The sequence below is a fragment of the Micromonospora sp. 067-2 genome (assembly GCF_046549295.1).
Classification (GTDB): domain Bacteria; phylum Actinomycetota; class Actinomycetes; order Mycobacteriales; family Micromonosporaceae; genus Micromonospora.
Genome location: NZ_JAJPWB010000008.1, coordinates 1 through 449,653 on the forward strand (window position 1 = coordinate 1; position 449,653 = coordinate 449,653).

General features: G+C 71.7%; 408 protein-coding genes, 7 tRNA genes and 3 pseudogenes. 157 read left to right on the forward strand and 261 right to left on the reverse strand.

Annotated elements, in window-relative coordinates; all coding sequences use genetic code 11:
* Both ACLJN9_RS19775 and ACLJN9_RS19780 read left to right on the forward strand, forming a co-directional pair.
* The coding region (locus tag ACLJN9_RS19775) for a hypothetical protein (protein WP_410812921.1) at positions 1-205 on the forward strand (205 nt) is incomplete at its 5' end.
* Positions 202-1,074: an amino acid ABC transporter permease gene (locus ACLJN9_RS19780; protein WP_410812922.1), complete on the forward strand. Its 873-nt coding sequence runs from the start codon at positions 202-204 to the stop codon at positions 1,072-1,074. The genes ACLJN9_RS19775 and ACLJN9_RS19780, both read left to right, overlap by 4 nt.
* A gap of 128 nt (positions 1,075-1,202) precedes the next feature.
* Here ACLJN9_RS19780 and rny read toward each other — a convergent pair whose 3' ends face one another.
* The 9 genes from rny to ACLJN9_RS19825 all read right to left on the reverse strand — a co-directional run bounded on the left by rny (position 1,203) and on the right by ACLJN9_RS19825 (position 10,290).
* Positions 1,203-2,969, reverse strand: coding sequence for a ribonuclease Y (gene rny, locus ACLJN9_RS19785; RefSeq protein WP_410812923.1), 1,767 nt, complete (start codon positions 2,967-2,969; stop codon positions 1,203-1,205).
* Between the two features lie 562 nt (positions 2,970-3,531).
* Positions 3,532-4,221 carry a regulatory protein RecX gene (locus tag ACLJN9_RS19790; RefSeq protein ID WP_410812925.1) on the reverse strand — a complete coding sequence of 230 codons (690 nt, stop codon included), beginning with the start codon at positions 4,219-4,221 and terminating at the stop codon, positions 3,532-3,534.
* Between the two features lie 14 nt (positions 4,222-4,235).
* Positions 4,236-5,282: a recombinase RecA gene (gene recA / locus ACLJN9_RS19795; protein ID WP_410812926.1), complete on the reverse strand. Its 1,047-nt coding sequence runs from the start codon at positions 5,280-5,282 to the stop codon at positions 4,236-4,238.
* A 184-nt stretch (positions 5,283-5,466) separates the two neighbouring features.
* On the reverse strand, positions 5,467-5,667 hold the full coding sequence (locus tag ACLJN9_RS19800) for a DUF3046 domain-containing protein (protein ID WP_410812928.1): 201 nt from the start codon (positions 5,665-5,667) through the stop codon (positions 5,467-5,469).
* Between the two features lie 4 nt (positions 5,668-5,671).
* Positions 5,672-7,069 carry an MFS transporter gene (locus ACLJN9_RS19805; protein WP_410812930.1) on the reverse strand — a complete coding sequence of 466 codons (1,398 nt, stop codon included), beginning with the start codon at positions 7,067-7,069 and terminating at the stop codon, positions 5,672-5,674.
* A gap of 169 nt (positions 7,070-7,238) precedes the next feature.
* On the reverse strand, positions 7,239-7,826 hold the full coding sequence (locus ACLJN9_RS19810; RefSeq protein WP_410812931.1) for a hypothetical protein: 588 nt from the start codon (positions 7,824-7,826) through the stop codon (positions 7,239-7,241).
* A gap of 114 nt (positions 7,827-7,940) precedes the next feature.
* Positions 7,941-8,645 carry a UdgX family uracil-DNA binding protein gene (locus tag ACLJN9_RS19815; protein ID WP_410812932.1) on the reverse strand — a complete coding sequence of 235 codons (705 nt, stop codon included), beginning with the start codon at positions 8,643-8,645 and terminating at the stop codon, positions 7,941-7,943.
* A 66-nt stretch (positions 8,646-8,711) separates the two neighbouring features.
* The gene (locus ACLJN9_RS19820) at positions 8,712-8,840 is read right to left on the reverse strand and encodes a hypothetical protein (RefSeq protein ID WP_410812934.1); all 129 of its coding nucleotides are present in this window, start codon (positions 8,838-8,840) and stop codon (positions 8,712-8,714) included.
* A 109-nt stretch (positions 8,841-8,949) separates the two neighbouring features.
* Positions 8,950-10,290 carry an aminotransferase class I/II-fold pyridoxal phosphate-dependent enzyme gene (locus ACLJN9_RS19825; RefSeq protein WP_410812936.1) on the reverse strand — a complete coding sequence of 447 codons (1,341 nt, stop codon included), beginning with the start codon at positions 10,288-10,290 and terminating at the stop codon, positions 8,950-8,952.
* A 34-nt stretch (positions 10,291-10,324) separates the two neighbouring features.
* On the opposite strand from ACLJN9_RS19825, the gene ACLJN9_RS19830 reads away from it, so the two are divergent.
* Both ACLJN9_RS19830 and leuE read left to right on the forward strand, forming a co-directional pair.
* On the forward strand, positions 10,325-11,566 hold the full coding sequence (locus tag ACLJN9_RS19830) for a bifunctional pyridoxamine 5'-phosphate oxidase family protein/GNAT family N-acetyltransferase (protein WP_410812938.1): 1,242 nt from the start codon (positions 10,325-10,327) through the stop codon (positions 11,564-11,566).
* Complete coding sequence (gene leuE / locus ACLJN9_RS19835; protein ID WP_410813310.1) at positions 11,566-12,237, forward strand: leucine efflux protein LeuE; 672 nt, start codon at positions 11,566-11,568, stop codon at positions 12,235-12,237. Before ACLJN9_RS19830 ends, leuE begins: the two co-directional genes overlap by 1 nt.
* Before the next feature lie 17 nt (positions 12,238-12,254).
* Here leuE and ACLJN9_RS19840 read toward each other — a convergent pair whose 3' ends face one another.
* The 10 genes from ACLJN9_RS19840 to ACLJN9_RS19885 all read right to left on the reverse strand — a co-directional run bounded on the left by ACLJN9_RS19840 (position 12,255) and on the right by ACLJN9_RS19885 (position 22,735).
* Entirely contained in the window at positions 12,255-13,181 is a 927-nt protein-coding gene (locus ACLJN9_RS19840; protein ID WP_410812940.1) for a sporulation protein, read from the reverse strand.
* Positions 13,182-13,287: 106 nt separating this feature from the next.
* Positions 13,288-14,352, reverse strand: a complete 1,065-nt coding sequence (locus ACLJN9_RS19845; protein WP_410812941.1) for a hemolysin family protein — start codon at positions 14,350-14,352, stop codon at positions 13,288-13,290.
* A gap of 52 nt (positions 14,353-14,404) precedes the next feature.
* Positions 14,405-15,760 (reverse strand): hemolysin family protein, encoded by a 1,356-nt coding sequence (locus ACLJN9_RS19850; RefSeq protein WP_410812943.1) that lies wholly within the window; start codon positions 15,758-15,760, stop codon positions 14,405-14,407.
* Between the two features lie 182 nt (positions 15,761-15,942).
* Positions 15,943-16,302, reverse strand: a complete 360-nt coding sequence (gene mnhG, locus ACLJN9_RS19855) for a monovalent cation/H(+) antiporter subunit G (protein WP_410813311.1) — start codon at positions 16,300-16,302, stop codon at positions 15,943-15,945.
* Positions 16,302-16,565: a monovalent cation/H+ antiporter complex subunit F gene (locus ACLJN9_RS19860; RefSeq protein WP_410812944.1), complete on the reverse strand. Its 264-nt coding sequence runs from the start codon at positions 16,563-16,565 to the stop codon at positions 16,302-16,304. The genes mnhG and ACLJN9_RS19860 overlap by 1 nt, the downstream gene beginning before the upstream one ends.
* Positions 16,562-17,170 (reverse strand): Na+/H+ antiporter subunit E, encoded by a 609-nt coding sequence (locus ACLJN9_RS19865; RefSeq protein WP_410812946.1) that lies wholly within the window; start codon positions 17,168-17,170, stop codon positions 16,562-16,564. Before ACLJN9_RS19865 ends, ACLJN9_RS19860 begins: the two co-directional genes overlap by 4 nt.
* Entirely contained in the window at positions 17,167-18,672 is a 1,506-nt protein-coding gene (locus tag ACLJN9_RS19870; protein WP_410812948.1) for a Na+/H+ antiporter subunit D, read from the reverse strand. The genes ACLJN9_RS19865 and ACLJN9_RS19870 overlap by 4 nt, the downstream gene beginning before the upstream one ends.
* A gap of 22 nt (positions 18,673-18,694) precedes the next feature.
* Positions 18,695-19,177, reverse strand: coding sequence for a Na(+)/H(+) antiporter subunit C (locus ACLJN9_RS19875; RefSeq protein WP_410812950.1), 483 nt, complete (start codon positions 19,175-19,177; stop codon positions 18,695-18,697).
* Positions 19,178-19,350: 173 nt separating this feature from the next.
* Entirely contained in the window at positions 19,351-22,185 is a 2,835-nt protein-coding gene (locus ACLJN9_RS19880; protein ID WP_410812952.1) for a Na+/H+ antiporter subunit A, read from the reverse strand.
* Between the two features lie 163 nt (positions 22,186-22,348).
* On the reverse strand, positions 22,349-22,735 hold the full coding sequence (locus ACLJN9_RS19885; RefSeq protein ID WP_410812954.1) for a hypothetical protein: 387 nt from the start codon (positions 22,733-22,735) through the stop codon (positions 22,349-22,351).
* Between the two features lie 179 nt (positions 22,736-22,914).
* Between ACLJN9_RS19885 and ACLJN9_RS19890 the strand changes: the two genes are divergently transcribed.
* Positions 22,915-27,645 carry a DEAD/DEAH box helicase gene (locus ACLJN9_RS19890; protein ID WP_410812956.1) on the forward strand — a complete coding sequence of 1,577 codons (4,731 nt, stop codon included), beginning with the start codon at positions 22,915-22,917 and terminating at the stop codon, positions 27,643-27,645.
* Positions 27,646-27,782: 137 nt separating this feature from the next.
* Here the strand turns inward: ACLJN9_RS19890 and ACLJN9_RS19895 are convergent, their stop codons facing one another.
* Positions 27,783-28,394 carry a hypothetical protein gene (locus tag ACLJN9_RS19895; protein ID WP_410812958.1) on the reverse strand — a complete coding sequence of 204 codons (612 nt, stop codon included), beginning with the start codon at positions 28,392-28,394 and terminating at the stop codon, positions 27,783-27,785.
* A gap of 226 nt (positions 28,395-28,620) precedes the next feature.
* Here ACLJN9_RS19895 and ACLJN9_RS19900 point away from each other — a divergent pair, with 226 nt between their 5' ends.
* The gene (locus tag ACLJN9_RS19900) at positions 28,621-28,863 is read left to right on the forward strand and encodes a CPCC family cysteine-rich protein (protein ID WP_410812960.1); all 243 of its coding nucleotides are present in this window, start codon (positions 28,621-28,623) and stop codon (positions 28,861-28,863) included.
* Positions 28,864-28,889: 26 nt separating this feature from the next.
* On the opposite strand, the gene ACLJN9_RS19905 is transcribed toward ACLJN9_RS19900, so the two are convergent.
* On the reverse strand, positions 28,890-30,143 hold the full coding sequence (locus ACLJN9_RS19905; RefSeq protein ID WP_410812961.1) for a hypothetical protein: 1,254 nt from the start codon (positions 30,141-30,143) through the stop codon (positions 28,890-28,892).
* Between the two features lie 109 nt (positions 30,144-30,252).
* Here ACLJN9_RS19905 and ACLJN9_RS19910 point away from each other — a divergent pair, with 109 nt between their 5' ends.
* Complete coding sequence (locus ACLJN9_RS19910) at positions 30,253-31,083, forward strand: DNA-formamidopyrimidine glycosylase family protein (RefSeq protein ID WP_410812962.1); 831 nt, start codon at positions 30,253-30,255, stop codon at positions 31,081-31,083.
* A gap of 173 nt (positions 31,084-31,256) precedes the next feature.
* On the forward strand, positions 31,257-34,907 hold the full coding sequence (locus ACLJN9_RS19915) for a hypothetical protein (protein WP_410812963.1): 3,651 nt from the start codon (positions 31,257-31,259) through the stop codon (positions 34,905-34,907).
* 30 nt (positions 34,908-34,937) lie between these two features.
* On the opposite strand, the gene pspM is transcribed toward ACLJN9_RS19915, so the two are convergent.
* The 7 genes from pspM to ACLJN9_RS19950 all read right to left on the reverse strand — a co-directional run bounded on the left by pspM (position 34,938) and on the right by ACLJN9_RS19950 (position 41,413).
* Positions 34,938-35,723: a phage shock envelope stress response protein PspM gene (gene pspM / locus ACLJN9_RS19920; protein ID WP_410812964.1), complete on the reverse strand. Its 786-nt coding sequence runs from the start codon at positions 35,721-35,723 to the stop codon at positions 34,938-34,940.
* A 23-nt stretch (positions 35,724-35,746) separates the two neighbouring features.
* A complete protein-coding gene (locus tag ACLJN9_RS19925; RefSeq protein WP_410812965.1) occupies positions 35,747-36,637 on the reverse strand; it encodes a PspA/IM30 family protein in 891 nt (296 codons plus the stop codon).
* A gap of 197 nt (positions 36,638-36,834) precedes the next feature.
* Positions 36,835-37,293, reverse strand: coding sequence for a helix-turn-helix domain-containing protein (locus tag ACLJN9_RS19930; protein WP_410812966.1), 459 nt, complete (start codon positions 37,291-37,293; stop codon positions 36,835-36,837).
* A 152-nt stretch (positions 37,294-37,445) separates the two neighbouring features.
* Entirely contained in the window at positions 37,446-38,036 is a 591-nt protein-coding gene (locus ACLJN9_RS19935; protein WP_410812967.1) for a CinA family protein, read from the reverse strand.
* A 152-nt stretch (positions 38,037-38,188) separates the two neighbouring features.
* Positions 38,189-38,779: a CDP-diacylglycerol--glycerol-3-phosphate 3-phosphatidyltransferase gene (gene pgsA / locus ACLJN9_RS19940; protein ID WP_410812968.1), complete on the reverse strand. Its 591-nt coding sequence runs from the start codon at positions 38,777-38,779 to the stop codon at positions 38,189-38,191.
* A 77-nt stretch (positions 38,780-38,856) separates the two neighbouring features.
* A complete protein-coding gene (gene rimO / locus ACLJN9_RS19945; protein WP_410812969.1) occupies positions 38,857-40,410 on the reverse strand; it encodes a 30S ribosomal protein S12 methylthiotransferase RimO in 1,554 nt (517 codons plus the stop codon).
* A 79-nt stretch (positions 40,411-40,489) separates the two neighbouring features.
* A complete protein-coding gene (locus ACLJN9_RS19950) occupies positions 40,490-41,413 on the reverse strand; it encodes an ornithine cyclodeaminase family protein (RefSeq protein WP_410812970.1) in 924 nt (307 codons plus the stop codon).
* Positions 41,414-41,580: 167 nt separating this feature from the next.
* On the opposite strand from ACLJN9_RS19950, the gene ACLJN9_RS19955 reads away from it, so the two are divergent.
* Positions 41,581-41,826, forward strand: a complete 246-nt coding sequence (locus ACLJN9_RS19955) for a hypothetical protein (protein ID WP_410812971.1) — start codon at positions 41,581-41,583, stop codon at positions 41,824-41,826.
* A 71-nt stretch (positions 41,827-41,897) separates the two neighbouring features.
* Here ACLJN9_RS19955 and ACLJN9_RS19960 read toward each other — a convergent pair whose 3' ends face one another.
* Entirely contained in the window at positions 41,898-44,354 is a 2,457-nt protein-coding gene (locus ACLJN9_RS19960; RefSeq protein WP_410812972.1) for a DNA translocase FtsK, read from the reverse strand.
* A 113-nt stretch (positions 44,355-44,467) separates the two neighbouring features.
* Here ACLJN9_RS19960 and ACLJN9_RS19965 point away from each other — a divergent pair, with 113 nt between their 5' ends.
* The 3 genes from ACLJN9_RS19965 (at position 44,468) to ACLJN9_RS19975 (ending at position 47,800) form a co-directional block, all read left to right on the forward strand.
* Positions 44,468-44,947 carry a YbjN domain-containing protein gene (locus ACLJN9_RS19965; protein WP_410812973.1) on the forward strand — a complete coding sequence of 160 codons (480 nt, stop codon included), beginning with the start codon at positions 44,468-44,470 and terminating at the stop codon, positions 44,945-44,947.
* An 86-nt stretch (positions 44,948-45,033) separates the two neighbouring features.
* Complete coding sequence (locus ACLJN9_RS19970) at positions 45,034-46,620, forward strand: YbjN domain-containing protein (protein ID WP_410813312.1); 1,587 nt, start codon at positions 45,034-45,036, stop codon at positions 46,618-46,620.
* A gap of 124 nt (positions 46,621-46,744) precedes the next feature.
* Positions 46,745-47,800: an LPXTG cell wall anchor domain-containing protein gene (locus tag ACLJN9_RS19975; protein ID WP_410812974.1), complete on the forward strand. Its 1,056-nt coding sequence runs from the start codon at positions 46,745-46,747 to the stop codon at positions 47,798-47,800.
* A 79-nt stretch (positions 47,801-47,879) separates the two neighbouring features.
* On the opposite strand, the gene ACLJN9_RS19980 is transcribed toward ACLJN9_RS19975, so the two are convergent.
* Genes ACLJN9_RS19980 through thyX form a run of 3 tightly spaced genes read right to left on the reverse strand, consistent with a single transcriptional unit; the run spans position 47,880 to position 51,335 of the window.
* Complete coding sequence (locus tag ACLJN9_RS19980; protein ID WP_410812975.1) at positions 47,880-49,568, reverse strand: ribonuclease J; 1,689 nt, start codon at positions 49,566-49,568, stop codon at positions 47,880-47,882.
* Between the two features lie 52 nt (positions 49,569-49,620).
* Positions 49,621-50,547 carry a 4-hydroxy-tetrahydrodipicolinate synthase gene (gene dapA / locus ACLJN9_RS19985; RefSeq protein ID WP_410812976.1) on the reverse strand — a complete coding sequence of 309 codons (927 nt, stop codon included), beginning with the start codon at positions 50,545-50,547 and terminating at the stop codon, positions 49,621-49,623.
* Between the two features lie 47 nt (positions 50,548-50,594).
* Complete coding sequence (thyX, locus tag ACLJN9_RS19990; RefSeq protein ID WP_410813313.1) at positions 50,595-51,335, reverse strand: FAD-dependent thymidylate synthase; 741 nt, start codon at positions 51,333-51,335, stop codon at positions 50,595-50,597.
* A gap of 236 nt (positions 51,336-51,571) precedes the next feature.
* On the opposite strand from thyX, the gene ACLJN9_RS19995 reads away from it, so the two are divergent.
* Positions 51,572-51,844, forward strand: coding sequence for a hypothetical protein (locus tag ACLJN9_RS19995; protein ID WP_410812977.1), 273 nt, complete (start codon positions 51,572-51,574; stop codon positions 51,842-51,844).
* Positions 51,845-51,970: 126 nt separating this feature from the next.
* Here the strand turns inward: ACLJN9_RS19995 and ACLJN9_RS20000 are convergent, their stop codons facing one another.
* The gene (locus ACLJN9_RS20000) at positions 51,971-52,504 is read right to left on the reverse strand and encodes a DUF2752 domain-containing protein (protein ID WP_410813314.1); all 534 of its coding nucleotides are present in this window, start codon (positions 52,502-52,504) and stop codon (positions 51,971-51,973) included.
* 55 nt (positions 52,505-52,559) lie between these two features.
* Positions 52,560-53,789 carry a winged helix-turn-helix domain-containing protein gene (locus tag ACLJN9_RS20005; RefSeq protein ID WP_410812978.1) on the reverse strand — a complete coding sequence of 410 codons (1,230 nt, stop codon included), beginning with the start codon at positions 53,787-53,789 and terminating at the stop codon, positions 52,560-52,562.
* Positions 53,790-53,867: 78 nt separating this feature from the next.
* Here ACLJN9_RS20005 and ACLJN9_RS20010 point away from each other — a divergent pair, with 78 nt between their 5' ends.
* The gene (locus tag ACLJN9_RS20010; RefSeq protein WP_410812979.1) at positions 53,868-54,419 is read left to right on the forward strand and encodes a GNAT family N-acetyltransferase; all 552 of its coding nucleotides are present in this window, start codon (positions 53,868-53,870) and stop codon (positions 54,417-54,419) included.
* On the opposite strand, the gene ACLJN9_RS20015 is transcribed toward ACLJN9_RS20010, so the two are convergent.
* Positions 54,318-55,592: a glycosyltransferase 87 family protein gene (locus ACLJN9_RS20015; RefSeq protein WP_410812980.1), complete on the reverse strand. Its 1,275-nt coding sequence runs from the start codon at positions 55,590-55,592 to the stop codon at positions 54,318-54,320. The two genes, ACLJN9_RS20010 and ACLJN9_RS20015, sit on opposite strands and share 102 nt — an antisense overlap.
* A 35-nt stretch (positions 55,593-55,627) precedes the next feature.
* Between ACLJN9_RS20015 and ACLJN9_RS20020 the strand changes: the two genes are divergently transcribed.
* A complete protein-coding gene (locus tag ACLJN9_RS20020; protein ID WP_410812981.1) occupies positions 55,628-56,224 on the forward strand; it encodes a GNAT family N-acetyltransferase in 597 nt (198 codons plus the stop codon).
* 40 nt (positions 56,225-56,264) lie between these two features.
* On the opposite strand, the gene ACLJN9_RS20025 is transcribed toward ACLJN9_RS20020, so the two are convergent.
* From ACLJN9_RS20025 to ACLJN9_RS20040, 4 genes are all read right to left on the reverse strand, one after another.
* Positions 56,265-57,152 (reverse strand): carbohydrate ABC transporter permease, encoded by an 888-nt coding sequence (locus ACLJN9_RS20025; RefSeq protein ID WP_410812982.1) that lies wholly within the window; start codon positions 57,150-57,152, stop codon positions 56,265-56,267.
* A 1-nt stretch (position 57,153) separates the two neighbouring features.
* Positions 57,154-58,275, reverse strand: coding sequence for a carbohydrate ABC transporter permease (locus ACLJN9_RS20030; RefSeq protein WP_410812983.1), 1,122 nt, complete (start codon positions 58,273-58,275; stop codon positions 57,154-57,156).
* A gap of 72 nt (positions 58,276-58,347) precedes the next feature.
* On the reverse strand, positions 58,348-59,598 hold the full coding sequence (locus ACLJN9_RS20035) for an extracellular solute-binding protein (protein ID WP_410812984.1): 1,251 nt from the start codon (positions 59,596-59,598) through the stop codon (positions 58,348-58,350).
* Between the two features lie 25 nt (positions 59,599-59,623).
* Positions 59,624-60,601: a LacI family DNA-binding transcriptional regulator gene (locus ACLJN9_RS20040; RefSeq protein ID WP_410812985.1), complete on the reverse strand. Its 978-nt coding sequence runs from the start codon at positions 60,599-60,601 to the stop codon at positions 59,624-59,626.
* A gap of 156 nt (positions 60,602-60,757) precedes the next feature.
* Between ACLJN9_RS20040 and ACLJN9_RS20045 the strand changes: the two genes are divergently transcribed.
* On the forward strand, positions 60,758-62,860 hold the full coding sequence (locus ACLJN9_RS20045; protein ID WP_410812986.1) for a glycogen debranching N-terminal domain-containing protein: 2,103 nt from the start codon (positions 60,758-60,760) through the stop codon (positions 62,858-62,860).
* 69 nt (positions 62,861-62,929) lie between these two features.
* On the opposite strand, the gene ACLJN9_RS20050 is transcribed toward ACLJN9_RS20045, so the two are convergent.
* From ACLJN9_RS20050 to rimP, 17 genes are all read right to left on the reverse strand, one after another.
* Positions 62,930-63,409 carry a GNAT family N-acetyltransferase gene (locus tag ACLJN9_RS20050; protein ID WP_410812987.1) on the reverse strand — a complete coding sequence of 160 codons (480 nt, stop codon included), beginning with the start codon at positions 63,407-63,409 and terminating at the stop codon, positions 62,930-62,932.
* Positions 63,410-63,610: 201 nt separating this feature from the next.
* Positions 63,611-64,378 (reverse strand): 4-hydroxy-tetrahydrodipicolinate reductase, encoded by a 768-nt coding sequence (dapB, locus tag ACLJN9_RS20055; protein WP_410812988.1) that lies wholly within the window; start codon positions 64,376-64,378, stop codon positions 63,611-63,613.
* 58 nt (positions 64,379-64,436) lie between these two features.
* A complete protein-coding gene (locus ACLJN9_RS20060; RefSeq protein WP_410812989.1) occupies positions 64,437-65,837 on the reverse strand; it encodes a M16 family metallopeptidase in 1,401 nt (466 codons plus the stop codon).
* A 47-nt stretch (positions 65,838-65,884) separates the two neighbouring features.
* Positions 65,885-68,278 carry a polyribonucleotide nucleotidyltransferase gene (locus ACLJN9_RS20065; protein WP_410812990.1) on the reverse strand — a complete coding sequence of 798 codons (2,394 nt, stop codon included), beginning with the start codon at positions 68,276-68,278 and terminating at the stop codon, positions 65,885-65,887.
* A 227-nt stretch (positions 68,279-68,505) separates the two neighbouring features.
* Complete coding sequence (gene rpsO, locus ACLJN9_RS20070; RefSeq protein WP_074317913.1) at positions 68,506-68,775, reverse strand: 30S ribosomal protein S15; 270 nt, start codon at positions 68,773-68,775, stop codon at positions 68,506-68,508.
* Between the two features lie 190 nt (positions 68,776-68,965).
* Complete coding sequence (locus ACLJN9_RS20075) at positions 68,966-69,895, reverse strand: bifunctional riboflavin kinase/FAD synthetase (RefSeq protein ID WP_410812991.1); 930 nt, start codon at positions 69,893-69,895, stop codon at positions 68,966-68,968.
* Between the two features lie 74 nt (positions 69,896-69,969).
* Positions 69,970-70,854 carry a tRNA pseudouridine(55) synthase TruB gene (gene truB / locus ACLJN9_RS20080; RefSeq protein WP_410812992.1) on the reverse strand — a complete coding sequence of 295 codons (885 nt, stop codon included), beginning with the start codon at positions 70,852-70,854 and terminating at the stop codon, positions 69,970-69,972.
* 171 nt (positions 70,855-71,025) lie between these two features.
* The gene (locus ACLJN9_RS20085; protein ID WP_410812993.1) at positions 71,026-72,348 is read right to left on the reverse strand and encodes an MATE family efflux transporter; all 1,323 of its coding nucleotides are present in this window, start codon (positions 72,346-72,348) and stop codon (positions 71,026-71,028) included.
* Between the two features lie 531 nt (positions 72,349-72,879).
* Positions 72,880-73,089 (reverse strand): DUF6186 family protein, encoded by a 210-nt coding sequence (locus ACLJN9_RS20090; RefSeq protein ID WP_410813315.1) that lies wholly within the window; start codon positions 73,087-73,089, stop codon positions 72,880-72,882.
* On the reverse strand, positions 73,089-73,496 hold the full coding sequence (locus ACLJN9_RS20095; RefSeq protein WP_410812994.1) for a hypothetical protein: 408 nt from the start codon (positions 73,494-73,496) through the stop codon (positions 73,089-73,091). Before ACLJN9_RS20095 ends, ACLJN9_RS20090 begins: the two co-directional genes overlap by 1 nt.
* Before the next feature lie 86 nt (positions 73,497-73,582).
* Positions 73,583-74,641, reverse strand: coding sequence for a DHH family phosphoesterase (locus ACLJN9_RS20100; RefSeq protein WP_410812995.1), 1,059 nt, complete (start codon positions 74,639-74,641; stop codon positions 73,583-73,585).
* Entirely contained in the window at positions 74,638-75,129 is a 492-nt protein-coding gene (gene rbfA / locus ACLJN9_RS20105; protein ID WP_410812996.1) for a 30S ribosome-binding factor RbfA, read from the reverse strand. The genes ACLJN9_RS20100 and rbfA overlap by 4 nt, the downstream gene beginning before the upstream one ends.
* 125 nt (positions 75,130-75,254) lie before the next feature.
* On the reverse strand, positions 75,255-75,551 hold the full coding sequence (locus ACLJN9_RS20110) for a DUF503 domain-containing protein (protein WP_410812997.1): 297 nt from the start codon (positions 75,549-75,551) through the stop codon (positions 75,255-75,257).
* Positions 75,552-75,640: 89 nt separating this feature from the next.
* Positions 75,641-78,670, reverse strand: a complete 3,030-nt coding sequence (infB, locus tag ACLJN9_RS20115; protein WP_410812998.1) for a translation initiation factor IF-2 — start codon at positions 78,668-78,670, stop codon at positions 75,641-75,643.
* Positions 78,671-78,763: 93 nt separating this feature from the next.
* Positions 78,764-79,096, reverse strand: a complete 333-nt coding sequence (locus ACLJN9_RS20120; RefSeq protein WP_410812999.1) for a YlxR family protein — start codon at positions 79,094-79,096, stop codon at positions 78,764-78,766.
* 16 nt (positions 79,097-79,112) lie between these two features.
* Positions 79,113-80,156 carry a transcription termination factor NusA gene (gene nusA, locus ACLJN9_RS20125; protein WP_410813000.1) on the reverse strand — a complete coding sequence of 348 codons (1,044 nt, stop codon included), beginning with the start codon at positions 80,154-80,156 and terminating at the stop codon, positions 79,113-79,115.
* A complete protein-coding gene (gene rimP / locus ACLJN9_RS20130) occupies positions 80,153-80,833 on the reverse strand; it encodes a ribosome maturation factor RimP (protein ID WP_410813001.1) in 681 nt (226 codons plus the stop codon). Before rimP ends, nusA begins: the two co-directional genes overlap by 4 nt.
* A gap of 153 nt (positions 80,834-80,986) precedes the next feature.
* On the opposite strand from rimP, the gene ACLJN9_RS20135 reads away from it, so the two are divergent.
* The 7 genes from ACLJN9_RS20135 (at position 80,987) to ACLJN9_RS20165 (ending at position 87,534) form a co-directional block, all read left to right on the forward strand.
* Positions 80,987-81,511, forward strand: a complete 525-nt coding sequence (locus ACLJN9_RS20135; RefSeq protein ID WP_410813002.1) for a hypothetical protein — start codon at positions 80,987-80,989, stop codon at positions 81,509-81,511.
* The gene (locus ACLJN9_RS20140; RefSeq protein WP_410813003.1) at positions 81,508-81,945 is read left to right on the forward strand and encodes a ferritin-like domain-containing protein; all 438 of its coding nucleotides are present in this window, start codon (positions 81,508-81,510) and stop codon (positions 81,943-81,945) included. Before ACLJN9_RS20135 ends, ACLJN9_RS20140 begins: the two co-directional genes overlap by 4 nt.
* Before the next feature lie 53 nt (positions 81,946-81,998).
* Entirely contained in the window at positions 81,999-82,598 is a 600-nt protein-coding gene (locus tag ACLJN9_RS20145; protein ID WP_410813004.1) for a PadR family transcriptional regulator, read from the forward strand.
* Positions 82,595-83,329: an ABC transporter ATP-binding protein gene (locus tag ACLJN9_RS20150; protein ID WP_410813005.1), complete on the forward strand. Its 735-nt coding sequence runs from the start codon at positions 82,595-82,597 to the stop codon at positions 83,327-83,329. The genes ACLJN9_RS20145 and ACLJN9_RS20150 overlap by 4 nt, the downstream gene beginning before the upstream one ends.
* Positions 83,326-86,130: an FtsX-like permease family protein gene (locus tag ACLJN9_RS20155; protein ID WP_410813006.1), complete on the forward strand. Its 2,805-nt coding sequence runs from the start codon at positions 83,326-83,328 to the stop codon at positions 86,128-86,130. The genes ACLJN9_RS20150 and ACLJN9_RS20155 overlap by 4 nt, the downstream gene beginning before the upstream one ends.
* 73 nt (positions 86,131-86,203) lie before the next feature.
* Positions 86,204-86,704 (forward strand): nitroreductase/quinone reductase family protein, encoded by a 501-nt coding sequence (locus ACLJN9_RS20160; RefSeq protein ID WP_410813007.1) that lies wholly within the window; start codon positions 86,204-86,206, stop codon positions 86,702-86,704.
* Between the two features lie 92 nt (positions 86,705-86,796).
* Positions 86,797-87,534, forward strand: coding sequence for a nucleotidyltransferase domain-containing protein (locus tag ACLJN9_RS20165; protein ID WP_410813008.1), 738 nt, complete (start codon positions 86,797-86,799; stop codon positions 87,532-87,534).
* 243 nt (positions 87,535-87,777) lie between these two features.
* Here the strand turns inward: ACLJN9_RS20165 and ACLJN9_RS20170 are convergent, their stop codons facing one another.
* Together ACLJN9_RS20170 and map are read right to left on the reverse strand one after the other, a co-directional pair.
* On the reverse strand, positions 87,778-88,491 hold the full coding sequence (locus ACLJN9_RS20170) for a VIT1/CCC1 transporter family protein (RefSeq protein ID WP_410813009.1): 714 nt from the start codon (positions 88,489-88,491) through the stop codon (positions 87,778-87,780).
* Complete coding sequence (gene map / locus ACLJN9_RS20175) at positions 88,488-89,345, reverse strand: type I methionyl aminopeptidase (protein WP_410813010.1); 858 nt, start codon at positions 89,343-89,345, stop codon at positions 88,488-88,490. The genes ACLJN9_RS20170 and map overlap by 4 nt, the downstream gene beginning before the upstream one ends.
* Before the next feature lie 95 nt (positions 89,346-89,440).
* Here map and ACLJN9_RS20180 point away from each other — a divergent pair, with 95 nt between their 5' ends.
* Positions 89,441-89,755 carry an STAS domain-containing protein gene (locus ACLJN9_RS20180; protein ID WP_410813011.1) on the forward strand — a complete coding sequence of 105 codons (315 nt, stop codon included), beginning with the start codon at positions 89,441-89,443 and terminating at the stop codon, positions 89,753-89,755.
* Positions 89,756-89,812: 57 nt separating this feature from the next.
* Here ACLJN9_RS20180 and ACLJN9_RS20185 read toward each other — a convergent pair whose 3' ends face one another.
* The 6 genes from ACLJN9_RS20185 to ACLJN9_RS20210 form a co-directional block, all read right to left on the reverse strand.
* Complete coding sequence (locus ACLJN9_RS20185) at positions 89,813-93,475, reverse strand: SpoIIE family protein phosphatase (protein WP_410813012.1); 3,663 nt, start codon at positions 93,473-93,475, stop codon at positions 89,813-89,815.
* A gap of 189 nt (positions 93,476-93,664) precedes the next feature.
* Entirely contained in the window at positions 93,665-94,432 is a 768-nt protein-coding gene (locus tag ACLJN9_RS20190) for a gamma-glutamyl-gamma-aminobutyrate hydrolase family protein (protein WP_410813013.1), read from the reverse strand.
* 1 nt (position 94,433) lies between these two features.
* Complete coding sequence (locus ACLJN9_RS20195) at positions 94,434-95,201, reverse strand: 3-oxoacyl-ACP reductase (RefSeq protein ID WP_410813014.1); 768 nt, start codon at positions 95,199-95,201, stop codon at positions 94,434-94,436.
* Between the two features lie 5 nt (positions 95,202-95,206).
* Entirely contained in the window at positions 95,207-96,562 is a 1,356-nt protein-coding gene (locus ACLJN9_RS20200) for an aldehyde dehydrogenase family protein (RefSeq protein WP_410813015.1), read from the reverse strand.
* Positions 96,563-96,586: 24 nt separating this feature from the next.
* Entirely contained in the window at positions 96,587-97,951 is a 1,365-nt protein-coding gene (locus tag ACLJN9_RS20205; RefSeq protein ID WP_410813016.1) for a glutamine synthetase family protein, read from the reverse strand.
* 92 nt (positions 97,952-98,043) lie between these two features.
* Positions 98,044-98,307, reverse strand: a complete 264-nt coding sequence (locus ACLJN9_RS20210) for a flavin reductase (protein ID WP_410813017.1) — start codon at positions 98,305-98,307, stop codon at positions 98,044-98,046.
* 248 nt (positions 98,308-98,555) lie between these two features.
* On the opposite strand from ACLJN9_RS20210, the gene ACLJN9_RS20215 reads away from it, so the two are divergent.
* Both ACLJN9_RS20215 and ACLJN9_RS20220 read left to right on the forward strand, forming a co-directional pair.
* Entirely contained in the window at positions 98,556-99,353 is a 798-nt protein-coding gene (locus ACLJN9_RS20215; RefSeq protein WP_410813018.1) for a helix-turn-helix domain-containing protein, read from the forward strand.
* On the forward strand, positions 99,344-99,535 hold the full coding sequence (locus ACLJN9_RS20220) for a DUF397 domain-containing protein (RefSeq protein ID WP_410813019.1): 192 nt from the start codon (positions 99,344-99,346) through the stop codon (positions 99,533-99,535). Before ACLJN9_RS20215 ends, ACLJN9_RS20220 begins: the two co-directional genes overlap by 10 nt.
* 115 nt (positions 99,536-99,650) lie before the next feature.
* On the opposite strand, the gene ACLJN9_RS20225 is transcribed toward ACLJN9_RS20220, so the two are convergent.
* From ACLJN9_RS20225 to ACLJN9_RS20235, 3 genes are all read right to left on the reverse strand, one after another.
* Positions 99,651-100,247 carry a TetR family transcriptional regulator gene (locus ACLJN9_RS20225; RefSeq protein WP_410813020.1) on the reverse strand — a complete coding sequence of 199 codons (597 nt, stop codon included), beginning with the start codon at positions 100,245-100,247 and terminating at the stop codon, positions 99,651-99,653.
* The gene (locus ACLJN9_RS20230) at positions 100,237-101,784 is read right to left on the reverse strand and encodes an MFS transporter (RefSeq protein ID WP_410813021.1); all 1,548 of its coding nucleotides are present in this window, start codon (positions 101,782-101,784) and stop codon (positions 100,237-100,239) included. Before ACLJN9_RS20230 ends, ACLJN9_RS20225 begins: the two co-directional genes overlap by 11 nt.
* A gap of 71 nt (positions 101,785-101,855) precedes the next feature.
* Positions 101,856-103,427, reverse strand: coding sequence for a DUF6194 family protein (locus tag ACLJN9_RS20235; protein WP_410813022.1), 1,572 nt, complete (start codon positions 103,425-103,427; stop codon positions 101,856-101,858).
* 55 nt (positions 103,428-103,482) lie between these two features.
* Between ACLJN9_RS20235 and ACLJN9_RS20240 the strand changes: the two genes are divergently transcribed.
* Complete coding sequence (locus ACLJN9_RS20240; protein WP_410813023.1) at positions 103,483-104,289, forward strand: MerR family transcriptional regulator; 807 nt, start codon at positions 103,483-103,485, stop codon at positions 104,287-104,289.
* Here the strand turns inward: ACLJN9_RS20240 and ACLJN9_RS20245 are convergent.
* From ACLJN9_RS20245 to pcaF, 5 genes are all read right to left on the reverse strand, one after another.
* Positions 104,249-105,802 (reverse strand): amino acid permease, encoded by a 1,554-nt coding sequence (locus ACLJN9_RS20245; protein ID WP_410813024.1) that lies wholly within the window; start codon positions 105,800-105,802, stop codon positions 104,249-104,251. The genes ACLJN9_RS20240 and ACLJN9_RS20245 overlap by 41 nt on opposite strands.
* Before the next feature lie 216 nt (positions 105,803-106,018).
* Positions 106,019-106,519, reverse strand: coding sequence for a DUF456 domain-containing protein (locus ACLJN9_RS20250; RefSeq protein ID WP_410813025.1), 501 nt, complete (start codon positions 106,517-106,519; stop codon positions 106,019-106,021).
* Entirely contained in the window at positions 106,519-108,747 is a 2,229-nt protein-coding gene (locus ACLJN9_RS20255; protein ID WP_410813026.1) for a putative bifunctional diguanylate cyclase/phosphodiesterase, read from the reverse strand. The genes ACLJN9_RS20250 and ACLJN9_RS20255 overlap by 1 nt, the downstream gene beginning before the upstream one ends.
* Positions 108,748-108,753: 6 nt before the next feature.
* Positions 108,754-109,566, reverse strand: a complete 813-nt coding sequence (locus tag ACLJN9_RS20260; protein ID WP_410813027.1) for an SAM-dependent methyltransferase — start codon at positions 109,564-109,566, stop codon at positions 108,754-108,756.
* Between the two features lie 85 nt (positions 109,567-109,651).
* Positions 109,652-110,857 (reverse strand): 3-oxoadipyl-CoA thiolase, encoded by a 1,206-nt coding sequence (pcaF, locus tag ACLJN9_RS20265; RefSeq protein ID WP_410813028.1) that lies wholly within the window; start codon positions 110,855-110,857, stop codon positions 109,652-109,654.
* 106 nt (positions 110,858-110,963) lie between these two features.
* Between pcaF and ACLJN9_RS20270 the strand changes: the two genes are divergently transcribed.
* The 4 genes from ACLJN9_RS20270 to ACLJN9_RS20285 all read left to right on the forward strand — a co-directional run bounded on the left by ACLJN9_RS20270 (position 110,964) and on the right by ACLJN9_RS20285 (position 115,247).
* Positions 110,964-111,929 (forward strand): glutathione S-transferase family protein, encoded by a 966-nt coding sequence (locus ACLJN9_RS20270; protein WP_410813029.1) that lies wholly within the window; start codon positions 110,964-110,966, stop codon positions 111,927-111,929.
* Positions 111,922-112,578, forward strand: a complete 657-nt coding sequence (locus ACLJN9_RS20275) for a DUF998 domain-containing protein (RefSeq protein WP_410813030.1) — start codon at positions 111,922-111,924, stop codon at positions 112,576-112,578. The genes ACLJN9_RS20270 and ACLJN9_RS20275 overlap by 8 nt, the downstream gene beginning before the upstream one ends.
* 223 nt (positions 112,579-112,801) lie before the next feature.
* The gene (locus ACLJN9_RS20280; protein ID WP_410813316.1) at positions 112,802-114,106 is read left to right on the forward strand and encodes a dicarboxylate/amino acid:cation symporter; all 1,305 of its coding nucleotides are present in this window, start codon (positions 112,802-112,804) and stop codon (positions 114,104-114,106) included.
* Between the two features lie 73 nt (positions 114,107-114,179).
* Complete coding sequence (locus tag ACLJN9_RS20285; protein WP_410813031.1) at positions 114,180-115,247, forward strand: NADH:flavin oxidoreductase/NADH oxidase; 1,068 nt, start codon at positions 114,180-114,182, stop codon at positions 115,245-115,247.
* A 137-nt stretch (positions 115,248-115,384) separates the two neighbouring features.
* On the opposite strand, the gene ACLJN9_RS20290 is transcribed toward ACLJN9_RS20285, so the two are convergent.
* Positions 115,385-118,909, reverse strand: a complete 3,525-nt coding sequence (locus ACLJN9_RS20290; protein ID WP_410813032.1) for an ATP-binding cassette domain-containing protein — start codon at positions 118,907-118,909, stop codon at positions 115,385-115,387.
* Between the two features lie 704 nt (positions 118,910-119,613).
* On the opposite strand from ACLJN9_RS20290, the gene ACLJN9_RS20295 reads away from it, so the two are divergent.
* Positions 119,614-120,171, forward strand: a complete 558-nt coding sequence (locus ACLJN9_RS20295) for a hypothetical protein (RefSeq protein ID WP_410811617.1) — start codon at positions 119,614-119,616, stop codon at positions 120,169-120,171.
* Positions 120,172-120,277: 106 nt separating this feature from the next.
* On the opposite strand, the gene ACLJN9_RS20300 is transcribed toward ACLJN9_RS20295, so the two are convergent.
* Positions 120,278-121,117 (reverse strand): GNAT family N-acetyltransferase, encoded by an 840-nt coding sequence (locus ACLJN9_RS20300; RefSeq protein ID WP_410813033.1) that lies wholly within the window; start codon positions 121,115-121,117, stop codon positions 120,278-120,280.
* 131 nt (positions 121,118-121,248) lie between these two features.
* Between ACLJN9_RS20300 and ACLJN9_RS20305 the strand changes: the two genes are divergently transcribed.
* Positions 121,249-121,830 (forward strand): PadR family transcriptional regulator, encoded by a 582-nt coding sequence (locus tag ACLJN9_RS20305; protein WP_410813034.1) that lies wholly within the window; start codon positions 121,249-121,251, stop codon positions 121,828-121,830.
* A gap of 77 nt (positions 121,831-121,907) precedes the next feature.
* On the opposite strand, the gene ispG is transcribed toward ACLJN9_RS20305, so the two are convergent.
* The 5 genes from ispG to ACLJN9_RS20330 all read right to left on the reverse strand — a co-directional run bounded on the left by ispG (position 121,908) and on the right by ACLJN9_RS20330 (position 130,683).
* Complete coding sequence (gene ispG, locus ACLJN9_RS20310; protein WP_410813035.1) at positions 121,908-123,080, reverse strand: flavodoxin-dependent (E)-4-hydroxy-3-methylbut-2-enyl-diphosphate synthase; 1,173 nt, start codon at positions 123,078-123,080, stop codon at positions 121,908-121,910.
* Positions 123,081-123,089: 9 nt separating this feature from the next.
* Positions 123,090-124,340, reverse strand: coding sequence for a M50 family metallopeptidase (locus tag ACLJN9_RS20315; protein WP_410813036.1), 1,251 nt, complete (start codon positions 124,338-124,340; stop codon positions 123,090-123,092).
* Complete coding sequence (gene dxr / locus ACLJN9_RS20320) at positions 124,340-125,548, reverse strand: 1-deoxy-D-xylulose-5-phosphate reductoisomerase (RefSeq protein ID WP_410813037.1); 1,209 nt, start codon at positions 125,546-125,548, stop codon at positions 124,340-124,342. Before dxr ends, ACLJN9_RS20315 begins: the two co-directional genes overlap by 1 nt.
* A 288-nt stretch (positions 125,549-125,836) precedes the next feature.
* Positions 125,837-129,784 (reverse strand): CARDB domain-containing protein, encoded by a 3,948-nt coding sequence (locus ACLJN9_RS20325; RefSeq protein ID WP_410813038.1) that lies wholly within the window; start codon positions 129,782-129,784, stop codon positions 125,837-125,839.
* Positions 129,785-130,134: 350 nt separating this feature from the next.
* On the reverse strand, positions 130,135-130,683 hold the full coding sequence (locus ACLJN9_RS20330; protein WP_410813039.1) for a GNAT family N-acetyltransferase: 549 nt from the start codon (positions 130,681-130,683) through the stop codon (positions 130,135-130,137).
* Between the two features lie 52 nt (positions 130,684-130,735).
* Here ACLJN9_RS20330 and ACLJN9_RS20335 point away from each other — a divergent pair, with 52 nt between their 5' ends.
* Together ACLJN9_RS20335 and ACLJN9_RS20340 are read left to right on the forward strand one after the other, a co-directional pair.
* Positions 130,736-131,575: a YhjD/YihY/BrkB family envelope integrity protein gene (locus ACLJN9_RS20335; RefSeq protein ID WP_410813040.1), complete on the forward strand. Its 840-nt coding sequence runs from the start codon at positions 130,736-130,738 to the stop codon at positions 131,573-131,575.
* A 41-nt stretch (positions 131,576-131,616) separates the two neighbouring features.
* Positions 131,617-133,212, forward strand: coding sequence for a phytoene desaturase family protein (locus tag ACLJN9_RS20340; RefSeq protein WP_410813041.1), 1,596 nt, complete (start codon positions 131,617-131,619; stop codon positions 133,210-133,212).
* Here the strand turns inward: ACLJN9_RS20340 and ACLJN9_RS20345 are convergent.
* Both ACLJN9_RS20345 and ACLJN9_RS20350 read right to left on the reverse strand, forming a co-directional pair.
* Positions 133,201-133,887, reverse strand: a complete 687-nt coding sequence (locus ACLJN9_RS20345; RefSeq protein WP_410813042.1) for a TMEM175 family protein — start codon at positions 133,885-133,887, stop codon at positions 133,201-133,203. The two genes, ACLJN9_RS20340 and ACLJN9_RS20345, sit on opposite strands and share 12 nt — an antisense overlap.
* A gap of 9 nt (positions 133,888-133,896) precedes the next feature.
* A complete protein-coding gene (locus ACLJN9_RS20350; protein WP_410813043.1) occupies positions 133,897-135,477 on the reverse strand; it encodes a Rieske 2Fe-2S domain-containing protein in 1,581 nt (526 codons plus the stop codon).
* 198 nt (positions 135,478-135,675) lie between these two features.
* On the opposite strand from ACLJN9_RS20350, the gene ACLJN9_RS20355 reads away from it, so the two are divergent.
* Positions 135,676-135,903 carry a DUF2631 domain-containing protein gene (locus tag ACLJN9_RS20355; protein ID WP_410813044.1) on the forward strand — a complete coding sequence of 76 codons (228 nt, stop codon included), beginning with the start codon at positions 135,676-135,678 and terminating at the stop codon, positions 135,901-135,903.
* An 84-nt stretch (positions 135,904-135,987) separates the two neighbouring features.
* Here ACLJN9_RS20355 and ACLJN9_RS20360 read toward each other — a convergent pair whose 3' ends face one another.
* The 9 genes from ACLJN9_RS20360 to ACLJN9_RS20400 all read right to left on the reverse strand — a co-directional run bounded on the left by ACLJN9_RS20360 (position 135,988) and on the right by ACLJN9_RS20400 (position 146,048).
* On the reverse strand, positions 135,988-137,136 hold the full coding sequence (locus ACLJN9_RS20360) for a DivIVA domain-containing protein (RefSeq protein WP_410813045.1): 1,149 nt from the start codon (positions 137,134-137,136) through the stop codon (positions 135,988-135,990).
* A 31-nt stretch (positions 137,137-137,167) separates the two neighbouring features.
* Positions 137,168-138,325, reverse strand: a complete 1,158-nt coding sequence (gene rlmN, locus ACLJN9_RS20365) for a 23S rRNA (adenine(2503)-C(2))-methyltransferase RlmN (protein WP_410813046.1) — start codon at positions 138,323-138,325, stop codon at positions 137,168-137,170.
* 104 nt (positions 138,326-138,429) lie between these two features.
* Positions 138,430-139,884 (reverse strand): phosphatidate cytidylyltransferase, encoded by a 1,455-nt coding sequence (locus ACLJN9_RS20370; protein WP_410813047.1) that lies wholly within the window; start codon positions 139,882-139,884, stop codon positions 138,430-138,432.
* Between the two features lie 590 nt (positions 139,885-140,474).
* The gene (gene frr / locus ACLJN9_RS20375; protein ID WP_410813048.1) at positions 140,475-141,032 is read right to left on the reverse strand and encodes a ribosome recycling factor; all 558 of its coding nucleotides are present in this window, start codon (positions 141,030-141,032) and stop codon (positions 140,475-140,477) included.
* A gap of 76 nt (positions 141,033-141,108) precedes the next feature.
* A complete protein-coding gene (gene pyrH, locus ACLJN9_RS20380) occupies positions 141,109-141,876 on the reverse strand; it encodes a UMP kinase (protein ID WP_410813049.1) in 768 nt (255 codons plus the stop codon).
* Positions 141,877-142,037: 161 nt separating this feature from the next.
* Complete coding sequence (gene tsf, locus ACLJN9_RS20385) at positions 142,038-142,865, reverse strand: translation elongation factor Ts (protein ID WP_410813050.1); 828 nt, start codon at positions 142,863-142,865, stop codon at positions 142,038-142,040.
* 135 nt (positions 142,866-143,000) lie between these two features.
* Positions 143,001-143,945 carry a 30S ribosomal protein S2 gene (gene rpsB / locus ACLJN9_RS20390; RefSeq protein ID WP_410813051.1) on the reverse strand — a complete coding sequence of 315 codons (945 nt, stop codon included), beginning with the start codon at positions 143,943-143,945 and terminating at the stop codon, positions 143,001-143,003.
* 302 nt (positions 143,946-144,247) lie between these two features.
* Positions 144,248-145,426: a hypothetical protein gene (locus ACLJN9_RS20395; protein WP_410813052.1), complete on the reverse strand. Its 1,179-nt coding sequence runs from the start codon at positions 145,424-145,426 to the stop codon at positions 144,248-144,250.
* A gap of 130 nt (positions 145,427-145,556) precedes the next feature.
* On the reverse strand, positions 145,557-146,048 hold the full coding sequence (locus ACLJN9_RS20400) for a diadenosine tetraphosphate hydrolase (protein WP_410813053.1): 492 nt from the start codon (positions 146,046-146,048) through the stop codon (positions 145,557-145,559).
* Between the two features lie 204 nt (positions 146,049-146,252).
* Here ACLJN9_RS20400 and ACLJN9_RS20405 point away from each other — a divergent pair, with 204 nt between their 5' ends.
* The 5 genes from ACLJN9_RS20405 to ACLJN9_RS20425 all read left to right on the forward strand — a co-directional run bounded on the left by ACLJN9_RS20405 (position 146,253) and on the right by ACLJN9_RS20425 (position 151,769).
* Positions 146,253-146,612, forward strand: coding sequence for a YraN family protein (locus ACLJN9_RS20405; protein ID WP_410813054.1), 360 nt, complete (start codon positions 146,253-146,255; stop codon positions 146,610-146,612).
* A 39-nt stretch (positions 146,613-146,651) separates the two neighbouring features.
* Entirely contained in the window at positions 146,652-148,172 is a 1,521-nt protein-coding gene (locus ACLJN9_RS20410) for a YifB family Mg chelatase-like AAA ATPase (RefSeq protein WP_410813055.1), read from the forward strand.
* Positions 148,082-149,476 (forward strand): DNA-processing protein DprA, encoded by a 1,395-nt coding sequence (locus tag ACLJN9_RS20415; RefSeq protein WP_410813317.1) that lies wholly within the window; start codon positions 148,082-148,084, stop codon positions 149,474-149,476. Before ACLJN9_RS20410 ends, ACLJN9_RS20415 begins: the two co-directional genes overlap by 91 nt.
* An 80-nt stretch (positions 149,477-149,556) precedes the next feature.
* Positions 149,557-150,543: a tyrosine recombinase XerC gene (locus tag ACLJN9_RS20420; RefSeq protein ID WP_410813056.1), complete on the forward strand. Its 987-nt coding sequence runs from the start codon at positions 149,557-149,559 to the stop codon at positions 150,541-150,543.
* Between the two features lie 44 nt (positions 150,544-150,587).
* Positions 150,588-151,769, forward strand: coding sequence for an aminotransferase class V-fold PLP-dependent enzyme (locus tag ACLJN9_RS20425; protein WP_410813057.1), 1,182 nt, complete (start codon positions 150,588-150,590; stop codon positions 151,767-151,769).
* Here ACLJN9_RS20425 and ACLJN9_RS20430 read toward each other — a convergent pair.
* Positions 151,703-152,365, reverse strand: coding sequence for a M23 family metallopeptidase (locus tag ACLJN9_RS20430; RefSeq protein ID WP_410813058.1), 663 nt, complete (start codon positions 152,363-152,365; stop codon positions 151,703-151,705). The two genes, ACLJN9_RS20425 and ACLJN9_RS20430, sit on opposite strands and share 67 nt — an antisense overlap.
* A 231-nt stretch (positions 152,366-152,596) precedes the next feature.
* Here ACLJN9_RS20430 and ACLJN9_RS20435 point away from each other — a divergent pair, with 231 nt between their 5' ends.
* Positions 152,597-153,748: a sulfite oxidase gene (locus ACLJN9_RS20435; RefSeq protein WP_410813059.1), complete on the forward strand. Its 1,152-nt coding sequence runs from the start codon at positions 152,597-152,599 to the stop codon at positions 153,746-153,748.
* Positions 153,749-153,788: 40 nt separating this feature from the next.
* Here ACLJN9_RS20435 and ACLJN9_RS20440 read toward each other — a convergent pair whose 3' ends face one another.
* From ACLJN9_RS20440 to proS, 12 genes are all read right to left on the reverse strand, one after another.
* On the reverse strand, positions 153,789-154,112 hold the full coding sequence (locus ACLJN9_RS20440) for a DUF2469 domain-containing protein (protein WP_007075222.1): 324 nt from the start codon (positions 154,110-154,112) through the stop codon (positions 153,789-153,791).
* A complete protein-coding gene (locus tag ACLJN9_RS20445; protein WP_410813060.1) occupies positions 154,109-154,921 on the reverse strand; it encodes a ribonuclease HII in 813 nt (270 codons plus the stop codon). Before ACLJN9_RS20445 ends, ACLJN9_RS20440 begins: the two co-directional genes overlap by 4 nt.
* On the reverse strand, positions 154,915-155,397 hold the full coding sequence (locus tag ACLJN9_RS20450) for an NUDIX hydrolase (RefSeq protein WP_410813061.1): 483 nt from the start codon (positions 155,395-155,397) through the stop codon (positions 154,915-154,917). Before ACLJN9_RS20450 ends, ACLJN9_RS20445 begins: the two co-directional genes overlap by 7 nt.
* Before the next feature lie 48 nt (positions 155,398-155,445).
* Positions 155,446-156,081: a signal peptidase I gene (gene lepB / locus ACLJN9_RS20455; protein ID WP_410813062.1), complete on the reverse strand. Its 636-nt coding sequence runs from the start codon at positions 156,079-156,081 to the stop codon at positions 155,446-155,448.
* A 10-nt stretch (positions 156,082-156,091) separates the two neighbouring features.
* Positions 156,092-156,961, reverse strand: a complete 870-nt coding sequence (lepB, locus tag ACLJN9_RS20460) for a signal peptidase I (RefSeq protein ID WP_410813063.1) — start codon at positions 156,959-156,961, stop codon at positions 156,092-156,094.
* Between the two features lie 181 nt (positions 156,962-157,142).
* Positions 157,143-157,499 (reverse strand): 50S ribosomal protein L19, encoded by a 357-nt coding sequence (rplS, locus tag ACLJN9_RS20465; RefSeq protein WP_074317771.1) that lies wholly within the window; start codon positions 157,497-157,499, stop codon positions 157,143-157,145.
* Between the two features lie 141 nt (positions 157,500-157,640).
* Entirely contained in the window at positions 157,641-158,414 is a 774-nt protein-coding gene (gene trmD, locus ACLJN9_RS20470; protein WP_410813064.1) for a tRNA (guanosine(37)-N1)-methyltransferase TrmD, read from the reverse strand.
* 13 nt (positions 158,415-158,427) lie between these two features.
* Positions 158,428-158,985, reverse strand: a complete 558-nt coding sequence (rimM, locus tag ACLJN9_RS20475; protein ID WP_410813065.1) for a ribosome maturation factor RimM — start codon at positions 158,983-158,985, stop codon at positions 158,428-158,430.
* On the reverse strand, positions 158,985-159,245 hold the full coding sequence (locus ACLJN9_RS20480; RefSeq protein ID WP_172862164.1) for an RNA-binding protein: 261 nt from the start codon (positions 159,243-159,245) through the stop codon (positions 158,985-158,987). The genes rimM and ACLJN9_RS20480 overlap by 1 nt, the downstream gene beginning before the upstream one ends.
* A complete protein-coding gene (gene rpsP, locus ACLJN9_RS20485) occupies positions 159,220-159,738 on the reverse strand; it encodes a 30S ribosomal protein S16 (protein WP_410813066.1) in 519 nt (172 codons plus the stop codon). The genes ACLJN9_RS20480 and rpsP overlap by 26 nt, the downstream gene beginning before the upstream one ends.
* A gap of 229 nt (positions 159,739-159,967) precedes the next feature.
* Positions 159,968-160,636: a DUF402 domain-containing protein gene (locus ACLJN9_RS20490; protein ID WP_410813067.1), complete on the reverse strand. Its 669-nt coding sequence runs from the start codon at positions 160,634-160,636 to the stop codon at positions 159,968-159,970.
* Between the two features lies 1 nt (position 160,637).
* Positions 160,638-162,044 carry a proline--tRNA ligase gene (gene proS / locus ACLJN9_RS20495; protein WP_410813068.1) on the reverse strand — a complete coding sequence of 469 codons (1,407 nt, stop codon included), beginning with the start codon at positions 162,042-162,044 and terminating at the stop codon, positions 160,638-160,640.
* A gap of 69 nt (positions 162,045-162,113) precedes the next feature.
* Here proS and ACLJN9_RS20500 point away from each other — a divergent pair, with 69 nt between their 5' ends.
* Complete coding sequence (locus ACLJN9_RS20500; RefSeq protein WP_410813069.1) at positions 162,114-162,443, forward strand: hypothetical protein; 330 nt, start codon at positions 162,114-162,116, stop codon at positions 162,441-162,443.
* On the opposite strand, the gene ACLJN9_RS20505 is transcribed toward ACLJN9_RS20500, so the two are convergent.
* From ACLJN9_RS20505 to ftsY, 9 genes are all read right to left on the reverse strand, one after another.
* Entirely contained in the window at positions 162,440-163,519 is a 1,080-nt protein-coding gene (locus ACLJN9_RS20505) for an amidohydrolase family protein (RefSeq protein WP_410813070.1), read from the reverse strand. The genes ACLJN9_RS20500 and ACLJN9_RS20505 overlap by 4 nt on opposite strands.
* A 58-nt stretch (positions 163,520-163,577) precedes the next feature.
* The gene (ffh, locus tag ACLJN9_RS20510; RefSeq protein WP_410813071.1) at positions 163,578-165,128 is read right to left on the reverse strand and encodes a signal recognition particle protein; all 1,551 of its coding nucleotides are present in this window, start codon (positions 165,126-165,128) and stop codon (positions 163,578-163,580) included.
* Between the two features lie 172 nt (positions 165,129-165,300).
* A complete protein-coding gene (locus ACLJN9_RS20515) occupies positions 165,301-165,957 on the reverse strand; it encodes a response regulator transcription factor (RefSeq protein WP_410813072.1) in 657 nt (218 codons plus the stop codon).
* The gene (locus tag ACLJN9_RS20520; protein WP_410813073.1) at positions 165,954-167,117 is read right to left on the reverse strand and encodes a sensor histidine kinase; all 1,164 of its coding nucleotides are present in this window, start codon (positions 167,115-167,117) and stop codon (positions 165,954-165,956) included. The genes ACLJN9_RS20515 and ACLJN9_RS20520 overlap by 4 nt, the downstream gene beginning before the upstream one ends.
* Before the next feature lie 286 nt (positions 167,118-167,403).
* Complete coding sequence (locus ACLJN9_RS20525) at positions 167,404-169,716, reverse strand: [protein-PII] uridylyltransferase (RefSeq protein ID WP_410813074.1); 2,313 nt, start codon at positions 169,714-169,716, stop codon at positions 167,404-167,406.
* A 12-nt stretch (positions 169,717-169,728) separates the two neighbouring features.
* Complete coding sequence (locus tag ACLJN9_RS20530) at positions 169,729-170,067, reverse strand: P-II family nitrogen regulator (RefSeq protein ID WP_410813318.1); 339 nt, start codon at positions 170,065-170,067, stop codon at positions 169,729-169,731.
* A gap of 25 nt (positions 170,068-170,092) precedes the next feature.
* On the reverse strand, positions 170,093-171,490 hold the full coding sequence (locus tag ACLJN9_RS20535; protein WP_410813075.1) for an ammonium transporter: 1,398 nt from the start codon (positions 171,488-171,490) through the stop codon (positions 170,093-170,095).
* A 243-nt stretch (positions 171,491-171,733) separates the two neighbouring features.
* A complete protein-coding gene (locus tag ACLJN9_RS20540; protein WP_410813076.1) occupies positions 171,734-172,597 on the reverse strand; it encodes an aminoglycoside phosphotransferase family protein in 864 nt (287 codons plus the stop codon).
* 6 nt (positions 172,598-172,603) lie between these two features.
* Positions 172,604-173,794, reverse strand: a complete 1,191-nt coding sequence (gene ftsY, locus ACLJN9_RS20545; RefSeq protein ID WP_410813077.1) for a signal recognition particle-docking protein FtsY — start codon at positions 173,792-173,794, stop codon at positions 172,604-172,606.
* 84 nt (positions 173,795-173,878) lie between these two features.
* Between ftsY and ACLJN9_RS20550 the strand changes: the two genes are divergently transcribed.
* From ACLJN9_RS20550 to ACLJN9_RS20570, 5 genes are all read left to right on the forward strand, one after another.
* On the forward strand, positions 173,879-175,591 hold the full coding sequence (locus tag ACLJN9_RS20550) for an alkaline phosphatase D family protein (protein WP_410813078.1): 1,713 nt from the start codon (positions 173,879-173,881) through the stop codon (positions 175,589-175,591).
* Between the two features lie 26 nt (positions 175,592-175,617).
* The gene (locus ACLJN9_RS20555; RefSeq protein ID WP_410813079.1) at positions 175,618-176,052 is read left to right on the forward strand and encodes a MarR family winged helix-turn-helix transcriptional regulator; all 435 of its coding nucleotides are present in this window, start codon (positions 175,618-175,620) and stop codon (positions 176,050-176,052) included.
* A gap of 140 nt (positions 176,053-176,192) precedes the next feature.
* Positions 176,193-177,812, forward strand: a complete 1,620-nt coding sequence (locus tag ACLJN9_RS20560) for an MDR family MFS transporter (RefSeq protein ID WP_410813080.1) — start codon at positions 176,193-176,195, stop codon at positions 177,810-177,812.
* A gap of 10 nt (positions 177,813-177,822) precedes the next feature.
* Positions 177,823-178,317, forward strand: a complete 495-nt coding sequence (locus ACLJN9_RS20565; RefSeq protein WP_410813081.1) for a universal stress protein — start codon at positions 177,823-177,825, stop codon at positions 178,315-178,317.
* Positions 178,318-178,363: 46 nt separating this feature from the next.
* Complete coding sequence (locus ACLJN9_RS20570) at positions 178,364-178,897, forward strand: DinB family protein (protein WP_410813082.1); 534 nt, start codon at positions 178,364-178,366, stop codon at positions 178,895-178,897.
* A gap of 89 nt (positions 178,898-178,986) precedes the next feature.
* On the opposite strand, the gene ACLJN9_RS20575 is transcribed toward ACLJN9_RS20570, so the two are convergent.
* The 3 genes from ACLJN9_RS20575 to ACLJN9_RS20585 form a co-directional block, all read right to left on the reverse strand.
* Entirely contained in the window at positions 178,987-179,607 is a 621-nt protein-coding gene (locus tag ACLJN9_RS20575; RefSeq protein WP_410813083.1) for an HAD family hydrolase, read from the reverse strand.
* Complete coding sequence (gene smc, locus ACLJN9_RS20580) at positions 179,607-183,221, reverse strand: chromosome segregation protein SMC (RefSeq protein ID WP_410813084.1); 3,615 nt, start codon at positions 183,219-183,221, stop codon at positions 179,607-179,609. Before smc ends, ACLJN9_RS20575 begins: the two co-directional genes overlap by 1 nt.
* Positions 183,222-183,579: 358 nt before the next feature.
* Positions 183,580-183,774: a hypothetical protein gene (locus ACLJN9_RS20585; protein ID WP_030487463.1), complete on the reverse strand. Its 195-nt coding sequence runs from the start codon at positions 183,772-183,774 to the stop codon at positions 183,580-183,582.
* Positions 183,775-184,144: 370 nt separating this feature from the next.
* Between ACLJN9_RS20585 and ACLJN9_RS20590 the strand changes: the two genes are divergently transcribed.
* Both ACLJN9_RS20590 and ACLJN9_RS20595 read left to right on the forward strand, forming a co-directional pair.
* Complete coding sequence (locus ACLJN9_RS20590) at positions 184,145-185,296, forward strand: CAP domain-containing protein (protein ID WP_410813085.1); 1,152 nt, start codon at positions 184,145-184,147, stop codon at positions 185,294-185,296.
* A gap of 119 nt (positions 185,297-185,415) precedes the next feature.
* Positions 185,416-186,285 (forward strand): endo alpha-1,4 polygalactosaminidase, encoded by an 870-nt coding sequence (locus tag ACLJN9_RS20595; RefSeq protein WP_410813086.1) that lies wholly within the window; start codon positions 185,416-185,418, stop codon positions 186,283-186,285.
* Positions 186,286-186,371: 86 nt separating this feature from the next.
* Here the strand turns inward: ACLJN9_RS20595 and ACLJN9_RS20600 are convergent, their stop codons facing one another.
* The 9 genes and pseudogenes from ACLJN9_RS20600 to rsmD form a co-directional block, all read right to left on the reverse strand.
* Positions 186,372-188,591: an MMPL family transporter gene (locus tag ACLJN9_RS20600; RefSeq protein WP_410813087.1), complete on the reverse strand. Its 2,220-nt coding sequence runs from the start codon at positions 188,589-188,591 to the stop codon at positions 186,372-186,374.
* Positions 188,592-188,813: 222 nt separating this feature from the next.
* Positions 188,814-189,671: a bifunctional DNA-formamidopyrimidine glycosylase/DNA-(apurinic or apyrimidinic site) lyase gene (gene mutM, locus ACLJN9_RS20605; RefSeq protein ID WP_410813088.1), complete on the reverse strand. Its 858-nt coding sequence runs from the start codon at positions 189,669-189,671 to the stop codon at positions 188,814-188,816.
* A 280-nt stretch (positions 189,672-189,951) separates the two neighbouring features.
* Positions 189,952-190,668 (reverse strand): annotated as a pseudogene (gene rnc / locus ACLJN9_RS20610) (ribonuclease III); the annotation flags it as partial.
* The gene (locus ACLJN9_RS20615; RefSeq protein ID WP_410813089.1) at positions 190,665-191,651 is read right to left on the reverse strand and encodes a phosphate acyltransferase PlsX; all 987 of its coding nucleotides are present in this window, start codon (positions 191,649-191,651) and stop codon (positions 190,665-190,667) included. The gene ACLJN9_RS20615 and the pseudogene rnc, both read right to left, overlap by 4 nt.
* Before the next feature lie 114 nt (positions 191,652-191,765).
* A complete protein-coding gene (gene rpmF / locus ACLJN9_RS20620; RefSeq protein WP_030335284.1) occupies positions 191,766-191,939 on the reverse strand; it encodes a 50S ribosomal protein L32 in 174 nt (57 codons plus the stop codon).
* A gap of 5 nt (positions 191,940-191,944) precedes the next feature.
* Positions 191,945-192,508 (reverse strand): YceD family protein, encoded by a 564-nt coding sequence (locus ACLJN9_RS20625; RefSeq protein WP_410813090.1) that lies wholly within the window; start codon positions 192,506-192,508, stop codon positions 191,945-191,947.
* Positions 192,509-192,618: 110 nt separating this feature from the next.
* Entirely contained in the window at positions 192,619-193,116 is a 498-nt protein-coding gene (locus tag ACLJN9_RS20630) for a hypothetical protein (RefSeq protein WP_110562456.1), read from the reverse strand.
* 144 nt (positions 193,117-193,260) lie between these two features.
* On the reverse strand, positions 193,261-193,743 hold the full coding sequence (coaD, locus tag ACLJN9_RS20635) for a pantetheine-phosphate adenylyltransferase (RefSeq protein ID WP_252416738.1): 483 nt from the start codon (positions 193,741-193,743) through the stop codon (positions 193,261-193,263).
* Complete coding sequence (gene rsmD, locus ACLJN9_RS20640) at positions 193,740-194,303, reverse strand: 16S rRNA (guanine(966)-N(2))-methyltransferase RsmD (RefSeq protein ID WP_410813091.1); 564 nt, start codon at positions 194,301-194,303, stop codon at positions 193,740-193,742. The genes coaD and rsmD overlap by 4 nt, the downstream gene beginning before the upstream one ends.
* 305 nt (positions 194,304-194,608) lie before the next feature.
* On the opposite strand from rsmD, the gene ACLJN9_RS20645 reads away from it, so the two are divergent.
* On the forward strand, positions 194,609-196,129 hold the full coding sequence (locus ACLJN9_RS20645; protein WP_410813092.1) for a cell wall anchor protein: 1,521 nt from the start codon (positions 194,609-194,611) through the stop codon (positions 196,127-196,129).
* Positions 196,130-196,240: 111 nt separating this feature from the next.
* Here the strand turns inward: ACLJN9_RS20645 and recG are convergent, their stop codons facing one another.
* Together recG and ACLJN9_RS20655 are read right to left on the reverse strand one after the other, a co-directional pair.
* Positions 196,241-198,439, reverse strand: a complete 2,199-nt coding sequence (gene recG / locus ACLJN9_RS20650; RefSeq protein ID WP_410813093.1) for an ATP-dependent DNA helicase RecG — start codon at positions 198,437-198,439, stop codon at positions 196,241-196,243.
* Positions 198,436-200,049 (reverse strand): DAK2 domain-containing protein, encoded by a 1,614-nt coding sequence (locus tag ACLJN9_RS20655; protein ID WP_410813094.1) that lies wholly within the window; start codon positions 200,047-200,049, stop codon positions 198,436-198,438. The genes recG and ACLJN9_RS20655 overlap by 4 nt, the downstream gene beginning before the upstream one ends.
* Positions 200,050-200,181: 132 nt before the next feature.
* Between ACLJN9_RS20655 and rpmB the strand changes: the two genes are divergently transcribed.
* On the forward strand, positions 200,182-200,373 hold the full coding sequence (gene rpmB, locus ACLJN9_RS20660) for a 50S ribosomal protein L28 (protein WP_091671657.1): 192 nt from the start codon (positions 200,182-200,184) through the stop codon (positions 200,371-200,373).
* A 178-nt stretch (positions 200,374-200,551) separates the two neighbouring features.
* On the forward strand, positions 200,552-201,808 hold the full coding sequence (locus tag ACLJN9_RS20665) for an ATP-grasp domain-containing protein (protein WP_410813095.1): 1,257 nt from the start codon (positions 200,552-200,554) through the stop codon (positions 201,806-201,808).
* Positions 201,809-201,840: 32 nt separating this feature from the next.
* On the opposite strand, the gene ACLJN9_RS20670 is transcribed toward ACLJN9_RS20665, so the two are convergent.
* Positions 201,841-202,302, reverse strand: a complete 462-nt coding sequence (locus ACLJN9_RS20670) for a GNAT family N-acetyltransferase (protein ID WP_410813096.1) — start codon at positions 202,300-202,302, stop codon at positions 201,841-201,843.
* A 29-nt stretch (positions 202,303-202,331) separates the two neighbouring features.
* On the reverse strand, positions 202,332-203,264 hold the full coding sequence (locus tag ACLJN9_RS20675; RefSeq protein WP_410813319.1) for a thiamine-phosphate kinase: 933 nt from the start codon (positions 203,262-203,264) through the stop codon (positions 202,332-202,334).
* A 153-nt stretch (positions 203,265-203,417) separates the two neighbouring features.
* Between ACLJN9_RS20675 and ACLJN9_RS20680 the strand changes: the two genes are divergently transcribed.
* Both ACLJN9_RS20680 and ACLJN9_RS20685 read left to right on the forward strand, forming a co-directional pair.
* Positions 203,418-203,651 (forward strand): Lrp/AsnC ligand binding domain-containing protein, encoded by a 234-nt coding sequence (locus ACLJN9_RS20680; RefSeq protein WP_013284547.1) that lies wholly within the window; start codon positions 203,418-203,420, stop codon positions 203,649-203,651.
* Positions 203,652-204,353, forward strand: coding sequence for a DUF3515 domain-containing protein (locus ACLJN9_RS20685; RefSeq protein ID WP_410813097.1), 702 nt, complete (start codon positions 203,652-203,654; stop codon positions 204,351-204,353).
* A gap of 78 nt (positions 204,354-204,431) precedes the next feature.
* Here ACLJN9_RS20685 and ACLJN9_RS20690 read toward each other — a convergent pair whose 3' ends face one another.
* Complete coding sequence (locus tag ACLJN9_RS20690) at positions 204,432-205,532, reverse strand: D-alanine--D-alanine ligase family protein (protein ID WP_410813098.1); 1,101 nt, start codon at positions 205,530-205,532, stop codon at positions 204,432-204,434.
* 189 nt (positions 205,533-205,721) lie between these two features.
* A complete protein-coding gene (locus tag ACLJN9_RS20695) occupies positions 205,722-205,940 on the reverse strand; it encodes a hypothetical protein (protein WP_410813099.1) in 219 nt (72 codons plus the stop codon).
* Positions 205,941-206,216: 276 nt separating this feature from the next.
* Here ACLJN9_RS20695 and ACLJN9_RS20700 point away from each other — a divergent pair, with 276 nt between their 5' ends.
* Together ACLJN9_RS20700 and ACLJN9_RS20705 are read left to right on the forward strand one after the other, a co-directional pair.
* Positions 206,217-207,062 carry a helix-turn-helix domain-containing protein gene (locus ACLJN9_RS20700; RefSeq protein WP_410813100.1) on the forward strand — a complete coding sequence of 282 codons (846 nt, stop codon included), beginning with the start codon at positions 206,217-206,219 and terminating at the stop codon, positions 207,060-207,062.
* Between the two features lie 5 nt (positions 207,063-207,067).
* Entirely contained in the window at positions 207,068-207,268 is a 201-nt protein-coding gene (locus ACLJN9_RS20705) for a DUF397 domain-containing protein (RefSeq protein ID WP_410813101.1), read from the forward strand.
* Positions 207,269-207,313: 45 nt separating this feature from the next.
* Here ACLJN9_RS20705 and ACLJN9_RS20710 read toward each other — a convergent pair whose 3' ends face one another.
* The 5 genes from ACLJN9_RS20710 to ACLJN9_RS20730 form a co-directional block, all read right to left on the reverse strand.
* Positions 207,314-208,363 (reverse strand): ROK family protein, encoded by a 1,050-nt coding sequence (locus tag ACLJN9_RS20710; protein ID WP_410813102.1) that lies wholly within the window; start codon positions 208,361-208,363, stop codon positions 207,314-207,316.
* Positions 208,364-208,562: 199 nt separating this feature from the next.
* Positions 208,563-209,351, reverse strand: a complete 789-nt coding sequence (locus ACLJN9_RS20715; protein ID WP_410813103.1) for a putative protein N(5)-glutamine methyltransferase — start codon at positions 209,349-209,351, stop codon at positions 208,563-208,565.
* The gene (locus tag ACLJN9_RS20720; RefSeq protein ID WP_410813104.1) at positions 209,352-210,470 is read right to left on the reverse strand and encodes a cystathionine gamma-lyase; all 1,119 of its coding nucleotides are present in this window, start codon (positions 210,468-210,470) and stop codon (positions 209,352-209,354) included.
* 7 nt (positions 210,471-210,477) lie between these two features.
* A complete protein-coding gene (locus ACLJN9_RS20725) occupies positions 210,478-211,485 on the reverse strand; it encodes an NAD(P)H-dependent glycerol-3-phosphate dehydrogenase (RefSeq protein WP_410813105.1) in 1,008 nt (335 codons plus the stop codon).
* Positions 211,482-212,219, reverse strand: coding sequence for a lysophospholipid acyltransferase family protein (locus ACLJN9_RS20730; protein ID WP_410813106.1), 738 nt, complete (start codon positions 212,217-212,219; stop codon positions 211,482-211,484). Before ACLJN9_RS20730 ends, ACLJN9_RS20725 begins: the two co-directional genes overlap by 4 nt.
* A 126-nt stretch (positions 212,220-212,345) precedes the next feature.
* Here ACLJN9_RS20730 and cofC point away from each other — a divergent pair, with 126 nt between their 5' ends.
* The 5 genes from cofC to ACLJN9_RS20755 are packed head-to-tail and all read left to right on the forward strand — an operon-like array spanning position 212,346 to position 218,025.
* Positions 212,346-212,984: a 2-phospho-L-lactate guanylyltransferase gene (gene cofC, locus ACLJN9_RS20735; RefSeq protein ID WP_410813107.1), complete on the forward strand. Its 639-nt coding sequence runs from the start codon at positions 212,346-212,348 to the stop codon at positions 212,982-212,984.
* Positions 212,985-213,009: 25 nt separating this feature from the next.
* Positions 213,010-213,207 carry a cold-shock protein gene (locus tag ACLJN9_RS20740; RefSeq protein WP_410813108.1) on the forward strand — a complete coding sequence of 66 codons (198 nt, stop codon included), beginning with the start codon at positions 213,010-213,012 and terminating at the stop codon, positions 213,205-213,207.
* A 54-nt stretch (positions 213,208-213,261) separates the two neighbouring features.
* The gene (locus ACLJN9_RS20745; protein ID WP_410813109.1) at positions 213,262-215,613 is read left to right on the forward strand and encodes an RNA degradosome polyphosphate kinase; all 2,352 of its coding nucleotides are present in this window, start codon (positions 213,262-213,264) and stop codon (positions 215,611-215,613) included.
* Positions 215,614-215,638: 25 nt separating this feature from the next.
* A complete protein-coding gene (locus tag ACLJN9_RS20750) occupies positions 215,639-217,159 on the forward strand; it encodes a CHAD domain-containing protein (RefSeq protein ID WP_410813110.1) in 1,521 nt (506 codons plus the stop codon).
* Positions 217,147-218,025 carry an NUDIX hydrolase gene (locus ACLJN9_RS20755; protein ID WP_410813111.1) on the forward strand — a complete coding sequence of 293 codons (879 nt, stop codon included), beginning with the start codon at positions 217,147-217,149 and terminating at the stop codon, positions 218,023-218,025. The genes ACLJN9_RS20750 and ACLJN9_RS20755 overlap by 13 nt, the downstream gene beginning before the upstream one ends.
* Before the next feature lie 49 nt (positions 218,026-218,074).
* On the opposite strand, the gene ACLJN9_RS20760 is transcribed toward ACLJN9_RS20755, so the two are convergent.
* From ACLJN9_RS20760 to leuC, 4 genes are all read right to left on the reverse strand, one after another.
* Complete coding sequence (locus ACLJN9_RS20760) at positions 218,075-219,985, reverse strand: endonuclease/exonuclease/phosphatase family protein (protein ID WP_410813112.1); 1,911 nt, start codon at positions 219,983-219,985, stop codon at positions 218,075-218,077.
* Between the two features lie 137 nt (positions 219,986-220,122).
* Positions 220,123-220,857: an HU family DNA-binding protein gene (locus tag ACLJN9_RS20765; protein ID WP_410813113.1), complete on the reverse strand. Its 735-nt coding sequence runs from the start codon at positions 220,855-220,857 to the stop codon at positions 220,123-220,125.
* A gap of 172 nt (positions 220,858-221,029) precedes the next feature.
* The gene (gene leuD / locus ACLJN9_RS20770; protein ID WP_410813114.1) at positions 221,030-221,617 is read right to left on the reverse strand and encodes a 3-isopropylmalate dehydratase small subunit; all 588 of its coding nucleotides are present in this window, start codon (positions 221,615-221,617) and stop codon (positions 221,030-221,032) included.
* Between the two features lie 15 nt (positions 221,618-221,632).
* On the reverse strand, positions 221,633-223,078 hold the full coding sequence (leuC, locus tag ACLJN9_RS20775) for a 3-isopropylmalate dehydratase large subunit (RefSeq protein ID WP_410813115.1): 1,446 nt from the start codon (positions 223,076-223,078) through the stop codon (positions 221,633-221,635).
* Between the two features lie 49 nt (positions 223,079-223,127).
* Here leuC and ACLJN9_RS20780 point away from each other — a divergent pair, with 49 nt between their 5' ends.
* Positions 223,128-223,814, forward strand: a complete 687-nt coding sequence (locus tag ACLJN9_RS20780; protein WP_110562481.1) for an IclR family transcriptional regulator — start codon at positions 223,128-223,130, stop codon at positions 223,812-223,814.
* Between the two features lie 239 nt (positions 223,815-224,053).
* On the opposite strand, the gene ACLJN9_RS20785 is transcribed toward ACLJN9_RS20780, so the two are convergent.
* The 4 genes from ACLJN9_RS20785 to ACLJN9_RS20800 all read right to left on the reverse strand — a co-directional run bounded on the left by ACLJN9_RS20785 (position 224,054) and on the right by ACLJN9_RS20800 (position 225,515).
* A tRNA-Glu gene (locus ACLJN9_RS20785) sits at positions 224,054-224,126 on the reverse strand.
* 197 nt (positions 224,127-224,323) lie between these two features.
* Positions 224,324-224,396 (reverse strand) — tRNA-Glu (locus ACLJN9_RS20790).
* A 135-nt stretch (positions 224,397-224,531) separates the two neighbouring features.
* A tRNA-Gln gene (locus ACLJN9_RS20795) sits at positions 224,532-224,603 on the reverse strand.
* 108 nt (positions 224,604-224,711) lie between these two features.
* Positions 224,712-225,515, reverse strand: coding sequence for a fumarylacetoacetate hydrolase family protein (locus ACLJN9_RS20800; RefSeq protein WP_410813116.1), 804 nt, complete (start codon positions 225,513-225,515; stop codon positions 224,712-224,714).
* A 175-nt stretch (positions 225,516-225,690) separates the two neighbouring features.
* On the opposite strand from ACLJN9_RS20800, the gene ACLJN9_RS20805 reads away from it, so the two are divergent.
* Complete coding sequence (locus tag ACLJN9_RS20805) at positions 225,691-227,178, forward strand: hypothetical protein (protein ID WP_410813117.1); 1,488 nt, start codon at positions 225,691-225,693, stop codon at positions 227,176-227,178.
* A gap of 34 nt (positions 227,179-227,212) precedes the next feature.
* Positions 227,213-228,079 (forward strand): 3-methyladenine DNA glycosylase, encoded by an 867-nt coding sequence (locus ACLJN9_RS20810; RefSeq protein ID WP_410813118.1) that lies wholly within the window; start codon positions 227,213-227,215, stop codon positions 228,077-228,079.
* Between the two features lie 7 nt (positions 228,080-228,086).
* Here ACLJN9_RS20810 and arfB read toward each other — a convergent pair whose 3' ends face one another.
* From arfB to ACLJN9_RS20850, 8 genes are all read right to left on the reverse strand, one after another.
* Positions 228,087-228,512 (reverse strand): alternative ribosome rescue aminoacyl-tRNA hydrolase ArfB, encoded by a 426-nt coding sequence (arfB, locus tag ACLJN9_RS20815; protein WP_328424414.1) that lies wholly within the window; start codon positions 228,510-228,512, stop codon positions 228,087-228,089.
* A 34-nt stretch (positions 228,513-228,546) separates the two neighbouring features.
* Positions 228,547-228,843, reverse strand: coding sequence for a hypothetical protein (locus tag ACLJN9_RS20820; RefSeq protein ID WP_410813119.1), 297 nt, complete (start codon positions 228,841-228,843; stop codon positions 228,547-228,549).
* A 99-nt stretch (positions 228,844-228,942) separates the two neighbouring features.
* Positions 228,943-229,803 carry a S1C family serine protease gene (locus tag ACLJN9_RS20825; RefSeq protein WP_410813120.1) on the reverse strand — a complete coding sequence of 287 codons (861 nt, stop codon included), beginning with the start codon at positions 229,801-229,803 and terminating at the stop codon, positions 228,943-228,945.
* Between the two features lie 37 nt (positions 229,804-229,840).
* A complete protein-coding gene (locus ACLJN9_RS20830; protein ID WP_410813121.1) occupies positions 229,841-230,800 on the reverse strand; it encodes a VWA domain-containing protein in 960 nt (319 codons plus the stop codon).
* Positions 230,797-231,819, reverse strand: a complete 1,023-nt coding sequence (locus ACLJN9_RS20835) for a DUF58 domain-containing protein (protein WP_410813122.1) — start codon at positions 231,817-231,819, stop codon at positions 230,797-230,799. The genes ACLJN9_RS20830 and ACLJN9_RS20835 overlap by 4 nt, the downstream gene beginning before the upstream one ends.
* Positions 231,816-232,865 carry an AAA family ATPase gene (locus tag ACLJN9_RS20840; protein WP_410813123.1) on the reverse strand — a complete coding sequence of 350 codons (1,050 nt, stop codon included), beginning with the start codon at positions 232,863-232,865 and terminating at the stop codon, positions 231,816-231,818. The genes ACLJN9_RS20835 and ACLJN9_RS20840 overlap by 4 nt, the downstream gene beginning before the upstream one ends.
* Before the next feature lie 234 nt (positions 232,866-233,099).
* Positions 233,100-233,609, reverse strand: coding sequence for a hypothetical protein (locus ACLJN9_RS20845; RefSeq protein WP_410813124.1), 510 nt, complete (start codon positions 233,607-233,609; stop codon positions 233,100-233,102).
* Between the two features lie 338 nt (positions 233,610-233,947).
* Positions 233,948-234,199, reverse strand: a complete 252-nt coding sequence (locus ACLJN9_RS20850) for a hypothetical protein (protein WP_410813125.1) — start codon at positions 234,197-234,199, stop codon at positions 233,948-233,950.
* A 98-nt stretch (positions 234,200-234,297) separates the two neighbouring features.
* Between ACLJN9_RS20850 and ACLJN9_RS20855 the strand changes: the two genes are divergently transcribed.
* Complete coding sequence (locus ACLJN9_RS20855) at positions 234,298-235,236, forward strand: endonuclease/exonuclease/phosphatase family protein (RefSeq protein WP_410813320.1); 939 nt, start codon at positions 234,298-234,300, stop codon at positions 235,234-235,236.
* Between the two features lie 20 nt (positions 235,237-235,256).
* Here ACLJN9_RS20855 and cimA read toward each other — a convergent pair whose 3' ends face one another.
* Positions 235,257-236,840: a citramalate synthase gene (cimA, locus tag ACLJN9_RS20860; protein WP_410813126.1), complete on the reverse strand. Its 1,584-nt coding sequence runs from the start codon at positions 236,838-236,840 to the stop codon at positions 235,257-235,259.
* 339 nt (positions 236,841-237,179) lie between these two features.
* On the opposite strand from cimA, the gene ACLJN9_RS20865 reads away from it, so the two are divergent.
* The 4 genes from ACLJN9_RS20865 to ACLJN9_RS20880 all read left to right on the forward strand — a co-directional run bounded on the left by ACLJN9_RS20865 (position 237,180) and on the right by ACLJN9_RS20880 (position 239,711).
* Positions 237,180-237,740: a peroxiredoxin gene (locus ACLJN9_RS20865; protein ID WP_410813127.1), complete on the forward strand. Its 561-nt coding sequence runs from the start codon at positions 237,180-237,182 to the stop codon at positions 237,738-237,740.
* A gap of 2 nt (positions 237,741-237,742) precedes the next feature.
* On the forward strand, positions 237,743-238,273 hold the full coding sequence (locus tag ACLJN9_RS20870; protein WP_410813128.1) for a carboxymuconolactone decarboxylase family protein: 531 nt from the start codon (positions 237,743-237,745) through the stop codon (positions 238,271-238,273).
* Between the two features lie 182 nt (positions 238,274-238,455).
* Positions 238,456-238,914: a PRC-barrel domain containing protein gene (locus tag ACLJN9_RS20875; protein ID WP_410813129.1), complete on the forward strand. Its 459-nt coding sequence runs from the start codon at positions 238,456-238,458 to the stop codon at positions 238,912-238,914.
* 26 nt (positions 238,915-238,940) lie between these two features.
* Positions 238,941-239,711 (forward strand): tyrosine-protein phosphatase, encoded by a 771-nt coding sequence (locus tag ACLJN9_RS20880; protein ID WP_410813321.1) that lies wholly within the window; start codon positions 238,941-238,943, stop codon positions 239,709-239,711.
* A gap of 106 nt (positions 239,712-239,817) precedes the next feature.
* Here ACLJN9_RS20880 and ACLJN9_RS20885 read toward each other — a convergent pair whose 3' ends face one another.
* Entirely contained in the window at positions 239,818-240,915 is a 1,098-nt protein-coding gene (locus ACLJN9_RS20885; protein WP_410813130.1) for a branched-chain amino acid aminotransferase, read from the reverse strand.
* Between the two features lie 165 nt (positions 240,916-241,080).
* Positions 241,081-242,112, reverse strand: coding sequence for a 3-isopropylmalate dehydrogenase (locus tag ACLJN9_RS20890; protein ID WP_410813131.1), 1,032 nt, complete (start codon positions 242,110-242,112; stop codon positions 241,081-241,083).
* A 226-nt stretch (positions 242,113-242,338) separates the two neighbouring features.
* Here ACLJN9_RS20890 and ACLJN9_RS20895 point away from each other — a divergent pair, with 226 nt between their 5' ends.
* Together ACLJN9_RS20895 and ACLJN9_RS20900 are read left to right on the forward strand one after the other, a co-directional pair.
* The gene (locus tag ACLJN9_RS20895; RefSeq protein WP_410813132.1) at positions 242,339-243,181 is read left to right on the forward strand and encodes an FAD:protein FMN transferase; all 843 of its coding nucleotides are present in this window, start codon (positions 242,339-242,341) and stop codon (positions 243,179-243,181) included.
* Positions 243,182-243,555: 374 nt separating this feature from the next.
* Positions 243,556-243,912 carry a hypothetical protein gene (locus ACLJN9_RS20900; RefSeq protein WP_410813133.1) on the forward strand — a complete coding sequence of 119 codons (357 nt, stop codon included), beginning with the start codon at positions 243,556-243,558 and terminating at the stop codon, positions 243,910-243,912.
* Positions 243,913-243,980: 68 nt separating this feature from the next.
* Here the strand turns inward: ACLJN9_RS20900 and serA are convergent, their stop codons facing one another.
* The 5 genes from serA to ACLJN9_RS20925 form a co-directional block, all read right to left on the reverse strand.
* Complete coding sequence (gene serA / locus ACLJN9_RS20905; RefSeq protein WP_410813134.1) at positions 243,981-245,579, reverse strand: phosphoglycerate dehydrogenase; 1,599 nt, start codon at positions 245,577-245,579, stop codon at positions 243,981-243,983.
* A 431-nt stretch (positions 245,580-246,010) separates the two neighbouring features.
* Positions 246,011-247,024, reverse strand: coding sequence for a ketol-acid reductoisomerase (ilvC, locus tag ACLJN9_RS20910; RefSeq protein WP_410813135.1), 1,014 nt, complete (start codon positions 247,022-247,024; stop codon positions 246,011-246,013).
* A gap of 92 nt (positions 247,025-247,116) precedes the next feature.
* Positions 247,117-247,632: an acetolactate synthase small subunit gene (ilvN, locus tag ACLJN9_RS20915; protein ID WP_410813136.1), complete on the reverse strand. Its 516-nt coding sequence runs from the start codon at positions 247,630-247,632 to the stop codon at positions 247,117-247,119.
* A 58-nt stretch (positions 247,633-247,690) separates the two neighbouring features.
* Positions 247,691-249,577 carry an acetolactate synthase large subunit gene (locus ACLJN9_RS20920; RefSeq protein WP_410813137.1) on the reverse strand — a complete coding sequence of 629 codons (1,887 nt, stop codon included), beginning with the start codon at positions 249,575-249,577 and terminating at the stop codon, positions 247,691-247,693.
* 187 nt (positions 249,578-249,764) lie between these two features.
* Entirely contained in the window at positions 249,765-252,119 is a 2,355-nt protein-coding gene (locus ACLJN9_RS20925) for a putative bifunctional diguanylate cyclase/phosphodiesterase (protein WP_410813322.1), read from the reverse strand.
* Positions 252,120-252,247: 128 nt separating this feature from the next.
* Here ACLJN9_RS20925 and ilvD point away from each other — a divergent pair, with 128 nt between their 5' ends.
* Positions 252,248-254,095 carry a dihydroxy-acid dehydratase gene (ilvD, locus tag ACLJN9_RS20930; RefSeq protein ID WP_410813138.1) on the forward strand — a complete coding sequence of 616 codons (1,848 nt, stop codon included), beginning with the start codon at positions 252,248-252,250 and terminating at the stop codon, positions 254,093-254,095.
* 202 nt (positions 254,096-254,297) lie between these two features.
* Here ilvD and ACLJN9_RS20935 read toward each other — a convergent pair whose 3' ends face one another.
* The 4 genes from ACLJN9_RS20935 to ACLJN9_RS20950 all read right to left on the reverse strand — a co-directional run bounded on the left by ACLJN9_RS20935 (position 254,298) and on the right by ACLJN9_RS20950 (position 260,037).
* Positions 254,298-256,748 carry a glycoside hydrolase family 2 protein gene (locus ACLJN9_RS20935; RefSeq protein WP_410813139.1) on the reverse strand — a complete coding sequence of 817 codons (2,451 nt, stop codon included), beginning with the start codon at positions 256,746-256,748 and terminating at the stop codon, positions 254,298-254,300.
* The gene (locus ACLJN9_RS20940; protein ID WP_410813323.1) at positions 256,745-257,587 is read right to left on the reverse strand and encodes a carbohydrate ABC transporter permease; all 843 of its coding nucleotides are present in this window, start codon (positions 257,585-257,587) and stop codon (positions 256,745-256,747) included. Before ACLJN9_RS20940 ends, ACLJN9_RS20935 begins: the two co-directional genes overlap by 4 nt.
* Before the next feature lie 65 nt (positions 257,588-257,652).
* Positions 257,653-258,672, reverse strand: coding sequence for a carbohydrate ABC transporter permease (locus tag ACLJN9_RS20945; protein WP_410813140.1), 1,020 nt, complete (start codon positions 258,670-258,672; stop codon positions 257,653-257,655).
* Positions 258,673-258,756: 84 nt separating this feature from the next.
* Complete coding sequence (locus tag ACLJN9_RS20950) at positions 258,757-260,037, reverse strand: extracellular solute-binding protein (protein WP_410813141.1); 1,281 nt, start codon at positions 260,035-260,037, stop codon at positions 258,757-258,759.
* Between the two features lie 409 nt (positions 260,038-260,446).
* Between ACLJN9_RS20950 and ACLJN9_RS20955 the strand changes: the two genes are divergently transcribed.
* Entirely contained in the window at positions 260,447-261,466 is a 1,020-nt protein-coding gene (locus ACLJN9_RS20955; protein ID WP_410813142.1) for a LacI family DNA-binding transcriptional regulator, read from the forward strand.
* 23 nt (positions 261,467-261,489) lie between these two features.
* Here ACLJN9_RS20955 and ACLJN9_RS20960 read toward each other — a convergent pair whose 3' ends face one another.
* Positions 261,490-264,084 carry an EAL domain-containing protein gene (locus ACLJN9_RS20960; RefSeq protein WP_410813143.1) on the reverse strand — a complete coding sequence of 865 codons (2,595 nt, stop codon included), beginning with the start codon at positions 264,082-264,084 and terminating at the stop codon, positions 261,490-261,492.
* 217 nt (positions 264,085-264,301) lie between these two features.
* Between ACLJN9_RS20960 and ACLJN9_RS20965 the strand changes: the two genes are divergently transcribed.
* Complete coding sequence (locus ACLJN9_RS20965) at positions 264,302-264,679, forward strand: PH domain-containing protein (protein ID WP_410813144.1); 378 nt, start codon at positions 264,302-264,304, stop codon at positions 264,677-264,679.
* A gap of 9 nt (positions 264,680-264,688) precedes the next feature.
* On the opposite strand, the gene ACLJN9_RS20970 is transcribed toward ACLJN9_RS20965, so the two are convergent.
* The gene (locus ACLJN9_RS20970; protein WP_410813145.1) at positions 264,689-265,615 is read right to left on the reverse strand and encodes a 2-hydroxyacid dehydrogenase; all 927 of its coding nucleotides are present in this window, start codon (positions 265,613-265,615) and stop codon (positions 264,689-264,691) included.
* A gap of 186 nt (positions 265,616-265,801) precedes the next feature.
* Between ACLJN9_RS20970 and ACLJN9_RS20975 the strand changes: the two genes are divergently transcribed.
* The 3 genes from ACLJN9_RS20975 (at position 265,802) to ACLJN9_RS20985 (ending at position 270,496) form a co-directional block, all read left to right on the forward strand.
* Entirely contained in the window at positions 265,802-267,619 is a 1,818-nt protein-coding gene (locus ACLJN9_RS20975) for a SpoIIE family protein phosphatase (protein ID WP_410813146.1), read from the forward strand.
* 80 nt (positions 267,620-267,699) lie between these two features.
* Complete coding sequence (locus ACLJN9_RS20980; protein ID WP_410813147.1) at positions 267,700-268,872, forward strand: PQQ-dependent sugar dehydrogenase; 1,173 nt, start codon at positions 267,700-267,702, stop codon at positions 268,870-268,872.
* Between the two features lie 61 nt (positions 268,873-268,933).
* Positions 268,934-270,496, forward strand: coding sequence for a metallophosphoesterase (locus tag ACLJN9_RS20985; RefSeq protein ID WP_410813148.1), 1,563 nt, complete (start codon positions 268,934-268,936; stop codon positions 270,494-270,496).
* 112 nt (positions 270,497-270,608) lie between these two features.
* Here ACLJN9_RS20985 and gatB read toward each other — a convergent pair whose 3' ends face one another.
* Entirely contained in the window at positions 270,609-272,108 is a 1,500-nt protein-coding gene (gene gatB / locus ACLJN9_RS20990) for an Asp-tRNA(Asn)/Glu-tRNA(Gln) amidotransferase subunit GatB (protein WP_410813149.1), read from the reverse strand.
* 142 nt (positions 272,109-272,250) lie between these two features.
* Here gatB and ACLJN9_RS20995 point away from each other — a divergent pair, with 142 nt between their 5' ends.
* Entirely contained in the window at positions 272,251-272,850 is a 600-nt protein-coding gene (locus tag ACLJN9_RS20995; RefSeq protein ID WP_410813150.1) for a hypothetical protein, read from the forward strand.
* Between the two features lie 40 nt (positions 272,851-272,890).
* Here the strand turns inward: ACLJN9_RS20995 and gatA are convergent, their stop codons facing one another.
* The 4 genes from gatA to ligA form a co-directional block, all read right to left on the reverse strand.
* Positions 272,891-274,366, reverse strand: coding sequence for an Asp-tRNA(Asn)/Glu-tRNA(Gln) amidotransferase subunit GatA (gene gatA, locus ACLJN9_RS21000; protein ID WP_410813151.1), 1,476 nt, complete (start codon positions 274,364-274,366; stop codon positions 272,891-272,893).
* On the reverse strand, positions 274,363-274,668 hold the full coding sequence (gene gatC, locus ACLJN9_RS21005; RefSeq protein WP_007456314.1) for an Asp-tRNA(Asn)/Glu-tRNA(Gln) amidotransferase subunit GatC: 306 nt from the start codon (positions 274,666-274,668) through the stop codon (positions 274,363-274,365). Before gatC ends, gatA begins: the two co-directional genes overlap by 4 nt.
* 146 nt (positions 274,669-274,814) lie before the next feature.
* Positions 274,815-277,385: a putative bifunctional diguanylate cyclase/phosphodiesterase gene (locus ACLJN9_RS21010; RefSeq protein WP_410813152.1), complete on the reverse strand. Its 2,571-nt coding sequence runs from the start codon at positions 277,383-277,385 to the stop codon at positions 274,815-274,817.
* A 157-nt stretch (positions 277,386-277,542) separates the two neighbouring features.
* Positions 277,543-279,678, reverse strand: a complete 2,136-nt coding sequence (gene ligA / locus ACLJN9_RS21015) for an NAD-dependent DNA ligase LigA (protein ID WP_410813324.1) — start codon at positions 279,676-279,678, stop codon at positions 277,543-277,545.
* 159 nt (positions 279,679-279,837) lie between these two features.
* On the opposite strand from ligA, the gene ACLJN9_RS21020 reads away from it, so the two are divergent.
* The gene (locus ACLJN9_RS21020) at positions 279,838-280,440 is read left to right on the forward strand and encodes a type II toxin-antitoxin system PemK/MazF family toxin (RefSeq protein ID WP_410813153.1); all 603 of its coding nucleotides are present in this window, start codon (positions 279,838-279,840) and stop codon (positions 280,438-280,440) included.
* A 70-nt stretch (positions 280,441-280,510) separates the two neighbouring features.
* On the opposite strand, the gene ACLJN9_RS21025 is transcribed toward ACLJN9_RS21020, so the two are convergent.
* The 6 genes from ACLJN9_RS21025 to ACLJN9_RS21050 form a co-directional block, all read right to left on the reverse strand.
* A complete protein-coding gene (locus ACLJN9_RS21025) occupies positions 280,511-280,876 on the reverse strand; it encodes a VOC family protein (protein ID WP_410813154.1) in 366 nt (121 codons plus the stop codon).
* A gap of 36 nt (positions 280,877-280,912) precedes the next feature.
* A complete protein-coding gene (locus ACLJN9_RS21030; RefSeq protein WP_410813155.1) occupies positions 280,913-281,917 on the reverse strand; it encodes a methionine synthase in 1,005 nt (334 codons plus the stop codon).
* A gap of 63 nt (positions 281,918-281,980) precedes the next feature.
* Positions 281,981-283,054 carry a tRNA 2-thiouridine(34) synthase MnmA gene (gene mnmA / locus ACLJN9_RS21035; protein ID WP_410813156.1) on the reverse strand — a complete coding sequence of 358 codons (1,074 nt, stop codon included), beginning with the start codon at positions 283,052-283,054 and terminating at the stop codon, positions 281,981-281,983.
* A gap of 247 nt (positions 283,055-283,301) precedes the next feature.
* Positions 283,302-284,477 carry a cysteine desulfurase family protein gene (locus tag ACLJN9_RS21040; RefSeq protein ID WP_410813157.1) on the reverse strand — a complete coding sequence of 392 codons (1,176 nt, stop codon included), beginning with the start codon at positions 284,475-284,477 and terminating at the stop codon, positions 283,302-283,304.
* Positions 284,478-284,617: 140 nt separating this feature from the next.
* Entirely contained in the window at positions 284,618-285,283 is a 666-nt protein-coding gene (locus tag ACLJN9_RS21045; RefSeq protein WP_410813158.1) for a class F sortase, read from the reverse strand.
* The gene (locus tag ACLJN9_RS21050) at positions 285,280-286,110 is read right to left on the reverse strand and encodes a DUF4397 domain-containing protein (RefSeq protein WP_410813159.1); all 831 of its coding nucleotides are present in this window, start codon (positions 286,108-286,110) and stop codon (positions 285,280-285,282) included. The genes ACLJN9_RS21045 and ACLJN9_RS21050 overlap by 4 nt, the downstream gene beginning before the upstream one ends.
* 227 nt (positions 286,111-286,337) lie before the next feature.
* On the opposite strand from ACLJN9_RS21050, the gene ACLJN9_RS21055 reads away from it, so the two are divergent.
* On the forward strand, positions 286,338-286,940 hold the full coding sequence (locus ACLJN9_RS21055; RefSeq protein WP_410813160.1) for an RNA polymerase sigma factor: 603 nt from the start codon (positions 286,338-286,340) through the stop codon (positions 286,938-286,940).
* Positions 286,894-287,676: an anti-sigma factor gene (locus ACLJN9_RS21060; protein WP_410813161.1), complete on the forward strand. Its 783-nt coding sequence runs from the start codon at positions 286,894-286,896 to the stop codon at positions 287,674-287,676. Before ACLJN9_RS21055 ends, ACLJN9_RS21060 begins: the two co-directional genes overlap by 47 nt.
* Before the next feature lie 113 nt (positions 287,677-287,789).
* Here ACLJN9_RS21060 and ACLJN9_RS21065 read toward each other — a convergent pair whose 3' ends face one another.
* The 4 genes from ACLJN9_RS21065 to ACLJN9_RS21080 all read right to left on the reverse strand — a co-directional run bounded on the left by ACLJN9_RS21065 (position 287,790) and on the right by ACLJN9_RS21080 (position 290,949).
* Positions 287,790-288,749, reverse strand: coding sequence for an electron transfer flavoprotein subunit alpha/FixB family protein (locus ACLJN9_RS21065; protein WP_410813162.1), 960 nt, complete (start codon positions 288,747-288,749; stop codon positions 287,790-287,792).
* Between the two features lie 15 nt (positions 288,750-288,764).
* On the reverse strand, positions 288,765-289,544 hold the full coding sequence (locus ACLJN9_RS21070; RefSeq protein WP_410813163.1) for an electron transfer flavoprotein subunit beta/FixA family protein: 780 nt from the start codon (positions 289,542-289,544) through the stop codon (positions 288,765-288,767).
* A 197-nt stretch (positions 289,545-289,741) separates the two neighbouring features.
* Positions 289,742-290,149: a hypothetical protein gene (locus ACLJN9_RS21075; RefSeq protein WP_410813164.1), complete on the reverse strand. Its 408-nt coding sequence runs from the start codon at positions 290,147-290,149 to the stop codon at positions 289,742-289,744.
* Between the two features lie 2 nt (positions 290,150-290,151).
* The gene (locus ACLJN9_RS21080) at positions 290,152-290,949 is read right to left on the reverse strand and encodes a GNAT family N-acetyltransferase (RefSeq protein ID WP_410813165.1); all 798 of its coding nucleotides are present in this window, start codon (positions 290,947-290,949) and stop codon (positions 290,152-290,154) included.
* 88 nt (positions 290,950-291,037) lie between these two features.
* Here ACLJN9_RS21080 and ACLJN9_RS21085 point away from each other — a divergent pair, with 88 nt between their 5' ends.
* The gene (locus tag ACLJN9_RS21085) at positions 291,038-291,454 is read left to right on the forward strand and encodes a PLD nuclease N-terminal domain-containing protein (RefSeq protein WP_410813166.1); all 417 of its coding nucleotides are present in this window, start codon (positions 291,038-291,040) and stop codon (positions 291,452-291,454) included.
* A 59-nt stretch (positions 291,455-291,513) separates the two neighbouring features.
* The gene (locus ACLJN9_RS21090; protein WP_410813167.1) at positions 291,514-294,816 is read left to right on the forward strand and encodes an AfsR/SARP family transcriptional regulator; all 3,303 of its coding nucleotides are present in this window, start codon (positions 291,514-291,516) and stop codon (positions 294,814-294,816) included.
* Here the strand turns inward: ACLJN9_RS21090 and ACLJN9_RS21095 are convergent.
* The 4 genes from ACLJN9_RS21095 to ACLJN9_RS21110 form a co-directional block, all read right to left on the reverse strand.
* The gene (locus ACLJN9_RS21095; RefSeq protein WP_410813168.1) at positions 294,800-295,609 is read right to left on the reverse strand and encodes an ABC transporter permease; all 810 of its coding nucleotides are present in this window, start codon (positions 295,607-295,609) and stop codon (positions 294,800-294,802) included. The two genes, ACLJN9_RS21090 and ACLJN9_RS21095, sit on opposite strands and share 17 nt — an antisense overlap.
* Positions 295,606-296,577: an ATP-binding cassette domain-containing protein gene (locus ACLJN9_RS21100; protein WP_410813169.1), complete on the reverse strand. Its 972-nt coding sequence runs from the start codon at positions 296,575-296,577 to the stop codon at positions 295,606-295,608. Before ACLJN9_RS21100 ends, ACLJN9_RS21095 begins: the two co-directional genes overlap by 4 nt.
* 167 nt (positions 296,578-296,744) lie before the next feature.
* The gene (locus ACLJN9_RS21105; RefSeq protein WP_410813170.1) at positions 296,745-298,367 is read right to left on the reverse strand and encodes an acetolactate synthase; all 1,623 of its coding nucleotides are present in this window, start codon (positions 298,365-298,367) and stop codon (positions 296,745-296,747) included.
* A gap of 118 nt (positions 298,368-298,485) precedes the next feature.
* Positions 298,486-299,259, reverse strand: a complete 774-nt coding sequence (locus ACLJN9_RS21110; protein ID WP_410813171.1) for an enoyl-CoA hydratase-related protein — start codon at positions 299,257-299,259, stop codon at positions 298,486-298,488.
* Positions 299,260-299,357: 98 nt separating this feature from the next.
* Between ACLJN9_RS21110 and ACLJN9_RS21115 the strand changes: the two genes are divergently transcribed.
* From ACLJN9_RS21115 to ACLJN9_RS21125, 3 genes are all read left to right on the forward strand, one after another.
* Positions 299,358-299,837 (forward strand): DUF6232 family protein, encoded by a 480-nt coding sequence (locus ACLJN9_RS21115; protein ID WP_410813172.1) that lies wholly within the window; start codon positions 299,358-299,360, stop codon positions 299,835-299,837.
* A 421-nt stretch (positions 299,838-300,258) separates the two neighbouring features.
* Positions 300,259-300,741 (forward strand): DUF6232 family protein, encoded by a 483-nt coding sequence (locus ACLJN9_RS21120; RefSeq protein WP_410813173.1) that lies wholly within the window; start codon positions 300,259-300,261, stop codon positions 300,739-300,741.
* A complete protein-coding gene (locus tag ACLJN9_RS21125) occupies positions 300,738-301,109 on the forward strand; it encodes a hypothetical protein (RefSeq protein ID WP_410813174.1) in 372 nt (123 codons plus the stop codon). The genes ACLJN9_RS21120 and ACLJN9_RS21125 overlap by 4 nt, the downstream gene beginning before the upstream one ends.
* 11 nt (positions 301,110-301,120) lie before the next feature.
* Here the strand turns inward: ACLJN9_RS21125 and ACLJN9_RS21130 are convergent, their stop codons facing one another.
* Positions 301,121-302,740: a dienelactone hydrolase family protein gene (locus ACLJN9_RS21130; protein WP_410813175.1), complete on the reverse strand. Its 1,620-nt coding sequence runs from the start codon at positions 302,738-302,740 to the stop codon at positions 301,121-301,123.
* 101 nt (positions 302,741-302,841) lie between these two features.
* Here ACLJN9_RS21130 and ACLJN9_RS21135 point away from each other — a divergent pair, with 101 nt between their 5' ends.
* Positions 302,842-303,570: a hypothetical protein gene (locus tag ACLJN9_RS21135; RefSeq protein WP_410813176.1), complete on the forward strand. Its 729-nt coding sequence runs from the start codon at positions 302,842-302,844 to the stop codon at positions 303,568-303,570.
* Between the two features lie 37 nt (positions 303,571-303,607).
* Here the strand turns inward: ACLJN9_RS21135 and ACLJN9_RS21140 are convergent, their stop codons facing one another.
* Complete coding sequence (locus ACLJN9_RS21140) at positions 303,608-304,066, reverse strand: rhodanese-like domain-containing protein (RefSeq protein ID WP_410813177.1); 459 nt, start codon at positions 304,064-304,066, stop codon at positions 303,608-303,610.
* 70 nt (positions 304,067-304,136) lie between these two features.
* On the opposite strand from ACLJN9_RS21140, the gene ftrA reads away from it, so the two are divergent.
* Positions 304,137-305,171: a transcriptional regulator FtrA gene (ftrA, locus tag ACLJN9_RS21145; RefSeq protein WP_410813178.1), complete on the forward strand. Its 1,035-nt coding sequence runs from the start codon at positions 304,137-304,139 to the stop codon at positions 305,169-305,171.
* Between the two features lie 9 nt (positions 305,172-305,180).
* Here ftrA and ACLJN9_RS21150 read toward each other — a convergent pair whose 3' ends face one another.
* Together ACLJN9_RS21150 and ACLJN9_RS21155 are read right to left on the reverse strand one after the other, a co-directional pair.
* Positions 305,181-306,077 (reverse strand): ribokinase, encoded by an 897-nt coding sequence (locus ACLJN9_RS21150; protein ID WP_410813179.1) that lies wholly within the window; start codon positions 306,075-306,077, stop codon positions 305,181-305,183.
* A 25-nt stretch (positions 306,078-306,102) separates the two neighbouring features.
* Positions 306,103-306,945 carry an ABC transporter ATP-binding protein gene (locus ACLJN9_RS21155; RefSeq protein ID WP_410813180.1) on the reverse strand — a complete coding sequence of 281 codons (843 nt, stop codon included), beginning with the start codon at positions 306,943-306,945 and terminating at the stop codon, positions 306,103-306,105.
* A 131-nt stretch (positions 306,946-307,076) separates the two neighbouring features.
* Here ACLJN9_RS21155 and ACLJN9_RS21160 point away from each other — a divergent pair, with 131 nt between their 5' ends.
* Together ACLJN9_RS21160 and ACLJN9_RS21165 are read left to right on the forward strand one after the other, a co-directional pair.
* Positions 307,077-308,084 carry an ABC transporter ATP-binding protein gene (locus ACLJN9_RS21160; RefSeq protein ID WP_410813181.1) on the forward strand — a complete coding sequence of 336 codons (1,008 nt, stop codon included), beginning with the start codon at positions 307,077-307,079 and terminating at the stop codon, positions 308,082-308,084.
* Positions 308,081-309,100, forward strand: a complete 1,020-nt coding sequence (locus ACLJN9_RS21165; RefSeq protein ID WP_410813182.1) for an ABC transporter permease subunit — start codon at positions 308,081-308,083, stop codon at positions 309,098-309,100. The genes ACLJN9_RS21160 and ACLJN9_RS21165 overlap by 4 nt, the downstream gene beginning before the upstream one ends.
* A 114-nt stretch (positions 309,101-309,214) precedes the next feature.
* On the opposite strand, the gene ACLJN9_RS21170 is transcribed toward ACLJN9_RS21165, so the two are convergent.
* Positions 309,215-310,390, reverse strand: coding sequence for an ROK family protein (locus ACLJN9_RS21170; protein ID WP_410813183.1), 1,176 nt, complete (start codon positions 310,388-310,390; stop codon positions 309,215-309,217).
* A 168-nt stretch (positions 310,391-310,558) separates the two neighbouring features.
* Between ACLJN9_RS21170 and ACLJN9_RS21175 the strand changes: the two genes are divergently transcribed.
* The 4 genes from ACLJN9_RS21175 (at position 310,559) to ACLJN9_RS21190 (ending at position 313,769) form a co-directional block, all read left to right on the forward strand.
* Positions 310,559-312,013 carry a glycoside hydrolase family 3 protein gene (locus ACLJN9_RS21175; protein ID WP_410813184.1) on the forward strand — a complete coding sequence of 485 codons (1,455 nt, stop codon included), beginning with the start codon at positions 310,559-310,561 and terminating at the stop codon, positions 312,011-312,013.
* 94 nt (positions 312,014-312,107) lie between these two features.
* Positions 312,108-312,617: a hypothetical protein gene (locus tag ACLJN9_RS21180; protein WP_410813185.1), complete on the forward strand. Its 510-nt coding sequence runs from the start codon at positions 312,108-312,110 to the stop codon at positions 312,615-312,617.
* Positions 312,614-313,108 (forward strand): thiol-disulfide oxidoreductase DCC family protein, encoded by a 495-nt coding sequence (locus ACLJN9_RS21185; protein ID WP_410813186.1) that lies wholly within the window; start codon positions 312,614-312,616, stop codon positions 313,106-313,108. The genes ACLJN9_RS21180 and ACLJN9_RS21185 overlap by 4 nt, the downstream gene beginning before the upstream one ends.
* Positions 313,071-313,769 (forward strand): TetR/AcrR family transcriptional regulator, encoded by a 699-nt coding sequence (locus tag ACLJN9_RS21190; protein WP_410813187.1) that lies wholly within the window; start codon positions 313,071-313,073, stop codon positions 313,767-313,769. The genes ACLJN9_RS21185 and ACLJN9_RS21190 overlap by 38 nt, the downstream gene beginning before the upstream one ends.
* Positions 313,770-313,990: 221 nt before the next feature.
* Here ACLJN9_RS21190 and ACLJN9_RS21195 read toward each other — a convergent pair whose 3' ends face one another.
* Positions 313,991-314,653 (reverse strand): GNAT family N-acetyltransferase, encoded by a 663-nt coding sequence (locus tag ACLJN9_RS21195; protein ID WP_410813188.1) that lies wholly within the window; start codon positions 314,651-314,653, stop codon positions 313,991-313,993.
* A gap of 497 nt (positions 314,654-315,150) precedes the next feature.
* Between ACLJN9_RS21195 and ACLJN9_RS21200 the strand changes: the two genes are divergently transcribed.
* Positions 315,151-315,666: a hypothetical protein gene (locus ACLJN9_RS21200; protein ID WP_410813189.1), complete on the forward strand. Its 516-nt coding sequence runs from the start codon at positions 315,151-315,153 to the stop codon at positions 315,664-315,666.
* A gap of 10 nt (positions 315,667-315,676) precedes the next feature.
* On the opposite strand, the gene ACLJN9_RS21205 is transcribed toward ACLJN9_RS21200, so the two are convergent.
* Both ACLJN9_RS21205 and ACLJN9_RS21210 read right to left on the reverse strand, forming a co-directional pair.
* Entirely contained in the window at positions 315,677-316,399 is a 723-nt protein-coding gene (locus ACLJN9_RS21205) for a Clp protease N-terminal domain-containing protein (protein WP_410813190.1), read from the reverse strand.
* Between the two features lie 85 nt (positions 316,400-316,484).
* Positions 316,485-316,949 (reverse strand): carboxymuconolactone decarboxylase family protein, encoded by a 465-nt coding sequence (locus tag ACLJN9_RS21210; protein WP_410813191.1) that lies wholly within the window; start codon positions 316,947-316,949, stop codon positions 316,485-316,487.
* Between the two features lie 147 nt (positions 316,950-317,096).
* Between ACLJN9_RS21210 and ACLJN9_RS21215 the strand changes: the two genes are divergently transcribed.
* From ACLJN9_RS21215 to ACLJN9_RS21230, 4 genes are all read left to right on the forward strand, one after another.
* Positions 317,097-317,963, forward strand: a complete 867-nt coding sequence (locus ACLJN9_RS21215; protein WP_410813192.1) for a sigma-70 family RNA polymerase sigma factor — start codon at positions 317,097-317,099, stop codon at positions 317,961-317,963.
* A 99-nt stretch (positions 317,964-318,062) separates the two neighbouring features.
* Positions 318,063-318,890 carry a DUF72 domain-containing protein gene (locus ACLJN9_RS21220; RefSeq protein ID WP_410813193.1) on the forward strand — a complete coding sequence of 276 codons (828 nt, stop codon included), beginning with the start codon at positions 318,063-318,065 and terminating at the stop codon, positions 318,888-318,890.
* 429 nt (positions 318,891-319,319) lie between these two features.
* Entirely contained in the window at positions 319,320-320,879 is a 1,560-nt protein-coding gene (locus ACLJN9_RS21225) for an alpha-L-arabinofuranosidase B (protein WP_410813194.1), read from the forward strand.
* Positions 320,880-321,124: 245 nt separating this feature from the next.
* The gene (locus ACLJN9_RS21230) at positions 321,125-321,547 is read left to right on the forward strand and encodes a VOC family protein (RefSeq protein WP_410813195.1); all 423 of its coding nucleotides are present in this window, start codon (positions 321,125-321,127) and stop codon (positions 321,545-321,547) included.
* A 27-nt stretch (positions 321,548-321,574) separates the two neighbouring features.
* Here ACLJN9_RS21230 and ACLJN9_RS21235 read toward each other — a convergent pair whose 3' ends face one another.
* From ACLJN9_RS21235 to ACLJN9_RS21270, 8 genes are all read right to left on the reverse strand, one after another.
* Positions 321,575-322,789, reverse strand: a complete 1,215-nt coding sequence (locus tag ACLJN9_RS21235; protein WP_410813196.1) for an FUSC family protein — start codon at positions 322,787-322,789, stop codon at positions 321,575-321,577.
* Positions 322,790-322,865: 76 nt separating this feature from the next.
* Positions 322,866-323,915: a 2-hydroxyacid dehydrogenase gene (locus ACLJN9_RS21240; protein ID WP_410813197.1), complete on the reverse strand. Its 1,050-nt coding sequence runs from the start codon at positions 323,913-323,915 to the stop codon at positions 322,866-322,868.
* A gap of 22 nt (positions 323,916-323,937) precedes the next feature.
* Positions 323,938-324,591, reverse strand: coding sequence for a histidine phosphatase family protein (locus tag ACLJN9_RS21245; protein ID WP_410813198.1), 654 nt, complete (start codon positions 324,589-324,591; stop codon positions 323,938-323,940).
* The gene (locus ACLJN9_RS21250) at positions 324,588-326,129 is read right to left on the reverse strand and encodes an FGGY-family carbohydrate kinase (protein ID WP_410813199.1); all 1,542 of its coding nucleotides are present in this window, start codon (positions 326,127-326,129) and stop codon (positions 324,588-324,590) included. The genes ACLJN9_RS21245 and ACLJN9_RS21250 overlap by 4 nt, the downstream gene beginning before the upstream one ends.
* Positions 326,126-327,628: an FGGY family carbohydrate kinase gene (locus ACLJN9_RS21255; RefSeq protein WP_410813200.1), complete on the reverse strand. Its 1,503-nt coding sequence runs from the start codon at positions 327,626-327,628 to the stop codon at positions 326,126-326,128. Before ACLJN9_RS21255 ends, ACLJN9_RS21250 begins: the two co-directional genes overlap by 4 nt.
* Before the next feature lie 65 nt (positions 327,629-327,693).
* On the reverse strand, positions 327,694-328,950 hold the full coding sequence (locus ACLJN9_RS21260; RefSeq protein WP_410813201.1) for a sugar ABC transporter permease: 1,257 nt from the start codon (positions 328,948-328,950) through the stop codon (positions 327,694-327,696).
* A complete protein-coding gene (locus tag ACLJN9_RS21265) occupies positions 328,947-329,816 on the reverse strand; it encodes an ATP-binding cassette domain-containing protein (protein WP_410813202.1) in 870 nt (289 codons plus the stop codon). The genes ACLJN9_RS21260 and ACLJN9_RS21265 overlap by 4 nt, the downstream gene beginning before the upstream one ends.
* Before the next feature lie 96 nt (positions 329,817-329,912).
* Positions 329,913-330,983, reverse strand: coding sequence for a sugar ABC transporter substrate-binding protein (locus tag ACLJN9_RS21270; protein WP_410813203.1), 1,071 nt, complete (start codon positions 330,981-330,983; stop codon positions 329,913-329,915).
* Between the two features lie 242 nt (positions 330,984-331,225).
* Here ACLJN9_RS21270 and ACLJN9_RS21275 point away from each other — a divergent pair, with 242 nt between their 5' ends.
* Positions 331,226-332,050 carry a DeoR/GlpR family DNA-binding transcription regulator gene (locus tag ACLJN9_RS21275; RefSeq protein ID WP_410813204.1) on the forward strand — a complete coding sequence of 275 codons (825 nt, stop codon included), beginning with the start codon at positions 331,226-331,228 and terminating at the stop codon, positions 332,048-332,050.
* A 6-nt stretch (positions 332,051-332,056) separates the two neighbouring features.
* Here ACLJN9_RS21275 and ACLJN9_RS21280 read toward each other — a convergent pair whose 3' ends face one another.
* Positions 332,057-332,866, reverse strand: a complete 810-nt coding sequence (locus tag ACLJN9_RS21280) for an alpha/beta fold hydrolase (RefSeq protein ID WP_410813205.1) — start codon at positions 332,864-332,866, stop codon at positions 332,057-332,059.
* Positions 332,867-332,919: 53 nt separating this feature from the next.
* Between ACLJN9_RS21280 and ACLJN9_RS21285 the strand changes: the two genes are divergently transcribed.
* Positions 332,920-333,324, forward strand: coding sequence for a winged helix-turn-helix transcriptional regulator (locus ACLJN9_RS21285; RefSeq protein ID WP_410813206.1), 405 nt, complete (start codon positions 332,920-332,922; stop codon positions 333,322-333,324).
* A 52-nt stretch (positions 333,325-333,376) separates the two neighbouring features.
* Here the strand turns inward: ACLJN9_RS21285 and ACLJN9_RS21290 are convergent, their stop codons facing one another.
* The 4 genes from ACLJN9_RS21290 to ACLJN9_RS21305 all read right to left on the reverse strand — a co-directional run bounded on the left by ACLJN9_RS21290 (position 333,377) and on the right by ACLJN9_RS21305 (position 336,580).
* Positions 333,377-334,453, reverse strand: a complete 1,077-nt coding sequence (locus ACLJN9_RS21290; RefSeq protein ID WP_410813326.1) for an ABC transporter ATP-binding protein — start codon at positions 334,451-334,453, stop codon at positions 333,377-333,379.
* A gap of 44 nt (positions 334,454-334,497) precedes the next feature.
* The gene (locus ACLJN9_RS21295; protein ID WP_410813328.1) at positions 334,498-335,262 is read right to left on the reverse strand and encodes an ABC transporter permease; all 765 of its coding nucleotides are present in this window, start codon (positions 335,260-335,262) and stop codon (positions 334,498-334,500) included.
* A gap of 95 nt (positions 335,263-335,357) precedes the next feature.
* Positions 335,358-336,158: a molybdate ABC transporter substrate-binding protein gene (modA, locus tag ACLJN9_RS21300; RefSeq protein WP_410813207.1), complete on the reverse strand. Its 801-nt coding sequence runs from the start codon at positions 336,156-336,158 to the stop codon at positions 335,358-335,360.
* The gene (locus ACLJN9_RS21305; RefSeq protein WP_410813208.1) at positions 336,155-336,580 is read right to left on the reverse strand and encodes a TOBE domain-containing protein; all 426 of its coding nucleotides are present in this window, start codon (positions 336,578-336,580) and stop codon (positions 336,155-336,157) included. Before ACLJN9_RS21305 ends, modA begins: the two co-directional genes overlap by 4 nt.
* 104 nt (positions 336,581-336,684) lie before the next feature.
* On the opposite strand from ACLJN9_RS21305, the gene ACLJN9_RS21310 reads away from it, so the two are divergent.
* Positions 336,685-337,752, forward strand: a complete 1,068-nt coding sequence (locus ACLJN9_RS21310) for a class I SAM-dependent methyltransferase (RefSeq protein ID WP_410813209.1) — start codon at positions 336,685-336,687, stop codon at positions 337,750-337,752.
* Positions 337,753-337,821: 69 nt separating this feature from the next.
* Here ACLJN9_RS21310 and ACLJN9_RS21315 read toward each other — a convergent pair whose 3' ends face one another.
* Positions 337,822-338,334 (reverse strand): CGNR zinc finger domain-containing protein, encoded by a 513-nt coding sequence (locus ACLJN9_RS21315; protein WP_410813210.1) that lies wholly within the window; start codon positions 338,332-338,334, stop codon positions 337,822-337,824.
* A gap of 95 nt (positions 338,335-338,429) precedes the next feature.
* On the opposite strand from ACLJN9_RS21315, the gene ACLJN9_RS21320 reads away from it, so the two are divergent.
* Positions 338,430-339,302: an alpha/beta fold hydrolase gene (locus ACLJN9_RS21320; RefSeq protein ID WP_410813211.1), complete on the forward strand. Its 873-nt coding sequence runs from the start codon at positions 338,430-338,432 to the stop codon at positions 339,300-339,302.
* 110 nt (positions 339,303-339,412) lie between these two features.
* Here the strand turns inward: ACLJN9_RS21320 and ACLJN9_RS21325 are convergent, their stop codons facing one another.
* Positions 339,413-340,144: a DUF2470 domain-containing protein gene (locus ACLJN9_RS21325; protein WP_410813329.1), complete on the reverse strand. Its 732-nt coding sequence runs from the start codon at positions 340,142-340,144 to the stop codon at positions 339,413-339,415.
* A 33-nt stretch (positions 340,145-340,177) separates the two neighbouring features.
* On the opposite strand from ACLJN9_RS21325, the gene rpsD reads away from it, so the two are divergent.
* A complete protein-coding gene (gene rpsD / locus ACLJN9_RS21330; RefSeq protein WP_410813212.1) occupies positions 340,178-340,786 on the forward strand; it encodes a 30S ribosomal protein S4 in 609 nt (202 codons plus the stop codon).
* Positions 340,787-340,993: 207 nt separating this feature from the next.
* On the opposite strand, the gene ACLJN9_RS21335 is transcribed toward rpsD, so the two are convergent.
* Positions 340,994-341,911 carry an SDR family NAD(P)-dependent oxidoreductase gene (locus ACLJN9_RS21335; protein WP_410813213.1) on the reverse strand — a complete coding sequence of 306 codons (918 nt, stop codon included), beginning with the start codon at positions 341,909-341,911 and terminating at the stop codon, positions 340,994-340,996.
* 129 nt (positions 341,912-342,040) lie between these two features.
* Between ACLJN9_RS21335 and ACLJN9_RS21340 the strand changes: the two genes are divergently transcribed.
* On the forward strand, positions 342,041-342,934 hold the full coding sequence (locus ACLJN9_RS21340) for a helix-turn-helix domain-containing protein (RefSeq protein ID WP_410813214.1): 894 nt from the start codon (positions 342,041-342,043) through the stop codon (positions 342,932-342,934).
* A gap of 51 nt (positions 342,935-342,985) precedes the next feature.
* Here the strand turns inward: ACLJN9_RS21340 and ACLJN9_RS21345 are convergent, their stop codons facing one another.
* The 4 genes from ACLJN9_RS21345 to ACLJN9_RS21360 form a co-directional block, all read right to left on the reverse strand.
* Entirely contained in the window at positions 342,986-344,194 is a 1,209-nt protein-coding gene (locus ACLJN9_RS21345) for a low temperature requirement protein A (protein ID WP_410813215.1), read from the reverse strand.
* Entirely contained in the window at positions 344,181-344,501 is a 321-nt protein-coding gene (locus ACLJN9_RS21350; protein WP_410813216.1) for a hypothetical protein, read from the reverse strand. The genes ACLJN9_RS21345 and ACLJN9_RS21350 overlap by 14 nt, the downstream gene beginning before the upstream one ends.
* A gap of 268 nt (positions 344,502-344,769) precedes the next feature.
* The gene (locus tag ACLJN9_RS21355) at positions 344,770-345,477 is read right to left on the reverse strand and encodes a vancomycin high temperature exclusion protein (RefSeq protein WP_410813217.1); all 708 of its coding nucleotides are present in this window, start codon (positions 345,475-345,477) and stop codon (positions 344,770-344,772) included.
* Between the two features lie 390 nt (positions 345,478-345,867).
* Complete coding sequence (locus tag ACLJN9_RS21360; RefSeq protein ID WP_410813218.1) at positions 345,868-346,296, reverse strand: hypothetical protein; 429 nt, start codon at positions 346,294-346,296, stop codon at positions 345,868-345,870.
* A gap of 26 nt (positions 346,297-346,322) precedes the next feature.
* On the opposite strand from ACLJN9_RS21360, the gene ACLJN9_RS21365 reads away from it, so the two are divergent.
* Positions 346,323-346,565, forward strand: a complete 243-nt coding sequence (locus tag ACLJN9_RS21365; protein ID WP_410813219.1) for a hypothetical protein — start codon at positions 346,323-346,325, stop codon at positions 346,563-346,565.
* Positions 346,566-346,719: 154 nt separating this feature from the next.
* Here ACLJN9_RS21365 and ACLJN9_RS21370 read toward each other — a convergent pair whose 3' ends face one another.
* The 6 genes from ACLJN9_RS21370 to amcA (ACLJN9_RS21395) all read right to left on the reverse strand — a co-directional run bounded on the left by ACLJN9_RS21370 (position 346,720) and on the right by amcA (ACLJN9_RS21395) (position 349,850).
* Positions 346,720-347,289 (reverse strand): kinase, encoded by a 570-nt coding sequence (locus tag ACLJN9_RS21370; protein WP_410813220.1) that lies wholly within the window; start codon positions 347,287-347,289, stop codon positions 346,720-346,722.
* Between the two features lie 15 nt (positions 347,290-347,304).
* On the reverse strand, positions 347,305-347,967 hold the full coding sequence (locus ACLJN9_RS21375) for a pentapeptide repeat-containing protein (protein WP_410813221.1): 663 nt from the start codon (positions 347,965-347,967) through the stop codon (positions 347,305-347,307).
* A 62-nt stretch (positions 347,968-348,029) separates the two neighbouring features.
* Positions 348,030-348,212 carry a multiple cyclophane-containing RiPP AmcA gene (amcA, locus tag ACLJN9_RS21380; RefSeq protein WP_410813222.1) on the reverse strand — a complete coding sequence of 61 codons (183 nt, stop codon included), beginning with the start codon at positions 348,210-348,212 and terminating at the stop codon, positions 348,030-348,032.
* Entirely contained in the window at positions 348,209-349,345 is a 1,137-nt protein-coding gene (amcB, locus tag ACLJN9_RS21385; RefSeq protein ID WP_410813223.1) for a cyclophane-forming radical SAM peptide maturase AmcB, read from the reverse strand. Before amcB ends, amcA (ACLJN9_RS21380) begins: the two co-directional genes overlap by 4 nt.
* Positions 349,342-349,689 (reverse strand): hypothetical protein, encoded by a 348-nt coding sequence (locus ACLJN9_RS21390; RefSeq protein ID WP_410813224.1) that lies wholly within the window; start codon positions 349,687-349,689, stop codon positions 349,342-349,344. The genes amcB and ACLJN9_RS21390 overlap by 4 nt, the downstream gene beginning before the upstream one ends.
* A complete protein-coding gene (gene amcA, locus ACLJN9_RS21395) occupies positions 349,686-349,850 on the reverse strand; it encodes a multiple cyclophane-containing RiPP AmcA (protein WP_410813225.1) in 165 nt (54 codons plus the stop codon). The genes ACLJN9_RS21390 and amcA (ACLJN9_RS21395) overlap by 4 nt, the downstream gene beginning before the upstream one ends.
* Positions 349,851-350,219: 369 nt before the next feature.
* Here amcA (ACLJN9_RS21395) and ACLJN9_RS21400 point away from each other — a divergent pair, with 369 nt between their 5' ends.
* A complete protein-coding gene (locus ACLJN9_RS21400; RefSeq protein ID WP_410813226.1) occupies positions 350,220-351,446 on the forward strand; it encodes a helix-turn-helix domain-containing protein in 1,227 nt (408 codons plus the stop codon).
* 6 nt (positions 351,447-351,452) lie between these two features.
* Here the strand turns inward: ACLJN9_RS21400 and ACLJN9_RS21405 are convergent, their stop codons facing one another.
* A complete protein-coding gene (locus tag ACLJN9_RS21405) occupies positions 351,453-352,133 on the reverse strand; it encodes a YdcF family protein (protein WP_410813227.1) in 681 nt (226 codons plus the stop codon).
* A gap of 574 nt (positions 352,134-352,707) precedes the next feature.
* Here ACLJN9_RS21405 and ACLJN9_RS21410 point away from each other — a divergent pair.
* The 6 genes from ACLJN9_RS21410 (at position 352,708) to ACLJN9_RS21435 (ending at position 360,661) form a co-directional block, all read left to right on the forward strand.
* On the forward strand, positions 352,708-353,982 hold the full coding sequence (locus tag ACLJN9_RS21410; protein WP_410813228.1) for a hypothetical protein: 1,275 nt from the start codon (positions 352,708-352,710) through the stop codon (positions 353,980-353,982).
* Entirely contained in the window at positions 353,979-354,485 is a 507-nt protein-coding gene (locus ACLJN9_RS21415) for a hypothetical protein (RefSeq protein ID WP_410813229.1), read from the forward strand. Before ACLJN9_RS21410 ends, ACLJN9_RS21415 begins: the two co-directional genes overlap by 4 nt.
* Positions 354,482-355,060: a hypothetical protein gene (locus ACLJN9_RS21420; RefSeq protein ID WP_410813230.1), complete on the forward strand. Its 579-nt coding sequence runs from the start codon at positions 354,482-354,484 to the stop codon at positions 355,058-355,060. The genes ACLJN9_RS21415 and ACLJN9_RS21420 overlap by 4 nt, the downstream gene beginning before the upstream one ends.
* Positions 355,061-355,148: 88 nt before the next feature.
* On the forward strand, positions 355,149-358,244 hold the full coding sequence (locus ACLJN9_RS21425; protein WP_410813231.1) for a hypothetical protein: 3,096 nt from the start codon (positions 355,149-355,151) through the stop codon (positions 358,242-358,244).
* A gap of 119 nt (positions 358,245-358,363) precedes the next feature.
* On the forward strand, positions 358,364-359,620 hold the full coding sequence (locus ACLJN9_RS21430) for a serine/threonine-protein kinase (protein WP_410813330.1): 1,257 nt from the start codon (positions 358,364-358,366) through the stop codon (positions 359,618-359,620).
* Between the two features lie 24 nt (positions 359,621-359,644).
* Positions 359,645-360,661 (forward strand): hypothetical protein, encoded by a 1,017-nt coding sequence (locus tag ACLJN9_RS21435; RefSeq protein WP_410813232.1) that lies wholly within the window; start codon positions 359,645-359,647, stop codon positions 360,659-360,661.
* Between the two features lie 211 nt (positions 360,662-360,872).
* On the opposite strand, the pseudogene ACLJN9_RS21440 reads toward ACLJN9_RS21435, so the two are convergent.
* The 4 genes and pseudogenes from ACLJN9_RS21440 to ACLJN9_RS21455 all read right to left on the reverse strand — a co-directional run bounded on the left by ACLJN9_RS21440 (position 360,873) and on the right by ACLJN9_RS21455 (position 364,906).
* Positions 360,873-362,344: pseudogene (locus ACLJN9_RS21440) on the reverse strand (tyrosine-type recombinase/integrase).
* Positions 362,341-362,745, reverse strand: coding sequence for a helix-turn-helix transcriptional regulator (locus ACLJN9_RS21445; protein WP_178063491.1), 405 nt, complete (start codon positions 362,743-362,745; stop codon positions 362,341-362,343). The pseudogene ACLJN9_RS21440 and the gene ACLJN9_RS21445 overlap by 4 nt, the downstream one beginning before the upstream one ends.
* Positions 362,720-363,637, reverse strand: a complete 918-nt coding sequence (locus ACLJN9_RS21450) for a DUF2637 domain-containing protein (protein WP_410813233.1) — start codon at positions 363,635-363,637, stop codon at positions 362,720-362,722. Before ACLJN9_RS21450 ends, ACLJN9_RS21445 begins: the two co-directional genes overlap by 26 nt.
* Positions 363,638-364,018: 381 nt before the next feature.
* Entirely contained in the window at positions 364,019-364,906 is an 888-nt protein-coding gene (locus ACLJN9_RS21455; protein WP_410813234.1) for a replication-relaxation family protein, read from the reverse strand.
* Positions 364,907-365,394: 488 nt separating this feature from the next.
* On the opposite strand from ACLJN9_RS21455, the gene ACLJN9_RS21460 reads away from it, so the two are divergent.
* Positions 365,395-365,907, forward strand: a complete 513-nt coding sequence (locus ACLJN9_RS21460; RefSeq protein WP_410813235.1) for an HAD domain-containing protein — start codon at positions 365,395-365,397, stop codon at positions 365,905-365,907.
* Between the two features lie 125 nt (positions 365,908-366,032).
* Here the strand turns inward: ACLJN9_RS21460 and ACLJN9_RS21465 are convergent, their stop codons facing one another.
* A complete protein-coding gene (locus tag ACLJN9_RS21465) occupies positions 366,033-366,830 on the reverse strand; it encodes a DeoR family transcriptional regulator (RefSeq protein ID WP_410813236.1) in 798 nt (265 codons plus the stop codon).
* Between the two features lie 470 nt (positions 366,831-367,300).
* On the opposite strand from ACLJN9_RS21465, the gene ACLJN9_RS21470 reads away from it, so the two are divergent.
* Entirely contained in the window at positions 367,301-367,798 is a 498-nt protein-coding gene (locus ACLJN9_RS21470; RefSeq protein WP_410813237.1) for an NUDIX domain-containing protein, read from the forward strand.
* A gap of 122 nt (positions 367,799-367,920) precedes the next feature.
* Here the strand turns inward: ACLJN9_RS21470 and ACLJN9_RS21475 are convergent, their stop codons facing one another.
* From ACLJN9_RS21475 to ACLJN9_RS21490, 4 genes are all read right to left on the reverse strand, one after another.
* Positions 367,921-368,373, reverse strand: a complete 453-nt coding sequence (locus ACLJN9_RS21475; protein ID WP_410813238.1) for a SitI3 family protein — start codon at positions 368,371-368,373, stop codon at positions 367,921-367,923.
* Positions 368,374-368,383: 10 nt separating this feature from the next.
* A complete protein-coding gene (locus tag ACLJN9_RS21480; RefSeq protein ID WP_410813239.1) occupies positions 368,384-368,782 on the reverse strand; it encodes a hypothetical protein in 399 nt (132 codons plus the stop codon).
* 158 nt (positions 368,783-368,940) lie between these two features.
* On the reverse strand, positions 368,941-369,468 hold the full coding sequence (locus ACLJN9_RS21485) for a DUF6244 family protein (RefSeq protein WP_410813240.1): 528 nt from the start codon (positions 369,466-369,468) through the stop codon (positions 368,941-368,943).
* 67 nt (positions 369,469-369,535) lie between these two features.
* Positions 369,536-369,925, reverse strand: coding sequence for a hypothetical protein (locus tag ACLJN9_RS21490; RefSeq protein WP_410813241.1), 390 nt, complete (start codon positions 369,923-369,925; stop codon positions 369,536-369,538).
* Positions 369,926-369,934: 9 nt separating this feature from the next.
* Between ACLJN9_RS21490 and ACLJN9_RS21495 the strand changes: the two genes are divergently transcribed.
* Positions 369,935-370,591: an HAD family hydrolase gene (locus ACLJN9_RS21495; protein ID WP_410813242.1), complete on the forward strand. Its 657-nt coding sequence runs from the start codon at positions 369,935-369,937 to the stop codon at positions 370,589-370,591.
* On the opposite strand, the gene ACLJN9_RS21500 is transcribed toward ACLJN9_RS21495, so the two are convergent.
* Positions 370,588-371,919 carry a helix-turn-helix domain-containing protein gene (locus ACLJN9_RS21500; protein ID WP_410813243.1) on the reverse strand — a complete coding sequence of 444 codons (1,332 nt, stop codon included), beginning with the start codon at positions 371,917-371,919 and terminating at the stop codon, positions 370,588-370,590. The genes ACLJN9_RS21495 and ACLJN9_RS21500 overlap by 4 nt on opposite strands.
* A gap of 443 nt (positions 371,920-372,362) precedes the next feature.
* Here ACLJN9_RS21500 and amcA (ACLJN9_RS21505) point away from each other — a divergent pair, with 443 nt between their 5' ends.
* Genes amcA (ACLJN9_RS21505) through ACLJN9_RS21550 form a run of 10 tightly spaced genes read left to right on the forward strand, consistent with a single transcriptional unit; the run spans position 372,363 to position 380,851 of the window.
* Entirely contained in the window at positions 372,363-372,533 is a 171-nt protein-coding gene (gene amcA, locus ACLJN9_RS21505) for a multiple cyclophane-containing RiPP AmcA (RefSeq protein ID WP_410813244.1), read from the forward strand.
* Positions 372,530-373,501 carry an NAD-dependent epimerase/dehydratase family protein gene (locus ACLJN9_RS21510; protein WP_410813245.1) on the forward strand — a complete coding sequence of 324 codons (972 nt, stop codon included), beginning with the start codon at positions 372,530-372,532 and terminating at the stop codon, positions 373,499-373,501. The genes amcA (ACLJN9_RS21505) and ACLJN9_RS21510 overlap by 4 nt, the downstream gene beginning before the upstream one ends.
* Before the next feature lie 18 nt (positions 373,502-373,519).
* The gene (locus ACLJN9_RS21515) at positions 373,520-374,473 is read left to right on the forward strand and encodes a thymidylate synthase (RefSeq protein WP_410813246.1); all 954 of its coding nucleotides are present in this window, start codon (positions 373,520-373,522) and stop codon (positions 374,471-374,473) included.
* Positions 374,470-376,179: a carbamoyltransferase gene (locus ACLJN9_RS21520; RefSeq protein WP_410813247.1), complete on the forward strand. Its 1,710-nt coding sequence runs from the start codon at positions 374,470-374,472 to the stop codon at positions 376,177-376,179. The genes ACLJN9_RS21515 and ACLJN9_RS21520 overlap by 4 nt, the downstream gene beginning before the upstream one ends.
* The gene (locus tag ACLJN9_RS21525) at positions 376,176-377,210 is read left to right on the forward strand and encodes a hypothetical protein (RefSeq protein WP_410813248.1); all 1,035 of its coding nucleotides are present in this window, start codon (positions 376,176-376,178) and stop codon (positions 377,208-377,210) included. Before ACLJN9_RS21520 ends, ACLJN9_RS21525 begins: the two co-directional genes overlap by 4 nt.
* 51 nt (positions 377,211-377,261) lie before the next feature.
* Positions 377,262-377,783, forward strand: coding sequence for a topology modulation protein (locus ACLJN9_RS21530; RefSeq protein WP_410813249.1), 522 nt, complete (start codon positions 377,262-377,264; stop codon positions 377,781-377,783).
* Positions 377,784-377,807: 24 nt separating this feature from the next.
* Positions 377,808-378,623: a class I SAM-dependent methyltransferase gene (locus ACLJN9_RS21535; protein WP_410813250.1), complete on the forward strand. Its 816-nt coding sequence runs from the start codon at positions 377,808-377,810 to the stop codon at positions 378,621-378,623.
* Positions 378,620-379,363 (forward strand): phosphotransferase, encoded by a 744-nt coding sequence (locus ACLJN9_RS21540; RefSeq protein ID WP_410813251.1) that lies wholly within the window; start codon positions 378,620-378,622, stop codon positions 379,361-379,363. The genes ACLJN9_RS21535 and ACLJN9_RS21540 overlap by 4 nt, the downstream gene beginning before the upstream one ends.
* A 14-nt stretch (positions 379,364-379,377) precedes the next feature.
* A complete protein-coding gene (locus ACLJN9_RS21545) occupies positions 379,378-380,031 on the forward strand; it encodes a histidine phosphatase family protein (RefSeq protein WP_410813252.1) in 654 nt (217 codons plus the stop codon).
* On the forward strand, positions 380,024-380,851 hold the full coding sequence (locus tag ACLJN9_RS21550; protein WP_410813253.1) for a phosphotransferase enzyme family protein: 828 nt from the start codon (positions 380,024-380,026) through the stop codon (positions 380,849-380,851). Before ACLJN9_RS21545 ends, ACLJN9_RS21550 begins: the two co-directional genes overlap by 8 nt.
* A gap of 298 nt (positions 380,852-381,149) precedes the next feature.
* Here the strand turns inward: ACLJN9_RS21550 and ACLJN9_RS21555 are convergent, their stop codons facing one another.
* Entirely contained in the window at positions 381,150-381,965 is an 816-nt protein-coding gene (locus ACLJN9_RS21555; RefSeq protein WP_410813254.1) for an HNH endonuclease, read from the reverse strand.
* Positions 381,966-382,012: 47 nt separating this feature from the next.
* Positions 382,013-383,548 (reverse strand): AAA family ATPase, encoded by a 1,536-nt coding sequence (locus ACLJN9_RS21560; protein WP_410813255.1) that lies wholly within the window; start codon positions 383,546-383,548, stop codon positions 382,013-382,015.
* A gap of 395 nt (positions 383,549-383,943) precedes the next feature.
* On the opposite strand from ACLJN9_RS21560, the pseudogene ACLJN9_RS21565 reads away from it, so the two are divergent.
* Positions 383,944-385,175 (forward strand): annotated as a pseudogene (locus tag ACLJN9_RS21565) (IS110 family transposase).
* Between the two features lie 455 nt (positions 385,176-385,630).
* On the opposite strand, the gene ACLJN9_RS21570 reads toward ACLJN9_RS21565, so the two are convergent.
* From ACLJN9_RS21570 to ACLJN9_RS21585, 4 genes are all read right to left on the reverse strand, one after another.
* Positions 385,631-385,706: transfer RNA gene (locus ACLJN9_RS21570), tRNA-Lys, on the reverse strand.
* Between the two features lie 65 nt (positions 385,707-385,771).
* Positions 385,772-388,846 (reverse strand): VWD domain-containing protein, encoded by a 3,075-nt coding sequence (locus ACLJN9_RS21575; protein ID WP_410813256.1) that lies wholly within the window; start codon positions 388,844-388,846, stop codon positions 385,772-385,774.
* Between the two features lie 168 nt (positions 388,847-389,014).
* Positions 389,015-389,656, reverse strand: a complete 642-nt coding sequence (locus ACLJN9_RS21580; RefSeq protein WP_410813257.1) for a DUF4291 domain-containing protein — start codon at positions 389,654-389,656, stop codon at positions 389,015-389,017.
* Between the two features lie 845 nt (positions 389,657-390,501).
* Positions 390,502-390,577, reverse strand: a tRNA-Lys gene (locus ACLJN9_RS21585).
* 188 nt (positions 390,578-390,765) lie between these two features.
* Here ACLJN9_RS21585 and ACLJN9_RS21590 point away from each other — a divergent pair.
* Entirely contained in the window at positions 390,766-392,034 is a 1,269-nt protein-coding gene (locus ACLJN9_RS21590) for an Ig-like domain-containing protein (protein WP_410813258.1), read from the forward strand.
* Positions 392,035-392,286: 252 nt separating this feature from the next.
* A complete protein-coding gene (locus ACLJN9_RS21595) occupies positions 392,287-393,573 on the forward strand; it encodes an Ig-like domain-containing protein (protein WP_410813259.1) in 1,287 nt (428 codons plus the stop codon).
* Between the two features lie 119 nt (positions 393,574-393,692).
* Here the strand turns inward: ACLJN9_RS21595 and ACLJN9_RS21600 are convergent.
* Both ACLJN9_RS21600 and orn read right to left on the reverse strand, forming a co-directional pair.
* Positions 393,693-393,765 (reverse strand) — tRNA-His (locus ACLJN9_RS21600).
* Between the two features lie 134 nt (positions 393,766-393,899).
* Positions 393,900-394,490, reverse strand: coding sequence for an oligoribonuclease (orn, locus tag ACLJN9_RS21605; protein ID WP_410813260.1), 591 nt, complete (start codon positions 394,488-394,490; stop codon positions 393,900-393,902).
* A gap of 73 nt (positions 394,491-394,563) precedes the next feature.
* Here orn and ACLJN9_RS21610 point away from each other — a divergent pair, with 73 nt between their 5' ends.
* A complete protein-coding gene (locus tag ACLJN9_RS21610; RefSeq protein WP_410813261.1) occupies positions 394,564-395,838 on the forward strand; it encodes a glycosyltransferase family 87 protein in 1,275 nt (424 codons plus the stop codon).
* Between the two features lie 25 nt (positions 395,839-395,863).
* Here the strand turns inward: ACLJN9_RS21610 and ACLJN9_RS21615 are convergent, their stop codons facing one another.
* The 3 genes from ACLJN9_RS21615 to ACLJN9_RS21625 form a co-directional block, all read right to left on the reverse strand.
* Positions 395,864-396,931, reverse strand: coding sequence for a hypothetical protein (locus ACLJN9_RS21615; protein ID WP_410813262.1), 1,068 nt, complete (start codon positions 396,929-396,931; stop codon positions 395,864-395,866).
* A 151-nt stretch (positions 396,932-397,082) separates the two neighbouring features.
* Complete coding sequence (locus ACLJN9_RS21620; RefSeq protein WP_410813263.1) at positions 397,083-397,820, reverse strand: YcnI family protein; 738 nt, start codon at positions 397,818-397,820, stop codon at positions 397,083-397,085.
* A 17-nt stretch (positions 397,821-397,837) separates the two neighbouring features.
* The gene (locus ACLJN9_RS21625) at positions 397,838-399,502 is read right to left on the reverse strand and encodes a copper resistance CopC/CopD family protein (protein ID WP_410813264.1); all 1,665 of its coding nucleotides are present in this window, start codon (positions 399,500-399,502) and stop codon (positions 397,838-397,840) included.
* 201 nt (positions 399,503-399,703) lie between these two features.
* Here ACLJN9_RS21625 and ACLJN9_RS21630 point away from each other — a divergent pair, with 201 nt between their 5' ends.
* From ACLJN9_RS21630 to ACLJN9_RS21645, 4 genes are read left to right on the forward strand one after another with little or no spacing between them, the layout of a single operon-like run.
* Positions 399,704-400,294, forward strand: coding sequence for a sigma-70 family RNA polymerase sigma factor (locus ACLJN9_RS21630; RefSeq protein WP_410813265.1), 591 nt, complete (start codon positions 399,704-399,706; stop codon positions 400,292-400,294).
* Positions 400,295-400,326: 32 nt separating this feature from the next.
* Positions 400,327-400,851: a MauE/DoxX family redox-associated membrane protein gene (locus tag ACLJN9_RS21635; RefSeq protein ID WP_410813266.1), complete on the forward strand. Its 525-nt coding sequence runs from the start codon at positions 400,327-400,329 to the stop codon at positions 400,849-400,851.
* Positions 400,844-401,557, forward strand: coding sequence for a DsbA family protein (locus tag ACLJN9_RS21640; protein ID WP_410813267.1), 714 nt, complete (start codon positions 400,844-400,846; stop codon positions 401,555-401,557). The genes ACLJN9_RS21635 and ACLJN9_RS21640 overlap by 8 nt, the downstream gene beginning before the upstream one ends.
* Positions 401,557-402,630 carry a hypothetical protein gene (locus tag ACLJN9_RS21645; protein WP_410813268.1) on the forward strand — a complete coding sequence of 358 codons (1,074 nt, stop codon included), beginning with the start codon at positions 401,557-401,559 and terminating at the stop codon, positions 402,628-402,630. Before ACLJN9_RS21640 ends, ACLJN9_RS21645 begins: the two co-directional genes overlap by 1 nt.
* A gap of 12 nt (positions 402,631-402,642) precedes the next feature.
* Here the strand turns inward: ACLJN9_RS21645 and ACLJN9_RS21650 are convergent, their stop codons facing one another.
* The 4 genes from ACLJN9_RS21650 to ACLJN9_RS21665 are packed head-to-tail and all read right to left on the reverse strand — an operon-like array spanning position 402,643 to position 405,325.
* On the reverse strand, positions 402,643-403,401 hold the full coding sequence (locus tag ACLJN9_RS21650) for an energy-coupling factor ABC transporter ATP-binding protein (protein ID WP_410813269.1): 759 nt from the start codon (positions 403,399-403,401) through the stop codon (positions 402,643-402,645).
* Positions 403,398-404,168, reverse strand: a complete 771-nt coding sequence (gene cbiQ, locus ACLJN9_RS21655; RefSeq protein ID WP_410813270.1) for a cobalt ECF transporter T component CbiQ — start codon at positions 404,166-404,168, stop codon at positions 403,398-403,400. The genes ACLJN9_RS21650 and cbiQ overlap by 4 nt, the downstream gene beginning before the upstream one ends.
* A 15-nt stretch (positions 404,169-404,183) precedes the next feature.
* Complete coding sequence (locus ACLJN9_RS21660; RefSeq protein ID WP_410813271.1) at positions 404,184-404,612, reverse strand: PDGLE domain-containing protein; 429 nt, start codon at positions 404,610-404,612, stop codon at positions 404,184-404,186.
* On the reverse strand, positions 404,609-405,325 hold the full coding sequence (locus ACLJN9_RS21665) for an energy-coupling factor ABC transporter permease (protein WP_410813272.1): 717 nt from the start codon (positions 405,323-405,325) through the stop codon (positions 404,609-404,611). The genes ACLJN9_RS21660 and ACLJN9_RS21665 overlap by 4 nt, the downstream gene beginning before the upstream one ends.
* Before the next feature lie 209 nt (positions 405,326-405,534).
* Here ACLJN9_RS21665 and bcp point away from each other — a divergent pair, with 209 nt between their 5' ends.
* Positions 405,535-406,011, forward strand: a complete 477-nt coding sequence (bcp, locus tag ACLJN9_RS21670) for a thioredoxin-dependent thiol peroxidase (RefSeq protein WP_410813273.1) — start codon at positions 405,535-405,537, stop codon at positions 406,009-406,011.
* A 376-nt stretch (positions 406,012-406,387) separates the two neighbouring features.
* Here the strand turns inward: bcp and ACLJN9_RS21675 are convergent, their stop codons facing one another.
* On the reverse strand, positions 406,388-406,684 hold the full coding sequence (locus ACLJN9_RS21675; protein WP_410813274.1) for a hypothetical protein: 297 nt from the start codon (positions 406,682-406,684) through the stop codon (positions 406,388-406,390).
* A 271-nt stretch (positions 406,685-406,955) separates the two neighbouring features.
* On the opposite strand from ACLJN9_RS21675, the gene ACLJN9_RS21680 reads away from it, so the two are divergent.
* Together ACLJN9_RS21680 and ACLJN9_RS21685 are read left to right on the forward strand one after the other, a co-directional pair.
* Positions 406,956-407,040: transfer RNA gene (locus ACLJN9_RS21680), tRNA-Leu, on the forward strand.
* Between the two features lie 76 nt (positions 407,041-407,116).
* A complete protein-coding gene (locus ACLJN9_RS21685; protein WP_410813275.1) occupies positions 407,117-407,644 on the forward strand; it encodes a GNAT family N-acetyltransferase in 528 nt (175 codons plus the stop codon).
* A gap of 30 nt (positions 407,645-407,674) precedes the next feature.
* On the opposite strand, the gene ACLJN9_RS21690 is transcribed toward ACLJN9_RS21685, so the two are convergent.
* Entirely contained in the window at positions 407,675-408,682 is a 1,008-nt protein-coding gene (locus ACLJN9_RS21690) for an expansin EXLX1 family cellulose-binding protein (protein ID WP_410813276.1), read from the reverse strand.
* Between the two features lie 107 nt (positions 408,683-408,789).
* Positions 408,790-409,608, reverse strand: a complete 819-nt coding sequence (locus ACLJN9_RS21695) for an MOSC domain-containing protein (RefSeq protein WP_410813277.1) — start codon at positions 409,606-409,608, stop codon at positions 408,790-408,792.
* A 188-nt stretch (positions 409,609-409,796) separates the two neighbouring features.
* Between ACLJN9_RS21695 and ACLJN9_RS21700 the strand changes: the two genes are divergently transcribed.
* Positions 409,797-410,864 (forward strand): LCP family protein, encoded by a 1,068-nt coding sequence (locus tag ACLJN9_RS21700; RefSeq protein ID WP_410813278.1) that lies wholly within the window; start codon positions 409,797-409,799, stop codon positions 410,862-410,864.
* A 315-nt stretch (positions 410,865-411,179) separates the two neighbouring features.
* Positions 411,180-412,484, forward strand: coding sequence for a sugar transferase (locus ACLJN9_RS21705; protein WP_410813279.1), 1,305 nt, complete (start codon positions 411,180-411,182; stop codon positions 412,482-412,484).
* A 9-nt stretch (positions 412,485-412,493) separates the two neighbouring features.
* Here the strand turns inward: ACLJN9_RS21705 and ACLJN9_RS21710 are convergent, their stop codons facing one another.
* Positions 412,494-413,753, reverse strand: a complete 1,260-nt coding sequence (locus ACLJN9_RS21710) for a DUF1501 domain-containing protein (RefSeq protein ID WP_410813280.1) — start codon at positions 413,751-413,753, stop codon at positions 412,494-412,496.
* A gap of 19 nt (positions 413,754-413,772) precedes the next feature.
* Positions 413,773-415,041 carry a DUF1800 family protein gene (locus ACLJN9_RS21715; protein WP_410813281.1) on the reverse strand — a complete coding sequence of 423 codons (1,269 nt, stop codon included), beginning with the start codon at positions 415,039-415,041 and terminating at the stop codon, positions 413,773-413,775.
* A 426-nt stretch (positions 415,042-415,467) separates the two neighbouring features.
* Here ACLJN9_RS21715 and ACLJN9_RS21720 point away from each other — a divergent pair, with 426 nt between their 5' ends.
* From ACLJN9_RS21720 to ACLJN9_RS21750, 7 genes are all read left to right on the forward strand, one after another.
* Entirely contained in the window at positions 415,468-416,733 is a 1,266-nt protein-coding gene (locus ACLJN9_RS21720; protein ID WP_410813282.1) for a glycosyl transferase family 1, read from the forward strand.
* Positions 416,734-416,806: 73 nt separating this feature from the next.
* Positions 416,807-418,240 carry an O-antigen ligase family protein gene (locus tag ACLJN9_RS21725; RefSeq protein WP_410813283.1) on the forward strand — a complete coding sequence of 478 codons (1,434 nt, stop codon included), beginning with the start codon at positions 416,807-416,809 and terminating at the stop codon, positions 418,238-418,240.
* Positions 418,170-419,207: a glycosyltransferase gene (locus ACLJN9_RS21730; protein ID WP_410813284.1), complete on the forward strand. Its 1,038-nt coding sequence runs from the start codon at positions 418,170-418,172 to the stop codon at positions 419,205-419,207. Before ACLJN9_RS21725 ends, ACLJN9_RS21730 begins: the two co-directional genes overlap by 71 nt.
* Positions 419,208-419,260: 53 nt before the next feature.
* Positions 419,261-420,391: a glycosyltransferase family 4 protein gene (locus tag ACLJN9_RS21735; protein WP_410813285.1), complete on the forward strand. Its 1,131-nt coding sequence runs from the start codon at positions 419,261-419,263 to the stop codon at positions 420,389-420,391.
* 3 nt (positions 420,392-420,394) lie between these two features.
* On the forward strand, positions 420,395-421,927 hold the full coding sequence (locus tag ACLJN9_RS21740; RefSeq protein WP_410813286.1) for a lipid II flippase MurJ: 1,533 nt from the start codon (positions 420,395-420,397) through the stop codon (positions 421,925-421,927).
* A gap of 37 nt (positions 421,928-421,964) precedes the next feature.
* Positions 421,965-423,197: an acyltransferase family protein gene (locus tag ACLJN9_RS21745; RefSeq protein ID WP_410813287.1), complete on the forward strand. Its 1,233-nt coding sequence runs from the start codon at positions 421,965-421,967 to the stop codon at positions 423,195-423,197.
* 10 nt (positions 423,198-423,207) lie between these two features.
* On the forward strand, positions 423,208-424,344 hold the full coding sequence (locus ACLJN9_RS21750; RefSeq protein ID WP_410813288.1) for a glycosyltransferase: 1,137 nt from the start codon (positions 423,208-423,210) through the stop codon (positions 424,342-424,344).
* Between the two features lie 51 nt (positions 424,345-424,395).
* Here the strand turns inward: ACLJN9_RS21750 and ACLJN9_RS21755 are convergent, their stop codons facing one another.
* Positions 424,396-425,643, reverse strand: coding sequence for a hypothetical protein (locus tag ACLJN9_RS21755; RefSeq protein ID WP_410813289.1), 1,248 nt, complete (start codon positions 425,641-425,643; stop codon positions 424,396-424,398).
* A gap of 217 nt (positions 425,644-425,860) precedes the next feature.
* Between ACLJN9_RS21755 and ACLJN9_RS21760 the strand changes: the two genes are divergently transcribed.
* The 6 genes from ACLJN9_RS21760 to hutH are packed head-to-tail and all read left to right on the forward strand — an operon-like array spanning position 425,861 to position 433,757.
* Positions 425,861-426,712 (forward strand): MurR/RpiR family transcriptional regulator, encoded by an 852-nt coding sequence (locus ACLJN9_RS21760; protein WP_410813290.1) that lies wholly within the window; start codon positions 425,861-425,863, stop codon positions 426,710-426,712.
* A gap of 16 nt (positions 426,713-426,728) precedes the next feature.
* Complete coding sequence (gene hutU / locus ACLJN9_RS21765) at positions 426,729-428,405, forward strand: urocanate hydratase (protein WP_410813291.1); 1,677 nt, start codon at positions 426,729-426,731, stop codon at positions 428,403-428,405.
* 58 nt (positions 428,406-428,463) lie between these two features.
* Positions 428,464-429,663 carry an allantoate amidohydrolase gene (locus ACLJN9_RS21770; RefSeq protein ID WP_410813292.1) on the forward strand — a complete coding sequence of 400 codons (1,200 nt, stop codon included), beginning with the start codon at positions 428,464-428,466 and terminating at the stop codon, positions 429,661-429,663.
* A gap of 37 nt (positions 429,664-429,700) precedes the next feature.
* Positions 429,701-431,065, forward strand: coding sequence for a formimidoylglutamate deiminase (locus tag ACLJN9_RS21775; protein WP_410813293.1), 1,365 nt, complete (start codon positions 429,701-429,703; stop codon positions 431,063-431,065).
* Positions 431,062-432,222 (forward strand): imidazolonepropionase, encoded by a 1,161-nt coding sequence (gene hutI / locus ACLJN9_RS21780; protein ID WP_410813294.1) that lies wholly within the window; start codon positions 431,062-431,064, stop codon positions 432,220-432,222. The genes ACLJN9_RS21775 and hutI overlap by 4 nt, the downstream gene beginning before the upstream one ends.
* Entirely contained in the window at positions 432,219-433,757 is a 1,539-nt protein-coding gene (gene hutH / locus ACLJN9_RS21785) for a histidine ammonia-lyase (protein WP_410813295.1), read from the forward strand. The genes hutI and hutH overlap by 4 nt, the downstream gene beginning before the upstream one ends.
* Positions 433,758-433,788: 31 nt before the next feature.
* Here hutH and rdgB read toward each other — a convergent pair whose 3' ends face one another.
* The 11 genes from rdgB to ACLJN9_RS21840 all read right to left on the reverse strand — a co-directional run bounded on the left by rdgB (position 433,789) and on the right by ACLJN9_RS21840 (position 443,357).
* Positions 433,789-434,406, reverse strand: coding sequence for an RdgB/HAM1 family non-canonical purine NTP pyrophosphatase (gene rdgB / locus ACLJN9_RS21790; RefSeq protein ID WP_410813296.1), 618 nt, complete (start codon positions 434,404-434,406; stop codon positions 433,789-433,791).
* Between the two features lie 214 nt (positions 434,407-434,620).
* Positions 434,621-435,346 carry a ribonuclease PH gene (rph, locus tag ACLJN9_RS21795; RefSeq protein ID WP_410813297.1) on the reverse strand — a complete coding sequence of 242 codons (726 nt, stop codon included), beginning with the start codon at positions 435,344-435,346 and terminating at the stop codon, positions 434,621-434,623.
* A 10-nt stretch (positions 435,347-435,356) separates the two neighbouring features.
* Positions 435,357-436,526: a glycosyltransferase gene (locus ACLJN9_RS21800; RefSeq protein WP_410813298.1), complete on the reverse strand. Its 1,170-nt coding sequence runs from the start codon at positions 436,524-436,526 to the stop codon at positions 435,357-435,359.
* A complete protein-coding gene (locus ACLJN9_RS21805) occupies positions 436,523-437,668 on the reverse strand; it encodes a glycosyltransferase family 4 protein (protein WP_410813299.1) in 1,146 nt (381 codons plus the stop codon). Before ACLJN9_RS21805 ends, ACLJN9_RS21800 begins: the two co-directional genes overlap by 4 nt.
* Before the next feature lie 109 nt (positions 437,669-437,777).
* Positions 437,778-438,521, reverse strand: coding sequence for an MBL fold metallo-hydrolase (locus ACLJN9_RS21810; RefSeq protein WP_410813300.1), 744 nt, complete (start codon positions 438,519-438,521; stop codon positions 437,778-437,780).
* A gap of 228 nt (positions 438,522-438,749) precedes the next feature.
* Positions 438,750-439,715 (reverse strand): PLP-dependent cysteine synthase family protein, encoded by a 966-nt coding sequence (locus ACLJN9_RS21815; protein WP_410813301.1) that lies wholly within the window; start codon positions 439,713-439,715, stop codon positions 438,750-438,752.
* A gap of 11 nt (positions 439,716-439,726) precedes the next feature.
* Positions 439,727-440,143, reverse strand: a complete 417-nt coding sequence (locus ACLJN9_RS21820; RefSeq protein ID WP_410813302.1) for a MoaD/ThiS family protein — start codon at positions 440,141-440,143, stop codon at positions 439,727-439,729.
* A gap of 68 nt (positions 440,144-440,211) precedes the next feature.
* Positions 440,212-440,700: a Mov34/MPN/PAD-1 family protein gene (locus tag ACLJN9_RS21825; RefSeq protein WP_410813303.1), complete on the reverse strand. Its 489-nt coding sequence runs from the start codon at positions 440,698-440,700 to the stop codon at positions 440,212-440,214.
* A 52-nt stretch (positions 440,701-440,752) separates the two neighbouring features.
* Positions 440,753-441,253, reverse strand: coding sequence for a DUF2017 domain-containing protein (locus ACLJN9_RS21830; RefSeq protein WP_410813304.1), 501 nt, complete (start codon positions 441,251-441,253; stop codon positions 440,753-440,755).
* A gap of 114 nt (positions 441,254-441,367) precedes the next feature.
* Complete coding sequence (clpS, locus tag ACLJN9_RS21835; RefSeq protein ID WP_088946433.1) at positions 441,368-441,658, reverse strand: ATP-dependent Clp protease adapter ClpS; 291 nt, start codon at positions 441,656-441,658, stop codon at positions 441,368-441,370.
* Positions 441,659-441,806: 148 nt separating this feature from the next.
* A complete protein-coding gene (locus ACLJN9_RS21840) occupies positions 441,807-443,357 on the reverse strand; it encodes a hypothetical protein (RefSeq protein ID WP_410813305.1) in 1,551 nt (516 codons plus the stop codon).
* A 196-nt stretch (positions 443,358-443,553) separates the two neighbouring features.
* Between ACLJN9_RS21840 and ACLJN9_RS21845 the strand changes: the two genes are divergently transcribed.
* From ACLJN9_RS21845 to ACLJN9_RS21860, 4 genes are read left to right on the forward strand one after another with little or no spacing between them, the layout of a single operon-like run.
* Complete coding sequence (locus tag ACLJN9_RS21845) at positions 443,554-446,232, forward strand: LuxR C-terminal-related transcriptional regulator (protein WP_410813306.1); 2,679 nt, start codon at positions 443,554-443,556, stop codon at positions 446,230-446,232.
* 16 nt (positions 446,233-446,248) lie between these two features.
* On the forward strand, positions 446,249-447,535 hold the full coding sequence (locus ACLJN9_RS21850) for a nicotinate phosphoribosyltransferase (RefSeq protein ID WP_410813307.1): 1,287 nt from the start codon (positions 446,249-446,251) through the stop codon (positions 447,533-447,535).
* Positions 447,536-447,588: 53 nt separating this feature from the next.
* Entirely contained in the window at positions 447,589-448,170 is a 582-nt protein-coding gene (locus tag ACLJN9_RS21855) for an isochorismatase family protein (RefSeq protein WP_410813308.1), read from the forward strand.
* Between the two features lie 40 nt (positions 448,171-448,210).
* Complete coding sequence (locus ACLJN9_RS21860) at positions 448,211-449,461, forward strand: MFS transporter (RefSeq protein ID WP_410813309.1); 1,251 nt, start codon at positions 448,211-448,213, stop codon at positions 449,459-449,461.
* Positions 449,462-449,653: the final 192 nt, after the last annotated feature.

Here is a 449,653-nt window from a genome sequence, read left to right on the forward strand (position 1 = left end):
GCTTGCGAGCCCCGCAGTCGCGAACGAGAACGGCACCGTGAGCGCGAGGAGTGAGCTTGCGAGCCCCGCAGTCGCGAACGAGAACGGCACCGTGAGCGCGAGGAGTGAGCTTGCGAGCCCCGCAGTCGCGAACGAGAACGGCACCGTGAGCGCGAGGAGTGAGCTTGCGAGCCCCGCAGTCCTGAACGAGGGATGGCTGAGATGAGCCAGGCGTCGATCCTCTACGACATTCCCGGGCCTCGCGCCCGTCGCCGCAACGCGATCCTGGGCGTCGTCTCCACCGTCGGCATCGTCGCCCTGCTCGCGTACGTCGGCTACAAGTTCGCCGACACCGGCCAGTTCGAGGCCCGCAAGTGGGAGCAGTTCCAGTACGCCTCGGTGCAGCGCGAACTGCTCGGCGGTCTGTGGGCGACGCTGAAGGCCGCCGGCATCGCCGCGGTTCTGGCGCTGCTGTTCGGCGCGGTCTTCGCCAGTGCCCGTCTGAGCGACAAGTGGGCGCTGCGGACCCCTGCCACCTTCGTGGTGGAGCTGTTCCGGGCGATCCCGCTGCTGATCCTGATCTTCTTCGGCTACTACGTGCCGCTGCAGTACGGCTGGTCGATCGACAAGCTGTGGGCGCTGGTCATCGGGCTGATGCTCTACAACGGCTCGGTGCTGGCGGAGATCTTCCGGGCCGGCATCAACGCGGTGCCGTACGGGCAGACCGAGGGCGGGTACGCGGTCGGCCTGCGCAAGAACCAGGTGCTGCGGCTGATCCTGCTGCCGCAGGCGGTCCGGGCGATGCTTCCGGCCATCGTCAGCCAGCTCGTCGTGCTGCTCAAGGACACCGCGCTGGGCTTCATCATCACGTACCCGGAGTTGCTCTTCGTGGGTAAGCAGATCGGCGGCCGGTTGCCGTTCGGCCTGCCGTATGTGCCGACGTACCTGATCGTCGGGGCGATCTACATCACCATCTGCGGGGCGCTGTCGGCCTTCGCGTGGTGGTTGCAGAAGCGGATGGGCCGTGTCCCACGGACGGAGGCGAAGGTGCTGCCGTCGCAGGACGTGGGCGACGCCGCCGGCCGGATGATCTGATGCGGAGTGCGGCGGAGCCGTTCACCGGCGCGTGATCAACTCGGCGTCGCCGATATCGGGGTATCACCGCACGGCGGGATACCCCGATATCGCTGACCTCGTGTTGATCATGGGCTGTTGACGCGACGTCAGCGGGCGATCTCGGTGACCCGGGACTCGCGGACCACGGTGACCCGGATCTGACCCGGGTAGGTCAGCTCCTCCTCGATCTGCTTGGCCACGTCGCGGGCCAGCACGGCCGCCCCGATGTCGTCCACGTCGTCCGGCTTGACCATCACCCGGATCTCCCGGCCGGCCTGCATGGCGAAGACCTTGTCCACGCCGATCTTGCCGGCCGCGATCTCCTCGATCCGCTCCAGCCGCTTGACGTACGCCTCCAGGCTCTCCCGGCGCGCGCCCGGCCGACCGCCGGAGCAGGCGTCGGAGGCCTGGGTGAGCACGGCCTCGATGGTCTGTGGCGGCACCTCGTTGTGGTGCGCCTCGATGGCGTGCACCACGTCCTCGTGCTCGCCGTACTTGCGGGCCAGGTCGGCGCCGATGATGGCGTGGCTGCCCTCCACCTCGTGGGTGAGCGCCTTGCCGATGTCGTGCAGGAACGCCGACCGCTTGATGGTGGGCACGTCCAGCCGCAGCTCGGCGGCCATGATCCCGGCGATGTGCGCGGTCTCGACCAGGTGCTTGAGCACGTTCTGCCCGTACGAGGTGCGGTAACGCAGTCGACCCAGCAGGGTGACCAGCTCCGGGTGGATCTCGGTGATGCCCACCTCGACCAGGGCGTCCTCGGCGGCCCGCTGGCAGAGCTCCTTCACCTCGTGGCGGGCCAGGTCGTAGACCTCCTCGATCCGGTGCGGGTGGATCCGCCCGTCCAGCACCAGCTTCTCGAGGGTGAGCCGGCCGACCTCCCGGCGCACCGGGTCGAAGCAGGACAGCAGCACCGCCTCCGGGGTGTCGTCGATGATCAGGTTGACCCCCGTCACCGACTCGAAGGCGCGGATGTTGCGCCCCTCCCGGCCGATGATCCGCCCCTTCATCTCGTCTCCGGGCAGGTGCAGGACGCTGACCACGCTCTCCGCGGTCTGCTCGCTGGCCACCCGCTGGATCGCGTCCACCACGATGTGCCGGGCTCGCTGTTCGGCGGTGTTGCGTGCGTCGGACTCGATGTCCCGTACCAGCAGCGCCGCCTCCCGCTTGGCAGACGTCTCGATGACCTCGATCAGCTCCAGGCGGGCCGAGTCGGCGGTGAGGCCGGCCACCCGTTCCAGCTCCCGGCGACGCAGTTCCTCCGCCTCGGCCAGTTCGACCTCCCGCCTGGAGAGCGCGGACTCGCGGGTGGCGAGGGCGGCGCGGGCCGCGGTGAGCTGCCGCTCCCGCTCGGCGGACCGCTCCACCTCCTCGGTGTGCAGCCGCTCCCGCTCGTCCATCCGCGAGGCGCGGCGCTCCACCTCCGCGGCCTGCTCGCGCGTCGTGGCGGCGAGCACCGCGACCTCCCGCTCGCCGCTGCGGCGGGCCGTGCTGCGCAGTTGCTCGGCGTCCGCCTCAGCCTGCTTGTGGGCGCGTTCCAGCACGGTGTCGGCCTCGGCGCGGGCGTCGTCGAGCACCCGGCCGGCCTCCGCTCGGGCCGCCTTCGCCTCGGCGGTGGCCGCCGCCGCCTCGGCACGCGCCGCCGCGGCCGCGGACTTCGCCACGTCGATCGTGCTGTTCGCCTTGTCGGCCGCGGTGCGTAGGGCGGCCAGAGACTGCTCCTGGCGGTCCTTCTCGGCGATGAAGGCGGGATCCTCCGGCGCCGGCGCCGCACCCATCCTGCGCAGCGTCCGGATGCCGACCAGCACGGCCCCGACCACCACCGCGGCGAGGACGACAACGGCCGCGAGGAGCACGACGTCGAAGGCGTTCATGCCGGGACCCCGTCGGGTCCGCCGGTGAACCTGTGCCGCCGCCCCGCCATGGCCGCCTCCCCTGAACGTCGAGACCGCAGCGACTGTGCCGGGGCACACTCCTGCGGCTGTGGACGCCCGACCGGAGCGGATGGCCGTGGGATAGCTCTCTCCGCCGGCGGTGCCCTCGGGCAACGTCGGCGACCGGGTGCAGTTGTCGCGGCGTTCCGGACCGGCCTGTCCGAAGCTGCCGCCAAAGGCCGCTGAGGCGGCCGAAGTGATGCTGTTCTGTTACGCGATCTATGTTGTGCGCTTAGCCTGCGCTTGGTCGGGCAATGTGAGCCTGTATGGCGAGGCTAGGTCTCCGGGGGTGGTCTGGTCAAGGACTCATGATCAAACCCCCCGAACGGAGAGAAGTTGCGGCATCACCGAATGCTGATGTCGCGCCGGACACGGTTGGACAAACTCCGCGAGGCGTTCGGCGCGAAGACCGCGTCGGGGCTGCTCAACGCGACCTACGCTCGCCTTTGCAGCGACCCCGACGACCGGGTTGTGTGACCTGTCCGTTCACCCGCCGGGACGATCACTCGCCTGAGCGGATGTCGCGATCCACCTCACCCTCGGCGTCAGCGAGCGCGTCGGCGTCGATCTGCTCGGCGAACTCGGCCGCCTCGGCGCTCTGCGCCGCGATCGCGTCCTTCACCGCCCGGATCGCCACGCCGGGCGGGTAACCCTTGCGGGCCAGCATGCCCACCAGCCGGCGGAAGACCGCGTCGGGCTCACCCCGGGCGGTACGCAGCTTGCGCTCCACCAGGGCACGGGCGGTTTCCGCCTCGGTCTCCTCGTTCAGCTCACCGAGCGCCTCGGTGGCCACCTCGCCGTCGACGCCCTTCTGGCGCAGCTCGTTGGCGAGCACCCGGCGGGCCAGGCCACGCCCAGCGTGCCGACTGGACACCCAGGCGCGGGCGAACGCGGCGTCGTCGATGATGCCGACCTCGTCGTACCGGTCGAGCACGTCGGCCGAGACCTGCTCGGAAATGCCCCGCTTGGCCAGCGCCCCGGCCAACTCGGCCCGGGTGCGCGGCCGGACGGCGAGCTGGCGCAGGCAGATCTCGCGGGCCACCTCCGACTCGTCGCGCGGCGGCGGCTCCGGTTCACCCGCCTGCTGCTCGGACCGTTGGCCCCTGCGTGGGCGAGGCGGGTCACTGGCATCGCCCGTACGGGGTGGGCTGGCATCCCAGCCCCGCCCCGTACGGGCGCGTCGTCCTGCCATGGGTCAGCGACCGGTCAGAAGTCGACCGGCGGCAGCTCCGGGCCACCGGCGGCGTCGCCCGCGCCGACCCCGACGCCGAGCTTCTCCAGGATCTTCTTCTCGATCTCGGCGGCCACGTCCGGGTTTTCCTTCAGGAACTCCCGAGCCTTCTCCTTGCCCTGGCCGAGCTGGTCGCCGTCGTACGTGTACCAGGCGCCGGACTTCCGAATGATCGCCTGCTCCACGCCGACGTCGATCAGCGAGCCCTCGCGCGAGATGCCCTTGCCGTACATGATGTCGAACTCGGCCTGCTTGAACGGGGCCGCGACCTTGTTCTTCACGACCTTGACCCGGGTGCGGTTACCGACCACGTCGGTGCCGTCCTTGAGGCTCTCGATGCGGCGCACGTCGAGCCGGACCGAGGCGTAGAACTTCAGCGCCCGACCACCGGTCGTGGTCTCGGGTGACCCGAACATCACGCCGATCTTTTCCCGGAGCTGGTTGATGAAGATCGCCGTGGTGCCGGTGTTGCTGAGGACACCGGTGATCTTCCGCAGCGCCTGGCTCATCAGCCGGGCCTGGAGACCCACGTGGCTGTCGCCCATCTCACCCTCGATCTCGGCGCGCGGCACCAGGGCCGCCACCGAGTCGATCACGATGACGTCGATCGCGCCGGAGCGGATCAGCATGTCTGCGATTTCCAGCGCCTGCTCGCCGGTGTCCGGCTGAGAGACCAGCATCGCGTCGGTGTCGACGCCGAGGGCCTTCGCGTAGTCGGGGTCGAGCGCGTGCTCGGCGTCGATGAACGCGGCGATGCCACCGGCCCGCTGGGCGCTGGCCACCGCGTGCAGCGCCACCGTGGTCTTACCGCTGGACTCCGGGCCGTAGATCTCGACCACCCGGCCACGCGGCAAACCGCCGATGCCGAGCGCCACGTCGAGTGCGATCGAGCCGGTCGGGATCACGGCGGTCTGGACGATCGGCCGGTCCCCCAGCCGCATCACCGAGCCCTTGCCGAACTGCTTGTCGATTTGAGCGAGAGCAAGGTCTAGTGCCTTCTCCCGGTCAGGCCCTGCTGCCACGGTTGCCACCCCTGCCTTCGCCGGCGTCTTTGCTGAGCTTCGCGTCACGCGGACACGCTAGGCGCTGGGTCCGACAGAAAACCAGCCGACGGGCCGTGAGCTGTGGACGAGCACCCCGCTGTGGACAATAGCCGAACAGGTGTACGACTGGACAAGCGACACGCGGACGGGGCGAAAAGGCTGCTCAGCGTAGTCGCGCGGGCACACGGTCGGGGTACGCGGCGCACACCGCCCGCCACACCACGTGCGCCTGCTCACCCGACGCCAACGCCTGCTCGATGGTCCGACCATCGAGCTGGGACAGCACCTGGTCGCGAGCGATGCTGCCCGCGTAGCCGGGCCCGAACGCCTCCTCCAGCCGCGTCCAGAAGTCGGTCAGCCGCACCTGATCAGCCCTCCTCATCCGATGCCCCGGTCGGCACCGGCCGCAACGCTAGCGCCACCAGGGGCACCGCTGCGACCGCCGCGAGCACGGTGAGCACCGGATAACCGGCGACCTGCATGACAAACCCGCTGGCCATGGCGGCGCCGGCCCCGGCCAGCCCCATGATCAGGTCGGACAGCCCCTGGACACTCGGCCGCGAGCCGGCGGGCACCGACTCGGACAGCAACGTCGAGCCGGCCACCATCGTCCCCGACCAACCCAGCCCGAGCAGCACCAGACCCACCGAGAGCCGGGGCGTGTGGTGGCCGGCGGTGCCGGCGACCGCGCAGGCGGCCAGCAGCAGCCCGACCCCACCGAGGATCACCAGCCGCCGGCCGAGCCGGTCGGTGAGCCAGCCGACCAGCGGGGAGAACGCGAACATGCCGGCGATGTGCAGGCTCAGCACGATGCCGACCAGTCGCAGCACGTCGGCGTCGGCGTGCGACTCACCGAGCCGGACCGGGGTCATCGCCATCACCGCCACCATCACCAGGTGACCGACCGCCACCGCCGCGATGCCGAGCCGGGCGGCGGGCCGTCCGCGTACCACCGACCAGGCCACCCGCATCCCGGCGCCGCGCGGCGCGCGCACCGTGACCGGCGCGGCGGCCGGCGCACCACCGACCGCGCCGCCGCCCGCCGGCGCCTCGGCCCTCAGGGTCAGGGCGGCGACCGGCGCGTCGACGGCCGCCGCGTCAGCGGCCGATGCGTCGGCGGCCGCGAGACGGCGCGCCGTGAGCAGCGGGTCGGGCCGGAGCAACCCGAGGAGTACGCCGCCAGCCAGCACGAACGCGACCGCACTGAACGCGAACGGACCGGCCAACGGTGGCAACCCCCAGCCGCTGGTGACCCGGTCGGCCAGGGCGGCGAAGTTCGGCGCGGCCACCGCGCCGATGGTGGTGGCCCAGACGATCAGGGAGAGCTGCCGACCCCGGCGGGCCGGCTCGGCGAGGTCCACCGCCGTGTAGCGGGCCTGGAGGTTCGCGGCGGTGCCCCCGCCGAAGAACAGCATGCCGAGGAAGAGCAGCGGTACCGAGCGGGTGGCCGCGGCCAGCACCACCAGCACGCCGCCGACGGCACCGACGGCGTACGCCACCGCCAGGCCCGGCCGGCGGCCGTGGCGCGTCATGATCCGGGTGACCGGAACGGCGAGCAGTGCCGCACCGACCACCCCGGCGCTCTGGGTCAGGCCGGAGACCGCGGTGCCCGCGATCCGGGAGGCGAGCAACGCACCGACGGAGAGCCCGATGGTCACGCCGACGCCGCCGATGATCTGCGTGGTGAAGAGCAGTCGCAGGGTACGTCGCTGGATCGGCGCGACGTCCGGCCGGACGGTACGTGGCGCGGTCAGGTCGGTTGCCATCGGCGCTCCTCGGGATGGGGGTGCCCCATCCTCGCGCACCCGCCCCGACCAGCGGCAGAGGGTTTCGCCAGCGACCAACCCGACACCCGTTCACCGAGGTGTGCGGATCCTGGGTCGGGCGAGCGTGGGCGGCGACCGTGTGGGTGGCGCCCACTGGTGGTCGTATCACTCACGCGGGCCTGACGTCGGGCGCGGCGAGCAGGTGCGTCAGCCGGCGGATCCGGGCCAGGGTGTGAGCGGCGACGGCCATGCTGACCATGGCAACCAGGGCGAAGATCACCGCGAGGCCTGCGCTGTCGGCGCCGAGCAGACCGAGTAGGACCAGACCGAGAGACACGCTTAGGATGAGCAACAGGGCCGCCCAGGTGGCCCGCCGCTGTCCCGCCAGGTAGCCGGGCAGTTCGCCCCGCGCAGAGTCGTCCTCCGGCACGGTCCCGGAGCGCAACGCCTCGCGCAGCGCGTACCCGTCGGGATCCCGCCGGGCGGCCTGGTCGCCCGCGACCCGCCGGCCCAGGTAAAGCGCGGGACCGATCCAGACGGCGCTCAGTGCCGCGCTCAGCACGGCCTCGACCAGGGGCTCCTGCCGGTCGAACAGCCAGCGCACCGGCAACCCGATCAGCAGCGTCACCGGCACCCAGTAGGCGGCCATCAACTGCAGCCCGGTCGCTCGCTCGGCGAAGTTCCTCCTCCATCCCCGACGGCGGCCGGTGGCCCCAGTGGGCTTACCCGCCTCGTGGGCCTGGTTGTCGACGTTCATCGACCCTTGTTACCCGCCCGCGACGCCGACGCAATCCGGAGCGCACTGTCAATCTTGGACAGTTGTCGTGATCGCCGAACGGGAAGTGTCCACGATCTGGGCGGATCGTGGCGGTCAGCCGGGCAGGGCGCGGGCGGCGACGGTGAGGTCGGCGACCAACCCCTCGTACGCCTTGTCCTGGTCGTCGGCGCGGAGCACCGCGGACGGGTGGATGGTGGCCAGCAGCCGGGCCGGCGGCGCGTCGGCAAGCTTGCCCGCGCTGTCCACCGGGACCTGGGTGAAGTCCTCCGGACGGTGCGCGGACGCGGGCCAGGGCAGCAGCTCACCGCGCTGCTTCGTCACCCGGAAGGACGGGCCGAGCAACGCCTTCGCGGCGGTCGCGCCGAGCACCACCACGATCTCGGGACGTAGCCGGGCGAACTCGGCGACCAGCCACGGCCGGCAGGCGGTGATGTGCACCTGGTCCGGGGTCTGGTGGATCCGCCGCTTGCCGCGCAACTCGAAACGGAAGTGCTTCACAGCGTTGGAGAGGTAGAGCAGCCGCGGGTCCAAGCCGGCGTCGTCGACGGCGCGGCGCAGCAGCCGGCCGGCGGGGCCGACGAAGGGCAGCCCCTTCTGGTCCTCCATGTCGCCGGGCTGCTCGCCGACCAGCACCACCCGTGCGCTCTCGTCGCCGCGTCCGAAGACCGTCTGCGTGGCGTCGCGGTACAGCTCGCACCCCTGGCAACCGCTCGATGCCGCACGCAGCTCGTCGATGGTGTCCGCGTCGGGCGGGATGAACCGCTGGGCGCCCGGGGGACTGTCGGTCTTCTCGGCCATGCCGACTGTTATATACCCGTTCGCCGTCCTGCGCCGGGTACGCCCCGGCGAGGCCGCCACCCTCGGTCAGTAGCCGTTGCCGCCGCCGTCACCCCCGGATGCGAGCGCGATCAGCACGATCACGATGATGATGATCACCACCGCCACGGCGATCCAGAGCCCTTTACGCGAACCACCTGAAGCCATCTCGTCCACCTCCGGCACCCCGCATACCCACCGCAAACCCCCTGAATCGGTGCGACGCCGCAGATTCCCCGAAACCGGATGAGCCGGTCCGCACACGACAGCAGCCGCAGTGACCCGCTCAGGCCGTGAACCCGGCTGGCGGGGTGGGGTGGGCGGCGCTGGCCAGGGCGGCTGCCAGCGGCGCGAGGTCCCCGGTGGTGAGGGGGCTGACGGTGATCCGGAGCGCGGGTGGGGCGGCGATCCGGTAGAGGGCACCGGGGGCCACCGACCAGCCGGTGTCACGCAACGCGGTGACGGCGCTGGTCTCGTCCGCCACCGGCAGCCAGACGTTGATGCCGCTGCGGCCGTGGGCGGTCAGGCCGTAATCGGCCAACGCGGCCAGCAGCCCGGCGCGGCGCTGCTCGTAACTCCCCGCCGCCCGCTCCACCAGATCGGCGACCGCCGGGTCCCGCCACAGCGAGAGCACCAGCCGTTGCAGCACGGTGGAGACCCAGCCGGCGCCCACCCGCGCCCGGCCGGTCACCCGGGCCACCGTGGTCTCGTCGCCGACCAGCACGGCCAACCGCAGGTCCGGACCGAAGGGCTTGCTCACCGAGCGGAGGAAGGCCCAGCTCACGGTCGCACCGGCAAGCGGATGCAGCGGTACGCGGGCCAGCTCGGCGGCGTGGTCGTCCTCGATGAGCAGCAGGTCCCGCCGGCCGGCGAGCAGTGCCCGCAACGCCTCGGCCCGGGCGGCGGAGACGGCCGCGCCGGTCGGGTTCTGCGCGCGGCTCGTGACGACGAGCGCCCGCGCGCCGGCGGCGAGCGCGGCGGCCACCCCGGCCACCAGTGGCCCCTCGTCGTCCAGCGGTACGCCGATCGGGCGCAGCCCCAGCGCGGCGACCAGGTCGAGCAGGTTGGCCCAGCCCGGGTCCTCCACGGCGACCGCGTCACCGGGGCGCAGGTGGGCGACGAGCAGCCGCTCGATGCCGTCCAGCGCGCCGCCGGTGAGGGTCAGCTCCCCGGCCGGCACTCCGTCGGCGCTCAGCCGGGCGCGGGCCGCCGCCGCCAGCTCGGGCAGCACGCCGGCGTCGGAGTAGCCGATGGACGCGCCCGCCTCGCTGGCGAGCGCTGCCAGGTGCGGGCCGAGCGGGGGCAGCAGCCGCGGGTCCGGCTCGCCCCGGGACAGGTCACGGGCGCCGGGCATCGGTGCCGGGCGCAGGGCGGAGCGGCGGGCGGCCACCGGCGGGCGGGGACGCACCCGGGTGCCGTGCCGGCCGGCGGTGGCGAGCAGGCCGCGGTGACGCAGTTCCTGATAGGCGCGGGCGACGGTGGCCGGGCTGACGCCCAGCTCGGCCGCGAGCACCCGGACCGGCGGCAGGGCGGCCCCGGGCGGCAGGGAGTCGGTACGGATGCCCGACTCGATGCTGGCCGAAATCGCGACGGCTGTCGCCCCGGTGACCTGATAGCGTGCTGACACAAATCTGGGATTGTACTAGAACAAAGGGGCGAGCATGTACCCACCCACCGCCCGCACCACCCCCAACCGTTCCCGCGAGAAGATGAGCTACGACCCGGGTTCCGCGCACGCGGTGCTCGACGAGGCGTACCACTGCGCGCTGGGGTTCACCGTCGACGGCGAGCCGCGGGTGCTGCCCACCCTGCACGTCCGCATCGGCGACACGCTCTACCTGCACGGCTCCACCGGCAGCCGCCCGCTGCTCGCCGCACGGGGTGACGGCCTGCCGGTCTGCGTCACGGTGACCCTGCTCGACGGGTTGGTCTATGCCCGCTCCCAGTTCCACCACAGCGCCAACTACCGCTCGGTCGTCGTGCTGGGCACCGCCCGGCTGGTCACCGACGAGCAGGAGAAGTCCGCCATGCTCACCGCACTCGTCGAGAAGGTGGGCGCGGGACGCAGCGCGGACAGCCGCCCGCCCAGCCGGCGGGAGCTGGCCGAGACCGCCGTGCTGGCACTGCCGCTGCGCGAGGTGTCGGTCCGGTCCCGCACCGGTGGAGTCCGCGAGGACGCGGCCGACGAGCACCTGCCGCACTGGGCCGGGGTGCTGCCGCTGCGGCTGACCGCCGGGCCGCCGGAACCGGCCGACGGAGTCACCGTGCCGCTGCCGGCGTACCTGCGGACGGCACGCACGCCCTGGCACGACCCGGCGCCGATCGCCGGCGAGCATGTCCGGCTGGAGCCACTGGACCTGGCGCACGCCGACGAGCTGCACGCCGCCACCGCCGACGACGAGGTCTGGCGGCACCTCGGCGTCGCCCGGCCCGCCGAGCCGGCCGGGACCGCCGAGGTGATCGCCGCCGCCCTGGCCGCCCAGCAGCGCGGCGAGCGCGTGCCCTGGGTGCAGCGCTGCGCGGTGTCCGGAGCGGTGGTGGGCACCACCTCCTACTACGAGATCGACCCGGAGCGGCGGGCGGTGGCGATCGGATACACGTTCCTCGGCCGGCCCTGGTGGCGTACCGCGATCAACACCGAGGCGAAGTTGCTGCTGCTCAGCCGGGCCTTCGACGAGCTGGGCGCGGTACGGGTGGCCTGGCACACCGACGTCCGCAACGAGCGGTCACAGGCGGCCATCGAACGGCTCGGCGCCACGCGGGAGGGGGTGCTGCGCATGCACCGGCAGCGCGCGGACGGCTCCTGGCGGGACACCGTGCAGTACGCGATGACCGTCGACGAGTGGCCGAACGCACAGGCCAGGCTGCGGGAAAGGCTTCACCGGACGGCACCGGTGGCGTGATGATGGCGGGCGTGCTGGGGATCACCGACATCTGGACGTACGTGCTGGGCACCGTGGCCATCATCCTGCTGCCCGGGCCGAACTCGCTCTTCGTGCTCTCCACCGCCGCCAAACGGGGCGTGGCGGTCGGCTACCGGGCCGCGGCCGGGGTGTTCGTCGGCGACGGGGTGCTGATGGTCCTCGCCGCCGCCGGGGTGGCGTCGCTGCTCAGGGCGTACCCCCCGTTGTTCATGGTGATCAAGTACGCCGGTGCCGCGTACCTCGGCTATGTGGGGCTGACCATGCTGGGCGCCGCCTGGCGGCGCTGGCGCGAGCGCAACGACCCGGGCACGCCGCGGCTCATCGACGCCGCGGAGCTGGCGGAGATGCGCAGCCCGTTCCGCAAGGCGCTGGTGATCAGCCTGCTGAACCCGAAGGCGATCCTGTTCGTCATCTCGTTCTTCATCCAGTTCGTCGACCCCGACTACGCGTGGCCGGCGCTGTCGTTCCTGCTGCTCGGGCTGATCCTCCAGATGACCAGCGCGCTCTACCTGACCGCGTTGATCTTCGCGGGTACGTTCCTGGCCGCGCAGTTCCGCCAGCGCCGCCGGCTCGCGGCCGGCGGCACGACCGCCGTGGCCGCGCTCTTCCTGGCCTTCAGCCTCAAGTTGGCCACCGCCAGCGCCGGCTGACCCACCGGCGGGTGCCGTCAGGTGCCGTCGCCACCACCGCCGCCACCGACCCCGCCGCCGCCGGCGGTGCCGCCCAGGCCGAAGCCCGGCCGTACCGGCTGGTCGGGGTGGCGGCTGACGTGGGCGGACTCGCTGAGCTGCGCGGACCAGTCGGCGTCGGACGCCGCCGCCGCGTGCCGGTTGATCGCCTTCCGCAGCCAGCCGTCCACGGTGGCGACCCAGTCCCGCCGGCCGGCGTCCGCGTGCCAGATCCGGAACCGGCTGATGCTCTGGTGGGTGATCCCGGCCAGCGCCAACCGACGGTCCATCCAGAGAATCGCCTCCAGACCGGCCGAGTTGGTCACGAAGATCACCTCCATCTCGGTGATCGGGCCCGCGTAGAGCGGCGCCACCCAGTAGCCCCACCTCTGGTGCAGCGGCAGGGTCTGCTCCACCCCGGGCAGCCCACCCTCCTGCAGACCGGCCTGCCGGATCGCGAAGCCCAGCGTGTCCAGCGCCGCCAGCACGTGCTGCTGGGTGGGGATCGGGTGCACGAAGACCGGCACCATGGCGCCCTGATCCAAATCCGGGTCGACCGAGACCTCCGTCCGCAACCCCATCCGCAGGCTGAGCAGCGGCACCCCACCGAAGATGGTCACCGGGGTCTCCCACGGCACGGGCATCGCGAAGTCGACCGCCCGCCGCCGACCGGCCGGTACGACGAACCGGCCGGCGATCGGCACCTGGTGAAACTGCATCAGCCGTCGGGCACCGGACGGGTCGTCCGGCTCGACCGTGGTGACCAGGCCGAGCCGGATGTGCCGCACCGGTACGTCCTCCGGCCCGGCCGCCAACGTCACGCGCCCCGGCAGGCGCAGGCCCGGACGGGTGCTCGGATTGGGCAACGTGGTCTGCACGGACAGCCCGGTCCAACCGGTCTCCCGCGACACCCCCGTCAGCCGCACCGCGCCCCCTCCGGGCGCGGGACCTCGATGGCCCCGCACCCCGGACGCCTACCCCGTCGGAGTCAGCTCAGTCCCGCCGCACCGGCCACGCCGGGCACGCGACCCCTCAGCGGAGACGCCTGCCGCGTGGCACCGTGTCGGTCTCGTCGTCGAACTCACCGATGACCTCCTCCAACAGGTCCTCCAGCGCCACGAAACCGATCGGCCGGGCCGGGCCTCCCCCGTTGCGCACCAGTGCGAGCTGGGACTGCCGGGCCCGCATCGCGGCCACCGCCTCGGTGACCGTGGACGTCGCGGGCAGGGTGAACGCGGGGCTCATCAGGTCACCGGCGGTGGCGACGCGGCCGTTGGTGACCACCCGTACCGCCTCGCGGACGTGCACCAGGCCGCAGACGTCGCCCGCCGCGTCCAGCACCGCCAACCGCGACCGGCCGCTGGCCCGGCTCACCTGTTCGATCCGCTCCGCCGGGTCGTCCCGGGAGACGGTGACCATGGTGGCGAACGGCTCCATCACCTGCGCCACCGACGTGCCCTGCAACTCCAACATGCTGGTGAGCAGCTGGTGCTGCTCGGCGCCGAGCAACCCGTGCTCGCGGGACTGCTCCAGCAGGATCCGCAGCTCATCCGGGCCGTGCACCTGGGCCAACTGATCCTGCTGGTCGACCCCGACCAGGCGCAGGATCGCGTTGGCCAGCGCGTTCAACGCGGAGAGCACCGGCCGGGCCACCCGGGCGAACGCCCGGAACGGCAGCGCGAGCAGCGTCGCCGAGCGCTCCGCGTCGGTGATCGCCCACGACTTGGGTGCCATCTCCCCCACCACCAGGTGCAGGAAGGTGACCAACCCCAGGGCGAAGACCAGGGCGACCAGGTGGCTGGCCGCGTCCGGCAGACCCACCACGTGCAGCAACGGGCTGATCAGATGCTCGATCGCAGGCTCGGCCAGCGCGCCGAGCCCCAGGGTGCACAACGTGATGCCCAACTGTGCCCCGGCCAGCATCAGGGACAACTCGCGGACGCCGTCCAGCGCGGCCCGCGCCGCCCGGCCGCCGGCGGCCGCCGCCTGCTCCAGGCGGTACCGCTTGCTGGCCACCAGGGCGAACTCGGCGGCCACGAAGAACCCGTTCAGCGCCAGCAGGACCACCGAGCTGAGCAGTGCGATCCCGGGGCTCATCGGTGCGTTCCCTTCGTCGCGACTGCGGGGCTCGCAGGCCCACTCCTCGCGCTCATGCAGTCACCCCCGGCGTGGACAGCTGCAGTCGGACCGAGTCGGCCACGTGCCGGTCCACCGCCAGCACCTCGACCAGCGCCCGGGGCTCCGCGTCGCCGTCGTCGCCGTCGGCCCCCTCGGGCAGCAGGCTGATCTCCAGCCGGTCACCGACCTCCGGCACCCGGCCCAGCTCACGCATGACCAGGCCGGACAGAGTGTCGTACTCCGGTGCCTCGGGCAGCGCGATGCCGGTGCTGTCGGCGACCTCGTCGATCCGCCAGCGGGCCGGCACCACCCAGGACCCGTCGTCCTGCCGCGCGGGCGCCCGCTCCGGCGGGTCGTCCTCGTCGCGGATCGGGCCGACCAGCTCCTCGGCGATGTCCTCCAGCGTGATGACGCCGGCGAAGCCGCCGTACTCGTCGACCACGCAGGCCATCTGCCGGTGCCCGGACCGCAGCCGGTCGAGCACCGTGGGCAGCGGCAACGTCTCCGGCACCAGCAGCGGCGGCCCGGCCACGGCGCTCACCGGGGTGGTGGCCCGCTCCGCCGGCGGTACGCCGAGCACGTCGGCGATGCCGACGATGCCGATCAGGTCGTCGACACCCTCCGCACCGCGCACCGGGAAGCGGGAGTGGCCGGTGTCCAGCAGCTCGACCACCCGGCTCACCGGCTCGTGCGCCCGGAGGGTGTGCACGTCGACCCGGGGCACCATGGCCTCGCCGGCGGTCAGCTCACGGAAATCCAGACCCCTGTCGAGCAGCGTGGACATCTCGGCGTCCAGGCTGCCCTCCTCGCGGGACTCGGCGATGATCTGTTCCAGGTCGGCGGGGGTCGCACCGCTGGGCAGTTCCTCGATCGGCTCGACGCCGATCCGGCGGAGCAGCCGCACCGACGCCCGGTCGAAGAGCCGGATCACCGGCCCGGCGACGGTGAGGTAGAGCAGGGTGGACCTGCTCAGCGCCCGGGCCAGTCGTTCGGCCCGTGCGATGGCCAGGTTCTTCGGAGCCAGCTCACCGAGGACCATCTGCACCACGGTGGCGATGACCAGGGCCAGCACCACCGACAGCGGCAGACTGACCGCTTCGCTGACGCCGGCCACGCCGAACAGGTCAGCGAGGCCACCGCCGAGGTACGGCTCGGCGACGTACCCGACCAGCAGTGCGGTGACGGTGATACCCAGTTGCGCGCCGGAGAGCATGAAGGAGAGCCGGCTGGTGACGGTCAGTGCCCGGGCGGCGGCCTGATCGCCGTCATCGGCGAGCTGGCGCAGCTTGCCCCGGTCCACGGCGACGTAGCCGAACTCCTGTGCCACGAAGTAACCGGTGGCGGCGGTGAGCACGATAATCAGAAGGAGACCAACGACGATCAACACGGGTCGCTCAGGGCTCCCGGGGTCGTCGGGTAGGGGGAATGCCGGGCGCGACCCGGCTGGCTACTGCTGCCCTCCTGGGCAGAGGAGTCGATCATGCCCCTATTTTATCTGCAGGGGCTGGGACTCCGCTGAGGGTGGGCCGAAGGCGCCGATCGTCCGGTTCACCAGCCTCGGCACGCTCGTCACGCTGCCCCTGGTCGGCCGGCGTCAGGTTCGCGTTCGGCCAACTCGTCCGCGTCGAGCAGGCTGCGGTCCAGCCGGCCGGAGCGGTACGCGGCCCGGCCGATCATCTGCGCCGCGACCGGCGCGGTGGCCAACTGGAAGACCGCCACCAGCAGGATCATGCCGAGGTCCGCCGAGGAGCGCAGCCGCACCGCGATGCCGATCAGCAGCAGGAGCGCCCCGAGCACCTGCGGCTTGGTGGCCGCGTGCATCCGGGACAGCACGTCGGGAAAGCGCAGGACGCCGATCGCGGCGGCCAGGCCGAGCAGCGCGCCGGCCACCAGGCACACGGCGCCGAGCCAGTCCGCGATCGTCGCGATCACGACGGCTCCCGGATGGCGAAGCGGACCAGCGACACCGTGCCGACGAAGCCGAGCAGGGAGAGCACCACCAGCACGGGCAGCGTGGTGGCGTGCCGGTTGATCGCAGCCTCGGCGCCCACCGCGCCCACCATCGTCGCGAGCAGCATGTCCGCGGCGATCACCCGGTCCAGCAGCGACGGCCCCCGGTAGAGCCGGGCCAGCGCGAGCAGCGCGGTCACCGACAGCAGGGCGGTGAGGACGACAGCCAGGAACGTGGTCATGGGCGAGTTCCCCTTCCGGCGGTACCGGACTGGACGAGGTGCACCTCGGCGGCGGATCCGATCGCCCGGATGATCCGTCGCTCGACGGCGAGGGTGCGGTCCCGGGCGAGGGTCAGCTCGGCCGGCCCGTGGGTGTCCAGCACGTGCAGGTAGAGCGTTGCGGAATCCCGGTCCAGCTCGAGGATCAGTGTGCCGGGCACCAGGGAGACCGCCTCGGCGGTGAGGGCCAGGTTCAGGTCGGTGGGCACCCGCAGCTGCACCGCGATGATCGCCCCGCGTGGCCGGTAGCCGGGCTGCACGGCGATCCGGGCGACGTGCAGGCTCGCGCTGACCAGTTCGGCCCCGAAACGGGCCGCGAACACCAGCAGGGCCCAGGGACGCAGCCGACCGCTGAAGGTGACCGCCGGAAGCGGAAAGAACAGCAGCACCGCGCCGCCGACCAGCAGGCCTCCGGCCAGGTTCGCCCAGTTGACCTCGCCCCAGAGCAGGCTCCAGACCACCACCAGCCAGGCGAGTGCCAGCGTCTGGTCCCGCCAGCGCCCGAGCCGTCTGCGGCGAGGAGGTGGTTCGGCGTCCGTCGGCGTCGTCGTGCGCGGGCCGGTCACGGTGCGCCGCCCGGCAGCACGGCCCGCACATACGGGGTACGCGAGAGCAGGTCGGCGGCCGCGTCGGCGGTGACATCGAAGATCGGACCGGCCAGCACGGTCAGCGTCATCCCGAACGCGACCAGGCCCACGGTGGCGCCGACCATCAGCCTGGGCAGCCGGACAACGGGCTCGGTGGTGGGCAGTCGGGGCGACCGCCAGAAGGCGATGTTCCACACCCGGGAGGCCACGTAGAGGGTGAGCAGGCTGGTGAGTGTGCCGGCCGCGACCAGCGTCCACGGCAGCGGGCCACCGGCCGCGACCCCGGCCTGGAGCAGGCCGAGCTTGCCGAGGAAGCCGGAGAACGGCGGCACCCCGGCGAGGTTCATCGCCGGGACGAAGAACAGCACGCCGAGCAGCGGCGCCACCCGGGCCAGACCGCCGAGACGCCGCAGGTCGGTGCTGCCGGCCCGCTCCTCGACCAGCCCGGCGACCAGGAAGAGCGTGGTCTGGATGGTGATGTGGTGCACCACGTAGAAGATCGCGCCGGACAGCCCGGCGGCGGTGCTCAACGCCACCCCGAAGATCATGTAACCGATGTGGCTGACCAGGGTGAACGAGAAGAGCCGCTTCAGGTCCGACTGGGCCACCGCGCCGAGGATGCCGACGATCATGGTGAGCCCGGCGACGACCATGAGCAGCCCGTCGACCTGCCCGCCCGGAAACAGCAGCGTCTGGGTGCGGATGATCGCGTAGACGCCGACCTTGGTGAGCAACCCCGCGAACACCGCCGTGACCGGGGCCGGCGCGGTGGGATAGCTGTCCGGCAACCACGCCGACAGCGGAAAGACGGCCGCCTTGATCGCGAAGGCGAGCAACAGCATCAGTTCCAGGGTCAGTCGTACGCCGTCCGGCAGATCGTCCAGGCGCTGGGCGAGCTGGGCCAGGTTGAGGGTGCCGGTGGCCGCGTACACGAGTCCCACCGCCGCCAGGAAGATCATCGAGGAGAGGATGCTGACCACCACGTACGTCGACCCGGTCCGGATCCGGGTCTCCGTACCACCCAGGGTGATCAGCACGAAACTGGCGGCCAGCAGGATCTCGAAGCCGACGAACAGGTTGAACAGGTCGCCGGCAAGGAACGCGTTGGTCACGCCCGCGGTGAGCACCAGATAGGTCGGGTGGAAGATCGTCACCGGCGTGCTCTCGCCCAGGTCGCTCTGGCCCTGACCGATGGAGTACAGCAACACGCAGAGGGTGACCGCCGAGGAGACCACCAGCATCAACGCGGCGAGCTGATCGGCGACCAGGACGATGCCGACCGGCGCCGGCCAGGCACCGACCGCCAACACCATCGGCCCGTGCCGGTACGCCTGCACCAGCAGCAGCACCGCCACCGTCAGGGTGCCGCTCAGGCAGAGCACGCTGACCGTGCGCTGGAGCCGCGGCCGGGTGGCCAGCAGCAGGGTCAGCGCCGCACCGAGCAGCGGCACCACCACCGGCAGCGGCAGCAGGCGATTCATCGCGCCCACCGGGACGAACCGTTCATTCCGCCTCGTCGGACTGCCGCAGCCGACGCCGGGCGGGCTCGGGATCCACCTGCTCCGGGTCGCCGTCCGGGCCCTCACCGCCGAGGTCGACGGCACCCACCTCGTTGCGCGTGGCCTGGCGGACGATCTGCCGGTCCTCCAGGTCGTCGGGCACCTCGTCGTCACCGGTGAGGTACCAGCTGCGGTACGCCACGGCGAGCAGGAACGCGGTCAACCCGAAGGTGATGACGATGGCCGTCAGGACCATGGCCTGCGGCAGCGGATCGCTCATCCGCTGCACCGGGCCGGTGCCGACGATCGGCGCCCCACCGGAGCGGCCGCCCAGCAGGATCAGCAGGTTGACCCCGTTGCCGAGCAGGATCACGCCGAGCAGGATCCGGGTCAGGCTGCGCTCCAGCAGCAGGATCACCCCGCAGCCGACCAGCACCGCCACGGCGAGCACCAGCACCACAGTGGGACCGGAGCCGCTGTCGGTCACGGCGACTCCTCTGTTCGCGACTGCGGGGCTCGCAGAACCGGCTCACTCCTCGCGCTCACGGCGACTCCTCTGTTCGCGACTGCGGGGCTCGCAGAACCGGCTCACTCCTCGCGCTCACGGCGACTCCTCTGTTCGCGACTGCGGGGCTCGCAGAACCGGCTCACTCCTCGCGCTCACGGCGACTCCCCCTTGTCGACGGCGAGGCCACCGGTGGCGGACCCGGTCGCCTCGATGTGCCGGTCCACCTCGGCGCCGAGGCTGCGCAGGATGTCCAGCACCAACCCGATCACGACCAGGTACACACCGATGTCGAAGAAGAGCGAGGTGACCAGGTGGGTGTCGCCGACCAGCGGTAGGGATCGGTCGATCTTGGCGCTCTCCAGCACCGACCCGCCGAGCAGCAGCGCCACCACACCGGAGCCCACCGACACGGCCAGCCCCGCGCCGAGGATCGCTCCGGCGCCGACCGGTGCCGCCTCGGTCAGCTCGTACCGGCCGCCGGCCAGGTAGCGGACCACCAGGGCGAGGCCCGCCACCAGCCCGCCCGCGAAACCACCGCCCGGCGCGTTGTGCCCGGAGAAGAGCAGGAACAGCGAGAACAGCACCACGGTGTGGAAGATCAGCCGGATGACCACCTCCAGCACGATCGAGCGGTGCTCCTCGTACAGGCTGGGCCCGCCGCGCAGCCACACCGGCCGGTCCGAGCTGTCGGCCCGGCCGTCCGACTCCGGCCGGCGCGGCCGTGGCTCGGTGCGGGACCGCTCGAAGATCAGGCTGGCCACGCCGGTCGCGGCCACCACCAGCACCGCCAGCTCCCCCATGGTGTCCCAGGCCCGGATGTCGACCAGGGTCACGTTCACCACGTTGCGGCCGTACCCCTGGACCACCGCAAGGTCCGGAAAGGCGGCGGAGACGTCCGGCGCGCGGCGGGCGCCCGCCGCGACGAGGGCGAGCCCGGCAGCGACCACGCCCGCCGCCACCCCGATCGCCCGGCGGGCCCACCGGCTGCGCCGCAGCGGGCGAATCGAGAACCGGTACGGCAGGCGGCGCAGCACCAACGCGAAGACGGCGATCGTCGCGGTCTCCACCAGGAACTGGGTGAGCGCAAGATCGGGTGCGCCGTGCAGGACGAACAGCATGGCGGTGCCGTAGCCGGTCATCCCCACCAGCAGCATCGCGGTCAGCCGACGACGTGCCCGCACCGCCAGCAGCGCCGCCACCCCGATCACCACCACGACCACCGGTTGCAGCGGGGTGTCCCAGAGCGGTATCCGGGTCCGCCACGGGCCTGCCGCGAGCATCGCCCCACCGGGCAGCAGCACCAGGGTGACCAGGACGATGGCCAGATACTGCGGCAGGGAACCGCGCTGGGTCGCGCCCGTCACCTCGACGGCCAGCCGGTCGAGGCGACCCACGACCCACTCGTACCCCTGGCTGCCCCCGACCGGCGAGCGGAGCCGGGCCAGCGCCGGGGCGATCGGCCCGCGCAGGCCGAAGAGCAGGACGCCGCCGGCGAGCGCCAGCACGGACAGGCCGAGCGCCGGGGTCGGTCCGGACCAGAGCGCCAGATGCGCGTCGACCCCGCCGAGCAGTTCGGCGTACGGGCGCAGCAGGCCGTCCAGCTGGCCGGCGACCGGGCCGGCGAGCAGCCCGACCCCGGCCAGCACGGCCGGCGGAACCAGCAGCGACCCGGCGATCCGGCCCGCCTGGACCGGCTCCACGCCCGGCCGGTCGGCGAACGCGCCCCAGAGGAAGCGGGCGCTGTACGCGACGGTGAGCACCGTCCCGGCAACCAGCCCGGCGAGGACCACCGGCCGGTCGGTGAACGCCGCGAACACCGCCTCCTTGGCCACGAAGCCGACCAACGGTGGTACGCCGGCCATCGACGCCGCGGCCAGCACGGCGATCCCGAACAGGGGTCGGGACCAGTGCCGCAGCCCGGACAGCTCGCGCAGGTCCCGGGTGCCGGCGCCGTGGTCGATGACGCCGACGACCAGGAACAGCGCCGCCTTGAACAGCGCGTGCGCCAGCAACATCGCGGTGCCGGCGAGGGCGGCGTCCGGGGTGCCCGTGCCGGTGACCGTGACGAGCAGGCCGAGCTGACTGAGCGTCCCGTACGCCAGCAACAGCTTCAGATCGGTCTGCCGCAGCGCCGCCCAGCCGCCGACGAGCATGGTGGCCAGCCCAGCGACCTGCACCACCGGCCGCCACGGGCCGACCGTGGCCAGCACCGGCGCGAGCAGCCCGACCAGGTAGACGCCGGCCTTGACCATGGCGGCGGCGTGCAGGTACGCGCTGACCGGAGTGGGTGCCGCCATCGCCGCCGGTAGCCACGAGCTGAACGGCAGCACCGCCGACTTGGACAGCGCGCCGGCCAGGATCAGCAGCACCGCCGTGGCCAGGTATCCGCCGCTGGGCAGCGGCTGCGCGGCGATCTGCGACCACCGGTAGGTGCCGGCATGCTCGCCCAGCAGGATGAACCCGACAAGCATCGCCAGCCCGCCCAGCGTGGTGACGGTCAGCGCCTGCGCCGCCGCCCACCGGCTGGACCGCCGCTCGGTGCTGTGCCCGATCAGCAGGTACGAGAAGATCGTGGTCAGCTCCCAGCCGACGTAGAGCAGCAGCAGGTCGTCGGCGAGGACCAGGACGAGCATCGCGCCGGCGAAGGCGACCAGAACGCCGGCGAACTGCGCCAGCCCGGCCGAGCCGGCGGCGAAGTACCGGGCGCTGTAGACGAGCACCAGCGCGCCGACGCCGCCGATCAGCAGGGTCATCAGCCAGGACAGCGTGGTGAGCCGCAACGCGATGTCGAGACCCAACTGCCGGATCCACGGGTACGTCTCGACCACCGCACCGCCGTGACCGACGGCCGGCGTGCGGGCCACCGCCCAGCAGAACGCGGCGGCCGGCGCCAGCGCGAGCGGGTAGCACGCGCGAGGGCCCCACCGGCGGACGAGCAGCGGCGCGGAGAGTGCCGCCACGACGTGGAGGATGAGCAGTACCAGCACTCGCGCTCCCGATCGAGGTGGCCGACGCCCGTGCAGCGGTGGCGCCTAGCAGCGATCAGACGCCAGTTCGTCGCGCTCCGGGCCGTTTTGCCGGAATTCGGCCACGCTGGGGCGGGTGCGCCCGGCGCAGACAGCGGCAGCGGGTGCCCGACGTCGCCGTCGGTCAATGCAGCAGGGCGTCCCCGACGGGCACCGCGTCGTCGCTGGCGGGGCGGCCGCTGGCCAGCTCGGCGAGCAGGTCGACGCGACCGAGCTGGCGCGCGACCTTGTCGACCACGCGCTCCGCGGCGGACAGCGACCGCACCGAGAGCAGCCGGCCACGGCTCTCCCGACGGAGGACGAAGTAGTGCACGGCGACGCGGACCTGGCCCCGGTCGGCAGCGCTGGCCTGGGCGGTCGAGACGACCAGCTCGCGCAGGCAGTGGGCGAGGCGCTCGGCGAGCTCCAGCTCGGGGCCGTGCAGACCGCCGCGGAGCGTGGCGAGATGGCTGTCGACCTTACGGATCAGCACGTCGGTGCCGGGTTCGACATTCCACTGCTCGCCGGCCATCCGATCCCTCCACCCCGGTTCGCGTTGCGAGTGAAGTTACTTTATGTTGCTCCTCAGAAGCAAGCAGTTAAGTGAGACTTAACGCATTAAGCGCGCATCCGGTGCTTTTGACATTCGGCGGGACACATTTCCAGGGCGGGGCGTTCGTCGTTGTCGTACCAGCGGGGCACGATGGACCGGTGACCGGCGCAGACGCAGACACCGGCGCGGCGCTCGCCGGGTTCGGCCCGGCCACCCGTGCCTGGTTCGACGCCGCCTTCGCCGCGCCCACCGCCGCCCAGGCCGGGGCCTGGCGATCGGTCGCCGCCGGCCGCAACGCCCTCGTCGTGGCACCCACCGGCTCCGGCAAGACGCTCGCCGCGTTCCTCTGGTCACTGGACCGGCTGGCCCGCGAGCCCGCTCCGGCCGAGGCCCGACAGCGGTGCCGGGTGCTCTACGTCAGCCCGCTCAAGGCACTCGCCGTCGACGTGGAGCGCAACCTGCGCGCCCCGCTGGCCGGCATCCGGCAGGCGGCGACCCGGCTCGGCATCGCCCCGCCCGACATCACCGTCGGCATGCGCACCGGCGACACCCCGGCCGACGAGCGCCGGGCCTTCGCCCGCACCCCACCGGACATCCTCATCACCACGCCCGAGTCGCTGTTCCTGCTGCTCACCTCCGCCGCCCGGGATTCACTGCGGGGCGTCCAGACGGTGATCGTCGACGAGGTGCACGCGGTCGCCGGCAGCAAGCGCGGCGCCCATCTCGCCCTCTCGCTGGAACGACTCGACGAGTTGCTGCCCGCCCCCGCGCAGCGGATCGGCCTCTCCGCCACCGTCCGGCCGATCGACGCCTGCGCCCGGTTCCTCGGCGGCGCCCGACCGGTCGACGTCGTGCAGCCGGCCACGACGAAGACCATCGAGGTCAGCGTGCAGGTCCCCGTGGAGGACATGACGCGCCTCGCCGAGCAGGAGCAGCCGCCGGAGGACGACCTTGGCGGTCCCGGGCCCCGCCGCGCCTCGATCTGGCCGGCCGTGGAGGAGCGGGTCTTCGCACTGATCCGGTCGCACCGCTCCACGATCGTCTTCACCAACTCCCGACGCAGCGCCGAACGGCTCTGCGCCCGCCTCAACGAGCTGGCCGCCGAGGAGGTGGTCACCGCACAGGCCGACGCCCCGGGCGGCGGCCGCCCGGCGGGCGTACCGGACGGGTGGTCCCCGGACGACCCGGCGGGCCGCGACGACCCGGCGGGCCGGGACGGATACCCGGCCGGCGACGACGACCCGGCGGGCGACCCGGCCGGTGGGGCGCAGCGGTGGGGTGGTCCGGTGGGTCCGGTCCGCACCCGGCCACCGGCCGAGGTGATGGCCCAGGCTGGGGCGGCCACCGGTGCGACGCCGGTCATCGCTCGCGCGCACCACGGCAGCGTCTCCCGGGAGGAGCGCAAGAACATCGAGGAGGCGCTCAAGTCCGGCCAGCTCCCGGCGGTGGTGGCGACCTCCAGCCTTGAGCTGGGCATCGACATGGGCGCCGTCGACCTGGTCGTGCAGATCGAGGCGCCGCCGAGCGTGGCCGCCGGCCTGCAACGGGTCGGCCGGGCCGGGCACCAGGTGGGCGCGGTCTCCCGTGGGGTGGTCTTTCCCAAGCACCGCGGCGATCTGCTCTCCTGCGCGGTCGTCGCCGAACGGATGACCGAGGGCGCGATCGAGGAGCTGCACTACCCGCGCAACCCCCTGGACGTGCTGGCCCAGCAGATCGTCGCCATGGTGGCGCTGGAGCCGTGGCCGCTCGGCGACCTGGCCGTGCTCGTCCGCCGGGCTGCGCCCTTCGCCGAGCTGCCCGACTCCGCTCTGCACGCCGTGCTCGACATGCTCTCCGGCCGCTACCCGTCCACCGCGTTCGCCGAACTGCGCCCCCGGCTGGTCTGGGACCGGGCCACCGACGTGCTCGCCGGTCGACCGGGCGCGCAGCGGCTCGCGGTGACCAGCGGTGGCACCATCCCCGACCGGGGGCTGTTCGGGGTCTTCCTGGCCGGCGCCGAGCGCGCCGCCCGGGTCGGCGAGCTGGACGAGGAGATGGTCTACGAGTCGCGGGTCGGCGACGTCTTCCTGCTCGGCTCCTCCTCCTGGCGGATCGAGGAGATCACCCCCGACCGGGTGCTGGTCTCGCCGGCACCGGGGCAGGCGGCCCGGATGCCATTCTGGAAGGGCGACCAGCTGGGCCGGCCGGTCGAGCTGGGCCGTGCCATCGGCGCCCGGGTGCGCGCCCTGCTGCGACAGACCGACGACGCGGCGCTGGCCGCGCTGCGTGCCGGCGGGCTGGACGACTGGGCCGCCGCCAACCTGATGGCGTACCTGCGCGAGCAGCGCGAAGCCACCCGTTCGCTGCCCGACGACCGGACGATCGTGGTCGAGCGGTTCCGCGACGAGCTGGGCGACTGGCGGATGGCCGTGCACAGCGTCCTCGGTGCGCGCGTGAACGGGCCGTGGGCCCTCGCGGTGGGCCGCCGGCTGGCCGAGCGCTACGGGGTGGACGCCCAGGTGATGCCCTCCGACGACGGCATCGTGGTGCGGCTGCCGGACACCGCCGACGAGCCCCCCGGCGCCGACGTGGTGGTCTTCGAGCCCGACGAGATCGCCCAGCTGGTGGAGGAGTCGGTCGGCACCTCCGCACTCTTCGCCGCCCGCTTCCGGGAGTGCGCCGCCCGGTCACTGCTGCTGCCCCGCCGCGACCCGCGCCGCCGCCAGCCCCTCTGGCAGCAGCGGCAACGTGCCGCGCAACTGCTCGACGTGGCCCGTGAGTACGCCGACTTCCCGGTCACCCTGGAGGCCGCCCGGGAGTGCCTGCAGGACGTCTTCGACCAACCGGCGCTGGCCGGGCTGATGCGTGACCTGGCCGCCCGCAAGGTCCGGCTGGTCGAGGTGGAGACCAGCCAGCCGTCCCCGTTCGCCCGGTCGCTGCTCTTCGGCTATGTCGGGGCGTTCCTCTACGAGGGCGACGCCCCGCTCGCCGAACGGCGCGCGGCGGCCCTCGCCCTGGACTCGACGCTGCTCGGCGAGCTGCTCGGCCGGGTCGACCTGCGCGAGCTGCTCGACCCGACGGTGCTCGCCGAGAGCGAGCGGCAGCTGCGCTGGCTGACCGAGCAGCGCCGCCCACGCGACGCCGAGGACGTCGTCGAGCTGCTGCGGGTGCTCGGCGACCTGAGCACGGCGGAGCTGGCCGAGCGGGGCGCGCCGGAGACCTGGCTGACCGAGCTGGAGGCCGCCCGTCGCGTCCTCACGGTCCGGATCGCCGGCGAGCAACGCTGGGTGGGGATCGAGGACGCCGCCCGGCTACGTGACGCGCTCGGCGTCGCGCTGCCGGTCGGTGTGGCCGAGGCGTACCTCGCCCCGGTGGCCGACCCGCTCGGCGACCTGGTGGCCCGCTACGCCCGCACCCACGGGCCGTTCGCGGCGGCGAGCTGCGCGGCCCGCTTCGGGCTCGGGGTGTTCGTGGTGGAGCAGACGCTGCGTCGGCTCGGCGCCACCGGGCGGGTCGTCTCCGGCGAGTTCACCCCGGACTCCGCCGGCGCCCAGTGGTGCGACGCCGAGGTGCTGCGGCTGCTGCGCAGGCGCTCACTCGCGGCGCTACGACGCGAGATCGAACCGGTGCCGCCCCGGGCGTTGGCCACGTTCCTGCCCCGGTGGCAGCAGGTCGGCTCGTCCGCGCGGGGCGTGGAGGCGCTCGCCGCGACGGTGGAGCAGTTGCAGGGCGCCGCGGTGCCCGCGTCCGCCCTGGAGCGGCTGGTGCTGCCCGGCCGGGTCGCCGACTACTCCCCCGCCCAGCTCGACGAGCTGTGCGCCAGCGGGGAGGTGCTGTGGGCCGGGTCGGGGGCGATCTCCGGAGGCGACGGGTGGGTCACCCTGGCGTACGCCGACGCCGCGCCACTGCTGCTCGCGCCGCCCGACGAGGCGCTGACCCGGACCCCGCTGCACGACGCCGTCCTGGACGCGCTCGGCGACGGGCAGGCGCTGTTCTTCCGTCCGTTGGCCGACCGCGTCGGCGCGACGGACGACGCCGCGCTGACCGGTGTCATCTGGGACCTGGTCTGGGCCGGTCACCTCACCAACGACACCCTCGCTCCGCTGCGGGCGGTGCTGGGCGCCGGCGGGGCGCACCGCTCCCGGCCGTCCGCGCCGCGCACCCGCTACCGCCGGCCGGGTCGGGTGGCGCTGCCCACCCGGGGTGGCCCGCCGACGGTGGCCGGGCGCTGGTCGCGACTGCCGCAGCGCGACCTCGACCCGACCCGGCGCGCCGCCGCCCTCGCCGACGTGCTGCTGGAGCGGCACGGGGTGGTCACCCGTGGCGCTGTCGTGGCCGAGCAGGTGGTGGGCGGGTTCTCCGCGGTCTACCCCGTGCTGTCGGCGCTGGAGGAGCGCGGTGCGGCCCGCCGGGGTTACTTCGTGGAGGGGCTGGGCGCGGCACAGTTCGCGGTGCCCGGGGCGGTGGACCGGCTGCGCGCCCTGGCCGAGCCGGCCGACGGCGCCCGGGGTCGGGGCGCGCCGGCGACGGTGCTCGCCGCCACCGACCCGGCCAACCCGTACGGCGCGGCGCTGCCCTGGCCGGAACGTGTGGTCGACTCCGGCGACGGGGCCGCACCGGCGACCGGGCACCGGGCCGGCCGCAAGGCGGGTGCCCTCGTGGTGCAGGTCGGCGGCGACCTGGTCCTCTACGTGGAGCGCGGCGGCCGGACGCTGCTCTCGTTCACCGACGACGCCGACACGCTCGCCGCGGCCGGCAAGGCGCTCGCCGACGCCGTCCACTCCGGAGCGTTGGGGGCGATGTCGGTCGAGCGCGCCGACGGCGAGGCGGTGCACTCCTCGACGCTTCGCGACGCGCTGACCGCCGCCGGCTTCCGGGCCACCCCGCGCGGCCTACGCCTGCGCGGCTGACCGGCCACCTGCTGGCTGCCGACGCCCGGCGTGCCGCACCTGGTTGAGGCTGATGCCGCTGAGGCATCAATATGCCTCAGCGGCATCACGCTCACCTGACCTAAGGCCCCGGGCAGCCGATGCCACAGGCTCGGCGTTCAGCGAAGGTTGGCGAGGACCTTCTCGTAGCGGGGGCGGTCCACGACCGGCGTCTTCGCGTCCAGATAGTTGAGCACCACCGTGCCGCGCCGGTACGACTGGCCGCTCCAGGTCTCCGCGATGTCGCTGGCGCTGATCTCGTCGGGGAACACGTACACCGTGACGCCGTCGGTGGCGACGATCTCGGAACAGCCCAGCCCTAGCCCGTCCGGTCCACAGTCGATCGCGCGATCCCTCGGGTGTGCGGCCTTCAGTCCTGCGGCGACGAACGCGGCGACCACCTGCTTCGCGCCGGGCGCCCCGGCCGACCGCTGGGGCAGCACCACCGGCGGCGGGCTGGCCGCTCGGCGTTCGGTCGGCCCCTGCGGCGTGGCGGGAGTCGGAACGGGCGGGGCCGGTGGAGCCGCCGAGCGACCGGCGCTGTCGGCGCTGGGCGAGGGCGTCGGGGGCGTCGGCCCGGTCGGCAGACCGGTGGCCGCCGGAGTCGGGACAGCCGACGCGGACGAGGCGGACGAGGCCGACGGCCGGTCGGTCTCGTCACCGCCACAGCCGGCGGTGAGAGCGACAGCGACCAGCAGTATCCCGACGGCCGGCAGGCTCCGATGTGTCACCAGGGCAGTCTGCCCAACGGCACCCGGCGGCGGGAATGGCCGGTTGGTCAGTGCCTTTGTCCCATATCCGGCAGCCGTCGAACGAGCCGGCGACGCGGGTACGCTCCGATCCGCGCGGCGGACGCGGCGGCGGGCGGGGGACGTGAACGGGTTCGAGGTGCGCTCGCCCAACGGGGCAGCCTCCTGCGGGTCGCCGGTCGATATTCGACTGTGGAATGCTTCACCGGTGGGTGAACACGTGGTTCCCGTGGGTTGTCCCTGCTGCGCCTCCCGGACCGGCGGCGGGACGTGCCCGGTCTGCTTCTGGACTGACGACGGTCAGACCGACGCCGACGTCGACGCCGTCCGGGGCGGCCCCAACGGCGACCTCAGCCTGTCGCACGCTCGACTCAACTACGCGGTCTACGGCGCCAGCCACCCGCGTTACCAGGACATGGTGCGCCCGGCCCGCCCCGACGAGCGCCCCTGAGAGGCGTCCGACGGGCCGGGCTCGGGTCAGCAGACCGGCACCGCGCCTCCGTAGACGGCGGAGATGTACGCGTGGCTGACGTACTGCCCGTTGGCCAGGCGGTTCCACCGGGTGGTGGTGCGGTAGGGGCCGGCAACGGACTGGCCGTTGACGTAGCACTGGATCGGCACGTTGGCGAAGCGGGCGGCGAGGCCACGGATCGCGGACGACGTGTTGGCGCCGCTGCGGATGTTGAGTGGCCCGTCGCCGACCACGCCGCGCGGCCCGTCGCCGGTCCACAGGTAGGCCACGTCCACCCAGGCGTTCGTGGTCAGCTTCAGGCCGTCCGAGAAGGTGCCGTCGGCCAGGTCGACCCCGGCCGGGTTGAGCACGGTCCGCCCGAACTGGTCGCGCCCACCGTTGTAGCCGGACTGGTACGCGGCCTGCGCCTCGGGCCGGCCCTGCGGCAGGGTCTTCCAGTTCTCCCGCACGGCGGAGGGGTTCCAGTAGTCGTCGCGGGTGTTCCACGGCCCGACGTCCCAGACCGGGGCGTACTCGCAGCGGGAGCCGGTGGTGGTGCAGACCCGCACGGTGTAGTCGCCGCTGTTGAGCGGGGAGAGGCTGCGCCGCGACGGTAGCGCCGCGAAGTGGTCGCGCGGCTGCACGGTGCGGCCGTTGGCGGTCAGCTCGCCGACCAGGCCGATCCGGGTGGCGTACACCCGGTAGGTGCGGCCGGGCGTGGCGGCGGAGACGGCGGCGGCCGCGTCGGCGGTGAGGTGGACGCCGCGTACCGTCGCGGTGGCCCCACCGTCCCGCGCGGTGAGCACCACCCGGGTCTGCACGCGGCTGACCGGCTGGTCGAACACCGCGCCGGCGGTGGCGGCCCGCCACTCGCTCCAACCATTGGTGCGCCAGCCCCGGACCTGCGCCTCCACGGTGGCACCGGCGGGCACCCGGGCGGTGACCTCGGCGCGTACCCGGGTGGCCGGCCGGGTGAGGGTGCGCGGCGCGACCAGCAGCATCCCCTCGGCGACCGCGCTGCGGGGGCTACGCCCGGCGGCCCGGGCCTCGCGCATCCGGAGGCCGGCGGCGGTACGCCGGACGTTGACGTCGTCGCGGTCCACGACCGACAGGTCGGCGTTCCAGCGTTCGCCGGCCGGACCGACGGCCAGGGTGAACGGGGTGCCGGCGGCGGAGGTGGCGGGGACCGGGGTGGTGGCGGGAACGAGCGCGACGGTGAGCCCGAGGGTGAGAAAGGTGACAAGGGCGAGGGATCGGGTACGACAACGAGGTCGCGTCATGGGCATTCTCCTCAGAACCCCCTGACCCTCGCATGTCAGGAGATCATGAGGAACCGGAGTACAAATAGCGACACATGCGAATCCTGCTCTAAAGAGGGAGAATGGCGGGATGCCCGAAGGCGACACTGTCTGGAACACGGCCCGCGTGCTGCACCGGGCGTTGGCTGGCGCGCGGCTCACGGCGAGTGACTTCCGGGTGCCGCAACTGGCGACCACCGACCTCACCGGGTGGACCGTGCGGGAGTCCGCCAGCCGGGGCAAGCATCTCCTGCTCCGTCTCACCGCGCCGAGCGAGCCGCACGGAGCCGCCGCCGGACCGCACTGGACATTGCACTCCCACCTGCGGATGGACGGCGCCTGGCGGGCGTACTCGCCGGGAGAACGCTGGAGCGGCCGGCCGGCGCACCTGATCCGGGTGGTGCTCCGCAGCGCTGGCGCGGTCGCGGTCGGCTACCACCTCCACGAGCTGGCCCTGGTGCCGACCGCCGAGGAGGACGGCCTGGTCGGTCATCTCGGCCCCGACCTGCTCGGCCCGGACTGGGACGCGGCCGAGGCGGTCCGCCGGCTCGGCACCCACCCGGAGCAGACCATCGGTGAGGCGCTGCTCGACCAGCGCAACCTCGCCGGGGTGGGCAACCTCTACAAGTGTGAGGTGCTCTTCCTGCGAGGTGTGTCGCCCTGGGTGCCGGTGGGCGCGGTGCCCGACCTGCCCGGCATGGTGGCCCTCGCGCAGCGGCTGCTCGCCGCCAACCGTGGTCGCTGGACGCAGAGCAGCACCGGCTCGCTGCACCGCGGGCAGACCAGCTACGTGTACGGCCGCCGCGCCCAGCCCTGCCGCCGCTGCGGCACCGCGATCCGCAAGGAGGAGTTGGGCGAACGGGTCACCTACTGGTGCCCGGTGTGCCAGCCGGAGCAACCGGCCACCCCGCCGCCCGGTTGACCACCCACCCGGAGATCGAGGTCATCCCAGATACGGACGATTGGGTAATTCCTAACCGGCCGCCGGAGTCGCATGCTGCGGTTGAGTGCTCACCGATCGTCAGCAGAGTGCCAGGCCCGATCGGGTCGCCACGTTGGGGTGGTGACCTTCGTGCCCCGACCCCGGGGGAAGTCATGGCGTTGTTCCGCAGACTCCGCTCCACCTTGTTCGAACGGGCCACGCGCGGCAGCACCGGTGGCGCCAACGGCCGGACGGTGTCCGTGCCGGCCGCGCGTACCGCCGTCGAGGCCGCCCCGACGGCCAGCCTGGACCCGGCCGTCCTGCCCCGTGGCTTCGGCCCGGTGCCGAACTTCGCGCACAGCCCCCGCCCGGCCCGCGATCCGGACGGACGCGTGGTGCCCGGCACCGGGCTGCGGAAGTTCGTCGACGCACTGCCGATCCCGGGTCACCCGGCCCGCACCGACCTGGGCGGGTACCTGCCGGTGGCGACACCCGACACGATCAGCTACCCGGGCTGCGACTACTACGAGATCGGTCTGCAGGAGCACGCCCAGCGGCTGCACCGGGACCTGCCGGCCACCCGGCTGCGCGGCTACCGTCAGCTCAACCTGGGCACCGACGCGTCGGGTCACAACACGGTGGCGCCTCCGGATCGGCCCTGGCACCTCGGTCCGATGATCCTCGCCCGTCGCGGCCGGCCGGTCCGGGTGAAGTTCATCAACCAGCTCCCCACCGGTCGCGCCGGCGAACTGTTCCTACCGGTCGACGACAGCGTCGAGGGCGCCGGCACCGGCCCGCTGGACGGCCCCGCGCCGTACCCGCAGAACCGGGCGGTGCTGCACCTGGCCGGGGCGCAGACCGGCTGGATCAGCGCCGGCAACCCGGGGCAGTGGATCACCCCCGCCGGGGAGATCACCCCGTACCCCACCGGGCCGGGTCTGACTGCCGTGCCCGACATGCCGCCACCCGGGGCCGGCGCCACCACCCTCTACTACCCGAACGACCAGAGCGGCCGACTGCTGTGGTTGCACGACAACACCCTCGGCCTGGCCCGGCTCACCGTCTACGGCGGGCAGCTCGCGCTCTACCTGCTCACCGACCCGGCCGAGGACCAGCTCGTGGCCGACGGGGTGCTTCCAGCCGACCAGCTGCCCCTGGTCATCGAGGACAAGACGTTCGTGCCCGACGACACCCAGCTGGCCGCCGAGGACCCGACCTGGGACCGGGAACGCTGGGGCGCCCGGGGCAGCCTCTGGCATCCGCACGTCTACCAGACCCGGCAGAACCCGTACCGGTCCGGCGGGGGCAACCCCACCGGCCGGTGGGACTACGGCCCCTGGTCGCGTAACCCGGTGGACGGCTGGTCGGCGACGGGCGTGGTCACCGGTGGACCGCCGACGAGCGGTCCGGGCCCGGTGCCGAACCCCCACCACGACCCGGTCGGTGCCCCGGACGAGCCGCCACTGCGCCCCGGAGTGCCGCACCCGTCCGCGGTGCCCGAGGCGTTCGGCGACACGCCACTGGTCAATGGCGCCGCCTATCCGTACCTCGAGGTGCGGCCACGCGCGTACCGGTTCCGGATTCTCAACGCCTGCCTGGACCGCAGCCTCAACCTGCAGCTCTACCGCGCCTGCTCCGACGCACCCATGTGGGCCGCCGACGGCGCCCTGGCCGACGCCGACGCCGGCGAGGTGCCGATGGTGCCCGCCGTCCGGGCAGCGGACCGGCCGGACGGCTGGCCCACTGACGGGCGCGACGGCGGGGTGCCCGACCCACGCGCCGCCGGGCCGGAGTTTCTCCAGATCGGCAACGAGGCGGGGCTGCTGCCCGCACCCGTGGCGCTGCCGAACCGGCCGATCGGCTACCGCTACGACCGCCTCGACCCGACCGTGCTGAACGTCGACGGGCACACGCTGCTGCTCGCGCCGGGCGAGCGGGCCGACGTGCTTGTCGACTTCTCCGCCGTACCGCCGGGCAGCACGCTGATCCTCTACAACGACGCCCCGGCCCCGCTGCCCGGCTTCGACGCGCGCTACGACCAGCACACCGACGCGCCGGACCGGACCGCCGAGGGCGGCCCGCCCTCCAGCGAGCCGGGGTACGGCCCGAACACCCGTACCCTGCTGCAGTTCCGGGTGGCCGGAGCGCCCGCGCCGCCGTACGACCTGGCCCGACTGCGCGACCGGCTGCCCCTGGCGTACGCGGCCAGTCAGCGCCCGCCGATCGTTCCGCAGCGGGCGTACGACCGGGCGTTCGGCACCCGGACGACGCGGGAGACCGCCGTGCCGGTGCACGCCAGCGCGGTGACCTTCACCCCGGCGGGCAGCGCCGGCCCGGTGACCCTGCCGATCGCGGTCAAGGCCGTGCAGCAGGTCTTCGAGCCCGACCATGGCCGGTTGGCCGGTCGGCTCGGTGTCGGGCACCCGCACGCCGGGCCGCTGACCCCGGCGACCCTGCCCCTCGGGCCGACCGACCCGGTCACCGAGGTGCTCTTCGCCACCGACCCGGCCGTACCGGTCGGCGCGCCCACCGACGGGACCCAGCTCTGGCGGATCAGTGGCAACGTCCGGCAGACCGAGCCGCTGCGCTTCGGCGGCTGCGACGTGCAGCTGGTCAACCGGGTCGGTTGGGACGGCGCGCTGCGCCCGCCGCACGGCGTGGAGCTGGGCTGGAAGGAGATCGTCCGGGTCAACCCCCGGGAGGACGTGGTGGTGGCGCTGCGCCCGGTCGCCCCGACGCTGCCGTTCAAGCTGGGCGACAGCGTCCGGCTGCTCGACCCGGGCCGCCCGGCCGGGGCACGGACCGGGTCGACCCCGGTCAGCCCGGCCGACGGACGAACCGCGGTGGTGGTCAACCAGCTGGTCAACCTGGGCTGGGAGTACCGCCTGCACAGCCAGCTCGCCGGCCACCGCGACCTGGGGATGAACCGGCCGTTGGTGCTGCGGGTGTCGCCCAGGGCGCCGACCGGGCTGACCGCCACCCCCGCGCCCGGCTCGGCCACCGCGCTGCCCGCGATCGCGTTGGCCTGGACCGGCAACGGCGGGCGCCCACCGGCGACCAGCCACCTGCTGCAGCGGGCCTCCGACGCGACCTTCGCCGGCGAGGTCACCACCATCACCGTCGCGGCCGCCGCCACCCGCTACACCGACGCGACCGTCACCCCCGGAATCACCTACCACTACCGGATCCGGGCCGAGAACGCCGTCAGCTACTCGTCCTGGTCGAACAGCGTGCCGGCCTCGGTGCACCTGGCCGCCCCGAGCGGACCGATCGCGGCGATCCCGCCGGCCGCGCCGCTGCGGGTGGCGCTGCGCTGGACGAACCGTTCCTTCGCCACCGGGATCGACGTGCAACGGGCCACCAACCCGACATTCACCAGTGGCCCCGGCACCACCGCGATCGGGGTCGGCGACAACCACCTGGACGTCACGGTCGCCCCGGACACCACGTACTACTACCGGATCCGGACCACGTACCTGGGCGCCGCCTCGGCCTGGTCGACGGTGGCCGCGGTGAGCACCCCACCCGCGCCGGGCACGCCGACGGGGGTGAGCGTCACCGCCAGCGCCCCGGCACCGGACACCGCGACGGTGGTCCTGGGTTGGACGGCCGGCACCCTGTCCGGCCCGGGGTCGGGTTTCATCGTGCAGCGGGCACTGGACCCGGCGTTCGCCCGCGAGGTGGCCACCTTCACGGTGACGGGTCGCGGCTTCACCAACACCGGGCTTGCCCGGGGCGCGACCTACCACTACCGGATCCGGTCGTTCAACGTCGTGGGCAGCTCGGCGTACACCGGCCCGGTCCCGGTCACCACCCCTGACTAGCGGGATGTCGACCCGGGTCGGTGGCGCGGGTCAGCGGGTGGGTGCGCGCAGTGGGGCGCCGACGGCGCGCAGCTCGGCCAGCGCCGAGGCCACCCCGTGCAGCAGGTCGGTCGCCTCGGTGAGCCGGGTCGCGGCCGGGTCGGCGGTCTCCGGTCGGGCGTCCTCGGCCAGGTAGCCGGCTGCGGCGACCACCAGCCGTTCGTAGGCCACGACCCCGCTCTCCAGTTGGGCCGCCAGCGCGCCGTGCGCCTCGGCCAGCGGCGGTCGGGCGTCGGTCGGAGCCAGCCGCAGCGCCCGTTCGACGCTGGCCACCCGGGCGGCCAGGTCACGCAGCGAACGGTCGGCCGCGGCGGCCTCCACCACCGCCGGTTCGGCCAGCCCCGTGAGCCGGGGGGCCATCCCGGCCAGGGTGAGCGCGGCCCGGTCCAGTCGGGCCCACTGCTGGCCGGCGCTGGTGCCGCGCAGCGCGACCCGGCTGCGGACCCGGCGTACCTCGGCCAGCACACCGGGGCCGACCGGCAACCGCTCGACGGCGGCGACCAGGCGGGCCCGGGACCGGGCCGCGGCCTCGGCCGGGGCCAGCGCAGGCGGGGCCGGGCGGGCGGCCAGCGCACGCAGGTCGATCCAGCGCCAGGCGGCCAGCGCCACCGCACTGCCCGCGGCGCCGGCCCAGGCCGCGTCGGGCAGACCGAGGCCGGCGTACGGAGTCAGCACCGCCGCGGCGCCGCCGAGCCCACCGGCCAATACGCTCCACCGCCGGGCGGACCGGCGTAGCCGACCCAGCCGGCGAAAATACCGTGTCCGCTCGTCTGCCATCCTGACCCCCTCGGAGCCCTCGTTCAGCCGGCGGCGGTCGGGTCGCCGGTGCCCCGTTCGCGGGCCATGCTGGCCCGGAGCTCGTCCAGGCGGGCGGCGGCGGCCGGGTCGCTGGCCGGACTGGCCGCGCCAGTCGCACCCGTCGTGCCGGCCTGCGTGACGGCCGGTCGCTGCGCCGCGCTGCCGAGTTGCTCCCCGGCCATGCTGGAACGGATCTGCTCCAGCCGCGCCGAGCCGGCCGAGTCGACGGTCGCCTTCTGGATCTCCAGCATCCGGCCTTCGACCGAGTTGCCGGCCAGCTCCGCGCGGCCCATCGCGTTGGCGTACCGCCGCTCGATACGGTCACGAACCTCGTTCAGGGACGGGGTGGTGCCGGGCGCGGTCAGCGACGACATCGACTCCAGCGAGCGAGCCACCGTCTCCTGCATCTTGGCCTGCTCCAGCTGGCTGAGCAGCTTGGTGCGCTCGGCGAGCTTCTGCTGGAGGATCATCGAGTTGTTCTCCACCGCGCGGCGGGCCTGCGCGGCGGCGCCCAGCGCCTGGTCGTGCAGGGTCTTCAGGTCCTCGGTGGCCTGCTCGGCGGAGACCAACTGGGTGGCCAGGGTCTGCGCGGACTGCTCGAATCGCCCGGCCTCGGCCTCGTCGCCCTTGGCCCGGGCCTGGTCGGAGAGCACCAGGGCCTGCCGGGCGTTACCCTGCAGCCGCTCGACCTCGGTCATCTGCCGGGACAGCTTCATCTCCAGCTGACGCTGGTTGCCGATCACCGCGGCAGCCTGCTGGACCAGCGCCTGGTGCTGCCGCTGGGCATCCTCGATGGCCTGCTGGATCTGCACCTTCGGATCGGCGTGCTCGTCGATCTTGGCACCGAACAGCGCCATCAGGTAGTTCCAGCCCTTGACGAACGGGTTCGCCATGTCCGCGGTATCCCCTCAGTAGCGTCGCTCCACCGCGGTCGGGCCGGATGGACCGGCCGCGACCCGGCCAGTCTTCATCGTCCCAGCCGAACGCCAGGACGGCATCCGTACCGGGCGGTCGATCAGCACCGGTAGCTTCTGCGGGCCACCCTACGCGGCTGGATCCACCTCGCCCACGGTCCACCCGAAGGGCGACCTCAGGCCGCGCAGACCACGTCCCGGTCGCGCTCGTTGGGACGGACCCGGGTGCTGCGTAGCGTGGCCTTGAGCGGCGAGTCCTGACGGACCGAAACCGCGACCTTGCCGTCGGAGGTGACCTGGCGTACGCCCCGGTTGGTGCTCCTGCGCACCGCGGTCGCCGCGCCGACGGGGGCCTTCTCGGCCTGCTCGTCCTGCATGGGAACCAGCACCCCGGACATCTGCTCGGCCAGCGCCACGGTGTCGCTCACCTCACTGAGCAGCTCGGACAGGCGGGCGCCGAGCGCGTCGCAGATCGCGGCGAGCAGCTCGCTGGACGGCTCCTTGTGCCCCCGCTCGATCTCGGAGAGGTAGCCGAGGCTCACGTTGGCGGCGGTGGACACCTCGCGCAGCGTGCGCTGTTGTCCCTGCCGGCGCGCCCGCAGTGCGTCACCGATCACCCGGCGTAGCAGGACCATCGCACCTCCCCCTGAGGGATACCTCTCACCCGGTGTCGGGTGAGCCGTCGCGGTGGGCCGCGCCGGCCCCGAGCGCCGGAGTCTTCCCGCAACCGTACCCGGTGCGGGCCGCGCCGACATCCCGCCCCGCCCGTCGGTTCCGCTGGACCGGCTCATCGCTGGCCGGCACCGCTCGTGCCCGCCCCGCCCCGGGCGGTCCCGTCCGCGGCGCCCGCGCCGTCCGCGGCGTCCGTGGCGCCTGCGGTCTCCGAGACGCCTGCGGCGTGGATCTGCTCGCCGAGCAGCCGCAGCGCCTCGACCACCGCGGCGGCGCGGATGCGCTCCCGCCCACCGGCCAGGTCGAGTCGACGGACCCTGTCGCCGTTCGGCCCGGCAACCGCGACGTAGACCAGGCCGACCCGCTTGCCGTCCTGCGGTTCGGGACCGGCAACGCCGGTGGTGGCCAGCCCCCAGTCCGCGCCGCAGCGGCGTCTACCGCCGTCGGCGAGCGCCGCCGCCACGTCCGCGTCGACCGGCCCCCGCTCGGCCAGCAGATCGACCGGCACGTCGGCGAGTTCGGCCTTCAGGTCGGTGGCGTACACCACGAGCCCGCCCCGGTAGATGGCGCTGGCTCCGGCGACGTCGACGATCGAGGCGGCCAGTAGCCCACCGGTGAGCGACTCGGCAGTCGCCAGCGTCTCGTGCCGCTGCACCAGGCTGTACACCACCCCCGCCGCCGCGCTCCCGGCCGATTCCTGCTCCATAGACACGTCCTTCCCGACCCGCCCACGCCTAACCGTGCGCCGAACTCCCCGTCGATCATGAGGTTATTGTCACGACACGCCGATCCGGCCGACAACAACCTCATGATCAACGCGCCGGGCGGGGCGGGGGGTCAGCGGGGGGCAGCGGGGGGTCAGCGGGGGCGGCGCAGGCGCAGGGCCTGCGCTACGTAGTCGAAGCCGGTGACGACCGTCACCAGGACGGCGGCGGCCATGATCCAGGGGCCGACGGCGGCGAGTGCGGCCGGCATCGGCCAGAGGTACCAGGCGATGGCCAGGATCTGGAGCGCAGTCTTGATCTTGCCGCCACGGCTGGCCGCGATCACGCCGTGCCGGATCACCCAGAACCGCAGTGCCGTGATGCCCAGCTCGCGGACGAGGATCAGCGCGGTCACCCACCAGGGCAGCCGGTCGTAGAAGGAGAGCAGCACCAGGGCCGCGCCGGTGAGCGCCTTGTCGGCGATCGGGTCGGCCACCTTGCCGACCGAGGTCACCAGCCCGAACCGGCGGGCGATCCAGCCGTCCACCAGGTCGGTCGCGGAGGCCACCGCGAAGATCAGGCAGGCCGCCATCCGCCAGCCGGCGTGGCTCATCCCGGACACGACCACCGAGGCGCCGAAGACCGGCACCAGCACCAGCCGCAGTGCGGTCAGCGCGTTGGCCGCGTTGAGCACGGGCACCCGCGGCACCACCCGGGTGGGCGTGGACTCCGTCGCCCCCGTCACCACCTCACCCCGCTCGGGCCGCCGTGGCGTTCCCGGCACCGCACCACCTGGTTCCCCCGCTCCGCTCGGGCCCGGAGTCACCGTGCCGCGCCGGGCGCCGCCGAGATCATCTCATCCGGCTCGGCGAGCAGGTCCACCCCTTCGGTGCCGGTCACCGTGGCGCGCACCAGGTCACCTGGACGCAGCGCGGTCAGGTCGACCCCGCCCTCGGCCGGAGCGACCAGGGTGGTGGAGCCGTCAACCTCCGGCGCCTGGTGTGCGGCCCGGCCCTCCACGACGCCATCGGCGATCGAGTCCACCAGGACCTCGACGACCGAGCCGAGCCGGTCCTCGGCCCGCTGCGAGCAGAGCTCGTCGGCGAGCGCGCTGAGCCGGTCGTACCGCCGCTTGATCGTCGCCGCCGACACCTTGCCGGGCAGCCCGGCGGCCTCGGTGCCGTCCTCGTCGCTGTAGTCGAACATGCCGATCGCGTCGAGCCGGGCCTCGCTCAGGAACCGGACCAGCTCGTCGACGTCGGCGCGGGTCTCGCCGGGGAAACCGACGATGAAGTTGCTCCGCGCTCCGGCGTCCGGGGCCAGCGCGCGGGCACTCGCCAGCAGTTCCAGGAATCGGTCGGTGGAGCCGAAACGCCGCATCCGACGCAGCACCGGCTCACTGGAGTGCTGGAACGACAGGTCGAAGTACGGCGCCACCCCCGGCGTGCCGGCGATCGCGTCCACCAGCCCCGGCCGGGTCTCGGCCGGCTGGAGGTAACTCACCCGGACCCGGACGATGCCGGTCACCGCGGCCAGCTGCGGCAGCAACTTCTCCAGCGCCCGGGGATCACCCAGGTCCTTGCCGTACGAGGTGGAGTTCTCGCTGACCAGCACCAGCTCCCGGACACCGGTCTTGGCCAGCCACTCCGCCTCGGCGAGCAGCTCGTCGGGGGTACGCGAGACGAACGCCCCACGGAAGGCGGGGATGGCACAGAAGGCGCAGCGGCGGTCGCAGCCGCTGGCCAGCTTCAGCGAGGCGACCGGGCCGGTGTCCAGTCGGCGGCGGAGCACCTGACGCAGGTGGGCGGGTGTGTGCTCGTCGGTGTCGACGGTCGCGCGGGTCACGGTGCCGTGCCCGGGCAGCGACACCGCGCTGTCGCGGCGCTTCACCGGGGTGAGCGGCAGCAGCTCCCGACGGTCGCGAGGGGTGTGCGCGGGAATCTGCTCCCCGGCGACGACCGCGTCCAGTCGGGCGGCGATGTCCGGATAGTCGTCGAAGCTCAGCACCGCCTGCGCCTCGGGCAGGCTGTCGGCCAGCTCCCGACCGTACCGCTCGGCCATGCAGCCGGCGGCGACCACCTTGGCGCCGGTCCCCGCGGCGGCGAGCAGCGTCTGGATCGAATCCTGCTTGGCCTTCTCCACGAAGCCGCACGTGTTCACGACCACCACGTCGGCGCCCTCGCCGTCGGTGGTCACCTGCCAGCCGTCGGCGTGCAGCCGGGCGGCGAGCTCCTCCGAGTCGACCTCGTTGCGGGCACAGCCCAGGGTGAGCAGGGCGACGCGACGGCCCTCGGCGGCGGGCGACAGCTCCAGATCGCGGCGCGGCGTCGGACGCGTGACGCTGGAGTTGTCGGGAGAGGAGGTGGCAGACACCATCCGAGGGTACCGGGCCGGCCGGGCGGGCCCGCGCACGCGGGCGGGCCGGGCAGCCGGGTGCCGGTGGTCCGCGAACCGCTCAGCGCGTCGCGGCGGCCACCCGGGTCAGCCGGTCGAGCAGAAAGACCTCGGTGCCGGCCAGGCCGGTGGAGCAGAAGACGGAGACCTGGTCCGCGGTGGTCCTCCCGGGGACCGCGCCGGCCAGGATGCCGCCCAGGTCGCGCAACCGCCCGGTGTACGGAGGTGCGGCGGCGAGCATGGGCGGCTCGTAGTCCGCCGCCTGGGCCGGTGAGTCGGTGACCAGCAGGTCGGCCACGTCCAGCAGGTCGGTGCCGAACTCGCTGCGACCGCTCTGCTTGAATCCGACCGCGTTGACGTGCGTGCCGGGGCTCAGGTCGGCGGCGCGGAGCACCGGCGTGGGGCTGGTGGTGGCGAGCACCACCATGTCCCGCCCGGTCACCGCCGCGGCGGAGTCGGCCACGGCGCGGGCCGGCACGCCCAGCTCGGCGCGGACCCGGGCGGCGAAGGCGTCCCGCCGGGCCGTCGAGCGGCTGTGCACCACCACCTCGCGCAACCGGCGGACCGCGGCGGCGGCCCAGACCTGCGTCCACGCCTGCCGGCCGGAGCCGATCACACCGAGGGTGGCCGCGTCCGGTCGGGCCAGCGTGTCCACCGCGACGCCACCCAGCCCACCGGTCCGCCGGGAACCCAACTCCTCGCCGACGGCAACCGCCCGGACCGCTCCGGTCCGGGCGTCGTGCAACACCACCAGTTGCTCGCCCTGCGGATGACCGAAGGTGTCGTAGGAGCGGAATCCGTACCACTCGTCGAGAAGGTGACCGGCGGTCAGCACCATTCGACCACCGCCGAGCGGCGCGGCGGCCCGGGGCGGGGCGACCAGTCGCCCGCCGTACGCGGCCAGCAGGGCGGCACGCATGGCGTCGACCGTGGTGGCGGCGTCCAGCACGGCGGCGACCTCGGAGTCGGCGTAGAGCAGGGTCATGACCGCCATCCTGCAAGGTGAAGTGAGGTGCAGGTCAACGCGCGGGTGGCGAGCGTCACCGCGCGGTCTGAAGATCCTCCACCGAGGTGCCACGTCGGCAGGCGTGGCCAGCGCCCACAGTGGGTAGTGATCGATCCGTCACGACAGGCTCTCACCCGGAGGAAGACATGGCCGACGTCCCCAGCACCGCCCGTCCCCGCAGCAACGCCGCCCGGATCCTCACCATCGTGGGCTTCGTCTTCGCGGTCCTCGCCCTGCTGCTCAACCCGGTCATCTTCGGCGTGCTCGGCGTGATCGCGGGCATCGTCGGCGCCGTGCTCGGCGACAAGCCGCTCGGCTGGTACGCCGCCGCGGCCAGCGCCGTCGCCGCGGTGATCGGCGCGGTGCTCGTCGCCGCCCTCCTCAACAACTGACCTCGCCGCTCCCCCAGCGTCTCGGGCCCGTCGGATACCGGCGGGCCCGTGGCGTGTCCGAGCGGCGCCGGTCAGTCCCCGTCGCCGCGCAGGCCGCCCAGGACGTCCTCCAGCTCGTCCGGCTTGACCAGCACGTCGCGCGCCTTGGAGCCCTCCGACGGCCCGACCACGCCACGGGTCTCCATCAGGTCCATCAAGCGGCCCGCCTTGGCGAACCCGACGCGCAGCTTGCGCTGGAGCATCGAGGTGGAGCCGAACTGCGAGGTGACCACCAGCTCCACCGCCTGCACCAGCAGGTCCAGGTCGTCGCCGATGTCCTCGTCGGTCTTCTTCCGGGCCTCCTGCGCGGGGGCGAGCACGTCCTTGCGGAACTCCGGCTCACGCTGGTTCTTGCAGAACTTCACCACGTCGGCGATCTCGCGCTCGGTCACCCAGGCGCCCTGGATCCGTACCGGCTTGGACGCGCCCATCGGCAGGAACAGCCCGTCACCGCGGCCGAGCAGCTTCTCCGCGCCCGGCTGGTCGAGGATGACCCGTGAGTCGGCGAGGGAGGACGTGGCGAACGCGAGCCGGGACGGCACGTTGGCCTTGATCAGGCCGGTCACCACGTCGACCGAGGGACGCTGCGTGGCCAGCACCAGGTGGATTCCGGCCGCTCGGGCCAGCTGGGTGATCCGGACGACCGAGTCCTCGACGTCGCGCGGCGCGACCATCATCAGGTCGGCCAGCTCGTCCACTATCACCAGCAGGTACGGGTACGGGCGCATCTCCCGTTCGCTGCCGGGCGGTGCCTTGATCTCGCCGTTGCGCACCTTGCGGTTGAAGTCGTCGATGTGCCGGACCCCGTTGGCGGCCAGGTCGTCGTAGCGCATGTCCATCTCGCGGACGACCCAGTCCAGCGACTCGGCAGCCTTCTTGGCGTTGGTCACGATCGGGGTGACCAGGTGCGGGATGCCCTCGTAACCGGTCATCTCGACGCGCTTCGGGTCGATCAGCAGCAGCCGCACCTCGTCCGGGGTGGCCCTGGTCAGGATCGAGACAAGAAGAGTGTTCAGGCAACTGGATTTCCCGGCGCCGGTGGCCCCGGCGATGAGAATGTGAGGCATCTTCGCGAGGTTGGCCACCACGTAGCCACCCTCGATGTCCTTGCCGAGCGCCACCACCATCGGGTGGTGGTCACTGGTCGCCACCCGTGAGCGCAGTACGTCGCCGAGTGCCACGTTCTCCGGGTCGGTGTTGGGGATCTCCACGCCGACCGCGCTCTTGCCCGGGATCGGGCTGAGGATCCGTACGTCCGGCGACTTCACGGCGTACGCGATGTTGCGCGAGAGCTGGGTGATCCGTTCGACCTTGACGCCGTGCCCCAACTCGACCTCGTAGCGGGTGACCGTCGGCCCGCGGGTGAAGCCGGTGACCGCGGCGTCCACGTCGAACTGGTCGAACACGCCGGTCAGCGCGGCGATCACCTCGTCGTTGGCCTTGCTGCGGGTCTTCGCGGCGGCGCCGGCGCTGAGCATGTTGGCCGGTGGCAGGGTGTAGTCGCCGGCCAGCCCGGTCAACGCGAGTTGCTCGGCCCGGGTCGGTGCGGGCGAGTGCTCCGGTGGCTCGGCCGGTCTGCGGCTCGCCGGCACCTTCGCCGAAGACTTGCGCGGCAGGACCAGGGTCTCCTGGAGGTCGACGCCGTCCACGTCGTCGAAGTCGTCCGGGTCGACCGGCGGCGGCATCCGCTTGGACGGCCGCTTGCGCGCCGGCCGGGTGGCCACCTGGTCCGGTTCTTCCTCGGTGCTCTCGGACGGGGCGACCAGCCCACCGGCGAGCAGCCCCAGTCGCTCGGGGATCTTGTTGATCGGCGTCGCGGTCACCACGAGCAGGCCGAACAACAGCAGCAGGATCAGCAGCGGCACCGCGACCCAGGCGGTGACCGCCCGCTCCAGCAGCCCACCGATGCCCGCGCCGACCAGGCCGCCGGCGAAGTCACGTTGCACCGGGCCGACCGGGTCCTGGCCGATCTGCAGCAGCGCGGCGGTGGACACCAGCAGCGAGCTCCAGCCGATCAATCCGCGACCCCGGTGCTCGGGATCGGCCGGCTGGCGCATCAGTCGCCAGGCGCCGATCATCAGCAGCACCGGCACCACCACGGAGATCGCACCCAGGAACAGCCGGACCGAGTCGGCCAGCCGCGCACCCACCGGACCGGCCCCGGAGAACCAGAGCGCGACGGCGCTGAGCAGGGCGAGCCCGAACAGGAGCAACCCGGCGCCGTCGCGGCGGTGCTCGGGGTCGAGGTCGCGGGCGGAGGCGGCCTGCCGACCGGCGGCCCGCACCGCCCAGCCCATGCCGTGCGCCAGACCCATCCACAGTGCACCGACCGCGCGGCCGACGTAGACGGCCGGCCCCGGCCGGGCGGGCGTGGTACGGCGCCGGACCGGCGCCCGGGTCTTCTTCGCCGGTTGGCGGGCACGGCTGTTGGTGCCACCGCGCGGCGACGCGCCGCGCCGCCGGCTCGCCTGAGAGGTACGGCCCGCCATAGAGTCACGGTAACGGTGGGGACGCGCAGATCCCCGCTTTTCCGGGTCGTGTCCGCGCGTCGCAGCACGGACACCACCGCCGGTCGTGATATCCGCCTCAGAAGGGATGCCCGATGGCGTCGCCGGGATTCGAGGACGGTCCGGACGATCCCCTGGCCGGGCACCCGGACAGCTTGCGCCCGCTGACCGGAGAGCTGGTCGCCGCGGTGCTCGCCGCCCGCGGTCGCTCGGTCGGCTGGTCCGTGGACGGCGACCTGGTGGGCCGCTTCGACGACAACCTGATCTGGTTCCTGCGCGTCGGCGGGGACGGCGAGTTGCTCCAGGTCCGCACCATGGTCGCGCCCACCTTCGGAATCGAGCAGGTGCCCGCCCTCTACGCCTTCTGCAACTCCTGGAACCACGACCGGCTCTGGCCGAAGGCGTTCGTGCACGTCGACGACAACGGCCGGGCCCGCGTCTACGGCGAGGTGATCACCGACCTGGAGCGTGGGGTGACACCGCACCAGCTCGACCAGCTCCTCGACTGTGGAATCTCGGCCGGCTGTCAACTCGCCGTGGCGGTCGGTCGTCTGCCCGGCGCGGTGCCGGCGTGACCGGACGGGACGAGTTCACGGGCAGCCGCACCCACCGGACGGACGACCCCGACGCGCCCCAGGCCGGCCCGGCTGACCGGTCGGCCGTGTACCGCGTACCGGCCCTGGTGACCGCGCTCGCCGATGCCCGGGACCTACCCGACGGGCCGGGCCGACTGGTGGCCCTGGAACGGCTCGCCGAGCGGGCCGACGCGGCCGGGGACCTCCGGTCCGCCCTGGACGCGCGGCTGGCGCTGATCGAGGCGTACCTGCTCGGCGAACGGTGGCGGCTGGTCGAGCCGGTGCGCCGGTGCCGGGCCGCCGCCGACTACCGGCCCGAGCTGCTCACCGACGCCGAGGCCCGACTGCTGCTGCGCCTGCAGCGGTACGCGGTGGAGGCCCTGCTCGGCACCCCTCGGATCGGGCTGGACCAGACCCGGTCCCTGCTGGACGATCTGGCCCACCGGCTCGCAGCGGACGGGCCCGACGCGCCGACGGTCGCGGAGCTGCGCTGCCGGATCGCCGATCACCTCGGCGACGAGCCCACGGCACGCGACTGGTACCAGCGGTGGGCGGGCACGCTTCCCGGGCCGACCGGCGGCTGCCCGGGCTGTGCCCCGGCCCGACGCGCCGAACTGCTCGCCGGCTGGGGCGAGTGGCGGGCGGCGCTGACCGAGCTGACCGGTGCGCCGCAGGACTGCGCCGACCAGCCCGAACGCGCACTGATCGCCGGGCTGCTGCCCACGCTGCACGCCGGCGAGCCGGAGCGCGCCGCGGCGGCGCACGTGCGGGCGTACCGGCGGCACCGGCGCGAACGTACGGCCTTTCCGCACCTCGCCACACACCTGCGGTTCTGTGCACTGGGCGGGCATTTGGAACGCGGGCTGGTCATCCTGACCGAGCAGCTGCCCCGCCTGGACCGGGCCACCGACGACCTCGCCGCAATGGAGTTCGCCGCCGCCGGAGCGCTGGTCTGTGCGCTGGCCGCCGAGACCGGGCTGGGTGGCCGCACGGTGCCCCGCCCGGCGTACGGCGAGCGGCCGGCCGCCGAGCTGGACGTGGCCACTCTCGGCGCACAGCTGCTCGCCACGGCCAGCGAGCTGGCGGGCAGTTTCGACGCCCGCAACGGCACCGGTCACCACTCCGGCCGGATGGCCGCCTGGCTGGCCGAGCGTCCGCTCGCGGCACCGGTGCCGCTGCCCGCCGCCTTCGAACCCGCCGACGACGAGCCCTCCGACGACGAGCCGACCGACCACGAGCCCTCCGACCACGAGCCCGTCGACGACCAGGACCTCGCGGCACTCACCATCGACCTGATCACCAGGGTGCTCGATCGGCGGGGTGACCAGTACCTGGTGGAGGAGGACGGCACGGTGGTCGGTCGGTGGGGCGCCGTGGTGATCCAGTTCCGCAGGGCCGGCGAACGCGGCGAGGTGCTGCACGCCCGGGTCATGGCCGCCCGCCGGCTGCCGGCCGACCGCCGCTCCGAGGCGTACGCCTTCTGCAACGCCTGGAACCATGACCGACTGCTACCCAAGGCGTACGCGCACGAGCTCGGTACGGAGCTGGTGCTGGCCGGCGACGTGGCCACGAGCCTGGCGCACGGGGTGGCCCCGGCACAGCTCAGGGTGCTGGTGGACGCCGCCATCGCCACCGGCGTCGCCTACGCCGAGGCGGTCGACGGGCTGCCCTGACACGCCTACGGGGTCCAACGGTTGCAGGCGACGCGCGATTGAGCGACATCCGACAGTACGCAACCGAGAGTGCGGAACGGATGTGATATCGCCGTCACCCACCGCAACCCCCTCGGGAGTCGTCATGATGCACCTGCTCCGGTCCGGCATCCTCGCCGCCGCCATGCTCGCCCTGTCCGCCCTCGCCGCTCCGGCCGTCGCCGGGGCGGCCCCCACGCCGACGCCGACCGTTGCGCCGAGCACGACCGCCGGGTCGGCGGCGCCGACGATCCTGGCGCGGGGCGAGATCGTCTTCCTCGGCGGCGAACCGTGGCACCCGTCGGGTCCTCTCGAGGTCACGGTCGTGAACCGGGGTGCCGCGGCGGCGAAGGGTTACTTCGTGCTCCGCCTGCCGCAGGATGTCGCCCTGACCTCGGGCGGGGACTGCCGGGTCCTCGGTGGCGCGGCGAGGACCTGGCTCTGCGGCGGCGCGGAACTGCCGGCCGGTGGTGACCGGACGTACCGGTTGCGGGTGACCTCATCGGCGGCGGAGCCGGTCTTCGGAGTGATCGCCTGGGGCTCCGTCGCCGGCCGGGACGCCGCTGGCCGCACCGATCAACCCTACGACTTCCGGCTCAACTGGCCGGACCGCACGTCGCTGCGGCTGCGGGCCACCGCCGACCCGGTCGTGGGCGGCGTGGCGACCATCCGGGTACGGGTCACGAACACCGGCTCGTTCGACGTCGGCGGCTACTCGTTGAACGTCGCCACCCCGGCCGGGGTACGGGTGACCATGCCGGCATGTACCGACAGCGGCCGGATGAACGGTGTGGGTTGCGAGATCCTGCGGGGCCGTACGCTGCCGGACGGCGCCACGGACGGCTTCGACGTGCGGGTGGCGGTCACCGGCGGCACGAAGACCGTGCGACTCTGGCTCGCCCCCACCAACCGGTACACGAACAGGGACACCTCGGTGACGCTCCGCCTGACGGCCGGTGGATCCGGCGGCGGTGCCACCGCCACGCCGACGGCAGGCCCGACCACGGCAGACCCGACCACAGCTCCGGCCACGTCCACCCCCGGCGCGGCGGAACTGCCCCGCACCGGTACGGCCGGCCTCGCGTACGGCCTGATCGGTTCCGCGCTGCTGACCCTCGGGGTCGGGCTCCTCCTGCTCCGACGCCGGCTCGTGCGGGGCTGAGCCGGCGCGGCCATCCTGCACACGACAGAGCGACGCCCACCCGCACAACAGGTGCGGGTGGGCGTCGCGCGGTGTGGTGTCAGACCTCGACGACGGTGGGCACGATCATGGGTCGGCGGCGGTACTTGTCGTTGACCCACCGTCCGACCGTCCGCCGGACGATCTGCTGGAGCTGGTGCGGGTCGGTGATGCCGTCCGCGGCGGCCCGGTTGAGCGCCTCGGTGACCAGCGGAACCACCGGGTTGAACGCCTCCGGGTCCTCGGAGAAGCCCTTCGCGGACAGCGTCGGGCCGGCGACGACCTTGCCGGTGACCGAGTCGACCACGACCGTGGTGGCGATGAAACCGCCGTCGCCGAGGATCCGCCGTTCGGTGAGCAGCGACTCGCTCACGTCGCCGACGGCGAGGCCGTCGACGTAGACGTACCGGCTCTTCACGTGTCCCACCAGGCTGGCCCGGCCCTCGACCAGGTCGACCACGTCGCCGTCCTCGCAGAGCACCACCCGGTCGGCGGCCACCCCGGACTCGACGCCGAGGCGGGCGTGGGCGCGCAGGTGCCGCCACTCGCCGTGCACCGGCATGAGGTTGCTGGGACGGACCACGTTGAGCAGGTAGAGCAGCTCCCCGGCCGGGGCGTGACCGGAGACGTGCACCTTTGCCACGTCCTTGTGCACGACCACCGCGCCGGCCCGGGCCAGCCGGTTGATCACCCGGTATACCGAGGTCTCGTTGCCCGGCACCAGCGAGCTGGCCAGCACCACGGTGTCGCCGGGGGCGATGGTGATGTGCCGGTGGTCGCCGCTGGCCATCCGGCCGAGTGCGCTCATCGGCTCACCCTGCGAACCGGTGGACATCAGCAGGATCTGCTCGGGCGGCAGCGTGGTCGCCTCCTCGATGCCGATCACCAGGCCGGCCGGGATGTTGAGCAGGCCGAGGTCCCGGGCGATGCCCATGTTGCGGACCATGGACCGGCCGATCAACGCGACCTTGCGCCCGTGCTCCGCGGCGGAGTCGAAGACCTGCTGCACCCGGTGCACGTGCGAGGCGAACGAGGCCACGATGATCCGGCCCTTCGCCTTCGCGAAGATCGAGTCGAGCACCGGCCCGATCTCCCGCTCGGGGGTGACGAAACCGGGGATCTCCGCGTTGGTGGAATCGGACAGCAGCAGGTCGACGCCCTCGGCGCCGAGCCGTGCGAAGCCGGCCAGGTCGGTGATCCGACCGTCCAGCGGGAGCTGGTCCATCTTGAAGTCGCCGGTGTGCAGCACCAGGCCGGCCGGGGTGCGGATGGCCACGGCGAGGGCGTCCGGGATCGAGTGGTTGACCGCGAAGAACTCGCACTCGAACGGGCCGAGCCGCTCCCGGCCGCCCTCCCGCACGGTCAGCGTGTACGGCTGGATGCGCCGCTCGGCCAGCTTCGCCTCGACCAGGGCGAGGGTGAACTGTGAGCCGACCAGTGGGATGTCCGGCTTGTGGGCGAGCAGGTAGGGCACGGCGCCGATGTGGTCCTCGTGGCCGTGGGTCAGGACGATCGCCTGGACGTCGGCCAGCCGGTCCAGGATCGGGCCGAAGTCAGGCAGGATCAGGTCCACCCCCGGCTGCTCGACGTCGGGGAAGAGCACGCCGCAGTCGACGATCAGCAACTTGCCGTCGTACTCGAAGACGGTCATGTTTCGACCGATGGCGCCAAGCCCGCCGAGCGGAATGATCCGCAGGCCACCTTCCGGCAGCGGCGGGGGCAGTTCCGCCTCGATGTGCGCCTCGGTCACGCGTTCACCTCATTCTGCGACGCCGTCACTCGGCGCCCATCGTGTCGTTCGATCATTCGGGAAGCTCCAGGCCCGCTGCCGCGAAGTCCGCGCGCAGCTGGGCGATCTCGTCGTCGGTCGCGTCCACCAGCGGGGGGCGCACCGGGCCGGCCGGCAGACCCAGCGCCGCCAGGCCCGCCTTCACCAGGATCGTGCCCTGGGTGCGGAAGACGCCGGTGAACAGCGGCAGCAGCCGCCGGTGCAGTGCCAACGCGGCCGGCACGTCCCCCGCGTCGTACGCGTCGATCATCTGCGCGGTCAGCGCCCCGGTGAAGTGCGTCGAGGTGCCGACCAGGCCCACGCTGCCGACGGCCAGCGCCGGCAGGGTGAGCGCGTCCTCACCGCAGTAGAAGGCGAGGGAGGTCCGGCTGGTCACCCAGCTGGTGGCGGTCAGGTCGCCCTTGGCGTCCTTGACCGCGACGATCCGCCCGTGCTCGGCGAGCCGGACCAGGGTTTCGGTGTCGATCGGCACACCGGAGCGGTGTGGGATGTCGTACAGCATCACCGGCAGGCCGGTGGCGTCGGCCACCGCGGTGAAGTGCCGCAGCAGGCCGCTCTGCGGCGGCTTGTTGTAGTACGGGGTGACCACCAGCAGGCCGTGCGCGCCCGCCTTCTCGGCGGCGGCGGCCAACTCGATGGTGTGCCGGGTGTCGTTCGTGCCGACCCCGGCGACCACCTTGGCACGGTCACCGACGGCCTCCACCACGGCCCGGATCAGGCGTTCCTTCTCCGCGTCGGTCGTGGTCGGCGACTCGCCGGTGGTGCCGTTGACCACCAGCGCATCGTTGCCCTGCTCGTCGACCAGGTAGGTCGCCAGCTGGGCGACGCCGTCGAGGTCGAGCGAGCCGTCGGGGGTGAACGGGCTCACCATGGCGGTGAGCAGCCGCCCGAAGGGGCGGGACACCGGCCGGGCAGCGGGGTCGGAGTGGTCGTGCGTCATACCGTCCAACCTAGCGGACGACCAGCCGACGCCCGCCGGGGAAGGGCTCAGGACGCCTCGTGCGGGCTGGCCGCCACCTCGGTGCCGTCCGGCAGGACGGAGATGACGAAGTCGGCGAAGACGTTCGGGGCGACGGCCATCAGCTGGCGCAGGCACTGCACGGCAAGCTCACGGATCTCCACGTCGGCGTGCTCGGTGGCCCGCATCGCGATGAAGTGCCGCCACGCCCGGTAGTTGCCGGTGACGACGATCCGGGTCTCGGTGGCGTTGGGCAGCACCGCGCGGGCCGCCTGCCTGGCCTGCTTGCGGCGCAGCGTCGGGTTCGGCTCGTCGGAGAACCGCTGCTCCAGCCCCACCAGCAACTCGTTGTACGCCCGCACGCTCGCCTCGGCGGCCTCGACGAACCGCTTGTGCAGCTCCGGGTCGTCGGCGATGACGGCCGGCTCGACCATGGCCGCGTCCCGCTCCGGGACGTACCGCTGGGAGAGCTGGGAGTACGAGAAGTGCCGGTGCCGGATCAGCTCGTGGGTGAAGGAGCGGGACACCCCGGTGAAGTAGAAGGTCACCGAGCCGTGCTCCAGCACGCTCAGATGGCCCACCTCGAGAATGTGCGCGAGGTAGCCGGCGTTGGTGGCGGTCGCCGGGTTCGGCTTCTTCCACGACTGGTAGCAGGCCCGGCCGGCGAACTCGGCGAGCGCCTGGCCCCCCTCCGCGTCCGTCGACCACGGCACGTCGTCCGGGGCCGCGAACTGGGTCCACGCGATCAACTTGACCTGGGGCTGCACCATCTCCGGCATGCCTGGGACTGTAGTGGCGCGCCGCCTTTCGGCCCAACTCAGGCACGCCCGGTGCAATCTCGATCACCCAGGCCACCTCGGAGCCACAGCCGCCCCTGGAACCCCGGGGGCCGGAGCCCGCACTGCCGGCGTCACGGCCGGACCGGAGCCCCGCACACCCGGCGTCGCGGGGGCATCTGCTCGGCTGGGTCCTTTGGAGCTGAATCGTCTACGACATCACCCGCGCGGTGACGGACGATCGGGCAACAACGGCCGGAGTGCCGGCGCATGGACGGCCAGGCCTGCTCACCATCGACGCCCTACTCACGTTCGACGGCCTACTCACGTTCGACGGCCTACTCACCCTCGATGCCCCGGTCACCCTCGACGGCCCGCTCACGTTCCACGGCCCGCTCACCTTCTGCAGCCTGCTCACGTTCCATGGCCCGCTCACCTTCTGCAGCCTGCTCACCATCGGCGCCCGGCTCCCCTGCAGCGGCCGGAGGCGGGTGATGTCGTGAACGATTCAGCTCCAAAGGACCCGGAGCAGTGGATGCCCACCGACCGGCGGGGCGCCGCGAACCGGCGGAACGCCGCGAACCGGCGGAACGCCGCGAACCGGCGCGCAGGGCGGAGGGGCGGAGCGCTCAGACGTAGAGCGAGGTGAACGGCGCCCACGGCAGGTTGCGCAGCACCGAGAACGCGAGCCACGCGGCCAGGAAGCCACCGATGACCTTGGAGCTGATCTGCAGCTGGGGTAGCCGCCAACCGAACGCCTGGTTGCCCGCCCAGGCCACGAAGAGGTACGCCAGGAACGGCAGCGCGAAGATGAAGAGGAAGTGGTGCCGGGCTGCGGCGGGCAGGTCGCCGTGCAGCACGTACCAGAGTGCGCGGGTGCCTCCGCAGCCCGGGCAGTCCAGCCCGGTGGTCAGCTTGAGCAGGCAGGTCGGCGCGGCGTCCGGGTCGGCGTGGGTCGGGTCGCTGATCAGCGCGTACCCCATGCCCGCCGCGACGCATCCGACCGCGGCGAGCGGCGCGGCCCAGCGCGGCGAGCGTGCGTGGAGCCGCAGCACGAACCGGGTGAGCCGGTCCGGCTCGGGCGCCGGGTAGCCACCCGGCGGGCTCACCGGCCAGCCGACGGCGGGGCCACTGTCGGCAGGCTCGGTCGGCAGGGCCTGGATCGCCCCGGGGGCGGGCTGCGGTTGGTCGACCGGTCCGGGAGCGCTCGTCACGCGCTCACGGTACACCGGACACGCCGGCCAACGCGGCGGTGAGCGGACCGGCCAGGTCGCCGGCCACGGGCGGTGCCACCGCGTCCAGCCCGAGCCAGCCGGCGAGCCGGTACAGCTCGGCGGCGAGCGCCACCGCGGTGTCCCCCGGGTCGGCCCCGGGTTCGATCCACGCTGCCGGGACCAGCAGCACCCCGGCCTTGCGGTCGGCCTTCAGATCGACCCGGGCGGTGAACCGGTCGCCCTGCAGGAAGGGCAGCACGTAGTAGCCGTGGACCCTCTGCGGCGCCGGGACGTAGATCTCGATCCGGTAGCTGAAGTCGAAGAGCCGTTCGGTGCGGCTGCGCTCCCAGACCAGGGGGTCGAACGGGCTGACCAGCGTGTTGCCCCGCACCCAGCGGGGCAGCCGGGCGCTCGTGTGCAGCCAGGTCGGCTGACGCCAGCCCGGCACGGCGACCGGCACGAGCTCACCTGCCTCGGCCAGCTCGGCTACCGCCTGCCGGGCACCGGCCAGCGGCAGACGGAAGTAGTCGCGCAGCTCCGGCTCGGCGGCCACCCCGAGCGACCGCGCGGCGAGGGCCACCAGCGTGCGGTACGCCTCGGCGTCGGTCGGGGTGGGCGCGGCCAGCACGGTCGCTGGCAGCACCCTTTCGGGCAGGTCGTAGCGGCGGGCGAACGATGTACTGCGTTCCGCGGCGGTCACCTCGCCGGCCCAGAACAGATATTCCAGCGCCCGCTTCACCGCCGACCAGTTCCACCCCCAGTTGCCGGTCTCCCGGGGTGCGTCGTGTTCGATCTCGGCAGCCGTCAACGGACCTCGGGCGGCCACCTCGTCACGCACCCAGGCAACCAGGTCCGGCTGCTCCTGGGCGATCCGCCGCATGCCGCCCCACGCCTCGCTGCGCGCACGCGCCATCCGCCACCGCAGCACCGGATGCAAGCCGACCGGAACCAGCGACGCCTCGTGGCCCCAGTATTCGAACAGCTCGCGGGGGCGGCGGTAGGCGGCGGTGTCGAGCAGCGTGGTCGGATAGGGCCCGAGGCGGCTGTACAGCGGCAGGTAGTGCGCGCGTTGCAGCACGTTGACCGAGTCCATCTGGATGAGCCCGACCCGGTCGAGCACCCGGCGAAGGTGCCGACGGGTGGGCACGCCGGTCGGCGCCGGGTCGGCGAAGCCCTGGGCGGCGAGCGCCACCCGCCGAGCCTGGGCGAGCGAGAGTGATTCCGGTGCGGCCATCGTCGGGACCCTAATTCATCGGTACGACGCCGGTGCGGGAAGCTGGACTCCGACGGCTGCCGGGCATAGAACGGTGCAATGCTGACCATCCGCCGGGAGGAGCCGGACGACGCCGAGGCGGTCGCCCGGGTGCACGTGCACGGCTGGCAGGCAGGCTACGCCGGCGTGATGCCGGACGAGGTGCTCCAGCGGCTCAACGTGGAGGCCTGGGCGCAGCGCCGCCGCGACATCGGCACGGCCGATCCGGAGCACCCGTTCACCACTCTGGTCGGGGAGGTGGACGGGCTGATGGTCGGCTTCACCACCTTCGGGCCGTACCGCCGAAACCAGGACCGGGACGACCTGGACGAGGCGGTCGGCGAGGTCCTGGCGCTGTACGTGGAGCGCGCCCGCTGGGGCGACGGGACCGGCGCCGCGCTGCTGGCCGCCGCCCGGGCCGGGCTGACCGAGCGAGGCTGGACCGGCTACCGGGCGTGGGTGCTGGCGGACAACCGCCGGGCCCGCCGGTTCTACGAGCGGGCCGGGTTGTCAGCGGACGGTGAGCGGTCGACCTATCAGGTGCCGCTCGCCGGTGGGCAGCCGCCGGTCGGGCTGGTCGAGCTGCGGTACGCCGGACGCCTCGACAACTGAACCGCCCGGAGCCAGCCAGCGGCGTACCGGTAGGAAGGCCAGTAGCGCGAGGCTGATCCAGACGTAGGCGTTGCTGCCCAGGAAGCCGTCGACGCCGGTGAAGTCCTTCTCCCAGAACCAGACGGTCCGGCTGATCAGCAGCGCGTACCCGATGGTCGCGGCGACCAGCAGGACCCGCCGTCGGCGGCCGGCCGGAGCGGCCATCGCGTTGTCGACCAGCAGGATCAGCGCGGGCAGCAGCCAGACCAGGTGGTGCACCCAGGTGACCGGGCTGACCAGGCACATCACCGCGCCGGTCAGCGCCAGGCCGGTCGCCTCGTCGCCGGCCGCGACGGCTGCCCGGGACCGCCATGCCCAGAGCGCCAGGGTGCCGAGCACCAGCAGCAGCCAGAGCAGGGTGCTCGGGTGCTGCGGATCGAGCCGGGCGACCACGCCGCGCAACGACTGGTTGGACACGAACGCCAACTCGCCGACCCGGCCGGTGTTCCACAGCGCCTCGGTCCAGAACTCCCGCGAGGCGTCCGGAAAGAGCGCGCCGGCCAGCAGTGACACCGCGGCGGCCGCGCCGCTGGCGGTGAGCGCCGCCCGCCACCGTCCGGTGACGAGCAGGTAGACGATGAAGATGCCCGGGGTCAGTTTGATGGCGGTGGCCAACCCGATGCCCACTCCGGCCCAGCGGTTGCCGGCCGGCAGCAGCCGCAGCAGATCCACCGCCACCAGAAAGAGCAGCAGCGTGTTGACCTGGCCGAAGTTGACCGTCTCCCGCATCGGCTCGAACGCGGCGGCCAGGCAGAGCGCGACCGCGAGAGCGAACCACCGGGTCCAACCTGCTCGGCGGGCGATCGGGTCGACCAGCCACCAGATCAGCACCGTGGTGGTGACCACGCTGGCGAGCACGCTCACCGCGATCGCGGCCGGCCACGGCAGGTACGCCATCGGCAGCATGACCAGCGCGGCGAACGGCGGGTAGGTGAAGCCGTACTGCGTGCCCGGCTTGAGGTAGTCGTAGATCTCCCCGCCGTCGTGGACCCACCAGGTCAACGCGCCGTAGTAGACCTTCAGGTCGAAGAAGCCGTGCCGCACGGCCGCCACGGCGAGGAACGCGGTGACCGCCGCGGCGAGCACCACCACCCCGACGACCTGCACGGTCGTCCTGTTGGCACCCTGCGCCACCGTCGCCTCCCTGGCCCTGCGTAGGCTTCCGTCCCATGGCTCTCGGGTACGTCCGCCCGGCGCGTCCCGAGGACGCCGGCGAGATCGCACGCATCCAGCTCGCGACCTGGCGGGTCGCGTACCGCCGGATCCTGCCTCGGCACGTGCTCGACAACCTGGACGAGGCCTTCCTCGCCCGGCGGTGGAGCGCCGCGGTGCTGGAGCCGCCCTCTGGCGCGCACCGGGTGCTGGTCGCCGTCGAACAGGCCGAGCAATCGTATCTGGTGGGGTTCGCCGCCTCCGGGCCGGCCGACGCCGAGGCCCTCGCTCCGGGCGAGCCGGCCGACGCTCTGGGCCCGGACGTGGCCGCGGTGACCGACCTGCTGGTCGAGCCCCGCTGGGGTCGGCGTGGGCACGGCAGCAGGCTGCTCGCCGCCGTCGTCGACCTGTGGCGTGAGGACGGCTTGCGCAGGGCGGTGGCCTGGGCGTTCGAGGGGGACGAGGCGACCCGGACGTTTCTCACCAGTACCGGCTGGGAGCCCGACGGCGCGGCCCGCGCGTTGGACGTCGACGACATGCTGGTGCCGCAGGTGCGCCTGCACGTGGGCGTACCGCCCGAGAAGGTGCCGGCCGACGACCAGCCCGACAGCTGACGTGGCGGCCCCCGCCCGGGGGCCGCCACACCAGGTCGGGTCAGCCCTTGTCCGCGCCGTCGTTGGCGTCCCGGACGAAGTACCGCTGGAACACCACGAAGATGATCGCCACGGGGATGGTGGCCAGCAGCGCGGCGCCGAGCTTGAGCGGATACTGGGTGCCGCTGCCGAGTGACCCGCTGACCAGGTCGGCCAGCCCGCGCGGCAGGGTGAACAGGTCCGGGTCCTGCACCGACACCAGGCTGTGCGGAAACTCGTTCCAGGAACCCTGGAACGACAGGATGACCAGGGTGATCAGCGCCGGTTTCGCCATCGGCAGCACCACCGACCAGAAGGTGCGGAAGACGCTCGCCCCGTCGATGCGGGCGGCCTCCTCCACACTCACCGGGATCGACTCGAAGAACTGCTTCATGATGAACACGCCCGCCGCGTCGGCCAGCAGCGGCACCACCAGACCGGCGTAGCTGTTGTAGATGCCGAGCTGCTTGAGCACCAGGAACTTCGGGATCAGCAGCACCACGCCGGGCACCGCCATCACGGCGATGACCGCGGCGAACAACCCGTTGCGGCCCCGGAACCGCAGCCGGGCCAGCGCGTACCCGGCGAGCGAGTCGAAGAACACCCGCCCGATGGTCACCAGCACCGTCACCAGCAGCGAGTTGCCCAACCAGAGCGGGAAGTTGGTGCCGGCGAAGATCCGCTCGAAGCCGGCCAGCGTGAGCGGGTCCGGGAAGGGCGAGAGCGGGTTGGCCGCCGCGTCGGACTCGGTCTTGAGCGAACTGGCGATCTGGATGACGAACGGATAGAGGAACACCAACCCGAAGAAGACGAGCGTGGCGTACCCGAGGAAGCGGGTGGCCAGGGTGCGGGCCGCGCGCTGGTCGCGCCGCACGGGCGCCGCCGGTGGGCGGTCGGTCAGCACGGCCATCTCAGGACCTTCCCGGTACGCGCCGACGCCACCAGCCGCGGCGCGGCCGGTCGGTGTCCCGCTCGGCCAGCGCCCGGCGCTGGATCAGCGTGAGCACGATGATGATCAGGAACAGCACGAACGAGATCGCCGCGCCCGAGCCGTAGTCGAAGTCACGGAAGGCGGTCCGGTACGACAGGTAGGCCGGGGTCACCGTGGTCTTGGCCGGGTCGCCCTGGCTCATCACGTACACCTGGTCGAAGACCTGCCAGGAGCCGATCATGCCGAGGGTGAGCACCAGGAAGGTGGTCGGCCTGATCATCGGCAGGGTGACGTGCCGGAACCGCTGCCACCGGGAGGCGCCGTCGAGGGTGCTCGCCTCGTCGAGGGCCACCGGCACGTTCTGCAGGCCGGCCAGGAACATCAGCATGAACGTGCCGGAGGTGGTCCAGACCACCAACGTGATGATCGAGATCATCGCCACGCTCGGGCCGGCCAGCCAGTCCCACCAGGTCAGCCCGAACGGGCCACCGTCGGCCAGGGCGGCCGGCGGCGAGTCGACGCCGACCGCGCCGAACAGCAGGTGCAGCACGCCACGCGAGTCGGCGAACCACTCCGGGCCGTCGATGCCGAAGAAGCCGAGCAGCGCGTTCACGGCGCCGGAGTTGGCGAACAGGAACAGGAACACCACGCTGATCGCGACCGAGCTGGTGACCGAGGGAAAGTAGAAGGCGCTGCGGAAGAAACTCTTGCCCTTGAGCATCCGGTTGTTGACGACCAGCGCCAGGCCGAGCGCGAGCACGGTCTGCGCCGGCACCACGATCGCCACGTAGTACATGTTGTTGCGGATGCTGGTCATGAAGTCGCGGCGGGCCAGCCCGTCCTCGGTGAACAACTGGGTGTAGTTGCGCGCGCCGACGACCGGCACGTTGCCGGTGAACGGGCTGCCCTGGCCGTTCCAGTCGGTCAGGCTGACCCAGAACGCCATCAGGATCGGCAGCAGCAGGAACAGCCCCAGGATGACGATCACCGGTGCGACGAAGAGCCAGCCGGCGAGGTTCTCGTTGCTCCGGATGCCGCCACCGCGTCGGCGAGGGCTCGCCCCCGGCGCGGTCACCACCGCGGCCCGTGTCTCGATTGCCATCTTCCCTCCCTCCCTCTCTCGGGCCGAGGGTGCGGCGGGGGCACCGCTGGTACCTGGGCCCCCGCCGTCACCTCAGCTGCCGCCGAGCGCCGCCTTGGCGTTCTTGTCGAAGTTCTGGAGCACGGTCTTCGGTTCGCCGTTGGCCAGGCCCTGCAGACCGGTGTCGAGGTCCTTGAGGACGCTGTCCATCTTCGGGGCGTTCACCGGGCCCTGGGCGTACGCGACACCGTCGATGAAGGGCTTGTCCGCCGGGAAGGCGGCGGTGTACTGGTCGCGTACCGACTGCCGGGACGGCATCACGCCGAACGCCGTGGCGAAGGCCATCTGCTGCTCGCCGCTGGTCATCGCCTCGACGAACTTGATCGCCTGGTCCTTGTACTTGCTCTTCGCCGCGATGCCCCAGCACTGGGTGAAGGAGAGCGTGCCCTGCCCCTTCGCACCGGCCGGCAGGGGAACGACCTTGTACTTGACGTTCGGGAAGTCGTTCTGCAGAGCGCCCTTGATCCAGTTGCCCTCGATGGTCATCACGGCCTTGCCCTTGCCGAACGCCTCACCGGACCAGCCGGCGTCGAGCTGCTTGGGGTACTTGGCCAGGCCGGTCGTGAGCAGGGTCTTGACGTACTGCAGGGCGGCCAGGTTCTCCGGGGTGTCCGCGGTGGCCTGCTTGCCGTCCTTGCTCAGCAGCCAGCCGCCGTTCTGCACCAGGAAGGCGCCGATCCGGTCCCGGGTGTCGCCGAGGGCCAGCGGGACCTGGCCCTTGGCCTTGATCTTCTGAGCGGTGGCGGTGAGCTGGTCCCAGGTGGTCGGCACGTCGGCGTCGGTCAGCCCGGCCTTGGTCCACAGGTCGGTGTTGATCTGCAGGGCGAGGGTCGAGAAGTCCTTCGGCGCGCAGTAGAGCTTGCCGTCGTAGGTGAAGGTGCTGCGCAGGCTCTCGTAGAAGTCGCCCGAGTTGCTGATCTTGTCCCCGTACGGCTCCAGGGCGCCGACGCTGGCGTAGTCGGCGAACCGGGCGGCGTCGACGTAGAAGACGTCCGGCGGGGTGCCGCCGGCGAGACTCTGGCCGAGTTGCTGGGTGAGGTCCTGCGCCGGGGTGACCGTGGCGGTGTTGCCGGAGCTGCCGGCCCACTTCGCCGCGGCGTCCTGGACGGCCTTGGTCTCGGCCGCGCCGGAGGAGCCGATCAGGATCTGCAGGCTGGCCGGGCCGCTGGACTGCTTGGCGTCGCCGGCGGAGTCGTCGAAGCCGCTGCTGCAGGCCGCGGAGCCGAGGAGGGCGACGGCGGCAAGGCCGGCCACCGCCGCCCGGGTGAGGGTTCGAGGTGCCATGGTTCTCTCCTGGTGGGGGAAGGGACTACGCGGTGTGCCGCAGTGCCAGCGCAGGCTGGAGCAGCACGTGGGTGGGGGTCTCGTGGTTGCCGTCGAGGACTCCGGTGAGCAGGTCCACGCAGCGGGCGGCGGCCTCGCCGAGCGGTTGGCTGACGCTGGCCAGCCCCACCGCCGCGGCCACCGGCGTGTCGTCGAAGCCGATCACCGACACGGGCGGTTCGGTGTCGCGGATCGCCTGGAGGGCGCCGAGAGCGAGCGAGTCGCTGGCGCAGACCACGGCGGTCGGCTGCACGGCGACGAGCAGGTCGCGCATCAATCGCTCGCCCTCGGCGATGCCGTCCTCGGTCTCCCGGTGCAGCCCGGTCGGGTCCTCGCCGGCCGCGCGCAGCGCCTCGCGCCAGCCGGCCCTGCGGTCGTCGCCGACACCGGAGCCGAGTGGCCAGCCGAGAAACGCGATACGCCGGTGCCCGGCGGCCAGCAGGTGCCGGGTGGCCTGGGCCGTGCCGGCCGCGCCGTCGACGTCCACCCAGGGGTGGGCGTCGAGCGCGTCCCATGGCCGACCGAAGGTCACGAAGGGCACGTCCCGGCTGGCCAGCCACGCGGTACGCGGGTCGCCGTACTTCGTGCCGACGAGCACGAAGGCATCCAGCTCGTACGTCCCGAGCAGTTCGTCGTAGGTGGCGATCTCGCGCTCGTCGTCGGTGGCCGTGTAGAGCAGCACCCGGTAGCCGGCGGCGTCGGCGGTCTCGCTGAGGCCGTGCAGGAAGCGGTCCAGGACGGAGCCGTTGATGCCGTCGCGGGTCGGCTCGATCCGTGCCGCGATGAGTCGGGACCGGCCGGTGCGCATCTGACGGGCGGCCTGGTTGGCCCGGTAGCCGAGCGTGCTGATCGCGTCCTGGACCCGCAGCCGGGTCTCCTCCCGCACGATGTGTGGGGCGTTGAGCACGTTGGACACTGTCTGGCGGCTCACGCGGGCGTGCCGGGCCACCGTTGCAATGGTCACCTTTTCGGGCACTTAATACCTCTCGCCGTCTTGATCGATCCAAACTGGATAAGGCAGGATTGGATCGTTCAAGTTTCTGGAATGTTTCGCACTTTGCACCGCCGGGGGCGCGTTGTCAAGATGTCGCCCCGCACCCTCAGGATCTGGAGCCACACCGTGATCGAACGCCAGCTGCAACCCCTCCTGCACGAGCTGGTGGGGGTGGTCCTCGCCCCGACCAGCGCGCTGGGGGACGCGACCGGGCAGATCCGCCCAGCCGGTGTCCAGGGCGTCTTCCACGCCGACGCCCGGGTGCTGTCCCGTGCCGAGCTGCGCGTCGACGACCGGGAGTTGGAGGGGCTGACCCGCGGCGACGACGGCCCGCACGGCGTCCGCTTCGTGAGCCTGGCGCGCTGGCTCGGCGACCCCGTGCCCGACCCCACCGTCCGGGTCGACCGGCTCCGCCGGGCCACCCGCAACGGCCTCAGCGAGGAGCTGCGGATCGTCTCCACCGCCACGGTCGGCGTACGGGCCACCGTCAGCGTCGACCTCGGTTGCGACCTGGCACCCATCGAGCTGGTCAAGTCCGGTGGCGCCGCCGTGCCGCTGGAGGCGAAGATCGGGCAGCCCGGCACCCTCACCTGGTCGGCGGACGGGATCACCGTCACCGTCACCGGTGTCGGCGCCGACGTGCTCGCCTCCGACGAGCGGGTCACCGCACCCCGGCTGGCCTGGTCCGTCGAGCTGCCCCCCGGCGGCGAGACGGTGCTGCGCTGGCATCTGACCGTCGAGGACCCGCGCGCCGTGGTGGTCGGCCCGGCCGGCGAGCCGGGCTGGTCCCGACCCGAGGTGACCGCGGACGACCGGCGGCTGGTCCGGTTGCTCGACCGCAGCCTCAACGACCTACGCGGGTTGCGGCTGGCCGAGACCGGCGCGCCCCGGGACGAGTTCCTCGGCGCCGGTGTGCCCTGGTTCCTCACCCTGTTCGGCCGGGACAGCCTCTGGGCCGCCCGGATGATGCTGCCGCTCGGCACCGACCTGGCCGCCGGCACGCTGCGGGTACTCGCCCGTCGGCAGGGCGCCCGGATCGACCCGGCCACCGGCGAAGCACCCGGCAAGATCCTGCACGAGTTGCGTCGACAGGCGTTCGCACTGCCCGACAACGGTCTGCGGCTGCCACCGGCCTACTACGGCACCGTCGACGCCACCATGCTCTGGGTCAACCTCCTGCACGACGCCTGGCACTGGGGTCTGCCAGCCGAGCAGATCGAGCCGCTGCTGCCGCACCTGGAGACGGCACTGCGCTGGCTCGGCGAGCACGCCGACCCGGACGGCGACGGCCTGATCGAGTACGTCGACACCACCGGCCACGGGCTGTCCAACCAGGGCTGGAAGGACTCCGGCGACGCCGTCCGCTTCCACGACGGCTCGCTGGCCACCGCGCCCATCGTGCTGGCCGAGGTGCAGGGGTACGCGCACGAGGCGGCGGTGAACGGCGCCGCGCTGCTGGACGCCTTCGGCCGCCCGGGTGGGGACCGCTGGCGCGAGCACGCCGCCGCGCTGGCCCGCCGATTCCGGGAGAGCTTCTGGGTCGACGGCCGCTACGGCCCGCAGCCCGCTCTGGCCCTCGACCGGGACAAGCGCCCCGTCGACTCGCTGACCAGCAACATCGGCCACCTGCTCGGCACCGGCCTGCTCACCGGCGACGAGGAGGACCAGATCGCCCGGCTGCTCACCACCGACACCCTCGCCGGTGGCTTCGGGCTGCGGACCATGTCCACCGACGACGCCGGCTTCAGTCCCCTGTCGTACCACTGCGGTTCGATCTGGACCCACGACACCGCGATCGTGCTCGCGGGGCTGGCCCGGGCCGGGCACCGCGACGCCGCGCTCGGCCTGGCCGAGGGGCTGCTGGCGGCGGCCGAGGGGTTCGACTACCGGCTGCCCGAGCTGTACGGCGGCGACGACCGGTCACTGGTGAACCGGCCGGTGCCGTACCCGGCGGCGTGCCGCCCACAGGCGTGGGCCGCGGCCAGCGCGGTGCTGCTGCTCCAGGCCGCCACCGGGCTCTACCCGGACGTTCCGGGTGGCACGTTCCGGCTGACCCCGCTGGCCGGAGCCGAGTTGGGCGCCATCAGTGTCAGCAACCTCCGCGTGGCCGACGCCCCGGTGCACGTCACGGTCGACCGCACCGGCGAAGCCACGGTAACCGGCCTCCCGACCCCCCTGACGCCGACCCTCCCCACCCAACGCCGCCCCAAATCCCCCACCTCCCACTGACCCCACACCCCTTGTTGATCATGAAGTTGTTGTCACGCGACGCGGCGTGTCATGTCGTTAACTTCATGATCAACAGGGGTGGGGCTTGTGTTCGGCTACTACTTCCTCGTCGTCCATGGCTCCGGTGGGATGGAAGCCCAGGGACTGGTAGAGGGCGGCGGCCCGGGTGTTGTCGGGATGGTAGGAGAGGCGGACCGGGGGGTTGCCCTCCCTCTCGGACAGCCAGGCGGTCAGGGTCTGCACGGTCGCGCGGCCCACGCCACGGTTCTGCTCGGCGGCGTCGACGATCATCCCGCCGATCCAGTGGGAGCCGTCGTCGTCGACCCCCCACATGACGTGGCCCACCACGGCCTCCCCGGCGTAGACCGCGAGCGAGGTCCACACCTCGGAGCGAGTGCTCAGCAGCAGGTAGCGGGCGCCCAGCGCGGCCACGAACCGGCGCTGGGCGTCGTACGGAGCGACGTCGGCCACGGCCCGCCAGTTGTCGTCGTCGACCGGCCGAAGAGTGACTCGCCGGCCCCTCCGGTCCAGGTGCGCCCCATCGATCATCCGCCGGATGCTACCCGAGGCTCCATCGCTCAGATCTTGGACAGTTTCCGTTAGCGCAAGACGGAAACTGTCCAAGATCTCGCGGCCCGGCGTGCCGGACGGGGACCATCCGTACCGTCGGCGGAGTCGCACCGGGCCGGGAGTCGGTAACCGGGTCGGGGCGGCGACCGACGTTGCGGTCGTGGTGGAGCAATCGGACGGTCAGTCGAGCAGGGCGTCCAGGCCGACGGTGAGGCCCGGGCGGTTGCGCACCGCGCGGACGGCCAGCAGCACGCCCGGCATGAACGACGCCCGGTCGTACGAGTCGTGCCGGATGGTCAACGTCTCGCCGGTGGTGCCGAAGAGAACCTCCTGGTGGGCGACCAGCCCGGTGGCGCGTACGGCGTGGACGCGTACCCCGTCGATCTCGGCGCCCCGCGCGCCCGGCACCTCGTCTTTGGTGGCGTCCGGCACCGGCCCGAGGCCGGCCTCGGCGCGGGCCCGGGCGATCTGCCGGGCGGTGTGCGTGGCCGTGCCGCTCGGAGCGTCCAGCTTGCGCGGGTGGTGCTGCTCGATGATCTCGACGGACTCGAAGTGCCGGGCGGCCCGCGCGGCGAACTGCATCATCAGCACCGCGCCGATGCCGAAGTTCGGGGCGATGACCACGCCAACCCCGGGCTTGTCGGCCAGCCAGCCGCGCACCTGATCCAGCCGCTGCTCGGTGAAGCCCGTCGTGCCGACGACCGCGCTGATGCCCTGGTCGATGCACCAGCGCAGGTTGTCCATGACGACGTCCGGGGTGGTGAAGTCGACGACCACCTCGGCGGTGGACACGGCGGAGCGGCTGTCGCCCTGGTCGATCGACGCCGCGAGGTCGAGGTCGTCGGCGGCGTCGACCGCCTTGCAGACCTCGATGCCCATCCGGCCCCGGGCACCCAACACGCCGACCCGCAGCGGCTCGGCCGAGGTCTTCTCCTGCTCGTCAGTCACGGGGCACAACCTATCCCAATCGGGACGTGCCCTTCCGGCCGGATCCGGGCCGCAGCCCTCAGACCGCGAAGTCGCCCTCGCCGAACGGGCCGACGACGGCCAGCGACATGGGTCGGCTGAGCAGCTCGGCAGCGAGAGAGTTGACGTCCGCGACGGTGACCTCGTCGACGCGGCGGAGCAGCTCGTCCACCGGCATCAGGTCGCCGTAGAGCAGCTCGCCCTTGGCCAGCCGGCTCATCCGGGAACCGGTGTCCTCCAGGCCGAGCACGAACGAGCCCTTGCTCATCCCCTTGCCCCGGGCGACCTCGGCCTCGGTCAACCCGTCGGCGGCGACCCGGGCCAGCTCGGCGCGGGTCAGGGCCAGCACCTCGTCCACCTTGCCCGGCGCACAGCCGGCGTAGACGGCGAACAGCCCGCTGTCGGCGTACTGACTGGCGTAGGAGTAGACCGAGTACGCCAGGCCGCGCTGCTCGCGGATCTCCTGGAACAGCCGGCTGGACATCCCGCCGCCGAGCACGTTGTTGAGCACACCGAGGGCGAAGCGCCGCTCGTCGAGGCGGTCGATGCCGGGGCAGCCGAGGATGACGTGCGCCTGCTCGGTCTCCTTCGGCTCCAGCAGGGTGGTGACCGGCTTGGTGCGTACCGCCGGGGTGGCCTCGCGGTGCGGCGCCGGGGTTGCCGGCTCGCTGTCCAGCGGGGTGCCGCGCACCGCCTGGCGCACCATCCTGACCACGGTGGCGTGGTCGAGGTTGCCGGCGGCGGCGATGACGATCTGCGGCGCGGTGTAGCGGCGCCGGTAGAAGCTCTGGATCTGCTTGCGGGTCATCGGCGTGACGGTCTCCTCGGTGCCGGAGATCAGCCGGCCCAACGGGTGGTCGCCGTAGACCGCACGGGCGAAGAGGTCGTGCACCTCGTCACCGGGCTCGTCGTCGTGCATGGCGATCTCTTCCAGGATCACGCCACGCTCGGTCTCCACGTCGGCCGGCTCCAGCAGCGAGTCGGCGACCAGGTCACACATCACATCGATCGCGAGCGGCAGGTCCTCGTCCAGCACGCGGGCGTAGTAGCAGGTGTATTCCTTCGTGGTGAAGGCGTTGGTCTCGCCACCGACCGCCTCGATCTGGGAGGAGATCTCCAGAGCGGTGCGCTTGTGGGTGCCCTTGAAGAGCAGGTGCTCGAGGAAGTGCGCCGCGCCGGCCTGCGGCCGGGTCTCGTCCCGTGAGCCGACCGAGACCCAGATGCCGAAGGAGACGCTGCGCATCGTCGGGATCGCCTCGGTGAGCACGCGCAGGCCGCTGGGCAGCACGGTACGTCGTACCGTGCCGCCCAACGGGTCGTCGCTGAGCGTCCGGGTCACCGCCCGGGCGGTGCCGCCGGAGCGGCCCACCCCGGTGGTGTCCCGGGACGAGGCCACCCCCCGTCGATCCGGTGGAAACGGCGCGCTGAAGGCCCGACTCACGTACTGCTCCCAGATCGACGAGGGGTGGGTGATGCGGTGTGGAACGGTCAGCTGTTCCGGGTCCGGCGACGCGGACGCTCGCCGCCCTCGCCACCCTCACCGCCGCCGCCGCCCTCGCCACGGTTGTCGCCGCGCTCCGGGCCACGTCCGCCGCGGTCACCGCCACGCTCACGGTCACCGCGGTCACGCGGGCCCCGGTCGCCCCGGTCCCGGCTGGCCGGCCGGTCGCCACCGGCGGCCTCGCCGGCGGCCGGCGCCTCGGCGCCCTCCGGGCGGACCTTGTCCAGGTAGATCTTGCCCCGGGCGTCGATGTCGGCGATCTCGACCTCGACCCGGTCGCCGACGTTGAGGAAGTCCTCAACGCGCTCGACCCGCTTGCCGTCGCCCACCTTGGAGATGTGCAGCAGGCCGTCACGGCCGGGCAGCAGCGAGATGAACGCGCCGAACGCGGCGGTCTTGACCACCGTGCCGAGGAACCGCTCCCCCGCCTTGGGCAGGGTCGGGTTGGCGATCCCGTTGATCCGGTCGACCGCCGCCTGGGCCGACGGCCCGTTGGTGGCGCCGACGTAGATCGTGCCGTCGTCCTCGATGGAGATCTCGGCGCCGGTCTCGTCCTGGATCGCGTTGATGGTCTGCCCCTTCGGGCCGATCACCATGCCGATCTTGTCGACCGGGATCTTGACGGTGGTGACCCGCGGCGCGTAGTCCGACATCTCGGCCGGAGCCTCGATCGCCGCCCGCATCACGCCGAGGATGACCTGCCGGGCCTCGTTGGCCTGCTGCAGCGCGGCGGCCAGCACGTCCGACGGGATGCCGTTGAGCTTGGTGTCGAGCTGGAGCGCGGTCACGAAGTCCGGCGTGCCGGCGACCTTGAAGTCCATGTCACCGAACGCGTCCTCGGCACCGAGGATGTCGGTCAGCGTCACGTACTGGGTCTTACCGTCCACCTCGTCGGAGATGAGGCCCATGGCGATGCCGGCCACCGGCGCCTTCAGCGGCACACCCGCCGAGAGCAGGCCCAGCGTCGAGGCGCAGACCGAACCCATCGAGGTGGAGCCGTTGGAGCCGAGGGCCTCGGAGACCTGCCGGATGGCGTACGGGAACTCCTCGCGCGACGGCAGCACCGGGATCAGCGCCCGCTCGGCGAGCGCGCCGTGGCCGATCTCGCGTCGCTTCGGCGAGCCGACCCGGCCGGTCTCACCGGTCGAGTACGGCGGGAAGTTGTAGTTGTGCATGTAGCGCTTGCGGTTCTCCGGGGACAGCGTGTCCACCATCTGCTCCATGCGGAGCATGTTGAGCGTGGTGACACCCAGGATCTGGGTCTCGCCCCGCTCGAACAGCGCCGAACCGTGCACTCTGGGCAGCACGCCGACCTCGGCGGTCAGCGACCGGATGTCGCGCGGACCGCGGCCGTCCATGCGGACCTGCTCGCGCAGTACGCGGTTGCGCACCTCGGACTTGGTCAGCGACCGGAAGGCGGCGCTGAGCTCCTTCTCCCGACCCTCGAACCGACCGCCCAGCTCCTCGGCGACCCGGGCCTTGACCCGGTCCAGGGCCTCCTCGCGGTCGGCCTTGCCGGCGATGGTGATCGCCTCGGCGACGTCGCCGCGGGCCAGCTCGGCCACCGCGTCGTACACGTCGTCCTGGTAGTCCAGGAACACCGGGAACTCGGTGACCGGCTTGGCGGCCACCTCGGCCAGCTCGCTCTGCGCGCGGCACAGCTCGCGGATGGCGGGCTTGGCGGCCTCCAGGCCGCTGGCCACGACCTCCTCGGTCGGCGCGACGCCGCCGCCGGCGATCAGGGCGACCGCGTTCGGCGTGGCCTCGGCCTCGACCATCATGATTGCAACGTCGCCGTCGGCGAGCGTGCGGCCGGCCACGACCATGTCGAAGGTGGCCCGGGCCAGCTCCTCCAGGGTCGGGAAGGCAACCCACTGGCCGTCGATGTGGGCGACCCGGGTCGCACCGATCGGGCCGGAGAAGGGCAGGCCGGAGAGCTTCGTCGACATCGAGGCGGCGTTGATGGCCACGACGTCGTACGGGTGCTGCGGGTCGAGCGCGAGGATGGTCTCGACGACCTGGACCTCGTTGCGCAGGCCCTTGACGAACGACGGGCGCAGCGGCCGGTCGATCAGCCGGCAGGTGAGGATCGCGTCCTCGCTGGGCCGGCCCTCACGGCGGAAGAACGAACCGGGGATCCGGCCCGCGGCGTACATCCGCTCCTCGACGTCGACGGTCAGCGGGAAGAAGTCGAACTGCTCCTTCGGGTGCTTACCGGCGGTCGTGGCGGAGAGAACGACCGTCTCGCCCAGCTGGGCGATGACGGAACCGGCGGCCTGGCGAGCCAGCCGACCGGTGGAGAAGGTGATCTCGCGGGTGCCGAAGGACCCGTTGTCGATCACAGCGGTACGGGATTCGGTGCCGAGTTTGGTCTCGGTCATGTGCTGTCGTGCTCCTTCGCGTCGTGGGCCCCACGACACGGGGAACTGCTCAGCCGGCCGGTCTTCGATCGAAGCGCCCGGGTGGCCGGCTCGATGCCGGGATTCCCGGGGGCCACTACCGGAGACCGGTACGCTGACCTGCTCCCTGTCGGGTGGTCGCGCGGCCCGTGTTCTTCTTGGTGGGACGCCGATCGGGGGAGCGGCCTGTCGGCCACTCCCCCGTCACGTCACCTGCGCAGGCCGAGCCGCTCGATGAGCGACCGGTAGCGGGCAATGTCCTTCTTCTGGACGTAGTTGAGCAGCCGACGGCGCCGGCCGACCAGCAGCAGCAGCCCACGGCGGCTGTGGTGGTCGTGCTTGTGCACCTTCAGGTGCTCGGTCAGCTCAGCGATCCGCTTGGTGAGGACCGCGACCTGGACCTCCGGCGAACCGGTGTCGCCCTCGGCGGTCGCGTACTCGGCACGGATCGTGGCCTTGGCTTCCTGGTCGAGCGCCATGTTCTCCCTGTTTCGGTGGTTGATCACAGTAGGTGTCCGTCGTTCCGGTGGACCGGGAACGGACCGGTACCTCGCACCCGCGGCGTCGAGCAGGCACGCGAGGCCCCACGCCGGTCACCCGACGTCTCGGCAAGACTACCAGCACCCGCTGGTAGCAACCGGTCAAGGGCCTCGTCGCTGGCCGCGACGATCAGCCGAGGGAGCGCCGGGTGCGCTCGACGTCCTGTTTCATCTGGGCGATCAACGGCTCGATCGAGTCGTACCGGATCTGCCCCCGCAGGTGCGCCACGAAGTCCAGGGCCAACCGCTCGCCGTAGAGGTCGCCGTCGAAGTCCAGCGCGTACGCCTCGACCCGCCGCTCCCGGCCGGAGAAGGTCGGGTTGGTGCCCACCGACACGGCCGCCATCAGCGGGTCGCGCTGCCCGCGACGGACCAGTCGGGCCGCGTACACCCCGTCGGCGGGCACCGCGGCGTACCGGTGGCAGAGCAGGTTGGCGGTGGGAAAGCCCAACTCCCGCCCGCGCTGGTCGCCGCGGACCACCACGCCCTCCAGGCGGTGCGCGCGACCCAGCGCGGCCGCCGCGGCGCCCACGTCGCCCGCGTCGACGCAGGAACGGATGTACGTGGAGGAGAAGACGGTGCCGTCCTCGGCGACCAGCGGGCCCCCCTCCACGCCGAAGCCGAAGGTGCGGCCCAGCCGCTCGAGAAGTGCCACGTCGCCGGCGGCCCGGTGCCCGAAGCGGAAGTTGCCACCCACCACCACCAGGGCGGCGTGCAGGTGCTCGACCAGGATGTCGTGCACGAACTGCTCGGCGGGCAGCCGGGAGAACTCCGGGGTGAACGGCACCACACAAAGCACGTCCGCGCCGAGCGCCTCGATCAGCTCCGCCTTACGGGCCTGCTCGGTGAGCACCGCCGGATGCGAGCCGGGGCGGACCACCTCGGCCGGGTGCGGATCGAAGGTGACCACCACCGACTGCACGCCCAGCTCCCGGGCCCGGGCCACGGCGTGCCCGACGGTCGCCTGGTGCCCCCTGTGCACGCCGTCGAAGACACCGATGGTGACGACCGAACGCCCCCACCCACCGGGCGCCGCGTCGTACCCCCGCCACCGCTGCATGCCGCTCCTTCCTGCTGACCCGCCGACCGGCGGGCGACACCGCCGACCGGTGGCCGGCGCTCCTACGCCCGCCGTCAGGCCGGGGCGAGCACGATCTCCGCGCGGGCCCGCCCGTCCCGCTCGCTGACGATAGCGATCAGACCACCGGTCGGCCCGAAGACGGCGTACGGCCCGGAAAGGCCGGTCGGGTCCAGCGGCCCGCCGTGGGCGAGCACCCGAGCCTCGTCGGGGGTGGCCTCCCGGCGCGCGAAGAAGCGGTCGGCCGCCGCGTCCAGCGGCAGGTTGACGACGTCCGGGGCGCGCTGCTCCAGCTCGTCGAGGGTGGCCGCCTCGGCGAGGGCGAAGCCGCCCACCGCCGTCCGGCGCAGCGCCGTGAGGTGCCCACCGACGCCCAGCGTTCCGCCCAGGTCACGGGCGATGGCCCGGATGTACGTGCCGGAGGAGCAGGTGACGTCCACGTCGACGTCCACCACGTCCGGCTCGGAGCGGCGGATCGCCAGCACCTCCAGCCGGGAGATGGTGACCCGTCGCGCCGGCAGCTCGACGCTCTCCCCCTCGCGCACCCGCTTGTACGCCCGCTGCCCGTCGATCTTGATTGCGCTGACCGCGCTCGGCACCTGGTCGACCTCGCCGCTCAGGGTGCCCAGCGCCGACCGGATCGCGTCGTCGGTGACCTGACCGGCCGGGATGGAGCTGACCACGTCACCCTCGGCGTCATCGGTGACGGTGGCCTGGCCGAGCCGGATGGTGCCGGCGTAGCTCTTCCCCGCGCCGATCACGTACGTCAGCAGTCGGGTGGCCCGGCCGACCCCGATCACCAGTACGCCGGTGGCCATCGGGTCGAGCGTGCCACCGTGCCCGACCCGGCGGGTCTTCGCCAGCCGGCGGATCCGCGCCACCACGTCGTGCGACGTCATGCCGCCGGGCTTGTCGACCACGATCAGACCATCGGTGCTCACGTCGGCCAAGCCTGCCAGACGCCCCGTACGGGCAGATGTGTGGGCGGCGCCTCGGCTGCCGGCCGCCACGGGAGCGGACGGGGCAGCGCCCCCGCCAGCGGAGCTGCGATGATCATCGCTCGCTACCGCTGCCCTCCCATCAGGTGCTGGGCGACAGGCCCGGCGAGCAGGTCAGCGTACCGAGCCGACCACCGCCCACGCGCCGCTGCGCAGCCGCAACAGCAGGGCGACCAGCCGGATCACCACGAACAGGGTGAGCCCGGCCCAGATGCCGCCCAGCCCGAGATCGAGCCCGTACGCCAACCAGATCGCTGGCAGGAAGCCGCCGAGCGCCGCCACGATGGTGAGGTTGCGCAGGTAACGCACGTCGCCGGCGCCGATCAGCACCCCGTCGAGCGCGAACACCACTCCGGCCACCGGCTGCATGGCGACGAACCACGGCCAGGCGACCATGGCCTGCTCGCGTACCCCCTGATCGGAGCTGAACCAGGACGGCACGACGCCGGCACCGGCGGCGATGAGCAGCGCGAAGCCGACGCCACAGACGCCGCCGAGCAGCGCGACCCGGCGGGCCAGCGCGCGGGCGCCCTCCTCGTCGCCGGCCCCGAGCGCGGCACCGACCAGGGACTGCGCGGCGATGGCCAGCGCGTCGAGCACCAGCGCGGTGAAGAACCACAGCTGCAGGGCGATCTGGTGGGCGCCGACGGCGGCGGCGCCGAAGCGGGCGGCGACCGCGGTCGCGGAGAGAAAGCTGGCCTGGAACGCCAGGCCGCGGATCAGCAGGTCCCGGCTGAGCACCAACTGCTCGCGGATCAGCCGGGGCCGAGGTCGCAGCGACACCCGCTCGGCGACCAACGCCGCGGCGAACAGGACCCCGGAGAGCGTCTGCGCGACCACGTTGGCCACCGCCGAACCCACCAGGCCGAGCCCACCGGGATAGACCAGCAGCGGGCAGAGCACCGCGGAGAGCAGGTTGGGGGCGAGCACGAAGGCCAGCGGGCGTCGCGTGTCCTGCACGCCGCGCAACCAGCCGTTTCCGGCCGCGGCGAGCAGCAGGCCCGGGGCGCCGAGCGCCGCGATCCGCAGCCACTGCGCGGCGGCGTCGGCGACGTCGCCGCCACCCCCGGCGAGGGTACGCGCCAGCGCGCCACCGCCGATCTGCATGGCGATGGCCACCAGCAGCCCGACGCCGAGCGCGAGCCAGGACGACTGGATGCCCTCGGCCACGGCCGCCGCCCGGTCGCCAGCGCCGAAGCGACGGGCGGAGCGCCCGGTGGTGCCGTACGCGACCACCGTGCCGAGCCACGCGGTGAGGGTCATGACCGTGCCACCGACGGCGAGCGCGGCGAGCGGCACCTGCCCGAGGTGACCGACCACTGCCGTGTCGACCAGCACGTAGAGCGGCTCGGCGGCGAGCACCACGAGGGCGGGCAGGGCGAGACTGGCGATCCGGCGCGGCGAGGCGGGCCGGTCGGTGGTGGCGGTCTGGCTCATCGCCGCCGATCCTGACACGACCGCAGTAAGGACCGCAAGACTGCTGGTGACTTACTCCTTCGGCGGATCCCCGGCCGCGTGGACGCGAGGGCAAGCCTCCTGGCCTCTCCTCAGCTCCGACCGCGGTCGACGGAGGCCGTCGGCGGCGTCACCGCCGGCCGGGTCGGATCACTGACGGGTGTCCATCGACGTCTGCAGCGCGCGGCGCGCCTGCTCGCGGGCGTCGTCGGAGGTGGTCTCCTGCTTGGGCTTGTTGGGCATGGTGGCGCTCCTTCCAGGGTGCGAGCCACCGAACACGCGGCGGCCCTCACGGGCGGTCGTGCTGAGCGCCCCACGGCGGTCCGGGGTTACCGGAGCAGCCGGCTGGGCAGCGTGAGCCCGGGTCGGTCCGACCCTGGAGGGAAGCGGCGCGAGGTGTGGCACCACCGCCCACGACCTGCACCGCGACGCGGTACCGGCCGTCTCCCAAGCTATCGTTCAGGTCCGAATACTGCTTCCGGTTCCCGCCATCTGGACAAGCCGTGACCCGGCTCAGCGCGCCAGAAAGTGCCAGCCCAGCCACCACCAGAAGCCGAACAGACCGATCCGGCCCACCGGCACGGGACCGACCTCGTAGCGCATCACGTATGCGCAGACCTCGCCCAGAGTGGGGATCCGGGAATGCTCCCGTCGGGCCGCCCACTCGACCACGGCGAACAGCACCAGCGCGGTGACGAAGCCCCCGATCGCGAGTGCCCGCATCATCGCCGCACCAGCCCCCAGAACGCGGCCAGCCAGGCGAACCAGACCGCCGACCGGGTGAGATGGTCCTCCAGCAGGGGATCGGCCAACCGGGAGAAGGTGGGGAAGTCATCACCCACCGCTAGCACGAAGGTGACGCCCTCGAAGACCCCGAAGACCACCACCGGCAGCGCCCACCAGGCCGCTCCCGCTCCCAGCCGGCGGGGCGCCGGACGGCGCGGCACCCGGTTGCTCAGACCGAGCCAGATCAGCACGCCGCCGGTGCCGAGCGTGTACAGATTGGCTTCGGTGGAGAACGACGCGAACCGGCCACCGACGAGCGACAGGCAGACGAGGACCGGCACGGAGACGGCGGGCCGGTCCCAGGTGCGGGGGGCCTCCACGGTGAGGTCGTGCGGCTGCTCCATCCCGCAATTCTTCCCGCTCTCACGGAACGCGGGAAGACCAACACCCCCCGGAGTTGACCCTGATCTTCCCGGCTACGGCGTGGAGGTCAGGTGCCGGGCTGGATCAGCGCCGCGTCGAGCTGGCCGCGGATCTGCTCAACCACCTGATCGACAACTCCACGACCGGTGAAGCCCGCCGCGAACCGGTGGCCACCGCCACCCAGGGCGACCGCCACCCGACTGACGTCGACAGCGCCCTTGCTGCGCATCGACACGGCCCACTCGCCGGCCGTGGTCTGCTTCAACACGCAACTCACGTCCGCCTCGGCGGTGCAGCGCACCGAGTCGATCAGCGCCTCCAGCACGTACGGCCGCTGGTCGTGCCGGGCCAGGTCGTCCAGGGTGGCGAAGGTCCACACCAGCCCTCGGCCGTCGACCGCTCCGGGTTCGAGCCGGGCCCGGCCGAGCACCTCACCGAAGAGCCGGACCGCGCCGAACGGCCGGGTGTCGAAGACCCGCCGGGAGATGTCGCCGGGCGAGATTCCGGTGGCCAGCAGCCGGGCGGCCATCTGGTGCACCGCCGGCGTGGTCGCCTCGAACCGGAACGAGCCGGTGTCCGTGGTCAGCGCCACGTAGAGGCACTCGGCGATGGCCGCGTCCAGCGCGACGCCCAGCCGGGCCAGCAACTGCTCGGCCACCACCGAGGTCGCGGCGGCGCTCGGGTCGATCAGGTTGACGGTGCCGAAGCCGGCGTTGGAGGCATGGTGGTCGAGCACCAGCGCCGCATCGGCCGTCGACAGTCGCCCGGCCAACTCGCCGAGGCGCGACTCGCTCGCCGCGTCGAAGCAGATCACCAGGTCCGGGTCGGTGTCCGCGTCGCTCGCGGGGACCAGCAGATCCAGCCCGGGGAGCCCACGGAACGGCTCGGGGACCTCCGGCGGCCCGGGAAAGGTCGCCTGCAACCGGCGTACGCCGAGCTGGCGCAGGCCCAGGCCGAAGCCGAGCATGCTGCCGAGCGCGTCGCCGTCCGGGTTGACGTGGCAGATCAGCAGCACCCGGCCCGTCGGCGGGAGGGCACGTACCAGCGCCTCGGCAGCGGCCCAGTCCGCCCCGGTGGGGCCGGCGCCGACCGCCGTGGCGAGTTCAGCGCCGACGGTGCCGGTCACCGTGCGTCCCCACCCCGGCGGGTCTCATCGACGTCGGCAGTCTCGGCAGCCTCGTCGGTCTCGTCGGCCTCGTCGTCGACCCGGTACGGCTGTGGCTCGCCCGCGTACTCCGCCTGGGCGGCGAGCCGCTGCACCTCGGCGTCGGCGTTGCGGGCCGCGGCGAGCAGGTCGTCGATGTGCTTGACCTGGTCCTGGACGTCGTCCAGAACGAACGTGAGAGTCGGCGAGTGCCGCAGCCCGAGCGCCTTGCCGACCGTGCTGCGCAGCAGCCCCTTGGCGCTCTCCAGCGCCGCCGCGGTGTCCGCCTGGGCCACCGCGTCCCCCAGCACCGTGTAGAAGACCGTCGCGTCGCGCAGATCGGCGGTGATCCGGGCATCGGTGATGGTGATCATCCCGAGCCGCGGGTCCTTGATCTGGGTCCGCACCACCGACGCGACCAACTCACGCACCCGTTCCGCGTGCCGGCGTACCTTGGCCGGATCAGACATCTCGCCACCTCCACGGCGTCCTGCTCCCGGCCGACCCGGCGACCCGGAGGGCGCCGGCCGACCGGCCAACATCTCGAACATTACCTTCGCGGCCGGACCGGGTCGCCGGCACAGCCGGCACCCCGTCAGTCGTCGTCCACGCCGTGCAGCCGGCGCCGGACCGACAACAACTCGACCTCGGGCCGACCGGCCACGAGGTGCTCACAGGAGTCCAGCACCTCGCGGACGTGGCCCGCCTCGGCGGCCACCACGGCCACCGCTATCTGCGCCCGCCCGTGCAGGTCGAGCGCTCCCACCTCGGCGGCCGACACCTCGAAGCGGCGCAGGGCCGCCACGATCGGCCGTACATATGATCTCTTGGCTTTGAGCGACCGGGAATCACCCGGCAGCAGCAGGTCGAAGACCGCGGTTCCGGTGAACATCGCCTGGACGATACCGGGACCCCTCCCCGCATGATCAAGGGGTTTACGCCGGTCGGCGTAAACCCCTTGATCAGCGTGTCACTGCCGGATCAGGCGCGAACCTTCTCCCGCATCTCGAAGGTCTCGATGACGTCGCCGACCTGGACGTTGTTGTAACCACCCAGGGTCAGACCACACTCGAAGCCTTCGCGGACCTCCGTGGCGTCGTCCTTGAACCGCTTCAACGAGCTGATCGTGAGGTTGTCCGCCACGACCGCCCCGTCCCGCAGCAGGCGCGCCTTGGCGTTACGCCGAAGGACACCGGACCGGACGATGCAACCGGAGATGTTGCCGATCTTGGACGAGCGGAAGACGTCGCGGATCTCCGCGCTGCCCAGCTCGACCTCCTCGTACTCCGGCTTGAGCAGGCCCTTGAGCGCCGCCTCGATCTCCTCGATGGCCTGGTAGATGACCGTGTAGTACCGGATCTCCACGCCCTCGCGGTCGGCCATCTCACGGACCTTGTTCGAGGCCCGCACGTTGAAGCCGATGATCGTGACCGGCTCGGACGAGGCACTCGCGAGCATGACGTTGCTCTCGGTGATCGCGCCGACGCCCCGGTCGAGGACCTTGAGCTGGACCTCCTCGGGGATGTCCAGGTTGAACAGGGCGTCCTCGAGGGCCTCCACCGAACCGGAGACATCGCCCTTGAGGATGAGGTTGAGCGACGTCTTCTCGCCCTCCTTGAGCTGCTCCATGAGCGTCTCGAGGGTGGCCCGACCGCGGGAGTTGGCGAAGGACGCCGCCCGCCGCCGTGCCTGCCGCTGCTCGGCGATCTGCCGCACCGTACGGTCGTCCGCCGCGGCGAGGAACGTGTCGCCCGCGCCGGGAGGCGCGGTCAGACCCAGCACCATGACCGGACGCGCCGGACCGGCCTCGGTGAGCTGGTTGCCGTTCTCGTCGAGCATCGCCCGGACCCGGCCGTGCGCCCCACCGGCGACGATCGAGTCGCCCGCCCGCAGGGTGCCCTTCTGCACCAGCACCGTCGCCACCGCACCACGACCCTTGTCCAGGTGCGCCTCGATGGCCACACCCTGGGCCGGCCCGTCGATCGGAGCGGTCAGCTCCAACGACGCGTCGGCGGTCAGCAGGACAGCCTCGAGAAGCTCCTCGATGCCGATGCCCGGCTTGGCTGCCACGTTGACGAACATGGTCTCGCCGCCGTACTCCTCGGCGACCAGGCCGTACTCGGTCAGCTGCTGGCGGACCTTGTCCGGGTTGGCATCCGGCTTGTCGACCTTGTTGACCGCGACCACGATCGGCACATCGGCCGCCTTGGCGTGGTTCAACGCCTCGATCGTCTGCGGCATCACACCGTCGTCGGCCGCGACGACCAGGATCACGATGTCCGTGACCTGGGCACCACGGGCACGCATCGCGGTGAACGCCTCGTGACCCGGGGTGTCGATGAAGGTGACCGCCCGGTCCTCGCCCTCGTGCGGGACGTGGACCTGGTAGGCGCCGATGTGCTGGGTGATGCCACCCGCCTCACCGGCCACGACGTTCGCCTTCCGGATGGCGTCGAGCAGCTTGGTCTTACCGTGGTCGACGTGACCCATGACGGTCACGACCGGCGCACGGCTGACCAGACGCTCCTCGGCCACCTCCGCGTCGAGGTCGATGTTGAACTGCGCGAGCAGCTCGCGATCCTCGTCCTCGGGGCTGACGATCTGGATGTCGAAGCCCAGGTGCTCACCCAGCAGGTGCAGGGTGTCATCGGAGCAGGACTGGGTCGCGGTGACCATCTCGCCCAGGTTGAACATCTCCTGGACCAGCGAACCCGGGTTGGCGTTGATCTTGTCGGCGAAGTCCGACAGCGAGGCGCCACGGGAGAGCCGGACGATCTGACCCTGACCCCGGGGAGCACCCGAGCTCATGGTCGGAGCCGACAGGTTGTCGAACTCCTGTCTGCGCTGCTTCTTGGACTTGCGACCACGTGTCGGCCGGCCACCCGGACGCCCGAAGGCACCCGCGGCGCCACCGCCACGGCCACGACCACCGGCACCCGGACGACCGCCGCCACCGGCCGGAGCACCCGGACGGAAACCGCCGCCGGGAGCACCGCCACCGCCGCCGGGACCACCGCGGTAGCCACCGCCACCGCCGGCACCCGCGCCGCCGCCGGGGCCGCCGCGGTAACCGCCGCCGCCACCCGCACCGCCGCCGGGACCACCACGGAAGCCACCGCCACCGCCACCGCCGCCGGGACGGCCTGCACCGCCGCCGGGACGGCCTGCGCCGCCACCGGGGCCGGGGCGACCGGCAGCCGGACGCTGGCTCGGCATGGACGCCGGGCTGGGCCGCGGCGGCATGGAGTTCGGGCTCGGCCGCGGTGGCATGCCCGCCGGAGTGTTGGGCCGGGGGCCGCCCGCGCCAGCGGCCGGGGGCCGCTGCTGGCCGCCCTGGATACCGAACGGGTTGTTACCGGCGCCGCGCGCCGGCGGTCGCCCGCCGGGCCGGGCGCCCGGACCCGGAGCCGGCGTGCCCGGACGGGCTGCCGGCGAACCGGGACGGGGCGGCATCGCCGTGGGACCGGGCCGGGGGCCGGGGCCGGGGCGGTTGCCCTCGGCCGGAGGCTCCCGGCGGACGTTGTCCCGCTGCTGCTGGCGGGCGGCCTGCGCGGCCTTGACCGCGGCCTCCTGCTCAGCCTTCAGCGCGGCGGCACGCGCCTCCGCGGCCGCCACCTCGATGTCGTGGGCACTCGCCGGCTTGGCGACCGGGGTCGCCGACTGCGGCGCACCGGGAACCGGACCCTTGGGCTTCGGACCCGGGGCGGGTGCCGACGGCCGCCGGGGCGGCATCGGCTTTGCCGAGACCGAGGCCCGGGGCGCGCCCGGGGTCGGAGACGGCGTCGGGGTAGAGGTCGAGGTCGGCGTCGGCGCGGGCGCCGACGGGGCGGCCGGCGCCGGAGCACCGGCGGACGCGACGAATGCGTTGCGCAGCCGCCGGGCGACGGGCGCCTCGACGGTGCTGGACGCGGACTTCACGAACTCGCCCATTTCCTTCAGCTTGGCGAGAACGGTCTTACTCTCGACCCCGAGCTCTTTTGCAAGCTCGTGTACGCGGGCCTTGCCTGCCACTGCACTCCTCACTCCGAGGTCGTGCGGGCAGCACCCGCAGCAACCTCACTCGTGCACTTGAAGCCTGGTCATTTCAGGGACTTCATCGTGTGCTCATGTCGGTCGTCCTACCTTGCTAGCGACCCTCGCCCGGTCGGGCTGACCGGACGTAGTGGTTGGCGCATCGACGTGCTCCGCCAGCGCACCGTGGTCGAGGACCTCGGTGCTGCGCAGCGCTCGCCCGAAGGCGCGACGCCGCACCGCCAGCGCGAAGCAGGCCGGATCCGGGTGCATGTTCGCTCCCCGACCCGGCAGCCTGCGGCGCGGATCAGGCCGGAGGCTGTGACCAGCCTCGTCTCCGATCGCTACGACGCGCAGCAATTCGCTGGCCGGCGCACGTTGCCGGCAACCCACACAGGTGCGCTCCGGCTGCGCGCGTCGTACCACTGGAGGAAGTCTACCCCTAGCTACCCGAGATCGCTCCGCCCGGCTCCCGCACGTGATCACCCGCGCCCCGTACGGCCGGGCTGGTCTGCTCGGCGTCGGAACGGATGTCGATCCGCCAACCGGTCAAACGGGCTGCGAGGCGGGCGTTCTGCCCCTCCCGCCCGATGGCGAGGGAGAGCTGGAAGTCGGGCACGGTCACCCGGGCCGTCCGGGTGGCCAGATCGACCACCTCGACCCGCAGCGCCTTGGCCGGCGACAACGCGTTGCCCACGAAGGTGGCCGGGTCGTCCGACCAGTCGATGATGTCGATCTTCTCACCGTGCAGCTCGCTCATCACGGCACGCACCCGTTGACCCATCGGGCCGATGCAGGCGCCCTTGGGGTTCACCCCGGGGGTGGTCGATCGTACGGCGATCTTGGTGCGGTGACCCGCCTCACGGGCGATCGCGCCGATCTCCACCGTGCCGTCGGCGATCTCCGGCACCTCCAGCGCGAACAGCTTCTTCACCAGGGCCGGATGCGACCTGGACAGGGTGATCTGCGGACCGCGCATGCCCTTGGCCACGTGCACCACCACGCAGCGGAGCCGCTCGCCGTGTACGTACCGCTCGCCGGGCACCTGCTCGGACTGCGGCAGCACGCCCTCGAGCTTGCCCAGGTCGACGCTGACGATGCCCTTCTCGGTCCGCGTCTCGTGCGCCTGCACCACGCCGGTGACCAGGTCACCCTCGCGGCCGACGTACTCACCGAAGTGCACCTCGTCGGTGGCCTCCCGCAGCCGCTGGAGGATCACCTGCTTGGCGGTCATGGCGGCGATCCGGCCGAAGTCGTGCGGGGTGTCGTCCCACTCCCGCACCAGGCTGCCGTCGGAGTCCATCTCCTGGGCGTACACCAGGGCGGCGCCCGACTTGCGGTCGATCTCCACCCGGGCGTGCGGCTCGGCGCCGTCGGTGTGCCGGTAGGCGGTCAGCAACGCGGTCTCGATCGCCGCGAGAATCGTGTCGAACGGGATCTCCCGCTCGCGCTCGAGTGCGCGCAGCGCCGCGAGGTCGATGTTCACCTCTCCTCGTCCTCCACATCATCATCGTCGTCGTCGATATCGTCTGAATCGTCGGTCTCGTCCGCGTCGTCGAACTCGTCCGGCTCACCGAGCTCGGCGAGCCGGGTGAACTCGACCTGCACCCGGCCCGGGCCCAGTTGGGCGTACGCCAGAAGGGCCCGGCCGTCGCCGGTCTCCACCTGCACGCCCTCGTCGTCGGCGCCGACCACCCGGCCGGTCAGCTGGCGGTCCCCGGAGGGCTGCTCGCCGCGCTGGTCGGGCAGCACGGCCGCGCCCCGCACGGTCACCTTGACCAGCCGGCCCACGTTGCGCCGCCAGTGTCGGGGCAGGGTGAGCGGCCGGTCCACGCCCGGCGAGCTGACCTCCAGCTGGTATTCCCCGGCGACGATGTCGCCGCCGGTCTCCTCGGCGGCGTCCAGTGCGGCCGAGACCGCCCGGGAGACGTCCGCGACAGCGTCCAGGTCGATCCCGCCGTCGGCGTCCACGATCACCCGCACCACGTGCCGGCGGCCGGCCCGGGAGACCGTCAGGTCCTCCAGGTCGTAGCCCACGCTGTTGACCACAGGCTCGATCACGGACCGCAATCGGGCGCGCCGTGCGGCGAGATCGCCCCCGCGGGGACCCACACCACCACGGGGTCGATCCGTCGACCTGGTGGCACGGCCACGCTGCGTCATCTCCGCACCTTTCCCTGGTCGACGGCGACGGTCGTCCCGCCATGCCGGCTCGCCACCGGAGCGGACGCGCCGGTGGTTGCGCAGAGCGTAACGCGCCTGCCCTCTGGCGGGCCGGGCGGCGCACCGACGCCGGTGACCCCTGAATCGGCCCAGATGGTGTTCACTTGCCCCGTGGGGATCGGAAGAACAACACAGCGCGACGAAGCATCCGGACATACCCGGCGAAAGCTTCTGGGCGTCGGGGCGTTGCTGGCACTCGGCGGCGCCGCGGTGCCGTTGACCGGCTGTGATCTTTTAGACCGCGACGAGCAGCCGCCGCCACCACCTGACCCGCTGCGACCGATGGTGGACGAGTCGCTCGGGCTCGCCGCGGCACACCGGGCAGGTGCGGCGGCGCACCCGGAGTTGGCCGACCGGCTCGGCCCGATCGCCGACGCACACACCGCGCACGCCGCCGAACTGGCCCGGGTGATCGGCGTCGAGCTGCCGTCGGCGCCCGCAGCGGCACCCACCACCCCGGCGACCGATCCGACCGGCGCGCTGGCCGCCCTGCGGGCACTGGAGAAGACCGGCCAGCAGTCGGCGACTCTCGCCTGCGCCGCGGCACCGGCGGAACGCGCGGCGCTGCTCGGCTCGATCGCCGCCGCGCGAGCCACCCACCAGGAGGCTCTCAAGTGAGGCAGCCGTCCGCCGGGGAGGCTCTCGCCGCAGCCCTCTCCGCCGAGTACGCGGCCATCTACGCCTACGGTCGGATCGGTGTCCGGCTCACCGGGGCGGCACGGGACGCCGCCCACCAGGCGGAGGCCGCGCACCGGCGCCGGCGCGACGCGCTGGTGGTGCAGCTCAGCACCTCCGGCGCCAGCGTTCCGCCGGACCGGGCCGGTTACGCGCTGCCGTACCCGGTCACCGATCGGACGAGCGCGTTGCGGCTGGCCGTCGAGGTGGAGGAGCGCACCGCCGCGCACTGGCGGGCGGCTCTGGCGTCCACCACCGGCGCCGACCGGAACCAGGCGCTGGCCGCCCTGATCGAGTACGCGGTGCGAGCCACCCGGTGGCGGAAGACCGCCGGCGTCACCCCGCCAACTGTCGCGTTTCCCGGCCGCCCGACCTGAACACCTGCGCTCCGGTTGCGCAGCGCCATACCAGGTATGCATACTCCGTTGCCATGTCCATCCGTCACGGGTTGCTCGCCCTGCTCGAACGCGGCCAGATGTACGGCTACCAGCTGCGCGCCGCGTTCGAGGAGTCGACCGGCTCGACCTGGCCGCTCAACATCGGGCAGGTCTACACCACGCTCTCCCGCCTCGAGCGGGACGGTCTGGTGCGCCCGCTGCCGGAGAGCGAGGCCGGGCAACGCCCGTACGAGATCACCGACGCCGGCCGGGCGGACCTGGCGCTGTGGTTCGCCACCCCGATCAGTCGTACCGACCGCCCCCGCGACGAGCTGGCGATCAAGTTGGCGCTGGCGCTGACCACCCCCGGCGTGGACGTACGCTCGGTGGTCCAGGCCCAGCGCAGCGCGACGATGCGGGCGTTGCAGGAGTTGACCCGGTTGAAGTACGGCAGCGACCGGCCGGAGGATCTGCCCTGGCGGTTGGTACTGGACTCGATGGTGTTCCAGGCCGAGGCGGAGGTGCGCTGGCTGGACCACTGCGAGACCAGCCTGGTCCGGCACCAGCCCGGCGTCCCCGCGCCGCCGCCCCGGCCGGGTGTCGCCGAGGCGTCCGCCGCGGCGCGGTGGACCGACGAGGAGGCGCGACGGTGAGCGGATCGGACGACGCGGTGCTGGAGCTTCGCGCCGTCCACCGCACCCACGGGGCCGGCCCGGCGGCGGTGCACGCGCTGCGCGGCGTCAGCCTGGTCGTCCGGCCGGGTGAGCTGGTCGCGGTGATGGGTCCGTCCGGCTCGGGAAAGTCGACGCTGCTGGCCCTCGCCGGCGGGCTGGACCGCCCGACCCGCGGCGAGGTTCTCATCGAGGGGCAGCCGTTGGGGGCGTTGGACCGCCGAGGGCTGGCCCAGCTGCGTCGCCGCCGGATCGGTTACATCTTCCAGCAGCTCAACCTGCTGGGCAGTCTGAGCGCACTGGAGAACGTCGCGCTCCCCCTGGAACTCGACGGTGCCGGCGGGCGGAAGGCCCGCTCGGCGGCCCTCGCGGCGCTGGCCGAGGTGGGTCTGCAGGCGTTGGGTGACCGCTTCCCCGACCAGCTCTCCGGCGGCCAGCAGCAGCGGGTGGCCATCGCCCGCGCGCTGGTCGGCGAGCGGCGGCTGGTGCTCGCCGACGAGCCGACCGGGGCCCTGGACTCGCAGACCGGTGAGGCCGTGCTGCATCTGCTGCGCCGTCGGGTGGACGGCGGCGCGGCCGGCGTGCTGGTCACCCACGAGGCGCGGCACGCCGGATGGGCCGACCGGGTGGTGTTCCTGCGTGACGGGATCCTCGTGGACACCACGGCACCACTGGGAAGCGTCGAACAACTGCTGTCCGGAAGCGAGCGGTGACCACCCGCCGGGTGCTGCGGGCCCCCGGCCGTGTCGACGTTCCGACGGCCCCGCTGGTCGCGCCGCACACTCGTGCGCGCCGCCAGCGGTTCGCCGAGCTGACCGGCTCCTGGCGGGCGGCTCTGCGGATCGCCCGGCGGGAGTCGCTCCGGGCTCGCAGGCGCACCGCCCTGGTGCTCGCCATGATCGCCCTGCCGGTGCTGGTGCTGACCTTCCTGGCCACGAGCTACGACATGGCCGAGTTGACCCCGCAGGAGCGGCTCGACCGCCGGCTCGGCGTCGCCGACGCGGAGCTGCGCCGGGTCGCCGACACCCCGGTCACCCAGGACGAGTCGGGGGACGCCTGGTATCCGTGGGAGGAAATCCGCCTATCAACCGGCGGGCTGGCCACCGCCGCCGAGGTGACCACGCTGCTCGGCCCCGGCAGCCGGGCCACCGAGGTACGCGCCCGACTCCCGCTGACGGTGCACGGCCCGGAGCACGACGAGAAGGTCGACGGACGGGTGCTGGACCTCACCGACCCGTTGGCCCGAGGGCTGGTGCGTTTCCGGGCCGGCCGGGCACCGCGGCAGCCCGGCGAGGTCGCCGTGAGCCCGGCGGCGCTGCGCCGTCTGGACCTGCGTGTCGGCGACACACTGGCCACCGCCGACCGGACCAGGGCGTACACCGTGGTCGGGGTGGTCGAGTTTCCCGACGATCTCGGCCCGGTGGTGGCGCTGCACCCGGGTGCCGTACCGCGAAACGACACGCAGCCGGACAGCAGGTGGCTGGTGGACGTGCCCGGCAGGGTCAACGCCGCGCTGGTGTCCCGGCTCAACGAGCACGGGATCGTGGTCACCTCCCGCCATTCGACGACACCGGCTCCGGGAACGTCGCGGTCCTGGCTGGGACCCATCGGGTCGATGGGGTCGAACATGGCCGACCTGGGCACCGGAGTGCTGATCGCCGGCCTCGGCCTGCTGGAGGTGGTGCTGCTCGTCGGGCCGGCCTTCGCGGTCGGCGTCCGGCGTCGCCGGCGGGACCTGGCACTGGTGGCGGTCGTCGGCGGGGACGCGGCTCAACTGCGCCGGGTCGTCCTCGCCGACGGCGTGGTGCTGGGCATGCTGGGCGCCGCCGCCGGCCTGATTCTCGGTGTCGGCGCGGCGTTCGCCGGTCGTCCGCTGGTGGAGCAGTACGTCTTCGGCGCCCGCTTCGACGGGTACCGCTGCTGGCCTCCGGCGCTGGTGCTGCTCGGTGGGGTCGCGGTGCTGACCGGGGTGCTCGCCGCGCTGGCACCCGCCTGGACGGCCGCCCGGCAGGACGTTCTCGCCGGGCTCGCCGGACGACGGACGCCACCCGCGCCCGGAGCACGGTTGCTGGCCTCCGGATTGGCGTTGGTGGTCGGTGGGGCGTCGCTCGCGGCGTTCGGGGCGGCCCGGACCTCACCGGCGGTGATCCTGACCGGCCTGATCCTCGGGGAACTGGGCCTGGTCTGCTGCACGCCCACACTGATCGGCGCGCTCGCCCGACTCGGCCGGTTCCTGCCCCTGGCACCGCGGATCGCGCTGCGTGACGCCAGCCGCAACCGAGCGGCGGCGGCACCGGCGATCTGTGCCGTGATGGCGGCGGTGGCCAGCAGCGTCGCGCTCGGCGGCTACCTGACCAGCGACGGGGTGCGCGACGCCCGCGCCTACCGGGCGACACTGCCGACCGGGCACGTGCTGGTCAGCCCGAACGACCCGACCCAACGGCCCCTCCCCACGCTGGCCGAGGTCACCACCGCGGCCCAGGCGAAGCTGGGTGCCCGAGCGGTGGCCGAGGTGCACACGGTGGCCTGCCCACCGGGCGGCGACCCCGCAAGTTACTGCTACGTCGAGCCGGGGTTGCCGCCGGAGCGGAGGTGCCCCTGGGTGCCCGGGGACGACCTCCCGGCGGCGGAGCGCCTGCGGGCCCGGGCCGACCCGCGCTGTCAGCTCCGTGACACGGACTCCTACGGCGGCTACGCCGAGACGTTCGTCGACGACGGCAGCGCGCTGCCGATCATCACCGGCGCCGACCAGGAGGCGACCGCCGCCGCCACCACGGTGCTGCGCGCCGGAGGCGTCGTGGTGACCGACCCGCGCTACCTGCACGACGGCCTGGTGACCGTGCAGGTGCACCGCGGCCAGGCCGGATCGGACCGGCCGGACGGCGCCCATGACCTACCCGGGTACGCGCTGCCGACGCCGGTCGGGCAGCCCCGCCTGTTGCTGTCCCCGGCGGCGGCCCGACGGCTCGACCTGCACTGGTCCCCGGCCGGCTGGGTGATCGACGCCCCGAGGCCGCCGAGCAGCGAACGGCAGGACCAGTTCACCGCCGCCCTGCGGTCCTCCGGGACGTTCTCGCTGCTCGTGGAGCAGGGCGCCGCCCCTCGCGACGTCTCACCGCTGCTGCTGCTGCTCGCCGCGGCGGCCGGGCTGATCACGGTCGGCGCGGCCGGGATCGCCACGGCTCTGGCCGCCGCCGAGGGGCGCACCGAGCTGTCCACCCTCGCGGCCGTCGGCGCGGCCCCGGCGGTACGTCGGCTGCTGGCGATCTGTCAGGCCGGGGTCATCGCCGGCCTCGGCTCGGTGCTCGGCATCGTGGCCGGGCTGGGCACCGCCGCGATCGTGCTGTTCTCCGCCAACCGTCAGTACGCCAGCGACTGGCCCCTCCGCGAGCCGTACCCGTTCCTGGTGCCGTGGCCGGTGCTCGGCGTCCTGGCGCTGGTGCCGATGGTGGCGATGCTCGGCGCGGGCCTGTTCACCCGCGCACGGCTGCCGATCGAGCGGCGGCTGGACTGATCCGGCGCGCGGGCGCGGAACCGGGACGCCGAGGGGGTGCCGCCGGGGCGCGGCAGCCGGCAGACTGGGCGGCGTGTCAGTGTTGGGAAACCTCACCCGTCGGGCCGGCCACCACCGCTGGTTCGGTGCGGCCGCCCGCCTGCTGGTCCCCGCCGACCGGGTGGTCGGCCGGCTCACCCGAGGTCGGGTGGTCGCGCTCGGCCTGATCCCGTCCCTGGTGATCACCACGACCGGTCGCCGTTCCGGCAGGCCACGCAGCAACCCCCTGCTGTACGTGCCCGACGGCGACGCGTACGTGGTGATCGGCTCCAACTGGGGCCAGACCCAACAACCCGGCTGGGCGATGAACCTGCTCGCCGAGCCGGCCGCCGAGGTGGACGTGAAGGGGCGGCGGGTCCCGGTGCGCGCCGATCCGGCCACCGGCGCCGAACGGGAGCGGCTGTGGTCGCTCCTGGTCACCGAGTGGCCGGCGTACCGCATGTACGTGCAGCGGGCCGGCGGCCGGGAGATCCGCATCTTCCGACTGGTGCCGACCGGGCGCGGCGCGCCGCCCGGCCCGCCGCCGGCTGGCTAGGCTGACGTCCAGTCGCAGGGCGGGGGTGGACCGGCGAGCGCGAGGAATGCGCCGGTCTTGCGAACCCCGCAGTCGCGAACGAGAGGCACCCCTTGAGCGCGAGCAGCGGGCGGGCCGATGTGGACCGAGGCTTCGACGATCGCCGGTGGGCGGTGGCGGAGCGGGTCGCGGGTGCGGCCCGGCGGCGTTTTCCGGCCGATGTGCTCGCCGTCGCGGTGCACGGTCCGTTGGCGCACGGCGACGACGACGGCGGCGGGGACAGCGAGGTGGGGATGCTGGTGGTCACCTACCGTCCCGGCACCGGCCCACCGCCGGCGACGCGGCGGGTGGACGGGGTGCTGGTCGACCTGACCGTGGCAGCCGCCGAGGACTACCTGGCGCAGGCCCGGGTGCTCTCTCCGCTCTGGCCGCTGACCGCCGACCGGTACGTCACCACCCAGGCCCTGCACGACCCGACGGGTTGGTTACGGACGCTGCGCGACGAGCACCTCGGCCGGTTGGCCCGGGCACGGCCGGGCGAGTTCAGCACCGCGGCGCGGCAGGCCTGGTACCGGGGCAGCGCGGCGCACGCGCGGGCCGCCCGGCTGGCCGAGTGGTACGAGACCGACCAGGCGCTGCTGATGCTCGGTGAGGCTCGACTGGCGGCGGCCACGGTGACCGGCCTGTTGGGCCGCACCTACTTCCGCGACCCGGGGGACGCGGTCCGCCGCACCGGGTTGGCCGGCGCGGACATGACCGAGGTGGGCTCGGTGCTGGGCCGGCAGGCCGAGGAGCTTGCCGCCCGGGGCCGCCCGGTGGACGGCACGGTCGACGAGCTGCTCACCGGCTGAACCGGGCTCACAGCGCCACCTCGGTTCGCGACTGCGGGGCTCGCAGACCCGGCTCACTCCTCGCGCTCACAGCGCCACCTCGGTTTGCGACTGCGGGGCTCGCAAACCCGGCTCACTCCTCGCGCTCACAGCGCCACCTCGGTTCGCGACTGCGGGGCTCGCAAACCCGGCTCACTCCTCGCGCTCACAGCGCCACCTCGGTTTGCGACTGCGGGGCTCGCAAACCCGGCTCACTCCTCGCGCTCACAGCCCGCCGTGCACGCCGATCAGGCTGCCGACCAGGTAGGTGGCGGCGGCTGCCGCAGCACCGAGCAGCAGTTGGCGCAGGCCGCTGGTCCACCAGGGCCGGTTGGTGAACCGGGCCACGACCGCCCCGGCGGCGAACAGCCCGAGCCCGCCGACGGCGAGCGCCGGCCCGAGTTCGGTGGCGCCGAGCAGGTACGGAAGCAGCGGGATCAGCGCACCGATCGAGAAGAACAGGAACGAGGAGATCGCCGCTGCCCACGGGCTGGGCTGGTCGTCGGGGTCGACGCCCAGTTCCTCGCGGACGTGCACCCGCAGCGCCTCCTCCGGATCGCGCCGTACGGCCTCCGCGACCTGGGTGGCCAGGTCCCGGGGCAGGCCGCGGGCGACCCACGCGTCGGCCAGCTCGCGGGCCTCCGCCTCGGGGTGCCGCTCCAGTTCGCGCCGTTCCTTGGCAACCTCGGCGGCGACCTGCTCGTTGGCGGAGCGCACGCTGGTGTACTCGCCGAGCCCCATCGAGATCGCACCGGCCACGAGGCCGGCGCTTCCGGTCAGCACGATGCTGCGGGGCGACACCCCGCCGCCGCCGACACCGGCGATCAGCGCGATGTTGGTGACGAGCCCGTCCATCGCACCGAAGACGGCCGGGCGCAGCCAGCCGCCGGAGACGTCCGCGTGGTGGGCTTCACGCAGGGCGGCAGGTCTGTCGGTCACGGCAGGGTGAGGATCTCGTGGCCGTCGTCGGTCACCACGATGGTGTGTTCGAACTGGGCGGTCCACTTCCGGTCCTTGGTGACGACCGTCCACCCGTCGTCCCACATGTCGTACTGGTAGGTGCCGAGCGTGATCATCGGCTCGATGGTGAAGGTCATTCCCGGCTCCATCAGGTCCGTGGGGCGCGGGCTGTCGTAGTGCGGCACGTACAGCCCGCTGTGGAAGGTCTCGCCGATGCCGTGGCCGGTGAAGTCGCGGACTACGCCGTAGCCGAACCTCTTGGCGTACGACTCGATGACCCGGCCCACGACGTTGATCTGGCGGCCCGGGGCGACCGCGCGGATGCCGCGCATCATCGCCTCGTGGGTCCGCTCGACCAGCAGGCGGGCCTCCTCGTCGACCTCACCGACGCAGAAGGTGGCATCGGTGTCGCCGTGCACCCCACCGATGTACGCGGTGACGTCGACGTTGATGATGTCGCCGTCCTGCAGCACCGTGGAGTCCGGAATGCCGTGGCAGATGACCTCGTTGAGGCTGGTGCAGCAGGACTTGGGGAAGCCCTTGTAACCCAGCGTCGACGGGTAGGCGTCGTGGTCGCAGAGAAACTCGTGCACGACGCGGTCGATCTCGTCGGTGGTCACGCCGGGCTTGCAGTGCTCGCCGGCGAGCTGCGTCGCCTGGGCGGCCAGCCGACTGGCGAGGCGCATCTTCTCGATGGTCTCGGGTGTCTGCACGTGCGAGCCTCGCCACTGGGTGGGGCCCTTCTTGCCCACGTACTCCGGTCGCGTGATGTGGGCGGGCACCGGTCGCCACGGGGTGAGCGTGCCTGGGGTCAGCGGCGGACGGACGGTCATGGCGCAAGCCTATCGCCGCACCCGCTGGTGACCCACGCCACGGCCGGTCCGGGGCGGTTGTTGCCCCACCAGGTCGGCTGTGCCAAGGTGTCTGCGTGGATCAAGGGGAAGCACCACCGGTCTTCTCCGCCAGCGCGGAGATCGACGGCGATCACCTCCACGTGGTGGTGGCCGGCGAGGTCGACATGGCGACCGCCGACACCATGCTGCAGACCGCGCTGCGCGAGCCCGCGAGGCGGATCACCCTCGACCTGAGCGCGGTCACCTTCTTCGACTCGGCTGCCATCCACGCCCTGGTCCGGCTCGCCCAGCAGTTCTCCGGCACGCTGACCGTGCTGCCGTCCCGGCAGGTGCGCCGTGTGCTGGACATCTCCGGCCTGGGCGACCAGAGCTGGCTGAGCCCGGCCTGAACCACCACCCGGTCCGCCGCGGGCGCGCGGGTGCGCCGGCCACCGTCGAGCGGGCGGTCAGTCGTGCAGCTGCCGGCGCAGCGTCACCTCGGTGCCCTCGTCGGTACGCCGTACCGTCAGGTCACCCAGCGCCTTGATCAGGGACAGTCCGCGGCCCCGGAACCCGGAGTCGGTCGACTCCCGCCACTGCCCGCTGTCGCGCACCCGGGCGGTCACCGTCCGGTTCTCGATGGCCACCTCCACGTTGATGACCGGCTCGGCGGGGTGGACCGGGTGCTCGATGGCGTTCGCGGCGGCCTCGGAGACCGCCACGGTCAGGTCGAACAGGTCCGTCTCACCGACCTGGTGCGCGACCAGGAAATCCTCCAGGCGTTTGCGGAGCACGCTCAGCCGGGTCGGGTCGGCGGGCAGCCGCAGCGCGAACCGGTTCAGCTCGGCCGCTTCCATGGCGAGCACCGCCACGTCGTCGCGGCGCGGCCGACCGGCGACCCGCTCGACCACGGCGTCGACCAGGTCCGACACGTGCTCCCCGGGGGTCGCCGCGTCGGCCCGCAGTTGGGCGAGGGCGGCGTCCATGTCGAGTTGCCGGTCCTCGATCAGCCCGTCGGTGTAGAGCAGCAGCCGGCTGCCCGCGGGCAGCTCCCCCTCGACCGTCTGGTACGTGGTGTGGGGAATGGCGCCGACCGGTGGGCCGAGTGCCCGGTCGTGCAGGAACGCCACGTCGCCTCCTCTGATCAGTAGTGGCGAGGGGTGGCCGGCGCTGGCGTACCGCAGTCGCCCGGTGTGGGGATCGAACACCAGGCAGACCACGGTCGCGAAGGAGCGGCGTTCGATGCTCCCGACCAGCCGGTTGAGGCGGGTCAGCGAATCGCCCGGGTCGAAACCCTCCAGCAGGTACGCCCGCAGCCCGTTGCGGAGCTGCCCCATCGCCGCGGCGGCCTGGACGCCCTTGCCGACCACGTCGCCGATGACCAGCACCAGTTCGTCGTCCTCCAGCGCGAGAACGTCGTACCAGTCGCCGCCGACCTCGACGTCGGCGCTGCCGGGCAGGTATCGGCTGGCCACCAACGCGCCGGGCAGTTGTGGCAGCGTCCGGGGCAGCAGGCTGTGCTGCAACGTGGTGGCGATGCGGTGTTCGGCCTCGTAGAGCTGGGCGTTCTCCAGCCGTACCCCGACGAGCCGGGCCAGCGTGGTCAGCGCGGCCTCGTCGGCCTGCGCGTCGTCGCGCGCCGGTCGCCAGACCTGCAGGTCGCCGAGCGGCTCGCCGGTGGTGCCGGTCAGCTCGGCCACGAAGGACGGGGCGGTGGGGGTGGGGCCGCCAGCGTCCGCCTCGGCTCGGACTCCGGTCGCGGTGAGCACCACCCGGGCTGCTTCGGCGAGGTTGAGCGCGTGGCGGGCGGCGACCTGGAGCACGTCGGAGGTGGACCGGGCGGTGTTCACCGCCACCGCCGCGTCGGCCAGCGCCCGGAGCCGGCGGAGGACCTGCCCGCGCAGTTGGCCCAGCTCGACGTTGGCCCGGACCCGCGCCACCAACTCCTGGCCGGAGAACGGCTTGGTCAGGTAGTCGTCGGCACCGGCGGAGAGGCCGGCGACCGCCTCCGCTGAGCCGGCCCGGGCGGAGAGCAACACGATCGGCACATGCCGGGTACGCGGGTCCGCACGCAGGGCGTCGACCAGCCCGAACCCGTCCAGCCGGGGCATCATCACGTCGGCGAGCACCAGGTCGAAGCCGCCCTCCCGGGCCAGTGGCAGGGCCGCCAGACCATCGCTCGCGGTGACCACCTCCCAGGTCGGAGAGAGCAGCCGGGTGACGTGTTCGCGCAGGTCCGCGTTGTCGTCGACGACGAGGATCCGGCCGGCCGGGGCGGTGCCTCCCACCGTCTGGCTGGCGAACGCCGGCGGTGGCTCGGCACCGTTCCACAGCGCGGTCTCCGCGATGTGGAGCCGGGCCTGTTCCGGCTCGCCCGACGGCTCGGAGACGAGCGTCGCCACCCGGTCGGCGGGCAGGTGCGCCGCTCCGAACGGAACGGTCACCGTGAAGGTGCTGCCCTCCTCGACCCGGCTGGTGAGCCCGACCTCGCCGCCGTGCATCTCGGCCAACTCCCGGACCAGCGCCAGGCCGATCCCGGTGCCCTCGTGGGTCCGGGCGCGTACTCCCGGCACCCGGTGGAACCGCTCGAAGACGTGCGGCAACTCGGCCGGCACGATCCCCACGCCGGTGTCCGAGACCTCCAGGCGGGCGCCGCCGTCGACGACGCGGACCAGGACCCGGACCTCGCCGTCGAAGGTGAACTTGACGGCGTTCGACAGCAGGTTGAGGACGATCTTCTCCCACATGTCCCGGTCCACGAAGACCGGCGCCGGCAGTGGCGGGCAGTCCACCACCAGTCGCAGCCCGGCCCGCTCGGTGGCCGAGCGGAAGGTGCTGGCCAGCCGCGCGGTGTAGCCGGACAGGTCGGTGGGCTCGTACCGCGCGGCCAGCCGACCGGATTCCAGCGCGGAGAAGTCCAGCACGGTATTGACCAGCTTGAGCAGGCGCAGCGCGTTGCGGTGCATCATGGTGAGCCGGTCGCTGTGGGCAACGGGCAGGGTCGAGTCGGCCAGCAGGTCCTCCAGCGGGCCGAGCACCAGTGTCAGCGGGGTGCGGAACTCGTGGCTGACGTTGGTGAAGAAGTTCGTCTTGGCCTGGGCCAGGGCGGCCAGCTCCGCGGCGCGGGCGCGCTCCTGTTCGTTCGCCCGCTGCGCGCCCACCGCCCGCGAGATCTGGGCGGCCACCAGGTCGAGGAAGGTACGGTAGTCGGCGCTGAGGGGCAGCCGGCGGGACACACCGACGACCAGCGCACCGACCGCCTCGTTGGTGGCCGTGATGGGCAGCACGAGCGCCGTGTCGGCCGCGTCGCCCGGCGGTGCGTCGAGCAGCAGGGCCACCTCGACCGTGGCGGGCGTACGGTCGGCCGACACCCGGGTGAGCACCTCGGGGGCGATGTCGGTGACGGCCGGGCCGGTGCCCTCGGAGCCGGCCAGAGTGAGGCGGCCGGCGGCGTCGTTCACATAGACCAGCGCGAATGGGACGTCCTCCCGGTGCCGGCCGAGCACCTCGGCGACTGTCCGACCGAGTTCGGGGGTGCTGTCGACCTCGGCCAACGCGTCACCCAGCTCGGCCAGTGCCCGCAGCCTGCGCTCACCGAGCACCCGCCCGGTGGTCTCGTTGACGATGCAGTAGACGCCGTTCACCGAGCCGTCCGCGCCCCTGACCGGGTCGTACGTGACGTCGAAGTAGGTCTGCTCGACGAAACCCTGCCGGTCCAGCAGAAAGGGGTGGTCCTCGCCCCGGTACGACCGCCCGGTGCGGCGTACCCCGTCCAGCAGGGGGCCGAGCACCTCCCAGGTCTCGGCCCAGTGCTGGCGGGCCGGTCGACCGAGCGCCTCGGGGTGCTTGCTGCCGATGGTCGGCCGGTAGGCGTCGTTGTAGAAGGTGAGCTCCTCGTCGCCCCAGAACAGAACGATCTGCGCGCTGGAGGCGAGCATCATGCCCACCGCGCTGGACAGCGCCACCGGCCAGCGGCCGGGCGCGCCCATCGGGACGGCGGACCAGTCGAGGTTCTTCAACCGCCCGCCCAACTCGCCGCCAGCCGCGAAGGCGGCCGTGAGCAGCGGGGGGATCGCCGCGCCGACCGCGAGGTGGTGCCCCGCGTCCGCGCCCCCCTGGGCCGAGCTCATAAAGCCTCCCGCTCCGGCCGCGGCCCAGCCATTGATCTTTGCCCGCCGTGTTCCGACTTGTACCCCGATGGTCGAGCAACGTAACGCATGACGCCCGTCCGACGCTGGTTGCCTACGCTCCACCCTTCGGCCACCGGACAGTACGGGACGTCGGAGGCGACGTACATCACAGCCGCGACGCAGCGCGCGTCACGACGCGGGTGGCCCCGCGGAACGCACGGCATCGTCGGGGGCGGCAGCCGGCCGGCCGGCAGGTCGCTGGCGGGCGGCCCGGACCAGCGCGGTGATCGGGCGCGGATCCGGCTCCTTCTCCGGATGCCACTGCACACCCAGCACGAACCGCCGGTCCGGGGCCTCGACCGCCTCGATCACCCCGTCCGCCGCCCAGCCGGTGACCACGAGCCGCCCGGGGTCGGCAACCGCCTGGTGGTGGTACGAGTTGACCCGGTCCACCCCGGCCAGCACCGTCGCGGCCAGACTGCCCGGCGCGAACCGCACCGGATGCGCGCCGTAGACCCCGGGCGCCGGCCGGTGCGCCTCGTGACCGATGACGTCCGGTAGGTGCTGGTGCAGGGTGCCGCCGTGGGCCACGGCGAGCAGTTGCATCCCCCGGCACACCCCCAACACCGGCAGATCGGCGCGGAGCGCGGCCGCCAGCAGGGTCAGTTCGCCGGCGTCCCGGTCCGGCCGGTCCTCGGTGCGCGGGTCGGGTGGCTGGCCGTACCGGCCCGCGCCGACGTCGGCACCACCGGCCAGCAGTAACCCGTCCAGGACCGCCAGCACGTCGCCGTCCTCGTCGTCGGGCGGTAGCACCACCGCCCGACCGCCGGCGGCGCGCACCGCCCGTACGTACGCCTCGGGCACCAGCACGGCCGGCACGCCCCGCCAGGCCGCCCAGTCGGCCGGCTCGACGTACGCGCTGATCCCGATCAGCGGCCGACGCTCAGTGGTGGCCATCTCACAGGGGTGTGACGTACGCGCCGGTGATGCCGCCGTCGACCACGAACTGCGCGGCGGTCATGAAGGAGGCGTCGTCACTGGCCAGGAACGCCACCGCGGCGGCGATCTCCTCCGGTTGCCCGAACCGGCCCATCGGCACGTGCACGAGTCGGCGGGCGGCCCGCTCCGGGTCGGCGGCGAAGAGTTCCAGCAGCAGCGGGGTGGCCACCGGGCCGGGGCAGAGCGCGTTGACCCGGATGCCCTCACGGGCGAACTGCACGCCCAACTCCCTGGTCATCGCCAGCACCCCGCCCTTGCTGGCGGTGTACGCGATCTGCGACGTCGCCGCGCCCATCAACGCCACGAAGGAGGCGGTGTTGATGATCGACCCCTTGCCCTGGCGGCGCATGTGCGGGATCGCGTACTTGCAGCAGAGGAACACGCTCGTGGTGTTGACCCGCAGCACCCGCTCCCAGGCGTCCAGGCTGGTGTCCAGGATGGAGTCGTCGTCCGGCGGCGAGATGCCGGCGTTGTTGAAGGCGATGTCGACCCGGCCGTGCCGGTCGGCCACCCCGTCGAACAGGTCGCGGACCGCCGACTCGTCGGCGACGTCGGTGGCCACGAACTCGCCGCCGCACTCCGCGGCGGCCCGCTCGCCGGCCGCCGCGTCGATGTCCACGCAGACCACCCGGGCACCCTCGGCGGCGAACCGCCGGACGGTGGCCAACCCGATCCCGCTGCCCGCCCCGGTCACCACGGCCACCCGGTCCTGCAACCGACCCTGCACTGGCGTCACCCCTCTGTCGCGAGAAACACGTTCTTGACGTCGGTGAAGGCGTGCAGCGCGTCCGGACCCAGCTCGCGGCCCAGCCCGGAGCGCTTCATTCCACCGAACGGGGTCCAGTAGCGCACCGAGGAGTGCGAGTTGACGCTGAGGTTGCCCGACTCGACGGCGCGGGCCATCCGGAGCGCACGACCCACGTCCCGGGTCCAGATCGAGCCGGAGAGGCCGTACTCGGTGTCGTTGGCGAGCCGGATCGCGTCGGCCTCGTCGTCGAACGGCAGCACCGAGACCACCGGGCCGAAGATCTCCTCCCGCCAGTGCCGGTCGGCCGGTGAGTCGGCCAGCAGCACGGTCGGGGCGTGCCAGAAGCCGGGGCCGTCGGGGCAGGAGCCGGTGAAGCCGACCTTCGCCCCGGCCAGGTAGCCGGCGACCCGGTCCCGCTGCGCCGCCGAGATCAGTGGGCCCATCTCGGCAGTGTCCAGGGCCGGATCCTCCACCCGCACCGCGCGTACCGCTGGCTCGAGCAGCGCCAGGAAACGGTCGTACGCGGGCCTCTGGATGAGGATCCGCGACCGCGCGCAGCAGTCCTGGCCCGCGTTGTCGAAGACCGCGGACGGCGCGGTCGCGGCGGCGCGCTCCAGGTCGGCGTCGGCGAACACGATGTTGGCGCTCTTGCCGCCCAGCTCCAGGGTGAGCCGCTTCACCTGGCTGGCACAGCCGGCCATGATCCGGGTGCCGACCTCGGTGGAGCCGGTGAAGCAGATCTTGCGGACCGCCGGGTGGCTGACGAATCGCTCCCCCACCACCGCGCCCGCACCGGGCAGGACGGTGAACACGTCATCGGGCAGGCCGGCCTCGCGGGCCAGCTCGGCCAGCCGCAGCGCGGTGAGCGGGGTCAGCTCGGCGGGCTTGAGCAGCACGGTGTTGCCGGCCGCGAGGGCCGGGGCGAACCCCCAGGCCGCGATCGGCATCGGGAAGTTCCACGGCACGATCACCCCGACCACGCCGAGCGGCTCGTGGAAGGTCACGTCCCACCCGCCGGCGACGGGGATCTGCCGCCCGGTCAACCGCTCCGGCGCGCCCGCGTAGTAGTCGAGGACGTCCCGGACGTTGCCGGCCTCCCAGCGGGCGTTTCCGATGGTGTGCCCCGAGTTGCGGACCTCCAGCGCGGCCAGTTCGTCCAGGTGCGCGTCCACCGCCGCGGCGAACCGCCGCAGCAGGCGCGCCCGATCCCCCGGCGCCACGGCCCGCCACGTCTCGAACGCCGCAGCGGCTCGCGCGATCGCCGCGTCCACCTCCGCGACCGAAGCCCCGGTGACCTCCCGGAACCCCAGCCCGGTAGCCGGATCCACCACCTGCGTCACGCCGGCACCTCCGTTCCCGCGTCGTCAGAGGCGTTCGAAGCCACGGGTCAGCTCCCAGTCCGTCACCGCCGCGTCGAAGGCCGCCAGCTCCACCCTGGCGTGGTTGGCGTAGTGGGCGACCACCTCGGCGCCGAACGCGTCCCGGGCCACCGTGGACGACTCCCAGAGGGCCAGGGCGTCGCGCAGGGTGCCGGGCACCCGCTCGGCCTCCGGGTCGTCGTACGCGTTGCCGGTGCACTCCCGGCCCAGCTCCAGCTCGCGGTCGATGCCGTGCAGCGCGCCGGCGACCAGCCCGGCGATCGCCAGGTACGGGTTGACGTCGGCGCCGGGCACCCGGTTCTCCACCCGCATGCCCTGCCCGTGCCCGACCACCCGGAGCGCGCAGGTGCGGTTGTCGACTCCCCAGCGCAGAGCGGTCGGGGCGAACGACCCCGGCTGGTAGCGCTTGTAGGAGTTGATGTTCGGTGCGAAGAACAGGCTGAACTCGCGCATGGTGGCCAGCAGACCGGCGAGCACCCGCTGCCCGGTCTCCGACAGGTGCGCAGGGCCGTCGCCGAGCATCGCCGAGGAGCCGGTGGTGTCCCGCAGAGAGAAGTGGATGTGGCAGGAGTTGCCCTCCCGCGCGTTGGGCTTGGCCATGAAGGTGAGCGCCATGCCCTCCTGGGCGGCGATCTCCTTCGCCCCGTTCTTGTAGATCACGTGGTGGTCGGCGCAGGCCACCGCCTCGTCGTAGCGGAACGCGATCTCGTGCTGGCCGAGGTTGCACTCGCCCTTGGCGCTCTCCGGGGTCAGCCCCGCGCCGGCCATCTCGGTGCGGATGCGGCGCAGCAGCGGCTCCACCCGGGCGGTGCCCAGCAGGGAGTAGTCCACGTTGTACTGGTTAGCGGGGGTCAGGTCGCGGTAGCCGCGCCGCCAGGCGTCCTCGTACGAGTCACGGAACAGCACGAACTCCAGCTCGGTGCCGGCGTACGCGGTCAGCCCGTGCTCGGCGAGCCGGTCCAGTTGCCGGCGCAGGATCTGCCGGGGTGAGGCGACCACGTCGCCGGAGCCGTCCAGCCAGGCCAGGTCGGCCAGCAGCAGCGCGGAGCCGGGCTGCCAGGGCACCCGACGCAGGGTGTCGAAGTCGGGCACCATCGCGAGGTCACCGTAGCCGCGTTCCCAGCTCGACATCGCATATCCGTCGACGGTGTTCATGTCGACGTCCACGGCGAGCAGGTAGTTGCACCCCTCGCTGCCGTTGGTCACCACCTGGTCGAGGAAGAACGGCGCGTGGAACCGTTTGCCCTGCAGGCGGCCCTGCATGTCGACCAGGGCCAGCACCACCGTGTCGATCTCACCCTCGGCGACGGCGACCCGCAGTTGTTCCAGCGTGAGCGGAGCTTTCCTCATCGACCGGCCTCCCTGACCAAGGTCTACTGGCAAACCCGATCACCGTCAATGCCCGGCGGGGATGTCGCGGTAAACGCGTTCGGCCGGGGCGGTCAGATCCGTCTCCGTGCCCAGCCGAGGAAGCGGTCGTGCAGGTCCGGCACGTGGTCCGGGTTGAGCTGGGCGAGCTGCGCCGTGGCCTCGGCCAGCAGTCCGCCGAGATAGAGGAGCAGGGCCGTGCGCTGGCCTCGGTACTCGACGAGCAGCGACAGCCGGGCCGGCTGGCAGGGCCACTCGGCGGCGCAGTTGCGGCACCGCCAGAGCGGGCGCATCGGCACGTGCGGGATCACCCGCCGACCCATCATCTGGTACGACACCAGCGGGCATGGCGACCCATCTCGGCCTCCTCGTGGTTGGAGGGGGCCACCCCGCTCCGGGGGAAGCGGGGGGCCCCGACAGGAACCCGATCCCGCTACTGTCAGCAAGGAACAGGTCCGTCTGAGTGACAGTCTGGTGAGGACAAAGCGCCCTCCGATACGTGCTCGACCCATCCGGGCCACCCGGTGGGCCGGCTGAGCACCCGCGGACAGCTCGCCGTTCCGATTGAGCGGAGATTGGGGATCCCATGGGGACAGCAACGGACTTCGTACTCGCCGAGGTGCGCCTGTTCCGGGCGTCGGTCGACCTGAGCCAGGACGAGTTCGGCCGGCAGATCGGCTACTCCGGGTCGCACGTCAGCTCCGTCGAGACCGGCTCCCGGCCGCCCACCCGGGAGTACATGAGGGCGATCGACGGGCACTTCCCGACCGGCGGCCGGTTCGAGCGGATGCTCAGCGAGCTGGCCCCGCTGGACGTCGACCCGACCTGGCTGCGGGAGTGGATCGAGTTCGAGCGCGAGGCCAGCACGCTGCGTTGGTTCGAGATCTCGTACGTCCCCGGCCTACTCCAGACCGAGCGGTACGCCCGTGCCACGCTGGCCGGCGGCCGGTTCACCGCCGACGAGGCCGACCGCATCGTGACGAGCCGCCTGGAGCGCCAGACCATCCTGACCAGGGACACACCCCCACAGCTCATCGCCGTGCTGGACGAGGCGATCCTGCGCCGCCCGGTGCTCGACGAACCGGGCCTCATGCTCCAACAGTGCGAACACCTCGCCGACCTGGCGACGCAGGAGCACGTCCAGGTGCACGTGGTGCCGCTCGACGCGGGCATGTATCTGGGTCTGGCCGGCCAGTTCATCATCGCCGAACTGCCCGACGGCACCCGGATCGCACACGCGGACAACCAGCTCACCGCGCAGATCGTCGATGCGCCCGCGGGCATTGCTAGGCTGGCAAAGACGTGGGAGATCGTGCGGAACGAGGCACTCCCCCGCCGGCAGTCGATCAAGCTGATCAAAGAGGTGGCGAAGTCATGGACGTGATGGCACCGCAGTGGCGCACGTCGACCAGGTCCGGCGGCAATGGCGGGTCCTGCGTCGAGGTCGCCGACAACCTGCCGGGTGTCGTGCTGGTCCGCGACTCAAAGGACCGGCAGGGTGGCACCCTGCACCTCACCCCCGGCTCGTGGCAGTCCTTCGTGGACCTGGCGAAGCAGACGACCTGACCGCACACCAGGCGATGGCGTCGGTCAGACCCGCGCCTGGGCCGCCCCAGCCCTGGGCACCTGCCCATGGCATGCGGACGGCCATCCGAACCGGTCGGCGAGCCTCGTCAGCTTCCTAGACGGCCGCATCGAACGGGAATCCCGCGGCCAGAAAGTCGAGCGCCTGCCCGACACGATCCAGGGACAGCTGCTCGGTGCCCATCACGCCGATGATCGAACCGACCACGGCGCCGGCGAACGCGCGGGACTCCAGGTCGCCGGCTGGCCGGCCCGTCCGCTCGGCCACCGCCCCGGCGAGCAGGTCGATCGTCCGCTGCACTTCGTCGAGCTGCGTGGCGCGCAGTTCCGGCACCGAGCGGATCAGCTTCTGCCGGGCCATCTCCCGATCGAGTTGTTCCTCGCTCATCGTGCCGAAGACGTGCTCCATCGAGTGCCGCAGCGCCGTCAGCAGCGGCACGTCGGCCGGCTGCTCCTGGAACGCCCGGATCATGATCGGGTCGTAGTCGTCGACCAGGACGAGCTGTTCCTTCGACGGGAAGTACCGGAAGAACGTGCTCGGCGAGATGTCGGACGCCTCCGCGATCTGTTCGACGGTCGTCTCGCCGTACCCCTTTTCGGCGAACAGCCGCATGGCCTGCTCGCGGATGGTGGCCCGGGTCCGGAGCTTCTTGCGCTCACGGAGCCCGAGCCCCACGCCTGGTTCAGTCGGCATGCAGTGATTCTGTCACCGGGGCCGGGCCGGGCACCGGCAGCCGCTCGGCCCCGGCGACCTCGACGGGCGCCTCGGGCCGGCGGGGCAGCAGCCAGAACGCGATCGCGGCGGCCAGCGCGCACAGCACCACGCAGACCCAGAGCGTCTGGTTCATCCCACTGACGAAGGCCGTGCGTACGGTGTTCAGCAGCGTCAGGTTTCCCTGTTGGGCGGCCACCGCGACACCGGCCGCGGCGCTGTCGGAGACCGGCTTCACCGCCGCGCTGCCGAGCCCGGTCTGGTAGCCGCCGCTGAGCACCGTGCCCAGCACGGCGACACCGATCGTGCCGCCGGCCTGGCGCAGCGCCTGGATCACCGCCGAGCCGGATCCGGCACGTTCGATCGACAGCGCGTCCATGGCCGCGCCCATGGTGGCCGGCATCGCGAGCCCCATTCCGCCACCGAGCAGCGCGATCCAGGCGGCCGTCCACCCGTACCCGGTGTCGACCGCCGTTCTCGCACCGAGCCCCAACGCGACCGTGAGCAGCACGAACCCGGTGCCGATCAGCGGGCCGGAGCCGACGGTGCGGGCGAGGCGGCCGCCGACCCGCGTGCCGACCACCAGACCGCCGATCATCGGAAGCAGCCGCACGCCGGTGCCCAGCGGGCTGACGCCGCCGACCGCCTGGAGGAACTGCGGCACGAGGAAAAGCAGGCCGAACATCGCGAAGTTGATCACCGTGGCCAGCCCCGAGCCGAGGGTGAACCCACGGCTGCGGAACAGGGCCAGATCGATCAACGGGTACGCCGCCCGTCGTTGCCGGGCGACGAACAGCACCAGCAACGCGACCCCGGCGGCGACCAGCGCCCAGTCGCCGAGATCGGACCACCCGTCCTGCCCGATTCGGATGAAGCCGTAGGTGAGCCCGAGCAGCCCGGCGGAGGAGAGCAGGATGCCCGGCAGGTCGGCCGGGCGGGAGTCGTTGCCCCGCGACTCGGGCACGAACAGTGCGACCGCGAGCATGCCGACCAGCACCAGCGGCACGTTGATCAGAAAGATCGAACCCCACCAGAAGTGCTCCAGGAACCAGCCGCCGAGGATCGGGCCGAGGGGCAGGCCGATCGCGGTCGAGGTGACCCAGATGGTCAGGGCCCGCCCACGCTCGCGGCTGTCCGGAAACAGCACGGGGAGCACGGCCATGGACAGCGGCATCATGACCGCGGCGCCGAGGCCGAGCGCGGCACGGGCCGCGATCAGGGTTTCGGCACTGCCGGCGTACGCGCAGAGCACCGAAGCGGCGCCGAAGAGCAGCAGTGCGCCCAGCAGGAAGCGCTTGCGGCCGAAGCGGTCGCCGAGCGAGCCGGCCGGCAGCAGCACCGCCGCGAGGACCAGCGTGTACGCCGAGGCGAACCACTGGAGCTGCGCGTTCGACGCGTCGAGGTCGACCGCCAGGGTCGGCACCGCGACGGTCAGCACCGTGGTGTCGAGACCGATGGTGAGCATCGCGACGGCCAGCGCCGCGAGCGCCAACCACCGGCTGGAACGAGACGTCGGCACGCCGACCACCCCCACTTTGAGAAGTTACTTCCAAGTGATAGTAACTCCTAAATTCTAGCGACTGCCATATTTCATGCCCGGCGAGCGGCACGTTCGTGGCGGTCGACCGCCCGCCCGTGGGCGATCGTGAGCAAACGGTCGATCTCGGGCAGCATCTGGGGGCCGGGCATGACGATGCTGCCGAAGCCGTGCAGCGCGTAGCCCGGGTGCGGCACGACGGTGTCCAGCCGGGTGAAGTCGTACTCGTGCCGGTGCTCCTCGAAGTCCTTCGGCGCGAACCCGAAGAGATTCTGGAACTCGGCTCGGCCCAGGTCGAGGTTGAGCCGGAAGACGCGGGGGCGGTCGAGGTGGGAGGCATCGTCGAAGCCGGGTACGTCGTGCTCGACGATGGTGGCGAACGGCTGGCGACGGTCCGGGCCGACGTAGAAGAAGCGGTCGCCCCAGGCGGCTTCCGGTGCTCCGTTGTCCTCGCCCGCCACGAACTGCTCGGCATCGGGCAGCGCGAGGATCCTGTCGGCGAGCACGGTCGGGTCGATGCCGGTCGGGACGTGGAGCACCGCATCGGCGTGCGCGATGGTCGCCTGGTCGAGCGGGACGTAGCGGTAGTCGTGTGTCCGTTTCTCGGCCGGCCGCACGTCCCCGGCGCGCACGTATCGGGGAAGCTGGTCGCCGTGCTGGAGTGTGCCCTCGTACGTCGAAGGGGTTGGTTCTTCGATGCCGAGCGCGGGGCTTGCGCCGAGGCTGCCGACGACCACCGCGTAGCGGTCGCCGAGCAGTGCTGCGACGATCGCGCCGGCGCCGAACCAGGACAGTTCGACTCCGGCCATCGTCATCGTGCTCGGGTGCCGCTGCAGGTGTGCGTTGTGCGCGAAGACCAGCGTCGGCCCGCGGTGCGCCTCGGCCGAGCGGATCGCGAGCAGGTTCTCGGCCATCAGCGCGTCACGGACGGCGCCCAGGCGGACGAAGCGTTGCTCCTGCGGGATCGGCGCGGCGGCCTCGGCGTGGTAGCGCAGCAGTGCGATCGCGCTCGTCGCCCGCACGAAGGCACCCCGCCAGCCCTCGGGCCGCCGGGGTGCCTGCAGGTACAGCTCGGTCAGCAGGTCGTCGGCGATCACCCGCAGGCGCTGGGCGTCCATCGAGCGCCCGATCGACCTGCCCGGCTCCCAGATCGCGGTCGGGTCGCTCCACCGGGCCTCGTCCCCGATCAGCTCGTCGATCTCCGCCGATCGGTCCGAGTCGAGGAAGTCGCACACCTGGGCGAGGTGACGCCGGGGGCTGGGGGCGCTCTGCATCTCCAGCGGGGCGTCGAAGCCGTGGAACGTCAGGCGCTCGGCAGCCGCTTTCCCGCTGTTCCAGTCACGCATCCAGAGCAGCAGGTCCCGGTTGGCCGGGGCGGCCCCGAACTCGTGGCTGAACCCCTCGACGAGCGCGCGGTCGAGCGTCACGTCGCCGCCCTGCACGAACTCGTCGGCGATCAGCCCGGCCGCCCGGTCGCTCTCCAAGGCGATCGACCGGTAGCCGCTCTCGACCAGCGAGGCGAAGGCGTCGTTGCGGATCTGCGGGAAGGCGGACTCGCCGTGGGTCGGCTCACCGAGCGCGAGCAGGGCCGGGGGTACGGCAAGCAGGTCAAGGAGGGACGTCATTGCATTGACGGTATCGTTGAACCACCGTTTGAGACTTCCGAGCGATTGAGCGCGAGTGAGAGCGACAAAACCCTCAAACACCGGGGTACGCCGACCAGCCGACCTCGCCCGCCTGCACGGCATCTCCACGCAGGCCGTGCGCAACTACGAAGCCGACGGCGTCCTACCACCGGCCGAGCGCGGATCCAACGGCTACCGCCGGTTCACCGAGGTGCACGCCACGGCGTTGAGCGCCTATCTCGCGCTGATCCCCGGTCATGGCTACGCGACCAGCGGCGGAATCATGCGCGCGGTCAACCGGGGCGAGATCGACACGGCGTTGCGGGCGATCGACGACAGTCATGCCCTGCTCCAGCGCGACCGGGAGACCCTGGACGCGGTCGAGGCTGCGGTCGCGATCCTCACCGGGACGCGGCGTGACCCTCAGAGCCGCAACGCCGTGCCGATCGGCGCGCTGGCACACCGGCTCGGCGTACGGCCGGCGACTCTGCGCAAGTGGGAACGGGCCGGGATCGTGCAGCCGGTGCGCGACCCGGTGACCCGCTACCGCGCCTACTCGCCGGACGACGTGCGCGACGCCGAACTCGCTCACCTGCTGCGCCGCGCCGGGTACCGGCTCGACCACATCGCCGCCGTGCTGCACCGGGTACGCGACGCCGGCGGCGCCGAACCGCTGGCCGCGTCGCTGCAACGGTGGCGGGAGCGGCTCACCGAGCGCGGCAGGGCCATGCTCACCGGGGCCGCCCGGCTCGCCGACCACCTCGGCAGCGGCACGACACCCACCATCGGGCCGCCGCAGGGCACGACCGGGCACTCCGCTCTCAGCGCGAATCCTCCTCCACGGGACGCCGGGGACCGGTGAACCACGTGCGGGCCGAGGCGTACCACCAGACGGCGACCACCAGCAGCACCCCGCCGACGGCGAGCGGCGCGTAGTTCACCGCCGACCAGGTGAACCCGTCGTTGCCGGGCACGCCGGTGGGAACGATCGGCAGCACGAAGTAGACCGCGATCACCGCGATCTCGATCACCGCGATCCAGCCGAGCAGCTTGTACTTGCGGCCGAGCGTCCACGGCCCGGGCACGAACCGGTCGCCGAGACGCAGTCGCAGGGCGATCGGAATGAGGAAGGACAGGTAGAGCCCGAGCACCGCGACGGAGACCACCGCGTAGAAGGCGATCGGGATCCCGGCCGAGCTTTCGTAGAGCGCCGGCAGGGTCAGCACCAGACCGGCCAGGGTGGCGCCGATGATCGCGTTGGCCGGGGTGCCGTTGCGGTCGACCTTGGACCAGAGCCGCCATCCCGGCACCGCCCGGTCGCGGCTGAACGCGTACGTCATGCGGCTCATCGACGTCACGCAGCTCATGCCGCAGAAGAACTGTCCGATGGTGGAGATGATGATGACGATCTTGAAGAAGACCGGCGTCAACGCGGATTCGAAGATGGCGCCGGAGAACCCGCCCGCGGCGTTGACCGCCTCGACGTCGGTGGCCGCGAAGAGGAACGCCAGCAGCAGGATCCAGCCGCCGACCGCCGAATAGAAGATCGACTGCCAGAGCCCCCGAGCCGCGGCCTGCGAGGCCCCCCGGGTCTCCTCGGAGACGTGCGCGCAGGCGTCGAAGCCGGTGATCGTGTACTGCGTGAGCAGGAAGCCCAGCGGCAGCACGTAGAACCAGAAGGTCAGCCCGCCGGTATCGCCGTCACCGAAGCCGGAGTTGTTGAACCGCTCGGTGAACACGAACTGGAAGCTCTGGTGGTTGTCCGGGACGAAGACCAGGATGGCCACCACGACGGCCGCGCCCGCCACGTGCCACCAGACCGAGACGTTCTGGAGTACGTCGATGATCCGGTGCCCGAAGATGTTGATCAGGCCGTGCAGCGCCAGGATGATCACGAAGAGGAGGAACGCCTGACGCAGCGTGCCGGCCCAGCCGTCGAAGAGCGCCGACAGGGTGAGGTTGAGAAACGTCGCGCAGCCGTAGTCGACCGAGGCGGTGACCGCGACCAGCCCGATCAGGTTCAGCCAGCCGGTGAACCAGCCGTGCACCGGGCGGCCCATGGTCGCCGCCCACCAGTAGATCCCGCCGGCGGTCGGGTACGCCGACACCAGCTCGGCCATGCAGAAGCCGATGATCAGGATGAAGAGCGAGATCAGCGGCCAGCCCCAGGAGATGGCGACCGGCCCGCCGTTGTTCCATGCCTGGCCGAAGGTGGTGAAGCAGCCGGCCAGGATCGAGATGATCGAGAACGAGATGGCGAAGTTGGAGAAGCCACTCCACTTGCGGCGCAGCTCCTGTTTGTAGCCGAGTTCGGCGAGCCGTCGGGCGTCGTCGTCCATCGGGTGCTCGGCGGTTGGCACGGGTGTCGTTGCCACTGCACACCTCCCTGAGGTGGTTCCGCGTGCGAGTGGGCAAAGTGTCATCCCGCCGATCAAGGCGGTCAATACGTCAACGGTGGGAATCTCGCCGCCGCCGCGGCACATTGCCCGGCTGTCCGTTGCGGCGGGCCAGGTCGGGCCCGAGGCGAGTCATCAGCATCAGAGGACCGATCCATGGATGCTGCTCGGTCTGCGATGGTCATCGCACGAGCGTCAGGTCAGGAGGAGGCCGGCGACCCAGAGCGCACCGACGGTCAGGCCGGCGCCGAACTCGACCAGCATGGACAGGCCGGCGGCCTTGACGGCCTGCTTGGTGGACGGCCAGGCCAGTCGGGAGTCACCCAGCCGCAGCCGCTCGGCGACAAAGACCCCGAGGACGAAGCCGAGCACCAGCCCGACCACCGGGATCACGAAGAAGCCGACCAGCCCGAGCAGACCGCCGGCGAGCAGCGAGGACGTCGGCACGCCCGTGCGTTTCAGGTTCCGCCCCGGCCAGGCGTACTTGACGACGGTGCCGCCGGCGGCGACCAGCGTCGCGGCCGCGAGCACCGCCCACCGGGCGACACCGGGCCCGCCAAACAGGGCCCAGACCAGCACCCCGGCCCAGCACAGCGGGAGTGCCGGCAGGCCCGGCACCACGACGCCGGCCAATCCGAGGAGGATCGCCAGCCCGGCGAGGACGGTGACCGCCGCCTGGGTGTCCGTCACGCTCATCACGCCACCTCCGTGCCGCGCCGGCCGACGCCATCCGGCGGACCGGCCGGCGTCAGCGTCGATCCAGGATCGACGGCGGCGCGCAGCCGGTCGGTGATGCGCTCGGCCGGTGCCGGCGCACCGAAGAACCGCCCCTGCCCGGTGTCGCAGCGCAGCGCCCGCAGCCGCTCCGCCTGTATCGCGGTCTCCACCGCCTCGGCGGTGACCCACAGCTCCAGCGCGTGCGCCAGGCGGACCAGCGCGTCCACGATCCGCTCGTCGCGGTGGTCAGCCGCGAGGTCCGATCCGTCCGCGCCGATGCCCTCGACGAACGGCCCGGCCAGCTTCAGACAGTGGATCGGCAGCCGCCGCAGGTACGCCAGGTTGGAGTAGCCGGTCCCGAAATCGTCCACCGCCAGCCGTACGCCCAGCGCGGCCAGCCGGTGCAGGCTGCGCAGAGGCTCGTCGGCACTGCCCATCACGGCGCTCTCGGTCAACTCCAGCTGGAGCAGATCCGCTGGCAGTCCGCTGGTGCGCAGCGCGTCGGCCACGGTCTCCACGATCGCCGGGTCATCGGCCTGCCGGCCGGCCAGGTTGACGCTGACCACCAGCCGGGCATCCGGGAACTGCCGCCGCCACCGCTCGGCGTCGCGGCAGGCCCGCCGCAGCACCCACTCGCCGAGCCGGACGATCAGGCCGGTCTCCTCGGCCAGGCCGATGAAGCGGTCCGGCCCGATCAGGCCCAGCTCCGGGTGCTCCCACCGCACCAGCGCCTCGACCGCGAGCATGTTGCCCTCCAACAGCGACACGATCGGCTGGTAGTGCAGCACGAACTCGCCCCGGTCCAGTGCCGCCGGCAGCTCGGCGACCAGCGCGGACCGGGCGATGTCCCGGGCGCTGCGCTCCGGGTCGTAGACGGCCCACCGGCCCCGGCCGGCCGCCTTGGCCCAGTAGAGAGTGGTGTCCGCGGCCTTCATCAACGCCGACGCGGTTGTCTCCCCCGCCGGAAACTCCACGATGCCGACGCTGGCCGACACGGCCAGTTGCTGGTCGCCGACGTGCACCGGAGCGGCGACGGCGGCCAGCGCGGCCTCCGCCACGGACACCGCACCGTCGATGTCGTCCCCACCGTCGACCAGGATGACGAACTCGTCGCCGCCCATCCGGGCGACCAGGTGCCCGTGGTCGGCCACGCACTCGGCGAGCCGACGGCCGATCACCACCAACAGCCGGTCACCGAGATCGTGCCCCAGACTGTCGTTGATCGCCTTGAAGCCGTCCAGGTCGAGGAAGCACACACCGACCCGCCGACCCGGTCCGGCGGTGTCGAGGACCCGGCCCAGCGTCTCGAAGAACAGCGTCCGGTTGGGCAACCCGGTCAGCGGATCGTGCAGCGCCTGGAAGCGCAACCGCTGCTGGAGTTCGTACCGCTCGGTGATGTCCTCGATCATCGCGACGGTGAACCGGGGCCGGCCGTCGTCGTGCCGGATCAGCGAGACGGCCAGATCCGTCCAGACCACCGTGCCGTCCTTGCGGTGGTAGCGCTTCTCCACCCGGACCAGATCCTGCTTGCCCTCGACCAGTTCCTGGTACAACTCCCACATCCCGGCGGCGTCGTCGGCGTGGAACATCCCCGCGACGTTGGTCTTCCGCAGCTCCTCGATCGAGTAGCCGAGCATGTCGGCGAACGCCTGGTTGACGTCGATGATCCGGCCGTCCACCCCGGCGATGCCGATTCCGATCGCCGCCCCGGTGAAGACCGCACGGAACCGCGCCTCGCTGTCGCGCAGCGCCTGCTCCACCTCGTCGCGCGCCTGCCATGCCGAGCGGGCGATCCGCTCCTGCTGGGTGAAGGTGCGGTCGCGCAGCGCGCGGGCGAACCCGGCGGCCAGCCCGCCCTGCACGGCAGCGATCCGGTCGGTCAGGTCCGCTGGCCGAGCCTCGGCGGCCAGGACACGGCGGGGGAAATCCACCGCGAGGGCGCGCAGCAACCACTCCAGTGCCCGAGGCTCGGTCAGGTGTGCCTCCACCAGGGCCCGCCCGACCTCCTCGGCGGGACGGGTCGAGAACCGCTCGGCCAGCACCGCCTCGGCCAGCCGCACCGTGTGCGCCAGCAGCAACCGCTCGGTCTCCGCCGCGCTGTGCGGCACGAAACCGAGGCGGCGTACCGCGCGGGCCCAGTCGGCGGCGTAGCCACGGGCATCGGCACGGCCGACGTCGACCCCCGCGGGATCCGGGAGGACGGCCACCGGAGATCAGCCGGCGGGCTGGTCGTACCGGGCGACTGCCCCGAACGCGCCGAACCGCTCGGGGTGCTCGTCGGTGTCCGACGGCGAGTCGGGACGCCAGAGCGGCATGTGCACCACTCCCGGTTCGAGGATCGTCCAGTCGCCGAAGAAGCCACTGACCTGCGCGCGTGAGCGGAGCGTGATCTCGGTGTCCGTCCGCGCGGACAGCCGCTGGGCGTCCAGCATCTCCTGCGGCTGGTCCTCGAAGGTGGAGTGCGAGATGACCAGGAAGCTGCCCGGCGCGGCGGCGGCCCGCAGGGTGGCCAGGATGTCCTCGGGCCGGTCGGCGTTCGGGACGAAGTGCACCACCCCGGCCAGCAGGATGCCCATCGGCCGGCCGAAGTCGATCAGCCCGAGCTGCCGGGTCTCGGCGAGGATCCGCTCCGGCTCACGCAGGTCGGCGTGGATCACCCCGGTCAGCTCGTTGCCGGCGAGCAGCTCCCGGCTGTGCGCGACAGCCACCGGGTCGATGTCGACGTAGACCACGCGGGCCTTCGGGTTCGTCCCCTGAGCCACCTCGTGCACGTTGCCGACGGTGGGAATTCCCGAGCCGATGTCGAGGAACTGGTCGATGCCGGCATCGAGCAGCACCCGGACGGCCCGGCGCAGGAACTCCCGGCCGGAGCGCATGGTGGCGGCGAGATTCGGGGTCATGCCGGCGATCTGCTCGGCCAACTGCCGATCGATCTCGAAGTTGTGCGCCCCGCCCAGAAAATAGTCGTACACCCGGGCCGCACTCGGCCTGGTCAGATCGATCTCGGTCGGCAGTCCGTCCGGCATCAGCGTGCTCCCCAGTTGTGTGGTGTGGACCACTCTAGGCCGCTGACGCCCCCGTCCGGGAGATCCCCTCACGCTCTTTGCACGCTCAGTCGGCCGACTCCAGCAGCAGCGAGATGCCCTGCCCGACACCGATGCACATGGTGGCCAGTGCACGTCGGCCACCGCGCCGCCGCAACTCCAGGGCGGCGGTCATCGCCAACCGGGCGCCACTGGCACCCAGCGGGTGCCCCAGCGCGATGGCGCCACCGTTCGGGTTGACGTGCTCGGCGTCCACGGGCAGCCCCAGCTCCCGCAGCACCGCCACCGACTGCGCGGCGAACGCCTCGTTCAGCTCGATCACGTCCACCGCGCCCAACTCGACGCCGACCCGGTCGAGCAGCCTGCGGGTGGCCGGCACCGGGCCGATCCCCATGATCCGGGGCGGCACGCCCGCCGCCGCCGCGCCGCTAATCCGCGCCAGCGGGGTGAGGCCGTAGCGGGCCACCGCGGCGGCGCTGGCCACCAGCAGCGCGACCGCGCCGTCGTTGACGCCCGAGGAGTTGCCGGCGGTCACCGTGCCGCCCGCCCGGAACGGCGTGGGCAGCGCGGCCAGCTTCTCCAGCGAGGTCTCCCGGGGGTGCTCGTCGAGGGTGACCAGCCGGGTCTCCCGCCGGCCCGCCGGCACCGGGACCGGCACGATCTCCTCGGCGAACCGTCCGTCGGCCTGCGCCTTGGCCGCGCGCTGCTGCGAGCGGTACGCGAAGGCGTCCTGCTCGGCCCGGCTGACGTCGTACTCGGCGGCCACGTTCTCCGCCGTCTCCGGCATCGAGTCGATCCCCCAACCGTCCCGCATCAGCGGGTTGACCAGCCGCCAGCCCAGCGTGGTGTCGTACACCTCGGCCGAACGGGAGTACGCGGAGGTCGCCTTCGGCAGCACGAACGGCGCCCGACTCATGCTCTCCACCCCGCCCGCGACGACCAGGTCCGCCTCCCCGGCCACGATGGACCGGGCGGCGGTGGCCAGGGCGTCCAGCCCGGAGCCGCAGAGCCGGTTGACGGTGCTGCCCGGCACCTCTTCGGGCAGGCCGGCCAGCAGCGCCGCCATCCGGGCCACGTTGCGGTTGTCCTCGCCGGCCTGGTTGGCGCACCCGAGCACGACGTCGTCGACCCGGGCCCAGTCCACCGACGGATGACGGGCAACCAGTTCGCGGATCACGTGCGCGGCCAGGTCGTCGGGGCGTACGCCGGCCAACGCGCCGGCGTACCGGCCGATCGGGGTGCGGACACCGGCCACCAGGTATGCCACGGTCATCGCGAGTCCTTCGGGGGTGGGAAGGGCGGGGGTGGGGGCGCCCGCCGGGTCACGGCGACTCCCCGGCCGCCAGGATATCCACGGGCGCAGCGGATAGGTTGACGGCATGGCCCGGGCCCAGTTCAGCGCAGAGACCAGCGGCGGTGGCGCTTTCGTCCGCCAGCCCAACCGGTTCACCGGCCGGGTCACCCCGGATTCGACCTCTCCGCCCGGCGGCGGCCCCGACGACCAGGGCCGCTGGCCGCTGGAGGCGGGCCGCTACCGGCTGATCTGGTGTCGCGCCTGCCCGTGGGCGCACCGGGCCCGCATCGTGCGGGGTCTGCTCGGGCTGGACGACGCGATCTCGCTGGGCACCGTCGACCCGATCCGCGACGAGCGGGGCTGGGCGTTCGCCCTCGACCCGGACGGGTTCGACCCGGTCCTCGGCGTCAGCTTCCTCTCCGAGACGTACCTGGCCACCGACCCGGACTACACCGGCCGGGTGACCGTGCCGGCACTGGTCGACTCGCTGACCGGCCGGGTGGTCACCAACGACTATCCGCAGCTCACCCTCGACCTCTCCACGCAGTGGCGGCGGCTGCACGCCCCGGGCGCACCGGATCTGTACCCGGTCGGGCAGCGCCCCGAGATGGACGCGCTGATGGCCGACATCCACGCCGACGTCAACAACGGTGTCTACCGGTGCGGCTTCGCCACCTCGCAGGAGGCGTACGACGAGGCGTTCCGGGGGCTCTTCGCCCGGCTGGACACGCTCTCCGAGCGGCTGACCGACCAGCGCTACCTGATGGGCGACGCGATCACCGAGGCCGACGTCCGGCTGTTCACCACGCTGGTCCGCTTCGACGCCGCGTACCACGGGCACTTCACGTGCAACCGGCAGAAACTGACCGAGATGCCGGTGCTCTGGGCGTACGCCCGGGACCTGTTCCAGACCCCCGGGTTCGGCGAGACCGTGGACTTCGACCACATCAAGCGGCACTACTACGGCACCCACCGGCAGATAAACCCCACCGGCATCGTGCCGCTCGGCCCCGACGAGTCCGGCTGGGCGACGCCGCACGCGCGTGGCTGAGCCCGGTCGACCCGGCAGCACGACGGCACCCGCCGTCCGCGCGGACGTCGCGCGCCGGGCCGCCGCGTCGGCCGCGGTCGGCAGCACCCTGGCCGGCGCGGTCGCGGTGACCGTCGCGGTGGTCGCCGGTCCCGGTCCGGGCCTCACGGGGTACGTCAGCGAGGCCGGCATCGCCGGCAGTGCGCACGCCACCACGTACCGGATCGGGATCCTCGCGCTGGCCGGCGGGCTGCTGTTGCTCGCCGCGGCGCTGCCCCCCGGCGTGCGGGCGGCGCCGGCACTGCTCGCCGTCGGTGCCGTGTTCTCCTCCGTGTCCGGAGCGGTGACCTGCTCCGCCGGCTGCCCGCTGCCGCCGTTCGAGCGATCCACGGTGGCGGACCTGGTGCACGGCGGGGCGAGCATCGTGGCGACCGCGGCGGTGGTGCTCGCGATGGTCGCGCTCGCCGTGTCCGGCGCGGCCGGCCCGGCGGTGCGCCGGTTGGCCGGAGGGGTCGCCGGGCTGGCGTTGCCGCTCTGCGCCGCGGTGGGGCTGGCTCTGCTCCTCGTCGGTCGCGGCGAGCTGGTGGGCGTGCTGGAACGGCTGATCCTCGCGCTCGCGGTGCTGTGGGGCCTGGTCACCGCCACCGTGCTGGCACTGGACCGTCGCTGAGCGGGCGTGCACGCCTACTGTAAGGAGCCTCACGATCAACGGTCCTTCCGCGTCGGGAAAGGGCGCGCGTATCGTTGGCCGGCGATGACCAATGTCTGGGACCTCACCGTCCGCCTGTATGTCGATCTCCGACTGCAGGCCAGCGGCGTCTGTCCGGCGTAGCCGCGCTTCCACGCCTCCCGACCAGACCAGACAATTGGACAGACTGCTCATGCCCTTCGGCCTGCGTAAAATTCCCTTCTCCGTGCAGATCCTGCTCGGCCTGGTGCTCGGTGTGGCGCTCGGCTTCGTGGCCCGCGCCAACGACGTGAGCTGGCTGACCACCACCCTGCACACCGTCGGCGGCCTCTTCGTCCAGCTGCTCAAACTGGCTGTGCCGCCACTGGTGTTCACCGCCATCGTGGTCAGCGTGGTCAGCCTGCGCGGCGTGGCCAACGCCGCCCGGCTCGCCCTGAAGACCCTGCTGTGGTTCGGCATCACCGCGCTGATCTCGGTCGGCATCGGCATCGGCCTCGGCCTGCTCACCAACCCGGGCAAGGGCGTGACCCTCGACCTGGGCGGCGCGGCAGCGCCGAAGACCACCGGTTCCTGGACCGACTTCCTCACCGGCATCGTGCCCACCAACCCGGTCGGCGCGTTCGTCGAGGGCAACGTGCTCCAGATCGTCTTCCTCGCCCTCGTGGTCGGTGCCGCGGCGCTGCTGGTCGGTGACGCCGCCGAGCCGTTCGTGGCACTGAACCGCTCGTTGCTGCAGATCGTCCAGAAGGCGCTCTGGTGGGTGATCCGGCTCGCCCCGATCGGCACCCTCGGCCTGATCGGCAACGCCGTCGCCTCGTACGGCTGGGACCTGCTGGCCCCGCTCGCGAAGTTCACCACCGCCGTCTACGTCGGCTGCGCCATCGTGCTGTTCGTGGTCTACCCGCTGGTGCTGATCCTCGCCGGCCGGCTCAACCCGCTGCGCTTCTTCGCCGGCGCCTGGCCGGCGATCGAGCTGGCGTTCGTGTCCCGCTCGTCGGTGGGCACCATGCCGGTGACCCAGCGCTCCGTCGAGCGGCTCGGCGTGCCCCGCGAGTACGCCTCGTTCGCCGTGCCGTTCGGCGCCACCACGAAGATGGACGGCTGTGCCGCGATCTATCCGGCGCTCGCCGCGATCTTCGTGGCCCAGGTGTTCGGCGTGCACCTCGGCGTCACCGACTACCTGCTGATCGCCTTCGTCTCGGTGGTCGGTTCGGCGGCCACCGCCGGTCTGACCGGCGCGATCGTGATGCTCACCCTCACCCTGAGCACGCTGGGCCTGCCCCTGGCCGGCGCCGGCCTGCTGCTGGCCATCGACCCGATCCTGGACATGATCCGGACGGCCACCAACGTGGCCGGGCAGGCGCTGGTGCCGACCGTCGTCGCGGCCCGCGAGGGCACCCTCGACCGGGTCGCGTACGAGTCCGCCGGCCGGCGGGACCTGACCGACCCGGAGCCGCTCGCGGACACCCGGCCCGACCGGCGGGACGAGCTCAGCCCCGTTCCCGCCTGATCATTGTCACGAACCCGCGATGGGCCTCTCCCGCCGAGAGGCCCATCGCGTGTTTCTTCGAGAGGATGCCGAGATGAGTTCCCTGTTCACGCCGCTGAGCCTGCGTGCCGTCACCCTGCCGAACCGGATCGCCATGGCACCGATGTGCCAGTACTCCGCCGGCCCGGACGGTCTGCCCACCGACTGGCACCTCATCCATCTCGGCACCCGCGCGATCGGCGGGGTCGGGCTGGTGCTCACCGAGGCGACGGCCGTGCTGCCGGAGGGGCGGATCACCCCGCAGGACACCGGGCTGTGGTCGGCCGCGCACGTCGACGCGTGGCGTCCGGTGACCGCGTTCGTCGCCGGCCAGGGCGCCGTTCCCGCAGTGCAGCTGGCCCACGCCGGTTTCAAGGCGTCCACCTACCGACCGTGGGCCGGGGCCTCGGGCGGCGTACCGGACGCCGAGGGCGGCTGGGCGCCCGTCGGCCCCGGGGCGGATCCGTTCGTCGCCGGCTACCGGGTGCCGACCGCCCTCGACACGGCCGGAATCGCGGGTGTGGTCGATGCCTTCGCCACCGCCGCCGGGCGCGCGCTGGACGCCGGATTCGCCGCCGTGGAGATCCACGCCGCGCACGGCTACCTGCTGCACGAGTTCCTCTCGCCGCTGACCAACCACCGCACCGACTCCTACGGCGTCGACCGGGCCGGCCGGATGCGGCTCACCCTGGAAGTGGCCCGCGCGGTCCGCGCGACGGTCGGCGAGGACGTACCGGTGCTGACCCGCATCTCCGCCACCGACTGGGTCGAGGGCGGCTGGACCGCCGAGGACAGCGTCGTGCTCGCCGCGGAGCTGGCCGGCGCCGGTGTGGACCTGGTCGACGCCTCCAGCGGCGGCGCGCACCCGAACGCGCGTGTTCCGATGGGCCCCGGCTACCAGGTGCCGCTGGCTGCCCGGATCCGCCGCGAGGCCGGTGTGCCGACCGGTGCCGTAGGCCTGATCGTCGAGCCGGAGCACGCCGAACAGATCGTCGCCGGCGGCGAGGCCGACCTGGTGCTGCTCGGCCGGGAGCTGCTGCGCGACCCGTACTGGCCGCTGCGCGCCGCCGCCAAGCTGGGCGTCCCCTACACCGGCCCCGCCCAGTACGCCCGCGCCGCCTAACCCCACCCCACCCGCCCCCACCCCGTCGTCTAGGGCAGATCGTTGCTTGTTGATCTCCCGTAGCAGCGAAATGCCCTAGAACGACGCGCGGGGCGGGCGGGGCGGGCGGGGAGGGGGAGGAGGCGGGGGAGTGAGGGTTAGCCGGCCAGGTGGGACCAGTCGCTCTCCAGGTCGCGCCAGGTTCCCTGGGCCGCCACGGCCCCGCCGATCAACACCACCACATGGTCGGCGCGAACCAGCGCGGCACGCTTCGCGGTCGAGCCGACCACGGTCACCCCGTGCGCCCGCAGCGCCTGCCACAGCGCCAGCTCGGTGGTGACGTCCAGGGCCGACGACACGTCGTCGGCGACCAACAGCTCCGTACGCGGCGCCAGCGCCCGGGCCAGCGCCAGCCGTTGCAGCTGGCCGCCGGAGAGTCGGGTGCCCTTGTGCCCGATGAGCAGGCCGAGCCCACCGCCGGCCGCGGCCAGGTCGTGGTCGAGCTGGGCGGTGCTGACGGCCCCGGCCGCGTCCACCTCGTGGCCGAGCGCGATGTTGTCGGCCACCGTCCCGGAGAGCACCCGGGGCAACTGGCCCACGTAGCCGACCTGGTTGGGGCGGAGGAACAGCTCCGGCTCGGTGACCGGATCACCGTTCCAGGACAGCTCGCCGGTGTGGTGCACGATCCCGGCCAGCGCCCGCAGCAGCGACGACTTGCCCGAGCCGACCGGCCCGACGACCAGCACCAGTTGCCCGCGCTGCACGGTCAGGTCCACGTCCCGCACGGCGACCGTACCGTCGGAGTGCACCACCCCGAAGTCGCGCAGCTCCAGCCGGCGCAGCGGGTGCCGGGCCGGCGGCGTCGGCGCGGGCGCCGTCCCGGCCGCCAGGTCCACCGCCGACACCCCCGTCGAGTACGCGCTCATCCCGGTCATCGCCACCGTGCGTCGGGTCCAGACCCGCGCCGACGGCAGCTGGGAAATCAGTGACGCGGTGGTCCAGGCGAACCAGCGTGCCGAGCCCAGGGTGGAGACCGCCACCAGCACCGCCCCGGCGGAGAGATCGCCGCTCAGGTAGAGCGCCCACGCGCCGATCGGCAGCAGGCCACTGGCCAGCGACGGTGTGGAACGCGACCACACCTGCACCGAGATCTCCCGCCGCTGCCGGTCGCTGCGCAGGACGTCCAGGCCGGCCAGGTGGCGCAGGACCGCGGCGGTCGCCCCGGCGAGCTTCACCGTTCGCGCCGCGGACAGCGCCGAGACCAGCGCGGTGGCGAACGCGGCGCGCGCCGCCACCGTCGCCCGGGCCGCCCGTTCGAGCTTCGGCCCGAACAGCGTCGCGGCCAACCCGGAGACGACCATCGTGCCGAGGAAGAACAGCCCCGGTACGACGCTGCCGGTGACCGCCGTCATGGCGACCACCAGGACCAGCGCGACCACCTGGTCCAGCACGTTGTCGGCGAGCTGGACCACCCGCTCGGTGTCACCGCCCTGCGCCACCACCTCGGCCGGGGTGTGCGAGCTGACCCGGCGGGGCCCGGTCTGGCCGTGCACCAGGCGCAGGCCGATGCGCAGCATCTGCCGCACCCACCACTGGGGGAACCAGACATGGGTGTAGTACGGCACCGGCAGGGTCACCAGCAGCCCCGCCGCGATCCCCAGCGCAGGCAGGTACGGGTTGCCGGTGCCGTCGACCACGTCGGCCCAGAGCCAGGGCAGCACCGGGCCCTCCAGGCCGAGGAGGCTGAGCCCGAGGAACAGCAGGACCGCGGTCGAGCCGTACCGGGGATCGTTGGTGCAGAGCCGGATGATCTCCCGCAGCGTCCGGGCCCGCGGAACGGCCGGCAGCGGCGGCGGGTCGGCACGGGTCGGCCCAGCTGACCGGACCGGCTCGATCGACCCGACCGGATCGACCGGCGGCGCGGTCGGCCAGGTCTCCGCCGGATCGGGGCCGACCAGCAGGTCGGTGCCTGCGCCGGCACGGCCGACCGGGGCAGCTGCCGCGTACGCGGCGGCATGGCTGGTCGCCAACAACTCGGCGAAACGCGTCGACGTCTCCAGTGGGCCAGCCTCGACCACCGCTCCGTCGGCCAGCACCACCACCTCGTCGCAGCGGCGCACCGAGGAGAGCCGGTGCGCGATCACGATGCCGATCCGGTCGCGCAGCAGCCGCTCGGTGGCCCGCTGCACCCGCGCCTCGGTGACCGGGTCCAGCCGCGCGGTGGCCTCGTCGAGGATCACCACGTGCGGCTCGCGGACGAGGATCCGCGCGAACGCCACGAGCTGCTCCTGACCGGCGGACAGCACGTGCCCGCCCTCCCCCAGCCGGGTGGACAGCCCGTCGGGCAGCTCGGCGATCCAGCCGGCCAGACCCAGCTCGTCCAACGCCCGGGCAGCGGCATCGAGCAGCTCCGGGTCGAAGAGCGCGACGTTCTCGGCGAGCGTCCCGGCCAGGATCTCGGTGCGTTGCGGCACCAGCGCCACCCAGCGACGCAACTGCTCCACGTCGAGGTCACAGAGGTCGGTGCCACCGAGGAAGACCGACCCCGGCGGTACGTCGACGGCCCTCGTGAGCACCTTCGCCAGGGTCGACTTGCCCGAGCCGGTCCGCCCGATCAGCGCGTACGAGCGGCCGCGCGCGAACGAGAGGTTGAGCCCGCGCAGCGCGTAACCCCGGCTACTCTCCGGCCCGCTCACCTGGTAACCGAACGTCAGGTCCCGGATACGCAGGTCGCCCTCGGTCGGGCTGGCCCCGCCGACGGGCTCCTGCCGGGCCGTCTGGAGCAGCTGCACCCGGGCCCACGCGCCGAGAGCCTCCTGAAGTTCCGGCACCATCCGGCTGACGTGTTCCGCGGTGGCCCCGAAGGCCAGGGCGAGCAGCCAGATCGCGGTGAGCCGGGCAGCGTCGATCCGGTCGGTGGTCAACGCCCACGCCCCACCGAGGACCACCACACCGATGCCGACCCGGATCGTGGCGGTGGCGGCCGTGGCGACGCGGGCGGACAGCACCCAGACCAGGCCACCCCGGGCCAGGACGGCGGCTGCCCGCCGCGCGTACAGCCGCAGCACGTACGGGCGGGCCAGGCTGGTCCGTACGTCGTCCTGGCCGTGCACCGCCTCCTCCATCACCGCGGCCAGGTCCGACCAGGCCTCCTCCTCGGCCATCCGGGCCGGGCCGATCCGCGCCGTGGGCCCGCGCAGTCCGACGGCGAGCACGACCGTGAGCAGCAGCATCGCGATGCCGGCCGGCCACCACACGGCCAGCGCGACCACCATCGAGAGCAGGCCGACGCAGAGCCCCTGGGCGAGCCGGGAACCCTGGTTGCGAACCGCCGCCGCCACCTGGTAGACGTCCCCGTCGATGCGGTCGAGCAGCTCGCCCACCGGGGTGGTCTCCAGGGTGGGCAGGTCCTGCCCGAGCGCGACGCGGCAGAGCCGGCGGCGCACGTCGGCGGACCAGTCGGCGGTCAGGCCGGCCATCAGCAGGCTCACCGCGAGGTCGCTGAGCACGACGGCGACGAGCGCCACGGCCAGTACGGCGAAGAAGCCGGTCGAGCGGTGCACCAGGACCGCACCGGCCAGCGCCGACGCGCCCGCCTGGCCGGCAGCGCCGAGCACGATGAGAACGGCCACGATCGTCAGGCGGCGTGGCGAGGTGCCCCACAGATCACGGAGCAGGCGCATTGGTGTCCTCCGGACGTGGGTGGCGGAGAACCCAGCGTGCCGGCTACGACCGGTCGCCTCAACCGAATTATCCGCTCTGGGCAGGGTTTCCGGTCAGCTCCGGCCAGCCCGACGCTCCGCACCGCACAGCGGTTGACTCCATCCGGTGGCGGTCGCCGTGGTGGGTGTGATGCCTGTGTGGCATAAAAATGCCTGTGTGGCATCACCGGTTGTGGCAACCCTCGACCGGCACCACGTCTGGTTGGGGCGGTTCGGGTCGATATCGGTCACCTCGCGGTATCCCGTGACGAAGGACCATTGTCCGGTTTGACGAGGTTGTGACGTGTGACCGGGTGCACCCGCCCGCCGGAATGGGGGCCGGCCGGGGGTCGTTACACACCCTGACGATCGCAGCACCACGGCCAGCCGGCCCTACCCGGTCACCGGTTGGAATGCCTGGCCACCCCCGGTCGTTACAGTCCCCAGGAACGACCGCCCGGCCACCTGAATGACGGGATGGGCCGCCCCCGGAATGACCCCGGGCCGCCGGTCGTTACACCTGGACCCGGCGCCACGAGCTTCCTCGAAGGCCGCCGATCCCGGCGCCACGAGCCCACCCCCGCCCGTAGGTCGCCGAAGACTTTCCCCTGTGTTGTTGCAGCGCCGGACGAGGTGCTCGCACCCGCGCCCCCCTGCGGGTGTCTACCCCCGAAGGAGCTACCCCCATGAACACGATCATGCGCAAGAGTGTGCTGTCCGTTGCTGGTCTCGCGTTCGCCGGTGGTGTGTTCGCCGGTCCGGTCGCCGCCCACGCCGCCACCCCCGTCGACGGCAAGCCCGTCGCGGTCGCGGTCCAGGCCCCCAAGCCGCAGGGTGAGCAGTCCCGGATCACCCTGAACGGTGAGCAGACCGGTAACGCCAAGGCGATCATCGCCGCCACGAAGAAGGCCGGCCTGCCCGAGCGGGCCGCGGTCATCTCGATCGCCACCAGCCTGCAGGAGTCGAAGCTGGACAACCTGGGCCACCTCGGTGACGCCAACGACCACGACTCGCTGGGCCTGTTCCAGCAGCGCCCGTCCAGTGGTTGGGGCACCCCGGAGCAGATCACCGACCCCGCCTACTCCACCACCGCGTTCCTCAAGGGCCTGCGGCAGGTCGACGGATGGCAGGACATGGCGCTGACCGACGCCGCGCAGACCGTCCAGGTCTCGGCGTACCCGGACGCCTACGCCCAGTGGGAGCAGCAGGCCACCGACCTCGTGCACCAGCACTGGAACAGCTGACCCCGCACCACCGCGTGACAGCGAACCGCTGGCCGGCACCCGAGACGGGTGCCGGCCAGCAGCATGTCCACAGCACGACCGACGACGAGCCACGGGTGAGCAGAGGTCAGAAGAGAACCGTGGCGAGCGTGCCGATCGGCTGGAAACCGCAGCGCTCGTAGACCCGGCGGGCCGGCAGGTTGAAGTCGTTGACGTACAGGCTGACCGTCGGGGCGACCCGCAGGAGCGCGTGGCGTACGACGGCGGCCATCGCCGACGCGGCGATCCCCCGCCCCCGCCACTCCGGTGCCACCCACACGCCCTGGACCTGCGCGGTCCGCTTGGTCACCACAGCCAACTCGGCCTTGAACACGACCTTGCCGTCGACGAACCGTGCGTATGCCCGACCGGCACGGACCAGGTCGTTGACCCGCCGGCGGTAGCTGCGACCGGCGTCCTCGGCCAGCGGGGAGACGCCAACCTCCTCGGTGTACATGGCCACGGCCGCTGGAAAGAGCCGGTCGACCTCACCGGCGCGGACCTGGCGTACCTCCGGGTCGGCCGGTACGGACGGCAGAGTGTCGGTGACGAGCAGCGGCTGGTTGGGGCGGACGTCCCGGGGCGGCCCCCAGGTGTCGGAGAGGCGGTCCCAGAGACCGAGGACGGCGTCCGCCCGGCCGACGATGGAGGAGCAGAGGCGTTCCTCGCCGGCGAGGAGGTCGGCGAAGGCGGAGATGGCCGGTTCGGTGGCGAGTACCGGGGTCAGGTTGCCGCCGAGCCAGCAGAGCGACTCGAGGTTGCGCCGTGCGCCGTACCCCAGGATTCTGCCCTCGGCCCGCCACCAGGAGAGTCCGCGCGCGGCGATTCGCTCGGCGACCTGCGCGCCCGCGAACGGGTCATGGTCGAGCAGTCGCTCGACCGCGCGGCGCTCCGATTCCCCCAATTGCCGTACCGGCACCGTCAGCACGTCTATCAGCCTGCCAGATCGGCCCCCCGCCCCGCCGGCCGAGTGACGAGCCCGGCAGCTAGGGGTTGTCGGCGATGCGTTGGCGATATATCGTTGATGCATCAGCGACAGTCTTGAGGAAGGGAAACCTGATGAGGTTCCATCGACAGCACCACCCCATGCACGAGGCCCGGATGCGTGGATTCGGCTTTCCACCGGTCCCGCCCGGTCCGCACGGCCACGAGCACGGCGGGCCCTGGGGCGGCCGAGGCCGTGGACGGGGCCGGGGCCGACGCCCCAACGTCCGGGGCGCCGTGCTGGCCCTGCTCACCGAGCGGCCGATGCACGGCTACGAGATGATCCAGGAGATCGACTCCCGCACCGGCGGTGCCTGGCGCCCGAGCCCGGGCTCGATCTACCCCACCCTCCAACTGTTGGAGGACGAGGGCGTGATCGTCGCCAGCACGGAGGAGTCCGGCGGCGCACGGAAGCGGTTCACGGTCACCGAGGCCGGTCAGGCCGAGGCCACCGAGGCGGCACAGACCCCACCGTGGGCCGAGTTCGCCCAGGACACCGTGAACAGCTGGCACGACATCCGTGACGCCGGTTCGCAGGCGATGAACGCGCTGCGTCAGGTGATGATGAACGGCACCGACGACCAGCGGGAGCGAGCCGCCAAGGTGCTCGACGAGACCCGGCGCAAGCTGTACGCGATCCTCGCCGAATCCGAGTGACACCGGGCAGCACCACAGCACATCGAAAAGCGGCCGTTCCCTGTCCGGGGAACGGCCGCTTTCTGTGCGTATCAGGATCAGTGCACGGTGACGGTCGGGCCGGAAACCAGCCCGCGCAGCTCCTCGGGCAGCTCGGCGCCCATCTCGTCGGCGATCCGCAGCGCCTCCTCGATCAGCGTCTCCACGATCTGAGCCTCGGGGACCGTCTTCACGACCTTGCCCTTGACGAAGATCTGGCCCTTGCCGTTCCCGGAGGCGACGCCGAGGTCGGCCTCGCGGGCCTCACCCGGGCCGTTGACGACGCAACCCATCACGGCCACCCGCAGCGGCACCGGCAGCCCCTCCAGGCCGGCGGTGACCTCCTCGGCGAGCTTGTAGACGTCCACCTGGGCGCGGCCGCAGGACGGGCAGGAGACGATCTCCAGGCCCCGCTCGCGCAACCCCAGCGACTCCAGGATCTGGTTACCGACCTTGATCTCCTCGACCGGCGGGGCGGACAGCGACACCCGGATGGTGTCGCCGATCCCCTCGGCGAGCAGCGCGCCGAAGGCGACAGCCGACTTGATGGTGCCCTGGAAGGCCGGGCCGGCCTCGGTGACACCGAGGTGCAGCGGGTAGTCGCACTGCTCGGCCAACTGCCGGTACGCCCGGATCATCACGACCGGGTCGTTGTGCTTGACCGAGATCTTGATGTCCCGGAAGCCGTGCTCCTCGAACAGCGAGCACTCCCACAGCGCCGACTCGACGAGCGCCTCGGCGGTGGCCTTGCCGTACTTGGCCAGCAGCCGCTTGTCCAGGGAGCCCGCGTTGACGCCGATCCGGATCGGCGTACCGGCTGCGGAGGCCGCTGCCGCGATCTCCTTGACCTTGTCGTCGAACTGGCGGATGTTGCCCGGGTTGACCCGGACGGCCGCGCAGCCCGCGTCGATCGCGGCGAAGACGTACTTGGGCTGGAAGTGGATGTCGGCGATCACCGGGATCTGCGACTTCTTGGCGATCGCGGGCAACGCCTCGACGTCGTCCTGGGACGGCACCGCCACCCGGACGATCTGGCAGCCGGACGCGGTCAGCTCCGCGATCTGCTGGAGGGTGGCGTTGATGTCGGAGGTGAGCGTGGTGGTCATCGACTGCACGGACACCGGCGCACCGCCACCGACGGGCACCGAACCGACCATGATCTGGCGGCTGGCCCGGCGGGGAGCGAGCGGCGGGGGCGGCATGGCGGGGATGCCGAGACTGATAGCGGTCACTTCAGGCACTCACCTTGAGAAGAGCGTGATGGGGTTGACGACGTCCGCGGCGATGGTCAGCAGCGTGAACGCGCCACCGATCAGGATCACCACGTATGTGAAGGGCATCAGTTTGAGGTAGTCCACCCGGCCGGGGTCGGCCCGGCCGATCCGGGCGTAGATCCAGGAGCGGACCCGTTCGAACCAGGCGATGGCGATGTGGCCGCCGTCCACCGGGAGCAGCGGCAGCAGGTTGAACACGCCGATGAAGAAGTTCAGCGACACGAAGAGCATGAAGAAGACCAGCCAGGCGTTGTTCTCCACCGCCTCGCCGCCGAGCCGGCTGGCGCCGACCACGCTGATCGGGGTGTCCACGTCCCGTTCGCCGCCGGTGATGGCGGTCCACAGGGCGGGGACCTTCTGCGGGATCCGCTGCAGCGCCTGGACGGTGCCGACGGCCAGGTCGCCGGTGAAGTCGGCGGTCGCGCCGAAGGCACCGACCGGCCCGTACGTCACCCGGGTGGGGGTGGTGGGGACGAGGCCGACACCGAGGGCGGCCACCGGCACGGCGGCACCGGTCGGGTCGTCCAGGGGCGGACGCTGGGTCTGCGCGAGCACCGTGCTGGTGCTGCCCTGCTGCCCGTCCCGGACGTACTGGATCTGCGTGGTGTCCCCCGGCTTGAGGCCGCGCAGCGTGGTGAGCAGGTCGCCGTAGGAGCCGATCGGCGTGCCGTTGACCGAGGTGATCCGGTCGCCGTTGCGCAGTTGCGCCTGCGCGGCGGGGCTGGCCGTGTCGGCGGGTGTGCACGCGCGCGCCGCGTTCTCCGGCACCACGCACGGGCTGAGCTGGATGACCGCCGGCTCCTTGCGGGCCTGCGCGTCCGTGGTCGGGAAGTCCGGGTTGGGCAGGCCGGCGGAGACGGCGAGGATCCAGATCGTGATCAGGGCGAGCGCGAAGTGGGTGATGGAGCCGGCGGCCATCACGATGGTCCGTTTCCACACCGGGTAGCGCCACATCACCCGCGGCTCGTCGGCCGGGTCCACGTCGTCGTCCTGCGGAGTCATCCCGACGATCTTGCAGAAGCCGCCGAGCGGGATCCCCTTGACGCCGTACTCGGTCTCGCCCCGCTGGAACGACCAGAGGGTGGGGCCGAATCCGACGAAGTACTTGGTGACCTTCATCCCGAACATCTTGGCGGTGAGCAGATGCCCCGCCTCGTGCAGACTCACCGAGATGAGAATGGCCAGGGCGAAGAGGACCACCCCGAGCAGGTACGACATCAAGCTCCTTCCACCGCCGCGACGATCGCCTGCGCCCGCGCGCGCGCCCACGACTCGGCCGCGAGCACGTCCTCGACGGTACCTGGTTCGGAGAAGTCGGGAGCGTCCTCCAACACGCGCTCGAGGGTGTCGACGATGCCGAGGAACGGCAACCGTCCCGCCACGAAAGCCTCCACGCACTCCTCGTTCGCCGCGTTGTAGATCGCGGGACGGCAGCGCCCGCCCTCCCCGGCGGCCTTGGCCAGCGCGACCGCCGGGAACGCGGCGTCGTCCAGCGGCGCGAACTCCCAGGTGTGCGACGTCGTCCAGTCGACCGCGGCGGCGGCCCCGGGCACCCGGTCCGGCCAGCCCAGCGCGACCGCGATCGGCAGCCGCATGTCCGGCGGGCTGGCCTGGGCGATGGTGGAGCCGTCGACGAACTCGACCATCGAGTGGATCACCGACGTCGGGTGCACCATCACAGTGATGTCGGCGTACGGCACGTCGAACAGTTCGTGCGCCTCGATCACCTCGAGCGCCTTGTTGACCATCGTGGCCGAGTTGATCGTGATGACCTTCCCCATGTTCCAGGTGGGGTGCGCGAGGGCCTGCTCGGGCGTGACCTGAGTCAACTCGTCGCGGCTGCGGCCTCGGAAGGGGCCGCCGCTGGCGGTGACGATCAGCCGGCGCACCTCACGGGGCGAGCCGGAGCGCAGGCACTGCGCCAACGCCGTGTGCTCCGAGTCGACCGGGACGATCTGCCCCGGCCGCGTCACCGCGGCCCTGACCAGCGGGCCGCCGGCCACGAGCGACTCCTTGTTGGCCAGGGCGAGAGTACGACCACAGCGCAGCGCGGCCAGCGTAGGAGCGAGGCCCAGCGAGCCGACCACCCCGTTGAGCACGATGTCGCACGGCCACTGGGCCAGCTCGGTCATCGCGTCCGGCCCGGCCACGATCTTGGGAAGCTTGAAGTCGCCGGTGGCCCAGCCGCGCCGACTCGCCTCGGCGTAGAACGCGAGCTGGAGGTCCTGCGCGGCGGACGCCTTGGCCACCCCGACCGCGTCGACGCCCAGCTCCAGGGCCTGGGCGGCGAGCAGCTCGACGTTGCCGCCCCCCGCACCCACGGCGACCACCCGGAACAGGTCCGGGTTGCGCCGGACGATGTCGATGGCCTGGGTACCGATCGAACCGGTGGACCCGAGCAGGACGAGGTCGCGGGGGGAGGTCACCGTGCCATTCTTCCCCACCGCCGCTGTACGCCCGCTGGGAGCCTCATCCCCCACCGCCCCACCAGCGGATCCGCGGTCAGGCCGCACCCTCCGTCGCGGTCAGCCGCCCTCCGGCGCAGATCTTAGACAGTTGCCGTCAGCGCGTAACGGTAAGTGTCCAAGATCTGCTCGACCCACTCACACTCGGACAGCTCCCGCGTGCTGGACGTTCTTCCGCTGCGGTGCGGGACGGGCGTGCTCCCCCGGTGCCGGAGCACCGAGGGAGCACGGGTCAGGCGAGCGCTCGGCCTAGCCGCCGTTGATGACGAACTGCGACCCCGGCTGGACAACGATGTTGCCGTCGGCCGAGTTGGTGATGGTCACGTTGGTGAGGTTGGCGTTGCCGCGTGCGCCGCTCATCGCGAGGATGCCGGCACCATTGACGGACCTGTCGATCCGCACGTTGGTGATCGCGACGTTCGGCATGTTGCCGCCGCCGTTCTTGAACTGGATGCCGTCGTACGTCGAGTCGTAGATGTCGGTGTCGCGGATCGTGACGCCGACGATGTCCCTGGTGGAGGGGAAGAGGGTGATGGCGCCGAACTCCTGGTCCTCGTTCCAGAAGGCGCCGCCGGTGCGGTAGAGCCCGTTGTTGGCGATCAACGTCGTGCCGGAGAACGGCAGCGGGTCGTGGTCGGTCGCCAGCATGATGCCCGGGTAGTTCGCGGTGTCGTAGACCAGGTTGTTCTCGATCGAGTTGTCGTAGCCGCCGTAGATGGCGATGCCGTTGGCCCGCCAGGGCAGCTGGATCGTGTTGTTGACGAAGTGGTTGTCGTGGGCGATGTCGACGGTGCGGTCCTTGACGTACGGGTTGGCCCAGACGGCGAGGGCGTCGTCACCGGTGGTGCGGAAGGACGAGTTGAACACCCGCGAGTTGCGCGTGCCGTTGCTGAAGTTGATGCCGTCGGCGTACGTGTCGCGGATCCGCATGCCGGTGAACTCCAGCCCGTCGGCCGGCCCCCACAGGTCGGGGATGTTGTCGTAGTCGCGGCCCACCCAGACGCCCACGTTGGCGTGCTCGATCCAGACATTGCTGATCTTGGTGCCGGTCCCGAACCGACCGTTCAGACCGACGCCGCCCTCGCCGTTGCCGTCACCACCACGGATCCGGCCGGAGCCGAAGATGGCGATGTCGGAGATCTGGGTGTTCTTGTCGATGTCGAACCCGAAGTTGCCCTCGTGCGGGTGGTTGATGCCGCCCACCACGTTCTGCGGCTCGGTCAGCGTGTAGAGCTGCGAGTGCCACATCCCGGCGCCCCGGATGGTGACGTTGCTGATGCCGACCTGGTTGTGCGTGCCCCGGTTCTGCGGGTCGTCGGTCAGGATCTTCTGCTCCTGCCGCCACTGCCCGGCGGGAATCCAGACGCAGCCGATGACGCCGTTCTGGTCGTCGGTCACCGCACGCTGGATGGCGGCGGTGTCGTCGAGCCCGTCGTTCGGGATGGCACCGTACGACGTGATCGAGGTGCAGCCGGCCGGCTGGCTCGCCGGCGGTGCCACCTGCTCCAGGTCGATCGAGTCGATGACGTAGAACGAGGCGTTGTCACCGGCGTCGCGCTGCAACCTGAACCGGGTGCCGGCCGGGTACGACTGCGCCAAGAGCGCGTTCGACTCGTCGAACAGCCGTCGGGCGTCGGCCTGCGGGGTGTTGGTCAGGGCCTCCGGGCCGTCGGTGTTGCCGTAGAGCCAACTGTGCCGCGACGAGAGCGTCAGCTTCCGGGAGAAGACGTCGTTGACGTAGAGGCTGATGGTCGCCTCGATGCCACCGCCGCCGGGCGCGTCCGGGATGGAGTTCCGCACCACGATGGAGTTGGCCTGGTTGGCCGAGGTGAACTCGACGAACTGGCCGGTGCTGTTCAGCCGTACCGACTTGCGGCCCGAGGACTCGGTGGCGAAGTTGGTGTGACCGAAGGTGCGCAGCGGATCCGTCTCCAGCAGCGCGCCCTGGTATCGGCCGGACTCCGCCTCGTAGGAGACGTACGGGACCGCGGCCCCACGCCCGACCACGATCGACTGGCTGAGGGAGTTGTTGGTCTCGTTGGTCTCGGTGACCGCGTTGGTGGCGTCGGCGGTGGCGGTGAGGGTGGCGCCGCCGCTGGTGGCGGTCCAGCTCCCGGTCACGGCCACGGTGACCGTGGCGCCGGCGGCGATCGAGGCGGTGGTGGTGTTGAGCGTGGTGCCGCCCACCGACAGCCGGGTGACAGTGGTCGCGCCGGTCGCGGAGGTGCCACGGTTACGGACCGCCACGGTGAACGTGACGGACGCCCCGACGGCCGGGTTCGGCGGGTTCGAGGCGATGCTGAGCACCTCCAGGTCCGGGCCCGGCGCCTGCGCGACCACCAGCGGCGACGGCGCCGTGTAGCTGTTGTTGCCGTTGTTCTGCTCGACGATCGTGTTCGCCGGGTCCACCACCGCCGTGACGCTGTAGCTTCCCATCGGTCGCGTACCGGCGTTGAACGACACGGTCGTCGAGGCGCCCGCGCTGAGCGCGCCCACCGTGGCGCTGCCGACGACCGCGCCGGCCAGGCTGAAGTTCACCGTGGTCGCCGCCGCGGCGGCCGATCCGATGTTCTGCACCACGGCCGAGAGGGTGACCGGGCTGACCTCGCTGGGCGACGCGGGCGACCAGGTCAGCGAGCTGACGACCAGGTCGGGGTTGGGCGCCGGGGTGCCGCAGACCTCGAACTCGGCCACCTGGCCCGACGGGGCGCCGGTGTTGCCGGTGAACCGCAACTGCACGTCCGCGGTGGTCGCGGTGACCGGAATACTCACCGCGTTGGCGCCCTGGACGAACTGGTAACTCGCCGCGGCCACCAGACTGGTGTACGCCGACGAGGCCTGGTCGCGGCCGAAGACCTGGATGGTCTGGGTGCGGGTGCCCCAGGCCGGATCGGGGTTCAGCCTGACGGTGACGGCCGAGATGGAGTGGTTCGCGCCGAGCGCCACGGTCAGGTTCTGCGGGTAGCTCGCCGCACCTTCCCAGTACGTGGTGAGCTGCCCGTCGTTCGCCTTGTCGGGGGTGAAGCTGAAGGTCGAGCCGCTCGCCGTCATGGTCTTGCCCTGCGCCACGTTGGTGCAGGCGGGCGGGTTGCTGCCGGTCCGGGTGACGGTGTTGCTGTTGCCGGACAGGTTGCCGGCGCCGTCGCGGGCGCGCACGTGGTAGGACACGGTCGCCGTCGGCGGCTGGCTGTCCTGGTAGGTGAGAACGGTGCCCAGGGTCGCGATCAGGTTGCCGCCACGGTAGACGTTGTAGCCGGCCAGGCCGCTGCCACCGGAGTCGGTGGAGGCACCCCAGTTGAGCGTGATCGTGCTGCCCGACGTGCTCTGCGACAGCGTCCCGGGGACGCTCGGCGCGATGGTGTCACCGCTGCCGGTACGCGTCACCGTGTTGCCGTTGCCCGAGAGGTTGCCCGCGACGTCGCGGGCCCGCACGAAGTAGGACACGGTGGCGGTGACCGGCTGCGTGTCGTTGACGGTCGTCACGTTCCCGACGGACTGCAGGAACGTGCCGTTGCGGTAGATGTCGTAGCCGGCGATGCCGCTGCCGCCCGGGTTGTCGGTCGAGGCGACCCAGTTGAGGCTGATGGTGGTGCCCGACTGGGTGTACGAGAGGTTTCCCGGCACGCTCGGCGCGGTGGTGTCCGGGGTGGTGGTGCCGCTGCCGTACACCTCAAGCTCGGACAGCTGCCCGGCCGGCCAGCCGCTGTTGGCGGTGATGGTGATCCGCACGTAGCGGGTGGCGGTCGAGCCGAAGTTGATCGTGACCGTGTTGCCGCTCGCCGGATTGAAGGTGTACGTCTGCGAGCCGACCAGGTCGGTGAACGACGAACCGTTGGCGCTGCCCTGCACGCTCAGGGTCTGCGTACGGGTCGCCCAGCCGGTGGGCGGCAGCTTCAGCACCACCTGGTTGACGCCCTGCGACGAGCCGAGATCCACCTGCGCCCACTGTGGGAACGAGTTGTTGGTGCTCTCCCAGTAGCTGCCCGCGTTGCCGTCGACGACCTTGGACGAGTCGTACACGTCGGCGTGGCCGCTCTCCTGGGTGGGGCGACCCTGGGCGAGGTTGGTGGCCGCCGGTGCGAAGGCGGTGTTCGGCGCGGCTGCCTCGGCGGCCGGGCGGGGCGCACCGGCCGCGCTCGCGACGGTCGCCGACCCTGCCGTGGCGATCATCGTGGCCGCGACTGCGGCGGCCGCCATCCTGAACAGATTCGTTCGTCTCATCACTGTCCTGTCGTTGGGGGGACGGTGCCGCGGGTGGCTGGACCACGGCGTGGAGCGTGAGTCGGCGGAACGGCGGCCTGGGGGAAGAGCCGCCATCGGTGGTGGTCCGCGAGAATTTGCGACACTATGCAAAGAAGCAGGCACGTCTTTGTCGAGATCTTGCATAGCGTTGGCCAAATGTTACTGAGGTGCTACGGAGGCGTCAACAGTTCGACCATCGTCACTATTGACAGGTAGGCATGCAGCTCGACCGCCCAACGACAAGGGCCCCTCACCGACGACTGGCGTCGGGAGGGGCCTTCCTTCGTCTCAGCGGGCGCGGCCGTTCAGTCGGTCGGGGCGGGCAGGACGAAGGTCTCCAGCTCCTCGCCGCCGTACCAGTCGGTCCGCCGACCCACATGGGCCATGCCGAGTCGCCGGCACACCGCCATCGACGGCTCGTTGGCCGGCGAGACGACCGCGTAGATCTCCGGCGTGCCGGCGGCGAACTCCCGCGCCACAAGCGCACGGCCCGCCTCGGTGGCGTAGCCCCGGCCCCGCGCATCCGGGTGCAGGTGCCAGCCCACCTCGATGTCCGAGGTACGCCGTGCCTCGTCGCGGCCCGGCAGAGGTTTGAGGAGCGCTGTACCCGCCACCTGGCCGGTGTCGCGCACCTCGATCGCCCAGGTGCCGTACCGGCCGTCGTCGTCGGCGTGCCGGTCCCGCCAGAATCGCAGCCGCTCGGCGGCCTGAGCGGGATCGGTCATCGGCAGCCCCGGTGCGTTCAGCCACCGGGTGACCTCGGCGTTGGAGTAGATGTCGTAGATCCGCTCCAGGTCGGCCGGGTCGGCGGTCCAGTCGCGCAGGATCAGGCGTTCGGTGGTGACAACAGTCATGGCGGGCGATCTTAATGAGTGACGGACCGGACAACGGGGAAAGTGATCGCACATGGGCAGCGGATGGCAGCGGACGAAGCGGATCGTCAGTGCCGCGTTCCGGCCTGTCCGCGGACGGGACCTGTCGCTGCACGCCGCCGCGATCACCTTCTACGGCGCGATCGCGGTGGTGCCGGTGGCCCTGCTGGCGATCTGGCTCACCTCGCTGATCGCCGGGGCCGATCGGGTACGCCGGCTCACCTCGTACGCCGTGGACGCGCTGCCCACCGCGATCGGTGCACCCCGGGCGGTGGCCGCGCTGGTCGACGCCGGGGTGGAGCTGACGCCGCTGCTGGCGCTGGCCTCGGTGCTGCCCGCATCGCTGTACGGCGAGGGCCTGCGGCGGGCGTTCGTCTCGGTGGCCGCGCCGCGCTCCGACGAGCACCTGGTCGGCTGGCGGGGTCGGCTGCTCCTGCTCCCCCTGCTCGCGCCGGCTCCCGCGCTGCTGCTGTCGATCCTGCTGGCGCTGCCGCTCACCACCCGCCTGGTGCGGCAGGGCGGCTGGGTCGGGGCGCTGGGAATCGTGCTGTCCTTCCTGGCGGTCTGGCTGGTGCTCACGCCGGTCCTCGTGTGGGTGTTCCGGGTCGTCGGGCCTGCGTCACCGGACTGGCTCTCCACGCTCGGGATCGGGTCGTTCACCGCGGCGAACCTGTCCGGCTTCCTGCACGGCTTCGTGCTCTTCACCTCGTTCCCGCTGAACCTGGGCGTGCCGTTCGGCGGCTTCGACGACATCGGCGCCGGCGTGGCCGTGCTGCTGTGGCTCTACCTGTTCCACGTCATCGTGCTCGCCGGCTACTCGGCGACCCTGGCCCTCTCCCGCTGGCGCGCCTCCCGCGTCGCCCGCCCGATCTGAGGGGCTGACCCGGGCTGGCGGTGGGGCTAGGCTGCGGCGGCATGAGCAGGAAACTTCCCAACCGTGCCGACGTCGTCATTGTTGGTGCCGGGCACAACGGTCTGGTCTCCGCCGTTCTGCTGGCTCGCGCCGGCCTGGACGTCCTGGTGCTGGAGGCCGCCGACGTGATCGGCGGCGCGACCCGCACCGAGAACCCGTTCCCGAAGGTGCCCGAGCTGCGTCACTCCACCGGGTCGTACCTGCTCGGGTTGATGCCACCGGAGCTGCTCGCCACGCTCGACGTGCAGATCCCGGTGCTACGCCGCGACCCGCACTACTTCCTGCCCACACCGGGCGGCCTCGGCTCGCCGTACCTGCTGTTCGGCAGTGACACGGCCGCCACCCGCGCTCAACTCGCCGAGTTCTTCTCCCCCGCCGACGTGGCCGCCGACGACGCCATGCAGGCCGAACTGGCCGCGCTGCGCGAGGATCTCGCCCCGGCCTGGCTGGCCGCGCCGCTGACCGCGCAGGAGACCGCCGAGCGGCACGTCCGCCCGGCGCTGCGGCAGGTCTTCGTCGACCTGGTCCAGGGTTCGGTCGCCGACTACCTGGCCCGTTTCGAGTTCCGCTCCGAGCTGCTGGTCAGCATGTACGCCGTCACCGACGGGCTCTCCGGGCTCAACGCCGGCCCCGACGACCCCGGCACCGGCCACAACTTCCTGGTCCACAACATGTGCCGGCTGCCCGGCTCCGGCGGCACCTGGATGATCGCCGAGGGCGGGATGGGCACCGTGTCGCGCACCTTCGCCGACGCCGCCCGCGCCGCCGGCGCGACGATCCTGACCGGTACGCCGGTGACCGCCGTGACCCTGGACGGCGGCGCGGCCAGCGGGGTCGTGCTCGCCGACGGTCGGCAGGTCGCGGCGAGGGTGGTGCTCGGCGCGTGCGACCCGTACCGGCTGATGGACCTGTTGCCCGACGGCGCGCTGCCGGCGGCGCTCGGCGAGCGGATGGCGGCGGTCCGCCGACCCGGCACCACGCTGAAGCTCAATCTGGCACTGACCGGGCTGCCGCACTTCTCCTGTCTGCCGGCCGGTGCGCCCAGCCCGTTCGGTTCGACCATCCACCTGCTGCCCGGCTCCGCGTCGCTGGTCGGCGGCGAGGCCACCTCGCCGATGACCGCGCTGCGCGCCATGTGGGCGGACGTGCAGGCCGGCCGGCTACCGGCCGAACCGACGATCGAGTGGTATCTGCACACCACCGTCGACCCGTCACTCTCCGACGCCGCGGGGCACCACTCGTCGGCGCTGTTCGTGCAGTCGGTCCCCTACGATCTGGCCGACACCACCTGGGACGCGGCCCTGCCCGGCTACGTCGACCGGCTGATCGAGATCGTCGAGCGGTACGCCCCCGGCACCGGTGACCTGATCGCCGACGCGGTGCCACTGCCGCCGCCGGGCATCGAGACGCACTTCGGCATCACCGGAGGCCACATCCACCACGTCGACAACACCGTCTCGTTCACCGACCGGATGCCGTACGCCACCGGGGTCGACGGGGTGTACGCCGGCAGCGCCGGCTGCCACCCGGCCGGCAGCGTGATCGGCGCGGCCGGTCACAACGCCGCCCGCCGCATCCTCGCCGACCTAGGCCGCTGACCGGTCCGCGGACGGCCGAAGGTCGCCGGGACCGCCGACCAGGTAGAAGGCGACCAACAGGAGGTACGCGCAGAGGCTGAGGATGGGATCGACGAAGACGACGGCGAAGGCGAGCAGGTAGAGGAAGGGCTTCAGCAGAATCCGTCGTGCGACCGCCCGGGCCAGCCGGGGATCCAGAGCGGGGTTGAGCAGCCCCCGCCGACGGGCCCACCACCAGCTCAGATTGACGAAGAGCGACTCACCGAGCACGGTGCCGAGATAGAGGGCGGCGGTGAGCCGCTGTTCGGTCGCACCACCGCGCAGGTTGTCCGACAGCAGGTCGGCGGTGAACGGGATCGTGGCGATGAAGAGCAGCACGAGCAGGTTGAGGACCAGCAGCATCTGGTCGACCCGGACGACGTACCGCCAGAGGTTGTGGTGGGCGAGCCAGACCTGCCCGGCGATCGCGAAGGTGATCACGAACGCCAGGTAGGAGGGCCAGGCGTGGGCGAGGGCATCCGGCAGTTCCCGCCCACCCTCCCGGGCCGGACCGCTCTGGAGTAGCTCGACGGCCATCACCGTCAACACGACGCCGAAGACCCCGTCGCTGAACGTCTCCACCCGGGCGGCGTCGCGGGCCTTCTCCCGGCCACGCTCGTACCGGTACCCGTCCCCCTGCCCGTCCGCCCCCGCCACGGCCGCTCGTCAGATGACGGCTTCGCCGGCGGGAGCAGGGGTCTCGGCGTCGACGCGGTGGGCACGGACCTTGTGGCCCACGCTGGTCAGGCAGCGGCCACTGGCCAGGTCGAAGCGCCAGCCGTGCAGCTGGCAGGTGAGCTGGTCGCCCTCGACGATGCCGAACCGGGTCAGGTCGGCCTTCAGGTGCGGGCAGCGCCGCTGCACCACCCAGTCGCCCAGGGTGATGTCCTCGGCGTCGGTGCTCCGCTCGTGCTCGTCGTACCAGCCCTCGGCGTACTGGAGCCGCTCCTCGGACAGGCACTTGAAGAACGCGTAGACGAACTCGTTGTACTGCCCGATCCGGGCCGCCGAGAAGCGGCAGGACAGGAAGAGCGAGTTGACCCAGTCCACCTCGTCGATGTGCAGCAGGTGCTCGATCAGGGACCGCTCGGTACGGAACCGGTACCGGACCTTCTCCTCGGCGTACGGCCGGACCTCCTTGCCAGGGAAGTCCACCACGATGGATTCGACACTCTCGCCGTCGTAGCCCACCAGGTCGAAGCGGACCGGCCCCCCGACACCCTTGGCCAGGTAGATCGACTCGTCGAGCAGCGGCTCGATGCGGCGCTTCATCTCACCGAGCACGTCGACCTCGGGGTGCCGCCAGGACGCCTTCTCCGCCTCGATGATCGGGCGCTTCCGCTCGCGCATCTCCTCCAGGTGGGCGACCTTGTTCGCGAAGAACTCCTCGACCGGCACCGGATGGGTCGTCGTCGCACCCTCGGTGGTGACCTCGGCGACGCTTCCCGGCAGCAGCACGATGCCGTTGGTGCCCCCGACCTTGGCGTACTCCTCCTGGAAGACGGACTGGTCGGGGAAGATGTTGCCCTCGTCGCCGTGGATGTCGTTGAACTGCCACAACGCGTCGTCGAGGAAGCACGGCGGGCCGGCGATCGGGAAGACGTGCGACGCCTTCAGGTCGTCGATGTAGCGCCAGGTCCGGTCGAACTGCCGGTCACGCTTCTGCTTGCCGAACGCGGTCTTCGCCGACTGCGGCAGCTCGTAGACCATCGGGTACCAGATCGCGCCGGAGAACTGGAGCAGGTGCGCGTGCACGTGCCCCAGGTCGGCGAACACGGTCAGGTCGGTGGGGCGGGCGTCGTTCTGGTTGAGCAGTCGCACCCCGTCGTACTCCACCCAGAGTGAGGAGTCGCCGATCGGGCCGTCGGTGGGGCTGGTCAACGCCTGGATCATGACCTTGAGCCCGCCGTCCAGCTCCACCACCTGCTCGTTGGGCGCCCTGAGGAAGTTGGTGAAGCCCAGCGCCCGGAACTCGTCCTCCATCTCCGAGGTGGGGAATTCGGGGAGCAGGACCGTGGCGTCCTTCGAGACGAACTGCCGCAGGTGCTTCGCGTCGAAGTGGTCCCGGTGCAGGTGGGAGACGTACAGGTAGTCGACCTTGCCCAGGCTCTCCCAGTCGAGCAGGGAATTGTCCGGGAACGGAAACCAGGAGGCGAAGTAGGCCGGATTGACCCACGGGTCGCACAGGATGCTGCCCGCGGCCGTGTCGATCCGCATGCTGGCGTGCCCGGTTCCGGTCACTCGCACCGCACAGTCCCCCTCAAACAGACAATCAGGTGTACGCCAAACGCTACCGGAGGGAGTCTGACCGCCGCCCCGCGACGCCGGTAGTGCCGTCCGGCCCCGCTGGGCAGGGCCCCTCGGCCGGGAAACCCCCACCGCGCCGACCCGGGCAGGAGGCGTGCCAGACTAACCGGAGATCCGATCGCGAGGGAAGGACCGACAGTGGCAGGAAGCGAGCCGGTAACGTCGCCAGACCAGCACAAGCCTGGGCACCGCAAGGCCGGGCAGATCGGCGCAGTGCTCTCCGCGCTGGCGCTGGTGGTGATGGCGTTCTGCGGCGGCAACCACGAGGGCAGGGTCGAGGAGATCTGGTTGACCGGCCTGGCAGCGCTGCTGCTGATCATCGTGATCGGCGACGCCGTGCTGCGCCGCAACGGTCTGCGCTCCTGACCCGACCGACCGCCGGACGACCGGACGACGACGCCGAGGGCCCGCCCCCACCCGGGGACGGGCCCTCGTCCGTACGCGTCGGGGTCAGCGCCCGAAGAGAATGTCCTGCACGTCCTTGAGCGCGGCGTCGACCTCGGCTTCGAAGTAGCCACCGGGCACCAGGCCGAACCGGAGGGTGTCAAGGTCCTTCGGATTGACCGGCATCTGGTTGCGGCCCTGCATGCCGCCGAGCAGCGTGTCGAAGAAGCGGTCGACCTGGTCGGGGTCGTACCCGCTGCCGAACCGGCGCACCTGGAAGCTGCGCCGGATCTGGTCGACCCGGTAGAGGTCACTGCCGGGCGGCCCGGCCATCGGCGGGCCCCCGACCGGCGGACCGGCCACGGCCGGCGGGCCGGCCATCGGCGGACCACCGATGCCCTGCTGCGGCGTCGGGGGCGGACCCGCCGGGCCACGGCGCATGTCACGCAGGTCCCGTTCGGGCATCCGGATCTCGGCGGTCATGTCGGCGCGACCGTGACGACCGGCCTCGAAGCCGTCGAAGCGCGGCTCCTCGGGCGGATAGCCGCCGGGCGAGCGCTGATCGTCGGGAGGGCCGTAACCGCCAGGCACCCGCTGATCGTCGGGAGGGCCGTAGCCACCGGGCATCCGCTGGTCGTCCGGAGGGCCGTAGCTGCTGGGACCGGCGGGCAGGCCGCGCGGCGGGGCACCGTGCCCACCCATCGGGCCGCCGGGACCCATCGGGCCGGGGCCACCCGGGCCACGCTGCCCCTCGTAACCGCCGCGGGGGGCGTCGTACCCACCGGCGAAAGCGCCGGTCGGCTCGTCGTAGCGGCCGTAGCGATCGGCGGGTGGGCCGGCCTGCGCGGGCATCGGCCGGGGCGGCATGGGCTGCGGAACCAGGCCCCGCTCGTCGCGCATCGGCGGACCCAGCCGGTCCGGTGGGCCCATCCGGTCACCCATGCGGGGGTCGCCACCACGCCCGCCGGAACTGCGCTCCTCGAGCTCGGCCAACTGCCGCTCGACCCGGTCCAGGTGCAGGTCGACCTGCCACTCGTCGTAGCCGTTGAAACGGACCCGGAAGACGACGTCGTGGACCTCCTGGGAGGCCACCGGCGCGCCGACCTGCCGGCCGTCGAGCGTCGCCTCGACCCGGTCGAGGAAGGCATCCACCTCGTCGACCTTGTATCCCCGGCGGAGCGCCTTGCGCCGGAAACGCTGACCCTGACTCGCCACTATGTCTCCTGGTCTCGTTCGCCACGCCCGGTCACGCCGGTGCCTCTCCGGCGAGGTCGGTGTTGGTGTCGGTGTCCTCGGCGGCGGCGAGTTGGCCACACGCGCCGTCGATCTCACGACCTCGGGTGTCCCGTACGGTGGTGGACACCCCGGCGTCGCGCAACCGCCGGACGAACTCCCGCTCCACCGGCTTCGAGCTCGCGTCCCAGCGACTGCCCGGCGTCGGATTGAGCGGAATGAGGTTCACGTGCGCCAACTTGCCGGCCAGCAGCCGCCCGAGCAGGTCGGCTCGCCACGGCTGGTCGTTCACGTCCTTGATCATCGCGTACTCGATCGACACGCGACGGCCCGTCCGGGCGGCGTAGTCCCACGCTGCGTCCAGCACCTCGGCTACCTTCCAGCGCTGGTTGACCGGCACGAGTTCGTCGCGCAGATCATCATCAGGCGCGTGCAGCGACAGCGCAAGGGTCACTGAGAGGTCTTCGCTGGCCAGTCGGCGGATGGCCGGAACCAGACCGACCGTGGAAACGGTGATGTGCCGCTGGGACAGGCCGAGGCCCTCCGGAGCCGGGTTGACCAGGCGGCGGATGGCCGCGATCACCCGGGAGTAGTTGGCCAGTGGCTCGCCCATGCCCATGAAGACGACGTGCGACAGTCGCGGCGGCGAGCCCGCGACGACGCCGGAGGCCGCCACCCCGGCCAGGTACACCGCCTGGTCGACGATCTCGGCGGTGGACAGGTTGCGCGTCAGCCCGGCCTGGCCGGTGGCGCAGAACGGGCACGCCATGCCGCAGCCGGCCTGGCTGGAGATGCAGACGGTGACCCGGTCCGGGTAGCCCATCAGCACGCTCTCCACCAGCGAGCCGTCGTGCAGCCTCCAGAGCGCCTTGCGGGTCGCACCGTCGTCGCACGCCAGCTCGCGCACCGGAGTGAGAAGCTTGGGCAGCAACTGGTCGGCCAGCCGCTCCCGGGTCGCCGCCGGCAGGTCGGTCATCGCCTGCGGGTCGCGGACCAGCCGCCCGAAGTAGTGGTTGGAGACCTGCTTGGCGCGGAAGGCCGGCTCACCGAGCCCGGCGACCAGCGCCTGACGGCCGGCCAGGTCCAGGTCGGCGAGGTGCTGGGGTGGCATGGAGGCCCGGCGTGCGGCGGGGGCGTCCGAGGTTACGGGGATCAACGGCAGGCTCGTCATGGCTGGTCCAGTGTGTCACGCCTGCGGCGACACGTAGCTGCCCGGAGGTGCCGAACCGACACCGACCGCCGGGTCGGACCGATCGTGCCGGCGTGATCCATGCCTCACTTCACCATCGGCACGAAGATCGCCAGCAACAGGTACGCGGTCGGCACCGCGAACAGGATCGAGTCCAGTCGGTCCATCAGGCCGCCGTGGCCCGGCAACAGGTTGCTCATGTCCTTGACCCCGAGGTCACGCTTGATCATCGACTCGGCGAGGTCACCGAGGACCGCCGCGCACGAGACAGCCACCCCGAACACCGCACCCCACCAGGGCGCCACGTCCAACATCAACCACAGCAGCAGGGCACTGCCCAGCGCCGCCGCGGTGACCGAGCCGGCGAAGCCCTCCCAGGACTTCTTCGGGCTCACCGAGGGGGCCATCGGGTGCCGGCCGAACGAGACACCCGCGGCGTACCCGCCGGTGTCGGAGAGGACCACCGCGATCAGCGTGGCCAGGATCCGCAGCCGGCCGTCGTCGGGGGCCGCCGCCAGCAGCGCCGCGAACCCGCCGAGGAACGGCACGTAGACGGCGATCAGGGTGGCCGCCGTGAGATCCCGCTGGAAGCCGGCCGGGCCGTCGCCCAGGCGCCAGATCATCGTGCCCAGGACGGTGACCAGCAGCCCCAGGCTGAGTGCGTCCGGGCCAGCGAACCAGGCCAGACCCACCGTCAGCACCCCGCCGGCGATCAGCGGCACCAGCGGCGGGTGGGCGCCGCTGCGCCGGACCGCGCGGGCCATCTCCCACATGCCGACCGCGATGGCGGCGGCGATCACCGGCAGGAACGCCAACGGGTAGAACACCAGCGGCACCACGATGAGGGCGCCGAGACCGAGACCCACCCCGATCGCCGCCGGCAGGTTACGGCCGGCGCGTCCGGTGCCCACCTGCTGAGTGGCCGGTCGGTCGGCGCTCGCGCGGCGTCGGCCCTTCAGCCGCCGGCCGGACGGAGGCTCCGATCCGGTCGCCGGGTCCTCGTCCGGCCCGACGTCGGCCCCGATCGGCGCGAGCTGGGCGGTCGGGTAACCCGCATCGTCGTCACCGCGGATCGGACCAGAGCGGTCGTCGTGGCCCGACGGATCGCCGTCGTACCGGCCGGGTTCGTCGTAGCGGCCGGGCTCGTCGTACCGGCCGGGCTCGTCGTAGCGCTCCGGGCCGACGTGAGCGGGCCAGCCGTCGCCGCCGACGGGAGGGCGGCTGTCGTGCCGTCCGGCACCGCCGCGCTCCTCGTACCGGTCTGGCTGGTTGCGGTCGTCGGCGTACCGGTTGCGGTCGTCGAACCGGTCGTGCCGGTCCCGGTCGTCGCGGGCCGGACGACCGCGCTCGTCATAGGGATCTGAGTCCGAGGGGTCGGCGGCCGGACGGGTGCGCGGCTCGGCGTACAACTCGGCGCCGGCCGTCGGACGACGGCTCCACTGGCCGGCTTCGAGCTCCGGCTCGGGCCAGGGCAGCGACACCGGGTGCTCCGGCCGGTCCCAGCCGCGAGGCTCGCCGCCGTAGGGGTCGGGGTGGGACATCACGCACCGCGACGCGGCGCGAGGACCACCACATGACGCAGAACCACAAGCATCCCCTACATGCGCGACTTTTGTTCCTCCGGTTGACCGCTCCGACGGTCGGTCGATTCCCGGTGTTCACCGCCCGGTGGCCGGGAATCGTGCCGAGCCTACTGCACCCGCCGCTGCCGTGAGGTGGACGAGGGCGGCCCCCGCCCTGCTGCCCGCGCGCCAGGCGGCGCGGACGCGACACCGATCAGAGTTCCGCCGACCGGCCCGCAGCTCGGGCCGCCCCTGTGATTCATCGACGCCTATCCGACCGAGTTGCCGGGCGAACGGGGGATGACCCACCGTGTCCGACGGTGCTCGGCTCTCGGTGCGTCGGTGCCCGCCGGCGCGTTCCACGGAACGGGGGCGGTTCGGCCGCGGAATCAGCCTGCCGCACAGCGGTCGGAGCGCCGTGCGCGTCGAACTGCGAGACGCGTACCAAGGAGCGACCCTGACGACCCGGACCGTCCGGATCCCGCAAGGACGAACGACGTGAGGCGCGACCCCCGATCGGGGGTCGCGCCTCACGTCGACTGCGCGTCCAGCGGACACCGGGCCGGAGGTCAGACCTCCAGCAGCTCGGTCTCCTTGTGCTTGACCAGGTCGTCGACGTTGGCCACGTAGCGCTGGGTCAGGTCGTCCAGCTCCTTCTCGGCGCGGCGACCATCGTCCTCGCCGGCTTCGCCGTCCTTGACGATCCGGTCCAGCTCCTCCTTGCCACGGCGGCGGACGTTACGGATCGCCACCTTGGCCTCCTCGCCCTTGTTCCGAGCGACCTTGATCATGTCGCGGCGGCGTTCCTCGGTCATCTGCGGGAGCAGGATCCGCAGCTGGTTGCCCTCGTTGTTCGGGTTCACCCCGAGGTCCGAGTCGCGGATCGCCTTCTCCATGACATTGATCTGCGAGTTGTCGTACGGCTTGATGATGGCCATCCGCGGCTCGGGGACCGCGATGGACGCCATCTGGGTCAGCGGCGTGGGTGTGCCGTAGTAGTCGATGATGACCTTGGAGAACATGGCGGCGTTGGCGCGACCGGTGCGGATGGCGCCGAACTCCTCCTTGGCGTGCTCGACCGCACGCTCCATCTTCTCCTCGGCCTCGAGGAGGGTGTCGTCGATCACCGGTCTCCTCGCCTCCTTCTGTGCTCGTGGTGGGCTCTGCTCGCCTCTGTCATCGCCCCGCAACGGGGACGCTGACTCAGGCGGTGATCAGGGTGCCGATCTTGTCGCCACCTACCGCGCGGATGATGGTGTCGTCACCCTGCGCGCCGAAGACCAGCATCGGCAGGCCGTTCTCCATGCAGAGGCTGAACGCCGCCGCGTCGGCGACCCGCAGGTTGCGGCGCAGCACCTCGGAGAAGGTGATCGAGTCGAGCTTGCTGGCGGTGGGGTCGAGCCGAGGATCGGCGGTGTAGACACCGTCCACCCCGTTCTTGCTCATCAGCACCACGTCAGCCCGGATCTCCAGCGCCCGCTGAGCGGCAACCGTGTCGGTGGAGAAGTACGGCATGCCCGCGCCGGCCCCGAAGATGACCACCCGGCCCTTCTCCAGGTGCCGGATCGCCCGCAGCGGAATGTACGGCTCGGCGACCTGTGCCATGGTGATCGCGCTCTGCACGCGGGTCTCGATGCCTTCCTTCTCCAGGAAGTCCTGCAGGGCCAGGCAGTTCATCACGGTCCCGAGCATGCCCATGTAGTCGGCGCGGGCCCGGTCCATTCCGCGTTTCTGCAGCTCGGCGCCACGGAAGAAGTTTCCGCCCCCGACCACCACGGAGACCTGCACGCCGCGGCGGACCACGGTGGCGATCTGCCGGGCGATGGCCTGGACGACGTCCGGGTCGACGCCGATGGCGCCACCGCCGAACACCTCACCGGAAAGCTTCAACACCACCCGGCGGGCCCGACCGGGCGGCGGCGCCGTCGGATCGTCCATCGCCAGCGTCCGGTCACTCACAACCTGCGTCATCCGCCCCGCCCTTTCCCAGGCGCACGCCCCGCGCGCCGCGTACCGCGTACCTGCCGCTGCCGACCCTATGTGACGAGGAGGCCGCGGTGCCTGTCACGTACACCGGCGGCCTCCTCGTCGACGTTTCCTGCCCACGGGCGCATGCGGCACCCGGTGGCGGCTCAGGCCTGGCCGACCTCGAACCGCACGAAGCGGGTGACCTCGATACCGGCCTCGGCCAGCACCTGCTTCACCGACTTCTTGTTGTCGGCCACGGACGCCTGGTCGATCAGGACGTAGTCCTTGAAGAAGGCGTTCACCCGGCCGTCGACGATCTTCGACAGCGCCGCCTCGGGCTTGTTCTCCTCGCGGGCGGTCTGCTCGGCGATACGCCGCTCGGACTCGACGACCTCGGCCGGCACCTCGTCACGGGTGACGTACTTCGGCCGCATCGCGGCGATCTGCATGGCGACGCCACGAGCGTCGGCGTCACCGGCCTCGTCCGCCTTGCCGGAGTACTGCACCAGCACGCCGACCGCCGGAGGGAGGTCCTGGGCCTTGCGGTGCAGGTAGACGGCGGTGGTGCCGTCCAGCTTGGCGAAGCGGTTGAGGACCAGCTTCTCACCGATCTTGGCGGACTGCTCCTGGATCAGGTCGGCGACCGGCTTGCCGTTCAGCTCGCTGGCCAGCAGCTCCTCGGCGCTGTTCACGCCGGAGCGCTCACCGTGCTCGACCAACTGCTGGGCCAGGGCGATGAACGACTCGGTCTTGGCCACGAAGTCGGTCTCGCAGTTGACCTCGAGCAGCGCCTTGCCGGAGTGGGCCACCAGGCCGTTGGCGGCGGTCCGGCCGGCCCGCTTGCCGACGTCCTTGGCGCCCTTGACGCGCAGGATCTCGGTGGCCTTGTCGAAGTCGCCCTCGGCCTCGGTCAGCGCCTTCTTGCTGTCCATCATGCCGGCGCCGGTGAGGTCGCGGAGCTTCTTGACGTCCGCGGCGGTGAATTGGGACATGGCTCTCTCTTCGGTGTTGAGACGGCGTGTGGATGGTCAGAGGTGCCGGTTACCCGGATCCGGGCGAATCGTGCCCGGCGTACCGCCGCTGCCCCACCGCTCGGAAGAACCGGCGGCAGGGCAGCGACGGTGCGGTCACTCCGCGGTGGCGGCCGCCCGCTGCTCGGTGGCGGCCTGCGCCGGCTCCTGCTCGTCGGCAGCGGCGGGCTGCTCGACGGCGGCAACGGCCGGGGCGGGCTGCTCGACGGCGGCATCGGCCGGCTGCTCGGCCGGGGCAGCCGAGTCGTCGGCCTTCTTCGGCTCCTCGAGCAGCTCGCGCTCCCACTCGGTCAGCGGCTCGTCGGTCGCCACACCCGGCTCGGGCTTCTCGTCGGAGCCCCGGCGGCGGCCGGAACGCGCGATCAGACCGTCCGCGACGGCGGCGGCGACGACCCTGGTCAGCAGCTCGGCCGAGCGGATCGCGTCGTCGTTACCCGGGATCGGGAAGTCGACCTCGTCCGGGTCGCAGTTGGTGTCCAGCACCGCGATCACCGGGATGCCCAGCTTGCGGGCCTCGTCGACGGCGATGTGCTCCTTCTTGGTGTCGACGATCCAGACCGCGGCCGGCAGCTTCTGCATGTCCCGCAGACCACCCAGCGTGCGGGTGAGCTTGATCTTCTCGCGGGAGAGCTGCAGGGTCTCCTTCTTGGTGTACCCGGCGGCGGTGCCGCTGAGGTCACCCAGGCCCTCCAGCTCCTTCATCCGCTGGAGCCGCTTGTACACGGTCTGGAAGTTGGTCAGCATGCCACCGAGCCAGCGGTGGTTGACGTACGGCTGGCCGACCCGGGTCGCCTGCTCGGAGATGGCCTCCTGAGCCTGCTTCTTGGTGCCGACGAACAGGATGCTGCCGCCCTCGGCGACGGTGCCACGGATGAACTCGTACGCCTTCTCGATGTAGTCGAGGGTCTGGCGCAGGTCGATGATGTAGATGCCGTTGCGCTCCGTCATGATGAATCGCTTCATCTTCGGGTTCCAGCGCCGGGTCTGGTGCCCGAAGTGGACACCGCTCTCCAGCAGCTGACGCATGGTCACGACGGCCATGGTGGTACTCCTCAAGATCCCTGGTTGTCACGCCCGGCCGGTGGCCGGGCGTCCTGGCGCCTGGTCGCCGGCCATGGTGTTCCCGATCACGATCGGGACCAGGGAGGCCGTCGCTCCACGACGATTTCGTGAAGAGGGCGCGCGAGGTCGACCGCGCAAGGCGGTCGCCAGTTGGCCAGTGTACGCGCCTCCCCGACCCCCTGGCTTCCGGGTACGCGCGAACGCCGTCGGACCCGGCGGCGCGGCCTGGCGCGGCGGCCGGCGGCCGGCGGCTCGGCAGTGAGCCCGGTGGACGGCGGGTGCTAGCCGGCGGCCAGCGCGGCGGCGACGAAGAGCACCAGGCCAACGGTCAGGTAGGCCGTCGGTGGACGCAGCCAGCCCCGGCCGCCGTCGGAGAGCGCCAGCCCGCCGGTCCGCAACCCGTACAACCCGGTTGCGAAGATCGGCAGCCCGACGACCAGCGCAATGCCCACGACCACGTTTCCGGCGGAGAGCGGATCGCCGGTCGCCCCGGCCAGCAACACCCGTAACGCCGGCACCTCGAACACCATCACCAGCAGGGCGAAGAGCACGGCCAGCACCGGACGGCGGGTCCGGTAGACGCCGTCGGCCACGGGCGGGAACGCCGACTGTTCCCCCGCCGGCAGATCAGCGCCCCGGGGGCCTATCCCCGGCATCGGGCCGGTCGGCATCTCCAGCGGGTGCGGCTGTTCGCCGCCGCGGGTGGACTCGACGATCGGGTACGCACCAAACGGGCCGGGACGACCCTGGTCGGCCAGCACCCCCGCCGAGGGGTCTCCGGCGGGCATCGCCTCGCGGGCACCGGTCAGGGGGGTCGACTCCCGCCGACCGGCGGCCTGCGGTGTCGACTCCCGGTCGGCGGTCAGCGGCGAGCCCGCCGACACCGCGTCCCGGGCGGCCCGACGACCGGGCAGCTCACCGGAGACCTCGGAGGGGTCACGGTCCGCCCGCCGAGAGCGGGCCCCTCGGTAACCGTCGGCGTCCGACTGGGCCGCACCCAACGGGTCGACCGGGCCAAAGCGCGTCGAGTCGGGCTCCGCCGCGCCGAATCGGCCACCCTGGGCGTCAATGGCCCCGAACCGCCCGGAGTCCGGCTCCCGGGTGCCGAAGCGATCAGAGTCCGGTTCCGGGGTGCCGAAGCGACCGCCGTCCACCGCGCCGAAGCGCCCGGAGCCGGGCTCGGCGAGCCGATCGGGCACCGCCGCAAACCGGCCGGAATCGCCCTCGGGCGGCATCAGCTCGGTGCCGGTCCTACCGGGCGGGGCCGACTCACGGCGGCGGCCGGCGCCGGTGTCCTCGCCGTAGCGACCGTCCTCGGCGCCGCGCTGCTCGGGAACCTCGCCGTCCCGGTACCTCGGCTCGCCCGTGCCACGCCACTCCGACTCGCCATAGCCGCGACCCCGCTCGTCGGGATACCAGCGCGGTTCCTGATCTTCCGGAAAGCTCCGTCGTCCGTCCACGTCCGGCACCGTATGCGACCGGCTGCGCCCGCGCCATCCGAGCCCCGCCGCTGCTCAACCTCGACAGCACACGACGGCGCGCAGGCAGGCCGCGCCGTGGGTGGCGCAGCGACGCCGGTTGTCGCGGGGCTCAGCTCGTCGGCGGGCCGCCGCTGGGCGCATCCAGCTCCGCGACGAGGTGGGCGCGCAGCTCGTCGTGCTGCGGACCGAGGGCGTCCGCCGGATCCCGCCGCACCTGATCGGGGTACGCGTAGAGCGGCGCCCGTCGGATCGCCGCCGGCTCCCACTCGTAGCGCGGCCGGACGTGAGCGTGCAGGTACGGGTCCAGGTCGCCGAGGATCTCGTAGTTGACCCGCCGGAACGCCGGGTCCCGACGGGCGCAGACCCGGGCCACCGCCGCCCCGAGCAGGTCCATGTCGGCGAGGAACGCCAGGCGCTGGTCCCGCGGCAGGTCGGTCAGCCGATCCGCGGTCGGGTCGTCGGTGATCAGTACGCAGTAGCCCGGCAGGTGCTGAGCATCCCCGATCTCCGCAAAGCCGGCGGAGAGCCGACACAGCACGGTGGGGTCGCGTCCGGCCAGGGCCGCCCCGACCCGGTCGGCACGCCCGTCGTCGTCGGTCATCGCCGCAGCCTCACGGTCGATGCCCGAGAATCATGATCATGAGCGGGAGAGTGCCCACCCGGGCGTGGCCTGTTCGCACGCTACGGTCCGCGTGACTAGCACACGGCGAGCTTGATCATTCGGTCGTCCACAGGATGCCCGTCGTCCACAGCGGGCCGCGGCCGGGGTCGCGGTGGGCGTCCCCCGGCGGGCACCGTGCCGGCCATGACGAAGCGGAACCAGGCGGTCGGCGCGTACGGCGAGCGGTGCGCCACCCGGCACCTGACCGAGGCAGGGCTGCGGCCCGTCGCCCGAAACTGGCGCTGCCCCGACGGGGAGATCGACATCATCGCCTGGGACGGGCCGGTGCTCGCCTTCTGCGAGGTGAAGACCCGACGGGGCGACAGCTTCGGCACCCCGGCCGAGGCGGTCGTGCCGACCAAGGCCCGCCGGCTGCGCGGGCTCGCCGCCCGCTGGCTGGCCGAGACCGGGACGACCGCCGACGAGGTGCGGTTCGACGTGCTCTCGGTACGGCTGCCCGACGCCGGCCCGGCGCAGGTCGACCACCTCAAGGGTGCGTTCTGAGATGCGCGTACCAGGCGGTCGGGCCGGCGGTGACGCGCCGTGAGTTACGCGAAGGTGCTCTGTGTGGGGCTGGTCGGAGTCACCGGTCACCTGGTCGAGGTGGAGGCAGACCTGGCCGCCGGCCTGCCAGCAGTGGTGATCTCCGGGCTGCCGGACACGGCCCTGCACGAGGCCCGGGACCGGGTCCGGGCCGCCGTCGTCAACTCCGGCCAGCGCTGGCCGAACCGGCGGATCACGCTGAACCTGCTGCCGGCGACGCTGCCGAAGTTCGGCTCGGCATTCGACCTGGCCATCGCGGCGGCGCTGCTGGGCGGGTCGGGTGAGCTGCCGTTGCTCCCCCTGGAGGGAGTGGTCGTCCTCGGCGAGTTGGGCCTGGACGGAACGGTCCGGCCGGTGCGCGGGGTGCTGCCGATGGTGGCCGCCGCCGCCCGCGAGGGCATCGATCGGGTGATCGTCCCCGCCGGCAACGCCGCCGAGGCCGCCGTCATCCCGGGGGTACGGGTGCGGGCGGTGGACACCCTGCACCGGCTGGTCGCCTTCGTCCGGGACGGTAGCCCGCTGATCGAACCCCCTGCGGAGGTCCCGGCGACGGCCACCAGCGGCCCGGACCTGTCCGAGGTCGCCGGGCAGCAGCTCGGACGGCGGGCGCTGGAGGTGGCGGCAGCCGGCGGCCACCACATCGCGCTGCTCGGCCCGCCGGGCGCCGGCAAGACGATGCTGGCCGAACGGCTGCCGTCGATCCTGCCCGAGTTGGACGACGACGCGGCGCTGGAGGTCACCGCGCTGCACTCGGTCGCCGGGCTGCTTGCACCGGGCGGCCGGCTGCTGCGCCGCCCGCCGCTGCAGGCACCGCACCACACGGCGACCGTGCCGTCGCTGGTCGGTGGCGGTTCGGGGCTGGCCCGGCCCGGCGCGGTTTCCCTGGCCCACCGGGGAGTCCTCTTCCTGGACGAGGCACCGGAGTTCAGCAAGGGCGCGCTGGAGGCGCTGCGCCAGCCACTGGAGAACGGCCGCGTCCAACTGGCCCGCAGCGGGGGCGCCACCGAGTACCCGGCCCGGACGCAGCTGGTGTTGGCCGCCAATCCCTGCCCGTGTGCGAAGCCCTCCGGCGACGTGCACTGCGAGTGCAGCCCGCAGGCCCGCCGCCGCTACCTGGGTCGGCTCTCCGGGCCGCTGCTCGACCGGATCGACGTCCAGGTGCGGCTGATGCCGGTGCGCGCAGCGGAGCTGATGGCCTCCGAGGGCGACGCGGAGTCCTCGGCCACGGTCGCCGCACGGGTGTCGGTGGCCCGGCAGGCGGCCTCCACCCGCTGGGCCAGCCTCGGGCGGCGGCTCAACGCAGAGGTGGACGGCCCGCATCTGCGCCGACCGCCCTGGCGGCTGCCCGCTCGGGACACCGCCGAGCTGCGCGGACGGCTCGACTCCGGCTCGCTGTCCGCGCGCGGCTTCGACCGGGTGACCCGGATGGCCTGGACGATCGCGGATCTGGACGGCCGGGACCGGCCGGACCGGGAGGACGTCCGGGAGGCGATCCAACTACGGACAGGAGAGGCGACGTGAGCGCCGACGAGGAGGGCAGGCTGGCCCGGGTCGCGCTGACCTGGCTGGCCGAGCCGGGCACCCGCGCGGTGCATCACCTGGTGGAACGGCTGGGGCCGGCGGCAACGCTGGACCTGCTGCTCGACGGCGGCAGCCCGGACGGCTGGCTGCACACCACCGTGGCCGCCCGCTCGGCCGCTGGCGACGCCCGGGCTGTCGCGGCCGAGGCGCTGGAGCGGGCGGACCGTCTCGGCGCCCGGCTGGTCACACCCGACGACGAGGAGTGGCCAACCCGGGTGGCCGGCCTGGCCACGCTGCGCCTACCGGACGCCGTCAGACGAGTGGACGTCGAGACGGCCCCACCGCTCTGCTTCTGGGTCCGGGGCGGTTGGCCGCTGGGCGAGGCGATGGAGCGTTCGGTGGCCGTCGTCGGGGCGCGGGCAGCCACCGGCTACGGGCAGCACGTCGCCACCGAGCTGGGGTACGGCCTGGCCGAGCGGGACTGGACGGTCGTCTCGGGTGGCGCGTTCGGCATCGACGCGGCCGCTCACCGGGGTGCCCTCAACGCGGGCGGGCTGACCGTCGCGGTGCTGGCCTGCGGGCTGGACCGGCCGTACCCGGTGGGCAACACCGCACTTTTCGACCGGATCGCCGACACCGGCCTGTTGGTGAGCGAGTGGCCGCCGGGCGCCGAGCCGCTACGGCCACGGTTCCTGATCCGAAACCGGGTGATCGCCGGCGGCACCCTGGGCACCGTGGTGGTGGAGGCGGCGGCACGCAGCGGTGCGACGCAGACCGCTCGGCGAGCCATCCACACCAGCCGGGTGGCCATGGTGGTGCCCGGGCCGGTGACCTCGGCGATGTCCGTCGGCGCGCACGAGCTGCTCCGCGAGTTCCCCAGGGCACGGCTCGTCACCGGGGTGGGGCACGTGCTCGAGGAGGTGGGCCGGATCGGGGCGGACCTGGCACCGCTGGTCCGAGGGCCGCAGCAGCCGGCCGACGCGCTCGACGACGACGCGCGGTCGCTGCTGGAGGCGCTGCCCCGTCGGCGCGCGCTCGGCGTGGACTCCCTCGCCGCCCGGGCCGGGGTCGACGTGCGGACGGCCCTTCGGAAGCTGTCCCTCCTGGAGGAGCTGTCTCTGGTGGTCCGTCGCGACGACGGCTACGCCCTCGCCCCGCCAGCCAAACCGAAGCGCGGATCGCCCCCGAGCCCCGCACCGGCACCGGATTCGCCGACCGGCGAGGTGCCCACGCCTACGCCGCCCGCACCGGCGCCGACGGCACCGAGATTGGCGCTGCCCATGGTGGAGGATGCTCGGCCGTAGGCTGATGTCGTGCCAGCTGTCAGTGGATATGCGCGGGCCGATCGGCGGTCCCGCACCGGAACGCGCCCGCCCGGGTGCCGATGAGCCGGCCCGCCCGGAGCACCCGGGAGGCTCACCAGGGGCTGCCACCCGCACTGCGCGAGGCGGTCGACGACTTCGCCGAGCACCTGTCCCGGGTCCGCAACCGGTCGGCGCACACCGTCCGGGCGTACGTCACCGACCTGGTCTCGCTGCTCGACCATGGCGTCCGGATGGGCTACGTCGACCTGTCCGAGCTGGACCTGTCGGTGTTGCGGAGCTGGCTGGCCCGACAGCGGACCACCGGTGCCGCCCGTACGTCGTTGGCGCGGCGGGCCGCGTCGGCGCGGGCGTTCAGCACGTGGGCGCACCGGGCCGGGCTGCTCCCCACCGACGTGGGTGCCGCGCTGGCCAGCCCCCGCGCGCACCGGGAACTGCCCGCCGTTCTGCGCGCCGACCAGGCCGCCGCCCTGGTCGAGGCGCCGGCCCGGCTGCCACCGCCAGCCGGGCCGACGTCGAGTGCGGCAGGAGATACCTCGGCCGTGGCCGTGCCGCTGCGCGATCGGGTGCTGCTGGAACTGCTCTACGCCACCGGCGCGCGGGTCAGCGAGGTGTGCGGGTTGGACGTCGGGGACATCGATCACGGCCGCCGGGTCGTCCGGGTGTTCGGCAAGGGCGGTCGGGAGCGGTCGGTGCCGTACGGGCTGCCCGCAGAGCGTGCGCTGGACGACTGGTTGCGCCGAGGGCGTCCGGCGCTGGCGGGCGCCCGGTCGGGGGACGCCCTGCTGCTCGGTGCCCGGGGCGGCCGGCTCAACCCGACCAGCGCGCGCCAGATCGTCGGCGGATACGCCGAAGCCGTCGGTCTGCCCCGGACCAGCCCGCACGGGCTGCGCCACTCCGCCGCCACGCATCTCCTCGAGGGTGGTGCGGACCTGCGCGCCGTGCAGGAGCTGCTGGGTCATTCGTCGCTGGCCAGCACGCAGATCTACACGCACGTATCGGTGGAACGGCTACGCGCCGCCTACCGCCAGGCCCACCCCCGCGCCTGAGCAAGGCCCGGAGTGCGCGGGAGCGCGGCGGTTACGATCATCAGGTGAGCGTCCCGCAGCCTCCCGAGCCGATTCCGGGCGCCCGCCTGCTCTTCTCTCTCGACCCGGCGGTCAGCTACCTCAACCACGGCTCGTTCGGCGCGGTACCGATCGGCGTGCAGCGGGCCCAGCAGCGGCTGCGTGACGAGATGGAGGCCAACCCGCTGCGCTTCTTCACCCAGGGGCTGGTCGACCGGATCGCGCACACCCGTCGCCACCTCGCCGGGTTCCTGGGCGCCGACCCGGACGGCAGCGCCCTGGTCGGCAACACCACCACCGCGGTCGCCGTGGTGCTCCAGTCGCTGGGTCTGCGACCCGGCGACGAGATCCTCAGCACCGACCACAGTTACGGCGCGGTCAGCCTCGCCATCCAGCGGGAGTGCCGCCGGACGGGAACCGTCAGCCGGGTCCTGCCGGTCCCGCTGGCCGCCACCGACGAGCAGGTTGTGCAGACCATCCGCGCCGGTCTACGCCCGGGGCGGACCCGGCTGCTCATCGTCGATCAGCTCACCTCGGCGACCGCCAGGCTCTTCCCGACCGCAGCCATCGTCGGGGTGGCCCGCGAACACGGTGTGCCGGTCCTGGTGGACGCCGCGCACGCGCCGGGCATGCTGCCCACGCCGGTGAGCAGCATCGGCGCGGACTTCTGGGCGGGCAACCTGCACAAGTGGGCGTACGCCCCGCGCGGAACCGCCCTGCTGGCGGTGGCCGCGCAGTGGCGGGAACGGCTCGAGCCGCTGGTGGTCTCCTGGGAGCAGGACGCCGGCTTTCCGGCCCGGGTCGAGTGGCAGGGCACTCTCGACTACACGTCCTGGTTGGCTGCCCCGGCCGGCCTGTTCACGCTGCGCAGCCTGGGCGTCGAACGGGTGCGGGCGCACAACGCCGCACTCGTCGCGTACGGCCAGCGGGTGGTGGGCGACGCGCTGGGGGTGCGCCCCGCGCAGCTGCCCGACCCGGGTGGACCGGGGGTTGCCCTGCGCCTCATTCCACTGCCGGCCGGCACGGCCACCACCATCGACGCGGCGCAAGCGCTGCAGACGCGGATCGGCGAGCGGCTCGCCGCCGAGGTCGCGGTGATGAGCTGGAACGGGCGGGGGTGGTTGCGGCTCGCCGGTCAGGTCTACAACACCGCCGACGAGTACGAGCGGCTGGCCGTGCGGCTGCCGGCGCTGCTGGCCCAGCGCTGACCGGAGTCCACGGGGAGCAGCCGGACCGGCCCGATGCCGAGCAGGGCCAGCGGGTCGAGGTATTCCGAGCCCCGAAGCAGCCCCCAGTGCAGGCAGGCCACGGCCGGGCACCCTGGATGACCGGGCATCAGCTCGCCCAGCGGCGCACCGGCGGCGACCGGCTGGCCGGGACGTACGGCTGGGCGCACCGGCTCGTACGTGGTCCGCAGCCCACCGGCGTGCCCCACGGTGACCACCGGCCGACCGGCCACCGGACCCGCGAAGAGCACGATGCCCGGCCCGGCGCTGCGGACCACCGCCCCGACCGGGGCGGCCAGGTCCACGCCCCGGTGTCCGGCCAGCCAGGGCTGCGGCGGCGGGTCGAACCGTCGCACCGGGCGGGGTGCGGGATCCAACGGCCAACGGAACCGCCCCGGCCCGGCGTCCGCCGGGGCCACCACGGCGACCGGCACGATCGGCGCCGGCGCACGGCCGGGCACCGCCGCCAGCAGCACCGCGAGGCTGCAGAGCTGGATGGTCAGCGCGAACGGGATGGCGGTGCAGAGCAGCACGGTGCGGCGGATCGAGCCGGAGCGCGCGGCGGGTGGCGGTCTCATGCGGGCAGCCTGTGGCCGGGGTCGGGCCGCCCACCACCCCGAGCGGCGGAGCTGTGGATGACCGGCGGTCCTGTGGACGACGACCGACGTTGTCGATGATCTGCTATCTGCGGGTCGGCAGCGGCGGCCGACCAGGGGGGAGCGGTCCACCGGCAATCTTCGGGCCGCGACAGAGGGCCTAGGCTGGGCCGCGTACGGCGTGACGCCGCCGTTGCGATCGGGGGAGGCCGCGTGACCACTGTCGATGACCGGTTGCTGGACACCGGTGCCGTCGGTGCGCCGACGGTGGCCGAGGTGAGTGGCCCGTCCCGGCTGGCCGAGCCGGACGAGGCGATCAGCGCCGAGGAGTTGCAGCTCGCCGCCCGCAACCACGGCATTCCGCTGGAGGCGCTGCGCTACGACGTCACCCCGGCAGGGCTGCACTACCTGCTCATCCACTACGACATTCCGGAGCTGGACCCGACCACACACGCGCTGACCGTCGGCGGCGCCGTGGACCGACCGCTGACCGTCACCCTGGCCGAGCTGTGGGAGCGGCGCCGCGTCACCCACCAGGTCACCCTGGAGTGCGCGGGCAACGGGCGCGCCCTGCTGCAGCCCCGGCCGGTCAGCCAGCCCTGGCTGGTCGAGGCGGTCGGCAACGCCGAGTGGACCGGCACTCCGCTGGCACCGCTGCTGCGTGAGGCGGGCCTCGGGCAGGACGCTGTCGACGTCGTGTTCACCGGCGCGGATCACGGCGTCGAGCGCGGGGTGGAGCAGGACTACCAACGGGCCCTGCCGGTCGCCGACGCGCTGCGCGAGGAGGTGCTGCTGGCGTACGAGATGAACGGCGCTCCCCTGTTGCCGCAGCACGGCGCGCCGCTGCGGCTGATCGTGCCGGGCTGGTACGGCATGGCGCACGTGAAGTGGGTCCACTCGGTGGACGTCCGGACCGCGCCGTTCGAGGGCTACCAGAACGCGGTGGCCTACCGGCTGCGCCGCGACGCCGACGACCCGGGCGTGCCGGTCACCAGGATCGAGCCGCGTGCCCTGGTTCGTCCACCCGGCTTTCCGGACTTCATGTCCCGCCGCCGGGTGCTGCGGCCGGGACCGTGCACGCTGGACGGTCGGGCCTGGTCGGGGCACGCGCCGGTGACCACCGTGGAGGTGACCACCGACGGCGGGGCGAGTTGGGCACCGGCCGAGCTGGACCCGGCCGGCGGCGGGGACTTCGCCTGGCGGCGGTGGCGGCACGAGTGGACCGCGACGCCGGGCCGGTACGTGCTCGGCGCGCGGGCGACCGACGCGTCCGGGCGGACCCAGCCGGTCGACCAGCCGTGGAATCGTGGCGGCTTCGCCAACAACCTGGTGCAGCGGGTCGAGGTCGTGGTGCCGACCGGGTGAGCTGCCCGGGGTTGGGCCACCCGTGGTGGGTCGGGTGCGGTCAGCCGCCGAAGCCCGAGTCGGCGGGGAGCGAGATGTCCGGCTTCTCCAACTCCTCGACGTTGACGTCCTTGAAGGTCATCACTCGGACGTTCTTCACGAAGCGGGCAGGCCTGTACATATCCCACACCCAGGCATCGTGCATCTCGACCTCGAAATAGACCTCGCCGTCGGAGTTGCGCACGTGCAGGTCGACCTGGTTGGCCAGGTAGAACCGGCGTTCCGTCTCCACCACGTAGGAGAACTGGCGGACGATGTCGCGGTACTCCCGGTAGAGCTGCAGCTCCATCTCGGTCTCGTACTTCTCGAGATCTTCCGCGCTCATCGCACTCCGCCTTCCATGACCACATCTTCCCCCACCGGCGCCGGAGGCCGAGGCTGCTCGCCCAACGCCACGCCGACGGTACTCCCTGGCGCCCAGGAGCGCTCCATCGGCTCGTCCGGGCCCGGTCCGACGGGCCGACGGGAGCGCGGCGGCCGGCCGTCCCGGCCGGAGATCGTGGCGACATTGACGTACGAGAACCGGTGCTCGCGACACGGCCCGTGCTCCCGCAGCGCCGCCGTGTGCTCCGGGGTGATGTAGCCCTTGTGCTCGGCGAAGCCGTACGCCGGAAACACCCCGTCCATCTCCACCATGAGCCGGTCCCGGGTGACCTTGGCCAACACGCTGGCCGCCGCCACACAGGCCGCCACCCGGTCGCCCTTCCACACCGCCAGCCCCGGCACGCCCAGGCCGTCCACGCCGAAGCCGTCGGTCAGCACGTACTCCGGTCGGGTGGGCAGCGAGGCGAGCGCCCGACGCATCGCGGCGAGGTTGCACACGTGCAGCCCTCGGGCGTCGACCTCCTCGGCGGGAATGACCACCACGGCGTACGCCAGTGCGCGGTCCACGACCTCCGCGTATACCCTCTCCCGGCTTGCCGGGGTCAGCAGCTTGGAGTCGGCCAGCCCGTCGATCTCGCCGGGCCGCCCCTCGGGGAGGATCGCCGCGGCGGCGACCAGGGGACCGGCGCACGCGCCCCGGCCGGCCTCGTCGGCGCCGGCCACCTGCCGGAAGCCGCGCCGTTGCAGCGCCCGTTCCAACGCGTACAACCCGGCTTCCCGGCGCACGACGGTCCGCGGTGGGGTCAGCACGACGCCCCCTCGCGACCGGCGTCGGCGTCCAGCAGCCGGGTCAGCAGGGCCGGCAGGTCGGGCGGGTAGTACCGCTCACCGCTGGCCGCCAGCTCGGCCGGCGCCCACCAGCGGTGCCCGGCGATGCTGCCGCGCTCGATGTCGTCGAAGCCCGCGGTGTCGACCTCCCACGACGGCACCAGGAGCAGGAAGAAGTCCTGCTCCTGGCGATACAGGACCCCGTTGAACGAGAACTCGGTGGTGTCGGACCAGACCGGCTCACCGAGCTCGGCCGGATCCAGCCGCAGGCCGGTCTCCTCGGCCAACTCACGTGCCGCGCCCGCCGCCGGAGACTCCGCCGGATCAAGCCCGCCGCCAGGGGTGAACCAGTACCGGTGCTCGGGGCGCGCCGGGTCGAAGCCGTCGAAGAGCAGCACCCGGCCGGCCGCGTCGACGAGCAGCACGCGGGCCCCCCGTCGAGGGGTGTAGAGGGTCACCGCCCCAGCCTGCCAGACCGGCCGCGAATCGCCCACGCCCCGGTCGGCCTACGGCTTCCCAATGCCCTCGTACTGCTTCGGCACGGTCAGCCAGGTGGCCCGGTTGACCGGCCAGAAGACCGTGAACGCCCGCCCGATCACCTCGTCCTCCTCGATGGTGGCCTCGGTGATGTTCTGGCCGGACTGCTGCCAGTGCTCCAGCGAGTCGCCGGAGGCGGAGCGGTGGTCGCCCATCACCCACAGCCGCCCCTTCGGGACGGTGATGTCGAACTCCTGGTCGGCCGGCTTGTCGCGGACCCCGTCCAACGAGAAGATGTACGGCTCGTCGAGCGACTTGCCGTTGATCATCAACCGGTCCTCCGGGTCGCAACAGACCACGTGGTCGCCGCCGACACCGATCACCCGCTTGATGAAGTCCTCACCCTTGGGGTTGCCGCTCCACTCGATCGGCGCCTTGAAAACGACCACCTCACCGCGGTGCGGTGACCGGAAGTCGTAGACCAGCTTGTTGACCAACACCCGATCATCGATCTTGAGGGTGTTCTCCATGGACGGGGAGGGGATGAAGAAGGTCTGCAGCACGAAGGCGCGGACCAGCACCGCGACCAGGATCGCCACACCCAGGAGGATCGGCAGCTCCTTCCAGAAGGAGCTGCGGGGCTTGTCGGTCTGCTCGTCAATCACGCCAAGGAGCCTACGTTGCCGGACTGGACGTCACCGTCCGGAACGCGCGGGAACCCCGCAGCGCGGTGGCCAACGGGAGAAGTAGCAGCACATCGGCCTGCGGGGTCGGTCGGACCGGAGGCACCCCGGAGGACGCGGCGGCCGGCCCGGGCACGTCGTCGAACGTCGACGGCACCGACAGCGGATCCCACCGGGAGGACGGCCAGACCACCAGAAACGCCCGGCCGACCACGTTGTCGATCGGCACCGGGCCCTGACAGCGCGCGTCCTGGGAAACCTCCCGATGGTCGCCCATCACGAAGATCTGACCCGGCGGTACGACGACCTCGTCGAAACGCCGGGAGCGGCACTCCCCCGGGTTGGGCGGCAGGTCCAGAGGGGAGTTCCGCAGCACGTACGGCTCGTCCAGCGGCGCGCCGTTGACGGTGACCCGGCCCTGACTGTCGCAGCACGCGACCCGGTCACCGGGAAGGCCGATCACCCGCTTGATGAAGTCCTTCTCGCCGGGGCGGCTCACCCCGACCAGGTCGCCGACGGTCCGGGCGAGCTTGCCGGCGAAACCCGGCTCCGGCTGGTCGTCGACCTGCGGCGCCCAGCGGTCGGTGCCCCGGAAGACCACCACCTCGCCGCGCACCGGGTCGCGGACGTCGTAGACGACCTTGTTGACCAGCACCCGGTCCCCGATGAGGAGGGTGTCCTCCATCGAGCCGGACGGGATGAAGAACGCCTGGAGCAGGAAGGTGCGGATCAGCACCGCGAGGCAGAACGCGACGACCAGCAGCAGCGGGAGCTCCTGCCAGAGGGGCATCTGCCGACGGCTGCGGCGGGCCCGTCGGCGCCACGGATCGACGGCGCTGTCCTCGTCAAGCGTCTGCACCACGCCACTCCCCGGTCCGCAGAAACACCACCGCCCGGGAGCCTCGTCGAGGCTCCACGGGCGGTTGTGGACGGCTGCCCGCCACGTCGGCGGGGCCGCCGCCTCGCTGCGCCCGTACGACCAGGGTAGTGCGGTCCGGTCGGTACGGCATACGCGCAGATCAGGCGGCGTGGCGAGCGGGGAGTCAGCTGGGCTGCTTCTCCCGCTTCTCCTTGATCTTGGCCTTCTTGCCGCGCAGCTCGCGCAGATAGTAGAGCTTGGCGCGGCGCACGGCACCGCGGGTCACGATCTCGATCCGGTCGATGCCCGGGCCGTTGAGCGGGTAGGTCCGCTCGACACCGACACCGAAGCTGACCTTGCGGACCGAGAAGGTCTCGCGCAGACCGTCACCCTGGCGGCGGATCACGACGCCCTGGAAGATCTGGACACGGGACCGGTTGCCCTCGACGACGCGGGCGTGCACCTTGACGGTGTCACCGGCCCGGAAGTCGGGAAGGTCGGTCCGCTTCGACTGGGCGTCAAGGGCGTCCAGGATGTTCATCGCTGCGTCCTCGTAGGGCTCACGGCGCACCGTCACTCGGTGCGCGGGTGGGTGATTCTGATCCCCGGGTGACGTCGGCGGGCCGACCCGGTCGGGGATCCTCGCAGCCGCCCACGGGCGCGGACGGTTGCGGCAACCCCTCTACTTTGCCACATCCGTCGGCGGCGGCTGAAATCCGGCCCGGTCCAACGCCGCGACGTCCCGTTTGTCGAGCCGATCGGGGGGCAATGCGGCCAGCAGATCCGGACGGTGGGCGGCGGTGCGAAGCAGTCCCTCCTCGCGCCGCCAGCGGGCGATCTTCCCGTGGTCGCCGGAGCGGAGCACGTCGGGCACCTCGTGCCCGCGCCAGCTCGGCGGCTTGGTATAGATCGGCGCCTCCAGCAGCCCGTGCGCGTGCGACTCCTCGTCGAGCGAGCCGGCGTTGCCCAGCACACCGGGCAGCAGCCGCGTGACCGCCTCCAGGATCACCAGCACCGCCACCTCGCCGCCGAAGAGCACATAGTCGCCGAGCGACACCTCGGTGACCGGCATCCGGGTCGCGGCGTGCGCCAGTACCCGCTGGTCGATTCCCTCGTACCGGCCACAGGCGAAGAGCAGGTGCGGCTCGGCGGCCAGCTCGTACGCCATGGCCTGGGTGAACGGCACACCGGCCGGCGACGGCACCAGCAGGCGGGGCGGCGGGGCCTGCGCCGACGCGAGTGCGTCCAGCGCCTCACCCCACGGCTCCGGGCGCATCACCATTCCCGGGCCGCCACCGTAGGGGGTGTCGTCGACCGTGCGGTGCACGTCGTGCGTCCAGGTCCGCAGGTCGTGCACGGCCAGCTGGAGTACGCCGTTGGCCCGGGCGCGCCCGATCAGCGACAGGTCCAACGGGGCGAAGTACTCCGGAAAGATCGACACGACGTCGACGCGCATGCGGGAATGGCCCCTAAAGATCGAGCAGGCCGGCCGGCGGGTCGACGATCACGCGTCCACCGGCCAGGTCGACCTCCGGAACGATCGCCCGGACGAACGGGATCAGCGCGGTACGACCCTCGGGGCGCCGCAGCACCAGCAGGTCGGAAGAGGGCGCGTGGTCGATCCGGGCCACCTCGCCCAGCCGCTCACCGGCCGGGGTCACCACGGCCAGCCCGACCAGCTGGTGGTCGTGGAACTCCTCCGGGTCCTCCGGTGGCTCCACATCCGTGCTGTCCACCACGAGCAGGGTGCCGCGCAGCGCCTCGGCGCCGTCGCGGTCCAGTACGCCGTCGAACGCGACGAGCATCCGCCCCTGGTGGAAGCGCGCCGCCTCGATGGTCAGCTCGGCGGGAACCCGGAACGGCACGCCGGGGCCGTCCGACGGCTCGGGCGACGGAACCGCCCCCGGCTCGGTGCGCAACACCAAACCGGGGGCGAACCGTGCTTCAGGCTCGTCGGTCCGTACCTCCACGGTGACCTCACCGCGGACACCGTGCGGCTTGCCGATCCTGCCGACGACGAGCTGCATCAGTACGAGTCGACGATGTCGACGCGGACCCCGCGCCCGCCGATGGAGCCGATCACCTGGCGCAGCGCCTTGGCGGTCCGGCCGGACCGCCCGATCACAGTGCCGAGGTCCTCGGGGTGCACGCGGACTTCCAGCCGCTTGCCCCGACGGGAATCGACCATCCGTACCCGGACGTCGTCCGGGTGGTCGACGATGCCCTTGACCAGGTGCTCCAACGCCGGACGCAGCGGCATGTCAGGCCTGCTCACCGGCGTCGGCAGCAGCGGCCGGCGCCTCGGTCTCCGGCGCGTCGGCCGAAGCCTCGGCCTTCGGAGCCTCAGCCTTCGGAGCCTCGGCCGGAGCGTCGGTCTTCGGCGCCTCAGTGGCCTTGGCGGCCTTCTTGGCCGGCTTGGCCGGGGTCTCCGGGGCGAGCCCGGCGGCGGCCTTCGCCTCAGCCTCGTACGCCGCCTTGCGGTCGACCCGCTCGGGGGCGACCAGCAGCGGCGGCGGGGCCGGCAGGCCCTTGAACTTCTGCCAGTCACCGGTCAGCTCCAGCAGCCGCTGCACCGCCTCGCTCGGCTGAGCGCCGACGGACAGCCAGTACTGGACCCGCTCCGACTTGACCTCGATGACCGAAGGGTCCTCCTTCGGCTGGTACACCCCGACGAACTCGATCGCCCGGCCGTCACGCTTGGTGCGCGAGTCGGCGATGACGATGCGGTACTGCGGGTTGCGGATCTTACCCATCCGCAGGAGCCGGATCTTTACGGCCACAGTTGTTTCGCTCCTGTTGCGATCTCACCAGCCCGACACGGGCGGTGTGTATGGGTGAGCGCCGACGGCACAGTGGGGTTGGGCCGGAGACTACTCGGTGGACTGGCGACGCGCCCGGGTTAGAGGGCGCCGAACGCGCGCCGGATACCAGCGACCCATTCTGCCAGACCCGATGCCGATCCCTCGCATCGGACCCGGACACCGTGTCACCGGTGACCGGAAACACCTCTCACCGCACCGGCGGCCGGTCCCACCCCGACGGAAGTTCGTCCGGTACGTCCCACTCAGCCGGCGGTACGAAGTCGCACCAGGTGCCGTCGAACGGAAACTCACCCGCCTCGGCGAGCGCGATCACCCGCTCCCCCTCGGCCCGTACCGCCTTCTCGTCGGTCACCCAGTAGTCGTTGCCGAAGGCCAGGCGCTCGACGAACTCACCCTCGTCCTTCCACTGCCAGCTCAGGTCCGGGGCGACCAGCACGTCCAGGTCCTGGTCGATCACGTCGACGCCGGCCACGTCGCCGTCGTCCCAGCGAACTCCGGGCTCCTCGAGGTTGACGTACCAGTGGGTGAACCGGCCCTGCGCGTCGCGGAACCACCAGACCGAGTGCGCCGCCCCGGCGGGCAGGAACTTCAGCAGCGGCGGCCCGTTCCAACGCCCGTGTGCCATCCGGTAGTCCGACGAGATCCACTGGGCGAACGGCACGGCGCGCATGTCGAGCCCGGCCCCGGTCACCTCGTGGGCGACCGGGGAGTCCCGGGCGATCCAGACCAGCAGACCCCGCTCGTCGTCGCCGACCACCCGGCCCGGCCGGACCCAGCCGATCCGACCGTGCCGCACGTTGCGGTGCAGGATCAGCCGACCCGGGGCGAACCGGTCGACCGGGCCGCTCGCACGCACCTCAGTAGGCGCGGGCGAGGATCGCGACCAGGTCGGCCTCGTCCTCGGAGTCCGGCACCGAGCCGTCGGCGCGCAGCAGACAGCGGACGGTGACGCCCTGGCCGTTCGCCTCGGCCTCGCCGGCCACGCCGACCGCCGACCACGGCACCCGCGCCCAGCCGGTGGCAGCGGCCTCGATCGCCTCGGCGAGGGTGGCCACCTCCACGGTGCGCGACTCGCGGTTGGCCAGCGCCTGGTCGTGCAGCACCTGCTGGTCCGTCTCCAGCGCCGCGAGCACCGCGCCGACCACGTCGGCCACCGGCGTGGGGGCCTTCGAGCCGTCGGTGCGTCGCACCACCACCGCGTTGCCGGCGGCCAGGTCGCGGGGGCCGACCTCGACGCGTACCGGATAGCCGCGCAGCTCCGCGTCGACGGCACGGCGGCCGAACGGAGTGTCGGTCCGGTCGTCGAGCGCGACCCGGACACCGGCGTCGCGCAGGCCGTCGCGCAGCTTGGCCGCCGCCTCGCCCACGCCGTCGCCATCCTTGACGATCATGACGTACGCCTGGATCGGCGCCAGCCTCGGCGGCACGCGCAGACCGTTGTCGTCGCCGTGGGCCATGATCAGGCCACCGAGCATCCGGGTCGAGGTGCCCCAGGAGGTGGTCCAGACGTGCTCCCGGCCACCCTCGGCCGAGGAGTAGCTGATGTCGAACGCCTTGGCGAAGTTCTGGCCCAGCTCGTGGCTGGTGCCCAGCTGGAGCGCCTTGCCGTCGCCCATCATGCCTTCGCAGGTGTACGTGGCGGTCGCCCCGGCGAAGCGCTCACGGGCCGTCTTGAGGCCCACCACCACCGGAATGCCGATCACGTTGACCATCAGGTCCTCGTACGCCTCGTGCAGGATCCGCCGCGCGTAGGCCCGGGCGTCCGCACGGGAGGCGTGCGCGGTGTGCCCCTCCTGCCAGAGGAATTCGCTGGTCCGCAGGAAGATCCGTGGCCGCAGCTCCCACCGGACCACGTTGGCCCACTGGTTGAGCAGCAGCGGCAGGTCCCGGTACGAGTCGATCCACTTGGCCATGAACTCGCCGATGACCGTCTCGCTGGTGGGGCGCACCACCACCGGCTCGGCGAGCTTCTTGCCGCCACCGTGGGTGACCACCGCCAGCTCCGGTGAGAAGCCCTCGACGTGCTGCGCCTCGCGCTTGAGATAGCTCTCGGGGATGAACAGCGGGAAGTACGCGTTCTCCGCCCCGGCAGCCTTGATCCGGGCGTCCATCTCGGCCTGCATACGCTCCCAGATGGCGTAGCCGGCCGGTCGGATGACCATCGTGCCGCGGACCGGGCCGTTGTCGGCCAGCTTCGCCTTGGCGATCAGGTCCTGGTACCAGCGGGGGAAGTCCTCCGCGCGGGGAGTGAGCACGCGTGCCATGACCGCACATCCTATGCGTCGCCCGTCGGGGCAGTGCGCTCGGGCGCGGCAACGTTGGCATCTGCCGTCATGACCTCCCTCTGGCAGGTCGACCGCGATAGCGGCCCCGCCGAGGCGGACCTCGACGCGACCGGGCAGGCCCAGCTCGACGGACTGTCGATCGCGCTGACACCGGCCGGTTCGGCCGAACCGTTCCCGGTTCGCGGCTTCTTCAACAACGTCGTCACCGCGTGCTCGCGGCCCGCATCAAGGTCGCGCTCGATCCTGGATGTAGTGGCATCCCTCGACGCCGAGGCCACTACATCCTGGTTCGAGCGCGATCTTGCCGCCCGGCGCGGCGCGGCCCGGGGCGGCGCGGCGCGGCGCGGGGCGGCGCGGCCCGGCGCTCGCGGGGGTTAGCGGATGACGCGGCCGCGGAGGATCGTGCGGGACGGGGCGCGGACGACGCGCAGGTCGCTACGGGGGTCTTCGGGGTAGACGGTCAGGTCGGCGAGGCCGCCTTCGACCAGGCCGGGGAAGCCGAGCCAGTCCCGGGCGCCCCAGGAGGCGGCGGCGAGTACGTCGGTGGGTGTCATGCCGGCCCGCTCGTGCAGCAGCTGCATCTCCTCGGCGGCGAGCCCGTGGTCGATGCCGCCGCCGGCGTCGGTGCCCACGTAGATCGGAACCCCTGCCTCGTGGGCGGCACGCACCACCTCGGGGAAGCCGTCGCGCAGCGCGAGCATGTGGTCGGCGTACCCGGGGAACTTGCCCCGCGCCTGCTCGGCGATGCCCCCGAAGGTGGCGATGTTGATCATTGTGGGGACCAGCGCGGTGCCCTGGCGGGCCATCTCGTCGATCAGGTCGAGGCTGAGCCCGGTGCCGTGCTCAACCGAGTCCACCCCGGCCCGCACCATGATCTCGACGGCGGACTCGGAGAAGGTGTGCACCGCGGCGCGTACCCCGGCGTCGTGCGCCACCCGCACGGCGGCGGTGAGGGTGTCCGCGTCCCAGGTCGGCGCCAGATCGCCGATGCCCCGGTCGATCCAGTCGCCGACCAGCTTGACCCAGCCGTTGCCGGCCCGTGCCTGCGCGGCCACCGTCGCTGCCACGTCGGTGGCGTCGACCTCCACGCCGATGTCGCGCAGGTAGCGCTTCGGCGGGGCGACATGCTGGCCCGCGCGGGCCAGTCGCGGCAGGTCCGGTTCGTCGTCGAGTTCGGGGTACGGGTACGGCGAGCCGGCGTCGCGGATCGCCAGCACCCCGGCGTCCCGGTCGGTGTGGGCCAACTCGCGGGCCTGGTCGAGCGAGGTGATCGGGGCGCCACCTCGGGCGATGCCGATGTGGCAGTGCGCGTCGACCAGCCCGGGCAGCACGAAACCGCCGTCGACGACGGTCTCCGCACCGGGCACCGGGGTGAAGGTCACCCGGTCGCCGACCAGCCAGAGATCCCGTGCCTCGTCGTCGGGGAGCAGCACGCCGCGCACATGAAGAGCCATGCGCACAGTCCTACCCGATCACCCCGTCGCCCGCGACGCCGCCCGACGTCATCGACACTCAGCGGGGGCGGTTGTCGCCGCCCTTGCCCAGCTTGTTGAAGTCGATCTTCGGGAGCTTGAAGCCCGGGGGCAGGCCCTGGCCGCCGGCCAGGTCGTTCGGGTCCATCCCCGGCGGCAGCTGCGGCATGCCAGCCGGGAAACCGCCGGTGCCCACCCCGGTACGCGGCCGACCGCCACCCTTGGTGCCCTTACGCTTGTTCTTCGGCGACTTGGTCGCCTTGCGTCGGCCACCACCGGGCAGGCCCATCATGCCGCCCATCTGCTTCATCATCTTCTGCGCGTCGGCGAAGCGGTTGAGCAGCTGGTTGACGTCCATGACGGTGACCCCGGAGCCGTTGGCGATACGCGCCCGCCGGGAGCCGTTGATGATCTTCGGCGTGGTGCGCTCGCCAGGGGTCATCGAGCGGATGATCGCGGTGACCCGGTCGAAGTGGCTGTCGTCCAGCTCGGCGAGCTGGTCCTTCATCTGCCCCATGCCGGGCATCATGGCCAGCACGTTGGCGATCGGCCCCATCCGCCGCACCGCGATGAGCTGGTCGAGGAAGTCGTCCAGGGTGAACTGTTCGCCGCCCATCAGCTTGGCGGTCATCTTCTCCTTCTGATCGGAGTCGAAGGCCTGCTCGGCCTGCTCGATCAGAGTGAGGACGTCGCCCATGCCGAGGATCCGGCTGGCCATCCGGTCGGGGTGGAAGACGTCGAAGTCCTCCAGCTTCTCGCCGGTGGAGGCGAACAGGATCGGCTGGCCCGTCACCTCACGCACCGACAGCGCCGCGCCACCGCGGGCGTCGCCGTCGAGCTTGGAGAGCACCACGCCGGTGATGCCGACGCCGTCGCGGAACGCCTCGGCGGTGCGGACGGCGTCCTGACCGACCATCGCGTCGATGACGAAGATGACCTCGTCCGGCTGGACGGCGTCGCGGATGTCGGCGGCCTGCTGCATCATCTCGGTGTCGATGCCGAGCCGGCCGGCGGTGTCGACGATGACGATGTCCCGGGCCGCCCGCTTGGCGTGCTCGATCGAGGCGCGGGCCACCTGCACCGGGTCGCCGGTGCCGTTGCCGGGCTCCGGGGCGTACACCTCGACGCCGGCCCGGCCACCGAGCACCTGGAGCTGCCCGACGGCGTTGGGGCGCTGGAGGTCGGCGGCGACCAGCAGCGGCTGGTGCCCCTGGGCCTTGAGCCAGCGGGCCAGCTTGCCGGCGAGGGTGGTCTTGCCGGAGCCCTGGAGGCCGGCCAGCATGATCACCGTCGGCGGCTGCTTGGCGAACTGGAGCCGCCGGCCCTCACCGCCGAGCACGGTGATCAGCTCGTCGTTGACGATCTTGATGATCTGCTGGGCGGGGTTCAGCGCCTGGGAGACCTCGGAGCTGCGGGCCCGCTCCTTGACGTTCGCGATGAAGCCCTTCACCACCGGCAGCGCGACGTCCGCCTCCAGCAGCGCGAGGCGGATCTCGCGCGCGGTGGCGTCGATGTCGGCGTCGGTGAGCCGACCCTTGCCACGGAGCTTGGTGAAGATCCCGGACAGGCGGTCACTCAAGGTGTCAAACACGCGAACATCCCGTTTGTCAGTGTTACGGCGGGTACCCCACGGCCGGTGGTGCGGAGTCCGGCCACCGCAAGGGTAGCGGGCCGGCCGCACGGCCGCTGTCGCCCCGGCCCGGCCCGCGTCCCTGGCACCCCGGCCGTGCCCCGCCGCCGTCCGCGCGGGGCCGCCGAGAAGGTCACCCCGAGACCAACCCCGACTGGTACGCGAACACGACGAGCTGGGCCCGGTCCCGGGCTCCCAGCTTGCCCATCGCCCGGCTGACGTGGGTTCGCGCGGTCGCCGGGCTGACCACCAGCCGAGCGGCGATCTCGTCGTTGTTCAGCCCCTCACCGACCAACCCGACCACCTGACGCTCCCGGTCGGTGAGCGCGTCCAGTCGCGGGTGCGGACGGGGGACTCGGGACGGACGGGTGGCGAACTCCCGCACCACCCGACGGGTCACCGACGGGGACAGCAGCGCCTCGCCCTCGGCGACCAGCCGGATCGCCCGTATCAACTCGGCCGGCCGGGTGTCCTTGGTGAGGAAGCCGCTCGCACCGTGCCGCAGCGCATCGAAGACGTACTCGTCCAGCTCGAAGGTGGTGAGCACCACCACCCGCGTACCGGTCAGGTCGGGGTCGGCGACGATCCGCCGGGTCGCCTCGATGCCGTCGATGCCAGGCATCCGGATGTCCATCAGCACCACGTCCGGCCGAACCTCGCGGGCCAACGCCACCGCGCGTAGCCCGTCGGCCGCCTCGCCGGCGAGCGTCAGGTCGTCCTCGCTCTCCACCAGCGCGCGCAGCCCGAGCCGGACCAGGTCCTGATCGTCGGCGATCAGCACCCGGATCATCGGGCCGCCTCCACCGGCAGCCGGGCGTGCACCCGGAACCCACCGCCGGGGCGTGGCCCGATGACCAGCCGCCCGCCGAGGGCGTCGACCCGCTCCCGCATTCCGGCCAGACCGTGCCCGCTCTGGTCCCCGACCGGACCGGTCCCGATCCGGTCGGTGCCCCCACCCCGGTCGGCGACCTCGACGGTCACCTCGTCGCAGCCGTAGCCGACGGTCACCTCCGCGTCGGCCACCCCGGCGTGACGCAGCACGTTCGTCAACGCCTCCTGCACCACCCGGTACGCAGCCAGGTCCACCGCCGCCGGCAACTCCCGCGGGTCACCGACCACGTGCAACTGCACGGCGAGCCCGGCCCCGGCGAGCCGGTCACGCAGCGCCGGGAGCCGGGCCAGGCCGGGCACCGGATCCCGGGCGGCACCCCGGCGCACCGCACCCAGGGTGACGCGCAGCTCGTCCAGAGCCTCCCGGCTGGTCCGGCTGATCGCGGTCAGCGCCGTCTCCGCCTGCTCGGGCCGTTTCGGCAGTAGGTGCAGGGCGATCTCCGCCTGCATGCTGATCGCGGCCAGCCCGTGTCCCACCACGTCGTGCACCTCCTGCGCGATGCGCAGCCGCTCCTCGTCGGCCTGCCGCCGGGCCTGCTCGGCACGATCGCGGGCCTGCTCGGCACGACCGCGCTCGGAGGCCTCGCGGTTGACCCGCACCACCACCCCCACCGCGAACGGTACGACCACCCAGGCCGACGCGGGCAGCAGTCCGGCCCAACCCGGGGCGGGCCCTCGGGACCAGAAGACGTGGGCCAGCAGCAGCACGAACGCGCCCCCGGTGGCGAGCGCCGCCGGGCGCACCGGCAGCCGGACCGCCACCGTGTACACCGCGACCAGGAAGGTGAGCAGGATCGGCCCGTACGGGTAGCCGAGAACCAGGTACGTCGCGGTGGCCACGGTGACCACGGCGAGGGTGGCCACCGGGGCCTGCCGTCGGATCAGCAGGGCCAGTGCGGCGAGCGCGATCAACAGCCGACAGGTGGCGTCCACCGGTCTCGAACCCGGCTGGTTGTTCCCGGCCAGGCCGGTGGCGAGCAGCCCGAACCCGAGCAGCACCAGGGCGGGCACGGCGTCGGTGGCCGTCCTCTGCCGCTTCCGCCGCCAGATCGCTCGCATGGCCGTCATTCTGCCCGCGCCGACGCGATCCGTCGTGAGTCCAGGAGCGGCCGCGCCACTACGCCCCCGGGCGTATCCCGTCAGCGGTGTGCGGCGGGAACCGCGAGGCTCGGCGGCAGCGGAGGGCACCGCACCCTCCCTCGAGCGTGATGCCTCTGAGGCATAAAGATGACTCAGGAGCATCACGTTTGTCACTCCGACCGGCCCCGGCGTCGCTCCGACCGGACCCGGGCGCACGCGCGGAGCGACCGGCCCGGATCGCGCCGACGAACGCGGACGGCGGGCGTCACACGGCGGCGAGGACGGCGGCTTCCAGACGGGCCCGGGTGGCGTCGTCCGGCCAACCGCCCACCAGGTAGAAGGCGTCGACCACGTCCGCTCCGAGGGTGGAGATGCGGGCCGCACGGACCAGCGCGCCCGCCTCGTCGAGCGCGCAGGCGACCCGGTAGAGCAGCCCGGCGGCGTCGGCGGCGCGCAACTCCAGCAGCACGGCGTCGGTGGCGGCCTCGCGGTGCCAGACCACCCGGGGGGCAGCGCCGCCGCCCCGGGTGGCGAGCGCACGGCCGCGCAGCCGCTGGGTGACCGACACGTCGCCGGCGACCGCCCGGCGCAGGTCGGCGCGGAGCGCCACCGGGTCCGGCGGCAGGCCGAAGCGGGGTTGGACCCGACACTCGACCAGGGCGCGACCGTCGACCGCCGAGGCGTCCGCGGCGATCACCTCCAGCCGGTGCAGGGCCAGGCAGCCAGCCACCGTGGCGAGCAGGCCACGTCGGTCGGCTGCGGCCACCGCCACCCGGTCACCGGTCAGGTGTACGACCGGCAGCGGCCCGGCCAGCAGCGCCGGGTCCGGGGCCGGCGGCTCGGGCAGCACGCCGGTGTCCAGCGCGGTCCGGACCCGCGCGACCAGCTCGGCTACCAGCCGACCCTTCCAGTCCGACCAGGCCGCCGGGCCGGTCGCAGCCGCATCCGCGCGGACCAGCGCGTGCAGCAGGTCGAGCGTGCCGGTGTCGCCGACCGCCTCGGCCACCGCGGCGATGGTCACCGGGTCGGCCAGATCCCGGCGGGTGGCGACGTCGGGCAGCAGCAGATGCAACCGCACCATCGTGCCGATCAGCGTGACCTCCGGCCCTGGCAGCCCGATCCGGGCCGCCACCGCCTCGGCCACCGGCACGCCAACCGCACTGTGATCGCCTGCCAACCCCTTGCCGACGTCGTGCAGGAGCGCGCCGAGCAGCAGCAGGTCGGGCCGCTCCACCTCGCGGGCGTGCCGGCTGGCCTCGGAGGCGGTCTGCACCAGGTGCCGGTCCAGGGTGAACCGGTGCACGGGGTTGTGCTGGGGCAGGCTGCGCAGCCGGGTCCACTCGGGCAGCCAGCCGTCGACCAGGCCGTACCGGTCGCAGGTCTCCCAGGCCTGCACCAGACCGGCGCCGGCGCCGAGCAGGGTGGTGAGCGCGGCCCGGGCCTCGGCCGGCCAGGGCGACGGCAGCGGCGGGCAGTACGCGGCCAGCCACTCACAGGTGGCCCGCGCGATGGGCAGCCGGGTGCTGGCCGCCGCGGCGGCCACCCGCAGCGACAGGCTCGGGTCGGGGCGCGCCCCGATCGCGGTGCGGGCCAGCACCAGCTCGCCGTCGTGCTCGACGACGTCGCGGGCCACCGGGCGTCGCTGCGGTCGGCCGCCGGCGCTCCGGGAGCGGCCCGAGCGTAGGCGGTCGGCCGCGCGGAACGCGTCGTCCAGGGCGTGACTGACGGTGCGGGCGTCCCCGGCCACCCGACGCAGCAGGGCGTCGCCGTCATGCGCGACGACGCCCTGCCGCGCGGCGTCGGACCCGTTGGGCTGGGGTTGTCGTAGCCCCAGCAGGGCGGCCACCCCGTCGCGTTCCTGGGCGACCAGCCGGTCGGCCCGGCGACCGACCTGCTGGTGCAGGGCGTCGCGGGTGTCCAGCAGGCGCAGGTGGGCGGCGCGTACGGCGGGGCGCAGCGCGTCGGTGATCCCGGCGGCGGAGATGGCCCGCAGCAGACCGACGTCACGTAGCCCGCCGGCGGCCTCCTTGAGGTCGCCTTCGAGCAGAAAGGCCAGCTCGCCGTGGGCCTGCCAGCGGGCGGCGGTGATCTCCCGCAGACCGGGCAACTGGCGGACGGCGGTCCGTCGCCAGTGGTCGGCCGCCGTGCGGATCAGTGCGGCGGCCAGTTCCGCGTCGCCGGCGATCAGCCGGGCGTCGAGCAGCCCGAGGGCGACCTTCACGTCGTCCTGGGCCACCGAGAGCGCCTCGGCGACGGTCCGCACCGAGTGGTCCAGCCGCAGGCCGGCGTCCCAGATCGGGTACCACAGCGAGGCGGCCAGTTCGTCGGTGCCGGGCACCCCGGCGTGCAGCAGCACCAGGTCCAGGTCCCCGTACGGGGCGCACTGCCGCCGCCCGAGGCCGCCGACGGCGAGCAGCGCCACGCCGTCACGTGCCGGCAGCAGGGCTGCCAACCAGGCGTCGAAGGCGTCCGCCCGGGCGACCCGCGCGGCCTGGCCGATCCCGGCCGGTACGCCGACGACCTCGTTGACCAGGAGCTTCGTGCCTCCCGCGGACGGGTCCCTGGTCAACGAGGTCATCGGTGGGCTCCCCTACAGCGCGTCGAGGCCGCGTTCGCCGGTACGCACCCGGACGACCTCCTCGACACCGGTCACCCAGACCTTGCCGTCGCCGATCTTGCCGGTGCGGGCGGCACCGACGATCGCCTCCACGATCTTGTCCACGTCGATCTCGTCGGTGAGCACCTCGACCCGGATCTTGGGCAGGAACTCGACCGTGTACTCGGCACCCCGGTAGACCTCGGTGTGCCCCTTCTGCCGCCCGTACCCCTGGACCTCGCTGACGGTCAGCCCAGCCACCCCGAGGGCGTGCAGAGCCTCCTTCACCGCGTCCAGCTGGTACGGCTTGATGACCGCGGTCACCAGCTTCATGTCCAACCCCTCCATCTCAGGAACGTTAACCGGCGACCTTCTCGCTGACCGGACCGCTGGGCGACTCGGCCGGCGTCGCCGGCTCGTCGGCCGGCCTGGTGCCGGCGAGCCCGGCCATCGCGAAGGCGCCTCCGCCACTGCTGCCGGTGGTGGGCGACAGGTCGTACGCGCTCTCCGCGTGCTCGGCGACGTCGATGCCGGCGACCTCGTCCTCGGGGTTGGCCCGCAGACCGATCACAGCCTTGACCGCGAGGGCGATCAGTGCCGCCACCCCGAACGAGTAGACCGACACGATGCCGCTGGCCAGCGCCTGCCGGCCGAGCTGGGTCACCCCGCCGCCGTAGAACAGGCCCTCGCTGGCGCCCAGGCCCTCGATCGCCGAGTTGACCTGGAGGGTGGCGAAGAAGCCGATGGACAGCGACCCGATCCAGCCGGCGACGAAGTGCACGCCCACCACGTCGAGGGAGTCGTCGAAGCCGAGCTTGTACTTCAGGCTCACCGCGTAGGCGCAGACCGCACCGGCGACGACGCCGAGCAGCACCGACGGCAGGGGGGCGATGAAGCCACACGCCGGGGTGATGGCCACCAGGCCGGCGATGGCGCCGGAGGACGCGCCGACCAGGGTCGGTTTGCCGCTGCGGATCCACTCCACCACGACCCAGCCGAGCACGCCGGCGGCGGTGGCGACCTGGGTGTTGACGAAGGCGACGGCGGTGGTGCCGTCGACGGTCAGCTCCGAGCCGGCGTTGAAGCCGAACCAGCCGAACCAGAGCAGCCCGGCGCCCAGCGCCACCAGCGGCACGTTGTGCGGCTTGAAGCTCTCCCGGGGCCAGCCGACGCGCTTGCCGAGGATCAGCACCAGGCCGAGCGCCGCGGCGCCGGCGTTGATGTGTACGGCGGTGCCGCCGGCGAAGTCCAGCGCCTTGATCTTGGAGCCGATGAAGCCGCCGCCCCACACCCAGTGCGCCACCGGCAGGTAGACCAGCGTGAACCAGGCGAACGCGAACAGCAGCCAGCCGGAGAACTTCAACCGGTCGGAGACCGCGCCGCTGATCAGGGCGACCGTGATGATCGCGAACATCATCTGGAAGACCATGAAGACGTACGTGGGGATGCCGGTCCCCGCGCCGAGGAAGAGCCACTCCTCGCCGATGAAGTTGGTCTGGGTGCCGAAGTACTGGCTGAAGCTGCCGATCACGTTGTTGGCCCCGGCGTTGCTGTTCGTGCCGAACGCCAGGGTGAAGCCGTAGACAACCCAAAGAACGGAGATGAGCCCGATCGCGGAGAAGCTCATCATCATCATGTTGAGCACGCCCTTGGACCGGTTCAGCCCGCCGTAGAACAGGGCCAGACCGGGCGTCATGAGCAGCACGAGCGCAGACGACAAGAGCAACCAGGCGGTGTTGCCGGTATTGATCTCCACGCTGCCTCCTCTCGGTGTGGAAGTCCTCCCATCCGACTGGAACCTGGCAGCATCGCCGGTCAGCCGGTTGCGCGGAAGCTTCGTTGCCGGCTGTTTCGCCCGTGGTCTCCGACCGGTTTCCGTTCGGTGACGGGTTGTTTCGTACGTGTGACGAGAACCGCACCGTCGGCAGCATGGACGGTGGTGGATCGGCCGGACGTCGTACGTCGATGGCTGAGCGGCCGGTCACGTCGACTGACCGGCTCAGCGCAGCGCGTTCTCCAGCGCGACCCGCTCGTAGTCGAGCAACCGCAGGTCGCGCATGGGCCGGCGCAGGTGCCCCTTGTGCACGATCCGAACGAACGCCGGCTCACCGGCGGCGGCCATCCGGCGGATCCCCTCGACGTGGTCGACGATCCGCTTGCGGATGGTCCGGATGAGCCGGTGCCGGTCCCGGGGGATCAGCCCGTACGCGTCGGCGAAGAGCCGCAACCGCCGTGGCCGGTCCGGGCGCTTCCAGCCCAGCGTGATCGAGTCCCGGTCGGCGAAGATCGGCACCCAGGTCCACGCCGCGTACGCGACGTCGTAGATCCGGGCGCCGGGCGAGGCGAGGTCGAAGTCGATCAGCCCGAGCGTGCCGTCCGGCCGCCAGATCACGTTGTGCGGCGCGGCGTCGTGGTGGCAGATCACCTCGGTGTCCGGCGGCGGCGGCCCGAACGAGCGCCAGACCGCCTGCTGCGGCGGGGTGAAGCCGTACTGCGCGTCGTGGAACATCCGCAGCATGGTGGCGACGGTGACCAGCGCCTCGTCGGTAACCCAGTGCGCGGCGAGCGGGTACTCCCCGCACTCCCCCTCCAGGTACGACAGCACCTCGCGGTTGCGCTCGTCCATCCCGAGCGCGCGGGGAGCGCCGGTGAACCCGACGTACTCCAGGTGCCGCAGCAGGGCGTGCACGGACGGCGTCCACGGCCCGGCGTTGCGGCGGACCGTGTCCCCGACCCGGACGACGGTGCTCACGTTGCCGCCGTGCAGCGGGATCTCCTGCGAAGTCACGTACGGTCTCCCGAGGCGCTGCGAGGGGTGGCCGGGCTCACGCCAGCCCGCGTACGCGCGATCGTCACTGGTCACCCGAGACTACGCGTCCCGTCCGGCGGCCTCGGTCCCCAGGAGCGCGTCGACGAACTGCGCCGGGTCGAACGGAGCAAGGTCGTCCTTGCCCTCACCGAGGCCGACGAGTTTCACCGGGATGCCGAGCTTGCGCTGCACGGCGATCACGATGCCGCCCTTCGCGGTGCCGTCGAGCTTGCTCAGCACCACGCCGGTCACGTTGACCACCTCGGTGAAGACCCGGGCCTGTTCCAGGCCGTTCTGCCCTGTGGTGGCGTCCAGGATGAGCAGTGTCTCGTCGATCGGGCCCTGTTTCTCCACCACCCGCTTGACCTTGCCCAGCTCGTCCATCAGGCCGATCTTGTTCTGCAGGCGACCGGCGGTGTCGATGAGCACGGTGTCCACGCCGGTGTCGATGCCGCGCTTGACCGCGTCGAAGGCGACGCTGGCCGGGTCGGCGCCCTCCGGGCCGCGGACGGTCTCCGCGCCGACCCGCGAGCCCCAGGTCTCGAGCTGGTCGGCGGCGGCGGCCCGGAAGGTGTCGGCCGCGCCGAGCAGCACGGTACGGCCGTCGGCCACCAGCACCCGGGCGATCTTGCCGCACGTGGTCGTCTTGCCGGCGCCGTTCACGCCGACGACCAGCAGCACCGCCGGGACGCCGTCCTTCGGGGCGGTCCGCAGGGACCTGTCCAGGCTCGGGTCGAGCGCGTTGACCAGCTCGGCGGCGAGCAGCGCGTGCAGCTCGGCGGCCGAGCGGGTGCCCAGCACCCGGGTCCGTTCGCGCAGCCGGTCGACGATCTCGCGGGTGGCGTCGACGCCGACGTCGGCGGTGATCAGGCTGTCCTCGATCTCCTCCCAGGCGTCCTCGTCGAGGTGGTCCCGGGCGAGCAGGCCGAGGAGCCCCTTGCCGAAGACGTTCTGTGAGCGGGACAGCCGCGAGCGCAGCCGGACCAGCCGCCCGGCGGTGGGCTCGGGCACCTCCACGGTCGGCGCGGGCGCCTCGATGACCGGCGGCGGCTCGACCAGGACACCGGTGGACAGATCGGACTCGGGTGCCTCCACCGGCGGGCCGGCGAGATCCTCCTCGGCCCGGGTGTCGACCTCGGTGCGCGGCAGCGGAGGCTCGGGCCGCCGCCGCAGGCGCGGCACGACCAGCCCGACTGTGCCGGCGATCAACACACCGAGCAGGACCAGAGCGAGGACGAGATATTCGGCCATGCCGGAATCCTGTCAGATGGCGGCGATGGCGTCCCAGGCACCGCACCCCGGATGGTGCCAGGAACCGGCGGTAGGCTCGGCCGCATGCCCGCCGCACACCTGCTCATCGGCCCACTTCTGCGGCGAGTGGTGGACACTCGGGCGACCGTCTGGGTGGAGACGGCGGCGCCCGCCGTGGTCACCGTCCGCACCGCGCACGGCGCCACCGGCACCGCACCCACCTTCTCGGCGTACGACCACCACTACGCGCTCGTGGTGGTGGAGGGGCTCACCCCGGACAGCGCGACGACCTACGAGGTGCTGGTCGACGGTGAGCTGGTCTGGCCGGTGCCGAGCACCGGCTTTCCGCCGAGCGTGATCCGCACGCGGGCCGCCGACGACCGGGACCAGCCGGTCAGCCTGCTCTTCGGCTCGTGCCGGGAGACCACCCAGCACGCGACCACCCGCAAGCTCCCGCCGGACGCGCTGGACGCGTACGCCCGGCGGTTGATGGCCGACCCGGAGCAGGCGGTGCGGCCCGACCTGCTGGTCCTGCTCGGCGACCAGGTCTATGCCGACGAGACCTCGCCGACGATGCGGCGGCTGCTCAAACGGCGGCGGCGCCGGCCGAAGGGCGCGCCGGCCGACCAGGTGGTGAGCTTCGACGAGTACACCAAGCTCTACCTGGAGTCCTGGCGGGATCCGGAGATCCGCTGGCTGCTCTCCACGGTGCCCAGCGTGATGATCTTCGACGACCACGAGATCATCGACGACTGGAACACGTCGGCGTCCTGGCGGACGGAGGTGCGCGAGCAGCCCTGGTGGGCCGAGCGGATCGGCAGCGGGCTCGCCTCCTACTGGGTCTACCAGCACCTGGGCAACCTCTCCCCGGACGAGATCGCCGCCGACCCGGTCTTCGCCAAGGTGGCCGCCGCCGAGGACGCCACCGGCGTGCTGCGCGACTTCGGCCACCGGGTCGACCAGGAGTCCGACCTGGCGCACGACACCGACCGGTGGCGGGCGGTGCAGTACCAGTGGAGCTACGCACTCGACCTGGGCCGGACCCGGCTCGTCATGCTCGACAACCGGGGCAGCCGGGTGCTCGACCCGGGCAGCCGGGCGATGCTGCCGCCGGGCGAGTGGTCCTGGTTCCTCGACCAGGCGCACGGGGTCTACGACCACCTGGTGGTCGGCGCCTCGCTGCCCTGGCTGCTGCCGCAGGGCATCCACCACATCGAGGCGTGGAACGAGAAGCTGGCCGATTCGCGCCGCCCGTGGGTGGCCCGCGGGGCGGAGAAGCTGCGTCGCGCGTTGGACCTGGAGCACTGGGCGGCCTTCCGGCGCTCCTTCGACGCACTCGGGGCGACCTTCGCCCGGATCGGCACCGGCACGCCGGCTCGGCCGGGCGCCCGGGTCGGCGCCGGGCCCGCGTACGCCCCGCCGGCGTCGATCAGCGTGCTCTCCGGGGACGTGCACCACTCGTACGTGGCGCGGGCCCGCTTCGGCGACCCGGCGGTGGTCACCCCGGTGCACCAGCTCACCTGTTCGCCGATCCACAACCAGGTCCCGGCCGCCGTCCGTCCGCTGATGCGGTTGGGCTGGTCGTCCGGCCCGGCCGGGGCCACCCGGGCGCTGGCCCGCTCGGCCGGTGTCCGCCGTCCGGCGGTGCGCTGGAACAAGCTGGCCGGCCCCTACTTCGGCAACGCGGTGGGCACCCTGACCCACCAGGGCCGTGCGGCGGAGGTGACCATCGAGGGCACCACGACCGACGGTCGGCTACGTCCGGTGATGGCCCGACGCCTCTCCGGCGACGCCTGATCCGGCCCCGTCGTAGTCTCTAGCCCGTGGACGAGCACCTGCCGGAGCCGATCCGGGCGGTCGAGCACGAGCTGACCGCCCTGCTGCGTCGTGGTCGGGCGGTCTCCTGGGAGATTGCCCGGGAGGTGCATCCGACCCTCGAACCGAACACCTACGGGTTGCTGCTCTGGCTGTGGCGCAGTGGGTCGATCCGGTTGACCGAGCTGGCGGCGCGGCTCGGCGTGGGCAAGGGGACGTTGAGCCGGCAGATCAACGGGCTGGAGGTGCTCGGTCTGGTCCGGCGCGACCCCGATCCGAGTGACCGCAGGGCGGCGCAGATCAGCCTCACCGAGGAGGGCAAGCGCCGGTTCGACGTGGCCCGGGCGGCTCGGCTCGGCGAGTTCCTGCGGGCTCTGGACGGCTGGCCGGTGCGGGATGTCGAGGAGTTCGCGCGCCTGCTCGGCCGGTTCAACGACTCCTGACCCCGGCCCGGTCGCCGGGGAATGTCTTTCGGGTCCGACAAGTTGTTGCTTGAGGCAACCAAGGCTTACGGTTGCTTCAGGCAACTCCCAGGCGGATACCCCCCGCCGTTCCACCTCGACTCCACCCGGAGGCAGCAACGATGAGCCAGGCGACAGCGCCCACCCGGGCGACCGGCGTCGACATGACCCACCGGCAGATCCTGGAGGCACTCTCCGGCCTGCTGCTGGGCATGTTCGTCGCGATCCTCTCCTCCACGGTCGTCTCGAACGCGCTGCCGCGGATCATCACCGAACTGCACGGCGGCCAGTCCGCGTACACCTGGGTCGTGACGTCGGCACTGCTCGCGATCACCGCGACCACCCCGATCTGGGGCAAGCTCGCCGACCTGACCAGCAAGAAGGTCCTGGTCCAGCTCTCCCTGGGGATCTACGTGCTGGGCTCGGTGCTGGCCGGCGCCGCGCAGGGCACCGGTGAGCTGATCGCCTGCCGGGTGGTCCAGGGCATCGGCGCCGGTGGTCTCACCGCACTGGCCCAGGTGATCATGGCAACCATGATCGCGCCGCGCGAGCGCGGCCGCTACAGCGGCTACCTCGGCGCCGTGATGGCCGTCGGCACCATCGGCGGCCCGCTGATCGGCGGCGTGATCGTGGACACCTCCTGGCTCGGCTGGCGCTGGTGCTTCTACGTCGGCGTGCCGTTCGCCATCGCCGCGCTGGTGGTGCTCCAGAAGACCCTGCACCTCCCGGTGGTCAAGCGGAAGGCGCAGATCGACTGGTGGGGCGCCACCCTCATCACCGCGGCCGTCTCGATGCTGCTGATCTGGGTCTCGCTAGCCGGCGACGTCTTCGCCTGGGCCTCCTGGCAGACCGCCGCCATGGTGCTCGGCGCGCTGGTGCTCGGCGCGCTGGCGATCCGGGTGGAGACCCGGGCCGCCGAACCGATGATCCCGCCACGGCTGTTCCGCAACCGCACCATCACCCTGGCCGTCATCGCCAGCATCGCGGTCGGCGTGGGCATGTTCGGTGCGTCGATCTTCCTCGGCCAGTACTTCCAGATCAGCCGCGGCCAGAGCCCGACCAGGTCCGGCCTGATGACCCTGCCGATGATCCTGGGCCTGCTGGTCGCCTCGACGCTGGTCGGGCGGATCATCACGCGTACCGGCCGCTGGAAGCGGTTCCTGGTGATCGGCTCGGCGCTGCTCACCATCGGCTTCGCACTGCTGGGCACGCTGCGCGCGGACACCAGCTTCGCCCTGCTCAGCGTCTACATGGTGCTGGTCGGCGTCGGCCTGGGCATGACCATGCAGAACCTCGTGCTCGCCGTGCAGAACACCGTCGGCCCGCACGAGCTGGGCGCGGCCAGCTCGGTGGTGGCGTTCTTCCGCAGCCTCGGCGGCGCGATCGGCGTCGCCGCCCTCGGCGCGGTGCTCGCGCACAAGGTCAAGGACTACACGGCCGAGGGGCTGACCCAGCTCGGGATCCCGGCGTCCAGTTCGGGTGGCGGCGGTGTCCTGCCCGACGTGCACACCCTTCCCGGCCCGCTGCGCGCGGTGGTGGAGAGCGCGTACGGCCACGGCGCCGGCGACATCTTCCTGACCGCCGCCCCGTTCGCGCTCATCGCGCTGATCGCGGTGAGTTTCATCAGGGAGGTGCCGCTGCGGCTGCACAACGGCGACCCGGTCGGCGACGAGGTCGACCGCGAGTCGACCGTCGCGGCCGGCGCCGCGGCCGCCGTGGTCCGCACCGGCGAGCAGAGGTGAGGTGACCGCCATGAGCGTGGGAGCACCGGACCGCGAGGAGTACGGCCCCCGGACCCGTCCGCTGCCCTTCGAACGCGGCACGGACGGGCCCCGGGTGGTCCTGGTCGGCGTGGACGGCACCCGCACCTCCGAGCGGGCCGGCTGGTACGCCGCCGGCCTGGCCCGCCGGCAGGGCGCCGCGCTGGTGGTGGTGTTCGTCAGCTCGGCGAGCGGGCTGAGCGCCCTGGTGCCCGGGATGGACGCCGGCGCGGTGCAGCGCACCCACGACGAGCTGGCCGACGAGCTGCGCAAGGAGTGCCGTCGCGGGGCCGAGGAGCTGAACGTGCCGCTGACGTTCCTCTGCCGACGTGGTGACGCGTACGCCGAGCTGTGCGCGGCAGCCGACGAGAGCCAGGCCGACATGGTGGTGGTCGGTGCCTCCGAGCAGGCCGGTCACCGGCTCGTCGGCTCGGTCGCGACCCGGCTGGTCCGCGCCGGCCGCTGGCCGGTCGTCGTCGTCCCCTGAAAAAAAAGTGGTCGCGTCTGTCGTACCCCGACCGCAGGATGGCCGGATGACGACGTGGAGAGCGCCCGAGATCGACCGCAAGCACGAGCCCTACACCGGTGACGAGCGCACCATGCTGGAGGGCTGGCTCGACTACCACCGCGACACCCTGCTGCTCAAGTGCGCCGGCCTCGGTGTCGAGCAGGTGCGGCAGGCGAGCGTCGAGCCGTCCGGCCTGACCCTGCTCGGGCTGGTCCTGCACATGACCGACGTCGAACGCTCCTGGTTCCGGCAGCGCTTCGCCGGTGAGGACCTGCCCGACCTGTATGACTACGACACCGACAACGACGCCGACTTCCACGCCGCGTCCGGCGCCGACCCGGAGGCGGCCTTCGCCACCTTCCGGGCCGAGGTCGAAGCGGCCCGCGCCGTGACCGCGGGCCGCTCCCTGGACGAGACGTTCACCCTCACCCGCGGCGACGGCGCCGCGCGCACCTTCAACCTGCGCTGGGCGTACGTGCACATGATCGAGGAGTACGCCCGGCACAACGGGCACGCCGACCTGATCCGCGAGCGGATCGACGGCGTGACCGGCGACTGACCCCGCTGACCCGGAACGGATCGGTGGTGGGGCCGCATCGGTCCGGTCCGGATGCCGCCACCTCCCCGACACCGCCACGGGAGGGCCGCTCAGTAGGCCAGCGCCGCCCGCAGATAGCGCAGGTCGGCGGTGCCGCCCCACCGGTGCGCCGACAGCCCGGCCGACCGGGCGCCCCGCACGGCCCAGTCCTCGTCGTCGACGAAGAGCACCCGTGCCGGAGGAGTGTCCAGTGCCGCACAGGCCGCCTGGAAATACTCCGGGGCCGGCTTGTGCACCCCGAGCGTCGAGGAGTTCACCACCACGTCCACCTCGTCGGCCAGGCCGAGCGCTGCCAGGTCGGCGTCGAGCAGGTCGGTGGCGTTGGTGGCCAGGCCGACCGTGATGCCGCCGTCGCGAACCTCCCGGACGAGGTCGCGCACCTCGGTGTCCACCTCACCCCGGTAGCGCTGCCACTGCTCGACCGCCTCCCGGGCCCGGTCCGGGCCGCCGGCCGGCTCGGCCAGCGCGTCGGCCACGCTGCTCATCCAGTCGGCGTGGCTGACCTGGCCGGTGAGCACCGGCCGGAGCCGCCCCCACTGCATGGCGATCTCGGTGAGCACGCCGTCGGCGAGACCGTACTCCCGCTCCACCCCGGCGGCCACCGCCGGGTCGAAGCGGCGCAGCACGCCGTCCAGATCCAGCAGGAGCGCTGTCGCGCGTGCCCGAGCCACTACCTGTTCTCCTCGCCGCGGCCGTACCGCTGCTCGTCCTCGTCGGCCCGGTTGAGCCGTTGGCTGATCACCTGGGTGACCCCACTGCGCATGGTCACGCCGTAGAGCGCGTCCGCGATCTCCATGGTCCGCTTCTGGTGCGTGATGACGATCAGTTGGCTCTTCTCCCGCAACTGTGCCAGCAACATGATCAGTCGACCCAGGTTCACGTCGTCCAGCGCCGCCTCCACCTCGTCCATGATGTAGAACGGGCTGGGTCGGGCACGGAAGATCGCCACCAACATGGCCACCGCGGTCAGCGACCGCTCGCCACCGGAGAGCAGGGAGAGCCGCTTGATCTTCTTGCCGGGCGGCCGGGCCTCCACCTCGACGCCGGTGGTGAGCAGGTCGTCGGGTTCGGTGAGGATCAGCCGGCCCTCGCCGCCGGGAAAGAGCACGGTGAACACCTGCTCGAACTCCCGGGCGGTGTCCTCGAACGCGCTGGCGAAGACCTCGAGGATCCGCTCGTCCACGTCCTTGACCACGGTGAGCAGGTCCCGCCGGGTGGCCTTGAGATCCTCCAGCTGCTCGGAGAGGAACTTGAAGCGCTCCTCCAGCGCGGCGAACTCCTCCAACGCGAGCGGGTTGACCTTGCCGAGCAGGGCCAGTTCGCGTTCCGCCTTGGCAGCCCGCTTCTCCTGCACCGGCCGCTCGTATCCGACCGGCTCGGGCACCGGCAGGCCGTCGCGCTCAGCCGCCGCCACGTCGGCCTGGGTGGGCGGTACGGGCTGGGTGGGACCGTACTCGGCGACCAGGGTCTCCACGTCCAGCCCGAAGTCCTCGGCCGCCTTCGCCTCCAGCTGCTCGATGCGCAGCCGCTGCTCGGCGCGGGCGACCTCGTCCCGGTGCACCTGGCTGGTCAGCCGCTCCAGCTCCGCGCCGAACCGCTTGGCCGCCCCGCGTACCTCCTGGAGCTCCGCCTCGCGGGAGGCCCGCTCCCGGGCCACGGCGTCGCGGTGCTCCTCGGCCGCCGCGATCGAGGTGGTGAGTCGGGTGAGCGCCTCCCTCGCGCCGCCGACGACGGCCCGGGCGATCCCCGCGCCCCGGGTGCGCGCGGCCCGCCGGGCCGCGGCGCGCTCCCGGGCGGCCCGCTCCGCGGTGGCCTGCCGGGACAGTGAGTCGGCCCGGCCGGCGATCGACGAGACGCGCTCCTCGGCGGTTCGCACCGCGAGCCGGACCTCCAGTTCGTTCTGCCGTGCCTGCGGCACCGTGGCGGCGAGCTGGTCGCGTTCCTCGGCGGAGGGCTCGGCGTCGACCGGGGTCTCCTCGGCCAGCCGCAGCCGCTCCTCCAGCTCGTCGAGTGCGGCGAGGTCCCGCTGCCGGGCCGCCTCGGCGCGAGCCCGCGAGTCCCCGAGCCGGTCGGTCTCCGCCTTGGCCGAGCGGGCCGCCGCCCCCAGCTCGGCCAGCCGGCGGGCGGCGGCGTTGCGGTGGCTCTCCGCCTCGCGCTTCTCGGCGGCGGCGTGCTGCACGGCCTCCTTGGCGGCCGCCACCTCGGCGCGCGCCTCGACGAGCTGGTCGCGCAGCTCCGTCCCGGTGCGCTCGGCGGTGAGCCGGTTCGTACGGGCCTCCTCGACGGCGGCCTGCACCTCGATGTAGCTGGGGGCCTTGGCCGACCCGCCGGCCGCCGCGTACGCCCCGACCACGTCCCCGTCGGGCGTCACGGCACGCAGTTCGGGGTTGCCGGCGACCAGCTCGGCGGCGGCGTCCAGATCGTCGACGAGCGCCACGTCGCGCAGCGCCCGGTGCACGGCGGGGCGCAGTTCGGCGCCGCACTCGACCAGGTCGGGTGCCCACCGGGCGCCCTCGGGCAGCTTCGGACGCAGAGCGTCGGCGGAGCCGGTCATGCCGGGACCGGCCGGGCTGCCGACCAGCAGGCCGGCCCGACCGGCGTCGGAGATCTTCAGCAGCCGCATGGCCTCGACGGCCTCGTCCACCCCGCTGACCGCGACCGCGTCGGCGAGGCCGCCGAGCGCGGCGGCCAGCGCGGCCTCGTTCCCCGGTGCCACGGTGAGCAGCCCGGCGAGGCTGCCGAGCAGGCCGCTCACGTCCCCGGCGCGGGCGAGCAGCGCACCGGCGCCGTCCTTGCGCCGCAGGCCCGAGGCGAGCGCCTCCTCTCGGGCCTTCCAGGTGGCGGCGTCCTTCTCCGCCGCCCGCTCGGCGTCGGCCAGCGACCGGACGGTGGCCTGGGCCCGGTCCTGCACGCCGACCGCCTCGGCGTGCCGGGCGTCGAGGCCCGCGTTGTCCCGGTCCGCCTCGGTGGACTGCGCGGCCACCGCGTCCAGGTCGGCCTGCGCCTGCTCGGCGCGGCCCAGCGCGTCGGCGTGTGCGACGGCGAGCCGTTCGATCTCCTCGGCGGCGCTGGTGGTCCGGGTGCGGGCCGAGTTGACCTGGCCGGTGAGCCGGGCCATGCCCTCCCGCCGGTCCGCGATGGCCTTGGCGGCGGCCACCAGCTCCCGTTCGGCGGCGGCGAGCTGCCGTTCCAGCTCCTGGCGGTGCTCCACGGCCTCGGCCAGGCGGATCTGGTCGTCGGTGAGCGCCGCGCGCAGCTCCTCCTCCTGCTCACGCACCCGCTCCGCCTCGGCGTCGAGCTGGTCCGGGTCGCGACCGGTCCGCTCGTCGTCGCCGGTGGTGCTCAGGTGCCGCAGCCGCTCCCGGGCCAGCTGTTCGATCGAGCGGAAGCGTTCCTGCAGGGCGGAGAGCTTGTACCAGGTGTCCTGGGCGGCGGCGAGCAGCGGGGCGTCCTCGGCCAGCGCGGCCTCCAGCTCACCGAGCCGGCCCTGCACCTCGGCGTGCTCGGCCTCGACCTGCTCGCGACGCTCCCGCAGCGCCGTCTCGTCGGCGATCTCCCGATCGAGGGTGGTGCGCAGGGTGGCCAGGTCGTCGGCGAGCAGCCGCAGCCGGGCGTCGCGCAGGTTGGCCTGGATGGCGGCGGCACGCCGGGCCACCTCGGCCTGCCGGCCCAGCGGCTTGAGCTGGCGGCGCAGCTCGGCGGTGAGGTCGGTGAGCCGGTTGAGGTTCACCTGCATCGCGTCGAGCTTGCGCAGCGCCTTCTCTTTGCGCTTGCGGTGCTTGAGGACGCCCGCTGCCTCCTCGATGAACGCCCTGCGGTCCTCCGGCTTGGCGTGCAGCATGCCGTCGAGCCGGCCCTGGCCGACGATGATGTGCATCTCGCGGCCGATGCCGGAGTCGGAGAGCAGTTCCTGGATGTCCAGAAGTCGGCAGGAGTTGCCGTTGATCTCGTACTCGCTCTCGCCGGAGCGGAACATCCGGCGGGTGATGGACACCTCGGTGTACTCGATCGGCAACGCGCCGTCGGTGTTGTCGATGGTGAGGGTGACCTCGGCGCGACCCAGCGGCGCGCGACCGGCGGTGCCGGCGAAGATCACGTCCTCCATCTTGCCGCCGCGCAGCGCCTTGGCCCCCTGCTCGCCGAGCACCCAGGCGATGGCGTCGACGACGTTCGACTTGCCGGAGCCGTTCGGGCCCACCACACAGGTGATCCCGGGCTCCAGCTTCAACGTCGTGGCGGAGGCGAAGGACTTGAACCCCTTCACCGTCAGGCTCTTGAGATACACCTTCTCGATCCTCGTCCGGTGGCCGCCGTACCGTCGCCGGCTGCGCGGACCTGGTGAACCCGCAGACTAACCCGGCGGCGGCAACGGTCGGGCACGCGACCCGCCCCCGGTCACGCCCGTCAACGGCGCGCGACTCGACCGCGCTGTTGTTGCGGCGGCGGCGGGAAAGACAAAGAGTGCTCATGATCGACCGTTGGCTGAGGCCTTTTCGGAAACAGTCGGCGCGGTTCCCGCACGGTGCACGACAAGATCACAAATTGTCGGCGGCGATAGGAGCCGGACAGCGTTGCGCGCCGGCACTGAGGTGTCGGCGCGCATTTTTGCGATGGTGCGATTCAGTTATCCCGGACCCCGAAGATCAGGTCAGCGCCGGCTCGGCCAGACGGAGCAGGTCGTCCGCCTCCGCCGCAGCCGCCGCGAGCCGATCATTGTCGGCACGCAGACGCGTGATCTCGAACTCCAGTGCCTGGACCCTGGAACGCAGTCGGGTGACCTCGTCGAGCAGACGCCGGTCGGGCGCTGCACCTACGTGGCCGTAGAGGGCCTTCGCCATGCTGACTCCTTGATATGCGCTGCCGGAAAGGCCGGCCAACGCGCGCCCATTTGTACGCGGCTGTCATTCCAGCTGTAACTGGACATGACTGGGCGCGACTGGCGACACCTATATATTGAGCCGCAAACCCCTCCTTCGTCAAGTTCTCGCAGGCCGTAGATCATCTCTACGTCGACCTGTCCACTTGTCGGGGGGCTGCCTTACGGCACGGACACGCTCTGTCCGGACTCCTTTACTGTACGCCGGGAATCCGGGAAGTCCGCACCTTGGGGTCCGACTTCCCCTTAACTCTTCCTTAGCCACGTTGCCGCAGGTCGCGGGCGAGTCGTAGCGTCACCCCGGCCCGCAACCGACCCGTGGAGGCAGAGCCGTGTACGGCTGGACCGATCCGATGGACCCGAACGGCGCTCCCCGGCGCGCCGAGCGGCCGACCGACGAGCCGGACTGGCTGAGGAATCACCCGGAGCCCCGCTCGGCCTACCTGTTCGGAGACGACCCCGACCAGCCCGCTGACGAGTGGCACCGCGCCCAGCCCACCGGCCGTTGGCAGCCGGAACCGGCGGTCCCCGAGGGGCCGGTCGACGACCGGACCGCCGCCTGGCCGGCGTACGAGCCCGCCTACCGGCCGGCCGACGAGCCGACCGAGGGGCCGACCGGCAACTGGCACGCCGATCGACCGACCGGCGACGCCACCGGCGGTTGGAGCACCGAGGACGCCACCGGCGGCTGGCGGACCGATGCGTCCAGCCGTCCGGGCGAGGGGCGGCACCGCTCCCCGCGGCGCTGGCGCCGCCCGTTGATGATCGGCGGCGCCGCCGCGGCGGCCACCCTCGTGGTGAGCTTCGGCGTCGGCGCGCTCGCCCTGCCCGGCGGCGACGGCGCGACCAGGGAGCCGAGCGCCGTCGACGACACCGCCGCGGCCGCCCCGGCGGTGCCGACCGAGCAGACCACGGGTGACAACCCGGTCGCACCCTCCCCCACCGGTACGCCCCGTCCGGCGTCGCCGAGCCCGTCGCCGAGCAGGGTCGTCAAGCCCGCCCCGGAGTCGCCGCGGACCAGCGCCGCGTCGCGGCGTAGCGCCCGGCGCACCAGTCCGCCGAGCACCACCACAGGCTCGGGATCGGGCTCCAGCGGCAGCATCAGCGCCCAGGCCCGCGAGGTGGTGGACCTGGTCAACGCCGAGCGTTCGAAGGCCGGCTGCAAGGCACTGAGCGTCGACGACAAGCTGATGACCGCGGCGCAGGGGCACAGCCAGGATCAGGCCGACCACCAGAAGATGTCGCACACCGGCAGTGACGGCAGCGACTCCGGCGTCCGTCTGGACCGCGTCGGCTATGCCTGGCGCACCTACGGCGAGAACGTCGCGTGGAACCAGCAGACCCCGGCCGCCGTGATGGACGCCTGGATGAACAGCTCGGGCCACCGCGCCAACATCCTCAACTGCGCGTTCACCGAGATCGGCGTCGGCATCGCGAGCAGCAACGGGCCGTACTGGACACAGGTCTTCGCGGCGCCGCGCTGACCGCGCGTCGTCCGCGCCTCCGCGCTCGTTGACCCGGTGGGGTACGCCGGGCCGGAGCGTGGGGCGTCGGCGTGCCGGTGAGGGCGGCGCAGGGGCCGCCCCGGACCCGGGGGCTGCCGATGGGAATCCGGCTGCGGCGACGCGCCGCCGTACACCGGCTGCGACGAATCGTGTCGGCCGGCGTCGTGCTCGTCCTGGTGATGCCGGCGTACGGCTGCCGGGGCGAGCTGATCCCGCCCGGCGCGCCCACCGCGTGGCCTGTCGCCCAGACCCGCCACTGGCAGTGGCAGTGGCAGCTCAGCGGCCCGCTCGACCCGACGGTCGACGCCGAGGTCTTCCTACTCGACCCGGTGGCCACCACGGCCGCGCAGACCGCCGAGCTGCGCTCTCGGGACCGCCGCCTGATCTGCCACGTGTACGTCGGCTCGGTCGGCTCGGCCGACCCGGATGTCAGCAGGTACCCGGAGGTCGTACGGGGCTCGACCGGCCCCCGTCCCGGCAGTCGGTGGCTGGATGTCCGGGGGTGGGACGCGCTGGAGCCGGTGCTCGCCGACCGGCTCCGACTCTGTCGGGGCAAGGGCTTCGGCGCGGTGGCGCTGGCCGACGCCGACGGGTACGCGCGGCGCACCGGCTTCCCCCTCGACTTCGACGACCAGTTGCTGTTCAACCGTCGGCTGGCCCGGCTGGCCCGGTCGTTGGACCTGTCCCCCGGGCTGGTCAACGACGTGCCGCAGCTCGCGGCGCTCGCGCCGGATTTCGACTTCGCGGTCAACGAGGAGTGCGTCCGGCTGGGCCAGTGCGCCAAGCTGCTGCCCTTCGCCGACGCCGGCAAGCCGGTCTTCCACGTCGAGTACACCGGCTCGACCGACGACTTCTGCGTTACCACCGTCGGCTACGGCTTCGCCTCGATCCGCAAGAACCGAACCCTGGACGCCTGGCGAAGTCCCTGCCCCGCCCCCGCGGCCGCCGCCCCCGCCCCGTCCCGTTGATCATGAAGTTATTGCCATCCATCTCGGCGTGCCGTGGCAATAACTTCATGATCAACCAGGAGGGCGGGCGCCCCGGGGGGAGGGGTTCAGGGGACTGGGAGTAGGTCCCTGGCCGGGGGTGGTGGGTCGGTGGGGACGGGTGTTGGGCGGCGGCGCAGGAAGCGTGGGGTCCACCAGTTGGCGTCGCCGAGCATGGTCATCAGCGCCGGCAGCACCACGCCCCGGATGATCGTGGCGTCCAGCAGGATCGCCGCCGCCAGGCCGATGCCGAGCTGTTTCATGTCGATCGTGCTCAACGTGGCAAAGATCGAGAACACGCCGACCATCACGATCGCCGCGCTGGTCACCACGCCGGCCGACGAGGTGATCCCGTACGCCACCGCGTCGGAGTTGGACATGCCACCCCGGATCGCCTCGCGGATCCGGCTGACCACGAAGACGTGGTAGTCCATGGAGAGGCCGAAGAGCACCACGAAGAGGAACAGCGGCAGCCAGGACACGATCGCGCCCATCGAGGTGAAGCCGAGCGGCCCCGCCGCCCAGTCGCCCTGGAAGACCAGGACCAGCAGCCCGTACGCGGCGCCGGCGGAGAGCAGGTTCAACGCGATCGAGCTGGCCGCCACCACCACCGACCGGAACGTGACCATCATGACCAGGAAGGTGAGCACCAGCACGAAGCCCATCACCAGCGGCAGCTTGTCCCGGACGTGCCGGGCGTAGTCCTCGCTGTCGGCCACGCTGCCGCCGACCGCGTACTCGATGCCGGGGATGCCCCGCAGCTCGGCCGGGACCAGGTCCCCACGCAGCTTCTCCAACGACTGCACCGAGCGGTCGTCACGGCTGGCGTACGGGGTGGCGACGTCCAGCACGGACACCCGCCGGTCACCCGACACCTCGATCTTCGGGCCGTCCGTCTCGGGCGGGGCGAACAGCGGGTCGCTGGCCGCCCGGGCGGCCAGGTCGGTGAGTGCGGCGTGGACCCGGTCGGCCTGCTCGGCCGGTGCCCGGACGGCCACCACATGGTTGGTGCCGGTGCTCGGGAAGGCGGCGGTGAGCCGGTCGTACGCCTGCATCGCCGGGGTGGTGCGCGGCAGGTCCTCCATACCGGGGAACTTCAGTTTCATGCCGAGCGCCGGGGCGGCCAGCGCGAGCAGCAGACCAACCGAGACGACCAGGGTCGGCACCGGTGCGCGCAGCGCGGGCCGGAGCACCGCCGGCCAGAGCCGGGGCCCGCGGGGCTCGCCGTGCCGGCCGGCGCGCGGCGCGGTCAGGCGCCAGAGCAGCGGCACCCGGGGCCGGTCGACCCAGCGACCGAGCCTGGCCAGCAGAGCGGGCAGTACGGTCAGCGACCCGACCACCGCAACGGCGACCACCAGGATCGAGCCGATCGCGAGCGACGAGAAGACCACGTCGCCGGCGAGCAGCAACCCGGCCATCGAGATGATCACCGCGAAGCCGGAGACCACCACGGCGTGCCCGGAGGTCTCCGCGGCGATCTCCACCGCGTCCAGCCCGGACCGGCCCTTGGCGCGTTCCTCACGCTCCCTGCGAACGTAGAACAGCGAGTAGTCGACCCCCACCGCCATGCCGATCAGCAGGATCACGGGGGCCGTGGTGTCGGTGGCCGGCACCAGGTGCGAGGCCAGCGTGGACAGACCCATCGCGGCGGCCACCGAGGAGAGCGCCAGCAGCACCGGCACACTGGCCGCGATCAGCGCGCCGAACGCGATGATCAGGATGGCCAGGGTGACCGGCAGGCTGAGCAGCTCGGCGCGCTTGAAGTCCTTGCCCAGGGTGTCGTCGAGGGCCTGATCGATCGACGGCCCACCAACCTGCTCGACGCGAAGCTGCGGGTGCGCGTCCTGCACGGCGGCGGTGGCGTCGCGCAGCGGCTGCACCCGGTCCGAGGCGGTGTCCGGGTCGCCGGACATGGTGATCGGCAGCAGCAGCGCCGAGCCGTCGCGGGCGGTGACCGGCTGGCCGATCTCGGCGACCCCGGAAACCGTACGCAGCCGGGCCGCCGCGTCGTCCGCCACCGTCTTCGCCGCGGCCGGATCCAGCGCCCCACCCCGGGTGGTGATCAGGATGTTCTCCACGGCCGGGTCGTCGAAGGCGCCGCCGTCCACGATCAGGCTGGCCCGCCCCGCCTCGCCGATCGCCTGGTCGCGACTGCTGGCCTCGTTGAGGCCGGTGGCGTTGCCACCGACGAAGCACACCGCGACGAACACGGCCCACAGCGCGATCGCCCGCCACGGGTGCTCGGCGCTCCACCGCGCCATCCGCACCGTCACCGGTCTTGTCCCCATCTCGCGTCCCCCTGTCACGTCGACCCCCTGTCAACGGTGCTGACGTTAGGGACGTGACGAGGCGGTCACATCGGGGATCGGCCCCGGCCGGCCCCGGAATCGCTGCACCGGGGGCGCGGGGTCCATTCGAGGGGCATCAACCCGCAATTCGGGCGTACGCCGGGGTCCCGCCCGTAGCGACCGGCCACGACCCGCCGGCATCGACCCGGAGTCGACTCCGGGTCATCCCCGAAGGGAACCCCGGGGCCGGGGCTGGCAGTGCGGGCAGCTGTACGAGGAGCGGTTCATGAACGCCTCGCGGCGGACCGGCGTGCCACACCGTCGACACGGCTCACCCTCGCGGCCGTAGACGTTCAGCTCGCGGTCAAAGTAGCCGCTCTCCCCGTTGACGTTGACGTACAGGGCGTCGAAGCTGGTGCCGCCGTCCTTGATCGCCTCAGCGAGCACGTCCCGGACGTGGCCGAGCAGGCGCTGCGCGGCCGGGCCGGTCAGCGCGTCGGTCGGGCGGGTGCCATGCAGCCCGGCGCGCCAGAGCGCCTCGTCGGCGTAGATGTTGCCCACGCCCGAGATCAGGGTCTGGTCGAGCAGTGCCCGCTTCACCTCCGTCCGCCGACGGCGCAGCGCGGCGACGAACGCCGCGTCGGAGAACTCCGGGTCCATCGGGTCGCGGGCGATGTGCGCGATCTCCGCGGGCAACTCGGCGCCCCCCTCGCTGACCGAGAGCCCGCCGAACGTGCGCTGGTCGACGAAGCGCAGTTCCGGCCCGTCGTCGGCAAACCGGAACCGCACCCGCAGGTGGGTCTCGTCCGGCGTGCCGGGCGGCTGGAGCAGCAGCTGACCCGACATGCCGAGGTGCCCGATCACCGCGTCGCCGCTGTCCAGGGGCAACCACAGGTACTTGCCACGGCGACGGACGTCCAGCACCGTCCGGCCGGCGAGCACGTCGGCGAAATGCGCGCCGCCGGGGACGTGACGGCGTACCGCACGGGGATGACGGACCTCCACCGAAGCGATCCGCCGGCCGATGACCCACTGGGCCAGGCCCTGCCGGACGGTCTCCACCTCGGGCAGCTCAGGCACGGGGCCGACCCGCCTCGCGGTCGTCGGCGGCCCCGGTACCGGCGCTCCGGGCCGCGTTGTCGCCACCGGAGACCGGGCCGACGCCGGTGGCGGTCGGCGCCGCACCGTTGCTGTCCGGCCCGGCCCTGTCGACCCGCTCCGCCGCGACGTCGGCGGGCATGACCTGCGCCGTGTGGTCGGCCTGCTCGGTACGGGCCGCACGCTCGGCCCGCTCCAGCGGCCCGACCCGCTCCTCCCGGTCGGTCCGCTCGTCCGGCTCCGCCTGACCGTCCTGGTCGGCCTGACGGTCCTGGTCGGCGAGCATCCGCCACGCCGCCTCCGCCGCCCGCTGCTCGGCCTCCTTCTTGCTGCGTCCGTCCGCGCCGCCGTACCGGTTGCCGGCCACCACCACCCAGGCGGTGAACGTCTTGAGGTGGTCCGGGCCGGCGCCCTCGATCCGGTACTCCGGCACACCGAGCCCGAGCGCCGCGGTCAGCTCCTGGAGGCTGGTCTTCCAGTCCAGGGCGGCACCCCGACCGGCCGACTCGGCCATCAGCGGGTCGAAGAGCCGGTGGATGACGATCCCGGCGGTGTCCAGCCCGTACTGGAGGTAGATCGCGCCGAGCAGCGCCTCCAGGGTGTCGGCGAGGATGCTCGCCTTGTCCCGACCGCCCGTGGTCTCCTCGCCCTTGCCGAGCAGCAGGTACGCGCCGAGGCCGTCCGGGCCCAGACCACGGGCCACATCGGCGAGCGCGCGCATGTTGACGACGCTCGCACGCAGCTTGGCCAACTGCCCCTCGGGCAGATCCGGGTGATTGTGGAAGAGCGCCGTGGTGATCACCACGCCGAGCACCGAGTCGCCGAGGAATTCCAGCCGCTCGTTGGTCGGCAGGCCACCGTTCTCGTACGCGTACGAGCGGTGGGTCAGCGCGCGTAGCAGCAGGTCGGGTTCCAGGCTCACGCCGAAGGCAGCTTCCAGGTGACCGACGGACGCCTGCCGCCGCTTGTCGTTGCTCATGATGTGCGTACCTCGGTGTCGGTGGAACGGTCTGTACGGTCCGTCGCGGCGTCACCGGAGAGCAACGCGGCGATCAGGTCGGTGGCGCGCCGACGCCACAGGTGTGCGGCGAGGGCGATACCGGAGGCGACGTCGTCGGCGCGGGCAGCGCCGTGGCAGATGACCACCGTTCCGGCAACGCCGAGCAGGGCGGCGGCACGGGGGGCGCCACCGCCGACGGGTGGACCGCCGGCCATCGCGTACGCGCCCTCGATCGCCTTCAGCAGCACGTTACCGGTGAAGCCGTCGGTGACCACCACATCGGCGCGCGCGCCGAGGGCCACGTCGTACCCCTCGACGAGGCCGACGTAGCGCGCCCCGCCGGGCAGCGGTTCGACGGCGAGCAGCGGGTCGGTGGCCCTGCGTACCCGATCGCCCTTGCCGGCCTCGGTGCCGACGGAGAGCAGGCCGACCCGAGGCTCGGCGATGGAGTGCGCCACCGCGGCGTACGCGGCGCCGAGCACGGCGTGCCGGGCGAGGGTGGCCGGGCGGGGCTCCAGCGAGCCGCCCACGTCGAGCAGGACGACCGGCCCGGCGACGGCGGGCAGGGTGGCGACCAGGGCGGGTTGGCGGATCTCCGGCCAGCGGCCGAGACCGAGCACGGCCGCGGTGACGGTGGCGCCGGTGGCGCCGGCGGAGAGCAGGGCGTCGGCGGTTCCGTCGCGGACGGCGGTGACCGCCGCCCGGACGGTGCTCTCCGCGCGGGCGGCGCTCGGATGGTCGGCCATGCCGACGGCGTCGCGGACCGGCCGCACCGTGATCCGGGCCCGTTGGGCCGGATCGAGGGCAGCGATCAGCTCGTCGGCCACCTCACTCGGGCCGACGAGCAGCAGATGCAGATCGGGGTCGGCGCGCACGGCACGCAGAGCGCCGTCAACCACGACGGCGGGAGCGTCGTCCCCGCCGAGGAGGTCAACGGCGATCCGCGCGGTGCCCGGCTCCACCGGGACGTCGACCGGTCTGGGCCGGACGGCGTCGGAGGGAGCCGGGGCACCGGGCGTATGCCAGGGTGCGCGCGCCGCCCGACCTGGGGTCGGGGGCGTCACTCGGCGTCCAGGTCAGACCTCGAGAACCTGGCGGCCGTTGTAGGTGCCGCAGACGGAGCAGGCGGCGTGCGGCAGCTTCGGGGACTTGCACTGCGGGCACGCGACGGTCGCGACCACGGTCGCCTTCCAGTTCGCCCGGCGGGACCGGGTGTTGCTGCGCGACATCTTGCGCTTCGGGACGGCCACGGTTCTTACTCCTCTGTACGGGTCAATTGCGACAGGCCTACCCAACGCGGGTCGATCTGCTGGTGACTGTGGTCGGCCGGCAGATCGTCCCAGTGCGCCCCGCAGTCGGGGCACAGTCCTGGGCAGTCCTCCCGGCAGAGCGGGTTGGTCGGCAGCGTGAGCACCAACGCGTCCCGCAGCGCCGGCTCCAGGTCGATCAGATCGCCCTGCATCCGGCCCACCTCGTCCTCGTCGGTCGTGACGTCCGTGGTGCTGTTCTCGTACGCGTACAGCTCCTGGATCGTCACGGCCATCGAGTCGTTGATCTCGCGCAGGCAACGGCCGCACTCGCCCCGGACGGGACCGGTGATGGTCCCGGAGACGAGCACGCCCTCGGACACCGACTGCAACCTCAGATCGAGGTCGAGGTCCGCGCCCTCCGGCACGCCGATCAACTCCACACCGAGGTCCGTCGGTGCCGGCACGACCCGCTGGACCTCACGCAACGCGCCAGGTCGGCGCGGCAGGTCTCTCGTGTCGAGGACCAGCGGCGACCTGGGGTTGAGTGTCGATGGCGAGTGTTTGGGCATAGTCAGACTCCGGCCGGTGAGAGGCCGACAAAAAAGGTTACCTGGGCGACCGCCGGACCGTCGAACCGGGGGCGACGCCCGCCCAAGAATGTCGGCTGGTGAAGTGCCGCTCAGAAGGGTAGCGGGCGTTCCGCCTCATCCCCACCGAAGGTGCCGATCTCCCGCAGCGCGTGCATCTTGTCCCGGCCGCGCTCGATCGAGGCGAGCGCCCGGGTGAGGAACTGCTCGAAGTTGGCCAGAGCGGTGTCCACGTAGTCGTCGACCTCCTCGCGGAGGCGCTGCGCCTCGGCCCGCGCCTCGGCGATGATCCGGGCCCCCTCGTGCTCGGCCGACACGGTGATCTCGTTCACCGAGACCAGGCGGGCGTGTTCCGCCTCACCCTCGCTGATGATCCGGTCGGCCTCGCGCTTGCCGGCATCCATGATCTTGTCGCGCTCGTCCAGCAGCGCGGCGGCGCGACGCAGGTCGGCGGGCAGGTCAGCGCGCATCTCGTCGAGGGCCGCGATCATCTCACCCCGGTCGACCATGCAGTTGTTGCGCGACATCGGGACGGAGCGGGCCTGCTCCACCATGGCGATCAGTTCGTCGATGCGATCGAGCGGGTCCACCGGTACCTCACTCCCTGTCCGTTCTTCGGCCGACCTCCATGATGCGGGCTACGGCCGGTTCCCCGCTCCACCAATCATGTCGTGCCCGCCCCACACCTGCTCGATCCACCCCGACCCGGCGCGTCGCGCGGTGTTCACCCCGCGTTACGGACGGGGGCCGAGGCGGGACTGCAGGGCCTCCCGCACCGGGTCGGGAACGTGGGCGGAGATGTCGCCACCCCACTTGGCCACGTCCTTGACCAGGCTGGAGGAGAGGAACGAGTAGAGCGGATTGGTCGGCATGAACAGCGTCTCGACGCCGGCCAGCCCGATGTTCATCTGGGCCATCTGCAACTCGTAGTCGAAGTCGCTGACCGCCCGCAGGCCCTTGATCAGCACGCTCGCCTGTTGGGCCCGGCAGAAGTCGACCAGCAGGCCCCGGAACGACTCGACCCGTACGTTGCCGTACGAGGCGGTCACCTCGCGGAGCATGTCGATCCGCTCCTCGACGGTGAACAGGCCGCTCTTCGACTGGTTCACCAGCACGCCGACGATCACCTCGTCGAAGAGCCGGCTGGCGCGGCCGATGATGTCGAGGTGTCCGTTGGTGACCGGATCGAACGAACCGGGGCACACCGCACGTCTCATGATCGGCGACCGTACCAAAGGGTGGTCTCGCCGTAACGGCGACTGCGCCCCGGGGTGATTCCGTCCACCCAGTCCAGCTGCCTCGTGCGGCTCGACCGCTCCACCACCACCAGCGCGTCGGGCGCCAGCCAGCCGCCCCCGACCAGCGTCGTCAGCAGTGCGGTGATCTCCGCGTCCGGCACCGCGTAGGGCGGGTCGGCGAAGACCACGTCGTACGGCCCGCCCTCCGGGCCGGCGGCCAGCACGGTGGCCACCCTGCCGGCGACCAGGCGGACGGCCGGCCCGGCCCGCAGGGCCGCCACGTTCTCCCGGATCACCCGGGCCGCCCGGGCGTCGGACTCGACCAGCAGCACGTGCCGTGCGCCCCGGGAGAGCGCCTCCAGCCCGACCGCGCCGGAACCGGCGTACAGGTCGGCGAAGCGGGCACCGCCGAGGTCGACCTCGGCCTCGACGGCACTGAACAACGCCTCCCGGACGCGGTCGGAGGTGGGGCGGGTGCCGGCGCCGGGCGGCGCGGCGATCCGCCGGCCACCGAGCGTCCCGGCCACGATCCGGGTCACCGTCTCCTCCTGCTCATGCCCGCGACGCTACGCGACCCGCCGGATTCGGCAGCCAACACGGTCGGTATCGCCACGCCGACGACATGATCACTTCTCGTATATCAATGATCTCAAATTGATAACATCATTCTTATCGAATCCTGAGCGCTGTATCGGGCGCTGCGATCTCGCTAGGGTCTGCCGGGTGCCGGCGGCAACCCACCGGCCCGCGGCTCGGGAGGGCGCCTCTCCGATCGGACGTGCAGTGACCGTCCACTGTCACTCCCGTGCCACACCCCTGACGCTTCAGCACTCCAGGAGTACCCGTGATCCGTCCCAAGCTGTCGCTCCGGCGACCGCTGGCCATCCTGGGAGCCGCCCTCATCGGCCTCACCGGGGTCGTCGCGGTGGCCACCCCAGCCAGCGCACACCACACCACCATCAGCGCCACCGCCGACTGTGACCGGCTCACCGGCGAGCGCGTGATCACGTGGAAGGTGGAGAACAGCGAGACCAACAAGGACGCGACGCTCCAGAGGGTGACGACCGACCCGGGCACTCCGGTGACCGCGCTTGTCGAGGGCGCGAAGGCGGACGTGCCGCTGCAGGGCTTCGTCATCAACCAGGGCACCTTCGTGGAGGCTGTCCAGCGGGTGCCTGGCGACACCACTACCGCCAACCTCGAGGTGTACGCCGAATGGTTGAAGGACGGCAAGAGCACCGCTGAACACACCGCCAAGGGGAGCATCGGTCTCGCCGCCGACGCGTCCTGCGCGCCCGCCCCGAAGTGCGTCGAGGTCGACAAGGCCAAGTACAGCCACACCTTCGACGGCCCGAAGGGCACCGCCACCGTCAAGCTCGACGGTGACCTGCCGCTCTGCGGCGAGGGCAAGCAGTGGTTCACGCTGGTGTCGTACTTCGCGCCCCGGCCGCAGTTCGCCACCCCCCAGTACGTGTACGGCACGCCGGACAGCAACTGGATCGGCGGCACCCAGACCGAGATCGACCTGAAGGTCGAGATCCCGGACTGCCACACCCAGGTCGACCTGATCTGGGGCGGTAAGGACGAGGTCATCGACGAGCTGGTCGACGGCGGCAAGCGCTACGACAACAAGAAGCTCGGTTCGGCGGGCGCCCCGGGCAACCGGTCCGAGGGCCCGCAGGGCTGGTACAACGGCGGCAACAAGAACTGCACCACCCCGGCCTCGACCTTCGCGTCCAACTGCGACGGTTCGGTCGCCGTCTCGCTGAGCAACGACGGCAAGATCAGCAAGTACGCGGTCGAGTTCGAGGTGAAGGCCGAGAACGGCTTCACCAAGAAGGTCTCCGTCGCTGCCGGCAAGGCCGACAACAGCATCATCGTGCCCGCCGCGGACGCCGGCAAGATCGAGGTGCTGGTCGACGGCAAGGTGGTCGAGAACGGCACGTACTCGTGGCAGCGCCCCGAGGACTGCCCCCTGCCGGCCGTCACCACCAAGGCCGACTGCAAGAACTTCACCCTCACCGCGACCAACCCCGAGGGTGGGCTCCCGGTCAAGGCGACGTTCACCTACAGCGGTAAGACCGAGACCCGCACGGTCGCGGCCGGCGCGTCGGAGACGGTGACCTTCAAGGCCGGCAAGGACAAGACGGCGCTCGTCGCGCTGCCGGACCTGGACCTGGAGCTCGAGGCGATCTACACGCCGGAGGGCAACTGCGGCGGCGGTGGCGCTGGCGGCGAGGAGCCGGGCCTCCCGGTCACCGGTGCGGCGGCGGGCGGCATCGCCGCCGGCGCGGTCGCCCTGCTGATCGCGGGTGCGGTGCTCTTCGTCATCGCCCGGCGGCGTCGGGTGACCTTCACCGCCTGATCCAACCTGGAACCACCCGAGGGCGCGTCGACCATCCGGTCGGCGCGCCCTCGGCGTCGTAGGGTCCTTTGAGCACCGGATCGACCGCAGCGCAGCCCCGACGGCGCGCAGTCAGCCCTTTTCCAGGTACTCCGCGCGGTCCTCGTCGACCAGGGCCGCGACCGACGCGGCCAACGCCGGATTAGCGGTCAGCTCCGGATCCTCCTCGACCAGGGCAATCGCCTCGGCACGGGCGTCACGGATCAGGTCGGCGTCGCGCAGCAACGACAACAGCCGCAGGTGCGAACGCCGCCCCGACTGGGTGGCGCCCAGCACGTCGCCCTCGCGACGCTGCTCCAGATCCAGCTCGGCGAGCTTGAACCCGTCGCCAGTGGACGCCACCGCGTCCAGCCGCTCCCGCGCCGACGAGCCCTCGGCCGCCTCGCTGACCAGCAGACAGAGCCCGGCAGCGGCGCCCCGGCCTACCCGGCCGCGGAGCTGGTGCAGTTGGGAGACACCGAACCGGTCGGCGTCCAACACGATCATCACGGTCGCGTTGGGCACGTCCACGCCGACCTCGATCACTGTGGTCGCCACCAGCACGTCCAGGTCACCGGCGGCGAACGAGCGCATCACCGCGTCCTTCTCGTCGGCCGGCAGGCGGCCGTGCAGCACCCCGATCCGCAGCCCGTGCAGCGGCCCCTCGGCCAGCAGCGGGGCCACCTCGGTCACCGCCAGCGGCGGCCGTCGCCCGTTGTCGTCCTCGGGCGGCGGCTCCTCCTCCGAGGCCGCTGAATCACCGATCCGCGGGCACACCACGTACGCCTGGTGGCCGGCGGACACCTCCTCGCGCAGCCGACGCCACGCCCGGTCCAGGTAGGCCGGCTTCTCGGCGGCCGGCACCACGTGCGAGGCGATCGGCGAACGACCCCGGGGCAACTGGGAGAGGGTGGAGACCTCCAGGTCGCCGTAGACGGTCATCGCCACCGTGCGCGGGATCGGGGTGGCCGTCATCACCAGCACGTGCGGCGGCTGGTCGGCCTTGGCGCGCAGCGCGTCGCGCTGCTCCACCCCGAAGCGGTGCTGCTCGTCGACCACCACCAGGCCGAGGTCGGCGAAGTCCACCCCCTCGTACAGCAGGGCGTGGGTGCCCAGCACGATGCCGGCGGCGCCGCTGGCGACCTCGGCGAGCGCCTTGCGACGGGCCGCCGCGCCCAACGAACCGGTGACCAGCTCGACCCTGGTGGCGTGGTCGGCGGAACCCAGTTCACCGGCTCGTCCGAGCGGCCCGAGCAGGTCGAGCATGCCGCGGTAGTGCTGCGCGGCCAGCACCTCGGTGGGTGCCAGCAGTGCCGCCTGGCCGCCCGCGTCGACCACCTGGAGCATCGCCCGCAACGCCACCACCGTCTTGCCCGAGCCCACCTCGCCCTGCAACAACCGGTGCATCGGGTGTGGGATGGCGAGATCGGCCGCGATCTCCACGCCGACGTCGCGTTGACCGGCGGTCAGCTCGTACGGCAGTCGGGCGTCGAAGGCGTCCAACAGCCCTTCCGTGCGCGCCGGTCGGGACCGGGCCGGCCAGTCGGCGGCCCGGTGCTTGCGCTGCACCAGGGTCAACTGCACGGCGAACGCCTCGTCCCACTTGAGCCGGTGCCGTGCCCGGTAGAGCTCCTCCTTGCTGGACGGTCGGTGGATCTCCCGCAGCGCGCTGCCCAGCTCCACCAGCTTGCGGCCGGCCCGGACAGCGGCCGGCACCGGATCCTCCGGTGGGGTGAAGGTGTCCAGAACGACCCGCACGCAGCGGGCGATCACCCAGGTCGGCACCGCCGCCGCGGCCGGGTAGACCGGGATCAGCGCACCGGCGAACTCCTCGATCTCGTCACTGACCGCCGCCTCACCCTCGCCGCCCTCGCCGAGCAGGACGTACTCCGGGCCGTTGAGCTGACGCTTGCCCCGGAACTCGGTGACCTTGCCGGCGAACAGCCCCCACCGGCCCGGACGCAGCTCCCGCTCGCGCCACGCCTGGTTGCCGAAGAAGGTCAGCGTGAGCAGGCCGCCGGAGCCGTCGCCGACGGTCACCTCCAGCAGGTTGCCCCGGCGCTGGCGCATCGGTCGCACGGCGGTGCGCTGCACCTGCGCCAACACGGTGACCTGCTCACCGACGTCCAGCGAGCGGATGTCGGTGTGCTCGCCGCGCTCGTCGTAGCGGCGGGGGAAGTGGTAGACCAGGTCACCTGCGGTGTGCAGGTCGAGGTGGCTGGCGAGCGCCTTGGCCGTCTTGTCCCCGACCAGCTTCTTCAGCGCGGTGTCCACCGTGGCCGGCTCGCTCATTCGACCCCCACCAGGAGCGGATAATACGGCTGGCCGCCCTGGTACGCGTGCACCTCGACGAACGGCCACCGTCGCGCGACGTGCGCGCGGACGGCGTCGGTGAGCCCGGCGGGAGCGTCCAACCCGGCGAGCAGGGTGACCAGCTCACCGCCGCCGCCGAGCATCCGGTCGACCACGGCCGCGCAGGTGTCGGTCAGGTCGGTGCCGATCAGGTGGACCTCCCCCTCGACCAGCGCCAACACGTCGCCGGGGCGGCACGGGCCGGCGACGGTCAGCGCCTCCCGGCTGGCGTGGCAGACCTCGGCGTAGCGGCACGCGCCGGCCGCCTCGGCCATCGCGATCACGTCGTCCTCGAAGCGGCGGCCGCCGTCACGGACCGCGAGGGCGGCCAGTGCCTGCACCGGCGATCGGGTCGGCACCACGCTCACCTTGATGCCGTGCCGGTGTGCCTCACGGGCCGCCGCGCTGGCCACCGCCTCGGCGTTCGGGTCGTTGGGCAGCACCACCACCCGGGCCGCGCCGGTGCCGCGTACCGCTTCCAGCAGCTCCCCGGTGGACGGGTTGCCGGGCACCACGGTGGCCCCCTCCGCGGCGAACAGCCCCGCGATCCCGACGCCGGTGGCCACCACCACGGCGGCCCGGCCGTCGGTCGCGAGGCCGGAGGGCGGCTCAGCCTGGTCGGCGAAGCGGGTCACCGAGATCCGGTACGGGCGGCCGGCGGCGACCCCCGCCTCGACAGCCGCCCCCACGTCGTTGACGTGCACGTGCACGTTCCAGGTGCCTACCGGCTCGCGCCCGTCACCGACGACGACCAGCGAATCGCCCAGCGCGTCCAGCGCCCGGCGCATCCCGCCCACCGCCTCGGCATCGGCGTCGAGGAGGAACTGCACCTCGTAGGCGTACTCGTCGGAACCGGTCTCGCGCGCGACGGCGGCCGCCGGCCGGGCGGCGCGCGGCGTCGGCGCGACCCGGTCGGCGACGTCCCCGCCGAGCACCTCGACCAGCGCGTCGAGCAGCACGCAGAGGCCTCGGCCACCCGCGTCGACCACGCCGGCCCGGGCCAGGGCCGGCAGCTGCTCCGGGGTCCGGGCCAGCGCCTGCGCCGATGCCCGCGCCGCGGCCCGGGCGACCACCGGCAGGTCGTCGCTGTCCGCCCGCTCGGCCGCGAGAGCGGCCGCTCCGACCACGGTGAGCAGGGTGCCCTCCACCGGCCGCGCGACCGCCGTGTACGCGGCGGCGGTCGCGGCCCGCAGCGCCGCGGCCAACTCCCGGCCGCGCACCGCCGGCACGGCGGCGACCGCATCGGCGAAGCCGCGCAGGATCTGCGAGAGGATCACCCCGGAGTTGCCGCGCGCGCCGAGCAACGCGCCCTGGGCCATCAGTCGCAACGCGTGCCCGTGCGCGGTCGGCCCGCTGTCGGGAAGAGTGTCCAGGTCCATAGCGAGGGCCTGCTGGGCCGAGGTGAGGGTGAGCACCAGGTTGGTGCCGGTGTCGCCGTCGGGCACCGGATAGACGTTGAGCTGGTCGATCTCACCCTGGTGGCGCTTGAGTGCGGCCAGCCCACCCGCGCACCAGCGGCGGACCGCGGCGGCGTCGAGGGTGTCCAGCACGGCCAGAAGCCTACTGGCGCGCACCGACACGGGGCGATTGGCCGGGTCGGCGGGTCATCGGGTAACCTGACCAGGTTGCCCGGGCAGCACCGGCCGGCGACCCCAATGAACGTATCAACCCAGGAGTATCCCGTGGCTAGCGTGTGCGACGTCTGTGGCAAGGGGCCGGGCTTCGGCCACAACGTGCCCTGGTCCAAGAAGAAGACCAACCGCCGCTGGAACCCGAACATCCAGTCGGTGCGCACCCCGGCCGGTGGCGGCAACACCAAGAAGCTGCAGGTCTGCACCTCGTGCATCAAGGCCGGCAAGGTCACCCGCGCCTGACGCGGTAGCACCCACCTTCTCGTACGGCTCAGCCGGCGGACCGCTGCGGTCCGCCGGCTCTGTCGTGTGCGCGGAGGGTCGCTGACGACTAGGCGACGCTGGTCCCAACCCCGCCCGCCGTCCGGTTAGTGTCGCGCTGCGCCGGGCGTCGCGTTCCGGCCGGACGAAGGGGTGACGGGTGCAGCTGGACCTGGGCCGAGACGAGATGGTCGTGCTGGGCTCCGCGCTGGACCTGCTGCGCGGGCTGGGTGACCTGCTGCCCGCCGGCAGCGTGGTCGTGGTCGAGGAACCCGACCTGATCCGCAGCCGCGACCTCGACCGGCACTGCGCCGCGCTGTCGTTCGTCTCCCGCCTGGTGGCGGTCGAGTACCAGACCGGCCTGGACACCGCAGCACTGCTCGCCCGGGAACCGGAGCTCGCCGCCGCGCGGCTGGTGGTGCCCGGTCTGGAGTACGGGGTGCTCGCCGCGGCCCAACTGGCCGAGGCGCTCGGCCTGCCCGGCGCCGGTGTCACGGCCGCCGAGATCTTCACCGACAAGCACCGGATGCGGGTGCTCGCTGCGGGAGCCGGCCTCGGCAACCCGGCGTTCGAGCTGGTCGACACCGCCGCCGAGGCGACCGCGTTCGCCCAGCGGCAGGGCGGGCGGTGCGTGCTCAAGCCGACCCGGCGCGCCGGCAGCCTCGGCGTACAGATCGTTTCCGATCCGGCGCTGGTCGCCGCCGCCTGGGCCGCCAGCGCCGACCCGGAGACGCCCGTCGACGCCACCGGTCGGGGTCTGCCCACCGCGGTCCTCGTGGAGCAGGTGCTGGTCGGCAGCGAGCACAGCGTCGAGCTGCTGGTGGCCGACGGCGAGGTGCGCTTCGGCAACGTCACCGACAAGCGGGTGCTGACCGGTGGCCGGCCGGTGGAGACCGGCCACACGGTGCCGTCCGCGCTGCCTCCGCTCGCCCGGCGGGAGTTGCTCGACGTGGCCACCCGACTGGCCGAGGCTGCCGGCTTCCGCACCGGCGTGCTGCACAGCGAGTGGATCCGTACCGCCGACGGGCCGGCGCTGGTGGAGTGTGCCGCCCGGCTGCCCGGTGACTTGATCACCGCGCTGATCTCGGTCGCCTACGAGTTCGGGTTCGTGCCCGCCTACCTGCGGATGCTGCGCGGAGAACGTCCGGGGTTGCCGGCCCGGCCGACCGGCGCCGCGGCGGTGGAGTTCCTGCTCGCCCTGCCCGGCACCGTCGCCGCGGTGGACGGCGTGCGCACGGCCCGCCGGGTGCCCGGCGTGCTGGACGTGGGGGTGGGCGTGGCGGTGGGCGACCGGGTGGCCGAGGTCACCTCGTCCGCGCGGCGCAGCGGCCAGGTGCTGGCCTGGGGCGCCGACCCGACGGAGGCGACCGTCGCGGTCACCCGGGCGGCGGGAGCGATCCGGATCATCACCGGCTGAGAGGTCGGCAGCCAGGCCGCCCCGCTGCCGGATCAGAGGGTACGGCCGAAGGAGACGCAGCCCTCCGCGTCCTTGTAGAAGCCGAAGTTGGGGATCCGCTCGTAGCCGGCGGACGTGTACATGGCGATCGCCTCGGGCTGCTTGTCCCCGCACTCCAGGACGATCCGTTTGCGGCCCTGTTCGCGGGCCGAGCGCTCGACGGCGGCCAGTACCGTCCGGGCCACACCCCGCCCACGGGCCGCCGGGGAGGTGTACATCCGCTTCAGCTCCGCGGTGTCCGCGCCGTGGCTGCGCCAGCCGCCGCAGCCGACCGGCTCGCCGGCCAGGCAGGCGACGAGGAAGGCGCCGTCCGGCGGCTCGAACTCGGACGCGTCCACCGGGGTGTCGTCGCCGGTGCCGCCGTAGCGGGCACCGAGGTCGGCCAGCGCGGCACTGATCAACTGCTGCGCCACCGGCGCGTCGAACCGCACCACCCGGATCTCGATCTCACTCACGGTGTCCAGGGTACGGCCGGCGAGGAGCCTCACCGGAAGTGGTCCCAGCCCCGCGGACCGTCGTAGGGCCCGCCGTCCACGGTGACCCCGGCACCGGCCGCCACCAGGCCGATCGGCCGCCAGTCCGGCGGCAACGCCACCGCCGGGGGAAAGGTCGCGGCCAGCGCGTGGTCCTCGCCACCGGCCAGGATCCAGGTGTACGGGTCGACGCCGAGGGCCTGCGCCGCGTCGGCCATCTGCCGGGGCACCTCGAACGCGTCGCGGCGCACGTCGATCGCCACCGCGCTGGCCGCCGCCACGTGTCCGAGGTCGGCGAGCAGGCCGTCCGACACGTCGATCATGGAGGTGGCCCCGAGTCGGGCGGCCTGCGGCCCGGCCGGGTACGGGACCTGCGGCCGCCGGTACGCCTCGACCAGCAGCCGAGGCGTACGGAAGCCACGGGTGAGCACGGTCAGCCCGGCCGCCGCGTACCCGGTGCGACCGGCCAGGGCCAGGACGTCGCCGGGGCGGGCGCCGGAGCGCACCACGGGCGGACGACCGCCGAGGTCGCCCAGCGCGGTGACCGCGATGGTCAGGGTCGGGCTGGACGACATGTCCCCGCCGACCACGCTCGCGCCGACCGTCGACGCCTCCGCGGCCAGCCCGTCGGCCAGCTCCTCGGCCCAGCTGGTCTCCAGGTCCGCCGGCATGCAGAGGGCGACCAGCAGGGCCGTCGGGGTGGCGCCCATCGCCGCGATGTCGGCCAGGTTGGCGGCAGCGGCACGGTGCCCGACGTCGCGGGCCGAGCACCAGTCCCGCCGGAAGTGCCGCCCGTCGACCAGGACGTCGGTGGAGGCCGCCACCCGGCCATCCGGGGCGGCCACCACCGCCGCGTCGTCCCCCGGGCCGAGCAGGGTCGTCGGCCCGGTCGGCAGCCGCGCGGTGATCCTCCCGATCAACCCGAACTCGCCGATCCCGGCCACGCTGGCGCCACCGCCGGCGCTGTGCCCGTTCTGCCCGGCTCCGCCGCGCTCGCTCACCGCTGCTCCTTGACCACCGCTAGGGATCGGACCTGCTCCGTAAGGTAGTTTCACCCTTCGGGCCGCCCCTGGGCGGCGACGGACGGAGGTCGAGTCGTGGTACAGGCGTACATCCTCATCCAGACCGAGGTCGGCCGGGCACGTGACGTGGCCGGTCTCATCGCGGACCTTGCCGGCGTGGTACGCGTCGACGCCGTCACCGGGCCGTACGACGTGGTGGTCCTCACCGAGGCGAACACCGTCGACGAGCTCGGCAAGCTCATCGTCAGCAAGGTGCAGATGGTGCCCGGCATCACTCGCACCCTCACGTGTTCCGTGGTGCGGTTGTAGATGGACGAGATCAGGACCTCCTCCTCCCCGACTCTCGACGACGACGGGTCGGACGTCTCACGCGACCTGGCCGACGGGACCGGGCCGGCTGACGGTATCCGCGGGCCGGCCGAGCCCGCCGCGGACGCGCCGGCCGGTCGGGACCGGACCCAGCGCAGCGCTGCCGTGCTGGCCACGCTGATCGCCCTGCCGGTCACGCTGCTGGTGGGGGTGCTGGCCTTCGCCAAGCTCTCGCCGGCCGAGCCGGGCGCCGCGCCGAGCCCTTCCGCGACGACCGCGCGGGTGCAGTCCACCGCCCCGGTCGAGATGGCCGCTCCGGCGCTGGCCGCCCGCCCGGCCACGGTCTGCCGGGCCCTGCTGTCCCAACTGCCGCAGAGCATCCGCGACCTGAACCAGCGCCCGGTCACCGCCGGCCCGGAGCAGAACGCCGCGTACGGCGATCCCGCGCTGACCGTGGCCTGCGGCGGCACCGAGCCCACCTTTCCGGCGACCGACGAGGTCTGGCGGGTCAACGGGGTCTGCTGGCACCCGGCCGAGCAGGGCGACTCGGCGGTCCTCACCACGGTCGACCGGGAGACGGCGATCACGCTGCGCATCCCGCGCTCCTACGAGCAGCCGTTGCAGTGGGCGTCGCCGGTGTCGAGCGCGATCGTGGCGTCGGTGCCGTCCGGTGGCGACATTCCCTCCGGCTGCCGGAGCTGAGTCCGCTCCTGCCGACCGGCAGCCCGTCTCGGGCGAACCCGGCTGGCCCGGGCTGGGCCAGACCGGCTGGCCGCACCGTCAGTGCAGGCCGACGCCGCGCCGCTGGGCGGTGCGGATCAGTCGGTTGACCAGCTTCGGATACTCCAGGCCGGAGGCCGCCCACATCCGCGGGAACATCGACGTCGGGGTGAACCCGGGCATCGTGTTGATCTCGTTGAGGTAGACGTCCAGCTCGGGGGTGACGAAGAAGTCCGCGCGGGCCAGGCCGGCGCAGTCCAGCGCGGTGAACGCGCGGACGGCGTACTCCTGCACCTGGCGGGTCACCTTCTCCGGCAGGCCGGCCGGGATGTCGTACTCGCAGGAGTCGTCGAGGTACTTCGCCTCGAAGTCGTAGAAGTCGTGGTCGGCGACGACCCGCACCTCGGCCAGCACGGACGCCTCGGGCACGCCACCGGCCTCACCCTCGAGCACGCCGCACTCGATCTCGCGGCCGACGACGGCAGCCTCGATGATCACCTTCGGGTCGAACTGTCGGGCGGTGGCGACGGCCGCGTCCAGCTGCGCCCAGTCGGTGACCCGGGTGATGCCGAACGACGAGCCGGCCCGGGACGGCTTGACGAACACCGGCAGGCCCAACCGCTCCTTGTCCTGCTCGCCGAGCGTCATGCCGTTACGCAGCACCGCGTACGAGCCGACCGGGATGCCCTCGACGGCGCAGAGCTTCTTGGTGAACTCCTTGTCCATCGCGGCGGCGGAGGCGAACACGTTCGCCCCGACGTAGGGAATTCCGGCCATCTCCAGCATTCCCTGGATGGTGCCGTCCTCGCCGTACGTGCCGTGCAGCACCGGAAAGACCACGTCCACGTCGGCCAGTGCCCGGGGGCCCTCGGTCGGGTCGAGCACCATCAGCCCGTTGCCGGTCGGGTCGGCGCGCAGCACGATGTCCGCGCCGGACTCGGCGGTGATCTCCGGTAGCTGACGGGCGTTGATCGCGAGCTGTGCGGGATCGCCGCTGGTCAACACCCACTGACCGGCGCGGGTGATGCCCACCGGCACCACCTCGTACTCGTCCGGGTCGAGAGCGCCGAACACACTGCCGGCGCTGACGCAGGAGATGCCGTGCTCCGGGCTGCGGCCGCCGAAGACGATCGCCACGCGGGTCTTGCCTGGGGTGGTCACTCCGGTCACCTCTTCGTACGCGACTGCGGCTGATCGTGCTCGCCGGTGGCGCTCACCCGGTTGACCTTACTGTGCGTGGCGGTAGGGCGAGGCGATACCCGGTGAGCCCCGGCACGACACGGCATTCGGTCAGCAGAGCATATACGGTGCGTGACGGGATGTTCGGCGGAGCGCCTGCGGCCGGCCCGCTCAGTCGTGGGTGTGCCGCCGGCCGACCGCGATCACCTTGACCCGCTGCCGGCCGGCCCGCACCATGCCCAGCGCCATGAAGGCGCCGGCGATCCGGTCGGCGGCCTCGCGACTGCTGGCGCCGACGACCTGACGGCGCCGCTCGGGGACGGTTCGCTCGTTACGGTCGATGCCCTCGACGGGGCGCACGTCGGTGAGCACCACCAGGAAACGGGTCATCGCCGGCCGTCCGGCTGAACGGCGTGGGGCTCCGGACCGGTACGCACGTCGTCTCCTTCCGGCGGGCCGGGATGGCGGCGGCACGCGACGATCGGGTACGGGGGAGAAACCCGATCGCCGCGCGCCCCATCCCCTCCGGTCGCTCACCACCACCGTCGCCACGACAACCGGCGGTGAGGACGCGATGACAGATTGACACGTGTACAGCAATGAATGCAACTCTCATCGACGTTCTCTCATGCAGACGTTCCCGCAGATGTGTGCGACCATCGATGCATGGCCCCGAAGACCGCCCGCGCCCGCCGGCTCGGCATCGCCCTGCGCCACCACCGGGAAGCCGCCGGGCTCACGCTGGAGACCGCCGCGGATGAGATCAACAGCACCCGCAGCACCCTCTCGCGGTACGAGAACGCTCAGACGCTGATCAGCCCCGCGACCGTGCGCGCCCTGCTCACCTCGTACGGGGTGGGCGCCGACGAGGTGAGCGCGGCGGTGCAGCTCGCCAAGGACGCCCGTAAGCCGGGCTGGTGGGTGTCGTACTCCTACCTGCTGGACCCGCGCACCATCGACTTCATCGCCCTGGAGGCCGAAGCCACCGCCATCGCCAACTTCGAGCCCTCGGTGGTGCCCGGCCTGCTGCAGACCGCCGACTACATCCGTGGCGTGATGCGCGGCGGGCCGCACACCCTCGGCGACGACCTGGTGGAGCAGCGGGTCAAGGTGCGCCTCGACCGGCAGCAGCGGCTCACCGGCGACGACCCGCCCATCCTCGACGCGATCATCGACGAGGGTGCGCTGCTGCGCCCGGTCGGCGATCGGTCGGCGATGGACGGGCAGCTGCGCCACCTCGTCAAGATGGCCGAGTTGCCGAACATCACCGTCCAGGTGATCCCACTCTCCGCCGGCTACCACCGGGGCACCCGCGGCTCGCTGCACATCCTGGAGTTCGCCGACCCGGAAGACCCGATCATCGCCTCGGTGGAGACCGTCGCCGGCCAGATGATCCTCGACCGCGCCGGCGAGACGCGTACCTGCACCAAGATCATGGAGCACCTGCGGAGCGTTGCGCTCAGCCCGGCGGACAGCCGCGACCAGCTCCTCACACTCCTGAAGGGACGGTAGGACCGATGACACCGACGATCTCAGCGGCGCTGGCCGCGGCGGTTTGGCGCAAGAGCAGCCGCAGCGGCGACGAGGGCGCGTGCGTGGAGATGGCCGCTATCCCGCGGCTGGTGGCCGTCCGCGACTCCAAGGACCCGACCGGCCCGGCACTGCTGTTCCCGCCGGCCGCCTGGGTCGCCTTCGCCCAGGCACCGCCCCGACGCTGAGCGCCCGAGCGGGCTCAGACCGGGCATGCCCGGCCGGAGCGGGCCTCAGGCCACCAGCGGGGTTACCTCCGGTACGGCGCGCAGCGCCTCCAGCGCGGCGATCGCCACCCCGCGGGCACCGGCCATGTCCCGCTCCGGCACCAGGGCGAAGGTCGCCACCGCCGCCTGCTCGTCGCGGAGCACGGTGTGCTCGCGGACCGTCGCCAGGAACCAGTCGCGGAACTCCGGCGCCGCCTCCACCACGCCGCCGCCGACGAAGTACGCGTGCGGGTCGGTGAAGTTGGCCGCCACGGTGAACAACCGGCCCAGCGCCATCGCCTGTTGGGTGAAGACGTCCCGGGCCAGCGCGTCGGACCGCTCTCCGTAGCCCCGGACCAGCTTCGCCGCCCGGGCCAGCGGCTCCACGGCGAGCGGGTGGTCGGGGTACCGAGTCAGCCAGTACGGCAGCAGGTTGCGCTCGATGCCGGTCAGCGAGGCGATGCTCTCGACGTCCCCCGTGAAGCCGCAGGCGCAGGTGGGTTCCGGCTGCCCCGGGCCGAGCAGCCCGGTCAGCGGAATGTGCACGTGCCCCAACTCCCCGGCCATCCCGGCCGCGCCGGCGATCACCCGGCCGCCCTCGACCACCCCGCCACCGAGGCCGGTGCCGACGATCGCGGAGACCGACGAACGGGTCATCGCCTCGGCGCCGAAGTACACGTGGTGGGCGTAGAGCGCGGCCGCGTTGCCGTCGTTGTGGTAGACCACCGGCAGGCCGAGCCGCCGTTCCAGCGCACCCCGCACGTCGAAGCCGCGCCAGGCCGGCTGGGCGAAGTTGGTGGAGCCCCGCGACGAGATGACGCCGGTGGCGCTGGCCGGGCCGGGAGTGTCCAGCCCGACCGACCGGACCAGCTCGCGCGGCACGCCGGTCTGCGCCAGAGCCCCGTCCAGTGCCCGGGCCAGCGCCTCGATCGCCGCGTCCGGCCCGGCCTGCACCTCGCTGGGGATCTCCAACAGCCCGTCCACCAGGAAACGGCCGTCCACCGTCAGCACCGTGGCGTTGTTGCTGGTGCCGCCGTTGTCCAGCCCGACGACCACCGGCACCCCTGCGCTGCCCACCGAAAACCGCCTCCCGCCGTTCGTGATTGTGAGCCGAGGCTAGTGCGTCGACCTCGCTCCCGCCACGCCCGCCCACCCCGGCAGGGTCCGACCGGACCGCGAGTCGGACAGTTCGCCAGTTCCCGGCGGCGTGCGTCGAGCGGTTCCTCGTCTGGGTCCGCCCCCGCTGACCCCGATGCCGCCAACTACGTGGACCGGCTCAGCCGGGGCGGCGGGCCGTCACCGCCGTGGCGTCCAGGTCCTCGTCGTGCCGCACGGTCGGCACCAGCCCGGCCGCCTCGAACGCCCCGCAGAGCGCGTCGGTCTGCGCGTCGCCGGCCTCGACCACCAGGTGGCCGCCGGGGGCCAGCCAGAGGGCCGCGTCGACACCGACCCGGCGCAGGACGGCGAGCCCGTCCGGGCCGCCGTCGAGCGCCACCGGGGCCTCGTGCAGCCGCGCCTCCGGCGGCATCAGCGCCACCGCATCGGTCGGCACGTACGGGGCGTTGGCGACCACCAGGTCCAGTCGACCCCGCCAGTGTGACGGCAGCGGCGCGAACAGGTCACCCTCGTACACCTCGGCGTCCAGCCCGGCGAGATTGCGGCGGGCGCACGCCACGGCCGCCGGGTCGATGTCGGCGGCGGCCAGCCAGCGCGGCGCGAGCCGGTGCGCCAGCGCGACGGTGGTGGCCCCGGAGCCGCAGCAGAGGTCGACCACGGCCGGAGCCGGGCCGGTCAGCCCGGCCGCCGCCTCGACCAGCAGGGCCGTCCGGCCACGCGGTACGAAGACACCCGCGTCGACGGCGATCCGCAGACCGCAGAACTCCGCCCAGCCGAGCAGGTACTCCAGCGGTTCGCCGGCCACCCTGCGGTCGGTCAGCTCGGCCAACCCCTCCGGGCTGTCTGCGGCGGCCAGCAGCAGGTCGGCCTCGTCCTCGGCGTAGACGCAGCCGGCGGCCCGCAGCCGGCCCACCAGGGCGGGCCGGTCGGTGGCGAAGGGAGCTGGCACTCAGACCGGCCCGGCGGCGTCCAGGGCGGCGGCGATGTCGGCCACCAGGTCGACCGTGTCCTCCGCACCGCAGGAGAGCCGGACGAAACCGGGAGCGGTGTCGTCACCCCACTGCGCCCGCCGGTCGGCGGTGGTGTGCAGACCACCGAACGAGGTGGCCGCCGCCACCAGCCGGGCGGAGGCGACGAAGCGGCCAACCCGGTCGGCGTCACCCAGGTCGAACGAGAGCACACCGGGCATGCGGCGCATCTGCGCCGAGGCCACCGGATACGCGGGGTCGTCCGGTAGCCCCGGCCAGCGCAGGCCGGTCACGTCCGACCGGTCGGCCAGCAGGCCGGCGACCGCCGCGGCGTTCGCGCTCTGCCGGGCCAGCCGCAGGTCGAGGGTGGCCAGCGACCGGTGGGCCAGCCACGCGTCGAACGCGCCCGGAACGGCCCCGGTGGTGGTGCGCCAGACGGTCACCGCCTCGACCAGTTCGGCGGACCGGCTGGCCAGGTAGCCCAGCAGCAGGTCGGAGTGGCCGGTGAGGGCCTTCGTGCCGGAGGCGACCACCAGATCGGCACCGAGGTCCAGTGGGCGCTGGCCGAGCGGCGTCGCCGTGGTGTTGTCGACCGCGAGCAGCGCGCCGGCGGCGTGCGCCCGCTCGGCCAGGGCCGCCACGTCGACCACGTCCAGACCCGGGTTGGCGGGGGTCTCCACCAGCACCAACCGGACACCGTCCAGGAACGGGTACGGCCCGACGGTCGGCGCGAACACCACCCGGACGCCGATCGTCTCCAGCACGCCGGTGGCGAACGCCCGGACCGGGAAGTATCCGTCGGTGGGCAGCACCACGGTGTCCCCCGGGCGCAACAGGGTGAGCAGCATCCCGGTGATCGCGGCCTGACCGGTGGCGAAGACTCGGCAGTCCCCGCCCTCCAGCTCACCCACGGCCGCCTCCAGCAGCCGCCGCGTCGGGTTGTCGGGCCGGCCGTAGCCGTTCGGTGAGCCGGCCGGGCCCTGGAACGGGTCGAGATGGTACGGCGCGGCGAACACCGGCCCGGGCAGGAACGGGTCCCCCGGTGCCGGCTCGGGCAGTCCGGCGCGTACGCAGCGGGTGCCGTCCCCCAGGTCGCTCATCGGTTCCTCACTCGTACGACTCGGGTTTGGCCGTCCGGCTCATCAGGGTCTCGACGGCGAGGCGCGGGTCCATGCCCTCGTGGCAGATCCGCTCGACCTGCTCGGTGATCGGCATCTCCACCCCGTGGGCCCGGGCCAGATCGCGGATCGCCAGGCAGCTCTTCACGCCCTCGGCGGTCTGCCGGGTGGCGGTCTGGGCCTGCTCCAGCGTCTCGCCCCGGCCGAGGTGCTCCCCGAAGGTCCGGTTGCGGGCCAGCGGGGACGAGCAGGAGGCGACCAGGTCGCCCATGCCCGCCAGGCCGGCGAAGGTGATCGGGTCCGCGCCGAGCGCCACGCCGAGGCGGGCGGTCTCGGCCAGCCCGCGCGTCATCAGCATGGCCCGGGTGTTGTCGCCGAACCCCATCGCGGTGGCGATGCCGTACGACAGGGCGATCACGTTCTTGACCGCCCCGCCGAGCTCGCAGCCGATGACGTCGTCGTTGGTGTACGGGCGCAGGTAGGGTGTGCGGATCGACGCCTGGACGAGCGCGGTGCGGTGGTCGTTGGTTCCGGCGACCACGGTGGCGGCCGGTTGCTCGGCGGCGATCTCGGGGGCCAGGTTCGGGCCGGAGACCACCACCACCCGGTCGGCGGCGACCCCGGCGGTCTCCACGATGACCTCGCTCATCCGCTTGGTGGTGCCGAGCTCGATGCCCTTCATCAGCGACACCAGGGTGGCGTCGGGGTCCAGGTGCCGGGCCCACTCGGCGAGGTTGCCGCGCAGGGTCTGGGACGGCACTGCCAGCACCACGATCTCGGCGCCGGCGATCGCCTCGGCGGCGTCGGCGGTGGCGGTGACCCGGGCCGGCAGCAGCAGGTCCGGCAGGTACTCGGGATTGCGGTGCTCGCCACGGATGCTGTCGGCCACCGGCGCGCGGCGGGCCCACACCGTCACGTCCCGCCCCGCGTCGGCGAGGATCTTGGCGAACGCCGTGCCCCAGGAGCCGGCCCCGAGGACCGCGACGTGCCCGCTCACGCGGCACCGCCCTGCTGTTGGCGCTCGACGTCGGGCCGGGCGGGTCGTTCCCACAACGGCGGCGGTGTGCCGCCGCGGATCTCGGCGAGCATGTCCCGCAACCGCAGCATGATGGTGTCCGTCATCTCCTCGAGGGTGGCCCGGGTCGGGGACGCTCCCGCCCACCGGCCCAGGTCGATCGGTTCGCCGGCGACCACGGTCACCGGGATCCGCGGGCGCAGGTTGAACCGGGTGGTCCGCGGATCGAAGATCCGCTCCGGCCCCCACATCACCAGCGGCACCACCGGCGCGCCGGTGGCCAACGCCAGCCGGGCGGCGCCGGTCTTGGCCTTCATGGGCCACAGCTCCGGCTGTCGGGTGGTGGTGCCCTCCGGATAGATCACCACGGCGCCGCCCCGGTCGAGTGCGGCGATCGAGGCATCCAGCGAGCGGACGGCGTCGACGCTGCCCCGCTCCACCGGGATCTGCCGGCACCGGTGCAGGATCCAGCCGACCACCGGCACCCGGAACACGCTGGCCTTGCCCAGGTACTGCGGCCACCGGCCGGCGTCGTAGACGAAGTGCGCGGAGACCAGCGGGTCGGCGTGCGAGATGTGGTTCGCCACGATGATCACGCCACCGGCCCGGCCGAGGTTCTCCTGGCCGCGCCAGGTGCGCCGGGTCCAGAGGGTCATCACCGGCTTGACCAGCGCGACGGCGAACCGTTGCCAGAACCCCAGCCTCCGCCGTGTCACTGTGCCTCCTCGTCGCGCCCCACCCCACCGCGGACCCCGTCCGCGACACCCGCAGCGGAAATCATGCCTGCTCGCCCCCGGTACGGCCAGCGAGGGTCCCAGCGTCCGGCTGGCAGGATTGCGGACGTGAGTCAGCCGAGGTGGGCCGTGGTGGTGCCGGTGAAGCGTCTGGCCGCGGCCAAGAGCCGGCTGCGGGGGGCGCTGCCCGGCGTACCCCACGAGGAGCTGGCACTGGCGCTGGCGGCCGACACACTCCGCGCGGTGCTGGCCTGCCCGGCGGTCGCCGAGGTCCTGGTGGTGACCGACGACGCCCGGGTGGCCGCCGCGGCCCGGGCGGCCGGCGCGCGCGTGCTGCCCGACGAGCCGGACGCCGGCCTGAACGCGGCATTCCGGCACGGCGCGGCAGCCTCGACCGCCGGCTGGGTGGCCGGGCTCACCGCCGACCTGCCGGCGCTGCGCCCGGCCGAGCTGGCCGGTGCGCTGCTCGCGGCGCAGACCGGCCGGCCCGGGGCACGCTGGTTCGTGCCGGACGCTCCGGGCGGCGGCACGGTGCTGCTCGCCGCGCCGCCGGACGTCGCCCTGGACCCCCGGTTTGGGGAGGGCTCCGCGGCGGCGCACGCGGCGAGCGGAGCGCTGCCGCTGACCGGCGACTGGCCCACCCTGCGCCGGGACGTCGACACGGCCGCGGACCTGGCCGTCGCCGTCCGGCTCGGGCTGGGGCCGCGCACCGCCGTGCTGGCCGGCCTCGGCTCCCCCGCGCGCTGACAACCTCCCGGTGTACGGTGCCAGCATGCAGGGCACGGTGGCCAGTTACGACGCGGCGACGCGCAGTGGGGTCCTGCTGCTCGACGACGGCACCGAGCTGCGTTTTCCGGCCCCGGCCTTCGACGCCTCCGGGCTGCGGCTGCTCCGGCTCGGCCAGCGGGTCCGCATCGACACGGATTCCGACGGCAAGGTCGTCCGAGTGACATTGCCGACCATGTCCTGAGCCGGCGCGGCGAAGTTCATTTTGCGTTAACCGCAAACGGGTGATTATGGGCGGGTGAGCACCCCTCGCGAGCACCCGGCCAGCCCTCCCGCCACCGACCCCCTCAACGGCGCCCGCACGCGCGGCGCCGACGGCCGCTTCCGCCCGTCCCGGGCCGAGAGCGCTGGCGCCGCCCGCGCCGACGTGCTCGACACCGACCCGGCCGCGGCCTCCTCGGGACTGGACGAGGTCCTCGATCCCGCCGTCCCCCCCACCGAGTCGGACGGCCCCGCCGCCGGTGGGGTACGGCCGGACGGCCCGCGGAACGTCGCGGAGCCGGACGACGAACCCGTGACGCCGGCGCCACTGCCGGAGGACCGGTTCCTCAACCGGGAGCTCTCCTGGCTCGACTTCAACGCCCGGGTGCTCACGCTCGCCGAGGACCAGCGCACCCCCCTGCTGGAACGGGCCAAGTTCCTGGCCATCTTCGCGAGCAACCTCGACGAGTTCTTCATGGTGCGGATCGCCGGCCTGAAACGGCGGCTCTCCGCCGGCCTGCCGGTACGCGGCGGGGACCGGCTGCCCCTGCGTACCCAACTGGAGCTGATCTCCGAGCGGACCGCGGAGCTGGTCGCCCGGCACGCCGCCTGCTTCGTCGACGACGTGCTGCCCAAGCTCGCCGACGAGAGCATCCGCATCCTGCGCTGGAGTGACCTGGGCGACGCCGAGCGGGAGCGGCTGCGCACCTATTTCCGGGAGCACATCTTCCCGGTGCTGACGCCCCTCGCGGTGGACCCGGCGCACCCCTTCCCGTACATCTCCGGGCGGTCGTTGAACCTGGCGGTGGCCGTCCGCGACCCGGACGGCGGTTCGGAGCTGTTCGCCCGGGTGAAGGTGCCCAACAACGTGCCCCGCTTCGTGCGGGTGGACCGGGAACAGCCCGGTGTGCGGATGCTGCCGGTGGAGGACCTGATCTCGGTACACCTGGGGCAGCTGTTCAGCGGCATGCAGGTCGTCGAGTGCCACCTGTTCCGGGTCACCCGCAACGCCGAGGTGGAGGTCGACGAGGACCGCGACGAGGACCTGCTGCAGGCTCTGGAGCGCGAGCTGGCCCGGCGTCGTTTCGGCCCGCCGGTCCGGCTGGAGGCGGCCGCGTCGATCTCGGACCACATGCTGGAGCTGCTCGTCCGGGAGTTGGACATGGACGACCAGGACGTGCTGCGGGTGCCCGGGCTGCTCGACCTGTCGGCGCTCTGGCAGGTCTACGGCGAGGCCGACCGGCCGGATCTCAAGGACAAGCCGTTCGTGCCGGCCACCCACCCCCGGCTCACCGAGGGCGAGGTGCCGCGCAGCGTCTTCTCCACCCTGCGCGACGGCGACATCCTGGTCCACCACCCGTACCACTCGTTCGCGACCAGCGTGCAACGCTTCATCGAGCAGGCCGCGGCCGACGAGAACGTGCTGGCCATCAAGCAGACCCTCTACCGGACCAGCGGCGACTCCCCGATCGTCGACGCGCTGGTCGACGCGGCCGCCGCCGGCAAGCAGGTGGTGGTGCTGGTGGAGGTGAAGGCCCGCTTCGACGAGGTGGCCAACATCGGCTGGGCCCGCACCCTGGAACGCGCCGGGTGCCACGTGGTGTACGGCCTGGTCGGCCTGAAGACGCACTGCAAGACCGCGCTGGTGGTCCGGCAGGAGGGCAACCAGATCCGTCGGTACTGCCACATCGGCACCGGCAACTACCATCCCAAGACCGCCCGACTGTACGAGGACTTCGGCATCCTCACCGCCGACCCGGAGATCGGTGCCGACCTCACCGACCTGTTCAACGTGCTCACCGGTTACAGCCGGCAGACCGCGTACCGGCGGTTGCTGGTCGCGCCGCAGGGCATCCGGAGCGGCCTGATCGAGCGAATCGAGCGGGAGATCTCGCACGTCCGGCTGGGCATGCCCGGGCTGGTGCAGTTCAAGGTCAACTCGCTGGTCGACGAGGGCGTGACCGACGCGCTGTACCGGGCCTCCCAGGCCGGCGTGCACGTCGACCTGCTCATCCGGGGCATGTGCACGCTGCGACCGGGGGTGCCGGGGCTGTCGGAGAACATCCGGGTGCGCTCGATCCTCGGCCGTTTCCTGGAACACTCCCGGGTCTTCCGGTTCGGCAACAACGGCGAGGCCGAGTTCTGGATGGGCTCGGCGGATCTGATGCACCGCAACCTGGACCGGCGGGTGGAGGCGCTGGTGCAGGTGAGCGACCCGATCGCCCGAGCCGAACTGGACCACGTGCTGGCCCTGGCGATGGGCCCCGACGTGGACGCGTTCGAGTTGGCCGGCGACGGCACCTGGACCCGGCACACCAGCGACGACGAGGACGCCCGCGTCCACCTCCAGGAACTCCTGCTGCGCCGAGTCGGTGGCACCGCCGGCTGACCGGATCGCGGCATAGGCTGAGCTGATGGTGGAGGAGGAGCAAAAGTTCGAGGTGGACGACGCCTACCTGCTGCCGGACCTGTCCGCCACAGCTCCTGCCGGTGGCCGCGTCCGGGCGCTGCCGCCGGCGACGCTGGTCGCCCGCTACCTCGACACCGCCGACCTGCGGCTGGCCCGATCCGGCGCCTCGCTGCGGCACCGCCGAGGCGATGCGCTGCCCTGGACGGTGAAGCTGCCCACCTCGACGCCCGGCGTCCGGCACGAGATCTCCCGGCCAGGGCCGGTCAGGCAGCCGCCGCCGGAGCTGGTGGAACTGGTCACCACCCTGCACCGGGGGGCGCCGCTGGGGCCGGTGACCGTGCTGCGGACCGTCCGGCACGCTCACGAGGTGTGCGACAAGGGCGGCTCGGTGCTCGTCGAGGTCGTGGACGACCGGGTGACCGTGCTCGACGACTCCGGCGCCACCATCGGCACCTTCCGGGAACTGGAGGTGGAACTCAAGGCCGGCGACCGGAAGCTGCTGGGCCAGGTCGGCACGGTGCTGCGCAAGGCCGGCGCACGGGACGGGTCCTTCACCCCGAAGCACGTACGGGCCCTGGGCGCGGCGGCGCAGTCCGAACCGGACCTGGTTGCGCCCGCCGGGCTTCCGGCCGACCCGAGCGGCGGCGACGTGGTGACCGAAGCGGTCCGCAAGGAGGTACGCCGGCTGCTCGCGCATGACCCGCTGCTCCGGCTGCGCACCACCGGAGCCAAGGGCGACAGCGCCGTCCACCAGATGCGGGTGGCCTGCCGGCGGCTGCGCAGTGACCTGCGCACCTTCGCGCCGCTGGTCCGCAAGACCTGGTCCCGACCGCTGCGCGCCGAACTGCGTTGGCTGGCCGGGGTCCTCGGCGCGGCCCGTGACGCCGAGGTGCTGCGCGACCGGCTGCGGCGCACGGCGACCGCCGATCCGCTCAGCCCGCTCGGCGCGGGGGCGGTGGACCGGCTCGACGAGGCGCTCGCCCAGCGGCAGCGGCAGGCGCTCGCCGCCATTGACGAGACGCTGCGGACCGCCCGCTACCTGGCCCTGGTGGACGCCCTCGTGCTGGCAGCCAACGCCCCCCGGCTCACCCGCCGGGCGGCAGCGCCGGCGACGCGAGCCCTGCCCGGGCTGGTGGCCCGGCCGTGGCGGCGGCTGGCCGGGCCGGACGGCGTCGACGGGCTCGACCCCCTGGCGCCCGACGAGCGCTGGCACGCCGTGCGCAAGGAGGGCAAGCAGGCCCGGTACGCGGTCAACGCGGTGGCCCCGGCTCTCGACAAGGCCGCGCGTCGCCTCTCCGAAGCGCTCGCCGGGGTGCAGGACGTGCTCGGCGAGCACCAGGACGCCGCCGTCGCCGCGGAGACCTGGCTGGCCATCGCCGCCGAGCGACCCGACGACCACGACCTGTCGGTCACCGCCGGGCGGCTGGCCGAGCGGGAACGCGAGACCGTACGCCGGATGCGGAGCCGGTTCCCGGCCGCCTGGCATCGGGCCACCCGGCGACGGCGGACCAGTTGGCTACCGTGACCGGCATCCGGGCGGCCGGCGGGGTGGCCTGGCGGCCCTCCGCCGACGGCGTGCAGGTCTGTGTGGTGCACCGCCCGCGCTACGGGGACTGGACGCTGCCGAAGGGCAGACTCGAGCCGGGCGAGCATCCGTTGGCCGCGGCGGTGCGCGAGGTGGCCGAGGAGTCCGACGTCCGGGGGGTGCCGCAGGTGCGCCTGCCGTCGGTGCGCTACCGCAGCGAGGGTCAGCCGAAACTGGTCGACTACTGGTCGATGCTCGCGGTGGCCGCCGGCGGTTTCCAGCCCGGCACCGAGGTGGACGACACGCGCTGGCTGGCCGTGGACGACGCGATCCGGCTGGTCAGCTACCCGCACGACGCCGAGGTGTTGGCCGCGTTCGCCGCCCTGCCACCGGTGACGTCGACGATCGCATTGGTCCGGCACGCGCACGCCGGCAAACGGGCCACCTGGAGCGGCCCGGACACCGGTCGGCCGCTGGACGCCGAGGGGTGGGCCCAGGCGCACGCGTTGGCGGGGCTGGTGGCACTGGTCCGGCCGGACCGGCTGGTGTCGGCGTCGCCGCGCCGCTGCGTACAGACCCTGGACCCGGCTGCCGCGCTGCTCGACCTGCCCATCGAGATCTGCGGCGACCTGGACGAGCCGCAGCCGGGCCAGCAGCACGACGAGCGGGTCCTCGCGACCGCGGCCCGGCTCCTGGAGCTGGCCGGCGCCGGCGGGCAGATGGCGGTGTGCAGCCAGGGCAAGGTGCTGCCGGGCGCGCTGGAGCGACTGACCGGCCGCGGCGACGAGGATTTCACCACTGCGAAGGGCGGCGGGTGGCTGCTCGCCTTCACCGCCGACCGGCTGTTCGCCGCCGACCGCCTGTAACGGCCGCCTGCGTACGGCCGGCACCCTCGTGGTCCACCCGGGATCCGGCTCAGCCGGACGGCAGGGTGAGGGTGACCGCCACCGGCAGGTGGTCGCTGGCCGTGCCGCGCGGCGCGACCGGGCCGGTGGCGGTCAGGCCGGGCGAGACGAGGACGTGGTCGATCTGCTGGCGCGGATCGTCTGCCGGGCTGGTCGCCAGCGGTCGGGCGGCCGCCAACGCGTCGACCAGACCGGCGTTGGTGAACGTCCCGAACGCCTCGTCGCCCGGCTCCGTGTTCAGGTCGCCGGCCACCATCAGCGGCCGCCCGTCGGCGTACCCGATGGCGAAGTCCGCGACCGCACGGGCCTGGACCACCGGGCCGCGGCCGGGCGGTGGCTGCAGATGGGTGCTGACGACGGCGACGGTGACACCCTCGCTCAGGTCGAGGGTGACGGCGAGGGCCTGCGCGCCGGTGGGCGCCCCGACGGCGGGCAGCGGCAGGGTCCGCGGATCGGTCATCGGCCAGCGACTGAGCACGGCGTCGCCCCAGACCGGGTCGGCGGCCGGCCCGAAGACGTACGGCATGCCGAGCCGGTCGGCCAGCAGGTCCAGGGTGTCGTGGCCGCCGTTGAGCAGCCAGCCCCGGTCCACCTCGCTGAGCAGCACCACGTCGGGCCGCTGTCGGCCGACCGCGTCGGCCAGCCCGTCCGGGTCGAAACGGCCGTCCAGGCCGAAGCCCATCCGGATGTTGTACGCCACCACGGTCAGCCGCCCGGGCGGCCCGTCCCGGTTGGTGGCCACCGGCACGTCGTCGGCGACCACCGGCGCCAGCAGGGCCAGAGCGGCGACCACGGCGGTGGTCCGTACCGGCGGCAGTGGCGCCGTCGCGAAGCGGTCGGCGGGACGCGCGGCGACGGCCACGACGGCGACCAGCACGGCGACCACCACCGGCACCGCGCCATTGGGATAGCCGAGGTCGTAGGCCGAGTAGTAGGCGACGGCACCCAGCGCGAAGACGACCATGCCGGCAGCGACCGCGTAGCCCCGACGACCACCCCAGCGCGCGCTGCCCACACTCCCGACGCTGCCCGGGTTGCCGGCGCTGCCGGCGCTGCCGGCGCTGCCGGTGAGGGCCAGGCATGCGCCGAGACCCACGGCGGCGAGCAGGGCGGCCGGAACGAGCAGGTCGCCCCGGTCGAGCGCGAACAGCAGCGCACCGGCCAGCAACGACGTCGGTCCCAGCACCCGGCCCCACCGCCGGGGCCGGCCGGTCAGCGCGGTCAGCAGAAATCCGGCGACCGCCACCGGCACCGGGGCCAGCCCTGACAGCGGCGAGCGGGCCACACCGTCCCCGGCGACCAGGTACGAGGTTCCGGTCCGGGCCAGCGCCGGAGCGAGTGCCACCATGCCGGCCAGTAGCAGCGCCGGCCCGGCCAGCAGCCAGGCGCGGGTGCCGCCGGGGCCGGCCGGACCGGTGGGCAGCGCCGTCCCGAGCAGGAACAGCACCACCGCGATGGCGCTGAGCAGCCAGGCCACCCAGTCGCTGCGCCAGACCAGGTCGTAGGTGTCCAGCAGCGCGTGTACGGCTGCGGTGAGCCCCAGCCCCAGCGCCAACCCCGGCACCGGCCGGTCGGTGTCTGCGGCGACGGCGACGAGCCAGACCAACCCGGCGAGCAGCCCGGCGGTGGCCAACCAGAGCTGTGGGCGCCCGCCGGGAGTGGCGGTGAGCGCGAGCCGGGCGGCGGCCAGCACGACGGCCGCGACGACGGCGATCGGGCGAGCGCCGACCCGACGGACCAGCGCCGGTGCGGCCAACGCGAGCAGGAACCAGCCGAGAGCGAAGGCGCCCATCAGCTCGGCCGGAGTGGAGGCGGCCTGGCCGAAGATGGTGATGATGCCGGGCAGCCACACCCGCAACACGTCGATGACCAGGATGACGCCCAGCGCGAGCCATCCGGTGGTGAGCTGGCGGTTGCGCACCGGCGCCCTCTTCCCGTCGGCAGGCCGGCAGAGAGGCCGGCACGGCGATTCTGCGCGTGCACGTCAGCCCGGTCAACGCTCGGCCATGCCGAAAGGGCGCCCACCGCGAGGGTGGACGCCCTTTCTGCGAGGGTCGATCAGCGCTTGCTGGCCGCCTTCTTGGCCGGGGCCTTCTTGGCCGCCGTGCTCTTGCTCGCCGTGCTCTTGCTCGCGGTGCTCTTGCTCGCCGCCGCGGTGCTCTTGCTCGCCGCCGCGGTGCTCTTGCTCGCCGCCGCGGTGGTCTTCTTCGCCGCGGTCGACCTGGTCGCCGTGGCGCTCTTCTTCGCCGGGGCGGTCTTCTTGCTGGCGGCCGTCTTGGTCGCCGTGGTGCTCTTGCTCGCCTTGGCCGGGGCGGTCTTCTTGCTGGCGGCCGTCTTGGTCGCCGTGGTGCTCTTCGCCGCCGTGGTGGTCTTGCTCGCCTTGGCCGGGGCGGTCTTCTTGCTGGCTGTGGCCTTGGTGCCGGCGGCCTTGGTGCCGGCGGCCTTGGTGCCGGCGGTCTTGGCCGCCGTGGCGGTTGCGGTGGCGGTCTTCTTCGTCGCCGCCGCGGCCTTCGGCACCTTGCCGCTGGCCACCATCTCCTTGAACCCGGCGCCCGGGCGGAAGGTCGGCACGGACGTCTTCTTGACCTTCACCGCCTCGCCGGTACGCGGGTTGCGCGCTGTTCGCGCGCCACGCACACGCTTTTCGAACGCTCCGAATCCGGTGATCGCCACCTTCTCGCCCTTGGTGACCGCCGCCTGGACCTCGGTGAGGACCGCCTCGAGGGCGTTCGTCGCCGTCTTCCGGTCCCCCAGGCGAACGGCGAGCGCCTCGATGAGCTCGGCCTTGTTCACGACTTCCTCCCGATTGTGCAACTGACTCGTCGCGAGCCATTCTGCGCGCACGGTATGCCCTGTGCTGCCGGGACACAAACATTCGGTGGAAAAAAGCCCTTGTGTCGTAACGGATTCGCCCCCACCGGCAGGACCGGTGGGGGCGGAATACCGTGTGCGATCGGGCGTACGGCTATGCCACCGCGGGCAGGAACGGCAGTCGGCGCGTCTCGTAGGCGTCGATGTCGGCGGCGTGCCGGAGGGTGAGTCCAATGTCGTCCAGGCCCTCCAGCAACCGCCATCTGCTGAAGTCGTCGAGTGGGAACGACCAGGTGGCATCCCCGGCCCGCAGCTGACGGGCGGTCAGGTCGACAGTGATCGGGGTGCGGGGATCGGTCTCCACCAGGTCCCACAGCTCTTCGACGGCTTTCAATTCCAACTCGACCGGCAGCAGACCCTCCTTGAGAGCGTTGCCGCGAAAGATGTCGCCGAAGCGCGGGGCCACGACCGCCCGGAAGCCCCAGTCCCGCAAGGCCCAGACGGCGTGCTCACGGGAGGAGCCGGTGCCGAACTCCGGGCCGGCGAGAAGGATCGACGCGCCAGAATACGATTGATCGTTGAGCACGAATGCTGGATCTTCCCGCCAGGCGTTGAACAGCCCGTCGGCGAAACCGGTCCGGGTCACCCGCTTGAGGTACACGGCCGGGATGATCTGATCGGTATCCACATTGGAACGACGTAGCGGTACGGCCGTCCCGGTGTGGGTGGTGAACGACTCCATCTCCTCAGGTCCCTTCTACAGGTCGGCGGGGGCGGCCAGCCGACCGACCACGGCGGTGGCGGCGGCGACCGGCGGGGAGACCAGGTGGGTACGCCCACCCCGGCCCTGACGGCCCTCGAAGTTACGGTTGGACGTGGAGGCGGAGCGCTCGCCCGGCTTCAGCGTGTCGGGGTTCATTCCCAGGCACATCGAGCAGCCGGCGAACCGCCACTCGGCGCCGGCGTCGGCGAAGACCTTGTCCAGCCCCTCGGCCTCGGCGGCCTCCCGGACGGCTGCGGAGCCGGGCACCACGAGCATCCGGACCCCGTCGGCGACCCGGTGGCCGCGCAGCACGTCGGCGGCGGCCCGAAGGTCCTCCAGCCGGCCGTTGGTGCAGGAACCCACGAAGACCACGTCGATGGGCAGCTCGCGCAACGGGGTCCCGGGGCGCAGGTCCATGTACTCCAGCGCGCGGCGGGCCGCGGCGCGCTCCGAGTCGGTGACGAACTCCTCCGGGTCCGGCACCGGCGCACTCAGCGGCGCGCCCTGCCCGGGGTTGGTGCCCCAGGTGACGAACGGCGTGACCCGGCTGGCGTCCAGGGTCACCTCGGCGTCGAAGCGCGCGCCCTCGTCGGTGGGCAGCGTCCGCCACCAGGCAACCGCCGCGTCCCAGTCCGCGCCCTGCGGCGCGTTCGGCCGACCCTTGAGGTACGCGAAGGTCGTCTCGTCCGGCGCGATCATGCCGGCCTTGGCGCCCCACTCGATCGACATGTTGGCGATCGTCATCCGCCCCTCCATGGAGAGGTTCCGGATGGCTTCGCCGCGGTACTCGACGATGTGCCCGCGACCACCACCGGTGCCGACCTGGGTGATCAGCGCGAGCACCAGGTCCTTGGCGGTGACGCCGGGGGCGAGCTGGCCGGTGACGGTCACGGCCATCGTCCTCGGCCGGCTCTGCGGAAGCGTCTGGGTGGCCAGCACGTGCTCCACCTCGCTGGTGCCGATACCGAAGGCGAGCGCGCCGAAAGCACCGTGGGTGGCGGTGTGCGAGTCGCCGCAGACGATGGTCAGCCCCGGCTGGGTGAGCCCGAGCTGCGGGCCGATCACGTGCACGATGCCCTGGTTGTCGTCGCCGAGGGGGTGCAGCCGCACGCCGAACTCGGCGCAGTTGCGGCGCAGCGTCTCGATCTGCGTACGCGAGGTGGGGTCCTCGATGGTGAGCAGGTCGCCACGGCGGAGCCGGAACGCCGGGTCCGCGTACCCGGTCGGGGTGTTGTGGTCCTCGGTCGCGAGCGTCAGGTCGGTGCGGCGCACCCGGCGCCCGGCGAGCCGGAGCCCGTCGAACGCCTGCGGGCTGGTCACCTCGTGCAGCAGGTGCAGGTCGATGAAGAGAAGGTCCGGCTCACCAGCGACGGACCGTACGACGTGCGCGTCCCAGACCTTCTCGGCCAGGGTCCTCGGCTCAGGAGTGACTCCCACCATCTGGACATCCTAAAGTTTGGGAGGTAAGTTTCGGCTTGTGGGACACAGTATGAGCGGTGTCGGCGTTCTCGACAAGGCGGTGGTCATCCTGGCCGCCTGCGTGGACGGCGCCAGCCTGGCCGAACTCGTTGACCGTACGAAGCTGCCGCGGGCCACCGCACACCGGCTGGCACAGGCCCTGGAGATCCATCGGATGCTGGTGCGGGACACCCAGGGCCGCTGGCGCCCCGGCCCCCGGCTGGGCGAGCTGGCCAACGCCGCTCCGGACGTCCTCCTGACCGCCGCCGAGCCATTGCTGGCCGCACTTCGGGACGCCACCGGCGAGAGCGCGCAGCTCTACCTGCGCCGCGCCGACGAGCGGATCTGCGTGGCCGCTGCGGAGCGCGCCAGCGGCCTGCGGGACACGGTGCCGGTCGGCTCGGTGCTGCCGATGACCGCCGGATCGGCGGCCCAGATCCTGCTCGCGTGGGAGCCGCCGGAGGCGGTGATGCCGCTGCTGCCGCGCAGCAAGTTCACCGGCCGCACCCTGGCCGAGGTGCGCCGACGAGGCTGGGCACAGAGCGTCGCCGAACGCGAGGCCGGCGTGGCGAGCGTCTCCGCCCCGATCCGCGACCGCACCGGCCGGGTGATCGCCTCAGTCAGCATCTCCGGCCCGATAGAGCGCCTGGGCCGCCGCCCCGGCGAGCGCCACGCCATGGCCGTGGTAAGAGCCGGCCAACGCCTCTCCGGCCTCTGACCCCCGACCCCCTCCCGACCCCGCCCCTGCCGCCCTTCCAACCTCGGCCCTGCCGCTCCCCGCCCCGGTGATCATGAAGTTATCGTCACCCGCATCGGCGTGTCGCGCCCCCAACTTCATGATCACCGGAGCGAGAGGGGGCGGGGGCCGGGGGTCCTGAGGGCGAGGGATGGGGGCCCGGAGGGCGAGGGGTGGGTGCGGAAAGGCTCGTCTCGCTTGGCGAGACGAGCCTTTGGTTGTAGCCCCGACCGGATTCGAACCGGCGCTACCGCCTTGAGAGGGCGGCGTCCTGGGCCACTAGACGACGGGGCCAGAACTTTCCTGCTTCACCGCCCTCGCGAGCGGTGCGGTTGTAGTCTAGCGGCACCGCGGGCAGGGGTCGGAGACGGGGTGCCGGCGCTGGGCCGTACACGAAGCGGGGGCAGGGCACGCAGCGGAGGCAGGGCACGCAGCGGGGACAGGACACGAAACAGCCCGCCTCACCAGGTGAGACGGGCTGTACACAGATGTAGCCCCGACCGGATTCGAACCGGCGCTACCGCCTTGAGAGGGCGGCGTCCTGGGCCACTAGACGACGGGGCCAGAACTAGTTCTGCTCCCCCATCCCTGCGGACGGAGGAGCTGCACTCTGCCAGAGACCGCCCTCCGCCCCCGAAGGGGCGGAGTCGAACTCCGTCAGAATCCAGCGTCTGAGGATTCTCACGAATCCCAGCTGCGCTGGGGTACCAGGACTCGAACCTAGACTAACTGAACCAGAATCAGTCGGGCTGCCAATTACCCCATACCCCATTGGCCCCTTGCGGCGCCGGGAGTGAACTTTACCCTCCCGGTGCCGGCAGGCCAAATCCGATCCCCCCGAACCACTCGTGAGCTGCGGAAAGGGGGGCATCGGACGGATCAGGCGACGGGGACCACGGTGTTGCTGAGCTCGCCGATGCCCTCGATCCGCACGGTGACGGTATCCCCCTCGGTGAGCGGGCTAACCCCCGCCGGAGTGCCGGTGAGCACCACGTCACCGGGCAGCAGGGTCATCACGTGCGAGATGTACGACACCAGGCCGGGCACGTCGAAGACCATGTCCTTCGTCCGGCCGAGCTGGCGTACCTCCATGTCGTCGGGGTTGCGGCCGACCTCACACCGGATCTCCAGGTCGGAGACGTCCAGTCCGGTGGTGATCCACGGACCGATCGGGCAGAACGAGTCGAAGCCCTTGGCCCGGGTCCACTGCCCGTCCGAGCGCTGGAGGTCGCGCGCGGTGACGTCGTTGGCGCAGGTGTAGCCGAAGATGGCACGTTCGGCTGCGGCCCGGTCGGCCCGGCGCGCCCCCGGCGCCCCGATCACCACCGCCAACTCCGCCTCGTGCTCGACCTGCTTGGAGAAGACCGGCAGCCGGATGGCGTCGCGGGGACCGATCACCGAGGTGGACGGCTTGAGGAAGAGCAACGGCTCCTTGGGCACCTCGTTGCCGTGCTCGGCGGCGTGGTCGGCGTAGTTGCGACCGACGCAGACCACCTTGCTGGGCAGGATCGGCGAGAGCAGTCGAACGTCGGGCAGGGCCCAGCGGGCCCCGCTGAAGGACAGTTGGCCGAACGGGTGGCCCTCGATCTCGGCGATGGTCAGGCCCTGCGGCCCGGCCTCCGGCTCGCCCTCGACGACCCCGAACGACATTCCCTTGGCATGAGCGAAACGAGCGATACGCACCCGGTCAATCTAGCTCCGCCGACGGGCCTACCGGCCAGGACCGGTCGCCGGGTGTGCTCAACCCGTCATCGCGGCGGCACCCTACCCGAGGTGGCGACGGCACGGGCGGGGTTCGCGACTTCGTACCCGCACGGAGGGAGCGCGCCCCTAGCGTCGGCTCCGGAGGTTCGTTCGTATGCCTGCATCGACACGACACCACAGAGCCCTCGCAGCGTTCGTGCACTGCCTGGGCATCCTCGCCGCCGTGCCGGCCCTGCCGGCGGCGGCCCCGGAGGCGGCGGCCGCGCCACGACCACCGGTCGTCACGCCACAACCAACCGTCACGCCACGACCAACCGCCACGCCACGACCAGACGCCACGCCACGACCACCGGCCGCCACGCCCGCACCGGCGGGGGCCACGCCGCCACCGGTCGCCAGCACGCCAGCACCGGTGGTGGTCGCGGCGCGGGTGCCCGCCGGGACCGCGGCGCCCACTCCACCCTCGGCGCCGCCGGCGGTGGCGCCACCCTCCCGGGTGCCGGCGTCGACACCCCCGCCGCCGGTCACGGTGGCGGTGGCTCCGGAGGGCAGTCCGGCACCGCGCTACCGGATCCACGTGCGCAACGTCGGCAACTCGCCGGTCGACACGACGGTGCGCCAGGAGCTGCCACCCGGCTCGTCGGTCACCTCGATCAGCGCCGGCGGCCAGTCCACCCGCGCCGGCGGTTCCGCCGCCGAGGTGACCTGGCGGTTGAGGCTGCCCGCCCGTAGCACCACCACGCTGGGTACCGCGCTCGCCGCGACCGCGCCCGGCCAGACGCTGACCGCGCCGGCCTGCGCGTTCACCAGTGACGGCAACCGGCCGTACGACTGCGCCACGGCGACCTGGCAGGGGGCGGCGACATCCGCCGCCGAGATCAACGCCGCGCCGGCCTGGCGGCGGACGCCTGTCCTCCTGGCGGGTCTGGCCGTCCTGCTGGTGGTCATCGCCGGGCTGATCCTGGTCTGGCGACAGCGGCGCGGGCGTCGGGTGACGGCCGCCGCCCTGGCCACCGGCGACGGACCCGACGACGGACGCGGAACGATCTATCCTCGGCCGGCGGCACCGGCCCCGGCGAGGCGGCGGCGTACCCCGCCGGTCTGGTTGCTGGTGGGGGCGGCCGTGGTGATGCTGGCCGGGGTGCTCGGCGCGGCAGGCTGGACGGCGACCCGACGGGTCGCGGCCATCGACACCCAGAAGCAGCCGACCAGCGGCGCGTGGATGGGCACCGGGGTCTCCGGGCCGGTGGGGATGCCGCTGCGCGAGTCGGCGTTCGAGTTCACCGTGTACCGGATGTCGTGCGGCGCGGCCGGTTCGGCCCGACCGGGCGACGGTGGTGCGGCCCCGGCCACCGGTCGACGCTGCCAGGCCACCGTGGGCGTGCGCAACATCACCGGCGAGCACCAGCCCTGGCACGGTCAGCTGCAGCGGGCCTACCTGCCCGGAGGGCGCTGGGTGAGCACCGACGAGTCGGCCACCAGGGCGGCCAACCTGGGTCGGGACGTCTTCGCCGACCCGATGGCGGCGGGCAGCCGGGTGGTGCTGCCGTTGGTCTTCAGCGTCGACGGGCAGGACCCGCCCCGGCAGTTGGAGCTGCGCAGCGGTGTGTTCTCCGCCGGCGTGCGGGTGGACATGCCCTGACCGGCGGGCGGGCGGCGGTCGTACCCTGGGGTCCGTGACCGCCGCCCTCGCCCCCGCCGTGCTCGACGTGGCGGACTGGCAGGCCCGCCGTCGGGCCCACGAGGAGCGGGTGGACGTCTGGCTGACACCGCACCTGGCCCGCCGGCGGCGCGGCGAGCGGCACCCGGTGGCCGACTTCCTGTTCACCTACTACTCGCACCGTCCGGCCCAGCTGCGCCGCTGGCACCCGGGCGCCGGGGTGGAGCTGCGCGGCGCGGATCCGGCCGAGTTCGGCCGGGACTACCGCGCCACCACCGCCGGAATCACCCTCGACACCGAGGCGGTACGCGCGCGGCGCGGCGAGTCGATCGGTTGGATCCGTTCGCTGCTGGCGGCCACCGCCGGGCGGGCGCCGCACTTCGGCTGCTTCGGGATGCACGAGTGGGCGATGGTCTACCGGCAGACCCACGAGGAGCTGCGACACAATGCCTGGCCGTTGCGGTTGACCCCGGAGCGGACCGCCGAGGTCGTCGAGGAGCGGGGCGTACGGTGCAGCCACTTCGACGCGTTCCGGTTCTTCACGCCGCCGGCCCGGCCGTTGAACCTGCTGAGCCCCACCCGGGAGACCCAGCACGCGAACGAGCAACCGGGCTGCCTGCACGCCAACATGGATGTGTACAAATGGGCGTACAAGCTGTCGCCACTGGTGCCCTCGGAGCTCGTCGCGGACTGCTTCGCGCTGACCCGGGAGATCCGGACCCTGGACATGCGGGCCAGCCCGTACGACCTGGCGGCGCTCGGTCACCCTCCGGTACGGGTGGAGACGCCGGAGGGGCGGGCGGAGTACGCCGTCGCCCAGCGCGGGTTCGCCGACCGGGCTGCCGTACTGCGCGACCGGCTGCTCGCAGCCGCACCCGCCTGAAGGACCGCTACTCGCCGTCGGTGCGGCGGTCGCGCTTGCGCTGGGACTGACGCTTCTTCTCGGCCAGCCGGCGCTCCTTGGCCCCGCGGGACGGCCGGGTCGGCCGGCGCGGCGGAGGCGGAGGCGACGCGGCCTCCCGCAGCAACGCCAGCATCCGCTCGCGGGCGGCCTCCCGGTTGGCGAGCTGCGCCCGGTGCTCGCTGGCCGCGATCGTCAACACCCCGTCCACCAGACGGTTGGCCAGCCGGGCCAGCGCCCGCGACCGGACCGACTCCGGCACGGCCGGCGAGTTGGCCAGGTCGTAGCTCAGCTCCACCCGGGAGTCGGCGGTGTTCACGCCCTGCCCACCCGGCCCGGACGAGCGGGAGAAACGCTCCCGCAACTCACCGGCGGGGACGACCCACCGGTCGGTCACCCGCAGTCCGTCGTCCACGCACCGAGGCTAACCCGCACCCGCGCCTCCGGAATCACCGGTGCGGCGGTTCACCCTGCGTCGCCGACGGGCTGGGCGCCGGGCCGGCGACCTCCTCGTCGGAGCCGACCGCCGCGTACGCCATTGCGCCGAAGATCAGCAGCGCGATCACCCCGGCCTTCACGGCGACCCCGCGGATCAGCGACCAGGCGCCCCGACGGGCGCCCGGCACCGATTTCTTGACGGTCTGGTAGTCGCTCCACCCGCGTCGCGCCCGGGTGTACGCCGACCCCACTGCACATCCGATGACCAGGCCCACCAGCAGGAGGACCGCGAGAAGAGGACGCTCCACCTCCGCCAGTATTCACATCGAACGTAATATTTCCATGGCCCGATGCCCTCCGGCCGGATATCCGACACTGGAGGACGGGTTTCGGGCCGTCCGGGCAGCTCAGCCGCCCTTGCCGATGATCGTGTCGGCGGTCTGCTGCACCTGTTCGATCGGAATGGCGAAGCCGATGCCGATCGAACCGCTGCCGTCGATGGTGGCGATCGCGGTGTTCACCCCGACCACCTCTCCGCGCGCGTTGACCAGCGGCCCGCCCGAGTTCCCGGGATTGATGGAGGCGTCGGTCTGCACGGCGGTGTGCCGGTTGTTGCCCAACCGCACCTGGCGGTCCAACGCGCTCACGATGCCCGCGGTGACCGTCCCGGACAGGCCGAGCGGCGAGCCCACCGCGAGCACCGGCTCACCGACCCGCGTCGCGCCCGGCTTCGCCAGCGGCAGGGGGGTGAGCCCGGCCGACGCCGGCACCTTCAGCACCGCGAGGTCGCTGCGCGGTTCCCGGCCGACCACCTCGGCGGCGAACCGGCGGCCGTCCGGCATTTCCACCGTCACCGGGCCGCCACCACCCTTGGCCAGGATGTGATCGTTGGTGATGAGGTGCTGCTGGTCGTCCACGGCGAAGCCGGAGCCCGTCGCGGACCCACCGTTCGCGCCGCCGGCAAGCACCGACACCACTCCGGGCACGGTCCGCTGGGCGGCGGTCACCAGCTCCGCCGGCGCCGGGGCGGCAGACGCCGCCGCCGGCTTCGGGGCACCGTCCCGGCTGGCCACCACGCCACCGGCCACGGCGCCGGAGACGGTGGAGAGCGCCACCACGGCCAGCGCGGCGAGCAGCCGACCCGGCCGCCGTCCGCCCGGGCCCCGGCCGGGGCCGGGCGCGTCCCACCACCCGCGCCCGTCCGGGTCGAGGTCCGGCGAGACGAACCAGGGACCGCGCGGTTCGCCCAGTCCGGTCTGCACTGCCATGCGTACTCCTTCCGGTCGAAGTCCTTTGCAGGGCGGGTCAGGGCAGTCGGGAGAACCAGCGCAGCGAGCCGGCGGCGGCACCCATCGCGAAGACCAACCCGAGGCCGATGAACCGGGCCGACACGTCCTGCCGCTCCTTGCGGTAGCCGACCGAGCTGCCGATGTCGTCGTAGACGGCCCGCAACTCCTCGCTGCTGCCGGCCTCGTGGAACATCCCGCCGGTCTCGTCGGCGACCGCCTTGAGGGTCTGCCCGTCGACCGGCACCTGAATCGGCCGCCCGCCCCGGTCCACGAACCCGGACGGGGTGCCGAAGGAGATGGCATGCACCGGCACCTTCGCCGCCACGGCGTCGGCCGCCGCCTCCATCGGGTCCATCCCCGAGGTGTTCGCCCCGTCGGAGAGCAGGATGATCCGGGCCGGCGGAGGTTCCTTCGCGGCCTGGCTGTCCAGACCCTTGATCGCGCCGAGTGAGGTGTTGATGGCCTCGCCGATGGCGGTGCCCTGCACCCCGGTCGCCCCCTCGACGAGCCGGCCGATCCCCTCGTCCAGGGCGTCCCGGTCCGTGCCTGGCGGCACCAGTACGGCCGCGCTGCCGGCGAACGCGACGAGACCCACGTTGAACTCGTCGGGCAGGCTCTCGGCGAAGCGCCGGGCCGCCTGCTTGGCCGCGGCCAGCCGGTCCGGGTCCACGTCGGTGGCGAGCATGGAGGTGGACACGTCCACCGCCACCATCACCGTGGCGCGTTCCCGAGGCACCCGGACCTCGGCGGTGGGCCGGGCGAAGCCGACCACGAGCAGCGCCAGCATGGCCAGGAACAACCCGGCCGGTACGTGCCGACGCCAGGCCGGCCGCTCCGGGGCCACCCGGTCGAGCAGCCGCAGGTTGGTGAAGCGGACCGCGTACCGACTGCGGCCACGCTGCATCACCAGGTACGCGACGACCAGGGCGAGCACTCCGATCAGCAGCCAGAGTCGTAGCGGCGACTGCCAGCTCACGCGGCACCTCCCCGACCGGCTCCGGCCGGCGCGGCGGCCAGTCGGCGCTGGGCGTGCACGTGCCGGACGATGTCCGCGCTCCAGTCCCGGTCGGTACGCAGCGCCAGGTGGGTGGCCGCACTACGTCGCAGCGCCTGGTGGACCTGGTCGCGCTGGGCGGCGGCGGCCGCGGCGAACCGCTCCCGGAGCCGACGGTCCGATGTGCACACCTCCCGGCGGCGGCCGGTCTCCGGGTCGACCACCGTGATGAGGCCGACGTCTGGCAACTCCCACTCGCGCGGGTCGGTCACCTCGATCGCCAGCACCTGGTGGCGGGCGCCCAACCGGCGCAGGGTCCGCTCCCAGGGCGGCGGCTCGTCGGGGTCGTCGGGCAGGCCGTCGAGGAAGTCGGAGACCACCACGACCAGCCCGCGCCGGTTGGCGACCCGGTTCAGCGCGGCCAGCCCGTCGCTCAGTTCCAGCGGGTCGACGGACGCCCCGATCGGCCCCGACCCGCGTCGATCGCCGGGAGCGGTGGCGCGCGGGGCTGCCAACAGCGCGCGGAGCAGACCCAGCAGATGGGTACGTCCGCTGCGGGCGGGAAAGCGACGTACCCCGTCGGCGCGCAGCACCTCTGCTCCGAGCCGGTTGCCGACGCCGGCGGTCAGGAAGCCGATCGCGGCGACAGCGGCGACCGCCAGCTCCCGTTTGTCCAGCTCGGCGGTGCCGAACTCCATGCTGGCGCTGGCGTCGACCAGCAGCCAGGTGGTCAGTTCACGGTCGGCGTCGACCTGCCGGACGTGCGGCACGGCGGTGCGGGCGGTCACCGCCCAGTCCATCCGGCGGACCTCGTCCTCGCCCGGGCGGTACTCCCGACTGCCGGCGGGCTCGCTGCCCGGTCCGGGCAGCAGACCGCGGTACTGGCCGTGCAGCAGCCCGTTGAGCCGGCGGCTGACCGTCAGCTCCAGGCGGCGCAGCCGCTGGTCCGGGGCCAGCTCGGCCAGACCGGGGTCGGCCGGCGCGGTGCTCGTGCGCCTCATGCCGCCGCCAGGTCCTGGGTCTGCTGCGGGTGTCCGCTGGCCAGCCGGGGTGGCGGTACCGCCTCCACCAGCCGACGGACCAGGCTCTCGGCCGACACCCCGTCGGCCACGGCGTCGAAGGAGAGCACCAGCCGGTGGGCGAGGACGTCCACTGCCAGTTCCCGGACGTCCTCGGGCAGCACGTACTCCCGTCCGCGCAGCAGCGCCTGTGCCCGGGCAGCCGCGACGAGGCCGAGGGTGGCCCGTGGGCTGGCCCCGTACGCGAGCAGTGGTGCGATCTCCGGCAGCCCGAACCGGGCCGGATCACGGGTGGCGAGGATGAGCCGGACCACGTACTCGGCCAACGCGTGGTGGACGAAGACCCGCTCCGCCCGGCCCTGGAGGTCCAGCAACCGTTGCGCGTCGAGCACGCGGCGAGGGCTGGGCCGGTCGGTGCTCATGCGGTAGAGGATGGCGAGTTCGTCGGCGTCGCTCGGGTAGTCCACGACCACCTTCATCAGGAACCGGTCGCGCTGCGCCTCCGGTAGCTGGTAGACCCCCTCGGACTCGATCGGGTTCTGGGTGGCCAGCACCAGGAACGGCGACGGGACCGGCCAGCTGCGTCCACCGATGGAGACCTGCCGCTCGGCCATCGCCTCCAGCAGCGCCGACTGGACCTTGGCCGGTGCCCGGTTGATCTCGTCGGCCAGCACCAGGTTGGCCATGATCGGGCCGAGTTCGATGTCGAAGGCCTCCTGGGAGGCCCGGTAGATCCGGGTACCGACGATGTCGGAGGGGACCAGGTCCGGAGTGAACTGGATCCGGGAGAAGGTGCCGCCGACCACGGTGGCGAGGGTCTGCGCAGCCAGTGTCTTGGCCACGCCGGGCACACCCTCAAGGAGGCAGTGCCCGTTGGCGACCAGGGCGGTGAGCAGGCGTTCGACGAGCCGATCCTGCCCGACGATCACGCGTTTGACCTCGAAGAGGGTCTGTTCCAGCTCGACGCCCGTCGGCTCGGGATCGACCGAGCTGGGCATGCTGGCCAGGGTGTCCGAGATGTCCGTCACGGTGCTTGCTTCCCGGGCCACAGCCCGGCAAACGTCGGATTGTCGGCACCGGACCGGTCGGTTGTGGGCCGGATGGGGACGAGCCGCCCGGACGGGTGACGACCGGCAGAAGCCGACCAGCGGGGCACGACAGGGTCCGAGTGATGCACGGTGGTGGGCGTCGCCGCCCGGGGCGGAGGGCGAAACCGGGTCCGGCCCCCGCGCGGGAGGCGCGGGGGCCGGACGTCGGTTCGGTCAGAACGTGTGGGTGAGCAGGGTGAAGCCCAGGTCGGCCGGGGTTCCGGCCGAGTTGCGGGTCTGGATGAAGACCGCGTTGGGCGTGTTCAGCCGCGGGGCGACCGAGACCTCGCCGGGCGGCGGGATGAACTGGGACTCGGACCGGGAGATGGTGGCCAGGTAGGCGCCGGTCGAGACCGTGTAGCTGAACTGCACCTCGTACTGGCCGACACCGTACTTGATCACCGTACCGGTGCCGCGCGCCTTGGTGCCGTTGGCGTTGACGACGGTGAAGGCCTCGGTGGCCACCAGCGTGGTGGCCGCACCCGCCTTCAGCGCGGCCTTCGCCTTGCGCGCCGACTCGGCGGTGACCGGCGGCTGGGAGTTCGTGGCGCGTGCCGCCGGCTGGACGGCGTCCTGCGGCGCCTTCGCCGCCGGCTGGGCGAGAGCGATGCCCCCGCCGGCCAGACTGAGCGCCAGAGCGGCGAACGTGACCGCCGCCGCCTTACGTCGGAAGAATGAGCTCATGACAGGTCCCCCTTGTGTGACCGTGCGAATTCGACCGCCCCGCCCCGCGGGTCGGATGACTGCCTGAAATAGGTAGACGACAACAATGGGGACCGGGCATCTCGCCGGTAGTTCGTAGACCGACTTCCTACGATCTCCATCCACCCTGAGCTGCTGTAACTACTCAGAGTTGCGTCGCTTTGGACCAGATGGAACGTAGCACTGGAAAAAGCCGGGCGTCAATAGTTGATCTCGTATATTCGAACTGTCGGCCTACTGTCAGGCAATTGTGAAACGTGAGCGTATTACCATTCACGAAACGCGCTGCGCCGTCCTCAGACCATGGAGGACCAATGGTGTCAGCCCTCGATCGCGACGTCGGCGGGTGACCGGCGTCGCCGGCCAGCGCCACCTGCCCCGGGCTCAGCCCCAGCAGAGGCGATGGTCGTCACCTGCTCCACCAGCCGCAGATTCTGCTCGAGGTTGCCGGACCGAGAACGGGGGAACCCCGCGGGCAGGTCGGTCTCACGGATCTGACCGGTGGAGCGGACGGCACCGGTGAGCGTGCGCACCATCCGCTGAACGCGGGCCGCCTCCCTCTCGCGAAGCATGGTCGGTCACCCCTCCCCGGCCACCAACTAGGCTGGCCGCCGTGATCGTCGACTCCGCGCCCGTGCCGATCCGACACCGCGCCGCTCGGATCGGCACCGTGCTCTGCTGGCTGGCCGTTGCGCCGACGACCGCCTGGGCGACCGTCCGGCTGACCGGTCTGGACCGGGGGCCGCTGGTGCAGGCGCTCGCCTTCACGCCGTACGTCGCAGGCTGGAGCCTGTTGGCGCTGGTCCTGACGCTCGCCCTGCGGCGGTGGTGGCCGGCGGCGGTCGCGGCACTGGCCGCGGTGGCGCTGCTGGGCGTGGTCGCACCGCGGGCGGTCGCCTCCGGACAACCCACGGCGGGCGGGCCGACCGTACGGCTGCTCACCGCCAACCTGCTCGCCGGTGCCGCCGACCCGGCGACGCTGGTCGCGCTCGTCCGGCAGCACCGGGTGGACGTGCTCGTCGTGCAGGAGTTCACCCCGGACGCGCAGGCCGCCCTGGACCGACTCGGTCTCGACGAGTTGCTGCCCCACCGGCAGCTCAACCCACAGATCGGCACGCCCGGCTCCGGGCTCTACTCGCGGTGGCCCATCGCCGACGCCGGCATCCGGCACAACCTCGGCGGGTGGGGCTTCAGCCAGGCGTACGGCACACTGGCCGTCCCCGGCTCCCCACCGGTACGCGTCGAGTCCGCGCACCCCTCGGCGCCGTACGCGCTGGACCAGGTCGGCTTCTGGCGTACCGACCTGCAGGCCCAACCACCGGCCACCCCGGACGGTGGCTTACGGATCCTCGCCGGGGACTTCAACGCCACCCTCGACCACAGCCCGTTGCGGGCGCTGCTGCGCACCGGTTACGTCGACGCCGCCGACGCCAGCGGGCAGGGACTGACCGGCACGTGGGGCCCGTACGACGGCGACCTCATCCCGCCGGTCACCATCGACCACGTGCTGGTCGACCGCCGCATCGCGGTCCGTTCGGTGAACGTGTACGCCCTTCCCCACACCGACCACCGCCCCGTCCTCGCCACCCTCACCCTCCCCACCCCCTGACCCGCACCCGTCCGCGTGGGCTACACGGGCGTGGGGGCCAGGCCGTAGGTGAGGGCGTCGACCAGGGCGTGCCAGCTCGCTTCGACCACGTTGGGGTGTACGCCGACCGTGGTCCAGTCCCGGCCGCTGTCGTCGGCGGTCTCCAGCAGCACCCGGGTGATGGCGCCGGTGCCGTGGCTGCCCTCCAGGATGCGCACCTTGTAGTCGGCCAGCTCGAACCCGCGCAGCTGCGGATAGTGCCGGGCGAGGCCGACCCGCAACGCCTCATCGAGGGCGTTGACCGGGCCGTTGCCCTCGGCGGTGGCGATCACCCGCTCGCCGCGTACCCGGATCTTGACGGTGGCCTCGGAGACGACCGCCCCGTCCTCGCGGTGCTCGACCAGCACCCGGTACGACTCCAGGGTGAACGGCCGGGCCGGTCGGCCCTCCGGCAGCTCCGAGCGGACGAGCAGCTCGAACGAGGCGTCCGCGGCCTCGAAGGACCACCCGCCCGCCTCCAACTCCTTGACCCGGTTGGTGACCCGGGTCAGGGCCTCCGGACGGCCGGCCAGGTCCAGACCCAGCTCGCGACTCTTGAGCTCGACGCTGGCCCGGCCGGCCATCTCGGTTATCAGGATCCGCATGTCGTTGCCCACCACGGACGGGTCCACGTGGTTGTAGAGCAACGGGTCGACCTTGATCGCGCTCGCGTGCAGCCCCGCCTTGTGGGCGAAGGCGGCGGCCCCGGCGTACGCCTGGTGGGTGTCGGGGGCGATGTTGGCGATCTCGGCGATGGCGTGCGAGACCCGCACCATCTGTGCCAGGCAGCCCTCCGGTAGGACGGGCATGCCCAGCTTGAGTTGGAGGTTGGCGACCACCGCGAAGATGTCGGCGTTGCCGGGGCGCTCGCCGTACCCGTTGGCGGTGCCCTGCACGTGGCGGACGCCCGCCTCCACGGCGGCGATCGTGTTGGCCACGGCGCAGGCGGTGTCGTTCTGCGCGTGCATGCCGAACAGCGCGGCGTCGACGCCGAGCCGTTGGGTCAGGTCGACGATCGCGGCGGTCACCTGGGAGGGCAGCATGCCGCCGTTGGTGTCACAGAGGACCATCCGCTCGGCACCGGCGGCCAGCGCGGTCTGCACCACGGCCGTGCCGTACGCCGGGTCGTGGCGGTAGCCGTCGAAGAAGTGCTCGCCGTCGACGAAGACGCGTCGGCCCTCGCCCACGAGGTGGGTGACGGTGTCGTGGATCATGGCCAGGTTCTCCGCGCCGGTGGTGCGCAGCGCCCGCTCGACGTGGCGGATGTCGGCCTTGGCGACCAGCGCCACCGCCGGGGTCTGGGCGTCCAGCAGGCCGCGCACCTGGGGGTCGTCGGCGACCGCGACGCCGGCCTTGCGGGTGGCACCGAACGCGACAAGCACGGCGTGCCGCAGGTCGAGTTCGGTTTGTGCCCGGCGGAAGAACTCGGTGTCCTTGGGCACCGCACCCGGCCAGCCGCCCTCGATGAAGCCGACACCGAACTCGTCGAGCAGCCGGGCCACGGCCAGCTTGTCGACGACCGAGTAGGTGAGCCCTTCGCGCTGGGCGCCGTCGCGCAACGTCGTGTCGAAGACCTGGAACGTCATCAGGAACCTTTCTGGGAGCAACAAAAAGACCCCCCGCGGATGCGGGAGGTCTGCGCGCTCGGCGGAGGGGACGGCCGGCGCGCTAGGTCGCAATAATCAGGGCGGTGCTGGTCACGATCCCACTCTGCCACCCCACCCCTGTTTTTGGGAGGAACAATCCACATGACGGGATGGTGACACAGGGTTGTCGTCTCTCGATCTCCGTTCGACGCGGGCGCGTTCCGCAGCCTCGTGATCGACTTCACAGGTCGCATGGCTGCTCACCGGCGGAAACACTTCTACGGAAGTATCTTGAACCGATCCAGTTTCGGCCATCTGTGCCGCTCTCAAGGAGGACCTTTGCTCACTGTCGGTGACCGCTTCCCCGAGTACGAACTCACCGCCTGCGTGTCGCTCGACGCCGACAGGGCGTTCGAGACGATCGACCACAAGTCCCACGAGGGCAGGTGGCGGGTGGTCTTCTTCTGGCCGAAGGACTTCACCTTCATCTGCCCCACGGAGATCGCCGAGTTCGGCCGGCTCAACGGCGAGTTCGCCGACCGGGACGCCCAGGTCCTGGGGGCGTCGGTGGACAACGAGTTCGTCCCCTACGCGTGGCGCAAGGACCACCCGGACCTGCGGGACCTGCCCTTTCCGATGCTCAGCGACATTAAGCGCGAACTGGCCGCCGCCTGCGGCGTGCTCGGCGAGGACGGCGTGGCCCAGCGGGCGACGTTCATCGTCGACCCGAACAACGAGATCCAGTTCGCCATGGTCACCGCCGGCTCGGTCGGCCGCAACGTCTCCGAGGTGCTGCGGGTGCTCGACGCGCTGCAGACCGACGAGCTGTGCCCCTGCAACTGGAACAGAGGCGGCGAGACCCTCGACGCCAACGCGCTCCTCGCCAGCGCCGGGGTCTGACCATGGGTCTGGACGCGATCAAGGCCGCCCTGCCCGAGTACGCCAAGGACATCAAGCTCAACCTGGGCTCCACCGTCGGCGCCTCCACGCTGACCCCGGTGCAGGCCTGGGGCACCGCGCTGGCCTGCGCGGTAGCCGCCCGTAACCCCGTGGTGCTGCGCGAGATCGCCGCCGAGGCGCTGGGTCACCTCGGGCCGGAGGGCGTCGAGGCGGCCAAGGGCGCCGCGGCCATCATGGCGATGAACAACATCTACTACCGGGCCAAGCACCTCATCGGCGACGAGCACTACGCCTCGATGCCGGCCCGGCTGCGGATGCAGATCATCGCCCGCCCCGGCGTGGACAAGGGCGACTTCGAGCTCTGGTGCCTCGCCGTCTCGGCCATCACCGGCTGCGGGGTGTGCCTGGAGTCGCACGAGAAGACGCTGCGCGGCGGCGGCTTCACCCGGGAGCAGGTGCACGAGACGCTGCGGATCGCTGCGGTAATGCACGCCGCGGCCGTCACCCTGGACGCCGAGGCCGCGCTGGCCTGATCCGGTACGCCCCGACGGGCCGACGCCGCACCCGCCGTGTCGGCCCGTCGCCGTTTCCGGTGTCGGCCCGTCGTCGTTTCCGGTGTCGGCCCCTCGTCGTTTCCGGCCCCCGGCGGCCGGGTAGCTCCTGCGGGGACACCCACCGACGTCGAGACGATCGGCGACAGTCAGGAGTGAACGGCATGGACAGGATCGATCCGCACGCCACCCACGCCGGGCCGGACCCGCTGCCCGGCGGCGACCAGGGCACCGTGCCAGGCGGCGCGCCGGCCGGCACCTTCGACCCCTGGCGCTACCGGGACCAGGCCGGAGTGGCCGACGCCGACCTGGTCGGCTACAAGGTCGAGGCCACGGACGGCGGGATCGGCAAGATCGACAGCGCCAGCCACGAGGTGGACGGCAGCTACCTGGTGGTGGACACCGGGCCGTGGATCTTCGGCAAGAAGGTGATGCTGCCGGCCGGCACGGTCAACCAGGTCGACCACGACCACCGCACCGTCTCGGTCGACCGGACCCGCGACCAGATCAAGGCCGCCCCGGAGTACGACGAGACCAGCCACAGCGACCCGACCTACCGGAATCAGCTGGGCGGCTACTACGACGAGACGTACGGCGCGCTCCCGCCCGGCACCGCCCGATAACCGAACGGACCCGACGGCCGGTGGGGTTGCCACCCCCCGGCCGTTACCGTGTGAGCGTGGACGCCATCGACGACAACCGCCAGATCACGCTGCCCGCCACCTTCAACTTCCGCGACGTCGGGGGCTACGTCGGCGACGGCGAGCGCACCGTAGCCCGGGGCCGGCTCTACCGCTCCGACTCGCTGCACCGCCTCACCGAGCAGGACCGGGACGCCTTCGCCGCGATCGGCATCCGTACCGTCATCGACCTGCGCCGCCCCACCGAGGTGGAGCGGGACGGCCGGGTGCCGTCGTACCAGGGGCTGACCTACCGGCACATCCATCCGGAGCACGACGACTGGTCGGGCGTGCCGCACGAGGAGGGCGCCAGCCTGGCCCGCTACCTCGCCGACCGCTACGCCGCCCTGGCACAGACCGGCACCGCCGGGCTGGCCGAGGCGGTCGGGCTGATCGCCGACTCCGCCAACGCTCCGGTGGTGGTGCACTGCGTCGCCGGCAAGGACCGCACCGGCATCGTCTGCGCGCTGACCCTCTCCGTGCTCGGCGTCGACGACGCGGACATCACCGCGGACTATGCGCTCAGCAGCGAGGCGTCGGCCCGGTACAGCGCCTGGTTGGCCGCCACGAACCCGAACGGCGCGGACGTGCCGGCACCGTTCCTGGCCTCACCCGCCGAGGCGATGCAGATCTTCCTCAACGAGCTGCGCGAGGGGCACGGCTCGGTCGAGGCGTACCTGCGCCACGCCGGCGTGACCGACGACCAGCTCGCCGCCCTCCGCAACCACCTACTCACCTGACCCCCGCCCTCCCACCTCGTTGATCTAGGGCATATCGCCACTAGCGGATCTTTATCCACGACGATATGCCCTAGATCAACGGGGCGAGGGGTGGGGGCGGGAGGGGTCAGAGGACGCGGTGGACCCAGTGCTGGGGGTCGGGGGCGTTGCCACGCTGGATGTCCACCAGCTGCTGGCGTAGCGCCATCGTCACCCGGCCGGGCTCGCCGCCGCCGATCAGGAACTCGCCGTCCGGGAAACGTACCCCGCCGATGGGGGTGACCACGGCGGCGGTGCCGCAGGCGAAGACCTCGCGGAGCCGGCCGCTGGCCGCGTCGGCCTGCCAGTCGGCGAACGTGACGGGCCGCTCCTCGACCCGCTGCCCGGCCGCGGCGGCCAGCGTGAGGATCGCGTCGCGGGTGATGCCGGGCAGGATCGTGCCGGTCAGCGGCGGGGTGACCACGCTGTCGTCGTCGTAGACGAAGAAGACGTTCATGCCGCCCAACTCGTCGACGAACCGGCGCTCCACGGCGTCCAGGAAGACCACCTGGTCGCAGCCGGCCTCGATCGCCTCGGCCTGCGCCGCCAGCGAGGCGGCATAGTTGCCGCCGCACTTGGCCGCGCCGGTGCCGCCGGGCGCCGCCCGGGTGTAGTCCGGGGAGACCCAGACGGTGACCGGCTTGACCCCGCCGCTGAAGTACGCCCCGACCGGCGAGGCGATCACCAGGTAGAGGTATTCGTTGGCGGGCCGGACACCGAGGAAGACCTCGCTGGCGAACATGAACGGCCGCAGGTAGAGGCTGCCGTCCGCGCCGGTGGGGATCCACTCGCGGTCGATCTCGATGAGCTTGTGCAGCGAGTCGACGAAGACGTCGGCCGGCAGGGCCGGCATCGCCATCCGCTGCGCCGAGGCGGCGAACCGGGCGGCGTTGGCGTCCGGCCGGAACATGGTGACGCCGCCGTCGGTGGTCCGGTACGCCTTCAACCCCTCGAAGATCTCCTGCGCGTAGTGCAGCACGGCGCTGGCCGGGTCCATCGGGATCGGCCCGCGCGCCTCCACCCGGGCGTCGTACCAGCCCTTGCCGTCGGCGTAGCGGACGGTGACCATGTGGTCGGTGAACACCCGACCGAACCCGGGGTTGGCCAACAGGGCGGCCCGGTCGGCGGCGGATACCGGCGCGGGATTCGGACGGATCTCGAAGTCGAGCTTGTCACCACCGCTCATCGCGCTGACCTCCTTGCGGGACAACGGCATGCGGGATCGCACACCGACATGGCTGTGCCAGAAACTTACCCCGAACGGTCGTTCAGCGGGTAGCGCCGCCCGATGGCATCGAGGACAAACGACGGCTCGCCACCGCACCGGCCGGCGCGGGACGCCGGAGGCGGATCAGGCTACGGCGTACGCGGCGAGCCGGTCACCGACCTCGTCGGTGCGCAGTGCCACGCTCGGAGTCCGGCCGGCGAGCTCGGCGGCGACCGCCGCGTTGACCCGGGACGCGGCCTCGGCGTGCCCGAGCTGCTCCAGGAGCAGCGCGACGGACAGCACCGCGGCGACCGGGTCGGCGATGCCCTGCCCGGCGATGTCCGGTGCCGAGCCGTGCACCGGCTCGAACATGGAGGGATGTGTGCCCTCGGGGTTGATGCAACCGCTGGCGGCCAGCCCGATCCCGCCGGTGACCGCCGCGGCGATGTCGGTGAGGATGTCGCCGAACAGGTTGTCGGTGACCACCACGTCGTAGCGCTGCGGCTGGGTGACCAGGAACATCGCGGCAGCGTCGACGTGCTGGTATTCGGTGGCGATGTCCGGGTGCTCGGCGGCGACCGCGTCGAAGGTGCGCGCCCACAGCGACCCGGCGTGGGTGAGCACGTTTGTCTTGTGCACCAGGGTGACCTTGCGCCGCTCCCGGCGGCCGGCGCGGGTGAACGCGTCACGGATCACGCGCTCCACGCCGTGCCGGGTGTTGAGACTCTCCTCGGTGGCGACCTCGGCGGGTGTGTCGCGGTGCAGCGAACCGCCAGCCCCTGCGTAGAGACCCTCGGTGCCCTCCCGCACCACCACCAGGTCGACCTCGCCGGGCTTGACGTTGCCGAGCGGGCCGGCGACGCCGGGCCAGAGCCGGGACGGTCGCAGGTTGACGTACTGGTCGAAGGCGAACCGGAGCTTGAGCAGCAGACCCCGTTCCAGCACCCCGGGCGGAACGGTCGGGTCACCGACCGCGCCGAGGAGGATCGCGTCGTGCCCGGCCAGCTCGGCCAGCACCGAATCGGGCAGCACCTCTCCGGTACGGTGCCATCGGGCCGCTCCGAGGTCGTACTCGGTGGCCTGCACGCCGGGCAGCACGGCGTCGAGGACCTTGCGGGCCTGCGCGACCACCTCGGGCCCGATGCCGTCCCCGGCCACCACCGCGATCCGCGCCACGCCCGCACTCCTCATCCTCGACCGCCCGATCCGGCAACGGTACGTCTCCGTCCCGCCTCCCGGTACAGATCTTCCACACTATGGGATGACTGGATCCACAGCACCCTCTCAGGTGACACCCATGAGCCAGTCATCTCCGCTGCCTACCGTGGGGGTCAGCGGGTCAGGGGGGCCTGCGACCGGGGGTCGCCGATCACGCGACGCCAACTGCGAGGGGGCAGAGGCCATGCGCATCGACGAGCAGCCGCGGACCCGCTGGCCGGATCCGTCGGCCTTCCGGAACCGCCGTCCGGACCTTCGGCTCGGCAGCAGCCGTCAACGGATCGACCCCGCCGGCGCCACCGAGGGCCGCATCGCCGTGCAGCACACCGTACGCACCCCGACCGCCGAGTACACCCTGCTGCTCAACGCGCCCGAGTGGCTCGGCCGTCGGGGCGTCGGCGAGGCCCTGCAGGACAGCGTCGCCGAACTGCGTGCCATCGACCTCACCTACGGCCCGAACCGGCCGGAGAGCCTGGTCTCGATGCTGCGCCGGGGCGAGATCAGCCCCGACTCGTACCCGCCGCTGGCCGACCTGGTGGACCGCTGCACGGCGATGCGGGCCGCCACCGACGGGTGGTTCGACGCCTGGGCGGTCCCGGGCGGCTTCGACCCGGGCGGCCTGCTCGGCGGCTGGGCGGTGGAACGCGTCGCCGCCCGGTTGCGCGCCGCCGGCATCCACGACTACGCCGTGCTCACCGGCGCCGACCTGGTGGTCCGTGGCCATGCGCCACACGGCGGCCCGTGGCGGGTGGCGGTGCACCACCCGACCGCACCGGAACGCGCGCCGCTGGTGCTGGAGATGACCGCCGGCGCGGTCGGCACCTCCGGGGTGACCGGGCGACAGGGACACGTGGTGGACCCGCACACCGGGGAACCGGCCAACCAGCTTGTCGCCGCCACCGTCGTCGGCCCCGACCTCACGGTCGCCGACGCCTACGCCACCGCGCTCTACGCCGCCGGACCCACCGGCCTGGCCTGGTTCCGCGCCGGCTCCGACTACCGTGCGCTCTTCGCCCACCGGCGCTGAGCGGAACGTCTCCGCACCGAGCCCCGGCATTCCGGCCCGATTCGCGCCTCGGTCGCCCCTGGGTCGGCCGGTCGGGCCCGCGATCGGCCCCCGCGGTCTCGGCAACGACCGTGGGGGCCGATCAGCGACGAGTGCGCGTGGCTCGCGCAATCGAGGGGTGCGGACCGGTCGGGCCGGACGTCGACCGCGCCACCCGAAGACGGGCCGGCGCCGCGAACTCGGCCAGTGACCGCAGTCGGTACGCTAGCGAATCGACGCAACTCAACGCAAGGGTCTCCACAGCGGACCGTCGTGACCGGAGTGTCGCGGATCGACGGTGGGCCTGCGGCGAGGCAGTTTCGACATGGTGAACGACGGATGGCACGCTGGCCGCCGTGAGTTTCGATCTGAGCGTGTGGGCCCTGGAGGACGGGGCGACGCCCGAGGGCGTGCGGTCCGCGGTCGAGGGTTGCCGGCAGGGGCGGCACATCGACCGTTACCCGGACCCGCGGGTGGTCAGCTTCTACCGGGCGATCACCGCCTCCTACCCCGACCGGCACCCCGGCCCGAACAGCCCGTGGGCGGTGACGCCGCTACACGCCGCGCACGACCATGTCGAGCTGAACCTGCACCCGAGCTGCGCGGATCAGGTGCTGCTGGACATCGAGAGGCTGGCCGGCGAGCACGGGCTGATGCTCTTCGACCCGCAGGACGGCTCGGTCTATCCACCCCCGGCCCGACTGGCCGGCTGACCCAACCGGAAACGGCGACACGACAGGGGCCCGGCGCATCGCCGGGCCCCCCGTGGTGCTGCCGTCGACTACTCGTCGCGCAGATCCGCCGCGCTGGCCGCCGTCGCGCCGATCGAGTCGGCCGCCGAGGTGAGCAGGTCCGCGCCGAGCGCCTGGTCGACGGTGAGCGTCATCAGCGTCTCGCCGCCAGCCTCGCGCCGGGCCACCTGCATGGCGGCGATGTTGATTCCCGATTCGCCGAGCAGGGTGCCGACGGTGCCGACCACCCCGGGCCGGTCGGCGTAGCGCAGGAAGAGCAGGATGCCCTCCGCGCCGATCTCCACGTCGAAGCCGTCCACCTCGGTGAGCTTGAGGACGTCACGAGCACCGGCGTGGGTGACCGTGCCGGAGACGCTGACCGTACGGCCGTCGGGCAGCGCGCCGCGCACCGTGACGAGGGTGGGCTGCTCAGCCGTCTCGGCCAGGCTCGCCAGGCTGACCTCGACGCCACGCTCGGCGGCCAGGTGCGGGGCGTTGACGTAGGTGACCTGCTCCTCGACCACGGAGCTGAACAAGCCCTTGGTGGCGGCGAGCTTGAGCACCGACACGTCGTGGGCGACGATCTCACCGCGGACCTCGACCGTGACGCTGGCGGCGACCCCGCCGGCGACCGCGGTGAACGCCCGGCCGAGCTTCTCGGCCAGCGGAAGCAGCGGCCGGACATCCTCGGCGACCACGCCGCCGGCCTGCACGTTGACCGCGTCCGGGACGAACTCGCCCTGCAACGCCAGCTTCACGCTCCTGGCCACCGCCAGACCAGCCTTGTCCTGCGCCTCGTGCGTGGAGGCGCCCAGGTGCGGGGTGGCCACCACGTTGTCGAACGCGAACAGCGGCGAGGAGGTGCAGGGCTCCTTGCTGTACACGTCGACCCCGGCACCGGCGACCCGGCCCTCGGCGATGGCGTTCGCGAGAGCCTGCTCGTCGACCAGACCACCACGGGCGGCGTTCACGATGCGGACGCCGGGCTTGACGATCGCCAACTCCTTCTCACCGATCAGGCCCACCGTCTCCGGGGTCTTCGGCAGGTGGATGGAGATGAAGTCGCTCTCCCGCAGCAGCTCCTCCAGCCCGACCAGGCGTACGCCCAGCTGCGCCGCACGGGCCGGCTGGATGTACGGGTCGTACGCGATCAGCCGGGTGCCGAACGCGGCGATGCGGGACGCGAAGAGCACGCCGATGCGACCGAGCCCGACCACGCCGACGGTCTTGCCCTGCAGCTCGACCCCGGTGTACTTCGACCGCTTCCACTCCCCCGCCTTCAACGCGGCGCTGGCGCTCGCGGTGTTGCGGGCCACGGCCAGGAGCAGCGCGACGGCCTGCTCGGCGGCGGACACGATGTTCGAGGTGGGGGCGTTGACGACCATGACGCCACGCGCGGTGGCGGCCGGCACCTCGACGTTGTCCAGCCCGACGCCGGCCCGGGCGACGACCTTCAGTCGAGGCGCGGCGGCGACCGCCTCGGCGTCGATCTGGGTCGCGCTACGCACGATGACGGCGTCGGCCTCGGAGAGCGCCGCGAGCAGGGCCGGCCGATCGGTGCCGTCGACATGACGGACGTCGAAGTCGTGGGCGAGCACCTCGATGGCGGCGGGAGCGAGTTCTTCGGCGATCAGTACGACAGGATTCATCGGTCCTCGTAGATGTCGTGTTTGCGATCGGCCGGGGCGTCCAGGCGCTGCACTGCGCCCTGCGCTGATCCGTGCCGTGGCCGTCAGGTGCCGGCTGCTGCACCTACAGGCGATCGTAGGGGCCACGCTGGTCGGCGTGTTCCGGTCTTTGTGGTGAGGGCCCTCACACGCCGCACCGGACGGCAGACATCGGCCGTTCACCTGACCGAAACGGTCAGGGCAACGAGACGTCGCCGTCGCGGCCCCACCCACAACGCCGCCGGCAACGACCGCCCGCCGGCCCGCAACGCCGAGATCCGCACAACATCGGGATAGTGCCTCCCCCTCAAGGCTGGAGGGGCCAACATCCCTGATGTCGTACGGATCTTCGGCTGGGCGCGGCGCTGGGGAGAGCGCCGGCCCGGGCCGGCGGGAGTCGTCGTCCTGACGGGTCAGGCGGTCTCGGTGATCGGGCGGTCGACCCAGCTCATCATGCCGCGCAGCTTCTTGCCGGTCTCCTCGATGGGGTGCGCCGCACCCTCGGCCTGCCACTTGGTGAAGTTGGGCCGGCCGGCCTCGTCCTCGGCGACCCACTCACGGGCGAACTCGCCGGACTGGATCTCGCCCAGGATCTTGCGCATCTCGTCCTTGACCCGGGAGTCGATGATGCGCGGGCCGCGGGAGAGGTCGCCGTACTCGGCGGTGTCGGAGATGCTGTAACGCATCTTCGCGATGCCGCCCTCGTACATGAGGTCGACGATCAGCTTCAGCTCGTGCAGGCACTCGAAGTAGGCGACCTCCGGGGCGTAGCCCGCCTCGGTGAGCACCTCGAAGCCGGTCTGCACCAGTGCCGCCGCGCCGCCGCAGAGCACCGCCTGCTCGCCGAAGAGGTCTGTCTCGGTCTCCTCGGTGAAGGTGGTCCTGATCGCGCCGGCGCGGGTGCCGCCGATCCCCTTGGCGTACGCGAGGGCGAGCGCGAGCGCGTTGCCGCTGGCGTCCTGCTCGACGGCGACCAGGCAGGGCACGCCCTTACCGTCGGCGTACTGGCGGCGGACCAGGTGGCCGGGGCCCTTCGGCGCGACCATCGCCACGTCCACCTCGGCCGGCGGCTTGATCAGCCCGTACCGGATGTTGAAGCCGTGACCGAAGAAGATCGCCTTGCCCGGGGCGAGGTTCGGCTCGATCGACTCCGTGTACAGGGAACGCTGGGCGGTGTCCGGCGCGAGCACCATGATCACGTCGGCCTCGGCCGCGGCCTGCGCCGGCGTGACCACCCGCAGGCCCTGCTCCTCTGCCTTGGGGCGACTCTTCGAACCTTCCGGCAGACCGATCACCACGTCGACACCGGAGTCGCGCAGCGACAGCGCGTGGGCGTGGCCCTGGCTGCCGTAGCCGATCACCGCGACCTTCTTGGCCTGGATCAGGCCGAGGTCGGCGTCGTCGTCGTAGTACACCTCAACACTCATTGCAGCTTCCCTTTCGTACGACGGCCACAGGCGGCCCGTCGTGGACTGTGTGGATGGGTTCGGGACGGCCCGCCAGGGCCGGCCACAGCAGGTCAGGCGGCCCGGAGTGCGGGGCCAGCGGTGATCGAACGTGAGCCGCGCCCGATCGCCACCAGCCCGGACTGGACCATTTCCTTGATGCCGAAGGGCTCGAGGTCGCGCAGCAGCGCGTCGAGCTTGTCCGGGGTGCCGGTGGCCTCGATGGTCAGCGTGTCCGGTGCGACGTCGACCACCCGGGCGCGAAACAGGGTGACTGTCTCCAGGACCTGGGTCCGTGCGGACCGGTCAGCACGGACCTTCACCAGCAGCAACTCCCGGGCAACCGAGACCTGCGGGTCCAGCTCGACGATCTTGAGCACGTTGACCAGCTTGTTGAGCTGCTTGGTGACCTGCTCCAGCGGCGAGGAGTCCGCGTTGACCACGATGGTGATCCGGGAGACGTCGGGGTTCTCGGTCTCGCCGACCGCGAGACTGTCGATGTTGAACCCGCGTCGGGAGAACAGGCCGGAGACCCGGGCGAGCACACCGGGCTTGTTCTCGACCAGGACGGAAAGCGTGTGCATGGTCACTCAGTCTCCTTTGTCATGCCCTCATGGCCCTCGCTGCGCTCGGTGCGTTCGGTCACGACTAGATGTCATCCTCGTCGAAGGCCGGGCGGACGCCGCGGGCGAACATGATCTCGTCGTTGCTGGTGCCGGCTGCCACCATCGGCCAGACCATGGCGTCCTTACCGACCACGAAATCGATCACCACGGGGGCGTCGTTGATCTCCATGGCGGCGGCGATGGTCTTGTCCACGTCGGCCGCGTTCTCGCAGCGCAACCCGATGCAGCCCAGCGCCTCGGCGAGCTTCACGAAATCCGGAATGCGGTGCTTGTGGGTGCCGAGGTCGGTGTTGGAGTAACGCTCGTTGTAGAACAGCGTCTGCCACTGCCGGACCATCCCGAGGTTGCCGTTGTTGATCACGGCGATCTTGACCGGGATGCCCTCCAGCGCGCAGGTGGCCAGCTCCTGGTTGGTCATCTGGAAGCAGCCGTCGCCGTCCACCGCCCAGACCACCGTGTCCGGCTTGCCGACCTTGGCGCCCATCGCCGCCGGGACCGCGTAGCCCATCGTGCCGAGGCCACCGGAGTTCAACCAGGTGCGCGGCTTCTCGTACGAGATGAACTGGGACGCCCACATCTGGTGCTGGCCCACCCCGGCCACGAAGATCGCGTCCGGGCCGACGATCTCACCCAGCCGCTTGATCACGTACTGCGGGGAGAGCGTGCCGTCGGCCGGCTCGTCGTAGCCCAGCGGGTAGCGGTTACGCAGATCGTCCAGCTGGGTCCACCAGTCGCCGAGGTCGGTGCTGTGCCCGGCCGACCGCTCGACGGCCACCGCCGCGATCAGCTCGTCGATGACGTGCCGGGCGTCACCCACGATCGGCACGTCCGCGTGCCGGTTCTTACCGATCTCGGCAGGGTCGATGTCGGCGTGCACCACCGTCGCGTCCGGGGCGAACGAGTCCAGTTGGCCGGTGACCCGGTCGTCGAACCGCGCGCCCAGGGCGACGATCAGATCCGCCTTCTGCAGGCCGTAGACCGCGGCGACGGTGCCGTGCATGCCGGGCATCCCCAGATGCTGCTGGTGCGAGTCGGGGAACGCGCCGAGCGCCATCAGCGTGGTGACCACCGGGATGCCCGTCTCCTCGGCCAGCCGGCGCAGCCCGTCGGTGGCACCGGCCTTGAGCACCCCACCGCCCACGTAGAGCACGGGCCGGCGGGCGGAGGCCATCAGCCGGGCCGCCTCCCGGATCTGCTTGCCGTGCGGGTGCAGGGTGGGCCGGTAGCCGGGCAGGTCCAGGGTCGGCGGCCAGGTGAAGGTGGTCGACGCCTGGAGCACGTCCTTCGGGATGTCGACCAGCACCGGGCCGGGCCGGCCGCTGCTGGCCAGGTGGAACGCCTCGGCCAGCACCTGCGGAATCTCCTCGGGAGACTGCACGAGGAAGTTGTGTTTGGTGATCGGCAGGGTGATGCCCTGGATGTCCGCCTCCTGGAAGGCGTCCGTGCCGATCGACGGGCGCGCCACCTGACCGGTGATCGCCACCATCGCCACCGAGTCCATGTACGCGTCCGCGATCGGGGTGACCAGGTTGGTGGCGCCCGGGCCGGAGGTCGCCATGCAGACGCCGACCTTGCCGGTGGCCTGCGCGTACCCGGTCGCCGCGTGCCCGGCGCCCTGTTCGTGTCGGACGAGGATGTGCCGGACGCTGGAGTCGTAGAGCGGGTCGTACGCCGGCAGGATCGCGCCGCCCGGGATGCCGAAGACGACGTCGACGCCGAGCGCCTCAAGGGACCGCACCAGCGAACCGGCACCGGAAATCTGGGCCGGAGCAGGTGTCCGTACCGCTGGGGTGGCCGGAGTGGCCGGGGTGGCCGGGGTGCGCGCGGCGGCGGCATCGACGGTCGGCTCGGTGGTCGCGCGGGCCCGCCTGGCGGTGTGGGCGAGGGTCTCGGGCGTGGGTCTCGTCATGGCGGTTCTGGCCTTCGGCTGGAGTGGCTGGGGCTTGTTCAGCGATGCGACGCGGGCGGGGCCCGCCCCGACAGATTCCGATGGCAATAAAAACGGCCCTCGTGCAGATGCACGGGGCCAGCGCACTCTCGATGAGGGAGAGTGCGCTCAGGTAAGTACTCGCAGCGACCGGTACGACGACATGCGGCTAAGCCTGACGCATCTCACGCGATGAGTCAACTGATCCCACATGTTGGTTAACGGAGTACGGCGCGTCGGCCTGGGACGCGCCCTCGGACAGCGGGATGACCTGCCCGGACCCACCCGGAACCCGGCGTGGCGCGGGCAGTGGCGCTGGCCGCGCACCCGGTGAGGTGGCCGCCTCCAACATCGCCTCCAGATGCTCGGCCGGCACGCCCCAGCCGAAGAGCGCGCCCTGGCCGAACCGGCAGCCGGCCGCCACCACCGCCGCCAACTCCGTGGGTGTGGTCACCCCCTCGGCGATCACCTCCAGCCCCAGCTGGTGGCCCAGTCGCATGACGATGTCGACCATCGGCGCGAAGGCCGGGCCGTCCCTGCCGACCGGCCGGACCGGCTCGTGCTCGGCGACCAGACTGTGGTCGATCTTCAGGATGTCGATCGGCAGCCGGCGCAGCTGCCCGAGCGAGGAGTAACCGGCGCCGAAGTCGTCCAGCGCGATCCGTACGCCGGTCAGCCGCAGCGCGGTCAGCCGACGGATCAGCTCGTCGAGGTCGGTGGCGACGGCGTGCTCGGTGACCTCCAGCACCAGCCGCTGCGGTGGCACGTGGTGGGCGCGCAGCGCCTCGGCGACCTGGACCACGTACTCCGGGGCGTGCAGCTCACGCGGCGAGACGTTCACCGAGACCCAGACGTCGTGCCCGTCGGCCAACCAGCGGGAGAGCTGGTAGCAGGCCTGGTGCAGCACCCAGGCGCCGAGCGAGGCGATCATGCCGCACTCCTCGGCCAGCGGGATGAACTCGTCCGGACGGACGTTGCCCAGCTCGGGGTGATGCCAGCGCAGCAGCGCCTCGGCGCCGACCGGCCGTACCGACGGCAGCGAGGCCACCGGCTGGAAGGCCAGCCGCAGTTCGTTGCGCTCGATGGCGCCGCGCAGCTCGTGCTCCAGCGTCGTTCGCCGACGCAGCAGCTGGTCGTACGTGGCGTCGTAGCGCTCGATCCGGTTCTTGCCGCGCTGCTTGGCGTAGCGCAGCGCCAGGTCGGCGTGTCGCAGGAGCAGCTCCACGTCCGGCTCGGCGGCCCACCCGGCCACTCCGATGCTCACCGACAGGAAGACCGGCCCTTCGGACTGGTCGTACGGGCGGTTGAGCACCCCGAGCAGTCGTTCGGCGACCCGGTCCGCCTCGGCCGGCCGACCCGCCATGAGTACGGCGAACTCGTCGCCACCGAGCCGGGCCGCAACGTCGCCGGGGCGAAGGTTGCCGCGCAACCGCCGGCCGACCTCGGCCAGCACCGCATCCCCCACGTCGTGGCCACGCATGTCGTTGACGTTCTTGAAGCCGTCCAGGTCCAGACCGAGCAGCACGCACGGGGTGCCCACCGCGGCGCTGTCGTGCAGCGCGCGCAGCAGCCCTCGGCGGTTGGCCAGGCTGGTCAGCGGATCGGTGTGAGCCAACTCCCGGAAGTGCGCCTCCCGCTCGGCCAGCCGACCGGCGTAGTTCCGGACGTCCTTGAGGCTGAGGTATTGCCGGGCCACCAGGGCGAAGCCCTCCACGCTGCCGGCCACGATGCCCGCTGCGGTGAACCGACCGTCCTGCAGCAGGTGGTACATGGCCGAGGCGGCCATGGCCAGCATCGGGGCGATGGCGTACTCACCGTCGCGACCGGTCAGATCCAGTTCGACCTGCCCCGGTCGGTCGGCCCGGTGCACCGCGAGCGCGACGGTCAGCAGGCCGGCGGCGAGCACCGCCGCGCCGGTCAGGGCGATCGTCGGCCCGGCCTGGCAGAGCCCGGCGGCGAGCCCCAGCCCACCGCAGGTCACCGCGCTGATGCCGGTGCCCAGCGCGGCCAGCCGTCGGCGCGGAGCGGCGGCCCGGAAGACCACGATCACGGCCAGCCCGGCGCCGAGCGCGGCGGCCACGGTGGCCACCAGGATCGCCGGGCAGGCCATCGGGGTGGCGGCGCCGAGCAACCGGGTGGGCTCGGTGAAGAGCACCCAGCCGACGAACCACAGCGCGGTGGCCATGATCAGGCCGTCCAGGGCGAGCCGGGTGGTCCCCGCCGCGGTGGCGGCCACTCCGGGCAGCCGGAGCAGACCGGCGGAGAAGACCAGCCCGCTCACCGCCGTACCGATCGCCACCACGGTGGCCCAACCCGTGCGCTGTGCCTGCTCGTGCGCCCAGTGGTCGCTCGCCGCGAACGCCGCCCACACCCCGACCAACAGGCTGAACAGAGCGGCCCCGGCGGCCACCACGAGCAGCACGTGCGCCGGCCGGCGCGGCCCGGTGCGCCGCCGGGCGACCACGGTCAGCAGGACGACGGCCGCAGCGGCGACGAGCCCGCTCAGCGCCGACACGGCGACCATGCCCGGGGGAAGATGCACGCCCTCAAGAGTGCCGGATGAGTGCTCGCCGTGGGGGACCGGATGTGCATCTGTTGGGACACGTGCACACTCCGGACGGCTGGCGCGGCTGCGGTGTCATGCTGGTATGCATGCCTGAGCTGCGGTCGAAGACCTCCACGCACGGTCGGACGATGGCCGGCGCCCGGGCCCTCTGGCGGGCCACCGGGATGACCGACGACGATTTCGGAAAGCCGATCGTCGCCATCGCCAACAGTTTCACCCAGTTCGTGCCTGGTCACGTACACCTCAAGGACATGGGCGGCCTGGTGGCCGACGCGGTGGCCGAGGCCGGCGGGGTGGGTCGGGAGTTCAACACCATCGCGGTCGACGACGGCATCGCGATGGGCCACGGCGGTATGCTCTACTCGCTGCCCAGCCGTGAGTTGATCGCCGACGCGGTCGAGTACATGGTCAACGCGCACTGCGCGGACGCCCTGGTCTGCATCTCGAACTGCGACAAGATCACTCCAGGGATGCTGCTGGCGGCGCTGCGACTCAACATTCCGACCGTCTTCGTCTCCGGCGGGCCCATGGAGGCCGGCAAGACGATGGCGATCGAGGGCGTCGTGCACAGCAAGATCGACCTGATCGACGCGATGATCGCCTCGTCGAACGAGGCAGTCACCGACGAGCAACTCGGCGAGATCGAACGCTCCGCCTGCCCCACCTGCGGCTCCTGCTCCGGCATGTTCACCGCGAACTCGATGAACTGCCTCACCGAGGCGATCGGGCTGGCACTGCCCGGCAACGGCTCGACGCTGGCCACCCACGCCGCGCGCCGGTCGCTCTTCGTCGAGGCCGGCCGCACCGTCGTGGAGATCTCCAAGCGGTGGTACGACGGCGACGACGACTCGGTGCTGCCCCGCGTCGTTGCCTCCGAAGCCGCCTTCGAGAACGCCGTCGCCCTGGACGTGGCGATGGGCGGTTCCACCAACACCGTGCTGCACCTGCTGGCCGCCGCCCGCGAGGCGGAGTTGGACTTCGGCGTCGCCGACATCGACGCCATCTCCCGGCGGGTGCCCTGTCTGGCGAAGGTCGCCCCGAACTCACCGAACTACCACATGGAGGACGTGCACCGGGCGGGCGGCATTCCGGCGATCCTCGGCGAGCTGGACCGGGCCGGGCAGCTCAACCGGGATGTGCACGCCGTGCACTCGCCCACCCTGGCGCAGTGGCTGACCGACTGGGACGTGCGGGGTGGCTCGCCGACGCCGACGGCGGTCGAGCTGTTCCACGCCGCACCCGGCGGGGTGCGCACCACGCAGCCGTTCTCCACCACCAACCGCTGGTCGTCGCTGGACACCGACGCGGCCGGCGGTTGCATCCGGGACCTCGGGCACGCCTATTCCGCCGACGGCGGGCTGGCCATCCTGCACGGCAACCTGGCCCCGGAGGGCTCCGTGGTCAAGACCGCGGGTGTGCCGGACGACTGCCTGACCTTCCGCGGTCCGGCCAAGGTCTACGAGTCGCAGGACGACGCGGTCACGGCGATCCTCGCGAAGCAGGTGGTCGCCGGTGACGTCGTGGTCATCCGATACGAGGGCCCCAAGGGGGGCCCCGGCATGCAGGAGATGCTCTACCCCACCTCGTTCCTCAAGGGACGCGGGCTGGGCCGGTCCTGCGCGCTGCTCACCGACGGCCGCTTCTCCGGCGGCACCTCCGGCCTCTCCATCGGGCACGTCTCCCCCGAGGCGGCCTCCGGAGGGCTGATCGCCCTGGTCCGCGACGGCGACGAGGTCGTCATCGACATCCCCGGCCGCACCATCGAGTTGAACGTGCCGTCCGACGAGTTGGAGGCGCGACGGGTGGCCGAGGAGAAGCGCGACAAGCCGTACACCCCGACCGACCGGCAGCGCCCGGTGTCGGCGGCGCTGCGCGCGTACGCCTCGATGGCCACCTCGGCCAGCGACGGCGCCTACCGCCGCGTCCCGGAGTAACCACCGGACTCGCGCTCGCGCCGGCCTGATCGACACGACATCAACGATCTCGGGTCGTTCAACGCTCAGTCAGCGCCCCCGGACACCCGGCTGCATGGCCCTTCGACGGATGGCAAGGAGTGTGATGCCTCAGAGTCATATTGATGACTCTGAGGCATCACGCTCACCACTGCGACGGCCCCCGGTTGCGACCGGCGGCGGCCTAGCTTCGCTGGATGTCGTTGACGCAGCGCAGCACCGGGCGGGCGACGAGGGCCGCGGCGTCCAGTGGCCCGTCGGCGCGCACGGTGAAGGTCGTCGACTCGCCCGGCAACAGGGTGACCAGGGCCTCGTCGGTCCCGGCCGAGGCGTCCAGCCGGTCCGGGAACAGCGTCAGGTCGCGCAGCACCGTGCGGGCGGTGACCCGGACCCGCTGCCCACCGTCGACCGGCTCGACCGACGCGTCCCAGGCTGCCACCGGCCAGTCGACGTCCCGGTCCTCGGCGAAGAACCACAGCGCCCGCCGCGTGCTCTCCCCCGCCTCGGCGACCAGCAGCTCACGCGTGGCCTCCTCCGGCCGCGCCAGCTCCCCCGGCAGTGCCAGCGTCACCGCCGAGTACGCGGGGACCTCCAACTCCATCGTCGTCTTCGCCCGAGGTTCGCCGGCGAGGGTCAGTCGGGTCACCGAGGCCGATGCGCGCCAGGGCGTACCGCTGTCGTTGACCGCGACCAGAGCCAGGCCACCGTCGCGGGGCTGCAGGGTGAGCAGCCGGTCGGCGTACGCCTGGCGCAGCGCGTACCACAGTGGTTTGCGCCGGCCGTCGCCGTCGACGGCGGACCAGGAGGTGACCGGCCAGCAGTCGTTGAGCTGCCAGACGATGGTGCCGGCGCAGACGCTCCGGTGCGAGCGGAAGTGCTCCACCCCGAGCTGGATCGCCCGCGCCTGGTTGAGCTGCGTCAGGTAGTGCCAGTCGTCGAAGTCGGCCGGGGCGGGCAGGTGCGCGTCCAGGCCCCGCTGGAGCTTGGCGTCGCCGTCGGCGGCCTTCTGGTGGTGCGCCATGCCGGGTGAGTCGTGGGCGAGGGGCTCGTCGGTCAGCGCCCGACGCAGGGTGGCGTACGCCGGTGGGCCCTGGAAGCCGAACTCGGCGACGAAGCGGGGCACGTACTCCCGGTATTTGCGGTAGTCGTCGGTGTTCCACACGTCCCAGATGTGCGTGGTGCCGTGCGCCGGGTCGTTGGGGTGGATGTCCTCGGTGCCCGACCAGGGGCTGCCCGGCCAGTACGGGCGGGTCGGGTCCAGTTCGCCGACGGTGCGGGGCAGCACGTCCAGGTAGTAGCCGCGCCCCCAGGTGCGCCCGGCCAGCGGCTCCTGCCAGTCCCAGTCGTGCCAGCCCCAGATGTTCTCGTTGTTGCCGGTCCAGAGCACCAGCGACGGGTGTGGCGCCAGCCGGGTCACCTGCTCGGCGGCCTCGGCGGCCACCTCGCCGGCGAACGGTTCCTCCTCCGGGTACGCGGCGCAGGCGAACAGGAAATCCTGCTGGACCAGCAGCCCGCGTTCGTCGGCGAGGTCGTAGAAGTCCGCCGACTCGTACCGGCCGCCACCCCAGACGCGCAGCAGGTTGACGTTGGCGTCGGCGGCCTGGTCGAACCGCTCGGCCAGGCGCTTCCGGGTGACCCGGTGGGGAAACACGTCGTCCGGGATCCAGTTGACCCCGCGCACGAAGACCGCGACGTCGTTGACCGACAGCGCGAAGGGCGTGCCGTGCTCGTCGGGGGTGGTGTCCAGGTGCACCGAGCGGAAGCCGATGAGTCGGGACCAGCTGTCCAGGGTGTCGCCGTCCGGCGCGTGCAGGGTCACCTCCAAGGGGTGGCGCGCCTGCTCGCCGTACCCCCGGGGCCACCAGAGCGCGGGCTCGCGGGCGGTGAGGGTCAGCACGGCCGTGCGCTGCCCGGCCGGGACGACCACCTCGGCGTACGCGCCGGCGACGGTTGCCCGGACGGTCAGCGGGACGTCGGCGACGCGCTCGACCTCGACGTGCAGCTCGACCTGCCCGTCCCGACCGGCCAGGGTGACCAGGGGACGGACGGTGGCCAGCCGGGCGGTGGACCAGGCGTGCAGGCCGATCTCCTGCCAGATACCCGCGGTGACCAGCGTCGGCCCCCAGTCCCAACCGAAGTTGCAGGCCATCTTGCGGATGAAGTGGAACGGCTCCGGGTAGGCGTTGGGCCGGTCGCCGAGCCGCGCCTGCTGCGCCTCGGCGTACCGGTAGGCGGAATCGAACGTGACCACCAGGTCGTTGTCGCCGTCGCCCAGCAGCGACCGGACGTCGAACCGGTAGCCACGGTGCATGTTCTCGGTACGGCCGACCTCGACACCGTTGACGGTGACCGTGGCGACGGTGTCCAGGCCGGCGCAGACCAGGTCGATCCGGTCAAAATCCCCCGGCGGGCGCCGGAAGCTCGTCCGATAGGTCCAGTCGGTGCGGCCGATCCAGGCCAGGCCCAACTCGTTGTCGTCGAGGTACGGGTCTGCGATCAGCCCGGCGTCGAGAAGGTCGGTGTGCACGCAACCGGGCACGGTGGCCGGCACGGCCAGCCCGGCGATCTCGGCCGGCACCTGCGCCCCGGGCGTCGCCCGCAGGGTCCAACCGTCGTGAAGTGCCTGTCGGCTCAAGACTTCACCGCACCTTCCATGATTCCGCGGACGATCTGGCGTCCACCGATGAACAGCATGATCAGCAGGGGGATGGTAGCCACGAACGCACCGGCGAGCACGCGGCGATAGATGACGTAGTTGCCGCTGGCCAGGTCGGAGATGGCCACCATCGAGGTCGGGTAGTCGGTGCCGCCGAGGGTGATCAGCGGCCACTGGAAGTCGTTCCAGGTCGCCACGAAGGTGAGCAGGCCGAGCACCGCGAGGGCCGGCCGGATCGCCGGCAGGACGATGGAGCGGTAGACCCGCATCGTGGTCGCCCCGTCCATCCGGGCGGACTCGATCAGCTCGTCGGGAACGGTGTTGACGATGAACTGCCGCATGTAGAAGACGCCGAACGCGGTGACCAGGCCGGGCACGATGACCGCCAACAGGGTGCCGTTCCAGCCCAGCTTGCCCATCACGATGTACAACGCGACGACGCCGAGCTGGTTGGGCACGGTGAGGGTGAGCACCACGAACAGCATCAGCCACCGGCTGCCGGCGAACCGCAGCTTGGCGAAGGCGAACCCGGCCAGCGAGCAGAAGAACAGCATCGAGACGGTCACCACGGTCGAGACGATGACGCTGTTGATCAGCGACGCGGCGAAGTAGACGTCCTGGAGCGAGAAGACCTCGTCCAGGTTGACCAGGAACCGGTCACTGGGGACCACTGCCGGCGGGAGTTGGGCCAGCGCCTCGTCGTTGCTGGTGGCGATGACGAACATCCAGTACAGCGGGAACGCCGCGAACAGCATGGAGGTGGCCAGCAGCAGGTACGTCCCCACGCCGGCCGGGGTCTCCTGTGGGGCGCGACCCATCAGGGCGGCCCGACGGCGGCGGGTGCTGGTGGCCGCCGGGCGGGGCGGTGCGGTGTCGACGGCGCTCACCTGGATCGCCCTCCGGAGAGTCGGTTGGTCAGCAGGGTGTTGATCCCGGCCACGACCAGGATGATCAGGAAGAGCGCCCAGCTCATGGCGGCCGCGTAGCCGAGGTTGAGGTCCTTCCAACCGACCTTGTAGATCAGCTGGGCGATGGTCTGCCACTCGCCGTTGGGTCCACCGGTGGCGGCCTGTGCGTTGAGATCGAACAGCATCGGCTCGATGAAGAGCTGGAACCCGCCGATGGTCGACAGGATGACGGTGAACACGATGACCGGCTGGATCATCGGCACGGTGATCCGCCACAGCTGGCGCCACGGACCGGCGCCGTCGACCGCGGCTGCCTCGTAGACGTCGCGGGGGATGGACTGCATGGCGGCCAGGTAGAGCAGGGCGTTGTAGCCGATCCACTTCCAGTTGACCATCGTGGCGATGGCGATCCAGGCGTGCAGCTTGTCGGCCCGCCAGTCGATCGGGTCGCCGTCGCCGATGCCGAAGAGGCCGAGCACCCAGTTGGCCATACCGAAGTCGCGGGAGAAGAAGACGCTGAACACCATGGTCGAGGCGACGATCGGGGTGACGTACGGCAGCAGCACCCCCACCCGCCACCACGTCTGCGCCCGCAGCCGGCGGTTGAGCAACGACGCCACGATCAGCGCGAGCAGCAGCTGCGGCACCGAGGAGAGCAGGAAGATGCCGAAGGTGTTGTAGAGCGCGTTCCAGAAGTCGTCGTCGCCGAAGAGCTGACGGAAGTTGGCCAGGCCCGCCCAGCCGGTCAGCGTCGGATCGTCCAGCCGGTAGTTCCGCAGGGCGACCACGCCGTTGAAGATCAGCGGGAACAGGCCGAAGACCAGGAAGATCAAGAAGAACGGGGCGATCAGCACGTACGGCATGTAACGCGTGTCGAACCGGTACAGCCGGTCACGCCAGCTGGACCGGCGGGGGGCCGGTTCGGTGCCGTGGCCGTGGGGCCCGTCGGCGGTGTGACGGCCCGACGGCGCGGGCGCGGCGCGGGTGGTGGACATCGGACACTCCAGGGCCGAAGAGACGGGGTACGCGCGGATGGTGCGGGGGCGGCCCGGCGTCCGGCCCGCCCCCGCACGACGGGGTCAGGAGGTGCTTGCCTTTCCGGCTTCCTTGACCGCCTCGGCCCAGGCGGCCTCGGGCTTCAGGCTCTTGTTCTGCACCCGGATCAACACGTTCTCCACGGCCACCCGGGTGGGGCCGTTCTTCTTGCCCAGGTACTGCGGGGTCAGGCCCTGCGCCATCTTCGGAAAGATCTGACCAACCGGCGCGTTGGTGAAGAAGGGGTTCTTGAAGTCGGCGATGGCCGGGTCGCTGTAGAGGGCCGGCTGGGACGGTAGGTTGCCGACCTTCTTGAAGATCTCGATCTGCTGCTCCGGCTGGACCAACCACTCCAGCAGCTTGTACGCCTCGTCGACGTGCTTGCTCTGCTTGGGAATGGTCAGGAACGAGCCGCCCCAGTTGCCGCCGCCACCGGGCACCGCGGCGATGTCCCACTTGCCCTGGGTGCCGGGGGCGGTGTCCTTCATGTGCCCGAGCATCCAGGCCGGGCAGGCGAGCACCGCGAAGGCGCCGCTGGTGAAGCCCTTGTCCCAGTCCGCCTGGAAGCTGGCCAGGTTGGCGGAGAGGCCGGCCTGGATCGCCTTGATGGTGTAGTCGAAGGCCACCTTCGGGCCCTGCTCCATCTGGAGCTGGTCCTGCTCGTCGTAGAAGCCGACCTGCTGCTGACCGAGGATCGGGTTGAACAGGTTGCTGCCGGCGTCGATGAACTTCTTGTTGGTCTTGCCGGTGTAGTTCTGGCCGACCTCGATGAACCTGTCCCAGGTAGGCCAGAGGGCGGAGACCTGGGCGGGCTCGGTGGGCAGCCCGGCGTTCTTGAACAGGTCGGTGCGGTAGCACATGGCCAGACCACCGACGTCGGTGCCGAGGCCGATCTGGGTCTTGCCGTCGGCCGAGAGCGACTGCTTCCACTTCCACGGCAGGTACTTGCTCTCGTACGAGCCGGCACCCTTGTCGAGCAGGTTGACGAACTTGTCCGACTGGCTGCGGAACTGCACCATGAAGCCCTCGTCGATGGCGGCGATGTCGGCCGCACCGGAGCCGGCGACCAGCTTCTTCTGCAGATCCTCGTGCTGGGCGTTGTACTCCCCCGAGTTCAGCTGGATCTTGACGTTGGGGTTGGCCGCCTCGTACTTCGTCTTGAGGTCCTGGAGGCCGAAGTCGCCCCAGAAGTTGATCTTAAGGTTGACCTGGCCGTCCGCCGCGTCGGAATCCTGCCCGCTCTTGCCGCTGCACGCGGCGACCAGGGCGAGACCGACCGTGCCCACGGCGACCGTACGGGCCCACCGGGTCCAGGAGCGTTTCATGGCATCCTCCGAACGAGTGGGAACGCTCCCGACATCGAGAGACGTTGACTGAACCGGATAAGTGACGTCACCGTACGGGCCTGTTCCGGGAGTGTCAACGGCTTGTTAAGAAGGCGCACGATCGACAGTTGCGGGGACCCGTGGGAGCGCGAACACGCGTGGTGGAGCGCTTTCTCCCACCGCTGCGCGCACCTGCCGGCACACCACATCCGGGAGCGCACCGCTACGCTGAACCGGGCAAGTCCATCACCACCAGGGATCGCACCCGACGGTGACCAACCAGCCGAGGGCTCCCATACCGGTTGCGCTAGGTTGAGGCCGCCGACGCACCACGGGTGCCCGACCACAGGCGTCACCACGGCAGGCAGAACCCCGGACCCACGCGGCCGGAGAGTGGAGGAGCACGCCGGTGAAGCGGCCGACCATCGCCGACGTCGCCCGACGCGCCGGGGTGTCCAAGGGCGCCGTGTCGTACGCGCTGAACGGGCAACCCGGTGTCTCCGAGGCCACCCGGCAACGCATCCTCGCCATCGCCCAGGAGATCGGGTTCAGCCCGAGCAGCGCCGCGCGGGCCCTCTCCGCCGCCACCGCCGAGGCGGTCGGCCTGGCCCTCTGCAGGCCCGCCCGGATACTCGGCATCGAGCCCTTCTTCATGGAGCTGATCAGCGGCGTCGAGGCCGAACTCTCCGCCCGCTCGTACGCGCTCACCCTCCAGGTGGTGGCCGACCACGACGCCGAGATCGCGGTCTACCGACGCTGGTGGGGCGAGCGCCGGGTCGACGGCGTGCTCGTCTGCGACCTGCGCACCGACGACCGACGCATCCCGGCACTGGAACAACTCCAACTGCCGGCGGTGGTGATCGGCGGGCCGGGCGGCACCGGAGACCTGGCCAGCCTCTGGTCCGACGACGCCGCCGCGCTGACCGAGGCCGTGGAATACCTGGTCGCGCTCGGGCACCGGCGGATCGCCCGGGTCGGCGGCCTCCCCGACCTGCGGCACACCGAGATCCGCGACGAGGCCTTCGCGGCGGTGTGCCAGCAGCTCGGCCTGGTCGACGCGGTCACCGTGTGGTCCGACTACACCGGCGAGGAGGGCGGACGAGCCACCCGCCGGTTGCTCAGCTCCGCCCAGCGGCCCACCGCGGTCATCTACGACAACGACGTGATGGCCATCGCCGGGCTCTCCGTGGCACAGGAGATGGGGCTCACCGTCCCCGGCGACCTGTCGATCGTGGCCTGGGACGACTCACCGCTCTGCCGGTTGGTGCACCCGCCGCTGACCGCGTTGAGCCGGGACATCCCGGCGTACGGCGCGCACGCCGCCCGGCAACTGCTCACCGTCATCGCCGGACAGCCTGCCGCCCGGATGCAGGACGAGACCGCACACCTCACCCCGCGTGGCAGCACCGCACCGCCCCGCGACAGATGAACCGGTTCATCATCGTGCCCGGGTCAGCGCGACGCCGACGGGAACTCCTCGAAGTACGCCTCGACGCGCTCGGCCGTTGCCGGGCGGGCCAGCGCGAAGCCCTGCCCGTACCGGCAACCGGCCCGGTGCGCTCCCTCGACCTGAGCGGGAAACTCCAACTCCTCGGCGACGATCTCCACTCCCAGCCGCTCACCGACGTTGACCACGACGTCGATCAGCGGCGGCTGCCCGTCCGGTCGCGCGCCCACCAACTCCGGGCCGACCTTCAGCAGATCGATCGGCAGCCGACGGAGCTGGGCCAGGGACGCGTGCTCGGCCCGGAAGTCGTCCAGGGCCGTGCGGACGCCCAACGACCGCAGCCCGGCCAACCGGGCCACCACGGTCGGGAGGTCGGCGGCGATCCTCGGCTCGGCCACCTCCACCACGAGCCGCTCCGGCGACACCCCGTACGCGGCCAGCACCGCCGCGGCGCGTTGCACGAAGTCGGGGGTGGTCAGCTCCCGGGTGGTGACGTTGACGGCCATCCACAGTTCCCTGCTGCCCACCGACCACTCGGCCAACTGTCGGCAGGCCCGATCCAGCACCCACCACTCCAGCTCGCCGACCAGGTCCAGATCCTCGGCTACCGGCAGCAACTCGGTCGGCAGCACCGTGCCGAGCACCGGGCTGCGCCACCGCAGCAGCGCCTCGGCGCCCACCGGCTGCCGGTCGGCCAGGTCCAGCACCGGCTGGTAGACCAGATCGAGCTCACCGCGGGCCACCGCACCGGGTAGTTCACGTTCCAGGTCGAGCCGGCGGACGAGCTGCTCCTCCAGGAACGCGTCGTACCACTCGATTCGGTCCCGGCCCAGCTGCACGGCCCGCCGCCGGGCCAGCTCGGCCTGCCGGAGCACGTCCGCCGGCCCGGCGCCGCTCACCTCGGCCAGCCCGATGCTCGCCTGCACCCGCAGCACCGAACCGGCGAGCCGGTAGGGCGGGGTGAGCGCGGTCAGCAGACGGGTGCCCAGCGCGTACGCCAACACCGGGCCGGCGGCGGTGACCACGGCGAAGCCGGCCCCGGTGCAGCCGGTGACCAGGTCACCGGGCGCGATGATCGCGCGGGCCCGGTGGACCGCTTCGGCCAGCACGTCCTCGCGGCTCGTCGGCCCGATCCCGTCGGTGCCGTGCAGGTCCACCAGCAGCAGCGCGCCGACCGGCGCGGGCACGTCGCCGATCGCGGCGAGGGCGTCCAACAGGGCCGCCCGGTCCCCCGGACCGCCACCACCGGCCGGTACGGACCGACGGCCGAGTGTCGACCAGGTCGCGCCGACCTCGGACGGCCAGACCGAGCCGACACCGCTCGAGGTGTGCGGTGCGCCGCCGGTCGTACCGGCCGGGTGCTCCGACGCACCTAGCCAGCGCGGCTGAGCCGTGCGCCGGTGCCGGACCTCCCGGCCGCCCCGCCGCCGGTGCGCGGCACGCCGTTCGGAAGTGGCCGCGTCGCCGGTGCGCAGCAGCTCGCGCAGCACCAGAGGCGGCACCGCCGCCAGGGCCAGCAGCACGCTCGTCCGGTCCGGCGACCGGCCCGCGCCCAGGTGCAGGCCCGTCGCCAGCAGCAGCACCGCTGCCGGAAGCACCGCCCGGGGCCAGGCCGGCGCGACCCGACCCGCCGCCGGCTGCGCGTCGTCCGTGGCCATCGCGTCGCCGCCAGCCACCACGCAACCACTGGTCGCCGCGTCGCCGCCGGTCGCCGCGCCGCCGCCAGCCACCGCGTCGCCGCCGGTCGCCGCGCCGCCGGCAGCAGCCGCGCCACCGGCAGCCACCGCGCCACCGGCAGCCACCGCGCCACCGGCAGCCACCGCGTCGTCGGCAGCCACCGCGTCGCCCGCGCCGAGCGCGGTGAGCAGCATCCCGAGCACCAGGGGTGGCACGGCCAGCAGGGCCGCCCGACCGGCGGACGCGGGCGGCAGGGCGGCCAGCAGCGTCAACCCGACCAGGGTGAGGAGGACACCACCCCGGCAGATCGCGCCGGCCGCGCGACGGTACGGACCGGTGAAGGCAGTGAGCGCGGCCATGCCCAGACCGCCGAGCACCAGGGCGGCAGCCAGCCGGGCCGGCACCGGCAGTGTGTCGCGGGGCAGCAGCAGCCAGGCGGCGAGGGCAAGCCCGATGGCCGGGCCGGTCGCCTCGACCAGCGCGCGCGACAGGACCCGCATCGATGGTCCCGTCCGGCCAGGGAGCCGGCGCAGGCCGGCCGCGGACAGTGCGGCCACGACCAGCGGGCCGACCAGCGCGGCGGCCCGGTGCCCGGTGCCGATCAGCGGCAGTGTGGCGGCGCTGAGACCGGCTGCCACCACCGCCGCATCGAGCAACAGCCCGGCCACGCGCGGCGACGGATCAGCGGGCGACGACGGATCGCTGGGCGACGGATCGGCGGAGTGCCGGCGCCGCGTTGCCAGCCGGGAGAGCCGCACTCCGGCGAGCGTGGCGCCCGCGCCGCCGGCCAACGCGATCACCACGGAGGTCGGGACCAGTCGGCCGGCGCCGGCGAGGACGAGCAGCGCCACCGCCGTGGACACGGCGGCCTCCGGTGCCGCCCGGCGGGGGACGAGGACGCGGAACGGGTACGCGAGGAGCACGGCGGTCGCCTTCGTGAGGGGGCACGGGGGCGGTGCGGCGGTGCGGGGCATCAGACGGTGCGAGTCCGCTGCCCATCATTCGAGAACGACCGGCAGCCGAATCGGTTACGCGCCGGCCACGGAGACCAAGCAGTGACCCGAGTCACTGTACGGCGTTCGGGGCCCGCCGACGCCGCCCGCCGCGAGCCGGACCGGCCGCGGGTGGGATCATCGGAGGGTGAGTACGCCCGACATGATCCGTTTCCGGTACAACCAAGCCATCCTGGCCGCCGCGATCATCGCCTTTCTCGGTGCCCTACCGTTGGCCAGTGCCCGGACGTACCTGCTGCCGGTGCTGCTCATTCCGCTCGCCGTCGGCCTCTGGGCCTGGCGGGCCGGCACCGACGCCGATCCTCGGGGCCTGCGCCTGCGGGCACTGACAGGGCAGCGCCGGATCGGTTGGGAGCAGGTGGTCGAGCTGACCACCGACCCGCGCGGGCGGGCGGTCGCCCGGCTCGACGACGGCCGGCAGATCGTCCTGCCGGCGGTACGCGGGACGGATCTGCCCCGGCTGGTCTCGGCCACCGACCAGACACTGCCCGACCTGGCCGGTTGAGCCGCCCGATCAGTAGCCGTCGACCACCGTGTTGACCAGCGGCCGGCCGGCGGCGAACCGCCGTACCTGTTCGCCGACCAGCCGGTAGGCGCGCGGCAACAGCCCCCGCACCGAACCGGCCACGTGCGGAGTGAGCAGCACGTTCGGCATCGTCCACAACGGCGAGTCCGAGGGCAGCGGCTCCGGGTCGGTGACGTCCAGGGCTGCCGAGATCCGGCCGGTGGCCAGCTCCGTGACGAGCGCCTCGGTACGGGCCACCGGCCCCCGCGCCGCGTTGACCAGTAACGCGCCGTCCCGCATCGCTGTCAGAAACTCCTTGTCGATGAGACCGCGCGTCTGGTCGGTGAGCGGCACCAGCACCACCACCACGTCGGCCTCGGGCAGCAGCCGGGGCAGCTCGTCGACGCCGTGCACCCCCTGCTCGGGCCGGGCGGTCCGAGCGACCAGGGTGAAACTCACCTCGAACGGGGCGAGCCGGTCCCGCACCGCGGTGCCGATCGAACCGGCTCCGACAATGAGCACCCGTTTGCCGGTCACCTCGTCGGTGGGGGCGAACTCGCCGAACGCCCACCGTCGGTCGGCCTGTGCCCGGACGAAGGCCGGGAACGCCCGCAGCTGGGACAGGATCGCGGTCACGACCCATTCGGCGGTGGACGGGTCGTGCACGCCCCGGGCGTCGCACAGCGTCACACCCGGCGGTGTCCGACCCACCCAGGCGTCCGCACCGGCGGAGAGCAGTTGCACCACGGCCAGGTCGGGCAGCTCGTGCAGCAGCGCGGCCGCGTCCGAACCGGACAGGAACGGCGGTACCCAGAACCGGACATCGGCCACCGGGGAGGGCAGCCGGTCAGGTCGTTCGGCGACCTCCACCGTCACGTCCGGCGGCAGCTCGCCGATGAGGTCCAGACCGGCCCGGTGCGGTATCCATACCTTCACGTCCGCGACGATAGCCGCCCGCCTGAGGGCCGCCGCCGGCACGGCGGCGAATCGGCGTCCCGGGGGATGGCGCCCGACGTCGGGGCGGGCGAGACTCGGCACACCGCTGTTCGGCTCGGGCACGGAGAAGGTATAACGAAGGGTCGGAGTCGCCGCTCGGCCTCCGCCCCGGCAGACAGGTGCTCGATGACCGACGGCTCACCCGCGCGCCCTCGACGCGCGATCGCTCCACCTCCGGCGCTCGGCGACCCGGCACGGCTGCGGGCGCTCGCCGACACCGGGCTGGACGCCGCCCCGGACGAGGCGCTCGACCGGTTCGCCCGCCTGGTCGGCGACCTGCTGGACGTACCGGTCGCACTGGTCAGCCTGGTCTCCGCCGACCGGCAGTTCTTTCCCGGCGCGGTCGGGTTGCCGGAGCCCTGGGCGGAGCGCCGGCAGACCCCGTTGAGCCACTCGTTCTGCCAGCACGTGGTCGACATCGGGGTGCCGATGGTGCTGCCGGACGCCCGGCTCTACCCCCGGGTGCGTGACAACCTGGCCATCGAGGACCTCGGGGTGGTCGCGTACGCCGGGATGCCGTTGACCGACCTCTCCGGCCGGGTGCTCGGCTCGCTCTGCGCGATCGACAACAAGCCGCGGGCCTGGACCGCCGGGCAGCTGCGGACGTTGGCCGACCTGGCCGCCGCCTGCTCGTCGGAGCTGCGGCTGCGGATCGCGCTGGACGGGGCGCAGGAGGCGCGCCGGCGCGCCGTGCGGGCGCACGAGCGACTGGAACTGCTCGCCGGCGTGAGCGAGACGCTGGCCGGCACGCTCGACGTGGGCACCGCGCTGCGCCGGCTCGCCGCCACCATGGTGCCGCTGCTGGCCGACTGGTGTCTGCTCACCCTGGTCGGGCCGACCGGCCTACCCCGCGAGGTGGTCGCGGTGCACCACGACCTGGCGAGAACGGCGGACGTCGACCGTTTCGCCGAGCTGCTGGTTACCGGGCTGAGTCCGGATTCGATCATCCGGACGGTGCTGCGGACCGGCCAGCCTCGCCTCGGCGGCGTGGCGTCGGTGGCCGACGTGGTGCGGGGCACCACGGAACCGGAGATGGCACCGATCGCCGACCGCCTCGGCATCACCTCCTACCTGAGCGTTCCGGTACGGGGTGCCGGCGGCACCGTGCTGGGCGCGCTCACCCTCATCAACGGCGCCCAGCGCCAGCAGTTCGACGACCGCGATCTGCTCACGGCCGTCGACATCGGCCGCCGGGCCGGACAGGCGATCGGCAACAGCTCGATGTACGGCGAGCAGCGGCACGTCGCCGAGGTCCTGCAACACAGCATGTTGCCGCGGCTGCCCGTGGTAACGGAGCTGGAGTTGGCGGCCCGCTACCAGCCGGCTGCCGACCGGGTCGAGGTGGGCGGCGACTGGTACGACGCCTTCGTCCAGCCCGACGGTGACATGATCGCGGCGATCGGGGACGTGGCCGGGCACGACATCGAGGCTGCGGCGACGATGGGTCAGCTGCGCAACCTGGTACGCGGCAACGCGTTCGGCCGTCAGGACGCCGTCGGGGACCTGATGACCCACCTGGACGACGCCATCCGCGGCCTGCGGCTGCCGATCGCGGCCACCGCGACGCTGGTCCGGATCTGTCCCGACCGCGCCGGCACCAGGGAGGTGACCTGGTGCAACGCCGGGCATCCGCCGGCCGCGCTGGTCCGCGCGGGTGGCGCCGTGGAAATCCTCGAAGCGCGGCCGGAGGCGTTGCTCGGCCTGGCCCGGCCGGTGCGGCGGACCAGCCACTCGACCAGCCTCGCCGTCGGCGACACCCTGCTGCTCTACACCGACGGGCTGATCGAGCGGCGGGACCGGTCCATCGACGACGGCCTCGCCGAGCTGCGGAGCCGGTTGACCGGCACCGACACGCTGCCCCTCGGCGAGCTGTGTGACCTGCTGCTCGCCTCGATCCGCCACCGTGAGGACGACACCGCCCTGCTGGCCGTACGGGTCCGCTGAGCGGTCCGACGGAACCACCCGACCCGTCGTCGGCGGCCGTCGGGCCCGCCAGGGCCGTCGGGCGGGCTACCCTGGGCCGGGTGAGCGCCCGACCCTCGTACCCTCGCACCCGCCGTTTCCGGGCGACCCTCGCGGCATCCTGCGCGGCTCTGCTGTTCGCCGCCGGTTGCAGCTTCGGCGAGCCGGAACCGGATCCGGCCGGTGAGCCGCCCAACCTGCCGACACCGTCGGCGCCGGCGAGCCCCGGTGGCGCCGGCCAGCAGGCGGTGGCGACCGTCCTCGCCAAGGGGCTGCGGGTGCCCTGGGCTATCGCCTTCCTTCCGGACGGCGGCGCGTTGGTCACCGAGCGGGACAACGGCAGGATCCTCCAGGTCGGCCCCGAGTCCGGGCCGGATGGGCTGAAGGTCCGGGTGGTGCAGACGATCGCCGACGTGGCGGCGGCGGGCGAGGGCGGCCTGCTCGGCATCGCCGTCTCCCCTGACTACGACCGGGACCGCACGGTCTTCGCCTACTACACGACAGCACAGGACAACCGGGTCGTCCGGCTGCAACTCGGCGGGCAGCCCACCCCGATCCTCACCGGCATCCCCAAGGCCAGCGTGCACAACGGCGGCGGGCTGGGCTTCGGCCCCGACGGCCAGCTCTACGTGAGCACGGGCGACGCCGGCGAGCGCCCCCGCGCCCAGGATGTGAAGAGCCTCGGCGGCAAGATCCTGCGGATCACTCCGGACGGCAAACCCGCCGCTGGTAATCCGTATCCCGGCTCCCCGGTCTGGTCGCTGGGGCACCGCAACGTGCAGGGCTTCGCCTGGGACGCCGCCAAGCGGATGTACGCCGTGGAGTTCGGCCAGAACACCTGGGACGAGATCAACCAGATCACCAAGGGCGGCAACTACGGCTGGCCGCAGGTCGAGGGGCGGGCCGGCGACAAGCGGTACACCGACCCGATCACCCAGTGGGCGACCTCGGACGCGTCCTGCTCCGGGCTGGCCGCCACGGACCGGCTGCTGGTCACCGGCTGCCTGCGCGGCAAGCGGCTCTGGGTGATGGAGCTGACCGACACGGGCACGCTGCTCGGTCAGCCCAGTGAGCTGCTCACCAACCGGTACGGCCGGCTGCGCGCGGTGGCCGCCGCGCCGGACGGTTCCCTCTGGGTGAGCACCTCCAACCACGACGGGCGGGGCGAACCGGCAGCCGACGACGACCGCCTCCTGCGGGTGGTTTTCGCCGGCGGCGACGGCGGTCGCAGCTGAGCTTCGTCACCATCCGTTCAGGTTTGCCAAGATCCTCCAACGGGCAGGTCAGAATCTCAGCATGGACGGGCAGCACGACGGGCAACACGACGACACCGGGGACCGGACCGACCCGGTGGCCGCCGGCAGGTCGCGGTCCTCGGCGCGACCCGGCCGCACCGGTCCACTGCGCCGCACCGCGATGATCCTCGCCGTACTCGCCGTGGCCCTGACCGGAACGGTGCTCGGGGTGTTGGCCGGCGGCCGGGTGTCCACCGACATCGGGCCGTTCCGCGCCAACCTCACCCTCTCCCCCGCCAGCGACGGTGGCACCACCGTCGACGTGCCGCCGCTCGGCGCACTACAGCTGAACAGCCACGACGGGCCGACACATCTCACCGTTCGGCTCGGCGCCCTGGACCAGGGGCGCACCGAGGCGCTGATCGACGACCCGGCCAGCATCAGCAGGGCCAGCCAGAGCGCCGTCGAGGACGTCCGGTCCGGGGTGATGCGGCTCGGCCTGCGGACCCTCGCCTCGGCGGTGCTGGTCACCCTCATCCTGGCCGGGCTGGTCTTCCGCGACACGCGGCGCACCGCCTGGGCGGGCGGGCTGGCGCTCCTGGTCACCGCCGGCAGCCTCGGCACCGCGGCGGCCACCCTGCGCCCCCAGGCGATCGAGGAGCCGCGCTACGAGGGGTTGCTGGTCAACGCCCCGGCGATCGTCGGAGACGCCCGGCGCATCGCCAACGACTACACCAAGTACGCCGAGCAACTGCAACGCATCGTCGGCAACGTCAGCCAGCTCTACACGACGGTGTCGGCGCTGCCGGTGTACGAGCCGGCGCCCGGCACCACCCGGGTGCTCCACGTATCCGACATGCACCTCAACCCGACCGGCTGGCAGCTGATCCGGACGGTGGTGGAGCAGTTCGGGATCGACGTGGTGATCGACACGGGGGACATCACCGACTGGGGCAGCGAGCCGGAAGCGTCCTTCGTGGGCTCGATCAGCCTGCTCAAGAAGCCGTACGTCTTCATCCGGGGCAACCACGATTCGGGCCGGACCGGCGCCGCGGTGGCCCGCCAGCCGAACGCGATCGTGCTGAACAACTCGACGACCACGGTCGCCGGGCTGACCATCGCCGGCATCGGAGACCCGCGCTTCACCCCGGACAAGAACACCTCCCCGGCCGGAAGTGGGCTGACCAAGCAGGTGGCCGACCAGGTGATCGGGGCGGGCGAGCAGCTTGCCGCGACGGTGCGCCGGTCCCCACAGCCGGTGAACATCGCCCTGGTGCACGATCCGGCGTCGGCCGGGCCGCTCGCCGGCACCTGCCCGCTGGTGCTGGCCGGGCACACCCACGCCCGCCAGATCTCCAAACTGCCGCAGGCACCCGGGCAGCAGCCCACCACGCTCATGGTGGAGGGCTCCACCGGTGGCGCCGGGCTGCGCGGCCTGGAGGGTGAGAAGCCCACCCCGCTCTCGATGAGCGTGCTCTACTTCGACCAGCAGAAGATGCTGCAGGCGTACGACGACATCACCGTCGGCGGCACCGGACAGTCCCAGGTCACTCTAGAACGGCACGTGGTGGAGACCCCGGCGAGCGGTGCGCCCGCCCCGGTCACTCCCACCCCCACCCGCTGACCCGGCGGGTGGGGCGTGGAACCCCGGGAGGCGTGCGGCGTGACCGCCCCCCGGTGCTCGGCGTCAGGGTGCGCGACCCGGAGCGCCGTCGTCGGGCCGCTCCGGGTGGGTCTCAGCCCTGGACGCCGAGGCGCTCCAGGACCAGCTCGCGGACGGTCTTCGCATCGGCCTGGCCACGGGTGGTCTTCATGACCGCGCCGACCAGGGCGCCGGCCGCGGCCACCTTCCCGCTACGGATCTTGTCGGCGATGCCGGGGTTGGCGGCGATCGCCTCGTCCACCGCGGCGGTGAGCGCACCGGTGTCGGAGACGACCTCCAGGCCCCGGTTGGTCATGATCTCGGTGGGCGAGCCCTCGCCGTCGACCACGCCCTCCAGGACGGTACGGGCCATCTTGTCGTTGAGCTTGCCGGCGTCCACCAGGCCCTGAAGCTCGGCGACCTGGGTCGGGGTGGCGCCGATGTCGGCCAGCTCCACGCCGGTCTCGTTGGCCCGGCGGGACAGCTCGCCCAGCCACCACTTGCGGGCGGCGGCGGGGGTGGTGCCAGCGGCGACGGTGGCCTCGATCAGCTCCACCGCGCCGGCGTTCAACACCGACTGCATGTCCAGGTCGGACAATCCCCACTGCTGCTGGAGCCGACGCCGGTGCACCCGGGGAAGCTCCGGCAGGGCGGCCTTCAGCTCGGCCACCCAGGCCGGGTCCGGCGCGATCGGCACCAGATCCGGCTCCGGGAAGTACCGGTAGTCGGTGGCGGTCTCCTTCGACCGGCCCGAGGTGGTGTCGCCGGTCTCCTCGTGGAAGTGCCGGGTCTCCTGCGTGATCCGGCCACCGGCATCGAGCACCGATGCCTGGCGCAGCATCTCCGAGCGGACCGCCCGCTCCACCGAGCGCAGGGAGTTGACGTTCTTGGTCTCGGTGCGGGTGCCCCACTCCGCACCCGGCAGGTTGAGCGAGGTGTTCACGTCGCAGCGCAGCGAACCCTCCTCCATCCGCACGTCGGAGACACCGAGGGTCCGGATCACGTCCCGCAACTCGGCGACGTACGCCCGGGCCACGTCGGGGGCGAGCGCCCCGGTGCCCGGGATGGTCTTGGTGACGATCTCGACCAGCGGGATGCCCGCCCGGTTGTAGTCGACCAACGACTCGGTCGCGCCGTGGATCCGACCGGTGGCGCCACCCACGTGCAGCGTCTTGCCGGTGTCCTCCTCGAGGTGCACCCGCTCGATCTCGATCCGTACCGTCTCGCCGCCCACCTCGACGTCCAGGTAGCCGTCGACGCAGATCGGCTCGTCGTACTGGCTGATCTGGAAGTTCTTCGGCATGTCCGGGTAGAAGTAGTTCTTCCGGGCGAACCGGCACCACTCGGCGATGGAGCAGTTCAACGCCAGGCCGATCCGGATGATCGCCTCGATGGCGGCCTTGTTGGCCACCGGCAGCGAGCCGGGCAGCCCCAGGCAGACCGGGCAGGTCCGGGTGTTCGGCTCGCCACCGAAGTCGGTCGGGCAACCACAGAACATCTTGGTGTTCGTGCCCAGCTCGACGTGGGTCTCCAGGCCGATCACCGGTTCGTAGCGCGCGACGACCTCGTCGTACGCGGGCAGTGTCGTGGTCATGAGACGCTCCAGGCGCGATCCGGACAGAACCTGTCCAGCCTAGTGGGGTTGCCGGCCACCGCTTCGCTCGGGTTTCGACAACACACCGGGGCGGGCGTACGACCCGGTATGCGGTGACGCCCTCGGGGGTAGGTATCGACACATGACGAACACGGGGGACGACACGGCGCGGGAACGGACGAGGCTCATCGAGAAGGGTCGGCGACGCTCACGACGGCTGACCGTGGTCGTGGTGGTGGCGCTGTGCACCGTCCCCGCCCTGCTGGTTGTCGGCTGGTCGGTGCTCGACGGGGAACGGAATCCGCACGACCTGCTGGTCCGCCTGCTGCTCGCGTTGATCCCCGCGGCGGTGGGCACCGCCATCGCACTGCTGGTGAACAAGCGCTCGCAGGTTGACCCGTCGCGGTCGAGCGACACCGACGCGACCACCCTGCTCCGGATGAAGGCGGCACTGCGCGATGGGCGGACCGACGACCTGCGCATCGACGCACTTGCTCGGCAGGAAGCCGGACGCCAGGCACGCCAGCCGTGGACGCTCTGGGTTCTCGGCGGGGCCCTGGCCCTCAATGTGCTGCTGTCCATCTCGAGCGACCGCCCATCCGTCCGCTGGGTGGCGGTGATCGGATCAGTCGCCTGGGCGGTGGTGGTCGTCCTGCAGTTGCGCACCGTGCGGCGGGCCCGCCGCTACCTCGCCGGCCCGCCGAGCACCGGCACGGCCGAGGCGGATCACGGACCGGCGTGAAACAGCCTGTCCCCGACCCGCCTCGGCCGCTTGCGCGTGCTTACAGCGCCGGCGGGGTGAACGTGCCGACCGCGGACTCCAACGCGGCGGCGACCCGGTACATCCGGTCGTCGGCCATCGTCGGAGCCATCACCTGCAGGCCGACGGGCAACCCTTCGGACAGGCCGCACGGAACCGAGATGCCCGGCCCGCCGTACAGGTTGGTCGGGATGGTGAACAGGTCGGCCAGGTACATCTGGTACGGGTCGGCGGTCCGCGCGCCCATCGGGAACGCCACCGACGGGGTGGTCGGCGAGATCAGCGCGTCGACCCGCTCGAACGCGGCCGTGAAGTCCCGGGTGATCAGCGTCCGGACCTTCTGCGCCTGTCCGTAGTACGCGTCGTAGTAACCCGATGACAGCGCGTACGTGCCGATCATGATGCGCCGCTTGACCTCGGGACCGAAACCGGCCTCCCGGGTCAGCGACATGACCTCCTCCAGCGACCGGTTGCCGTCGTCGCCGACCCGCAGGCCGAACCGGACGCCGTCGAACCGGGCCAGGTTGGACGAGCACTCGCTCGGCGCGATCAGGTAGTACGCCGGCAGCGCGTAGGCGAACGTCGGGCAGGACACCTCGACGATCTCCGCGCCGAGCTTCGCGAGGGCGTCGACGGACTCGCGGAACGCGGTCATCACGCCCGGCTCGGCGCCCTCGCCGACGAACTCGCTGACGATGCCGAGCCGTACGCCGGTCAGGTCACCGGTCGCGCCGAGCTTCGCCGCCGCCACCACGTCCGGCACCGGCTGCGGGATCGAGGTGGAGTCGCGCGGGTCGTGCCCGCCGATCACCTGGTGCAGCAGGGCCGCGTCGAGCACGGTACGGGCACACGGGCCCGGAGTGTCCAGCGACGAGGAGAACGCGACAAGCCCGTAGCGGGAGGTGCCGCCGTAGGTGGGCTTCGCGCCGACGGTGCCGGTGACCGCGCCGGGCTGGCGGATCGAGCCGCCAGTGTCCGAGCCGATCGCCAGCGGCGCCTCGTACGCGGCCAGCGCGGCCGCGCTGCCGCCACCCGAGCCACCCGGGATCCGGCTCAGGTCCCACGGGTTGTGCGTCGCACCGTACGCCGAGTATTCGGTGGAGGAGCCCATCGCGAACTCGTCCATGTTGGTCTTGCCGAGCATCACCGTGCCGGCCTCGCGCAAACGCTGCACGATCGTCGCGTCGTACGGCGGACGCCAGCCCTCGAGGATCTTCGACCCCACGGTGGTCGGCACGCCTCGGGTGGCGAGCACGTCCTTCACGGCGACCGGCACGCCCGCGAGGGGGCCGAGTTCCTCGCCGGCGGCCCGGCGCTCGTCGACCGCGCGGGCGGCGGCGAGCGCGCCGTCGGTGTCGACGTGCAGGAAGGCGTGCACCCGGTCGTCGACGGCGGCGATCCGGTCCAGGTGGGCCCGGGTCACCTCGACGGCGGAGGTTTCACCGCCGGCAACCAGAGCCGCGATCTCCGTAGCGGTCATCCTGGTCAGATCGCTCATGAGGCCACATCCTCGGTCAGGATCCGCGGTACGCGGAACCGCTGGTCCTCGGCGTCCGGCGCGCCCGACAGCGCCTCCTGCGGGGTCAGGCACGGTGTGACTACGTCCTCGCGGAAGATGTTGGTCAGCGGCACCGAGTGCGAGGTCGGCGGGATGTCCGCCGCGGCGACCTCGCCGACCTGGGCGACCGCCTGGAGGATCACGTCGAGCTGGCCGGCGAACGTGTCCAGCTCCTCCTCGGTGACGGCGAGCCGCGACAGGCGCGCCAGGTGCGCGACCTCCTCGCGGGAGATGGCGGCCATCCGTGCCCCCTTCTGATGTCCTGCTGGTCGGGCGGTGTGCCGGCCGCGCGGCGGGTGGAGCGTGACGCGCGGTGACCGGAGCGAGTCTATTGTTCCGCTCCGGTGTCGCGTCTCCGACTCCCCCTCCGGTGGCCCCGCGCGCCGGGTCAGCGGGTGGGACGACGGGCACCGTCCGGCTCCGGGCCGCCGGTCGGGCGGACCGGCCGGTACCGGGCCAGCCAGGTGACCAACTCCTCGGCGGGCATCGGTCGGGCGTAGAACCAGCCCTGTGCGGCGTCGCAGCCGGCGGCGTGCAGCATCCGCCAGGTTCGCTCGTCCTCCACGCCTTCGGCGACCACGCGCAGCCCCAGCGCGCCGGCCAGCTCGATCATCGACTTGACGATCGCCGCGTCGTCGGCGTCGTCGGCCATGCCGAGCACGAACGAGCGGTCGACCTTCACCTCGGACAGCGGCAACCGGCGCAGGTGTTGCAACGAGGAGTATCCGGTGCCGAAGTCGTCCAACGCGATGGCCACTCCGATGCTGTGCAGCCGGGAGATGGTGGCCAGCACCCGGCGCGGGTCGGCCATCAGGGCACCCTCGGTGATCTCCAGTTGCAGCCGCTCGGCCGGCACCTGGTAGCGGGCCAGGCGTTCGGCGATCTGGTCGGCGATCTCACCGGTGTGCAGGTCCCGCACGCTCACGTTCAACGCCGCGCGCAGCCCGATGCCAGCCGCCGACCACTTGGCGAGCTGCTCCACCACGTCGTCGACCACCCGCCGGGTGAGCAGTCGCATCACCGCGCTCTGCTCGGCGACCCGGATCAGCTCCTCCGGGTCGACCATGCCCCGGCGCGGGTGCCGCCACCGCAGCAGCGCCTCGACGCCGACCACCTCGCCGGTCGCGATCGCGATCTGCGGCTGGTAGTACATGGTGATCTCGCCGGCATCGTCGGCCTGCTCGCCGCCGGAGTGCGCCCACCCGGTCGACCCGGACGGTGGCTCCACCGTGCCCGGCCCGATTCCACTGCGGGGACCGCCGTCGGTCGGGGCGGGAGCGGGCACCGCGCCACCGTTCGGCGATCGCCGCCCGCGCCCTCCGCCGACGTGCCGGTCCCGGACCGACCCCGGGCGGGTGCCGGCCACCGTGGTGCGGGTGTTGCGGCCACGGATCGGGTCGGCTCCGGTGGCGATCCGGTTGAGCAGTTCGTCGGCGTGCACCAGCTCGGCGCCGGGCCGCCGACGGCGGCCCCACCAGCGACCGTCGACCCCCGGCGCGGCGGCGACCACCGCAGCCGCGCCCGCGTGCGGCGCGGCCTCGGCGGGCAGGTCACCGCTGGGCAGCGCCGCACCATCCCCGCCGCGCACCTCCGTCACCACCTCGAGGGGTACGTCGAGAGCCTGCTCGGCGTCGGGGCGTTCGACGGCCGACGGGCCGGCCTCCAACACCCGGCGCAGATCGGCGAGGAGGCCGAGCCGCTCGGCGGAGTTGTGGTCGGATTCCGGGGCGTACAGCGCCACCGTGTCGTTGCGGTGCTTGGCGTCGTACATCGCCACGTCGGCGTGGCGCATCAGCGTGGCGAAGTCCTCGCCGTGCTCGGGGAAGAGGGCGATTCCGATCGACCCACCCACGTCGAGTGGCAGACCGTCCAGCGGCACCGGCTCGGCGAGCGCCGCGACCACCAGGTCGGCCAGGTCACGTGCCTGACTCGCGTCGGTCAGCCCGGTCATCACGATGGCGAACTCGTCCCCGCCGAGTCGGGCGATCATCTGCGGCCGGGGTTCCACGTCGACGAGCCGGGCGCTGACCTCGACCAGCAGCCGGTCGCCCACGGCGTGGCCGAGCGCGTCGTTGACGTTCTTGAAGCGGTCCAGGTCGATCAGCAGCAGCGCGAGGTGCCCGTCCGGTTCGCCGCGAGCGGTGCGCTCGGCGTGCAGGTGCACCTGCTCCGCCACCTCGGTCAGCAGGGCCTTGCGGTTGGGCAGCCCGGTCAGCGGGTCGGCGGCGGCGAGGTGCTGCTGCTCGACGGTGAGCCGGGCCATCCGGTAGACGGCGAAGAGCGGCACCAGCACCAGCGGGATCAGCGCCGCGCTGACACGCGCGGCGGCGACGAGCACCGGAGCGAGCAGCAGCAACGAGCCGGTGGAGAGCAACTCGAAGCCGAGGCCGTGCCGGAGCGTGGGCCACCAGCGGTCCCCGAACCGCAGCCGCACCGCCCAGCTCACCAGCCCGTAGTTGACCACGAACCAGGCCATCGTGGCGCCGCCGACCGCGGCCACGTCGGTCCAGTGCAACCGCCCGCCCGAGAAGATGGTGCCCGGCCCGAACCGGATGACCGCGTAGGCCGCGGCGAGGGCACAGGCGTACTGGCCGACGTTGAACGCCGTCCGCCACGCGGCGTGCCGCATCCGCCAGCCCGACACGACCACCCCCACCGCCTGCACCGCGACCGCCGGGCCGAGCCCCCAGCCGAGCAGGATCGCGAAGGTGAAACAGGTGGACGGGAAGACCGCCGAGGACTGCCGCCGGCCCGGGGGCACGAACGGACGGGCGTCGCAGATCACGGCGAGCGCGGCCATCGTCCAGAACGCCACCGGCAGCCGGGACACCTCACCGGGGAGCGTCGCGAGTGGACCCGCGGCGATCGAGGCCGCCACCGCCAGGATGCCGATGACGAAGCCGGCGAACGGCGCCACCCGCCCGGGAGGGACGGAGTTGCGCGGGTCGGCGACCTCCATTCCACCTCCCGACCGACGGTCGACGTGCCGGAGCGCACGCCGTGACCCAATGAAACGCCCTCGGCCCCCGATTTCCCGGTATGACAGTCACGAATCGGTCGTAGTCGTAATTAAGTTGGTATACGCGGCCAGCCGGCGCGGCGAGCCCGAAGGCGGATCAGCCCTCTGTTCGGGCGGCCCCCCGCGCGGCGTCCGGGCCCGCGTCCAGCAGCAGCCGGAACCCGTCCTCGTCGAGCACCGGCACCTTGAGGCTGGCCGCCTTGTCGGCCTTGGACCCCGGGTTGTCCCCCACAACGACGAAGCCCGTCTTCTTGGAGACCGACCCGCTCACCTTGCCGCCCCGGCTCTGCACGGCCTCGGCGGCCTGGTCCCGGGAGAAACCGGCGAGCGTGCCGGTCACCACCACGGTCAACCCCTCCAACGGGCGCGGCCCCTCGTCGACCGCCTCCTCCGCCATGCGTACGCCCGCCTCGGCCCACTTGCGGACCACCTCGCGGTGCCAGTCCACGGCGAACCACTCCCGGATGCTGGCCGCGATGGTCGGCCCGACCCCGTCGACCGAGGAGAGCTCCTCCTCGCTCGCCGCGTCGATGGCCTCCATCGAGCGGAAGTGCCGGGCGAGCGCCTGGGCGGCCGTGGGGCCGACGTGCCGGATGGAGAGCGCCACCAGCACCCGCCACAGGTCGCGCTCGCGGGCCACCGCGAGATTGTCGAGCAACTTGGTCGCGTTGGTGCCGAGGCTGCCGTCCTTGTTGACGAAGAACGGAGAGCGGGACAGCTGCTCGGCGTCGAGCTGGAAGAGGTCACCCTCGTCGGCGATGATCTCCGCGTCCAGCAGCGCCGCGGCGCCCTTGTAACCGAGCACCTCGATGTCGAACCCGCCCCGGCCGGCGAGGTGGAACACCCGCTCGCGTAGCTGGGCCGGGCAACTGCGGGTGTTGGGGCAGCGGATGTCGACGTCGCCCTCCTTGGACGGCGCGAGCGGCGTGCCGCAGGCCGGGCAGCTGGTCGGCATGACGAACGGCCGGGCGTCGGACGGACGCAGCTCGACCACCGGGCCGAGCACCTCCGGAATCACGTCGCCGGCTTTGCGCAGCACCACCGTGTCACCGATCAGCACTCCCTTCCGCTCCACCTCCCGGGCGTTGTGCAGGGTCGCGAGTGCGACGGTGGAGCCGGCCACCCGCACCGGCTCGAGAACGGCGAACGGAGTGACCCGCCCGGTGCGCCCCACGTTGACGTCGATGTCGAGCAGCTTGGTGGTCACCTCCTCCGGCGGGTACTTGAAGGCGATCGCCCAACGCGGGGCACGGCTGGTCGAGCCGAGGCGGCCCTGGATGGAGACCGGATCGACCTTGACCACCACGCCGTCGATCTCGTGCTCGACATCGTGCCGGTGCTCGGCGTAGTAGGCGATGTACCCGGCCACACCGGCCAGATCCGCCACCACCCGCCAACGGTCGCTGGTCGGCAGTCCCCACGCGCCCAGCGCGGCGTACGCCTCGGACTGCGCCGTCGGCTGGAACCCGCGGCGGGCACCGATGCCGTGCACCACCAGGCGCAGCGGCCGGGAGGCGGTGACCCGGGGGTCCTTCTGCCGCAGGCTGCCCGCAGCGGCGTTGCGCGGGTTGGCGAACGGGGCCTTGCCCTGCTCGACCAGGCCGGCGTTGAGGTCGGCGAACGCGGCGATCGGGAAGTAGATCTCGCCCCGGACCTCCAGCAGCTCGGGCACGTCCGGAAATTCGGCGGACGGGGTGAGCTGGCCGGGCACGTCCCGGATGCTGCGGACGTTTGCCGTGACGTCCTCGCCGGTGCGGCCGTCACCACGGGTGGCCGCCCGGACCAACCGACCGCCCTCGTAGGTCAGGTTGATCGCCAGCCCGTCGACCTTCAGCTCGCAGAGATAGGGGGCCGGGCCGCCAGCGTCGCGCTCGACCCGCTCCGCCCAGGCGGCCAGCTCCTCGTCGGCGAAGGCGTTGTCCAGTGAGAGCATGCGCTCGGCGTGGGTGACCGGCGTGAAGTCGGTGGAGAAGGTGCCGCCCACCCGTTGGGTCGGCGAATCCGGCGTACGCAGCGCCGGGAACTCCTCCTCCAGAGCTGCCAGCTCGCGCAACTGACTGTCGAACTCGGCGTCGGCGACGATCGGCGCGTCCAGCACGTAGTAGCGGTACTGGTGTTCGGTCAGCTCACGGCTCAGCGTGGCATGCCGCTCGCGCGCCTGCGGCGTCGGCTCGGCACCGGCCGCCGCCTCCTGCGCCGGGCTGACCTGCTGACCGATCTGCTCCTCGGACACCTCGCCACCTTCGGACACGCCTGCGACCTCCCCTGATCACGCTACTCCGGCACGGTATCGGGCCGGTCGGACAATCCGCCGCCCACCCGCGCGCGAAGCGCGTAACGGCGGCGGTCCCGGCGGGCTGCGGGGTGGTCGGCGGGCGCCGCGGTGGTCGGCATGCGAGGATCGCCGGACGGTGGTGGCCGGCGGGCCGCCCGGGAGGCGGAGGTGGCGATGCCCGAGGCCCTGCTCTGGGCGGTGGCGATCCTGGTGGCGGTGAGCGCTGGCTGGGCGTGGAACAGCTGGCGACAGCGGAGGGCCAACCGGCCTCCGGGCACCGGACCCGGCCGCGACGCCACATCCCGCGCCGGCGGCCGTCGCCCCACACCGCCCCGGCCCCGCGGCGCCGACCGGCCGGCTGCCAAGCCCCGGGCGCGGGACACCGACCGGGCCACCGGCACCCCGGCGCCAGGCGAGATCTGGTGGGCCGATGTGCCGTACGCCGATGGCAGCGGGTCGAAGGTGCGGCCGTGCCTGGTGCTGCGCGCCGACTCGCGGGGAGCCGACGTCTTGAAGATCACCAGCCAGGACAAGAGCGACCGGGACGACCACGTCCGCATCCCCACCCGGGACTGGGACCCGGACGCCGAGCACGACAGTTTCCTGAGCCTCACCGAGCCCACCCGGATCGGCTCGGCAGCTTTCGCCGATCGCGCCGGCCGCTGCGACGCCAACCTCTGGCGACAGGTCCGCAGTCTTCACCACCTGCCCACCCACTGAAGCGCACCGCGGCCACCTTCCGGCGGATCACGGCGGCCATGATGCCCGGCCGCCGTGATCGACGCCAGGGTCAGTCCCAGCAGAGACAGAACGGGTGGCCCGCCGGATCGGCGTAGACCCGGAAGCCCCCGCCCTCGCCTGGCAGCCGACGGGCACCGAGGGCGAGCGCCGCCTTCTCGGCGGACTCGATGTCGTCCACAGTGACGTCGAGGTGGAACTGCTGCGGGCGCTCCGGGTCCGGCCAGGCCGGGGCGCGCAGGTTGAGCGCCCGCTGGAACGCCAACCGAGGCTGGTGCCCGGGCGGGCCGCCGAGCACCACCCAGTCGTCTTCGGAGTCACCCTCGGCCAGGGGTATGCCGAGCAGCTCCGAGTAGAACGCGGCCAGCGCGTGCGGATCCGGGCAGTCGATCACCACTGAACGTAGCTGTCCAATCATGACCGCCATTCTGCCCGGCGGGTGCGACGAGAAACCTCAAACCTCGGCGAGCCGCCGACCGGCGTCACGGCACGCGGCCAGCACCGTCCGGGCGTACTCCGGGGTGGCCCCGGCGAGCCCGCAGGCCGGGGTGACGACGACCTGCTCGGCGAGCTGTCGACGGGGAAAGCCGAGTCGGTCCCAGACCCGACGTACCCGATCGGCCACCTCGGCGGAGGTCGGCGCGCGACCGGCCGACGTCGGTCGGGTCGGCGCGGCGCCGGCCAGCAACCCGAGGCCGGCGTCGAGGGCCTCGCCGAGCGGGTCCAGGTCGGTGAGCAGGCCCAGGTCGAGGGCGACCGCGGCGGCGCCGGTCGACCGGATCAGCTCCAACGGCACGTCGGGGGCGCAGCAGTGCACCACGGCCGGCACGCCGACCCCCTCGATCACGGTGCGCAGGAGCGCCGCCGCGTCGACCGGGTCCACCGCACGGTACGCGCCGAGCCCACTCTCGGTGGGCACATGCCCGGCGAGCACCATCGGCAGCGACGGCTCGTCCAGTTGGAGCAGCACCGAGGCGCGGGGCAACCGCCGGGCGACCGCCGCCACGTGCCCGCGCAGCCCCTCGGTGAGGGACCCGGTGAGGTCGCGGACCGCGCCGGGATCGCGCAGCAGCTTGCCGCCGATCGGCAGCTCCAGCGCGGCGGCCAGGGTGAGCGGACCAGCGGCCTGCACCTTGATCGGCCCGGCGTACTCCTCGGCCTGCTCGGCGAGCTGATCCAGATCGCGTTCCAGCAGGTCGCGGGTGCGGCGCAGGTCGCGGCCCGGGCGCGGGGCGACCCGCCACCGCCCGGCGTACAACTCGATGGGCAGCTCGACCAGCAGCCCGGCGGTGCGACCGATCACGTCGGCCCCGGGGCCTCTGTCCGGCAGCTCGGGCAGGTGGGGCAGCGCGGGAAGCTCGCCGAGGACCACCCGCTGGGCCTCGGCGATGTCGGTGCCGGGCAGCGAACCGATACCGGTCGCTGCGCCGGCCGGCCAGGGCCACGCCTGATCTGTCACGGCGGAAGGGTATCCGGTACGTGGTCCGCACGGGCGGCGACGGCCGCGCTGGCCGTCGCCGGCTCAGCCGGTGATGGTGGCGGAGCCGAGGACCACGTCGCCTGCCGGGTCCGGCCGGTACGCCACCACGGCCTGACCGGCGGCGACGCCACGGGCCGGCCGACGAAGCTCGGCGTGCAGCCGGTCACCGTCGAGGGCCACGGTCGCCGGCACCACCTCGCCGTGCGCGCGCAGCTGCACCTCGCACTCGACCGGCACGTCCGGGCGCGTGCCACCGGTCCAGACCGGCCGCTCGGCGTGCACCTGGGACACCTCCAGCGCCTCCGCCGGGCCGACCGTCACCGTGTTGGTCGTGGGCGTGATGGAGAGCACGTAGCGCGGCCGACCGTCCGGTGCGGGCCGGTCCAGGTGCAGCCCGCGACGCTGGCCCACGGTGTACGCGTACGCGCCGGTGTGGCTGCCGACCACCGCGCCGGTGCTCGCGTCCACCACGTCGCCGGGCGCCTCGCCGAGCCGACCGGCCAGGAAGCCACGGGTGTCGCCGTCAGCGATGAAGCAGATGTCGTGCGAGTCCGGCTTGTCGGCGACCGCCAGGCCACGCTCGGCGGCCTCCGCCCGGACCTGCGCCTTGGTCGAGTCGCCGAGCGGGAAGATCGACCGGTCGAGCTGCTCGCGGGTGAGGACGGCCAGCACGTACGACTGGTCCTTGGGCAGGTCGACGCTGCGCCGCAGCAGCCCGTCGGGGCCGAGCCGGGCGTGGTGACCGGTCACCACGGCGTCGAACCCCAGGGCCACCGCGCGGTCCAGCACCGCGGTGAACTTGATCTTTTCGTTGCAGCGCAGGCAGGGATTCGGCGTACGACCGGCGGCGTACTCGGCAACGAAGTCGTCCACCACGTCGGCGTGGAACCGCTCGGCCATGTCCCAGACATAGAACGGAATGCCGATCACGTCGGCGGCCCGCCGCGCGTCCCGGGAATCCTCCAGAGTGCAGCAACCGCGCGCCCCGGTCCGGAACGTCTGCGGATTACGGGCCAGCGCCAGATGCACGCCGGTCACGTCGTGCCCGGCCGCCACCGCCCGCGCCGCCGCCACCGCCGAGTCGACCCCGCCCGACATCGCCGCCAACACCTTCACCAGCGCACTCCCTTCCCCACCCCACCCTATCCGCCCACCCCACCCCCCTCGCTCCCTCGCCCTCCCCGCGGCCCCCACACCCCCCCGCCGCGCCTCCACACCGCCCCCGCGCCGCACACCACACACCATCGATCTAGGGGAAATCGTCGTGCATGGAGATCAACTCGCGACGATCTCCCGTAGATCGGCGAGGCGCGGGGCGCGGGGCAGCGCCCGGCGGGGGGCAGCGCGGGGTGGCGCGGGGTGGTCAGCGGGGGGTGCGGGGGGCGGCGGCTCGGCGCGCCCGGCTTACCGCTGCGGGGAGGGCGGCGATCAGGGCGTCGATCTCGGTCTGCGTGCTGGTGTGCCCGAGGGAGAAGCGCAGGGACGAGCGGGCCCGGTCGTCGTCGGCACCCATTGCGAGCAGCACGTGCGAGGGCTGGGCCACCCCGGCGGAGCAGGCCGAGCCGGTCGAGCAGGCGATGCCCTGGGCGTCGAGCAGGAGCAGCAGGGCGTCGCCCTCGCAACCGGGAAAGGAGAAGTGCGCGTTGCCGGGCAGCCGGTCGATCGGGTCACCGTTGTAGATCACCTCGGGCACCGCCTGGCGGACCCGCTCGATGAGGTCGTCGCGGAGGGCGGCCACCCGGGCCGCGTACTCCTGCTGGCCCTTCACCGCCGCCTCGACGGCGACCGCGAAGGCGACGATGCCGGCGGTGTCCAGGGTGCCGGAGCGTACGTCGCGTTCCTGGCCGCCACCGTGCACCAGCGGCGTGGCGGCCACGTCCCGGGCCAGCAGCAGAGCGCCCACCCCGGTCGGACCGCCCAGTTTGTGCCCGGTGACGGTCAGCGCGGCGACCCCGCTGGCGCCGAAGTCGACCGGCACCTGACCGACGGCCTGGATGGCGTCGGTGTGGAACGGCACGCCGTGCTCGGCGGCGACGGCGGCCAGCTCGGCCACCGGCTGGACGGTGCCGACCTCGTTGTTCGCCCACATCACGGTGACCACGGCCAGCCGGTCGGTGTGCGCGGCCAGCTCGGCGCGCAGGTCCTCCGGGTCGAGCCGGCCGGCGGCGTCCACCGGCAGCCACCCGACCTCGGCGCCCTCGTGCTGGGCCAGCCAGTCCACCGCGTCCAGCACGGCGTGGTGCTCGACGGCGCTGGAGACCACCCGCCCGCGGGCCGGGTCGGCTCCCCTGCGGGCCCAGAAGATGCCCTTGACCGCGAGGTTGTCGCTCTCCGTACCGCCACCGGTGAAGATCACCTCGGACGGCCGCGCGCCCAGGACGGCGGCCACCCGCTCGCGCGACTCCTCGACCCGGCGGCGGGCACGGCGACCCGCCGCGTGCAGAGAGGACGCGTTGCCAACCTCGCGGGCGGTGGCGACGTACGCCTCCAGTGCCTCGTCGAGCATCGGAGTGGTCGCCGCGTGATCCAGGTAAGCCATCACCGTTCAGCCTACGGCCGACAGGTGGGGGACCCGATGGCGGAGGGGCGGCCTGCGCTCGACGCGGCGCGGGCCAGGGTGGGAAGGTTCCCCTCCCCACCCTGGCCCGACGCACCCTCCGATGAGCCGAACCGATCTGGTCAGGCGGGCACCGCGGTGACCACGATGTTGTCGCGGTACTTGCGGGCCTTGGCGTCGAACGGTCCACCGCAGGTGATCAGGGTCAGCCGCGGCTTGCCGTCCCGGGCGAAGTACCGGTCCAACGGGATCTTGGTCTTGACGTACTCCTCCCGGGCGACGACCTTGTACGGCCGGGCCTTGCCGTCGCTGCCGGTGACGGACAGGGTGTCGCCCTGGTCCAGTTCACGAAGCCGGTAGAAGGCGCCCTTACCCTGCTTGGCGCTGTCCACGTGACCCGCGACGACCACCGAGCCGGCCTCCGCCTCCAGGCCGGGCCCGTACCGGTACCAGCCGATCTGGTCGACGCTGGGCGGCACCTCGAAATCGTTGGTCCGCGCGTTGATGCCGACCGCGTTCACCTTGGCGGTGACGTCGATCGCCGGGATCTCCAGCCGTACCGGCGGAACGATCTTGCCGTCGGCCGGCAGCTCCCCGGCGGCCACCGGGACCGACGGGCCGTTCGCGGCACCGGCCGTCGGCGTCGGGGTGGCGGTGGCCAGGGTGGCCGCCTCGTCGGCGCCCACGTCCTTGGCCGGCTGTGAGCCGCACGCCACCAGGGTGGCGACGGTGAGCGCGGCAACGCCGGCGGCCATGGCCGCCAGCGCGCCGCGGTTGCGCACCGTCACTTGCGACCGGTCCGCGCGGACGCCATCCGCACACCACCGCCGACCAGCAGCAGGACGCCGGCACCGGTGAGCACGTACCACCAGGTGTTGACGCCGGTGCCTGCCTGGCCACCGTCACCGCTCGGCACGCCGCCCGGGGCGGAGTGCAGGCCGGTGATGGTCTGGGCCACCACGTCGAGGGTCTTGCCCTCGGCCGAGCCGATCGCGTAGACGATCGTCGCGGTGCCCTCCTTGAGGTTCAGGTCCGCCGGGCCGATGGCCACGGTGTCGGTGCCGGCCAGCACCACGTCCGCCTTCACGGAGCCCGCGTCGACGTCGGCCTTCGCCTCCTTCGGGTTGGTCAGGCCCTTGAAGACCGGGGTGCCACCGGCACGGACGTCCACCGCGGGAGCGGCGGCGGTGTGCCGGACGATCAGTCGGGCCTTGCCGGCGCCGACCTTCGAGACGTCGTTGACGAACGGGGTGATCTTCGGCTTGCCGGCCGCGTCGAGGTGTGCGGCGATGCTGATGTTCGCCCCGCCCGGCACCTCGGCGTTGTCGACCTTGAGGATCGCCTTGTCGATCGCCTCACCCGGCTTGGTGAGGGCGATGTCGTACTCGCCCTTCTCCAGGCTCAGCGGACCGGCCACGGTACCGGGCTTGAAGTTCTCCAGGGTCTTCTTGCCGTTGACGTACACGTCGACCGGGGTGTCCGGGATGCCGTGCACGACCGAGACCTTCGACGTGGCGGCGTAGGCGGGCGACGCGGTGAGCGCGCCGATGCCGGCGAAGGCCAGCGCGGCGACCGCGCCGCCCGCCGCGACCCGACGGAAGTACGAGAGCTGCATTACTGCCTCCTGGTATTGGTGCTGATTCGTCAGGCCTGACTTGCAGAACGGGTTACGCCGGCTCCGCGGCGGCCGGATGCGGCTGGAGGCAATTTCTTTTTCCCGACCGAAATGGCATCCGGCGGAGCCCTCGGCAACGAACAAGCGGTGATGCCAACTACCGGGGAAGTGGGGCGAGGGCTGTGGGAGTTACAGTCGGGTATGCCCCCAGGAAGGCGAGCCGCCCGGTGACGGCCGCGCGACAGGACCCGGATCCCCCGGACGACGACCTTGCGCTCCGCTTCCGCGCGGGTGACGAGGCGGCGCTCCGGCAGGCGTACGACAGGTACGGCCGAGCCGTGCTCCACCTGGCCACCAGCATGCTGATCAACCGCAGCGACGCGGAGGACGCGACGCAGGCGACGTTCGTGGCAGCCTGGCTCGGGCGGGACACCTTCGACCCGGCCAGGGGATCGTTGATCGGCTGGCTGCTCGGGATCGGCCGACGCAAGGTGATCGACCGGATGCGGGCGTCGGCCCGCGAGACCCGGGTCGTGGAGACGGTCCGACAGCTGCCCGAGCCGGCGCAGAGCGGCCCCGACCCGGACCGGGTGGTGGACCGGCTGGTCGTCGCCGACGAGCTGGCTCGCCTGCCGGACGACCAGAGACGCATGCTGGAGTTGGCGTTCTACGACGACCTGACACACCAGCAGATAGCCGCGATGACCGGCGTGCCGCTGGGCACGGTCAAGAGTCATATCAGACGCGGCATGGCGAGCTTGAAACGCAGATGGGAGGTGGACGGTGCAGCACCTGGACCACGACCGGCTGGTCTTTTTGGCGCTCGGTGAGAGTCAGGCCGACAGCGGCGAGAGCACCCACCTTGACAGCTGTGAGCACTGCCGGGTGCAGATGCGAACGCTCCAGCACGTCGCGGGGCTCGGCACCGAGACGCAGGGCATGCACGAGCTGCCCAACCCGCCGGAGCACGTCTGGCAGGGCATCGTCGCGGAGATCCGGGCCGCGGAGGACCTGCCGTCGCTGCCCGCGTCCCGCCGTCAGTCGACCGCCGAGCCGACCAACGGCTCGGCAGGAGCGGGCGGCGTCTCCCGCTCGGACCGGTCCCGTGCCCGTCGGCGCGGTCGCTGGGCGGGCTGGGCGGCCACCGCGGTGACCGCGGTCGCCGCCGCGGCGGTTGGCGTGGTGGGCACGGTCGCCGTGCTGCGCCCGGACAAGCCCGAGCCCGCCGCGACTCAGGCGGTGGTGGCCAGCGCGCCGTTGGCGGCCTACGGAAAGACGCCGAAGTCGGCTCATGGTGACGCGCGGGTTCTCGAGGACGGCCAACTACATCTGCATGTCGCGAATCTCCCGCGCGTGCCGGGGTACTACGAGGTCTGGCTCATCAACCCGGAGAACGGGAAGATGTTCTCGATCGGCACCCTTGGTGACAACTCGGACGCCCTGCTGCCGCTGTCCTCGACCGTCGACCTCAGGTCCTACTCGGTGGTCGACGTCTCCGCCGAGCAGTACGACAACAACACCAAGCACTCCGGCGACAGCCTGCTACGGGGCACTCTGACGGGCTGATCGGCGGGCCGGCTCAGCTCCCCGGCCCGCCGATCAGCTCCCGTTCCACCGCACGACGAGAAGTGGCCGCCCGACGCCGGGCGGCCACTTCTCGTCGTTCGTGCGCGGAACTGCTACTTGCGCTTGCGGATCTCCTCGGCGGCCTGCGGCACGATCTTGAACAGATCGCCGACCACGCCGAAGTCGGCCAGCTCGAAGATCGGCGACTCGCCGTCCTTGTTGACCGCGACGATGATCTTCGAGGTCTGCATGCCGGCCCGGTGCTGGATGGCACCGGAGATGCCGAGTGCGACGTACAGCTGCGGGGAGACGGTCTTGCCGGTCTGGCCCACCTGGAACTGGTGCGGGTAGAAGCCGGAGTCGACCGCCGCCCGGGACGCACCCACGGCGCCGCCGAGCAGGTCGGCCAGCTCCTCGACCAGCTTGAAGTTGTCGGCGTTGCCGACGCCGCGACCGCCGGAGACGACCACACCGGCCTCGGTCAGCTCGGGGCGGGAGCCCTTCTGCTCGGCGACCCGGTTGACGACCCTGGCCAGCTTGTCCGTGTCGGTGACCGACACGGTGAGCTGCTCGATCGCCGGGGTGGCCGCCGCCGCGGTCGGAGTGACCGAGTTGGGCCGGACGGTGACCAGCGGCAGGCCCTTGGTGACCTTGGACTTGACGATTGTGGAGCCGGCGAAGGCGACCTGGGTGGCGGTGCCGTCGGCGGCCAGACCGACCACGTCGGTCAGGATGCCGTTGTCCAGCTTGACGGCGAGGCGGGCGGCGATCTCCTTGCCCTCCTGGGCCGAGGCCAGCAGCACGGCGGACGGCTGCACCCGCCGGACCAGCTCGGCCAGCACGGTGGCCTTCGGCGCCACCAGGTAGCCGTCGATCTCGTCACCCTCGGCCGCGTAGATCTTCTCCGCGCCGTACTCGCCCAGCTTGGCGCTCAGCGCCTCGGCGGCGCCGGCGCCGCCGAGCACCACCGCGCTCGGGGTGCCCAGCTCGCGGGCGAGGGTGAGCATCTCCAGGGTGACCTTCTTGACGCCGAATTCCTTGGTGGCTTCGACGACGACGAGAACCTCAGACATGTCCAGACCCCGCTCTCACACGAACTTCTCGGTGGCGAGGAACTCGACCAGCTTGACGCCGCCCTCGCCCTCGTCGGTGATCTTGGCGCCGCCGGAGCGCGGCGGACGCTTGGTGTGCTCGACCACGGCGCTGGTGGCGCCGTCGAGGCCCACCTCGGTCGGTGCGACACCGAGGTCGGCCAGGGAGAGCGTCTGCACCGGCTTCTTCTTGGCGGCCATGATGCCCTTGAAGGAGGGGTAGCGCGGCTCGTTGATGGTGTCCCACACGGAGACCACGGCCGGGGTGGCGGCGGTGACCACCTCGTAGCCCTCCTCGGTCTGCCGCTCGACGGTCAGCGTGTCGCCGTCGACGGTGAGCTTGCGGGCGCCGGTGAGCGCCGCGACGCCCAACCGCTCGGCGATCATGTGCGGCAGAACCTGGACCCGACCGTCGGTGGACTCGGCACCGCAGATCACCAGGTCAGCGCCCAGCTGGCCGAGAGCGGCGGCGAGCACCTTCGAGGTGGCAGGAGCACAGGAGCCGTGCAGGGCGTCGTCCACCACGTGGACGGCCTTGTCCGGGCCCATGGAGAGCGCCTTACGGATCGACTCGGTCGCCCGGTCCGGACCCATGGTCAGGATGGTGACCTCGCCACCGTGCGCCTCCTTGATCTTCAGCGCCTCCTCGATGGCGTACTCGTCCATCTCGTTGATCACGTTGTTCGCCGAGCCGCGGTCGACGGTGTTGTCGTCATTGCGCAGGTTGCGGTCCGCGCCCGAATCAGGCACCTGCTTGACGAGTACGACGATGTTCATCGCGCTTCGACGACCCTCCTGTGTGGTGGTGCGATTTCGCTCGCCCGGTCTGGGGCGCAGCCTCGCGCGTCGGCCGACGCCCGGTCAACCGCAGGCTGCTGTGCAGTTGCCCACGACGCAATGTTACCTGCCAGTAGGTTGCCGGCCCCCTGCACTCCGAGTGACACAGCTCACCGGCGCCGGCCAGCCCTACCCGGTCAGACCGGGTCGGCCAGCGCGCCACGGATCCGGTCGATGACCGCCGCCTCGGCCGGAGCAACCCCGTGGTGCGCCCGGGCCACCCGGTCCGCCGCGGTCAACACCACCGAGCGGTACGCGTCGACGTCAGCCGGTGACTTCTCCCGCAGGATCCGCACCGCCCGATCCAGCGCCGGAAGGACCACCGACTCGATCTCCAGCTGCGAGTCGCGCGGCAGCCGGGGCAGCGGACCGGTGGTCAGCGCCTCCTTGACCACCCCGCTGGCGTTGGCCAACGCGTCGGACGCGGCGACGCTCTCCCTGATCACCCCCAGCATCCCCGGGTCGGCGTTGGAGACCAGGAAGACGGCACCGAAGGCACCGGTCTTGAGGGTCAGCCGCTCCTCATCCGTCAACCGCAGCTCCATGATCACGGAGTGTAGACGTACGGGGTCGTGGTGGTGACCGGGACGAGGCCCAGTCGCTGCAGGATGGGCCGGCTGTCCTCGGACGCGTCGACCTGCAGCAGCGTCCGGCCGCGCTGGTCGGCCAGCCGCGCGCGGTAGGTGACCAGCGCCCGGTAGATGCCCCTGCGACGCCACTGCACCAGGGTGGATCCGCCCCAGAGGGTGGCGAAGCCGGTGTTCGGCGGGAAGCGCACCCAGCCGGCGCTCACCACCGTTCCGTCCGCCTCCGCCACCACCACGGTGATCGACTGCGGGTCGGCGTCCATCTCCTTCGCCAGCCCCCAGACGAGGTGCGAGCGGTCCTCCTGCCAGACCTCCTCCTCCATGGCGGCGATCCGCTCCAGGTCGACCGGGGCGGTCACCTCACGCAGGCGTACCCCCTCGGGGGGAACCGGCAGCGCGGCGGCCAGCGACGCGACCGGCCCGATCACGACGGTCTCCCGGTCCTCCGCCACGAAGCCGGCGGCGCGCAGCCGGTCCGCGAGGTCGGCGGGCTCGTCGTGTTCGTTGAGCTTCCACTCCACCGACTGGCCGCGCTGGCGGAACAGCTCCACCTGCCGGGCGATCAGTGCGTCCAGCTCGTCGCCGGTCAACCCGCCGAGGTCGCGGTAGGTGAGGAACCCACCGGCGTCGAGTCCGATGATCCGGACCAGCGGCCCGTCCCGCTCCACCGTCACCCCGGCCGGAACCGGGTCCGGGATCTCCGGGCGGAGCTGATTGTCGTAGGCATTGCGCAGCGTGTTCACGTCAAGATCGGTCACAGGTTCAGGTTAGGCCGCGGGGAAAGCGGATAACCGGCGCCGGGTTCGCGGACTGTGGTGACGGGACGGGGTGCGCCATGATGGGTGCATGGCCCGGCTGTACGTTCTCCTCTTCCTGGTGCAGATTGTCCTCGCCGTCTGCGCGCTGATCAGCTGTCTCTCCGCCGAGGAGGGCCAGATCCGTGCTCTCCCCCGGATCGCCTGGGTGCTGATCATTCTGTTCTTCCCACTGGTGGGATCGGTCGCCTGGTTCGTCGCCGGCCGGGAGCCCGACCCCGGGGTCCGCGGGGCGCGGCCGGCCGGCACCGGCTTCGCCGAGCGGAAGCCCCGACGCCCGATCGCCCCCGACGACGACCCGGAGTTCCTCCGCTCGGTGCAGGACCGCGCCCAACAGCAGGACCAGGAACTCTTCAGCCGCTGGGAAGAGGACCTGCGGCGACGCGAGGACTACCTGCGTCGGCGCGACGGTGAGCCGCCGCGTGAGGGTGACCGGCCGGAGGTGTGAGCACCGCGCAGGAGCAGCCGAAACCGGCATTCGAGCGGGCGAACGGCAGGATCGCCGGTGTGCAGATCCATCTGCTCGGCCCCCTGGAGGTTCGGGACGACCCGGCGACGCCGATCGAGGTCGGTGGCGTGCTCCTGCGGCGACTGCTGATCCTGCTGGCCCTGGAACCCGGCCGGACGGTCAGCGCGGCGCACCTGGTCGACGCGCTGTGGGAGGACGCCCCGCCCACCGCTGCCGGCAACGCGCTCCAGGCGCTGGTCTCCCGGCTGCGCCGTGCCGTGCCCGGGCTGCCGGTCGACGCCCGCCCCGGCGGCTACCGGCTCGCCGTCGACCGGAGCGCGATCGACCTGCACCGGTTCGAGACCGAGGTGCTCGCCGGCCGGGCGCTGCTGGCCGCCGACCCGGCCGCCGCCCGCGAACGACTCGAGGCGGCGCTCGCCCTGTGGCGGGGGCCGGCGCTGGCCGACGTGTCCGACGCGCCGTTCGCCCGAGGCCTGGTGGCCCGGCTCGAGGAGTTGCGCCTCACCGCCACCGAGGAGCTGATCGAAGCCCGTTCGGCGTTGGAGGACCCCGGCCACCTGGTGCCCTGGCTGCGGGAACTGGTAGCCGCGCATCCGCTACGCGAACGGTTGGCCGAACACCTGATCCGCACCCTGCACCGGGCCGGCCGCCCGGCGGAGGCGCTCGCCGCGTACGAACGGCTGCGGGGCGAACTCACCGAGACGCTCGGCGCCGATCCCGGGCCCGAGCTGGCCGCCCTGCATCTGGCGGTGCTGCGTGGTCAACGGCCCGATTCCCCGCCGTCCAGCGCCGCGCCGGTGCCCGCCGACGGTGGCGACCACCGGTCCAGCCCGGACGGCGACGCCAGACCGCACGCCGGCCCCGCCCAACGCACCCGGGGTGACCTGCCGACCGCGTTGACGAGCTTCGTCGGCCGGGAGGCAGCCGTCGACCGGGTCGGCGACCTGCTCGATCGGGCCCGGCTGGTCACCCTCACCGGCCCGGGAGGCGCCGGCAAGACCCGGCTCGCGGTCGAGGCCGCCCGCGCAGTGGCGGCGCGGTTCCCGGACGGGGTCTGGCTCGTCGAGCTGGCGCCGGTGACCGACCCCAGCGAGGTGCCCCAGGCGCTGCTGGGCCTGCTCGGCCTCCGTGAGCAGGCGTTCTTCGTCGGCAGCCGATCCCGGATCCCACCCAGCGAGGCCACCGAGCCGACCGTACGGGCCATCGACGCGCTGGTCAGTCGATGCGCGCTGCTCGTGTTGGACAACTGCGAACACCTGCTGGACGCCGCGGCCGAACTGGCCGACCGGTTGCTCGCCGCCTGCCCCGAGGTGCGGGTCCTGGTCACCAGCCGGGAGCCGCTGGGCATCACCGGCGAGGCACTGCATCCCGTCGACCCGCTGGAGCAGCCACCGGCGGGCGCCGATCCGGACGTTGCGCTGACATACCCGTCGGTGCGGCTCTTCGCCGATCGGGCCGCCGCCGTCCGGCTCGACTTTCGGGTGGACGACCGCACGGTTGAGTCCGTGGTCAGGATCTGCCGAGCGCTGGACGGCATGCCACTCGCCATCGAGCTGGCAGCCGCGCGGCTGCGGGCGATGACGGCGGACCAGGTGGCGACCCGGTTGGACGACAGGTTCCGGCTGCTCACCGGCGGCAGCCGTACCGCGCTGCCCCGACACCAGACGCTACGAGCGGTGGTGGACTGGAGCTGGGAGCTGCTCGACCCCGCTGAGCGGGCGCTGTGGCGCCGGCTCGCCCTGTTCGCCGGAGGCGCCACCCAGACTGCCGTGGCGCGGGTCTGCGCCGGCAGCGAGCTGGCCGCCGACGAGGTGCTCGACCGACTCTTCGCCCTGGTGGAGAAGTCGCTGGTGATCGCCACCGGCGACGGCGAACCGCGCTACCGGATGCTGGAGACCATCCGGGAGTACGGGCTGGACCGGCTGGGCGAGGCGGGCGAGGAGCAACGGGTGCGCCGGGCCCATGCCGACGAGTTCCTGGACCTGGCCGAGCGGGCCGACCCGGAGTTGCGTGGCCGCGACCAGCTCCCCTGGATCGACCGGCTCCGCGCGGAACACGACAACCTGCACGACGCGCTGCGCTGGGCGATCGGGGCCGGTGAGGTCACCCGGGCGATCCGGATGACCGGCGCGCTCGGCTGGTACTGGTGGTCGCGCGGACACCGGGTCGAGGGCGCGGATCTCGTCCGTGAGGTGCTCGCGCTGGCGGAACGGTCCGTCCCGCCGGCCGGGCAGGAAGAGCCGCCGTCCGCGACCGCGCTGGCGACCGCGTATCTGGTCGGGGCCATGAACGTGATGAGCGCCAATGGAGACCTGGAAACGGCCCAGGTCTGGCTGGAGGAAGCGCTGAGGCTGACCGGCACCGACACTCGGGTACCCCTGCTGCGACTGGCCGGGCCGATGGCCCTGATGTTCAGCCCGGCGACGCAGCCCGCGGGGCTGAGCACGCTGCGGCGGCTCTTCTCCGACGACGACCCCTGGGTGGCCGGAACCGCCCGCATCATGCGCGGGCACATGCAGCTCAACGCGGGCGGGCCGGTCGAGGAGGCAGCCGAAGACTTCCGCGCCGCACTGGAACTGTTCCGCACCGTCGAGGACCGCTGGGGGCTGTCCATCACCCGCTTCGCACTGGCCGAGATCGCTGGTCGGACCGGCGACCGCAACGCCGCCATCGACCAGTTGCGGGGCGCGCTGCACGACGTCCGGAAATTGGGTGCGGCCGAGGACGTGCCGCAGATGCGGGCCCGGCTGGCCCAGCTGCACTGGCAGGTGGGCGAGCACGAGGTGGCCCGCACGCTGCTCGCCGAGGCGCAGGGGGAAGCCGAACGGCTGGGCGCCGACGAGCCTCGGGCCACCATCGCCACCGTCTGGTCCGAGCTGCTACGCGACCACGGCGACTGGGAGCAGGCGGCCCACTGGGCGCAACGCGCCGCCGAGCTGGTCGGGCGGCGGGGGATCGCCCCGCAGTGGGGCGCCATGCTGGCCACCGCGCTCGGGCACTGCGCGGCGGCCCGGGGAGAGCTGCCGGCCGCACGTACGCATCTGGACCAGGCCCTGGAGCTGGCGATCACCTCCCGCGACGCACCCGTGGTGGCCATCGTCCTGGTCGGCTACGCGGACCTCGCCCTGCGCAGCGGACGGCCGGCCGTGGCCGCCACCCTGCTCGGCGGGGCGGACGGTGTACGCGGTGGGCACGACCGGGGAGCGTTGGATGCGATCCGGGTGCGGCTGGCCGCCCGCACCGCACTCGGTGAACCCGGATTCGCCGAGGCGTACGCGGACGGCCGAGAGACCCGACTGCATCAGGTGACCGAGCTGCTGCGGGTCACACTCGACGCCTGAGCCCCCGCACCGCCAACGGCGCGAAGATCACCGCGATGCCGAGACCCCACAGCAGCGTCTGGAGCACCGGGCCGGCCACCGGCCCGCCGACCAGGAGCCCGCGCAGCGCGTCGGCCACCACGGTCACCGGGTTGACCTCCACCCAGTGCTGCAACCAACCGGGCATCCGTTCGGTGGGCACGAAGATGTTGCTGGTGAAGGTCAGCGGGAAGATCACCGTGAAGCCGAAGATCTGCACCTTGTCCGGTTCGCTCACCAGCACCCCGACCAGCACCGAGATCCACGAGGCGGCCAGCGTGAACGCCAGCAGCAACGCGAACGCCCCGATCACCCCGAGCAGCCCGTGGCCGACCCGGAAACCCAGGATCGAACCGACGCCGAGCAGCAGCGCGATCGACCAGGCCTGCTTCACGGTGTCGGCGAGGATCCGGCCGGCCAGGGGCGCCCATCGGGCGATGGGCAGCGCCCGGAGCCGGTCGAAGACGCCCTTGGTCAGGTCGCTGTTGAGCCCGAACCCGGTCGTCATGGTGGCGAAGAGCGCATTCTGCACCATGATGCCGGGCAGCATGAAGGTGAGGTATTCACCGGAGGAGCCGGCGATGGCGGTGCCGAACACGTAGGTGAACAGCAGCACGAACATCACCGGCTGGATGCTCAGGTCGAGCAGTTCCATCGGGTTGTGCTTGATCTGCACGAGACTGCGCCAGGCGAGCGTGAAGGTGTGTCGCAGGCCGGCGACGGGGCCGATCCGGCGGGCCAGGGTCGGCGCGGCGGCGAGAGTGGTGGCGGTCATGCCGGGGTCCTTTCCCGATCGGTGTCCGCAGGGGCGTCCTCGGCCAGGTGGCCGGTGAGGGAGAGGAAGACCTCGTCCAGGCTGGCGCCGCGTAGCGCCAGCTCGGCGACCGGGATCTCGGCGGCGTCGAGACGACTCACCACTGCGGGCAGCACACCGGGCCCGTTCACCGCGACGGTGATCGAGGTCTGGGCCACCTCGGGGGTCGCGCCGGAGACCGCGCCGGCGATGGCGGCCACGGTGCCCAGGTCGGTGAGGTCGGCCGGCCGTACGGTCAGCGTCTGCCCGCCGGTCTTGGCCTTCAGCTCCTCCGGCGTGCCCTGGGCGATCACCCGGCCGTGGTCGACCACCGCGATCTCCCCGGCGAGCTGGTCGGCCTCCTCCAGATACTGGGTGGTGAGCAGCACCGTCACCCCGTCGGAGACCAGGGCCCGCACGATGTCCCACAGGTCGTTGCGGCTGCGGGGGTCGAGGCCGGTGGTCGGCTCGTCGAGGAAGAGCACCTGCGGCCGGCCGACCAGACTGGCGGCGAGGTCGAGGCGACGGCGCATGCCACCGGAGTAGGTCTTGGTGGCCCGGTCACCGGCGTCGTCGAGCTGGAAGTCGGCGAGCAGTCCGCGTGCGCGCAGTTTGGCGTCGGCCCGGCTCAACCCGAGCAGCCGGCCGATCAGCAGCAGGTTCTCCGCGCCGGTCAGGCTTTCGTCGACCGACGCGTACTGCCCGGTGAGGCCGATGAGCTGGCGCACCTGGTGGGCGTCGCGGACGACGTCGAAGCCACCCACGGTGGCGTGGCCCTCGTCGGCGCGCAGCAGGGTGGCGAGCACCCGAACCGCAGTGGTCTTGCCTGCGCCGTTCGGCCCGAGCAGGCCGAAGACGGTCCCGGAGGGAACCGCCAGATCAACTCCGGCGAGGGCGGTGGTGGCGCCGAAGCGGCGCACCAACCCCTCGGCGCGGATCGCGTAGTCCATCGCAACTCCTGTCATCGTCACTGGTGGTACCACCATGGACGACGGGCCTGACATTCCGTCGATACGACGCTGACGGTACGACGACCGGAGCTGACAGGCAGCTGATTTACCCGCGAACACGCGCGGCGCCGCCGCCCGCCCGGAGGCGACGGCGCGGCGGGTGCGACTCAGGCCAGGTTCGACGACCGGGGGTACGCGTCCGTCGGGTCGGTGAGCACATTGACCAGGTACGGCACGCCAGCGTCGAACGCCCGCTGCAGGGCCGGGCCCAGATCGGCAGCCTTGGCGACCGTCTCCCCCGCCCCGCCGAGCGCGCTGACCACGGTGTCGTAACGCAGCTCCGGCTGGAGGTCGGCGGCCACGTCGTAGCCGTACATGGCCTGCATCGGGTGCTTCTCCAGACCCCAGATGCCGTTGTTGCCCACCACGATCACCACGGGCAGCTTCTGGCGGACCAACGACTCGACGTCCATCAGCGAGAAGCCGGCCGCGCCGTCGCCCATCAGCACGCAGATCTGCCGGTCCGGGTGGCTGACCCGGGCGCCCATGGCGTAGCCCATGCCGGTGCCCAGGCAGCCGTACGGGCCCGGGTCCAGCCAGGTGCCCGGCTGGGCCGGCTCCAGGTACCGCCCGGCGTACGAGACGAAGTCGCCGCCGTCGCCGATGGTGATCGCGTCACGGGCCAGCACCCGGCGCAGCTCCCCGTAGACGCGGGCCGGCCGGATCGGGTCGGTCTCGGCGGCCATCTCCGCCGCGTCGCGAGCCCGGGCCGCGTCCTCGGCGGCGCGCAGGTCGGCGATCCAGCCGCTGTGGTCGGCCCGGTCAGCGGCGTGGTCGGCCAGCGCGGAGAGAATCAGGCGCAGGTCGCCGGCGGGGGCGGCGGCCGGCTGCACGTGCGCGGCGCGCTGGCTGGGAGCGTCGACGATGTGCACGACCTTGGCGTCGCCGAAGTCACCGAAGCTGAGCCGGAAATCCAGTGGGGTGCCCACCACCACGACCACGTCGGCGCCGGAGAGCGCGGCCCGGCGTGCCTTGGCGAAGGCGAGCGGGTGCTCCGGCGGGAGCGAGCCGCGGCCCATGCCGTTGGTGAAGACCGGCACCTGCAGCGCTTCGGCCGCTTCGCGCAGCGCGGCCACCGCGTCGCCGGCGTACACGTCGGAGCCGGCGATGATGACCGGTCGCTGCGCTCCGGCGATCAGCGTCGCCGCCCGGGCGACCTCGTCCGGGTCCGGTTCGACCGGGTCGACGCCGGTCGGGGCGGGCACCTCGGCCTCGGCGACGGAGAACACCGTCTCCAGCGGGAAGTCCAGGAACGCGGGGCCGCGGTGCGGCGTGAGCGCGGCGGTGAGCGCCGCGGTGACCGCGCGCGGGATGTCGTCGGTGCTGAACACCGTCTCGGCGTGCTTGGTGACGGGCGAGACCAGTGGCAGGTGGTCCATCTCCTGGAGGCTGCCCGAGCCCCACCGGAAGGCGGGCGCCCGACCGCCGAGCACGAGCACCGGGGAGGCGTTGAAGAAGGCGCTGGTCATGCCGGAGATCCCGTTGGTGACACCGGGACCGGCCGTGAGCACGGCGAGACCGGGACGGCGCTGGAGCTTGGCCACCGCCTCGGCGGCGAAGACCGCGGACTGCTCGTGCCGGACGTCGTAGATCGGGAAGTCGTTCTTGTGCGCCGCGTCGTAGAGCGGGAAGACGTGTCCGCCGGAGAGGGTGAACATCTCACGCACCCCGTGCGCCCGCAGCGCCGCGAGCGCCAACTCCCCGCCGTGACCTTCGACGCGCTCCGTCATTGCCGCTCCCCTTCGTCGCTCACGACCGAAGCCTCACGCTACTGGCCGGTAGGCAGAATGTGAACCGTTCTCGACTCACCGTCGGGGCCGGCGACACGCACCGCCTTCTCCGTCGATGTCAGCGGCCGGTGAAGCCCGGCCTGCGCTTCTCGACGAACGCCGCCATACCCTCGCGCCGGTCGTCGGTGGCGAAGAGCGCCGCGAAGAGCTGGCTCTCCCAGGCCAGGCCCGAGTTCAGATCCATGTCCAGGCCGCCGTCGACCGCCAGCTTCGCCGCGCGCAACGCCTGCACGGGCCCGTTCAGGTACGGCGTGACCAGCGCCACCGCCGCGTCGTAGACCTCGGTCGCCGGGACGACCCGGTCGGCGAGACCGATCCGCAGGGCCTCCTGGGCGTCCACCATCCGCCCCGACATGATCAGGTCCTTGGCCCGCGCCGGACCGACCAGCCGGGCCAGCCGCTGGGTGCCGCCCGCGCCGGGGATGATGCCCAGCTTGATCTCCGGCTGGCCGAGCTTGGCGTCCTCGGCCACCACCCGCCAGTCACAGGCCAGCGCCAACTCGCAGCCACCGCCGAGGGCGTAGCCGGTGATCGCGGCGACGACCGGCTTGGGGATCCGGGCGATCGCGCCGAGCGCACTGGACAGGTCCGCGGCCCGGTCCGCCATGTCCACGTAGGACATCTCGGCCATCTGCTTGATGTCCGCACCGGCGGCGAAGACCTTCTCCCCGCCGTACACGATGACGGCGCGGACGCCCGCGTCGGCGGTGGCCGCCGTCGCGGCGGCGCGCAACTCCTCCTGCACCTGGGTGTTGAGCGCGTTCATCGGCGGCCGCTCCAGCCGGATGGTGCCGATGCCGTCCCTGGTCTCCAGCCGAACGAACTCGCCCACGCTGCCCTCACTTCCTCGTCGAAGTCGCGTGCCAACCTTACGACCCGCCTCGTTGGGGTAAGTAGTGTGGTGTCAGCCCCGTGGGCGGGAGTCCAGCCATGATCACTTATTTCGACGACAAGTCGGTGCAGGTCACCTCCACCACCGTCCGGGTGGACGGCCGCACCTACGCGCTGGCCGACATCACCATGATCTGGCACCACCGTGGCACCCGTTCCTGGCGCGTGCTCGTGGGGCGGGGCGCGATCGGCGCCGCACTGGCCGGCCCGCTGGTTGCGGCGCTGCTCGGCATCGGCGTGGCCGTCTGGCTGCACCGATCGCCCACCGTGACGATCGCGATCGTCGGCGCCTCGGTGCTGGTCGGCCTGGCCGTCGGGCCGGTCGCCGACTTCCTCTTCGAACACCTCGACCGCTCGTACGCCCGGGGCAGCCGTCAACTGGAGATCTGGGCGCGCTGGCGCGGCCAGCCGGTGAGGCTGCTGTCCACCAGCGACGCGCTGCGCTTCGGTCAGATCTACCGGGCGGTGCAGCGCGCGGCCGAGCACAGCCACCCGGCCCGCCCGACCACCCGCAGGTAGGTCGCGCGCCGAGGTGGGCGGCCGGCACCTCGAGCACCTCGCACCGCCTGTGGAGCTGATATCGCAGACGAATCGGCGCGAGCTGCGGTGACCAGCCGGTAGACCCCCCGCACCGCCTGTGGAGCTGATATCGCCGACGAATCGGCGTGGGGGTGCGCGGGCGACCGCGCTGCCGTCGACGAATTGGCGCGGGGGGGTGCGCGGGGGGGTGCGCGGGGGGGGGGGGGGCGCGGGGGGGGGCGCGGGGGGGTGCGCGGGCGACCGCGCTGCCGTCGACAGGAAGGGGCAGCGACGAGACTGCGATGTCGTCAACGATTCAGCTCCAAAGGAGCGTCGTACCATCCCCTGCCGGACCCGACCCGCCGCTCGCCGCGGTCGGCGCGACGAGTTCGGGGTTGCCTGCCGGTGGTTAGGCTTAGTGATGACCCTCTATTACCGGGACGACGCGGTGCGGGTGACCTCCGAGTCGATCCGGGCAGGCGGTCACGTGATCGCCCTCTCCGACGTGACGTTCGTGTGGCACGCGCGCGGGCCGAAGACCCTCGCGGTGCGGGGCCGGGTGCTCGGCCGAGGCGTCCTGGTCCTGCTGCTCTCGCTGCCGCCGCTGGTCGCGCTGGTCTGCGTGCTCTCGCTGTTGTACACGGCGCAGGACCGGGGCAACTGGACGATGGCGCTGATCATCCTCGCCGCCTGCGCAGTGGGGGCGCTGGCGCTGATGCCGTTCCTGGAGATCCCCCTGAGTTGGCTGGACCGCTCGTACGAGCGCGGCAGCCACGTGCACGAGCTGTGGGTACAGCACCACGGCCGGGAGCAGTTGCTGCTGCGAACGCCCGACGCGCTACGGTTCGGTCAGATCTACCGGGCCGTACAACGCGCCGTCGAACAGCAGGGGGATCCCGAATGAGCAACCGCCGTGGCGAGGCCGCCGCGCTGGCCGGGCTGCTCGCCGCAGCCGGCGTCACGCACCTGCTGCGCCCCGGTGTGTACGACCCGATCGTGCCGCGCGCACTACCCGGGCCGGCCCGTTTCTGGACGTATGCCAGCGGGGTCGCGGAGCTGGCGGTGGCGGCCGCCGTGGCGAACCCGGCCACCCGGCGGGCCGGCGGTCGGGCCGCGGCCGCCCTGTTCGTCGCCGTACTGCCGGCCAACGTGAAGATGGCCGTGGACTGGCGGCACCGGCGTCCGGCGAGGCGGGCCATCGCCTACGGCCGGGTGCCGATGCAGGTGCCGCTGATCTGGTGGGCGCTGCGCGTCGCCAACTCCGGCCGCTAGCCCCGTGCCGGTCAGCCCAACGGCAGGGTGGTGGCGATCGGCCAGCCCACCAGGGCGGCGCCCAGCACTGCCGGCAGCCAGCGCGGGCCCGCGTACCGGCGCAGCACGGTCGCCCAGGCGGCCTGCCAGCCGAGCAGTAGCGCGAACAGCGGCACCACCAGCACCACGAAGCCCGGCGCCAGACCGACCAGCGCCGACGTGGTCAGCACGAGCACGGTGACCGCGACGACCAGCAGGTGTCGCCCCGTCCGCCCGGCGGCGACCAGCTCGACGCCCAGCAGGAAGAGCAGGCAGGCCCCCGCGACCAGCGGAAGCAGCCACCAGCGGGCACCTACCGGCAGTGCCGAGGTCAGACCAGTGTGGATCGGCAGCGCGACGGCGAGGACGGCGTACCCGGTCAGCACCAGCGCCGCGACGGCGATCCGTGCGGGCGCAAGCGGTTGCGGCGTGCCGCCGGGAGGCGGTTGTGACGCGCCCCCCAGGCCCGGTAGCCAGCGCTGACCGGCGATCAGCAGCACCCCGGTGACCAGCAGGAAGCCGGTGACGTAACCGCCGACCGCCAGCGGAAGCCGGGTGGTCGGCAGCACCACCGCGACGGCGGCGCCGACGCCGGCCGCGAGCACCGCGAGCGCGAGCAGAAGCGCGCCACCGGACGACACCCGGCCCGCGGACGGCTCCGGTGCGTCGCCCGGCGCTCGGGCATCCGGCGGCGCCGGTGCGCCGGGCTCCAGGGCGAGCGGGGGTACGGCCGTTCGGCGGCCGGTGGCCCGACGTGGCAGGAGCAGGGCGGCCAGCGGAACCACCCCGATGCCGAAGGCGAGCGCCAGCAGCGCCGCCCCGGCGAGCCGGGTGGTCGGTCGTGGCGCGGGCGCGGAGGCGGTTTCGGCGGCGGTGGGCAGCCAGCCGGCGATCTCCTCGTGGGTACGCACGGCGAACAGCACCGAGATGTGCTCCGCGCCGGGCACCACCACCGCTGACCGTCGGCCCGTGCCTTGACCACGCCGGACGGCGTCGTCAGCCGCCCGGCGGAAGGCCGGGAACTCCGCGCCCCCCACGATCAGCAGCAGCTCCGCCGGCCGGCCCGGAGGCAGCTCGCCCGCGTCGGGCAGCGAGATCGCCACGGTCCGGGCGATCTCGGGGTGCCCGGCGGCGTAGCTGGTGACCGCGCCGGCGCCCATCGAGTGTCCCACCAGGACGATTTCGTCCGCGTCGACGTACGGCCGGGATCGGAGGTAGCCGACGGCCACGTCCAGGTCGGCGGCGAGAGTGGCGGCGGAGCTACCCCGTCCCGCGCCCGGCAGCCGGGCCGGGTTGGCGCCGTGACCGGCGAAGTCGAACAGCAGCGCGACCGCTCCCCTCCGGGCGACGGTGTCGGCGATCGGGCGCATCAGCTGGGCCGAGCCGGCGAAGCCGTGCGCGATCACCACTCCGGGGCGGCGCACGCCGGGCGCCGTAGGACCGGCGCGGACCTCGGTCATCGGAACCCCGTCGACGGTGACCCGCCGGGTGGTGAGGCCGGCGTCCGCCCGGACCAGCACCAGCGTGCCGAGTCCGGCGGCGACCACCGCCAGCACGGCGAGCAGGACGGCCGTTCGGGTACGTGGTGTGCGGTGCGGCGAGGGGGCCGGCATGCCGGCACCCTACCGCCGGAGGGCTCGTTGCGGTGCCTCCCCGATACGGCCCGCCGAGCGGCGTCGGGCGGTGGCGGCGCGGCCGGCGCACACTTGACCCCATGGCCATTCCCCTGCCCACACCGACCGCCATGGTCGGCCTGACCCGATCCGCTCTCGACCAGGCGCTCGGCTCGGCCGCCTCGTTCGCCGCCGTACCCGCCCGCGCGTTCGCGGTGCTGGACGGGGTCGAGGCGCTGCTGGCCCGCATCAACGGCGTGGTGGACCGGATCGAGACGACCCTGGACCGGACCGACCTGGTGCTCACCGACGCCGAGACGGCGGTCCGCGAGGTGGCCGTGATCAGCGCCGCCGCGACCGCCACCGTCGACACCGCCACCGAGGTGGCGACGGCCGCCGCCGCGGTGGTCGAAGAGGCCGATCAGGTCGCACGGGTGGCCGGCAGGGTGGTCGCCGAAGCGGACGCTGTGGCCGCCCGGGCGGCGGCCACCGTGGGCACCGCGGCGGAGGCGGCGGCCACGGCCGCCGAACTGCTGGCGGCGTACGAGCCGGCGCTGCGGCGGGCCGCACCGATGACCGAGAGGTTCGTCGCGCAGCTCAGCCACGAGGAGGTCACCGCGGCGATCCTCCTGATCGACGAGCTGCCCAAGCTCAAGGAGCACCTGACGGCGGACATCCTGCCGATCCTGGCCACCCTCGACCGGGTCGGGCCCGACCTGCACGACCTGCTCGACGTCACCCGCGACCTCAAGCTCGCCGTGGCCGGCATTCCCGGGCTCGGCATGCTGCGCCGGCGCGGCGAGAAGCTCATCGACGACCCCGCCGGCTGAGCCCCCGCCGACCGGCGGAGGCTGTGCCGCCGCCAGTTCAGCAGTCACAGGTGATCGTCGAGCGGGGCGCGGTCAGGTCGTCGACCGGGCGGCGGGTCACCCCGCCCCCGGTCACCACCGGCAGCCCCTCGCGTACCCAGTACTCGAAGCCGCCGAGCATCTCCTTGACCGGGTGGCCGAGCCGGGCGAACTCCAACGCGGCCCGGGTCGCACCGTTGCAGCCCGGCCCCCAGCAGTAGGTGACCACCGCCGAACCGGCCGGGATCAGCCCGGCCGCCCGGTTGGCGATCTCGGCGGTGGGCAGGTGCACCGCCCCCGGCAGGTGGCCCTGCTCCCAGGCGGCCTCCCCCCGGGAGTCGACGACCACCAACCCGGGAGTACGGGCGGACAGGTCGGCGTGCACGTCGCTGACATCCGTCTCGACGGCGAGTCGGGCGAGGAAGTGGGCGGTGGCGGTGGCCGGGTCGGCCGCCGGAACGGCGAAGGTGAAGGTCATGCACCGATCCTGGTCATCGTTCCCGCCTCGGACGAGTGGCGTGAACGACGACCAGCGCTAACATTCCGCCATGCCGACCTCCGTCGTGGCCACCGGTCCACTGCCGGTGCCGACGGCCCGTCGACCGGCCACCGGGCACCGGGTCGCCGTGCTCGCCTACCCGGGCATGTCGGTGTTCGAGACCGGCATCGTCACCGAGGTGTTCGGGCTTCCCCGACCCGAGCTCGACGTCGACTGGTACGACCTGGTCGTCTGCGCCGAGCGGCCCGGCCCGGTGCCGCTGGTCGGCGGCGCCAGCCTGCACACGCCGTACGGCCTGACGGAACTGGCGGCGGCGCAGACGGTCATCGTCGCCGGCGTGCCGGACGTGACCGCTGACCCGTCACCCGACCTGGTGACCGCCCTGCGGCGGGCGCACCGGCACGGTGCCCGGGTCATGTCGATCTGCTCGGGCGCCTTCGCGCTGGCCGGCGCCGGGCTGCTGGACGGGCGTCGGGCCACCACCCACTGGCGGTACGCGGAGCTGCTGGCGCAGCGGTTTCCACGCGTCGAGGTGGATCCGAACGTGCTCTACCTCGACGACGGTGACGTCCTCACCAGCGCCGGAAGCGCCGCCGGGCTGGACCTCTGCGTGCACGTGGTGCGACGGGACCACGGCGCGACGATCGCCAACGCGGTCGCCCGCCGGTTGGTGATCCCCCCGCACCGCGACGGTGGGCAGGCCCAGTTCGTCGAGGCGCCGGTAACCACCGACCCGGACGATGACCGGATAGCCGCCAGCATCGACTGGGCGTTCGCCCACCTCGCCGAGCCGCTGACCGTGGCCCGGCTGGCCGGGCAGGCGCACATGTCGCCCCGCACCTACCTGCGGCACTTCGCGCGGGCCACCGGGACCAGCCCGATCCGGTGGCTGATCGACCAGCGGGTCCGGGCCAGCCTGTCAATGCTGGAGGAGACCGACGCCCCGGTCGAGCAGATCGCCGGCGCGGTGGGGTTCGACACCCCCGTCACCTACCGCCACCACTTCGGCCGGGTCATGCTGACCTCGCCGTCGGCGTACCGCCGGGCCTTCCGGACCGCAGCGGGTGCGGGCCGGCCGGCTTAGCGCGGCGGGTCAGCCCGGGGCGTACAGCTCGTCGATCTCGGTGCGGCGGGGCAGTGCCACCGAGGCGCCGAGCCGGCGTACGCAGGCCGCCCCGGCCGCCGCCGCCCAGCGTACGGCGTCGACCAGGTCCCGTCCCTCACCCCAGCCGACGGCCAGCGCGGCGGTGAACGCGTCGCCGGCCGCCGTGGAGTCGACCACGTCGACCCGGACGGCCGGTACGTGCACCTCGACGCCCTCGCGGTCGACGTACCAGGCGCCCTCGCCGCCGAGGGTGAGCACGGCCCGGGGCACCAGGTCGAGCAGCGCTCGTGGCTCCTCCCGACCTCGGCCGGTGAACGCCTGCGCCTCGCCCTCGTTGACGACCAGCAGGTCGACCGCCGCGAGCAGTTCCGCCGGGACGTCCCGGGCCGGTGCGGCGTTCAGGATGACGCGGGTGCCGGCGGCACGGGCTGCCGCCACGGCGTCGGCCACCGTCTGCACCGGGATCTCCAGCTGGGCGACCAGGACGTCCGCCGCACGGACCGTCGACAACTCCTCCTCGGTGAGGCCGATCAGCGCGTCGTTCGCGCCGGGGACCACCACGATGGCGTTCTCACCCTCCGCGTTGACCATGACCAGCGCCACCCCGGACGCGCCGTACACCACCCGCAGCTGGCCGGTGTCCACGCCGGCGGCGGTGATCCGGGCCCGGATGGTGACGCCGAACGCGTCGGAGCCGATCGCGCCGAGGAAGGCGCAGGAGGCGCCGGCCCTGGCCGCGGCGACGGCCTGGTTGGCACCCTTGCCACCGGGCACCATCACGAAGTCGGTGCCGAGCATGGTCTGGCCCGGTCGCGGCAGCGCGGGCGCCATCGCCACGAGGTCCATGTTGGCGCTGCCCACCACGACCACCCGGGTCTGCGGCATGGTCACCTCCTGCCCGGTCCGGTGGTCAGGCGGCGCGGGCGGTGTAGCGGCCGCCCGAGCGTTCGACCACCAGCGGCAGGCCGAAGGTCTTGGAGAGGTTGTCACCGGTGAGCGTCTCGCCGAGCAGGCCCTGCGCGACCACCCCGCCCTCCCGCAGCAGCAGCGCGTGGGTGAACCCCGGCGGGATCTCCTCCACGTGGTGGGTGACCAGCACCAGGGCCGGGGCGTCCGGGTCGTACGCCAGCTCGGCCAGGCGGGCGACCAGGTCCTCGCGACCACCCAGGTCGAGCCCGGCGGCCGGCTCGTCGAGCAGCAGGAGCTCCGGGTCGGTCATCAGCGCGCGGGCGATCTGCACCCGCTTGCGCTCGCCCTCGGAGAGGGTGCCGTAGCGCCGTTCGGCGAGGCTGCCGATGCCGAGCTGGCTCAGCAGCGCCCGAGCCCGAGCCTCGTCGCCCCGGTCGTAGCTCTCCCGCCAGCGGCCGACCACCGACCAGGCGGCGGTCACCACCACGTCGCTGACCTGCTCGTCGGCGGGCAGCCGCTCGGCGAGCGCGGCGGTGGAGAGCCCGATGCGGGTACGCAGCTCGTTGACGTCGGTGCGGCCGATCCGTTCGCCCAGCACGTGGGCGACACCGGTGGTGGGGTGCAGTCGCCCGGCGGCGAGGTTGAGCAGGGTGGTCTTGCCGGCCCCGTTGGGCCCGAGCACCACCCAGCGCTCGTCCAGCTCGACCCGCCAGGTCAGGTCCTGCAGCAGCGCGGTGCCGGACCGGCGTACGCCGACGCTGTCGAGGCTGACCACCAGATCCGGGTCCACGGGCGCGGCGGCGGATGCGGCGCCGGTGGCGCCGGGGATCAGGTCACCAGTCACCGGACCATCCAACCACGCAGCGCCTGGGCGCCCCCCACGGGCGGCGCCTCGGCCATAGGGTGAAGCGCCGTGTCGTTGATCACCAGATCCGGAGGACCGCCCATGCCCGCTCGAGGTACGGGACCGCGCGGATGAGCGCGGTCATCGAGATCGAGGGTCTGCGCAAGACCTTCCACAGCGTCCGCAACGGCCGACGGGTCGCGGTCGACGGGTTCGACCTGCTGGTCGAGGAGGGGCAGGTGCATGGCTTCCTGGGTCCGAACGGGTCCGGAAAGACCACCACGCTGCGCGCCCTGCTGGGGCTGGTCCGGGCCGACAGCGGACGGATGACGGTGCTCGGTGAGCCGTCGCCGCACCTGCTCCCCCGGGTCGCCGGCAGGGTGGGCGCCATCGTGGAGAGCCCGCAGTTCTTCGGCAACTTCACCGGGCACCGCACGTTACGGCTGCTGGCCCGGGCCGGTGGGGTGCCGACCTCGCGGGTGGACGAGGTGCTGGAGCTGGTGAACCTGCAGGACCGGGGCGACGACCGGGTCAAGGGCTACTCGCTGGGCATGAAGCAGCGCCTCGCGGTGGCGTCCGCGCTGCTCAAGGACCCGCAGCTGCTCATCCTCGACGAGCCGGCGAACGGGCTGGACCCGGCCGGCATCCGGGAGATGCGGGATCTGATGCGGTCGTTGGCGGCGGCCGGCGTGACCGTGCTGGTGTCCAGTCACATCCTGGCCGAGATCCAGCTGATCTGCGACCACGTGACGATCATCTCGCGGGGGCGGCGGGTGGCGTCCGGCCGGGTGGACGAGGTGCTGGCCGGCTACGACCGGCACGAGTTCATGGTCCGGGTGGCGGAGCCGGAGCGCGCCGCCGAGCTGCTGCGCGCGGCGGAGTTGGAGGCGACCGTCGACGGCGGCGTGCTGGTCGTGGGCGGAGCGACCGACCCGACGGTGATCAGTCAGGTGCTCGGCGAGCAGGGGCTGTGGGTGGGCGAGTTGACCCCGCTGCGGCCCGATCTGGAGAGCGTCTTTCTCGAGTTGACCGGCGCGGGCGAGCACCCGTCGGTGCCTCGGCAGTCCGACGACTCGGCGCTGCCGCCCGGCGGACAGGGCGACGCTGTGATCAATCTCAATCGGGGAGTGGACGCGTGAACCTGGTTCGTGCCGAGTTGGAGCGGCTGTCCGCGCGTCGCTTCGTGCAGCTCATGGTCGTCCTGCTGGCGCTGGCATTCGCGGTCACCGCGGCGACCACCCTGGCCGGCTCCCACAAACCGAGCGCGGACGAACTCAGCTCCGCGCGGGCCCAGGCGACCGAGGCCCGGCAGAGCCTGGAGACCACCTTCCAGCAGTGCCTGGCCAGACGGAACGGCACGCTCCCGCCGAGCGACACGGAGGAGTACTTCCCCGCCGACTGCTCGGAGATCGACCCGATCCGGCAGGAGCGGCTGCCGATCGCGGCCGACTTCCTTCCCGGAGTGTTCAGTTTCGCCGAGCAGGCTCGCCCACTGCTCTACTTCCTCATCGCGTTCCTGGTGCTGTTCGGTTTCCTGGTCGGCGCCTCCTACATCGGCGCGGATCTGAACTCCGGTGGAGTGGTGAATCTGCTGCTCTGGCGGCCGCGCCGGATGACGGTGCTCGGCACCAAGCTGGGCACCCTGCTCGGCACGGTGTTGGCGCTGGCGGTGGCGGCCTCGCTGGTCTATCTCGCCACGTTCTGGGTGATCGGGCAGACCGCCGGCCTGGCCGGCCGCCTCAGTGGCGACTTCTGGCGCTCACTGGCGGCGGTGCACGGGCGTGGTCTGGTGCTGGTGCTGCTGGCCAGCGCGGTGGGCTTCGGCATCGCCACGCTGGGCCGCCACACGTCGGCGGCGCTCGGCGCGCTGGCCGCGTACGCGGTGGTCTGGGAGTTGGGTGCCCGACTTGTGCTGACGATCGTCGATGCCCCCCGCCCGGATCAGCTGATGCTCTCCAGTTACATCGGGGCGTGGCTCAACGGTGGGGCGCGGTTCTACGATCACCGGGTCTGCGCGGGCAGCAACGGGTACGACACCTACTGCGACGGCGCCTACACGCTGGCCGGGGCGCCCGCCCTGGTGGTGCTGCTCGTGCTGACCGGCGGTCTGACCGCGGCGGCGTTCGCCGTGTTCCGTCGTCGTGACCTGATCTGAGCCCGACGTCGGCCCCCTTCGCTCCGCACCCGTCAGTGCACCACCCCTGGTGGGTGAGCGGTGCGGAGCGAGGGAGAGCCGAAAATAATCCCTCACATGACCGTTCCAGGAGGCTCAGCCGACGGTGGAGCCGAACACCTCGTCGCGGACGGCGTCCAGGGCGGTCCGCAGCGCACCCCGCAGGATCGGCTCCTCGGTCAGCCCGGTGGGCACCACTCGCGGCCGGACCAGGGTGATGGCCGCGACCTCCTGCTGCACCCGGTCGGCGAGCGCCGCCCCGCCGGCCTGACCGACCTCACCGGCGAGCACCACCAGCGGCGGGTCGAGCACCACGCACGTGCTGGCCACTCCGAGCGCGAGCCGACGCGCCAACTCGTCGAGCATCGGGCCGCCAGCGGCGCCGTCCGCGACGGCGGCGCGAACCGCGTCGGCGACGTCGGTCTCCGGGTAGCCGTGCTCACGGGCGATCGCGCGCACCGAGTCCCCGCCGACCAACTGCTGGAAGGCCGGCTTGGCGCGGCGGGAGACGTCGCGCGGGATCGGCGCGCCGGGCACCGGCAGATAGCCGATCTCACCGGCTGCACCACTGCTGCCGTGGTGCAGCCGCCCGCCCAGCATGATCGCCAGGCCGAGGCCGGCGCCCACCCAGACCAGCACGAAGTCCTCCAACCCCTGCGCGGCGCCGGACTGCGCCTCGGCCACCGCGGCCAGGTTGACGTCGTTCTCGAAGACCACCGGGGTGTGCAGGTCGTCGCGCAGGGCGGCCAGCAGGCCGCTGTGCCAACGCGGCAGGTTGAAGGCGAAGGTGATGTCACCGGTGCCGGGGTCGACCAGACCCGGGGTGCCGAGCACGATCCGCCGTACGCTGCTGAGCTGCGCCTGGGCGCTGCTGGCGGCCTGTACGACGGCGTTGTGCACCACGCCCACCGGGTCGTCGGTGTCCCGAGTGGACTGCTCCACCCGCCCGATCACCTCGCCGGTGATGTCGGCGCACGCGGCGACCACCCGGTCCGGCCCGACGTCCACGCCGACCACGTGCGCGCTGCTGGGGCGCACCGCGTAGAGCTGGGCGTTCGGTCCCCGGCCACCGGCCTGTTCGCCGACGCGGCTGACCAGGCCGCGCTCCTCCAGCCGCTCCACCAGCTGGGACGCGGTGACCTTGGACAGCCCGGTCAGCTCGCCGAGCCGGGCGCGGGTCAGCGGCCCCCGCTCGAGGAGCAGTTCCAGTGCCGCACGGTCGTTGAGCGCCCGCAACAGGCGGGGGGTGCCGGGCAGCCTGGTCGCACTCATGCCACGTCCTCTAGTTTTAGTAAACTTTGCTAACTGTAAACCGACCTGCGAACGGGTAGCCGTAGCGTAACGGCCACCCGGAGGTGAAACGCTCGGCCGACCCGGCAGGGCGATGACCACCGCCGGTACGACGTTCGTGTCCGCCGGGCACCGAAGGGGGAAGATCACGTGGGGCTGGATCCAGGACTGCGCCGGCTTGCGCTGGGCACGTTGCTCGCCGCATACCCGGGACCGGTTCCGCCGGACTGGGCCGTCGACCTGGTGGCCGACGGGCTTGCCGGGCACACCCTCTTCGGCACCAACGTGCACGACCCGGCCCAGGTCGCGGCGAGCACCGCGGCCCTGCGCGCCGGCCGTGCCGACGTGTTGATCGCCATCGACGAGGAGGGTGGCGACGTGACCCGGCTGGCCCACGCCACCGGCAGCCCGTACCCCGGCAACGCCGCCCTCGGCGCGATCGGGGACGTGCCGCTCACCCGACGGGTCTACCGGGCCATCGGCGCCGAGCTGGCCGCGCTCGGCATCACCGTCAACCTGGCCCCGACCGTGGACGTGAACACCGCCGACGACAACCCGGTGATCGGCACGCGGTCGTTCGGTGCCGACCCGGTGCGGGTGGCCGCCCACTCGGCCGCCGCCGTGACCGGCCTGCAGGCGGCCGGCGTCGCCGCGTGCGCCAAGCACTTCCCCGGCCACGGCGCCACCGTCACCGACTCCCACCACGAGCTGCCCACCGTGGACGTCCCGCTGGACCTGCTGCGCCAGCGCGACCTGCCGCCGTTCGCCGCGGTCGTCGCCGCCGGGGCGCGTGCCGTGATGACCGCGCACATCCGGGTGCCGGCACTGACCGGCACCGGTCCGGCCACCTTCAGCCGGGCCGTCCTGGTCGACCTGCTGCGCACCGAGTACGGCTTTGCCGGCGCGGTGGTCACCGACGCCCTGGAGATGAAGGGTGCCGCCGTGGCCGCCGGCGGTGTCGGCCCGGCCGCGGTCCAGGCCCTGACCGCCGGCGCCGACCTGCTCTGCATCGGCGCGAGGGTCGACGCCGAACTGGTCGAGCGGGTGGCCGCCGAGATCGGCGAAGCGATCACCGACGGCCGGTTGGCGATCGCCCGGGTCGAGGAGGCGGCCGGCCGCGCCGCCGCGCTCGCCGCCTGGACCCGGGCCGCCGCCAGGTCGTCGGCCAGCAACGACACCGATCTGGGGTACGCGGCAGCGCGCCGGGCGGTCCGCGTGGACGGTGTGCTCACCGGCCTGGGCAGTCCCCTGGTGGTGCAGCTGCACACCGAGTCGACCATCGCCGAGGGGCGCGTGCCGTGGGGCCTCGGCCCGCACCTGGACGCGGTGCAGGAGATCCGGGTGGTCGCCGCCGAGACCGATCCGGCGACGCTGCGGGGGCTGGCCGGCGATCGGCCGATCGTGCTGGTCGGGCGGCACCTGCACCGGCTGCCCGGCGGCCCCGAGCTGATCGCCGAGCTGGCCGCGGCGCATCCCGTGGCCGTGGTGGAGATGGGCTGGCCGGCGCAGTGGCGGCCGGCTGGCGTACGCGCCTTCGTCACCACGTACGGCGCCAGCCACGCCAACGGGCGGGCAGCGGCCGAGGCGCTCGGTCTGGCCGGCTGAGTCGGAGCGGGCGCTCCCCGCTCTTGAACATGTTCAAGAACTGTCCTACGCTGATGCCGTCGGTAGTTGAACATGTTCAAGAAGGGCGTCCAACATGGACATCAAGGTCTGGATGTACCTGGTCTATCTCGCGGTCAGCATCGGCCTGACCATCTGGGTGGCCCGGGCGCTGTCCCGCAACGGGCAGGTCTTTCTCGAGGAGGTGTTCGCCGACGAGCGGCTGGCCCGGGCGGTGAACAACCTCCTGGTGGTCGGCTTCTACCTGCTCAATCTCGGCTACGTGACGGTCGCCATGAAGCACCGCGACCCGGTGGGCTCGACCAGCCAGGCGATGGAGGAGCTGTCCATCAAGATCGGCCTGGTGCTGCTCGTGCTCGGCGCGCTGCACTTCTTCAACGTCTTCGCGCTCAGCCGTTACCGCCGGGGTCGGCTCCGCCAGCTCGCCACCCACCCGCCCATCGCACCGATCGGCCGACTGCCCATGCAGCCCGGACCGCAGGGCGCCTATCCGACCGCGCACCCGACCGGACCGCTTCCGACCGGACCGCTTCCGACCGGCGCGCAGCCGGGTGCCGGCTCGACCAGCCAACCGCCGAGCCGATGACCGTCTCACCGACCGGAGGCCCCGGCCGGCTGCCGGATCCCACCGCTGGCTCCGAGGGTGGGATCCGGGGGTTCACCGTCCTGTTCGACGCGAACTGCCCACTCTGCCGCGCCGCCCGCCGATGGCTGACCTCCCGCGCCCAGCTCGTACCCCTGGAATTCGTGCCGGCCGGCTCGGCCGAGGCCCGACGGCGCTTTCCCGGGCTCGACCACGACGCGACGCTGCGTGACCTCACCGTGGTGGCGGACACCGGCGAGGTGTACGCGGGCGACGGCGCCTGGTTCGCCTGCCTCTGGGCGTTGGCCGACCACCGGTCGGCGGCCGAGCGGCTGGCCCGACCGCACCTGCTGCCGCTCGCCCGGCAGGTGGTGGCCACCGCCTCGGCGATCCGGGAGCGGATTCGCGATCCATGGGCCGAGCCGGTCGACGAGCTGGCGGGATACGGTGACCTCGATGACCGAGCAGACTGCGCCGACGACCGCTGCGGGTGATCCGGCGACCGCCAGAGGTGAGCAGACCCGGCTGCTGATCCGGGACACCGCGATGCGGCTGTTCCGCGAGCGCGGTTACGCCCAGACCACGATGCGCGCGATCGCGCAGGAGGCCGGCGTGGCGGTCGGCAACGCCTACTACTACTTCGGCTCCAAGGACCACCTGATCCAGGAGTTCTACGCCCAGTCCCAGACCGAGCACCGGGCCGCCGCGCAGGCGGTGCTCGACCGGGAGGAGGCGTTCGGCGCCCGACTCGCCGGGGTGCTGCACGCGGGCATCGACGTGCTGACCCCGTCCCACGCGTTCGCGGCCACCTTCTTCAAGACGGCCGCGGAACCCACCTCACCGCTCAGCCCGTTCTCCACGGAATCCTCCGGCCCCCGCGAGGCGGCGATCGATCTCTTCCGCGAGGCGCTGACGGGCTCGACCGCCAAGGTCGACGCCGAGCTGCGCCCCCAGCTGCCCGAGCTGCTCTGGCTGGCGTACATGGGGGTGGTTCTCTACTGGGTGCACGACCGGTCACCCGGGCAGACGAAGACCCGGCAGTTGATCGACGGCGCCGTGCCGTTGATCGACCGGCTGGTGGCGCTGTCCCGCCTGCGGGTGCTCCGCCCGGTGACCCGGCAGGTCTTCGACCTCATCCGCACGCTACGTCACTGACCGGTCGTCACCCCTCAGCAGCTCATCCCCAGGTCAAGTCCACTATTCGACACTCCGAACCAACAGCTCACGCCTTGCACCACGCCTCTTCGATACGTAGCGTGATCGCGAGGAGGCGGCCCGCACGCCGCGCGGTCGCTCGCCCCGAACGGGGACCTGGGGGGAGGCTGCGGACCGTGGATCCGGCCCGGGATCCACGGTCCGCGCCCGACGACGGCAGCTCAACGCGGATAGACCCCGTAGGCGCGCCAGCCCCGATCCGGAAAGCCGGCCGCGTCCGCGACCCGGGCAGACGCCTGGTTGTCCCGCTCGTGCAGGTACGTGGGCACTGCGCCCTCGTCGAGCACCCGCCGGGCGGCCTGTGCCACGAGCCGGCGGGCGAGGCCGCGCCCCTGAGCGGCGGCCACGGTGCCGACGGCCAACTCCTGCCCGTACGCGTCGTGCCGTTTGATCCCGACTCCGGCCAGGTAGTTGCCGTCCGCGTCGCGGACCACCAGCACCGGCCGGTCGAACAGGCGCACCCAGGGCGGCAGATCGGGGGCCGTCGGCGCGATCCACTCCCCGACGTCGGGCAGCGGTGCCGGTGCCAGTGACCACCGGAACGGGCCGTCGTGCACACACCAGTCGGGCGTTCCGACGGCCGCCGGCAGCGCCGGCAGCAGCTGATCCGGCTCCCGCCGGGCGAGTGCGCGGATCGCCGCCACCCGGTCCGGCGCAACGGAGAGGACGGCGCTCTGCCCGGTGTCCACGGCGAGCGCCGGGCGCAGCCGACCATCCCAGGCCGGTTGGGCCCGCCGCTGGGAGGCGACCACGTGCAGCCCCGCTGGGGCCGGCCACTGGCCGAGCCAGGTGGCCAGGTGCAGCTGAAGCCGCCGGTCGAGCATGCGCACCTCCCCGTCACCCGGCCCGTCGTGATCATGGTACGCCCGGCGAGGAGACCCGGCGGGCGATCCGCCAGCGCCGGAGTCCGCGCCCGTCGAAGCTCGTTTCCGACGGCCGGATCACCTCCGACGGCCCTTCAAGCACCCGGACGGATCGACCGTCATATGTATTTCCATACATGGACACCTTTGTCTGGGAGGGTGTGGTCATGCCGAATCAGCCGAACGACCGCTTCCAGCAGGACCCCGAGCGAATGTGGCGGTCAACGGAGCCCGCCGATCGCTGCCCGACCCAGCCGCGCTACCGGGGGCCCCGGATCGGGGGCGACCCCGACGGCCTGTCATGGGCCGAGGTGAACAGGCGGCCCGCCGTCGCCAGTCCGCACCACCTGAACACACGCTGACGACACACCCGAGCCGTCCAACGCGGGCTTTCGCACACCTGTCGGGTAACGTCTTCTGGTCCGGCACCCCGGCCTACGACAGGAGCAGCTCCGCGCATGGGCAAGAAGACGATCCACGTCTCCGACTTCAGCGGCACGGTCCTGCAGACCGACGACGAGGTGGTTCGCATCGTCGTCCTGGAGCACCCAGACCTGATCGCCGGGCCCGTGCAGCTGGACGCCACTCCGGTCGAGGTGGAGAACATCGACGACGCCGCGTTGGACGTGGCGGTGGTCGAGGTTCACGACCGGCACGGTGGTGGCGAGCCCCGCCGGGTGGTGCTGACCGCCAGCGAGTTCGACGCGATGGCCACCGACGTACCGATGGCGCAACTGCTGAGGACGGCCGAGCGGGTCCGTCCGCCCAAGGCCCGCAAGAGCGCCGAGAAGATCGACTACGGCACGCTGGAACACGCTGGCCGGCCACACCGGGGGCGGGTCACCGAGGAGGAGGCCCGGTTGGTGCGCGAGCAGCTCGACGACGTCAACAAGCGGCTCGCCGACGCGGGCGTACGCCAGATCGATGCGGCCGATCCGGAGCACGCCCTGCGCTACGGCTTTCCGACGCCCTGAGCCAGCGAGGTCACTTGTGCCCGGCGAGGGCGGCGAGGAGGTCGGCCTCGACGGCCGCCTTGTCGAGCCCGAGGCCGGTGAGCACGCCCGTGCCGTCCTCCTGCTCCAGCAGCGCGAGCAGGATGTGCTCGGTGCCGATGTAGTTGTGCCCGAGCCGGAGCGCCTCCCGGAAGGTGAGCTCCAGCGCCTTCTTGCCGCGTGCGTCGTACGGGATGAGCTCCGGGACCTGGTCGGAGGCCGGCGGGAGAACGGCGCCCACGGCCTCCCGAACGGCCTCCGGCGACACGCCGCGACCGACGAGCACCCTGGCCGCCAACCCCTCCGGCTCGGCCAGCAGGCCGAGGAGCAGGTGCTCGGCGCCGATCTCCACGTTGCCGCTGGCGCGCGCCGCCTCCTGCGAGGCCACCACCACGTTGCGGGCCCGGGGGGTGAACCGGCCGAAGCCGGCGTTGGGGTCGAGGGCCGCCGCCTCGGTCGAGGGCTTCGCCACGAACCGCTTCTGGGCGGCCTGTTTGCTGACCCCCATGCTGCGACCGATGTCGGTCCAGGAGGCGCCCGAACGCCGGGCCTGGTCGACGAAGTGCCCGATCAGGTGGTCGGCGACCTCCCCCAGGTGGTCGGCAGCGATGACCGCGTCGGTGAGCTGGTCGAGCGCGTCGGTGTGCACCTTCTTGATCGCCTGGATCAGGTCGTCGAGCTTGACCGTGCTGGACATCTGTAGAGGTTTCGTCATGCGTCAACCATAGGTTGACGTAAGTGCTCCGTCAACCCTGGGTTGACGTGAGCCTCCGCCTGCCGCCCGTCGGTCGCGGCGCAGTTCAGCCCCAGGTCTGCGGCGCGGGCTGGCGGGTGGTGGCGTTGAGCCGGTTGAAGAAATTGCTGGTGGCCACCCAGAGCACGATCGCGGCGAGTTCCTTCTCGCCGAAGTGCCGGGCCGCCTCCGCCCAGATGTCGTCGGGCACGGCATCGGCCCGGTCGGCGAGCCGGGTGGCGGCCTCCGCGAGCGCGAGCGCGGCACGCTCGGCCTCGGTGAAGTACGGCGTCTCCCGCCAGGCGGCCACCGCGAACAACCGCTCCTCGGTCTCACCCGCCTTGCGGGCACCCCGGGCACCGGCGTCGACGCAGGCGCTGCACCCGTTGATCTGACTGACGCGCAGGTGCACCAGCTCCAGCGTCCCGGTCGGCACGCCGGCCGAGTGCGCGGCCTTGTACAGCAGGTTGATCGCCTTCGCGGTGTCCGGCAGCAGCGCGGCGGGGTTCTGGATACGGGCTTCGCTGATCATGTTCGTCGTCCCATCCTGTTAGGCTCCCCGGCGTTGTCGCGGTGCGAGGTCCGGGTCTTCACCGGGATGTCGACCGACGAGCCGACGACGTGACAGATGTGGCGGCGGTCACAGGAACGGTCAGGTACGCGCGGGGGTGCAACGGCCATGAGTGAAGCGGACCTGCTGGCCCGACGCTTCGAGGAGAACCGGCCGCGGCTGCGCGCGGTCGCCCAGCGGATCCTGGGCTCCGGCAGCGAGGCCGAGGACGCCGTCCAGGACACCTGGCTGCGGCTCAGCCGGGCGGACGTCGCCGACATCACCAACCTGCCCGGGTGGCTGACGACCGCCGTCGGAAGAGTCTGCCTGGACCGGCTGCGAACCCGTACCACCCGCTCCGAGCAGCCGTGGGACACCGCCGGGCCGGAGCCCGACCCGACCGACGGCGGCCCGGTCGACCCGGAGCGGGAGGCCATGTTGACCGAGTCGGTCGGCCGTGCGCTCCTGGTCGTCCTGGACACCCTCGCACCGACCGAGCGCTTCGTGTTCGTGCTGCACGACATGTTCGCGGTCTCGTTCGAGGAGATCGCCGCCGTGGTCGATCGCACTCCTGCCGCCGTCCGGCAGATCGCCAGCCGGGCCCGTCGGCGGGTGCACCAGGACGGGACCGTCCTCCAGACCGATCCGGCCCGTCAGCGGCGGGTGGTCGAGGCGTTCCTCGCCGCCTCCCGGGAGGGTCGGTTCGACGACCTGGTCAGCCTGCTCGACCCGCACGTCGTGTTTCGCGCCGATCCGGTGGCCGTGGGCTTCGGGTCGGTCGCCGAAAGGAGCGGCTCGGCCGTCGTCGCCGGATTCTTCAACGGCCGCGCACAGGGGGCGGTGCCGGCGTACGTCGACGGCCTGCCGGGCGCGGTCGTGGAACTCGGCGGGGGCGGCCGACTCGCGCTCAGCTTCATCGTCACCGATCGGATCATCGGTATCGAGGTGGTGGCCGACCCCGCACAGCTCGCCACGCTCGACCTGGTCGTCGGTTAGGTGGAGCGGCAGTCGGTCGACGCGATGGATACGGTGGCTCCGGTCAGGCCGGTTCAGCTGCGAAGGGACGAGACTGTGCGGCTGCACGTGGGATGTGCGATGTGGACCCACAGGTCGTGGCAGGGACGCCTGCTGGCACATCCTCTCGCGCCGCAGGAGCGCCTGCGGCACTACGCCGGCTGGTGCGACGCCGTCGAGGGCAACACGACGTTCTACGCGACGCCGGCCAGGGAGACCGTGGCGTCCTGGGCCCGGCAGACCGATCCCGACTTCCGGTTCGTCCTCAAACTCCCGAAGGTCATCACGCACGATCGCCGGCTCACCGACGTCGATGATCCGCTGCGCGCCTTCCTGGCTGCGATCGAGCCGCTCGGCCCGCGCGCCCACGCCCTCTGGATCCAACTGCCGGGATCGTTCTCCCCCTCCGACGTTCCCACCCTGAGCCGGTTCCTGGGCCGGCTCCCCCGGTCACACCGGTACGCCGTGGAGGTCCGCCACCCCGCGTTCTTCGACGACCCCCGGGCCGCCCGGCTGCTCGAGGAGGCACTCACCGCCGCGGCCGCCGAGTGGGTGCCCTTCGACACCACCGCGTTCTTCGCGAGCCCGCCGACCAGCGACGCGGAACGGGAGGCCTGGACCAGAAAGCCGCGCGTGCCGCTCCGGTCTCTCGCGCTGACCGACCGGCCGATCGTGCGCTACCTCGGTCGCGACGACACCACGCGGACCGTCGAGGGGTGGCAGCGCTGGGTCGACGTCACCGCCACCTGGCTGCGCGAGGGACGCTCGCCGACCATGTTCGTCCACACCCCGGACAACGCCGACGCGCCCGTGTTGGCCCGCCGGTTCCATGACGAGGTACGGGCGCGCGTACCCCGGCTCGACGCACTGCCCGAGCCGATACCCGTCGAACCCCTGACTCTCTTCTGACCGCTTCTGACCTCTCCGGTCGGTCGGACGGTTGGCGACGTGGCCGGTTGGGTAGCTGACTCGGCATGGATGGATTTCTCTGGGTTGGCGTGGCCATCGCCGTACTCGCCGGTGTCATCGGCGTCCCGCTCGCGCTGAAGTACTTCGGCAAGCGGGACTGACCAGGAGTTACCACCGGCCGGGCGGCGCGGTTCCACAGAGCACGGCATTGGCATCGATCACAGCCGCTGCCGTGTAGAGATCTTTGGTGCTCAGCGACATTTGAACTCGTCATTGCGAGTCTGTAACGGCTGCGTTATGTTAGCGCTCACAGGCCTGAATTCATCGCCGCATCTCGATCTCATTCATCGTCGAGCTTCGATATAGGGAGCTCGTCCGAACCGCCGTGTCCCCACCCCACCCCATACCGCGAACGGAAGGGGTCACCAGATGACACCCCTGCTGCACCGTCGGCGCCGACGTACCGCCATTCTCGCGGCTGCCACCGTGGGCGCCCTCGTGACGGGCGCCCTGGTCCACACCGGCACATCGGCGGCGGCCTCGTCGCAGCCCTGCGACCTCTACGCCGCCGGCGGCACACCCTGCGTCGCCGCACACAGCACCACCCGAGCGCTGTACGGCTCGTACAACGGCCCGCTCTACCAGGTCAGACGCTCGTCGGACAACGCCACCAGAGACGTCGGCCTCCTGAGCGCCGGCGGATACGCCAACGCCGCCACCCAGGACGCGTTCTGCTCCGGGACGACCTGCCTCATCACCATCATCTACGACCAGTCCGGTCGGAACAACCGGCTCACCCAGGCGCCCGGCGGCTACTTCCCCGGCCCCGGTCCGGGCGGTGTCGACAACCTCGCGGTCGCGACCGCGGCACCGATCACGATCAACGGCCACAAGGCGTACGGCGTCTACGTGGTCCCCGGTACCGGGTACCGCAACAACAACACCAACGGCATCGCGACAGGTGATCAGCCGGAGGGGATCTATGCGCTCTTCGACGGCACGCACTACAACAACGGCTGCTGCTTCGACTACGGCAACGCCGAGACGAACAGTCGGGACAACGGCAACGGCACCATGGAGACGATCTACTTCGGAAACAACACGGTCTGGGGCTACGGCGCGGGCCCCGGCCCGTGGGTCATGGCCGATCTCGAGAACGGCCTGTTCTCCGGGTACGAGCGACGCTACAACGCCAACAATCCGACGGTGAGCCACCGGTTCCTCACTGCCATCGTCAAGGGCGAGCCGAACCACTGGGCCATCCGGTCCGGCAACGGGCAGTCCGGCGGCCTGTCGACCTCCTACAACGGCGTACGCCCCAACGTCGCGGGCTACAACCCGATGAAGAAGGAGGGTGCCATCCTGCTCGGCATCGGCGGTGACAACAGCATCGGCGCCCGCGGCACCTTCTACGAGGGCGTGCTGACCTCCGGCTACCCGTCGGACGCCACCGAGAACTCTGTGCAGGCCACCATCGTCGCCGCCAGGTACCAGCCCTCCGGATCGAGCGGAAGCACGTTGACCCCCGGGTCGACCGTCTCGTTGCGAGCCACCACCGCCTGCTGCACCACCCGCTACCTGAACCACTCGGGCAGTGACGTGGTCACCTCGGTGGTCACCTCGTCCAGCTCGGCCACCGACAAGGGCAACGCGTCCTGGATCGTCCGCAGCGGCCTGGCGAACAGCGCGTGCGTCTCCTTCGAGTCGAAGAACACCTCGGGCAACTACCTCCGCCACCGCAACTACCAGCTGTACCTGAACGCCAACGACGGCACCGCATTGTTCCGGGCCGACGCGACGTTCTGCCCGGAGGCCGGCAAGAGCGGCCAGGGCACCTCGCTGGCGTCGTCCAACTTCCCCACCCGCTACATCCGCCACTACAACAACATCGGCTACATCGCCAGCAACGGAGGTCCCAACACCTTCGACGCCGGCAACCTGTGGTACGAGGACGTGAGCTGGGCGGTCAGTGCGCCCTGGACCCCCTAGCGGTTCGGGAACGCCTCGGCGGACGTGGACGAATCGACCACACCCTGCCACCCGCGACGACCGGCCCGGGCGATGCTGACCCGGGCCGGTCGACCAACGGCGGCCCACGACCCACGTCGCGGGCCGCTGCGCGTGGCCCCCCGACGCTTCACGGCACTGCTGACCAAGCCGTTGCGCGCCGGCAGCTCCGTCGTCCGCCACGGCGGATAGCGTGATCGCAGACGACATCGACGGAGGGACACCCGATGAGCCTGCGAGGATTCGCCACACTCACCCTCTGGGCCGACGACGTTGCCGCGGCCACCGCCTGGTACGCGGAGTTCCTGGGCACGGAGGCCTACTTCCTCCGGCCGGGCCCCGACGGACGCCCCGCCTACACCGAGTTCCGCATCGGCGACTACCAGGCCGAGATGGGGATCATCGACCGCAGGTACGCGCCGCCCGGCCCGGCCGTACCCGGCGGCGCCGTCATGCACTGGCACGTCGACGACCTCGACGCCACGGTGCGGCGACTGCTGGCCATGGGCGCCACCGAACACCAGCCGATCACTCCCCACGGCGACGAGGGGTTCGTCACGGCGTCGGTGGTCGACCCGTTCGGCAACGTGCTGGGCGTCATGAACAACCCGCACTACCTCGACGTCCTGTCGTCCAGCAAGCCGGCGTGACACGTTGCCTCTCTCGAGTGACACGCTCTAGTCCTGCTCACCCTGGTCCACCGCCTGCCTGACCAGGTCGGCGGCCTCGTCGGGGGCCACGCCACTGGCGATGAGCAGGTCGTGCGCGGCTGTCCGGAATTCACCCACGGCGATCAGCCCGGAGTAGCCCAGGCGTCGGGCATGCTGGCGGCCGTCGTCCGGCGATCTGCTCCCCTGCGCTCGTCCGGCCAACCGCACAGCCGCCAGGACCTGCTCGCGCGCGCCGTGGGGCTCCTCGCGCGCCCGGATCGCGAATCGCAGAGTCTGCACACTGTCGGCCAGCAGGTCGATGGCCGCCGGAAGCTCCGCAGGTATCGGCTCACCGTCCTTCAGAGCTGTCGTCAGTCGCCGTGCGACAGACCGGCAACTGTGCAGGCTGCGCTCCAGATGCCGGACAGCCGTGGTGTAGAACGACAGGGAGGTGCGGTCGCGCCAGCGGAGCGGTGCCAATCGCACCACCTCCTGGGCGGCGCCGAGCCCCTCGTCAAGCGCGGTCAGCCGTGGGTCGAGATCGCGCAACCGGCGTAGGCTCCGCTCGGCCTCAGCGAGATCTCGGGCACGTAGCGAGGCAGCCAGGGCGCGCATGGCGGCGATCCCCGGATCGAGGACGGGTTCGGCCAGCCGCCGCACCGTTCGTTGGGGGTGGATGGGCACCAGAAGCAGACCGACGGCCAACCCGACCAGCCCACCGACCGCGGCGTCGACGAAGCGGGGGATGGACAGGTCACGCACGGGCGGCTCCAGGGTGGCGATGAGCACCGCCGTACCGCCGGCCTGGGTCAACAGCGAGCCACCGCCCTTGAACAGGATGGCCACGATGATCGCCAGCACGACGACCACGCCGGTCTGCCAGGGTCCGATGCCGAACAGCGGCATGAGCGTGTCACCGACGGCGAGCCCGAGGACCACCCCGGCCAGTAGCTCGATCGTGCGCCGTAGGCGTGTCCCCATCGAGGCGGCCACGATGCCGACCGCGGTGGTGGGCGCGAAGACCGGCGAGGTGTTACCCAGAAACCGGTACGCCACGAACCAGGCGATCGCCGCCGCGATGCCAGCCTGCAACGCGAGCAGACCGAACAGGCGTAACCGCCAGACGCGAGCACGGAGCCCCTGTTGCCCACGCCTGTGAAGGCCCGCCAACGTCCGGCCGACCGGCGACCGCCCGTGCGGTGCCCGGTTGGATTCGGCGGCCGGCTCCTGGTTCGCGGGCACGCGCGCCGCCTACCCGCTGTGGGCGAACCTATCCGGGGGCGGCTCGAGCGCCGCGCTCGGCGACTGATCTGGAGCGTCAGCCCGCCGGCCGGCGGATCTGAACGCCTGGGTTGGCGCAGTGTGCCAGCGGTTCGCCCCGCAGGTAGCGTCCGGCCTCCGCGGCGATGATCCGGGCGGCGTTCTCCGCGGTCTGCCGGCTGGCACCGGCCAGGTGGGGGGTCATCACCACGCCGCGGGTACGCAGCAGCCGGGCGCCGGCGGGGATGGGCTCCTCGGGGAACACGTCGAACGCGGCCCCGAAGAGCTTCCCCGAGTCGAGGGCGTCGCACACGGCGTCGTAGTCGACCAGTGCGCCCCGGGCACAGTTGACCAGGACCGCCCCCGCCGGGAGCGCGGCGATCTGCTCCGCGCCGATCATGCCTCGGGTGGCCGGGGTGGCGCGGGCGTGCAGGCTGACGATCCGGGAGCGACGCAGCAGGTCGTCCAGCGACACCTGCTCGGCGGCGCCCGCGAGAGCCTCCGGTGCGACGTAGGGGTCGTGGACCAGCACGTCGGCGCCGAACCCGGCGAGCATCCGCGCCACCCGGCTGCCGATCGCGCCGTAGCCGACGAGCCCGACGGTGCTGCCGGCCAACTCCGGGCCGACCTGGTCGTAGCGGTAGTAGTCGCCGCGCCACCGACCGGCGGCGAGATCCGTGTGGGTTTCCGGGATGCGGCGCAGCACGGCGAGGATCATGCCCAGGGTGTGTTCGGCGGTGGCCGTGGCGTTGCGTCCCGGCGCGTACGACACAGCCACCCCGTGCCGGCTGGCGGCGTCGAGGTTGACGTTGACCGGCCCGCCGCGACCGACGCAGAACAGCCGCAGGTCCGGTGCGGCCGCGAGGATCCGTTCGGTCAGTGGTGCCATCTGCGTCAGGCAGATCGTCACCCCGCGCAGCGCCTCGATCAGCTCATCCTCGGTGCCGGATGCCTCGTCGACCTCCGCGACCCTGCCGAACGGCTCGAGCGGCCACGGGAGGGTCAGCTCGGCGACGTCGCAGCCCGCACCGATCGCCTCCCGCAGCGCGTCCGCGAGCAGCCCATTGGTGACGAAGTGGTCGCCGGCGGCGAGCACGCGAATGGTCATCTGCACTCCAACTCTGGGGTCGTCACTGTGCCGGTGTGGATTCCGCCGGCGCCTCGGCCTGCCGGCTCGTCCGATCGATCGGTGTGTTGAACTCGAGAATCGAGGCCTGTCCGTCGCGCAGGAGCAGCTCGGTCAAAGCGCAGTTGCGCACGAACGGGAACAGCCGGCGGTACTCCCGCATCGGCACACCGATGAGCTGACAGAGCGCCAGCCGGATGGCGGTGGTGTGCGCCACGACCAGCACTCGGCCCTCGGGGTGGGCGGCCGCGATCTCGGTCAGGCACGCGATGAACCGGCCAGCCGCGACCGTCGGGTCCTCGCCGCCGGGCAGGTGCCGGCCGACCGGATCGGCCCGGAAGGCGTGCAGCGCCTCCGGGAACTGCTCGGTCATCTCGGCGGCGGTCAGCCCCTCACCGTCACCGAAGTCCAACTCGCGCAGCCGGTCGTCGACCCGCAGCGGAATGCCGGCGGTCTCGGCACACACCTGGGCGGTGAGTCGCGCCCGGGTCAGATCTGAGGCCCACACCGCGCTCAGGTCGGCGGCGGCGGCCCAGCCGGCGAGTTGGCGGGCCTGGTCCCAGCCACGCGCGGTCAGGGCGACGTCACTCACTCCGGCGTACCGGTTCTCCCTGTGCCAGACGGTCTCGCCGTGTCGGACCAGAACCAGGTGGGTCATCGTGGTGTCCTCTCGCGTGCGTGTGCGGCGACCTCCGTCGGCAGCCAGCCCCGGCGCTCCAACTCGGTCACCAGCCGCAGGTACGCGGCGTCGTAGCGTCCCCGACTCAACGGGCGTGGGTACAGGCGCCGCCGGATCCGTACCATCTCGGCGGCCACGTCGGACAGTGGTCGGCCGGGTGCGGCGGCCAGGATCGCCATGCCGAGCGCCGGCTCGGCATTGACCGGAAGGCTCACCGCCCGGCCCAGCACGTCGGCGCGCAGCTGGTTCCAGTAGTCGTTGCGGGCGGCCCCACCGGTCAGCACGAGGTCGCCGTCCACCGGTGCGCCCAACCGGTCGAGGTAGTCGAAGCAGAGCCGCTCGACGAAAGCGACACCCTGCAGGACCGTCGCGTACCGCTCGGCGTCGTCGCGCGGCTCGCCGAGCAGGAAACCCTCGGCCTCCGGCGCGACGAACGGGAAGCGTTCGCCGCGACCTGCCAGCGGATAGGCGACGGCGTCGGACGGTTCGTGGCGGGCGGCCGCCTGGTTCAGTGCGGCGAGGTCCCGGCCGGCGAAGTCCCGGGCGACGATGCCGGCGCCGGTGCTGGACGCGCCGCCGGGCAGCCAGTCGCCGGAGGGCGACCGGTGTGAGTAGAGCACCCCGCCGGGATCCCGCACGAGGTCGGCGGTCACCCCCTTGAGCACCAACGTGGTGCCGAGGACCGCGTTCCAACTGCCCACCGACAGCACCCCGGCGCCGAGCTGGGCCGCGCAGCCGTCGGTCATGCCAGCCACCACCCGGGTGCCGGGGGGAATGCCGGTGGCCTCGGCGGCCGCCGCGCCGACCGTGCCGATCGGTGTTCCGCTGCGGACCAGCGCCGGCAGCAGGCCGCTGGGCACGCCGAGGCGGTCGAGCACCTCGGCCGGCCAGCGTTCGTCGACGAGGTGGGCCCCGGTCTTCAGGGCGGTGCTCAGGTCGGTGGCGACGTCGGTACCGGTCAGCCGGCGGTTGACGAAGTCGCTCTGATGGGCGAGGCGGGCGCCGACGGGCAGATCGCGGTACGCGTCGAGCAGCCAGAGCAGCTTCGGCAACGCCCACGCCGGTTGCATCCGGCGGTATCCCATCTCCGCCCAGACGTCGGCTCCGGCCTCGTTGACGCGCTCGACGCTGCCGGCCGCGCGGGTGTCGTCGTACATCAGGGCGGGTGTCAGCGGGTCGCCCGCCCGGTCGGTGAGCAGGACGGTCCCGGAGGTGGCGTCCACCGCCACCGCCCGGACCAGGGTCGGTGGCACCGCCCGCAGTGCCTGTCGCGACGCGACGCAGACGGCCCGCCACCACTGCTGCGGGTCCTGCTCGTGTCGGGGGCCGGCGCGGTGACTGGTCAACGGTTCGCTGCCCGAGCCCACCACCCGGCCGTCGCGGGCGACGGCGAGGACCCGGACGCTCTGGGTGCCCAGGTCGATGCCGACCCACACCCCGTCGGCCGCCGACGGCGGGTGCTCCGCCCGCTCCCCCGCCGCGAACCGGCCGTCCGCCGGCGCGGGTCGGGCCGTCACGCGGCCACCGTGCCCGCACGCATCGTCGCCAGTCGGGGCCCGAGAGGCGCCAGGGTACGCCGGATGAACCGGAAGTCCTCGAACAGTTCGGCGTACCGGGCCGACTGTGCCGGCACCGGCTCGAAGGAGTCCCGGGCGCGGACGAACCGGGTCACCGCCGACTCGACGTCGGTGGCCCGGCCGGTGGCGACGAGCCCGATCAGGTACGCGCCACGGGCACCCGCCTCGGCGTCCACTCCGCGACGCACGGGCACGCCGGTGACGTCGGCGATGAGCCGCAACCAGCCGGTACTTGCCGCTCCACCGCCACTGACCAGTAGCTCGGTCGGTGCGGTGCCGGTCGCGTCGAGGCAGTCGCGGACGACGAAGCTCAACCCCTCGAGAACGGCCCGGGCGACGTGTTCCGGGCGGTGCTCGACGCTGAGCCCGACGAAAGCGCCACGGACCAGCGGGTCGAGAAACGGCGCCCGCTCACCGGCCGGGGACAGGTACGGCAGGAACGACAGCCCACCCGCGCCCGACGCGCCGCCCAACGCCAGCTCGGTGAGCTGGGTCGGATCGGCGAGCCCCAGCAGCCGGCACGCCCACTGCACGACCTCGCCACCGGCCAGCGTCGGAAACGCCCGCAGGTAGCGGCCGGGCAGACCGAGGGCGACGGTGAGCCCGGCCGGCTCCCGACCGTCGAGGTCCACCGTGGCGGTGACGGTCTGGGTGCACAGTGTGGTGCCCAGGATCGCCGACGACTGGCCGGGTCGCACCGCACCCACCCCGATGGCGGTCGCGGCGATGTCGTACGGCGCCCGGACCACCGGCAGGCCGGCGGGCAGCCCCAGGGCGGCGGCGGCGCGTGGGTGCAGGCCGCCGACCCGCCTGTCGTCACCGCAGACCGGCGGCAGCAGGTGCTCGGCCCAGCCGAGGCCGTGGAGCTGCAGCAGCTCGGCCGAGTATGTGCGCTGCCGGATGGCCAGGAACGGGGCGGAGGCGTCGGACTCGTCGACGGCGAGCTCGCCGGTCAACTGGCCGACGATCCAGCCACCACAGGTCAGCGACAGCGCCGAGCGGTCCAGCCGGTCCGGATCGTGCGCCCGCAGCCAGGCGAGGATGGCGTTGGGCAACCCGGCGAACGTCAGCGAGCCGTTGATCCGGAACGCCTTCGCGAGCACGCCGGACCGCGTCCAACCGTCGACGACGTCCGCGGCCCGCCCGTCGTTCCACAGGATGGCCGGCCCGGTCGGCTGACCGTGCGCGTCGACCAGCCAACTGCCGTCACCCTGTGCGGTGACCGCCAGGAACTGCACGGCACCCGGCAGCCGATCCACCGCCGCACGGGTGGCGGCCACGACCGTTTCCCACACGGCCGCCATGTCCTGCTCGGCCCAGCCCGGCTGCGGACGCGTGACGGCGGCGGGCCGGCGTACCACGACCGTCTCGACGCCGTCGTCGTCGTACCCCACGGCTTTGATCATTGTCGTGCCCACGTCGATGCAGACGGCGGTCATCGGCCTCCCCTTTCCCTGCTCGGCGCCATGCCTGGCGTCGGTGTGCCGGCGGCCTCGGTGGTGGTTCAGGCCCGACCGGAAGACTTCCGGGACCGGCGGGCGACCGAGTCGACGGCGACGGCGAGCAGCAGCACGACGCCGGTGACGATGAAGCGGTAGGACGAGTCGAGGTTGATCAGGGTCAGGCCGCTGGAGATGGATTGGATGACCAGGATGCCGAGCAGCGCGGCGAAGGCAGTGCCGCGTCCTCCGAAGAGGCTGGTGCCACCGATGACGGCCGCGGCGATGGCGTTGAGGTTGACGTCGCCGCCGCCGCTGCTCTGGTTGGCCGCCGCGAGGCGGGCCGCGGCGAGCACCCCGCCGAGCGCCGCGAGCGAGGTACACAGGACGAAGGCCGAGGTGTAGACGACCCGCACGTTGATGCCGGCCCGGCGCGCGGCCTCCACGTTACCGCCGACCGCGTAGATCGACTTTCCCCACCGGGTCCGCGACAGGGCGTAGTGCAGCGCCAGCACCAGTGCGACGAACAGCACGAACATCCAGCCCACTCCGCGGGTGCGGTTGAGGTACCAGACCGCCGAGCCCAGGATCACGACCAGCGCGGCACTGCGGACGGCCAGCACGGTGAGCGACCGGTCGGACAGCCCGGCGCGGCGGCGAGCGCGCCCGTGGGCGTAGCCGACGACGAACAGGGCCACGCCGGCCAGGAGGACCAGCAGGTACGACAGCCAGTCGGGTACGAAGGCGAGCTGCGCGAAACGCACGAGCGCCGAGTCGAAGGGCAGGTTGACCGATCCGGTGGCACCGAGCACCTTGAGCTGGACGCCGAGCAGCGAGAGCAGACCGGCGAGGCTGATGACGAAGCTGGGCACCCCGAACCGGTTGAACGCCTGCGAGTAGACCCAACCGATCACACACCCCATCGCCACGGCGGCGACGATCGCCAGCCAGACCGGCCAGTCCCGGTTGACGAATCCGATGGCCACGGTGGCCGCCGACAGGCCGCTCACCGAGCCCACCGAGAGGTCGATCTCGCCGACCAGCAGCACGCAGACGATGCCCAGCGCGATGACACCCACGGGCGCGCACTCCAGCAGCAGGTTCACCAGGTTGGTGCTGGACAGGAAGATCGGGTTGAGGATCTGCAGCACGGTGGCGATGACGACAAGACCGGCGATGACCGGGATCAGCCCGAGGTCGCCGCCCCGGATCTGGTCGCGCAGCAGGGCGATGGACCCGCCGATGCTGGTGCTCCTGCGCAGGCGCTCGTCCTGCAGATCGGTGGCGGACGCCGGGACGGGCGCGGTGTCGAGGTCGCTCATGACGCTGAACCCTTCGAGGCGGTGGGGGTGGTGGACGGGCCGGATCGTGGGAGGTCTGCCGCCGCAACGGCCGCGCCGGAGCGGGTGGAACGTTGGGACACGACGTTGTCGCGGGCGCCGGTGATGGCGGCGACGATGTCCTCGGATGACACGCCGGCAGCGGGGAAGACTCCGTTGTTGCGACCGAGGCGCAGCACCACCACGGTGTCGGCGACGGCCTTCACGTCGACCATGTTGTGGCTGATCATGATCACGCCGTGCCCGTTGTCACGTAACCGTTCGATGAGGTTGAGCACCTCGGCGGTCTGCGCCACACCCAGCGCGGCGGTCGGCTCGTCAAGAATGATGATCTTCGGGTCGCCGAGCAGCGACCGGGCGATGGCCACCGTCTGGCGTTGCCCGCCGGAGAGCGAGGCGACCGGGATCCGCACGGTGGGGATCTTGGCGGAGAGCTGCCGCAGCAGCTCCCACGAGCGCACCTCCATGGCCACGTCGTTCAGGCGCAGCGCGCGGATCTCCTGACCGAGGAAGAGGTTCTCGATCACGTTGAGGTTCTCGCAGAGCGCCAGGTCCTGGAAGACCGTCGCGATGCCGAGCCGGTGCGCTGCCGCCGGGCTCGGAATGCTGACCTGCGCGGACTCGAACGTGATGGTGCCCGAGTCGGGCGGGTGCACACCGGAGAGGATCTTCACGAGGGTCGACTTGCCGGCCCCGTTGTCACCGACGATGGCGACCACCTCACCGGCGGCCACGTCCAGGTCGACGCCGGTGAGCGCGGCGACCGCGCCGAAGTTCTTGGTGATACCGCGCAGGGACAGCACGCTCTCCGGCGCGCTGGTGGGACGGGTGGTCGGCGGTGACGACATCTGAGCCCTCCGGGACGGGATGCGACAACGGCGGTGCTGGGGTGGGGTGTCGGCCGGCGTCCCTGCCACGACGGGCACGGGAGGCCGGCCGACCGATCACTTGATTCCGAGCTTGTCGCAGGCTGCCTTGTACTCGGCGGTGCACACCTCGGTGGGCTTGAGCCCACCCTGCGCGCCGAGCATCACCTCGACGACGTTCTTCTGCGTCACCACGGTGGGCGTGAACAGCTCCGACGGCGTGTCGAACAGGGTTGTCTTGGCGGCCGGCGGCTGCCCCTGGACGAACTTCCAGGCGATCTCCGCCGCCGCCTCGGCGACGATCTTGATGGGCTTCGAGATCGTGTTGAACTGGTCGCCGGAGATGACGCGCTGCACGGCGGCGAGTTCGGCGTCGTTGCCGGTCACCGGCGGCACCGGTGCGCCGGCCGCCTTGAACGCGGCGATCGTGCCGCCTCCGGTGCCGTCGTTGGCGGCCACCACGCCGGCGATCTGGCCGGGGAACTTGGTGATCTGGCCGCTGACCCACTCCTGCGCTTTGGGCGGCTGCCAGCCGGGGGTGTCGTACTCGGCGAGCAGTTTGATGCCGCTCGGGTCGACGGCGCTGTGGACGCCCTTCTTGATGAGGCCGGCGGCGGCGTCGGTGGGCGAGCCGTTGACCTGCAGGATGCCGCCCTTGGCACCGCTGGCCTTGAGCTGGTCGACGAGCGACTGGGCGATGGACGCGCCGATCTTCTCGTTGTCGAAGGACACGTAGTAGTCGGCCTTCGCCTGCGGAATGGGCCGGTCGTAGGCGATGACCGGCACCTTCTGCGACTGGGCGGTCTGCACGATGGTGGCTGCCGCGGCCGAGTCGACCGGGTCGAGCACGATGGCCTTGACCCCCTGTGCGAGCACCGAGTTGGCCTGCTGCTGCTGCTTGGAGGCGTCGGCGTTGGCGTTCTGGTAGAGCACCTCGCAGCCGGCGCACAGCTCCTTGATCTTCGCCTTGAACAGCGGGGCGTCGAACAGCTCGTAGCGGGTCGAGGCGATGTCGGGCATCAGAAATGCGATCTTGGCCTTGGCGGTGTCACCTCCACCGCCGGTGCCGGGCTCCTCGGCACAGGCGGTCGTGACCCCCAGCGTGAGCAGGGCGGCCACGGCGAACAGCCGGAATGGAACGGACTTCATCGAGTGCTCCTTGTTCGGTCGGCGGTGCCGGTGGGGCGGCCTGCGGGGCTGACGTGGTGTCACGACGGACGGAGGCTGTGTGAAGTACGTAACATGACGGCAGCCATTGATGTCAAGAGCAGCATCGATTTAACGCCTCTGAATGTTAAAATCACACGGCTAAACCGTCCCTTGTGGCGGTCGGCCCGAGTCGTGCGCCTGTTACCTTCGACCGGACGTCACACCCGAACGAGGGAGAGCCCGTGGCCGGCAGCGATCCGGCGACCGATCCACCGGTTGCCACCGACGAACCGACGGGGCCGCGGGAGCGCCGGGACATCATCCGACGCCGCGTCGTCGACGAGGGCTACGTACGGATCGAGGAACTGGCGTCGACGCACCGCGTGAGCCTGATGACCGTGCACCGCGACCTCGACGTGCTGCAGAGCGAGGGCTGGCTGCGCAAGGTGCGCGGGGGCGCGACCGCACAGCCCTCCGCGCTCTACCACGGTGACGTGCGCCATCGGGTCGAGGCGATGGCGGATGTGAAGCGGCAACTCGCCGAGACGGCGTTGACCCTCGTCGAACCGGGGCAGTCGATCATGATCGACGAGAGCACAACCGGGCTGAGCCTCGCCGGACTGCTGCCGACGCGCGGCCCGCTGACCGTCATCACCAACTTCCTCGCCGTGGTCAACCGGCTCGCCGGCGAACCCGGTATCGATCTCATCGGGCTGGGCGGGGCCTACTACCCCGCGTACGACGCGTTCCTCGGCATGCGCACCAGCGAGGCCATCCGCCAACTCCGGGCCGACATCCTGTTCATGTCGACGACGGCGATCACCAACGGGATCTGCTACCACCAGTCACAGGAGACGGTCGCCGTCAAACGCGCACTGATGGACTCCGCCGCCCGCCGGGTGCTGCTCGTCGACCACAGCAAGTTCACTAAGCAGGGCCTGCACAACCTCGCGCCACTGACCGATTTCGACCTGGTCGTTCTGGACCCGGCGACCCCCGAGCCGACCCTGGCCGCGCTGCGCGCGCGGGGCGTGCCCCTGCTGGTCGCCGACGGGCAGACGGTCTGAGCGGGGTCAGCTCGCCTCGGAGTCGAGGACGAGTTCCGCGACGGCGTCTGGACGATCGAGCGGGACGAGGTGGCCGCTGCGCGCGACGATCGTCCCGGTCAGGTCGTCGGCGACCGGCCTCAACTGCTCGTGCAGCAGGTCGCCGACCGTGTCGCCACCGACGGCGAGGGTGGGCACGGTGAGCCGCCCAGCCGCCGAGATCGCCGTCGCGTTCTGCGCGGCCGCCCGGTAGTAGCCGAAGCCACAACGCAATGCCTCACGGCCTGTGTACGCATCGACGAACGCGTCCCGGATGTCCGCGGGCACGCCCCGGTGCTCGTACGTGCCAGCCGTGAGAAACCAGTCGAGGTACGCGTCCTCGTGTCCTTCGAGCACCGACTCGGCCAGCCCGGGAACGGCGTGGAAGCCGAACCACCACGGTGGCGCCGCGAAACCGCCGGGAAGCCCTGGCAGCAACGCCTCCATCAGCACCAGACGGCGTACGCGGCCGGGGTGCAGCGCTGCGAGCAGAAAGGCGGCGGGCACTCCGGCGTCGAGGGCGACCACATCGGCACGGCGCACGTCCAGGGCGTCGAGCAGGCCCAGCATGTCCTCGGCACCTGTCGCGGCGTCGAAGCCGTCCTCCGTACGCGCACTGTCGCCCAACCCGCGCAGATCGGGCGCGATCACCTGACGCCGCCCGGTCAGCAGCGGCAGGACCTGACGCCACACCTGCCACGTGTGCGGCCAACCATGCAGAAGCAGCACCGGCGGCCCGGCACCCTCCAGAGCCACGTTCAGGGTGGTGCCGTTGGTGCTGATCCGCTGCAGGTTCATCTCATCCTCAGGGGTTACCGTTGGTTACCTACCGCAATCCTGGGGGGCATCGGATGGCCGGACAAGACGGTACCTCAGCGTCACCTGGTGAGCCCGGGGTAACCGGGGATCTCTTCGACCCGGCCTGTCCCACCCGCCAACTGCTCGACCGGATCGGCGACAAGTGGACGTCGATGCTGGTCAAGGTGCTCGCCGAGGCCCACCCTGGTGAGCTCGGGTTCGCCGAGCTGCGCCGCCGCACACCCGGCGTGTCGCACAAGATGCTGTCGCAGACATTGCGGAGCCTGCGAACCGACGGGCTGGTCACCCGTCGGGTCGAGGCCACCGTGCCGCCGCGCGTCCACTACGCGCTCACCGACCTGGGCCTCTCGCTGGACACCCCGCTGGCGGCGATCCGCGCGTGGGCAGAGCAGCACATGGCCGCGGTCGACGAGGCCCGCCGCCGCGATCACGACTGAAGCCCGGCCGGGCCGCCCGCTGACGTTGCCGTCGTCGTCCACCTCCGGGCGGTCACTGCCTCCGTTGTCGTCCAGGGACGGTGGCCGGGTAGATGCGGGTTTCGGTTGCCTTCACCGCGGCCCAGAGGGGTTGTCCAGGGGCGAGGTGAAGATGCGCGGCGGCGGCGGGGGTGATGTCGGCTACGACGGCGATCGGCCCGGAGAGTTGGATCCGGAGGTTGTCGCCGTGGCGTTGGATACCGGCGATCGTCGCGGGCCAGACGTTGCGGGGGCTTCCGTCAGGGCGCTGCGGATACAGGGCGACGGCTGATGGTGGAAACGCGACGAAGACCTCGCCGTCGAGTCGGTCGGCGGTGGTGAGGGAGAAGTCGGCGTCGAGCCGGACGGTGTGACCGTCGGCCCGGCCACGGTGCAGGTTGAGTCCGACGAGCCGGGCGACGTAGTCGGTGCGGGGCTGCGCGGTGATCGTTGCGGCGTCGCCTTCCTGGGCGACCTGGCCGTCCTCGAGAATGACGAGGCGGTCGGCCAGGACGAGGGCGTCGAGCGGGTCGTGGGTGACCAGCAGCGTGGCACCGGGATGTGCGGCGAGATGGTGTTGCAGTTCGGCGCGGGTGTCCAGCCGGGTGCGGGCGTCGAGTGCGGCGAGTGGTTCGTCGAGGAGCAGCAACGCCGGGTCGACGGCGAGGGCGCGGGCGAGGGCGACGCGCTGGGCCTGCCCGCCGGAGAGTTGGCGGGGCTTGTGGTGGGACTGCCCGGTCAGGCTCATCCGGTCGAGCCACTCACCCGCGACCTGCCGGGCGTGGCGCCGGTCGAGGCCGTGCCGGCGCGGCCCGAAGGCGATGTTGTCCAGGGCGCTCAGGTGCGGAAACAGCAGATAGTCCTGGAAGACGACACCGATCGGGCGCCGTTCGGTGGGCGTCCAGCGTCGTGCGTCGGGTCGGTCGAGGTCCCGCCCGTCCAGGGTGATGTGCCCGGCGGAGAGCGGGATCAGGCCGGCCAGGGTGCGCAGGGCGGTGGTCTTGCCGGCGCCGTTGGGGCCGAGCAGGGCGACGACCTCGCCGGCGCGGATCCGCAGTGCGAGGTCGAGGTGGAAGCCCGCCCGGTCGATGACGAGGTGGGCGTCGAGCATCGGTGTGCTGGCGTCGGGTGCGCCCCCGGCGGCTGGGAGGGTGGTCACGGGCTGGTGATCCAACGGTCGCGGAGGCTGGCGAGGATGACCACGGAGACGGTGAGCAGGATCAGGCTGAGCACGATCGCCGCCTCCAGGTCGGTCTCCAGCGCGAGGTAGACGGCCAGCGGCATGGTCTGGGTGCGGCCCGGGAAGTTGCCCGCGAACGTGATGGTCGCGCCGAACTCACCGAGTGCCCGAGCCCAGCACAGCACCGCCCCGGCGGCGATACCCGGCGCGACCAGCGGGAGGGTGACGTGGGTGAAGGTGGTCCAGCGGCCGGCGCCGAGGGTCGCTGCGGCTTCCTCGTACCGGGTGTCGGACCCGCGCAGCGCCCCCTCGACCGCGATGATCAGGAACGGCATCGCGACGAACGCCTCGGCGATGACGACACCGGTGGTGGTGAAGGGAAGTGTGATGCCGAAGGTGGAGTCGAGCCAGGAGCCGAGCAGCCCCCGGCGGCCGAAGACGAGCAGCAGGGCGACGCCGCCGACGACCGGCGGCAGGACGAGCGGCACGGTGACAAGGGCGCGTACGACCCGGCGGCCGGGGAACGGGACCCGCGCGAGGAGCCAGGCCAGCGGAACGCCGAAGGCGACGCAGAACAGGGTGGCGAGGGTGGCGGTCTGGATCGACAGCCGCATCGCGCTCAGGACGCCTGGTTCGGTGAGCCGGTGCGCAAGAGTGGCCCACGGTGCCCGCACCAGGAGCCCGACCAGCGGCAGCACCAGGAACAACAGGCCGAGGGCGGCGGGGATGAGCAGTGCGATCGGAACCCGGGTGGTGCGGCGACGCCGGTGCGGCGACGCGCCGGTCCCCGGTCGCGTCGCCGCACTCGCATCGTCGGTGGCTGACACCTGCTCGGCTAGGGTGCCTGGAAGCCGGCCGCGGTGAGCACGCCCTTGCCGGTGTCGGCGAGCACGTAGGCGACGAACGCCTGCGCCGCCGTCCTGTTGGGGGCGTTCTTGAGCACGATGATCGGATAATCGTTTATCGCCTTGGCGGACTCGGGGAACTCGATGCCGTCCACGTCCGCCGCAGCGGCCTTCGCGTCGGTGCGGTAGACCAGCGCGGCGTCCACCTCGCCCAGCTTCACCTTCGACAGGGCGGCCTTCACGTCCTGCTCAAGGGTCACCGGGGTGACCTTGACGCTGGCGGCGTCCAAGGCCTTCTTCGCCGCCGCTCCACACGGCACCTGCTCGGCGCAGAGCGCGACCTTGGTGTCGGGCTTCGTCAGGTCCGTCAATCCGGTCACCCCCTTGGGGTTGCCCTTCCCTACGGCGATGACGAGCTGATTCCTCACGAACGTCGTCGGGGTGCCGTCGCCGTTGCCCGCGTCGGTGACGACCTTCATGTTCGCCGGAGCGGCGGACGCGAACACGTCGGCCGGGGCGCCCTGGTTGATCTGGGTCGCGAGCGCGGAACTGCCGGCGAAGCTGAACGTGACCTTCACCCCGGGGTTAGCCGCCTCGAAGTCCTTGCCGATCGTGGTGAACGACCCGGTCAGCGACGCCGCCGCGAACACCGTCACCGTGCCGGTGACGCCCGCACTGCTGGTCCCGGAACCTGGACTGGCGGTGTCGTCTCCACCCGCGCAGCCAGACAGCCCCACCACCGCCAGTGCGGTGAGTGCGGCCAGGGTAGTGCGGAATCGTCGTGCTCTCACGAACTGCTCCTCCCTCTACTGCCGGTGGTCATCGTGGACTTCTCCACCATCACCGTGGTCGACTTGATCACGGCGACCGCGACTGAACCGACCTCGAGCCCGAGGTCATCGACGGCTTCGCGGCTCATCAGCGACACCAGCCGGAACGGCCCGGCCTGAATGTCGACCTGCGCCATCACCGCGTCCTTCACCACCGCGGTGACGATGCCGCGCAACCGGTTGCGCGCCGACGACGCCTCCGCGCGGCCCTCCGGCTCGCCCGCCTGAGCCTGGGCGAACCCGGCGAGAGCAACCCCGTCGATCACCCGGTGCCCGTGCTCATCCCGATCGGCAGCCAGGCGCCCGGCATCGACCCACCGCCGCACGGTGTCCACGCTGACCCCGAGCAGCTCCGCGGCCTCGCCGATCCGAAACATCGTCACACAGCTCACAGTAGCCCGCCGCAACTGCCCAGCAGAAGTGCCCTGGCAGCTCGCATCCGCTGCCGAAGCTAGCGGGAACCCTCCAGCATCTGCATGATGGACTGATGGCTGGTGAACCGGTGTCCGTACCGGAATGGCAGACCCTGACCGGCGAGCAGACCCGCCGGTGGACCGAGGTCCTCGACCACCTCGTGGCCGTCCTTCCACCGGGTGCCGCCACCGTCGTCGTCGACGGCGGCACCCCACACTCGGCCGTGGTCGCCGAGCGCCTCGCCGACACCCTGCACCGCCTCGGCCGGCCGTGCGCCCGCCTCACCGACACCACACCCCTCGCCGACGAGGACAGCTGGCACACCGACCGGACTCCGGACACCGTCGCGATCGCCGACGGACCCCGTTGGCGTGCCCGCCCGCCCACCGGGAAGTGGGACGTGGTCATCTGGCTGCGCACCCCGCCAGTCGACCCCACCGCGCACCGCAGCGGCGGGAACGGCTGCGACGTCGTCGTCGACCTGCACGATCCGGGCTGGCCGGTGATCCGGCAGATCGCCGACCGGCTCGCCTCCCTGGAACGGTGGTACCTCAGCGAGTCGCGGGCCTTCTTCGCCATCCGCGCCGCGACCTGGGACACCAGGTTCGGCGACGACCTGCCCGCCTACCGCGCCGCCGTCACCGAGGCGCGACTTCCCGCCGACGGGGTGGCCGTCGACATCGGCTGCGGCACCGGCCGTGCCCTGCCCGCCCTCCGACACGCCGTCGGCCCGAACGGCACCGTCATCGGCCTCGACATCACCCCGCAGATGCTCGCCTCCGCCGCCACCCACAGCCGCGACGCGGCGGCGACCCTGGTCCTCGGCGACGCCCGACACCTCCCCTTCGGAGACGCCACCGTCGACGTGATCTTCGCCGCCGGGCTCATCACCCACCTGCCCGACCCCGAGGCCGGGCTCCTCGAACTCGCCCGCACCACCCGACCCGGCGGCCGGCTCGTGCTCTTCCACCCCTCCGGCCGGGCTGCTCTCGCCGCCCGTCACGGTCGCACCCTGGATCCTGACGAACCCCTCGCCGAGGCTCCACTGCGCCGGTCGACCCTCCACAGCGGATGGCAGCTCACCAGCTACGACGACTCGGAGCACCGGTTCCTCGCCACCGCCACCCGCCAGTCGAACTGACCCGCATCTCGCCACCGTGACTGACGGTGTCGCCGTGCCCGGCGCCGTCGGCGACGCCGTACGAGCCGGTCAGCCCGCCCGGGACGGCTTGTTGCGCTCGTAGTGCCGCCGGGCCTTCATGCGGTTGCCGCAGATCGCCATCGAGCACCAGCGGGCGCTGTTAGATTTGCTGTGGTCGACGAGGAACCGCCGGCACTCCGGGTTGGCGCAGGGGCGCAGGCGCCCGGGACTGGATACCCGCAGCGTGTCCCAAACGAGGACCGCCCGGGCGGCCGCCGACCGCCCGGCGGGCAGGTCCAGGGTCCAGGTGAGTCCGTCGGCGTCGAGCGCGGGCCGGTAGCTCACGCCGTCGACGAGCCGCCCCACGGAGGCCGGGGCCTCCTCCCCGCGGACCAGGCTCTGCAGCGCCGAGCGCGCGTCGAGCAGAGCGAGCCACTCGTCCTCGGCGGCCTGCTGGCCATGGGCGGCGAGCCACGCCATGCCGGCCGCAGCGTCGGCCAGATCGTCAAGCGACACCCCGTCGATGACGGGCGTGGTGTTGAGCAGGTCGAGCAGCAGAGCCTCGTCCGCTTCGTCAGTCATCGGCACGATCACAAGCCTAACCTCCAAACATCGCTTGACAGGTTACACGATCCGTGTTTGAGTCTAACTACCGAAGCAACTTTTGGGGGTTAGAAATGGCTGTCGTTCACCACCGTTACGCCACCGTCCGAGGCCAGCGGCTGTTCTACCGGGAGGCCGGCCCGGCCGACGGGCCGACGATCGTGCTCCTGCACGGCTTCCCGACCAGCTCGTTCATGTTCCGCAACCTGATCCCCGCGCTGGCCGACCGGTACCGGGTGATCGCGCCGGACCATCTCGGGTTCGGGTTGTCCGCCGCCCCGCCGGTCGAGGAGTTCGACTACACCTTCGACGCCCTGGCCGACCTCACCGCCGGACTGCTCGACCAGCTGGGCGTGCAGCGCTACGCGATGTACGTCCAGGACTACGGCGCCCCGATCGGCTGGCGCCTCGCGCTGGCCAACCCGGCCGCCGTCAGCGCGATCGTCACGCAGAACGGCAACGGCTACGACGCCGGTTTCGTGCCCGACTTCTGGCAGACCGTATGGGACTACCACCGCGACCAGACGTCCGAGACCGAGGCCAACATCCGCACCGCCCTGACGCTCGAGACGACCAGATGGCAGTACCTCACCGGCGTACCCGACGAGACCCTCGTCAGCCCGGACGCCTGGCACCACGACTTCGCGCTGTTGTCGCGGCCCGGCAACGACGCGATCCAGCTCGCGCTGTTCCGCGACTACGCGACCAACCCGCCGCTCTACCCGGCGCTGCACGAGTACCTACGCAGCAACCTCCCGCCGGTGCTCGCGGTCTGGGGCAGGAACGACCCGATCTTCGGACCCGACGGCGCTCGCGCCTTCGCCGACGACGTCCCGAACGCCGAGATCCACCTGCTCGACGGCGGGCACTTCCTGCTGGAGAGCGCCGGTGACGAGGTCGCCGAGCTGATCCGCGACTTCCTGGCCCGGGCTCCGATCGCGGACTGAACAGCGCCGGGTCGGCCGGCAACACCGACCAGCTCGGCGGCGTGGCGGCGACCGGGGCGTAGGCGGTTGCCGAGCGCAGCTTTCGTCCGATCGGTGGCCGGCAGCTCCGGTCAGCGGGACCGGGTGCGCGGCCGCCGATGACAGGCAGCGGCGTCGAGCAGTACGGCAATGCGTGCGCCCAGCTCGTCGGGATTGCGCAGTGCCGGGGTGAAGTCGAGCCGGACGTCGCGGTGGTTGCGCGCGCGCTCCAGCCGGAGCACCAGCCCGTGCTGGTCCAGGCGGACCGGCAGGACCCGCCGCACGCCGTACCGGTGGCGCGGGTCGACCAGCCGGGTGAGCTGCGCGACCGTCCGGGGGTGGTGGTGGTCGAGGTGGCAGAGCAGCTCCGCCTCCTCGGTGGCGAGCGGGTCCGGCTCGGCGGCGGCGAACTCGTCGGGTTCGACCGAGCTGACCGTTCCGTCGACGGTCAGCTCGGCGGCGGCGAGGTCGAGCACGGTGCTCAGCTCCGGCTCGCCGTTCCCGTTCTGGTGCACGGCGGCCGGTGTGAGCCAGCCGCTCAGTGATGCGTGGGCCCGGACCCGGTCACGGACTGGCGTCGGCGCGAGGTCGGTCACCTCGATGATCGCTACCAGCTCGCGCTGCCGGGTCACCTCCCCGGCCAGCTCGCTGTCGGCCGGTAGGTCGATCCGGATGCGGCCGTTCCCGTCGAGCGCGTGCCGGCCGATCAGGTGCGCCCGACTGCCGGGCGTCCGCAGCGCCAGCGACGAGGCCGCGGCGATGATCGAGTGCAGCCGCTGAGCGGGAGCGTCGGGGCGGGTGTTGCTCAACCTGCCACCTCCTATTAGGTTAGGCTTACCTTAGTAGAGAGGGAATAAGTGAACCAGTCCCGCCCCAAGGTCAAGCGCTCCCGCGCTCTCGGCATCCCACTGACCCCGAAGTGCGTGCGCTACTTCGAGCGCCGCCCGTTCCCGCCCGGTCAGCACGGCCGGTCCCGCAAGAGCACCAGCGACTACAAGGTCCGCCTCATGGAGAAGCAGCGCCTCAAGGCGCAGTACGACCTCAGCGAGAGCCAGCTGCGGCGCGCGTTCGACCGGGCCGCCCGGCTCGAGAGGAAGACCGGTGAGGCGTTGATCGTCGACCTGGAGACCCGGCTGGACGCGCTGGTGCTGCGCTCCGGCCTGGCTCGGACGATCTACCAGGCCCGGCAGGTGGTCACCCACCGGCACGTCACCGTCAACGGAAACCGGGTCGACCGCCCGTCGGCGCGGCTGCGTCCGGGCGACGTCATCACCGTCACGGCCGGCAGCCGCACCAAGACGCCCTTCCTCGCCGCGGCCGCCGGCGCACACGCGCCGGAGCGGAACGCGCCGTACCTCTCGGTCGACCTGGCCGGCCTGAGCGTGCAACTGCTACGGCTGCCGGTGCGCGCCGAGGTGCCCGTCATCTGCGACGAACAGCTCGTGGTCGAGCACTACTCGCGCTGAGGTCCACAGCCACGCGAACGCGGCCGGTGGCATTGCCGGCGGCGCCACCGGCCGGCGCCGGCTGACTGCCGGCCGGTGGCCCCGCACGTCGAGCCGGAACAGGTTGGCGTCCGCCCCGCGCGTGATCCCGTGTGGGCGTCCACCTGAATGAGCCTCACCAGACGCGACCTCCCGCCCGCCCTCACGGGCACGTCCGGTCGGGCCTTCTCAGCCGAGGAGCCCGAGGGCGACATCCCACAGCCGCTGCGCATTGGCCGGGTCGAGCGCGTATCGCGCGACGCCCATGTAGTTCGGGGGCATCTCCTCGACCACCGGGGCTTCGGTGACGTCCTCGAAGTAGCGCCCACCGACGCCGTCGAGCAGTGGCGAGCCGGCCAGCAGTGCGGAGGTCGCCGCACCCTGCTCCGGGGTCTTGTGGAGCTCCTTGGGCGACCGCAGCCCGCCGGTGTGCTTCTGCAGGTTGGTCGCGATGGCGCCGGGGTTCAGTGCGTTGGCGTAGATGCCCTCACCGGACCAACGCCGGGTCGCCTCGACGGCGAGCAGCACCTCGGCGCTCTTGGACTGCCCGTACGCGAGGAAGGGGTCGTACGGACGGAACCGGAAGTGCAGGTCGTCGAAGATGACCGGGGAGAACAGGTGGCCGCTGGAGGCAACCGAGACGACACGGGCGCCACCGGCGGCGGCCAACGCGTCGTGCAGCCCGACGGTCAGCGCGAAGTGACCCATGAAGTTGGTGGCGAACTGCATCTCCCAGCCCTCGGGGGTGCGCTGCAGATCCGGCGGCGCCATGATCCCGGCGTTGTTCACCAGGATGTGCAGCGGCTGGTCCCATCCGCCGACAAACCTGCGCACAGAGCGTTGGTCGACCAGGTCCAATTCCTGGACGCTGACGCCGGCGTTGCCGGTTGTCGCCGTGATGTCCGCGGCGACCGGTTCGGCGGCGCTGGGCCGGCGTACCGCCAACACCACCTCGGCTCCCGCGCCGGCCAGGGCACGGGCGGTCTCGACTCCGATTCCGCCTGCACCGCCGGTGATGATCGCTCTCTTGCCGGTCAGGTCCACACCAGCGAGCACCTCGGCCGCCGTGGAGCTGAACCCGAACGGGGTCTCGATTCGCTGTGCCATGGGTGTCCATCCTCTCGTCACGCCTGGTAACCAGACTTTTCCCGCATCCCCGGTATTCAGGCTGGGTCCCGCTTTTCCTGGTAGTCGCAGGGCCAGGTTCACGCCGTGAGGCGCGCCTACGATCGGTGCGTGACCAGTCGCAGTCCGCTCGGGGAGTACCTGCGCGCGCGCCGCGAGCTGCTGCGCCCGGAGCATGTCGGTCTGCCGGACTTCGGCCGCCGTCGGGTGCCGGGGCTGCGCCGCGAGGAGTTGGCGCTGCTCGCCGGCATCAGCGCCGACTACTACCTGCGTCTGGAGCAGGGGCGCGATCAGCACCCCTCGGCGCAGGTGCTCGACGCACTGGCCGCGGCGCTGCAGCTGGACGCCGCGGCGGCCGCCCACCTGCACGAGCTGGCCCGCCCGGCACCGCGACGACGGCCGCCGCGTCGCCCCGAGCGCGTACCGATCGGCCTCGCGCAGCTCGTCGAGTCGTGGACCGAGACGCCGGCGTTCGTGCACGGGCGACACATGGACGTGCTCTTCGCCAATCCGCTGGCGACGGCGCTGTCACCGATCTACACGGCCGGCGTCAACCTGGTCCGCGCCATCTTCCTCGACCCTGCGGTGCCGGCCCTCTTTCCCGACTGGGATGCAGTCGCGGCGAGTACCGTCGCGGGTCTCCGGCCGCTGATCGGGGCGGACGTCGACGATCCGAAGCTCGCCGAACTGGTGGGCGAGCTCTCGGTGCGTAGCGGGCGGTTCCGCCAGCTGTGGGCGCGCCACGACGTGCGCCCCCGCACCGGGGGCGGTCTGCGGACGTTGGATCATCCTCAGGTCGGCGGGCTGGAGCTGCGGTACGAAAAGCTCCTCGTCACCGGCACCGGTCAGTCACTGGTCATCTATCACGCCGAACCGGCCAGCCCGTCCGCCCAGTCGCTTCGGCTGCTTGCGACCCTCGCTGTCCACGAGCGCGGGACCGCGGTGCGCGAAGGCGGGGGCGGCCCGGAGCGTTACTCCGGGTCCTCCCCGACCGGGCGACCGTAGCCGTAGTGCCGCAGCCCATGTGACTGACGGCCCGGGCCGAATCCGGGTCGCTCAGGCCACCGGTCGTGCCGGGCTGGCCTCCGGCGCCCGGAGCCGGTCGGCCACGATCAGCGCGACGGTCACCGCCGTCGCCAGCGCCGAGCACGCCGCGACGGGCACCGCGAGACCCGCGCAGATCGGCACCAGCACCAGCAGCGCCACCACGGCCAGCATCCGACTGGTCGGCCGGGTCCGCCACAGCACCGCCAGGTAGGCGCCGTGCCCGGCGAGGAACAGAGCCGGACCACCGAAGACGAACAGCGCGGTGCGGGTATCGGTCGGTGCCCCGGGCTCGTGTAGCAGCCGCTCGTCCGCCGCCGCCGCGACGATGATGCCGGCCACCATGACCGGGTGCAGGTAGTTGAACGCCACCCGGCTCAACGCGCCGGTACGCTCACCCGCCCGGGCGATGACCGCCGTCGCGGCCGGCGCGGAACGGGCGAAGTACACCCACCACAGCGCCACCGACCCGGCGAAGGCCAGCACGAACGCCCCCGAGGTCTGCACGCCCAGCCGCTGCATGAGGGTGCTCCCGGTGACCAGGATCGACTCACCCAGGGCGATCAGGACGAACGCCTGGCACCGCTCGGCCAGGTGCCCGCCCTCGACCTCCCACTGCTCGGATTGACTTCGGCCCAGCCGGGGCACCGGATAACCGATCGACAGGCCGGTCACCTCGACCGCGATGGCCACGGCCCACAACGTCTCCCGCACGCCGGCACCGGCCAGGCCGCCGAGCAGCATGAGCACAGAGGTGCCGGCGAACCACAGCAGCGTCTTCTGGAAACCACCGGCCAGCCCCGGATTGCCCTGCACCGCCCACCAGCCGAACGCGGTCCGGCCCACCTGCACCACCACGTAGAGCACGGCGAAGAGCAGACCGGTCCCGGTGAACGCCCCGGGGATCGCGACCGACAGCAGCAGGCTGCCCAGCATCAGCGCGAGCAGCAGCGCCCGCACCGGCGCACGGTCCGGGTGCAGCCAGTTGGTCACCCAGGCGGTGTAGACCCAGACGAACCACACCAGCGCCAGCAGCAACGCCGCCCGCGCGGCACCCGGCCAGTCCGGATGCTCGATCAGGTAGTGCGACACCTGCGTGACGGTGAAGATGTAGACCAGGTCGAAGAAGAGCTCGGTCGAGGTCGTCGGCTCCACACCACGGCGCTGACGCAGCAGGTGAGGTCGCAGCGGCGCGGGGGGTGGAGGGTCAGAACGGGTCACCGCACACCCACCAGTCGACGCCCTCGCGCACGAGCCGCAGCCGCCGTTCCGCGCCGACTCCGCCGTCGCGGATCAGCCGCACTGTGACGGTGCGGCGCGGGCGTTCCCGGCGGTCAGCGTACCGCCGGAGCCCGTCGGCGGTCTCCCGGACCGGGCCGGCGGCCGCGCGTACCGTCTGCAGGTTCCCGGCGCCCAACCAGGCCACCCCGACGCAGCACCGCGTCGCACCGAACCCGGCGCACGCCAGCCCGGTACGCATCGGGCGGCGCCGCCGGGCCGATCGGCTCCACGGTTGCCCGGCATCCACGCCTACCGACCGTAGAGAACGCCGCCCCGCCGCAGCACGACATACCGAAAATCAGGGGTGCAGCGCCGATGGGATCTCGCGTTCGTCGGCGGCGGGGAAGCTCCATGGCGCCGGAGCGGAACATCGTGTTGGCGACGGCGATGCTGGTATAGATCAACGCGCTGTTCTGCGGGCCACTCGTCACGCGTCTGCACAGCGTCACGGAAGCGTCGATAGATGGATTTCTAGGCCGTGGTCAGCTCGAAACTGCTCAGCGAGTGATGTCGATTCAACTCCGCAGGGCGTCGTCAACCCCGGTCTCGCGGCGGCCGAGGTAGACCGGGTCGCGCCGCGACAGCACGTCACACGCCGCCTTGACCCCGGCGCCGTACTCCCGCACGACGCCCCGGCGCCACAGTGGGGCGTACCGCTTCGCCGTCTCGTCGCCGACACCGTTGGCCTCGACGCCAAGCGTCCGGCAGAGCGTCACCGCCCGAGCCAGGTGGAACGACTGGGTGACCACGGTGGCCTTGCGCACCCCGAAGATCCGCCTGGCTCGGGCGCACGAGTCGTACGTGTCGAAGCCGGCGTGGTCGAGCACCACCTTCGGCGCCGGCACGCCCCGGTCGACCAGCCAGGTACGCATCGCGCCCGGCTCGTCGTAGCCCCACTCCATGTGGTCACCGGAGACCAGGACGGCATGGACCTTGCCAGCCGCGAGTAGCTGTCTCGCGATCTCCAGGCGCGCGGCCAGGAACGCCGAGGGCTGCCCGCCCGGATCGACCTGAGCGCCCAGCACCAGTGCCACCGGCGCCTCGGGAACGTCCTCGACGGTGTAGGTGTGGCCGGCCGCGCCGGAACGCACCCAGACCACGCTGGCACCGGTGACCGCACCGGTCAGCACCGCACCGAGCGCCGCCACCAGCAGGGCACGCCGCAGCCAGCGGGCCCGGCGGACCCGGCGGACCCGGCTCGCCACACGGGGAAGACCTACCACGGGTCCAGTATTGCGGTCGCCGACCGCTTTCGGGGTCCCGAAGCGCGCGCGGCCGGCCCACGCCGCGCAGCGCCAATCTGGCCGCTCCGGCTGCGCCGCCAATGGCCAGCATGATGACGACCTGGACGACGCCCTCGACGCGGCTACCCCGCAGCCCCGCGGTCGGGTCAGTGGCCGGTGCTGTCGTGGCCCATCACCTCCTCGACCCGGACCCGAACAACGAGCCGTCCGCCTGTCACAAGAGGCCGGACCGGATGGCGGACCGACCCGGCGTCGGACAACCATCGGGACGGGGACCGTCCTCCGGCCGCGGACCGCCCGCCGCAGACGCGGGACCGGGATGCGGTCCCGCGGCTGTGGGAGCGGACGTTCGGTGCTCTCACAGATCTGTCAGCACCTGCCGAGCTGGTCACGACAGGTCCGTGACAGACGCCGGCCGTTGTTGTCCGATCCGCAGCGGAGGTACCTTCCGCCGCTGTCGTGTCGTCGCCAATCACGCGGCCTCACCCGCCGGCTGGCGACGTCAACGACGTAACCGGCCAGATCAGCCAGCCGCAGCCGCTGCCCTTCCCCGACAGCCACGGCCCACATCGTCCCAGCCGGGCCCAGGCCCGCCGTCGCGGCGTTGGCGCGGGCCCCGGTTGCCAACGGCACCGACAGCGGCACGTCGGCCGGCACACGGCGTAGGTTGCGCTCCCAGACGGCCGAGTGCAGCCAGAGCAAGACCGGCCACGCCCGCCCGAGCGTGCCGAACAGCTCCCGATAGCCGTTCACCTTGCCGGCCAGGATCGACTGGCCGCCGGGTGAAGGCCCTGCCATGTGATCTGGCGTGGACGACTACCTGGATGAACGACGCGAACGACGTGCTCGCGCCGCTGCTCGGGTTACCGACCCTGCCCGTCGTGGACTGGCCGGACTCCGACGAGGTGGGGCTCCTGCACTGGAAGACCCGTGGGCTGGTCGAGTGGGCACAGGGACGCCCCTTCGTCTGGGTCGACGACGAGATCTCTTATGCCGCTCAGCAGTGGGTATCGACACATCACCACGGCCCGGCCCTGCTACATCGGTCGACCCACGTCGCGGGCTGACCGAGCACGACCTCGCACTCATCGAGAGCTGGCTCAGGCGGGCGCGGTAGGGCGAGCTCCATGCCGTCGCAGTCGACGGGCTGTCTGGCCACTCGGGGCTGATGTTGGCGAACGGTGCGCCGGAATGGCGACCTCGGTAGCCAATTGAGCTGCTCTACGGGGATGGAACGTTCGGTAGCAGGTCGTCGTCGCGTCCGGTCTGGGGCAGCCCGGCCACAGTGGCGATGGCCTCGACGGCCTTGTTCAGTCCGGTGGTCTCGGGCAGGACGAGTTCGTCGGGCCAGTCCAGGACGTCATGAGCGGCGTACCAGCCGCTCATGTGCTCGGCGGTGAACTCACTGGCCTGCGGGCGGGTGAGGTGCCGGCGCAGGGTCTCGGCCAGGGACACGTCGAGGTAACAGAACAGGGACCGCCCTCGGTGGTCGTCCCGTAGGGAGGTCAGCATGCTTCGGTAGCGGCTGCTGTGCATGATGCCCTCCAGCACCACGTGATAGCCGTGGTCGAGGGCGAACCGGACGGTCTGCCCGATCAACGCCGGTGCCGCACCGCCGGGCTTGTCCCGCTCGCGCAGCAGGATGCGGCGTAGGTAGTCCTGCTCGACCAGGGCGCAGCCCCGGCCGTGCCGGCGTCGTAGCTCGCGGGCGATGCTGCTCTTGCCGGAGCCGGAGTTGCCCCGGACGCAGACGAGGATCGTGTCCGGGCTGCCGGTGGGTTCAGCGAGCACGATGCCTCCTCGGCTTCAGGTGTTGCGCACAGTCAGTTTGAGGGCGGCGACGGTCAACTGGGTGAGGTCAGGAAGCTGGTCCTCGCCGAGGGTGACGCCGCGCAGGTTGTCCAGCGGCGTCTTAAGGCCCTGGAGCCGGCTGCCCCGCAGGTCGGTGCCGTCGAGCTGGCAGGAGCCCAATTCCAGTCCGGCGAGGTCACATGACCGCAGCGCGATGCGAGGTAGTCGGCAGGAGGACCACGCGCCGTTGGTGAGAGTGCAGTCAGTGAAGGCGACCGAGCCGGCGGCGGTGACGCGTTGGAAGGTGGCGTAGTCGAAGCGGCAGCCGTCGAACAGGACGTCCTTGAGGCGTACGTCGGTGAGCCTGGTGCCGGTGAACCGGGAGCCGGTAATGGCGCAGCGTTCGATGGTGATGCCGGTCAGGGTCGCGCCGGAGAAGTCGGTGCGGGTGATTTCGCAGCCGTAGAGGCTGCCGGCCTCCCAGGTGCTCTCGCTCAGGTCCACGCCGGTGATCAGGCTGCTGCGGATGCGGGCGTCCTCAAGGTGCGAGCCGTGCCACGCTGCGCCGTTGACGAGGGCCTCGGTGAGGCCGCCGGCGAGGTTCGTGGTGATGTCGAGGTCGTCCGGTTCGAGGTCCGGCAGCAGGACCTTCACGTCGCCGATCGTGGTGGTGCGCATGTGTCCTCAACCTGTGTAGGCGCGGGGTGGGCACGCCACCCCGCGCATTCCCGTGGTTGGGGCTACTTCTTCTTGTTCCAGTTGTCCCAGCCGGGTCGGCTGTCGAACCTACCCTTGTTAGCCCAGGCGGGGCGGTTGTCGAACTTCGCCGCGTCGATCGACGCTACTGACCGCTCAGGGTCGACGCCGAGGCGAGCGAGTTGCTCGGGTGCGGCGTTGACGAGGACCGCGAGAGCATTGGTCATGGTGCTCCTCCTTGAGGGGTGAGGTGGTCGGCCGCGGCGCGAACGAGGGCCTGTCGGGTGGTCCGGCAGTAGGTCGTCTCTCGGGCGGTGAACGTCGCGTGCTCGAAGTAGCGGTTGCCGGCCTGGGCGCCACGGCAGAAGTCGTAGAAGGCGCAGTGGTCGGCACAGCCGTTGAGGGCCGTAATGAACTCGGCGACGTAGCCCAGGTCACCGGCGCCGGCAAGCATGGCGGAAATGGATTGCTGAAGGACGTTGCCGACGATGAAGTCGCCGTATCGCGGCTCTGTGATGCCGAGCAGTTCCGGTGACAGCAGCACCACCTGTCCATCCCAAGAGACGGTCGGGATCGGCTCGTACGGCTCGTGGTTGACGCGGCCAGCGCGGGTGGCGGCGAGATAGTCGGCCAGCCGGTCCACGTCGCGGATCCGGAGCGGGCTGCCGCCGACGCGACGTTCGATAAGGCGCTGCCAGAACCGGTACGCGGCGTCCTCCGACACCGGTGCCCGGTCAGCGCCCTCCTGCTCTTCGATGTTGAAGCCCACCGACTCGCAGCCGGGCAGACCGGTGAAGAAGTCGATGAGGGCTTCCGCGTGGTCGATGGTTTCCGGGGTGACAACACAGATCACCGAATACCTCAGCCCCGCCTCGGCCAGGGTCTGTATGCCGCGCAGGGTTCGGGCGTCCGTCGGGTTGCCGGCCCGGTCGAGGCGGTTCCGGTTCAACGCGCCCGGTCCGTCGATACTGACCCCGACCTCGAACCCACGAGCGGTGAAAACTTCGCACCATTGCCTGTTGATCAACGTCGCGTTTGTTTGGATCTCGTGACGCACCTTCCCCGCGCGCCGAAGCTCCTCGAACGGGGCCAGCAGGCCGCGGAACAGCCCGATGGGTGTGGCGGTGGGTTCGCCCCCGTGCCACACGACGCTCACCTGATGACCGCTGTTCTGCTGGGCGATCGACTCGGCACAGGCCTGCGCGACCGCGCCGCTCATGAGGCGGAGGGATCTCCTGTCGGGCAGGTAGCAGTAGGTGCAGTCGAGGTTGCAGAAGCTCGTCGGCTGCACGACCAGGGTGTGGAAGCTGCCGGCGACCGCCGGCTGGCCGGTGGCGTTGATGAGGCCGATGCCGTTCACGAGGAGGCCTCTTCGATGCTGGCGGCCGTGGTGGTACTGAAGCGGTAGGCGTGGGTGTGGCGGGCGGGCCAGCCGAGGAACCGGTCGAACATGTCGGCGGCGCTGCCCGTGACGCTCCGGTTGAGCCGATGCAGGTCGTCGATCGCGTCGTGCAGGCAGCCGGCCAGGTAGAGGAACAGGCTCACCGGCTCTCCCCGGTACTCGGCGAGGAGCGCGAGCTTCGCCGCGCCGCAGGGCCATGGCTGCCCGCACCGGCGGCACAGCCACAGCGGGCGCATCGGCAGATGTTCCACCTCGGCTGGCGCGAGCCCGTTCGCCGCCAGACGGCGCTGCTGCCCGGTCACCGGCGACCGCCCTCGCGGGCCTGCTGCTCGAACAGCCGCCGCCACACGAAGGTGAGCAGCGGAGGATCAGCGCGCCGCACCTGACCCTGTGAGGACGTCCACCTGGGCTCGGGGCGCCGGGGCTGGCTGGCTATCGCGTTACGCGAGACGTACACCGTCATGCCTCCACCCCCGCCAGGATCGATGAGCGGCGGGCTCGCCGGGGGAATGGCGAGCCCGCCGCCGCATCACGGCGGCTGGGAGCAGGCCGCCGATCACCCACCCACGCAGCCCTCATGGCGGTACGCAGGCGGGGAGAACACCGAGACAGTTCGTTCCAGGACGGGCCGAGCCAGCGGCCCAAGCCGTGGTGTGGTGCGCCGCTCATCGATCCCTCCATCTGCAGCTCCCTGTCAGTCATCCCGACACCGGCATCGACACGCGCCGGTGATCTGGGGTGAACTGAACGTAGGGGCGGTCCGTACGCAGGACCGGGAAAATCCGTACCGGGTCCGGCGGCCTTCAGCGGGCAGGGTGATGGTGTGCGAGGTATGACGGAAGACATGACCATCGGCCAGCGCGTCGCCTTCTACCGGCGTCGACGAGGGCTCTCCCAGGAGGTGCTGGCCGGTCTGGTTGGCAAGACCCAGGAGTGGTTACGCAAGGTCGAGACGAACCGGGCCGACCTCGATCGGCTATCGGTCATACGCGCGATCGCCAAAGCCCTCGACGTGTCCCTCGGCGACCTGATCGGTGCACCGAGCCTGTTCGAGTGGTCGGACGACTCAGGGCGCGAGACCATCCCGGCCTTGCGGGCCGCGCTTCACGACTATCGTCACCTCGCGCCGACACTGGCCAGCACGGGGGACGTCGAGGCCCCCGCCCTCAGCGAGATCGAGAACGACGTCGCCGAGATCTGGACCGCCTACCAGCACTCGCGATACGGCACCCTCGCCCGCCGGCTGCCCTACCTCATCCACGACTGCCTCACCGCCACCGAGGCGTACGACGGAGACGATGGCCAGCGAGCGCACGCGATGACCGCCTACGCCCACCAGCTCGCCGCGTTGTTCCTCACCAAGCTCGGCGAAGGTGACCTCGCGTGGACCGCCGCCAGCCGTGGACTGGCCGCCGCCAACGCCAGCCACGACCACGTCGTCATCGGTTCGCTCAGCCGCTCCGCCGCGCACTCGCTGGCGTCCATCGGCGAATATGCGCAGGCTCGTGGCCTCGCAGCCACGGCGGCGCAGTTCCTGGAACCACGGCTCGCCAAACCCACTCCGCAGCTGCTGTCGGTCTACGGCAGCCTGCACCTCGTCTGCGCGCTGGCCGCCGCCCGAGACGACGACCGCGCCTCCGCCGACACCCACATCGCCGAGGCCGATGCCGCCGCAGGGCGGCTCGGCGCCGATGGCAACCACGTCTGGACCGCCTTCGGGCCGACCAACGTGTCGATCCACAAGACGACCGTGGCGATGGAACTCGGCGACGTGCAGCGCGCCATCGCCATCGGCGCCACACTCGACACCAGCACCGTGCCCGTCGAGCGGCAGGTTCGGCACGCCATCGAAACCGCCCGGGCCCTTGCCCGGTGGAACCGCATCGACGACGCGCTCACGGCGCTCCTGGAGGCTGAGGTCATCGGCCCCGACCAGGTGCGCTACCACCAGCTCTCCCGCGACCTCGTCCGCGACATCCTCACCCGCCCCCGGCCACCCCGACTGGCCGTCGAACTCAGCGACCGGATGGGCGTCCGGTCGGGAGGGCCGCGCTGGTAGCTGGGCTCAGATCAGCCGACTCGTGTAGCCAGCCGCCACCAGGCGCTCGAAGGCCGCTCGTACCTCGTCCGGCATCTCCTGCGGGATCGCGAACCCGCGCTCGGCGTACACCTCGATCCGTTGCGTGTCGCCGACCAGCATGTCCACCACCCGCCGCGGATCGCCGATGCTGCTCACGTAGTCGTCCAGTTCGAGTGGGTTCGACGCGCAGACCACATCGACCTCCGGCCACATCAGCCTGCAGGTGGCGTAGGCCCGACGCTGTTGGTAGGGCCGCGACATGATCAGCACCGACTGCACCGGGATCCGGTGTTCGGTCAGGAGCTGACGGGAGTACTCCAGGTTCTGGGCGGTGTTCGTGGCACGCGGCTCCACGAGAATCGCTTCCGCGGGTACGCCCTGCTCGACGGCGTACTCGCGGTAGTGCACCGCTTCTCCGCGCGGGAACCGCTCGACGGTCGTCGGGGCGTTCGCGCCGGTGAACACGATCCTTGGGAACAGGCCCTCGTGAAACAAGCGCGTCGCGATGACGGCCACGCCGAGATCGTGACTGCCCAACCCGATCCCCACGTCGCGCGGGCGCAACTCGTGGCGCATGTCGTGGTAGCGCCACAGCGTCTTCACATCAGCCCGGATCGCGTCAGGGATCGCCGCGGCAGGTGCCGCTGCATGCCGGTTCATCAGCACCTACCAGGTCCGGTGCGCGCTGGTCCCCTCATGCCGTCAGCGTAGGGGTAGCAGGGCAGCAGGAAGCGGCTGACTCCAGCTCCAGGCCGCTGACCCCGTCAGGACCAGGAGGCTGGCGGCGGCCACGGCATCGTGACGGGGTGCGGCCAGGATCCGACCTCGACGAGGCAAGGCCTGCCGCTCTCGCCCGAGCCTTGATCGTTGGTGCGCCGCCAGGGACTCGAACCCCGAACCCGCGGATTAAGAGCTGGCGTCGATCCATGCTTCGCAGTCCTGCATGTCCCATCAGTCCACGCATCGGCAGATTTCGACCAGTTCTACAGGACGCGCGTACCGCACGATCCATCCGACACCGACCCCCGTCCACGGCGGCCGAGCACCCGCCGAGCACCCGTATGTGCGCCCATCCGGGTCCCGGACTCGTTAGCCATGGCGGTCGCTCGGCCGTTACTTGTACACGTCCGATCTGACCGTTTCAGGTGGCCTCGGACTGGCCCTCGTCCGGCGACTGACTGACGTACATCTGACTGACGAGCACCACTACACAGTCGGATGGTTCGATAATCTGCTGCACGTGACGCCATCCGATGATCAAGGTGCCCTCGGCGCATCAACTGGACAATCGGCGGCGGTACCGCTGCCCAGGGCGGCGCATGCCTTCCACAGCAAGCGGGCCAAGCACGTCGCGGCTGCACTCGGGCCGTTGGTGCGAGAGATCAGCGGGCTCGATACCACGGACGATGAGATCGATGCAGCCATCGAGATTTGCCGGGCCCTCGTCGACCTCGACCCGGAGGGACGCAGTGTCTCGACCCGCCGCCTCTTCGAATATCTAGGCTCGAAGTATTCGCGCAACGTTCTTGATCGGCGGCTCACGGTTCTGATCCGCGGCGGGGCGATCGTCAAGAAGAACGACCGCATCCATGAGAGCGAAGTCCGGCTGGCGTTGTCTGGCTCGCTGGCGCTTGCGCTGATCCCCTGGATTTCCACGATGTCCGGACATCGCGCCCTGCTAGAGATGATGAATCAGGCTCAGCTGCGGGCGACCGCGCCAGGGGCGGACGTCTCGGACGTCCGGGCGGGCCTCAGGGACTTGACCCGAATGCTCCTGGCCTTTGCTAGCGGTCTGCGCGAAATCATCGACAGCCGCGATGTAAAAGCAATTCTGGAACATGCGTCCGAGGTCGATGACGAGCAGGTACGGTCCCGCATTCGACAGATTCGAGCAGCCGTACGACGCGGCTTCGACAACGACCTCGATGATGATCTGCGAGATCTCACGGCGGCGGCCAGCCGGTACGTTCGCCAGCAAATGCGCCTACTCAAAGGGCTAAGCGGCATCCGCGGTGGCGTGAAGTCATGGATTCGAAGCGATGAAGTCTACGAAAAGCTCAAGCATGCGGCCCTTGCCGACCTGGCTGCGCTGTGGGACGGCATCGCATTCGACGAATCACCATATTGGATCAGCCCACACAGAGTGATGACGGCCGTCAACGAACTCACGTTCGCTCCCGGTGAGGAGGTTGTTCCCGAGCCGGCAGATGACGACATCGTGACCCCTGAACCTTCGTTTGAAGATCACCTCCGGGATCTGGCGGATCAGCTCCTCGACGGCACCTCGGAGGTTGATCTGACGGCGTTTCTGCTTACGCGACCGTGGCCGGTGCCCATGGTGACAATGGCACACCTGGCAGCACTGGCTGGCATGGAGGTCGGCTACAGCCTGACTCATCTCGACTCGATAGCGGTACGGCAAGATGGCGACGTTGCACGCATGGCAAGCGGTGTCGTGCTGCACCGAGTATCCGAGCCCGCCACCATGCGACCCGCTAGGGAGACTGGCTCGTGAACCAGAGTCCACTGGAGCTTGCACTGGTTCGCCACGGCGTATCGCTACCGGTCGATGGACTCCGCATAGCGGACATGGAAGCCGCGGCACGAGTCGTCGGCCGTCGCCTGCATCCCGTCACGGGGCCGAACGGACACACGCACGTCGTACTCGGCTGGGACGCATACGAACCCGCAGGAGAAGCACGAAGGATGCCTCGGCGGGGGCTTACCGTCGGCGCAACCAAGGTGCTGATTGTCGCGGTGGCGCTGCTGGCCGAGGTGGAGACGTCTGACGGCATCTCGCCGGTCGACATAGCCAGCATCCTGGAGCGGCTGACCGGAAGAACGCACACGGTCGGCCCCGCGCTGGAGACCCTGGAACACGCCGGCCTGCTGGCGCGGGTAGACGATCGCTGGATGCTTGGGACCGTGACTGCCACCTGGGACACCGAAGCACGGGAGGCGATCAAGAATGCCGTCCGGCGTCTTCGTGATCATCCGAACTGGCAGAGTTCGGAATGAGTAACACCACGGATGAGACCGCCGTGCTCGCGGCCGTCAGGGCGCTGGAGGCAGCGTCGGCGCCCTTGCGCCCACAGGACTGGCCGGCGCTAGCTGAGCAAAGGTTGCGGTCGCAGGTACAGGCGCGCCTGGCCGTGGCCGGCCGCCAGCTAATCAACGTGAAGGACCAAAACGGAAAACCGCTCGGTTATGTGAGCGCCTGGTCAGACGACATCGTCGAACAGATAGCTGAGAGGCGGCACAGCCTGCGGCAGAAGGATCTAGCCATCCTCGCCCTGATCTACCTGCACACCCACGTCCTCGCAAACCTGCTGGCAGAGGAGATTGGTCCCATTGGCGAATGCCTAGAAGCACACGAGGGCCCGAACGGTCGGGATGTCATTGGCGACTCCGAACTCCCGGAGATTCTGCGCCGTCTACACATGCATGAACTCATCGACAGCGTGAAGCGCCTGGGGCCCGCCTTCAAACGGCTGTCGCCTGCGCAGCAACGCAGGCTGGACGAGAACCTTGTCTTGTTGTGTCGCCCGAACAGCCAATGGGCCAAGCAAATCCGGGAATCCAGAGTGAAATAAGGAGTTCCCAATGGTGTTCACTCCCACCCTACCCTTCGACCCGGGCAATCTAGGCATAGTAGGCCCTAGGGTCCTGCGTGGATTTCAGATGCTGCGGATCGGGCGCCACACCAGTTCCGTCTTCCTTTTGCCCCAGGGCGGTATATGGTTGGTCACCGGCCAGGGCCCCGGTTCTGGCTCCAACGGTGTCGGCAAGACGGTACTGCTTGGAGCCCTGACCCTTTTGAACGGGGATCCCCAGTGGAGAGGTGAACACGGAGTCGGTCCGTACGCGGCGCGACTGTTGTTCGACAGGCGACGAGCGAAGATCTCCGACACGCGCTTCGAAGACGCGTTACGCGGGTTCCTCATAGGAGTTTATCTGCACCCGCAACGTCCCGACGACGCCATCACCGTCATGATGCGCATTCAAAAGCTCGACGGCAGGTACATTCAGGTTCGATGGAGCGAAGGGGTACTGCTCGCCGAAGGCCTCTCCGAGGCAGAGCGGTTGCGAAGCGCCGAGGGGATATGGGAGAGCATTCGCGCAAGCGGGCAGCTCGGCGCGATCACCTACGCAGAAGAATTATTCGGCCATTCGCCACGCTGTCTCGCATACATTCGTGCCCGGGGAAGCGAAGACAACCAGGACACCGGGATCCTCGCTTTGGGCCAGAAGCAGTTCAGGCCGGCAGATCTAGCACAGCACCTGATTGCGTTGACGGGGCAACAGCAGGCCGTCAATGATGAGCGCCGATACAGACAGCAAATCGCGGCCGAGAAGCTGGTCCTAGACACCGAGAAGGCAAACCATGAAGAGCTGCTTGAGAAGGAGCGACAGCAGCTGTCAGACATTGAAAACCGAGCGCAAGCAAAGCGAATTGCGGAAGAGGCGGAAGGACAGTGGCACAACTTTCTTGAGCTTGGTGCCACGCTCGAGCAACTCAAGGAAAAAGCGTTCCGCAAGAAAGCGCAGGAACTCCGGTCGAAACTGGACGGGATCAATAGGAAAATCCAGGAAAAAGAACGGGATCTGAGTGAGCTCCCCAGCCTTGCGACATTAGCCCGAAAGTCAAGCGAAGACGCGGGGCGCGCAGAGGATGCCAGCAAGAAGCTGCGCACAATCGGCGAGCAGATTGGAAAAAGCAAGACGCGGGAAGAGCACCTTCGCACCATCATTCCAGGGCTACGCACAGCTGCGGCGATGTCCCTTGGGTTTACTGCCGAGCAGGCACAAGAGCGGTTGCGCGCTGCCACTGAAGCAGAAGCCGGACTCAGGAAAGTAGCAGGCGAAACCAGCGCCCGAGTTACTGCAGCACGCGATGAAATCGAGCAGATGCGAGCTGGGCACGAGGGCGCAGCTGGCCACGTCATAGCCGAACTCGCTGCTCACGACATACCTGCCGTAAGGCTGCTCGACCTGATCAGGCTGGACGATGACCAGCGAACGCTTTGGGAAGCTCGGCTGGCGCTCTACGCCGACGCTCTGGTGGTCAACAGAAGTCACCAATCGTTTGACGAGGCCGTCTTCGAGGACGTCCTGCGTCACAGCCCGGGCATCCCCGTCCTCGCAAGCGATCAAGAGATCGAGCCAATTACCGTCCCGCCGGCTGGCTCCAGCTTGGAAGGTGCGCTGGGCAACCTCGTCCGCACCCTAGACTCCCGTTTGACGAGGGTCGACGACGCCTCGGTCAGTGACCCTCAGCTCGGCGTCAGAATCTGGGGCGGCTTCGAGCTGCCCCTTACGGACCGGAAGGCTGTTATAGCGGCGAGACTGAGGAAGCTGGAACAACTCGAAAGGGAGCATTATCAAGCCGAAGGTGCTGTCGAGAAGGCGGCAAAGCGGGTAGAGGAATCGCAACAAGTTGTCGATGCCGTAGCAGCAGTCAGGGAGCTGGCTGCGGCCGAAGACGAGCACACTAAGGTAACGGCGCGGATAGCGGAGCTAGAGAAGCAGTACACCGCAGGCGAGGAGATCGCTGGAACCTTGCGAGACGTCGCCGTGCGTTCCAAGGAGGCGTTCAATACTCACGACGCGACGTTGAAGAGTCTGCGCCAAGAGATCAATGACCTCAAGCACAATGGTCCTGACAGCCGCGGAAAGACTACGGAGACGCTGGGCGAGGCACAGGAGCAAGTCGAGCGCCAGGAACTCGTGACGCAACGCTGGCGCGAGTCGCTCGGTGTCACCGCGCTCGCTGCAATCGTCGAACGGGTCGAGGCGGAGACTGCCGACCGCCTGAGTACTCAGCGCAACGCAACTCTCAGAGAAGCGTGCAATCGGCTCATCGACGCCATCGACTGCGTTGTCGTCGAATTGGCCCGCCCCGAACAGGTCGCAGAGAGCTCCGACAAGGACGAAAAACCCTTTGCCGACCATGTCGCAGGACTGAACATGCAAGTACTTGAACTCCGCGAGTGGTGCAAGGCGCACCATGCACCTGCCGAGGCCAACATGTCGTTCCGTACGCGTGTCAAGGCGCTCGACGACTGGCTAGCATGGTTCAGCGAAGGCGATGCCGAGGAAGAGGCAGCCATTCTCTCCCGCCAGGCAGCCCGAAGGCAGAACATCGCCGCCCGAGAACACGCGACGTCGCAGACAGAACAGTGGCTCAACAGCATGCGCGACATGCAGATCGAGGACATCGGTAAGGCATTCCGGGAAGCTGAGAAGCAGCTAAATGATTTGCTCAACGTGGCCGGCAGGGAACGCGTCGCGTTGCGGTTCAGTCATGTCGATGTCGGAGATCCGCATGAGCCACTCAGGTGGGAGATTTACCCGGAGTGGATAATGAAGGGAGGCGAGGCTGTCGAATACGGATCCTCGCCAAACACCGCCGAGCTGATCATTCTTCATACGCTTCTCGCGGTCTCCTCGATGGTGTCTGCTTCCGATCCACAGGGCCGGATGATCGTGATCGACGAGTCCGGTAACAACCTCGACGGAAGCAACCTCCGAAAGCTCGCTTCTATTCTCCAGCACGTCGCAGCGGCGAACGGGCTCTCGGTCGTACTGGCATGTCAGGACGTCTACTCCCACCTGGTGGCGCAGCACGCCGCCAGTCAGCTGAAGCTCCTGCGGCCCGCCACCAACGACGCCCTGAACGCCAAACCGTCGCTCTTGCACGGGCCGGAAGACCCAGAGGTATTGAAGCTGTTCTTGCCCCATCTGAGTGTCAGTGAGTCGGCGTGGCCTCAAGAATAGTCACGGCAGCGATGCCACAGGAAATTCCCGGGTTGCCGGCACCTCTTGATGCCTTTCCGGTGTACCGAGTACACGAGCGCAAAGACGGCTCCGAAAGATATGAACTTCTCCGCTTGACTGTGGAGGCCGCCGCGAAGCCGACGCACGAGCAGCTGTACGAGACGCTCCAGGCGCTGCCCGCCGGGACGAGGAACTGGCTAACCCGTCAGGTGGTACGCAAGGCAGCCAGTATCCATGATCGCTTCAAGGAGGAGGCACTTGCTACCGCTTACCACTGGTGCACAGCGGGCCTGGTCCGGCTCGACCTGTTGCCACCGCGACACGAAGGCAACCCCGGGCCACTCATCGGTTGGAAGCTGACTGAAGGCGTGAGCAGCTACGCCAACAACCAGCGTGAGCAAACCGAGCAGGAGACTATGTCGATCTCCGCACAGCTCGCCGAGGCCCGCGCCCGGCTCGCGGACCACCCGCTTGTCCCACTGCTCCTGGCTAGCGATGCGATGGATATAGAGTACAAGAGCCACCTGCTTATAGTGGCCGAAAATGCTGCTGAAGGAACCATCCTGGCAGGCAGAATGTCAGAATTGCGCACATACTTGACCGATGGCGAATTGGCAACTCTATTGGTCGCGCGCCAACAATATCGAGACTACAAGCCTGTTGGCGAACTCGCCCGTGGCGGCCAGGCCATCGTCTTCAGCTCCCGGCACAAGCACACCGACCAAATCGTTGCGGTGAAGCGCGCCAAGTCACGGGACGACAGCGCTGTACGCCGAATGAGACGCGAGATCGAAGTGGCGGAAATCTTCGGTGGACACCCTCACATCATGCCTATCTTGGATGCAAGCCCAGATGGGGACTGGTTCGTAATGCCGCTGGCGCAGACGACTGCACTGTTGGAGATGGACCAACTGCGACAAGCACAACAACTGAAAGCCATCGTCATGAGCGTACTCGACGGCCTTCGGAAGCCACACGCCAAAGGCTGGATTCACCGCGACATCAAACCCGAAAACATTCTTAAGATCCAGGGGCGATGGGTGGTAGCGGACTGGGGAATCGGCAAACGACCGCATGGCCAAACGAGCACTCCCGGACATACCAGAGCCGGAACGCTATATGGCACCGAGGGCTACGCTGCGCCCGAGTTAAGCGACGATGCCCACAAAGCAGGTCCGGAGGCTGATATTTACAGCGTCGGGCAGCTTATTGGGGCCATCCTTACAGGCCGGGTGCCACAGGCGAACATTCCGCTCCTGCCCGACGACCGCGGATGGCGGGAAGTTGTCGCTGCCGCAACAGCGTTCGATCCTCAGAGCCGCCCATCCGATGTAGATGAATTCGAAAATCTCTGTGCGCCGTTGTGGCACGGGTGAGTTGCGATAAGGAAGGTCCCGCACGTGAAGCGAATCGTGCTTGAGCCACTTTTCCTACACGCCGAATTGGTCAGCGCCTTACTCGGTCGCAACCGGGTCAGAAGAAGTTCCCCTGCCTCCCTCCGGGAGACGGTAGAGGGCGCACTTTCCGATTCAGCGCCCACAGCTTACGAATTGGCCGAGATGCTGGGTGAAGCCCTCCCCCAACTGAATATTCATGAGCTCCAAAGGATTTTCCACGAAGGCTCTCTTCGAGTCGGCACGCTGGTCGCCATCGAGCAAGAGTTCACCTTCGCGCGTGACCGCTCGCTTGAAGGGCCCGGAAGCAGCCCCATGCGCTTCACGGCGCCGATGAGCACCGACGCCGATGTCCACGTGCACGGGATCTTCAACGCCGAGCGTCTTGCTGCTGCATCAACCGCAGGGAACTTGGTTGGCGAGAGGGAGGTGTTCGTTCTAGGAACCATTGTTCGCCATAGCGGGAGATCAATCGAGATTCGGCCATCCTTCATTGGTATTCGGTCTTACGTGAAAGATGATCTCGACGCGCTCTTCGGAGTTAGCGAACCTTTGCGAGTCTATCCATCAGAGATCGATCAGTTCAGCGGCGTCGACTTCGCGACTCCGTGCACGCCTTCCGAGCTTCAGGCACTGCACCACACGAGCGAGGACGAGGTCAAGCGCTCCATCGCCGCCTTGATTGGTGAACCATTTGTCGCCAAAGACTGGGGCGGAGAAAAGTCCGACCTCTATACAAGCCGGACGTCGATCCGTGGTAATCATGTCGCAAGTGCGTGGCTATTCAAAGGCCCCGGCGCGAACGGGCCAATGACTGTGCGAACGCTTGGTAAGCGCGGAGACCAGATCGATCGACTTTATAGCGAGCCGGCCGACCTTCTGGTGCTGCAGCACTATCGCGAAATAGCAACGGCCGTCGTAAACATGATGTCGGTGTATGCACATCAGATGAGCCGACCTCGAAAGTTCATGATCCTCGACGGCGAAGACACAGCCAAGATTCTTAGAGCGATAGCGGTCTGATCGGCACCCTCTCTTTCTTCAAACGGGTCAGCCTCAAGGTTGCGAACATCGCCGCGAACGACACGACTTGGAAAAGTATGCCCCTATTGGCGCCGGCTGGCCCTCTGGCACCTTGTGAGCAGCCCGGCCTGGACCGTGCTCGCCGACGTTGGAATGCTGCGAATCAACCCTGCTGGATCTCTCCTCGGGTCGTGCCGGCGCAGACATGGGTCTACGCCGACCTTTCAGCGGCGCGCTGGCGCGGGACGATCGACGCAGTGGCTTCGGCGGCGGCGTGGGATAGCTCGGGTAGAACGTCGCCGTAGAACTTGGCGGTGAAGTGCGGGCTGGAGTGGCGGAGTCGGCTGGAGATGATCTTCATCTGCACGCCGGCGGCCAGGCCCATGGTGGCGGCGCCGTGTCGAAGGTCGTGAAGTCGGATGGGTGGTAGCCCGGCTTGGGTGGCGAGGTGGTGGAAGTGGTCGGTGACGTCGGCCGGGTGGAGCCGCCCACCAGTGGGTGTGGTGAACACGAGTCCGGTGGTGGTCCAGGCAGGACCGGCGGCGAGGCGTTCGCGGTGTTGCCGGGTGCGGTGGGCGCGCAGCACTGCGACGGTTTCGGTGTCGAGGGCGACCGCGGCTTCGCTGTCGGTGGTTTTGGGTGTGTCGATGGCGGTGGCCCAGCCGTGTTGGACGAGTTGCCAGCGGACGGTGAGGGTGTGGGCGTCGAGGTCGAGGTCGTCCCAGTGCAGGCCGCAGGCTTCCCCGCGGCGTAGGCCGGTGAAGGTGATGAGGTGGTAGAGGGCGTAGAGCCGGTCGTCGGCGTCGTGGGTGTGGTCGAGGAATCTGCCGGTGTGTTCGGGTGTCCAGATCATGACGGGGCTGGGGGTCTTGCCGGTGCCGCGCCAGGTCTTGATCCGTTGGTCGGTCCAGACGGTGGGCTTGGGTGGCCGGGCTGTGGGTAGTTCGACCATCAGGGCGGGGTTGGTGTCGATGTAGCGGTAACGGCGCATCGCGTCGTTGAGGGCCTTGCGCAGGGTGGCGTGGATGACGTGCAGGGTTCTGGGGCCGACGATCCGCTGGTTCTTGACCTGGTCGCGTTTCGCGGGGTCGCGGCTGGCGCGCAGGGTGGCGATGGTGGTGTTGCGTTCGGCGATGGCGTCGTACATGGCGTCGATGTGTCCGGGGCGGAGCCGGTCGATGCGCAGGTGGCCGAGATGCGGGATGAGGTACAGCCGGATGTGGCCTTCGTAGGAGCGCAGGGTGCCGGTCTTGATGTTCTTGCGTCCGGCGAGCCAGTCGGTCAGGTACGCCTGCATGGTGGGCAGTTCGGTGGGAGTGATGTCAGGTGCAGCGCCCGCCGAATCTGGTCCGGGGTGGGGACGGGAGCGCCGGTCTTGACGGCGGCCTCGATCAGGTCGCCGGTCTTGACGGTGGTGTGCGGGTCGGTGGGGTCGGGGACGGCGAGCGCGGCCCGGATGCGGTCCAGGACGGCGTCGGCGTCGGCCTGGGTGGCGTAGGGGCCATGGCGGAGCGGGCGGCGGGTGCCGTCGGCGCGGGCTGGTACTTCGATCTGCCAGTGCCAGTGGCCGAGGGTGCGGGACCAGCCGCCGCCGGGCCGGCGAAGCTGGGGACAGGAGCGTCCCAGTCGCCGGCCCGTGACGCTGTCGCGGCAGCCGCAGCGTTTGAAGGTAGATCCCTTCACTCATCGTCTCCTGGATGCTTCGTATGGTGCCGCCAGCGGTGTCGGGTGGAATCCGCTGGTGGCGGGGTCATCGCATCCACGCTCACCTTCGCGTCGGCTTCAAGTCGTTCGCCGCCGGTCCCGTTGGGGTTGGGTTGGAGGAGGTGGAGCAGGGCGGCGACCGGGACGATGATGCGGCTGCCGGCCCGGATCAGCGGTATGGGGAACTGGTCGGTGGCGGCGAGCCGGTACGCCTGGGATCGGCTAATCCCGAGCACGGAGGCGGTGGTGGCGAGGGTGGTGGTCACGCCGAGGGCACGGATGCGCTCGACCGTCCACACCTCCCCGACACCGGGCACGGCGGTGGTGCTGTCGGTCGTGGTGCGGGTGGTCTGGTCATCGTGATTCGTGGGGCTGTTCATGATCAGGTTTCTCCTGGTTATGAGATGGATGGCTGTGCGGTAGGAGCGGGGTAGCCCAGCCGGGGTCGACCGGCGCAGGGGTGGCTGCTCCGCCACCGTTGCGCCGCTTCGGTAACTGAGGCGGTGGCGTCGGGTTGGTCGGCATGATCGGGCTCACGATCAGTCCGGGTGGTGCCGACGATTCGACCTTGAGGGTTTTGAGGAGTTCGGATAGGCGAGTGTTGGACACGGTGTGACCGGCTGCGCGCAGCGCTTCGGCGAGTGCCGCCCGGGTCAGTGCCTGCCCGTCCGTGGCGAGCCGGTCCCGGACCTTGCGCGCCGCCAGCAGCAGCTCGCCAAAGTCGCCGGATGGCTGCGCGGACGGTCCCCGGTCCGCTCTCCGCTGCCGGTCCCGTCCGCCACGTCGACGACGCCCATCCGATGAGCGAACGGTCCCGGTGCTGGATGGCTCCCCCGCCGTGACGGCGGACCGTACCGTCTCGTCCGGTCCGCTGTCCTGAGCGGTCCGTCCGGCCTCGTCCGGTTGGCAGTCCGCGACCGTTCGGGCGGTGGCGGGCGTGGCGGTGCTGGTCCGGCCGAGGGCGATCTTGACCATGACGAGGAATCCGAGCGCGGGTACGGCGGCGGCGACCCAGCCGATGACCGAGGGTTCGGCCTCGACGACCTGCGCCGCCAGGGACAGCGTGACGGCGCAGGCCAGCACAGTGGCTGGGAAGACGGTGGAGGTGTGGGCGCGTTTGCGGCGGCGCAGTTCCAGGCCGGAGGCGATGGACATCAGCTCCAGGACGATCGCGTCTGCCCAGGCCAGCCAGCCGGGTTGGCCGTGCGCGGCGGCGACGTTGTGCACGTGGGTGAAGCTGGCCGCTCCGGCTGCGCCGCCGATGGCCAGCATGATGACGACCTGGACGACGCCCTCGACGCGACTGCCGCGCGGACTGGTGTCCGGGTCAGGGATCGGTGCTGTCGTGGCCCATCACCTCCCCGACCCCGGACAGGGGTTCCGGTCCGTCCGTCAGTCGCAGGAGGCGGGACCGGATGGCGGACCGACCCGGCTTCGGACAACAGTCGGGACGGGGCTCGGACACCGGTCGCGGACCGCCCGACGCGGACGCCGGACCGAGAAGTGGTCCGCCGCTGCGGGAGCAAACGACTGGTGCTCCCACGAATCTGTCAGCGCCGCCCGCGCTGCTCACGACAGATCCGTGACAGACGCCGGCCGTTGCTGTCCGATCCGCAGCGGAGGTACTGTCCACGGCCGTCGTGCCGTCGCCGATCACGCGGCCTCACCCGCCCGGCTGGAGACGTCAACGGCATACCCGGCCAGGTCGGCCAGCCGCAGCCGCTGCCCTTCCCTGCCGGCCATGGCCCACACCGCCTCTGCCGGGCCGAGGTCGGTCGTCGCGGCGTGGTCGCGGGCCCCGGTGGCGACCGGCACCGCCAGCGGCACGTCGGCCAGCACGCGGCGTAGGTTGCGCTCGCGGGCGGCCGAGTGGAGCCAGAACAGCACCGGCCACGCCCGCTGGATCGTGCCGAACAGCTCCTGGTAGCCGTCCACCTTGGCGGCCAGGATCGACAGCTGCTCGGCGCCGGTGTCGTACTCGACGAAGAACGGCACCTCGACATCGTTTTCGGCCCACCGGCCGTAGCCGTCCGGGCGAACCCTCGGCTGATACGCCCGCACCAGCCCCGGATCCTTCCGGCTGGTGAACGTACCGGCGCGCTGGCACACCACCTCCGGCAACCACTCCACCAAGCCGGTACCCGGATGAGTGCGGGCGTGCCCGGCCAGGTCGGTGAAGAAGCCGTTCACCCCGAGGCGGTGGGCGAGGCTGCGGGTCGAGGTCCAGCGCCGCCGCTCCACCCGGGCGTGGTCCCGCCGCGGTGGACGCTCGTCCCGACTCGCGGCGACGACCTCGGCGCCGAGCTGGTCGATGACGTAGTGGTACGGATACGAGCCGCCGTCGGCCCGCTGCGGCCGGAACCGGGCCACCAACCGCAACCGGTACAGGGTCCGCAGGCGCCGCTGGCAGAAGTCCAACGACGGGAACAGGGCGGTCGCGAGCTGGAACGAGGTCAGTACACCGTGGTCGTACAACCAGCCCAGCAGCACACGATCACGGCCGGTCAGCTGGGACTGGACCCGAAGGACCGGATCATCCACCGGCTACCACCTCCTTGCCGAGTAGGGACTGCCAGCCCCAGGGGGAGAGACCCGAGACCAGGCAGGGTCTGTCGCAGGACAAGCCGACGACACTGACAGACGAGCTGACCTGCGGTGTGAGAGGAAACAGGGGGTCGGTTCGGGGGTCCGGCTGAAGACTGACGTCAACGCTGACGCCAAGCCCGACCCCCGAACGGGGATCAAGCCGGAAGGCGTCACCGCCAATGCCCGCGGTGATAGGTGAAGGTGTCGGTGAAAACACGAGAACTCCTTGGTTGAGGGTGTGGGAGGTGGTGCTGGTGGCGTGGTCGGACACGACAACGCCGCCGGAGCGGAAGGGGCCGGTGAGATGCATTTCGGCCCGCCCATGCCGTGGGCGCCGTAAGCGGCGTACGCCTACCGGCCGCCGGGAGCACCGGCGAGACCAACGGACCTGGGGCGAACGCGCGGAGGTAGTTGGCGGCGGGGTGGGGCTAGCCTCTTGGATCATGTCCGACTCTGCGCCGCGTCCCTTGCTGTTCCTTGACGTGGACGGCACCCTCATCCCGTTCGGAACACCCGCGGCGGCCCAGCCGGGCGCGTCGCATGGCCGCCCTATGGCACTGGCTCTACCGGCCGATGCCCATCCCCTGCTGTACAAGGTCGATCCGGGACATGGCCGCCGGCTGGAGGCCCTGCCGTGTGATCTGGTGTGGGCGACGACCTGGATGAGCGACGCGAACGACGTGCTCGCGCCGCTGCTCGGGCTACCGCCTCTGCCCGTTGTGAACTGGCCCGACGCCGACGGGGTCAGCGTCCTGCACTGGAAGACCCGTGGACTGGTCGAGTGGGCGCAGGGACGCCCCTTCGTCTGGGTCGACGACGAGATCTCCCACGCCGATCAACAGTGGGTATCGACTCATCACCACGCCCCGGCCCTGCTGCATCGGGTCGACCCACATCGCGGCCTGACCGAGCACGACTTCGCTGCCATCGAAAGCTGGCTCGCGCAGGCGCGGTAGGGCCAGCTTCCAGCCATCGCGGGTGGTGCGCTGGACGGCTGTCTGCCAGTCGGGGCCGTCGATGGTGAGGTCCCCCACCATCCCGCTGGCGTCGGCCGCAGCCCGGGAATCGTGACGTGGTGCGGTCAGGATCCGACCTCGATGAGGCGACGCCTGCCACTCTCGCCCGGTACCTGCCATACCTGGTCGTCCGGCCAGTGGCGGTACAACAACTGCTGAGTGGTCGTGGCGACAGCGTTCTGCAGCGGCTCGCGGAGCAGGTCGGTCCGCAGTCGTTCCTCTCGCTCGGCGTCCTGAGCAATCACCAGAACCGCCCCGACCGGCACCAGATGGTCCGCACGCCGGTACCCGGCCAACAATCCACCCAGCCCTGACGTCGCTCGCTCGTGCTCGGCGACGACGCCGCCGATCGGGCCACGATCGACGTGGACCAGGAACCGCAGGCACCGCCCGTCCTGCAGCCAGACGCCGTAGCCGTCGGCCCGCAACTGTGCGAGGTCGTGCTGGCGCAATAACGCCGAGGTCTCCATCGTCGCCAGCCACTGGAACAACTCGCACCGCCCCGGGTTGCGCCGCGACACCTCCACCAACGGCAGGAACAGCAAGGCATCCGCCCGACCGGAGGAACGCTGCCCCAGCCGCAGCGGAACAGGCCGCCCCGACGCTGTCAGGGCTCGCCGGAGCACGTCGGTTCCCTCGGCCGTAACCTCGTACCACCAGGTGTGGGTCCGGTCCTCCGCCGAGCGGTCGCGGCGTACCAGTCCCGCCTCGTGCAGCCCCACCAGGTCCCGGTGAGCCGTCAGCCGCGACACTCCGCAGACAAGCGCCACGTCCAGTGTCGTCGCGGAACCATGCTGCGCCAGGTACGACAGGATCCGCCACCGCCGCGGGAACAACCGCCTCGTGGCACCCTGGTCGCCCATTTCCCGATGATCCTCCTGGCGTCGACAGTCCGACATCCGGTCCCTGACAGCCGTAACAGAGAGTGGTCAATGCGCCGACGGAAACATCGGAAGCCAGGACCGCCGTGACCGGAGACAGCGCTCGCCGTCGGCCGTCGGCCGGGGCGTCGGCGGGCCGTGCGAGCACCCACATATACAAACCGGGGTTTTGGGGCCGATTTTGGTGATCACTGTTCATTGAATCAGCCGAAGAGCTGAGGACAGAAGACGCGGTACGGTCAAATCAGACCGCCGTTAGTTGATCTCTGTGATCGACGCCGTACTGCGGCACCGATCTGTCGGAGGCCCGAGACAAAGCCATGCCGACTCAACGATGCAACGCCATGCACCGAAATGACGGTTACTCCGGGTAACAACGCCCCGGGGAATGCCGCCACGTCTCCTTTAAAAACGGGGTCGATGCGCCGAGGGCGAGCCGTAGGGTCGGTCGCGTGGCCGAGACGCAGACCGAACCGGATTTGTCCTACATCGCCAGCGTGACGCGGGTCCGCGCGGCGGCCGGTGTGATCCTCCGCGACCAGGCCGGCCGGGTGCTGCTGGTCCACCCGGTCTACAAAGACGTGTGGGAAGTTCCCGGCGGAACCGTGGAGCCGGACGAGTCCCCGGCAGACGCCTGCACCCGCGAGATGCGGGAGGAGTTGGGCCTGTCGCTACCGGCAGGAGCGCTGCTGTGCGTCGACTGGGTACCGGCTAACCCACCGTGGGACGGCGGACTCATGTTCGTCTTCGACGGCGGGGTGCTGACGGCGGACCAGGTCGCGGCGATGCGACTGTGCCCGGACGAGCTCGACCGGTTTGAGTTCGTCGAGCCGGAACGCCTGGGCGCGTTGTTAATCCCTCGCCTGGCTCGGCGGGTTGCTGCGGCGATCGCCGCTATCGGCCGTGGCGGTGTCTACCTCGAGGATGGAGTCGCGACCTCGAACAGTTAGTCGTCAACGCGGAGCCTCGGCCGCAGCCCGGTACCGGGGCATAGAGGTCGCCATCTGCACACGAAGCCGGTGAGGTCTCCTCACGCCAGCGGCGTCATCGGCGACGACCGGCTCCGAACCACTCACCGGTCGACAAGGTCTTCCCCGCCGTGCACATCCCACCAACTCGGTGCGTGCCTGCTCAGCGTTCCCGAGAAGCGGGTCAGTAGCAGCCAGTCGGCGTCGAGGATCAGCGCGGCGTCCTCCGACCGCTCGTCTAGCACCCGGGCCACGGACGCCAGCATCTCCCGCGTCGCCCAGTCGGAGGATTCGCCCTTGATCAGCCGGAAGCCGATGGTGACGTACCGCTCCGGTTCCCACTCCCACGTCGAGCCGTCACCATCTTCGGCCTCTAAGTAGCCGTGGGATCCGGCGTGGATGCTCACCGTGTAACCACATCGATCGCCGAGGTCCGCACTCAGCACCCGAGGTCTGCCATCCACCGCCGACTCCTCGGCACCGTCTGGGGCGACGACGCCGGCCAGCGCATCGAGCGGAACGTCGCCGGCCAGCGTCAAGCGGTACTCGGTCGCCATGGGTAGCCCTTCAGTCTCGTCGCAGGATCTGGATTATCGCCCCGCTTCGCGTCACCGCCACCAGTTCCTTCAACCCTGCGATCGGCCAGTCGTCGAACTGCCTCTGCAACGCCGGGAGGTCGCCACGCCAGTCGTGGAGGTTGACCACCACCCGTTGGGTCTGCTCGCTGGTGATCTTGTCGGATACCCCGCTCCACACGCCTCGCACGCTCTTCGCCGGCATCGGGGAGTAGCAGTCGAAGACGTGTCCCTCGACCAGGTAGTCGGGATCCTTGCCCGGTTTCCCGGAATCACCGGTACCGAGACGGGCGTCAGCGACCTCCTGCCGGGTCGGGTTCTGGTGGAGCCGGTACCCCTGGGCAGCGACGGTATCGGCACACTGGTTCTCCAGTTCCAGAGAGCGCCGCACGCGCGCGTCTTCCCTCGGAGGAATCCGGGTACGCCGACCGGTAGGCGAGCCGCCGCGCTCTCCGGTCGGCTTACGCGTCCACGGCGTCGTCACGCCCCTGCCGGGGGACGGTGTGGGAACCGAGGCAGGGCTGGTCGGTACGGCACCGCCAGCCCCGCTCAGTTTCCCGAAGACCCCAGCTGTCGTGCCTCGGCGATCGCCGCGTCAACGGCCTGTCGGGTGGTGGCGGTGCGCTGAACCAGCATGACAAGCACCTGTTTGGCGCTCTCCAGAGCCTGCAGCAGCGGCCCCGGCTGCCCACCCTGCAAAACCCCGACGACAAGCTGCTGCGCCTCACCGACCTGGGTGATCGTGGCGGCCGTCCGGTCGCGGATGCCGTCGACCGCACTCTGCACCGGAGTCAGCCCGCTGATCGTCTCCCCCGGACTGGCCCGCTCCGGGACACCAGCGGTCGCCTTCGTGGCATCACCGACAGCACCGGCGAGACCGCCCAGTCCACCCCGGATGGTGGCGATGGCCCCGCGAACCCGCGCCACACCGGCAGCGACCGCGGCGAACCCGGCACCCGCAGCCCGCAGCGCGATCTCCTGTGCCTGCTGATCAGCAGCGGCAACCAGACCCTGCGCACGCTCGACCCCGGTGGCCAGCGTACGCAGCTCCGTAGTGATCTTCTCGACGTGCGACACGCTGCCGGATCCCTCCCTGGCGACCAGAGCTCTCAGCAGGGTTGAACCTACCGCCACGGCACCGACGTCACCAGACGTCGCGGAGCGGTAAGCGATCAGTGGTCGCGGCCGAGAAGGACGTGCGGGTAGCCCTTGTTGATCTGCTCGCCGAGTCGATGCCGAGGTCGACGATGAACGCGTGCAGGCGTTGGACCACGGCGTCAACGGAATGCCAGCGCTTGAAGTTGATCGACGCTCCATGATCTTCCGTACAGAGACGCAGCCATTCGGTGATCACCTCGGAGGCGAGGAAGTCGCGGTGCGAGGCGTTGTAGTAGGCATCTACCTGCCAGGTGGGCTTGGCGGGTTTCGCGCCGAGTTCGGCGAGCCTGGCCTTGAGCCAGCCATCGCAGGCGCTACGACCCGTACGACGACGCCGCCTGCGGCACGCGTTGATCCGCCTGAGCCTGAGAGGCACAATCCCAGGATGATCTCGAGCGTGTTCTTCGACGTGGGTGAGACGATCGTCGACGAGTCCCGGGAGTACGGCACCTGGGCCGACTGGCTCGGCGTCCCACGGCACACCTTCTCGGCAGTCTTCGGCGCCGTCGTCGCCCGCGGCTTGGACTACCGCGAGACGTTCCAGGTGTTCCGGCCCGGGTTCGACCTGGCCGAGGAGCGGCAGCACCGGACCGACGCCGGACAGCCGGAACACTTCTCCGAGGAGAACCTCTACCCGGACGCCCGGCCCTGCCTGGCGGCCCTGCGGGAGTTGGGCGTGCAGGTCGGCTTGGCCGGCAACCAGACTGCCCGAGCCGAGACCATCTTGCACGCCCTGGATCTTCCGGTCGACGTGATCGGCACCTCTGACGGCTGGAATGTCGAGAAACCCTCGGCCGCGTTCTTCGATCGCGTCGTCGCGGAGGCCCGCTGCCCCGCCGACCAGGTTCTGTACGTCGGGGACCGGCTGGACAACGACATCCGGCCGGCACAGGCGGCCGGGCTTGCGACGGCCCTGGTGCGACGCGGCCCGTGGGGACACATCCTCGACGACAAGACCGTCAGCGACCGCTGCCTCTTCCAGCTTGACTCGCTCACAGAGCTGCCCGAACTGGTACGCAGGCACAACGAGGCGGCCGCTTAGCTCCCCGGAAGAGCGGCCCGGCTGGTCGCGAGGACGGCGATGCGTTCGTCGAGCTGGCCGCCCTCTCGGCTGTCGCCGAGTACCTGCCGGACCGCTTTGACCCGCTCCAGCCCGGTGCCGTACCAGTCGGTGTTCAGGGCGTCCAAGGCCTGGTTGAGGTAGTCGGCGGCGTGGTCGCCGTCGTTGCTGTGCGCCGAGGCCAGGTCGGCGAGGACGACGCTGCGCTGCTTGGCGCCCGTCGCGGTCAAGCGGGCGAGGGACTCGGCCAAGTGGCGGGCGGCCTCGGCATGGTCGCCAGCGGCGAGGACCGCGTAGCCGGCAAAGGAGTGCAGCCGGCCGGTGTCGTAGTAGTCGAACCATGCGGGCGCTTCGGGACGCGCTTCGAGCGCGGTGGCGGCGAGGTCGATCTGGTGGCGGCTTGCCGCTCCGGCACCCACGCGGGCTTCGACTTCCGAGGCCACGCAGTGCAGCCAGGAGCGAATGGCGGGGCTGACGCCGTGCCAGGTGTGCTGGAGCGCCGCGTCAATCAGTGACCGGGCTGCGGCCGGATCATGTCCGAAGGCGGGGATGAAGGCCATGTGGCCGAGGACGGCGGCGGCCAGGGCGTGGTCTCCGGCCTCACGGGTGGCAGCGAGGGCGACGTCGTAGCAGCGCTGCGCGACGGCGGGCTGGTTGAGATCAAAGAACGCCAGTCGTGCGGTGAGCAGCGCCGATTCGGCGAGGGCGCCGGCGAGGGTCGCCCGACTGGTGCCGGTGGCCGCGCGGACGAGTCCGCTACCGAGCTGGGTGTGGGCGTACGCGGCCTCGTAGAGCGGCCGGGCAGGGCTGGTCCAGTACAGCGTGCGCTGGCACCGCACGATCTCGGCGTACGCGTCTGGATCTATGGCCTTGGCTTGCGCGTACGCGGCCTGCGGATCGAGTGACAGCAGGGGCGCCACCAAGGGAAGCATGCTGGCGCCGAACAACGCGCGCAGAACAGTTGCCCGGTCCCAGCCGGTTTCGTCGCCTCCGGTGATCATTTCCCACAACCTCCTGAACTCGTGCAGTGTCTCCGCCTGCGGACGCATCGCCAGCTCGTCGGGGGTGAGAAGACCGAGCTGGCTCGCCGGCTTGTCGAAGATGGCCACGAGGTGCTTGCGGTAGCGCGGGTCAGGCCACCGTTCACCGGTTTCCCACCGCCGCACCGTGTTGGCGTTCAGCCCGGTATCGGTCTCGCCGGCTTGGCTCATCTCCGTACGGATGCGCTCGGCGACCTCCTCGTAGGACCAGCCCTGCTGGAGCCTCTCCCACGCTAGCCGTCGATTGGCGGGATAGCGCCGTCCGGCCATGCGAGCACCTCCGTGCGTCCTCTGTCGACGACGGTCACGTTAGCCATCTCCGCTACGGGCCGTCACTACCTGGTTGCGAGCGGATGGGTCGTGGACGGTACCGATCGGGTCCGCTGAGCGGTTCGCTGTTGACGAGCATCGACGGACGCTGCTGGGCGGCTCCAGCTCACCAAACCCAATGTCATCGACGCCAGGGGATTCACGGTGAAGAGATCGGACAAGACGATCAACAAGCAGGCGCCGCTTGTTGTGGCGGCGGCCGGAGGTGCAGGCGTGAGGTTGATTCCTCGTCCGCGTACTGCCATCGGGGCTGCGCGGGCGGGTGACCGGCGGGGTGCTCCCAGCCGCCGCCTCACTGCGGCGGGCCCGCCAGCGCCGCGGCGGGCCCGCTACGACTGGACCAACCAGCGGGAGTCAATCGCAACTCGTCGGACGGTGACGTCATGACCGTGTACGTCTCGCGGCACGCCTCTACGGATGGGCCCGGTCCGACGGTGCAGCCCCGCATTACGGCGACCGGCCGGGCAAAGGTCTCCCAGACCGAGCCCATCCTGCTCACCTTCGTGTGGCAGCGCATGCTGTCAAAACCAGCGCAGGCCGGTGGCCGCCGGTGACGGCGCGGGTGTTAGTGACCGGCGCGGCCGGCTTCATCGGCTCGCACGTCGTCGACGCACTTCTGGCCCGAGGCATGCAGGTGGTCGGCCTGGACCGCCGCCGCCTCGGCCAGGACGCCCTCGCCGACGAGAACCTGTCAGCCGCAGCTGGCAACCCGCTGTTCACACCGCTTTGCCGGGATCTTGTCACCGACCGGCTTGATGACACTCTCAAGGGCTGCGACATCGTGTTTCACCTGGCTGCCCGGCCGGGCGTGCGGCCCTCCTGGGGCGTGGAGTTTCACGACTACGCCCAGTCGAACGTGCTCGGCACCCACCGGCTGCTCGACGCGTGCGCCCGCTCGGGCGTACGGAGGTTGGTCTACGCCTCGTCGTCCAGCGTCTACGGCCCGGCGGAGCGGCCCAGCCGCGAGGACGACCGGACCAGCCCGGTCTCGCCGTACGGGGTGAGCAAGCTAGCCGCCGAGCAGCTGTGCCTGGCCTACGCCGGTCGCCCCGACAGCCGGCTCAGCGTCGTGGCGCTGCGCTACTTCACCGTGTACGGACCACGGCAGCGACCCGACATGGCCATCGGCCGGCTGCTGTTCGCGGCCTATACCGGTCTGCCGGTCACCCTCTTCGGCGACGGCAGCCAACGGCGGGAGTTCACCTACATCACCGACGTCGTCGCCGCGACGATCGCTGCCGCTCACATCGATACCCGCTGCGCTGTGGTGAATGTCGGCGGCGGCGCGAGCGTGTCCATGCACGGCGCCATCCAGGAGGCGTCCACGGTTACCGGACGGCACATTCCGGTCCAGGTAGCCGACGCACAGCCCGGTGACGTTCCCGCCACGTCCGCGGACCTGACCCTTGCCGGCCGGCTGCTCGGCTACTGGCCCACCGTCGGCCTGCACGAGGGCATGGCCCGGCAGTCCTCCTGGCTGGTCAATCTCTCCCGCGACCGGCTCGCGGCCTTCACCTCCTGACCATGAAGGAAGGTTCTCATGATCGTCTTGAAAGCGGATTCCGCGAGCGAGTTGTTCACCGCCGCCTGCCAGGCGGTACTGCTCAACGGCCGCATCGCCTGCCCGCGTGACATGATGACCATTGAGGTCGTCGGCGCGCACCTGTGCCTGAGCAACCCTCGACGCCGGCTGGTCTCCGTGCCACCCGTACGCGTCATCAACCCGGCATTCGCCGTCGCCGAGGCGCTGTGGATCCTCTCCGGCTCGGACGACCCGTGGATCTTCGACTTCAATGGCAACCTGCGCCGCTACGCGGACGACGGAGTCCTGCAGGGCGCGTACGGGCCACGGATTCGTCGGTGGGGTGGCAACCTCGACCAGCTCGACGAGGTCGTCCGGAAGCTGACGGCCGACCGAGACTCCCGACAGGCCGTCGTCCAGATCTACGACCCGGGACGCGACCACCGCGGCTACCGCGATGTGCCGTGCACTCTCGGATACCGGTTCCTGATCCGGCAGGGTCGACTCGAGATGCACACCACCATGCGCAGCCAGGACCTGTGGCTCGGCTTCCCGTACGACATCTTCGCCACCACGCTCCTGCAGGAACTGATGGCCGGCTGGCTCGGTGTCGAGGTCGGCGAGTACCACCACCACGTCGACTCGCTGCACCTCTACGCCGATCATGCTCCGGCTGCCGCCGAGTGTCTCCACCACGAACCGACCGCCACGGAGATGGATCGGGTCGGCGTGGACTGGCCCAGCCTGGATGTTGTCCTCGCGCAGGTCATCTCCGGTAACGGCGATCTGCCTGACGGCACCCTGTGGGACACGTTCGGGCAGGTGCTGACCAGCTACCGGACATGGAAGCTCGGCGAGCGTGACCTGGCCAGCAAGGTCGCCCACGACACCCCAGGACCGCTCGGCGCTGCTCTCGTCGCCTGGTACCAGCACCTCACCCGGCCGGCCGTCGTATCGCCGGAGCTGGCATGACCGCGAAGGTGGTGCTTGGGCTGTGCGCGTACACGCATGACTCGGCGGCGGCGCTGCTGGTCGACGGCCACCTGATCGGCTTCGTCGAGGAGGAACGGCTCGACGGGGTCAAGCACAGCAAGGCCTACCCCGCACACGGCGTCGCCTGGCTGCTCCACGAGGCCGGCCTGTCGCCGTCGGAGGTGACCACGGTGGCGTACAACTTCGATGGACGCCGCTACCTGGGAGCGCTGGGCCAACTGCCAAGTCATCTACGGCAGGCGGCCAGCCGCGCTCGAGCCGTGCCTCGGGCTCGCAGCTTCACCACGGTCCACCGCCGCTACCAGGCCCGGATGCGAGACCTGGCCGAACGCTTCCCGCACGCTCGGCTGCAGCCGGTGCCGCACCACCGGGCGCATGCCCTGTACGCCTTCGCTGCCGCCGGTGTGGACGACGCGGCGGTCCTGATCGTCGACAGCCTCGGAGAGCTGCAGACCACTACCACCTGGCACGCCCGTCAACGCAACTCGCGGCTCAGCCTCAACCTGACGCATGCGATCGACGACCCGGCCTCCCTCGGCTACGCCTACGGTGCCGTCACCGAGCACCTCGGCTGGCGGCGGGGTGACGAGGAAGGCACCGTGATGGCGCTGGCCGCCCTCGGCGACCCCGCCCGGTTCCGGGAGCTGATGTCTCGGGCGATCCAGCTCACCACCGACGGGTTCACCCTCGACCCAGCGCTGATCGCCCTGCGGGTGCTCGCCAGCCGCTACGGCCGGGTCACGCCCGCGTTCACCGCCGCAACGTGCCCGCCCCGCACGCCGACGGCACCGGTAGAGCCTGTGCACGCCGACCTGGCCGCTGCGCTGCAGGAACGCACCGAGCAGGTGATGCTGCATCTCGCCGAGCGGGCCCGCCGGCTGACCGGCTCCGGGCTGCTCTGCCTGGGTGGTGGAGTTGCGATGAACTGCGTCAGCGCCGGCCTCATCGCCCAGGCCGGCATCGTCGACGAGGTGCATGTACCGCCCGCCCCCGGCGATGCGGGCACCGCGATCGGCGCCGCCGCCCACGCCTGGCTCGACGTGACCAGCCGCCCACCCACCGGCCTCCGCCACCACTGCTACCTCGGCCCCGCCTATCCCGGCCTGGCACTACCGGCAGCACCGCGCGCGGGACTCCACGCGAGCCGACCCGCTGAACCTGTCCAACATCTGGCCCGGCAGTTAGCCGCCGGGGCGATCGTGGGGTTGTTCACCGGCGCGCTGGAGGCCGGCCCACGGGCACTGGGGCACCGATCGATCCTCGCCTCTCCCCTGGAGGCCGGTGTAGTCGAGCGGCTCAATGCCACCGTCAAGTTCCGTGAACCGTTCCGACCTTTCGCCCCTGTCGTCCTCGCCGACAAGGCCACCGACTACTTCCGGCTACGCCAACCGTCGCCGTACATGTCGCTCGCGGCTTCCGTGACCGAGCTGACCCGCGACAAGCTACCCGCGATCGTGCACGTCAACGGCACCGCCCGAGTCCAGACCGTCACCCGCGAGCAACACCCCTTCCTCGCCGACGTCCTCACCCGCTTCGGTGAGATCACCGGCCATCCCGTGCTGATCAACACCTCGCTGAACATCAAAGGCAAGCCGATCTGCGGCACGCCGGAGATGGCGCTGGACTGCCTCACCGAGTCCGGCCTAGACGCGCTGCTCATCGAAGGCTGGTGGGTGACCAAGTGAGAATCGGCTACAGCTTCTGGGGATTCCTCGGCCCCGGCATCACCGACACCCCGGACGGAGGCCGCAGCCATCGCCGGACCTTGGTCGACGGGCTACGTGCAGCCGGCCATGACATCGTCTTCCTTCAACCCAACCGGGACCTGTGCGAGGCCGGCGACGATCTCACCAGCCACTACCGCTGGGACGTCGGCCTGCCCGAGATCGACGCGCTGTTCCTCGAATGGCGCTGGCCCATTCCCGGCCGCAATACCACCGCCTGTGGCCGACCCGGCCACACCTGCGATCTGCATCGGCAGGGCGAACTGCTTGACCACTACACCCACCAGCTCGGCACCCCAACGATCCTGTGGGACAAGGACCGTCGGCTGCCCGCAGCGGACCCCCTGCGCCGAACCCGCAACGTCACCGTCTGCGAACCCGCTCTGCACCCGACTCCGGGCGCGGTACCACTGCTCTTTCCGGTCGCCGACACGGCTATCGAAGCCGCTGACCCGGCTGCGCTGGCGGCCCTGCCCCGCCGCACCCCGCTGGTCTACGTCGGCAACCAGTACGACCGCGACCACGCGTTCGACACCTACTTCGCGCCGGCCGCCGCCCAATTGCCCCACCTGATCGCGGGCAAATGGGCCGACACCAGACGCTGGCCGAACCTGAACTTCATCGGCCGAGTCCCGTTCCCCAGGGTGTCCGCGATCTACGCCGACGCGCTCGCCACCGTCCTGCTGCTGCCTGCCCGGTACGCCACAGCGGGGCAGATGACCCAGCGGATCTTCGAGGCCGTTCTCGCCGGCTGCGTGCCCCTACTGCCTCGTGACGTCCGCGGCGCCGACGCCCTTGTTCCCTCGTCACTGATCGTCCGCGACGCCACGGAGGTGCGGCACCGCATCGGCTGGCTCAGCGAGATCGCCGGCACCGGTGACCACGCCAACCTGATCGCGGGGTGCCTACGGCACCTCGACCCGTTCCGACTCTCGTCCCAGCTCGAGGTGCTCACCTACCTGCTGCATCACCCGGAGTCGGTGCCGTCATGACCTACCGTGTCACCACCGGACGAGCGCACCACACCTCTACCCTGGAGAACCATGGACAGGATCGCCATCATCGGCTGCGGCGGCAGCGGCAAGTCCACCGTCGCGCGCCAGTTGGCCCGGATCCTCGACACGCCGTTGACGCACCTCGACGCGACCTACTACGACGAGCACTGGAACCCCTTACCGCAGGGCGAGTTCGCCGCCCGGCAGGAGAAGCTCGTCGCTGGCGAACGGTGGATCATCGAGGGCAACTACGCCGGTACCCTGCCGATCCGGCTTGCCGCCGCGGACACCGTGATCTTCCTCGATCTACCTGCCAGAACCTGCCTATGGGGCATCGCCCAGCGCCGCTGGCGCTACCGCGGCGGGCAACACCACCAGGACGGCGTTTACGACCGAATCACCTGGAACTTCGTCCGCTACCTCCTCGGCTACCGGCGCACCATGCGCCCGCGAGTCCAGAATCTTGTCCGAGAACACGGGCCACACGTCTGCCTGATCACCGTCACCAGCCGCCGCCAGGCCGCCGAACTAGTGAAACGCGTCCGCGACGAGCATCAGCCGGTGACCTGACCGCGACGGAACGGGAGGCGACGAATGTCGGCCAACCCGTTCCTTGACCCCACCCTGGTCCACGGCGACCTCTACCAGGGCGACGGCCGGCTCGCCGACCGCACTCACGCGCTGCATCGTGCCAAGATCAGCGGAAGCGACGCCGCCGACACGATCGCAGACCTGCTCGCCGCCCGGGTCCCGGCCGGGGCGGCCGTGCTCGACATCGGTTGCGGGCGCGGCACCACAACCCTGCGCCTGGCCGACCGGCTCCGGCCCCGCCGGCTCATTGCCGTCGACGCCTCGACCGCGCTTCTCCGCACCACCCGCGACCGCCTCGGCGCCGCTGGCGCGTTGGGCTCAGTGGTCTGCGCTGACTTCCACCACCTGCCGCTGCCGGGCAGCGTTGCCGACGCCGCAGTTGCCGCCTTCTGCCTGTACCACTCCGCGACGCCGGAGCTGGTCGTGGCGGAGATCGCCCGCTGTCTACGCCCTGGCGGCACCGCTGTCCTGGTCACCAAGTCCCTGGACAGCTACGCCGAACTCGACCGCCTGGTCCACGCTGCCGGCCTCGACCCGCATGCCACCAGCCGACCCAGCCTCTACGAGAGCTTCCACAGCGGCAACCTGCACACCATCGCCGCCACCAACCTGACCGTCATCGACGTCCAGCACGAGGAACATGTCTTCCACTTCGCGAACGCCATGCACCTCGCTCGCTACCTCACCACGACACCGAAGTACCGAATCAACCTGACCGGCGGAATTTCCGCCCTCGCAGCGGCCCTCCAGCAGCGGCTGCCCGCGCCGCCCTACGCAACCCGATCCACCGTCAGTTACGCCGTAGCGGTGCGGCCATGAGCGGGGCCATCTTCGTCAAGCGGTACGACGACCCGGAACGCTGCGCCGCCGCTGCTGCCCACCACACCTGGCTGGCTGGCCTGGGCTCCGGAGTACGCCTGCCCGCGCTCGTCGCGCGGAGTTCTCGGCATCTGATCTTCGAGCGGCTGATGGGGCACGCACCGGGCGTCGAAGATCTTCCGCGGGCCGCTGCGGCACTCGGCCAGCTTCACGCTGCCGCACACCGAGATGAACTTCGGACCGCCTGTCTCGATCAACCCCACATCACCTCGACCGGACTCGTAATCTCCGACTTCGCCAGCCCGCGTCAGGCGGCGCTACACCACGCCGCAGCCGCGGCGGGCATCCACGAATCGGTCATTAACGCCGCACTCGACAGGGTCGGGGAGCCAGTGACGTTCTACAAGGACCCGAACATTCGGAACTACCTTGCGAACGGCAATGAGGTCGCCGTCGTCGACTTCGACGACCTGACACTCGCTCCCTTCGGCTACGACCTGGCCGGCCTCGTGGTCACCGCATCCATGACCTACGGCCGCCTCGCCGACCTATCGATCGCTCGCTGTCTCCGCGCCTACCGCGTCGCTGTCGCGCCCCAGATCTGCAGCTTGGCCGACCTGAAACGGTACGCCGAGCTGCACCACCTGCTGACTCTGCGATATCTCGGCCGCAACGGCTACCGGCACGCCTGGCCCACCGTCCGGCCTTGGCCCGACCCGTTCCTCACCGAACTGAGCTGAAAAGGAACTCCCGGATGGCCCCGACAACCGAACTCGTCATCGCCCGCCACGGCGAAGCCGCCTGCAACGTCGCCGGAATCGTCGGCGGCGAACAGGGCTGCACCGGCCTCACCGGCCGCGGCCGGAACCAGGTGGAGCAACTCGCCACCCACCTGGCCGCCGACCACGCCGACCGGCCCTATGCCGCCCTCTACGCCACACCCCGACTGCGCGTCACCCAGACCGCCGAGATCATCGCTCAAGCTCTGCACATGCCCGCCACCATCGACCCGGACCTCCGCGGCCCTGACCACGGCGATGCCGACGGCCGGCCCTGGGTCGACATCAAGACTTCCTTCCAGGGGCCGCCTCAGCACAGCCCAGACCGCCAGTACGCTTCCGGATCCGAGACATGGAACGAGTACCTCTACCGGGCGACCGCCGCACTGCAGAAGATCCTGGCCCGCCACGAGGGTGAACGAATCCTCGTCGCCGCTCACGGCGAAACCGTCGAAGCCGCCCACAATCTGCTCCTCGGCCTCCCCCGGAACGCATGCCTACGGCTCGGCTTCGTCACCGACCACGCCTCCGTCGCCAGGTGGCTGCGACCGACCAACCGTTTCGGCCGCACCATCTGGCAACTCGTCAGCCACAACGACACCCGACACCTCCAACCCCACCATGGCTGACCACAACGTTCACCTCGCGCTCTGCCAACGGCTCCTCGACGCCCACGCCAAACCCGTGACCTCGCACCCCGGGCACGCCGGCACTCGCGTGCTCCGCGCCTCGACGGCCGCCCACGGAGACGTCATGGTCAAGATCCATCGCAGCCCGGAACGCCACAACCAGGAAGTTCACGCTTACCGGACCTGGGTTCCCGCCCTCGGAGACAGGGCACCCCGACTGCTCGCGACAACCGACGACCCACCAGCCACCGTCATCACGGCTGTAGCGGGAGTCCCGCTCAACGAGCGGCAACTCGACCCCGAGGCCGAGCAGAGCGCCTACCGGGAGGCAGGACAACTACTCAAGACACTGCACGCCGCCGGACCGCCCCGTCTCGAACCAGACTGGACGGCCTGGCTCGCGGAACGCGCCGAGTACTGGATCCACCGGGTCGGAGAGGGCATTACCGGCGCCCGCCGGGCGGAGCTACGGGCGCATATGCGAGCCCTCCGAGACCTGCCGCCGCTGGCCGCCCTCCCATGCCACCTCGACTTCATGCCCCGCAACATGATCTACGGCGACGACGGAGCGGTCAGGCTAATCGACTTCGAGCACAGCCGCTACGACCTACCCGCCCGCGACCTCGTACGACTCGCCACTCGAGTCTGGCCCCACCGCCCAGACCTACGCGCGAGCTTTCTCGATACATACGGCCAGCTCAGAGCAGTGGACGACGCGGTGCTGGAGCACTGTGCCCACTTCGACTTCCTCACAAGCTTGGCGCGACAGGCTGTGCCCACCAAACGCGCAGCCGATACCTATTACGACAGCGGCCTATGACATGGCCCTCCGGCAGCCCGTATGTCTACGAACGGTGACAGAGCCTCGTCCGCACTGGCGTCCGCTCAGCGACAGATCAGTGCATTCAGGTCAGGGCTAGCATTCCCTGATGTCTCCGCTTCAGCTGACGAGGAATCGACCACTGAGCAGACTTCTCGGCAGGCTTCACGCGGACACTCTGATTTATGATCTTCGACAGCTACCGACTCTATGTGGCAGGAGCATGAAGACTAAAGGCGTTCACAAGCGGTAAGAGCCGGGGCCATTCTGGGCAAACGGCGCTACCGAATCGCCTCCCTCAAATTGTCATCGAGCCCGTGACGGCGAACATGCCTTCACTGACGTAGCCGTGATCGGCTGCGAGGGCTTCGTAGAGAGCATGCTGCCAGCAGTTCAGCGAGTACGCGGCCCATCCCGAAGCTCGATCACGAAGCTGATCAACCACGGCTGCTGGCCCAGCACGGTGCCGTAGACTCGAAATGGTGACTTCGATGCCGGCCATCTCCCGGGCTGCTTGCGGTCCATATAAGGCAGCGAGTCGGAACTCGGCGAAGTGATGGCGGATGCGGGCCTGCATGAGCGGGGCGAACTCGTCGCTCGGCTCCGTGTAGAAGACCACGGTGCGTTGTTCGGTTGGGAGCACTTTCGCGTACAGCCACCGCCGGTCGTCCGCTTCGTCGAAGTACGGGTGCAGCGTCTGCATGGTGCTATCCGACGCTACCGTGTCGTTTTTCATCCGGTTGCAGTCCGCACATGCGGGGACCAGGTTGTCGGGCACGACCGCCAACAACGGGTACGCCTTCTTCGGCAGTTGATGATCTAGCGTCGACACCGTCCGGTGGCCGCACAGCGGGCACCGCGCGTAAGGTGCTGCGGCGAGCAGCTGCTCGTAGTAAGGCCGACAGGCACGAGATTTGAGTAGCCTGCTCTTGTAGTTCGCGACCAGCACGTCGCGGTCAGCCTCGTCCCTGGGCTTGTTCTCCAACTGCTCCTTGAGTGGATGCAGGGTAGCGCTGGCTGCAGCCTTGGCATAGAGCCACGCGCCGAAGACAACCTGCTGTTCGAGAAGAACCAGCCGGGCACGGTTCTCGTGGTTCGCCGCGCCGGAACACATGACGAACAAGTGTTGTGCGTCGATCTGGGGGCGCGGGACACGCCACATTACAGCTCACCGCCGGCGTCACGAATCGCGATGAGCGTGCGCGTGATTGCCCTCGCCTCGTTACCTAGCCGCCCGCCGAAACGAGCCAGGATCTCATCGAATCGCAGACCTTCCAGCACCGCAGATCGGATAACCCGGTGATAGCCGGAGTCAGTCACCTCGAGGGAAAACACTTCGTGTGTCAGAGTGCCGACGTTCTCGCCGAATGTCTCCAGCAACGGCCGCTCCGGGGTGATGTAGCGGCCGTTCTTGCGGATCGTCCAGACGCATGACGCGGGAACCTCTTGCAGCACTACCGGAGAGTGGGTCGCGATGACGGCGACACTGTTGCGGTTGACCAGCAGTGCCGACAGCGCCCACACGAAGGCAGCGAGCAGCGGTGGGTGCAGGTGAGACTCGGGCTCGTCGATCACGACCAGCGTTCGTGCCTGCACGCGTTCTACCAGCCGGGTGATGATCAACAGAACGATCGCGTGTCCCGAGCTGAGGCGGCTGAAGAGCTGTAACGCCATCGTCCGGCGTTGCTCGGCAGAAGCGATCCAGAAACGAGGCACCCAGTCGTCGTCATCCAGGAACCCTGAGCCAGAATACCTCAGCGCGTCAACAGCGCGTACCCATCTTTCGGCGGCACGACCGGTGAGGCACTGCTCCAGACTCTCGGCAAACAACTCCGCGAATTGTGCGCGGCCCAGCGGCGCCTCCACCTCACCACCAGACGAGTCGTGAGCGCCGATAGGCAGGTAGGGGACGCGTTGATGCTCCTCGGGTATGGCGACGAACTCGTCGAAGGCACTGAACGACACCGCCACGACACCGAGAAACAGCTGCCCTCCTCCAGGCAGATCGTCGCCGATGACACGCCCGACCTCGGCTGGTTGCGCGCGGCGGTCAGCGACGACGCGAACGAGATTGCGCAGTAAATGGGACTTGCCGACACCGTTGCGGCCGATGACCACGTGCACGTTGGTCGGTGGCTGCTGGTCTGGAATTACGGTGAAGTCCAGGTGCTGTTGCCACACCGGATCGCTCAGCACGGCAGGTGCGGCCGGCTGGTATCCGAACTCGTAGGGCGTGACTCGCTCACCGCCGTGGACGATGCGCCGGAACTGCCCGGTAACCACTTGCACCGTGACACTGCGCAACAATGACACCGTCGTGACATCTTCACTCTGGGCTCGGGCCAGTAGCCCCGGATCGTCTGCCAGATCCCGCAGCGCGGAGAGCACCTCGATTCGGACCGCCGCTCCAAGGTTCGCCAAGTTCTCGTAGTAGGTGTCGTCCTGGCCCAACGAAAAGTACTGGTCGGTGAGCGCTGTGAATGGCCCTGCCAGTTCCGGTGCGGCCGCCCAGCCCTCGGGTGCCCCGAACCGTCCGACCTTGATGTTGCCGATGTCGTGCATTCGCCCCTGGTCATCGACCACTTTGAGTTGAAACATGGTCACGTAGCCGAAGTCATTCCAGGCGTCTCTGACTAGAAACGCTTGCCGCGGAACGGGCGGAATGCTGGCGAACCGTTCAACTAGGGTGAAAAGCATCCCAAGCTCCGATGGTTGGCACTTGCGTGCAGCTAAACGTGGGCAAGGCTCGGCGCTACACCGTAACGTGCGCTCATGGCGCACTGGCGCGATGAGACTGTTGCCGGCTGGAAGGAGAGTTCGAGACACCCCGTCGCCGCTGTGCAGTCAACAGCCCCGTTACCTTTTTGATCGTCCCCAGCCGGGGACTCCTCGGTCGCCCGGCCCGGTATGACTTCCTGCCCCTGTCGTTCGGATGATCCGGGGGGTGTTGTCGCCGGGTCGGGTGGCGTCGGCGGACCGCTGATAGGGACACGGCCACCCGTGTTGGGGTAGGCCTCTTCGTAACGTGGCTGCCGGCAGTCCGACGCCTGACCAGCGGCCGAGGCCACGGATGATGCGTGGAGGCGGGTCTGGTGAACGACGGATACGGCGTCTACCTCGGTTTGGACGTCGGCAAAGGCGATCATCACGCGGTCGGGTTGGCCCCGGACGGCAAGCGGCTGCACGACGCGGCGTTGCCGAACACCGAGGCCCGGCTGAGGCAACTGTTCGACAAACTCGCCCGCCACGGGCGGGTCCTGGTGGTGGTCGACCAGCCTGCCTCGATCGGCGCCCTGCCGATCGCGGTGGCCCGTGCGGCCGGACATCAGGTGGCCTACCTGCCCGGCCTGGCCATGCGGCGCATCGCTGACCTGCACCCTGGCTCGGCGAAGACCGACGCCCGGGACGCCTATGTCATCGCCGACGCTGCTCGCACCCTGCCGCACACGCTGCGGCGGGTCGACACCGGCGACGACGCCCTCGCCGAACTGGAAGTCCTGGTCGGCTTCGACGACGACCTCGCAGGCGAAGCCACCCGCCTGTCCAACCGCATCCGGGGACTGCTCACCCCAGATCGACCCCGCCCTGGAACGGGTCCTTGGCCCGAAGGTGCAGCACAAGGCGGTGCTGGAGCTGCTGTCGCGCTGCGGCGGACCCGTCGGGCTGCGCAAGGCCGGCCGCCGCAAGCTGATCTCGATCGCCACCGTCCACGCACCCCGCATGGGCGACCGGCTGGTCGAGCAGATCATGACCGCACTGGACGAGCAGACCGTCACCGTCCCCGGCACGACTGCAGCCGAAACGATCCTGCCCCGGCACGACTGCAGCCGAAACGATCCTGCCCCGCCTCGCCGACAGCCTCCGCGACGTTCTACGCCAACGCGACCAGGTCGCCGCCGAGGTCGACAGGATCCTTGATGCGCACCCTCTTGCCCCGGTCCTGACCTCGATGCCCGGCATCGGCGTCAGGACCGCCGCCCGGATCCTGCTCGAAGTCGGCGACGGCACCGCCTTCGCCACCCCCGGCCACCTCGCCGCCTACGCCGGCCTCGCCCCCGTCACCCGACGCTCCGGCAGCAGCATCCGCGGCGAACACCCACCCCGCGGCGGCAACAAGAACCTCAAACGCGCGTTCTTCCTCGCCGCCTTCGCGGCCCTCGCCGACCCCACCAGCCGCGCCTACTACGACCGCAAACGCGCCGAAGGCAGACGCCACAACGCCGCCCTCATCTGCCTCGCCCGACGCCGCTGCGACGTCCTGTTCGCCATGCTCCGCGACAAGATCCCCTACCAAACACGCCCTACGACACCGATCGCCGCTTGACGAACCCCATAGGGACACCCCCCCGTAGCGGACCCCGCCCACCGAGGGTTCAGCGGAAACCTTCCCCGTATTTATTGTTGATGGGTCTAGATTTCGCAAAACGGGGTTCGTAGGACGTTTTGCATGATCACTGTTCATCAAGTCAGTCGAAGAGCCGACGACGGAAGGCGCAGAACCGGCATATCGCGTTCGGCACGATCGTCGGGCCCCGGCGCCAAGCTCAGCCGGGAACCACCCACCAAGCCGATCCGGAACCACCGACAGTCGCAACCCGGGCCGACCGGCCATCCCCCACCGGTAGCCACCGACCGGCGTCCAGGAGCACCCCCGCCGCGTCCCACCAGAACCACCCCGGTCCATTGGCTCCCGAGCACCCACCGAGCGACCACCCACCGCCCGCGTACACGAAAAAGGCCCCGACCCAGTGTGAACCACCAGGTCAGGACCTTGATCGTTGGTGCGCCGCCAGGGACTCGAACCCCGAACCCGCGGATTAAGAGTCCGCTGCTCTGCCAGTTGAGCTAGCGGCGCTCGCTGACAACGGGACGAGACGGTAGCACGCCCCGGACGTCACCCCGAACAGGCAGGGGTCCGCCTCACCGCAGCGTCAGCGTGACCTGCCCGGTCGCGACCCCGGAGGGGTCCACCACCACTGTGTACGCGCCGGGGGCCGGCAGCGTCGTCGGCTCGATGTCGCCAGCCCCGTTGACCACGCAGCCGCTGGTGATCGGGCTGCCGTCGGGGGCGCGCAGCTCCAGCACACCGCACTGGTCGGGTAGGTCGGAGGCGGTCGCGGTCAGACTCACCGACGTGCCGGCGCTGGCCGTGAACCGATAGGTGACGACCGCGCCGGGCCGGTCGACGGTGGCGACGACCGGCGGACCGCCGATGGTGATCGACGCCGCCCGGTCGCGGCTGCTGACCAGGCGCAGTGTGGTCGCGCCGGTGGTGCGTCCGGTCGGATCGACCACCACGGTGTACGTCCCGTCGGCGGGCAGCAGCGTGCCGTCGATCTCGCCGACGCCGTTGATCACGCAGCCGCTGCTCAGCAGCCGTTCCTCGGTGTCGCGCAGTTCCAGCGGGGAGCACTGGTTGGTCAGTGTGCTCGTGGGCACCTCGACGAAGACTCGCTCACCCTGCTGCCCCGTGAACCGGTACCGCGCCCGCGCGCCCGGCTGGTCCAGGGTCGCGGTGACCGCCGGGCCGTTCGCCTGCAGCGTGCCGTCGACGTCCCGAGCCACGTACACCCGGATGGCGGCTCGCCCGGTGTCGCCGGGGGCGGCGGTGACCCGCACGGCGTACGTGCCGGCGGTGGTGAGGTCGACGCGGTCGATGTACCCGACGCCGTTGATGGCGCAGCCGCCTCCGATCGCCTGGCCGGTCGGGTCGGTGAGCACGTACGGCGAGCAGCGGTCGGCGATCCCTGGCGCGGTGGCGTCGACGAAGATGGCGTCCCCGGCCCGGCCGGGGAACGTCAGTGGCGCCCCACCGGGGGTCAGGCTGGCGGTCGCCACCGGTACGGCGGTGATCGACGTAGCGGCGGGCGGGGCGACCCGCTCGGTGGTGGCGCCGGCCACCGCGAACTCGGGGCGGCCGCTGACCGCGACGTCGAAGACGCACTCGGCGAGCTGGGCGGGGGCGGTGACTCCGGCCCACCGGCAGATCTGCTCGGCCGTGGCGCGGCGGGCCGGGTCGAGGTCGCCGACGGTGACCTCCCGTTCGGGGAACGCCCGGTCGGTGAACGTGCCGGTGTCCTGCCCGTCGTCGTAGTGCAGCAGCGAGCGGTCCGGGGTGACCCGCCAACTGTCCGCGTACGCCGGGTAGAGCTGCGTGAACGGCACCGGCTGGGTGAGCGCGGTCCCGGAGGAGGGTGCGATGTCATCGGCCGGGTCGCCATCGAAGTCGCCGAGAAGGCCGCGGACCTTCCCGGCCCGGCCGTCGGCGAGCTTGACCAGCACCCGGTAGCCGTAGTGGCCGATCTGGTCCACCGCCGCCGCGGAGCCGTCCGGCCACGCCACGTCGTACCCGTCGGTGGGTCCGGTGTCCGAGGGGCGGCGGGTGAGGGTGCCGCCGCCCGGCAGTTCGGTGCGTTCCGGGGGCGCGGCCAGCGACGCGCCGTCGAGGTGTACCTGGGTGCCGCCGTCGGTGAGCGTGAGCGCGACCCGGTGGGCGCCGACCCGGAACGCGACCGCCGAGTTGACCGAGGCGGTTCGGGTGCCGGTCATCGGCACCTGGCGGACCTGCACCTCCAGCGGGTCGTTGCCGGTGGCGGTGACCAGCGTGAACTCGCCCACGGCCTGGAAGTCGTAGGCGACCCGGTCGAACGTGACCAGGTGCGGGTCGCCGTTGCTGCCGCCGCAGTTGGCGCCCTCCTCGCAGAGCTTCACCGGACCCTTCTGTGGGGGCGTCTTCTTCGCCGGCTTCTTGCACTCGTCCAAGCTCTTCGGCAGCGGCTTCCCGTCGTACTCGGTGCGTGGTGGTAGGCCCTTCGCCACCCGGTAGCGGTTCTCCGCGAGTGTCGCCTTCACCTCGGCGGTACGGATGCCGGTGCTGCCACAGTCGCCCTGCGGAACCTTGCTCTGGGAGATGTCGTCGGCGTGGTTCAGCTCGTGGTAGAGCGCGGCGCAGGGGTCCCGGGACACGCCGTCGCCGTAAGGCTCGACGGAGGTCGGATTCCAGGTGACCGTCGAGGAGCCCTTCCCGTCGGGGCTGTCCGGGGTCTCGAACGCGCCCGAGCCGCCGGTGGTCGGAATGATCCGCACCCGGGGAGACTTCTTGTCCCGCAGGCGCGGGAGCAGGCCGGACGGGTCCCCGCCGGGTGCGGAGAATCCCTTCAGGCAGTTGTCGACCGCGCCCTGGAAGTCGACGCCGCTGACGGGCACGCCACCGGTCGGGTCAACCGCGTAGTCGGCCCGCGCCGGTCGAGGCCCGCCGACGACCAGTGCGCCGACGGACAGCAGCAGGGCCACGGCGGCGGCGGTCGGCCGGCGGCGTTTCCGCAGGAGGATCACCACCAACGCGGCGGTGAGCAGCATCAGCAGCAACGCCGCGCCGGCAAGCCACAGCCAGCGCCGGCCGGTCACGCCGCCATCTCCAACGGTGAAGGTGGTGGTCCGCAGCGTGGTCCCGCCCGCGCAGAGGCTTGTCGCGCCGGTCACCGGCAGTGGCAGGTACCCGGCGGACACCTCGTACCGGCCGGGGGCGCCGACCGGCCACAGCATGTCCAGGCCACCGCCGTCCGGGGTGGCCGCCACCGAACGGAGCACCACCGCGTCCGGCGAGTTACCGTCGTGCAGGCGTACGCCGGTCAGGCTCACCGTCGTGCTCGCACCGGCTTGCACAGTGGTGAGACCGGCGGTGGCGGCAGCACCGATGCCGTCGTCGTGGAAGCTGCGGGCCAGCGTCGGCGTGAGGTCGCGCCCGTCGAGGCGTACCCCGGTCACCTGGACGGTGCCGACGGCGCTGGTCGTCACCGCGCACGCCGCACCGGTGGTGTTCGTGACCGTGAGGTCGAGGCGGACCTGGTCGCCGACCCGGTAGTCGGCCTGGCCGGGCCGCAGGGCCAGGCCGAGGCCGCCGTCGGCGGGCGCCGCGACGGCGCTCACCACGCCGGCCGCCAGGGTGGTCAGCAGTACGGGAAGAGCGACCGCGAGTCGCACCGTCCACCTCATGGAGCGGACTGTAGGGGTGCGACGGCCGACCTTCGCACGCTCTGTCGGAGACCGGTCCCAGCCGTGACCATCCTCCGCTTTCTCAAGCGTGAGAATCGATCACGAGGAGTTGCCGTCCGCGAACCACGAAAAAGCTCTGACGAGGTGGAAGCCGAGCCGAGCGGTTTTTCAGCGTGCGTGCTGTTGCTCGGCCGCTTCTTCGGCGGTGACGTCCGGGCTGGCGTTGAGGCCGGCGGCAATCTGAGCCGGCAGCGGGTAGGCATCTTCGACAGGCAGGTGAGCTGCTGCTGCCTTTTCGTCGCCGCTACGGAGGAGGTCGCGGATGCGGTGAACGGTAGGGGTGATATCCGTGACGGCCACCGTCCAGTCGTCGACGTATCGATCGACCGCCTCGCCGGACAACCCAACCTGCGGCGACCGGTACGAAAGCGCCTTTAGATGCAGTGATCGTTCCGGATCCCACTGCACTCGCACGGGGCTAGTTTTCAGTTGCCGGGTCCAGGTCGCCCTGTCGCCGTGCAGGTCTCGGTCGTAGTGGCTCAGGCTGGCTCGGGCAAGCGCCCACTCGAATCCCTGACGAGTGATGTCGATGGACAGCACGCGTTCTTGCTCTGGTTTGGTGGCCCAGCCGCAGCGGTACATCGTCCACAGAAATGACGGCTTGATCCACGTCATCCGCTCCCGCTTGAAGGGGGCCACAAGACGACCGGCTGCTACCGCCGGCAGCGCTATCTGCGGGGGATAGGCCTGGTACACGGTGATGGTGTCAGCGGAGTAGCGGGCACGGACTTGACGGATGGGTACGGCCACAGCCCGATCGTCACCGATCCGGACCCGACTGTTCAACCGAGATTCCGCGCCGACGCCAGCGCCAGCCGAAATAAACTTGCGGCTGCATCCGCATCTGCCGCGATCCGCTCGTCACCTTGCGTGACGGGCGCGCGGTCGTGCTGGGCGCGCGGTCTTGCCGATGAGCGGATGCGTCGGTGACCGTTCAGCGGTATGGCTCGGCCATGATCGTCTACGATCGGCGTCACAGGCGGAGGGTCGGGTCGGAGGCAGGGTGGGAACCAGTTACGAGACGGTGCTGGTGGCAGCGGACTCGGCGCGCGTACGCGCGGTTCTTAAGGGAGTGGATGCGTGGTTGGTGCCCGCAGGCGTTGGCCGCACGGCGGTCATCCCACACGGTCAACAGCCCGGAAGGATCCGGCAGGTTCGACTTTCGCAGAGCGGACGTCACCGCGTTGAGCTGTTCCCCTTCCTCCTCGCGCCGCTGGCGTTCGTCGTCGACACCGACGACGCCGGTCGCACGTAGGTCTCCCACAACGCATGCGACAGACCGGTGAGCTCCGCAGACAGCCGAGCCGCCTGCTCGTCTAACACTCCAGGCCGATCAGTAAAGATCGGGAGCCCTTGGCCGCTGCCCAGATTACGGTTAGCTCACGACGCGCATCGTCGAACGCATACATCGACACGGTAAATAAGCTTTCCACCCAGCCGCGCGATGTCAAGCAAGAGTCCGCAGGGTTTGATCAATATTTCCGCAGGCCAGAGACGTGGTTCGACCCAGAGAACGTGGGGCAGCAGGGGTCCCACCCGCGCCCCACTCATGATCCAGAGGACATAGCCAATTGGCTATGTCCTCTGGATATCGTTGGTGCGCCGCCAGGGACTCGAACCCCGAACCCGCGGATTAAGAGTCCGCTGCTCTGCCAGTTGAGCTAGCGGCGCTCGTTCGGCAACGGAGAGAACATTAGCACCCCGCTGAGCGGGGCTCCAATCCGGTTACCCGGGTCCCCCCTTCGGTCGAGCTTACCGGGCAGAAAGGGCCAAACCGACCACTGCGGCAGGTGCAGGGGCGTGGGTCGCGGCGTTGATGCGGCACGATGTCCGCCAGGTACGCGAGAACAGAGGTGGGGATGGCACGGTTCACGCGAGCCGGGGCGGTGGTGTGTGCTCTGACCCTGGTGGCGTCGCTGGCACTGACCGGGTGCGGCGACGAGCAGAAGAAACCGGAATTCGTTGGTGGCGCCGCGTCGAGCGCGAGCGCCGGCGCCGATGCCGACGCGGCCCAGCCCGGCACGTCGGCCGCGCCGAGCGGCCCCGCGTTGGCGCTGAACCCGGCCGACGGCACGAAGGACCGACCGGTGAGCTCGGAGATCAGCGCGAAGCTGCCGGATGGTGGGAAGGTCTCCGAGGTCACCCTGTCCGCCGAGGGCGGCGGCGCGGTGGAGGGCAAGCTGCGTACTGACGGTTCCGCCTGGGTACCGTCGGCCCCACTGAAGTACGGCACGCGCTACACGGCCACGGTGACCGCGTCCGCTGCCGACGGCACGAGCAGCCAGGGCACCAGCAGCTTCACCACGATGGCCAAGCCGAAGTCGACCGTCGGGTCCGGCCTGTACCTGTTCGACGACAAGAGCTACGGGGTGGCCATGCCGGTGGTCACCGAGTTCCACCCGGGCATCCCGAAGAAGGACAGGGCGGCGGTGCAGAAGCGGATGTTCGTCCGCACCGACCCTCCGCAGCCGGGGGCCTGGCACTGGGTCGACAACGGCACGCAGGCCTACTACCGGGCGCCGGAGTACTGGAAGTCGGGCACCACGATCACCGTACGGATCGCGCTGGCCGGGGTGCCGCTCAGCAACGGCAGGTACGGCGACATGGACCGCAGGGCCACCGCCAAGATCGGCCGGTCGTTCGTGATGAAGGTCGACAACGCGACCAAGAAGATGACGGTGTACGAGAACGGCGCGCTGGTCCGTACCGTGCCGGTGAGTCTGGGCAAGAAGAGCACCCCGTCGTCCAGCGGGACCATGGTGGTGATGGAGAAGAAGGAGTCCACGGTCTTCGACACCCGTGACGACCCGGACCCGAGCAACCGCTACGTCACTGATATCGACTTCGCCCAGCGGCTGACCTGGGGTGGTGAGTACATCCACGCCGCGCCCTGGTCGGAGCACGTGCAGGGACGGGAGAACGTCTCGCACGGCTGCGTGAACGTGTCGACGGCGAACGCCCGGTGGCTGTTCGACAAGACGCGGATCGGTGATCCGATCACGGTGAAGGGCACCGAGCGCAGGCTCGCCGCCGGCAACGGCTGGACGGCGTGGAGTTTGAGCTGGTCACAGTTCGTCAAGGGCAGCGCTCTGCCGGTGCCCAAGGGTGGGTCCGGGCCCACGCTCTGAGCGACCCGGCGTCCGCGCCGGCCCGTGCGATGGTGCGGGTCGGCGCGTACCCTTCACTGCTCAAGACGCGGCGGCGCTGCCCGCAGCCCCTCAGTCCCCGGTACGGAGACGAGCCAGGCTCACGAATCGCCGGATTCTAGCAAAATCCGGGCATAATTGTCGGCGTGTTCCGGTTCACCCTCGGCAACCGGGGCCGGTTCTGACGCGTCTGTAAGAGACGATGGGTCACGGGACCACGACTGTGAGGAAATCATGCGAGCTAGCCAGCACCAGCTGAACCGGCCCGGTGGGCGGCGCCGCGTGTTCGCGGCGGGGCTTCTCGCCGTGGCGCTGGCCTTCACCTCCGCCTGCACCGACGACAAGGGCGGCAAGCCGTCCTCGTGGCAGGGCGGCGGCGAGAGCCCGGCGCCGAAGGCGGCGGCCACCATCAGCGAACCGGCAACCGACGCCAAGGACGTACCGGCATCAACCGGCATCACGTTCAGCTCGAAGGACGCCGTGCAGACCGCCGTCGAGCTCAAGGACGCGGCCGGCAAGACGGTCGAGGGCGCCGTCGCCGCCGACGGCAAGACCTGGCTGCCGGCCGGGGCGCTGGACTACGGGACGACCTACACGGCCACGGTGACCGCCACCGGCGACGACGATCGTCCGGCCACCGCGACCAGCACCTTCACCACCATGGCCAAGCCGGGTAACCAGGTGCGGGTCAGCAGCTTCCTCGGCGACAACCAGGTGGTCGGGGTCGGAATGCCGCTGATCGTGAAGTTCAGCCGGGGCATCCCGGAGGACTACCGCGACGACGTGCAGCGGCGGATGACGGTGACCTCCACGCCGGCCCAGGAGGGCATCTGGCACTGGGTCAGCCCCACCGAGGTCCGGTACCGGCCGAAGACGTTCTGGAAGGCCGACACCAAGGTCTCCTACCGGGTGCAGGCTGGCGGCCTGCCGCTGGGCAGCGGCTGGTACGGCCGGGCCGACCTCAGCGTGGACGTCAAGATCGGCGCTGCGGTGGTCATGACGGTGGACAACAAGACCAAGCGGATGACGGTGACCAGGAACGGCGCCGTGATCAAGACGATTCCGGTCAGCCTGGGCAAGAAGAGCACCCCGTCGTCCAGCGGGACCATGGTGGTGATCGAGAAGCTGCGCAAGACGGTCTTCGACACCATGGAGGAGCTGGGCCCGGAGGAGGGCTACCGCACGAAGATCGACTTTGCCCAGCGGCTCACCTGGGGCGGGGAGTTCATCCACGCGGCTCCGTGGTCCGAGGGGCAGCAGGGCAGCGTGAACGTGTCGCACGGCTGCGTGAACGTGTCGATGGCCAACGGTGACTGGCTGTTCAAGAACACCCAGGTCGGCGACCCGATCACGGTCAAGGGCACCGAGCGCAAGCTGCAGAACGGCAACGGCTGGACCGACTGGAACATGAGCTGGGACGAGTACGTCAAGGGCAGCGCCCTGCCGTACGAGCCGCCGGCCGACCCGGACGCCACCCCGACCCCCGCGGCGGAAACCCCCACGCCCACCCCGACCGCCTGAGAATCCCGCAAAGCCGGACGCCCCCTCCGTCGGAGGGGGCGTCCGCATGTCGTCGACCCGGGGGTTCGCCCACAACGAGTCAGGCCCCCTCGCTGGAGGGGGCCTGAGTCATATCGCTGGGTGACTGAGGGGAATTGAACCCCCGACAACCGGGACCACAACCCGGTGCTCTGCCAACTGAGCTACAGCCACCACGCCGCCGACGCCCGGTCGATCGCCCCGGGCGGGGTGCGGACCAATAATAGCCACATCACCGCGGACCGCGTCCAGCGGGTTGCCGGGTCCCGCGTGGGACAGCCGCGACCAACGCCACGCCGACGCCCGGGTCAGAGCTCGGCGGCGATGCCCCTGGCTGTCTCCACATCCGGGCCGGGCAGCGGCACGAAGAGTGTCCGTCGGTAGTACTCCAACTCCCGGATGCTCTCCCGGATGTCGGCCAGCGCCCGGTGCGCCAGGCCCTTCTGCGGCTGGCCGAAGTACACCCGGGGGTACCACCGGCGGCACAGTTCCTTGATCGACGAGACATCGATCATGCGATAGTGCAGGTGCGCGTCGAGGCGGGGCATGTCCCGGGCGATGAAGCCCCGGTCGGTGGCGATCGAGTTGCCGCACAGCGGGGCGGTACGCGGATCCTTGACGAAGCTGCCGACGTACTCCAGAACCCGGTCCTCGGCCTCGGCCAGGGTCACCGCCGAGCGGCGCACCTCCTCGGTGAGGCCGGACTTGGCGTGCATCGTCCGGACGATCTCCGGCATCGCCTCCAGTGCGGCCTCGTCGGCGTGGATCACCACGTCGACGCCGTCACCCAGAACGTTGAGGTCGGGATCGGTGACCAGCGCCGCGACCTCGATCAGCTTGTCGCTGCCAAGGTCCAACCCGGTCATCTCACAGTCGATCCAGACGAGGAGATCAGCCACCGGGACAGCCTACGCGCAGCCCACGACCCGCGGCTGCGCGCTCTCGACCGGGCAGCCCGCTAGGGTTTCTCAAGTGCAAGCCGAACCCGTCGCACCGCCAGCCGTCACCGAGGACGATCCCGGCGGCCGGATGGTCCGTCGGTTGGTCGCCGTCGTGGCGCTGCTCGCCGTGCTGCCGGCGCTCTACCTGCCCGGCCTGGTGCACAACTTCTTCGACCTGAAGATCTACATGTCCGCCATGGACTGGTGGACGGCCGGCAACCCGCTCTACGACTACGTCCAGCCGGATCGGGTGCAGGGTGAGCTGTACTTCACCTACCCGCCGTTCAGCGCGTTGCTGCTCTGGCCGTTCGGTCTGCTCAGGCTCGGCGCCACCGTGACCATCTTCACGGTGCTCACGGTGCTGGCCGTGGTGCTGACGACCCGGTGGTTGGTGACGCCGGTGATCGCCAGGCACGACCTGCCGCGGACGTTCACCCTGACCGTCGCCGTGCTGCTGGTGCTGGCGGTGGAGAGCACCCGCGAGACGATCACCTTCGGGCAGATCAACATGCTCCTGGTCGTGCTGATCCTGGCCGACCTGCTGTTCGCCGTACCGCAGGCACGTCGCTGGGCCGGCGTCGGCATCGGGCTGGCGACGGCGCTCAAGCTCTTCCCGGGCATCTTCATCGTCTACCTGCTGGTGACCCGTCGCTGGCGGGCGGCCGCGGTGGCGAGTGCGACGGCTGCGGCGGCGACCCTGCTCGCGGCGGCCATCGCGCCGGATGACTCGTGGCGGTTCTGGACCCGCGAGCTGTGGGACAACGACCGGGTGGGCCGCACCGACTACACCGGTAACCAGTCGCTGTTCGGCCTGCTCAGCCGGTTCACCGCACCGGAGAAGCCGGATCGGCTGCTCTGGCTGGCGTTGGTCGCCGTGGTGGCCGGCTACGGGTTGTGGCGGGCGGTCCGCGCCGCCCGGGCCGGCGACGCCCTGACCGGGCTGACCCTGACCGGCCTGGTCGGCGCCCTGATCAGTCCGATCACCTGGACCCACCACATCTACTGGTTCGTGCCGGCGGTCGTGCTGCTCGCGGACGCCGCGCTGAGCGCCGACCACCCGGACGAGGTACGCCGACGGCGGTGGCTGGGCGGCCTCGCGGTGGGCACCAGCGCTTTGATCATCTACGGCGTGGTCTCGTTCCAGGACTGGGGCGTGGCCCCGGTCCGCACCGACGACCCGGTGGACTTCGTGATGCGCAACGGCTACGTGCTGCTCAGCCTGCTGCTGCTGGTGGTGCTGCCCATTCGGGCCGAGCGCGGTCCCAAAAATCGCACCAAATGGACAGAGCTGCCCAGTAGCCGCTAACGGCGCTAATCTGGTCTCACCTACCTCAAGCGTCGCTCGGGTAGCACCGATCCCCCGGTGAAGGTGGCCCTCCGCGTCGGCAGCGCGGCGGGCCACCCGCCGTTCCGTCCGCCGGCACCTGCACCTGCACCGGCTCGGCCGTCGACTCCGGGGTGGCTGGCGGCCAGGCCAGGCTCAGCGTCACCTCCGGTCGCGGCGGCGCGTCCAGGTCGGCGAGGGTCGCCGGCCGGGCCGGTACGGCGCCGATCGCCGACCGGGACGGCTCTCCCACGCCGGACCCCACCCTGGCGAGCTGCCGCTCGGCCGGCAGCGGCCGCGCCACCCCGGCGTCCCCGACGGGCGGGGCACCCAGACCCGTCAACGAACTGACCCCGAGCCGCCCCGCGAGCACCGGCACCTGGTCCGGCTCGACCACGAAGACCACCTCACGGGGGCGCGACGGCCGCAGCAGGAGCAGCACCGCGCACACGACCAGCAGCACCCCCGCGGCGAGCAGTCCCCAGGTGGTCGGAGTGGCCCAGGCCGCCCGCAACTCGGCGCGCAGATCCAGCGCCAGGTCGCCACCGCCGTCGGGGCGCATCACCACCAGACTCATCGGCTCGCCGGCCAGATCACTGCCACTCCACTCCAGCGAGCCGATTCCCTCGCGTACCCAGAACGGGCGACCGAGCGGGGTCACCGACCCGGCGGCGGCCGGAGCCTCGGTGGCCGGGCCGGCCGGGTCCGTTCGGACCGGCAGCGGCCCCCGGGCCAGCGCCACCCGACGGATCGAGGCGTGCGGAACCGGCTCCAGCCAGCGGCGCACCTCGGCGGTGGGCGCCAGGCCGACGAAGGCCGGGCCGTCCGGCGTGCGGGCGTCCAACCGCAGCCGGGTCTGCGCGGTACGGGCGAACGGCGCCTCCTGCCGCAGCAGTCGGTCGAGGTCGGTGACCACGACCGCGTGGCCGGACGTGCGGACCGTCTCGAACCGGGCGGCGAAGGTCCCTCCGGGGTCCGCGTGCCGGGTCACCAGCCAGAGCGCACCACCGGCGAGCAGCGCCGGAATCCCGATGACCAACAACAGCACTCCGGCGATCGCCCGCACGAACCGCATCCGCTCCGTCTCCCTCCGTAGCCAGGTACCCGGCAGACCTTACCGACGCAGGCGGGCTGATCAGGGGATATCCACGGCACGGCCGGATCCGGGACCGGAAAGCGCGCTGGCCCACCGGATCACTCCGGCGGGCCAGCGGGGTACGGCGGGGTCAGGACCTGACGACCGGCTCCCGGCGCGTCCGGGCGAACGCGAGGCCACCCAGCACGAGACCGGCCAGGCCGGCGACGAGACCGGCGATGCCGAGGCCGATCGCGGTTCCGTCACCCTCGTCGTCGTCGTTCGTCGCCGCGGCCGCGGCTGCCGGCGCGGCCGACGCCGACGCCGAGGCCGACGGTGCTGCCGCGGTCAGCGCGAGCACCGGCGCGGGGTGCTCCGGCTCCGCGCCACCGGCCGCCGGCGGGTCGATCCAGCGCACCACGGTGCCGTCCGAGTAGGTCTGCAGCGTCTTGAAGACCATCGACTCGACCGTCGGCAGCGGCCCCATCGACACCGGGAACTCCTGGAACTGCCCCGGCTTGACCGCCGCGTCGCCGGTGGCCGTCCAGGTCAGCTTTGCCACCGCCTCGGTGATCGGAGTGCCGTGCACCTCGATCGGCGGGTCCACCTTGCGCTTCTCCACGGCGACCGTCCAGCCGGGTACCGGCATGGTCGACACGGAGCCGACCGGCGCGTTCTCCGGCAGCACCACCTCGATCTTGGTGGTCGACGCGGTGTCGCTCTCGGTGGGCACCCGGAACGCCACCCGGGCGTAGCCGCCCTGGGTCGCCTCCTTCGGGTTCACGGTGACGTGCGCGGACGCCGGGCCGGCGAAGCCGAGTACGGCGGTGGCGACGGCGGTGAACGCCAGGGCGGCAGCGGCGGTTGCGGTTCGCCGGAAACGGATCATGGAATTGAGGAACCTCTCTAACGGATGGGCACGGTGGCGGTCACCGTGGCCTGGTCGATGTCGGTCGTACGCGCCGTGATCTGCAGTTGCCAGTCACCGGCGGCCGGCAGGCTGACGTCGCCGTAGGCGTGGTTGTCCGTCAGCGGCAGCAACGGGATCTCGATCGGCTCGATCCCGGCCGAGGGCAGCGCTGCGGTCGCCCGCCATTCCACCACCGGCTGCGGCTTGTTGTCCTTGGTGTACGCGTACAGGTGCAGCGAGTTGTTGCCCCGCGCGGCCGGGTCCAGCTCGACCTGGATCGAGAAGAGCGGGCTGGACAGGGTGGTGGTGAAGAGACCGGCCTGGGTGCCGGCCGGCTCGGCCACGGCGGTCCGCGCGGGCGTCGTCTGCACCAACGTCGCGGACAGGCCCAGCACCACGACGGTGACGGCCAGCTCCACCCAGACCGCCCGGCGCACCGGCACCGGCCGCTGCGCCGCGGTGCGTCGGCGCACCAACTGCCGGGAGTACGCGGCCACGGCGATCACCACGGCGAACAGCGCGATCTTCGCCAGCAGCAGCCGCCCGTACGTGGTGCCGAACAGGGCGTCCAGGGTGGCCACCTCGATCAACCCCTGGACGGTGCCGGCCAGCAGCAGCGCCGAGACGGCCAGTGCCGCCCAGCGCGACCAGATCGGCAGGATCGCGCTCAACTCGCGCTCGTCGGCCTGGCGCAGCAGGAAGCCGCCCAGCATCAGCAGGCCGCCCAGCCAGACCGCCATGCTGCCCAGGTGGATCGCGTCGACGACCACGGAGACCGCCGGCGCCGGGGACGCCGCCGGGTGGCCGGCCAGCGGCCAGGTCAGCAGGGTGGCCCCGCCGATCACGGCCAGGATGATCGCGTCGGTGCGGCCGGACGGGCGGTCCAGCAGCGGGCGGAGCAGGAACGCCGACGCCGCCAGCAGGCCGAGCCGGATCAGGTGGGCGGCGCCGAAGGTGCTGCCGAACACGCTGCCGAACCCCTCGCCGGTGACGTCGAAGAGGCCGCCGCCAGCGGTGTAGGGCACCTGGAGCCACAGGTCGGCGAGGGTGGCGAAGGCCACCAGGCCGAGACCGGTCCAGGCCAGCCGGGCCGGCCCCCGCCGGGACAGCCGGCGCGGCCACAGCGCGGCGAGCACCAGCGCCGGGCCGATCAGCAGCACCAGGCCGGCGTAGCCGAGGAAACGGGCCACCTTCACCGCGGTCTCGACCACCGGGTTGGCTCGGCTGTCGTCGCCGTTGTCGACCGGTGGCGTCGACGGCGCGCCCACCGAGTAGGTGAACGCGCCGGAGACCGGGTGGCTGTCGGCGGAGATCACCCGGAAGCTGACCAGGTAGGTGCCACGCTCGCCGGCCGGGTCCACCGGAATGGTCACCGTGGCGCCGTCGAAGCTCGGCTCACCCCGGTCGGCCCGCGAACCGCTCGGCCCGATCACGCGGATCTTGCCAGGGACCTTGCGTACCGACTCGCTGAAGGTGAGAACCACCTTGGTCGGCTCGTTCGGCACCACGGCCGAGGCTGCCGGGCTGCTGCTCTCCAGCACCGCGTGGGCGCTGGCAGGGGTGGCCGGGGCGATCAGCAGGGCGACGACGGTGACCAGGAGGCCGGCGGTGGCGGCCAACCGGGCGAGCCAGCGGCGGAGGGCGACAGTCATGATGGCCATGCTCGCCGACGGGAGTCGACCTCGGCCACCCGAGTGGGGTGAGTGGCTCACCCGTCGCCCGCCGACAGCGCCGCGCGTACGTGGTCGCAACTCATGAACGGGTAGTCGGCTCACGGCGGGGAAAAGTTCCCGACGTGGCGCAGACCATCCGGGGCCGAAGCGCCCTGCCGTCGCGCCGCGCGCCGCGTAACCTGGCTTGTCGTGATCCCCGTCCCGCGAGACACCGGTGCCGCCGCTTCGGCCGACCCGGCCGATGGCGTCGTCCGAGACGCGGCCACCGAATGGGCGCTGACCGCGCGCGACGGCGACCCGACCGCCCAGGCCGCGTTCGTCCGGCTGACCCAGGTCGAGGTCTGGCGCTTCGCCGCCGCCCTGGTCGACCCGGACAGCGCCGACGACCTGACCCAGGAAACCTACCTGCGGGCGTTCCGGGCCCTGCCCGGTTTCGAGGGTCGATCCAGCATCCGGACGTGGCTGCTCGGCATCGCCCGCCGGGCCTGCGCCGACCACCTGCGTACGGTGGTCCGCCGTCGGCGACTCGACGAGCGGCTGGCGGCGAACGCGTACACCGACCGACCGCACCCGGACCCGGCGGGCCAGCTCGGGGCCGCCGACCTGGTCGGCCGGTTGAGCGCCGAGCGGCGCGCCGCGTTCGTGCTCACCCAACTGCTCGGCCTGTCGTACGCCGAGGCCGCCGCCGTCGAAGGGGTGCCGGTGGGCACCATCCGCTCCCGGGTCGCCCGGGCCCGCAACGAGCTGGTCGAGGCGGTCGGCGACGCCATGACCGGCTGAACCCGGAACTTCCGGCGAGGACGGGACGACAAATGACCGTGACAGGACCTCCCACCCGGGCAGCCCGCTGGTCCGCCGTCCGTCCCTGGCTCGGTGTCGCGGCCCGACTCGGTCTCGCCGCCGTCTGGCTGGTCGCCGGCGCGTCGAAGGTCGGTGACCTGGCGGCCTCCGGCCGGGCCGTCAACGCCTACCAGGTGCTGCCGTACGACGTGGCGACCGTGGTCGGTGCCGCGCTGCCCTTCGTCGAGCTGGCGCTCGGCGTGCTCCTGCTGCTCGGGCTGGCCACCCGGCTCAGCGCGGCGGTCTCCGTCGCACTGCTGGTCGTCTTCGTCGCGGGCATCTCGTCGGCCTGGGCGCGTGGCCTGTCCATCGACTGCGGCTGCTTCGGCAGTGGCGGGCAGCTCGCCGAGGGACAGGCACCGAGTTACCTCCCGGAGATCCTACGTGACCTGGGATTCTTGGTGCTGGCCGGATTCCTCCTGATCTGGCCGCGTACGCCCGTCTCGGTGGACGGGTGGTTGTCCGCCGAACCTGCCGAGGAGGACGAGGATGAGTAATCGCAAGGGGCAGCGGGACGCGGCCCGGGTGGTCCGCCAGCAACTGGCTCGCGAACGGCGCCGCAAGCGCACGTTCTGGATCTCCACGGCCGCGGTGGTCGTGCTGATCATCGCCGGCCTGGTGGGCTGGAGCGTCTGGTCCGGCCAGCGTTCCGACCACTTCACCACCCCGCCCGGCGCCAACGCGGACGGCACCGGCATCGCCGCCGGCGGCGGGCCGGTCACCGTCGACGTCTACGAGGACTTCCAGTGCCCGGTCTGCAAGCAGTTCGAGCAGACCACCGGGGTGACGCTGGCGCAGTTGGTGGCCGACAACAAGGCGAAGGTGGTCTACCACCCGGTGGCGTACCTCAACCGCTTCTCCACCACGGAATACTCCACCCGCTCCTCGGCCGCCTCCGGCTGCGCCGCGGCCGGCGGCAAGTTCCGCGACTACGCCAAGGCGCTCTTCGACCAGCAGCCCCCGGAGGGCAGCGCCGGGCTTCCCGACGACCAGCTGATCGACATCGGCGTCGGCGTGGGGCTCGACCGGGGCTCGTTCGGAGGCTGCGTCAAGGACAAGACGTACCGGACGTGGGTCGAGCACGTCACCGACGAGGCCAGCCGGAGCAACGTCACCGGCACGCCGACCGTCCTGGTCAACGGTCAGCCGCTCGCCGACCGCAGCCCCCAGGGCCTCACCTCCGCCGTGGCGGCGGCCGGCTAGTGATCCGTACCCTGTTGGCCCGTGCCGCCCTGGTCGCCGCCGGCGCGTGCGCGGCCACCCTGCTGACCGCGGCCCCCGCCGCCGCGCACGGCGCCGACGCCCCGGACGGCACCGACTACCGCACCCGGACCAGCGGGGTCGCACCCGCCCGAGCCGGGCTGGCGGTACGCGTGGTGGAGGCGGGTGCCCGGCTGGAACTGACCAACCGCACCGGCCGCGCGATCGAGGTGATCGGCTACTCCGGTGAGCCCTACCTGCGGATCGGCCCGGACGGGGTGTTCGAGAACAGCCGGTCCCCCGCCACCTACCTGAACCGCACGATCGCCGGTGACACCACGCTGCCCGCCGAGGCGGACCCGGCGGCCCCGCCGTCCTGGCGCCGCATCGCCGACGGGACCACGGTGCGCTGGCACGACCAGCGCGCGCTCTGGCGGGAGTCGACACCACCGGACGCCGTGCGCGCCGCCCCGGAGCGCGAGCAGCGGGTCCGGGACTGGACGGTCCCACTGCGCGACGGTGACGACCCGGTGCAGATCGTCGGCACGCTGGACTGGGTGCCGCGACCGGACACGTACACCTGGTGGGCGGTGACCATCGTGGGGGTGCTCGTGGTGGGCGCGCTCGGGCTGCTCGCCGCCGCACAGGCCGGCTCCCGGGCGCTGGCCGTGCTGGGCGCGCTGCTTGTCGCCGGCGGCGCGGTCGCCGTGCTGTATCCGGTCGGCCGGGAACTGGACGCCGGCGCGCAGGGGGTGGGCGGGGTGCTGGTCGGGCTGCTGGCCGGGCAGGTCTGGTCGCTGCTCACCGGCCTCGGCGCGATCGCCGCCGGCTGCTACGCGCTGGCCCGACGCCCGGCCGCCGACTTCGCGGTGGCGCTGGCCGGAGCCTGCCTGGCGCTCCTCGCCGGAGTGGCGAACGCCGCCGTGTTCAACAGGTCCGTCGCACCACTGCCCTGGCCGGCCGAGATCGCCCGGATCATGGTGGCAGTCGTGCTGATCACCGGTGCGGGAGCGACGGCCGCCGGCGTACTGCGCCTGCACGCCGCCTCCCGGACCCCCGCTCCCGCCCGGACCTGACCCGCTGACGTGTCAGGGGCGCGCAGCGAAGCCGTACGGAAGTTCCAGGCGATGGCGGGCCAACAGGGTGGAATCGGCCAGCAGGTCGAGGGTCGGCGCATCGGCGACGATCCTGCCGGCGTCCAGGATCACCGAACGCTCGCACAGCTCAGCCGCGTACGGCAGGTCGTGCGTCACCATCAGCAGGGTCACCGGCAGCCCGCGCAGGATCTCGGCCAGCTCACGTCGGGCCGCCGGGTCCAGGTTCGACGACGGCTCGTCCAGCACCAGGATCTCCGGGTGCATGGCGAGCACGGTGGCGACCGCCACCCGACGGCGCTGCCCGAAGGAAAGGTGCTGTGGCGCCCGGTCCCGGTGCTCACCCATTCCCACCGCGGCGAGCGCCTCGTCGACGCGGGCGGCCAACTCCGCGCCCCGCAGGCCCAGGTTGGCCGGCCCGAACGCGACGTCCTCGGCAACCGTGGGCAGGAACAGCTGGTCGTCCGGGTCCTGGAAGACGATCCCCACCCGGCGACGCACCTCGGCCAGGGTGGCCCGGGCCGTCGTCACGGTCAGCCCACCGACACTCACGCTGCCCTCGGCCGGGGTGAGGATGCCGTTGAGATGCAGCACCAGCGTGGTCTTACCGGCGCCGTTCGGCCCGAGCAACGCCACCCGCGCGCCGCGCGGCACCGTCAGGTCCACCCCGTGCAGGGCCACCTGCCCGTCCGGGTACGCGTACCGAACACCACGAACGTCCAGCGAGACAGCGGTCTGCACGGCACCGATCATGTCAGCACGACGGCGGCCGCGGCGATCGAGGCCGCCAACACGGGCACGGTCGCCGCGACCAGCCACTGGCCGGTGGTCGCCGCGCCGTCGCCCTGCCACACCGCGGGCATCCGCCCGGTGTAGCCCCGCGACAGCATCGCCAGGTACACCCGTTCGCCGCGTTCGAAGGCCCGGAGGAACAGCGCCCCGATCCCGGCGGCGAAGCCACGCAACTGCCACAGGAAGCGCGGGTCGTCACCGCGGGAGATGCGCGCCACCCGCATCCGCCGCGCCTCGCCGACCAGCACGTCGAGGTAGCGCAGCATGAACGTGGCGATCTGGGTGAGCACCTGCGGGCAGCGCAGCCGGTCCAACCCCACGATCAGGTCCCGGGTGGTGGTGGTCGCGGCGAGCAGCAGCGAGGCGAGGACACCCAGCGTGCCCTTGGCCAGGATGTTCCAGGCGCCGTGCAGGCCGTCCTCGGAGAGCCGCAGGCCCAGCACGTCGACCCGTGGGCCGGCGCCGAGGAACGGCAGCGCGACCGCGAAGAGCACGAACGGCAGCTCGATGAGCGCCCGGCTGAGCAGCCACCGCGGCCCCACCCGGGCCAGCACCGCCACCGCGGCCACCAGCAGGGCGTACGCCCCGAAGGCCCAGAACGCCTCGCGCGGAGTGGCCACCACGGCGATGGTGAACACCACCATCGCCACGATCTTCACCTCGGGCGGGAGCCGGTGCACGGGAGACGCCGTCTCCCGGTACAGCACGTGCCCGTGACCGGCACCCATCCGCGTGTCCCCTGCTCAGCCGGTCGCGCCGGCGCGGGACGTCGCCGCGTCGTCCTCGGTGGGCGTCGCGTCCCCGGTGAGCGTCGCCGTGTCGTCCGTGGTCGACGAGGTGCCGCGGCGGCGCAGCAGCCAGAAGCCGCCGACGCCGATCGCGAAGGTGAGCAGCACCCCGAGCACCCCGGAGAGACCGGTGGAGAGGAAGTCGTTGCCGACCCCCCGCACCCCGTAGTCGGCGAGCGGGCTGTCGCCCAGCTCGTGCTTCCGGGCCTGCTGGGCCGGGCAGTTGCCACCGACGATGGTGTCGTCGGCGTCGACGGTGCAGCCCTTCAACAGGGAGGAGTCCAGCCCGTCCGGGTGGGACGAGGCGTAGTTGCTGACCACCCCGGCCAGCAGCAGGGCGACCAGGAGCCCGCCGAACAGGAAACCCCAGGAACGGTTCTTCACCGGGCACCTCCGAGGACCGGGACCGCGGGAGCGGACGTCGACCGCAGCCCACGCAACGCGTAGACGAGATCGGGGCGGACCTTCGCGACCGTGAGCACGGTCGTCGCGGTGATGAGGCCCTCGCCGATGCCGATCAGCAGGTGGACCCCGGCCATGGTGCCCGCCAGGCCGGCCAGATTGCTGCCCAGGTCGGTGGTGCCGCCCAGCCAGTACTCCAGGACGAAGCCCTGCGACGCGACCACCACGCTGATCATCGCGGAGAGGAACGCGGTCACGGCCAGGCCGACCCGCGTACGCGGCAGCACCCGCAACAACACCGCGATCAGCAGGTAGGCCGCGGCGGTGCCGATCAGCGCCATGTTGGTGATGTTGAGGCCGAGCATCGCGACACCGCCGTCACCGAAGACCAGGGCCTGCACGACCAGCACCACGGCCACGCAGAGCGCCCCGACCCACGGGCCGACGAGCATCGCGGCGAGCGCGCCCCCGAGCAGGTGGCCGCTCACGCCGGCCGTGAAGATCGGAAAGTTGAGCATCTGGACGGCGAAGATGAACGCGGCCACCAGGCCGGCCATCGGCGCCAGCCGGTCATCCAGATCGCGGCGGCCGCGCAGGACGCAGCCGGTGAGCGCGGCGAGAGCGAGCGCCGCGAAGACCGCTGCGACGGGACCATCGATGATCCCGTTCGAGATGTGCATCGCCAGGGTTTCCACGCGACCTCCCACGCGTCAGCAGACCCGTCCGGGCCGGCGAGGTCAGCCTATTTCCCATACCTCGTAGTTGCCAGACCATTGCAACAACGCATGTCCTTGATCACCTTTCTCCTCCGGCGCCGGACCCCCGGCACCGCGATCGACGGTCACGCCACTCCGGCGCCTTCCACCCGGGTCGACATCGACGCGGCCGGCGGTAGGGTCGGGCCATGACCGCGCCCGACCGCCTGTCCCCCGGTGACCCCGCGCCCGAGTGGGTGCTGCCCACCGACACCGGCGACCAGCTCGCCCTGACCGATCTGCGAGGCCGAAAGGTGGTCCTGTACGCCTACCCGGCGGCCATGACCCCCGGCTGCACCAAGCAGGCCTGCGACTTCCGCGACTCACTCGCCTCACTCCAGGTCGCCGGCTACGAGGTGGTCGGCATCTCCCCCGACAAGCCGGAGAAGCTGGCGAAGTTCCGTGACCGCGACGCGATCACCTTTCCGCTCGTCTCGGACGTCGACAGGGCGGTGCTCAACGCCTACGGCGCGTACGGCGAGAAGCAGCTCTACGGCAAGACCGTCACCGGCGTGATCCGCTCGACCTTCGTCATCGACGCCGACGGCAAGATCGAGCGGGCGTTCTACAACGTCAAGGCCACCGGGCACGTCGCCAAGCTCCGCCGCGACCTCGGCCTGGACTGAGGCTGTCGTACCGGCCCGCTACTGTGCGTCAGTGGTCCGATACAAATACACACCCGAGGCACTGGCAGAAGCAGCCGCCGCCGCGCGCAACATCACCGAGGTGATGCGACTGCTCGGCGTACGCATCAGCGGTGGCTCGCACGCCCACATCAGTCGCCAACTCAAGAGGTTCGGCGTCGACATGTCCCATTTCACGGGGCAGGCTCACAACAAGGGGTGCCGAGGCGCACGGCGCACCACATCATCGCAGCTCCTCGTTGAGCTGCCAGAAGGGTCTCGCCGGACGCCGGGCGTGCGGTTGAAGTGGGCCCTGGCCACGCTCGGGGTGCCAGATGAGTGCGAGGAGTGCGGAATAGGACCAGTCTGGCGAGGCGCGTCACTCATCCTGCATGTCGATCACATCAACGGTGACTTCCTCGACAATCGGCCACCCAATCTGCGGCTCCTCTGCCCGAACTGTCACAGCCAGACCGCGACCTACGCCGGCCGCCGGAAGAGCGCTCCTGATCTCACCGTCCCAGCAGGACCGGCGCTCGGGGTCGAGGAGCGCTTGCACGAGACAACCGGTGCCGGTCGCCGACCTGCAACGCGGGAGGAACTCGTTGACCTGTTCGGTCGGGTCGACGCGCAGCGGATGACAGCCATGGAAGCGGCACGGCAGCTGGGCTTCCACCCGGCATATCTCTACAAAGTTCGACGGAGACTTGAGCAGGAGGGCATCCTGACGCCGCACGGCGATCGTCGTTGGCGTTCAAGGGCTCATCGCGACGCGGTGATAAGACAGGCGCTGGCACATCCAGATGTTGGAGCGAAGCGGCTATCAGCGATTCTCCGCAACTTGCCGTACGGGGGATGCAACGCGAGTCACGGTACGATCTCGACCATCCTCAAGGAGGCGGGCCTCAACACCGCCGAAGCCCGACGCTCTAGACTCTCCGATGTACGCGGGAGTGGCGTAACTCGGCAGCCGCGCAGGTCTTAGGAACCTGTATCCGGAAGGATGTGGGGGTTCGAATCCCCTCTCCCGCACAGAGAAGCCGATAGACCCTGTCGGACGCGTCACGATCGGCGACCGCGAGCCGGCCGTCGGGTCAGGATGGCGGGCGTGAGCCTGCGCTTCGTTCTCGACCCCGACCTGAGCCCGCAGATGCGCGCCGAGATCGTCGCCCTCTGGGTGGAGGTCACCAACGCCGGTGGCGCGGTCGGCTTCGTAGCCCCGGTCACCGCCACCGACGTCCGCGTCATCGCCGACCCGACCTTCGCGGGGATCACCGACGGGCCGGACCGGCTGCTGGTCGGGTACGCCGGTGACCGGCTCATGGCGGTGCTGATCTTTTGTGACAACCGGTTCGCGCTCAAGGCCCACTGGTGTGTGCTGAAGCGGGTGATGGTCCACCCGGAAGCCCAGGGCACCGGGTACGGCTCGGCGTTGATGCGCGAGGCCGCCCGGCTGGGCCGCGAGTTGGGCCGCGAGGCGCTGCACGTGACGGTGCGGGACGGGCTGGGGTTGGACGGGTTCTACCGCCGCCTGGGATTTCGGGAGATCGGCCGGCTGCCGGGGGCGTTGCGGGTGGCGGCCGGCGACGACCGGGACGAGATCCTGATGTGGCTGGATCTGACACCACCCGACTGATCGGCCAGCCGGCACAGCACCGTCGACCGGTCAGCCGGCACACCAGCGTGCCGTCGCCCCGGCCGGTCGGGTGGCCGGCGGGTCGGCCTTCGCCGGGACCGGCGCGCTCGTCCCGGCCACCTCGGCCGGGCGGCGGGCCGGCGTCGGCGTACCGCCACCTCGGGTCGGGGACGGCCGCGCCGAGGCGGGCGGACGCGGGGTGGCCGCCACGGCGCCGGCCGGGTACATCCGGGCCGCGCTGGTCTGCACCTGGCCGGGCGCCATCCGGATGCCGGCGACGGTGACCCGCTGCCCGTACACGTCGGTCACCCGCACGCCGTACGGGCCGGGACCGGCGCCGGAGGCGATCAGCCAGTAGTTGTAGTCCTGCCGCACGGCCGCCCGCCACGGCCCGCTGTCGCCCTGCCGGACCTCGACGGCGCGCAGCGGGTTGCCGTGGTTGCCCACCCGGACGGCGAACCACCACTGTGAGGCGCCCTCCTTGATGCGGAAGGTGAGCGGGCCGGGCAGCGGCGGGTTGGCCACCGCGCGGTAGGTGACCGGGACGAGACCCTTGACCGGGTCGGCGATCCGGGCGAACGCCTCCCGGGACAGGTCGAGATGCCCGGGGGCGCACTCCGGGCACTGATCCATGATCAGGACGCGGATGGTGCCCTTCGGGCCGGTCACGTCGAGAAACCCGCCGCAGGCGGCGCCTGCGGCGTACTCGGTGGGACCGAGCGCCACGTAGAGCCGGTTGGCCGGCGCGGCCGGGTTGGAGCAGTTGCCGCCGGCGCCGTTCGAGTCGTAGAAGGTGGCCTTGCCACTGTGCGTGGCGGTGCCGGCGGGCGGCGCGGCGGCGAGTGTGCGGCCGGCGGCGCAGGCGGGCGTGGAGCCGGAGCGCAGCGTCAGGGTGAGCCCGAGAGCCGCCGCGAGGACGGTGACGCCGGCGGCGACCAGCCAGGGCAGCGGGCCGGACGGGGGCGCGGGCCGCTCGTCCGGAGCCCGATCCAGGTCGAGCTCGATGTCGACGCCGCCGGGAGCGCTTCCGTCCGTCACGACGGCGATGCTGCCGGACCCGTGCGGGACCGGACAAGCCGGCTAAGCCAAAGCTAAGACAGCATCAACGGACGGTGACCGGTGCGTTCCCGAAGCAGACCGACCGGTCAGGATTCGATGACCAGCGGAGCGCCGACGGTCAACGGTCCAGTGTCGACGGGCACGAGATTCAGTCCGAAGAGGAGCTTCTGTCGGACGTTGCGATACCGCCCGAGCGTGCGCAGCGGCTCCTTCGCGCGTACACCGGTCTCCTGGTCGGTGGTGGTCACCACGCAACGGTCGCACGGCCCGGCGGCGCGGAACCGCCGGTCGCCGATGCGGACCGGCCGGCCGGCCCAGTCGTCCTCGGCCCAGGCCGTTGCCCCCTCGACCACGAGGTTGGGCCGGAACCGGGCCATCGGCACCGGCGCCTCCCCCGCCTCGGTCAGCCAGTCGTTGAGCGCGTCGAGGGAGGCGTTGTTCGCCAGCAGCAGTGGATAGGCGTCGGCGAAGCTGACCTGGTCGCCGGTGTCGTACCCGCGGTCCTCGGCGGGCAGGTGCCGGGTCGGCCGCGCCAGCCAGACCAGCCGGACCGGCCGGGCGAGCAACGCGCCGAGCCAGGCATCGGCGGCCGGGCCGGCCGGCAGCGCCGGGACCGGGAGTTTCCGGTTGCGGAAGGTGCGCACCGCCACCGGATCGTCGTCGGCCGGCTCGGGCACGTCCAGGTCGGGCTGACCGTCGGCGCGCAGCACGAGACCCCCGGGACGCACGGCGGCGCGCAGGCCGACCAGCCGGGTGGTCTCCCGCTGTGTGACGCCGACACCGTCGGCATCCACCACCATCCACCGCCGGTCGCCGGCCAGCCCCCACGGCTGCACGAACGCGCCGTCGTGGTCGAGGCGGTGGCAACCCTTGACGGGGTACGTGTGGATCGAAGTCAGCCGCACCCGGTCACCATGCCACGTCGATGGGTCGCCGGGGAACCAGAGGTTGGCCGGGCTCTTCCCGTGGCGGAGTGGCGTCCAACGCCGCTTCAGGCCAGGTTCGGCGAACAAATTTTTCGGTCAGGATGTGGAGCCCGTATGGCCCGGATGGGGGGTACGTGGCCGTAACCCGCAATCAGTAGCATCGCGGCATGCAGTATCGCCAGGAGTACGTGGAGCCCGAAACCCAGTTCATCGAAGCGCAGCCGCCACCGGAGCCGACCGAGGCGGCGCGTCCGCGACGTCGCCGGTGGCGAAAGATCGCACTGATCACCTTCGTGGTCATTGCGTTGCTGGGTGGCGGCGGTCTCGTCGCGGGCGGACTCTACTTCCGCTCGATCAATTCCGGGATCGAACGTGTCGACGCCTTCGAGGGGGTTCCCGAGGAGTCCCGGCCGCAGGTGGTCGCCACGGGCGCGATGAACATCATGATCCTCGGCAGCGACTCCCGCGATCCGGACAGCAGCTCCGGCTCCCGGACCGACACCATCATCCTGGCCCACCTTCCGAAGGATCGACAGAGCGCTCAGCTCATCGCGATCCCCCGCGACAGTTGGGTCAGCGTGCCGGAGTCGCCGCAGGGGCGGGGCGGCCGGGACGCGAAAATCAACGCGGCGTTCGCGTGGGGTGGCGTTCCACTGATGGTGCAGACCCTGGAAAAGTTCACCGGCGTGCGCATCGACCATGTGGCGATGGTCGACTTCGCCGGCTTCAAGGAAATCGTCGACGCTCTCGGTGGCATCGACGTCACCGTGGACAAGGCCTTCACGTCGAAGCACTCGTTGAATCCGGACGGCCGGCGGGAGTTCGTCGCGGGTCCGCAGGTCATGGACGGGGCGACCGCGCTGGACTACGCCCGCGAGCGGTACGCGTTCGCCGACGGCGACTTCACCCGGATCAAGCACCAGCAGCAGGTCATCAAGGCAATCCTGGACAAGGCCGCCAGCGGCGGCACTTTGGCCAGCCCCACCAAGCTGAACTCCTTCGTCCGGGCCACCGCAGATGCGGTCGCCGTGGACCAGTCGATGTCCCTGGTGGACCTGGCGATGGAACTGCGGCACCTGCGCAGCGGCAACCTCGGCTTCTACACCTGCCCCACGGACGGCACTGGCCAGAAGGGCACCGAGAGTGTCGTCCTGGTCAACAAGGACAAAGCTGACAGAGTCTTCGACGCGGTCCGTCGCGACTCCGTTGATGGGATCGCCTCGGCAATCAAGTAGGCACTTGAATCAACCCTTCGTCTATACCGACGGGCCTGACCTGGTCGTATCCTTCCTTGGCCCTTCGGCATGAGACTGCCTGGCCGAAGGCCTCACGGGGGAGGGTCGACCATGTCAGGTCATTCAACGAGAAGCCGTTCCAGCACATCCGAGACGTGGGCAGGCGAGCAATCCCAGCCCCCGCGCTCGATGGAGCCGCCAGCGAACGGGCCGGGAGCCGCGCCAGCACCGCGGCGGCCCGGCCTGGAGACGACCGCGGTCCTGCCGTACGCGGGGTCCCGGGCCTCGTCTCGGACGCGCCTGCTGCGGGTCTGGATGATGACGGTTCCGATCGACATCGCGGCGCTACTCTTCCCGCTGCTGGTGTCCCAGACCTACTGGCGCGGCACACTCGTCAACGCCGGGCTCACCATGACCATCTTCGCGGCCGGCGGGCTCTACCAGGCCCGCCGGCACGTGAGCATCCTCGACGAGTTGCCGAGCCTCACCGGGCGTCTACTGGCGTCCGCCGCGGTGGTGGCCATCATCGCGGCGGAGCGCCACGCTTCGGTCGAGTACGTCGGCAACTTCATGCGCGGCGTCGCCATCTCCGCCGGCTTCGTCATCATGGGCCGGGCACTCAGCCGAGCCCTCACCATCCTGGTGCGCAAGCGCCGTTGGGTGGAGCACAACGCCATCATCGTCGGCAGCGGCCCGGTCGCCCTGGAGTTGGCCCGGCTGCTGCGTCGCTACCCGCAGTACGGCCTGCGGTTCGTGGGCTGTGTCGACGTGTCGGCACAGCAGGACTCCGACACGCTCCCGCTCCTCGGTGGCCTGACCGACCTGGACAAGCTGGTCCGGGTGCTGAAGTGCGAGGTCCTGGTCATCGCCGATCCGGACTGCCCGGAGTCCGTGCTGATGGAGGCCCTGCTGCAGCCACGCAGCTCACGCTGCGACCTGTGGGAGGTGCCACGCCTGTGGGGTTCCCGGTCTCAGGGCGGGTACCCCGACCACATCGGGGCCATCCCGATCGTCAAGGTCGGCGATATCTCGCTCTCCGGGCCACGCTGGGCGATCAAGCGGGCGTCGGACATGCTGTTCGCTGGCCTGGCCCTGATCATGCTGAGCCCGGTGCTGCTGTTGTGCGCGCTCGCGACGTTCATCGACGGTGGGCGCGGCATCTTCTTCTACCAGGAGCGGATCGGCCGGTTCGGGCAGACGTTCAAGGTCGTCAAGTTCCGGTCGATGCGCCCGGTCGACGAGACCGAGTCGCAGACGAACTGGTCGATCGCGAACGACCGGCGGGTCGGCCCGATCGGTCGGTTCATGCGCCGCACGTCCCTGGACGAGCTGCCCCAACTGTGGAACATCTTGCGCGGCGACATGAGCGTCGTCGGGCCGCGACCCGAGCGCCCGTACTTCGTCGAGAAGTTCTCGGCGGAGTACCCGAACTACGCGATGCGGCACCGGGTCCCGGTGGGTCTGACCGGGCTCGCCCAGGTCAGCGGCTTGCGCGGCGACACGCCGATCTCCGACCGGGCGCGGTTCGACAACTACTACATCGAGAACTGGTCGCTCTGGCTGGATTGCAAGGTCGTGCTCCGGACGGTCGCCGAGGTCTTCCGGGGCGGTGGCCGCTGAGGGCCAGCGTCACCGAGAGGTGAGCAGTGGCAGCAGGTGGGCGCGGTAGCCACCCAGGTAGCGATCCGGGTCTCCGACCAACACATGGGCGAGGACGGTACCGAAGACGTCGCGGAAGTCCGTGGTCGCCTTCAGGTCGCCGTCGTCCAGGTCGGTCAGGCTCGGCTGCTCGCCATACAACCCACCAGCGACGGCGTGACCGAGCATGAACACCGGGCCGGCCGTGCCGTGGTCGGTGCCCTCGGAGGCGTTCGCCCGGACCCGCCGGCCGAACTCGCTGTAGACCACGACGGTGACCCTGCGGCCGGCGTCGGTACGCCCCATCCGGTCCACGAAGCCGCTCAACGCCTCATCCAGGTGCCGCAGCAGCGTCTCCTGCCACACACGCTCGCCAGCGTGGGTGTCGAAGCCGCCAAGACTCACTGAGTAGACCCTCGTGGGGACCTGGGATTCGACGCACCGGGCGACGAGCGCCAGCTGGGCGGCGAGCGCGTTGTCCCCACCCGTTCCGGTGGCCGGGACACCCTCGCCGCTGTGGTCCTGCTCATCGGATCCGCTGCCGGCGGATCTCATCACCACGCGGTTCATGGTGATGAGATCCGCGTAGGCGGCCGCGGCCCGCGCCTGCATCTCCGACTCACCGGGCTCGACCCGGCCGAGGGCCGAGACCACCTCGGGTCGGACGCCCGGCGGCAGGGTGAGCCCCCGGTAGCTCACGCAGGCGCCGATGCGGGACTTGCCCACCAGCATCGGCGGCAGGGCCGGCTCGAAACTCACGGCCGTCTCGGTGGCAGCCTTCGTTCCGTCGAGCCACCGCCCCACCCAACCGGTAGGGGCGGGGGTGCCGGGGGACGCGGTCTGCCAGATATCCATGGACTTGAAGTGGCTCCGGTCCGGTTTCGGGTAACCGACACCGGAAACGATGGCCACCTGCTTGGCGTCCCAGAGTCGCTTCACTCCTCGTAGCATCGGGTTGAGGCCCAGGGTCTGGTCGAGCGGCAGCACCTGCTCCGGTGCGTACGCCAGCTCCGGCCGGGCGCGGTAATAGGCCGCTTCCGTGTACGGGACGACGGTGTTGAGCCCATCGTTACCGCCGTAGAGGGTGACCAGGACGAGCGTTGGCAAGCCTTTCTCGACGTCGCCCGTTTTGGCCTTCTCAGCGGTCCCGAGCAGCTCGTGGAAGCCCATTACGCCCGCGCCGGCCGCCAACGCGCTGCCGCCGATCACCCCGGACGAGATGAGGAACCGCCGCCGAGTCAACGCATCCATGTCTCCACACCTACTCTGGTCAGGTCACCAGATACTCGGGGCTGACCAACCCGAGCGTCAGCTTCAGTCGGTCGTTGCGGGCGTCGCGCAGCACGGCGTATGTCCGGTCGGTCCATCCGTCAATGCAGAGCAGGTGCGCGACGGCCTCCGCTGTCAGAGGGCCCGGCCGTACCAGGTCGACGAGCATGCCGGCGATCGTCAGCCGTACCTGGGCGGCGGCCGAGGTGAGCCAGGCGGCACCCGCCGGCCACCCGCCCACGCTGGGCGGAGCGAACGGACGCTGGCCTAGCGCCTCCATCGCCCAGTAGATCTGTGTGAAGACCTGGTCGGGCATCGCAGCGGGCCGGAGCCCCAGGTGACGCATGGCGCCGACGAGCCACTCGACTGGCTGTTGGACCATCGTGCCGCGGGTCTGCTGGAACGCCTCATCGCCGAAGAGCACCCTCAGCATCGACATCGGCGCCGGAAATGCCGCCGCCATCGCCTCCCGGGTGCGTTCCGGGATCGGCTTGGTGGCCGAGGCGTACCGAAACCACAGTCGGGACGCGATGAACCGCCTGCAGGTCGGCTGTTGGAGCAGAAGATCGACGAGGCTGTTGGCGTCGAAGTTCGCGGCAGTGCCGAGGATCGTCTTGCGGCCCGTGTCGCGGTGTTGAGGATCGGAAACCGGCGTCTCACGGTCGAGGATGACCCGCCAACCCGCCAACGCACGCCCGGCTTCCTTGATGTCCCGTTCGGTGTAGTGCCCGACACCGAGCATGAACAACTCGAACAGCTCCCGGGCAAGATTCTCGTTCGGCGCTGCCTTCTTGTTGTGCTGCCCGTCCAGCCAGTAGACCAGCGCCCGGTCGAGGACCATCCGGTGCGCGAGGTCGGCAAAGTCGCGTGCCTCCCGGAACGCGCGCAGCTGCCCGAGCATGAGCTGAGGGCTACGGACCTTCGCCACCGAGGTCGCCCAGTGGCCGTGCCAGAAGAACAGCAGTTTCTCGACCGCTTGGTGGTCGGCCACGGTCATCCGTTCGAGCCACCAACGTGCCAGAGAGATGGTCTGCTCCGTGCGACGCCGGTCACCCTGGGCTCGCTGGGCGTCGGTGGCCCGGGGCAGGAGCGTGAACGGATCAGGCCCCAGATCGGGCGTCGGTGCGCTGGTTGCGCCGACGTCCGGGCCGGCTGGAGCTACCAAACCGGACAATGTCGATGCATAACCGAGTCGACGTGCGGCACCTACCTCCGCTGCGGTGGGACCGAAACCGGCCCGCCGGAGCAGGAGGACGATGTCGTCGGTCATGCGTCCACAGTAAAGGAGCCCGGGTGTTCCCTGCAGACGGGCCGAAACCAGTTGCTTGTCGGCATGAACTGACCGAAGAGCCATTTCATGCGTGTTACCCGGCCCCCCATTGACTCCCAAATCTACGCACTTAGTACGAGCTTTCGCCCCCTGCTGCGGCGACCGGCCCGCCGGGGCGCCGGGCCACCATTGACAGGAGGGTCGGCGTTAGGGTCTATTAACCCGGGCCTGACGGGCAGCCCTCGTTGGCGCCCGTCTGCCGGTGCGCCCGGCACAGCCCCGTTGGGCTGGCGGAGCGCGCCAAACCGAACGGGGATCGGGAGGTAACGGGGTGCGTCCCGTCATGCACGCACCACCGCTGCCGCGCGGTCTGCACACCTGCGGCCGCAGCGCAATCAAGTGGCCGGACGAATCCGGAAGAGACACGTGACAACACCCCCTTCGCCCCCGGATCCTCTCTCCGGAGCCGGATCGGCAGCACCGACGATTCTGATCCTGGGCACCGCCGAGTGGAACTCTCCGATCGCCACGAACCAGCACTACGTCGTGCGGGAGTTGGCCCGTGACTTCGACGCCCATTTCGTGGAGTCCCTAGGCCTGCGGCGGGTACGGCTCGACGCGAAGGACGTCACCCGCATCGCGAAGCGACTGCGGCACTCGGTTGTCGGCCACGAGAAGACGGCTACCTACCGCCCCATTCCTGATCGGGTCAGGGTCATCTCGCCGCTCATCGTGCCGATTCATCAGGCACCGACACGGCTGCCGAACCGGCTGTTGCTGGAGCGTGCCGTGGCCGAGTGGCGGCGCAGCCCGAGTCCGCGGATCCTCTGGACCTTCACGCCCGTCACGTACGGTCTCGAGCAGTACGCGGACTACACCCTCTACCACTGTGTCGACATCTTCCAAGCGTTTCCCGGCATCGACGGCTCGGCCGTGGCCGCCGGTGAGCGGAGCCTCGCGGACCGGGCCGACCTGACGATCGGCACCAGCGGGGCCGTCACCGCCCACCTGAACGACGTCGGGTTCAGCGAGATCCTCACCCTGCCGAACGTCGCCGAGGTCGACGTCTTCTCCGCGGGCAGCCAGCCGGCGGCCCAGCGGCGGCCCGCCGCACTGTTCGCCGGCAACCTCACGCCTCACAAGCTGGACTTCGAGCTTCTGCGTACGCTGGCCATCGCCCTTCAGGGGCATGGCGAGCTTCTTCTCGCCGGCCCGATCGCGGCTGGTGGGGGCGGGTTCGACCGCGAACTGGCCGAGCTCGAACGACTCGGCGCCCGATACCTGGGAATGCTCCCGCTCGACCAACTTGCCACCGCGGCCGGCACGTGCAGCGTGGGGTTGATCCCGTACTCGCTGAACGACTACACCGCCGGTGTCAGCCCGCTCAAGTGCTACGAGTATCTCTCGTCCGGCCTGAACGTGATCAGCACCCCGATCCCGGACGTCGTGCAGGCGGCTCGGGCGACCGAGCACATCACGGCCGCGACCTCGACCGAAGACTTCGTCGACCATGTGCTGTCCACGATCCGGCCCGCTGCGGACGATGTGCTCGCGGACCGCGTCCAGTACGCCAGCGGCTTCGGCTGGAGCTCCCGTGGCGGTCTCCTGCGCACCATCGCGAACCGAATGCCACGGCGCGCCGACGAGGTGGTGACGCGGCCGGCGGGCGACGCCGGAAGGCCTCGTGGCTAGGGTCCGCTCAGCCGTTGCCGGGGCGATCGCGATCAGATCGGTTCCCTGGGCTGCGGCGTGTCTCATCCTCGCCGTGCCGCAGTTCTACCTGCTGCCCAAGGGCAGCACCGACATCGCGGCGTCAACGGTGGTCACCATCCTGCTGGTGCCGGGAGTGCTGTTGGCGGCCCGGCGCGGCTCAGGTGTCGACCTGCTCCGCCTCGGCCTGTTCCGCGTCCTGCTCGTCCTGCTCGTGGTGCGGCTGCTCGCACTCGCCTGGTCACCGGACCCGCGGGCCGGCCTGCCAGCTATCGCCCTGCTCGGCCAGTTCATCGTCACCCTGATGCTGATGGTCCAAGCCGTTCGCCAGAGTCCCGGCCTACTGCGCCGGATCGAACGCTGGTACTGGCCCTGGGTGGTGGCTGAGGCAGTGCTCGTCCTCGTCTTCCGGGTCCTGCCCGGCGTGGAGGACGCATTCCTTCGGTCGATAGCCGGGTTCGTCAGTGGGCAGAACACGGTCGCCGCCCTCTTCACGGGAAGTCCGAACAACGTCTTCGACGAGGCAAAATCCGGCGGGGTCTTCGTCAATGCGAACGTCGCCGGTTTGTTCCTCGGTGTGAACGCGGTCGCCGCGTTCGCCGTCGCGACGATCACCGGCACCCGCTGGACTCGGTTGGTGGGCTTTGTCGCTCTGGCGGCGGTGCCGGTCACGGGTTCCAAGTCGGCCACACTCCTCGCGGTCGCCCTGCCCGCGGCCGTCCTCGCCGTCCAGCGGTTCGGTCGAGCACGACGGGCTGCCGAGTCAGGCCCGCCCCGGCACGGTAGCCACCGCCGCCCGGCGGGACGCGCCCACCGCCCACTGTCGCTCGGGCTCGCTGGCGCGGGTCTACTCGTCGTCGTCGGGGGTGTACTGCTCGCCGCCGACCTCGGCTTCGCGCAGGCGCTGGTCAAATCCTTCGGCGACCGCACAGCTATCTGGGGCTTCGGTGCCGAGGCGTTCCTGCGGGATCCGCTCCTCGGCCTCGGTTACGGTGGCTGGGACGCCGGCTTCGGGGCGTACGCACGGGAGCACGGCATCTACCGTAGTTTCCCGCCCCACAACGTCCTCCTGGCGGCATGGGCCGCAACAGGTTTGGCCGGGATGGTGCTGACCGCCGTGTTCTTCGCGCTCGCACTGCGGCTCGCCGTCCGGGCCGTGACGGCTGGCGGGCACCAGCAACGGACGTTCGCGCTCTGGACCACCGCCGCGATCGCGTGGACGCTGATCCACGGGATGGGCGACAACACCGAGATCTTCGGTGACATCCACCTCATTCCTATCCTTTCACTGCTGGTCGCCTACCTCATCGTGGGCGACCGCGAGGAGTCGAACGACGATGCAAATGCCCACCATCGGGATCCTGCGACATCAGCAGTTCCTGCCGTCGGAGACGTTCATTCCGAACCAGGCCCTGGCGATGCGCAGCTTCCGGCCGTTGTTCGTGGGCCGCGACCCGGTCCCGACCCGGCCGGGAACCGAGTCGGTTAGCGTCGCCGAGTTCGGCAGGCCCGCGCTTCTGTCGTACACGTTGACCCGCCGCTCCGAGGCATTGGTCGGCGCCCTTGCGAAGCGTGACACCGCACTGCTGCACGCCCACTTCGGCGTCGAGGGGGTGTACGGGGTTCCCACCGCGAAGGCGTTGGGGGTACCGCTGGTCACGACCCTGCACGGCTTCGACGTGACGGTCAGTCGGGCAAAGATGGTGACTTCAAAGAAGCCTTCCTGGTTGAACTACGTCACCTGGCGTCACTCCCTCTTCGCCGACGGCGCGGTTTTCATCTGTGTGTCCGAGCACATCCGACGACGCGCTGTGGAATGGGGTTACCCCGCCGAGAAGTGCCAGGTCCTACCCATCGGGGTGGACGTCGATGCCATCCAGCCGTCCGGTCCAGCCGAGGCACCCCGGATCCTGCACGTTGCGCGGCTGGTCGAGAAGAAGGGGACGCAGTACCTGCTGCGGGCATTCGCCGAGGTACGCAAGGCCGTTCCCGCCGCCGAACTGGTGCTCATCGGCGAGGGCCCGCTGCGCGACTCCCTCGGTTCACTCGCCCGCGAGTTGGGGGTTGAGGCGGGGGTGCGTTTCCTGGGAGCGCAGAAGCACAGCGACACCCTCCGGTGGCTGAGCCAGTCGACGCTGCTTTGTCTGCCAAGCGTGACGGCACAGGACGGTGACCAGGAAGGGCTTGGAATGGTCCTTCTGGAGGCGGCCGCCTCGGGCAAGCCGGTGGTCGGGACCCGTCACGGTGGGATTCCCGAGGCGGTCACGGACGGGGCGAACGGCTTCCTGGTGCCCGAACGAGACGTCGCCGCGCTCGCGGACCGACTGATCGAGCTACTACGTGACCAGAACCTCTGTGACCGGTTCGGCAAGGTCGGACGGCAAACCGTCGAAGACCGGTTCAACCTGAGCCGGCAGACCGTCAAACTCGAAGCCTTGTATAGGAACCAACTGTGATCGAGTCAATTCTCATCCATTCTCGGTCGACGCCGCACCACCACACCGGGGGAATGGAGACCCTCGCCTGGAGGCTGGCCGCCGAGTGGGCGCTGCACGTGCCGCGGGTGCAGATAGTCACCACAGCTATCCCGGGCCGTGCCGGGACTTTCACCCAGGACGGCGTCGAGGTGACGCCGTTGGCGGGCACCCGTCCCGGTCGTTACTCCCACGCCTGGTGGGAGGAGTCCCGAGCACACTGGGCCGCGACCGGAACCGCGCCGAGCGTGGTCTTCTCGGTGAGCGCTGGCTCCTACTCCGTGGTCCGGGAGCGGGCCCAGCACCCCCGCACGCCGTTCGTGCTCCAGGTGCACGGCACGTCCGCCATGGAGCTTGGGTCGAAGCTGCGGGCGCCCAGCGCACGTTCCCTGGCCGGCACGCCCAAGAATGCCTTCTCTCTGGTCCGCGACCTGGCCCGCTACAGGGACTTCGACCGTCTCGTCGCGGTCGGTGAGAACGTGGTCGAGTCGCTGACCGCCGCACCGCAGAATTGGTCCGCGACACCGGGCAAGGTGCGCCTGATCCCCAACGGCGTCCGGGCCGAGGACCACGCGTTCGACAGCGCCGCCCGAGGCCGGATCCGACGCGAGCTGGGAATTGACGAAGAGACCGTGGTGGTCGGGTGCGTCGGGCGCCTGCACGTGCAGAAGCGGGTCGATCGAGCCCTGCAGGCGGCGGCGATTCTGCGCGACCGCGGCCTCGGCGGCCGGTTCCGGTTCGTGGTCGTCGGCGACGGCCCGGACGAGGGGCGGCTGCGAGGCCTGGTCCGCAAGCTCCAGCTGGAGGAGATGGTCCAGTTCACCGGACGGGTCGATGCCGACGCGGTGCGCGACTACTACTCAGCCGCTGACGTGTCGCTGCTCACCACTGCGCGTCTGGAGGGGCTTCCGATGGCGGTTCTGGAGGCGTTGGCGTCCGGCCTGCCGTGCGTCGTCACCGCCGGGTCGATCCGATCGGAGGCACTGAGCCGAGTGCTACACGAGGTCGACACACCGGACGCCGATGCGCTCGCCGACGTGGTGCAGAAGGTGACCGCGGAACGGGGGCAGCGCGCCAATCTGCTGCCCCCCGCCTTCCTTCTCGACTATTGCGCACGGGACTACCTGGCCGACTTCGCGCATCTGATCACACAGCGCCAGGTCTGAGAAATGGGCAAGGTCTTCTTCCGTCTGGTTATCGGCGGCATCGCCGGCAAGATCCTCGGCTTGCTCCGCGAGGTCCTGCTGGCCGCGCTCTTCGGGGCGGGGCGTGTGGTGGCTGCCAACCGCATCGCGCTGACGGCGACGTTGATCCCCATCAACTTCTTCACCGCCGACGCGCTCTCCGCGGGTTTCCTGCCGCTGTACGTGCAGTACCGCCAGGAGCGGCCAGCGATGGCGCAGGTGCTCTACCGCGCGGTGCACCTGCTGTTGGCTGCCTTCTCCGTGGTCCTGGCCGTGGCGCTCATCTTCGGTCGGGACCTGTGGGTCGACCTTCTCGGGCCAGGGCTCGATCCGCACACGGCGGAGATCGCCGCGACCATGCTCGGTATCGCCGCGCTGGGCGTGCCGTTCTACGTGCTGTACAACCTGTACACCCTGGTTGGCCTTGCGAACGACGACGTCCGACTGATCAACCTGCGCCCCTCGTGCCAGAGCATCGGGCTGATCCTCGCGACGGTCATCGCCTGGATGACCGGGCACGTGTCCGTACTGGCATGGGGTTTCACCCTTCCGTACATCGTGCTGTGGTGCATGGGCGCCTACTGGCTCCGGCGGCAGGGCTATCTGAGCGAGGGTGACGAATCAGGTCCTCACCGTCCCGACCGCGCCGCCACCAAGCTGGCCCTCCAGATGTTCTGGCGACGACTGCGGCCGCTGCTGCTGATTCCCGTGATCCTTCAGGGGTCGATCGGTGTCGAGCGGGCCGTCGGCTCGCTGCTCGGTGTGGAGGTCGTCGCGGCCACCGAGTACGCGCGTTTCGTGGTCGACTCGGTCATGGCCCTGCTCGCCGCGCCGCTGGGCCTGGCCGGCCTGGCTTCGTTCGCCCGCATGAAGCCCCAGGAGGTGGGCGGCGGACTTCGTCGCCTGATCCCGCCGGTGATCCTGGTGGCCATCCCTCTCGCCCTGATCCTCTCGCTGAACAGCAGAGGGATCGTCACGCTTCTGTACGCCCGAGGCGAGTTCGACAACCGCGCGGTGGACGTCTCGTCGGTGCTGCTGCTGGGCTTCGCGCTCGGGATCTGGGCACACGTGCTCGGTTACACCTTCGTCAAGGTGCTGAACGCCCGAGGAGCCAACGTCAAGGTCGCTATCGTGATGGCGGTCTCCTTCGGCATACCCATCGCCTTCAACCTGCTGCTGTACAAGCACTGGGGCGCCTTCACGATCGGTGCCGCCTCCTCGGTCGGCGGCGTGCTGATGTTCCTCATCTCGGCTCGGTTGCTGTCGGTACTGGGCTTCAGCATGCGCCTGCTCGCCATTGCGCTGCCCGGCGCGGCTACCGCCGCTGCCGCCGGGTACCTGTTGGCCGGCCCCGGGCTGCTGCGCCTCATCGCATCCTGCGTGGCCATCCTGCTGATCTGGGTCGGCTACGTGGCGGCCGTGCCCCAGCTTCGGCGTACCTTCCTGTCGTTTGTCCTGAAGAAGCTCGGTCGCGGTGCTGACGAGACTCCGCAGGCCGATCTGGTGGACATCAAGTGAGGACCCCATGACCGTGCACACCGGTCTGGTGACCGCAGTGGAGGGCGCGCCGCACCGTCCGGCCCCGCCGTTGGCAGCAACTCCCGGCGAAACGGCTGGGCCCTCGCGCCGCCCTCGCGGCGACCGCCTCTACATTCTTGATCTGCTGCGCTTCTGCGCGGCCGCCGCGGTCCTCTGCTACCACGTTTTCGTGGACAACCGGGGAGCCTGGGGCACCAGCGCGGGTGAACTGTTCGGTGAAGGGATCGTGAGCGTCTCCCGCTACGGCTGGATGGGGGTCGAGTTCTTCTTCGTCATCAGCGGCTTCGTCATCTGCATGAGTTGCTGGGGCAAATCGGTAGCCGACTTCTTCACGTCGCGGGTCACCCGGCTCGTTCCCGCGTACCTCTTCGCGGTGCTGTTCACCTCTGCTGTCCTCATGGTCTGGCCACTCGCGAGCGGTCGGCCTCAGCCATCGCACGTCCTGATGAATCTGACGATGCTGCAGTCCTTCGTCGGCATCCCGCACATCGACTCGGTCTACTGGACCCTCTTCATCGAGCTGAAGTTCTATCTACTCTTCGCAGTCGTGGTCTGGTTCGGCCTCACCTACCGGCGGGTCGTCCTCTTCTGCGTGTTCTGGACGGTCGCCGCGCTGTTCGCCCAGGGGTCCGACTCGCCGCTGCTGGTGTCGATCGTCGAGCCCAAGTTCGCCCCCTACTTCATCGCCGGCATTGCCCTCTACCTCTGCCACCGTTTCGGGCCGAACCTCCTCCTGACCGGCATCGTCGGCGTCTCGGTGGTCCTGGCGATCCTGGAGGTGAGCAGGCGGGTGGCGGAACAGAACGCGAACCGACCGAAGCCGGTCGTCTCCTTCGAGGTGGCGCTACCGGTGATGCTGGCCTTCTTCGCGGTCATGGCGGCGATCGCGCTCGGATTCTTCTCGGGTGTGCGGTGGCGGGGGCTCACCATCCTGGGTTCGCTGACCTATCCGCTCTACCTGCTGCATCTGCAGATCAGTCGTGTCGCATTGAGCCGCCTCCATGAATCGGTGCCGCCCTGGGCGTTGCTGGCCGCATTGCTCGCCGGCGTAATGCTGCTCGCCTACCTCGCCCACCGTTTCGTGGAGCGGCCTGGCGCCCGGTTCCTTCGCCGGCAGCTCCAGCGGAGCTTCACGGAGATCCGCGCGCAATCGTCGAGCAGTAGCAAGGCCACCGGCGAACGCCGGACGGCGGAAAGTGATCAACACGGCGGCTCGGTTCGGTCGGACGCCGGAAGTCCCATGGCATGAGGAGCAACCAGTGGTAGACAACCTTTCCGCCATCCCCCAGGCGGGCGCGACGCGGCCCCTCGACGGCCTGGCAAGCGCCAGAGTTGCGCTCGTCCACGAGTGGTTCGGGGCCACCGGCGGCTCGGAGAACGTCTTCCGGCAGATCAGCAGTCTGCTGCCCGACGCGGAGCGCTTCGTTCTCTGGAAGGACCATGACGCCGTCGAGCCCAACCTGCGGGAGTCGTGGATGGCGCGGACACCGCTGCGCCGGACGAAGGCAGGGGCGCTGCCGTTGATGCCCCTGGTGTGGCGGACCCTCAGCCAGGAACGGTTCGATCTCGTCATCTCGTCCAGCCACGCGTTCGCTCACACCGTGCGGCTCGGTTCGTCTGAGGACACCCGGTACCTCAGCTACGTGCACTCCCCCGCGCGGTACATCTGGAGTCCGAACTTCGACGGGCGGGGCTCCAACCCCATGCTGACCCTGCCGCGGCGCGTGCTGCAGACCGCCGACGTCCGGCTCAGTCGCCACGTGAACGGTTACGCCGCGAACTCGGAGGAGGTGCGGGCCCGGATCGCCCGTTACTGGAGGCGAGACGCGGTCGTCATCAACCCTCCGGTGGACGTCGACTACTTCGCGGCCGCGCCTGCGGCGGACCAGAGTCAGCCGCGTGAGTACCTGCTCGGGGTCGGGCGGTGGATCCCGTACAAGAACTTCGACCTGATCATCCAGATCGCCGAGGCGGCCGGACTGCCGGTGGTGATCGCTGGCTCCGGCCCGGAGGAGACCGCGCTGCGGCGTGCCGCCGAGCGGGTCCAGGTGCCGGTGACGTTCGAGGTCCGGCCGTCGAAGGAGCGTCTGCGCCAGCTCTACTGGGGTGCGCGTGCTCTGCTGTTTCCGGTCCACGAGGACTTCGGCATCATCCCGGTCGAGGCCCAGGCCTGCGGGACCCCGGTGGTGGGTCTGCGCCGCGGTGGTCTGCTGGAGACCGTCGTCGACGGGGAGACCGGTTTCCTCATCGACTCCCAGGACCCGCGTAGCTTCGTGCCGCTGGTCCACCGGCTGTCGGAGCTGTCGCAGGACCGCGTCCGGTCACACGCCAATGGGTTCTCGGAACAGCAGTTCGCCGCGCGAATGACGGCCTGGATTGCCGACGCCGGATTCTGAGCGTCACTGGCGCGGGTGTGCGTGCGGTCCGGCACGCACACCCGCGCGAGCTCAGAAGACGAGGACGTCCCGCAGGTAGGTGGCAATACGACGCAGCTGATTCGCCTCCTGCATCGGACCGGTCAGCCGCAGGACGAGCTGCCGGTCGGTGACACCATCCGGACCACCACGGTAGTAGGCGACGACGACCAGACCGTGTCGCTGCTCGCCGTCGGCGTTGATGAGTGCCTCGCCGTAGGTGGCGGACTGGCCGCTGCGAATCCACCGCGTGCCCCACGCCTCCTCGGCCATCCGCATAGCGGTCTGACGGCGCTCGTCGCACGGCTGGGGGCAGTTCCGGACGATCAGCTCACCGCCCATTGTCGACTCCCCGGACGCCGTCCGGGCGCAGTTGTACTTGGTGTAGCCCTCGGCCTTTCCGGCGAGTGTGCAGGTCCAGTCCATCGGAACCTTGACCGGGAAGCCGAGCCCTTCGAGGTTGGTCAGCGTGCGCACATTGTCCCGCTCGGTGAACCCCGGCCACTGGGTCGGCCACTTGCCCCCCTGCGGCGGCTCGGTGCCCGGCGACTGTGGTGGCGTTGCGGGCATCGGCGCGGCGTTGCCGCCCGGACTGGCGCTGGCCGACGTGTCCGGCGGTTCGTCGTCGCCCGAGCCGGCCCAGGCGACGAGGCCGCCGGCACCCGCCAGCACCACCAGCACCAGTGCCGCGATGCCGATCCAGAGGCCGGTTCGTCGACGCGGCGGCGCCGAGGGGGCGATGCGGCGGACCGGCGAGACGAACGCGTCGGCGCCCGGACTGCTCGGCGGGGAGCCGTACACCGCCGGTGGGATGACGGCGGCCGGCGAGGCCGGCATACCCGAGACGGGCTGCGGGGACGCGGACACCGGCTGCCCGGAGACCGGGTTGGTGTGCACCGCCCAGGGCAGCTGCGGCATGTGGTCCACCAGCTCGGGCACCCCGGAGACCGACTTCGGCGGGCCGCTGACCTGCTGCGGCACACCGGACACCGGCGGGGCCGACGGGGGCGCCGACAAGGGTGGTGCCGAGACCGGCAGGTCGGGCACCGGCTGGTAGTCCATGCCGAGGCTCTGGAAGAGCCGCTGCGGCGCGTGCCCCTCCTCGGCCCGGTAGGCCACCCACGGGTGGGCGGCCGACAGGTCGGCGGCCGCGTACTGGTGACCGCCACTGGCCTGCGCGAGCGCGTTGGCCGCGATGCCGAAGGCCTCGCGCCACCGCTGGTCGGACGCGGCGACCCCGTCCAACACGGCCACGGTGGCGAACTGACCCTGCCCGTCCATTGCCGCCCATGCCTTGCCAACCTGGCACGCGCCCAGCAAATGGGTGTACCTGTAGGGGCTTTCCGGCTGCATCCCAATCCTCCGCTCAACCGCCGTGCGGATCCTACAGAGCCGGCGCCACGTCAGCGTCCCGCCGGTCAGCCGACCGACAGGTCGGTGGGACGTCTGATCGGCACGAACCCTTCCGCCTGAAAGTTTTTATGCATAGAGTCGCGGCGTGAATGAAGGAGCTGTCGAGGCGTCGGTCGAGCAGGTGCTCGACCTCTTCCACGGCGTGCGGCTCACCCCGACCCAGCGCCGCATCGCGCACTGCCTGGTGCAGCACGCCCCCGCCGTGGCGTACCTGTCCGCAGCCGAGGTGGCCGAGCTGGCCGGGGTCAGCCAGCCGTCGGTCACCCGGTTCGCCGTCGCGCTCGGGCACGACGGCTACCCCGCACTGCGACGCCGACTCCGCGACCTCACCACCGCCGTACCCGGCGGACCGCCGGACGCCGGCAACGAGCTCCAGCAGGCGGTACGCGCGGAGATGGACAACCTGGACCGGCTGTCCGGTCAGCTCGCCGACACCGACCGGATCGCCGAGACCGGCCGGCTGCTCGCCGACAGCCGCCCGCTGCCCGTGCTCGGTCTGCGCGCCGCCGCGCCGCTGGCCACGTACTTCGCCTACTTCGCCGCAAAGGTGCACCCGGACGTGCGGGTGCTCGACGACGGCGGCAGCCTGCTCACCGACCGCCTGGAGCAGGCTGCGGCGTCCGGTGCGTCCGCCCTGCTGGCCTTCGTACTGCCCCGCTACCCCCGGGAGACCCTCGACGCGCTGCGCGACGCGCGTACCGCCGGGCTGACCGTCGTGGCGATCACCGACTCGCCGGTCAGCCCGGCAGCCGAGTACGCCGACGTGGTGCTGCCCGCCGCGGTCGGCGCCCAGCTCGTCTTCGACCTGCACACCGCGCCGATGACCCTGGCGATGGTGCTGTTGCAGGCGATCTGCGACGCCGCGCCCGCCGACACCCAGCGCCGACTGGAGGCTTTCGAAGCCTCTGCGGCCCGCCGACAGTTGTTCCTCGGATAACGGAGGAGACCAGAGAATGACCCAGCCCATTCGTGCCGCACGGGGTAGCAAGCTCACCGCCCGGGGGTGGCCGCAGGAAGCCGCCCTGCGGATGCTCATGAACAACCTCGACCCGGAGGTGGCCGAACGCCCCGACGACCTGGTGGTCTACGGCGGCACCGGCAAGGCCGCCCGGGACTGGCCGTCGTACCACGCGTTGGTCCGGACGCTGACCGACCTGCGCGAGGACGAGACGATGCTGGTGCAGTCCGGCCGCCCGGTCGGCGTCATGCGGACCCACGAGTGGGCGCCCCGGGTGCTGCTGGCCAACTCCAACCTGGTCGGCGACTGGGCGACCTGGCCGGAGTTCCGCCGGCTGGAGCAACTCGGCCTGACGATGTACGGGCAGATGACCGCCGGTTCCTGGATCTACATCGGCACGCAGGGCATCCTGCAGGGCACCTACGAGACGTTCGCGGCGGTGGCCGCGAAGATCGCCGGCGCCGGGCAGCAGTCGAGCGAAGGCACTCTCGCGGGCACGCTGACGCTGACCGCCGGGTGCGGCGGGATGGGCGGCGCGCAGCCGCTCGCGGTCACCATGAACGGCGGCGTCTGCCTGATCGTGGACGTGGACCGGACCCGCCTCGACCGCCGGGTGCACGGCCGCTACCTCGACGAGGTCGCCGACGACCTGGACGACGCGATCGCGCGGGTGTCGGCCGCGAAGCGGGACCGGCGCGCGCTCTCCGTGGGCGTGGTCGGCAACGCGGCGGAGGTGTTTCCCGAGCTGCTGACCCGCGGTGTCGACATCGACATCGTGACCGACCAGACCAGTGCCCACGATCCGCTGTCGTACCTGCCGATCGGGGTCGAGCTGACCGAGGCCGCGGAGTACGCAAGAGCGAAGCCGGCCGAGTTCACCGACCGGGCCCGGGCGTCGATGGCGAGGCATGTCGAGGCGATGGTCGGTTTCCTCGACGCCGGTGCCGAGGTCTTCGACTACGGCAACTCGATCCGGGGCGAGGCGCAGCTCGGCGGCTACGAGCGTGCCTTCGACTTCCCCGGCTTCGTGCCGGCGTACATCCGGCCGTTGTTCTGCGAGGGCAGGGGCCCGTTCCGGTGGGCGGCGCTCTCCGGTGACCCGGCCGACATCGCCGCCACCGACCGGGCGATCCTGGACCTGTTCCCGGAGAACGAGTCCCTCGCACGGTGGATCAAGCTGGCCGGCGAGCGGGTCGCCTTCCAGGGCCTGCCCGCGCGGATCTGCTGGCTCGGCCAGGGCGAGCGGGACCGCGCTGGCGTGCGGTTCAACGAGATGGTCGCCTCCGGCGAGCTTTCCGCCCCACTGGTGATCGGCCGGGACCACCTGGACACCGGCAGCGTGGCCAGCCCGTACCGGGAGACCGAGGGGATGGCCGACGGCTCCGACGCGATCGCCGACTGGCCGCTGCTCAACGCCCTGGTCAACACGGCCAGTGGCGCGTCGTGGGTGTCGATCCACCACGGCGGCGGCGTGGGCATCGGCCGATCCATCCACGCCGGACAGGTCTGCGTGGCCGACGGCACCGCCCTCGCGGGGCAGAAGATCGAGCGGGTGCTCACCAACGACCCGGCGATGGGCGTCATCCGACACGTCGACGCCGGCTACGACAGTGCCCGTGAGGTCGCGGCGCGCACCGGCGTCCGGGTGCCGATGGCCGAGGGCACCCCGTGAGCGCGAGGAGTGCAGCGCAGCGGAGCCCCGCAGCCGCGAACAACGAGGGGAGAGACGCGTGAGCGACGACCTTCCCGGCCGATTCCGGGCGCTGTGGGACGAGATCGCGCCGGTCGGCCGGGACGCCGGCAGTGGCGGTTACCTGCGCCACGCGTTGACCGAGCCGGAGCGGGAGCTGCGCGCCTGGTTCCGGTCGCAGGCGCAGCGCCGCGCCATGCCGGTCACCGAGGACGGCAACGGCAACCTCTTCGCCCACTGGGGTGACCCGGAGGCCGGCGACGCGGTGCTCACCGGCAGCCACTTCGACTCGGTGCCGCACGGCGGGGCGTACGACGGGCCGCTCGGCATCGTCAGCGCGTTCCTCGCCGTGGACGAGCTGCGCGCCGCCGGCGTCACCCCGATCCGGCCGCTGGTGCTCGCCGCCTTCGTCGAGGAGGAGGGTGCGCGTTTCGGCGTACCGTGTCTGGGTTCGCGGCTGCTCACCGGGGCGCTCGCGGCGGACCGCGCGGCCGAGTTGCGCGACGCGGCCGGGGTGAGCTTCGCCGAGGCGCTCGGCGACCGGCCGGCGGGCGCCCGCCCGGAGCTGCTGGGCCGGTTCGGCGCCTTCGTGGAGTTGCACGTCGAGCAGGGCCGCGCGCTGGTCGAGGCGGACGCGCCGGTCGCGGTGGCCAGCGCGATCTGGCCGCACGGCCGGTGGCGCTTCGACGTGGCCGGTGAGGGCAACCACGCGGGTACGACCCGGATGGCCGACCGCCGCGACCCGATGCTCACCTATGCGTTCACCGTGCTGGCGGCCAACAAGGAGGCCCGGCTGCGCGGCGCGCACGCCACCGTGGGCCGCGTCGCCGTCGAGCCGAACGCCACCAACGCGATCCCGTCGAAGGTCACCGGCTGGCTGGACGCTCGGGCCGCCGACCCGGAGACCCTGGCCGGGCTGGTCGACGCGCTGCGGGGCAAGCTCGCCGAGCGGGCGCGCCGCGACGGTACGGTGGCGACGCTGAGCGAAGAGTCGACGACGCCGCTGGTCGCCTTCGACGGCGGGCTGGCCGGCCGGCTGGCCACGCTGCTCGACGCGCCGGTGCTGCCCACCGGTGCGGGCCACGACGCCGGGGTGTTCGCCGCGCACCTGCCCACCGCGATGCTGTTCGTGCGTAACCCGACCGGGGTGTCGCACTCCCCCGCCGAGGCCGCCAGCGACGACGACTGCGCCGCCGGGGTACGGGCGCTGGCCCGCGTGCTCGACGAGCTGACCCGCTGATGTCGCAGACGATTCAGCTCCAAAGGAGGCGAGGGGCATGACCACCACCACCCGCTGGCTGGCGGAGTACGCCTGGCTGCCCGACCACGCCGAGCCCACTCCCGACGTGCTCATCGAGGTCGAGGCCGGCCGCATCACCGCCCTCACGCCGCTGACCGCCGGAAGCCAGCCGCCCGCCGGGGTCGAGGTGTACGCCGACGCCGTGCGGCTACCCGGGTTGACCCTGCCCGGGCTGGCCAACGCGCACTCGCACGCCTTCCACCGGGCGCTGCGCGGGCGTACCCACGGCGGCAGGGGCGACTTCTGGAGCTGGCGGGAGACGATGTACGCCATCGCGGACCGCCTGGACCCGGACACCTACCTGGCGCTGGCGCGGGCGGTCTACGCCGAGATGGCCCTCTCCGGGATCACCTGCGTCGGCGAGTTCCACTACCTGCACCATCGCCCCGACGGCGGCGCCTACGACGACCCGAACGCGATGGGCGCGGCGTTGGTCGAGGCCGCCGCGCACGCCGGGATCCGGCTCACCCTGCTGGACGCCTGCTACCTGAGCGCCGGCGTGGACGGCCGCGCCCTGACCGGGCCGCAGCGACGCTTCGACGACGGCGACGCGACCCGGTGGGCCGAACGGGCCGCCGCGTTCCAACCGACGGACTCCCACGCCCGGGTGGGCGCGGCCGTGCACTCGGTGCGGGCCGTTCCCGCCGACCAGCTCCGCACGGTCGCCGACTGGGCCCGGGCCCGGCAGGCACCGCTGCACGTGCACCTGTCCGAGCAACCCGCCGAGAACGACGAGTGCCGGGCCGTACACGGCCGCACCCCGACCGCGCTGCTCGCCGAGCACGGCGTGCTCGGGCCGGACACCACCGCCGTACACGTGACGCACCCGACCAGCGGCGACCTGGCACTGCTCGGGGAGAGCCGGACCGGGGTGTGCCTCTGCCCGACCACCGAACGGGACCTCGCCGACGGAATCGGCCCGGCCCGCCGGATGGCCGACGTGGGCATCAGGCTGAGCCTGGGCAGCGACAGCCACGCCGTGATCGACCTCTTCGAGGAGGCCCGGGCGGTGGAGCTCGACGAGCGGCTGCGCACCCGGCGGCGCGGCCATTTCACCCCGGTCGAGCTGGTGACCGCCGCCACCGCCGTCGGGCACGGCGCGCTCGGCTGGGCCGACGCCGGCCGGATCGCCGTCGGTGCCCGCGCCGACCTGGTCACGGTACGGCTGGACAGCGCCCGCACCGCCGGGGTGCCGCCGGTGGGCGCGTTCTTCGCGGCCGGGGCGGCGGACGTCGAGCAGGTCGTGGTGGACGGCCGGGTGGTGGTGGCCGAGGGGCGGCACCTGACCGTCGACGTGCCGGCGGAGCTGTCCGCCGCGATCGAGGCGGTGACGGCCTCATGAGCAGTCTGCTGGTGGACAACATCGGGGAGCTGGTCACCAACGGCGCCGGCGAGGGCCCGCTGGGCATCCGCCGCGACGCGGCCGTGCTCGTCGAGGAGGGCAGGGTGGCCTGGGTCGGGCCGGCCGCGTACGCGCCGGCCGCCGACCGGCGGGTCGACGCCGCCGGGGCCGCCGTGCTGCCCGGCTTCGTGGACAGCCACGCCCACCTGGTCTTCGCCGGGGACCGGGCCGCCGAGTTCGCCGCCCGGATGGCCGGCCAGCCGTACACCGGTGGCGGCATCCGAACCACGGTCGGTGCCACCCGGGCCGCCACCGACGACGAGCTGCGGGCCACCGTGCGCCGGCTGCGCGGGGAGGCGCTGCGCCAGGGCACCACCACCATGGAGATCAAGAGTGGGTACGGGCTGACCGTCGCCGACGAGGCCCGCTCGCTGCGGATCGCGGCCGAGACCAGCACCGAGACCACCTTCCTGGGCGCGCACGTGGTGCCCGCCGAGTACGCCGACCGCCCCGACGACTACGTCGGGCTGGTCTGCGGCCCGATGCTGGCCGCCGCCGCGCCGTACGCGAAGTGGATCGACGTGTTCTGCGAGCGGGGCGCCTTCGACGTCGACCACGCCCGGGCCATCCTCGCCTGCGGACAGGCCGCCGGGCTGGGCGTACGGGTGCACGCCAACCAACTGGGCCCCGGCCCCGGTGTCCAGCTCGGCGTGGAACTGGGCGCGGCCAGCGTCGACCACTGCACCCACCTCAGTGACGCCGACGTGGATGCGCTGGCCTCGACGACCACCGTGGCCACCCTGCTGCCCGGTGCCGAGTTCTCCACCCGCTCGCCCTACCCGGACGCCCGCCGGCTGCTCGACGCCGGCGTCACCGTGGCACTGGCCACCGACTGCAACCCCGGCTCGTCGTACACCTCGTCGATGCCCTTCTGCGTGGCCCTCGCCGTCCGCGAGATGCGGATGACCCCGGCGGAGGCGGTCCGGGCCGCGACGCTGGGCGGCGCGCGGGCGCTGCGCCGCGACGACATCGGCGTGCTCACCCCCGGCGCCCGGGCCGACCTGGTCGTCCTGGACGCCCCTTCGTACCTGCACCTGGCCTACCGGCCCGGTGTTCCACTGATCCGCCAGGTCCTGCTCAACGGAGTATCGCAATGACGACCGTGACCATCCAGCCCACCGGAGTTTCCGCCGACGACGTGCTCGCGGTCGCCCGCGGCACCGCAGAGGTCGTCCTCGACCCGGCCACCATCGACGCGATGGCGACCAGCCGGGCCATCGTGGACGGCATCGAGTCGTCCGGACGACCCGTCTACGGGGTCTCCACCGGGTTCGGGGCGCTGGCCAACACCTTCATCGCTCCGGAGCGACGGGCCGAGCTGCAACACGCGCTGATCCGCTCGCACGCCGCCGGCGTGGGCGCCCCGATGCCGCGCGAGGTGGTCCGGGCCATGATGCTGCTGCGGGTCCGGTCGCTCGCCCTGGGCCGCTCCGGGGTCCGCCCGCTGGTTGCCGAGGCGCTGGTCGACCTGCTCAACCACGACATCACCCCGTGGGTGCCGGAGCACGGCTCACTGGGTGCCTCCGGGGATCTGGCGCCGCTGGCGCACTGCGCGCTGGTGCTGCTCGGCGAGGGCTGGGTGCTCGGCCCGACCGGTGACCGGCAGGACGCGGCCGACGTGCTGCACACCGCGGGGCTCAAGCCGATCGAGCTGGCCGCCAAGGAGGGGCTCGCGCTGATCAACGGCACGGACGGCATGCTCGGCATGCTGCTGCTGGCCATCCACGACGCGGCGCACCTGTTCGCCATGGCCGACGTGACCGCCGCGCTGGCCATCGAGGCGATGCTCGGCTCGGAGCGGCCGTTCCTGCCCGAGCTGCACGCGATCCGGCCGCACCCCGGCCAGGCGGCGTCGGCGGCGAACATCTCCCGGCTGCTGCAGGACTCCCGGGTGATGGACTCGCACCGCGACGACCTGGCGCACGCCGTGCAGGACGCGTACTCGATGCGGTGTGCGCCGCAGGTGGCCGGCGCTGCCCGGGACACCCTGGACTTCGTCCGGACGGTCGCGGGCCGGGAGCTGGTCTCCGTGGTGGACAACCCGGTGGTGCTGCCGGACGGCCGGGTCGAGTCGACCGGCAACTTCCACGGCGCGCCACTCGGCTTCGCCGCGGATTTCCTCGCCATCGCCGCCGCCGAGGTGGGCGCGATCGCCGAACGGCGGGTGGACCGGCTGCTCGATGTCACCCGCTCCCGCGAGTTGCCGGCGTTCCTGTCCCCCGACGCCGGCGTGAACTCCGGGTTGATGATCGCCCAGTACACGGCGGCCGGCATCGTCGCGGAGAACCGGCGGCTGGCCGCCCCGGCCTCGGTGGACTCGCTGCCCACCAGCGGCATGCAGGAGGACCACGTCTCGATGGGCTGGGCGGCGGCCAAGAAGCTGCGCACCGTGCTGGACAACCTGACCAGCCTGCTCGCGGTGGAGCTGCTGGCCGGCGTACGCGGCCTCCAACTGCGCGCGCCGCTGGAGCCGTCGCCGGCCGGCCGGGCCGCCGTCGCCGCGCTCGGCGGTGCGGCCGGTGCGCCCGGGCCGGACGTGTTCCTCGCTCCGGTCATGGAGGCGGCCCGCGCGGTGCTGGCCGGCCCGGAACTGCGCGCCGCCATCGAACGGGAGGTCGGCCCGCTGGGCTGATCTCCGCGGGGTCGCTGTCGTCCGCCGCGGGTCAGGCGGCGGGCGGCAGCACCTTCGCGACCAGCTTGGCCAGCTCGCGCAGCGCCTTGCCGCGGTGACTGATCGCGTCCTTCTCCGCCGGGGTCAACTCGGCGTTGGTCCGGGCCTGCCCGTCGCCCAGGAAGATCGGGTCGTAGCCGAACCCACCGTCGCCCCGCGGGTCCCGCAGCACCCGCCCGGACTGCCGACCGTCGACCAGGTGCTCCTTGCCGCCGGGCAGCACCAGCGCCACCGTGCAGACGAAGGACGCGGCCCGCTGCTCGTCAGGCACGTCACCGATCTGATCCAGCACCAACTGCAGGTTGGCCCGGTCGTCACCGTGCCGGCCGGACCAGCGGGCGCTGAACACACCCGGCATGCCGTTGAGCGCGTCCACCGCGAGCCCGGAATCGTCGGCGATGGTCGGCAGCCCGGTCCGTCGGAAACCCTCCCGTGCCTTGATCAGCGCGTTCTCGCCGAAGGTGAGGCCGGTCTCCGGCAACTCCGCGTACTGCTCGACGTCATCGAGCCCGAGCAGGGCGATCCGGTGCGCGCCGAGCGCGCCGTCCAGGATCCGCTGGAGTTCCACCAACTTCTTGCGGTTACGCGTGGCGAGCAGAACCTTGTTCATACTGAGTCACCTCCGTTCGCGACTGCGGGGCTCGCAAGCTCACTCCTCGCGCTCACTGAGTCACCTCCGTTCGCGACTGCGGGGCTCGCAAGCTCACTCCTCGCGCTCACTGAGCCACCTTTGTTCGCGACTGCGGGGCTCGCAAGCTCACTCCTCGCGCTCACTGAGTCACCTTTGTTCGCGACTGCGGGGCTCGCAAGCTCACTCCTCGCGCTCACGACAGTGCCTTTCGCTGGGCTTCGGCCAACTCGGCACAACCCGTGACGGCCAGGTCGAGCAGGGCGTCGAGCTGCTCCCGGGCGAACACGCCCGCCTCGCCGGTGCCCTGCACCTCCACGAAGTCGCCCGCACCGGTGCACACCACGTTCATGTCCACCTCGGCGGCCACGTCCTCGGTGTAGCAGAGGTCGAGCCGCGCCTCACCGGCGATGATCCCCACGCTGACCGCGGCCACCGAGCGGTGCATCACATTCTCCGGCCTACCCGCGAGCGACTTGCGGGCGGCCAGCCAGGTCACCGCGTCGTGCAGCGCCACGTAGGCGCCGGTGATCGCGGCGGTCCGGGTGCCGCCGTCGGCCTGTAGCACGTCGCAGTCGAGCACCACCGAGTTCTCGCCGAGCGCCTTGAGGTCGATGCTGGCACGCAGGCTGCGGCCGATCAGCCGGGAGATCTCGTGGGTACGGCCACCGACCCGACCCTTGACGCTCTCGCGATCCGAGCGGGTGTTGGTGGCCCGGGGCAGCATCGCGTACTCGGCGGTCACCCAGCCGAGCCCGGAGCCCTTGCGCCAGCGGGGCACCCCCTCGGTGACGCTGGCCGTGCAGAGCACCCGGGTGCCGCCGAACTCGACGAGCACCGAGCCCTCCGGATGGGTGCTCCAGCCTCGGGTCAGGGTCACCGGTCGAAGGTGATCGGGCTCTCGCCCATCAGGTCGCGCCATGCCCTGCACCCTATGCGGTGCCGTGATCTCCCCGCCCCGGGGTGCCCCGACCGGTTTCCGCGCCGTGCACCCGGAGGAATCCGGCGACGGCGGCCGGCCAGCCGAACTCCTCGGCTCGTGCCCGGGCGGCCCGCCTCCGCTCCGCCTCCGGCCGGGCCGCCAGCGCGGTCACCGCCGCCGCCATCGACGCCGCCGAGCCGTACGCCGCCAGCCCCGCGCCGCCGACCACCTCGGGCAGGGCGCTGGCCGCGTTCACCACCACCGGTGTGCCGCAGGCCAGCGCCTCCAGCCCGGCTAGGCCGAAGGTCTCCACCGGGCCGGGAGCCAGCACCACGTCCGCGCTGGCGAGCAGCGCGGCCACGGCGGCGCGGTCGGGTAGGAAACCGGTGAACGTGACCGGCAGGCCGGCGGCGCGGCGGGCCAGCGCGGTGCGCAGCGGGCCGTCGCCGGCCATCACCAGCACCGCCGGCACGCCGGCCCGGCGCAGCTCGGCCAGCGCCTGGACGGCCAACTCCGGCCGCTTCTCCGGAGACAGCCGGGCACAGTGCACCAGCAACAGCTCGGTCGGATCGGCGTACCGCTCACGCAGTCGCGGGTCGGCCCGACCCGGGTGGAAGGTGTCCAGGTCGACGCCGAGGGGCACCAGGTGCACGTTGTCGGCACCGATCCGGTGGAACTCCTCGGCCGCCCACCGGGTGGTGCACACGATCCGGTCGTACGCCCGGCTGGTCGCTCGGTTGAGCCGGTCGGCGGTCGGCCGGCGCAGCGCGTCCGGTACGCCCCACTGGCCGAGCAACCCGGTCAACGACTCGTGCGAGACCATCACGGACGGCACCCCGTTCGCCCTCGCCCACCGTCCCGTCCAGCGCAGCGACGACCGGTCGGAGACCTCCAACCGGTCCGGCGCCAGCTCGGCGAGCACCCGGGCCAGTCGACGCCGGCCGGCGAGCAGCCGGTAGCCGCCGCTGCCGGGCAGCTCCGGCCCGACCAGGGTGACCACCCGACCCCACGGGTGCCACTCGTCAGCGGTTCGCCGCCCGGGTATCACCAGCACCGGATGGTGTCCGGCCGCCCGGTAACCCTCGCCCAGGTGCCGCAGCGCGGTCCGCAAGCCACCGGAGCGCGCGGTCACGAAGTTGGCGAGCCGTACGATCCGCAGCCCGCCGGCCGTCCCGCTCACGACGCGGCTGGCAGGCCGACGGTGGCGGCGACGGCGCGTACGGCGTGGTAGTGGCCGATCAGCTCGTCACCGACCGCCGCCCAACTGCGTCGGCTGACCGCGGTCCGGGCCGCCAGGCCGTACGCCCGCCGCCGGTCGGAGTCGCCGGTCAGCTCGACAACGGCGGCGGCCAGCGCGTCCCCGTCGTTCGGCGGCACCAGCAACCCCGTCACCCCCGTGTCGACGAGGTCCACCGGTCCGCCGCTGGCCGGCGCCACCACCGGCACTCCGGACGCCAACGCTTCCTGCAGAGTCTGGCCGAAGGTCTCGTGCGGCCCGGTGTGCACGAACAGGTCCAGGCTGGCGTAGAGCCGGGCCAGATCCTCGCCGTGCTGCACACCCAGGAAGTTCACCTCGGGCAACGCCCGCGCCAGTTGGCGGCGGGCCGGCCCGTCGCCGGCCACGACCACCCGGACGCCGGGCAGCCGGGAGGTCGCCGCCAGCAGCTCCACCCGCTTCTCCGGTGCCAGCCGGCCGACGTACCCGATCAGCAGCTCACCGCCGGGTGCCAGTTGGCGCCGCAGCGCCGGGCACCGTTTCGCCGGGTCGAACCGAACGGCGTCGACGCCCCGACGCCACAGCCAGATCCGCTGCACCCCGTTTGCGATCAGGTCGGCGGCGGCCCGGGTGGACGGGGCGAGCGTGCGCTGCGCCGAGTTGTGGATCTCCCGAAGTCGCCGCCAGGCCGCCGCCTCACCCCAACTGACCCGGTAGGCACGGGCGTACGCCGCGACGTCGGTCTGGTAGACCGCCACCGTGGGCAGCCCGTGCCGGCTGGCAAGCGTGGCCGCCCGGCCGCCCAGGATGAACGGGCTCGCCAGGTGGACCACGTCGGGCGCGGCCGACAGCAACGCACCGGCCAGTCGGGTGGTGGTGGGCACACCCAGCCGAAAGCCCTGATAGCCGGGCAACGGCACGCTGGGGATGCGCACCACCGGGTACGGCAACCGGTCGGTGACGTGCCCGCCGGCGACCGGCGGGGCGGGAGCGATGACGACCGGCTCGTGGCCCCGGGCGAGCAGGTGTTCCGCCGTCCGCACCACGGAGTGCGCGACGCCGTTCACGTCCGGCGGGAACGACTCGGTCACGATGGCGATCCGCATGCCCACACCGTGCGGGCGTCACGGGTGCGCCAGACGACCGCCCGCTGACCGGCCGGCGAACAGTACGGCACAAGACCGTCGGTTGATCGGCGGGACCGGACGCGGTGGGTCAGATGTCGTAACTGGCGCCGGCCCGGACCACCTCGAGTGGCCCGGTGTACGCGGCGGCGGCCGACTCCACCGTGTGCGCCTCGCTACCCCACGCGGCCACCAGGTGGGTGAGCAGCAGCCGACCCACCACGGCCTTGGTGGCCGCCTCGCCGGCCTCCCGGCCCGTGAGGTGCAGATCCGGCGGATTGTCCATCCCGTCGAGGTAGCTGGCCTCGCAGAGGAAGACGTCGGCATTTTGGGCCAGTCGCAGCAGCGCGTCGCAGGGCGCCGTGTCCGAGGAGTAGCAGAGCGACCGGCCACCGTGCTCCAACCGCACGCCGTACGTCTCGACGGGGTGGTTGACGCGGTCCACGGTCACCGTGAACGGCCCGATCGGGAAGGTGCCCGGTTGGAGGGCGTAGAACTGGTATACGTCCTCGACGGTGCCGTCGTCGCCGTACGCGGCGCTGAGCCGGTCCGGTGCGCCGGACGGCGCGTACACCGGCAGCGCCGGGTAGGCGCCGTTCGGGGCGTACCGGCGGACGACCACGTAGGACACGGCGTCGAGGATGTGGTCGCAGTGCAGGTGGGTCAGCAGGATCGCGTCCGGGGCGTGCAGCCCCACGTACCGCTGGAGGCTCGACAGGGAGCCCGGGCCGAAGTCGACCAGGAGCCGGAAACCGTCGGCCTCGACGAGATAGGCCGAACAGGGCGACTCGGGACCGGGGAAGCTACCGGCGCACCCCAGAACGGTTAGTCGCATCGGGTTGTCTCACTGTCACTGTCAGTAGCATCCGTGCCGGCCATTGCCCGGGCCATGATCTCTACCGACGCGTACGCCACGCTGCGCAGCCTACGCTGGCCCACCGGTCAGCAAGAATCATCCACTGGAAGTTGTCACGAACGTGACACCTGTTCACGCCGCCCAGAGCAGCCCGCGGGCCGTCGGCGCACGCGTCGACGGCCCGCGGACAGGACCGACCACGTCACCTCAGGCCCAGAGCTGCCCCTCCAGGGCGTCCTCCGCGTCGGCGAGCGTGCCGCCGTACGCGCCGGTGGACAGGTATTTCCAGCCGCCGTCGCAGACCACGAACGCCACATCGGCACGGCGGCCGTCGCGGACCGCCTCATGCGCCACCGCGAGCGCGGCGTGCAGGATCGCTCCGGTGGAGAAGCCGGCGAAGATGCCCTCCACGTCGACGAGCTGCCGGGTACGCAGCACCGCGTCCCGCGTACCGACCGAGAAGCGCCGGGAGAGCACCGAGGCGTCGTAGAGCTCCGGCACGTACCCCTCGTCGATGTTGCGCAGGCCGTAGACCACCTCGCCGTAGCGCGGCTCGGCGGCCACGACCTGGATGCCGTCGACCTTCTCCCGCAGGTACCGACCGGTGCCCATCAGGGTCCCGGTGGTGCCCAGCCCGGCCACGAAGTGCGTGACGGTGGGCAGGTCGCGCAGCAACTCCGGCCCGGTCGTCTCGTAGTGCGCCCGGGCGTTCGCCTCGTTGCCGTACTGGTAGAGCATCACCCAGTCGGGATGCTCGGCGGAGATCTGCTTGGCGGTGGCGACTGCCTGGTTGGAACCACCCGCCGCCGGCGAGAAAATGATCTCAGCGCCGTACATCCGGAGCATCTGGACCCGCTCGGTGGACACGTTCTCCGGCATCACACAGACCAGGCGGTAGCCGCGCAGCTTGGCCACCATGGCCAGCGAGATCCCGGTGTTGCCGCTGGTCGGCTCGAGGATGGTGTCACCCGTCCGGAGCCGGCCAGCCTCCTCCGCCGCGCGGACCATGAACAGCGCCGCCCGGTCCTTGATGCTGCCGGTCGGGTTGCGGTCCTCCAGCTTGGCCCAGAGCCGCACCGGCGGAGCACCGTCGGGCACCGTCGGGGAGAGCCGGGGCAGGCCGACCAGCGGCGTGCCCCCGCAGGCGTCGAGCAGGCTGTCGTACCGCGCCATGACGGCTGCCCTCAGCGGGCGGCGACGGCGCCGCGTGCCACCGCCGACGCGGCGCTGTGCGAGCTGATCGCCGCGGCGGCGGCGCTGTGCGAGCTGATCGCCGCGGCGGCGGCGCTGTGCGAGCTGATCGCCGCGGCGGCGGCGAAGCCGAACGCGCCACCGGCCACGGCCGGCAGGATGGTGACACTGTCGCGGTCGGCGAGCTTGGCGTCCAGGGCGCCGAGGAAGCGGACGTCCTCGTCGTTGACGTAGACGTTGACGAAACGGTGCAGCGTGCCGGCCTCGGTGACCAGCCGGCCCCGCAACCCGCCGTGCCGGGAGTCCAGGTCGGCGAGCAGGTCGCTCAGGGTGTCGCCAGCGCCTTCGACGACCTTGGCGCCGCCGGTGTAGCTGCGCAGGATGGTGGGGATGCGAACCTCAATGGCCATGATGTCGTACTCCTCGTTCGGGTGTGCCTACGGTGACGGGACGAAAACGGGTGCGGACGCTGAACGGGTCAGCGGCCGGAACACTCGTAGTCGACCGTCGCCGGGCTCTGCCCGAACATGTACGACTGGACGGCGTGCGGGTCGACGCCTGCCTCCACGATCCGGACCGGCTCCTCGGCGACCACCCCGTCGACGATCCGGAAAGACCGGATCTCGTCCGAGTCGGGCTCACGGGTCGAGACGAGCAGGTAGTGCGCGCCCGGCTCACCGGCGAAGGAGACGTCGGTCCGCGACGGGTACGCCTCGGTGGCGGTGTGCGAGTGGTAGATGACGACGGGCTCCTCGTCCCTGTCGTCCATCTCCCGCCACACCCGCAGGTGCTCCATAGAGTCGAACTCGTAGAAGGTCATCGAGCGCGCGGCATTGTCCATCTGGATGTGCCGGGTGGGGGTGTCGCTGCCGACGGGACCGGCGACCACGCCGCACGCCTCGTCGGGGTGGTCCCGGCGCGCGTGGGCGACGATCGCGTCGACGATCGACCGGTCGATGCTCAGCACGTGCACCAGCCTAACGCCTGCCGGGCACGGGCCGAAGTGGTGCCGGTCACCACTAGTCGATCAAGGCGTTGAGCAGCGACTCCTGCAGATAACCGAGGTACGCGTAGACCGACAACTGGAACACCCGACTGGAGGCCGGATCCTCGGCCACCGCGTCGTCCAGCTCCTCACCCAGGTCCGTGCCGTCCTTGATCTCCAGCCGGACGCCCATCGCCAGCCGGGCGTCGTTCAACGCCTTCAGCCAGGCCTCCGCCGCCTCGGTGTCCAGCCGCACCTCGCCGCCGGCCTCGTCGGGCAGCGCGGCCAGGATGGCCCCGGCCTGATCGATCTTCGCGGTCTTCAGGTCGCCCTCGGTGTAACGGCGGAACTCGGCGGAGCCGGCTGCGTCCTCCGGATAGACGGCCGGGAACAGCCGGCCGACAACCGGGTCGGTGTGGTCGAAGCCGTCGGTGAGCAGGCCGACCACCTCGGAGGCGACCTTGCGTAGCACCCGCACCTCGTCGACGGCGAAGGTGGCGACATAGCGGTCGGCCTGGCGTCGGAACATGCTCATAGCGCCAGCCCTGTTCGCGACTGCGGGGCTCGCAACACCGGCTCACTCCTCGCGCTCACGGTGCCAGCCCTGTTCGCGACTGCGGGGCTCGCAACACCGGCTCACTCCTCGCGCTCACGAGCGGTCCACCGTCGCCCACAGCCCGTACGCGTGCAGCTGCGACGCGTCGTGCTCCATCCGTTCCCGGGCGCCGGTGGAGACCACCGCCCGGCCCTTGTGGTGCACGTCCAGCATGAGCTGCTCGGCCCTCTCCCGGCTGTAGCCGAAAAGCTTCTGGAAGACCCAGGTCACGTACGTCATCAGGTTGACCGGGTCGTCCCACACGATCGTCACCCACTGCCGGTCGGACGCCGGCACCTCGTCAGTGTCCGGCGTCTCGACCGGTGCAACCTGCGGAGCCGCCATGCCCCCCATCGTGCCACCGGTTTCCCGGAACCGAGGAACCGGAACGCCGGCCCGGCGAGGATCGCCCACCTCGGTCGCGCCGAACCCACCCTGGACGTCGTCGGACGCGAGGTGCGGTGCGGACCCGGCTCGGGGTACGGCCATGCCGTCAGGCGAGCAGGATGCCGTGGTCGACGGCGTCCGCCAGCACCGCGCCCAGCGAGAGCCGGATCACCTCGAACCGTCGGGAGATTTCCCTGGACAGCCCCAGCTCGACCTCCCGCAGCGCCCGCTGGGACCACGCCCGCGCGGCGTTGTGGTCGTCGTTGCCGGGCGTACGCCACGTCTGCCAGCAGCCGCCGGAGAGCGCCACCGCGACCGGCGGGAGCACCTCGTCGCGGACTGCCGTGGGATAGCCGGCGAGCGCGTCGATCGCCTCCGGGCCGGTCAGGCCGGCCACTCCGGCCGTGCTGGTGATCAACAACACCCGGTCCAGATCCCGGCCGGTCCCGTGATCGGCCAGCCCGTACCGCATCGCGGTGGCGATCCGGCGGCGTACGCCCTCGGCCGGCGGCGCGCCGAGCACCCGGGCCGCGGCGTCGGCCACGATGCCCCGCAGGGCGTGGTCACACTGCACGGTCGCCAACAGCGACAACGCCGCCATCTCCCGGTCCAGCAGCTCCGGCAGACCGGCGCAGCCAACCCCGAAGACGATCTCCTGGACCGCCCGCAGGTGGATGTTCGCCAGCTCCAGCGCGAGGTGCTGGCGGATCCGTTGGGCACAGGAACGGGTCTGTCGGTCGAGCTGCTCCGACCAGTCCCCCGGGTCGGCGACCACGGGCACCCGGTCGTGCTGGCCCGGCAGCACCGGCGGTTCCACGCTGGCCCGGAGCAGCCCCTCGTCGGCCGCCCAACCCACGAGCGCGCGGCGCAGGTCGGCGGCGGAGTCGGCGTCGGCGACCGGGAACCACCGCGCGCCGGCCAACGCGGGCACGGCGGCCAGCAGCGCAGCCCGGTGCGCCGCCACGGTCACCGCCACCGGGTCGACCTCGCCCGGCACACCGCCGGCCGGCGGGACGGACGCCCCCGCGTCCTCCGTCATCGCCGCGCCGTCGGTCAGCGGGGCCCAGCCCGCAGTGCCGGGAGTGACCGCGAAGACGACCCGCACCGGGGCCGGGGCCACCTCGGCGAGCAGGTTCAACTCGGCGGCGGTGAACGCCTGGTCGGCAGCGATCACGAAGAGCAGCGCGCCGGCCCGGCCAACCGCGTCGAGCAACACCCGACCACCGGCCACACCGAGCGTGCCGCTGTCCGGCGTGTCGATCAGGGTGAAGTGCCGCAGCAGCGGCTCGGGCACACCCAGCTCGACCCGCCGGGGCGGGCGGGCCAGCGCCGGGCCCGCGGCGTCGGAGTCCGCGCCGTACGAGTGCGGCTGACGGTAGCCCGGCACGTACGCCGCCCGGGTGGGCACCTTGGCGTGCCGCACCACCAGCCAACTGCCCGCCGGCACGGTGAGCATGACCGGATCGAGCCCCAGCAGGGTGGCCAGCACCGCGCGCCGCCCGGCGCCGGGCGGGCCGACGGCTACCACGCCGAGCGGCTCCTCCGGAGCGGGACCGGTCACGCCGACCCGGGTGGGCAGCGGACCGCAGCGCGGCAGGTCGGTCGGGCCGGCCATGTCGTTCGGCACGTCGACCGAGGGGAGAGGGCCCTGCTTCATCGGGTGGCCTCCCAGGGCAGGCGACCGGCGCGCCGGTCGGGTGGAGAATCCGGTGACACCACCCGGATGTCGGAACAGTACGTGTGGGCCAGGACCGGGAGAGCCACTTCGGATACTCACCGGTAATCAGGAGACTACTCAACTTCGGTGCGTGACGGTACGCGCGCGGACAGGTTTCGATGGATATGCTGCGCGGATGAGTCGATGGAAGTTCGTCGGCCGAACCGATGAGCTCAACCGCCTGCTGGCGGCGGTGACCGGCGAGGCCGGCCGGGGGCTCTTCTTCAGCGGCAGCGCGGGCGTCGGAAAGAGCCGACTGTTGCGCGAGTGCGTGAGCACCCTGCCCACCGACCGGTACGCGATCTGGTCCATCGCGGCCAGCGCCACCACCGCCGCGCTCCCGTTCGGCGGGCTGGTGCAGGTCCTCCCCGCCGAGCAACCCCAGGGGCTCTCCCCCGCCGGCATCCTGCGCTGGGCGCTGAACGTGCTGCAACAACAGGCGGCCGGCCGGCGGATCGTGCTCGCCATCGACGACGCGCACCTGCTCGACCCGCCGTCGGCGGCGCTGGTACACCTGGTCGCCCGCGCGGACAACGCCACCGTGATCGGCACCCTGCGCGACGGTGAGCAGATCCCGCTGCCGATCCGGGCACTCTGGACCGACGATCTGGTCGAGCACGTCGAGCTGACCCCGATGCCGCATGCCGAGACCGCCGGCCTGCTGGCGGCGATCCTCGGCGGCCCGGTCGACGCCGGCTCCGCCGACCGACTCGGCCGGCTGTCGTCCGGCAACCCCCTGCTGCTGCGTGAGCTGGTGCACGCCGCCAACGGCAGCGCGGAGCTGAAGCGCACCTACGGCATCTGGAAGTGGACCGGACGCCTGGAGTTGGCACCCAACCTGACCGACCTGATCGACACCCGGGTCGGGCAGCTCACCGACGGCGTCCGCGCGGTCGTCGAGCTGGTCGCCTTCGGCGAACCGATGGGCCTGCACCTGCTCAACCAGGCCGCCGCGTCGGCCGACGTGGAGATGGCCGAGGAACGCGGGCTGATCACCGTCGTGCAGAGCGACCGCCGGACCAACGTCCGGCTGGCCCACCCGCTGTACGGCGAGGTGATGCGCCGCCGCTGCCCGGTGAGCCGCACCCGACGACTCCAGGCGCACCTCGCGGAGCTGTTGGAGCAGGCCGGTAAGCGCCGCCGCGACGACCTCCTGCGGGTGGCGGTGTGGCGACTCGACTCGGGCACCGCCCAGGACGCTGCCCTGCTGCTGGACGCGGCCGTGCAGGCGTTCACCCGCTACGACGTGCCCCTGGCGACGAGGCTGGCCCGCGCCGCGCTGAACGCCGACGGTGGCTCGGACGCGGCGGAGCTGCTGGCCACCATCCTGATGTTCGCCGACCGGCCGGAGGAGGCGGTCGACGTCCTCGACGCGGTGACTCCCGATCCCGACGACGAGCGGCGGCTCTGCCGGTGGCTCACCGTGCGGGGGATGGTCAGCTACTGGGGGCTGAGCCGGGACTCCACGGTGGAGGAGATCGCGATCCGCGCCGCACAGCTCAGCGATTCCGCCGACCGTGCCCGGGTGCACGCCTTCGAAGCGATCATGCGACTGCATCGACTGGACACCGCCGCCGCGGTGCGACTCAGCCGGCGGGTGCTGGACCGACCGGCGGCCAGCGTCGCCGCCCGCGAGCTCGCCCGCAGCACCATCGCGTACCTCCAGGCCGCGCAGGGCCAGCTCGCCCGCAGCGGTACGGCGATCGCCCAGGTGCACTCCGCGGCGGCCAACTGGCGCACCGACATGCCGTACCTGCAACTGGCCCTGGAGCTGGCCCGGGGCACCCGACTCATGCTCACCGGCGACCTGGCCGGCATCGACGCGATCGTGGCCGACGAGTTCGCCGACCTCGCGGGCGCCGGCGACTTCCGGCTCGGCACCGGCTACCTGGCCATCCTCCAGGCGTGCGCGGCCCGGCTGCGCGGGCAGAGCGACGCGGCGATGCGGACGTCGCTGGGCGCCTGCGCGGTGCTGGCCACCAGTCGGGTCTACGCCGGTCTGGCCCAGGCCGAACGAGCCCAGGCGGCGGCGCTGCGCGGCGACGCGGCGCAGGCCGCCGAGGCGATGGCCGAGGCGGACCGCACCCACGCGCCGGGCATGGCGGTGCTCTATCCCTGGCTGGAGCAGGCCCGGGGAGCGGTGCTCGCCGCGTCGGGCGACCTGCCCGGCGCCGTCAAGCAGCTCACCGACCTGGTGGAGCGGTTGCGCGCGGACGGCTTCGCCGGGCACGAGGTGCACGCGCTGCACGATCTGGTCCGACTGGACCAGGCGGGGGCGCCGGTCGGCCCGACCTGCTCCGACGGTGGCCGACGCACCGTCGCACAGCGCCTCGCGGAGCTCTCCGAGCAGGTCGACGGGGTGCTTCCGCCGCTGCTGGCCCGGCACGCCCGGGCCGCGGTGACCGACTCCGCCCCGGACCTGCTCGCGGTCGCCGACGACTACGCCGCACTGGAACTGCACGTGTACGCCGCCGAGGCCACCGCCCAGGCCCTGCACCGGCTGCGCCAGCAGCACTCGCCGGCGGCCGGCGAGGCCCGGGAGCGGCTGGCCGGGCTGCTCGGCCGTTGCGACCTGATCCGTACGCCAGCGCTGCACGCCGGGGCGCCGGTGCTGACCGAACGCGAATGGCAGGTGGCCCGCCTCGCCGCCCATGGCGCGACCAGCAAGGCCATCGCCGAGCGGCTCTACCTCTCCGCCCGGACGGTGGAGAACCACCTCCAGCGGATCTACACCAAGCTCGGCGTGACCGGCCGTGCCGAACTGTGGGCCGCGCTGCGATCGATCCCGGGCCACGAGGGCGGCGACGCGGGCTGAACCTTAGGCTTGCGTGGTGAGCACCCTCCGCCCCGCGCTGCTGACTGACCACTACGAGCTGACGATGGTCAGCGCGGCACTGAAGGACGGCACCGCCGATCGCCGCTGCGTGTTCGAGGTGTTCAGCCGCCGACTGCCCAGCGGCCGCCGGTACGGCGTGGTCGCCGGTACGGCCCGCCTCGTCGAGCTGGTCCGCGACTTCCGCTTCGACCCGACGGAGATCGACTTCCTGCGTCGGACCGGAGTGGCCGACGAGGCGGCGGCCGCCTGGCTCGCCGACTACCGCTTCACCGGCGACATCGAGGGGTACGCCGAGGGTGAGCTCTTCTTTCCCGGTTCGCCGATCCTCACCGTCTCCGGCGGCTTCGCCGAGTGCGTGGTGCTGGAGACGCTGGTGCTCTCCGTGCTCAACCACGACAGCGCGGTGGCTGCCGCGGCGGCCCGGATGGTGACCGCGGCGCGGGGTCGGGCGCTGATCGAGATGGGGTCGCGGCGAGCGCACGAGGAGGCCGCCGTGGCTGCGGCCCGTGCCGCGTACCTGGCCGGGTTCCGGTTCACCTCCAACCTCGCCGCCGGCGCGCGCTACGGCATCCCGACGGCGGGCACGGCCGCGCACGCGTTCACGCTGCTGCACCACGACGAGCGGGCGGCGTTCGCCTCGCAGGTCGCCACGCTGGGCAGGGACACGACGCTGCTGGTCGACACGTACGACATCAGCCAGGGCATCCGCAACGCGATCGCGGTGGCCGGGCCGGAACTGCGGGCGGTACGGATCGACTCCGGTGATCTGGCGGTGATCGCCCAGCAGTCCAGGGAACTGCTGGACTCGCTGGGCGCCACCGAAACGAAGATCATCGTCTCCGGCGACCTGGACGAGTACTCCATCGCCGCGCTGGCCGCCGAACCCGTGGACATGTACGGCGCGGGCACCGCCGTGGTCACCGGTTCCGGGGCGCCGACCGCCGGGCTGGTCTACAAGCTCGTCGAGGTCGAGGGACGGCCGGTGGTGAAGCGCTCCGAGCACAAGGCGACCATTGGTGGCCGGAAGGTCGCCGTCCGCCGACACAAGCCGACGGGCACCGCCACCGAGGAGATCATCGTTCCGCAGGGCGTACCGGACCGGCAACCCAACGACCGGATGCTCCAGCGCTCGTACGTGGTCGATGGTGAGCCGGTGGCGCTGCCGACACTTGACGAGTCGCGGGAGCACCTGCGCGAATGCCTGATCTCCATCCCCTGGGAGGGGCTGAAGCTGTCCGCCGGCGACCCTGCCGTGCCGGTCAGCGTCGTTCCCGCCGACTGAAGCTCATCCAGGACGATCACCGCAGACCCGATCATGAGGAGAGGGAGACCCCGATGGCCAACGCGCTGATCATCGTGGACGTGCAGAACGACTTCTGCGAGGGCGGCTCGCTGGCCGTCGGGGGCGGCGCAGGGGTGGCCGCCGGCATCTCCCGACTCCTCGGTGCCGAGCCGGACCGCTGGGCGCACGTGGTCGCGACCAAGGACTACCACGTCGACCCCGGCTCCCATTTCGGCGACCCGCCGGACTTCGTGGAGTCCTGGCCGCGGCACTGCGTGGTCGGCACCAGCGGCTCGGAGTTCCACCCCGACCTGGAGACCGGGCGGGTCGAGGCGATCTTCCACAAGGGCGAGCACGCGGCGGCGTACTCCGGGTTCGAGGGGCATGCCGACGACGGTGAGTGCCTGGCGGATTGGCTGCGCCGGCACGACGTCGACCGGGTGGATGTGGTCGGCATCGCCACCGACCACTGCGTCCGGGCGACCGCGCTGGACGCCGCCCGCGAGGGTTTCGCCACTACCGTGCTGCTCGAACTGACCGCCGCGGTCGCCCCGGCGACCACCGACGTGGCGCTACGAGCGATGGACGGCGCCGGCGTGACGCTGCACGGCGAGCCTGTGATGAGGGCCGCATGAACCGGTAATTCGTTGGTCATCCGCCCGTCGCCGGTCGAGGATGTCGCCGGAGGTACGGACCCACGTGAACATGAAGCCTTACCGGGATGCGCTCGCCCTGCCCGGCCTGCGGTCACTGCTGCTGCTCGCAGTCCTCGCCCGCATCCCGCTGACCGCGACCGGTGTGACGCTGACCTTCTACGTGGTGCTCGACCTCGATCGGGGCTACGGGGCCGCCGGCCTGGTCGGTGCGGCCATCACGGTCGGCGCGGCGATCGGCGGCCCGCTGCTCGGTCGGCTGGTGGATCGGCGCGGCCTGCGTCCGGTTCTGGTGCTCACCGCGATCGCCGAGGCGCTGTTCTGGGCCACGGCGCCCTCGCTGTCGTACCCGCTGCTGCTGCCCGCCGCCTTCGTGGCCGGCTCGCTGGCGCTGCCCATCTTCTCGATGGTCCGCCAGTCCATTGCCGCGCTGGTCCCGGAGGACCAACGCCGCCCGGCGTACGCGCTGGACTCGATGTCGGTGGAGCTGTCCTTCATGATCGGCCCCGCGCTGGCGGTGGCGCTGGTCACCGCGATCTCCGCGCGGACGACCCTGTACCTGGTCGGCGCCGGCATCGTCGCCGCCGGAATCGGCCTGTGGCTACTCAACCCGCCCACCCGGAGCGCCGCCGAGCCGACCGGCCCACGGCGTCGGGTGCCCCGCCGAGAATGGTTGACTCCCCGACTGCTCGCCGTGCTGGCCGTCAGTACCGCCGCCACCCTGGTGCTCGGTGGCACCGACGTGGCGGTGGTCGCCGTGCTGCGTGCCAGCGGCGAGGTCGGCTGGACCGGAGCGGTGCTGGCCATCTGGGCGGTCGCCTCGCTGGCCGGCGGGTTCGCCTACGGTGCCGTGCACCGCTCGCTCTCCCCCCTGGCGCTGACTGCGGCGCTCGGTCTCTGCACCATCCCGGTCGGGTTGGGCGGCGCACACTGGTGGCTGCTCAGCCTGGCTCTGATCCCTGCGGGGGCGCTCTGCGCGCCGACCATCGCGGCGGCCTCGGACGCGGTCAGTCGGCTGGCCCCACCCGAGGTACGCGGTGAGGCCATGGGCCTGCACGGGTCGGCCGTCACCGTAGGCATCGCGATCGGCGCGCCTCTCGCCGGCGCGGTGATCGACGCCAGCGCGCCACTCTGGGGTTTCGTCGTGACCGGCGCGCTGGGCGCGCTGGTCACCCTGGTCGTGCTCCCCATCGAGCTGCGCCGCCGCCGCAACGCGGACGCGGCCGCCCTGGTACCGCCGGTCGAGGCCGACCTCACGCCCGCCGGTCGCTGACGGCCGGCACACCAGAGGCGAACGACGCCCGCCAAACCAGAGCCGGCGGCCCGACACCCCGGCGGCCCGACACCCGGCGCCCCAACACCCCGGCAACCCGACACCCGGCGCCCCAACACCCCGGCAACCCGACACCCGGCGCCCCAACACCCCGGCAACCCGACACCCGGCGCCCCAACACCCCGGCAACCC

Coding starts and splice junctions, on each gene's coding strand:
- ACLJN9_RS19780 (WP_410812922.1), top strand. CDS start 202: ATGAGCCAGGCGTCGATCCTCTACGACATTCCCGGGCCTCGCGCCCGT.
- rny (WP_410812923.1), bottom strand. CDS start 2,969: ATGAACGCCTTCGACGTCGTGCTCCTCGCGGCCGTTGTCGTCCTCGCC.
- ACLJN9_RS19790 (WP_410812925.1), bottom strand. CDS start 4,221: ATGGCAGGACGACGCGCCCGTACGGGGCGGGGCTGGGATGCCAGCCCA.
- ACLJN9_RS19805 (WP_410812930.1), bottom strand. CDS start 7,069: ATGGCAACCGACCTGACCGCGCCACGTACCGTCCGGCCGGACGTCGCG.
- ACLJN9_RS19810 (WP_410812931.1), bottom strand. CDS start 7,826: ATGAACGTCGACAACCAGGCCCACGAGGCGGGTAAGCCCACTGGGGCC.
- ACLJN9_RS19815 (WP_410812932.1), bottom strand. CDS start 8,645: ATGGCCGAGAAGACCGACAGTCCCCCGGGCGCCCAGCGGTTCATCCCG.
- ACLJN9_RS19830 (WP_410812938.1), top strand. CDS start 10,325: ATGTACCCACCCACCGCCCGCACCACCCCCAACCGTTCCCGCGAGAAG.
- leuE (WP_410813310.1), top strand. CDS start 11,566: ATGATGGCGGGCGTGCTGGGGATCACCGACATCTGGACGTACGTGCTG.
- ACLJN9_RS19845 (WP_410812941.1), bottom strand. CDS start 14,352: ATGAGCCCCGGGATCGCACTGCTCAGCTCGGTGGTCCTGCTGGCGCTG.
- ACLJN9_RS19860 (WP_410812944.1), bottom strand. CDS start 16,565: ATGACCACGTTCCTGGCTGTCGTCCTCACCGCCCTGCTGTCGGTGACC.
- ACLJN9_RS19870 (WP_410812948.1), bottom strand. CDS start 18,672: ATGAATCGCCTGCTGCCGCTGCCGGTGGTGGTGCCGCTGCTCGGTGCG.
- ACLJN9_RS19885 (WP_410812954.1), bottom strand. CDS start 22,735: ATGGCCGGCGAGCAGTGGAATGTCGAACCCGGCACCGACGTGCTGATC.
- ACLJN9_RS19905 (WP_410812961.1), bottom strand. CDS start 30,143: ATGACGCGACCTCGTTGTCGTACCCGATCCCTCGCCCTTGTCACCTTT.
- ACLJN9_RS19910 (WP_410812962.1), top strand. CDS start 30,253: ATGCCCGAAGGCGACACTGTCTGGAACACGGCCCGCGTGCTGCACCGG.
- ACLJN9_RS19915 (WP_410812963.1), top strand. CDS start 31,257: ATGGCGTTGTTCCGCAGACTCCGCTCCACCTTGTTCGAACGGGCCACG.
- pspM (WP_410812964.1), bottom strand. CDS start 35,723: ATGGCAGACGAGCGGACACGGTATTTTCGCCGGCTGGGTCGGCTACGC.
- ACLJN9_RS19925 (WP_410812965.1), bottom strand. CDS start 36,637: ATGGCGAACCCGTTCGTCAAGGGCTGGAACTACCTGATGGCGCTGTTC.
- ACLJN9_RS19930 (WP_410812966.1), bottom strand. CDS start 37,293: ATGGTCCTGCTACGCCGGGTGATCGGTGACGCACTGCGGGCGCGCCGG.
- ACLJN9_RS19935 (WP_410812967.1), bottom strand. CDS start 38,036: ATGGAGCAGGAATCGGCCGGGAGCGCGGCGGCGGGGGTGGTGTACAGC.
- rimO (WP_410812969.1), bottom strand. CDS start 40,410: ATGGTGTCTGCCACCTCCTCTCCCGACAACTCCAGCGTCACGCGTCCG.
- ACLJN9_RS19950 (WP_410812970.1), bottom strand. CDS start 41,413: ATGACCCTGCTCTACGCCGACTCCGAGGTCGCCGCCGTGCTGGACGCC.
- ACLJN9_RS19955 (WP_410812971.1), top strand. CDS start 41,581: ATGGCCGACGTCCCCAGCACCGCCCGTCCCCGCAGCAACGCCGCCCGG.
- ACLJN9_RS19960 (WP_410812972.1), bottom strand. CDS start 44,354: ATGGCGGGCCGTACCTCTCAGGCGAGCCGGCGGCGCGGCGCGTCGCCG.
- ACLJN9_RS19965 (WP_410812973.1), top strand. CDS start 44,468: ATGGCGTCGCCGGGATTCGAGGACGGTCCGGACGATCCCCTGGCCGGG.
- ACLJN9_RS19975 (WP_410812974.1), top strand. CDS start 46,745: ATGATGCACCTGCTCCGGTCCGGCATCCTCGCCGCCGCCATGCTCGCC.
- dapA (WP_410812976.1), bottom strand. CDS start 50,547: ATGACGCACGACCACTCCGACCCCGCTGCCCGGCCGGTGTCCCGCCCC.
- thyX (WP_410813313.1), bottom strand. CDS start 51,335: ATGGTGCAGCCCCAGGTCAAGTTGATCGCGTGGACCCAGTTCGCGGCC.
- ACLJN9_RS20005 (WP_410812978.1), bottom strand. CDS start 53,789: ATGGCCGCACCGGAATCACTCTCGCTCGCCCAGGCTCGGCGGGTGGCG.
- ACLJN9_RS20010 (WP_410812979.1), top strand. CDS start 53,868: ATGCTGACCATCCGCCGGGAGGAGCCGGACGACGCCGAGGCGGTCGCC.
- ACLJN9_RS20020 (WP_410812981.1), top strand. CDS start 55,628: ATGGCTCTCGGGTACGTCCGCCCGGCGCGTCCCGAGGACGCCGGCGAG.
- ACLJN9_RS20025 (WP_410812982.1), bottom strand. CDS start 57,152: ATGGCCGTGCTGACCGACCGCCCACCGGCGGCGCCCGTGCGGCGCGAC.
- ACLJN9_RS20030 (WP_410812983.1), bottom strand. CDS start 58,275: ATGGCAATCGAGACACGGGCCGCGGTGGTGACCGCGCCGGGGGCGAGC.
- ACLJN9_RS20035 (WP_410812984.1), bottom strand. CDS start 59,598: ATGGCACCTCGAACCCTCACCCGGGCGGCGGTGGCCGGCCTTGCCGCC.
- ACLJN9_RS20050 (WP_410812987.1), bottom strand. CDS start 63,409: ATGATCGATGGGGCGCACCTGGACCGGAGGGGCCGGCGAGTCACTCTT.
- ACLJN9_RS20065 (WP_410812990.1), bottom strand. CDS start 68,278: ATGACCGAGACCAAACTCGGCACCGAATCCCGTACCGCTGTGATCGAC.
- rpsO (WP_074317913.1), bottom strand. CDS start 68,775: ATGGCGCTCGACCAGGAAGCCAAGGCCACGATCCGTGCCGAGTACGCG.
- ACLJN9_RS20075 (WP_410812991.1), bottom strand. CDS start 69,895: ATGCAGCGGTGGCGGGGGTACGACGCGGCGCCCGGTGGGTGGGGGCGT.
- ACLJN9_RS20085 (WP_410812993.1), bottom strand. CDS start 72,348: ATGAGCCAGACCGCCACCACCGACCGGCCCGCCTCGCCGCGCCGGATC.
- ACLJN9_RS20090 (WP_410813315.1), bottom strand. CDS start 73,089: ATGCGGGCACTCGCGATCGGGGGCTTCGTCACCGCGCTGGTGCTGTTC.
- ACLJN9_RS20095 (WP_410812994.1), bottom strand. CDS start 73,496: ATGGAGCAGCCGCACGACCTCACCGTGGAGGCCCCCCGCACCTGGGAC.
- rbfA (WP_410812996.1), bottom strand. CDS start 75,129: ATGTCTGATCCGGCCAAGGTACGCCGGCACGCGGAACGGGTGCGTGAG.
- ACLJN9_RS20110 (WP_410812997.1), bottom strand. CDS start 75,551: ATGTTCACCGGAACCGCGGTCTTCGACCTGCTGCTGCCGGGTGATTCC.
- rimP (WP_410813001.1), bottom strand. CDS start 80,833: ATGACGCAGCGTGGCCGTGCCACCAGGTCGACGGATCGACCCCGTGGT.
- ACLJN9_RS20135 (WP_410813002.1), top strand. CDS start 80,987: ATGGTGTTCACTTGCCCCGTGGGGATCGGAAGAACAACACAGCGCGAC.
- ACLJN9_RS20145 (WP_410813004.1), top strand. CDS start 81,999: ATGTCCATCCGTCACGGGTTGCTCGCCCTGCTCGAACGCGGCCAGATG.
- map (WP_410813010.1), bottom strand. CDS start 89,345: ATGACCGTCCGTCCGCCGCTGACCCCAGGCACGCTCACCCCGTGGCGA.
- ACLJN9_RS20185 (WP_410813012.1), bottom strand. CDS start 93,475: ATGAGCTCGGCCCAGGGGGGCGCGGACGCGGGGCACCACCTCGCGGTC.
- ACLJN9_RS20190 (WP_410813013.1), bottom strand. CDS start 94,432: ATGGCCACCACTGAGCGTCGGCCGCTGATCGGGATCAGCGCGTACGTC.
- ACLJN9_RS20205 (WP_410813016.1), bottom strand. CDS start 97,951: ATGAGGAAAGCTCCGCTCACGCTGGAACAACTGCGGGTCGCCGTCGCC.
- ACLJN9_RS20215 (WP_410813018.1), top strand. CDS start 98,556: ATGGGGACAGCAACGGACTTCGTACTCGCCGAGGTGCGCCTGTTCCGG.
- ACLJN9_RS20220 (WP_410813019.1), top strand. CDS start 99,344: ATGGACGTGATGGCACCGCAGTGGCGCACGTCGACCAGGTCCGGCGGC.
- ACLJN9_RS20225 (WP_410813020.1), bottom strand. CDS start 100,247: ATGCCGACTGAACCAGGCGTGGGGCTCGGGCTCCGTGAGCGCAAGAAG.
- ACLJN9_RS20235 (WP_410813022.1), bottom strand. CDS start 103,427: ATGACGTCCCTCCTTGACCTGCTTGCCGTACCCCCGGCCCTGCTCGCG.
- ACLJN9_RS20250 (WP_410813025.1), bottom strand. CDS start 106,519: ATGAGCGTGACGGACACCCAGGCGGCGGTCACCGTCCTCGCCGGGCTG.
- ACLJN9_RS20260 (WP_410813027.1), bottom strand. CDS start 109,566: ATGCCGGACGGACTGCCGACCGAGATCGATCTGACCAGGCCGAGTGCG.
- pcaF (WP_410813028.1), bottom strand. CDS start 110,857: ATGACCGTGGCATACCTGGTGGCCGGTGTCCGCACCCCGATCGGCCGG.
- ACLJN9_RS20270 (WP_410813029.1), top strand. CDS start 110,964: ATGGCCCGGGCCCAGTTCAGCGCAGAGACCAGCGGCGGTGGCGCTTTC.
- ACLJN9_RS20285 (WP_410813031.1), top strand. CDS start 114,180: ATGAGTTCCCTGTTCACGCCGCTGAGCCTGCGTGCCGTCACCCTGCCG.
- ACLJN9_RS20290 (WP_410813032.1), bottom strand. CDS start 118,909: ATGCGCCTGCTCCGTGATCTGTGGGGCACCTCGCCACGCCGCCTGACG.
- ACLJN9_RS20295 (WP_410811617.1), top strand. CDS start 119,614: ATGAACACGATCATGCGCAAGAGTGTGCTGTCCGTTGCTGGTCTCGCG.
- ACLJN9_RS20305 (WP_410813034.1), top strand. CDS start 121,249: ATGAGGTTCCATCGACAGCACCACCCCATGCACGAGGCCCGGATGCGT.
- ACLJN9_RS20315 (WP_410813036.1), bottom strand. CDS start 124,340: ATGTCGTACCTGCTCGGGGTGGTCCTCTTCGCCCTGGCCATTCTCATC.
- ACLJN9_RS20325 (WP_410813038.1), bottom strand. CDS start 129,784: ATGGCGGCCGCCGCAGTCGCGGCCACGATGATCGCCACGGCAGGGTCG.
- ACLJN9_RS20330 (WP_410813039.1), bottom strand. CDS start 130,683: ATGACTGTTGTCACCACCGAACGCCTGATCCTGCGCGACTGGACCGCC.
- ACLJN9_RS20335 (WP_410813040.1), top strand. CDS start 130,736: ATGGGCAGCGGATGGCAGCGGACGAAGCGGATCGTCAGTGCCGCGTTC.
- ACLJN9_RS20340 (WP_410813041.1), top strand. CDS start 131,617: ATGAGCAGGAAACTTCCCAACCGTGCCGACGTCGTCATTGTTGGTGCC.
- rlmN (WP_410813046.1), bottom strand. CDS start 138,325: ATGACGAGCCTGCCGTTGATCCCCGTAACCTCGGACGCCCCCGCCGCA.
- ACLJN9_RS20370 (WP_410813047.1), bottom strand. CDS start 139,884: ATGTCCCACCCCGACCCCTACGGCGGCGAGCCTCGCGGCTGGGACCGG.
- pyrH (WP_410813049.1), bottom strand. CDS start 141,876: ATGACGCAGGTTGTGAGTGACCGGACGCTGGCGATGGACGATCCGACG.
- tsf (WP_410813050.1), bottom strand. CDS start 142,865: ATGTCCCAATTCACCGCCGCGGACGTCAAGAAGCTCCGCGACCTCACC.
- rpsB (WP_410813051.1), bottom strand. CDS start 143,945: ATGGCCGTCGTGACCATGCGTCAGCTGCTGGAGAGCGGTGTCCACTTC.
- ACLJN9_RS20400 (WP_410813053.1), bottom strand. CDS start 146,048: ATGACCGACGACGACGGGCGTGCCGACCGGGTCGGGGCGGCCCTGGCC.
- ACLJN9_RS20405 (WP_410813054.1), top strand. CDS start 146,253: ATGACGAAGCGGAACCAGGCGGTCGGCGCGTACGGCGAGCGGTGCGCC.
- ACLJN9_RS20420 (WP_410813056.1), top strand. CDS start 149,557: ATGAGCCGGCCCGCCCGGAGCACCCGGGAGGCTCACCAGGGGCTGCCA.
- ACLJN9_RS20430 (WP_410813058.1), bottom strand. CDS start 152,365: ATGAGACCGCCACCCGCCGCGCGCTCCGGCTCGATCCGCCGCACCGTG.
- ACLJN9_RS20440 (WP_007075222.1), bottom strand. CDS start 154,112: ATGAGCGCGGAAGATCTCGAGAAGTACGAGACCGAGATGGAGCTGCAG.
- rplS (WP_074317771.1), bottom strand. CDS start 157,499: ATGAACATCCTGGACGCCCTTGACGCCCAGTCGAAGCGGACCGACCTT.
- trmD (WP_410813064.1), bottom strand. CDS start 158,414: ATGCGCGTCGACGTCGTGTCGATCTTTCCGGAGTACTTCGCCCCGTTG.
- rimM (WP_410813065.1), bottom strand. CDS start 158,985: ATGCAGCTCGTCGTCGGCAGGATCGGCAAGCCGCACGGTGTCCGCGGT.
- proS (WP_410813068.1), bottom strand. CDS start 162,044: ATGGCACGCGTGCTCACTCCCCGCGCGGAGGACTTCCCCCGCTGGTAC.
- ACLJN9_RS20500 (WP_410813069.1), top strand. CDS start 162,114: ATGACCTCCCTCTGGCAGGTCGACCGCGATAGCGGCCCCGCCGAGGCG.
- ACLJN9_RS20505 (WP_410813070.1), bottom strand. CDS start 163,519: ATGGCTCTTCATGTGCGCGGCGTGCTGCTCCCCGACGACGAGGCACGG.
- ACLJN9_RS20515 (WP_410813072.1), bottom strand. CDS start 165,957: ATGATCCGGGTGCTGATCGCCGACGATCAGGACCTGGTCCGGCTCGGG.
- ACLJN9_RS20520 (WP_410813073.1), bottom strand. CDS start 167,117: ATGCGAGCGATCTGGCGGCGGAAGCGGCAGAGGACGGCCACCGACGCC.
- ACLJN9_RS20525 (WP_410813074.1), bottom strand. CDS start 169,716: ATGACCTCGTTGACCAGGGACCCGTCCGCGGGAGGCACGAAGCTCCTG.
- ACLJN9_RS20530 (WP_410813318.1), bottom strand. CDS start 170,067: ATGAAGCTGGTGACCGCGGTCATCAAGCCGTACCAGCTGGACGCGGTG.
- ftsY (WP_410813077.1), bottom strand. CDS start 173,794: ATGGCCGAATATCTCGTCCTCGCTCTGGTCCTGCTCGGTGTGTTGATC.
- ACLJN9_RS20550 (WP_410813078.1), top strand. CDS start 173,879: ATGCCCGCCGCACACCTGCTCATCGGCCCACTTCTGCGGCGAGTGGTG.
- ACLJN9_RS20560 (WP_410813080.1), top strand. CDS start 176,193: ATGAGCCAGGCGACAGCGCCCACCCGGGCGACCGGCGTCGACATGACC.
- ACLJN9_RS20565 (WP_410813081.1), top strand. CDS start 177,823: ATGAGCGTGGGAGCACCGGACCGCGAGGAGTACGGCCCCCGGACCCGT.
- ACLJN9_RS20570 (WP_410813082.1), top strand. CDS start 178,364: ATGACGACGTGGAGAGCGCCCGAGATCGACCGCAAGCACGAGCCCTAC.
- ACLJN9_RS20585 (WP_030487463.1), bottom strand. CDS start 183,774: ATGGCGAAGGCCCTCTACGGCCACGTAGGTGCAGCGCCCGACCGGCGT.
- ACLJN9_RS20595 (WP_410813086.1), top strand. CDS start 185,416: ATGGGAATCCGGCTGCGGCGACGCGCCGCCGTACACCGGCTGCGACGA.
- ACLJN9_RS20600 (WP_410813087.1), bottom strand. CDS start 188,591: ATGGGGACAAGACCGGTGACGGTGCGGATGGCGCGGTGGAGCGCCGAG.
- ACLJN9_RS20625 (WP_410813090.1), bottom strand. CDS start 192,508: ATGCCCAAACACTCGCCATCGACACTCAACCCCAGGTCGCCGCTGGTC.
- coaD (WP_252416738.1), bottom strand. CDS start 193,743: ATGAGACGTGCGGTGTGCCCCGGTTCGTTCGATCCGGTCACCAACGGA.
- recG (WP_410813093.1), bottom strand. CDS start 198,439: ATGAGCGAGCCGGCCACGGTGGACACCGCGCTGAAGAAGCTGGTCGGG.
- ACLJN9_RS20685 (WP_410813097.1), top strand. CDS start 203,652: ATGGACGAGATCAGGACCTCCTCCTCCCCGACTCTCGACGACGACGGG.
- ACLJN9_RS20695 (WP_410813099.1), bottom strand. CDS start 205,940: ATGACCCGTTTCCTGGTGGTGCTCACCGACGTGCGCCCCGTCGAGGGC.
- ACLJN9_RS20700 (WP_410813100.1), top strand. CDS start 206,217: ATGGCCCCGAAGACCGCCCGCGCCCGCCGGCTCGGCATCGCCCTGCGC.
- ACLJN9_RS20705 (WP_410813101.1), top strand. CDS start 207,068: ATGACACCGACGATCTCAGCGGCGCTGGCCGCGGCGGTTTGGCGCAAG.
- ACLJN9_RS20720 (WP_410813104.1), bottom strand. CDS start 210,470: ATGAGCGACCTGGGGGACGGCACCCGCTGCGTACGCGCCGGACTGCCC.
- ACLJN9_RS20740 (WP_410813108.1), top strand. CDS start 213,010: ATGCAGGGCACGGTGGCCAGTTACGACGCGGCGACGCGCAGTGGGGTC.
- ACLJN9_RS20750 (WP_410813110.1), top strand. CDS start 215,639: ATGGTGGAGGAGGAGCAAAAGTTCGAGGTGGACGACGCCTACCTGCTG.
- leuD (WP_410813114.1), bottom strand. CDS start 221,617: ATGGAGTCGTTCACCACCCACACCGGGACGGCCGTACCGCTACGTCGT.
- leuC (WP_410813115.1), bottom strand. CDS start 223,078: ATGGTGGGAGTCACTCCTGAGCCGAGGACCCTGGCCGAGAAGGTCTGG.
- ACLJN9_RS20780 (WP_110562481.1), top strand. CDS start 223,128: ATGAGCGGTGTCGGCGTTCTCGACAAGGCGGTGGTCATCCTGGCCGCC.
- ACLJN9_RS20805 (WP_410813117.1), top strand. CDS start 225,691: ATGCCTGCATCGACACGACACCACAGAGCCCTCGCAGCGTTCGTGCAC.
- ACLJN9_RS20825 (WP_410813120.1), bottom strand. CDS start 229,803: ATGGCAGTGCAGACCGGACTGGGCGAACCGCGCGGTCCCTGGTTCGTC.
- ACLJN9_RS20835 (WP_410813122.1), bottom strand. CDS start 231,819: ATGAGGCGCACGAGCACCGCGCCGGCCGACCCCGGTCTGGCCGAGCTG.
- ACLJN9_RS20845 (WP_410813124.1), bottom strand. CDS start 233,609: ATGAGCTCATTCTTCCGACGTAAGGCGGCGGCGGTCACGTTCGCCGCT.
- ACLJN9_RS20850 (WP_410813125.1), bottom strand. CDS start 234,199: ATGCTTCGCGAGAGGGAGGCGGCCCGCGTTCAGCGGATGGTGCGCACG.
- cimA (WP_410813126.1), bottom strand. CDS start 236,840: ATGACGTTCCAGGTCTTCGACACGACGTTGCGCGACGGCGCCCAGCGC.
- ACLJN9_RS20870 (WP_410813128.1), top strand. CDS start 237,743: ATGGGTCTGGACGCGATCAAGGCCGCCCTGCCCGAGTACGCCAAGGAC.
- ACLJN9_RS20875 (WP_410813129.1), top strand. CDS start 238,456: ATGGACAGGATCGATCCGCACGCCACCCACGCCGGGCCGGACCCGCTG.
- ACLJN9_RS20885 (WP_410813130.1), bottom strand. CDS start 240,915: ATGAGCGGTGGTGACAAGCTCGACTTCGAGATCCGTCCGAATCCCGCG.
- ACLJN9_RS20895 (WP_410813132.1), top strand. CDS start 242,339: ATGCGCATCGACGAGCAGCCGCGGACCCGCTGGCCGGATCCGTCGGCC.
- serA (WP_410813134.1), bottom strand. CDS start 245,579: ATGAATCCTGTCGTACTGATCGCCGAAGAACTCGCTCCCGCCGCCATC.
- ilvC (WP_410813135.1), bottom strand. CDS start 247,024: ATGAGTGTTGAGGTGTACTACGACGACGACGCCGACCTCGGCCTGATC.
- ACLJN9_RS20920 (WP_410813137.1), bottom strand. CDS start 249,577: ATGACGAGACCCACGCCCGAGACCCTCGCCCACACCGCCAGGCGGGCC.
- ACLJN9_RS20925 (WP_410813322.1), bottom strand. CDS start 252,119: ATGGTCGCCGTGTCGGCGCTGAGCGGGCTCGTCGCCGCTGCGGCCGTC.
- ilvD (WP_410813138.1), top strand. CDS start 252,248: ATGCCTGAGCTGCGGTCGAAGACCTCCACGCACGGTCGGACGATGGCC.
- ACLJN9_RS20940 (WP_410813323.1), bottom strand. CDS start 257,587: ATGGGTCGCGCCCCACAGGAGACCCCGGCCGGCGTGGGGACGTACCTG.
- ACLJN9_RS20945 (WP_410813140.1), bottom strand. CDS start 258,672: ATGTCCACCACCCGCGCCGCGCCCGCGCCGTCGGGCCGTCACACCGCC.
- ACLJN9_RS20950 (WP_410813141.1), bottom strand. CDS start 260,037: ATGAAACGCTCCTGGACCCGGTGGGCCCGTACGGTCGCCGTGGGCACG.
- ACLJN9_RS20975 (WP_410813146.1), top strand. CDS start 265,802: ATGACCGACGGCTCACCCGCGCGCCCTCGACGCGCGATCGCTCCACCT.
- ACLJN9_RS20985 (WP_410813148.1), top strand. CDS start 268,934: ATGGACGGGCAGCACGACGGGCAACACGACGACACCGGGGACCGGACC.
- gatB (WP_410813149.1), bottom strand. CDS start 272,108: ATGACCACGACACTGCCCGCGTACGACGAGGTCGTCGCGCGCTACGAA.
- ACLJN9_RS20995 (WP_410813150.1), top strand. CDS start 272,251: ATGACGAACACGGGGGACGACACGGCGCGGGAACGGACGAGGCTCATC.
- gatA (WP_410813151.1), bottom strand. CDS start 274,366: ATGAGCGATCTGACCAGGATGACCGCTACGGAGATCGCGGCTCTGGTT.
- gatC (WP_007456314.1), bottom strand. CDS start 274,668: ATGGCCGCCATCTCCCGCGAGGAGGTCGCGCACCTGGCGCGCCTGTCG.
- ACLJN9_RS21010 (WP_410813152.1), bottom strand. CDS start 277,385: ATGGAGGTCGCCGACCCGCGCAACTCCGTCCCTCCCGGGCGGGTGGCG.
- ACLJN9_RS21020 (WP_410813153.1), top strand. CDS start 279,838: ATGCGAGGATCGCCGGACGGTGGTGGCCGGCGGGCCGCCCGGGAGGCG.
- ACLJN9_RS21025 (WP_410813154.1), bottom strand. CDS start 280,876: ATGATTGGACAGCTACGTTCAGTGGTGATCGACTGCCCGGATCCGCAC.
- ACLJN9_RS21040 (WP_410813157.1), bottom strand. CDS start 284,477: ATGGCTTACCTGGATCACGCGGCGACCACTCCGATGCTCGACGAGGCA.
- ACLJN9_RS21050 (WP_410813159.1), bottom strand. CDS start 286,110: ATGCAGCTCTCGTACTTCCGTCGGGTCGCGGCGGGCGGCGCGGTCGCC.
- ACLJN9_RS21065 (WP_410813162.1), bottom strand. CDS start 288,749: ATGTCTGAGGTTCTCGTCGTCGTCGAAGCCACCAAGGAATTCGGCGTC.
- ACLJN9_RS21070 (WP_410813163.1), bottom strand. CDS start 289,544: ATGAACATCGTCGTACTCGTCAAGCAGGTGCCTGATTCGGGCGCGGAC.
- ACLJN9_RS21075 (WP_410813164.1), bottom strand. CDS start 290,149: ATGGAGCTGCGGTTGACGGATGAGGAGCGGCTGACCCTCAAGACCGGT.
- ACLJN9_RS21085 (WP_410813166.1), top strand. CDS start 291,038: ATGGCCCGGCTGTACGTTCTCCTCTTCCTGGTGCAGATTGTCCTCGCC.
- ACLJN9_RS21095 (WP_410813168.1), bottom strand. CDS start 295,609: ATGACCGCCACCACTCTCGCCGCCGCGCCGACCCTGGCCCGCCGGATC.
- ACLJN9_RS21100 (WP_410813169.1), bottom strand. CDS start 296,577: ATGGACTACGCGATCCGCGCCGAGGGGTTGGTGCGCCGCTTCGGCGCC.
- ACLJN9_RS21105 (WP_410813170.1), bottom strand. CDS start 298,367: ATGACGGAGCGCGTCGAAGGTCACGGCGGGGAGTTGGCGCTCGCGGCG.
- ACLJN9_RS21115 (WP_410813172.1), top strand. CDS start 299,358: ATGATCACTTATTTCGACGACAAGTCGGTGCAGGTCACCTCCACCACC.
- ACLJN9_RS21120 (WP_410813173.1), top strand. CDS start 300,259: ATGACCCTCTATTACCGGGACGACGCGGTGCGGGTGACCTCCGAGTCG.
- ACLJN9_RS21125 (WP_410813174.1), top strand. CDS start 300,738: ATGAGCAACCGCCGTGGCGAGGCCGCCGCGCTGGCCGGGCTGCTCGCC.
- ACLJN9_RS21130 (WP_410813175.1), bottom strand. CDS start 302,740: ATGCCGGCCCCCTCGCCGCACCGCACACCACGTACCCGAACGGCCGTC.
- ACLJN9_RS21135 (WP_410813176.1), top strand. CDS start 302,842: ATGGCCATTCCCCTGCCCACACCGACCGCCATGGTCGGCCTGACCCGA.
- ACLJN9_RS21140 (WP_410813177.1), bottom strand. CDS start 304,066: ATGACCTTCACCTTCGCCGTTCCGGCGGCCGACCCGGCCACCGCCACC.
- ftrA (WP_410813178.1), top strand. CDS start 304,137: ATGCCGACCTCCGTCGTGGCCACCGGTCCACTGCCGGTGCCGACGGCC.
- ACLJN9_RS21150 (WP_410813179.1), bottom strand. CDS start 306,077: ATGCCGCAGACCCGGGTGGTCGTGGTGGGCAGCGCCAACATGGACCTC.
- ACLJN9_RS21160 (WP_410813181.1), top strand. CDS start 307,077: ATGAGCGCGGTCATCGAGATCGAGGGTCTGCGCAAGACCTTCCACAGC.
- ACLJN9_RS21170 (WP_410813183.1), bottom strand. CDS start 310,390: ATGAGTGCGACCAGGCTGCCCGGCACCCCCCGCCTGTTGCGGGCGCTC.
- ACLJN9_RS21180 (WP_410813185.1), top strand. CDS start 312,108: ATGGACATCAAGGTCTGGATGTACCTGGTCTATCTCGCGGTCAGCATC.
- ACLJN9_RS21185 (WP_410813186.1), top strand. CDS start 312,614: ATGACCGTCTCACCGACCGGAGGCCCCGGCCGGCTGCCGGATCCCACC.
- ACLJN9_RS21190 (WP_410813187.1), top strand. CDS start 313,071: ATGACCGAGCAGACTGCGCCGACGACCGCTGCGGGTGATCCGGCGACC.
- ACLJN9_RS21195 (WP_410813188.1), bottom strand. CDS start 314,653: ATGCTCGACCGGCGGCTTCAGCTGCACCTGGCCACCTGGCTCGGCCAG.
- ACLJN9_RS21200 (WP_410813189.1), top strand. CDS start 315,151: ATGGGCAAGAAGACGATCCACGTCTCCGACTTCAGCGGCACGGTCCTG.
- ACLJN9_RS21205 (WP_410813190.1), bottom strand. CDS start 316,399: ATGACGAAACCTCTACAGATGTCCAGCACGGTCAAGCTCGACGACCTG.
- ACLJN9_RS21210 (WP_410813191.1), bottom strand. CDS start 316,949: ATGATCAGCGAAGCCCGTATCCAGAACCCCGCCGCGCTGCTGCCGGAC.
- ACLJN9_RS21215 (WP_410813192.1), top strand. CDS start 317,097: ATGAGTGAAGCGGACCTGCTGGCCCGACGCTTCGAGGAGAACCGGCCG.
- ACLJN9_RS21220 (WP_410813193.1), top strand. CDS start 318,063: ATGTGGACCCACAGGTCGTGGCAGGGACGCCTGCTGGCACATCCTCTC.
- ACLJN9_RS21225 (WP_410813194.1), top strand. CDS start 319,320: ATGACACCCCTGCTGCACCGTCGGCGCCGACGTACCGCCATTCTCGCG.
- ACLJN9_RS21230 (WP_410813195.1), top strand. CDS start 321,125: ATGAGCCTGCGAGGATTCGCCACACTCACCCTCTGGGCCGACGACGTT.
- ACLJN9_RS21240 (WP_410813197.1), bottom strand. CDS start 323,915: ATGACCATTCGCGTGCTCGCCGCCGGCGACCACTTCGTCACCAATGGG.
- ACLJN9_RS21245 (WP_410813198.1), bottom strand. CDS start 324,591: ATGACCCACCTGGTTCTGGTCCGACACGGCGAGACCGTCTGGCACAGG.
- ACLJN9_RS21255 (WP_410813200.1), bottom strand. CDS start 327,628: ATGACCGCCGTCTGCATCGACGTGGGCACGACAATGATCAAAGCCGTG.
- ACLJN9_RS21260 (WP_410813201.1), bottom strand. CDS start 328,950: ATGAGCGACCTCGACACCGCGCCCGTCCCGGCGTCCGCCACCGATCTG.
- ACLJN9_RS21265 (WP_410813202.1), bottom strand. CDS start 329,816: ATGTCGTCACCGCCGACCACCCGTCCCACCAGCGCGCCGGAGAGCGTG.
- ACLJN9_RS21270 (WP_410813203.1), bottom strand. CDS start 330,983: ATGAAGTCCGTTCCATTCCGGCTGTTCGCCGTGGCCGCCCTGCTCACG.
- ACLJN9_RS21280 (WP_410813205.1), bottom strand. CDS start 332,866: ATGAACCTGCAGCGGATCAGCACCAACGGCACCACCCTGAACGTGGCT.
- ACLJN9_RS21285 (WP_410813206.1), top strand. CDS start 332,920: ATGGCCGGACAAGACGGTACCTCAGCGTCACCTGGTGAGCCCGGGGTA.
- ACLJN9_RS21290 (WP_410813326.1), bottom strand. CDS start 334,453: ATGCTCGACGCCCACCTCGTCATCGACCGGGCGGGCTTCCACCTCGAC.
- ACLJN9_RS21310 (WP_410813209.1), top strand. CDS start 336,685: ATGGCTGGTGAACCGGTGTCCGTACCGGAATGGCAGACCCTGACCGGC.
- ACLJN9_RS21315 (WP_410813210.1), bottom strand. CDS start 338,334: ATGACTGACGAAGCGGACGAGGCTCTGCTGCTCGACCTGCTCAACACC.
- ACLJN9_RS21320 (WP_410813211.1), top strand. CDS start 338,430: ATGGCTGTCGTTCACCACCGTTACGCCACCGTCCGAGGCCAGCGGCTG.
- ACLJN9_RS21335 (WP_410813213.1), bottom strand. CDS start 341,911: ATGGCACAGCGAATCGAGACCCCGTTCGGGTTCAGCTCCACGGCGGCC.
- ACLJN9_RS21360 (WP_410813218.1), bottom strand. CDS start 346,296: ATGGCAGGGCCTTCACCCGGCGGCCAGTCGATCCTGGCCGGCAAGGTG.
- ACLJN9_RS21365 (WP_410813219.1), top strand. CDS start 346,323: ATGAACGACGCGAACGACGTGCTCGCGCCGCTGCTCGGGTTACCGACC.
- ACLJN9_RS21375 (WP_410813221.1), bottom strand. CDS start 347,967: ATGCGCACCACCACGATCGGCGACGTGAAGGTCCTGCTGCCGGACCTC.
- amcA (WP_410813222.1), bottom strand. CDS start 348,212: ATGACCAATGCTCTCGCGGTCCTCGTCAACGCCGCACCCGAGCAACTC.
- amcA (WP_410813225.1), bottom strand. CDS start 349,850: ATGACGGTGTACGTCTCGCGTAACGCGATAGCCAGCCAGCCCCGGCGC.
- ACLJN9_RS21400 (WP_410813226.1), top strand. CDS start 350,220: ATGACGGAAGACATGACCATCGGCCAGCGCGTCGCCTTCTACCGGCGT.
- ACLJN9_RS21420 (WP_410813230.1), top strand. CDS start 354,482: ATGAGTAACACCACGGATGAGACCGCCGTGCTCGCGGCCGTCAGGGCG.
- ACLJN9_RS21425 (WP_410813231.1), top strand. CDS start 355,149: ATGCTGCGGATCGGGCGCCACACCAGTTCCGTCTTCCTTTTGCCCCAG.
- ACLJN9_RS21445 (WP_178063491.1), bottom strand. CDS start 362,745: ATGAACAGCCCCACGAATCACGATGACCAGACCACCCGCACCACGACC.
- ACLJN9_RS21450 (WP_410813233.1), bottom strand. CDS start 363,637: ATGCTGGCCATCGGCGGCGCAGCCGGAGCGGCCAGCTTCACCCACGTG.
- ACLJN9_RS21460 (WP_410813235.1), top strand. CDS start 365,395: ATGTCCGACTCTGCGCCGCGTCCCTTGCTGTTCCTTGACGTGGACGGC.
- ACLJN9_RS21465 (WP_410813236.1), bottom strand. CDS start 366,830: ATGGGCGACCAGGGTGCCACGAGGCGGTTGTTCCCGCGGCGGTGGCGG.
- ACLJN9_RS21475 (WP_410813238.1), bottom strand. CDS start 368,373: ATGGCGACCGAGTACCGCTTGACGCTGGCCGGCGACGTTCCGCTCGAT.
- ACLJN9_RS21495 (WP_410813242.1), top strand. CDS start 369,935: ATGATCTCGAGCGTGTTCTTCGACGTGGGTGAGACGATCGTCGACGAG.
- ACLJN9_RS21500 (WP_410813243.1), bottom strand. CDS start 371,919: ATGGCCGGACGGCGCTATCCCGCCAATCGACGGCTAGCGTGGGAGAGG.
- amcA (WP_410813244.1), top strand. CDS start 372,363: ATGACCGTGTACGTCTCGCGGCACGCCTCTACGGATGGGCCCGGTCCG.
- ACLJN9_RS21515 (WP_410813246.1), top strand. CDS start 373,520: ATGATCGTCTTGAAAGCGGATTCCGCGAGCGAGTTGTTCACCGCCGCC.
- ACLJN9_RS21520 (WP_410813247.1), top strand. CDS start 374,470: ATGACCGCGAAGGTGGTGCTTGGGCTGTGCGCGTACACGCATGACTCG.
- ACLJN9_RS21530 (WP_410813249.1), top strand. CDS start 377,262: ATGGACAGGATCGCCATCATCGGCTGCGGCGGCAGCGGCAAGTCCACC.
- ACLJN9_RS21535 (WP_410813250.1), top strand. CDS start 377,808: ATGTCGGCCAACCCGTTCCTTGACCCCACCCTGGTCCACGGCGACCTC.
- ACLJN9_RS21540 (WP_410813251.1), top strand. CDS start 378,620: ATGAGCGGGGCCATCTTCGTCAAGCGGTACGACGACCCGGAACGCTGC.
- ACLJN9_RS21545 (WP_410813252.1), top strand. CDS start 379,378: ATGGCCCCGACAACCGAACTCGTCATCGCCCGCCACGGCGAAGCCGCC.
- ACLJN9_RS21550 (WP_410813253.1), top strand. CDS start 380,024: ATGGCTGACCACAACGTTCACCTCGCGCTCTGCCAACGGCTCCTCGAC.
- ACLJN9_RS21555 (WP_410813254.1), bottom strand. CDS start 381,965: ATGTGTTCCGGCGCGGCGAACCACGAGAACCGTGCCCGGCTGGTTCTT.
- ACLJN9_RS21560 (WP_410813255.1), bottom strand. CDS start 383,548: ATGCTTTTCACCCTAGTTGAACGGTTCGCCAGCATTCCGCCCGTTCCG.
- ACLJN9_RS21575 (WP_410813256.1), bottom strand. CDS start 388,846: ATGAGGTGGACGGTGCGACTCGCGGTCGCTCTTCCCGTACTGCTGACC.
- ACLJN9_RS21590 (WP_410813258.1), top strand. CDS start 390,766: ATGGCACGGTTCACGCGAGCCGGGGCGGTGGTGTGTGCTCTGACCCTG.
- ACLJN9_RS21595 (WP_410813259.1), top strand. CDS start 392,287: ATGCGAGCTAGCCAGCACCAGCTGAACCGGCCCGGTGGGCGGCGCCGC.
- ACLJN9_RS21615 (WP_410813262.1), bottom strand. CDS start 396,931: ATGCGGTTCGTGCGGGCGATCGCCGGAGTGCTGTTGTTGGTCATCGGG.
- ACLJN9_RS21620 (WP_410813263.1), bottom strand. CDS start 397,820: ATGATCCGTTTCCGGCGAACCGCAACCGCCGCTGCCGCCCTGGCGTTC.
- ACLJN9_RS21625 (WP_410813264.1), bottom strand. CDS start 399,502: ATGGCCATCATGACTGTCGCCCTCCGCCGCTGGCTCGCCCGGTTGGCC.
- ACLJN9_RS21635 (WP_410813266.1), top strand. CDS start 400,327: ATGACCGTGACAGGACCTCCCACCCGGGCAGCCCGCTGGTCCGCCGTC.
- ACLJN9_RS21640 (WP_410813267.1), top strand. CDS start 400,844: ATGAGTAATCGCAAGGGGCAGCGGGACGCGGCCCGGGTGGTCCGCCAG.
- ACLJN9_RS21650 (WP_410813269.1), bottom strand. CDS start 403,401: ATGATCGGTGCCGTGCAGACCGCTGTCTCGCTGGACGTTCGTGGTGTT.
- cbiQ (WP_410813270.1), bottom strand. CDS start 404,168: ATGGGTGCCGGTCACGGGCACGTGCTGTACCGGGAGACGGCGTCTCCC.
- bcp (WP_410813273.1), top strand. CDS start 405,535: ATGACCGCGCCCGACCGCCTGTCCCCCGGTGACCCCGCGCCCGAGTGG.
- ACLJN9_RS21700 (WP_410813278.1), top strand. CDS start 409,797: ATGCAGTATCGCCAGGAGTACGTGGAGCCCGAAACCCAGTTCATCGAA.
- ACLJN9_RS21705 (WP_410813279.1), top strand. CDS start 411,180: ATGATGACGGTTCCGATCGACATCGCGGCGCTACTCTTCCCGCTGCTG.
- ACLJN9_RS21710 (WP_410813280.1), bottom strand. CDS start 413,753: ATGGATGCGTTGACTCGGCGGCGGTTCCTCATCTCGTCCGGGGTGATC.
- ACLJN9_RS21715 (WP_410813281.1), bottom strand. CDS start 415,041: ATGACCGACGACATCGTCCTCCTGCTCCGGCGGGCCGGTTTCGGTCCC.
- ACLJN9_RS21730 (WP_410813284.1), top strand. CDS start 418,170: ATGCGCAGCTTCCGGCCGTTGTTCGTGGGCCGCGACCCGGTCCCGACC.
- ACLJN9_RS21735 (WP_410813285.1), top strand. CDS start 419,261: ATGGAGACCCTCGCCTGGAGGCTGGCCGCCGAGTGGGCGCTGCACGTG.
- ACLJN9_RS21740 (WP_410813286.1), top strand. CDS start 420,395: ATGGGCAAGGTCTTCTTCCGTCTGGTTATCGGCGGCATCGCCGGCAAG.
- ACLJN9_RS21755 (WP_410813289.1), bottom strand. CDS start 425,643: ATGGACGGGCAGGGTCAGTTCGCCACCGTGGCCGTGTTGGACGGGGTC.
- hutU (WP_410813291.1), top strand. CDS start 426,729: ATGACCCAGCCCATTCGTGCCGCACGGGGTAGCAAGCTCACCGCCCGG.
- ACLJN9_RS21775 (WP_410813293.1), top strand. CDS start 429,701: ATGACCACCACCACCCGCTGGCTGGCGGAGTACGCCTGGCTGCCCGAC.
- hutI (WP_410813294.1), top strand. CDS start 431,062: ATGAGCAGTCTGCTGGTGGACAACATCGGGGAGCTGGTCACCAACGGC.
- hutH (WP_410813295.1), top strand. CDS start 432,219: ATGACGACCGTGACCATCCAGCCCACCGGAGTTTCCGCCGACGACGTG.
- rdgB (WP_410813296.1), bottom strand. CDS start 434,406: ATGAACAAGGTTCTGCTCGCCACGCGTAACCGCAAGAAGTTGGTGGAA.
- rph (WP_410813297.1), bottom strand. CDS start 435,346: ATGGCGCGACCTGATGGGCGAGAGCCCGATCACCTTCGACCGGTGACC.
- ACLJN9_RS21805 (WP_410813299.1), bottom strand. CDS start 437,668: ATGCGGATCGCCATCGTGACCGAGTCGTTCCCGCCGGACGTGAACGGC.
- ACLJN9_RS21810 (WP_410813300.1), bottom strand. CDS start 438,521: ATGCGACTAACCGTTCTGGGGTGCGCCGGTAGCTTCCCCGGTCCCGAG.
- ACLJN9_RS21815 (WP_410813301.1), bottom strand. CDS start 439,715: ATGGCGCGGTACGACAGCCTGCTCGACGCCTGCGGGGGCACGCCGCTG.
- ACLJN9_RS21820 (WP_410813302.1), bottom strand. CDS start 440,143: ATGGCCATTGAGGTTCGCATCCCCACCATCCTGCGCAGCTACACCGGC.
- ACLJN9_RS21830 (WP_410813304.1), bottom strand. CDS start 441,253: ATGAGCATGTTCCGACGCCAGGCCGACCGCTATGTCGCCACCTTCGCC.
- clpS (WP_088946433.1), bottom strand. CDS start 441,658: ATGGCGGCTCCGCAGGTTGCACCGGTCGAGACGCCGGACACTGACGAG.
- ACLJN9_RS21840 (WP_410813305.1), bottom strand. CDS start 443,357: ATGAAGCAGGGCCCTCTCCCCTCGGTCGACGTGCCGAACGACATGGCC.
- ACLJN9_RS21845 (WP_410813306.1), top strand. CDS start 443,554: ATGAGTCGATGGAAGTTCGTCGGCCGAACCGATGAGCTCAACCGCCTG.
- ACLJN9_RS21855 (WP_410813308.1), top strand. CDS start 447,589: ATGGCCAACGCGCTGATCATCGTGGACGTGCAGAACGACTTCTGCGAG.
- ACLJN9_RS21860 (WP_410813309.1), top strand. CDS start 448,211: ATGTCGCCGGAGGTACGGACCCACGTGAACATGAAGCCTTACCGGGAT.